The 461373-nt window shown below is 64.5% G+C and carries 441 protein-coding genes, 10 tRNA genes, 1 other RNA gene, 2 pseudogenes and 1 other annotated feature (1 of these 455 only partly in view); of the genes and pseudogenes, 190 read left to right on the top strand and 264 right to left on the bottom strand.

The genetic code is table 11. The annotated features are described in order from the left end of the window. Positions 1-317: 317 nt before the first annotated feature. From ASE49_RS06650 to ASE49_RS06670, 5 genes are all read right to left on the bottom strand, one after another. Complete coding sequence (locus tag ASE49_RS06650; RefSeq protein WP_082456345.1) at positions 318-3527, bottom strand: metallophosphoesterase; 3210 nt, start codon at positions 3525-3527, stop codon at positions 318-320. 399 nt (positions 3528-3926) lie between these two features. Further along, positions 3927-4002 (bottom strand) — tRNA-Lys (locus ASE49_RS06655). 30 nt (positions 4003-4032) lie between these two features. Next, on the bottom strand, positions 4033-4542 hold the full coding sequence (folK, locus tag ASE49_RS06660; RefSeq protein WP_056769624.1) for a 2-amino-4-hydroxy-6-hydroxymethyldihydropteridine diphosphokinase: 510 nt from the start codon (positions 4540-4542) through the stop codon (positions 4033-4035). A 25-nt stretch (positions 4543-4567) separates the two neighbouring features. Then, positions 4568-5431: an N-carbamoylputrescine amidase gene (gene aguB / locus ASE49_RS06665; protein WP_056769626.1), complete on the bottom strand. Its 864-nt coding sequence runs from the start codon at positions 5429-5431 to the stop codon at positions 4568-4570. A 48-nt stretch (positions 5432-5479) separates the two neighbouring features. Continuing rightward, positions 5480-6331, bottom strand: coding sequence for a class I SAM-dependent methyltransferase (locus tag ASE49_RS06670; RefSeq protein ID WP_056770888.1), 852 nt, complete (start codon positions 6329-6331; stop codon positions 5480-5482). Positions 6332-6447: 116 nt separating this feature from the next. Here ASE49_RS06670 and msrA point away from each other — a divergent pair, with 116 nt between their 5' ends. Further along, complete coding sequence (msrA, locus tag ASE49_RS06675; RefSeq protein ID WP_056769628.1) at positions 6448-6978, top strand: peptide-methionine (S)-S-oxide reductase MsrA; 531 nt, start codon at positions 6448-6450, stop codon at positions 6976-6978. Positions 6979-7164: 186 nt separating this feature from the next. Then, on the top strand, positions 7165-8244 hold the full coding sequence (locus tag ASE49_RS06680) for a choice-of-anchor A family protein (protein ID WP_056769630.1): 1080 nt from the start codon (positions 7165-7167) through the stop codon (positions 8242-8244). A gap of 1 nt (position 8245) precedes the next feature. Here the strand turns inward: ASE49_RS06680 and ASE49_RS06685 are convergent, their stop codons facing one another. Then, positions 8246-9469, bottom strand: a complete 1224-nt coding sequence (locus tag ASE49_RS06685; protein ID WP_056769633.1) for an RsmB/NOP family class I SAM-dependent RNA methyltransferase — start codon at positions 9467-9469, stop codon at positions 8246-8248. 55 nt (positions 9470-9524) lie between these two features. Between ASE49_RS06685 and ASE49_RS17685 the strand changes: the two genes are divergently transcribed. After that, positions 9525-9695, top strand: coding sequence for a DUF1674 domain-containing protein (locus ASE49_RS17685; protein ID WP_082456346.1), 171 nt, complete (start codon positions 9525-9527; stop codon positions 9693-9695). Positions 9696-9699: 4 nt separating this feature from the next. Here ASE49_RS17685 and ASE49_RS06690 read toward each other — a convergent pair whose 3' ends face one another. The 8 genes from ASE49_RS06690 to ASE49_RS06725 all read right to left on the bottom strand — a co-directional run bounded on the left by ASE49_RS06690 (position 9700) and on the right by ASE49_RS06725 (position 17994). Continuing rightward, complete coding sequence (locus ASE49_RS06690; protein ID WP_056769636.1) at positions 9700-11151, bottom strand: efflux transporter outer membrane subunit; 1452 nt, start codon at positions 11149-11151, stop codon at positions 9700-9702. Next, positions 11151-12083 carry an efflux RND transporter periplasmic adaptor subunit gene (locus tag ASE49_RS06695; protein WP_056769638.1) on the bottom strand — a complete coding sequence of 311 codons (933 nt, stop codon included), beginning with the start codon at positions 12081-12083 and terminating at the stop codon, positions 11151-11153. The genes ASE49_RS06690 and ASE49_RS06695 overlap by 1 nt, the downstream gene beginning before the upstream one ends. Continuing rightward, positions 12080-12295 (bottom strand): DUF1656 domain-containing protein, encoded by a 216-nt coding sequence (locus ASE49_RS06700; protein ID WP_056769641.1) that lies wholly within the window; start codon positions 12293-12295, stop codon positions 12080-12082. Before ASE49_RS06700 ends, ASE49_RS06695 begins: the two co-directional genes overlap by 4 nt. After that, positions 12292-14346, bottom strand: coding sequence for an FUSC family protein (locus ASE49_RS06705; RefSeq protein ID WP_056770891.1), 2055 nt, complete (start codon positions 14344-14346; stop codon positions 12292-12294). The genes ASE49_RS06700 and ASE49_RS06705 overlap by 4 nt, the downstream gene beginning before the upstream one ends. Next, complete coding sequence (locus tag ASE49_RS06710; RefSeq protein ID WP_056769643.1) at positions 14343-14795, bottom strand: MarR family winged helix-turn-helix transcriptional regulator; 453 nt, start codon at positions 14793-14795, stop codon at positions 14343-14345. The genes ASE49_RS06705 and ASE49_RS06710 overlap by 4 nt, the downstream gene beginning before the upstream one ends. A gap of 110 nt (positions 14796-14905) precedes the next feature. Continuing rightward, positions 14906-15406: a L,D-transpeptidase family protein gene (locus tag ASE49_RS06715; RefSeq protein ID WP_056769651.1), complete on the bottom strand. Its 501-nt coding sequence runs from the start codon at positions 15404-15406 to the stop codon at positions 14906-14908. Between the two features lie 6 nt (positions 15407-15412). Beyond that, positions 15413-16702, bottom strand: a complete 1290-nt coding sequence (locus tag ASE49_RS06720; RefSeq protein ID WP_056769653.1) for an adenylosuccinate synthase — start codon at positions 16700-16702, stop codon at positions 15413-15415. A 161-nt stretch (positions 16703-16863) separates the two neighbouring features. Beyond that, positions 16864-17994, bottom strand: a complete 1131-nt coding sequence (locus tag ASE49_RS06725) for an ATP phosphoribosyltransferase regulatory subunit (RefSeq protein ID WP_056769656.1) — start codon at positions 17992-17994, stop codon at positions 16864-16866. Between the two features lie 176 nt (positions 17995-18170). Between ASE49_RS06725 and ASE49_RS06730 the strand changes: the two genes are divergently transcribed. Next, positions 18171-18953, top strand: coding sequence for an EF-hand domain-containing protein (locus ASE49_RS06730; RefSeq protein WP_056769659.1), 783 nt, complete (start codon positions 18171-18173; stop codon positions 18951-18953). A 14-nt stretch (positions 18954-18967) separates the two neighbouring features. Here the strand turns inward: ASE49_RS06730 and ASE49_RS06735 are convergent, their stop codons facing one another. Beyond that, positions 18968-19438, bottom strand: coding sequence for an SH3 domain-containing protein (locus tag ASE49_RS06735; RefSeq protein WP_056769662.1), 471 nt, complete (start codon positions 19436-19438; stop codon positions 18968-18970). A gap of 191 nt (positions 19439-19629) precedes the next feature. Between ASE49_RS06735 and ASE49_RS06740 the strand changes: the two genes are divergently transcribed. Next, a complete protein-coding gene (locus ASE49_RS06740) occupies positions 19630-20931 on the top strand; it encodes an ammonium transporter (protein WP_056770893.1) in 1302 nt (433 codons plus the stop codon). A gap of 30 nt (positions 20932-20961) precedes the next feature. Here ASE49_RS06740 and ASE49_RS06745 read toward each other — a convergent pair whose 3' ends face one another. The 5 genes from ASE49_RS06745 to ASE49_RS06765 all read right to left on the bottom strand — a co-directional run bounded on the left by ASE49_RS06745 (position 20962) and on the right by ASE49_RS06765 (position 27274). Further along, complete coding sequence (locus ASE49_RS06745; RefSeq protein WP_056769664.1) at positions 20962-22368, bottom strand: NAD(P)H-dependent flavin oxidoreductase; 1407 nt, start codon at positions 22366-22368, stop codon at positions 20962-20964. Positions 22369-22399: 31 nt separating this feature from the next. Then, positions 22400-23167 (bottom strand): class I SAM-dependent methyltransferase, encoded by a 768-nt coding sequence (locus ASE49_RS06750; protein WP_056769667.1) that lies wholly within the window; start codon positions 23165-23167, stop codon positions 22400-22402. 107 nt (positions 23168-23274) lie between these two features. Next, the gene (gene prfB / locus ASE49_RS06755) at positions 23275-24402 is read right to left on the bottom strand and encodes a peptide chain release factor 2 (protein ID WP_056769669.1); all 1128 of its coding nucleotides are present in this window, start codon (positions 24400-24402) and stop codon (positions 23275-23277) included. A gap of 167 nt (positions 24403-24569) precedes the next feature. Then, positions 24570-25514, bottom strand: a complete 945-nt coding sequence (locus ASE49_RS06760; RefSeq protein ID WP_056769670.1) for a copper resistance protein B — start codon at positions 25512-25514, stop codon at positions 24570-24572. Then, the gene (locus ASE49_RS06765) at positions 25511-27274 is read right to left on the bottom strand and encodes a copper resistance system multicopper oxidase (protein ID WP_056769672.1); all 1764 of its coding nucleotides are present in this window, start codon (positions 27272-27274) and stop codon (positions 25511-25513) included. Before ASE49_RS06765 ends, ASE49_RS06760 begins: the two co-directional genes overlap by 4 nt. A 116-nt stretch (positions 27275-27390) precedes the next feature. Here ASE49_RS06765 and ASE49_RS06770 point away from each other — a divergent pair, with 116 nt between their 5' ends. Next, positions 27391-27768, top strand: coding sequence for a copper resistance protein CopC (locus ASE49_RS06770; RefSeq protein ID WP_056769675.1), 378 nt, complete (start codon positions 27391-27393; stop codon positions 27766-27768). A gap of 337 nt (positions 27769-28105) precedes the next feature. Here ASE49_RS06770 and infA read toward each other — a convergent pair whose 3' ends face one another. Beyond that, complete coding sequence (gene infA / locus ASE49_RS06775) at positions 28106-28375, bottom strand: translation initiation factor IF-1 (RefSeq protein WP_056770896.1); 270 nt, start codon at positions 28373-28375, stop codon at positions 28106-28108. Positions 28376-28863: 488 nt separating this feature from the next. On the opposite strand from infA, the gene ASE49_RS06780 reads away from it, so the two are divergent. Continuing rightward, positions 28864-29202, top strand: coding sequence for a hypothetical protein (locus tag ASE49_RS06780; RefSeq protein WP_056769677.1), 339 nt, complete (start codon positions 28864-28866; stop codon positions 29200-29202). Then, complete coding sequence (locus ASE49_RS06785) at positions 29199-29468, top strand: hypothetical protein (protein ID WP_056769679.1); 270 nt, start codon at positions 29199-29201, stop codon at positions 29466-29468. The genes ASE49_RS06780 and ASE49_RS06785 overlap by 4 nt, the downstream gene beginning before the upstream one ends. Before the next feature lie 26 nt (positions 29469-29494). Here ASE49_RS06785 and ASE49_RS06790 read toward each other — a convergent pair whose 3' ends face one another. The 3 genes from ASE49_RS06790 to alr are packed head-to-tail and all read right to left on the bottom strand — an operon-like array spanning position 29495 to position 32249. Further along, positions 29495-29842 carry a RidA family protein gene (locus tag ASE49_RS06790; RefSeq protein WP_056769681.1) on the bottom strand — a complete coding sequence of 116 codons (348 nt, stop codon included), beginning with the start codon at positions 29840-29842 and terminating at the stop codon, positions 29495-29497. Between the two features lie 26 nt (positions 29843-29868). Then, the gene (locus ASE49_RS06795; protein WP_056769683.1) at positions 29869-31119 is read right to left on the bottom strand and encodes a D-amino acid dehydrogenase; all 1251 of its coding nucleotides are present in this window, start codon (positions 31117-31119) and stop codon (positions 29869-29871) included. After that, a complete protein-coding gene (gene alr / locus ASE49_RS06800; RefSeq protein WP_156370172.1) occupies positions 31116-32249 on the bottom strand; it encodes an alanine racemase in 1134 nt (377 codons plus the stop codon). The genes ASE49_RS06795 and alr overlap by 4 nt, the downstream gene beginning before the upstream one ends. 129 nt (positions 32250-32378) lie before the next feature. On the opposite strand from alr, the gene ASE49_RS06805 reads away from it, so the two are divergent. Beyond that, positions 32379-32846 carry an Lrp/AsnC family transcriptional regulator gene (locus ASE49_RS06805; RefSeq protein ID WP_056770899.1) on the top strand — a complete coding sequence of 156 codons (468 nt, stop codon included), beginning with the start codon at positions 32379-32381 and terminating at the stop codon, positions 32844-32846. Positions 32847-32917: 71 nt separating this feature from the next. Here ASE49_RS06805 and dnaN read toward each other — a convergent pair whose 3' ends face one another. From dnaN to ASE49_RS06830, 5 genes are all read right to left on the bottom strand, one after another. Continuing rightward, complete coding sequence (dnaN, locus tag ASE49_RS06810; protein ID WP_056769688.1) at positions 32918-34036, bottom strand: DNA polymerase III subunit beta; 1119 nt, start codon at positions 34034-34036, stop codon at positions 32918-32920. A gap of 184 nt (positions 34037-34220) precedes the next feature. Beyond that, positions 34221-34985, bottom strand: coding sequence for a 3-oxoacyl-[acyl-carrier-protein] reductase (gene fabG / locus ASE49_RS06815; protein WP_056769690.1), 765 nt, complete (start codon positions 34983-34985; stop codon positions 34221-34223). A gap of 53 nt (positions 34986-35038) precedes the next feature. Next, positions 35039-35974, bottom strand: a complete 936-nt coding sequence (fabD, locus tag ASE49_RS06820) for an ACP S-malonyltransferase (protein ID WP_056769692.1) — start codon at positions 35972-35974, stop codon at positions 35039-35041. A 123-nt stretch (positions 35975-36097) separates the two neighbouring features. Then, entirely contained in the window at positions 36098-36625 is a 528-nt protein-coding gene (locus tag ASE49_RS06825) for a VOC family protein (RefSeq protein ID WP_056769694.1), read from the bottom strand. Between the two features lie 46 nt (positions 36626-36671). Beyond that, the gene (locus tag ASE49_RS06830) at positions 36672-37481 is read right to left on the bottom strand and encodes an LD-carboxypeptidase (RefSeq protein ID WP_056769696.1); all 810 of its coding nucleotides are present in this window, start codon (positions 37479-37481) and stop codon (positions 36672-36674) included. 54 nt (positions 37482-37535) lie between these two features. Between ASE49_RS06830 and ASE49_RS06835 the strand changes: the two genes are divergently transcribed. After that, positions 37536-38948, top strand: a complete 1413-nt coding sequence (locus ASE49_RS06835) for a glutamate ligase domain-containing protein (protein ID WP_056769699.1) — start codon at positions 37536-37538, stop codon at positions 38946-38948. Here the strand turns inward: ASE49_RS06835 and ASE49_RS06840 are convergent, their stop codons facing one another. Continuing rightward, positions 38949-39893, bottom strand: coding sequence for a DUF808 domain-containing protein (locus ASE49_RS06840; protein WP_056769700.1), 945 nt, complete (start codon positions 39891-39893; stop codon positions 38949-38951). A gap of 181 nt (positions 39894-40074) precedes the next feature. Here ASE49_RS06840 and ASE49_RS06845 point away from each other — a divergent pair, with 181 nt between their 5' ends. Together ASE49_RS06845 and ASE49_RS18870 are read left to right on the top strand one after the other, a co-directional pair. Continuing rightward, positions 40075-40899: a flagellin N-terminal helical domain-containing protein gene (locus ASE49_RS06845; RefSeq protein ID WP_056769702.1), complete on the top strand. Its 825-nt coding sequence runs from the start codon at positions 40075-40077 to the stop codon at positions 40897-40899. Positions 40900-41113: 214 nt separating this feature from the next. Further along, positions 41114-41503: an SWIB/MDM2 domain-containing protein gene (locus ASE49_RS18870; RefSeq protein ID WP_082456348.1), complete on the top strand. Its 390-nt coding sequence runs from the start codon at positions 41114-41116 to the stop codon at positions 41501-41503. Positions 41504-41569: 66 nt separating this feature from the next. Here ASE49_RS18870 and ASE49_RS06855 read toward each other — a convergent pair whose 3' ends face one another. Next, on the bottom strand, positions 41570-44236 hold the full coding sequence (locus ASE49_RS06855) for a M1 family metallopeptidase (protein WP_056769704.1): 2667 nt from the start codon (positions 44234-44236) through the stop codon (positions 41570-41572). 259 nt (positions 44237-44495) lie between these two features. Between ASE49_RS06855 and rpsF the strand changes: the two genes are divergently transcribed. The 7 genes from rpsF (at position 44496) to ASE49_RS06885 (ending at position 51563) form a co-directional block, all read left to right on the top strand. Then, positions 44496-44858 (top strand): 30S ribosomal protein S6, encoded by a 363-nt coding sequence (gene rpsF / locus ASE49_RS06860; protein ID WP_056770904.1) that lies wholly within the window; start codon positions 44496-44498, stop codon positions 44856-44858. Between the two features lie 3 nt (positions 44859-44861). Next, positions 44862-45086 (top strand): 30S ribosomal protein S18, encoded by a 225-nt coding sequence (gene rpsR / locus ASE49_RS06865; RefSeq protein WP_056769707.1) that lies wholly within the window; start codon positions 44862-44864, stop codon positions 45084-45086. A gap of 14 nt (positions 45087-45100) precedes the next feature. Continuing rightward, positions 45101-45703 (top strand): 50S ribosomal protein L9, encoded by a 603-nt coding sequence (rplI, locus tag ASE49_RS06870; RefSeq protein ID WP_056769708.1) that lies wholly within the window; start codon positions 45101-45103, stop codon positions 45701-45703. 155 nt (positions 45704-45858) lie between these two features. Continuing rightward, positions 45859-47289 (top strand): AMP nucleosidase, encoded by a 1431-nt coding sequence (locus ASE49_RS06875; RefSeq protein ID WP_056769711.1) that lies wholly within the window; start codon positions 45859-45861, stop codon positions 47287-47289. Positions 47290-47318: 29 nt separating this feature from the next. Beyond that, positions 47319-47666: a hypothetical protein gene (locus ASE49_RS18145; protein WP_156370174.1), complete on the top strand. Its 348-nt coding sequence runs from the start codon at positions 47319-47321 to the stop codon at positions 47664-47666. 223 nt (positions 47667-47889) lie between these two features. After that, positions 47890-50682, top strand: coding sequence for a TonB-dependent receptor (locus ASE49_RS06880; RefSeq protein WP_056769713.1), 2793 nt, complete (start codon positions 47890-47892; stop codon positions 50680-50682). A 113-nt stretch (positions 50683-50795) separates the two neighbouring features. Further along, entirely contained in the window at positions 50796-51563 is a 768-nt protein-coding gene (locus ASE49_RS06885; RefSeq protein ID WP_056769716.1) for a hypothetical protein, read from the top strand. 16 nt (positions 51564-51579) lie between these two features. Here ASE49_RS06885 and ASE49_RS06890 read toward each other — a convergent pair whose 3' ends face one another. The 5 genes from ASE49_RS06890 to plsY all read right to left on the bottom strand — a co-directional run bounded on the left by ASE49_RS06890 (position 51580) and on the right by plsY (position 56815). After that, on the bottom strand, positions 51580-51759 hold the full coding sequence (locus ASE49_RS06890; protein ID WP_056769718.1) for a hypothetical protein: 180 nt from the start codon (positions 51757-51759) through the stop codon (positions 51580-51582). Beyond that, a complete protein-coding gene (gene topA, locus ASE49_RS06895; RefSeq protein ID WP_056769721.1) occupies positions 51756-54350 on the bottom strand; it encodes a type I DNA topoisomerase in 2595 nt (864 codons plus the stop codon). The genes ASE49_RS06890 and topA overlap by 4 nt, the downstream gene beginning before the upstream one ends. A gap of 100 nt (positions 54351-54450) precedes the next feature. Then, positions 54451-55089 carry a hypothetical protein gene (locus ASE49_RS06900; protein WP_056769724.1) on the bottom strand — a complete coding sequence of 213 codons (639 nt, stop codon included), beginning with the start codon at positions 55087-55089 and terminating at the stop codon, positions 54451-54453. A 26-nt stretch (positions 55090-55115) separates the two neighbouring features. Further along, positions 55116-56234, bottom strand: coding sequence for a DNA-processing protein DprA (gene dprA / locus ASE49_RS06905; RefSeq protein ID WP_056769727.1), 1119 nt, complete (start codon positions 56232-56234; stop codon positions 55116-55118). Then, positions 56231-56815: a glycerol-3-phosphate 1-O-acyltransferase PlsY gene (plsY, locus tag ASE49_RS06910; RefSeq protein ID WP_056769728.1), complete on the bottom strand. Its 585-nt coding sequence runs from the start codon at positions 56813-56815 to the stop codon at positions 56231-56233. The genes dprA and plsY overlap by 4 nt, the downstream gene beginning before the upstream one ends. A 110-nt stretch (positions 56816-56925) precedes the next feature. On the opposite strand from plsY, the gene murI reads away from it, so the two are divergent. The 4 genes from murI to ASE49_RS06930 all read left to right on the top strand — a co-directional run bounded on the left by murI (position 56926) and on the right by ASE49_RS06930 (position 61173). Continuing rightward, positions 56926-57774, top strand: coding sequence for a glutamate racemase (murI, locus tag ASE49_RS06915; protein ID WP_056769730.1), 849 nt, complete (start codon positions 56926-56928; stop codon positions 57772-57774). A 23-nt stretch (positions 57775-57797) separates the two neighbouring features. Continuing rightward, the gene (locus ASE49_RS06920; protein WP_235522910.1) at positions 57798-58598 is read left to right on the top strand and encodes a hypothetical protein; all 801 of its coding nucleotides are present in this window, start codon (positions 57798-57800) and stop codon (positions 58596-58598) included. A 128-nt stretch (positions 58599-58726) separates the two neighbouring features. Further along, positions 58727-59941 (top strand): 5-aminolevulinate synthase, encoded by a 1215-nt coding sequence (hemA, locus tag ASE49_RS06925; RefSeq protein WP_056769735.1) that lies wholly within the window; start codon positions 58727-58729, stop codon positions 59939-59941. Positions 59942-60072: 131 nt separating this feature from the next. Next, on the top strand, positions 60073-61173 hold the full coding sequence (locus ASE49_RS06930; protein ID WP_056769738.1) for an NADH:flavin oxidoreductase/NADH oxidase: 1101 nt from the start codon (positions 60073-60075) through the stop codon (positions 61171-61173). A gap of 107 nt (positions 61174-61280) precedes the next feature. On the opposite strand, the gene ASE49_RS06935 is transcribed toward ASE49_RS06930, so the two are convergent. The 3 genes from ASE49_RS06935 to ASE49_RS06945 form a co-directional block, all read right to left on the bottom strand. Further along, on the bottom strand, positions 61281-62489 hold the full coding sequence (locus ASE49_RS06935) for a type III PLP-dependent enzyme (RefSeq protein ID WP_056769740.1): 1209 nt from the start codon (positions 62487-62489) through the stop codon (positions 61281-61283). Between the two features lie 350 nt (positions 62490-62839). Then, positions 62840-64018, bottom strand: coding sequence for a carboxynorspermidine decarboxylase (locus tag ASE49_RS06940; protein ID WP_056769741.1), 1179 nt, complete (start codon positions 64016-64018; stop codon positions 62840-62842). 90 nt (positions 64019-64108) lie between these two features. After that, the gene (locus ASE49_RS06945; RefSeq protein ID WP_056769743.1) at positions 64109-65320 is read right to left on the bottom strand and encodes a saccharopine dehydrogenase family protein; all 1212 of its coding nucleotides are present in this window, start codon (positions 65318-65320) and stop codon (positions 64109-64111) included. Between the two features lie 185 nt (positions 65321-65505). On the opposite strand from ASE49_RS06945, the gene ASE49_RS06950 reads away from it, so the two are divergent. From ASE49_RS06950 to ASE49_RS06965, 4 genes are all read left to right on the top strand, one after another. After that, positions 65506-66720 carry a DUF3419 family protein gene (locus ASE49_RS06950; protein ID WP_056769746.1) on the top strand — a complete coding sequence of 405 codons (1215 nt, stop codon included), beginning with the start codon at positions 65506-65508 and terminating at the stop codon, positions 66718-66720. A gap of 5 nt (positions 66721-66725) precedes the next feature. Then, positions 66726-67355, top strand: coding sequence for a class I SAM-dependent methyltransferase (locus tag ASE49_RS06955; RefSeq protein ID WP_056769748.1), 630 nt, complete (start codon positions 66726-66728; stop codon positions 67353-67355). Positions 67356-67473: 118 nt separating this feature from the next. Further along, positions 67474-67689, top strand: coding sequence for a hypothetical protein (locus tag ASE49_RS06960; protein WP_235522872.1), 216 nt, complete (start codon positions 67474-67476; stop codon positions 67687-67689). 43 nt (positions 67690-67732) lie between these two features. Further along, complete coding sequence (locus ASE49_RS06965) at positions 67733-67993, top strand: hypothetical protein (protein ID WP_056769752.1); 261 nt, start codon at positions 67733-67735, stop codon at positions 67991-67993. A gap of 91 nt (positions 67994-68084) precedes the next feature. Here the strand turns inward: ASE49_RS06965 and ASE49_RS06970 are convergent, their stop codons facing one another. The 5 genes from ASE49_RS06970 to ASE49_RS06990 all read right to left on the bottom strand — a co-directional run bounded on the left by ASE49_RS06970 (position 68085) and on the right by ASE49_RS06990 (position 75148). Next, complete coding sequence (locus ASE49_RS06970) at positions 68085-68318, bottom strand: hypothetical protein (RefSeq protein WP_162234236.1); 234 nt, start codon at positions 68316-68318, stop codon at positions 68085-68087. 195 nt (positions 68319-68513) lie between these two features. Continuing rightward, positions 68514-70301: a tetratricopeptide repeat protein gene (locus tag ASE49_RS06975; protein WP_200921990.1), complete on the bottom strand. Its 1788-nt coding sequence runs from the start codon at positions 70299-70301 to the stop codon at positions 68514-68516. A gap of 1 nt (position 70302) precedes the next feature. Further along, the gene (gene prsR, locus ASE49_RS06980; protein WP_056769758.1) at positions 70303-71673 is read right to left on the bottom strand and encodes a PEP-CTERM-box response regulator transcription factor; all 1371 of its coding nucleotides are present in this window, start codon (positions 71671-71673) and stop codon (positions 70303-70305) included. After that, positions 71673-73763 carry an XrtA/PEP-CTERM system histidine kinase PrsK gene (prsK, locus tag ASE49_RS06985; protein ID WP_056770908.1) on the bottom strand — a complete coding sequence of 697 codons (2091 nt, stop codon included), beginning with the start codon at positions 73761-73763 and terminating at the stop codon, positions 71673-71675. The genes prsR and prsK overlap by 1 nt, the downstream gene beginning before the upstream one ends. Continuing rightward, positions 73763-75148, bottom strand: coding sequence for a TIGR03013 family XrtA/PEP-CTERM system glycosyltransferase (locus tag ASE49_RS06990; protein ID WP_056769760.1), 1386 nt, complete (start codon positions 75146-75148; stop codon positions 73763-73765). Before ASE49_RS06990 ends, prsK begins: the two co-directional genes overlap by 1 nt. Positions 75149-75527: 379 nt before the next feature. Between ASE49_RS06990 and ASE49_RS18150 the strand changes: the two genes are divergently transcribed. The 3 genes from ASE49_RS18150 (at position 75528) to ASE49_RS07000 (ending at position 76916) form a co-directional block, all read left to right on the top strand. After that, positions 75528-75692 carry a hypothetical protein gene (locus ASE49_RS18150; RefSeq protein WP_156370178.1) on the top strand — a complete coding sequence of 55 codons (165 nt, stop codon included), beginning with the start codon at positions 75528-75530 and terminating at the stop codon, positions 75690-75692. A gap of 77 nt (positions 75693-75769) precedes the next feature. Then, the gene (locus ASE49_RS06995; protein ID WP_056769762.1) at positions 75770-76468 is read left to right on the top strand and encodes a glutamine amidotransferase; all 699 of its coding nucleotides are present in this window, start codon (positions 75770-75772) and stop codon (positions 76466-76468) included. A 118-nt stretch (positions 76469-76586) separates the two neighbouring features. Continuing rightward, entirely contained in the window at positions 76587-76916 is a 330-nt protein-coding gene (locus ASE49_RS07000; RefSeq protein ID WP_156370180.1) for a hypothetical protein, read from the top strand. Positions 76917-76925: 9 nt separating this feature from the next. Here the strand turns inward: ASE49_RS07000 and ASE49_RS07005 are convergent. The 4 genes from ASE49_RS07005 to efp all read right to left on the bottom strand — a co-directional run bounded on the left by ASE49_RS07005 (position 76926) and on the right by efp (position 78949). Next, positions 76926-77009: transfer RNA gene (locus ASE49_RS07005), tRNA-Leu, on the bottom strand. Positions 77010-77049: 40 nt separating this feature from the next. Continuing rightward, a complete protein-coding gene (locus ASE49_RS07010) occupies positions 77050-77871 on the bottom strand; it encodes an inositol monophosphatase family protein (RefSeq protein ID WP_056769767.1) in 822 nt (273 codons plus the stop codon). A gap of 56 nt (positions 77872-77927) precedes the next feature. Next, entirely contained in the window at positions 77928-78386 is a 459-nt protein-coding gene (locus ASE49_RS07015; protein ID WP_056769769.1) for a hypothetical protein, read from the bottom strand. Next, complete coding sequence (efp, locus tag ASE49_RS07020) at positions 78386-78949, bottom strand: elongation factor P (RefSeq protein WP_056769771.1); 564 nt, start codon at positions 78947-78949, stop codon at positions 78386-78388. Before efp ends, ASE49_RS07015 begins: the two co-directional genes overlap by 1 nt. 142 nt (positions 78950-79091) lie before the next feature. Here efp and ASE49_RS07025 point away from each other — a divergent pair, with 142 nt between their 5' ends. The 3 genes from ASE49_RS07025 to ASE49_RS07035 all read left to right on the top strand — a co-directional run bounded on the left by ASE49_RS07025 (position 79092) and on the right by ASE49_RS07035 (position 81625). Beyond that, the gene (locus ASE49_RS07025; RefSeq protein ID WP_056769773.1) at positions 79092-79490 is read left to right on the top strand and encodes a hypothetical protein; all 399 of its coding nucleotides are present in this window, start codon (positions 79092-79094) and stop codon (positions 79488-79490) included. Between the two features lie 114 nt (positions 79491-79604). Further along, positions 79605-80684 (top strand): ABC transporter substrate-binding protein, encoded by a 1080-nt coding sequence (locus ASE49_RS07030; RefSeq protein WP_056769776.1) that lies wholly within the window; start codon positions 79605-79607, stop codon positions 80682-80684. A gap of 5 nt (positions 80685-80689) precedes the next feature. Next, complete coding sequence (locus tag ASE49_RS07035; RefSeq protein WP_056769778.1) at positions 80690-81625, top strand: cation diffusion facilitator family transporter; 936 nt, start codon at positions 80690-80692, stop codon at positions 81623-81625. 16 nt (positions 81626-81641) lie between these two features. On the opposite strand, the gene ASE49_RS07040 is transcribed toward ASE49_RS07035, so the two are convergent. Further along, entirely contained in the window at positions 81642-84179 is a 2538-nt protein-coding gene (locus ASE49_RS07040; protein WP_056769780.1) for a penicillin-binding protein 1A, read from the bottom strand. 51 nt (positions 84180-84230) lie between these two features. Further along, on the bottom strand, positions 84231-85097 hold the full coding sequence (locus tag ASE49_RS07045) for an N-acetylmuramoyl-L-alanine amidase family protein (RefSeq protein WP_056769781.1): 867 nt from the start codon (positions 85095-85097) through the stop codon (positions 84231-84233). A gap of 629 nt (positions 85098-85726) precedes the next feature. Here ASE49_RS07045 and ASE49_RS07050 point away from each other — a divergent pair. The 3 genes from ASE49_RS07050 to zapE all read left to right on the top strand — a co-directional run bounded on the left by ASE49_RS07050 (position 85727) and on the right by zapE (position 90721). After that, positions 85727-88546 carry an Rne/Rng family ribonuclease gene (locus tag ASE49_RS07050; RefSeq protein WP_056769782.1) on the top strand — a complete coding sequence of 940 codons (2820 nt, stop codon included), beginning with the start codon at positions 85727-85729 and terminating at the stop codon, positions 88544-88546. A gap of 226 nt (positions 88547-88772) precedes the next feature. After that, on the top strand, positions 88773-89555 hold the full coding sequence (locus tag ASE49_RS07055) for a succinate dehydrogenase iron-sulfur subunit (RefSeq protein ID WP_056769783.1): 783 nt from the start codon (positions 88773-88775) through the stop codon (positions 89553-89555). Between the two features lie 50 nt (positions 89556-89605). Further along, positions 89606-90721 (top strand): cell division protein ZapE, encoded by a 1116-nt coding sequence (gene zapE, locus ASE49_RS07060; protein ID WP_056769785.1) that lies wholly within the window; start codon positions 89606-89608, stop codon positions 90719-90721. A 420-nt stretch (positions 90722-91141) separates the two neighbouring features. On the opposite strand, the gene ASE49_RS07065 is transcribed toward zapE, so the two are convergent. The 13 genes from ASE49_RS07065 to ASE49_RS07125 all read right to left on the bottom strand — a co-directional run bounded on the left by ASE49_RS07065 (position 91142) and on the right by ASE49_RS07125 (position 109440). Next, positions 91142-93445, bottom strand: coding sequence for an EAL domain-containing protein (locus ASE49_RS07065; protein ID WP_056769788.1), 2304 nt, complete (start codon positions 93443-93445; stop codon positions 91142-91144). 223 nt (positions 93446-93668) lie between these two features. Further along, positions 93669-95564: an XrtA/PEP-CTERM system amidotransferase gene (locus tag ASE49_RS07070; RefSeq protein WP_056769793.1), complete on the bottom strand. Its 1896-nt coding sequence runs from the start codon at positions 95562-95564 to the stop codon at positions 93669-93671. Between the two features lie 11 nt (positions 95565-95575). After that, entirely contained in the window at positions 95576-97135 is a 1560-nt protein-coding gene (gene xrtA / locus ASE49_RS07075) for an exosortase A (protein ID WP_200921991.1), read from the bottom strand. Beyond that, positions 97128-98351 carry a TIGR03087 family PEP-CTERM/XrtA system glycosyltransferase gene (locus ASE49_RS07080; RefSeq protein WP_056770913.1) on the bottom strand — a complete coding sequence of 408 codons (1224 nt, stop codon included), beginning with the start codon at positions 98349-98351 and terminating at the stop codon, positions 97128-97130. The genes xrtA and ASE49_RS07080 overlap by 8 nt, the downstream gene beginning before the upstream one ends. Beyond that, on the bottom strand, positions 98351-99427 hold the full coding sequence (locus ASE49_RS07085) for a FemAB family XrtA/PEP-CTERM system-associated protein (protein ID WP_056769796.1): 1077 nt from the start codon (positions 99425-99427) through the stop codon (positions 98351-98353). Before ASE49_RS07085 ends, ASE49_RS07080 begins: the two co-directional genes overlap by 1 nt. Beyond that, entirely contained in the window at positions 99424-100302 is an 879-nt protein-coding gene (locus ASE49_RS07090) for an XrtA system polysaccharide deacetylase (protein WP_056769799.1), read from the bottom strand. Before ASE49_RS07090 ends, ASE49_RS07085 begins: the two co-directional genes overlap by 4 nt. 13 nt (positions 100303-100315) lie before the next feature. After that, the gene (locus ASE49_RS07095) at positions 100316-101569 is read right to left on the bottom strand and encodes an XrtA/PEP-CTERM system-associated ATPase (RefSeq protein WP_056769802.1); all 1254 of its coding nucleotides are present in this window, start codon (positions 101567-101569) and stop codon (positions 100316-100318) included. 13 nt (positions 101570-101582) lie between these two features. Further along, complete coding sequence (locus tag ASE49_RS07100) at positions 101583-103316, bottom strand: hypothetical protein (protein WP_056769805.1); 1734 nt, start codon at positions 103314-103316, stop codon at positions 101583-101585. Next, positions 103313-104317, bottom strand: coding sequence for an AAA family ATPase (locus tag ASE49_RS07105; protein ID WP_056769808.1), 1005 nt, complete (start codon positions 104315-104317; stop codon positions 103313-103315). The genes ASE49_RS07100 and ASE49_RS07105 overlap by 4 nt, the downstream gene beginning before the upstream one ends. 10 nt (positions 104318-104327) lie before the next feature. Continuing rightward, entirely contained in the window at positions 104328-105851 is a 1524-nt protein-coding gene (locus ASE49_RS07110) for an XrtA system polysaccharide chain length determinant (protein WP_056769810.1), read from the bottom strand. Positions 105852-105866: 15 nt separating this feature from the next. Continuing rightward, positions 105867-106511, bottom strand: a complete 645-nt coding sequence (locus tag ASE49_RS07115; RefSeq protein ID WP_056769812.1) for an XrtA/PEP-CTERM system exopolysaccharide export protein — start codon at positions 106509-106511, stop codon at positions 105867-105869. A 167-nt stretch (positions 106512-106678) separates the two neighbouring features. Continuing rightward, the gene (locus ASE49_RS07120; protein ID WP_056769814.1) at positions 106679-107905 is read right to left on the bottom strand and encodes a pyridoxal-dependent decarboxylase, exosortase A system-associated; all 1227 of its coding nucleotides are present in this window, start codon (positions 107903-107905) and stop codon (positions 106679-106681) included. After that, positions 107902-109440: an acyl-CoA ligase (AMP-forming), exosortase A system-associated gene (locus tag ASE49_RS07125; protein WP_056769815.1), complete on the bottom strand. Its 1539-nt coding sequence runs from the start codon at positions 109438-109440 to the stop codon at positions 107902-107904. The genes ASE49_RS07120 and ASE49_RS07125 overlap by 4 nt, the downstream gene beginning before the upstream one ends. Positions 109441-109466: 26 nt before the next feature. Here ASE49_RS07125 and ASE49_RS07130 point away from each other — a divergent pair, with 26 nt between their 5' ends. The 4 genes from ASE49_RS07130 to ASE49_RS07145 are packed head-to-tail and all read left to right on the top strand — an operon-like array spanning position 109467 to position 112242. Beyond that, positions 109467-110477 (top strand): GNAT family N-acetyltransferase, encoded by a 1011-nt coding sequence (locus ASE49_RS07130; RefSeq protein WP_082456349.1) that lies wholly within the window; start codon positions 109467-109469, stop codon positions 110475-110477. Between the two features lie 37 nt (positions 110478-110514). Next, the gene (locus ASE49_RS07135; RefSeq protein ID WP_056769818.1) at positions 110515-110778 is read left to right on the top strand and encodes an acyl carrier protein; all 264 of its coding nucleotides are present in this window, start codon (positions 110515-110517) and stop codon (positions 110776-110778) included. Positions 110779-110785: 7 nt separating this feature from the next. Further along, complete coding sequence (locus ASE49_RS07140; RefSeq protein ID WP_056769822.1) at positions 110786-111460, top strand: hypothetical protein; 675 nt, start codon at positions 110786-110788, stop codon at positions 111458-111460. After that, positions 111457-112242 (top strand): hydrolase 1, exosortase A system-associated, encoded by a 786-nt coding sequence (locus tag ASE49_RS07145; RefSeq protein WP_056769825.1) that lies wholly within the window; start codon positions 111457-111459, stop codon positions 112240-112242. The genes ASE49_RS07140 and ASE49_RS07145 overlap by 4 nt, the downstream gene beginning before the upstream one ends. A gap of 46 nt (positions 112243-112288) precedes the next feature. Here ASE49_RS07145 and trxB read toward each other — a convergent pair whose 3' ends face one another. Beyond that, positions 112289-113260 (bottom strand): thioredoxin-disulfide reductase, encoded by a 972-nt coding sequence (gene trxB, locus ASE49_RS07150; RefSeq protein WP_056769828.1) that lies wholly within the window; start codon positions 113258-113260, stop codon positions 112289-112291. A gap of 171 nt (positions 113261-113431) precedes the next feature. Continuing rightward, the gene (locus ASE49_RS07155; RefSeq protein WP_056769830.1) at positions 113432-113617 is read right to left on the bottom strand and encodes a hypothetical protein; all 186 of its coding nucleotides are present in this window, start codon (positions 113615-113617) and stop codon (positions 113432-113434) included. Positions 113618-114017: 400 nt separating this feature from the next. Between ASE49_RS07155 and ASE49_RS07160 the strand changes: the two genes are divergently transcribed. Genes ASE49_RS07160 through ASE49_RS07175 form a run of 4 tightly spaced genes read left to right on the top strand, consistent with a single transcriptional unit; the run spans position 114018 to position 116582 of the window. Then, complete coding sequence (locus ASE49_RS07160) at positions 114018-114401, top strand: winged helix-turn-helix domain-containing protein (protein ID WP_056769833.1); 384 nt, start codon at positions 114018-114020, stop codon at positions 114399-114401. Between the two features lie 51 nt (positions 114402-114452). Continuing rightward, positions 114453-115259, top strand: a complete 807-nt coding sequence (gene modA / locus ASE49_RS07165; RefSeq protein ID WP_056769837.1) for a molybdate ABC transporter substrate-binding protein — start codon at positions 114453-114455, stop codon at positions 115257-115259. Positions 115260-115267: 8 nt separating this feature from the next. Beyond that, entirely contained in the window at positions 115268-115969 is a 702-nt protein-coding gene (modB, locus tag ASE49_RS07170; protein WP_056769839.1) for a molybdate ABC transporter permease subunit, read from the top strand. After that, the gene (locus ASE49_RS07175) at positions 115959-116582 is read left to right on the top strand and encodes an ATP-binding cassette domain-containing protein (protein WP_056769842.1); all 624 of its coding nucleotides are present in this window, start codon (positions 115959-115961) and stop codon (positions 116580-116582) included. The genes modB and ASE49_RS07175 overlap by 11 nt, the downstream gene beginning before the upstream one ends. A 49-nt stretch (positions 116583-116631) precedes the next feature. Here the strand turns inward: ASE49_RS07175 and ASE49_RS07180 are convergent, their stop codons facing one another. The 3 genes from ASE49_RS07180 to ASE49_RS07190 are packed head-to-tail and all read right to left on the bottom strand — an operon-like array spanning position 116632 to position 119650. Continuing rightward, the gene (locus tag ASE49_RS07180; RefSeq protein WP_056770919.1) at positions 116632-117294 is read right to left on the bottom strand and encodes a TadE/TadG family type IV pilus assembly protein; all 663 of its coding nucleotides are present in this window, start codon (positions 117292-117294) and stop codon (positions 116632-116634) included. Further along, a complete protein-coding gene (locus tag ASE49_RS07185) occupies positions 117291-117875 on the bottom strand; it encodes a TadE/TadG family type IV pilus assembly protein (protein WP_056770922.1) in 585 nt (194 codons plus the stop codon). The genes ASE49_RS07180 and ASE49_RS07185 overlap by 4 nt, the downstream gene beginning before the upstream one ends. Positions 117876-117883: 8 nt before the next feature. Next, positions 117884-119650, bottom strand: coding sequence for a TadE/TadG family type IV pilus assembly protein (locus ASE49_RS07190; RefSeq protein ID WP_056769845.1), 1767 nt, complete (start codon positions 119648-119650; stop codon positions 117884-117886). A gap of 174 nt (positions 119651-119824) precedes the next feature. On the opposite strand from ASE49_RS07190, the gene ASE49_RS18155 reads away from it, so the two are divergent. The 4 genes from ASE49_RS18155 to ASE49_RS07205 all read left to right on the top strand — a co-directional run bounded on the left by ASE49_RS18155 (position 119825) and on the right by ASE49_RS07205 (position 124292). Then, entirely contained in the window at positions 119825-119986 is a 162-nt protein-coding gene (locus ASE49_RS18155) for a hypothetical protein (RefSeq protein ID WP_156370184.1), read from the top strand. A gap of 134 nt (positions 119987-120120) precedes the next feature. Continuing rightward, positions 120121-120903, top strand: a complete 783-nt coding sequence (purC, locus tag ASE49_RS07195) for a phosphoribosylaminoimidazolesuccinocarboxamide synthase (protein ID WP_056769848.1) — start codon at positions 120121-120123, stop codon at positions 120901-120903. A 113-nt stretch (positions 120904-121016) separates the two neighbouring features. Next, complete coding sequence (locus ASE49_RS07200; protein WP_056769850.1) at positions 121017-121367, top strand: hypothetical protein; 351 nt, start codon at positions 121017-121019, stop codon at positions 121365-121367. Between the two features lie 111 nt (positions 121368-121478). Further along, positions 121479-124292: a M16 family metallopeptidase gene (locus ASE49_RS07205; protein WP_235522873.1), complete on the top strand. Its 2814-nt coding sequence runs from the start codon at positions 121479-121481 to the stop codon at positions 124290-124292. Here the strand turns inward: ASE49_RS07205 and ASE49_RS07210 are convergent. Continuing rightward, on the bottom strand, positions 124226-124966 hold the full coding sequence (locus ASE49_RS07210) for an HAD-IA family hydrolase (RefSeq protein ID WP_082456351.1): 741 nt from the start codon (positions 124964-124966) through the stop codon (positions 124226-124228). The genes ASE49_RS07205 and ASE49_RS07210 overlap by 67 nt on opposite strands. 59 nt (positions 124967-125025) lie before the next feature. Between ASE49_RS07210 and glmU the strand changes: the two genes are divergently transcribed. Continuing rightward, on the top strand, positions 125026-126393 hold the full coding sequence (gene glmU, locus ASE49_RS07215; protein ID WP_056769854.1) for a bifunctional UDP-N-acetylglucosamine diphosphorylase/glucosamine-1-phosphate N-acetyltransferase GlmU: 1368 nt from the start codon (positions 125026-125028) through the stop codon (positions 126391-126393). 62 nt (positions 126394-126455) lie between these two features. Here glmU and ASE49_RS07220 read toward each other — a convergent pair whose 3' ends face one another. Then, entirely contained in the window at positions 126456-127181 is a 726-nt protein-coding gene (locus ASE49_RS07220; protein WP_056769857.1) for a tetratricopeptide repeat protein, read from the bottom strand. Between the two features lie 387 nt (positions 127182-127568). Between ASE49_RS07220 and glmS the strand changes: the two genes are divergently transcribed. Further along, a complete protein-coding gene (gene glmS, locus ASE49_RS07225; protein WP_056769864.1) occupies positions 127569-129392 on the top strand; it encodes a glutamine--fructose-6-phosphate transaminase (isomerizing) in 1824 nt (607 codons plus the stop codon). Positions 129393-129797: 405 nt separating this feature from the next. Here the strand turns inward: glmS and purQ are convergent, their stop codons facing one another. The 6 genes from purQ to ASE49_RS07255 all read right to left on the bottom strand — a co-directional run bounded on the left by purQ (position 129798) and on the right by ASE49_RS07255 (position 133885). Further along, positions 129798-130475 (bottom strand): phosphoribosylformylglycinamidine synthase subunit PurQ, encoded by a 678-nt coding sequence (purQ, locus tag ASE49_RS07230; protein ID WP_056769865.1) that lies wholly within the window; start codon positions 130473-130475, stop codon positions 129798-129800. Beyond that, entirely contained in the window at positions 130475-130711 is a 237-nt protein-coding gene (gene purS, locus ASE49_RS07235; protein ID WP_056769866.1) for a phosphoribosylformylglycinamidine synthase subunit PurS, read from the bottom strand. Before purS ends, purQ begins: the two co-directional genes overlap by 1 nt. Before the next feature lie 82 nt (positions 130712-130793). Further along, positions 130794-131168: a DUF2794 domain-containing protein gene (locus tag ASE49_RS07240; RefSeq protein WP_056769867.1), complete on the bottom strand. Its 375-nt coding sequence runs from the start codon at positions 131166-131168 to the stop codon at positions 130794-130796. A 5-nt stretch (positions 131169-131173) separates the two neighbouring features. Further along, positions 131174-131890, bottom strand: a complete 717-nt coding sequence (gene epsC / locus ASE49_RS07245; protein ID WP_056769868.1) for a serine O-acetyltransferase EpsC — start codon at positions 131888-131890, stop codon at positions 131174-131176. A 56-nt stretch (positions 131891-131946) separates the two neighbouring features. Further along, on the bottom strand, positions 131947-132591 hold the full coding sequence (locus tag ASE49_RS07250; protein ID WP_056769870.1) for a hypothetical protein: 645 nt from the start codon (positions 132589-132591) through the stop codon (positions 131947-131949). 16 nt (positions 132592-132607) lie between these two features. Then, positions 132608-133885 (bottom strand): hypothetical protein, encoded by a 1278-nt coding sequence (locus ASE49_RS07255; RefSeq protein WP_056769873.1) that lies wholly within the window; start codon positions 133883-133885, stop codon positions 132608-132610. Between the two features lie 69 nt (positions 133886-133954). On the opposite strand from ASE49_RS07255, the gene purM reads away from it, so the two are divergent. Both purM and purN read left to right on the top strand, forming a co-directional pair. After that, a complete protein-coding gene (purM, locus tag ASE49_RS07260; protein WP_056769875.1) occupies positions 133955-135058 on the top strand; it encodes a phosphoribosylformylglycinamidine cyclo-ligase in 1104 nt (367 codons plus the stop codon). Then, a complete protein-coding gene (gene purN / locus ASE49_RS07265; protein ID WP_268778245.1) occupies positions 135051-136034 on the top strand; it encodes a phosphoribosylglycinamide formyltransferase in 984 nt (327 codons plus the stop codon). The genes purM and purN overlap by 8 nt, the downstream gene beginning before the upstream one ends. A gap of 21 nt (positions 136035-136055) precedes the next feature. Here purN and pgi read toward each other — a convergent pair whose 3' ends face one another. Next, positions 136056-137576: a glucose-6-phosphate isomerase gene (pgi, locus tag ASE49_RS07270; protein ID WP_056769876.1), complete on the bottom strand. Its 1521-nt coding sequence runs from the start codon at positions 137574-137576 to the stop codon at positions 136056-136058. 150 nt (positions 137577-137726) lie between these two features. On the opposite strand from pgi, the gene lepB reads away from it, so the two are divergent. Genes lepB through ASE49_RS07290 form a run of 4 tightly spaced genes read left to right on the top strand, consistent with a single transcriptional unit; the run spans position 137727 to position 141174 of the window. Then, the gene (gene lepB / locus ASE49_RS07275) at positions 137727-138578 is read left to right on the top strand and encodes a signal peptidase I (protein WP_056769879.1); all 852 of its coding nucleotides are present in this window, start codon (positions 137727-137729) and stop codon (positions 138576-138578) included. Continuing rightward, positions 138579-139247, top strand: a complete 669-nt coding sequence (gene rnc, locus ASE49_RS07280; RefSeq protein WP_056769881.1) for a ribonuclease III — start codon at positions 138579-138581, stop codon at positions 139245-139247. Then, entirely contained in the window at positions 139244-140137 is an 894-nt protein-coding gene (gene era, locus ASE49_RS07285; RefSeq protein WP_056769884.1) for a GTPase Era, read from the top strand. Before rnc ends, era begins: the two co-directional genes overlap by 4 nt. Beyond that, the gene (locus tag ASE49_RS07290) at positions 140137-141174 is read left to right on the top strand and encodes an SGNH/GDSL hydrolase family protein (RefSeq protein ID WP_082456352.1); all 1038 of its coding nucleotides are present in this window, start codon (positions 140137-140139) and stop codon (positions 141172-141174) included. Before era ends, ASE49_RS07290 begins: the two co-directional genes overlap by 1 nt. A gap of 44 nt (positions 141175-141218) precedes the next feature. Here the strand turns inward: ASE49_RS07290 and ASE49_RS07295 are convergent, their stop codons facing one another. Then, a complete protein-coding gene (locus ASE49_RS07295) occupies positions 141219-143045 on the bottom strand; it encodes a M2 family metallopeptidase (protein WP_056769888.1) in 1827 nt (608 codons plus the stop codon). A 222-nt stretch (positions 143046-143267) separates the two neighbouring features. Here ASE49_RS07295 and ASE49_RS07300 point away from each other — a divergent pair, with 222 nt between their 5' ends. Continuing rightward, positions 143268-144056: a hypothetical protein gene (locus ASE49_RS07300; protein ID WP_056769891.1), complete on the top strand. Its 789-nt coding sequence runs from the start codon at positions 143268-143270 to the stop codon at positions 144054-144056. Between the two features lie 16 nt (positions 144057-144072). Then, positions 144073-144213 carry a VOC family protein gene (locus ASE49_RS17695; protein ID WP_200921992.1) on the top strand — a complete coding sequence of 47 codons (141 nt, stop codon included), beginning with the start codon at positions 144073-144075 and terminating at the stop codon, positions 144211-144213. On the opposite strand, the gene ASE49_RS07305 is transcribed toward ASE49_RS17695, so the two are convergent. The 8 genes from ASE49_RS07305 to hrpB form a co-directional block, all read right to left on the bottom strand. Beyond that, positions 144210-144914, bottom strand: coding sequence for an alpha/beta hydrolase (locus ASE49_RS07305; RefSeq protein WP_156370235.1), 705 nt, complete (start codon positions 144912-144914; stop codon positions 144210-144212). The genes ASE49_RS17695 and ASE49_RS07305 overlap by 4 nt on opposite strands. A gap of 71 nt (positions 144915-144985) precedes the next feature. Then, positions 144986-146011 (bottom strand): aspartate-semialdehyde dehydrogenase, encoded by a 1026-nt coding sequence (locus ASE49_RS07310; RefSeq protein WP_056769897.1) that lies wholly within the window; start codon positions 146009-146011, stop codon positions 144986-144988. 130 nt (positions 146012-146141) lie between these two features. Beyond that, positions 146142-148541 carry an endopeptidase La gene (lon, locus tag ASE49_RS07315; protein ID WP_056769899.1) on the bottom strand — a complete coding sequence of 800 codons (2400 nt, stop codon included), beginning with the start codon at positions 148539-148541 and terminating at the stop codon, positions 146142-146144. A gap of 171 nt (positions 148542-148712) precedes the next feature. Next, positions 148713-149048, bottom strand: coding sequence for a YbaB/EbfC family nucleoid-associated protein (locus ASE49_RS07320; protein ID WP_056769902.1), 336 nt, complete (start codon positions 149046-149048; stop codon positions 148713-148715). Between the two features lies 1 nt (position 149049). After that, positions 149050-150939 carry a DNA polymerase III subunit gamma/tau gene (locus ASE49_RS07325; RefSeq protein WP_056769905.1) on the bottom strand — a complete coding sequence of 630 codons (1890 nt, stop codon included), beginning with the start codon at positions 150937-150939 and terminating at the stop codon, positions 149050-149052. Positions 150940-151046: 107 nt separating this feature from the next. Further along, an RNA gene (ffs, locus tag ASE49_RS17700) (signal recognition particle sRNA small type) lies at positions 151047-151141 on the bottom strand. A gap of 83 nt (positions 151142-151224) precedes the next feature. After that, positions 151225-151503: an ETC complex I subunit gene (locus tag ASE49_RS07330; RefSeq protein ID WP_056770928.1), complete on the bottom strand. Its 279-nt coding sequence runs from the start codon at positions 151501-151503 to the stop codon at positions 151225-151227. Between the two features lie 57 nt (positions 151504-151560). Then, complete coding sequence (gene hrpB, locus ASE49_RS07335; RefSeq protein WP_056769908.1) at positions 151561-154014, bottom strand: ATP-dependent helicase HrpB; 2454 nt, start codon at positions 154012-154014, stop codon at positions 151561-151563. Positions 154015-154193: 179 nt separating this feature from the next. Between hrpB and ASE49_RS07340 the strand changes: the two genes are divergently transcribed. Beyond that, positions 154194-156122: a putative bifunctional diguanylate cyclase/phosphodiesterase gene (locus ASE49_RS07340; protein WP_056769910.1), complete on the top strand. Its 1929-nt coding sequence runs from the start codon at positions 154194-154196 to the stop codon at positions 156120-156122. Between the two features lie 9 nt (positions 156123-156131). On the opposite strand, the gene ASE49_RS07345 is transcribed toward ASE49_RS07340, so the two are convergent. Together ASE49_RS07345 and ASE49_RS07350 are read right to left on the bottom strand one after the other, a co-directional pair. Beyond that, positions 156132-156893 carry a hypothetical protein gene (locus tag ASE49_RS07345; protein WP_082456353.1) on the bottom strand — a complete coding sequence of 254 codons (762 nt, stop codon included), beginning with the start codon at positions 156891-156893 and terminating at the stop codon, positions 156132-156134. A 113-nt stretch (positions 156894-157006) separates the two neighbouring features. Continuing rightward, on the bottom strand, positions 157007-158023 hold the full coding sequence (locus ASE49_RS07350) for a polyprenyl synthetase family protein (RefSeq protein ID WP_056769913.1): 1017 nt from the start codon (positions 158021-158023) through the stop codon (positions 157007-157009). Positions 158024-158131: 108 nt separating this feature from the next. Here ASE49_RS07350 and ASE49_RS07355 point away from each other — a divergent pair, with 108 nt between their 5' ends. Then, entirely contained in the window at positions 158132-158434 is a 303-nt protein-coding gene (locus ASE49_RS07355) for a chorismate mutase (protein ID WP_056770937.1), read from the top strand. A 33-nt stretch (positions 158435-158467) separates the two neighbouring features. Here the strand turns inward: ASE49_RS07355 and ASE49_RS07360 are convergent, their stop codons facing one another. The 4 genes from ASE49_RS07360 to ASE49_RS07375 form a co-directional block, all read right to left on the bottom strand. Then, positions 158468-158671, bottom strand: a complete 204-nt coding sequence (locus ASE49_RS07360; protein ID WP_056769915.1) for a hypothetical protein — start codon at positions 158669-158671, stop codon at positions 158468-158470. A gap of 85 nt (positions 158672-158756) precedes the next feature. Then, positions 158757-160088, bottom strand: coding sequence for a sensor histidine kinase (locus ASE49_RS07365; protein ID WP_235522912.1), 1332 nt, complete (start codon positions 160086-160088; stop codon positions 158757-158759). Between the two features lie 67 nt (positions 160089-160155). Then, on the bottom strand, positions 160156-160833 hold the full coding sequence (locus ASE49_RS07370) for a response regulator transcription factor (RefSeq protein WP_056769916.1): 678 nt from the start codon (positions 160831-160833) through the stop codon (positions 160156-160158). A gap of 113 nt (positions 160834-160946) precedes the next feature. Further along, entirely contained in the window at positions 160947-161261 is a 315-nt protein-coding gene (locus ASE49_RS07375; RefSeq protein WP_056770942.1) for a PepSY domain-containing protein, read from the bottom strand. Positions 161262-161415: 154 nt separating this feature from the next. On the opposite strand from ASE49_RS07375, the gene ASE49_RS07380 reads away from it, so the two are divergent. Then, positions 161416-163209: an ABC-F family ATP-binding cassette domain-containing protein gene (locus ASE49_RS07380; RefSeq protein ID WP_056769917.1), complete on the top strand. Its 1794-nt coding sequence runs from the start codon at positions 161416-161418 to the stop codon at positions 163207-163209. 7 nt (positions 163210-163216) lie between these two features. Here the strand turns inward: ASE49_RS07380 and ASE49_RS07385 are convergent, their stop codons facing one another. After that, positions 163217-163573 (bottom strand): TM2 domain-containing protein, encoded by a 357-nt coding sequence (locus ASE49_RS07385; RefSeq protein WP_235522874.1) that lies wholly within the window; start codon positions 163571-163573, stop codon positions 163217-163219. 111 nt (positions 163574-163684) lie between these two features. Between ASE49_RS07385 and ASE49_RS07390 the strand changes: the two genes are divergently transcribed. The 3 genes from ASE49_RS07390 to ASE49_RS07400 all read left to right on the top strand — a co-directional run bounded on the left by ASE49_RS07390 (position 163685) and on the right by ASE49_RS07400 (position 165958). Further along, positions 163685-164257, top strand: coding sequence for a helix-turn-helix domain-containing protein (locus tag ASE49_RS07390; RefSeq protein WP_056769920.1), 573 nt, complete (start codon positions 163685-163687; stop codon positions 164255-164257). A gap of 8 nt (positions 164258-164265) precedes the next feature. After that, entirely contained in the window at positions 164266-165492 is a 1227-nt protein-coding gene (locus ASE49_RS07395) for a glycosyltransferase (protein ID WP_056769923.1), read from the top strand. Between the two features lie 106 nt (positions 165493-165598). After that, a complete protein-coding gene (locus ASE49_RS07400; protein ID WP_056769926.1) occupies positions 165599-165958 on the top strand; it encodes a putative quinol monooxygenase in 360 nt (119 codons plus the stop codon). A gap of 10 nt (positions 165959-165968) precedes the next feature. Here ASE49_RS07400 and ASE49_RS07405 read toward each other — a convergent pair whose 3' ends face one another. The 3 genes from ASE49_RS07405 to ASE49_RS07415 are packed head-to-tail and all read right to left on the bottom strand — an operon-like array spanning position 165969 to position 168261. Next, the gene (locus ASE49_RS07405) at positions 165969-166382 is read right to left on the bottom strand and encodes a nuclear transport factor 2 family protein (protein WP_056769929.1); all 414 of its coding nucleotides are present in this window, start codon (positions 166380-166382) and stop codon (positions 165969-165971) included. Continuing rightward, positions 166379-167701, bottom strand: a complete 1323-nt coding sequence (locus ASE49_RS07410) for an aromatic ring-hydroxylating oxygenase subunit alpha (protein ID WP_056769932.1) — start codon at positions 167699-167701, stop codon at positions 166379-166381. The genes ASE49_RS07405 and ASE49_RS07410 overlap by 4 nt, the downstream gene beginning before the upstream one ends. Further along, the gene (locus ASE49_RS07415; RefSeq protein WP_056769935.1) at positions 167698-168261 is read right to left on the bottom strand and encodes a nuclear transport factor 2 family protein; all 564 of its coding nucleotides are present in this window, start codon (positions 168259-168261) and stop codon (positions 167698-167700) included. The genes ASE49_RS07410 and ASE49_RS07415 overlap by 4 nt, the downstream gene beginning before the upstream one ends. Positions 168262-168468: 207 nt before the next feature. Between ASE49_RS07415 and ASE49_RS07420 the strand changes: the two genes are divergently transcribed. Further along, on the top strand, positions 168469-169140 hold the full coding sequence (locus ASE49_RS07420) for a TetR/AcrR family transcriptional regulator (RefSeq protein WP_056770947.1): 672 nt from the start codon (positions 168469-168471) through the stop codon (positions 169138-169140). A 23-nt stretch (positions 169141-169163) separates the two neighbouring features. Here ASE49_RS07420 and ASE49_RS07425 read toward each other — a convergent pair whose 3' ends face one another. The 4 genes from ASE49_RS07425 to yajC all read right to left on the bottom strand — a co-directional run bounded on the left by ASE49_RS07425 (position 169164) and on the right by yajC (position 173045). Next, on the bottom strand, positions 169164-169937 hold the full coding sequence (locus tag ASE49_RS07425; protein WP_056769938.1) for an SDR family oxidoreductase: 774 nt from the start codon (positions 169935-169937) through the stop codon (positions 169164-169166). Positions 169938-170060: 123 nt separating this feature from the next. Next, a complete protein-coding gene (gene secF, locus ASE49_RS07430; protein WP_056769940.1) occupies positions 170061-171050 on the bottom strand; it encodes a protein translocase subunit SecF in 990 nt (329 codons plus the stop codon). Between the two features lie 15 nt (positions 171051-171065). Further along, positions 171066-172676: a protein translocase subunit SecD gene (gene secD / locus ASE49_RS07435; protein WP_056769942.1), complete on the bottom strand. Its 1611-nt coding sequence runs from the start codon at positions 172674-172676 to the stop codon at positions 171066-171068. 33 nt (positions 172677-172709) lie between these two features. Beyond that, positions 172710-173045, bottom strand: coding sequence for a preprotein translocase subunit YajC (yajC, locus tag ASE49_RS07440; RefSeq protein WP_056769945.1), 336 nt, complete (start codon positions 173043-173045; stop codon positions 172710-172712). A gap of 248 nt (positions 173046-173293) precedes the next feature. Between yajC and ASE49_RS07445 the strand changes: the two genes are divergently transcribed. The 4 genes from ASE49_RS07445 (at position 173294) to aroQ (ending at position 174849) form a co-directional block, all read left to right on the top strand. Then, a tRNA-Pro gene (locus ASE49_RS07445) sits at positions 173294-173370 on the top strand. A gap of 167 nt (positions 173371-173537) precedes the next feature. Beyond that, complete coding sequence (locus tag ASE49_RS07450; protein WP_056769947.1) at positions 173538-173951, top strand: 3TM-type holin; 414 nt, start codon at positions 173538-173540, stop codon at positions 173949-173951. A gap of 72 nt (positions 173952-174023) precedes the next feature. Next, positions 174024-174338, top strand: coding sequence for a hypothetical protein (locus ASE49_RS07455; RefSeq protein WP_056769949.1), 315 nt, complete (start codon positions 174024-174026; stop codon positions 174336-174338). A gap of 73 nt (positions 174339-174411) precedes the next feature. Beyond that, the gene (gene aroQ / locus ASE49_RS07460) at positions 174412-174849 is read left to right on the top strand and encodes a type II 3-dehydroquinate dehydratase (protein ID WP_056769953.1); all 438 of its coding nucleotides are present in this window, start codon (positions 174412-174414) and stop codon (positions 174847-174849) included. Positions 174850-174869: 20 nt separating this feature from the next. Here the strand turns inward: aroQ and ASE49_RS07465 are convergent, their stop codons facing one another. Then, complete coding sequence (locus ASE49_RS07465; protein WP_056769963.1) at positions 174870-175334, bottom strand: Lrp/AsnC family transcriptional regulator; 465 nt, start codon at positions 175332-175334, stop codon at positions 174870-174872. Between the two features lie 255 nt (positions 175335-175589). On the opposite strand from ASE49_RS07465, the gene ASE49_RS07470 reads away from it, so the two are divergent. From ASE49_RS07470 to ASE49_RS07495, 6 genes are all read left to right on the top strand, one after another. Further along, a complete protein-coding gene (locus ASE49_RS07470) occupies positions 175590-177458 on the top strand; it encodes a HAMP domain-containing histidine kinase (protein WP_056769977.1) in 1869 nt (622 codons plus the stop codon). Positions 177459-177504: 46 nt separating this feature from the next. Further along, positions 177505-178509 carry a polysaccharide deacetylase family protein gene (locus tag ASE49_RS07475; RefSeq protein WP_056769979.1) on the top strand — a complete coding sequence of 335 codons (1005 nt, stop codon included), beginning with the start codon at positions 177505-177507 and terminating at the stop codon, positions 178507-178509. Between the two features lie 80 nt (positions 178510-178589). Next, positions 178590-178665 (top strand) — tRNA-Ile (locus tag ASE49_RS07480). Between the two features lie 46 nt (positions 178666-178711). Beyond that, positions 178712-178788: transfer RNA gene (locus ASE49_RS07485), tRNA-Pro, on the top strand. 94 nt (positions 178789-178882) lie between these two features. Further along, the gene (locus ASE49_RS07490) at positions 178883-180124 is read left to right on the top strand and encodes a putative DNA modification/repair radical SAM protein (RefSeq protein ID WP_056769982.1); all 1242 of its coding nucleotides are present in this window, start codon (positions 178883-178885) and stop codon (positions 180122-180124) included. Further along, positions 180121-181512, top strand: coding sequence for a UdgX family uracil-DNA binding protein (locus ASE49_RS07495; RefSeq protein ID WP_056769986.1), 1392 nt, complete (start codon positions 180121-180123; stop codon positions 181510-181512). The genes ASE49_RS07490 and ASE49_RS07495 overlap by 4 nt, the downstream gene beginning before the upstream one ends. A gap of 11 nt (positions 181513-181523) precedes the next feature. Here ASE49_RS07495 and glgX read toward each other — a convergent pair whose 3' ends face one another. Genes glgX through ASE49_RS07520 form a run of 5 tightly spaced genes read right to left on the bottom strand, consistent with a single transcriptional unit; the run spans position 181524 to position 190689 of the window. After that, positions 181524-183305, bottom strand: a complete 1782-nt coding sequence (glgX, locus tag ASE49_RS07500) for a glycogen debranching protein GlgX (protein ID WP_056769990.1) — start codon at positions 183303-183305, stop codon at positions 181524-181526. After that, positions 183302-184774, bottom strand: a complete 1473-nt coding sequence (gene glgA, locus ASE49_RS07505) for a glycogen synthase GlgA (protein ID WP_056769993.1) — start codon at positions 184772-184774, stop codon at positions 183302-183304. The genes glgX and glgA overlap by 4 nt, the downstream gene beginning before the upstream one ends. Positions 184775-184797: 23 nt before the next feature. Continuing rightward, positions 184798-186060 carry a glucose-1-phosphate adenylyltransferase gene (glgC, locus tag ASE49_RS07510; protein WP_082456356.1) on the bottom strand — a complete coding sequence of 421 codons (1263 nt, stop codon included), beginning with the start codon at positions 186058-186060 and terminating at the stop codon, positions 184798-184800. A 28-nt stretch (positions 186061-186088) separates the two neighbouring features. Continuing rightward, positions 186089-188263 (bottom strand): 1,4-alpha-glucan branching protein GlgB, encoded by a 2175-nt coding sequence (gene glgB / locus ASE49_RS07515; protein ID WP_056769999.1) that lies wholly within the window; start codon positions 188261-188263, stop codon positions 186089-186091. After that, on the bottom strand, positions 188260-190689 hold the full coding sequence (locus tag ASE49_RS07520; RefSeq protein ID WP_056770002.1) for a glycogen/starch/alpha-glucan phosphorylase: 2430 nt from the start codon (positions 190687-190689) through the stop codon (positions 188260-188262). Before ASE49_RS07520 ends, glgB begins: the two co-directional genes overlap by 4 nt. Before the next feature lie 285 nt (positions 190690-190974). Between ASE49_RS07520 and ASE49_RS07525 the strand changes: the two genes are divergently transcribed. Continuing rightward, positions 190975-191247 carry a hypothetical protein gene (locus tag ASE49_RS07525; RefSeq protein ID WP_056770005.1) on the top strand — a complete coding sequence of 91 codons (273 nt, stop codon included), beginning with the start codon at positions 190975-190977 and terminating at the stop codon, positions 191245-191247. 22 nt (positions 191248-191269) lie between these two features. Here the strand turns inward: ASE49_RS07525 and queF are convergent, their stop codons facing one another. Further along, positions 191270-191734, bottom strand: a complete 465-nt coding sequence (gene queF, locus ASE49_RS07530) for a preQ(1) synthase (RefSeq protein ID WP_056770949.1) — start codon at positions 191732-191734, stop codon at positions 191270-191272. 162 nt (positions 191735-191896) lie between these two features. Between queF and ASE49_RS07535 the strand changes: the two genes are divergently transcribed. The 4 genes from ASE49_RS07535 (at position 191897) to ASE49_RS07550 (ending at position 196610) form a co-directional block, all read left to right on the top strand. Beyond that, positions 191897-193105 (top strand): hypothetical protein, encoded by a 1209-nt coding sequence (locus ASE49_RS07535; protein WP_156370188.1) that lies wholly within the window; start codon positions 191897-191899, stop codon positions 193103-193105. A gap of 37 nt (positions 193106-193142) precedes the next feature. Next, the gene (gene metC, locus ASE49_RS07540; RefSeq protein WP_056770011.1) at positions 193143-194354 is read left to right on the top strand and encodes a cystathionine beta-lyase; all 1212 of its coding nucleotides are present in this window, start codon (positions 193143-193145) and stop codon (positions 194352-194354) included. Positions 194355-194411: 57 nt separating this feature from the next. Beyond that, positions 194412-194924, top strand: a complete 513-nt coding sequence (locus ASE49_RS07545) for a hypothetical protein (RefSeq protein WP_156370190.1) — start codon at positions 194412-194414, stop codon at positions 194922-194924. 87 nt (positions 194925-195011) lie between these two features. After that, positions 195012-195067: a sequence feature (sul1 is cis-regulatory element that is thought to sense ions involved in sulfur or methionine metabolism; They are found in Alphaproteobacteria), on the top strand. A 70-nt stretch (positions 195068-195137) separates the two neighbouring features. Further along, complete coding sequence (locus ASE49_RS07550) at positions 195138-196610, top strand: SulP family inorganic anion transporter (RefSeq protein ID WP_056770016.1); 1473 nt, start codon at positions 195138-195140, stop codon at positions 196608-196610. Positions 196611-196616: 6 nt separating this feature from the next. On the opposite strand, the gene ASE49_RS07555 is transcribed toward ASE49_RS07550, so the two are convergent. Together ASE49_RS07555 and ASE49_RS07560 are read right to left on the bottom strand one after the other, a co-directional pair. After that, a complete protein-coding gene (locus ASE49_RS07555) occupies positions 196617-197528 on the bottom strand; it encodes a GGDEF domain-containing protein (protein ID WP_235522875.1) in 912 nt (303 codons plus the stop codon). 228 nt (positions 197529-197756) lie between these two features. Then, positions 197757-198434: a helix-turn-helix domain-containing protein gene (locus ASE49_RS07560; RefSeq protein WP_056770022.1), complete on the bottom strand. Its 678-nt coding sequence runs from the start codon at positions 198432-198434 to the stop codon at positions 197757-197759. Positions 198435-198789: 355 nt separating this feature from the next. On the opposite strand from ASE49_RS07560, the gene cobA reads away from it, so the two are divergent. The 6 genes from cobA (at position 198790) to ASE49_RS07590 (ending at position 204121) form a co-directional block, all read left to right on the top strand. Next, positions 198790-199578: a uroporphyrinogen-III C-methyltransferase gene (cobA, locus tag ASE49_RS07565; protein WP_056770025.1), complete on the top strand. Its 789-nt coding sequence runs from the start codon at positions 198790-198792 to the stop codon at positions 199576-199578. Next, complete coding sequence (locus tag ASE49_RS07570; protein WP_056770027.1) at positions 199575-199871, top strand: DUF2849 domain-containing protein; 297 nt, start codon at positions 199575-199577, stop codon at positions 199869-199871. The genes cobA and ASE49_RS07570 overlap by 4 nt, the downstream gene beginning before the upstream one ends. After that, positions 199871-201505, top strand: a complete 1635-nt coding sequence (locus ASE49_RS07575) for a nitrite/sulfite reductase (protein ID WP_056770032.1) — start codon at positions 199871-199873, stop codon at positions 201503-201505. Before ASE49_RS07570 ends, ASE49_RS07575 begins: the two co-directional genes overlap by 1 nt. Beyond that, positions 201498-201932, top strand: a complete 435-nt coding sequence (locus tag ASE49_RS07580) for a DUF934 domain-containing protein (protein WP_056770034.1) — start codon at positions 201498-201500, stop codon at positions 201930-201932. Before ASE49_RS07575 ends, ASE49_RS07580 begins: the two co-directional genes overlap by 8 nt. A gap of 32 nt (positions 201933-201964) precedes the next feature. Then, on the top strand, positions 201965-202810 hold the full coding sequence (locus ASE49_RS07585) for a phosphoadenylyl-sulfate reductase (protein ID WP_082456378.1): 846 nt from the start codon (positions 201965-201967) through the stop codon (positions 202808-202810). A gap of 126 nt (positions 202811-202936) precedes the next feature. Continuing rightward, a complete protein-coding gene (locus ASE49_RS07590; protein ID WP_056770037.1) occupies positions 202937-204121 on the top strand; it encodes an MFS transporter in 1185 nt (394 codons plus the stop codon). A gap of 10 nt (positions 204122-204131) precedes the next feature. On the opposite strand, the gene putA is transcribed toward ASE49_RS07590, so the two are convergent. From putA to fdhD, 4 genes are all read right to left on the bottom strand, one after another. Next, a complete protein-coding gene (putA, locus tag ASE49_RS07595; RefSeq protein WP_056770038.1) occupies positions 204132-207719 on the bottom strand; it encodes a trifunctional transcriptional regulator/proline dehydrogenase/L-glutamate gamma-semialdehyde dehydrogenase in 3588 nt (1195 codons plus the stop codon). A 100-nt stretch (positions 207720-207819) separates the two neighbouring features. After that, a complete protein-coding gene (locus ASE49_RS07600) occupies positions 207820-208518 on the bottom strand; it encodes a hypothetical protein (protein ID WP_056770041.1) in 699 nt (232 codons plus the stop codon). A gap of 6 nt (positions 208519-208524) precedes the next feature. Further along, positions 208525-209742 carry a toxic anion resistance protein gene (locus ASE49_RS07605; protein ID WP_056770043.1) on the bottom strand — a complete coding sequence of 406 codons (1218 nt, stop codon included), beginning with the start codon at positions 209740-209742 and terminating at the stop codon, positions 208525-208527. Between the two features lie 91 nt (positions 209743-209833). Further along, the gene (gene fdhD, locus ASE49_RS07610) at positions 209834-210667 is read right to left on the bottom strand and encodes a formate dehydrogenase accessory sulfurtransferase FdhD (protein WP_056770046.1); all 834 of its coding nucleotides are present in this window, start codon (positions 210665-210667) and stop codon (positions 209834-209836) included. Between the two features lie 277 nt (positions 210668-210944). Here fdhD and accD point away from each other — a divergent pair, with 277 nt between their 5' ends. From accD to ASE49_RS07640, 6 genes are all read left to right on the top strand, one after another. Further along, positions 210945-211793 (top strand): acetyl-CoA carboxylase, carboxyltransferase subunit beta, encoded by an 849-nt coding sequence (gene accD / locus ASE49_RS07615; protein WP_056770048.1) that lies wholly within the window; start codon positions 210945-210947, stop codon positions 211791-211793. Beyond that, on the top strand, positions 211790-212248 hold the full coding sequence (gene accB / locus ASE49_RS07620; protein ID WP_056770051.1) for an acetyl-CoA carboxylase biotin carboxyl carrier protein: 459 nt from the start codon (positions 211790-211792) through the stop codon (positions 212246-212248). Before accD ends, accB begins: the two co-directional genes overlap by 4 nt. A gap of 14 nt (positions 212249-212262) precedes the next feature. Further along, the gene (gene accC / locus ASE49_RS07625; protein WP_056770054.1) at positions 212263-213615 is read left to right on the top strand and encodes an acetyl-CoA carboxylase biotin carboxylase subunit; all 1353 of its coding nucleotides are present in this window, start codon (positions 212263-212265) and stop codon (positions 213613-213615) included. Positions 213616-213665: 50 nt separating this feature from the next. Beyond that, entirely contained in the window at positions 213666-214613 is a 948-nt protein-coding gene (locus ASE49_RS07630) for an acetyl-CoA carboxylase carboxyltransferase subunit alpha (protein WP_056770956.1), read from the top strand. A gap of 106 nt (positions 214614-214719) precedes the next feature. Beyond that, positions 214720-215196, top strand: a complete 477-nt coding sequence (locus ASE49_RS07635) for a c-type cytochrome (RefSeq protein ID WP_056770055.1) — start codon at positions 214720-214722, stop codon at positions 215194-215196. A 20-nt stretch (positions 215197-215216) separates the two neighbouring features. Beyond that, positions 215217-215903 (top strand): cytochrome b/b6 domain-containing protein, encoded by a 687-nt coding sequence (locus tag ASE49_RS07640; protein ID WP_056770057.1) that lies wholly within the window; start codon positions 215217-215219, stop codon positions 215901-215903. A gap of 18 nt (positions 215904-215921) precedes the next feature. Here ASE49_RS07640 and fumC read toward each other — a convergent pair whose 3' ends face one another. The 9 genes from fumC to ASE49_RS07685 all read right to left on the bottom strand — a co-directional run bounded on the left by fumC (position 215922) and on the right by ASE49_RS07685 (position 229159). Next, positions 215922-217304 carry a class II fumarate hydratase gene (gene fumC / locus ASE49_RS07645; RefSeq protein WP_056770058.1) on the bottom strand — a complete coding sequence of 461 codons (1383 nt, stop codon included), beginning with the start codon at positions 217302-217304 and terminating at the stop codon, positions 215922-215924. A 97-nt stretch (positions 217305-217401) separates the two neighbouring features. Further along, on the bottom strand, positions 217402-218307 hold the full coding sequence (locus ASE49_RS07650) for a LysR family transcriptional regulator (RefSeq protein ID WP_056770061.1): 906 nt from the start codon (positions 218305-218307) through the stop codon (positions 217402-217404). A 114-nt stretch (positions 218308-218421) separates the two neighbouring features. Continuing rightward, a complete protein-coding gene (gene paoC / locus ASE49_RS07655) occupies positions 218422-220617 on the bottom strand; it encodes an aldehyde oxidoreductase molybdenum-binding subunit PaoC (protein WP_056770064.1) in 2196 nt (731 codons plus the stop codon). A gap of 13 nt (positions 220618-220630) precedes the next feature. Continuing rightward, positions 220631-221581 (bottom strand): FAD binding domain-containing protein, encoded by a 951-nt coding sequence (locus tag ASE49_RS07660; RefSeq protein ID WP_056770066.1) that lies wholly within the window; start codon positions 221579-221581, stop codon positions 220631-220633. Further along, the gene (gene paoA / locus ASE49_RS07665; RefSeq protein ID WP_056770069.1) at positions 221578-222231 is read right to left on the bottom strand and encodes an aldehyde dehydrogenase iron-sulfur subunit PaoA; all 654 of its coding nucleotides are present in this window, start codon (positions 222229-222231) and stop codon (positions 221578-221580) included. Before paoA ends, ASE49_RS07660 begins: the two co-directional genes overlap by 4 nt. A 209-nt stretch (positions 222232-222440) precedes the next feature. Then, complete coding sequence (locus ASE49_RS07670) at positions 222441-223751, bottom strand: MFS family transporter (RefSeq protein WP_056770959.1); 1311 nt, start codon at positions 223749-223751, stop codon at positions 222441-222443. Positions 223752-223886: 135 nt separating this feature from the next. Continuing rightward, entirely contained in the window at positions 223887-225677 is a 1791-nt protein-coding gene (locus tag ASE49_RS07675; RefSeq protein ID WP_056770071.1) for an acyl-CoA dehydrogenase C-terminal domain-containing protein, read from the bottom strand. Positions 225678-225701: 24 nt separating this feature from the next. Continuing rightward, a complete protein-coding gene (locus ASE49_RS07680; RefSeq protein WP_056770074.1) occupies positions 225702-228026 on the bottom strand; it encodes a 3-hydroxyacyl-CoA dehydrogenase/enoyl-CoA hydratase family protein in 2325 nt (774 codons plus the stop codon). Beyond that, positions 228023-229159, bottom strand: coding sequence for a thiolase family protein (locus ASE49_RS07685; protein ID WP_056770077.1), 1137 nt, complete (start codon positions 229157-229159; stop codon positions 228023-228025). The genes ASE49_RS07680 and ASE49_RS07685 overlap by 4 nt, the downstream gene beginning before the upstream one ends. A gap of 217 nt (positions 229160-229376) precedes the next feature. On the opposite strand from ASE49_RS07685, the gene ASE49_RS07690 reads away from it, so the two are divergent. From ASE49_RS07690 to ASE49_RS07710, 5 genes are read left to right on the top strand one after another with little or no spacing between them, the layout of a single operon-like run. Further along, positions 229377-229823, top strand: a complete 447-nt coding sequence (locus tag ASE49_RS07690) for a DUF2147 domain-containing protein (RefSeq protein WP_056770080.1) — start codon at positions 229377-229379, stop codon at positions 229821-229823. 49 nt (positions 229824-229872) lie between these two features. Beyond that, positions 229873-231168 (top strand): OmpP1/FadL family transporter, encoded by a 1296-nt coding sequence (locus ASE49_RS07695; protein ID WP_056770081.1) that lies wholly within the window; start codon positions 229873-229875, stop codon positions 231166-231168. Then, complete coding sequence (locus tag ASE49_RS07700; RefSeq protein WP_056770084.1) at positions 231168-232868, top strand: long-chain-fatty-acid--CoA ligase; 1701 nt, start codon at positions 231168-231170, stop codon at positions 232866-232868. The genes ASE49_RS07695 and ASE49_RS07700 overlap by 1 nt, the downstream gene beginning before the upstream one ends. A 41-nt stretch (positions 232869-232909) precedes the next feature. Further along, positions 232910-233314: a MerR family transcriptional regulator gene (locus ASE49_RS07705; RefSeq protein ID WP_056770086.1), complete on the top strand. Its 405-nt coding sequence runs from the start codon at positions 232910-232912 to the stop codon at positions 233312-233314. Then, a complete protein-coding gene (locus tag ASE49_RS07710; protein ID WP_235522877.1) occupies positions 233289-234167 on the top strand; it encodes an acyl-CoA thioesterase in 879 nt (292 codons plus the stop codon). Before ASE49_RS07705 ends, ASE49_RS07710 begins: the two co-directional genes overlap by 26 nt. Positions 234168-234442: 275 nt before the next feature. Here the strand turns inward: ASE49_RS07710 and ASE49_RS07715 are convergent, their stop codons facing one another. Further along, on the bottom strand, positions 234443-235099 hold the full coding sequence (locus tag ASE49_RS07715; protein WP_200921993.1) for a Crp/Fnr family transcriptional regulator: 657 nt from the start codon (positions 235097-235099) through the stop codon (positions 234443-234445). 299 nt (positions 235100-235398) lie between these two features. Between ASE49_RS07715 and ASE49_RS07720 the strand changes: the two genes are divergently transcribed. After that, positions 235399-236490, top strand: a complete 1092-nt coding sequence (locus ASE49_RS07720) for an acyltransferase family protein (RefSeq protein WP_056770094.1) — start codon at positions 235399-235401, stop codon at positions 236488-236490. On the opposite strand, the gene ASE49_RS07725 is transcribed toward ASE49_RS07720, so the two are convergent. From ASE49_RS07725 to ASE49_RS07735, 3 genes are all read right to left on the bottom strand, one after another. Next, positions 236487-237275, bottom strand: coding sequence for a sulfite exporter TauE/SafE family protein (locus tag ASE49_RS07725; protein WP_056770096.1), 789 nt, complete (start codon positions 237273-237275; stop codon positions 236487-236489). The two genes, ASE49_RS07720 and ASE49_RS07725, sit on opposite strands and share 4 nt — an antisense overlap. Then, positions 237275-238654, bottom strand: coding sequence for an ATP-grasp domain-containing protein (locus tag ASE49_RS07730; RefSeq protein ID WP_056770962.1), 1380 nt, complete (start codon positions 238652-238654; stop codon positions 237275-237277). The genes ASE49_RS07725 and ASE49_RS07730 overlap by 1 nt, the downstream gene beginning before the upstream one ends. A 212-nt stretch (positions 238655-238866) precedes the next feature. Beyond that, positions 238867-239943, bottom strand: a complete 1077-nt coding sequence (locus ASE49_RS07735) for a BON domain-containing protein (RefSeq protein WP_056770098.1) — start codon at positions 239941-239943, stop codon at positions 238867-238869. Between the two features lie 278 nt (positions 239944-240221). Between ASE49_RS07735 and ASE49_RS07740 the strand changes: the two genes are divergently transcribed. Together ASE49_RS07740 and ASE49_RS07745 are read left to right on the top strand one after the other, a co-directional pair. Continuing rightward, positions 240222-243878, top strand: coding sequence for a PAS domain S-box protein (locus tag ASE49_RS07740; RefSeq protein WP_056770100.1), 3657 nt, complete (start codon positions 240222-240224; stop codon positions 243876-243878). A gap of 94 nt (positions 243879-243972) precedes the next feature. Further along, complete coding sequence (locus tag ASE49_RS07745; protein ID WP_056770103.1) at positions 243973-244356, top strand: response regulator; 384 nt, start codon at positions 243973-243975, stop codon at positions 244354-244356. 19 nt (positions 244357-244375) lie between these two features. Here the strand turns inward: ASE49_RS07745 and ASE49_RS07750 are convergent, their stop codons facing one another. Further along, positions 244376-245053 (bottom strand): energy transducer TonB, encoded by a 678-nt coding sequence (locus ASE49_RS07750; RefSeq protein WP_235522878.1) that lies wholly within the window; start codon positions 245051-245053, stop codon positions 244376-244378. Between the two features lie 258 nt (positions 245054-245311). On the opposite strand from ASE49_RS07750, the gene ASE49_RS07755 reads away from it, so the two are divergent. The 7 genes from ASE49_RS07755 (at position 245312) to ASE49_RS07785 (ending at position 252928) form a co-directional block, all read left to right on the top strand. After that, positions 245312-246049 carry a PepSY-associated TM helix domain-containing protein gene (locus ASE49_RS07755; protein ID WP_082456357.1) on the top strand — a complete coding sequence of 246 codons (738 nt, stop codon included), beginning with the start codon at positions 245312-245314 and terminating at the stop codon, positions 246047-246049. Between the two features lie 14 nt (positions 246050-246063). Continuing rightward, a complete protein-coding gene (locus tag ASE49_RS07760; protein WP_056770109.1) occupies positions 246064-246567 on the top strand; it encodes a DUF2271 domain-containing protein in 504 nt (167 codons plus the stop codon). A gap of 33 nt (positions 246568-246600) precedes the next feature. Further along, the gene (locus ASE49_RS07765) at positions 246601-247515 is read left to right on the top strand and encodes a DUF4198 domain-containing protein (protein WP_056770112.1); all 915 of its coding nucleotides are present in this window, start codon (positions 246601-246603) and stop codon (positions 247513-247515) included. Positions 247516-247520: 5 nt separating this feature from the next. Beyond that, entirely contained in the window at positions 247521-248501 is a 981-nt protein-coding gene (locus ASE49_RS07770) for an FAD:protein FMN transferase (protein WP_235522879.1), read from the top strand. A gap of 124 nt (positions 248502-248625) precedes the next feature. Beyond that, positions 248626-251037, top strand: coding sequence for a TonB-dependent receptor (locus tag ASE49_RS07775; RefSeq protein WP_056770113.1), 2412 nt, complete (start codon positions 248626-248628; stop codon positions 251035-251037). A gap of 98 nt (positions 251038-251135) precedes the next feature. Beyond that, positions 251136-251816, top strand: coding sequence for a Fe2+-dependent dioxygenase (locus ASE49_RS07780; RefSeq protein ID WP_056770116.1), 681 nt, complete (start codon positions 251136-251138; stop codon positions 251814-251816). Continuing rightward, positions 251813-252928: an alpha-hydroxy acid oxidase gene (locus ASE49_RS07785; protein WP_056770971.1), complete on the top strand. Its 1116-nt coding sequence runs from the start codon at positions 251813-251815 to the stop codon at positions 252926-252928. The genes ASE49_RS07780 and ASE49_RS07785 overlap by 4 nt, the downstream gene beginning before the upstream one ends. Positions 252929-252935: 7 nt before the next feature. Here ASE49_RS07785 and ASE49_RS07790 read toward each other — a convergent pair whose 3' ends face one another. From ASE49_RS07790 to ASE49_RS07820, 7 genes are all read right to left on the bottom strand, one after another. Continuing rightward, positions 252936-253556, bottom strand: coding sequence for a Crp/Fnr family transcriptional regulator (locus ASE49_RS07790; RefSeq protein ID WP_056770119.1), 621 nt, complete (start codon positions 253554-253556; stop codon positions 252936-252938). A gap of 138 nt (positions 253557-253694) precedes the next feature. Continuing rightward, a complete protein-coding gene (locus tag ASE49_RS07795) occupies positions 253695-257015 on the bottom strand; it encodes a glycosyltransferase (RefSeq protein ID WP_056770121.1) in 3321 nt (1106 codons plus the stop codon). 104 nt (positions 257016-257119) lie between these two features. Next, positions 257120-257326, bottom strand: a complete 207-nt coding sequence (locus tag ASE49_RS07800; protein WP_156370192.1) for a hypothetical protein — start codon at positions 257324-257326, stop codon at positions 257120-257122. 2 nt (positions 257327-257328) lie between these two features. Further along, entirely contained in the window at positions 257329-258081 is a 753-nt protein-coding gene (locus tag ASE49_RS07805) for an AcvB/VirJ family lysyl-phosphatidylglycerol hydrolase (protein WP_056770125.1), read from the bottom strand. Continuing rightward, on the bottom strand, positions 258078-260696 hold the full coding sequence (gene mprF / locus ASE49_RS07810; protein ID WP_056770127.1) for a bifunctional lysylphosphatidylglycerol flippase/synthetase MprF: 2619 nt from the start codon (positions 260694-260696) through the stop codon (positions 258078-258080). The genes ASE49_RS07805 and mprF overlap by 4 nt, the downstream gene beginning before the upstream one ends. Beyond that, positions 260693-261130, bottom strand: coding sequence for a DUF2147 domain-containing protein (locus tag ASE49_RS07815; protein ID WP_056770129.1), 438 nt, complete (start codon positions 261128-261130; stop codon positions 260693-260695). Before ASE49_RS07815 ends, mprF begins: the two co-directional genes overlap by 4 nt. Before the next feature lie 92 nt (positions 261131-261222). Continuing rightward, positions 261223-261585, bottom strand: coding sequence for a hypothetical protein (locus ASE49_RS07820; protein ID WP_056770974.1), 363 nt, complete (start codon positions 261583-261585; stop codon positions 261223-261225). Positions 261586-261714: 129 nt separating this feature from the next. Here ASE49_RS07820 and ASE49_RS07825 point away from each other — a divergent pair, with 129 nt between their 5' ends. Continuing rightward, positions 261715-262401: a winged helix-turn-helix domain-containing protein gene (locus tag ASE49_RS07825; protein WP_056770131.1), complete on the top strand. Its 687-nt coding sequence runs from the start codon at positions 261715-261717 to the stop codon at positions 262399-262401. After that, entirely contained in the window at positions 262398-263768 is a 1371-nt protein-coding gene (locus ASE49_RS07830; protein ID WP_056770134.1) for a sensor histidine kinase, read from the top strand. Before ASE49_RS07825 ends, ASE49_RS07830 begins: the two co-directional genes overlap by 4 nt. Before the next feature lie 15 nt (positions 263769-263783). Here the strand turns inward: ASE49_RS07830 and ASE49_RS07835 are convergent, their stop codons facing one another. Further along, on the bottom strand, positions 263784-264581 hold the full coding sequence (locus ASE49_RS07835; protein WP_056770137.1) for a transporter: 798 nt from the start codon (positions 264579-264581) through the stop codon (positions 263784-263786). A 231-nt stretch (positions 264582-264812) separates the two neighbouring features. Between ASE49_RS07835 and ASE49_RS07840 the strand changes: the two genes are divergently transcribed. Then, positions 264813-264889, top strand: a tRNA-Met gene (locus ASE49_RS07840). A 602-nt stretch (positions 264890-265491) separates the two neighbouring features. Here ASE49_RS07840 and ASE49_RS18925 read toward each other — a convergent pair. Both ASE49_RS18925 and ASE49_RS18165 read right to left on the bottom strand, forming a co-directional pair. Beyond that, positions 265492-266577, bottom strand: a pseudogene (locus ASE49_RS18925) (recombinase family protein); the annotation flags it as partial. Further along, positions 266574-266711 (bottom strand): hypothetical protein, encoded by a 138-nt coding sequence (locus tag ASE49_RS18165; RefSeq protein WP_156370194.1) that lies wholly within the window; start codon positions 266709-266711, stop codon positions 266574-266576. The gene ASE49_RS18165 and the pseudogene ASE49_RS18925, both read right to left, overlap by 4 nt. 105 nt (positions 266712-266816) lie before the next feature. Between ASE49_RS18165 and ASE49_RS07850 the strand changes: the two genes are divergently transcribed. The 4 genes from ASE49_RS07850 (at position 266817) to ASE49_RS18170 (ending at position 268751) form a co-directional block, all read left to right on the top strand. Beyond that, complete coding sequence (locus ASE49_RS07850; protein WP_056770142.1) at positions 266817-267296, top strand: hypothetical protein; 480 nt, start codon at positions 266817-266819, stop codon at positions 267294-267296. A gap of 125 nt (positions 267297-267421) precedes the next feature. Then, a complete protein-coding gene (locus ASE49_RS07855) occupies positions 267422-267616 on the top strand; it encodes a hypothetical protein (protein ID WP_056770144.1) in 195 nt (64 codons plus the stop codon). Positions 267617-267741: 125 nt separating this feature from the next. Then, positions 267742-268284 (top strand): recombinase family protein, encoded by a 543-nt coding sequence (locus ASE49_RS07860; protein ID WP_056770147.1) that lies wholly within the window; start codon positions 267742-267744, stop codon positions 268282-268284. 38 nt (positions 268285-268322) lie between these two features. Further along, positions 268323-268751: a hypothetical protein gene (locus ASE49_RS18170; protein WP_235522881.1), complete on the top strand. Its 429-nt coding sequence runs from the start codon at positions 268323-268325 to the stop codon at positions 268749-268751. 119 nt (positions 268752-268870) lie between these two features. Here ASE49_RS18170 and ASE49_RS07865 read toward each other — a convergent pair whose 3' ends face one another. The 7 genes from ASE49_RS07865 to aspS all read right to left on the bottom strand — a co-directional run bounded on the left by ASE49_RS07865 (position 268871) and on the right by aspS (position 274812). Then, complete coding sequence (locus ASE49_RS07865) at positions 268871-269077, bottom strand: hypothetical protein (protein ID WP_056770148.1); 207 nt, start codon at positions 269075-269077, stop codon at positions 268871-268873. A 28-nt stretch (positions 269078-269105) separates the two neighbouring features. Beyond that, the gene (locus tag ASE49_RS07870; RefSeq protein WP_056770151.1) at positions 269106-269621 is read right to left on the bottom strand and encodes a 2'-5' RNA ligase family protein; all 516 of its coding nucleotides are present in this window, start codon (positions 269619-269621) and stop codon (positions 269106-269108) included. Then, positions 269618-270154, bottom strand: a complete 537-nt coding sequence (locus ASE49_RS07875; protein ID WP_056770154.1) for a peroxiredoxin — start codon at positions 270152-270154, stop codon at positions 269618-269620. Before ASE49_RS07875 ends, ASE49_RS07870 begins: the two co-directional genes overlap by 4 nt. 86 nt (positions 270155-270240) lie before the next feature. Continuing rightward, positions 270241-271215, bottom strand: coding sequence for an endolytic transglycosylase MltG (gene mltG / locus ASE49_RS07880; RefSeq protein ID WP_056770157.1), 975 nt, complete (start codon positions 271213-271215; stop codon positions 270241-270243). A 4-nt stretch (positions 271216-271219) separates the two neighbouring features. Beyond that, complete coding sequence (gene fabF, locus ASE49_RS07885) at positions 271220-272482, bottom strand: beta-ketoacyl-ACP synthase II (RefSeq protein WP_056770160.1); 1263 nt, start codon at positions 272480-272482, stop codon at positions 271220-271222. A 153-nt stretch (positions 272483-272635) separates the two neighbouring features. Further along, positions 272636-272872, bottom strand: a complete 237-nt coding sequence (locus tag ASE49_RS07890; protein WP_056770163.1) for an acyl carrier protein — start codon at positions 272870-272872, stop codon at positions 272636-272638. A 128-nt stretch (positions 272873-273000) separates the two neighbouring features. After that, positions 273001-274812 carry an aspartate--tRNA ligase gene (aspS, locus tag ASE49_RS07895; RefSeq protein ID WP_056770165.1) on the bottom strand — a complete coding sequence of 604 codons (1812 nt, stop codon included), beginning with the start codon at positions 274810-274812 and terminating at the stop codon, positions 273001-273003. A 183-nt stretch (positions 274813-274995) separates the two neighbouring features. Between aspS and ASE49_RS07900 the strand changes: the two genes are divergently transcribed. The 3 genes from ASE49_RS07900 to ASE49_RS07910 all read left to right on the top strand — a co-directional run bounded on the left by ASE49_RS07900 (position 274996) and on the right by ASE49_RS07910 (position 277590). Then, positions 274996-275310 carry a hypothetical protein gene (locus ASE49_RS07900; protein WP_056770168.1) on the top strand — a complete coding sequence of 105 codons (315 nt, stop codon included), beginning with the start codon at positions 274996-274998 and terminating at the stop codon, positions 275308-275310. Between the two features lie 65 nt (positions 275311-275375). Next, entirely contained in the window at positions 275376-276605 is a 1230-nt protein-coding gene (gene rnd, locus ASE49_RS07905; protein WP_056770170.1) for a ribonuclease D, read from the top strand. Positions 276606-276693: 88 nt separating this feature from the next. Continuing rightward, complete coding sequence (locus ASE49_RS07910) at positions 276694-277590, top strand: hydrogen peroxide-inducible genes activator (RefSeq protein ID WP_056770173.1); 897 nt, start codon at positions 276694-276696, stop codon at positions 277588-277590. Positions 277591-277607: 17 nt separating this feature from the next. Here ASE49_RS07910 and ASE49_RS07915 read toward each other — a convergent pair whose 3' ends face one another. Both ASE49_RS07915 and pgsA read right to left on the bottom strand, forming a co-directional pair. After that, entirely contained in the window at positions 277608-278801 is a 1194-nt protein-coding gene (locus ASE49_RS07915; protein WP_056770175.1) for an MFS transporter, read from the bottom strand. 71 nt (positions 278802-278872) lie between these two features. After that, complete coding sequence (pgsA, locus tag ASE49_RS07920) at positions 278873-279466, bottom strand: CDP-diacylglycerol--glycerol-3-phosphate 3-phosphatidyltransferase (protein WP_056770177.1); 594 nt, start codon at positions 279464-279466, stop codon at positions 278873-278875. Between the two features lie 119 nt (positions 279467-279585). On the opposite strand from pgsA, the gene ASE49_RS07925 reads away from it, so the two are divergent. Then, positions 279586-280902 (top strand): MFS transporter, encoded by a 1317-nt coding sequence (locus ASE49_RS07925; protein ID WP_056770179.1) that lies wholly within the window; start codon positions 279586-279588, stop codon positions 280900-280902. Between the two features lie 21 nt (positions 280903-280923). Here ASE49_RS07925 and ASE49_RS07930 read toward each other — a convergent pair whose 3' ends face one another. Continuing rightward, on the bottom strand, positions 280924-281142 hold the full coding sequence (locus tag ASE49_RS07930) for a hypothetical protein (protein WP_235522883.1): 219 nt from the start codon (positions 281140-281142) through the stop codon (positions 280924-280926). Positions 281143-281251: 109 nt separating this feature from the next. Beyond that, complete coding sequence (locus ASE49_RS07935; RefSeq protein ID WP_056770186.1) at positions 281252-281659, bottom strand: EVE domain-containing protein; 408 nt, start codon at positions 281657-281659, stop codon at positions 281252-281254. 81 nt (positions 281660-281740) lie between these two features. Here ASE49_RS07935 and ASE49_RS07940 point away from each other — a divergent pair, with 81 nt between their 5' ends. The 8 genes from ASE49_RS07940 (at position 281741) to ASE49_RS07970 (ending at position 288859) form a co-directional block, all read left to right on the top strand. Further along, positions 281741-282688, top strand: coding sequence for an isopenicillin N synthase family dioxygenase (locus ASE49_RS07940; protein ID WP_056770188.1), 948 nt, complete (start codon positions 281741-281743; stop codon positions 282686-282688). 118 nt (positions 282689-282806) lie between these two features. Then, positions 282807-284429, top strand: coding sequence for a putative bifunctional diguanylate cyclase/phosphodiesterase (locus ASE49_RS07945; protein ID WP_235522884.1), 1623 nt, complete (start codon positions 282807-282809; stop codon positions 284427-284429). Positions 284430-284497: 68 nt separating this feature from the next. Next, positions 284498-285316, top strand: coding sequence for a diaminopimelate epimerase (gene dapF / locus ASE49_RS07950; protein WP_056770191.1), 819 nt, complete (start codon positions 284498-284500; stop codon positions 285314-285316). After that, positions 285313-286491 carry a MiaB/RimO family radical SAM methylthiotransferase gene (locus tag ASE49_RS07955; RefSeq protein WP_056770196.1) on the top strand — a complete coding sequence of 393 codons (1179 nt, stop codon included), beginning with the start codon at positions 285313-285315 and terminating at the stop codon, positions 286489-286491. Before dapF ends, ASE49_RS07955 begins: the two co-directional genes overlap by 4 nt. Continuing rightward, positions 286488-287441: a signal recognition particle-docking protein FtsY gene (ftsY, locus tag ASE49_RS07960; protein ID WP_056770198.1), complete on the top strand. Its 954-nt coding sequence runs from the start codon at positions 286488-286490 to the stop codon at positions 287439-287441. Before ASE49_RS07955 ends, ftsY begins: the two co-directional genes overlap by 4 nt. Next, positions 287441-288106: an inner membrane-spanning protein YciB gene (locus tag ASE49_RS07965; protein WP_056770201.1), complete on the top strand. Its 666-nt coding sequence runs from the start codon at positions 287441-287443 to the stop codon at positions 288104-288106. The genes ftsY and ASE49_RS07965 overlap by 1 nt, the downstream gene beginning before the upstream one ends. Before the next feature lie 48 nt (positions 288107-288154). Further along, complete coding sequence (locus ASE49_RS18175; RefSeq protein WP_156370198.1) at positions 288155-288370, top strand: hypothetical protein; 216 nt, start codon at positions 288155-288157, stop codon at positions 288368-288370. Positions 288371-288391: 21 nt separating this feature from the next. Beyond that, positions 288392-288859 (top strand): alpha/beta family hydrolase, encoded by a 468-nt coding sequence (locus ASE49_RS07970; protein ID WP_056770204.1) that lies wholly within the window; start codon positions 288392-288394, stop codon positions 288857-288859. 14 nt (positions 288860-288873) lie between these two features. On the opposite strand, the gene ASE49_RS07975 is transcribed toward ASE49_RS07970, so the two are convergent. The 21 genes from ASE49_RS07975 to ASE49_RS08070 form a co-directional block, all read right to left on the bottom strand. Next, entirely contained in the window at positions 288874-290829 is a 1956-nt protein-coding gene (locus tag ASE49_RS07975) for a potassium transporter Kup (RefSeq protein WP_056770208.1), read from the bottom strand. A gap of 145 nt (positions 290830-290974) precedes the next feature. Further along, complete coding sequence (locus ASE49_RS07980) at positions 290975-291628, bottom strand: tetratricopeptide repeat protein (protein ID WP_056770209.1); 654 nt, start codon at positions 291626-291628, stop codon at positions 290975-290977. Beyond that, positions 291628-292041: a cytochrome c-type biogenesis protein gene (locus ASE49_RS07985; RefSeq protein ID WP_056770211.1), complete on the bottom strand. Its 414-nt coding sequence runs from the start codon at positions 292039-292041 to the stop codon at positions 291628-291630. Before ASE49_RS07985 ends, ASE49_RS07980 begins: the two co-directional genes overlap by 1 nt. Next, the gene (locus ASE49_RS07990; protein ID WP_235522885.1) at positions 292038-292556 is read right to left on the bottom strand and encodes a DsbE family thiol:disulfide interchange protein; all 519 of its coding nucleotides are present in this window, start codon (positions 292554-292556) and stop codon (positions 292038-292040) included. The genes ASE49_RS07985 and ASE49_RS07990 overlap by 4 nt, the downstream gene beginning before the upstream one ends. Before the next feature lie 41 nt (positions 292557-292597). Then, positions 292598-294562: a heme lyase CcmF/NrfE family subunit gene (locus ASE49_RS07995; protein WP_056770215.1), complete on the bottom strand. Its 1965-nt coding sequence runs from the start codon at positions 294560-294562 to the stop codon at positions 292598-292600. After that, complete coding sequence (gene ccmE / locus ASE49_RS08000) at positions 294559-295017, bottom strand: cytochrome c maturation protein CcmE (RefSeq protein WP_056770218.1); 459 nt, start codon at positions 295015-295017, stop codon at positions 294559-294561. Before ccmE ends, ASE49_RS07995 begins: the two co-directional genes overlap by 4 nt. After that, a complete protein-coding gene (locus ASE49_RS18530; RefSeq protein ID WP_200921995.1) occupies positions 295017-295157 on the bottom strand; it encodes a hypothetical protein in 141 nt (46 codons plus the stop codon). The genes ccmE and ASE49_RS18530 overlap by 1 nt, the downstream gene beginning before the upstream one ends. Continuing rightward, positions 295157-295891: a heme ABC transporter permease CcmC gene (gene ccmC / locus ASE49_RS08005; protein ID WP_056770221.1), complete on the bottom strand. Its 735-nt coding sequence runs from the start codon at positions 295889-295891 to the stop codon at positions 295157-295159. The genes ASE49_RS18530 and ccmC overlap by 1 nt, the downstream gene beginning before the upstream one ends. 109 nt (positions 295892-296000) lie before the next feature. Beyond that, positions 296001-296077 (bottom strand) — tRNA-His (locus ASE49_RS08010). Between the two features lie 168 nt (positions 296078-296245). After that, on the bottom strand, positions 296246-296836 hold the full coding sequence (locus ASE49_RS08015) for a superoxide dismutase family protein (protein ID WP_056770226.1): 591 nt from the start codon (positions 296834-296836) through the stop codon (positions 296246-296248). A gap of 183 nt (positions 296837-297019) precedes the next feature. Next, positions 297020-297244, bottom strand: coding sequence for a 50S ribosomal protein L31 (gene rpmE, locus ASE49_RS08020; RefSeq protein ID WP_056770229.1), 225 nt, complete (start codon positions 297242-297244; stop codon positions 297020-297022). A gap of 103 nt (positions 297245-297347) precedes the next feature. Continuing rightward, complete coding sequence (gene fabZ, locus ASE49_RS08025; protein WP_056770233.1) at positions 297348-297794, bottom strand: 3-hydroxyacyl-ACP dehydratase FabZ; 447 nt, start codon at positions 297792-297794, stop codon at positions 297348-297350. 16 nt (positions 297795-297810) lie between these two features. Further along, entirely contained in the window at positions 297811-298527 is a 717-nt protein-coding gene (locus ASE49_RS08030; protein ID WP_056770236.1) for an OmpH family outer membrane protein, read from the bottom strand. Continuing rightward, a complete protein-coding gene (bamA, locus tag ASE49_RS08035; protein WP_156370202.1) occupies positions 298527-301226 on the bottom strand; it encodes an outer membrane protein assembly factor BamA in 2700 nt (899 codons plus the stop codon). Before bamA ends, ASE49_RS08030 begins: the two co-directional genes overlap by 1 nt. A gap of 157 nt (positions 301227-301383) precedes the next feature. After that, positions 301384-302763 (bottom strand): RIP metalloprotease RseP, encoded by a 1380-nt coding sequence (gene rseP, locus ASE49_RS08040; protein WP_056770239.1) that lies wholly within the window; start codon positions 302761-302763, stop codon positions 301384-301386. A gap of 13 nt (positions 302764-302776) precedes the next feature. Beyond that, a complete protein-coding gene (gene dxr, locus ASE49_RS08045) occupies positions 302777-303931 on the bottom strand; it encodes a 1-deoxy-D-xylulose-5-phosphate reductoisomerase (RefSeq protein WP_056770985.1) in 1155 nt (384 codons plus the stop codon). 2 nt (positions 303932-303933) lie between these two features. After that, entirely contained in the window at positions 303934-304689 is a 756-nt protein-coding gene (locus ASE49_RS08050; RefSeq protein ID WP_056770243.1) for a phosphatidate cytidylyltransferase, read from the bottom strand. 30 nt (positions 304690-304719) lie between these two features. After that, the gene (gene uppS / locus ASE49_RS08055) at positions 304720-305409 is read right to left on the bottom strand and encodes a polyprenyl diphosphate synthase (protein WP_056770245.1); all 690 of its coding nucleotides are present in this window, start codon (positions 305407-305409) and stop codon (positions 304720-304722) included. 31 nt (positions 305410-305440) lie between these two features. Next, complete coding sequence (gene frr / locus ASE49_RS08060; protein ID WP_056770248.1) at positions 305441-305998, bottom strand: ribosome recycling factor; 558 nt, start codon at positions 305996-305998, stop codon at positions 305441-305443. A 3-nt stretch (positions 305999-306001) separates the two neighbouring features. Next, a complete protein-coding gene (gene pyrH, locus ASE49_RS08065) occupies positions 306002-306721 on the bottom strand; it encodes a UMP kinase (protein WP_056770251.1) in 720 nt (239 codons plus the stop codon). A gap of 220 nt (positions 306722-306941) precedes the next feature. Further along, a complete protein-coding gene (locus ASE49_RS08070) occupies positions 306942-307481 on the bottom strand; it encodes a carboxymuconolactone decarboxylase family protein (protein WP_056770255.1) in 540 nt (179 codons plus the stop codon). Positions 307482-307695: 214 nt separating this feature from the next. Here ASE49_RS08070 and ASE49_RS08075 point away from each other — a divergent pair, with 214 nt between their 5' ends. Next, the gene (locus ASE49_RS08075) at positions 307696-308289 is read left to right on the top strand and encodes a DUF2238 domain-containing protein (RefSeq protein WP_235522886.1); all 594 of its coding nucleotides are present in this window, start codon (positions 307696-307698) and stop codon (positions 308287-308289) included. Between the two features lie 57 nt (positions 308290-308346). On the opposite strand, the gene tsf is transcribed toward ASE49_RS08075, so the two are convergent. From tsf to ASE49_RS08105, 6 genes are all read right to left on the bottom strand, one after another. Next, a complete protein-coding gene (gene tsf / locus ASE49_RS08080; RefSeq protein WP_056770259.1) occupies positions 308347-309270 on the bottom strand; it encodes a translation elongation factor Ts in 924 nt (307 codons plus the stop codon). A gap of 117 nt (positions 309271-309387) precedes the next feature. Further along, on the bottom strand, positions 309388-310152 hold the full coding sequence (gene rpsB, locus ASE49_RS08085; RefSeq protein ID WP_056770262.1) for a 30S ribosomal protein S2: 765 nt from the start codon (positions 310150-310152) through the stop codon (positions 309388-309390). Between the two features lie 391 nt (positions 310153-310543). Then, complete coding sequence (locus ASE49_RS18180; protein WP_156370204.1) at positions 310544-310825, bottom strand: hypothetical protein; 282 nt, start codon at positions 310823-310825, stop codon at positions 310544-310546. Between the two features lie 452 nt (positions 310826-311277). Continuing rightward, complete coding sequence (gene pssA, locus ASE49_RS08095; RefSeq protein WP_056770268.1) at positions 311278-312096, bottom strand: CDP-diacylglycerol--serine O-phosphatidyltransferase; 819 nt, start codon at positions 312094-312096, stop codon at positions 311278-311280. After that, positions 312093-312842 (bottom strand): phosphatidylserine decarboxylase, encoded by a 750-nt coding sequence (locus ASE49_RS08100; RefSeq protein WP_056770270.1) that lies wholly within the window; start codon positions 312840-312842, stop codon positions 312093-312095. The genes pssA and ASE49_RS08100 overlap by 4 nt, the downstream gene beginning before the upstream one ends. Positions 312843-313565: 723 nt before the next feature. Next, positions 313566-313641 (bottom strand) — tRNA-Thr (locus tag ASE49_RS08105). A 158-nt stretch (positions 313642-313799) separates the two neighbouring features. On the opposite strand from ASE49_RS08105, the gene ASE49_RS08110 reads away from it, so the two are divergent. Further along, positions 313800-314459: a L,D-transpeptidase family protein gene (locus tag ASE49_RS08110; RefSeq protein ID WP_056770272.1), complete on the top strand. Its 660-nt coding sequence runs from the start codon at positions 313800-313802 to the stop codon at positions 314457-314459. Positions 314460-314462: 3 nt separating this feature from the next. Here ASE49_RS08110 and tilS read toward each other — a convergent pair whose 3' ends face one another. The 5 genes from tilS to ASE49_RS17715 all read right to left on the bottom strand — a co-directional run bounded on the left by tilS (position 314463) and on the right by ASE49_RS17715 (position 320237). Further along, the gene (gene tilS / locus ASE49_RS08115; RefSeq protein ID WP_082456359.1) at positions 314463-315473 is read right to left on the bottom strand and encodes a tRNA lysidine(34) synthetase TilS; all 1011 of its coding nucleotides are present in this window, start codon (positions 315471-315473) and stop codon (positions 314463-314465) included. Further along, a complete protein-coding gene (locus tag ASE49_RS08120; RefSeq protein WP_235522888.1) occupies positions 315442-316404 on the bottom strand; it encodes a tetratricopeptide repeat protein in 963 nt (320 codons plus the stop codon). The genes tilS and ASE49_RS08120 overlap by 32 nt, the downstream gene beginning before the upstream one ends. A 138-nt stretch (positions 316405-316542) precedes the next feature. After that, positions 316543-317511, bottom strand: coding sequence for a helix-turn-helix domain-containing protein (locus ASE49_RS08125; RefSeq protein ID WP_056770277.1), 969 nt, complete (start codon positions 317509-317511; stop codon positions 316543-316545). Between the two features lie 135 nt (positions 317512-317646). After that, complete coding sequence (gene ptsP, locus ASE49_RS08130) at positions 317647-319923, bottom strand: phosphoenolpyruvate--protein phosphotransferase (protein WP_056770280.1); 2277 nt, start codon at positions 319921-319923, stop codon at positions 317647-317649. 158 nt (positions 319924-320081) lie between these two features. Next, the gene (locus ASE49_RS17715) at positions 320082-320237 is read right to left on the bottom strand and encodes a YdcH family protein (RefSeq protein WP_082456360.1); all 156 of its coding nucleotides are present in this window, start codon (positions 320235-320237) and stop codon (positions 320082-320084) included. A 255-nt stretch (positions 320238-320492) separates the two neighbouring features. On the opposite strand from ASE49_RS17715, the gene ASE49_RS08135 reads away from it, so the two are divergent. From ASE49_RS08135 to nadA, 4 genes are all read left to right on the top strand, one after another. Continuing rightward, positions 320493-320690 carry a YdcH family protein gene (locus ASE49_RS08135; protein WP_056770283.1) on the top strand — a complete coding sequence of 66 codons (198 nt, stop codon included), beginning with the start codon at positions 320493-320495 and terminating at the stop codon, positions 320688-320690. 131 nt (positions 320691-320821) lie between these two features. Continuing rightward, positions 320822-321286, top strand: a complete 465-nt coding sequence (locus ASE49_RS08140) for a DUF1465 family protein (RefSeq protein ID WP_056770285.1) — start codon at positions 320822-320824, stop codon at positions 321284-321286. 46 nt (positions 321287-321332) lie between these two features. Further along, positions 321333-322211, top strand: a complete 879-nt coding sequence (locus ASE49_RS08145; RefSeq protein ID WP_056770287.1) for an MBL fold metallo-hydrolase — start codon at positions 321333-321335, stop codon at positions 322209-322211. Between the two features lie 116 nt (positions 322212-322327). Continuing rightward, complete coding sequence (nadA, locus tag ASE49_RS08150; protein ID WP_056770291.1) at positions 322328-323314, top strand: quinolinate synthase NadA; 987 nt, start codon at positions 322328-322330, stop codon at positions 323312-323314. Here nadA and ASE49_RS08155 read toward each other — a convergent pair. The 4 genes from ASE49_RS08155 to ASE49_RS08170 are packed head-to-tail and all read right to left on the bottom strand — an operon-like array spanning position 323311 to position 325999. After that, complete coding sequence (locus tag ASE49_RS08155; RefSeq protein WP_056770294.1) at positions 323311-323859, bottom strand: pseudouridine synthase; 549 nt, start codon at positions 323857-323859, stop codon at positions 323311-323313. The genes nadA and ASE49_RS08155 overlap by 4 nt on opposite strands. Positions 323860-323863: 4 nt before the next feature. Continuing rightward, positions 323864-324787, bottom strand: coding sequence for a DMT family transporter (locus ASE49_RS08160; protein WP_056770297.1), 924 nt, complete (start codon positions 324785-324787; stop codon positions 323864-323866). A 50-nt stretch (positions 324788-324837) separates the two neighbouring features. Beyond that, the gene (locus tag ASE49_RS08165) at positions 324838-325821 is read right to left on the bottom strand and encodes a TerC family protein (protein WP_056770301.1); all 984 of its coding nucleotides are present in this window, start codon (positions 325819-325821) and stop codon (positions 324838-324840) included. A 1-nt stretch (position 325822) separates the two neighbouring features. After that, complete coding sequence (locus tag ASE49_RS08170) at positions 325823-325999, bottom strand: DUF465 domain-containing protein (protein ID WP_082456380.1); 177 nt, start codon at positions 325997-325999, stop codon at positions 325823-325825. A gap of 315 nt (positions 326000-326314) precedes the next feature. On the opposite strand from ASE49_RS08170, the gene ASE49_RS08175 reads away from it, so the two are divergent. The 5 genes from ASE49_RS08175 (at position 326315) to ASE49_RS08195 (ending at position 328460) form a co-directional block, all read left to right on the top strand. After that, positions 326315-327229 (top strand): SPFH domain-containing protein, encoded by a 915-nt coding sequence (locus tag ASE49_RS08175; RefSeq protein ID WP_056770307.1) that lies wholly within the window; start codon positions 326315-326317, stop codon positions 327227-327229. A 7-nt stretch (positions 327230-327236) separates the two neighbouring features. Beyond that, a complete protein-coding gene (locus ASE49_RS08180; protein ID WP_056770310.1) occupies positions 327237-327446 on the top strand; it encodes a hypothetical protein in 210 nt (69 codons plus the stop codon). Further along, a complete protein-coding gene (locus tag ASE49_RS08185) occupies positions 327443-327706 on the top strand; it encodes a hypothetical protein (RefSeq protein ID WP_056770314.1) in 264 nt (87 codons plus the stop codon). Before ASE49_RS08180 ends, ASE49_RS08185 begins: the two co-directional genes overlap by 4 nt. Positions 327707-327751: 45 nt before the next feature. Continuing rightward, entirely contained in the window at positions 327752-328105 is a 354-nt protein-coding gene (locus tag ASE49_RS08190) for a hypothetical protein (protein ID WP_056770318.1), read from the top strand. 61 nt (positions 328106-328166) lie between these two features. Continuing rightward, positions 328167-328460 carry a hypothetical protein gene (locus ASE49_RS08195; protein WP_056770321.1) on the top strand — a complete coding sequence of 98 codons (294 nt, stop codon included), beginning with the start codon at positions 328167-328169 and terminating at the stop codon, positions 328458-328460. 9 nt (positions 328461-328469) lie between these two features. On the opposite strand, the gene ribA is transcribed toward ASE49_RS08195, so the two are convergent. The 8 genes from ribA to ASE49_RS08235 all read right to left on the bottom strand — a co-directional run bounded on the left by ribA (position 328470) and on the right by ASE49_RS08235 (position 337479). Further along, a complete protein-coding gene (gene ribA, locus ASE49_RS08200) occupies positions 328470-329504 on the bottom strand; it encodes a GTP cyclohydrolase II (protein WP_235522889.1) in 1035 nt (344 codons plus the stop codon). A 32-nt stretch (positions 329505-329536) separates the two neighbouring features. Beyond that, positions 329537-330325 (bottom strand): exodeoxyribonuclease III, encoded by a 789-nt coding sequence (gene xth / locus ASE49_RS08205; RefSeq protein WP_056770325.1) that lies wholly within the window; start codon positions 330323-330325, stop codon positions 329537-329539. Between the two features lie 306 nt (positions 330326-330631). Further along, positions 330632-331276, bottom strand: a complete 645-nt coding sequence (locus ASE49_RS08210; protein WP_235522890.1) for a LolA family protein — start codon at positions 331274-331276, stop codon at positions 330632-330634. A 54-nt stretch (positions 331277-331330) separates the two neighbouring features. Further along, a complete protein-coding gene (gene rpmG, locus ASE49_RS08215) occupies positions 331331-331498 on the bottom strand; it encodes a 50S ribosomal protein L33 (protein WP_008831595.1) in 168 nt (55 codons plus the stop codon). 140 nt (positions 331499-331638) lie between these two features. After that, complete coding sequence (gene ppk2 / locus ASE49_RS08220) at positions 331639-332418, bottom strand: polyphosphate kinase 2 (RefSeq protein ID WP_056770332.1); 780 nt, start codon at positions 332416-332418, stop codon at positions 331639-331641. 3 nt (positions 332419-332421) lie between these two features. Then, the gene (locus ASE49_RS08225; RefSeq protein WP_056770335.1) at positions 332422-333234 is read right to left on the bottom strand and encodes an undecaprenyl-diphosphate phosphatase; all 813 of its coding nucleotides are present in this window, start codon (positions 333232-333234) and stop codon (positions 332422-332424) included. Between the two features lie 102 nt (positions 333235-333336). Then, complete coding sequence (locus tag ASE49_RS08230) at positions 333337-335511, bottom strand: M13 family metallopeptidase (protein ID WP_056770339.1); 2175 nt, start codon at positions 335509-335511, stop codon at positions 333337-333339. A 141-nt stretch (positions 335512-335652) separates the two neighbouring features. Next, positions 335653-337479, bottom strand: coding sequence for an ABC transporter transmembrane domain-containing protein (locus ASE49_RS08235; RefSeq protein WP_056770342.1), 1827 nt, complete (start codon positions 337477-337479; stop codon positions 335653-335655). 180 nt (positions 337480-337659) lie between these two features. Here ASE49_RS08235 and ASE49_RS08240 point away from each other — a divergent pair, with 180 nt between their 5' ends. The 4 genes from ASE49_RS08240 (at position 337660) to ASE49_RS08255 (ending at position 341436) form a co-directional block, all read left to right on the top strand. Beyond that, positions 337660-338931, top strand: coding sequence for a polyhydroxyalkanoate depolymerase (locus ASE49_RS08240; RefSeq protein WP_056770345.1), 1272 nt, complete (start codon positions 337660-337662; stop codon positions 338929-338931). Positions 338932-339020: 89 nt separating this feature from the next. Beyond that, on the top strand, positions 339021-339743 hold the full coding sequence (locus ASE49_RS08245; protein ID WP_056770347.1) for a murein L,D-transpeptidase catalytic domain-containing protein: 723 nt from the start codon (positions 339021-339023) through the stop codon (positions 339741-339743). Positions 339744-339865: 122 nt separating this feature from the next. Further along, entirely contained in the window at positions 339866-340882 is a 1017-nt protein-coding gene (locus ASE49_RS08250; protein WP_056770349.1) for an XdhC family protein, read from the top strand. Then, positions 340879-341436: a nucleotidyltransferase family protein gene (locus tag ASE49_RS08255; protein ID WP_056770352.1), complete on the top strand. Its 558-nt coding sequence runs from the start codon at positions 340879-340881 to the stop codon at positions 341434-341436. The genes ASE49_RS08250 and ASE49_RS08255 overlap by 4 nt, the downstream gene beginning before the upstream one ends. Positions 341437-341440: 4 nt before the next feature. Here ASE49_RS08255 and ASE49_RS08260 read toward each other — a convergent pair whose 3' ends face one another. Then, positions 341441-341959: a YqgE/AlgH family protein gene (locus ASE49_RS08260; protein WP_235522914.1), complete on the bottom strand. Its 519-nt coding sequence runs from the start codon at positions 341957-341959 to the stop codon at positions 341441-341443. Between the two features lie 121 nt (positions 341960-342080). Between ASE49_RS08260 and ASE49_RS08265 the strand changes: the two genes are divergently transcribed. From ASE49_RS08265 to ASE49_RS08280, 4 genes are all read left to right on the top strand, one after another. After that, positions 342081-342773, top strand: a complete 693-nt coding sequence (locus tag ASE49_RS08265) for a fumarylacetoacetate hydrolase family protein (RefSeq protein ID WP_056770355.1) — start codon at positions 342081-342083, stop codon at positions 342771-342773. A gap of 16 nt (positions 342774-342789) precedes the next feature. Continuing rightward, the gene (locus tag ASE49_RS08270) at positions 342790-343341 is read left to right on the top strand and encodes a (2Fe-2S)-binding protein (protein ID WP_056770358.1); all 552 of its coding nucleotides are present in this window, start codon (positions 342790-342792) and stop codon (positions 343339-343341) included. Then, positions 343338-343682, top strand: coding sequence for an arsenate reductase family protein (locus ASE49_RS08275; protein WP_056770363.1), 345 nt, complete (start codon positions 343338-343340; stop codon positions 343680-343682). The genes ASE49_RS08270 and ASE49_RS08275 overlap by 4 nt, the downstream gene beginning before the upstream one ends. A 103-nt stretch (positions 343683-343785) precedes the next feature. Continuing rightward, complete coding sequence (locus ASE49_RS08280) at positions 343786-344418, top strand: class I SAM-dependent methyltransferase (RefSeq protein ID WP_056770367.1); 633 nt, start codon at positions 343786-343788, stop codon at positions 344416-344418. A gap of 33 nt (positions 344419-344451) precedes the next feature. Here ASE49_RS08280 and ASE49_RS08285 read toward each other — a convergent pair whose 3' ends face one another. Then, positions 344452-345264, bottom strand: a complete 813-nt coding sequence (locus ASE49_RS08285; RefSeq protein WP_056771000.1) for a hypothetical protein — start codon at positions 345262-345264, stop codon at positions 344452-344454. Between the two features lie 116 nt (positions 345265-345380). On the opposite strand from ASE49_RS08285, the gene lipB reads away from it, so the two are divergent. Beyond that, the gene (lipB, locus tag ASE49_RS08290; protein WP_056770370.1) at positions 345381-346094 is read left to right on the top strand and encodes a lipoyl(octanoyl) transferase LipB; all 714 of its coding nucleotides are present in this window, start codon (positions 345381-345383) and stop codon (positions 346092-346094) included. Beyond that, positions 346091-346396, top strand: coding sequence for a hypothetical protein (locus ASE49_RS08295; RefSeq protein ID WP_056770374.1), 306 nt, complete (start codon positions 346091-346093; stop codon positions 346394-346396). Before lipB ends, ASE49_RS08295 begins: the two co-directional genes overlap by 4 nt. Positions 346397-346403: 7 nt before the next feature. On the opposite strand, the gene ASE49_RS08300 is transcribed toward ASE49_RS08295, so the two are convergent. Together ASE49_RS08300 and ASE49_RS08305 are read right to left on the bottom strand one after the other, a co-directional pair. Next, on the bottom strand, positions 346404-346991 hold the full coding sequence (locus ASE49_RS08300; RefSeq protein WP_056770377.1) for a TrbI/VirB10 family protein: 588 nt from the start codon (positions 346989-346991) through the stop codon (positions 346404-346406). Positions 346992-347164: 173 nt separating this feature from the next. After that, positions 347165-348325 carry a GNAT family N-acetyltransferase gene (locus ASE49_RS08305; protein WP_200921997.1) on the bottom strand — a complete coding sequence of 387 codons (1161 nt, stop codon included), beginning with the start codon at positions 348323-348325 and terminating at the stop codon, positions 347165-347167. Positions 348326-348475: 150 nt separating this feature from the next. On the opposite strand from ASE49_RS08305, the gene ASE49_RS08310 reads away from it, so the two are divergent. Continuing rightward, the gene (locus ASE49_RS08310; RefSeq protein WP_056770382.1) at positions 348476-349573 is read left to right on the top strand and encodes a fatty acid desaturase family protein; all 1098 of its coding nucleotides are present in this window, start codon (positions 348476-348478) and stop codon (positions 349571-349573) included. A gap of 2 nt (positions 349574-349575) precedes the next feature. Here ASE49_RS08310 and lptG read toward each other — a convergent pair whose 3' ends face one another. The 5 genes from lptG to ASE49_RS08335 form a co-directional block, all read right to left on the bottom strand. Beyond that, positions 349576-350673, bottom strand: a complete 1098-nt coding sequence (gene lptG, locus ASE49_RS08315) for an LPS export ABC transporter permease LptG (protein WP_056770384.1) — start codon at positions 350671-350673, stop codon at positions 349576-349578. Between the two features lies 1 nt (position 350674). Then, a complete protein-coding gene (gene lptF, locus ASE49_RS08320; RefSeq protein ID WP_056770387.1) occupies positions 350675-351901 on the bottom strand; it encodes an LPS export ABC transporter permease LptF in 1227 nt (408 codons plus the stop codon). Positions 351902-352032: 131 nt separating this feature from the next. Next, positions 352033-352452, bottom strand: coding sequence for an ATP-dependent Clp protease adapter ClpS (gene clpS / locus ASE49_RS08325; RefSeq protein WP_442945972.1), 420 nt, complete (start codon positions 352450-352452; stop codon positions 352033-352035). Positions 352453-352572: 120 nt separating this feature from the next. After that, positions 352573-353112 (bottom strand): phasin family protein, encoded by a 540-nt coding sequence (locus tag ASE49_RS18690; RefSeq protein ID WP_235522892.1) that lies wholly within the window; start codon positions 353110-353112, stop codon positions 352573-352575. Between the two features lie 667 nt (positions 353113-353779). Continuing rightward, complete coding sequence (locus ASE49_RS08335) at positions 353780-355555, bottom strand: PHA/PHB synthase family protein (protein ID WP_056771005.1); 1776 nt, start codon at positions 355553-355555, stop codon at positions 353780-353782. Between the two features lie 307 nt (positions 355556-355862). Here ASE49_RS08335 and ASE49_RS08340 point away from each other — a divergent pair, with 307 nt between their 5' ends. Both ASE49_RS08340 and ASE49_RS08345 read left to right on the top strand, forming a co-directional pair. Beyond that, the gene (locus ASE49_RS08340) at positions 355863-357056 is read left to right on the top strand and encodes an LL-diaminopimelate aminotransferase (protein WP_056770394.1); all 1194 of its coding nucleotides are present in this window, start codon (positions 355863-355865) and stop codon (positions 357054-357056) included. Between the two features lie 148 nt (positions 357057-357204). Then, positions 357205-357933: a winged helix-turn-helix domain-containing protein gene (locus ASE49_RS08345; RefSeq protein ID WP_082456362.1), complete on the top strand. Its 729-nt coding sequence runs from the start codon at positions 357205-357207 to the stop codon at positions 357931-357933. Between the two features lie 12 nt (positions 357934-357945). Here ASE49_RS08345 and mobA read toward each other — a convergent pair whose 3' ends face one another. Then, positions 357946-358479 (bottom strand): molybdenum cofactor guanylyltransferase, encoded by a 534-nt coding sequence (mobA, locus tag ASE49_RS08350; protein ID WP_056770398.1) that lies wholly within the window; start codon positions 358477-358479, stop codon positions 357946-357948. A 172-nt stretch (positions 358480-358651) separates the two neighbouring features. Between mobA and ASE49_RS08355 the strand changes: the two genes are divergently transcribed. Continuing rightward, positions 358652-358725, top strand: a tRNA-Cys gene (locus ASE49_RS08355). A 271-nt stretch (positions 358726-358996) separates the two neighbouring features. On the opposite strand, the pseudogene ASE49_RS17720 reads toward ASE49_RS08355, so the two are convergent. Further along, positions 358997-359777, bottom strand: a pseudogene (locus ASE49_RS17720) (IS5 family transposase). Positions 359778-359907: 130 nt separating this feature from the next. Between ASE49_RS17720 and ASE49_RS17725 the strand changes: the two are divergent. The 9 genes from ASE49_RS17725 to ASE49_RS08415 all read left to right on the top strand — a co-directional run bounded on the left by ASE49_RS17725 (position 359908) and on the right by ASE49_RS08415 (position 371543). Next, a protein-coding gene (locus ASE49_RS17725; protein WP_200921998.1) for an IS5 family transposase occupies positions 359908-360659 on the top strand; the annotation gives its coding sequence in 2 pieces (ribosomal slippage) (positions 359908-360238 and positions 360238-360659; 753 coding nt in all). Positions 360660-360779: 120 nt separating this feature from the next. After that, positions 360780-361142, top strand: coding sequence for a hypothetical protein (locus ASE49_RS08380; protein ID WP_056770407.1), 363 nt, complete (start codon positions 360780-360782; stop codon positions 361140-361142). Positions 361143-361486: 344 nt separating this feature from the next. Beyond that, positions 361487-362449: a malate dehydrogenase gene (gene mdh / locus ASE49_RS08385; protein ID WP_056770409.1), complete on the top strand. Its 963-nt coding sequence runs from the start codon at positions 361487-361489 to the stop codon at positions 362447-362449. A 124-nt stretch (positions 362450-362573) separates the two neighbouring features. After that, entirely contained in the window at positions 362574-363464 is an 891-nt protein-coding gene (gene sucD / locus ASE49_RS08390; RefSeq protein ID WP_056770413.1) for a succinate--CoA ligase subunit alpha, read from the top strand. 197 nt (positions 363465-363661) lie between these two features. Beyond that, positions 363662-366511 (top strand): 2-oxoglutarate dehydrogenase E1 component, encoded by a 2850-nt coding sequence (locus ASE49_RS08395; RefSeq protein WP_056771008.1) that lies wholly within the window; start codon positions 363662-363664, stop codon positions 366509-366511. An 8-nt stretch (positions 366512-366519) separates the two neighbouring features. After that, positions 366520-367758: a 2-oxoglutarate dehydrogenase complex dihydrolipoyllysine-residue succinyltransferase gene (odhB, locus tag ASE49_RS08400; RefSeq protein WP_056770416.1), complete on the top strand. Its 1239-nt coding sequence runs from the start codon at positions 366520-366522 to the stop codon at positions 367756-367758. A 110-nt stretch (positions 367759-367868) separates the two neighbouring features. Further along, positions 367869-369266 (top strand): dihydrolipoyl dehydrogenase, encoded by a 1398-nt coding sequence (gene lpdA, locus ASE49_RS08405; protein WP_056770419.1) that lies wholly within the window; start codon positions 367869-367871, stop codon positions 369264-369266. A gap of 118 nt (positions 369267-369384) precedes the next feature. Continuing rightward, positions 369385-370866 (top strand): DUF4403 family protein, encoded by a 1482-nt coding sequence (locus ASE49_RS08410; RefSeq protein WP_056770423.1) that lies wholly within the window; start codon positions 369385-369387, stop codon positions 370864-370866. Positions 370867-370925: 59 nt separating this feature from the next. Next, positions 370926-371543, top strand: a complete 618-nt coding sequence (locus ASE49_RS08415; RefSeq protein ID WP_056770426.1) for a trimeric intracellular cation channel family protein — start codon at positions 370926-370928, stop codon at positions 371541-371543. Between the two features lie 15 nt (positions 371544-371558). Here ASE49_RS08415 and ASE49_RS08420 read toward each other — a convergent pair whose 3' ends face one another. From ASE49_RS08420 to ASE49_RS08590, 37 genes are all read right to left on the bottom strand, one after another. Beyond that, entirely contained in the window at positions 371559-372026 is a 468-nt protein-coding gene (locus ASE49_RS08420; protein ID WP_056770430.1) for a hypothetical protein, read from the bottom strand. A 76-nt stretch (positions 372027-372102) separates the two neighbouring features. Then, positions 372103-374283 (bottom strand): prolyl oligopeptidase family serine peptidase, encoded by a 2181-nt coding sequence (locus ASE49_RS08425; protein ID WP_056770432.1) that lies wholly within the window; start codon positions 374281-374283, stop codon positions 372103-372105. A 162-nt stretch (positions 374284-374445) separates the two neighbouring features. Further along, a complete protein-coding gene (rplQ, locus tag ASE49_RS08430; protein WP_056770435.1) occupies positions 374446-374868 on the bottom strand; it encodes a 50S ribosomal protein L17 in 423 nt (140 codons plus the stop codon). A gap of 122 nt (positions 374869-374990) precedes the next feature. Next, entirely contained in the window at positions 374991-376058 is a 1068-nt protein-coding gene (locus tag ASE49_RS08435) for a DNA-directed RNA polymerase subunit alpha (RefSeq protein ID WP_056770438.1), read from the bottom strand. A gap of 106 nt (positions 376059-376164) precedes the next feature. Then, positions 376165-376554, bottom strand: coding sequence for a 30S ribosomal protein S11 (gene rpsK / locus ASE49_RS08440; RefSeq protein ID WP_008831163.1), 390 nt, complete (start codon positions 376552-376554; stop codon positions 376165-376167). Positions 376555-376617: 63 nt separating this feature from the next. Beyond that, positions 376618-376986: a 30S ribosomal protein S13 gene (gene rpsM, locus ASE49_RS08445; protein ID WP_056770442.1), complete on the bottom strand. Its 369-nt coding sequence runs from the start codon at positions 376984-376986 to the stop codon at positions 376618-376620. A 308-nt stretch (positions 376987-377294) separates the two neighbouring features. Continuing rightward, positions 377295-377942: an adenylate kinase gene (locus ASE49_RS08450; protein WP_056770444.1), complete on the bottom strand. Its 648-nt coding sequence runs from the start codon at positions 377940-377942 to the stop codon at positions 377295-377297. Positions 377943-378004: 62 nt separating this feature from the next. Next, positions 378005-379372, bottom strand: coding sequence for a preprotein translocase subunit SecY (gene secY / locus ASE49_RS08455; protein WP_056770447.1), 1368 nt, complete (start codon positions 379370-379372; stop codon positions 378005-378007). Positions 379373-379629: 257 nt separating this feature from the next. Next, positions 379630-380109, bottom strand: a complete 480-nt coding sequence (gene rplO / locus ASE49_RS08460) for a 50S ribosomal protein L15 (protein ID WP_056770449.1) — start codon at positions 380107-380109, stop codon at positions 379630-379632. An 87-nt stretch (positions 380110-380196) separates the two neighbouring features. Beyond that, a complete protein-coding gene (locus tag ASE49_RS08465; RefSeq protein ID WP_235522893.1) occupies positions 380197-381222 on the bottom strand; it encodes an ankyrin repeat domain-containing protein in 1026 nt (341 codons plus the stop codon). 351 nt (positions 381223-381573) lie between these two features. Beyond that, positions 381574-381750: a 50S ribosomal protein L30 gene (rpmD, locus tag ASE49_RS08470; protein ID WP_007682138.1), complete on the bottom strand. Its 177-nt coding sequence runs from the start codon at positions 381748-381750 to the stop codon at positions 381574-381576. A 5-nt stretch (positions 381751-381755) separates the two neighbouring features. Then, positions 381756-382496, bottom strand: a complete 741-nt coding sequence (gene rpsE / locus ASE49_RS08475) for a 30S ribosomal protein S5 (protein WP_082456363.1) — start codon at positions 382494-382496, stop codon at positions 381756-381758. 2 nt (positions 382497-382498) lie between these two features. Next, a complete protein-coding gene (rplR, locus tag ASE49_RS08480) occupies positions 382499-382837 on the bottom strand; it encodes a 50S ribosomal protein L18 (protein ID WP_056770455.1) in 339 nt (112 codons plus the stop codon). Continuing rightward, the gene (rplF, locus tag ASE49_RS08485; RefSeq protein ID WP_056770457.1) at positions 382837-383370 is read right to left on the bottom strand and encodes a 50S ribosomal protein L6; all 534 of its coding nucleotides are present in this window, start codon (positions 383368-383370) and stop codon (positions 382837-382839) included. The genes rplR and rplF overlap by 1 nt, the downstream gene beginning before the upstream one ends. Then, complete coding sequence (gene rpsH / locus ASE49_RS08490; RefSeq protein ID WP_056770459.1) at positions 383370-383765, bottom strand: 30S ribosomal protein S8; 396 nt, start codon at positions 383763-383765, stop codon at positions 383370-383372. The genes rplF and rpsH overlap by 1 nt, the downstream gene beginning before the upstream one ends. 13 nt (positions 383766-383778) lie before the next feature. Next, positions 383779-384084, bottom strand: coding sequence for a 30S ribosomal protein S14 (gene rpsN, locus ASE49_RS08495; protein WP_056770462.1), 306 nt, complete (start codon positions 384082-384084; stop codon positions 383779-383781). Between the two features lie 26 nt (positions 384085-384110). Beyond that, the gene (gene rplE, locus ASE49_RS08500) at positions 384111-384692 is read right to left on the bottom strand and encodes a 50S ribosomal protein L5 (RefSeq protein WP_056770465.1); all 582 of its coding nucleotides are present in this window, start codon (positions 384690-384692) and stop codon (positions 384111-384113) included. After that, entirely contained in the window at positions 384685-385002 is a 318-nt protein-coding gene (gene rplX / locus ASE49_RS08505; RefSeq protein WP_056770468.1) for a 50S ribosomal protein L24, read from the bottom strand. Before rplX ends, rplE begins: the two co-directional genes overlap by 8 nt. Next, positions 385002-385370, bottom strand: coding sequence for a 50S ribosomal protein L14 (rplN, locus tag ASE49_RS08510; protein WP_008828228.1), 369 nt, complete (start codon positions 385368-385370; stop codon positions 385002-385004). Before rplN ends, rplX begins: the two co-directional genes overlap by 1 nt. A 192-nt stretch (positions 385371-385562) precedes the next feature. Continuing rightward, entirely contained in the window at positions 385563-385832 is a 270-nt protein-coding gene (rpsQ, locus tag ASE49_RS08515; RefSeq protein ID WP_056770471.1) for a 30S ribosomal protein S17, read from the bottom strand. Between the two features lie 11 nt (positions 385833-385843). Continuing rightward, a complete protein-coding gene (rpmC, locus tag ASE49_RS08520) occupies positions 385844-386050 on the bottom strand; it encodes a 50S ribosomal protein L29 (RefSeq protein ID WP_056771012.1) in 207 nt (68 codons plus the stop codon). After that, a complete protein-coding gene (gene rplP / locus ASE49_RS08525; RefSeq protein WP_056770474.1) occupies positions 386050-386484 on the bottom strand; it encodes a 50S ribosomal protein L16 in 435 nt (144 codons plus the stop codon). Before rplP ends, rpmC begins: the two co-directional genes overlap by 1 nt. A 22-nt stretch (positions 386485-386506) precedes the next feature. Next, the gene (rpsC, locus tag ASE49_RS08530) at positions 386507-387202 is read right to left on the bottom strand and encodes a 30S ribosomal protein S3 (protein WP_056770478.1); all 696 of its coding nucleotides are present in this window, start codon (positions 387200-387202) and stop codon (positions 386507-386509) included. Positions 387203-387205: 3 nt separating this feature from the next. After that, positions 387206-387583, bottom strand: coding sequence for a 50S ribosomal protein L22 (gene rplV, locus ASE49_RS08535; protein ID WP_056770481.1), 378 nt, complete (start codon positions 387581-387583; stop codon positions 387206-387208). Then, positions 387580-387861, bottom strand: coding sequence for a 30S ribosomal protein S19 (rpsS, locus tag ASE49_RS08540; protein ID WP_056770484.1), 282 nt, complete (start codon positions 387859-387861; stop codon positions 387580-387582). The genes rplV and rpsS overlap by 4 nt, the downstream gene beginning before the upstream one ends. 6 nt (positions 387862-387867) lie before the next feature. Further along, positions 387868-388704 carry a 50S ribosomal protein L2 gene (gene rplB / locus ASE49_RS08545; RefSeq protein ID WP_056770487.1) on the bottom strand — a complete coding sequence of 279 codons (837 nt, stop codon included), beginning with the start codon at positions 388702-388704 and terminating at the stop codon, positions 387868-387870. Between the two features lie 6 nt (positions 388705-388710). After that, positions 388711-389022, bottom strand: coding sequence for a 50S ribosomal protein L23 (locus tag ASE49_RS08550; RefSeq protein WP_056770489.1), 312 nt, complete (start codon positions 389020-389022; stop codon positions 388711-388713). Further along, positions 389015-389641 carry a 50S ribosomal protein L4 gene (rplD, locus tag ASE49_RS08555; RefSeq protein WP_056770491.1) on the bottom strand — a complete coding sequence of 209 codons (627 nt, stop codon included), beginning with the start codon at positions 389639-389641 and terminating at the stop codon, positions 389015-389017. The genes ASE49_RS08550 and rplD overlap by 8 nt, the downstream gene beginning before the upstream one ends. Positions 389642-389643: 2 nt before the next feature. Continuing rightward, entirely contained in the window at positions 389644-390399 is a 756-nt protein-coding gene (gene rplC / locus ASE49_RS08560; protein WP_056770494.1) for a 50S ribosomal protein L3, read from the bottom strand. Positions 390400-390745: 346 nt separating this feature from the next. Further along, positions 390746-391057, bottom strand: coding sequence for a 30S ribosomal protein S10 (rpsJ, locus tag ASE49_RS08565; protein ID WP_007011873.1), 312 nt, complete (start codon positions 391055-391057; stop codon positions 390746-390748). Positions 391058-391187: 130 nt separating this feature from the next. Beyond that, entirely contained in the window at positions 391188-392378 is a 1191-nt protein-coding gene (gene tuf, locus ASE49_RS08570) for an elongation factor Tu (RefSeq protein WP_056770496.1), read from the bottom strand. Positions 392379-392492: 114 nt separating this feature from the next. Continuing rightward, a complete protein-coding gene (fusA, locus tag ASE49_RS08575; RefSeq protein WP_056770499.1) occupies positions 392493-394565 on the bottom strand; it encodes an elongation factor G in 2073 nt (690 codons plus the stop codon). Positions 394566-394682: 117 nt separating this feature from the next. Beyond that, positions 394683-395153: a 30S ribosomal protein S7 gene (gene rpsG / locus ASE49_RS08580; RefSeq protein WP_056770504.1), complete on the bottom strand. Its 471-nt coding sequence runs from the start codon at positions 395151-395153 to the stop codon at positions 394683-394685. Positions 395154-395309: 156 nt separating this feature from the next. After that, on the bottom strand, positions 395310-395681 hold the full coding sequence (gene rpsL / locus ASE49_RS08585; RefSeq protein WP_007682177.1) for a 30S ribosomal protein S12: 372 nt from the start codon (positions 395679-395681) through the stop codon (positions 395310-395312). A gap of 476 nt (positions 395682-396157) precedes the next feature. Then, positions 396158-396643, bottom strand: coding sequence for a hypothetical protein (locus ASE49_RS18185; RefSeq protein WP_156370209.1), 486 nt, complete (start codon positions 396641-396643; stop codon positions 396158-396160). Beyond that, a complete protein-coding gene (locus ASE49_RS18190) occupies positions 396636-397253 on the bottom strand; it encodes a hypothetical protein (protein ID WP_156370210.1) in 618 nt (205 codons plus the stop codon). The genes ASE49_RS18185 and ASE49_RS18190 overlap by 8 nt, the downstream gene beginning before the upstream one ends. Then, the gene (locus tag ASE49_RS08590) at positions 397243-397638 is read right to left on the bottom strand and encodes a hypothetical protein (RefSeq protein WP_056770508.1); all 396 of its coding nucleotides are present in this window, start codon (positions 397636-397638) and stop codon (positions 397243-397245) included. The genes ASE49_RS18190 and ASE49_RS08590 overlap by 11 nt, the downstream gene beginning before the upstream one ends. A gap of 199 nt (positions 397639-397837) precedes the next feature. On the opposite strand from ASE49_RS08590, the gene ASE49_RS08595 reads away from it, so the two are divergent. Beyond that, positions 397838-398644, top strand: coding sequence for a helix-turn-helix domain-containing protein (locus ASE49_RS08595; protein WP_235522894.1), 807 nt, complete (start codon positions 397838-397840; stop codon positions 398642-398644). A gap of 110 nt (positions 398645-398754) precedes the next feature. On the opposite strand, the gene ASE49_RS08600 is transcribed toward ASE49_RS08595, so the two are convergent. Further along, positions 398755-398831: transfer RNA gene (locus tag ASE49_RS08600), tRNA-Arg, on the bottom strand. Between the two features lie 107 nt (positions 398832-398938). Between ASE49_RS08600 and ASE49_RS08605 the strand changes: the two genes are divergently transcribed. From ASE49_RS08605 to ASE49_RS08620, 4 genes are all read left to right on the top strand, one after another. Then, complete coding sequence (locus tag ASE49_RS08605) at positions 398939-399679, top strand: queuosine precursor transporter (protein ID WP_162234238.1); 741 nt, start codon at positions 398939-398941, stop codon at positions 399677-399679. A 31-nt stretch (positions 399680-399710) separates the two neighbouring features. Next, complete coding sequence (gene recF / locus ASE49_RS08610; RefSeq protein WP_056770516.1) at positions 399711-400829, top strand: DNA replication/repair protein RecF; 1119 nt, start codon at positions 399711-399713, stop codon at positions 400827-400829. A 302-nt stretch (positions 400830-401131) separates the two neighbouring features. Further along, a complete protein-coding gene (locus ASE49_RS08615; protein WP_056771016.1) occupies positions 401132-401596 on the top strand; it encodes a nuclear transport factor 2 family protein in 465 nt (154 codons plus the stop codon). Continuing rightward, positions 401593-402195, top strand: coding sequence for a TetR/AcrR family transcriptional regulator (locus ASE49_RS08620; protein WP_056770518.1), 603 nt, complete (start codon positions 401593-401595; stop codon positions 402193-402195). Before ASE49_RS08615 ends, ASE49_RS08620 begins: the two co-directional genes overlap by 4 nt. Positions 402196-402294: 99 nt before the next feature. Here the strand turns inward: ASE49_RS08620 and ASE49_RS08625 are convergent, their stop codons facing one another. After that, positions 402295-402996: an arylesterase gene (locus tag ASE49_RS08625; protein WP_056770521.1), complete on the bottom strand. Its 702-nt coding sequence runs from the start codon at positions 402994-402996 to the stop codon at positions 402295-402297. Between the two features lie 50 nt (positions 402997-403046). Between ASE49_RS08625 and ASE49_RS08630 the strand changes: the two genes are divergently transcribed. Beyond that, positions 403047-403757 carry an ABC transporter ATP-binding protein gene (locus ASE49_RS08630; RefSeq protein WP_056770524.1) on the top strand — a complete coding sequence of 237 codons (711 nt, stop codon included), beginning with the start codon at positions 403047-403049 and terminating at the stop codon, positions 403755-403757. A gap of 37 nt (positions 403758-403794) precedes the next feature. After that, positions 403795-406290: an ABC transporter permease gene (locus ASE49_RS08635; RefSeq protein WP_056771018.1), complete on the top strand. Its 2496-nt coding sequence runs from the start codon at positions 403795-403797 to the stop codon at positions 406288-406290. Positions 406291-406305: 15 nt separating this feature from the next. On the opposite strand, the gene ASE49_RS08640 is transcribed toward ASE49_RS08635, so the two are convergent. Together ASE49_RS08640 and ASE49_RS08645 are read right to left on the bottom strand one after the other, a co-directional pair. Next, a complete protein-coding gene (locus ASE49_RS08640; protein ID WP_056770528.1) occupies positions 406306-406764 on the bottom strand; it encodes an RDD family protein in 459 nt (152 codons plus the stop codon). A 132-nt stretch (positions 406765-406896) separates the two neighbouring features. Then, positions 406897-409599: a TonB-dependent receptor gene (locus ASE49_RS08645; protein ID WP_056770533.1), complete on the bottom strand. Its 2703-nt coding sequence runs from the start codon at positions 409597-409599 to the stop codon at positions 406897-406899. Between the two features lie 268 nt (positions 409600-409867). On the opposite strand from ASE49_RS08645, the gene typA reads away from it, so the two are divergent. Further along, the gene (gene typA, locus ASE49_RS08650; protein WP_056770536.1) at positions 409868-411700 is read left to right on the top strand and encodes a translational GTPase TypA; all 1833 of its coding nucleotides are present in this window, start codon (positions 409868-409870) and stop codon (positions 411698-411700) included. 93 nt (positions 411701-411793) lie between these two features. Here the strand turns inward: typA and ASE49_RS08655 are convergent, their stop codons facing one another. Both ASE49_RS08655 and ASE49_RS08660 read right to left on the bottom strand, forming a co-directional pair. Further along, the gene (locus tag ASE49_RS08655; protein ID WP_056770539.1) at positions 411794-412654 is read right to left on the bottom strand and encodes an outer membrane protein; all 861 of its coding nucleotides are present in this window, start codon (positions 412652-412654) and stop codon (positions 411794-411796) included. Between the two features lie 200 nt (positions 412655-412854). Then, a complete protein-coding gene (locus ASE49_RS08660) occupies positions 412855-413712 on the bottom strand; it encodes a TorF family putative porin (RefSeq protein WP_056770542.1) in 858 nt (285 codons plus the stop codon). Here ASE49_RS08660 and ASE49_RS18195 point away from each other — a divergent pair. Continuing rightward, on the top strand, positions 413711-414007 hold the full coding sequence (locus tag ASE49_RS18195) for a hypothetical protein (protein WP_156370212.1): 297 nt from the start codon (positions 413711-413713) through the stop codon (positions 414005-414007). The genes ASE49_RS08660 and ASE49_RS18195 overlap by 2 nt on opposite strands. Before the next feature lie 33 nt (positions 414008-414040). Here the strand turns inward: ASE49_RS18195 and ASE49_RS08665 are convergent, their stop codons facing one another. From ASE49_RS08665 to ASE49_RS08685, 5 genes are all read right to left on the bottom strand, one after another. Continuing rightward, positions 414041-415579: a SulP family inorganic anion transporter gene (locus tag ASE49_RS08665; protein WP_056770545.1), complete on the bottom strand. Its 1539-nt coding sequence runs from the start codon at positions 415577-415579 to the stop codon at positions 414041-414043. Further along, positions 415576-416265 (bottom strand): carbonic anhydrase, encoded by a 690-nt coding sequence (locus tag ASE49_RS08670; RefSeq protein ID WP_056771020.1) that lies wholly within the window; start codon positions 416263-416265, stop codon positions 415576-415578. The genes ASE49_RS08665 and ASE49_RS08670 overlap by 4 nt, the downstream gene beginning before the upstream one ends. 146 nt (positions 416266-416411) lie before the next feature. Continuing rightward, positions 416412-417737, bottom strand: coding sequence for an ATP-binding protein (locus ASE49_RS08675; RefSeq protein ID WP_056770547.1), 1326 nt, complete (start codon positions 417735-417737; stop codon positions 416412-416414). Next, a complete protein-coding gene (locus tag ASE49_RS08680; RefSeq protein WP_056770550.1) occupies positions 417737-418465 on the bottom strand; it encodes a response regulator transcription factor in 729 nt (242 codons plus the stop codon). The genes ASE49_RS08675 and ASE49_RS08680 overlap by 1 nt, the downstream gene beginning before the upstream one ends. A gap of 162 nt (positions 418466-418627) precedes the next feature. Then, positions 418628-418900, bottom strand: a complete 273-nt coding sequence (locus ASE49_RS08685; protein WP_056770551.1) for a hypothetical protein — start codon at positions 418898-418900, stop codon at positions 418628-418630. Positions 418901-419153: 253 nt separating this feature from the next. Here ASE49_RS08685 and ASE49_RS08690 point away from each other — a divergent pair, with 253 nt between their 5' ends. The 4 genes from ASE49_RS08690 (at position 419154) to ASE49_RS08705 (ending at position 422101) form a co-directional block, all read left to right on the top strand. Beyond that, positions 419154-419516, top strand: a complete 363-nt coding sequence (locus tag ASE49_RS08690) for a hypothetical protein (RefSeq protein ID WP_056770556.1) — start codon at positions 419154-419156, stop codon at positions 419514-419516. Between the two features lie 236 nt (positions 419517-419752). Continuing rightward, positions 419753-420214 carry a hypothetical protein gene (locus ASE49_RS08695; protein ID WP_056770558.1) on the top strand — a complete coding sequence of 154 codons (462 nt, stop codon included), beginning with the start codon at positions 419753-419755 and terminating at the stop codon, positions 420212-420214. A gap of 169 nt (positions 420215-420383) precedes the next feature. Further along, complete coding sequence (locus ASE49_RS08700) at positions 420384-421535, top strand: glycosyltransferase family 4 protein (protein WP_056770563.1); 1152 nt, start codon at positions 420384-420386, stop codon at positions 421533-421535. A 92-nt stretch (positions 421536-421627) separates the two neighbouring features. Beyond that, the gene (locus ASE49_RS08705) at positions 421628-422101 is read left to right on the top strand and encodes a hypothetical protein (protein WP_056770567.1); all 474 of its coding nucleotides are present in this window, start codon (positions 421628-421630) and stop codon (positions 422099-422101) included. A gap of 85 nt (positions 422102-422186) precedes the next feature. Here ASE49_RS08705 and ASE49_RS08710 read toward each other — a convergent pair whose 3' ends face one another. Continuing rightward, positions 422187-422606, bottom strand: a complete 420-nt coding sequence (locus ASE49_RS08710; RefSeq protein WP_156370214.1) for a hypothetical protein — start codon at positions 422604-422606, stop codon at positions 422187-422189. Between the two features lie 79 nt (positions 422607-422685). On the opposite strand from ASE49_RS08710, the gene ASE49_RS08715 reads away from it, so the two are divergent. Next, positions 422686-424008, top strand: coding sequence for a replication-associated recombination protein A (locus ASE49_RS08715; RefSeq protein WP_056770574.1), 1323 nt, complete (start codon positions 422686-422688; stop codon positions 424006-424008). A 22-nt stretch (positions 424009-424030) separates the two neighbouring features. Continuing rightward, on the top strand, positions 424031-424900 hold the full coding sequence (locus tag ASE49_RS08720) for a hypothetical protein (protein ID WP_056770578.1): 870 nt from the start codon (positions 424031-424033) through the stop codon (positions 424898-424900). 51 nt (positions 424901-424951) lie between these two features. Here the strand turns inward: ASE49_RS08720 and ASE49_RS08725 are convergent, their stop codons facing one another. The 3 genes from ASE49_RS08725 to ASE49_RS08735 all read right to left on the bottom strand — a co-directional run bounded on the left by ASE49_RS08725 (position 424952) and on the right by ASE49_RS08735 (position 429166). Next, positions 424952-426157, bottom strand: coding sequence for a phytanoyl-CoA dioxygenase family protein (locus ASE49_RS08725; RefSeq protein ID WP_056770582.1), 1206 nt, complete (start codon positions 426155-426157; stop codon positions 424952-424954). A 300-nt stretch (positions 426158-426457) separates the two neighbouring features. Then, complete coding sequence (locus ASE49_RS08730; RefSeq protein ID WP_056770584.1) at positions 426458-428050, bottom strand: alkaline phosphatase D family protein; 1593 nt, start codon at positions 428048-428050, stop codon at positions 426458-426460. Between the two features lie 144 nt (positions 428051-428194). After that, a complete protein-coding gene (locus ASE49_RS08735; protein ID WP_156370218.1) occupies positions 428195-429166 on the bottom strand; it encodes a CsgG/HfaB family protein in 972 nt (323 codons plus the stop codon). Between the two features lie 218 nt (positions 429167-429384). Between ASE49_RS08735 and ASE49_RS18200 the strand changes: the two genes are divergently transcribed. Further along, positions 429385-429723 (top strand): hypothetical protein, encoded by a 339-nt coding sequence (locus ASE49_RS18200; protein WP_156370221.1) that lies wholly within the window; start codon positions 429385-429387, stop codon positions 429721-429723. Between the two features lie 42 nt (positions 429724-429765). On the opposite strand, the gene ASE49_RS08740 is transcribed toward ASE49_RS18200, so the two are convergent. Beyond that, positions 429766-434292: an AAA domain-containing protein gene (locus ASE49_RS08740; protein ID WP_056770590.1), complete on the bottom strand. Its 4527-nt coding sequence runs from the start codon at positions 434290-434292 to the stop codon at positions 429766-429768. 211 nt (positions 434293-434503) lie between these two features. Between ASE49_RS08740 and ASE49_RS08745 the strand changes: the two genes are divergently transcribed. Genes ASE49_RS08745 through ASE49_RS08795 form a run of 11 tightly spaced genes read left to right on the top strand, consistent with a single transcriptional unit; the run spans position 434504 to position 444508 of the window. Further along, positions 434504-435088 (top strand): TerD family protein, encoded by a 585-nt coding sequence (locus tag ASE49_RS08745; protein ID WP_056770593.1) that lies wholly within the window; start codon positions 434504-434506, stop codon positions 435086-435088. 34 nt (positions 435089-435122) lie between these two features. After that, positions 435123-436307: a TerD family protein gene (locus ASE49_RS08750; protein WP_056770595.1), complete on the top strand. Its 1185-nt coding sequence runs from the start codon at positions 435123-435125 to the stop codon at positions 436305-436307. A 27-nt stretch (positions 436308-436334) separates the two neighbouring features. Then, the gene (locus tag ASE49_RS08755; protein WP_056770597.1) at positions 436335-437423 is read left to right on the top strand and encodes a DUF475 domain-containing protein; all 1089 of its coding nucleotides are present in this window, start codon (positions 436335-436337) and stop codon (positions 437421-437423) included. A gap of 15 nt (positions 437424-437438) precedes the next feature. Further along, a complete protein-coding gene (locus ASE49_RS08760; protein ID WP_056770599.1) occupies positions 437439-438017 on the top strand; it encodes a TerD family protein in 579 nt (192 codons plus the stop codon). Positions 438018-438053: 36 nt separating this feature from the next. After that, positions 438054-438629, top strand: a complete 576-nt coding sequence (locus ASE49_RS08765; RefSeq protein ID WP_056770602.1) for a TerD family protein — start codon at positions 438054-438056, stop codon at positions 438627-438629. An 18-nt stretch (positions 438630-438647) separates the two neighbouring features. Beyond that, positions 438648-439817: a trypsin-like peptidase domain-containing protein gene (locus ASE49_RS08770; protein WP_056770606.1), complete on the top strand. Its 1170-nt coding sequence runs from the start codon at positions 438648-438650 to the stop codon at positions 439815-439817. Continuing rightward, on the top strand, positions 439805-440935 hold the full coding sequence (locus ASE49_RS08775) for a phosphoribosyltransferase domain-containing protein (protein ID WP_235522895.1): 1131 nt from the start codon (positions 439805-439807) through the stop codon (positions 440933-440935). The genes ASE49_RS08770 and ASE49_RS08775 overlap by 13 nt, the downstream gene beginning before the upstream one ends. After that, positions 440935-441681: a hypothetical protein gene (locus tag ASE49_RS08780; protein ID WP_235522896.1), complete on the top strand. Its 747-nt coding sequence runs from the start codon at positions 440935-440937 to the stop codon at positions 441679-441681. Before ASE49_RS08775 ends, ASE49_RS08780 begins: the two co-directional genes overlap by 1 nt. A gap of 4 nt (positions 441682-441685) precedes the next feature. Beyond that, positions 441686-442777 carry a cysteine protease StiP domain-containing protein gene (locus ASE49_RS08785; RefSeq protein ID WP_056771028.1) on the top strand — a complete coding sequence of 364 codons (1092 nt, stop codon included), beginning with the start codon at positions 441686-441688 and terminating at the stop codon, positions 442775-442777. 2 nt (positions 442778-442779) lie between these two features. Continuing rightward, a complete protein-coding gene (locus ASE49_RS08790; protein ID WP_056770610.1) occupies positions 442780-443697 on the top strand; it encodes an HpcH/HpaI aldolase/citrate lyase family protein in 918 nt (305 codons plus the stop codon). A 19-nt stretch (positions 443698-443716) separates the two neighbouring features. After that, positions 443717-444508, top strand: coding sequence for an AIM24 family protein (locus tag ASE49_RS08795; RefSeq protein WP_056770613.1), 792 nt, complete (start codon positions 443717-443719; stop codon positions 444506-444508). Positions 444509-444511: 3 nt separating this feature from the next. Here ASE49_RS08795 and ASE49_RS08800 read toward each other — a convergent pair whose 3' ends face one another. Continuing rightward, positions 444512-444988 carry a hypothetical protein gene (locus tag ASE49_RS08800; protein ID WP_235522897.1) on the bottom strand — a complete coding sequence of 159 codons (477 nt, stop codon included), beginning with the start codon at positions 444986-444988 and terminating at the stop codon, positions 444512-444514. A gap of 33 nt (positions 444989-445021) precedes the next feature. Then, entirely contained in the window at positions 445022-445729 is a 708-nt protein-coding gene (locus ASE49_RS08805; RefSeq protein WP_162234239.1) for a toxic anion resistance protein, read from the bottom strand. 375 nt (positions 445730-446104) lie between these two features. Between ASE49_RS08805 and ASE49_RS08810 the strand changes: the two genes are divergently transcribed. Beyond that, positions 446105-446488 carry a response regulator gene (locus ASE49_RS08810; RefSeq protein ID WP_268778246.1) on the top strand — a complete coding sequence of 128 codons (384 nt, stop codon included), beginning with the start codon at positions 446105-446107 and terminating at the stop codon, positions 446486-446488. Here the strand turns inward: ASE49_RS08810 and ASE49_RS08815 are convergent. From ASE49_RS08815 to ASE49_RS08825, 3 genes are all read right to left on the bottom strand, one after another. After that, complete coding sequence (locus tag ASE49_RS08815) at positions 446475-448010, bottom strand: PAS domain-containing protein (protein WP_056770617.1); 1536 nt, start codon at positions 448008-448010, stop codon at positions 446475-446477. The two genes, ASE49_RS08810 and ASE49_RS08815, sit on opposite strands and share 14 nt — an antisense overlap. Positions 448011-448164: 154 nt before the next feature. Beyond that, positions 448165-448347 carry a CsbD family protein gene (locus ASE49_RS08820; protein WP_056770620.1) on the bottom strand — a complete coding sequence of 61 codons (183 nt, stop codon included), beginning with the start codon at positions 448345-448347 and terminating at the stop codon, positions 448165-448167. A gap of 119 nt (positions 448348-448466) precedes the next feature. Next, complete coding sequence (locus tag ASE49_RS08825) at positions 448467-450938, bottom strand: PepSY domain-containing protein (protein ID WP_056770622.1); 2472 nt, start codon at positions 450936-450938, stop codon at positions 448467-448469. Positions 450939-451064: 126 nt separating this feature from the next. Between ASE49_RS08825 and ASE49_RS08830 the strand changes: the two genes are divergently transcribed. Both ASE49_RS08830 and ASE49_RS08835 read left to right on the top strand, forming a co-directional pair. Further along, on the top strand, positions 451065-453182 hold the full coding sequence (locus ASE49_RS08830; protein ID WP_056770625.1) for a TonB-dependent receptor: 2118 nt from the start codon (positions 451065-451067) through the stop codon (positions 453180-453182). Between the two features lie 49 nt (positions 453183-453231). Beyond that, a complete protein-coding gene (locus ASE49_RS08835) occupies positions 453232-455697 on the top strand; it encodes an ATP-binding protein (RefSeq protein ID WP_056770628.1) in 2466 nt (821 codons plus the stop codon). Between the two features lie 16 nt (positions 455698-455713). On the opposite strand, the gene ASE49_RS08840 is transcribed toward ASE49_RS08835, so the two are convergent. From ASE49_RS08840 to ASE49_RS08850, 3 genes are all read right to left on the bottom strand, one after another. Beyond that, positions 455714-457999 (bottom strand): NADP-dependent malic enzyme, encoded by a 2286-nt coding sequence (locus tag ASE49_RS08840; protein WP_056770631.1) that lies wholly within the window; start codon positions 457997-457999, stop codon positions 455714-455716. A 174-nt stretch (positions 458000-458173) separates the two neighbouring features. Next, positions 458174-459646: a GGDEF domain-containing protein gene (locus ASE49_RS08845; RefSeq protein ID WP_056770634.1), complete on the bottom strand. Its 1473-nt coding sequence runs from the start codon at positions 459644-459646 to the stop codon at positions 458174-458176. A gap of 92 nt (positions 459647-459738) precedes the next feature. Next, a protein-coding gene (locus ASE49_RS08850) for an OPT family oligopeptide transporter (RefSeq protein WP_056770636.1) crosses the window boundary here: on the bottom strand, positions 459739-461373 show its 3' portion. Its footprint extends 333 nt past the window's final position; 1635 of the gene's 1968 nt are visible here — the last part of the coding sequence; the start codon falls outside the window, past its right edge; its stop codon occupies positions 459739-459741.

Consider the following 461373-nt stretch of genomic DNA (forward strand, 5'->3'; position numbering starts at 1 on the left):
GGCGCCGCGTAGCCACCAGGTTTGACCGCAACATCAAGACCTTCATGGCAACCATCGCCATCGCCGCCTTCGTCATATGGTGGCTCTAATGAGTCCGGACCCTAAATCGCTAAACGTAAATCCGGCAGTGCTCTTTAACACAGCCTGCGAACATCGATCATAATGGCCCCGAGAAAAACTTACCAGAGCATCAATCTTCAAGAATAAGGCGGGTGAGTATCCTCCAATAGCTCGTCCGAAATGTGCATTTAAGTTGCAGTCATGCGGCGGCCGTATTTGACCATTCAAAAGTTACCATTCTTTTGCGAGTGACAGGATCAACCGCCACTTCTCGGCCCCAAGGAACGCTCCGATTTCTTATCCAACAAACCTACCTTTCGACGGGTGGACGTCAGAGATTCGATCACTTGGCCCCGCCGTACTGCCGCGCGTTGTCCGGTTTTGCCCTCTAAACGCGTAATCGCATCCGCCGCGGTTAATCTGATGTCACGTAGTTCTGCTTCGGGAAGACGGAACCGCACCACGACTTCGGAAAGCATCCGAACAAACACGCTACTTAAAAAACCTTTGTCGGCAAATTTATCAGCAGCAAGGGCGACGATCTTACTCAACCCATCAACCCCTAGTTGAGCCAGAATTGCTGCACGCATGAACTGCTGCACGGCAGAAATTTCGCCAGCCTCCGAACCAATTCCCTCTTCAAGTTGGACGCGAAGCTTTTCAGTTCCAAGATGATGAGTCGCAAGTTTAGCCGTCGAGATAGGCATGTACATAAATATCCGCCTTGCAACTTCACCCACATCCATCTGGTCGGAGAAAAGAACGATGTATTCGATACCCGCCAATTTCATCCGCTTTTCTTTGGCAAGTGTAGGAACGCCTCCCATAGATAGCGCAAGAAACTGAATCCAACCTTGAACGACGTCCCGCAGAATTGCCTTCTTCAGCTTTGATGGCACGAGTTCCATATTTTTAAGCATCGCGCTAAGAAGCGTCAATTGTGCTAGCCATTTTTCGCCCGGATCTGTTGCGAGCTGCCGTTGCACTGCCGAAGGCGAGCGAGTGATTATGGGCTCGGTACCATCCAATAACTCCCGTCTCTCATTTTCGGTTAGGGGCGCCTCGAATATCCGCCGCTCCACTTGGAGAAGATCCGATTCACCGGCCGCGCTATCAGGCAGGACAAATGTCTCAAGCATCGAGCCATCCGTCACTTCCTTTGGCATTCCCTGCCAAGCCTCCGCAGAAGTTTCACGAAAACGCTCAAAAAGAGTCTCAAGCCAAGACTGATCTTTACGCGAGATAGCCGCATAAAAAGCGATCTCATTACAGAATGAGAGATATCGACTATCGTCAAGTACCCATTCGCGGAAAAGAGGTTGCCCAACCATACGAAGGGCTGCAAAATATTCCATAAAAGCATTAAGCCTGAATGAAATAAATCCACCACTTCTTTGCAAGATTTTCGCGCGAACAAAATACTCTAGCAAATCTATCGAAGAAAAACGGAGCCCGTACTCCTCCATATACTCAGTGATTATATTAACAAACTGCTGTTCAGCCAACTCGAAAGAGTCATGCCGGCACATATGTTCAGATATAAAGCTCAGCAAATCGGACTTGTTATGAAAGTCAAAGCTGCTCGGAAGCAGCTCCTGGGGTGCGAATTTTTCCAGCGAGATCTCAATATATCTCTCAACCAGATTCGCACGATTAATCAGGGGCTGAGATGAGTCCTCAGTATATATTTGGATAAAGAAGGTGCCGGTGACAGGCGTGATAGGGACGTTGAGGCTGGAGGCTTCCTGGACCATTCGCTGAAGTAGACGATCAGCTTGAGCAGGATCTTTGGTCCCGTGACTCTCAATGAGCGTTAAGAGTTGCGAGGCTTTGAGTTGTTTTAATCTAATATGCCCAAATGGAATTTCCGGCACTATAACGGGGGCGATGCCAGCTCCTTGCAGCAACACTGTCCCTGTTAATAGTATGTACCTGCAAGCCGGGTATTTAGCGACAAATTCGTCAAATGCTGATTTTTCGCCACTCGCTTTGAGATCCATGTCATCGACAATGAATGTGACTGCGCCATGCTGGAGTAGGTTTTGAACATCAATGCCAACAGGTAAGTTAGGCAGTCTTTGCTTGGCTATCCTCTCGATAGATTTGACATAATTTTTGATGTCGGAATACCGGATAACGACAGGAATAGACCAGTCTGGGAAGTTAACACTCTGATTTGCGAGTTTGTGAGCCCAATGCCTAGCCAAAGTCGTCTTCCCGGACTCACTTTGAGCACCAATAACAAGATTTTCGCTCGACTGCATTACCTCCGAGAGCTCTATGGTCTCCACGCGATTAGTTTTCTCGAGACCGTTCTCGGTCTCGATGTATGTGTCCTTCTCAAATTCCGGCTCTACAAATGTTCCCAGACTACACATCTGCGTGAAGTCAGCTCCAAACTCTTCCGCCAGATAAGGAATTAGGACTTGCTTGCGCCATTTTTCCAAGCTCCGCATGTCAAGCTTTGGAGTGACGGTAGACCAGAAAATCTTGCTCTCCGGAGTGCTATAAATTACCCCGTCATCGGCAAGATCGCTGGCAACGCCAAAGTTTCGCCGGGGTTCATGCCATTTGCGATAGGTTAGGCGGTGGTGGGGCTCTCCGACCACGGCTGATATAATGCTATAGCCGTTCCACCATTTCCTCGCCCCGTACAAAGATCCAGATTGGGCAAATGTACATTGTCCGTTTGCCCCGAAGACCGTCTGCGGAGTGGCCGCGTGAAGGTGCCCGCACATGTAGAGATCTACACTCGCGAACAACACAGGGTTTAAAACTGAAGAAGCTGTGTCCGCCAAAAATGAAATCGGGTGATGTCCGACTACTACAATTTGGGCACCTTTCGGTACGCGCTTTAAAGCTCTTGCCAATGAAAGCTCGGGGAAGGCGATTGCCTTTTCATCCTGCAGTTCATCGACTAGCCCGCAAGCAGTCATAGCTGCGGTATTTACACATATTACAGCAAGGTTAATTTCTCTTATGTAATATTGCGTAGTGAGAGCGTCGTTACCGGTGCGAAATTTCTTCCCATAATTTTCAGAAAGAAAAGCGTACCCGGCAAATGCACCCGATACATGTTCAATAAATGTATGATCAGTGGCAAGTTTATTCAAGCCGTCGAGTTCAGTAGCTCGCTGTCGGAATTTTTTAATGTCAGGAAGTTGCGGGCCGACGGCCTTCCTGCTTGCATCATGGTTTCCTGCACAAAGGAAAACGCGAGAGTCGTCAAGGCCCGCGGCCTCTGCAAGATAGGAAATTAGCGTCGCGGCCTCTTTCAGCGTTACCGCATCATCAGCCGACTGCACGATGTCGCCTGAAAAAATCAGGCAATCTGGGCGAAGATGGGTATCCCGCATTAGGGCGAGGTCATCGACTAACGCATCAAGGATCAGACCTTGATTGAACTTATGCGGTTCGTCGCTCCTTAGGTGCAGATCGCTCAGATGGACGATGTTTGCATACCGCATTGTAACCTCCCGCTTTTCCCCTGGCGCGATTTTACTCGACGCCGCCCTTATGGGCGACCCTAGAATAACATTTGCGTTTTACGTAGCTATCCTTCTCGATTTATCGCTTCGATCCACAGAGAAGATGATTTGCAACGGTCGCTTTGATCCGGCCCACTGAGGCCCGGGACCGATGCGGCGCGGGCACCTCTGACGCTGATGACAGACCAAAATTTACTGGGCAGCCCGAGATGGCGTTAGCAAAATGCGCTTTTCAGTTGCCGCAACGGCCACTTTAGAGCCGGTCGTGCGCCCCACACATATCTACTAGATACGGTGCTTATTCAGTGCCCGACGACCTGAAGGCCGACCAGCCTAGAAAAGGCACCCCTTTAAGGGGTTGTATTTAAAGGTAAAAAATGGTGAGCCCTGCTGGGTTCGAACCAGCGACCTACTGATTAAAAGTCAGTTGCTCTACCGACTGAGCTAAGGGCCCCCTGTGGCGCGCGGGGCGTCCGGGTGGGGGTCACCTAGAAGCCGCGCGCGGCTTGGTCAAGCGGGCGTGTAGCTGTCTTATGGTCAGGTTGGTGAGCGGGTCTCGCCATAGCCCCGCAATCTGGCGCGCCGGGCCGGTCACGAACGGGCGGTCGCGAAACTCGGGGTGGGGGATGGTAAGCGATTGCCCCCGGCTCGTCCCCTCATGAAGGCCGCCGCTCCACATCACGATATCAAGGTCAAGCACGCGCGCACCCCACTGCTGGCCGCGGCGGCGGCGGCCGAAGCGGCGTTCGATCTTGTGCAGCTTGCGAAGCACGGCAGGCGGCTCGTGCCGGGTGCGCACCAGCGCTGCTGCATTGGCGTAGCGCCGCAGCGAGGGGCCAAGCGGTGCGCTGTCGATCACGCGCGATGCGGTCATCAGCGTAAACGTGCCGCGGTCCAGCGCTTTGATCGCCGCGGCCACCACGGCGCGCGGGGATCCGTGGCTCGCATGACGCTGGTTCGACCCCAGTGCGATCAGATAGCGATGCTTGGCCATGCCCTGTGACTCCTGCCCTTCCCGCTCAGATATCCTGCGCGATGCGGGTATACAGCTGCGGGCGACGATCGCGAAAGAAGCCCATCCCGGCCCGGTGCCGGGCGGCGCGCGCCAGATCCAGCGTATGGACAAGCACGCCGGTTTCTTCGGCACCGAATTCGAGGAGGTAATCGCCCCATTCATCGGTGATGAACGAGTGGCCGTAGAACGTCTGGGCGCTGCCGCATTCGGTTTCGGGGCCGATGCGGTTCGCCGCGATCACGGGCATGCAGTTGGAGACCGCATGGCCCACCATTGCGCGGCGCCACATGCGGCTGGTATCAAGCTGCGCGTCGTAAGGCTCGGACCCGATGGCGGTGGGATAGAGCAGCGCTTCGGCGCCCATCAGGGCCATAACCCGCGCGCATTCGGGATACCACTGGTCCCAGCAGATGCCCACCCCGATGCGGGCGCCGAACAGGTCCCACACCTTGAACCCGTCGTTGCCGGGGCGGAAATAGTACTTCTCCTCATATCCCGGACCATCGGGAATATGGCTTTTGCGATACGTCCCGGCGATGTCTCCTCCCGGCGTGATCATCGCCAGGGTATTGTAATAATGGTGCCCGTCGCGCTCGAAAAAGCTGGTCGGGATCGCAACGCCCAGCGTGCGCGCCAGCGTCTGCATCGCGCGCACGGAAGGGTGTTCGCTGGTGGGGCGTGCCAGCGCGAACAGCGCCTCATCCTCCACCTTGCAGAAATAGGGGCCGGAAAACAGTTCGGGCGGCAAGATTATCTGCGCGCCTTTGCCCGCCGCCTCCTCTACCAGCGCGGAGACGGCGGCGATGTTCTCGCCCTCGTCGGACGATCCAAGGGCGAGTTGCAGGGCGGCGACGGTGATCTGGGTCATGCCGCCCCAGTTATGGATTGCCTTGGCCCAAGTCCAGTCCAGGCCGCATCAGTCACGCTTGCGGAACAGCAGCGTCATGCGATCGCTCTCGCCGATCGCCTGATACTTCGCGCGGTCCTTATCCTTGAGCGCATACGTGGGCGGGAGCGTCCAGACGCCGTCTGGCCAGTTGGCAGGATCCTTGGAATTGGCGTTGATCTCGGACTTGGCGACCAGATCGAAGCCGTTCAATTCCATGAAGCGGATCACATCAGCCTGGCGCAGATAGCCCTTGGACCCATCGGTATAGGCATACGACGCGTCGGGCTTGGCGCGATGCTGTTCGATGCCGACGAGGCCGCCGGGCTTCAGCAGCGATCGCATCGTCTTGATCTCGCTGTCGGCGATGTTCCAGTTCAGCAGGTTATGCATCATGCGCGGGATCAGGATAACATCGAAAGTGCCCTTCTCCGCAGCCGGCACGGCATCCAGCGTATAGGCGGCAAACCGGTCCGCCGGCAGCCCCGAAAACTTCGCGACATCGGCGGGATAGGCCGCCGCCGCCTCACGGATCTTGGCCTGCGATTCCGGCTTGAACGCGCTGCTGTCAGGATTGAAGAACAAGCCTACCAGATGGCCCTGCTGGCCCAGATACAGCCCCAGGAAACGCGAATACCATTCGCCGCCGGGTGCATATTCGCCCACTTTCATTTGCGGGCCTACCCGGAAGAACGCCAGCGACTGAACCGGATGGCGATACTGGTCGCGCGCGCGGTCATCCTTGCGCAAGGGGCTGGCGGCGGCAAGTTCCAGCAGCGCCTCGCATCCCCGGCAGGCTTGCGCGGGGGGCGGCGGCGTTTCAGCGGCAGCCGGCGTGCCGAAGCCAAGCAACGAGGACAGGGCAATGAGGGCGCGGCGCATCATGGGTCTCCGGCAAACGACGACGAATGCCGACACTACCGTGCCTGCCCCCAATGACAACCCGCCTGCGTGTACCTATCTAGCGACATATTCATCGTATCGAGGACAAATCTGACATGGAAACGGCAATCGTGGCCGGTGGGTGCTTCTGGTGCACCGAGGCGGTTTTTCGCGACGTTGTGGGCGTGGATACCGTGGAAAGCGGCTATATCGGCGGCTCGGTGGAGAACCCCACGTACAAGCAGGTCTGCGCGGGATCGACCGGCCATGCCGAGGCGATCCGCGTGACGTATGATCCCGAACAGTTGTCCTACGCGGATTTGCTGGACGTGTTCATGGGCACGCACGATCCCAGCCAGCTCAACCGGCAGGGCAATGATGTGGGCACGCAGTATCGCTCCGCAATCTTCCCGCTCGACGATGCGCAGCGTGAGGAAGCACAGGACGCCATTGCCCGCTGGAATGCCGACCATCCGGGCGAAACCGCCGTCACCACGATCGAGGGTCCCGCCACGTGGTATCCGGCCGAAGACTATCATCAGGAATACTGGGACGGTGAAGGCCAGCGCAATCCGTACTGCCTTGCCGTCATCCCGCCCAAGCTGATGAAGCTGCGCAAGAGCTTCCAGGCCAAGGTCAAGGCCTGAACGCGCGGTGCCGCCTCCATCGGTAACGCGATGCGGGCGGCACCAAAACCTTCACGAAAGGTAAACGTCCCGGTAATCTTGGCCGGGTGTCTCGCCAAGGGACAACGACGAAGCGGCGCTGGTCAAAATACCCAGGGATTGTACCGGATCGCGCAGCAATTCCGCTCGTCGTCGAGAACACCCGCCATGGCCCGTTTGCGCACCGCTTCGCTTTCCCTGACTGCCCTGACAATCGCGCTGGCGGCAACGCCTGTGCTGGCGGACTCCAGCCTGATCGCCGGCACCGACGTGCTGCGGACCTGGAACTTGGTGGTGCTAGGCGATCTCACCTCGTCTTCCGAAGTGGAAGGCCGCACGTTCGTGGGCGGTGACCTCAACGGCAATTCGTCGAACTACCAGATCCAGCCCATCCCCGCATCGAGCACGGGCACGCCGGGGCTAACCGTTGTCGGCAACGTCAATGGCGGCGCGAAGAACCTGAACAACGGTTCGGGCGCGATCGTGGGCGGGAACGTCACCAGCGGGCTCAATCTCAACGGCGCGGCGCAGACGGTGCTGGTGGGCGGCTCGATCAGCAACACCAACGTCAACAACAATACCGTAACGTCCAGTCTGGCTACCAGCAACGCCAGCTTTTCGCAGGACTTGACCCAGCAAAAGAGCCTCATCGAAACCTCGATGACGGGGCTCAGCCACACCATGAGCACGCAGGCCGCCAACAGCCAGCTGGCGATCAGCGGCAATCGCGGCACGTTCAACGCGCAGCCTGATGCCAGCGGCGTTGCGGTGTTCAACATTACCGCTGCGGACCTCGACAAGATCGGCGAGATCCAGTTCAACCTCAATGGCGCAGACACCGCGATCGTCAACGTGTCGGGTAGCGCGGTCACCTTGAACGACAACTTTCTGGGCGGCACGCAGAACCTGGGCCAGCACGTAATCTGGAACTTCCCCGACGCCAAAAACCTGTCGCTGACCACTGCGTGGGGCGGATCGGTGCTGGCGCCGCTGGCTGCGGCCACGACCGCCAACTACATCCAGGGATCAGCAGTGTTCGGCAGCCTGACGCAGAACGGCGAGATGCACATCGGCACGTATACTGGCGGTTACAATCCCGCGCCGTCCGATCCGGGCACGTCGTCCGGCGGCGGGTCGACCTCCTCGTCGGGCGGCAGCAACGCCGTTCCCGAGCCGGGCATGCTGGGCATGCTGGCCATCGCGCTGGGTGCGCTGGTGTTCTGGCGCCGCCGGCGGGTGGCCGCCTAAGTCAGTCCCGGACCCAGCGGGAGACGAAAAACCCGTCCAGCCCGCCGGCATCGGCCAGCATACCCGGATCGGTGCGCAAATACCCGTCCGGTGATGATGCCAGCCCCTGGGGCAGTTCGTCGGCGGTGATCGGCACAGGGCGCAGGCCCAGCGGGCTCGCCTGCTCTTTGGGCTCCAGCGAACAGACCGCGTAAACCAGCGTGCCGCCCGGCTTGAGCCAGCCGGCAGCGCGTTCGATCAATCCGGCCTGCAATTCCACCATATGCGCGATCTGCCGCGGGCCGATGCGGTGCAGCACATCCGGATGACGGCGAGCCGTGCCGGTGGCCGTGCAGGGTGCGTCGAGCAGGATCGCGTCGAACCGGTCTTCCGGCTCCCACGCCAACGCGTCGGCGATCACGGCTTGTGCTTCCAGCCCGGTCCTCTTGAGGTTGGCATCCAGCCGTTCCATCCGCCTCTTGGCATTGTCCAGGGCGGTGACCTGCCAGCCGGCAGCCGCGAGTTGCATGGTTTTGCCACCGGGCGCGGCGCACAAGTCCAGCACGCGGCGCCCCTCGCCTTGCCCAAGCAACCGCGCCGGCAGGCTGGCGGCCAGATCCTGCACCCACCACGCCCCATCGCGAAAGCCTTCGAGGTTTTCCACCGCAATGCCGCGCGGCAGGCGCACGTGGCCCGGCATCAGCGACACCCCGCCCAGCCGCTGCGCCCAGTCCTGTGTCGATGCCGGATCGCGCAAAGCCAGGTCGAGCGGCGGCGGCACGGCGAGCCCGGCAGCGATCGCATCGGCCCGCTCGCCCCAGCGCGCGGCGGCGGCATCCGGGAGGGTCGGCACGGGTGGCAGCGCCGCGCCGTTCTTGGTCAGCGTGGAAAACACCCCGTGCGCCAGACGGCGCGGGCCGCCCATCAGCAGCGGTAGCCCGGTGGCGATAACGGCGTGGGCCGGGGTTTCCAGCCGCAGCACTTGCGCCAGCATGATCTGCAGCACTGCGCGCGCCTTGGCATCGTCCGCTAATGGCAGGCGGGTTGCCGAATCGATCAGGACATCGAGGTCCTGCTTCCAGCGCAGCGCCTCTGCCGCAATGGCGCGGGCGAGCGCGCGATCGGCATCGCCGCGCACTTTGGCCAGCGCACCGCCCGCCGCCTGGTCAAGCGTTTCGCCCCTGCGCAGCACGGCATCTATAAGGTGAAGAGCGGCGCGGCGCGCCGGCAGACCGGGAATATCCATCGCGCCGCCCCTATACCGGATTGCCATTTTCCGCCAGCGGCACCACATCAAGGCCATGACAACGCGCGCAACCAAACGTCCCGAAGGGTTCAAGCGCCCTGCCCACTGGACGACCGAACCCCCGCCTGCTCCTGCCGCCACCAAGGATGACGACAAGGACCCGGACGGCCTTTCCCCCACCCGCTACGGCGACTGGGTGCAAAAAGGCATCGCGATAGACTTCTGAACGGTCAGTTGCCGACTGGCGTTGGCGCTGCCGAAGGCGAAGAGGAAGCCTGCTGCCAGCCGCCACCAAGCGCCGTGAACACCGCAATCTGGTCGTCCACCAGGTTCGCTTGTGCCGACGCATAGCTGACTTGCGCCGAGGCAAGGCTGCCCTGCGCGCTCAACAGATCGAGGAAATCGCTGCGGCCGAAGCGGAACAGCTTGCCCGCCTGCTGTGCAGACAGGCCAGCGGCATCGCTGGCCCGGCCAAGCGCTGCCGCCCTTTCGCGATCGCGCGCATAGGTTTCCATGGCGGACTCAGCCTGACGCAATGCCTCGATCACGGTGCCGTCGAACTTGGCCAGATCGGCGCGCACTTGCGCATTTGCCTGATCGATGCGGGCGCGGACGGCGGGCCGGTTCGGGAAAGTCCAGCTTAGCAACGGGCCAAGGCTGAAGCCGAAGCTTTCGCCCTTCCCGAAATCTTCCAGCGGCCCTGACACACCTAGCGACCCGCCGATGCTGACATCGGGATACAGGTCCGCCGTCGCCACGCCGATGCGCGCGGTATCGGCGGCGATGGCGCGTTCCGCCTGGCGAATGTCCGCGCGGCGACGGATCAGCGCCGCGCCGTCTTCCACCGGCATGCCGCCCGCAAGACGCGGCAATACCGCGCAGTCGGCCACGTCACGGGGGTAATCCGCAGGCGCGCGGCCAAGCAGCGTGGCAAGCAGATACAGCGCGTTCTGGCGCGCGGCGGCGAAGGCCGGGAGCGCAGCGGCGCTGGCCTCCACTTGCGCGTTGGCCCGGCTGACGTCGAACGCGGTGCCGCGCCCACCGCGCTGCAAGCGCCGGGTGGCGTCCAGCGTCTGGCGTTGCAAGCGCACCACCCGCTGCGTCACCGCCAGTTGATAGTTCGCCGCGCATACTTGCGCGTAGGCGCGCGCGGTGCCCGCCGCGACGCTGACCCGCACCGCGTCGCGCGCCGCTTCCACGGCTTGCGCATCGGCAGCGCTGGCCTCGATCGCGCGCCGCAAACGACCGCGCAGGTCCAGCGGATAGCTGAGCCCCAGCCCGAAGTTGTCCGTCACGACGCCCGGCAGCGACTGGCCCGTCTGTGCCTGCCGCGTCAGGTCCACGCCACCCGAAACGGCGGTGGACAATGTGCGGGCAGCCGCCGCTTCGCGCAGAACGGCTTCGGCCCGCTCCAGGTTCGCCTGTGCGGCGCGCAGGTCCGCGTTGGCGGCCAGCGCTTGCTCCACCAGCCCATCCAGCCGGGGATCGTCATACAGCCGCCACCACTTGTCCGGCAACGGAGCCTGCGAAAACGCCGGACCCGTAGCAGAATGAAACCCACCTTGCGCTGCTTCGCCATTGGCAACACCGCCTTCCGGCGCGTGATAGTCCGGCCCCGCCGTGGCGCATGCGGACAAGGCGAGCGCGAGCGCGGCGCTGGTCATAAGCCGTGCGGGGCGCATCACTGCGACGCCTGCTGCGTGGGCGTGGGACGTGCGGTGGCCGGCTGCGCTGGCTGGCCATCCGCGCCACGCTGCTCGATCGTCACCGTGGCGGTGCGGCCCAAAATCAGGCGCACGCCCCGCGGCACTTGCGTCAACTTCACGCGCACCGGAATGCGCTGCGCCAAGCGCACCCACGAAAACGTCGCCTCCACGTTAGGCAGCAGGTTCCCCGCGTTGGTGCGCGTATCGTCGTTGATGCCCGCCGAAATGCTTTCCACCCGGCCCTTGAGCGGCTGCGCCTCTCCCATCAGGTGCACCGTCACCGGTGCGCCGACCCGGATCAGCGGCAGCTTGGTTTCCTCGAAATAACCTTCCACGCGCAGCGAATCGTCATCCACCAGCGCCATCGCCTGACTGCCGGCGGCTACGTAGTCGCCCGGATGAAGGTCCAGGTTGGTGACCGTGCCGTTGACCGAGGCTTTGACCTGCGTGCGCGAGAGATTGAGCTTGGCCCCGTCCAGCGCGCTGAGTGCCTCGGCCAGCGAAGCGCGGGCGGTGGCGACGCGCGCCACGTTCTGCTCGTGCGTCTCGGTGGCCACAAGGTCGCCCAGCGCCAGATCGCGCTGCGCCTCACGCTGCGCCTGGCCCAGCGTAGCGCGCGCACTGGCAACGCTGGCCTCGGCCTGCTCCACCGCTTGCGAATAGCGCGGACGGTCCAGCACGAACAGCAAGTCGCCGGCCTTCACCGTCTGGTTGTCATGCACCGCAACCGAGGTGACAAGACCGCCTATGTCAGGCGTCACGCGCACCACGTCCGCCCGCACGCGCCCATCGCGGGTCCACGGGCTGCGCTCGTAATGGTGCCACATCCACACCGCCACCAAGACGGCGACGAACACGATGACAATAGTGGCGGCGCTGCGGCCAAGGGTGGGAAGCAAATTCTTCATGTGTTGAAACCGATGTGCGGAGCAAGAAGGGAAAGCGCGCCCAGCACCAGGACATACAGGCATACGTCCACAAGCGCACGATAGGCGACGAGGCGGTAAAGCCCGGCGAAGTCCGCCAGGCGGATGAGCAGCATGGTAATCAGCGATGCGATCACCGCCAGCAGCAGGATGGTGGGCATGAACACGCCCATGATCGAAATCTCGCCGTTCATGGCACGCCCTCCATGGCGGCGGCATCAGGGAACAGATTGCGGCGCAAGGATACCAGCGCCAGCGCCGCATCGCGCCGGACCGACCGGTCCGGGTCCCGCGCGAAGGTGTGCAACGCCGAGTCGATATCGGCCAGCAACCTGGCATCCGCCGGCGGGCGGGCGTCCGGCTGCAAGCGGCGGTAATGCTCGCCAACGTCTGCCAGCACTTGCGTCAGCTCCCCACTGCGAGACTGGTCGAGCGAAAGGCGCAGCTGCCGCAATTCGCCGATCGCCACCCCGGTGCGCAGATCGCGCAGCACATCGTAAACCGGCTCGCTCGCCGCCTTGCCAGCCAGCGCCAGGCGCGGGGCGAGCAGCGCGATACGGTCCAGCATGCGGTTGATCCAGCCGCGCACGTCGGGCGGCGCCATCAGGTTTGCCCGGCTGGCAATGTCACGCCAGCCCGCGCGCAGCGTGCGGTTGATCGAATGCTCAAGCCCCGCCGTCTGCAACAGCCGCGCCATCACGATCGCGAACAGCACGCCCAGCAACTGCGCCAGCGCGCCGTTCACGAACGTCTGGAAATTGCCGCTGTAGCTTTGCGCAATGATGAAGGGACTGCCCAGCCCCAGCAGCGCGGGCAGGGCGATCCCGGAGAAGCGCGGGTTATGCATCATCGAGCCTAGGACGAGCAGCAGCGGGGCCAGGCTTGCGGCCAGTTGCGCGAACCCGTCCATGCGCGGCAGGATGGCAAACGCGTAGATCATGCCCAGCACCGTGGCGATCGCGGTGCCCCAGAAAAACAACCGCAGCGGCACCAGCGGATTGTCGGACGCGGAGAACAGCGCGAGGAATACGCCTGCCAGCATCACTGCCGTTGCGCCATCCTGCCAACCGCTGCCGATCCATAGCGCACAACCGACGATGATGGTGATCGCGGCGCCCGCCGCTCCGCGCAACGCGCCGGCCAAGTCGCGATGCAATTCACGGTTGCGCCGCCCTTCCAGTAGCGGCGGGATGCGCGGCGATACCGGGCGGCGATCAGGGCTCGCCAGCTGGTCGGCCAGATCGCGACAATCGAGATGCGCTTCGATCAGGCTGGACAGGCGCGCGTACAGGCTGAGGTGCAGCAGATCATCCCAGCTCGCGCTATCGTCCACCTTTGGTTCAAGCGCGGCACAGCGCGCCTTGAGCGTATCAGCCACCCGCTCACGCTCGTCACGCAGCGCAGTTATCGCCGCCAACCAGTCCTGCGTATCGGTAAGCAACGCCACCGCGCTGTCCTGCAGTGCCCCGCGCGCGTGCAAGGTCACAACCCTGTCGGCCACTGCAGCCCCCAGCGGCATCAGCAGTGATAGCCTATCCTGAAGCGCACGCACGGCGCGCACGCGCGGAGCCGGGCGACTGGTCTCGAAAGGCAGGTGGATCGACAACTGGTGCAGCTCGGTGATGTCTTGCGCCAGCCGCCGCTTCTCCCCCTCCAGCGCGGGGTCCGGGGTGAGCGCCAGCGAATCGCGGCTCCACGCCTCAGCGTCGCGCAAAATGGTGGCGACCCGCCCCAGCAGGAACGTGGACACCGAATTGGGCAGGATGACGCCATGCACCAAGCTGCCGCACACGATGCCGATAGTGATCTCCTGCACCCGCAGCGACGCATCGGTAAAAATCTCGCCCGGCGTGTTGACGGCGGGAAGCACGATCAGCACCGCAGTATAGCCCGCCAGCACGAAGGCATAGCCGCGAGGCGTGCGGTCCAGGAGCGACAAGAACACGCACAGCCCCAGCCAGCCGGCGATCGCCAGCGTCAGCAGTTCGGGTGAATGGTCGAGCGGCGGCACCATGATCACGGCGGCGCTGGCGCCTACGAAAGTGCCGATCACGCGGAACACCGCTTTGGAAACGACCGCACCGGCGAGCGGCGCGGCCACGATATAGGACGTAAGGAACGCCCAATATGGCCGCTCCAGCCCGATCGAGAACGAAATATACGCCGCTGCCAGCGCCGCGATCAGCGCCTTCACTGAAAAGACGGCGGCAGGAACGCCCCAGCGTGACAGGGTGGCCGTGTTCATGACCGCCCCCGCCCGGCGCCGGCGCATTCGGACACCCGACTCAGCACCCGCACCGCGGCTTCCAGATCACCATCCGGCAAGCCTTCCAGCATTTCGAGACGCAGCGCGATCAGCCGTCCTTCGGCCTGCCGTGCCAGAGTGGCGCCGGTGGGGGTGAAATGCAGGCGATTGGCGCGCCGATCCTGCGCGTCGGCCTTGCGGGTCACCAGGCCGGCCTGCTCCAGATGCTTGATGGTGCGCACCAGCGAGGCTTCGGCGATGCCGATCGCCCGGGCAAGGTCGCCCTGGCGCACCCCCTCCCCCAGCCGTTCGAGGTGGACCAGCGCCCAGCTTTCCGAACTCGACAACCCGAGCGATGCCAGCACGCGGTCAGCCGCCTGCCGCCACGCCTGCGCAACAGGCGCCATCTGCGTGGCCAGTTCATGGGCAAGGCTGCGGCGGTCAGTCATGTTCGATCATTAGTTAGCGTTCTAACTATTTATCGGCAAGAGACCGGCAGATGCAATTTTTCGGCGCGGGGTTCGCAAATCAGCAAGCGCGCTGAACGGGCGCACGCCGCTCAGGGCGTGATTTCGATCGGCGTGCCATCGCCCACCGCTTCCCACAAGGCCTCGATCTCCTCGTTTGAGACAGCGATGCAGCCATCGGTCCAGTCGCCCGGTACCCGTGCAACCGGCCAAAGATTGGGCTGACCGTGGATCATAATCATGCCGCCGGGCGACCGGCCCCGAGAGGCGGCGTACGCGCTGTCGGCAGCCCGCGGATAGGAGATGTGGAGGGAGAGGTGATACGCGCTTTTGGGATTGCCCCAGTCGATCGTGTATGCGCCTTCCGGCGTGCGCCCGTCCCCTTCGAAGCGCTTGGGGCCCACCGGCTGGCCGCCCAGCTGCACGTGCGCGATCGTGTGCACGATCCGGCCGCCCGCATACAGATCCATGGTCCGCGCCGCTTTGTGAACGCGGATCAGGTCGATCGCGGGAAACCGCAAGGGCGCCTGCGCGTGGGCGGAGGCAACGCCGGCCAGCAGCAGCAGCGGGGCGAATTTCAAGGCGCCCCGCATACCAGGTCAGTCCGCGAAAGGATCTCGCACGAGGATCGTGTCCTCACGCTCCGGACTGGTGGACACCAGCGCCACCGGAGTTTCGATCAGTTCCTGCACGCGCTGGATATACTTGATGGCTTGCGCCGGCAGATCGGCCCACGAACGGGCGCCTGCCGTAGTGCCCTGCCATCCGTCCATCTCCTCGTAGATCGGCTCCACCGCCGCCTGATCGCCGGCATGGCTGGGATAGTAATCCAGCACTTTGCCATGCAGGCGATACCCGGTGCAGATCTTCACCTTCTCGAACCCGTCCAGCACGTCAAGCTTGGTGAGCGCGATTCCCGTGACCCCGGAAATGGCGCAGGACTGGCGCGTCAGCACCGCATCGAACCAGCCGCAACGGCGCTTTCGACCCGTAACGGTGCCGAATTCATGACCGCGCTCGCCCAGCTTCTGGCCGGTGGCGTCTTCCAGTTCGGTCGGGAACGGACCCGAACCGACGCGGGTGGTGTAGGCTTTGACGATCCCCAGCACAAAGCCGGTGGCGGACGGACCAAGGCCCGATCCGCTGGCTGCCGTGCCCGATACCGTGTTGGAGCTGGTGACGAAGGGGTACGTGCCGTGATCCACGTCGAGCAGGACGCCTTGCGCGCCTTCGAACAGGATGCGCGCGCCGGCCTTCTTAACCTTGTGGAGACGGCGCCAGACGGGCTGCGCGAACTGCAGCACGTAGGGCGCGATTTCCCGCAACTGCGCGATCAGCGCGGCGCGATCGACCGGCGGCTGGCCGAAGCCGGCGCGCAAGGCATCGTGGTGCGCACACATGCGATCAAGCTGGGGCTCCAGCGCATCGAGGTGCGCCAGATCGCACACGCGAATGGCGCGGCGGCCCACTTTGTCCTCGTAAGCCGGGCCGATGCCGCGCCCGGTGGTGCCGATCTTGCCCGCACCGGCGGCGGCTTCGCGCAGGCCGTCCAGCTCGCGGTGGACCGGCAGGATCAGCGGGCAATTGTCAGCGATCGCGAAATTGTCCGGATTGATCTCCACGCCCTGTCCGGTCAGCTTCTCCACCTCGGCCTTGAGCGCCCAAGGATCGAGCACCACGCCATTACCGATGATCGATAGCGTGCCGGTAACGATGCCCGAAGGCAGCAGGCTGAGCTTGTAGACCTGATCGCCCACCACCAGCGTGTGGCCGGCATTGTGGCCGCCCTGGAAGCGCACCACGGCATCGGCGCGGCTGGCCAGCCAGTCGACGATCTTGCCTTTGCCCTCATCGCCCCACTGGGCGCCGATCACGGTTACGTTGGCCATGGGTATACTCCTCCACCCTGCCGAGGTGGATCCAATAACGCCCTTCGACAGGACTCGGCGAAATGGATGGACAGTGGGGCAAGCGCGCCCCGGCTTTTCGGTGCGGGCCCTAGAGGGAACGCGGCGCGCCCGTCAAGTGCGGCCACGCCCCATGCCCGGCATTAAACGAGGATGGGAACGGCCTGGCCGTTCTCCAGCCGATGCGAGCAGCCCAGCGACAGCGGATCGTCGCTTTCGCTCAGCGCGCTGACAGTGACCCAGCCTACCGCCCGCTGGCGCGCAGCCAGCGTCCGGTCATGGCCCAGCGGAAGGAACAGGCGCCGCTCCTCACCGCCAGTGCCGGGCAGCGTGTCGATCAACGGATCAGGATAGAGCGAGAAGCCGGTGGCAGGTTCGGTTTCCCGGCCGGACTGGCCCAGGATCGCATACGTGCCGCCCCGGCCCATCGCGCCGGCCACGCCGTCCGCATAGATGGTGAAGCCGAACCACGTCTGATATTCGAAACCGTGCCGCTCCGATGGGTCGAGCGTCAGGCGGGCCTTGCCGGCAACGCGCGCGGCGATCGTGCGCAGGCCAGCGATGCGGCTGGCAAGCGCACCGCTTGCATCAAACGCGGCCAGTTGCTCGATCGCATGGTCGAACGGCCCGACGGCATACAGCAGCGGCAAGTAGGCTTCGCCGCCCGCATCCACCAGACCGCCCGCATCCTTGGCATCCAGCATCCGGCGCACGGCGGCGATGTGCGCGGCGGGCAACGGCAGCGCCTCGGCGCTCAGTGTATCAACCAGGTCGGGCATCGTGAAGTCGATCGACACGCCGGTGGCCCCGGCTGCGTGCAGCGTCTCAATCGCCAGTTCGACGATTTCGGCGGCGGCCTGCGTCGAATCCGCGCCGATCAGTTCGGCGCCCAGCTGCAACCGTTCACGCGCGGGATCCAGCCCATCGCCTTTTACCGTCACCACCTGGCCCGAATACGACAAGCGCAGCGGGCGCGGCGCCTGGGAAAGCCCGGTAGCCGCGATCCGCGCGACTTGCGCGGTGATGTCCGAACGCAGCGCCAGCAGGCGCAGCGATGCCGGATCGATGAAGCGGAACATGCGGCGCACTTCCACGCCCGCCATGCGGCTCGCCAGTGCCTTTTCGAATTCCAGCACCGGTGTTTCGACGCGGGCGTAACCGTAGCTCGCCAGAACGTCGTGCGCAGCGCGGCGCACGGTCTGCGAGGCGAAGGCCTGTTGCGGCAAACGGTCGCCCAGTCCCTCGGGCAGAAGATCGCGGTCGTTTTCGTGCATGATGCGCGCGCCCTTAGCGCCGCGCGACGGCCTTGTCGAATGGCGTTGGCGATTGCGCTGCGACGATCAGCGACAAATTTTCCGTCGGCAGCCCGCCTGCAGCGGGTTAGACCGGTTCATGCGTCGGGCGGGACGCGTACAGGTCAACACGAAACTTGAAAAGATTGGGCCGATCCATGCGCGCATTCACCCCTGCCTTGCTAGGCCTGCTGCTGGCATCCGTATCCGCTCCGGCCTTCGCCCAGGACATGGGCGGCATGGGCGGCGAGGACATGGGCGGAATGGGCGGCGGCGGCATGGGCGGTGGCGGCGGCATGGGTGGCGGCGGGGGCCGTCATCATGGCGGCGAAGGCGGTGGCATGGGCGGTGAGCGTGGCTTTCAGCCACCCAAGCCGATCAAGCGCGACCGGTTCGACAAGCTGGTAACCGAGATGTTCCGCACCGCCGACACCAACCACGACGGCATCGTTACGCTGGCAGAATTGCACGCGCTGTTAGAATCACGCCGGCTGACGATCATCCAGGCCCGCTTCGCGCAGATCGACACCAATCGCGACGGCGCGATTTCACCCGCAGAGTTCATGGCCTGGCAAATGCAGCTTGGCGCGGCGGCGGCGCAGGATTCGGCGGCTGCGGCAGAGCGCAACGGCCCGGTTCCCGAAGCCATCATGCCCGATCCCGGCAACAATCGGGAGGATGCGATGATCGCGTCCCTGATCGACCCGTTGACCGGCACCGTCATCGGGCAGGCCAATACCAACTACGATGCCGGCGTCTCGCTGCCGGAGCTGCTGGCCTACGAAGGCAAGCGCTTCGAGGCGGCGGACACCGACCATGACGGATACCTCTCGGTGCAGGAACTGCGCGCCGCGCGGGGTCATGATGGCCGGCGCGGTGGTGCGGGTCGGCCAGGTGGGCCCGGCGGCGCAGGCGGTCCTCCCCCTCCCGAGGCGCCCTGACCTTCAGATGCAGCTCAGGGCGCCTGTGTGCCCCAAAGTTCGTCGGCGCGCACGAAGCCCTTGTGCCCGTCGCTATCGAACGCGCACCAGCCGTCCTTGCACTTGTCGATCAGGCCCACCACGCCCGGTTCCACCCGCCACAGCACAGGTGAGCCGGCGGACCCTTCCGCGTGCATTTCGATCAGGCTACCTTTCCTGACCATTGCCGAGCGTGAGCGTGACAGCATCAGGTCACGCATCCAGCCCCGCGTGCCGTCCGGGTCTTCGATCAGCCGCCACGGGCCTTCGCGCCGCAGGACTTTTACCGGCAGGTGGTGGCGGCGATATTCCCAGTCGATCCGAAACGAATCGCCGGGCCCTACGCGCGAATTGGCGATCTCCTTGTTGATCGAGGCCCAATACGGCACTTTATCGTCGTCAGCGGCCAGCACCGGAACGGCGACAGCGGCGACCAGCACCGCGAGCAGGGGTTTCAGCAGGTTCATCACAGACCTTCCTACCGCCAGCGCCCGCGCGCATTCAATAGTCTTGCCCGCCCCTTTTTGTGGACGGCGCATTTTCGCGACGGATACCAAAGCGCGCCAAGCCCTTGTCAGGAATTAATTTCGTGATCTAACCCGGCGTAAACAGGTTCGCAGCTAAGCCATGCCGGAATACGCAAGGGGGATACCTGATGATGACCAAGCGGCACCTGATGCCCCCGGTGGCTTTGCTGACCGTGCTGCCCACCATAGCCATTGCGCAGGATGGCCGGATCGACGTTGCCGATAGCGGCGACACGGCGTGGCTGCTGGCGGCAGCGGTGCTGTCGTTCCTGACGGTGCCGGGCATCGCGCTGTTCCACGCCGGGCGGATCCATCGGCGCAACGCCGGCTCGGTGATGCTGCAATGCCTGGGCATCATGGCGCTTGTTTCGGTGCTTTGGGTGACGGTCGGCTACACGCTCGCCTTCGGGCAGGCGAGCGGCGGCTGGCTGGGCCAAGGCAACGCGTGGATGCTGATGACGCTGGGCAACGTGCGCGGGGACACCGCCGTGCCGGAAAGCGCCTTTGCGCTGTTCCAGCTGTCCTTCGCGGTGCTAGCGCCTGCGCTGATGACCGGGGCGTGGGCGGAGCGTGCCCGGTTCGGCTGGGTGATGGCCTTTGCGGGCATGTGGAGCCTTGTCGTCTACGCCCCTGTCGCGCACTGGATCTGGGGCGGCGGCTGGGTGGCGACGGGCGTCGGCACGCTGGACTGGGCGGGCGGCATCGTCGTCAACCTGACGGCGGGCGTCTCAAGCCTTGCGGTGGCGGCGATGCTGGGCCGGCGCAAGGGGCAGACGAAAGGCGATAACGCGGCCCCCTCCCCGCTGCTTGCGCTGACTGGCGGGGCGTTGCTGTGGATCGGCTGGCTGGCGATGATCGGTGGCAGCGCACTTGCCGCCAGTGACGATGCCGCAGCCGCAATCATCGCGGGGCACGTTGCGGCGGCTGCCGGCGCGCTGGTGTGGGGTTTGCTGGAGCGGATGACCGCGGGCACATGCTCGCTCATCGGCGTTGCCACCGGCGCGGTGGCGGGCCTTGCCAGCATTTCGGCAGGCGCGGGCTACGTATCGCCCGGTGCGGCCATCGTGATCGGGGCCATCGGCGGCGGCGCGTGCTATTTCGCGACGCGGCTGATGCGCGGCAAACTGGCCTTTGTGGACGATGCGCTGGGCATCATGGCCGTCCACGGCATCGGCGGCGCAGTCGGCGCAGCACTGCTTGCGCCGTTCCTGGCCGAGCGGCTGGGCGGGGTCGGCTATGGTCAGGGCATGAACGCGATCGCTCAGGTCGTGGCGCAAGGCGTGGGCATCACCGTCGTCACCGCGTGGGCAGCGGTGGCCAGCGTCATTCTGGCGGTGATGGCCTCGATCGTGTTTCCCATGCGCGTGTCGGAGGAAACCGAAAGTCTGGGACTGGACATCGCCACCCACGGCGCGCCCGGTTCGCGGGACTGACCGAGCCTTGCGCGCGGTCAGCCCGCACGATCAGTCGCCGGTCAGGATGCGGTCCACCAGTTCCTTGACGGTGGGCGTGTAGCCGTTGGAATAGAACGGGTCCTGCTTGAACTTGTAGGCCGCGTGGCCGGCGAACATCAGATTTTCGTCGATCGGGCCGCCGTGGGCGATGTCCTGCAGCGTCTTCTGAATGCAGAAGCTGCGCGGATCGGCCAATCGCCCGGTGGTGTAATCGTCGTGGTCCTTCCATGACGAGAATGCGCAGTGCGACAGGCATCCCATGCAATCGGCCTGATCCTTGCGGATCATGTCGCGCTCCGCCGCATCGACGAACACGATCGTATCGTCCGGCGTGCGCAGCCCATCGGTAAAGCCTTGCGCGAACCAGCCGCGCGCGCGCTCCAGATCCTTGGGCGTGACCCAGAAGTTTTTGCCTTTGACGCCAACGTCGAGGCGCACGGTATGCTCGCCCGCTTCCACCTTGGAATAAGGGATCTGCCGTTCGGAGCGCGCTTCCAGGCTACGCAGGAACGGGTTGCGCACGGCAGATGAATAGAACCCGGTGGGCGAGAAACGGTGCAGCAGCACATCGCCCGGCTCCAGTTCGCGCAGCGCATCCTTCCACGCCTGCGGAATTGGGCTTTCCTGCGTCAGCAAGGGGCGCGTGCCGTACTGGAACGCGATCGCCCCCAGTTCGGGATTGTCGATCCACGCATTCCAGTCACGCAGGAACCACACGCCGCCGGCCATGATGATCGGCACGTCGTCCGATATGCCTTCCGCGCGCATCACATCGCGCAGAGCCTTGACGCGCGGGAACGGATCTTCGGGCTTCAACGGATCTTCGGCGTTGGACAGGCCATTGTGACCGCCGGCCAGCCACGGATCTTCATATACCACCGCACCCAGCAGCTGGGGCACCTTGTGGTAGGCCCGCTTCCAAAGCGCGCGAAACGCCCGGCCCGAGCTGACGATTGGCAGATAGTTGACGTTGAAGCGCGCCGCGATCTCGGACAGCTTGTAGGGCATGCCCGCACCGCAGGTGACGCCGGCCACCATGCCACGGGTCTTTTCCAGCACGCCTTCCAGGATCGGCTGCGCACCGCCCATCTCCCACAACACGTTGATATTGATCGCGCCCTCACCGCCCGCGATTTCATGCGCGCGCTGCACTTGCTCCACCGCGCCGTCGATCGCGTAGTCGATCAGTTCCTGGTGGCGTTCCTTGCGGGTCAGCGCATTGTACACCTGCGGCACGATCTTGCCTTCAGGGTCGTAGCTATCGGCATTCACCGCGCTGACGGTGCCGATACCGCCTGCAGCCGCCCACGCGCCCGAACTCATGTGATTGGTCGCAGACACGCCTTTGCCACCTTCGACCAGTGGCCAGACTTCGCGGCCACCGTACACAATCGGCTTGAGACCCTTGAAACTCATTGTCTTTTCGTCTTCCCCAAGGCGCTGTCGTTCAGCCCTGCAATGCTTTCGTCTGTGCAGGCATGGCGCCTGCGATACGGCAAGGTTTGATGTCCGTTGGCGCCGGACGGTTCCCTACAGCTTCGAACTGCGCATAATAGCCTTGTAATGCGGGCTTGCGAACAAATTCCGTCAACCGAAAGCCCACCGCAGCAAATTCGCAGAACAGCAGCGGCGGCGGGATTCCGTGCGCATCGGTGGGATGGTCAACGTCCACCACGATGACCCGCCCGCCCTGCCGCAGGGCCGGGCGCAGGCGCCACAGGAACGCGTAAGGCTCGGCCACCTCGTGGTACATGTGGACCATGAAAATGCGATCGAAGCTGGCGGGCGGCAGCTTGGGATCGTCCTGCGTGCCCAGTTTGATCGACACGGTATCCAGCTGTTCGCGCAACACGCGCGCGCCCAGTCGCTCGTTGGCGGCGGCGTCGATATCCTCGGCCAGCACGCGTCCCTTGGCACCCACGCGCTGCGCCAGGCGCACGGTGTAGTACCCCTCGCCCGCGCCGATATCGGCCACGCTCATGCCCGGCTCGATGCGGGCCAGGTCCATGACGACCTTCGCCTCGTTCACGCTGTCTCGCTGGGTTTCCGAGGCGAAGTTCGCCGCGTCGGCGCGCGAAACAGGTCGGTCGGCGGTAGGAAAAGCACGCGCGGTTTCGGGCCGGCCATCGTTGGCGGTGCGCTTGTGGCAGCCGGCAACAGCCAGCGGCGCGGCCAGCAGCAGCGCAACGCAAAGAGGACCAATCCCACGCACCATGCGGCCCTTTAGCCGCTCCGCATCGCGATGGCAAAATCCTTGATCGTGCATCGATGGCATCGCCCATCCGGCGCCCGAGCTTCTTAAGGGAAGCGCAGGCGTTCCGGTCAGTCCGCGTCTTCGACCTCGACCTTCTCGCCGGTCACGCGCTGCGAAAGCGCGGCCGCCATGAAGGGATCGAGATCGCCGTCCAGCACGTCATCGGGCGATGTGGACACCACGCCCGTGCGTAAGTCCTTCACCTGCTGGTAGGGCTGCAGCACGTAGGAGCGGATCTGGTGACCCCAGCCAATGTCGCTCTTGCTGGCATGCTCGGCGCTGGCGGCTTCCTCGCGCCGGCGCATTTCCGCCTCGAACATGCGCGCCTTGAGCATGCCCATCGCGATTTCGCGGTTCTTGTGCTGCGACCGGTCGATCTGGCTGGCGACCACGATGCCGGACGGCTGGTGGGTGATGCGCACCGCCGAATCGGTAGTGTTGACGTGCTGACCGCCGGCGCCCGACGCGCGATAGGTGTCGATCTTCAGGTCCGACGGGTTGATGTCGATTTCGAACGTATCGTCGATCACGGGATAGACCCACACCGAGGAAAAGCTGGTGTGCCGGCGTGCCGCGCTGTCATACGGGCTGATGCGGACCAGACGGTGGACGCCGCTTTCAGTCTTGGCATAGCCATAGGCGTTCTCGCCCTTGATCAGCAGCGTGCAGCTTTTGATGCCGGCTGCTTCGCCGGCATGGTAATCAACCATCTCCACCTTGTAGCCCCGGCGCTCCGCCCAGCGGGTGTACATGCGCTGGAGGATTTCGGCCCAGTCCTGGCTTTCGGTACCGCCGGCACCGGCGTGCACTTCAAGGTAAGTGTCGTTGGCATCCGCTTCGCCGCCCAGCAGCGCCTGAATCTTGTCCGCATCGGCGCGGTCCGCCAGCGCCTTGAGGGTGGCGAGGCCTTCGTTGATCGTGTCCTCGTCGTCTTCCATCTCGCCCAGTTCCACGAACTCGGCGGCGTCGGCCATTTCGGCGCTGATCTGATTGACGGTGCCGATCGCGGCTTCCAGGCGGCGACGCTCCTTCATCACCGCTTCGGCTTCCTTGGGTTTGTCCCACAAGGTCGGGTCTTCGACGCGCGCGTTCAGCTCGTCGAACCGGCGCAGCGCGCGGTCCCAGTCCAGAAACTTGCGTACCAGCGCGAGGGCTTTTTCGATACGCACGATGTGGGCCTGCCCTTCGGCACGCATGACAGCAAAACTCCAACAAAAACGACAGACCGGCGCATAGCGGGGCAATCGCCGATGTAAAGCACGGCGACAAAAGCCTCCGTGCGGACAGGCCGGCTGATAGCCGCAACGCACGGACGGTTTCAAGCGGGGATGCGGCAGACTTGCCGGTCGTGCTGCGGATCAGGTCAGAACATCGCCCGCACGCCCACAACGCCGGACACGCCCGATGCCCGGTCGCCCGCGGTGCGCGTCAGCCGGGCGGTGTCGCCAAGCCTGCGCTCCCAATGCACACCGACGTAGGGCGCGAAGGCGCGGTTGCGCTCGTATCGCAGCCGCGTGCCCAGTTCCATCCGCTCGAACCCGGACGCCATCTGGATGGCCGGCACGTCCTGAAACGCGAAATCGACCTCCATCTCGGGCTCAAGTACCAGCGATTGGGTGATGCGCTGCTGGTACGAAGCCTTGGTCCGCGCATGCACGTCGCCCTGCGTCGACACGAACAGCTGGGCATCCACATCGAACCAGTACGGCGCCAGCCCCTCGATGCCGATCAGCGCGTAGGATCGGTGCGATCCCGGCCCCAGATCCTGCCGCACGCCCAGTTGCAGGTTGAACCACGGGTCGAGCGCGCGGCGCCAGTAGGCGCTGGCCTCCGCCCGGCCGGACTTGCTCGCAACGGCGCGATCGCCCTCGCTGGCAAGGACCGCCCGGTTGATATCGCCGCCATACCACGCGGTGCCGTCCCAGCCGATCTCATCCCCGTTGCGGCCCGCGCGATACTCCAGCCGGTCGATGATCACGGCACCTGTGGTGACCTGCATTTCCGCGTTCATCGCCTGGCGCGCCGCCGCCATGTGTTGGGGCGAAAAGATGCGATCCCCCGCATGGTCGGTCGGGACCGGCGGTGGCGGTGCATCGGTTGGCCCGGCCATGTCCATGGCGGCGCGGTCGTGCTGGTGGTCCGCCATCTGCCCCGCGCTTTGGTCAGCAGACCGGCCCGATCCGTGCGCCATGCCGGCATGCTCCTGACCGGGAGGCATCGCGCCGGCATCCTGCGCCGCCGCGCCCGTAGCCACCGACACGGCGATCAGCGCCGCGAACAGCGCGCAAGTCCGGCGATCCCGTCTCACGCCTCGCGCCGCACGGTGACCACGCGCATCATGCCCGCGTGCATGTGCAGCAGCATGTGGCAATGAAACGCCCAGTCGCCCTCGGCATCGGCGGTCAGGTCGAACGCCGCCTTGCCGCCGGGCAGCACGTTGACGGTGTGCTTGCGCGCGCGGTGCCCCGCCTCGCCGCTCACCAGTTCGAAGAAGTGGCCGTGCAAGTGAATGGGGTGCGGCATCATCGTGTCGTTTATGAGGGTGACGCGCACCCGTTCGCCCAGCCGGAAGGGGATCGGCGCGGTCCGTTCGGACATCGCCTCGCCGTCCATCGACCACATGTACCGCTCCATGTTGGCGGTCAGATGCACGTCGATGTGCCGGGACGGCGGGCGCGGATCGGGATTGGCGTCCCGCGCGCGCAGATCGGCATACGTCAGCACGCGGTGATCCACAGCCTCCAGCCCGGTCGGCCGGTCCGCCAGCCGGTCCACCGGCATCGGCGCAAGCATGGCCACCCCCGGACCCAGCGGCACCGTGGGCGCGACGGACGGATCGCGCATTTTCATGGAATGACCCGCCATACCCCCCATCGCGGGCTTGGACAGATCGAGCACATCGCCCTTGCCCATCTCCATACCCGCCATGTCCATCCCCATGTCGCGCATGGTCAGGATCGGGCGGGCACGCAGTTTCGGCACATCGGCCAGCAGCCCGACACGTTGCGCCAGGGTGGCGCGCACCTGCCCCGAACGGTCGATCGCCTCGGCCACGATGGCGTAGGCCGGCACATCGCGCGGTTCCACCACGAAGTCGTACGTCTCGGCAATGGCGATCTGCACTTCGTCGGTCTGCACCGGTTGCACCGGGTTGCCGTCCGCCGCCACCACCGTCAGCGCAAGGCCGGGAATGCGGAAGTTGAAGTTGGTCATCGCCGATGCGTTGACGACGCGCAGGCGCACCTTCTCGCCCGGCGCGAACAGCCCTGTCCAGTTTTCAGGCGTGCCATGGCCGTTCACCAGATAGCTGTAGGTCGAGCCGGTAACGTCCGAAATATCGGTCGCGTCCATGCGCATGCGCGCCCATGCCAGACGATCGGAGAGCGACTGGTCGCGGCCCGCGAGCAGCCCTGCCAGCGTCTGGCGCTGGCGGTTGAAATACCCGCTCATCATCTTGAGCCGCCGCATCTGTTCGTGCGGATGCATCGTGCTCCAGTCGGACAGGACGATCACATGTTCGCGGTCACACGCAAGGGGATCCGGCCCGGCGGTGTCGATCACGATCGGGCCGTACAGACCCACCGCTTCCTGCATGCCGGAATGCGAATGATACCAGTACGTGCCGGACTGTTTGACCGGAAATTCGTACGTGAACGTCTCGCCCGGATCGATGCCAGGAAAACTGATGCCCGGCACCCCGTCCATCTGGAACGGCACCAGCAGGCCGTGCCAGTGCAGCGAGGTTTGTTCCTGCAAGCGGTTGGTCACCGCGATCCGTGCCGTGGTGCCTTCACGCAGCCGCAGCAAAGGCGCAGGCAGCGTGCCGTTGATGGTGACGGCATGGGCCGCGCGGCCACCGGTAGCAAAATGGCTGGGCGCGATCTCCAAGGCGAAATCGGTCCCGGTCAGCGCTCCGAATCCCGCCGCCGCAGGGCCGATTCCCGCCGTGCCGCTTCTGGCCCACGCCGGAAACATCCGGCCCAGGCCGACGGCGCCCGCCAGAACGCCGCCTGCCAGAACGGAACGGCGGGTTATCGGGGCTGGCGCGGGGATATCAGGCGAATTCATGCTTTTTCATGCTGGATGATGATGCCACAAAGCACAGACAGTCGCATAATGCTTGCGCGGCAGCGGCCCGGCTTCAAGGTGGATCGCATCACGGATGGAAACGGAAGATCACGCTTATGCACCGCAACGCCCTTGCTGTCATCGCCGCTGTAGCGATAAGTGCGATTCCCGTCATCGCCCTCGCGCAGCCGCACCTGGTTGCGTCCACCCCCGCCGCTGAAACCAGTGTCGAGAAGCCGACGGCGATCACCCTGCGGTTCTCCGAAAAACTGGCGCCCGCCGTCTCCGGGCTGGACATTACGATGACCGCAATGCCCGGCATGGCCAACCACGCACCGATGAAGGTGGCGGGTTTTACGGCGCAGGTGGCGGAAAACACGATCACCGTGGCACTGCCGCGCGCACTTCCGGCCGGAACATACAGCATAACCTGGCGGGCCGCAGGGCTCGACGGGCAACCTGCCCAAGGCGACTTCGGCTTCGCGGTGCGGTGAATACGGCGCGCCTGGCAGCCGTCACAAAAATACGGCAGCTACCCGTTGCGGGGCGCTGCCTGTAAATTCCCGTGACCCTGAGGGTCCGGTTGATCGGCTGGTCCGCCCTGGGTGATCCCAAGGCCGGTCCGGGCCGATAAAGAATGGTCAGTCGACCATTGCGGCGACGAGGCGCCGAAGGTTTTCCCGGGATAGCAGCCCGGCGGGCTGCAGCGTCAGGTGCGCTGTTGTGCCAAGATGGCGATGATTTTCGATGCTTGTGGAGCGCAGACCTGCGCCCGTGGTAAAAGTATGCATAGTTTCCTTTAAAGCGCGGTCTTTATATCCCGCGTTCTTCTTATCGTTTGAAGCCTCCACGCTTGCGCGGGGGTCCACCTGTCTGGCCGGGAGTACGTTCCCGGAAGACGATCCGACCCTTGGAAAGATCGTAAGGAGTCATCTCGACGTGCACGCGATCGCCGACCACCGAGCGGATGCGGAACTTGCGCATCTTGCCAGCGGTGTAGGCAATGATCTTGTGCTCATTGTCGAGCAGAACGGCAAAACGCCCATCGGGAAGGATTTCCTCGATGTAGCCTTCCATCGTCAACAGTTCTTCCTTGGCCAATCCAATATATCCAAAATAAGCATGCATTCGACCCTACGCATGCGTGACGCAAACGATCGAGCTATGCAGCCTGAGGGTGGGAGGCCGCGCAAGGCGGCCGATATTCCCGTCGCAACCGACGAAGCGAGAGCCATGTAGGCCGCAATCCCGAAAAATTCAATCCCCTTCGCAAACAGCGCGAAACGGGGAACTTCGTCGATTGCGACCTTGCCCGAATTAAATGGCGTATCGGCGAATTTGCCCTACAAGCGGCGTATTGCCGAAGATATCTCGCGCCTTGGCAACTGAGAGACCAGACGGCCTCCCGCACAAAGGAGAACCCCGATGGATATGCTGCCGTTCGTTTTTTGCCGCACGATTTATCCCACCTGCACCAATTCTCGAATCGGATCTGCATCTTCGTGTGACAAGGCGGCGTTTCTTGCAGATGTGAGCGCAAGTGACATCGCCGATTTGCTACCATCAGCACGGTCCTTGGCGAATATTTCATGTCTGTGACGGTTGCCAACCCGCCCGGCTTTTCAACGCCGCCAGCACGGCGCGGCATGCCGATGGCCCATGGTCGCCAGTGGCGCGAAGCGCCAGCACATTCCCGCCTGTGCCAGCGCCGTGACGAGATTTCGCGCCTGGCGTTCCTGTTGCTGGGTGGCCGGGAAGCGGCCTCCCGGTTTCTCGAAGCCGCGGCCCCGGACATTGGACCAGACAACGGATTGACTCGCCTGCAAGCAGCGATGCGATCGGCGCTGGGCCAGATGCAGGTTAGCGCGCAGTTGCACAAGTTCGCGGCGCTCAACCGCCCCTCCCCCTTTCAAGGACGCTGGACATGACCGAAACCACCGAGACCGAAGACGCTCCCAAGCCCAAACCCAAGCGCATGCGCTGGTCCGATCGCCCCAAGCTTTCGCCCGATGCCGCCGGCCGGCAAGGCCGCGTCACCAAGCTGGCGCTGGAAACGCTGGGCCGCGATGCCGCCATCGCCTACCTCAATGCCGATTGCGGCAAGTTGGGCGGCCGTCCGCTGGATGTGGCGATGGAATCGGCCGAAGGTTTCGGCCGGGTGGAGCGCGACCTGCAGGAAAAGGTGGCCGGTTGAGCCCGCTTGCTCTGCATCCGTGATCGTCAGCCTTTGGCGGCGATCATGATGATTTCCACCTTGTAGTCCAGCGATGCCAGCTTCGATTCGCCGGTAGCCCGGGCAGGCGTGGGATGTCCCGCGATCCAGCCGTCCCACACCGCGTTCATCACTTCGAAATCGGCAATGTCCGCCAGCCAGATCGTGGCCGAAAGCAAATGATCCTTGCTGCTGCCGGCCTTGGCCAGCAGCGCCTCGATCTCTGCCAGCGCGGTTTTGGTCTGCGCCGTAACGTCTTCGCCGGGTTCGCCCACCTGCCCCGCAAGATAGATCGTGTTGCCGTGGATAACGGCCTCGCTCATGCGCGGGCCCTGGTCGATGCGGGTGATGGTCATGGATCGTCTCTTTTTTGCGTAGTGGTTCAGTAGCGGCTGATCGCCAGGTCGCCCGCTTCGATCTCGGGCCTGCGCCCCGATATGATGTCCGCCAGGACATGCGCGGACCCGCAAGCCATCGTCCACCCCAGCGTGCCATGCCCGGTGTTGAGAAACAGGTTGGGGATCGGCGTCGGCCCGATCACCGGCGTACTGTCCGGTGTCATCGGGCGCAGGCCGGACCAGAACGTGCCAGCGGCCAGATCGCCGGCGCCGGGAAACAGCGAGCCTGCCGAATGCTCCAACGTCGCGCGCCGCTCAGGCGGCAGATCACGCGAAAAGCCCGAGATTTCGGCCATTCCACCGATCCGGATACGCTCGCCCAGCCGGGTTATCGCCACTTTGTAGCTTTCGTCCAGCAGCGTCGATACCGGCGCGCGCGCCTCATCCACGATCGGCACGGTGAGCGAATAGCCCTTAACCGGATAGACCGGCAGCCGAATCCCCAGCGGCGCAACCAGCTGGGGCGAGAAGCTGCCCGCCGCCACGACATAGGCGTCCGCCACGATCGGCCCGGCATCGCTATCGACCCGCACGATCCGCCCGCCATCGGCGACGATGCGCGATACGGTTACGCCGTAGCGAAAATCGACACCCCGCGCGCGTGCCAGTTCGCCAAGGGCATTGGTGAACTTGAAGCAATCTCCCGTTTCGTCATGCGGCAGCCGCAAGCCACCGGCGATGGGTGCTTGGCTGGCGGCCAGACCCGGCTCCGCGGCGATGCAGCCGGCCTTGTCCAAGACTTCGAACGGCACCCCGTCCGCGCTGAGCACGGCGATGTCCTTACCGATGGCATCAAGCTGCTTTTGCTCGCGAAAAAGCTGTAGGGTGCCCTGCATCCGCTCATCATACCGGATGCCGGTGTACTGGCGCAGCGCGATCAGGCGGTCGCGGCTGAATTCGGCCAGGCGCACCATGCGCGCCTTGTTGACCGCGTAGCTGCGCGCGTTGCAGTTGCCCAGCATCGCCACCAGCCAGCGCAGCGTCGCCAGATCGGCGTGCGGGCGCAGGATCAGCGGCGCATGCTTCATCGCCAGCCAGCGCAGCGCCTTCATCGGAATGCCCGGTGCCGCCCACGGAGAGGCATAGCCGGGCGAAATCTCCCCGGCATTGGCGAAGCTGGTTTCCAGCGCCGGGCCGGGCTGGCGATCGACCACCACCACCTCATGCCCTGCCTGCGCGAGATACCAAGCGGTCGTCACGCCGATCACGCCGCTGCCCAGAATGGCGACTTTCATGATGCTGCGCTCCGCTGCAAATTCTGGATCGCGGGCGCTTGGGCTGCGGGCAGATATCGCCGCTCATAGCGCGCGCTCAACTGGGTGAGGATTTCGTAGGAGATCGTCCCGGCATCGTGCGCCACCTGGTCCAGCGTCTGATGCGGGCCGATCAGTTCCACCGGATCGCCGGGCTTCAGCAGCCGCTCGGGAACATCGGTCACGTCCAGAATGATGCTGTCCATCGACACGCGCCCGACGATTGGCGCGCGGATGCCGCCGATATACCCCGCCCCGCGATTGCCCAGGCTGCGCGGCCATCCATCGGCATAGCCGACCGGCACGGTGGCAAGGCGCATGGCATGGGGGGCGTGGAACGTCATCCCGTATCCAACGCCGGTCCCTGCGGGAATGTTGCGCACCTGGGTGATGCGCGCTTCCAGCGCGACTACGGCGCGCATCGGATTGTCACCGGGCCCGGGCGCGCCGCCATACAGCGCGATCCCTGCGCGCACGAGATCGAAGTGCCCACGCGGCAGAAATGCACCCCCACTGTTGTCCAGCGCAGCCGGCACGCCGGGAAAATGCGCAGCGATGGCGCGAAAACGCTGCGCCTGCATCGCATTGGCTGGGTCCGCCGGGTCGTCGGCGCAGGCCAGGTGGCTGATGAGATAGCGCAAGCTGATCCCGTCCAGCAGTTCGGGCCGGGCCAGCACCGCGTCCAGCTCGTCCTGCGGCAGACCCATGCGGGACATGCCGGTATCCAGCTGCAGGATTGCTGGCAGCACGTCGCCGTGCGTGTCAGCCTGCGCCTTCCAGCGCACGATCTGGTCAAGAGAGTTGAGCACGGGGATCGCGCCGATCCGTGCGCACGCGCCTTCCGATCCCGGCATCAGGCCGTTAAGCACATAGACCGGCACCGCAGGGTCGCTCAGTTGCGGAATCAGCGCCTCGGCCTCGCCCAGCAGCGCCACGAAAAGGTGGCAGCATCCGTGCGCGATCAGCGTGCGGGCGACCGCCTCCGCGCCAAGGCCATAACCATCGGCCTTCACCACACCCGCGCAGTGCGCCGGCGCTACTTGCGCTGCCAGCAGGCGATAGTTCGCGGCCAGGGCATCCAGATCGATCATCAGGCGCGCACCGTCGTTCACGCACAGCTCCATAGCAAATCACGCGACGCGGATCGTATCGCACCGCGTTTCAAATAGGCTGCCAGATGCTCGCACGAAATGCTAGGAAACACGATTATTGGCAACATCGTGCAAAGGATACGCAGCTTCGTGCCATGGGTAGCCGACGAACTGGACCGCGCGATCCTGCGCCTGCTGCAAACAGACGGGCGCAAGCCCAACGCCGAGATTGCGCAGGCGGTGGGCCTGTCACCGTCCGCATGCCTGCGCCGCATCCGCATGATGGAGGATCGCGGCGTCATTCGCGGCTACACCGTGCTGACCGGCCCGCAGGACGAGGATGAGCGGGGCGTGGACGTGGTGGTGCAGGTCACGCTTGACCGGCAGACCGACGATTATCTCTCCCGCTTCGAAAACGCCGTGCGCAAGTGCCCGGAAGTGCGCGAATGCTTCCTGATGGGCGGCAACGTCGATTACTGGCTGCGGCTGCGCACCGAAAGCGTGGCGGCATACGAGGCGATCCACGGCGAAGTGCTGTCCCGCCTGCCGGGAGTGACGCGGATCAGTTCCAGCTTCGCCATGCGCGATGCGCTGCGCCCCCGGCGGGGTCGTAAGTAGGCCAGGACCGCAAACGAAAACGGGGCCGGACGTTTTCACGCCCGACCCCGTTTTCGGCATTATCGAGGAGCCTAGACCCGCATCGGCATCAGCACGTAGAGCGCCGGGCTCTTTTCGTCCTGACGGATCAGTGTTGGCGCGGCGGCATCGGCCAGGTGCAGTTCAACGGTGTCGCCTTCAATCTGGCCCAGGATGTCCTTGAGATAATTGGCGTTGAAGCCGATCTCGAACCCTTCGGAGGAATACTGCGCGGGCACTTCTTCGGCCGCGGTGCCGTTGTCTGGCGAAGTGACGGACAGCGTCACCCGGTCGGTGTCGAGCGCCATCTTGACCGCGCGGGTCTTTTCGGTGGCGATCGTGGCCACGCGGTCCACGCCCTGGAAGAAGGTCTTGGGATCGACTTTCAGCAGCTTGTCGTTCCCGGTGGGAATGACGCGGGTGTAATCGGGGAAGGTGCCGTCGATCAGCTTGCTGGTCAGCACAACACCATGTTCGCCGCCCATCGTGAAGCGGATCTTGCTGGCGGACAGATCCACCAGCACGTTGGTGTCCAGCGCTTCTTCCAGCAGCTTGCGCAGTTCACCCACGCATTTGCGCGGCACGATCACATCCGGCATACCTTCGGCGCCATCGGGCCGGGCGATGGTGAAGCGCGCCAGCCGGTGACCGTCCGTGGCGGCGGCTTTCATTTCCTCGTCCGAGACGTGCAGGAAAATGCCGTTGAGGTAATACCGCGTCTCTTCGGTGGAGATCGCAAACCGCGTCCGGTCGATCAACTGCGCCAGGGTGGCAGCCGCAATCTCGAAGCTGGTGGGCAGTTCGCCTTCCGCGATCATCGGAAAATCGTCACGCGGCAAGGTGGGCAGCTGGAAGCGGCTGCGCCCGGCCTTCACCACCATGCGATTGTCCGCCGCATCCAGGCTGACCTGGCTGCCTTCGGGCAACTTGCGCGCGATGTCGAACAGCAGGTGTGCCGAAACCGTGATCGCGCCGGCCTGCTCCACCGAAACCGCGCTGAGCGTTTCCACCACCTGCAGGTCAAGGTCCGTCGCCATGATCCTCAGCGCGCCGCCTGCAGCCGCCTCTATCAATACGTTCGACAGGATCGGAATGGTATTGCGGCGCTCAACCACGGACTGCACGTGCGATAGACAGCGCAGCAGCGTAGCGCGTTCGATAGTGGCCTTCATGACAGCCTAAAGTCCCCCTTGATCGGGCCGGGTTTCGCAAAACCCCTAAATTCGGACCACTATCTCTAACGCACGAAGGCCCAGCGGCAAGGCAAACGCGGCGCGAAACCGGCGAATCTGGGGATAAATCGGCAGATATCCGCAAGTCTTGCGAACAGGTTACGAACCGCCCTGCCCGCGTGCCTCAAACCATCACCATCCCGCCGTTGACGTGGATCGTCTGCCCGGTGACATAAGCCGCTTCCTTGCTGGCCAGGAACACGGCGGCGGCGGCGATCTCTTCGCCCTCGCCCATGCGGCCGATCGGGATGCGTGCGTTGAGCGCCTCTTTCTGCGCGTCAGGCAGCACGTCGGTCATCGGGGTGCGGATGAAGCCGGGGGCGATGCAGTTCACCGTCACGCCGCGCGTGGCCAGTTCCTGCGCCAGGCTCTTGGACATGGCGGTGATGCCGCCCTTCGCCGCGCAGTAATTCATCTGGCCGGGATTACCGGTCGTGCCCACCACCGATGTGACGTTGACGATGCGCCCGAAGCGCGCCTTCATCATCGGCTTGGTGACCGCGCGCATCAGGCGAAATGTGGATTCCAGGTTGATGCGGATCACCTGGTCCCACTCCTCGTCTTTCATGCGCATCGCCAGGTTATCGCGGGTGATGCCGGCGTTGTTCACCAGGATATCGATCTTGCCCAGCGATTCGAGCGCGGCGGGCACCAGCTTTTCCACCTGATCGGCATCGCCCAGATTGCAGGCGATCGCCACGTGATCCACTTCCTGCAGATGCTGCGGGCGGTGATCGTCGAGCTCGTCGCGAAAAGCGCGCAGCTTTTCCGCGTTGGAGCCCGAGATCGCCAGCCGCGCGCCCTGCGCCGCCAGCGCGCGTGCCACCGATGAGCCGATGCCGCCGCTGGCGCCGGTTACGAGCGCGGTCATTCCGGTAAGGTTGAACATCGCGAAAACTCCTTGGTCGCCCCGGTTCACGGCGGGGCTTGTACAGGTCTGACTTACAGGCTTTTCGCCAATTCCTCGATCTCGGCCATCGTGCTTGCCGCGCTCACTTCAACGTCGCCTGCGGACCGCTTGATCATCGGGCCGACCACTTTGCCGCCCAGTTCCACGAAGTGTTCCACGCCGGCAGCGTGCATCGCGATCGCGCTTTCGCGCCAGCGCACGCGCCCGGTCACCTGCTCGACCAGCAGGCGCTGCACTTCGGCGGGATCGGTGACGACGGCGGCGGTGACGTTGGCAAACAGCGCAACGCGCAGCTGCCCCGGCGGCGTGGCGGCCAGCGCCTCTGCCATGACGTTGGCGGCAGGCTGCATCAGCGGGCAGTGGAACGGGGCGGAAACCGGCAGCGGCACGCCGCGCTTGATTCCATGCTCCTTGACCAGGGCAATCGCGCGTTCGATCGCTTCCTTGTGGCCGGACAGCACAACCTGGCCGGGATCGTTGTCGTTCGCGACGGTGCAGACCTGACCCTCAGCGGCGGCTTCGGCCAGGGCGGTCGCCTTCGCGATGTCCGCACCCAGCAGCGCCGCCATCGCGCCGATACCCACCGGCACGGCGGCTTGCATTGACTGGCCGCGCAGCTTCAGCAGCCGCGCGGTATCGGACAAGCTGAACGCGCCCGCGGCGCAAAGTGCGGTATATTCGCCCAGCGAATGCCCGGCCACGAAATCGGCCTTGTCCGCCAGAGCGATGCCGCCTTCCTTTTCCAGCACCCGGAGCACCGCGATGGCATTGGCCATGATCGCAGGCTGGGCGTTTTCGGTCAGCAGCAGTTCCTCTTCAGGCCCCTGCCCCATGATGCGGAACAGATGCTGGCCCAACGCATCGTCAACTTCCTGAAACACCTCACGCGCCACCGCGCTGGCCTCTGCCAATTCGACGCCCATGCCGACCTTCTGGCTACCCTGTCCGGGAAAAACGAATGCACGCATCTGACACCGCTCCTTGCATCGCGACCAGGCTTGCTGGGCTTTCGCCTCAACCGCAAGCCTGCCTTCTGTGGCGCGGCGGGGTATTGCCCTCGGGCGTTTTGCGCAAGCCCCGTCGCGGTTCCGTCACCCGAAAGCGATGTCGATGGTCACGCCCTTGCTGAAGTTTCCGGCCTTGCGCCGCACCAGATCGTAGAAGCCCAGCAGGCTGGCCGTGGGGGCGTACAGTTCCAGCATATGGCCATGCAGCGCCACGGTATCGATGAAAGCGTAGCGGAAGCCGTCCGTCATCTCGGCGTCCAGCGCCAGCGCGTGACCTGCATCGGTGAACTGCGCCACCACCGCATCCAGATCGTCCGCGAACAGCGCCACATGGTGTAGGCCCTGACTGCCTGATCCTTCGGGATAGAGATCGTGGAAGGCGGAAGGGCCCGCGTTGTTCTGCTGGCAGAACTCGATCATCACTTCGCCCCACTGGCCATAGGCGCTGGAATGATCGAGTTCGCGCTCCACGCCGCGATGAACGGCGCGGACCAGCGGGATGTGATCCGCGATGTAATACGGCCCCGACCCGAATGCGGCGGAGTGCGCACGGGCAGCCGCGCGCACGTCCGGCACGAAATACGCGATCTGTCGTATCGGCAATGCCGTCACCTAACTCTCCCGGTTTTCTTTTTATGAGCAGGGTGTACCGCACCGGTCAACCGAACGGAACTATCCTGTTGGCTGCATCGTGGCCGATGTCGGCGGCGCCCAGAAACGGGATCGCGTGGCGTTGGCACCATTCGCGCGCGATCGCTTGCGCATCGGCCCCGAACGGACGGTCGTTTTCCGGCACGTCGCTAACCCGCCCCAGCCGCAGGCCGGCAATGCCGCCAAGGTGGGCTGCTACATGGAAGAACAGGCGATCGACGGCGTAAAGGTATTCCGACACTTCCTCGACCATCACGACGTGATTGGCGAGCCCGGGCATCAGCGGCGTGCCCGCCAGCATCGCCAGCGTCGTCAGGTTGAAGGCGGCAACAGGATGGCGCTCCTCCGCCAGCGAAGGCTCCAGCCCATCCCGCGCGCCCGACAGGTATGCCAGCGCGCGGGTTACGGCATCGGCACCGCCGGTGCGGCGAATGTCGGCCAGCATCGGGCCATGTACCGGGCGGCCGATGCGGGCGCGGTACAAGCCGCCCAACAGATACCCCGCGTCGGAAAAGCCCAGATAGGTCTTCTGCCCAGCGGCATGGTCGAACTGCGCGATGGCCGCTTCGGCGATCCGGCACGCGCCATAGCCGCCCCGCGCGAACCACACCGCGTCGATGCCCGGATCGTTGGCGCATTCCACCAGCGCTGCCGTGCGCTGCGCGTCGCTGCCGGCAAAATGCCCGGCCACCGCAAAGCACTGCGGGTGAATGGTCAGTTCAACGCCGGGAAATTGGGCGGCAGCCAGCGTTTGCACGGCTTGCGCATCGTGTGGGGTGATCGGAGTGGACGGGGCGCAGACGGCGATGCGGATCATGGCCCTTTTCTATCGAGGTTGTCACAAGCGGCAAGGCCGCATACGGCTTTATGCATGACGCAATCCACCGACCTGACCGCCCATCCCTGGTTCTTTTGCGGCATCGGCGGCTCTGGCATGTTGCCGCTGGCGCTGATCCTCAAGGGCCACCGCGCGCAGGTCGCCGGGTCGGACCGCAGCCGCGACCAGGGCCGCAGCCCGGAAAAGTTCGCGTGGCTGGCATCACTCGGTTTCGTGTTGCATCCCCAGGACGGCAGCGGAATCGTATCGGCGGAGCAGACTCTGGTGGCGTCTGCCGCCGTGGAAGCCACGGTGCCCGAAGTGGTGCGCGCCGCCGCGCTGGGCTGCGCGCGCATGAGCCGGGCGCAGTTGCTGGCAACGCTGTTCAACGCCGCGCCGCAGGGCATTGCGATCGGCGGCACCTCCGGCAAGTCCACGGTCACCGGGATGACCGGGTGGATCCTGACGCACGCGGGCGGTGATCCTACGATCATGAACGGGGCGGTGATGAAGAACTTCGCCTCGCCGGATGCCCCCTTCGCCAGCGCGCGCGTGGGCCAAGGGGCAGTATTTGTATCGGAAGTGGACGAGAGCGACGGGTCCATCGCGCTGTATCGCCCCCACGTGGCGGTGCTGGGCAATGTCAGCCTCGACCACAAGAGCCTTGAAGAATTGCGCGCGTTGTTCGGCGATTTCCTCAGCCGCGCTGCCGTCGCCGCGATCAATCTGGACGATGCCGAAACCGCAGCACTGGCCTCGCGCGCCAAGGCTCTGGTAACTTTCGGTATCACCAGCCCGAAGGCGCAGATCGGTGCGCTCGACATTGTGGAAGGCCCGACCACCCTTGCCGCAACGATCGTCGACCGCCGTGACGGAGCGAGCTATCCGCTGCGCCTGCAGGTTCCCGGGCGCCACAACCTGTACAATGCGCTTGCCGCCATCGCCGCTGCGAACGCGGCCGGCGTCGATCTGGGCACGGCGGTAGCGGCGCTGGGTTCTTTCGCAGGGCTGGCGCGGCGCTTTGACATCGTCGGCACGTCGCCCGCTGGCATTACCGTGATCGATGATTTCGGCCATAACCCGGACAAGGTTTCGGCCACGCTGGCGACCCTGAAAGCCCATCCCGGGCGGGTGATCGCCTTCTTTCAGCCGCACGGCTACGGTCCGCTGCGACAGATGGGGGCGGAACTGGCCGAAGTGTTCGCGCAGCGCCTGAGTGCCGGCGATATGACGATCCTTTGCGATCCGGTCTATTTCGGTGGCACGGTTGATCGCAGCGAAGGCAGCGAACGGATCGTGCGGCTGATCCAAAGCCACGGCGGCACGGCGGAATATATCGCCGACCGCGCCGACTGCGGCACCCGTATCGCCGCTCTCGCCCGCCCCGGTGATCGCGTGGTCATCATGGGCGCGCGCGACGATACGCTGACGACGTTCGCCCGAGAACTGCTGGCCGAATTGCCCTGATCAGTGGGCCTTGCCGCGTGCCTTGGCGACGATGTGAACGATCGTCGCCACGATGCCGCCCAGCACGAGGCCGACGATGGCCGATACCAGTGTCTTCCCTAGCCAGCCCGCTACCGGCCCCAGCGGTCCTGCCGCTTCAGCAACTGTATCATGAACGACATGCGAGACATGCGCGGGTTGAGGCACGCCTAAGCCCTCCAACCCATGCACGATGATGTCTCCACCAACCCACAGCATCGCCACGGTGCCGACCGTGCCTAGCACCTTGAGAACCACCGGCATCGCTTTCAGCAAAAATCTTCCCGTCGCTTGCGCCGCGGCGCTGGCCTTTTTCGTGAGATGCAGCCCCACATCGTCCATCTTCACGATGAGCGCCACTGTGCCGTATACCGCGACGGTGATGACGATGCCCACCAGCGCCAGCGCCACCGCCTGTATGAATATCGTTTTGTCGCCAACTTGCCCAAGCGCGATCGCCATGATTTCGGCCGAGAGGATAAGGTCGGTGCGCACTGCCCCTGACACGCGCGATTTCTCGAACGCGGCAACGTCTTCGACCGGGTCTTCCAGCGTTTCCCCGTGCTTGGCGCCGCTCAGCTTCTCGAGCACTTTTTCCGCACCCTCGAACGCCAGGTACAGCCCGCCGACCATCAGGATGGGGGTGATCGCCATCGGCAGGAACGCGCTCAGCAACAGAGCGATCGGCAAGAGGATGATCAGCTTGTTGAACAAGCTGCCCTTGGTGATCTTCCAGATGATCGGCAGTTCGCGGTCCGGCGTGAAACCGGTGACGTAGCCGGGCGTCACCGCCGCATCGTCGATCACCACGCCGGCGGCCTTGCTGCCGGCTTTCGCTACTCCTGCCCCCACATCATCGAGCGAGGCGGCGGCGGCGCGGGCAATGACGGACACGTCATCAAGCAGTGCAACTAGGCCGGATGGCATCGGTGAAATAACCCCTTGTCGTTTGCAGGTACGAACAAGCGTAAAGCCTTGGGCAGGAATGGCGCTGCGATCAAGCGAAAGCACAAAGCTCTTAAATCCTGCGGGACCCCGCCGTTCTGTCTGACATGCGAAGGACGCTCCACTTCCGGGGCTTTCCGCAGAGACTTACCGGGGATTATTCATGTCAGTCATCAACACCAACATCAGCTCGATCCGCGCCGCGAACGCCTCCAACGCCGCCAACAAGATGCTCGGCACGGCGATGGAGCGCCTGTCGACCGGCAAGCGCATCAACTCCGCCAAGGACGATGCCGCAGGCCTCGCCATCTCCACCTCGATGACCTCGCAGATCCGCGGCATGAGCCAGGGCGTGCGCAATGCCAACGACGGCATCTCGCTGGCGCAGACCGCCGAGGGCACGCTGTCGGAAGTGGGCAACATGCTGCAGCGGGTGCGCGAACTGGCGATCCAGTCGGCCTCGGGTACCTACCAGACGTCCGACCGCGCCGCGATGCAGCAGGAAGTCACCGCGCTGACCACGCAGATCAACGACAGCTTCACGCAGACCAAGTTCAACGGCAACACGCTGATCTCGACCACGGCGGGCACTGACCTCACCTTCGATATCCAGACCGGCTCGAACGGCGGCGAGAAAGTGACGCTGACCAGCAAGGCGATCGACGGCACCAACCTGTCGGCCACCGCGCTCGACGTGACCGACGCCGCCAAGGCGACCACCACGCTCACCAACGTGGACAAGGCGCTGGGCGACGTGAACGCCACCCGCGCCTCGCTGGGCGCCGGCCAGAACCGCCTGGAATCGGCGATCAACAACCTGACCAACACCGTCACCAACCTGTCCGACGCCCGCAGCCGCATCGAGGACGCGGACTATTCGGCAGAAACCACGCAGATGGCCAAGGCCCAGATCCTGAGCCAGGCCTCCACCGCAATGCTGGCGCAGGCTAACCAGAGCCAGCAGAACGTCCTGTCGCTGCTGCGCTAAGCGCCGCGCCGACAATACTGGCCTCCCGTCCCCCGGAAGGTGCGCCCGGCAGTCATCATCGCATGACCGCCGGGCGTTTCGGCGTGGGGGAGTAAGACGGCAGCACGGGGGGCACCTGCCTCACAATGCGCGTGCCCCGGCAACTTTTCGCCCACCCGGCGAATTGCTCAGATGTCGAAGCGTCGATCCGGCGCAAGCAACTGAGGAAAGCCTGATGAGCAGCACCAAGGAAGCCGCAGCTAAAAAGCCGGCCGCCAAGAAAACCTCCGCCGCCAAAAGCGCGGCCAAAGCCACTGATTCCAAAACTACTGCCCCCAAAGCCACCAAGGCCAAGGCACCGGCAAAGGCCGCCGGGGGTGCCAAAGGTGGCATCGCCGCGCCCGTCACCCCCTCGCCCCAGCTTGCCGAGATCGTCGGCAAGGATCAGCTGCCCCGCAGCGAAGTGGTGAAGAAAGTGTGGGACTACATCAAGAAGCACGACCTGCAGGACCCGAAGGACCGCCGCCAGATCCTGGCCGACGAAAAGCTCGAAAAGATCTTCGGTGGCAAGAAGTCCAGCATGTTCGAAATGAACAAGCATCTTGCGGCGCATCTCACCGCCTGATTGCGCGGCCCTCACGATAGCATAACCGGCCTGCGCCTTTCAGCGAGGCGCAGGCCGGCTTACGCGTCAATACTTGGCTTTAGCCAGCCACGCATCCACTTCAGGAATGCGCGTCTGTGCAACCTTTATGCGATCCTGGATTTTGGCGATGGCCTCGTCCACCGGACGACGCGAGCCGGCAGCCAGGTGCCCCTTGGCATAGGCGTCGAGCTTGCCGGGCATCGCTGGGTCGGCGCTATCCTGCGCCAGACGGCCCACAAACCGGGTCGCGCCCGACGCATCCACACGCTTCATCACCGCATCGTAGTTCGCCAGCACGAAGTCGAACGCCTTGTCCGGGTGTTCTTGCGCCACAGCGCTCACGATCACCGGGCTGGTCGTCACCCCTGGCTCATCGGTGAGTGACAGGGCCAGCGCCTTGTCCGCCAGCGCTGGGTCGCGCGCCAGGCCCAGCTGCGCATAAAGCGTTGTCTTCACCTGAGCTGACGTTTCGGTGCGCGCCATCTCATGCAGCACGTCCCATGTCGCCGCATCCGCATTGATCGCAACTACGCGTTGGATCGCCAAGCGCACCGAAGGATCGATGGCAGACGGATCGCTGCGTGATGCCGCGAGACGGCGGCGTGCTTCGGCAACGACGGTCGGTTCGCCAAGGCTGCCCAGATCGCCGATCAGCGTGCTGCGCAAGTTCCCGGCCGTCGCCGGCTCGTTCGCCTTGGGGGTCCATCCAAGCGCGTTCAGCACCGGCAGCAACCGCGCCGCGGCAAACCGTGACAGCGCCGCCGTGCGGGCGGGGTTACCGCGTGCATAGTCAGCCAGCCCGTCGATCACTTGCGCTGCCCGCTCCATGACCTGCGGCGAGGCATCGGCGGGCAGTGCCGCGATCAGCCCCAGCATGTCGGCCATCGGCTGGTTGCCGGCATAACCCAGCGCCACCGCATCGTTGAGGATACCCAGCTGATCGACCGGCTGCACCGAACCGATGCCCTTGGTCAACTGCGCGAACGTGCGCGGATCATACTGCACGCGGTAATACCCGGTCTGCCCGGCGTTCACGACCACGGGGCCGCATCCGGCGACCTTGAGCGCGCCCTTGCCCTGCAACAGCATCTCCGCCTCGCCGCCCGCACCGGCAGCGCGCACGGGCACGCGCCAGGCCAGCGGCTGCTTGCCGGGACGGTCGCGCGTGAATTCGCCCTGCTCCAGCGCCAGCGCGGTGGTGCCCCCTGCGCAGCTTTCGGTCACCTTCACCAGCGGGATACCCGGCTGCAGGGTGAAATCGTGCGCGATAAGGCTGATCGGCTTGCCAGAGGTTTTGTCGATCTCGCGCCACAGATCGTCGGTCACCGTGTTGGTATGGGCATAGCGGCGCATATACGCCTGCACGCCGGCCTGCCACTTGTCGGAGCCCGCATAGGCTTCGAGCATGCGGATCGTCGCTTCGCCCTTGGAATACGTGATATTGTCGAAGGCCTGGCTTGCTTCCTCCACCGTTGCGATGTGCTGGATGATCGGATGGGTGGTGACGTAGCTATCCTGACTCATCGCGCTTTCGCGTGAACCCAGTGCGGTCAGCTCAGGGTGCCACTCAGGATGGAACTTGGCGGTCGCGCGCCCTTCCATCCACGAGGCGAAGCCCTCGTTGAGCCACAGGTCGTCCCACCACGACATGGTGACAAGATCGCCGAACCACTGGTGCGCCATTTCGTGGGCCACCACGGTGAAGATACGCTCACGCAGTTCGTTCGACGCGATCTTGGGATCGAGCAGCATCGCGTTCTCGAAATAGAAGATCGCGCCCCAGTTCTCCATCGCGGAGAAGAACTGGCTGCGGCCCGGCGCGGCGACATGGTCCAGCTTGGGCAAAGGGTACGCCGTGCCGAAATAGTCGTTCATCCACGGCAGCAGGTCCGCCGAGGCGTTGAGCGCGTAATCCGCCTGCGCCACGTCGCCGCGCTTGGTCAGCACGCCCACTTCGGTCGCGCCGGCCATCTTGGTCTTGCGTTCAAAATCGCCGACACCGAAGAACAGCAGGTACGTGGACATCTTCGGGCTGGTGCCGAAAGTGACCAGCGTCTTGCCGCCGCCAAGGTCCTTGCGGTTCGTGACCGGCAGGTTGCCTACCGCCATTTCGTCGGTCGGCACCACGGCCTTGAGGTCGAACGTGGCTTTCCAGAACGGCTCGTCCCAGCTGGGCATGAAGCGCCGCGCGTCGGAGTTTTCGAACTGGGTGAACAGCGCGCGCTTGCTGGTGCCGTCCTTGGCCTTGTAATCCAGCGCGAACAGCCCGAACGCCTGCGTGTTGATCTTGCCGGTGTAATCGATGGACAGCACGTAGCGGCCCGGCGTGATCGTCTTTGCGAAAGTTAACGTTGCAGTCTGCGCCTCGGCGTTCAGGGCAACGCTGGCCGTGCCCATCGCCTTGCCCGCGCTCGAAGCCAGGATGGCCTTGCCGATCGCTAGGTCGGCGGCATGCAGCGTGATGGCGCTCGTTGCCTCCACCACATCCACGGTTATTGCCGCCTTGCCGGCGAATGTCAGCGCCTTTGCATCGGGCGTCACGGTCAGGTCATAGTGGCTGGGGCGCACGCTGCGCGGCAGCTGCGTCGTCACCGTGTCAGCGGTCGCACCCTTGCTGGTGGAGGCTTGCGCAAAAGCGGCCGACGGCACCATGGCCGGCAGGGCGGCGCTGGCCAGAAGCGTGAGAATGGCGGTACGAACGGCTGTTTTCATGGAACGACTCGCTGATATTTCAGTATGACCGTCTTGCTAACGCGCGATCCGAAACGCGCAACAATTTAACGATTCGGCGCAACATCCCCATACTCGAATTGGGACATGGCCGGCGCGCAGGGGTTGCGTTCTGTGGCCAATAGGCTAAGGGCCCGCCTTCGCCGTCGCAGACGGGCCGAAAAACCCGAAGAAAGCCGGAGGGGCCCCGCAATCCCGCGGACAAGCCAGCGATCGGTTGGACCAGATGAAGGAAATTGCCGTGGCTCTCTATGAGCACGTGTTCCTGGCACGCCAGGACCTCAGCCAGGCGCAAGTCGATGCACTTGCCGCCGCCGCCACCGAGATTGTCGAGTCGAACCAGGGCAAGGTCATCAAGACCGAAGCCTGGGGCCTCAAGAATCTCGCCTACAAGATCAAGCGCAACCGCAAGGCGCACTTCGTTCTGCTGAACATCGAAGCCAACGGCGCCACCGTCGCCGAGCTCGAGCGTCAGACCTCGATCAACGAGGACGTGATCCGTTACGTGACCATTCGCGTTGACGAGCACGAGGAAGGCCCCTCGGTCATGATGCGCAAGAGCGACCGCGAGCGTACGCGCCGTCGTGAACGTGAAGGAGCCTGATCCATGGCACGTGCATTCTTCCGCCGCCGCAAGTCGTGCCCGTTCTCGGGCAAGAACGCGCCGACGATCGACTACAAGGACGTACGTCTGCTGCAGGGCTTCATGTCCGAGCGTGGCAAGATCGTTCCGAGCCGCATCACCGCGGTTTCCGCAAAGAAGCAGCGTGAGCTGAGCCAGGCGATCAAGCGCGCCCGGCACATCGGCCTGCTGCCCTTCATCGTCAAGTAAGGAGGGCCAGACCCATGCAGATCATCCTCCTGGAACGCATCGAGAAGCTCGGCGCCATCGGCGACGTCGTCTCGGTCAAGGACGGTTACGCCCGTAACTTCCTGCTGCCCAACAAGAAGGCCCTTCGCGCCAACGAGGCGAACAAGAAGGTCTTCGAAGCCAACCGCGCCAAGATCGAGGCTGAAAACGCCGAACGTCGCACTGCGGCGCAGGCCAATTCGAGCAACGTCGAAGGCAAGCAGGTCGTCCTGATCCGTGCCTCGTCCAACTCGGGCCAGCTGTACGGCTCGGTTTCGGTCCGCGACATCGTGGACGCGCTGAACGCCGAAGGCGCCAACGTGGCCAAGCACATGATCGTGCTGGAACGCCCGATCAAGACGCTCGGCATCTTCGACGTCAAGGTCAGCCTGCACCCTGAAGTGTCCGTAAACGTCAAGGTGAACGTCGCGCGTTCGCCCGACGAGGCCGAACTGCAGTCGCAGGGCGTGGACGTGATGGCTGCGATGTTCGAGCAGGACGTTGCCGGCTTCACCGAAGCGTACGATCCGAACGCCGAACCCGGCGAAATCGCGGTCGACGAGCCCGAGGGCGAAGGCGAGGCGCAGGCCCAGGCCTGATCCCGCCCTCAGCTCTCGCAACCGATACGACAAAAAGCCCTCGCTTCTCACGAAGCGGGGGCTTTTTGCGTGATACTCTGTGTTCAGCACCACGCCCACCAAGCGCGTGGTACGCACGCCATTGCACCGCAACACAAAGTGCGTAATACGTCGTCATGCAGAAGACGAACGATACCCTCGCGGAACTGGTCCGCGTTTACGATGCCGCTGTTGCCACCCTGAAGGCCGATATTACCGCCTTCGTCGAACACGGCACCCTTCCCCCCGCCGATCGCCGCGAAAAGCGCCTCTGGACGTATCCGGAACTGCGCATCACCTATCGCGGCACCGAACGCGCGGCGCGCGCCTCCCGTGCGTTCGGTCGCCTCGAAAGCGCGGGCACCTACACTACCACGATCACCCGCCCTCACCTGTTCGCCGATTATCTGGCCGAGCAGCTGGCGCTGATCGAGGCGGAGTACGAGGTCGATTTCGACGTTGCCCCGTCCGCGCAGGAAATTCCCTTTCCCTATGTGCTGGAAGGCGTGGCGGTCGGCGCGGTGAGCCCGCAAGACCTGGCGACGCATTTCCCCAGCACCGATCTGGCGATGATCGGTGACGAGATCGCGGACGGCATCCACGTCTTCGCGCCTGACGAGGCGCAGCCGCTGGCCCTGTTCGACGGTTTGCGCACCGATTTCAGCCTGGCGCGTCTGGCGCACTATACCGGCACCAGCCCGGACCATTGCCAGCGCTTCATCCTGTTCACCAACTACCACCGCTATGTGGACGAGTTCGTGGACTGGGCCGGAAAGCAGGTGGGATCAGACGGCTACGTCGCGCTTTCGGGTGCTGGCGGGCTGTACCTGGATGCGCCGACGGACAACGCCCGCGTCCGCCTGTCAGACACGGCATGGCGGCGTCACCAGATGCCGGCCTATCACCTGATCCGCCCGGATCGCTCCGGCATCACGCTGGTCAACATCGGCGTCGGGCCTTCCAACGCCAAGACCATCACCGATCACCTGGCGGTGCTGCGGCCCGAGGCATGGCTGATGATCGGGCACTGCGGGGGCCTGCGCGAAAGCCAGCGCATCGGCGACTATGTGCTGGCCCATGCGTACTTGCGTGACGATCACGTGCTGGACCCGGTGCTGCCGCCTGAAATCCCGCTCCCCGCGATCGCCGAGGTCCAGCAGGCACTGGCGCAGGCCGCCGAGATGGTGAGCGGTGAAGGCGGCACGAACCTCAAGAAGCGGATGCGAACCGGCACCATCGTCACGACTGATGATCGCAACTGGGAGCTGCGCTACAGCGCGTCCGCCATGCGCTTCAACCTCAGTCGTGCGATCGGCATCGACATGGAAAGCGCGACGATCAGTGCCCAAGGGTATCGCTTCCGCGTGCCCTACGGCACCTTGCTATGCGTGTCGGACAAGCCCCTTCACGGCGAACTGAAACTGCCGGGGCAGGCCAACCGCTTTTACGAAGAGGCGATCGCCAGCCATCTCAAAATCGGCCTGATCTGCTGCGACCTGCTGCGCGAACAAGGCGACCGGCTGCATTCACGCAAGCTGCGCGCCTTCAACGAGCCGCCTTTCCGGTAAGATTGCGACAATAGCGGCGAAGCAGGGCGGTGGCCGTTGGCAGCCCCGCCCCGCCAGGCCCTGTCGCACCGTCAGCACAGACAGGGCTTGGCCTGTCCGGCAGCGCAAGATCGCCCCGCGCGCCAGCTGTGTTGCGTGCAGCTATGACTTCCGGAACGCAGCGGCATGTCCGTATCGGCAACCTGCGCCTGAACCCGCTGCGACAACAAACGATCTGCTCGTCAAACGCGTTATTGTGCGCAGAAGAATTTTTATTGCCGCCTTCAAAAACATACAAAGCCGGCAGCGGTATATTCGATCGCAATTTCGTTATTGCGGAGAGCGAAAAGATAAATAATAAATCCGACGATTTAAAAGTTAATACAAAAAATATTTGAATTAAAATAATATGTATTATTTGAAATAATCTGAAATTAATTTCAACTTTATTTCACATATTTTTCATGTATTGAAATTGATGTTGTGAATCTACAACGGCTGTGGCGTATTTAACGCCGCATAACTATTATATAATGACAGTTTCGTGTTGCTGCGGGCAAAGATGCTGCCTGCTTCCGGTGTAGAGGGCCTTGCCCCGCCGGATCCGCGAAAGGAGCACCGATGACATTTCCGCTGAAACGCCTGCTGCTGGCCTCTACCCTGCTCATGGGCTTGCCGGCCACGGCCCACGCGCAGGATACCACGCCGCCTGCCGACGATACCGCCAGTGATGCGCAAGCCATCGTGGTCACCGGATCGCGCCTGCGCAACGCCAACCTGGAGCAGTCCGCGCCGATCATGGCGGTCAGCGCGCAGGAACTGCAGCTGTCGGGTCAGGTAAACATCGAAAACGTGCTGAAGGAACTGCCGCAAGTTCTGCCCGGCAGCACGTCGGCCTCGAACAATCCCGGCGACGGTACCTCCACCGCTGACTTGCGCGGGCTGGGCGCCGTGCGCACGCTGGTGCTTGTAAACGGCCACCGTTACGTGCCGTATGACACCAACCAGATCGTCGATCTCAACACCATCCCCACCGCGCTGATCGAGCGTGTGGACACAGTGACCGGCGGCAAATCGGCCGTATACGGGTCTGACGCTGTCACCGGCGTCATCAACTTCGTCACCAAGCAGGATTTCGACGGCGTTCAGGCGAACGCCAATTACCGCCTGACCAATTCGGGCGATGGCGCCACGTATGACGGTGGCTTGCTGGTTGGTAAGAACTTCGCCGACGGGCGCGGTAACATCACGCTGTACGGCGAATATACCGACCGCAAGGCGATCAAGCAGTCTGCGCGCAGCTACACCGCCGTCACCCAGACCGACGATGGCGCGGGCGGCCTGACGGCTGGCGGTTCCGGTACGATACCCGCCGGCTCGGTGACGCTGGCTGGCAGTAAATACAAGTTCGGCACCGACGGAAGCTACACGCCGTACACCTCGGCAGATGCCTACAACTACGCCTCGGAAAACTACCTGCAGGTGCCGCAAAAGCGCCAGCTGCTGTTCGGGCAGGCGCACTTCGACGTCAGCGAGCACCTGACGCTCTACGCCGAGGGCCAGTACGTGCGTAACAAGACGATCAACCAGTTGGCTCCCACACCGCTGACGGGTACATATCTGCTGGACGACAATTCCTCGTTCCTCTCGCCATCAAGCCAGGCGCTGCTGTCCAGCTACGACACCAATGGCGATGGCTATACCTCGGCCGCCGTCAATCGCCGTCTGACCGAAGTGGGCGATCGCATGTCTGACATCGACAGCAAGGCTTATCGTGCACTCGTCGGTGCGCGCGGCGTTATTTCAGGTGACTGGAACTACGATATCTACGGCAGCTATGCCCGCACCCGCCGGGTTGAAACGCAGTATGGCAACGTATCAGCCAGCCGGGTTCAGCAGGCGCTACTGACCACCCGCGACAGTTCGGGCAATCTGGTCTGCACCGATGCCAGCAACGGCTGCGTGCCGCTCGACATTTTCGGTGCGGGCAACATCAGCCAGGCCGCCGCAGACTTCATTTCACTGACGGCAGTGAACCGCTCCACCATCACCGAGAAGGTGGCGAGCGGCGCGATCACCAACAACAATCTGTTCGACTTGGGAGCAGGCCCTGCGGGTCTGGCTTTCGGCGCGGAATATCGCAGTGAAAAGGGCAGTTTCGATCCAGACGCGGCGCTGGCTTCGGGAGACGTGATCGGCTTCAACGCCTCGCAGCCGACGACTGGCGGCTACAACGTGAAGGAACTGTTCGCCGAAGTGGACGTGCCGCTGCTGGCAGACAAGCCGTTCATAGAGAAGCTTTCGTTCAACGGCGCAGCGCGGTATTCGTACTATTCGACGGCCGCAAAATCGGTCGGCACGTTCTCGGCCGGGCTGCTTTACGCGCCGATCAAGGACATCAGCCTGCGCGGCCAGTTCTCACGCGCCGTGAGGGCACCGACCGTCAACGATCTGTACAGCGGCAACCTGCAGAATTTCGAGACCGCCTCGGATCCGTGCGCCACCAGCGCCGCCACCGCGAACACCAGCCTGTTCAACAGCTGCGTCGCGAACGGGGTACCGGCCGCGAACGTCGGCAATCTCAGCAGCGAAACGCAGATCAACAGCTCGAACGGCGGCAACAAAAACCTGCGCGAGGAAACCGCGAACACTTACACCTTCGGTGCCGTGTTGCAGCCGCAGGCGATCCCGGGACTGTCGCTCACCGTCGATTATTATCACATCAAGATCGACAACTATATCACGGCTGCCGGCACCAACAACATCATCTCGGCATGCTACGGCACTGCCACGAATGGCTGGACGCCGTACGACACAAGCTATTGCTCGTTGCTCCCGCGTGACAGCAACAGCTACCTGATCAACGGCGCGGTCGACAACCTGTCTAACAGTGGCGGTGTGAAGACCGCAGGGATCGACTTTGACGCACAGTACACGGTGGCGCTGGGCTTTGGCGTCAACAAGTCCAGCAAGCTGAACCTGCGCGTTTCAGGCACCCGTTTGCTGAGTTGGCAGTTCAAGCCGATCTCCTCGATCCCCGATCTGGTGGTGGATTGCGATGGCAAGTTCGGCCTGCTGTGCACCAACGTCTATGCAAAGTGGCGCCTGAACAGCCGCGTGACCTGGGCCACCGAAGGCACCACGCTGTCGCTGGCGTGGCGTCACTTGTCGTCAGTGAAGGACGACGATCCCTCCACCGATTACTCGGTCGAGAAGATCAAGGCCTATGACTATTTCGATGCCACGGCCAGCTTCGATGTCGGCGGTCGCTTCACCTGGAATATCGGTATGAACAACATGTTCAACCGCAAGCCGCCGATCCTTGGCGACAACCAGGAACAGGCAAACACGTATCCTTCCACGTACGACGTGTATGGCCGCACGTTCTTCACCGGGATCGTCGTGAACTTCTAAAACGCACCGCCTTTTGCGCCGCCGCCCAAGGGTTTCGCCTGGGCGGCGGTTCATTGCACAGCCTTGAAACATTACGAAATTCGCAAGTCAGGTTACACCCATAGCTTGCGGGCATGCACAGTCATACCCGCCAGACCGGCACCGTGGGCGTCAACCGCCTGATCGCCGCGGCCCTTCGCCTGCGCCTCGTCAGCGACGTGCCCGAGCGCCTTGCGCAAGCCGGGCTGCCCTACCGTCCAAACGGACCGCGCCGCGCCCGCATGGCCGCGATACGGCGCAGCGGCGTGCTGTTTGTCCATGTTCCCAAGAATGCCGGAACCTCGGTCTGCCGCGCTCTTTACGGCACGCAGATGAAGCACGAGACGGTGCGTTATTATGCCAACGTCGCGCCTGATCTGCTGGACCTGCCCAGCTTTGCGATCGTGCGTGATCCGCTTTGCCGGTTCCGTTCGGCCCTGCGGTATGCCCGCAGCGGCGGCACTGCGGAGCGCGCGGTGTCACGGCCGTTTGCCGGCCCTTACCGAGCCTTCGCCGGCATCGACGACGCGCTCAACCACCTGGCCACCGCCCGCAGCGTTTTCCAGATGGACCACATCTTCAGGCCGCAAGCCTGGTATCTCACCAGAGACGACGGGCACTGCCCCATTGACCGCCTGGTGCCGTATGAGGCGATCGAGCGACTTGGCAGCATCGTCGGCCTCGATCGGCTAGACGAACTTCCGCGTCTCAATCGCAGTTCCAGACGGGGCGTGGAAAGCCTGACCGCCAGCCAGGAATCCTTCCTGCGCGATTTCTACGCCGGCGATTTTGCTCTGTGGGAAGAAGCCGGCCGGCAACTGCGCACCTTGGACATGGAACCGCCGTTGCGCCTGCGCGCTTAGGCGGCCCTCGCGTTGTTCAGCGGGCCTTGGAAATCGTCATGCCATGCTGGCGCGCCGCATCCTTGGTCGATTCCTCGGTGCGGTTGAGAGCCTTGGCGATTTCCTTCAACCCCTTGCCTTTGCCGGCAAGGACCTGGAGCTTTTGCAGTTCTTCCGGCTTCCAGGGCTGCTTGTGCTTGGCGAGCTTGTCGCTCATTCGGCGGCCTCCTTGGGCTTTGCGGCTTTCTTTGCCGCAGGCTTCTTGGTGGCCGCTTTCTTGGCCGGCGCCTTTTTTGCAGCGGGCGCTTTCTTTGCAGGTGCCGCCTTTTTCGCCGCCGGCTTTTTCTTGCCCTTGGCCGGCCCCTTGGCCGCCTTTTCGTCGATCAGCACGGTTGCCTGTTCGGCAGTCAGGTCTTCCGGCTTCTGGTCGCGCGGCAACGTGGCGTTGGTGGTGCCATCGGTGACATAGGGGCCATAGCGACCGGCCATCACCTTCATCTCACCGCCATTGGTGGGATGCATACCCAGCACCTTGATCGGCTCTGCCGCGGTGCGCGAACCCGCGCCGCCACGATTGGCCGCGTCAGCCAGCAGGGACACCGCCGCGTTCATCCCGGTATCGAACACTTCAGCCGTCGAACGCAGGCGCGCATACTTTCCATCGTGTGCGAGGTATGGCCCGTAACGTCCTATACTGGCGGTAATATCCTTGCCGCTTTCCGGATGCGGGCCCACGGTGCGCGGCAGGCTGAGCAGTTTGATCGCCCACTCCAGGTTCAACTCGTCGATGTCCTTTGGGATCGACGCGCGCTTGGCCTCCTTCCCCTCGCCCAACTGGATATACGGACCGAAACGACCGGCGCGGCGAAGGATGTCCATGCCAGTTTCCGGGTCCTGGCCAAGACCTTCGTCCTCACCCCCCTCGTTCGCGCCCCCGGGTTGCGCGAACTTGCGGGTGAACTTGCACTCCGGGTAGTTCGAGCACGCGATGAATGCGCCGTAGCGGCCACCGCGCAGCGACAGACGGCCTTCGCCGCACTTGGGGCACAGCCGGGGGTCGGAACCATCATCCTTAGGGGGAAACAGGTAGTCGGACAGGAATTCGTCCAGCGCCTCGGTAACTTCCGAAGGCTTCTTTTCCATGACTTCGTCGGACTTGGGCTTGAAATCGCGCCAAAACGCTTCGAGCAGAGCCTTCCATTCCTGCCGCCCACCAGACACGTCATCAAGCTCATCCTCCATCCCGGCGGTGAACTCGTACGCGACGTAGCGCGGAAAGAACCGTTCGAGAAACGATGTGAGAAGTCTGCCCGATTCCTCTGCAAAAAAACGGTTTTTTTCAGTCCGCACATAATTGCGGTCTTTGATGACCTGCAGTGTGGACGCGTACGTGGAAGGCCGGCCAATGCCCAGTTCCTCCATGCGCTTGACCAGACTGGCCTCGGAATAGCGGGGCGGCGGCTGGGTGAAGTGCTGTTCGGCGCTCACGTCCTTCTTGGCGGGCATATCGCCGGCCTTCATGAACGGCAGCAGGCCCGAGTCCTCCTCGTCCGCCTTGTTATCCTGGCCTTCTTCATACACGGCCAGGAAGCCGGGGAATTTCACTACCTGCCCGCTGGCGCGCAGTTCATTGCGCCCAGTCCCGTCACGCAAAGTGATCGTCGTACGCTCCAGCGCGGCTGATGCCATCTGGCTGGCCATCGCGCGCTTGAATACCAGATCGTACAACTTCGCCTCGTCACCGGAGCCGAACTTGTCGCGGGTGAACTCGGTGGGGCGGATCGCTTCGTGTGCTTCCTGGGCGTTCTTGGCCTTGGTGGAATAGTGGCGCGGCTGTTCGGGCAGATAGTGCCCGGAAAAGCGGTCGGCGATGGCCGCGCGCGCGGCGGAAATGGCGCTGGGGTCCATCTGCACGCCATCGGTGCGCATGTACGTGATCGCGCCCGCTTCATACAGCGTCTGGGCCACGCGCATCGTCTGGCTGGCCGAAAAGCCCAGCTTGCGCGCGGCTTCCTGCTGCAAGGTGGACGTGGTGAACGGCGGCTGAGGGTTGCGGCGGTGGGGCTTGGTCTCCACCCCTTCCACCTTGAACGCGCCCTGCTCCACCGCCGCCTTGGCACGCATGGCAATGCCCTCATCGCCCAGCGACAGGCGATCCAGTTTCTGGCCGTCGAACGTCACAAGCCGCGCGGAAAAGTCCGTGCCGTCATGCGCCATCAGCGCGGCAACGGACCAGTATTCCTGCGGACGAAACGCCTCGATCTCGCGCTCACGATCGACGATCAAGCGCAGCGCCACGGACTGCACGCGCCCGGCCGACTTCGCGCCGGGCAGCTTGCGCCACAGCACCGGCGACAGCGTGAAGCCGAACAGGTAGTCCAGCGCCCGGCGCGCCAGATAGGCGTCGATCAGGTCCTGATCCAGCTCACGCGGCTGGGTCATCGCCTTGGTGACGGTTTCCTTGGTGATGGCGTTGAAGGTGACCCGCTGAACGTCCTTGGGCAGCAGCTTGCGCTTGGCCAGCAGTTCACGCACGTGCCAGGAAATTGCCTCCCCTTCACGGTCAGGGTCGGTCGCCAGGATCAGGCGGTCCGCGCCCTTCACCGCGTCGGTGATGGCCTTCACCTGGCGCTGCTTGTCGCCGTACAGCTCCCAGTCCATCGCGAAATCCTCGTCCGGGCGGACGGAGCCGTCCTTTGGCGGCAGGTCGCGGACATGGCCGTAGCTGGCGAGAACCTTGTAGTCCTTGCCCAGATATTTCTCGATGGTCTTTGCCTTGGCAGGCGATTCTACGATGACAAGCTGCATTCTTTAACTCGATCTGCCCTTACGCGTATGCGCACGCATGTGTACACGTACAGGGTGGGAAGGCTTTGGCCGGTTCGTCAAGCACAACAAGCCGGGCTATCTATATGAACACTTCGGTCAGTTCATCTGCGCGCCCGCTGATGAGGCGATATGCCCCTGCAATCGTCAGCCAGCTGGCCAGTGAAAACAGCGCCTGCCAGACGTTCTGGGCAAGCGCCCAGGCCCATTGCGGCAGTACGGCGTTGTAAACATCGTTGGCCGCGAACGTTCCGACGAGGCCGCCGCCGAATATCGCGAAGATGATCGCGAAAACCGTCAGCAGCGGACGCCAGCATGCAGCGGTGGCCACTCGACTGGACGACAGCGCCTCATACGCACGCTGCTCGTCCTTGACGACGAAGGCGGCGGAAAGCGACCAGCGCAGCGCGATTAATAGCCCCGGCACAACCAGCAGCAGCAACCCCAGCAACGTACCCAGCCCCGCGAGAAACTCGCTGCCCATCAACGAGCCGAGCCGCCAGCGTCCCGCCGGGGCGTCCAGCACCCGCGCGAGAAACGCATATTGCAGCACCAGCCCGACGACCAGTTCGGGGAGCCCAGCCATTTGCCCCATAGCTAGATCCAAAGGGGTGTAGACGCCGATGATCACTGCACCCACCCCAAACACCCCAGAACGATGGCGTGCGACCAGATCGCGCATTTCGCGGACCAGATCAGCCATTTCAAACTGCGATTGCATGGTCGGCCCCTTTTACACGAAACGCATCAGCCAAGGCTGACACGCCCGCCGGCATGACGCACCAGACGGCCGGACAGCTCAAGCTCGATCAGCGCGAGTTGCACCGCAGCGCTACCTTCACCGGACTGGCGCACGAGTTCGTCGATGCTGACCGGCGCCACGGACAGCAGCCCGGCCACGTCGGCAGGCTCTACGCTGGCATCAACGCGCTCCGGCACGGCAGCGGCGAATGGCGTGTAGCCTACCGAATCCCGTACCAGACTGCGCGGGGTGCCGCCAAACGCGCTAAGCTGCTCGATGATCTCGCGCGCATTCTGCACCAACACCGCGCCGTCGCGGATCAATTGGTTGCAGCCGTGGGAACGCGGATCGACCGGCGAGCCGGGGATGGCCATCACGTCGCGCCCCATCTCGCCAGCTAGGCGCGCGGTGATCAGCGAACCCGAGCGCGGCGCAGCTTCGACCACCACAGTGCCGGCAGCAAGCCCGGCGATAATGCGATTGCGGGTGGGGAAGTGGCGGGCCAGCGGCTCGGTGGCCGGCGGCTGTTCGGCCAGCAAAAGCCCGTCTGTCGCCACGTGTTCCTGCATCGCGGCATGTTCGGGCGGATAGGCCACGTCGATCCCGCTGGCGATCACGCCGATGGTCTTGCCCGTGGCCAGCGCGCCGGTGTGGGCCGCACCGTCTATCCCGCGCGCCAGGCCGGAGACCACGCACCACCCCTCGCCTGCCAGATCCTGCGCGATCTCGCGCGCCAGCCTGATAGCGGCGGCAGAGGCATTGCGCGCACCGACCATCGCGACACAGGGCCGCGCGGCCACAGCCAGATCACCACGATACGTCAGGATCGGCGGCGCACCTTCCGCTTGCGCCAAAAGTGCGGGGTAATCCGGCGAGTCGTGAAACAGGTAACGCGCACCGGCCTTGCGGGCAGCCGCGATCTCGTCATGCACCCGGCGCTCCGAGGCGGGCGTATAGCGACGGCCGGAGCGGCCCGCCAATTCCGGCAGCGCGGCAACAGCGCTCGCCGCATCGCCGAAGCGGGCCAGCAGGTGCAGGTAGGTTACCGGCCCCACATTGGGTGAGCGCAGCAGGCGGATGCGGGCGAACGCCTCGTCCTGCGACAGCGCTTCGGTGACGCTCACGCCGGTCTACCGCCGATGCGCGGTTCGGTGCCGGCGCGCAGGCGGGCGATATTTTCCCGGTGCAGGAACAGTACCATTGCGGCGATCAGCGCCAGCACCAGCGCGGCATCCACACGCCCCAGCGCCAATGCGGCCAGCGGGGCGACGATGGCGGCGGTCATCCCCGCAACCGAGGATATGCGCACTACCGCCAGCAGCGCCACCCACGTGAGCGCATAAGCGATGCCCACCGGCCACGCGAGGCCGAACGCCACGCCCGCCGTGGTGGCAACCCCCTTGCCGCCACGGAACCGCAGCCACACCGGAAAGCAGTGCCCCAGAAACGCGCCCAGCGCCGCCGCCGGGGCAAGCTGAGGCCAAAAGTGCGCGACCAGCAGCACCGCCGCGAGTCCTTTCAGCAAGTCGAGCAACAAGGTGGCGGCGGCAAGGCCCTTGCGGCCGGTGCGCAGTACGTTGGTGGCGCCGATGTTGCCCGACCCGATCTGCCGCAGATCCCCTGCACCGAACAGCCGGGCCAAAATGAGCCCGAACGGCACCGACCCGAAGAGATAGCCGATGGCTGCTGCAAGAATCCATTCCATGGGACCGCCTTAGCCTCCCTTCACGCCATACAGAAGCCGGCTTGCGGCTTTGGGCGTTGCTCTTGCTCCATTTCGGCGGTTAACAGGTGGCAAGGTCAGGGAAATCGATAATGGCAAGCCACGTCACTAGCACGCCGCATGAAGGCGGCGACACCAAGCGCGCCGTTGATCCGGCTGCCCCGATCCTGCTGTTCGATTCGGGCGTGGGTGGCCTCACCGTGCTGGAAGAAGTGCGCAAGGCCCTGCCCGACGCGCCGATCATCTATACCGCTGATGCCGCCGGGTTGCCCTATGGCACCAAAACGGAGGCGCAGATCGCGGCGCGCGTGGCGGGGCTGCTGGGCCGCATGGCGGAGCGGTTTCACCCCCGGCTGATCTGTATCGCCTGCAACACCGCCTCCACGATCGCGCTGGGCATGGTGCGCGATGTGCTGGAGGTGCCAGTGGTGGGCACCGTCCCTGCGATCAAGCCGGCAGCCGCAATGACCCGCTCCGGCGTGATCGGGCTGCTGGGCACGCCGGCCACAATCCGCCAGGCTTATGTAGACCGGCTGGAGCAGGAATTCGCCGCGGACAAGCGCCTGCTGCGCCACGGTGCGCCAAGCCTGGTGGACGCGGCAGAGGCCAAGCTGCGCGGCGAACCGGTCGATCAGAACGCGATCGCACAGGCGGTGGATGCCCTGCGCAGCCAGCCTGACGGCGGCGCGATCGACACGGTCGTACTGGCCTGCACCCACTTCCCGCTGGTGCAGGACGAACTCGCCCGCGCCTTCGGACCGGACGTGCGTTTCGTCCACGGCGCGCAAGGGATTGCCCGGCAGGTTTCGCGTCTCGTTGCGGGACAGGAATATGCTCGCCAAGTGCCTGACCAGGCGCTATTTACGGGATCGGGAGACATACCCGAGGCGTACCGCATGAAGCTGGCGCAATACGGGTTGCTTGAGGTCCACAGGATTTGACGCGGCGCCTGAATTTCTGGTTGGTGTCGGTATTGCTCATTGTCGGAATTCCCTACTACTGGCACCTGGTCGATCCGGGTCTGGGGCCGGGAGCGGTCGACCCGGCGGCAAGACCGGTTACAATAACCCAGCTGCGTACCCTGGCGGCAGCCCTGCCGGGACCACGCCCCGCGCAGTTGCGTGTGGAAACGGTGGGCATGGACATGGTTTCGGCCAACATGCTGATGGCGGGCGCGGGCCTGCGATCCTTGCCCACGGTAATGCGGGCATATGAACTGATCGTTCCGGGTGCCGCGCCGATCCTTATCGATGCGGGCACATCGGCGCGTTCGGCGCGCGAGGGCGGCGTCGACATCTACGATCCCAACACCCAGGCCCGGATCGCGCAAGTCCGAACAGTTGCGGCGCACATCGTGCTGCTGGCGGACGAGCCGGCCCATAATGGCGGGCTGGAAGCGGGCAATATGCGCGCGCCCCGCGAACTACCGCCCGCCTCCTCCGATGCGCCTTGGCCGCTTGCCCCCGGCGTGGTGATTATCCCGGCAACCGGCATGGGTCCGGACGTGAACATGGTCTACGTGCAATTTGCCGGTGGGCGCGAAATGCTGTTCAGCGGCGATGTCGCCAAGATCTTCGGCAATTGGGCCGAACTGCGGCTTCCCGCGCGCCTTGGCATGCGCGGCAGGTCCACCGCGTACCGCCGCGCCAATCTGGCCTGGCTCAAGACGATCGCGGCGCTGCACCGCGCCGCGCCGAACATGGCGATCGTTGCCGGCCATGACCCGGCGCCTACGGCGTTTTCTGCGGGCAGGTTTTCCCATTAGCCTTTGCGGACAAGCTGCTGGCAATGGTGCAAGCGATACGCTATTGGCGTCCGCAAAAGCCATCCGGGTAACGGCAATGGCGCAGCGGGAAGGCGCCGGCACCGGCAAGGCAGGATGAAGTCGACACCGTGAATTACGAGCACATCTTCGACCAGGCGATCGAGCGCCTCCACTCCGAAGGCCGGTATCGCGTCTTCATCGATATCCTGCGCAACAAGGGCGCATACCCCAACGCGCGCTGTTTCGCCGGCCACAACGGCCCCAAGCCGATCACCGTGTGGTGTTCGAACGATTATTTGGCGATGGGCCAGCATCCCAAGGTGATCGAGGCGATGGAGGAGGCGCTGCACGATGTGGGCGCGGGCTCCGGCGGCACGCGAAACATCGGCGGCAACACGCATTACCATGTCGATCTCGAACATGAACTTGCCGACCTGCATGGCAAGGAAGGCGCGCTGCTGTTCACCTCCGGTTACGTGTCCAACGATGCCACATTGTCCACACTGGCGCGCCTGCTGCCCGGCTGCGTGATCTTTTCCGACGAATTGAACCACGCCAGCATGATTGCGGGCATCCGCAACTCTGGCTGCGAAAAGAAGGTGTGGCGCCACAACGACCTCGATCATCTGGAAGAACTGCTGGCCGAAACCGACCCGGCCCTGCCCAAGCTGATCGCATTCGAATCGGTCTATTCGATGGACGGCGATGTCGCCCCGATCCACGACATCTGTGACCTTGCCGAGAAATACAACGCCCTCACCTACATCGACGAAGTGCACGCAGTAGGCATGTACGGCCCGCGCGGCGGTGGCATTTCCGACCGGGACGCTGCAGCGCACCGGATCGACATCATCGAGGGCACGCTGGGCAAGGCGTTCGGCGTGATGGGCGGCTATATCGCCACCACCACCAAGATCATCGACTGCATCCGCTCCTACGCGCCCGGCTTCATCTTCACGACATCGCTGTCGCCGGTGCTGGTGGCGGGCGTGCTCGCATCCGTACGCCATTTGAAAAGCTCCAGTGTGGAGCGTGAAGGTCAGCAGCTGTCGGCGGCGATGCTCAAGCAGATGTTCCGCGATGCCGGGCTGCCGGTGATGGATTCCACCACCCATATCGTGCCGCTGATGGTCGGAGATCCGGTGCGCGCCAAGCAGATCAGCGACATACTGCTGGCCGAGTATGGCGCCTATGTGCAGCCGATCAACTTTCCCACCGTGCCGCGCGGCACGGAGCGCCTACGCTTCACGCCGGGCCCTGCGCATACCGAAGCGATGATGCGGGAACTGACCGGCGCGCTCGCCGAAATCTGGGATCGCCTGGAAATGCGCGCTGCTGCCTGAGTGCTTCTTGCCGGCCTGACAGCTTAAGTTGCGCCGTTAACCTGACGCCCCCCTTTTCGCAGCGCGGCACGATCCCCAAGTGACGGGCTTGGCGCACATCGCGCTGTCCGTTCAAGCGAACCGGGGAATTCATGGCCAAATTGTTCGAGCCCTATACCGTGGGCGATCTCACGCTGTCCAACCGCATCATCGTGGCGCCGATGTGCCAGTACTCCGCCGAAAACGGCTGCATGACCGACTGGCATGAGGCGCACCTCGGCCAGCTGGCGCAATCGGGTGCGGGCCTGCTGACGATCGAGGCCACTGCCGTCACGCCCGAAGGACGCATTTCATACGGCGATGTGGGCCTTTACGACGATGCTACCGAAGCGGCGATGGCCAAGGTGCTGGAAAGCGTGCGCCGCTGGTCCAACATCCCCGTCGCGATCCAGCTCGCTCACGCCGGGCGCAAGGCCAGCACCGCCAAGCCCTGGGACGGCGGCGCGCAGATTGCGCCCGGCACCCACAACGGCTGGCAAACGCTATCCGCCTCCGATCTGCCGTTTACGCAGGACGAAAACCCGCCGGTGGCGCTGGACAGCGCCGGGCTTAACCGCATCCGCGTAGCCTTTGCCGAAGCCGCCCACCGCGCAGCGCGGCTGGGGATCGATCTGGTGCAGTTGCACGGTGCCCACGGCTATCTGCTTCACCAGTTCCTGTCGCCACTGTCCAACACGCGCACGGACGAATACGGCGGCAGTCTGGAAAACCGCATGCGCTTCCCGCTTGAGGTGTTCGACGCTGTGCGTGCCGCCTTCCCGGCGGACAAGCCCGTGACCATGCGCGTGTCCGGTACGGACTGGGCCGAGGGTGGCTGGGATATCGAGCAGACAGTAGCCTTCGCCAAGGCACTGGAAGCGCGCGGCTGTGCCGGTATCCACGTATCGAGCGGTGGCCTTGCAGCGCACCAGAAGATACCGGTAGGCCCGAACTACCAGGTGCCGCTGGCCCGCGCCGTCAAGCAGGCGGTGTCGATCCCGGTAGTGGCCGTGGGCCTCATCACCGAGCCGGAACAGGCCGAAGCGATCGTCGCCACCGGCGATGCGGACTTCGTGGCGCTGGCCCGCACCGTCCTGTACGATCCGCGCTGGCCTTGGCACGCAGCCGCTACACTAGGCGCAAAAATCAAGGTAGCGCCGCAGTACCTGCGCAGCCAGCCGCGCCAGTATCAGAGCCTGTTCGTCAAGGCATAAGGCTGCGTATTGCCGCCGCACCGGGTGTTTTCCGGCGCGGCGGCAGGCACGAAAAAAGCCCCCGGACCGCACTGGTCCGGGGGCTTTTTGCAATCAGGATCGGTCGATCAGCGCAGGCTGACGACGTTGTCCGAAACGCGCACGTCCTTGCGGCCAGTGTAAAGGCTGGTCATCGGCTCGTCCTGCGCCATCACGACATCGCCAGAACCGAACCCGTTGAACGCCGTGCGCATCGCCGCGCCATAGGCGCCCAGCATGCCCACTTCGATCCAGTCCCCGGCCTTGATGTCGGCGGGGAGCAGGAACGGGCCTTCCATGAAGTCCGCATCGTCGCACGTGGGGCCGTAGAAGGAGAATTCCTTCATCTCGGACGCTCGTTCACCCTCACGCGCAATAGCCTTCACCGGAAAGCGCCAGGCGACGTGGGCGGCATCGTATAGCGCGCCGTATGCACCATCGTTGATGAACAGTTCATCGCCCCGGCGCTTCTCTACCTTGACGATCAGCGAGTTGTATTCCGCTGCCAGCGCACGGCCGGGTTCGCACCACAGTTCGGCGTTGTAGGCGATCGGCAGGGCTTCAAAGTGGCGGTGAATGATCGCGAAGTAATCTTCCAGCGGCGGCGGCTCCATGCCCGGGTAGGACGAAGGAAAGCCTCCGCCCACATCGATCATGTCGATGACGACGCCGGCATCGGCAATCGCCGCACGGGCGCGTTCCAGCGCCTGCACGTAAGCAAACGGCGTCATTGCCTGCGAGCCGACGTGGAAGCATACGCCCAGCCAGTCCGCCACCTGACGGGTTGCCTGCAGCAGTTCGCCAGCATCGGCCAGATCGATCCCAAACTTAGAGGCAAGGCTCAGCTCGGAATATTCGGAAGATACGCGCAAGCGAACGCACAGGCGCAGATCGCGCGCCTCGTTTCCGTCAACATCGGTGGTCGCTGCAACAATCTTCTCGACCTCCTCGACAGTGTCGAGGCTGAAGGTGCGCACGCCGTGTTCGAAGTACGCCTCGCGGATCGCGCTGGCGGTCTTCACGGGGTGCATGAAGCACAGCGTAGCGGCCGGCAAGGTGGCGCGCACCATGCGAACTTCAGCGATCGAAGCGACGTCGTAGTGCGTGATCCCGTTGTCCCACAGCACCCGGATGAGATCGGGAGAGGGGTTCGCCTTCACCGCATAGAGCGACTTGCCAGGAAACTTCGTGGCGAAGAATCGGGCAGCCCGGGCCGCGGCATGCGGACGGTTGAGGATCACGGGTTCGTCAGGCGCGAGTGCGCCCGCTACAGCCGATGCATCAAGAAAAGTGTGCAAATCAAGGGACCCCCAAACGGTGTTTGTGCCAAAAAGCTGCCTTGCGGTTTGGAAGTCCCCATGGGGCAGCGAGGGGCGGATATAGGGCTCAGGTCCTGAATCGCAAGTGAAAAACGGACCCTGTAACAAAAACGTCATCGTACGATCAGGGATGACGAACAGACGTCAAAAATATTTCAGAAATGTGATGTATATCAGAACGTTAAGACAGGAAGCCTGTGAGGATACCTGATACCGACATCGAGCGTAGAATGTGGTGCGCATGAATGTCTGAAACGCACCGCCGCCCTATACGGCTGCAAGGTGATTCGAGCGTATCAGCCAGACCGCACCGCGAACGCGGCCAACCGTCAGCTCAGCCGGTCGCGGAAATCTTCGTATGTGAACTGGCGCACGCATTCCAACGCGTCACTTTCCGAATCCCACAACCAGATCGAAGGTAGCGGCACGCCGTTGAACGTGGTCGTCTTCACCATCGAATAATGCGCCTGGTCCAAAAACGCGAAGCGTTGGCCCGGCTCCGGCTCGACGGGCATGACGTAATCCCCGATCACGTCTCCAGCGAGGCACGAGGGGCCACCCAGCCGGATCGGCTCGGCATCGCCGGTATCGCCCTCGTCCAGCATGGCGGGACGATAGGGCGCCTCGATGACATCGGGCATGTGGCAGGTAGCGGAAATATCCACCACCGCCACCGGCATCCCGTTCCAGCCCACGTCAAGGATGGTGCCCACCAGTATCCCGGCATCCAGCGCCACCGCCTCACCCGGCTCGATGTAGATCTGCGCGCCGGTGTCCTCGGCCATGTCAGCCAAAAATTCGATCAGCTCCTCACGCTGGTAATCGGCGCGGGTAACGTGGTGGCCTCCGCCGATGTTGATCCACTTAAACTGGCCGAAATACGGCTCCAGATAATCGAACACCTTCTCCCACGTGCGCTGTAGGGGCTCGAAATCCTGCTCGCACAAATTGTGGAAATGGATGCCGTCCACCAGTTCGACATGCTCTGCCGTCAACTGGTCGATCGGGAAGCCCAGGCGTGAATGCGGGGCGGACGGATCGTACTTGAGCACTTCGCCTTCGGGGTGCTGCGGGTTGATCCGCAGGCCGATATCGAAACGGTCGCCGCGCGCCCGCGCGCCCTCGATAAAGGGCCAGAACCGCTCGATCTGGGTGGGTGAATTGAAAACCACATGGTCGGAGAGGCGCAGGATCTCGTCCATGTCCTCGGGCTTATAGGCCGCGCAGTACGTTGTGATTTCGCCGTCGTAGAACTCGGACGCCAGGCGCGCTTCCCACAGGCCCGAGGTGCATACGCCGTCGAGATATTCGCCCACGATGGGCGCGGTGGACCACATCGAGAACGCTTTCAGCGCACAGAGAACTTTCGCGCCGGACTGCTCACCAATGTCAGCCAGCACCCGCAGGTTGGCGCGCAACTTTGCCGCGTCCACCACGAAGGCGGGGCTGTCCACGCGGGACAGATCGAAATCGGCAAAGGCGCCCGGATCGCCGGCTCTGGTTTCCATATGCGTGGTCCTGCAATCAGCTGGCCCGATCGAACGGGCATGGCCCCCACGTTACGCAGGGGCCAGAAGAGAGGCTATGCCGGTGGGCGATCAGAACGGCAGCGGCTGCGCCAGTTCCTCGACCGTCCAGGGCAGGCCGTGGTTGTTCAGCATGTCCATGAACGGATCGGGATCGAACTGCTCAATGTTGAACACGCCCTGCCCCTGCCATGCCCCGGTCAGGATCATCGCGGCGCCGATCATCGCGGGAACCCCGGTGGTATAGCTGACCGCCTGATTGCCGGTTTCGGCGTAGGCATCTTCATGGTCGCATATGTTCTTGATGTAAAACGTCTTTTCGCCTGAACCGTCCAGCGCTTCACCGGTGGCGATATCGCCGATATTGGTCTTGCCCTTGGTAGTGGGACCAAGCGAGGCCGGTTCGGGCAGCACAGCTTTCAGGAACTGCAGCGGCACGATTTCCACGCCGTTGTACAGCACCGGGTCGATGCGCGTCATGCCCACGTTCTGCAGCACGGTCAGGTGCTGGATATAGGCATCGCCGAACGTCATCCAGAAGCGCGCGCGCTCCATTTCGGGCACGAACCGGGCCAGGCTTTCCAGCTCTTCGTGGTACATCATGTACATGTTCTTGGGGCCTACGGCCTCGAAGTCGAACGCGACCTTTTTGGCCATCGCGGGCGTTTCCACGAACTGGCCGTTTTCCCAGTGCCGGGCCGGCGCGGTGACTTCGCGGATGTTGATTTCCGGGTTGAAGTTGGTGGCAAAGGCCTGGCCATGATCGCCGCCGTTGCAGTCCAGAATATCGAGCGTACGGATAGTCTTGAGCTTGTGCTTCTTGAGCCACATCGCGAACACGCTGGTGACGCCCGGATCGAAGCCCGAACCCAGCAGCGCCATCAGTCCGGCGTCGCGGAACCTGTCATGATACGCCCACTGCCAGTGATACTCGAACTTGGCGACGTCTTTGGGCTCGTAGTTCGCAGTGTCCATGTAATGCGTGCCGGTGGCAAGGCAGGCGTCCATGATCGCCAGATCCTGATACGGCAGCGCCAGATTGACCACGAGCTTGGGTGCGATTTCGCGGATAAGCGCCGTGGTGGCGGCAACGTCATCAGCGTCGATCGCATATGTCGCGATGGAAACGCCGGTGCGCTGCTTGACCGACTGCGCGATCGCCTCGCACTTCGACACGGTGCGGCTGGCGAGATGGATGTCGCTGAAGATGTCGGGGTTCATCGCCATCTTGTGCACCGCGACCGAGCCGACGCCGCCCGCACCAATCACCAGAACCTTGCTCACCAACCTGTCTCCTTCGGCACGGGCCAAAATATAAAGCGGGGCATATAGGGCTCCTGTGTGACAACTCAACTGCGCAGCGCCGATGGGGCCCTTTGCGTTGTCATAAACCGCCTTCGATACGTCATCGCCCGGTCACCGCGTGGTGGCATTCCGGCCCCCACAGCCCCTCGAAGGACCTTTGCGCCATGCCCTCATCCCGCTCACGCCTGATCGAGAACGCCGTCGTGCGCAATGCTGGCGATCGCAAAACGCGCCTGCTCGACAAGGCCTTCGCATTTGCCTTCAAGGGGCTGGTTTATGCGCAGATCTGGGAAGATCCGGTGGCCGACATGGATGCGTTGGCGATCACGCCGGACAGCCGTATCATCACCATCGCCAGCGGCGGCTGCAACGCACTCTCTTATCTGACGGCAGACCCAGCGCACATCACCGTGGTGGACCTGAACACAGCGCATATCGCGCTTAACACGCTCAAGCACGCGGCTGTCCGCCACTTGGACGATGCGCAGGTGCGCCGTTTCGTCGCGCAAGCCGACCATCCCGATAACGTCGCCTTGTATCACCAGCGGCTGGCCCCGCACCTGGACGAGCCGACCCGGCGCTATTGGGAGGGCCGAGATCTGACCGGACGCCGCCGGATCGCCGCTTTCACGCGCGGGTTCTACCGGCAGGGCCTGCTGGGCGGCTTCATCGGCGCAGCGCACATCGTTGCCCGGCTGCACAAGGTCGATCCCGCCGAGATCCTTGCCGCAGGCTCGTTGGAGGAACAGCGCCGGGTGTTCGACGAGCGGCTGGCCCCGGTGTTCGAGCGCCCCCTTGTGCGCTGGCTCACCCGCCATCCCGCCTCGCTGTTCGGGCTGGGCATTCCGCCCGCGCAATACGAAGCGCTCGCGGGCGGACACACCATGGCCGACGTGCTGCGCGAACGCCTGGAAAAGCTGGCCTGCGATTTTGCGGTGAACGACAATTACTTCGCATGGCAGGCCTTTTCGCGCGGATATGGCCGGGCCGATGGCGCACCCCTGCCCCCATACCTTCAGGAGGCGAACCTTCCCGTGGTACGCGCCCGGCTGGACCGGCTGGACTTGCGCCACGCCAACTTCACCCACGTTCTGGCCGCTGCGGCCCCGGCCAGCTACGACCGCTACATCCTGCTGGATGCGCAAGACTGGATGAGCGACGAGCAGCTGACTGAATTATGGACGCAGATCACCCGCACCGCCCGCCCTGGCGCGCGCGTCCTTTTCCGCACCGCAGCCGCCCCTTCGCTTTTGCCGGGCCGCGTACCGGATGCGCTACTGGCCCGCTGGACCTACCGCGAGGCCGAATCGCACATCGCCACAGCGTCTGACCGTTCGTCGATCTATGGCGGCGTTCACCTCTACGTGCTTGCGGACTGATTGTGATGGCCAGCGATCATGCCGCGCTGATGGACCGGGTCTATCGCTGGCAGCGGCCCATCTATGACCTGACGCGCAAATACTACCTGTTTGGGCGCGACCGGCTGATCGACGAACTGGATGCCCGGCGCGGCATGGCGGTGCTGGAAATCGGCTGCGGCACCGGGCGCAACCTGTCGCTGATCGGGGCGCGGTGGCCGGGGGTGAAGCTCCACGGCCTCGACATCTCGCACGAGATGCTGCGCAGCGCCCGCAAGCGGATGGGCATGAACGCAACGCTGGCGCAGGCCGACGCCACGCGGTTCGATGCCGCTTCCGTGCTGGGGCGCGACACTTTCGATCGCGTGGTGCTGTCCTATGCGGTGTCGATGATCCCGGACTGGGAGGCCGCGGTGGCACAAGCCGCCGCCGTGCTGGGGCCGCGCGGCACGCTGACCATCGTCGACTTTGGCGATGGCAGCGGCTTGCCCGCCTTTGCGAGAAAACTGCTGCATGCCTGGCTGCGGCAGTTCCACGTCACCCCACGCCGCGATCTAGGCAACGCGGCGGCCTTCATTGCGCGCATGCAGGGCCTGCACCTTGAACACCGGCGCGGACCGCTGGGGTATTATCAGATCGTGCGCCTTTCACGCTAGGCGGATGCGATTTTCGAGGACCGGTCCGGCACGAAAATCGGTGTAGACATGCACCGCTGGCGCGATATTCTCTGCACCCTAAAAGCAAATGTGCCGGAGAGCGCGCATGGACAGAGGTATGCCACATCGCGGCGTCAAGCCGTTCCAGATCGTGTTCCTGCTGGTGGAAGCGACGTTCATCGTCCTGACCGTCGCGGCGTTGCTTGATGCTCTGATGGGCCGCAACTGGGGCTTGGGCTGGACGGTGTTCTTCATCGGCTTCATCGCCAGCGCGTGGGGCGCGGTTTCCTATCCGGTGTGCTGCGGCTGCTACGGCTGGGATCACAAGCACTGACCGGCGCATTCCCAAGCCCGCCCGGTTCGCCTATGACCGGTTGATGGACCTTGACGACCAGCTGCGCCGCTACTTCGCCACCGAAGACCTGACGACGATCACCCCTGCGGGCCTTGAGGCCGGAGTGGAACGCATGCAGGTGGATTTCGGCATGGAAAAGGACAAGGGTCGCCGCTTCGCGCTATGGGCAATGCTCCACATGTTCGGCGCCGCCCCCGACCTCGACGTCGCGTTCGACAACGAAACCGACCGCAACACCGCACGCGACTTCATGGACATGATGGAAAAGGCTGCGGGGGATTAAGCGTGTGGGGAAGTTTTGGGTCGACGAAGGGCTCCAAGGACATTTCTGGCGCTAAAAGTGTCAAAAGGCCCATTTTGTTGGGAAGCTGTCGTTAGCGAGGACCGGTCTCCCAGCCTACGAAGCCAACCTTGACGCGGTGTTTCTCGACCCAGCGCATGAGGCACTCGTTCTGATCGTTAGCAAGTGGCAAGGCATCGGCGCTCTTTCGTCCGAATGCGAAGGTGCCGTCCGGGCCGACCGACCAAGCGATGCTGTCCAGCGGGATGCCGCAGCCGGATAGTGCAGCCCGCACCTCAGCCTCGTTAGTGCCGTGGCGAGGAAGCATTGCACGGATCATATCGCATCCACCCAGCAGCAACGTACCCGCTGCAATCACCAATATCCGGCATTTCATCCAGCGAGGTTAGCGGAGCGCTGAATGTATGCAATGGGGCGTAAACGGAAATTCCGCTTGCCGGTGAGTGACGAAAACGCACACTGCAGCGAAGTCCATTTCATCCACGCCGCATTGTGATCGCCGCTAAGGCGCGACCTGACGAAATCCCGCCGGCTGCACATTGCTCAACATCGCCCGCGCTTTGTCGAGCAACGCCCTGGCGGTGGCGGGCTGTTCGCCCAGTGCGGCGTAGCTGGCGCCCAGCGCCTGCGCCGCCAGCGGGTTGGCGAGTTGCAGCCGATACGCGCTGAGCGCCGCCTCCTGCGCCGCGCGGGGGTTACCGGCGGCCAGTTCGACGCGGGACAGTTCGACCAGCAGATCGACATCGCCCTGCCCGCCATTGGCGCGCAGCCATGTCAGGATAGCGCGGGCGCGGCCCAGATCCCCGGTCACCGCGGCCAGATTGGCTGCGGCGCGCAGAGCCGGTCGGCTGGTGGGGTTCTGCGCCAGATAGGCGTTCACCAGCACGCTGCCGCCGCGCAGGTCACCCGCCACCGCGAAAGCTGCGACGCGCCGCAGGAACAGGCTTTCAGGATCGCGGATCACGGCGGCCAGCGCATAGCGTTCCTGCGCCTGCGCCCCATGCCCCAGCGCCAGCTGCACATCGCCCGCCAGCGCCTGCGCGTCATAGAAGCCGGGGTCGGACCGGCGCGCCGCTTCGGCCACGGACTGCGCGGCTTCGCCTTGCCCCTGCGCCAGCAGCGCGCCCACGCGGCCCGCATCCGCCAGCACCCGCAGGCCCGCCGGTTGCGGGCGGGCGGCGCGGTCCAGCAGTTCGCCGGCCCGCTGGCGCTCGCCCAGCACCTCGAACGCGCGCGCCATCGTGGTGAGCATGTAGGGTGAGGCGCTGTCGATCTCGTCCGCAAACCGCGTGGTCGCATAGCCGAACTGGCCGCCCATCACGATCGCGCGCAGCAGCAGTTCGCGCGCCCGCACGCTGTCCGGTCGCGCCTGCAACACCGCTTCGAGGGCTTCCTGCGCCGCCGAGGCATTGCCGGCGGCGATCTCCACCACGCCGTGCAGCATCTGCACGCCGGGCTGATCGTCCAGCTTGCCCTTCGTGCGGGCCAACAAGCTGCGCGCCAGCGCATAATTGCCCGCCCGCGCCGCTACCACCGCCTGCAGATAGAACGCGCGCGGGTTTTTGGCGCTGAGTTGCAGGACACGCCGGGTTATCGTCACGCACTCGCTGGCGTGGCCCAGTTCGCCCAGCGTTGCGGCGTAATTCAGCAGCACCGAAACGTCCTTGGGATCGCGCATCAGCGCGCTCTCGAACCACGGGATCGCGGCAAGCAGGCCATACGAATCGCGCACCAGTTCGCCGCGAAACTCCAGCGCCCGCACGTCATCCGGCTGCAGCGCGAGCGCATGTTCGGACGCGTCAATCGCCAGCGTGTGCTCCCCGCCTGCATAGCGCAGCCGCCCGATCTCCACCCACAGCGAGGCATCGCGCGGGATCAGCGCCAGCGCCTTGTCATATGCGCGCCCGGACGCCGGGAGGTTGCCGTCCAGCCGCTCCAGCAATCCGAGAGAGCGCCACCCGGCAGCGGCGGTCGCGGGCGAAAAGTCACCCGGCGCCAGCCACCGCCGCGCCAGATCGCGCCGGTTCTGCGCCATCAGCGCCTGGCCGATCAGCGCGGCCACATCGCGGCGCGGCGCGCCAGCCGCCAATGCCGCCCGCAGCTTCATTTCAGCTGCGATGCCATCGCCTTTGGCCAGCGCCTTGCGGCCTTGCTGCAGCACGTTTTCGGCTGAAGGCTGATCGCTTTGCGCAGGAGCCGCCGCCAACACAAGCGCCCCGCCGATCGCCAGCAGCGGCGCGAGCGTCAGCACGCCCCATCGCAAAACCCGGTTGACCTTGCGCGTGTGCACGTCAGGACGGCTGGAGATCGTACTGCTTGAGCAGATCGTACAATGTGGGCCGGCTGATCCCCAGCATCTTTGCGGTGCTGGAAATATTTCCTTCGCTGCGGGCAAGCGCATGGCGGATCACCTTGCGGTCCGCCTGCTCGCGCGCGCTCTTGAGGTTCAGCGCGGCGGTGACCTGTGCGTCGGGATCGGCCAGATCGAGGTCGGCAGCGCTGACCAGCTTTTCGTCCGCCATGATGACCGCACGCTTCACCCGATTTTCCAGTTCGCGCACGTTGCCCGGCCAATGCCAGGCATCGATGGCAGCCAGCGCCTCTGCGGAAAATCCCCGCACTGCCGGGTTCATGTCCTTGGCATGGCGGGTGAGGAAGGCCTTGGCGAGCAGCGTGGGATCGCCGGTCCGCTCGGCCAGCGCGGGAATACGCACCACGATTTCGGCAAGGCGGTAATACAGATCATCGCGGAACCGTCCTTGCGCAATCATCGCGTCAAGATCCTGGTGGGTGGCGCACACGATGCGCGTATCCACTGCGATGGCGGTGCGCGATCCGATCCGCTCGATGACCCGCTCCTGCAAAAAGCGCAGCAGCTTGACCTGCAGTTGCAGCGGAATATCGCCTACTTCGTCCAGGAACAGGGTGCCCCCGGCGGCTTGTTCGATCTTGCCCGGCGTGGTTTTTACTGCGCCCGTGAAGGCGCCCTTTTCATGGCCGAACAGTTCGCTTTCCAGCAGGTTTTCGGGGATCGCCGCACAATTGATCGCCACGAACGCGCCGCCGGCCCGCCCGCTCGCCTCGTGAAGCCCGCGCGCCAGCAGTTCCTTGCCGGTGCCGCTGGCCCCCAGCAGCATGACCGATACGCCGGTGTTGGCGACCCGCTCTATCGTGCGGGCCACCTTCACCATTTCGGGCGCGGCGGTGATCAGGCGGCCCAGTACGGTTTCGCCTGTGTCCACCCGCAGCGCCAAGCGCCGGTTTTCCTCCTCCAGCCGGTGCAGATGCAGCGCCCGGCGCACGATCAGGCCCAGCGTGTCGATATCGACCGGCTTCTGGTAGAAGTCATAGGCGCCGCGCGCGATGGCCTGCAGCGCGCTTTCCCGCGCACCGTGCCCGGATGCGACGACCACCTTGGTGTCGGGCTTGAGCGCCATGATTTCGTCCAGCACGGCAAAGCCCTCGCTCGTGCCATCGGGATCGGGCGGCAGGCCCAGGTCCAAGGTGACGACATCGGGCATCTCGGCGCGCAGCAGCGCGATGGCGCTGGCACGGTCGCCGGCCACCAGCACCTCGAAATCCTCGTACGCCCACTTGAGCTGCGCCTGCAGGCCTGCGTCATCCTCGACGACCAGGAGCTTGGGCAAGGCGGCCTCGCTCATCACGCCACCTTGGCGATCGGCAGCGGCGCGGTATCGGCAGCCGCGATCGGCAGGCGCACGACAAAGCGCGAGCCCAGCCCTTCGCGCGATTCCACGTCCAGCCGTCCGCGCATCGCGCGCACCAGTTCACGCGCCTCGAACGCGCCGATCCCGAAGCCGCCGGCCTTGGTGGACACGAACGGTTTGAACAGACGGTTGCGCACGAAGTCGACGCTCATCCCGGTGCCACTGTCCAGCACTTCAAACCGCGCGTTCCCGCTCTCCTCGCTGAGAGACACGAACACCGGACGTTCGGGCCGGCTGGCATCGAGCGCATTTTGCACAAGGTGAACCAGCACCTGCTCCAGCGAATGCCGGCTGGCGACGACCGCAAAGTCCGCCTGCTGCGCCAGCACCACCTGCGGGTGCGCCCGGAACCGCTCCATCACCGCCGCCAGCACGTCACGCGCGTGCACCGTCTCCACCCGCTCACCGGCCCCCGATCCATAACGCGAGAGGCGCGCCAGCAACGCGTTCAGCTTGTCCGAGGAATTGCGCAGCGTCACCAGCATATCGGCCCGGAAGGCTGGCTTTTCGGCATGCAGTTCGGCATTGCGGGCGAGCAGGCTAAACTGGCTGGCCAGGTTCTTGATGTCGTGCATCACAAACGCGATACGGCGGTGAAAATCCTCGAACCGGGCGCTTTCGGCCAAGGCCAGCTGGCTGGCGTTTTCGGCAAGGTAGCTGGCCACCTGCTGCCCGATGACGCGCAGCAGATCGAGGTCTTCCCAATCGAACCGCCGTGCGATCTGCGGGCGGGCAAGCACGACCATGCCCACCAGCTTCTCGTAATGGACCAGCGGAATAAGCGCCCAGGCGCACACATCAGCCAGCAGCCATTCGGGCATCGCGATGCCGGCGTTGGCGCGCACCTCATCAAGATCAACGATATAGCCGCTCGCCTCCAGCCCGGCAACGCTCGCTTGGTCGATAGCGCGGGCCGGCACGTCGATGTCTGGCCAGTTCCAGCGCGCGGCAAGGGTAAGCTCCCCCTGCTCCCCCGGCGCCAGCAACAGGCCAGCCGGGCTTTCGAACACGTCCGCCACCGAGCGAACCACCCGCTCCCCCAGCGGGGCGGCCTGATCGCTCCCGATGGTCCGGGTAAACCGCAGCCATTCTTCGCGGTAGTCGTACCGGTGCTGGAAGAAGTGCTTCGCTACGATGACCTTGAGCCAGCCACGTACCCGGCGCGAGGGCAGGACCACCAACGCAAACGCACTTGCCACTACCACGAACGCCAGCTCGATCAGCCGCGCGAAATCGCCGCCGGCATAGGACAGCCACTCCGCCACGGCGACCATGGCCACCAGATACGCCCCGATCACCAGCAGCGAAAAGGTCTGGAACGTGACCGCGCGCGACGGCCGGATGCGCACATCGGCGCTGTTGCGCGATGCGCCGATCGCGATGCAAACGGCCAGCGCGATGCCTGCCAGTCCGCGCAAGGTCGCCAGCTCGGCGGGCCATTTTCCGGTTATGTACGCGATCGTGTAAAGGTTCAGCTCGAACGCCGCCAGCATCGCCAGCCCGGCCGCCGGCCAGCGCAATCCTTGCCGCCACCCGCGCGGCGCACCCGCATACAGGTTATGGATCAGTACCAGACCGCCCACCGTCACCAGCAACCGCAACAGGACATTGAACTCGAAGGCGATCTTCAGCACGTTGCGATCGAGCGTCAGGCCTGAAAATCCGAAATCGGCGCCCAGATGCAAGACTTCGACAAACGCGAGCGAGACAATCACCGGCCTGATCGGCGCCAGGCTGGTATGCCGGCCATCGCCTGCAAACAGCCGATAGATCACCGCAAGCCAAGCCAGATTGCGTGCGCTCTCGGTAAGCGAAGGTGCGAAGACTGCAGACGACGGCGATGCCAGCGCCACCGCGCTTGCCACGTTCCACAAGGCAGTAAGGAGCAGCGCCGCGATCATCGCCCCGCCGGCCGTGCCGAACCGCTCACGGCGCGGCAGCAGCCATACCGCAACGCTGGCCAGCGCCAGCGCGCCGGTGAGGTCGAGGCCGATGCCGACAGTGGTCCAGGTGCCCACCGCCATCAGCGTGCGCCCTCGCTCCACAACACCACCCGCAGCGTCTGCAGGATGATCAGGAAATCAAGGAACGGGGTGTAGTTCTTGGCGTAATAGAGGTCGTATTCCAGCTTGTTGCGGGAATCCTCGATCGACGCTCCGTACGGGTAGTTGATCTGCGCCCAGCCGGTGATACCGGGCTTCACCATGTGCCGCTCGGCATAATAGCGCAGTTGTTCCTCAAGATGAGCCACGAACTCGGGCCGCTCAGGGCGCGGGCCTACGAAGCTCATCTGGCCCTTCAGGACAGTCCACGCCTGCGGCAGTTCGTCGATCCGCACCTTGCGAATGAACTTGCCCACGCGGGTTACGCGCGGATCGTCCTTCGATGCCCACTGCGCACCCGCCGCCTCGGCATCGGTGCGCATCGAGCGCAGCTTGATGACGTCGAAGTTTTGCCCGAACAGCCCTACGCGCGGCTGGCGGTAAAAGGCAGGGCCTTTGCTGTCCATCTTCACCAGCAGCGCGAACAAGAGAATGACGGGCGCGGTGACGAGCAGCAGCAGCAGGCTGACGGTGATGTCGAATATCCGCTTGGCGGCGCTGGACAGCGCGCGGCCCGACGAGAACCCGTCAGAGAAGATGAGCCAACTGGGATTGACGGTGTCCAGATCGACGCGCCCCGTCTCGCGCTCCAGAAAGCTGGAGAACTCGTTCACGTGGACGCCGGCGGTCTTGATGCGCAGCAGGTCTTTCAGCGGCAGCGCGTTGCGCCGCTCCTCCAGCGCCAGCACCACTTCGCTCACGCCCAGGTTTTCGACGTAGCGGGTGAGGTTGTGGATGGCGCCGCGCGAAATCGCTTCTTCCACCAGCGGCGGGCTGTCGCTCATCGCCACGTAGCCCACGATCACGAAGCCGCTCTCCGGCCGCTCCCCCAGCACGCGCAGGCGCTGCGCCCGTGCCCCGGCGCCCAGCACCAGCACCCGGCGGCGAAACGCGGTCGTGCCCAGAAATCCGCCCAGAAAGAGCCGGTTGAGCACCAGCAGCACGATCGCAAAGGCCATCGAATAGGCCAGGGTGGAGCGCCAGAAGTTCTGCCCGCCGATCAGGAAATCGGCGAACGACAGCGCGATGATCCCCAGCGAGATCGCCACCAGCAGACGCGCGGCGGCAAATCGCATGGAGCGCAGCGCCTCGGCCCCGTAGACCCCCACCGCCACCATCGATAGCGATATTACCGCCGCGAATGCGCCATGTGCCGCCAGCCGGTCGGTCAACGCACCAGGATCGATGCCGATCTGGTCCGCACGCAGCCGCCAGGACGTTTCGTTGGCGATCCCCAGCAGCAGCACATCGACCAGCCACAACAGGATCACGGCATGTGGGATGTAGTGTTTGAACAGACGAATCATCGTCGGGGGGCACCGTCCTTCGCAGCCGGATGTTCGGCTTTTCACACCACGCCTAAGGCAAAAGGTGTGAAATGTCGGTTACTTTGTCAGTAATCTTGTCGGGAAGATTTACACTGGTGGCATGGCTGGCCTCGAGCGGCTGGCCCCGAGCGCACGCCTGGCGGGTTGCATCGCGTGAGATCAAGTTTTTCTCGTCAGCGATAAAGATAACGCAAATGGACATTCTCAACCAAATAAGTAGATTGGTCAGCGAGCGACGGGGTTGGCCCGTATCTCCGCGGCATTTGATAGCTGTCAGCTTGCTCCGCGTCACCAACCGCTAAAGCGCACGATACCAGGCGACGACGCCGGCTTCGTGCCTCCACCAAGGAGATACGACATGTCCAATACCTTCCCACCGCTCACCAGCCGCATCCGACGGGCCGCACCGTCCACGAACGCACGCCTGCCGCACCCGTCCTGGCGCGGGCCCACAATGGCCGCGCAAGCAGAGGCAGCATCGATCCGAACCGCGACCGACTTCTGGTCCCGGCTGGGATTATGACCGGCGCTATCGATCCCGCGCGTGTTTCCAGGCGGCGCGATGTCGCGTGTTAATGTAAAGTGTGCGACACCGTCCCAGTGAAGACCGCCCTGATCATCCGCCACGTTCCCCACGAAGGGGTCGCCGGATATCGCGAACCGATCGAGGATGCGGGATACGCGATCACGCGCATTGACGTGAGCGATCCCGCATTTTCGACGCTGGATTTGTGCGCGCCTGACCTGCTCATCATGATGGGTGGGCCGATGGGCGTGTACGAGCAGGATCGCCATCCCTGGATCGGCTGTCAGTTGCGTCGGCTGCGCCGTCGCCTTGAGGCGGATCGCCCTACCCTCGGCGTGTGCCTGGGGGCACAGATGATCGCCAGCGCACTGGGGGCGGAAGTCTTTTCCGGCCCTACCAAGGAGGTCGGATTCCATCCCGTGACGGTGCATGAAAACGCTGCCGATACGCCGCTGCGCCACGTGCGCGACGTGCCGGTGCTGCATTGGCATGGGGATACGTTCACTCGCCCCGAAGGCGTGGAAATGCTGGCCTCGACACCGTTGTACGAACATCAGGCTTTCCGGCGCGGCGATACTCTGCTGGCGCTGCAATTTCATGCCGAGATGGGCGAAGACCCCCGCTTTGACGAATGGGTTGCGCAATGGCCGCAAGACGTCATCGCTGCGGGAAAGTGCCCGGATGCGCTGCGTCGCACACATGGCGAAATTGGCCACAAGGCTGTCAGCGCCGGGCGCGCGCTGATTTCGGACTGGCTTAACAGGCTGCCGTAAAAGCACAAAACCGGCGCCCAGAATGCGAGTGCCTGGGCGCGGGCCATGCCCCGCGCAATCGCCGGTAGCGTTTTGCTGCACTACAGCATACTATGGGCTTGCACCTATAAGGGCGACGATGACGCAAGCACCATCCAAAAGGCCGGCGAGCGAGCGCACGACTGATACGCCGTCGCGGCGCGTCGTGCTGCTTCGCCTACCCGGCATGCTGGCCGGGTTTTTCCCCCCGATCGTGTTCGGGGCGATCCTGCTTGGATGCATCGCGCAATTCGGCGTTGGCGCCGGGATCATGCTGGGCTGCATTGCCGGCGGCGTGCTATGCTGGGCGCTTGCCAAAGTAATCGGCGCTGTTGCGCCGCTGCGATGGCTGGCGGCATGCGTGGTCGGCGCGTTGGCCGTGAGCATGGCGCTGGGCGTAATGCTCTCGTTGGTCCACGCCGTCAGATAAGTCGGAAAATGGTGCCCCTGGCCCGACTCGAACGGGCACGCCTTGCGGCAAACGATTTTGAGTCGTTCGCGTCTACCATTCCACCACAGGGGCACTGCTTGGCCGCTTAGCCCGGTCTTGCGCCGGGCTCAAGTCAGCTTTTCAATGCTGTCGCTACCAGCTTGTGCAAACGTGAGTGCAGCGCATCGTTGCCTGCAAGGATTTCGGTGTCGCAAACGGGGAGCGAACGGCCTTTCCAGTCGGACACGAAACCGCCGGCCTCACGCACCAGCAGGCAGCCCGCCGCCGTGTCCCAAGGCTTGAGGTCGGCTTCCCAGAAGCCCTCGTACCGCCCCGATGCGACCCACGCGAGGTCGAGCGCGGCGGACCCGAAACGGCGGATGCCCGCCACTTGCGGCGCCAGCGCATGATAGATCCGCGTCCATTCGCCGGCATCGCCATGCCCGGCGAAGGGAATGCCGGTGGCGATCAGGCTTTCATCCAGATGGCGGCGCGAGGAGACCCGCAAACGGCGATCCTGCAACCAGGCGCCGCTGTTCTTTTCCGCCCAGTAGCTCTCGTCCGTGATCGGATTGTAGACCAGCCCGGCAGTCACCTCGCCCCAGCCGTTGCCATCCAGGCGCGGTTCCTGCACCGCGATCGAGATCGCGAAATGCGGGATGCCGTGCAGGAAGTTGGTGGTGCCATCCAGCGGATCGACGATGAAACGCGGCTTGGTGGGATCGCCCTCAATCTCGCCAGCTTCCTCGAACAGATAACCCCAGTCCGGCCGGGCGGCGCGCAGTTCGTCCCAGATGGTGCGCTCCGAGGTCTGGTCCGCCTTCGAGACGAAATCGGCCGGGCCCTTGCGGCTGACCTGGAGATGTTCGATTTCGCCGAAATCGCGGCGCAGGCGATTGCCCGCCTTGCGCGCAGCCTTTTCGATAATGCGGATAAGACCGGATATGGCGGCCATGACTGTACTTCACTCCTGTGTCCGGCGGCGAGCCACGCCCGCCGCCGGCCTGTAGATTATCGCCCGGTGGGGGTGCCGCTGGGGCCAGCCGTGGGGGCGGCGGCCGATGCCGGCTGGGTCGGATTGCCCTTGTAACCGCAAACCGCAACCATCACGCTGAACAGTTCGGCGGGCTTGTCGCGGTGAACCTTGTCAGCGTTCTGCGCGATGACCTTGTCCATTTCCTCGGTGATCTTGCCCAGCGGCGCGGAATAGAGACAGCCGACCAGCGTGGTCTTGGCGTCTTCCTTCACTTCGTCGGACTGCAGCGCGCTGATCAGCACCTTAAGATACAGAACGGCATGCTCGGAGCGTTCGCGCTCAGCAGCTGAAGGCACGGCACCAGGAGTGGCTGCCGCTGCGGCAGCGGGCTTGGCCACCGCCTTTTTTGCAGGGGCCGCGAACGCGGGAACCGCGCCCGCGATCATGCCGGCGGCGGCAAGGGTCAGGGCGAATTTGGTCGTGATTGTGTGCATCAGTCAGCCTTCTTCACATAAGTTTTTTCGTAGACGTCCACGATGATGCGCGTGCCGCTTTCGATATGCGGCGGCACCATCACGCGCACGCCGTTATCGAGAATGGCAGGCTTGAAACTAGACGAGGCGGTCTGCCCTTTCACCACGGCGTCGGCCTCGACGATCGTGGCCTCCACCTGCTCGGGCAGTTGGACGGAAATCGGGCGGTCTTCCCACATCTCAAGGCTTACCTGCATGCCATCCTGGAGAAACGCGGCAGCATCGCCCAGCAGGTCTGCCGGAAGCGAAATCTGGTCGTAGTTCTCGATGTCCATGAATACCAGATCGTCGCCCTCGGCATAGAGGAACTGAAAATCCTTGGTATCGAGGCGCACCCGCTCAACGGTATCGGCGCTGCGGAAGCGCACGTTGGTCTTGCGCCCGTCGATCAGGTTCTTCATCTCGACCTGCATGAAGGCGCCGCCCTTGCCGGGCTGCGTGTGCTGCGTTTTGGCGACCTTCCAGATACCCTTTTCGTATTCAAGAATATTGCCGGGACGGATGTCGACGCCACTGATCTTCATGGTGCTTGGCCTTCAGGATGGGAAAGAGCTGTTCACGGGTTCGCATCGCCAAGGCGGACGACGTGGCCGTTCGGAAGCCTGCGCCCTTAGACGAGGCGGCCGGGCATGGCAATTCCCCCGCGCCGATGCTAATTCGCATCGCATGACGCGCGCGCACCATCTTTCGCACCTGCTGCCGGCCATCGCCACGGCTCTGCTTCTGGCCCCTGTTGCGGGATACGCCAAGCCTGCGCCGCCGCCGGTGCCGGGCGGCCCGATTTCGACTCTGCCGATGGGCCATTACATGTGCGAACTGGCCGGCGATGCCGATGGACCGGTGGGAAAGCCGGTTCCCGACAGCGAATTTCGGATCGTCAATGCCTCGTCCTACAAAGCCGGCGGCATCCGTGGCAGCTACCTGATGACCGGCGACCTGGTGACGATGACCGGCGGCAAGCTGCGCGGGCTCAAACTCCACCGTGTGTCAGGCAATTTCCTGCGCAAGGTGGAGCCCAACGGCAGCGACGGCGAGATGCGCTGCTTCCGCAACTCGCGCCGATAGGCATCCTGCGCGCCCGAGCCCGGCTGATGTTTCCCGCAACGGCGGTGCAGCCTTTTTCGCGCTGACACATTGTCAGGCCCGAGGGTGCGAGCAGGCGCGCCCGGAGGGTGAACGATGCCAGCACGCGTTATGGTCGGCGTTCTGAACGATATGGCCGATCTATCCGGGCCAGACGACGCCGAAAGCCGTGACCCGACCGAATGGCTGGAGCGCGAGGTGGCGGCAGTGCGCGCCGCAGGACGCTTGCATGCCGAGGTGGAGTTCGTCCACGCTTACAGCCTTGGCTTACCATCGGGCACTGCCGAAGCGGTCGAGCGAGCGTATCGCCAGCTTGCCGATGCGGGCGTTGGCCTGATCGTTGGTCCGGCGATTGCGGACAACGCGCTGGTCGCCACGCCGCTCGCCGAGCAGCTACGCATTCCCACGATCAACTTTGCAGCCACGGGCCGCGCCCGCAGCCGCTGGATGTTCCAGCATCAGGTCGGCAGCTACGAAGACGAATCGCTGGTCATCGCGCGTCATCTGGCTACGCTGGGGTGCAGCAGGATCGGCGTGGTGCACGATGACACCCCGGTGGGCAGCCGGCTCGCCAAGTATCTTGACGATGAAGCGCGGATCCTTGGCCTGCAGGTCGTGTCGCGCCAAGGCGTGTCGCCGCTGGCCGATAGTGCTGGCAATGCCATCGGCGCCGTGCTTGGCGCGGAGCCGGACGCGGTCGTACACCTGGGATTCGGCACCGCTGCGCCAGCCGTGGCCGCAGCGCTTGCCGCCTCCCGGTGGGCCGGCCCCGCGATGATGAACGGCGCCGGCACCATCGGCCACGATGGCGACCACGCCCGTGATCTGGAGCGCTGGTTCTATATCGATTCGTACTCCGACGCGAACGCCACACTGCAAAACATCATGGCCGATTTCCGCGCACCGCGCAGGCAAGCACCCGCCGTTGCACGTGGTCATGATCTTGGGCGGCTTGTTGCCGAGGGTCTGGCGCGCGCGACCGACCTTAGCCGCGAAGGTATTCGCGCCGGGCTGGAGCAGGTGCGCTGGCTCAGTGCGGCGCAGGGGCTGGATGGGACGCTGCTGGGCTTTGGCGTGTGGGAGCGTGCGGCGCTGCACGGGCGCTATCTCGTCGTGCGCCAGTGGCTGGGCGGCGAATCGCGCGAAGTGACGAACACTATGGAAATGGCAGGATAACCCGCATGGCGAGTACATCGGCCCACATCCGCGAGAATATCGTCCTGTACGGCGCGCTGGCCGCCAACGTGGGCATCGCCATCGCCAAGTTCGTGGCGGCCGCGATCGGCGGGTCGTCCGCCATGGCAACGGAAGGCGTGCACTCGCTGGTGGACAGCGGCAACCAGGTACTGCTGCTGTATGGCCAGAAACGGGCCAAGCGCGCACCCGATGCCGCCCACCCGTTCGGCTATGGCCGCGAGCTGTATTTCTGGGCGTTCATCGTCGCGATCCTGATCTTTGCGGGCGGCGCGGGCATCTCGATCTACGAGGGCATCGCGCATATTCAGGAACCGCATCCGATCGAGGACACGACCCTGAGCTTCATCGTGCTGGGCGTGGCGTTCCTGATGGAAGCCACGTCTTGGGGCATCGCCGTCAAGGAATTCAACGAAAGCCGCAAAGGGCAAAGCTGGTGGCGCGCCGTGCGCCGATCGAAAGACCCCGCCGGCTTCATCGTCCTGTTCGAGGATAGTGCGGCGCTGATCGGCCTCGTCATCGCGGCAGCGGGTATCGGCGCCAGCACATATTTCGGTGATGCCCGGCTGGACGGCGTGGCATCGATCCTCATCGGGCTGGTGCTGGCCGCCGTTGCGGTCGTTTTGGCGCGCGAAGCCAAGGGCCTCCTGATTGGCGAGGCTGCTGATCCGGCGCTGATCGCCAAATTGCGTACGGTGATGGAGGACAGCCCGAGCATCACCTCCGTCAATCATGTGCGGACCGTCCACACAGGGCCTGACCTAGTGTTCGTGGCGATCAGCGCCGATTTCGTGGATGACCTTCCGATGGGTCAGGCGGAAACGCTGATCGAGGAACTGGAAACGCGCATGAAGGCGCTTTCGCCCAAGATCACGTCAATCTACATCCGCCCCGAAAAGCGCGAGGCGGCAGCGGTTTTCTGACAACCGCAACGCGGTATCAGTAAACGCCGCCCTGCTCTTCGGCGAAGTTGCCCATGTCCCCCGCCGCTGTCGCGCTGGCCGCGCTGTGCGCCTCACGCGCAGAGCGGATCTGCGAGACCAGCGCATCGCGCCGGCGGGTAAATTCGTCCTGCGCGGTATACTGGTGCGGCTCGGTGTCGGGCTTGAACGCTTCCCAGATCACGGCTGCCTTCGGATCGTTGCCGGGCTCCACGCCCATGACCCGCTTGCCCGTCACCCGGTCGATGCGGACCATGCGGATGCCCGCTGGCGCGATCAGCGGTTGCTGGGTCCAGCGTTCCCGCGTGGCGAGCACCACGTCCTTGAAAATCGGCGCGGCGATCCGGCCGCCTTGCGCATAGCCGCCAAGCGAACGGGGCGCATCGTAGCCCATGTAGACGCCGCCCACGTAATCCTGATTGCCACCCATGAACCACACGTCGGTAGGGCCGTTGGTGGTGCCGGTCTTGCCGAACAGCGGCAGGTTAAGATCGCGCAGCCGCTCCGCCGTGCCGCGCGTCACCACGCCTTCAAGCATGTGAACCACCTGATACGCCGTGTCCGCATCGATCACCTGCCGCCCGGTACGCGCCACGCGCGGCATCGGCTTGCCGTCCCACTGGGGCATGTTGCAGGTATCGCAGCGCACCTTGTCCGCCCGCCAGATCACCTTGCCATTGCGGTCCTGCACGTAATCGATCACCGAGCCGGAGAACTGCACGCCATTGTTGGCAAGCGCCGCATACGCGTTGATCATGCGCGCCACGGTGGTTTCGCCCGCACCCAGCGCGAACGACAGGTAGTTTTGATAATCGCCGATGCCCATGTTGTGGAATGTGCGGGTAACCCGCTTCATCCCCACATCATTGGCGATGCGCACCGTCATCAGGTTGCGAGACTGTTCAAGGCCCCAGCGCATGGTGTGGCTGCCGGTGCCGCCCTCCCCGCCGAAGTTGCGGAAGCATTTATTGCCAAGGTTCGCGCCCTGGAAAACGCAGAACGTCCCGTCCAGCACCTGCGTGGCCGGAGTCATCCCGTATTGCAGCGCGGTGGCATAGACGAACGGCTTGATGGTGGAGCCCGGCTGGCGTTCGGCCTGCACCGCGCGATTGAACGAATCGAGCCCGGCATCGAAGCCGCCCTGCATGGCGACGACGCGGCCCGAAGCCGGCTCCTCGATCATCATGCCGCCCGAAACCGACGGAACCGTGCGCAGCGCCCACGTGCCGTTGCCCAGCGGCGCGGCAACCACCAGATCGCCGGCCTTGGCGCGATCCGAAACGCCGGTCAGCGTGGCGATATTGCCGTCGGAAAAACCGATGCGCCCGCTACCGCCATCGCGCGCGGGCGCATCGAGCAGGACGCCGACGCGCCAGTCTTTGTAATTGATCGTCTTGTTCGCCACCACCAGCTGGCTCTGCCAATTGGCAAGATCGTCAATGTGCGCGATCGGGCCGGCCCAGCCCCGCGTGCCGTGATACAGCAGCAGCCCCTTGCGCAAGGCATCGCGGACCGCCTTTTGCATTTCCGGGTCAAGCGAGGTGCGCACCCACAAGCCGCCGGCGTAAACGCTGTTGGGCCCCTGATCCGCCTTCTCACCGTATTGGCCGATCAGGCGCCGGCGCACTTCTTCGATGAAATAAGCGTTGGCGGGATCGTAGGCGCTGGTGCGCTGGGTAACCAGGCCCAGCGGTTCGGCCTTGGCCGCCGCCGCCGCCTGGGGCGTGACCCAGCCGTTCTTGGTCATCTGATCCAGCACCCAGTTGCGCCGATCCAGTGCGCGCTCCTCGTTCTTGGCGCGGCCATAAACTTCAGGCGCACGCGGCAGGATCGCCAGGAACGCGCTTTGGCTGAGCGTCAGGTCCTGCACGTCCTTGTCGAAATACGCGCGCGCCGCTGCCTGCACCCCGAACGCGCGGCGGCCCAGCGGGATCTCGTTGAGGTACAGTTCCAGGATCTGCTGCTTGGTCAGCACGCCCTCGATGCGGCGCGCCAGCACCATTTCCTTGAGCTTGCGGGTAACCGAATACTCGTCACCAATCAGGATGTTTTTCGCCACCTGCTGCGTGATCGTGGAGCCGCCCTTGGCGCGCACGCCGGTGCCGTATTTCGCCGCGTAATCCACCACCGCGCCGGCGAGGCCGCCAATATCCACGCCGCCGTGGGTCCAGAAAGACTTGTCCTCCGCAGACAGGAAGGCGTTCACCAGCGGACGGGGAAAGTCCACGAAACGCAGTTGGACCCGCCGTTCTCGGGCGTAGGAATAGACGATCTCGCCATCCATTCCGCGCACCATCGTGGGCAGTGGCGGCTGGTATTCGAGCAGCTTGTTGGCATCCGGCAGATCGTGCGACAGGACCATCCACATGCCGATCAGGCCGATGAATCCGGCCATCACCAGATACCCGAACCGGCGCAGCCACTTGCGCTCACGCCAGGACCGGCGAACGGCGGCAAGACGACCGGACGCCTCACGCCGGATGCGGTAAGTGACGTCGTGGGGCGGCTGCTCGCCTGGATCGGTCGCATCGGTCATTGCGCCAGCCCTCTAGCACGCCCCTCGCGCGCAAGACCAGACACGACGCGATCAGGCACCGGCGTTCCTGGCGAAAAAGGCGCGGATGGCTTTTGCCGCCGCGTCGGCAAGTTGCTGCTGCCCGGCGCGCGAGCCCAGAACTTGCACATCCGCCGGGTTGTTGATGTACCCCGTCTCGAACAGGATCGAGGGGATGTCCGGCGCCTTGAGCACCGCGAGCGCGGCGGTCTGCGGCTGGTCGCGGTGCATGCCGATGTGCGCGTCGCCCAGTTCGCGCAGCAGCAGGCTCGCTGCTTGGGCCGAGCGCCCCTGCGCGCCGCGCTGCGACAGGTCGAGCAGGATTGCCCCGACATTGGCGTTGGCCTGTGAAAGTGCCACGCCGTTGACCTTCCCGGCCCCGTTCTCGCGGGCGGCGAACCGCTCCGCCGCTTCGCTCGACCCCTTTTCGGAGAGCACATAAACGCTGGCCCCGCGCGCCGAATCGCCATCGGCACTGTCTGCGTGGATCGAGACGAACAGATCGGCGTTCAGGCGGCGCGCCATGTCCGGTCGGTCCGGCAAGGCGATGAAGCGGTCGGTATCGCGGGTCAGCGCCACGCGGATGCCACCGGCGTCCAGCAGCCGCTGGCGGATCGCCAGGGCGATTTCCAGCGCCACCGTCTTTTCCTTCAGCGCGCCCTGCCCGGCGCCGGGATCGAAGCCGCCGTGCCCGGCGTCGATCACCACAAGCGGGCGGCTGGCATCCGCCGGCCCGTCAATGCGGGGCAGATCGACCGGCGCGGTGGCGCTGGGCAGATCGAACCGGATCACGTAATCGTAAGCGCCCGCCCGACTTGCCATCGCCATGCTCGCGACCAGCGCCACCAGCAGCAGGCCCAGGGGCACGGCAAGGACGAGGATCAAGCGAGTACGCGGCATCTGGGGCGCAGATCTACGCGGCACTATGCCGGCGGGCAATCCCGCGCAGCCGCGCTTCCCACAGCCGCGTTAGCGAAACGCGCGCGTAAAGCAGGGCATAAATTCCAATCGGCCAAGCAACTTGCCGTCGTCGTTCATGAATGCTAGGCCAGACATAACCGGGGCAGACAAGGCTATTCGGTCCTCGTATTCGGGCAAGGCCATAACCATATGGCGCCGGAAGGGACCGGTTCAGCATATTGGGGTTCCGGCCCTGAAAGCTGGAAAAATCCTTTTTCCAGTAAAACAGCCTCACAGGTTGAAGCGAGCGATGAGAAGCCAGTTGCCCCCCTGCCAGCCAATGTCCGATGGGGCATGGGCGGCATGGTCGCAACTTTCCGTGTGGGCCAGTGTGCCGCGCGGCTTCTCGCTTGCAGACACACGTGCCGCTTTTCCTGCGGCGCACGCTTTCGACGCGCAAGGGGCGATGGATTGCCCCGCCGTTGCGCAAGAACACGCCCGCGAAGCGAAGCACGCCGCCTGGATCGGCCGTGCCGCTGCGACGCTGACGGGCTCATCTGCCCATTACGAACATTATCGCGTCCCCTCGGCTGATCCGGCCGGGCGTCGACGCGCACGGAGATTATCACATGGCAACGCGCATGCTTATCGATGCGCGCCACCCGGAAGAAACGCGGGTGGCGGTACTCAAGGGAAACCGCATTGAAGAGTTCGACTTCGAGTCGACCGAGCGGAAGCAGCTAAAAGGCAATATCTATCTCGCCAAGGTGACGCGCGTGGAGCCTTCGCTTCAGGCGGCGTTCGTCGACTTTGGCGGCAATCGCCACGGCTTCCTCGCCTTCAGCGAAATTCACCCGGATTACTACCAGATCCCCAAGGAGGATCGCGAGGCGCTGCTGGCTGAAGAAGCCGCGCACGCCGAGGAAGAAGCAGCCCTGCGCGCCACCGAAGGCGACGACGAGGAGGAAGACGGCGATTACGGCGACGACGATGGCGGGGTCACCGAGGTCGACACGTCCGATAAGGATCACGTCGCCACGATCGAGGACGGCGCGGTAGAAGGCGCCTTCCCTGCCGATGACGATGGCGATCATGGCGAAGGCGAAGAAGAGGGCGAGAATGGCCGGGGCCGTCGTGGCCGTGGCCGCCGTCAGGGTCGTTCCTCAGGCCGCTCGAAAGAAGCGGACGACCTGCGTGCCCGCCGCATGGCCCTGCGCCGCCGGTACAAGATCCAGGACGTGATCCATCGCCGGCAGGTGCTGCTGGTCCAGGTCGTCAAGGAAGAGCGCGGCAACAAGGGCGCCGCCCTTACCACTTACCTCAGCCTGGCGGGCCGCTACTGCGTGCTCATGCCCAATTCCAGCCATGGCGGCGGCATCAGCCGCAAGATCAGCTCGGCTTCGGATCGCAAGCGCCTGAAGTCGATCATCTCGGAACTAGACCTGCCGCGTTCGATGGGTTGCATCGTGCGCACCGCTGGCCTCCAGCGCACCAAGACCGAAATCAAGCGTGACTTCGATTACCTTGCCCGCCTGTGGGACGAACTGCGCGAACTAACCATGCGCTCGGCCGCGCCCACGCTGATCCATTCCGACAGCGATTTGATCAAGCGCGCCATCCGCGACATCTACAACCGCGACATCGAAGAAGTCGTGGTCGAGGGCGAGCATGGCTATCACGCCGCGCGTGATTTCATGAAGCTGCTGATGCCCACCCATGCCCGCAAGGTCCGGCCCTATTCCGATCCGGTGCCGCTGTTCCAGCGGTTCGGCGCGGAAGACCAGCTGACCGCGATGTACGATCCGGTCGTGCAGCTGCGGTCGGGCGGCTACATCGTCATCAACCCCACCGAGGCGCTGGTCTCGATCGACATCAACTCGGGCCGCGCCACCAAGGAGCACGGGATCGAGCAGACGGCGGTCGCCACGAACCTGGAAGCGGCGCAGGAAATTGCCCGCCAGCTGCGTCTGCGCGACATGGCCGGCCTCGTCGTCATCGACTTCATCGACATGGAATACGGATCGAACGTCCGTAAGGTCGAAAAGGCGATGAAGGACGCGCTCAAGAACGATCGCGCGCGCATCCAGGTTGGCCGCATCTCCAGCTTCGGCCTGATGGAGATGAGCCGCCAGCGTCTGCGCACCGGCGTTCTGGAAGCGACCACACGTTCGTGCCCGCATTGCGATGGCACCGGGCTGGTGCGCACCGCCAGCTCTGCCGGCCTGTCCGCCCTGCGCTTCATCGAAGACGAAGCCGCCAAGGGCAAGGGCGTGGTCATCTCGCTGTTCGCCAGCACCGAGGCTGCCGTGTACCTGCTAAACGCCAAGCGAGCCGACCTTGCCGACATCGAGGAGCGCTACGGCGTTACCGTCGAAGTCATTCCCGAAGGTGAAAACGAAGGCGCCAAGATGCGCGTGATTTCGTCGGGCCCGCGCAACGATTTCGTGCCCCGCTTCGATCCGATCGCCGAAGTCGTCGAGGATGATCTCGTCGACGAGGACGAGGAGCTTGAGGACTTCGAGGCCGAGGATACGTCCGAGCGCGAAGAAGCAGGCGAAGGGGACGGTGATGGCAGCGGTCGCCGCAAGCGTCGCAAGCGCCGCCGCAGCCGTAACCGCGATCGCACCGGGGATGAAGGCGAAGCGCTCGACGCCGAAGCCGCTCGCCCGGACGGCGATAGTGAAGACGCCGAGGGCGAGGCCGAAGCCGAGACGGATGAGGACGGCGATGCCGCCCACACCGAGACCGACGAAAACGGCGCGCCCAAGAAGCGCCGCCGCCGTGGTGGCCGTCGTCGTCGCGGGCGTCGCGGTGAGGAAGGTGGCGCGGAAGGCACCGACGAAGCTTCGGCTGGCGGAGACGTGGCGGGCGAAAGCGATGCGGACGGTGAGAATATCGCTGAGCCCGTGGCGCTGTCACCAGCCCCGCAGGCAGACGCGGACGCTGAGCTAGTTGCGGAAGACGCCGCGCCTGCAAAGCCGCGCCGTGGTCGCTCGAAGAAGGCCGACGCGGCAGCGGTAGAGGCGCCGGTGGAAGCCGTCGTCGAACCGGCGACCGACGAAGCCGCTGCCAAGCCCAAGCGGACCCGCCGCAAGAAGTTCGATGCAGCACCTGAGGCTGTTGCGGAGGAAGCGCCGCAAGCCGCCCTGACCGATACGGCCGACGATGATGGCGCAGCCAAGCCTAAGCGTGCGCGTCGTAAAAAGGCCGATGCGGTAACCGAACCGGTGGCAGAGCCCGCAACGGATGAAGCTGCGGCCAAGCCCAAGCGGACCCGCCGCAAGAAGGCCGATGAGCCCGATGCTGTAGCAACGGCCGCCGTCGAACCTGCACCCGCTGCGGACCCGACGCCGGAAGCTGATCAGGCTGACGACGCCGCCGCTGCTGCGGAAGGCGACGATGCCGGCTTGCCGCGTCGTGGCTGGTGGCAGCGCACGTTCGGAAACTGACGCCGGCTGCCGAACGGCAACCGCCAATAAACATGCTGGGCCCTTCGTCTCGCGACGGAGGGCCTTCGCATGTCCCGCTCATGCATCCACCGCTACCGAGTTGCCCTGATCAAAGCCTCAGGTGCACGTTTCGCGCGCGCGTCACCCCTTGCCCTATGCGGTTGAATCGCTAGAGGGGAACACATGGCGGTTCATGCCGCGGTGCAAAGACCACAGGGATTGTTTCATGGCGACCTTCACCCTCCCGGCGAACAGCAAGATCAAGAAGCAGGGCATCGTCCACAAGGCGCACGGCGCCACCCGGGTGAAGAAATTCACGGTCTACCGCTACGATCCTGATTCGGGCGAAAATCCGCGCTACGACACGTTCGAGATCGATCTCGACAATTGCGGCCCGATGGTGCTCGACGCCATCATCAAGATGAAGAACGAGCAGGACGCCACGCTCACCTTCCGTCGCTCCTGCCGCGAAGGTATTTGCGGTTCGTGCGCGATGAACATGAACGGCAAGAACGGCCTTGCCTGCACCACCGCCATCGAAGACCTAAAGGGCGATATCCGTATCACGCCCCTGCCCCACATGGACGTGATCAAGGATCTGGTTCCCGACTTCACCCACTTTTACGCGCAGTACGCGTCGATCCGTCCATGGCTGCAAACGGTCTCCACCACGCCCTCGGGTAAGGAGCGCCTGCAGACCCCCGAACAGCGCGAAAAGCTGGATGGTCTCTACGAGTGCATCTTGTGCGCGTGCTGCTCCACCTCGTGCCCGAGCTACTGGTGGAACTCGGACAAGTTCCTGGGTCCGGCCATCTTGCTGCAGGCGTATCGCTGGCTGGCCGACAGCCGCGACGAAATGACCGGCGAGCGGCTCGACGAACTGGAAGACCCGTTCCGCCTGTATCGCTGCCACACGATCATGAACTGCGCGAACGTGTGCCCCAAGGGCCTGTCCCCTGCCCGCGCCATTGCCGAAATCAAAAAAATGCAGGCTGAGCGGCAGGTCTGATCCGGCCTTTCCGCAAGTTCATGAATTCGGTGCGCAAGGGCTGACGGTCGATGACGGCAATGCTCGAGCGCTACGAAACGCTGGTGGCCACTGGCGAACTGCGTAACGACCCGGAACAGGCGCTCGCCGCTGAGTGCCTCGATCGTCTGCAGCGTGCGTTGTACAAGGCCTCCGCTTCCACCGGCCTGCTCGGCAAGCTGCTGGGCAAGAAGCCCGCAGCACCGCGCGGCGTTTACATGTGGGGCGGCGTCGGGCGCGGCAAGTCGATGCTGATGGACCTGTTCGTCCAGACGCTGGATATCGCGGAAAAGCGGCGGGTTCACTTTCATGCCTTCATGCTGGAAGTGCATTCCCTGCTGCGGGACGAGCGCAAGAAAGAAAGCGGCGATCCGATCCCGCCCGTCGCAGCGATCCTGGCCCGCAATATGCGGTGTCTCGCGTTCGATGAAATGGTGGTGAACAATTCCGCTGACGCCATGATCATGAGCCGCCTGTTCACGTACCTGATCGTGAACGAAGGCGTCACGATCGTGACCACGTCAAACCGGGCCCCCTCCCAGCTTTACAAGGATGGCCTGAATCGCGAGCATTTCCTGCCGTTCATCGCGCTGATCGAACAGCAGTTGGACGTCCTGACCCTCAACGGGCCGACCGATTATCGCATGCAGCGCCTGGGCGGCATGGCAACCTGGCACATGCCGCTGGGCGAACCGGCGACAGAGGCGGCGCGTGAGGCATTCTATCGGCTGACAGATTATCCGCCGGAAGACAGCGATCATGTGCCCTCGGCGGATATCGACCTTGGCGGAGGCCGCACATTGCACGTGCCCAAGAGCCTCAAAGGCGTGGGCGTGTTTAGCTTCAAGCGGCTATGCGGCGAAGCACGAGGCGCGGCGGATTACCTGGCGATCGCGCGGGCGTATCACACGGTAATCCTGATGGGCATTCCCAAGCTGGGGCCGGACCGGCGCAATGAGGCGGCCCGGTTCGTCACGTTGATCGATGCGCTTTACGAAAACAAGGTGAAGCTCATTGCCGCCGCCGACGCGGCGCCGGAGCAACTGTACGAGGCCGGGACCGGTCGCTTCGAATTCGAGCGGACCGTTAGCCGCCTGAACGAAATGCAAAGCGCCGAATATCTGGCACTGGGCCACGGCGAAGACTGACGATTACGGTGAGCCCCGAGTCGGTTGGAAAGATGCTCCGAGTGGGCTGACAATTACCGCCAAGGCTAACAATCCATCGCAGCGGGCCGATAAGTATCCATCCACAAAACGAGCACTTTTGCACAGTTTGCGTGCCGTCATAAACCGCGAGGACGCCGATCGTAAAGTTAGACGTGGACTCTGGAAATAGAAAAAGCGCTTTTCAAAAGACAGGAGTTCTTCTGAAAAGCGCTTTTCTTTTAATAGCAGCGCTCTGACAATTCTTGCCAGATCGTAGCATAGCCAATCTCAATTAGAGATTGCTACCCCACCAACCGCCGCCCCAGATGTCCTTGTTCATCACAAATTCCCATGTGAACGACCGCGTCACGGCGGCCATCCCCATGGGTAACTGTTAGCTAACTTGGCATCAAGGAATTTTTAACCAATCAACCTCGCCCGCCGCCCCGCCACGAAGTCCAGAAAATCCCGAAATGGGACAGGACGGCTAATGTGATAGCCCTGCACGAGGTCACAACCCATGCCCGTAAGCATTTCCTGGACACGTACCGTTTCAACGCCTTCGGCTACTACGACGCGGTCAAGCGAATGCGCCATTTCGATGATGGACTGGACCAGCAGCAGATCATCTTTCCGGCTTTCCATGGAGGAGACGAAGCTCTTGTCGATCTTCACCTCGCTGGCGGGCAGATAGCGCAGATAGTCGATGGTGGCGTTGCCGGTACCGAAGTCATCGATCGACAGACGCAGGCCCGACTGCACCAGCCGCTGCAACATCTGATACGTTTTCGAGCTGCGGTCGAGGCGGTCGGTTTCCGTAATTTCCAAGATAAGCCGGTTCGGCGAAAGGCCATGCGAGACCAGGATCTCGGAGATCATCGCTGGCAAACCCGGGTTGCGAAGCAGTTGCGCCGATATGTTGACGGACATCGTCATCTGATATCCATGACGTTCCAGTTCGACAGCGACTTTCACCGCGTCGTTGATAACAAAGCGCGTTATCCGTTCGATCCGGTGAAATTCCTCGGCGATGCGGATGAACTTGTCCGGGCCGATCGGTCCGCGCTCCGGATGTGTCCAGCGCACAAGTGCCTCGGCGCCACTGATCCGATTGGAACGCAGATCAAGCTTGGGCTGATATGCGACCCAGACTTCGCCATTGTCGATAGCACGGTCAAGCGAAGTCAGCAGGGATATTTCCCACTGCCCCTCGTTCTTGCGAACATCGTTCTGATAAACGAGTTCGTCGTTCCTCACCGCTTCTTCAGCCGCCTGCATCGCGCTCGCGACGCGGCTGGAGAGCGTGCGATCAAGGTCTGAATCGATGCCGCAGTTGAACGACAAGTCGATGTCGACGCCTGCAACCTGAATGCCGTTCTGCACGATCCGATGCAGACCCTCCAGGTTCTCGAAAAGATCAAACGTGTTGCGGATGGACGATAGCCACACGAACATGCCGCCTTCGTGGTAAATCAGCACGCTTTCATCACTGATCCGGATGCGACGCACGATCTCCATGGCCAGTTGGGCTTCGACGTGGTCCGAGAAGCTGCCGATGATCCCGCCATAATTACGGATTTTCAACGCGACGAGGATACGCATCGACAAATCGCTGGAATTGCGCAGGGCCTGGACGCTGGGTAAACCGGAACCGGCGTTCGTTTCACCGGCCTCTTTGACGCGTTCCTGATTGCGCATCCGAATGACAGCGACCAACGCCACCGCAAACGCAGGCACCACTTCCACCTGGATACCCACATAATCGAGCAAGAAAGGCATTGCGCCGATGACAAACACAAGCAGAGCAAGCCGGTATACGTCGAGAACCCGGGGGCGCCCGAGCCCGGATGCGATGACAACCAGCACGACGAGCATCACCGGTAGCCAGCCATACTCTTTGGGCATGCCGCGCCTGAGCGTATCGCCGCCTATGGCATGGATATAGCCTCCGGGAGCTGTCAGGTCCTGCCCGGGGATAGAATGAAGGTCGTTGAATGACACCGCCGCCGGCGCAATCAGGACGTCCTTGCCGCGGATCATGGAGCGGTCAAAACGACCACGCACTACGTCCACGTAGCTCAATGACGGGTAAGAGTTCACCGCAATGGAGAAATCGGGAAAATACAGATCGTCCGAATTTTCCACGACGCCGCCGAGCGAGGCCGATATAGATGGTATCCGCCCGATGGGGCTGTTGGACGAAAACGGTAGCTGGAAATTCTGGTTCAGCGGCCGATGGCGCACCAGAATGGACGCGACGCCGGCATACTCACGATAGGCTTTGAGCGGCACGCGCGCGGCATAGTTGCCCATCTGCACGTTGCTGTTCATCGCCGCGCCCAGAATGACTTTGCCCTTGTTGGCTTTCAGCGCAGCGACGAACTTCTTGTCGTCGGACGCAGAGCCTGGGGTTGCGTAAGAGCGGTCGAAATAGACGCGGCGCGCACCTGCAGCGAACAACAACTGTATCGCGTCTGCATCATCGCCATGCGAAATATCGGTCACGCCAAGTTCGCTGAGGGTGCGATCGTCCTGAAGCACCACGACGGTATTGCCGCTTGATGGCTGGATTCGTGACATCCAGCGGACGTTGCGCAGGTAATCTTCAACCGGCAGTCCAAGGCCGCTGACGGCAACCGCCAGTCCTGTAAGCGTTGCCCACAGCAGGATGCGGACGCGGGCGTTTTTCCAGAAACTGCGCAACTTGGTTGCCACGTGAGTCATGATCGCAGGCCCGGCAGGCGTGCGCGAGGCCGATCGATGCAAGTCTTCAGCGCGGGAAACCCCTGCTCCGAAAGACGACAATGGCGACCATATCTGTTCATTCACGTCCCGCAACGAGGCTGTGCAGGACTGATCTAGGGCAAAGGTCCTAATAATGAGTTTAGTTAATCGGCTTCGGCATACGGAACGACCGGCGCCGATGTGCCCCAAAGCTCATTCGACTCTAGCCGATACCAAGCCCGGTAAACGCACGGTCAAGCATGGTCAGTTGCCACAGCAGACGCGAATTATCCGAGGTTCCGGCGATATGCCCCTCGACCAGCGCGGCCAGTCGACGATTGTCGAACCAGCCCGTCCGGCTCAACTGCGCACCGCTGGCGATCTCGCGCGCGGTGTGGGCCAAAGGTCCGCGAAACCACTGCGCGATGGGCGTTACGAAGCCTTGCTTGGGGCGATACAGAATGTCGTCCGGAAGATAGCGGCGCATGGCCTTTTTCATGATCCATTTGCCTTGGCCGCCGCGCACGCGCAACGATTCCGGTAGGCTGGCGGCAAACTCGATCAGCCGGTGATCCAGCAAAGGCTCGCGCGCCTCCAGGCTGACGGCCATGCTGGTGCGGTCCACTTTCGTCAGGATATCGCCGGGCAGCCACACCTTGAGATCGGCATATTGCGCCCGGTCCAGCCCGCTGCGCGCCGGGGCGTTGCGCATCAGCGCCAGCACCGGGTCTTCCGCGCGGTATCCCCCCCGCAGGCGCCGGAATTCTTCGGAATACAGGCCTTCGCGCAGCTCCGGCGGCGCAAAGGCCATCGACCGGGCATACCCTTGCGCCGAATCGCCGGCGAGCGACAGCAACGTCGATTTGGCGCGCAGCGGGCGCGGGGCCCAGTCAGCCTTGGGATAGATGGCGCCGAGTGTTCCGAACACGGGCGCGCGCAAGGCCTGCGGCAGCAGTGCGCGCACTTTGTCCTCGCCGCTCTGGAATACGTGACGGCGATAGCCGGCTAGCGCCTCGTCAGCGCCATCGCCCGATAGCGCCACCGTCACGCTTTCCCGCGCCAGCTGACACACCCGCCACGTCGGCAAGGCGGAGGCATCCGCGAACGGCTCGTCAAACATCCCGGCAAGCTGGTCAATCGCGGAAAAATCGTCAGGCGAAACCGTGCGCGCGGCATGGTGGGTGCCAAAGCGCTGGGCGATCTGGCTGGCGTACGCGCTTTCATCGAGCGCGGCGACGTCGAAACCGATGGAGCAGGTGCGCACCGGCTGGCCGCTCGCCTCCGCCATCAGGGCGACGACGCTTGAGCTGTCTACGCCGCCAGACAGAAACGCGCCCAGGGGAACGTCAGCCACCATGCGCGATGACACCGCCTGGCGCATAAGGTGCAGCAGTTCCGCTTCCAGATCCGCCGCGCTTCCCTTGCGCCGCTCGGCGAAGGAGACGTCCCACCACTGGCTGGGGCGCGGCAGCGGCTTACCGTGACGCAGCAGCAGCGAATGGCCGGCGGCAAGCTTGTAAACGCCCTTCAGGATAGACCGGTCATCGGGCACGTAGCCCCATGTCAGGTAGTCTTCCACCGCCAGCGGATCGACCTCACGCCGCAGCAGCGGATGGGCAGCCAGCGCCTTCAGCTCGGAACCGAATGCCACGCTGCCGTCACTGAGCGGTGCGTAATACAAGGGCTTCACGCCCAGCCGATCGCGGGCAAGAAACAGCGTGCGCGCTTCCAGATCGTAGATCGCGAAGGCGAACATGCCGTGCAGACGGGTAACGCAATCGGGCCCCCAGCGCTGCCAGGCCGCCAGGATCACCTCGCTATCGCCGTCCGTGCGGAATGCGGCCCCTTGGCCTTTTAGTTCCTGGCGCAGTTCGCGGTAATTGTAGATTTCGCCGTTGAAGACCAGCATCGCCCGGCCATCGGGTGACGCCATGGGCTGGGGCGAGCCGGCAAGATCAATGATCGACAAGCGGCGATGGCCAAGGCCGACGCCCGGCGCGGTCCACACCCCCTGCCCGTCAGGGCCGCGATGCGCGATGGCATCGCACATCGCCTCGATCCGCACAGGATCGACCGGCTTGGGCGTTTCCAGATGATAGATACCCGCGATACCGCACATGATCGACGCCCTTACTGTACGCGCGTTACGCGGTCCACCCACGGGCCGAGCGGCTGCACGGCGGCGCTGAACGCCCCGATCGCCTGCCGCGCCGAACCGCGTGGTTCATCCTCTGCGGACAGGATCAGCAAGGCGGTAGGCCGCGCGCGAAACAGCAGGCCATCAGCCATGTTCGCCAGCTTCAGGCGCACGTTGCTGCCCGAAAGCAACCCGCCGGTGCGATACCAGGTGATCGCCACCCGTTCCAGCCGGCCATTGCCCAGCAGGCGCTCGCTTTTTCCTGCGCCCATTGCCGGACCCGGCGATTGCCAGGACCACGGGCTACTGGGCATCAACGCGCCCTGCCCGAAGCCGCCTGCCTTGCGGCCTTCGCCCTGCCGGTCGTACAAGGCGATAAATACGTCCACCTGCTGCCCGCTGGCATTGCGATAGCGGCCCAGCAGCCGGTGCGATGCCCCCTGCGCGCGCGGCTGCCACCAGATTTTCGGCGTATAATCGACCCGGGTCCAGCCCGGCACGTCCGGCAGATCGATGCGCGCCGGCATCGGCGCTGCCAGCCGCTGCGCCGCCAACGCCCACCCAAAAACGCCTGCGAACACCAGCGCGATGGCCAACAGCGCGGCAGTGCCGGGGATCGCCATCGCCTCCAGCCGGGTCAAGGCCGGAGACCGGGCGATTGCATCGGCATCGATCATCGGCGAATCGATCGGTCGGTCGAAGAACCGCCACGCGCCCGCGATCACCAGGGCCAGCACGATGGCGAAGAAGAACCACCCGTAAACGATGTGATCGAAACCCGCCGCCACCGCCACGCCGAATATCTGCGCTGCGTAGATGGTGCCCCACGCGCGCACGCCATTGGCCAGGATCGGCACCACGATGCAGGCGATCATCATCACCGTGCGCCGCCGCCAGCTGACGAAGCACACGTTGCAGGCCAGCACCCCGAACGCGATCATGGCGATCAGGAACTTCACGCCGGAACACGCTTCGGCGACCTCGAACAGCCCGGCGGGGGTGTCTATGAAAACGCCGTCGATCCGGGCGGGAATGCCGCTGAAATGGGTCAACGCGATGGTGATCTTCGCGGTGATGGTTTGCAGCACGTTGACCAGTTCGTCGCCCGCCGGAACCAAAAAAACCAGATAGCACAGCGGAAACACCAGCCCCGCCGCCACCCGCACGCCCAGCAGCAGCGGCACACAGGCGCCCAGCATCGCCACGACGCCAGCCTGGCGCGCGATATCCAGGCCCGAGATCGCACCCAGCAGCCAAAGGAAGGCGCCGCCGGCCATAAGCAGCAGCCCCGGCCACCAGCCGCGCGGCGTCAGCCGTTGCAGCTGCGGCCAGCGCTGCCATGCCAGCCAGGCCAGGATCAGCGGCACCAGCAGGATGTGGTTGTACGTCGAAATGTCCCACCACTGGCGCGCCATGGCGGCCCAATCGGCGAAGAACACCGCGATCAGGGTGATCCAGGCCACGGCCAGCCGTACCAGCGCGGCGCGCCATGCGCCGGTCAGGCCGCGCCATCCCCGCATCGGCGCTGCAGTAAGGCCGGCAAGATCAGGCATGCGCTGCCACCATGGGGGGGACGCCCAGATATTCCGGCAGACGGGCCAGCGCCGCATCCCAGCTGGCGTGCTGCACGATCCATTCACGTGCGGCGGTGCCCAGAACGCGCGCCGTATCGGGCACATGCGCCAGATCGATGATCGCCTGCGCCATCGCCGCGTTGCTCTCGCGCACGGCAAAGTGGCGACCGTCTACAGCGTCTATGCCGATCGCAGCCCCCGGTGAGAGGACAACCGGCAGCGCCATCGCCATAGCTTCCAGAACCTTGTTCTGCACCCCGCGCGCGATCTCCAGCGGCACCAGCGCGACATCGGCAGCGGCGAGCCAGGGACGGATATCTTCAACCCGGCCCCATACGTGCACGCCGCCCCGCCCGTCATGTGCGGCCAGCGCAGCAGGCGGATTGCGACCGACGATGTGCAAGCTCGCGTCCGGGCATACCTCGCGCACCAGCGGCAGGATGCGGTCGATCGCGCGGGTGGCAGCGGCAATGTTGGGGGCGTAATCCATCTGTCCGGTAAAGACGATGCGGGGTGCGCCGTGTGCGGTCATGCGTGGCTCCGGCAAGACGGTCACCGGATCGAAACCGACGGCGTCCATGCCGTTGCCCATCGCCTGCACGTTGCCGAAAGGACCTGGCAGCCGGGAGCGCAGCAACTGCGCCTCCGCCTCGCTGACCAGCAAGGTCACATCTGCCAGCCTGGCGATACGCGCTTCTTCCGCGCGCAGCAGCCGGCCTTCGCGCCGTTCCATCCAGCCACGCGGCCCTTTGCTTTTCGCCCCGTAGGCATCGAACTTGGCCGAATCGACATCGACGAGATCGGCGATGACGCGACCGGTGAAACCCGCCGGCACGTACTGCCCCATTTGGCCGGAGAACAGCAAAATCGTGTCGATCGGATGGCGCGCCAAAGTCTGCCGCACGTATGCCTTCAGACGCCGGTCATGAAATGCGGTCAGGCTGACGGGACGCCTGCGGGCCAGCGCCTGCGCCGCTGCTACCGGCAGGGGACGGGTGCGCCGGATCAGGCAGTAACTGGCGGCAAGCGCGGCAAGGTCGGGCTCACTGGCATGATCGTGCGCGTCATCGGCAAAGGTGCCCACGTGCACCGGTGCGATGTGCGCCACCGCCTTGAGCACGTGGTGGGAACGGATCTTGTCACCGCGATCCGGCGGAAACGGGATGCGGTGCGACAGGAACAGGATGTCGCCCATCAGCCGATGCCGCGCGCGATCACCGGCCCCAGCCGGTTCGCCACCGCCAGCGGCAGGCGCTGCCACAGCTTGATCTGCAAAGACAGCTTGGCGCTGGCCGGATCGGCTTCGCGCGCCGCCGTGCCGGGCGCGGTCCAGCTGGCATAGGTCAGCGGTTCAGGCTCGAAACCCCAGTTGCGCTTGAAGTGATAGGCGCCGCTGTGCGTCTTGGAACGGCCGAAGTCGAACACGCTGGCGCCGCGTCGGCGCGCGTGCAGCATCAGTTCGTAATACATCCGGTCATTGGCGCGCAGCCGCCGTGCATCCCACGTGCCGCCGCCCCAGTAGGGCATCACCGCGCCCTGGTGATAGACGCTGAGAACACTCGCCACAGCGCGGCCTTCATGGCGCACCGTCAGGATATCCGCGTCCGCGCCGAACCCGTCGATCACCGCATCGAACAGTGCGCGCGGAAAAATCGGTGTGCCCAGATTGCGATAGCTTTGGCACAGGACGCTGTAATGCGCGGCCCGGTCCACCTCTGCGGTGCCCACGTCGATCGTCAAATCGATGCCCAGCGAACGGCGCACTTCGGCGCGCTGCTTGCGCGGGATTGCCGTTAGCTGCGCTTCGTCATCCGCCGCCAGCGGGCGCGCGAAGTTGCAGTGCGCTTCGGTCTTGATCGTCCACCCCGCCCCGCCCTGCGGCAGCACGCCGCCGCGCAGTTCGATCGCGGGGCACGAGCGGCGGCGCGCCAGTTCTTCCAGCGCGGCGAACATGGCGTAGGGGTCTTCCCGGTCGTTGACCAGCAGGCCACCGCCCACGGCAAAGCCGGTGGAGGCCAGCAGACGCCCGAACACCGGCGAATGGATCATGTCGAGCGGCAGGAACGCGATGATCTCTCCGCCACGCTCCTGCACCAGCGCCAGCGCCTCGTTTCCGGTGGCCTGCGCTACCGAGACGAACCAGGCAGGGCGATGGAACGGCGTGCCCTGCGGGTGGCGCGCCACGAAGCCTTCAAGCCGGGCGCGTTTGTCCGCGTCGCGCAGGTCGATCAGGCGCACCTCAGACACGGTGGGCACGAACGGAGCGTTCATGCGGCCAGCGCAGGGGGCGGTGCGACCACCCGGCCCGCTTCGCGCGCGGCCAGTTCATCCATCCGGCCCCAACGGAAATCGCCGATCAGGCGGGTGAGCTTGTCGGCCATCACGCCAAGGTTGGTGTAGTGGCGCAGCTTCGAGCGCAAGGGTGCGCCGGCCACGCGGGGCTGGCCGGGATCGACCTCCCACGGGTGGAAATAGAACACGGCGGGGCGCTGGTCCTCGCCGTTGACTTGCCGGATCGCCCAGCGCGAAAAGCCATACGGCAACACGCGGAAGAACCCGCCGCCGCCCGCCGCCAGCCGCCGTCCGGCGAACTGCGCAGTGGTCACGGGAATTTCCACGAGATCGCTGCCCGCCACCGGCTTGAAAGCAAAACGCGGCGCCTCGCGCCAGCCGTAATGGTCATGCGCGATGGGCGCGACGCTGGAACTGTAGGCATAGCCGACGTCAGCCAGCACATCGAACGCCCACGGCGTGCGCGCATCGATGGAGAAGCTGGGCGCGCGATACCCGGTTACGGGCTGCCCGGAGGCATCCTCGATCGCGGCGCGCGCCCGCGCGATGTCGGCCGCGAATTTGTCGGCACCCAGGCGAAACACCCGCTCATGGTCCCAGCCGTGGCTGGCAACTTCATGGCCCTGCTCCGCAATGCGGCGCAGCAATGCGGGATGGCGCTGCGCCACCCAGCCCAGCGTGAAGAACGTTCCCTTCACCCCGGCATCGGCAAACAGCTGCAGGATCGCATCGCAATTGCGCTCGACACGCGTGGTGAGGGCGTCCCAGTCCTTGCGGTCGATCACCTTTTCGAAGGCGCCCACCTGGAACCAGTCTTCCACGTCGACCGAAAGGCCGTTGATCAGGTCCGCCATGGCGCAGGCTCCGTCAGGCGACCTGCCTGTGGCCGTCGCCGCTTTCGATCCATTCGATCAGCATCGTCAGCGTATGGCGCAGCGAGCGTTCGTTTTCGCCGAGACGCGCCTCCAGCCTCTCGGCACGCGCGTGCGCTTCTGCCAGTTCGGACTGCAAAGCAGCGAGCGCCTCGCCATGCCCGTTCGCGGCGCTGTCATCGCGTTCCTGCACGGCGGCGGCAAGGTCCGCAATCGCAGCCTGCACCGCGCCGATCTGGGCATCGCGGTCCGCCAGGGCTGCTTCGATCAGCGCCGTCGCGTTGGCGGGATCCAGCATTTCACGTTGCGCAAGTGCTGCCTCAATCAACGCCGCATGATCGACAGGGTCGGCTGCCGGTGCCGCAAAATGCTGTGCGGGAGCAACCGGCTCAGCAGCGGCAACAGGCTCGTCCGTGGCGGCGACGACTTTGAGCGCACCATCGTCGCTCATCTCGGCCAGCACCTGCTCCAGCATGGCAACGTCGATATGCGCGCGCCGGTCCACCGCGCCCAGCAGCAGCAGGCGGTTGACCAACTGGTTGATCCGGCGCGGAATGCCGCCCGTGGCCTCGTGAATGGCGGTGAACAGGGCCTCGTCGAAGCTGGGGTTGCCCTTCCAGCCCACGCACGTCAGGCGATGCTCGATATACGGCTTGATTTCTCGCACCTGCATCGCGCCCAGATGATGGGTGGCGATCACGCGCTGACGCAATTGCTCAAGCTGGTTGCTTTCCAGCAGTGTCTCGCGAAATTCCGGCTGGCCCAGCAGCAGGGTTTGCAACAAAGGATGCGCGCCCAGCTGGAAGTTGGACAGCATGCGCAGTTCTTCCAGGGCGCTGACCGACAGCATCTGTGCCTCGTCCACGATCAGCAGGCAGCGCCGTCCCGCGCGGGCTTCTTCGTGGAAGAACGATTCCAGCGCGCCCAGGGCAGACGCCTTGTCGTGCCCGGAAACCTGCAGGCCGAACGACTGCGCGACGATATGGACGATCTCTTCGCCATCGAGCGCGCTGGTTACGACGTTGGCCGCCGTCATGCGCGCCGGGTCGATCGTGGCCATCAGGTACGCGACCAGCGTGGACTTGCCCGCGCCAACCTCGCCGGTAATCACCACGAAGCCTTCGCCTTGCGCCAGTCCGTATCCCAGATAGGACAGCGCCTTGCGGTGCGTGGCGCTCTCGAAATAGAACGCTGGGTCGGGGGTCAGCTGGAAGGGCCTTGCGTCGAGCCCGTAGAAGTCATCGAACATCGCGTATTTCCCTTTAGAAACTGTAGCGCAGGCCGGCGAGCGCCGAGGCGCTCCACAAGTCGTCGATTGCGGGGGTCTTGTAGTTCACGCCGTCGATACCGATCGCCAGCGTGCCGCGCAGGCGCGGCGCGAAGTTGCGGTAATAGCTGGCGGACGCGCCGTACCCGGAGGCATCGCGGCTCGCCAGATCGTCGCTGGTGATCCAGTTGGCATAGACGCTGGCCGACCAGCCCGCCTGCCGGCCAAGCTCGCCGCCCACGAACGCGGTGAGCCAGTAATTCTCGTCCGTCGCGCCGTCAGCCGCCGCCAGCACGGTGCCGCGCGCGGCAATATATTTGCGGTTGTCATACCCCGCGCCGACCCCGGCATTGAGACGGCCCAGCTTGACCGAATAGCTGGCGGTCACGCCGCGCCCGCGGAACACAGAGGAGCGCACCGAACCCAGCGCGCCGGACAGGCAGTTGCCGCCATCCAGGGTCGCCACGCAGCCGCGCAAATCGCCGGTGATCGGATCGCGCACCACCTCGAAATCGTCTGGCAGCGCGCCGATCAACCGGTTGAGCTGGCCGCCGAAGCCCGAAATGCCATCGTAGACGGTAACGCTCAGCTGGCTGCGATCGTTGGGCGCCCAAGCCAGATTGCCGCCATAGCTCATCGAACCATAGCGCCGGCCCACGTGCGCGGATAGCGAGGTGCGCGGGCTTGGCCGCCACATCACCGCCACGTCCCAGATCAGCCCGCTGACATCGTAGGCCAGCTGGCGCGGGACGGACTTGTCCGTGACGTAGCGGCCATTGGACCCGATCACCGGCAAGCCGGTGGCATCGCGCACGGCATCACGGCTGGAAACTTCCACATCCTCATAGCCCAACGCGCCCACCACCTGCACCGAATGGCTGACCGGCACGGTGACGAGCCCGCGCGCCTGCATGTCGCGCACGCGCTGGTCGAGGTTGGAGATGTCTTCCTGATAGAAACTGCCCGCCGTGCCGATCCCGACCGGCAGGAGCGTGCCCGGCGCGAAGCCGGCCTGCGCGTCGGCAGACTGCACCACGCTCTTGTCGAACACGTCGGTTGCACCGCTGGTCAAACGTGACCGGTCGGACTGGTCGATCTTGGTGAAGCCGGCACGGTAGTTCGCCGATACGTCCAGATCACCCACCCGTGTCGCCACGGACGGGCCGGCGTAGACCGAGTAGATGTTGGTGCGCCCGTTGCCGGACAGAGCGCCCGCTGGCAGCGCCGAGGTTCCGCCCTGGATATTGGCCTGGGTGGCAAGTGCGCCGGCTTCCACCGTAACGCCGCGCGTCAGCGTGGTGTAGCCACGCACGATGCCGCTGATAGCATCGCCGCTGCCGGCATTCTTGCCCCACCCGAACTGATGCTCATACCGCACCGACGCAGACACCGCGTTGTTGCGCCCCGAAATCGACGCGTCCACGCCCACGGCGGCCTGGGTATACGTCAACACGTCACTGCGCGGCGAAAGCTGGGCGGAGACGATCTGGTCGATCTCGATATACGGGCGCACTTCCACGCGCTTGGCGCCCTGCCCGCGACCCTTGCCGCCGCGCCGCGTGCCGCGTTCCGCCTTGCCGGGCGCGGCGTCCGATGCGCCGGCGCTGCTGCCTCCGGCGTTGCCCGCCCCGCTATCGCCCATTGCCTGGGCCTGGACGGTAAACGGCATCGTCATCACGGCGATCGCGAGCGCCGACACCAGCGCGGTCGATACACGCAACCCGATCATCCCTTGTATCCGTAGTACGAGCCGAACCGCCGCCCGCTGGGGCTGAACTGCGCGGCATTGAGCAGCAGTTGCACGTTCGGGCAGGCGCCCAGCAGCGATATCGCGTCGTCCAGCGCGCCGCGCCCGGTCTGGTCCGCGCGCACGATCACCATCGTCTGGCCCACATACTTGGCAAGCTCGGCAGCGGGCGAGGCTGACAGCGCAGGCGGCGAATCGAAGATCACCATGCGGTTGGGCGCGCCTTGCGTCAGCCTGTCCAGCACGTGCGCGGTGCGCGAGCTGGACAGGTATTCGCTGTCGTGGCTGGTGGTGTCGCCAGCAGGCAGCACCCACAAGCCGGGAATGTCGGTGCCCAGCACGCAGTCGGCCACGTCGATGCTGTCATCCATAAGCGCGTCCATCAGGCCCGGACCGCCCGGCAGACCCAGCGCGGACAGGATCGAAGGCTTGGCAAAGTCCGCGTCCACCAGCAGCACTTCGCTCTCCTTCTCCGCCGCGATCGACAGCGCCAGGTTGAGCGAGCAGTACGTCTTGCCTTCACCGGGATGCGGCGAAGAAACGAGGATGCGCTGCGCCATCGGCCCGGCCTTCTGGCGGCGCAGATCCGCTGCCTGCACCAGCAGCTGGCGCTTGACGATGCGAAACTCTTCGAGAAGTTCAGTGACGGTGCCTTCAGGCACGATCAGCCCCTGCTCGCGCAAGTGTTCGCGATCCACGCGGTGCGTTTCGCCGTTGAAGTGCGCAGGCTCGATCTCGGGCTCGGGCTCGGCTTGCGCCGGGGCAAAGCTGGCCGGGGCGGCAGACGCGATCGGTTTTGCCGCCGGCACCGCACGCGCTTGCGGAAGGGGTGCCGGCGCGCGCCGGGGCGGCACGTCCGGGAACGCGGCGGGACGCGCCAGGAAATTGTTGAGGTCGAAGCGGCCTGCCGCGCGCTCGAACAGCGAATCGCCTTCCTGCTCGTCGCTTTGCGGGGGCACGGGGATCTTGCGGTGATCGGTCATGTCAGTTCCCTCAGGCCACCATGCCGCGCTGGACGAATTCCGCAGCGAGCAACACGACGAACAATCCGCCTAGCGCGGCGGTCCCCGCATAGAAGTATTTCAGGCGTTTGGCACGCAGCGCCCGCGCGCCATCGGTCAGGCTGTGCGATATCGCGCCAAGCACGGGAAGGCCCGTCGCCCGCTCCAGACTGCCAGTGGTGGCGAACACCGAGCGGACCTTGCCCAATGCGAATGCCGCCGCGCAGCCGCCCGCCAGCCCGGCCATCAACACGCCCAGCAACAGGATCGGACGGTTGGGCGCCACGGGCTTGCGCGGGGTCGTGGGCGGATCGACCACCTCGAACTTCACCGCTTCGCGCCCGGTCTTCACTTCGCCGCGCAGGCGCAGTTCCTCACGGTCCTGCAGCAGCTTGTCATACTGCTGGCGCAGCACGTCATAGTCGCGGTTGATGCGCTGCGCCTCGCTCGCCAGCTCCGGGTCCTGGATCGCGGACGCGGTGGCAGCCGCGATGTCAGACTGCAGTGCCGCCTTGCGCGATTGCAGCGCCTGCACGTTCGCCTGCCGCTCGGCCCGGATGGACTGGAGCGAGCTGTAGGCCGGGTTGATCGTGCCGCCCCCGCTTGCCGCCTCCTGCGAAGCCGCGCCGCGCAGGGCCGCGACCTGGTTCTTCGCGGCGATCACGTCGGGGTGATTGTCGGTCAGACCGCGTGCGCGCATGGCTGACAAGTCTGCCTGCGCACGGGCCAGTGCCGACTGGGCGCCGCCATCGGCGGTGCCACCGGCGATTGTGCGCGGGGTTCCCGAAAGCTGCCCGTCGATCGCAGCGAGCGCGCTTTGCGCGGCGCCCAAATCCGCCTCGATGTCGCGCAAGGACGCGCGCGAGGTTTCCAGACGCTGCACCATCGCGGCGCCCCCCAGCGCCATTTCGGGGTGCTGCGCCTCGAATGCGGTGCGCTTGCTTTCCGCCGACTCCAGTTCGCGTTCGCGGGCCTGCAGCTGCTGGTTCACGAAGGTCATGGTTTCCGCCATGTCGCCCCGGTCACCGGACAGGTTTTCCTCGCGAAAGATGTCGATCAGCTTCTGGGCGATATTCTGCGCCAGGACCGCCTTTTCGGCGTCGGAGAACGAGCTTTGGTCCGCTCTGGCGGTGATCTCGAACAGATTGTCTTCCTGGCTGACGACCTTGACGTTGTCGCCCAGCTTCAGGACGGCGGCTTCCATCTGCTTGGGATTTTCGATGGTGTCGCCAATCCGGGTGGCGCGCACCACCTTTTCCAGATTGACCGCGCTGGTCAGCGTCTGGCGGATGCGTTCGATGTCACGCTTCTTGTCCGCGCTGCTGATGCCCACCTGTTCTGCCAAAGCATCGTCCAGCTGGATGAATATCCGCGCTTGCGATTCGTAGGCGTTGGGGATCAGCGCCACCACCAGCCAGCCGACCAGGCAGATCGCCCAGGCTACCGCCAGCGCGATCCAGCGGCGATGCCACACGCTGTGCAGCGCGCTCAACAGTTCTTCGTACAAGGTGTCCATTACCGCCGGGCCGCCTTAGAACATGCTCTCGGGAATGATGATCACATCCCCGGGCGCCAGCATCACGTTGGCTTGCGCCTCGCCCTTCTTCAGCAGATCGCCTAGCCGCAGCTTGTATTCCTGCTGCTTGCCGGTGGCCTTATCGAAACGGATCAGGCGGGCGCTGTTGGCCGCTGCGTATTCGGACAGGCCGCCCACCGCGATCATGGCATCCAGCACCGTCATGTTGGCGCGGTACGGGATCGACGCGGGCTTTTCCGTCGCGCCGACGATGCGGATCTGCTGGCTGAACGTGCCGGAAAAGCCATCGACGATCACCGATACCAGCGGATCCTCGATATATTGCGAAAGCTGCAGACGGATGTCCTGCGCCAGCATCGCGGGCGTCTTGCCCACGGCGGGCATGTCGGTGATGAGCGGCGTGGTGATGCGGCCATCGGGGCGCACCTGCACTTTCGCGCCCAGTTCCGGGTTGCGCCACACAAACACGGTCAGCTGGTCCAGCGGGCCGATGATGTAGTCCTCGCCCGGCCCTTCCTGCATCGAAACGAACGCGGCGGGTGGCAGCTGTTTTGCCGGGCCAGCGCCCGCGCACCCGGTCAGAACAAGACTGGCCAGCGCGGCCGAGGCCAGGAAACGGGCTTGGCGAAACTGCGGCATCGAAACGTCCCTGTCTTGTTCATTGCGCCCTGCGCTTGGCGAGGATCGCGAATTTCACCGCCCGGTATCAGGAAAAAGGGTGAACATTGCGTTAGCCTTGCATGGCTAATTCAACTGGTCCCGGATCGGGACAGTTACGCAAGGCAAATTAATGCGGTGTAGCAAGGTCATACCAGCATCTCGCGCGCCGGGCCTTGCCCCAGGAAGTTGGCCGGGCTGGCGCTGGCGCCATAGGCCCCGGCGCAGAACACCGCGATCAGATCGCCCACCTCTGCGCGCGGAAAGCCACCCTTGTCCGCCAGCTTGTCAAGCGGCGTACACAGGCATCCCACGATCGAGGCTTCCTCCTCCACATCCGCCCCAAAGCGCGTGGCGATGGCGGAAGGGTAATTGCGGCGCACCACGGTGCCGAAATTGCCGGAAGCCGCCAGCTGGTGATGCAGGCCGCCATCGGTAACGAGGAAAACCTCGCCGTGGCTGATCTTGCGATCGACGATTCGCGCGATGTAGACGCCCGCCTCGCCCACGAGATAGCGGCCCAGTTCGATGCAGAACTGCGTATCGCGCAGCACCTCGGGCAGATTGGCGAGCTGTTCCGCCAGCCGCTCGCCCACCACGGTCAGATCCAGCGGCACGTCGCCGGGGAAATAGGGGATACCCAGCCCACCGCCCAGATTGCAGTGCGGCAGCGCCACGCCGCTCTCCTGCGCCAGCTGTGCAGCCAAGGCCAGCGCCTGCCCCTGCGTTTCGGCAATTGCCTGCGCATCCAGCGCCTGACTTCCGGCAAAGATGTGAAAGCCGCGCCACTGCGCCCCGGCGCTCACCACCGCGCGCACCAGCGCCGGCACGCGCTGCGCATCGACGCCGAACGGCTTGGCCCCGCCGCCCATCTTCATGCCCGAACCTTTAAGATCGAAGCTGGGGTTGACCCGGATCGCCAGCCGGGGGGTGATGCCCAGCCGGTCCCCCGCCGCCAGCGCCCGCGCCGCCTCGCCTTCGGATTCCAGGTTGAGCGTCACCCCGGCGCGGATCGCCGCTTCCAGTTCGGCATCGCGCTTGCCGGGGCCGGCGAAGCTGACCTTGTCCAGCGGCAGGCCCGCGCCGCGCACGATCTCCAATTCCCCGCCGGACGCGATGTCGAAACCGTCCACCAGCCCCGCCATCAATTTCAGCAGCGACGGATAGGGGTTGGCCTTTACGGCATAATGCAGGGCGATCCGCTCCGGCAGCGCGGCGCGCAGATCGGACACGCGGGCGCGTACCAGCGCCGCGTCGTAGAGGAACAGAGGTGTCGATCCGGCCTGCTCTACCCAATGGGTCACCGCCTTGCCGCCCACGGCCAGCACACCGTCGATCGAGTCATATCCCACCGGGATCGGGCCGAGCGCCTTCATGCCGCAAACTCCTGTACGATCTGGGCCGCCAGGCCAGTGCGGTCCAGCTTGCCGTTAGGCCCCGTTGGCATCGCGTCGCGCCAGTGGATCACCTTGGGCTGCATGAAATTGGGCAAGTCCTGCATCAACCGGCGCGGCAACAGGTCGGCGGCATCCGCAATGCCAGGCGCCGTGCGCACCACAAGGTGCACCGCCTGCCCCAGCCGTTCGTCTGGCACGCCCAGCGCCACCGCTTCGACCACGAGCCCGGTGGCGAGCGCGGCCTCCTCCACTTCCTGCGGGCTGATGCGATTGCCCGCGCTCTTGATCATCGCATCGCGCCGACCCACGAAATACAGCAGCCCGTCCGCCTCGCGCTTCACCCGGTCACCGGACCACACCGCCATCCCGCCATAGCGCGACGCTGCGGGCGCAGGCCGATACCGCTCCGCTGTGCGCTGGGGATCGCGCCAATAGCCGTGCGCCACCAGTGGGCCACAGTGGACAAGTTCGCCTTCCTCGCCATCGGCGGCGATCTGACCGGCATCGTTCACCACCAGGATTTCCGCATGCGGGATGGTCTTGCCCATCGAGGTGGGGTGCGTGTCCACCAGCGCCGGGTCCAGATACGTCGAGCGAAACGCTTCGGTCAGCCCGTACATGGGGAACAGCCGCGCCTGCGGGAACGTGGCGCGCAGCCGGCGCACCAGATCGACCGTCAAGGCGCCGCCGCTGTTGGTCAGCCGGCGCAGGCGTGCGGCGGTTTGATGCGGCCAGTCCATCTCGCACACCTGCACCCACAACGGGGGCACGGCGGCCAGCGTGGTGATCGCGTGCCGCTCCACTGCCTTCACCAGATCGCGCGGTACCAGATAGTCGAGCGGCACCACGCAGCCGCCGGCATACCAGGTAGAAAGCAGCTGGTTCTGCCCATAGTCGAATGAGAGTGGCAGCACCGCCAGCGTACGATCGTCTGCCGCCAAGCCCAGATAATCGGCCACGCTTTGCGCGCCCAGCCACATGTTCGCGTGGCTGAGCATCACGCCCTTGGGCCGGCCGGTGGAGCCGCTTGTGTAGAGGATTGCCGCCAGATCGTTTGTGTCAGCAGTCGATGGCGGCAGGGTTGCGTCCAGATGGCCTGCCTGCGCCAGCGCCTCGTCCTCTGCCAGCAGCCGACAACCGCCGGGCACATCGCCCTCGGCCAGCGTCTTGAGCCGCGCCGCCGTGCCGATCAGCAGCGCCGCGCCACTGTCTGCCAGAATGTGCGCCACTTGCGCGTGCTTGAGCAGCGGATTGACCGGCACGTGCACCAGCCCGGCACGCGCCGCCGCCAGCGGCATAAGGCAGGTAAGCTCGCCCTTGGCCGCCCATGTCGCCACGCGCGCGCCGCGCTCGGGCACGGCGCGCGCCAGCCATCCGGCCAGCCGTGCGACACGTATCCTTAATTCCTTCCAGTTAAGCACACCCTCGCGCAGTATCAGCGCGTCGTCGCCATCGGCCCCGCACAGCACCAGATGGTCGAGCGGCGGGATGGTGTTTTCGGGGCTACCCGGCATGTGAAGGAAGGCTCCGCAAGGTTAACGTGGCAATCGTCTATCACCTTGATCTTAAGGAAGTGCAATCGGATGCAGCGCTCGCCGCGCTACTGTCCGACGCGCAGCAGCACGCCCCGTTCGACCGGCTGGCGTGGTGGCAGGGGCTGGCCGCGCATTGCCGGATGGACCCGATGCTGGCAGTATCGCGCACGCCCGGCGGCATCGCCGTGCTGCCATTGGCGGGACGATCCGGACACCTGACCGCGCTGGCGAACTGGTACACCTTCCGCTTCCGCCCGATCGTGACCGACCCGCACGCCCTGCGCCTCCTCGCCCGCGATCTGGCGGGGCGCGCGCATCGCATCACCCTCCACGGCCTGCCTGACGAGGACGCCAGCGCCTCCACCCTGGAGGCCGCGTTTCGCGCCGCCGGCTGGCTGGTGCGGCGATCGGTATGCGATACCAACCGTATTCTGGCTGTCGCCGGGCGTTCGTATGACGATTACCTGACCGCCCGTCCCGGCAAGCTGCGCACGACCTTGAAGCGCAAGTCCGGCAAAGTCGTCACCCGCATCCTTACCCGGTTTGATGCCGATGCCTGGGCGCAATACGAGGCGATCTACGCCGAAAGTTGGAAGCCCGAGGAAGGATCGCCCGATTTCCTGCGCGCCTTTGCCCGGGCCGAAGGCGACGCCGGGCGGCTGCGCCTAGCGCTGGCGCAAGACGGCGCAGACCCCAAAGGCCCCGCCATCGCCGCGCAGATGTGGACGGTGGAGGGCGGCACTGCCTTCATCCACAAGCTGGCGCACCGCGAGGCGGCCAAACCGCTCTCCCCCGGATCGGTGCTGACCGCTGCGCTGATGCGCCACGTGATCGAGACGGACGGGGTGGACCTCGTCGATTTCGGCACCGGCGACGATCCGTACAAGCGCGACTGGATGGAGGGTGAGCGCGCGCGCTATCGCCTCGACATGTTCCGCCCGCGCAATCCGCGCAACTGGCCGGTGCTGGCGCGCATGGCCGCGCGGTATCTTGCCGCACATGCGAAGCGCGGCTAGAGCGCGGCTAAATAACACTAATTTCGATCGAGGGGCCATGTCAGACGAAACCGACCTTCAGCTGCGCCGCATCCTGACCGACGTGCTGGGGCTGCAGCCCGGCCAGGCGGACGATTTCGACGCTGACACCGGCCTGTTCGGCCACTTGCCGGAACTGGATTCGATGGCGGTGGCGGGGCTTTTGACCGAGATCGAGGACCGGCTCGACATCATGATCGACGATGACGAGATCGAAGGCGAAATGCTGGAAACGTATGGCGGCCTGCTTGCCTTCGTCGAAGGCAAGCGCGCCAACGCCTGATCCATCCATGACCCCGTCCAGCTGGCCCTGTCCACTGCCCGGCGGGGGTATTCGCGAAGAATACGCGCTGGTGTTCGACCGGCAGCGTGGCCCCCGTGTGCTGATCGTGCCGGCCCTGTTCGATGAGGGCAACCGGATGCGCCGCTTCACCGTGGAGGTCATGCGCCGCCTGGACCGTGCCGGTTGCGACAGCTTCCTGCCTGATTTTCCCGGCTGCAATGAAAGCCTCCAGCCGCTGGAGCATCAGGACCCGGCGGACTGGACGGATGCGATGGCGGCGGCGGCCCGGCACTTTGCCGCAAGCCATGCGCTGGGCATTCGCGGCGGTTGCCTGTTCACGCCGGAGCGCCTGACCGCCATGCATTACGCCCCGGTCAAAGCCGCCTCCATCCTGCGCCAGATGGTGCGCGCGCGCGTGCTTGCCAGCCGCGAAAGCGGGCATGAGGAGCGGCGTGAGGACATCACCACGCGCGCGATCGAACGAGGCATTACGCTGGCCGGCTATGCGCTGGGCGCAGACTTCTATCGCCACTTCGAGACGATGACCCCGCGCGACGATGCACAGATCATCGCGCAGGAACAGGTGGGCGGCAGTGGCCTGTGGCTGCGTGCGGAGCCTGATGAGAACGCGGGCCAGGCCGATGCGCTGGCCGCCATCGTCGCTGCGGCGATCACCGCATGACCCGCCGCCACATCACCTTTGCGTGCGCGGGCGACACGCTGGTCGGCACGCTGGACGCCGCGCCCGCGCGCACGGCGCTGCTGCTGGTTTCGGGCGGCAACGAAGTGAGGGCCGGTGCGTGGAACGGGCAGGCCCTGTTCGCCGCCCGCATCGCTGCGCGCGGATATCCGGTGCTGCGCTTCGACCGGCGCGGCGTGGGTGACAGCGAAGGCGCCAATCGTGGCTTCGAAGACGCGGGCGAGGATATCGCCGCTGCCTGCGCGGCCTTGCGGCAGGCATGTCCGCAAGTAACGCACGTGGTGGGCATGGGAAATTGCGACGCCGCCAGCGCGCTGATGCTGGCGCATGGTGCGGGGCTGGACGGGCTCGTTTTGTCCAACCCCTGGACGATCGAGGAGGACAGCGAAGATGCACCGGCCGAAGTGGTGCGCGATCACTATCGCCGCCGTCTTGCCGATCCCGCCGCAATCAGGCGGCTGCTGACCGGCAAAGTCTCTCCCCTTAAACTCGCCCGCAGCCTGCTGTCCATGCTGCGCCCATCCCCCGCCGCGCCCGATGGCCTGGCGGCGCGACTGGCGGCAGGGATAGCCGGGTTTTCAGGCCCGGTGCGCTTTCTCGTCGCGGGCCGTGATCGCACCGGCTTGGCGTTCCTGTCCCGCTGGGACAAGGACGACGCCCGCATTCACCGATTTGCCGACGCGACGCACAGCTACGTCGAACCCCATGCGCAGGACTGGCTGGTGGAACAGACGCTGACGGTGCTGTCCACTTTCAACGGGTAAGCCCGCGCCGCTTAAGACTGTCGGCGCCCCCGGGGCTACCTTCCGCTCAATACTGAACCGTCTCGGTCACGCCCGCGAAGTGCCGGGCGGCCAGATATCGTTCGGCATCCAGCGCGGCCATGCACCCGGTGCCCGCAGCGGTAATCGCCTGCCGGTATACGTGATCGGACACGTCCCCTGCGGCAAATACCCCCGGCACGTTGGTTTTGGGCGTGCCCGGCTCCACGATCAGATAGCCGGTATCGTCCATCTCCAGCTTGCCCTTGAACAGTTCCGTCGCCGGAGCATGGCCGATAGCCACGAACGCGCCTTCGGCCAGGATCTCGCTCTGCTCACCGGTTTCGGTGTCGATTACCGCCAATGCCCGCAGCGCGCCGTCCTCACCCGCCAGAAAACGATCGATCCGCTTGTTCCACACGACGGAGATCTTGGGGTGCGCGAACAGGCGATCCTGCAGGATCTTTTCCGAACGCAGCGAATCGCGGCGGTGGATCAGCACCACTTCTGTGGCGTGGTTGGTCAGGTATAGGGCTTCCTCGACCGCGGTGTTGCCACCGCCGATCACCACCACCCGCTTGCCGCGATAGAAGAACCCGTCGCACGTGGCGCAGGCGGACACGCCCTTGCCGGACAGTTCCTGTTCGCCGGGCACGCCCAGCCATTTGGCCTGCGCGCCGGTGGCGATCACAAGCGTGTCGCCTTCGTACACGTCGCCCGAATCGCCCTTGGCGGTGAATACGTCGCCGGAAAGATCGACATCGGTGATAGTGTCCCACATCATCCGCGTGCCGACATGGACGGCCTGCGCCTCCATCTCCTGCATCAGCCAAGGGCCCTGGATCACCTCGCGGAAGCCGGGATAGTTTTCGACGTCGGTGGTGATGGTCAACTGCCCGCCGGGCTGCAGGCCCTGCACCACAATCGGCTCCATCCCCGCGCGCGCGCCGTAAATGGCGGCGGACAGGCCGGCCGGGCCGGAGCCGATAATGAGCATGCGGGTTTTGTGCGTGGTCGCCATTTCAGCCTAACTCCGGCGTTGATTTCGTAGCCGCGAGATAGGGCTCACCATAACGTTTTGCAAAGCGACGCGCGCGCAGCGATTGTTTCATCCCCGCAATTCACGGTTTGCGCCGTGACGGACAAGCCGACGGTCACGCACCGGCGCAAGCGAAGCACGCCGCCATACCGCTCAGCTGAGCAGAAAATACCCCAGCGCCACCCAGCAGCACATGCACAGCAGGATCGCGGCGATCAGACCACGGCTATCATGTTCATCACTTTGCGTGCTCTTGCGCTGGGCTGCATAGACAATGCTTGCGGGCAAGCCGCCGGAAAATGTGTCAAACCGAACACTGTTGTTGTCTGCGACCTTCATACATCCATCCCTCTAGAACCGAACGATCGCGAACCCCTTGGCGGTGTTCGTCGTGTTCCGATCAATCCCAACGGTGTGCACCTTTTGGCGTCACGTCCCAGCTAAACGTCTTGCGCCATGTTTCCGGCAGCAACACGAATATTCCACAAGACATGGCGTATGTCACAACATTTTAAGTGACCGTTAAAATTTGCCTGTGGATTGCGATCAGCAGGTAAAATTTCCAGTATGGGTGGTGATTTTGATCATCGTTTTTACCGGAATATTGTGCACCGCAACAAAGCGTAGTGCGTAGATCATGCAACGTTACTTGTCGGGGCATAGTTTCCTCGGCGAGGCTGCTCGCTGGCGCACAGGCAGCGCCCTTGCCGTCGCCGCCATCGCCGCTTAGCGTGGCGCGATGATCCCGGCCCCGCATCTCAAGATCAAGATCCAGATCCATTGCGGCGATGAAATCGCAATGGGGCCGGGAAAGGCAGACCTTCTGGAAGCCATCGTCCACCACGGATCGATCTCGGCGGCGGCGCGGGCTATGGGCATGAGCTATCGCCGGGCCTGGCTGCTGGTGGACACCATGAACCGCTGCTGGAGTGCGCCGCTGGTGCATACCAGACCGGGCCGCTCCCCCGATGGCGGCGCGCAGCTTACCGCGATGGGCAAGCAGGTGCTGCTCCATTACCGGGCGTTGCAGGACGATATCGACCGGGCATCGCATGGGCCTGATCATACCGCGCTCGCACAATGTCTGCTGGCGAGCCCGAAACCCAGCCAGAAAGACGGGTAGCGTCTTTCGGTCTTTGCAATCCGCTGCAATCGATATACTGCCAGATACAGTATGATCAGCACATCCGTGCCCTTTCGCGCTGTCGCCCGCATTGCAACATGGCTGCTGCTTGCCCTGGGGTGCGCGCTTTCGCCAATCGCGGCCCAAGCCGCGCCCGAACGCCGCGCGCCGCTGGTGCTGGCCGCCGCCAGCCTGCAGGAATCGCTGAACGCCGCCGCCGATGCTTTCGCGGCGCGCGGTCATCCCCGGCCGCGCATATCGTTCGCCGCCTCCTCTGCGCTTGCCCGCCAGATTGAATCCGGTGCGCCAGCAGACCTGTTCCTCTCCGCCGATGAACAGTGGATGGACGCGCTGGCCGCCAAGCGCCTGCTGCGCCCTGGAACGCGGGTGTCGCTGCTGACCAACGCGCTGGTGCTGATCGCGCCGCAAGGCAGCCCCGTGCGCCTGCGCATCGCGCCGGGCATGCCGATCGCGCGGACGTTGGGATCGGGGCGGCGGCTGGCCGTGGCGGACCCCGCAGCCGTGCCCGCCGGCATCTACGCCAAACAGGCGCTGACCAGCTTGCGGGTATGGAACACCCTGAACGGGAAGCTCGCGCCGGCGGACAGCGTGCGCTCTGCCCTGGCACTGGTCAGCCGCCGGGCCGCGCCGCTGGGCATCGTTTATGCCACCGATGCACGGGCCGATCGCGGCGTGCGCGTGGTGGGCATCTTCCCGGCGTCTTCCCACGTGCCGATCCGTTACCCGCTGGCCACCCTTGCCGCGTCGCGCAACCCGGAAGGGGAAGCGTTCCGGCGGTTCCTCTCTTCGGCGCAAGGCAAGGCGATCTTCCGCCGGTTCGGGTTCGGCACGCGGTAATCGGAGCCTTGGCGTTACTCTCCGCGTCCGAGTGGGAAATCCTGGTGCTGTCCCTGAAGGTCAGCGCCGTGGCGATCGGCGCCAGCCTGCCGGTAGCCTTCGCCTTCGCGTGGGTGCTGGCCCGCTGGCGCTTTCCCGGCAAAGTGCTGCTGGACGCGCTGGTGCATCTGCCGCTGGTGCTGCCCCCGGTGGTGACCGGCTGGCTGCTTCTGCTGGCCTTCGCCACGGACGCGCCGCTGGGCCGGTTCCTGAACAATACGCTGGGCCTGACGTTCCTGTTCCGCTGGACCGGCGCGGCGCTGGCTGCCGCCGTCATGGCGCTGCCGCTGATGGTGCGCGCGATGCGGCTTTCGATCGAAAACGTCGATCCCCGGCTGGAGCAGGCCGCCCGCACGCTGGGCGCTGGGCGCTGGCGCACGTTCACCGCGATCACCCTGCCGCTGTGCGCCAATGGCATTTTCGCCGCGCTGGTGCTGGGCTTCGCGCGCTCTATCGGGGAGTTCGGCGCTACGATCACGTTTGCGTCCAACATTCCGGGCGAAACGCAAACGCTGCCACTGGCGATCTACAGCGCGCTGCAGGTGCCCGGCGCGGAAGGGCAGGTTACGCGGCTGGCCGTATTGTCCGTGCTGCTTTCGCTGGGCGCGCTGGTGCTGTCGGAATGGCTGGTGCGGCGCAGCGGGCAGGACAAGGGCCGCCATGTCGTTTGACGTGACCCTGACGCTGACGCGCGGTGCGCGGCAACTGGCCTACGCGTTTACCGCCGGGCCGGGGCTGACGGCGCTGTTCGGCCCATCTGGCGCGGGCAAGACCAGCCTGCTGGATGCGGTGGCCGGGCTGCTGCGTCCCGCCGCCGGGCGCATCGTGGTGAACGGCCAGACCCTGTTCGATTCCGGCGCGCGCATCGACCTGCGCCCCGAACAACGCGCGTGCGGCTATGTGTTTCAGGACCTGCGGCTGTTTCCGCACCGCACCGTGGAGCAGAATCTTCGGTTCGGCGCGAAGCGCGCACACGGCGCAGATACTGCGCTGGGCTGGGAACATGTCCTTGAACTGCTGGGGATCGAACGCCTGCTGGACCGCATGCCCGCCACGCTTTCGGGCGGCGAGGCGCAGCGCGTGGCGATCGGGCGGGCGCTGCTATCCGGGCCGCGCTTCCTGCTGCTGGACGAGCCGCTCGCCTCGGTCGACGCGGCACGGCGCGAGGAGATCCTGCGCCTGATCGAGCGCATCCGCGACGAACTTGCCCTGCCCATCCTCTACGTCAGCCACGACCGCGCGGAAGTGGAGCAGCTGGCGCATACCATCGTGCCGGTGGGGTGAGAGTTTAGCCAGCGCGCTCTTAAGGCCGGGCCTTACAGTCCGGTGCGTATCAAGTGCACTGCGATTGGGAAGCACTGGTGCCCGGTGTAACGCCCGGCCCGGTGCTGGCGCCCAGGTTGCGATCGTCACGGATCATGTACGCGGCTTCGCGGCGGAATACCGTCTTGTTGACGAACATCGATCCGAATAGCGGCTGGTAGGTGTAGAACACTTCCACATACATCACAGCCGAGTTCGGGTTCGCGGTGACCACCGGGTTGCCCATCCCTGCCAGCGTCGCGCCGGTCAGGCCGGTGCCGGCGGGTCCGTATTGCGATTTTGTCACCAGGCTGCCGCGGCAACGCTGCCAATGAATGAACTGCCGCCCGGTGGCGCTGTCGCGCTCCAGGCTGGAGAGGATCATCCGCCCGTTGGCTGCAAAGTTGAAGCTTTGCCCTTGCACCAGCGCGCCGGACATTACCGAATCGATCTGCGATTCGTTGACCGTAGGCGTGACCGCGCTGTTGTCCGTTTGGCCTAGACGCGAGGCGTTGTCTGCCAGCAGGGACGCCATCTGGCCCACCTGCATGTTCACCACCGCCATATAAGCCACTTCAGTGCCGTAGAAGCCAAGCGTCACCAGGATCGGCAGGATCAGTGCAAACTCCATGAACGAAACGCCGCGCGTATCGTCGCGCAGCCGGCCTGCGAGCAAGGCGATCCGCGCGATCATTTGCATACGCCGGCCGTCGTACCGTATTTCGCCTGCAGCGCGAAGGGCTGGTTCTTGTGCACGACACTGGCGGTAATAGTGCGCGGCTTGTTGCCACTGCTCATGAAGGGAATGTAGAACACCGGCGTGTAGGTGACGGTTACGGTATACAGCACCACATCGTTCGCGCCGCCGTTGGTGGAACTGCCGATATCGGCGTCCCATTGCCCATTGCCGTTTTCATCCGTGTACGTTTCTGAATTGTCGCACTTGCCGTCTCCGTCTTTGTCGTTCCACGCTTCGGGGCGCTTGATATCGGTAAAATCGTAATAACTCATGCGCTTGCCGACCACCGTAGCCCCAGGCGCCACGGTGCGCACGATATTGCTGACGTACGTATCAGCCTGGGTGGTGTCTGCCCCTTCGAGCGAATCGTTACGGGCTACCTGCTGGACCGCGCCGTGCAGGATCGCGGTGAGATAGGCCATGTGGCCCATGTCCCAGATGCCCAGCAGCATGACGAGCAGCACGGGCGCCGCGATCGCGAATTCTATCACTGCCGAACCGCGCCGGTCCTGTCGCAGGCGATGCAGGAAACGCACGGCCCCCCTCACTGCGTCACCCGCAGTTCGCCCACTTGCTTGGCGATTTCCTGGAACGCGGCATCAAGGTCAGACGCGCTGTTGGCCGTGAACGAACTGCTGTCCGACGCGCAATTCTGCAGGTCGCTGCTCAAGGTGGAGGTGAATGCGATCACCCACACGCGGATGCCCTTGGCCTTGATCTGCTGGCAGGTGGCCAGAAAGCGCTGGGTATGGCGCGCGGCATCGTTGGTGCTGCCATCGGTAGTGACGCGCCGGTCCCAGTATTCCATCCCCCAGGCCTGGGGGATGTAAGAGTTGGGCTCCATGAAACCGTCGGTCATGAAGATGATGTGGCGGGCCACCTCACCGCCATTCGCGGGATCGGTGTTGACCAGCGGCGCCCACATGCCCTGCGGGGACATCAGGCGCCCGCCCCAGATCATGCCAATGTCCAGATACGTCGCGCCATTGGAATACAGCGAATCCGCGTAAGCGTTGAAATCGCTTTGCGACATCGTGGCAAGCTGCCGCGCGGCGACCGGGCAATATGTACCGCCAAGCGTGCCGTTGGTGGTCGTCGCAGTCGTGTAGTTGCCCGAGTTGTTCCAGCGCCGATAGGAAATGTCCGGCCACAGCGGCGCCCACTTGGTCGTGTTGTCGGATACGTTAGGGGCGTTATCCAGATCGAGATCGAGGGCGCTACTGGGGGTGATGCCGTTTGTTGCCGAGTAGGTGAAAGTTGATTGCGCCACCGTGGCGCGCTCCTGGATGCAGCCGCCCCAGGTGGAGGACTGGTTCGCACCGTACAATCCCGTGGGTGTGTTCACCGCACTGAAGTTCTTGAAACTGCTCGTATCATACGTCACCGGATGATAGCGGATGATGTAAGGGCGGGTAATGGTGCGCTGGTAGATGTAATACGTGCCGAAGTTTGATCGACAGGCATAGTCGATCATCGTCTGCTGCTTGGTCGCGCCCGATCCGCTGTCCGTAAACGCGGTATCGGCCGGCACATTGCCGCCGCATGAGCTATTGGAATAAGCTTTGGTGGAATACAGCGTCCATCCGGAAGCACTGTCGTTAGATCCCGAATCGTCAGCCTCGTATGCGCGAGACTGATAAGTATAGGAATCCACGATGTAGCGCGGGTCGATCGCGGTGACCAACCTGCCTACATTTACGGTGGAGGTGAACGGCACGAACCCGTAGCGGATACGCGCGTTGCTCGCCGCTGTGGCGTTGGCGATCGTGGTGTAGAAATTCTTCATCGCCGCGCGCAGGGCCTGGATACGGGTCTGAGTGCTGCCATCCAGCGGGGTGTCCATCGATCCGGTGTTGTCCAGCACCATCATCACGTCGGAATTGCCCACCCCCATCGAGCTGGTGCAGGTGGCAGTGATAGTGAACGTGTTCTTGCCGAACACCCGCATGATCAGGGTGTCGAGCAAGGTGGACGCCGTGCCGTTGACCGTCTGCCCGTTGTCCGGCGAACTGGTGGTGAAAGTGGTGGACCTGACGCTCTGCGCCTGATTGCTGAAGTTGGTGTTGAAGTAGTTGGTCGCGGCGGTCTGCGCGGCGGTGTCATAGCCGTTGGTGGTCACTGTGCGCCGACCGGCCAGCACCGCGGCGTCGCACGCGGACTGCAACTGCTCGGTGGTCAGGTAATCGCGGCTCATGTCCACGCCCGACCCGATGACCACCAGGCCGATCATCATCCCGATCGCCGCGATCGGCAGGACGTTACCCGCACGATCGCGCAAGAGCCGGCTCAGGAATGGACGTGCGTTAGGCATGTGTAAACCAGGCTCGCTCTTGGAAATACCCCGATAATGCTCCCCGCTTACCAGCAATGTCTTAAGGAAGTTTTCTTCGCATGCGCTGATGTGCCTGCGGATCAGGGGGAAGGAACCGGCAGGCCAGTCCGTGCATTAAGAGCGCCGAGAACGTCGAACACACGGGGAACGGCCATGGCCTTGTCACAAGATCGGAACGAAGGGATGCGCCGCAGCTGGCAGGCACGTCCCGCGCTCGACCCCACGCTGCGCCGCGCGATCTATGGCAAGATCCGTCCGATGGACCAGCCTGGGATCCTGCCCGGACTGCTCCATCGCCTGCTTGGGCGCCACTAACCCCCGCTTAACCCGCCGCTAACGACACCCCGCGCGTTTGCTTTTGACCCCGCTTGCACTATATGCCCGGTCCAATGCTCTGGCCGCTGCAGTCGCCAGGCTCGCTATTTCGATCGTTTCAAGGACCAACGCGCATGTCCCGTCGCCGCCAGATCTACGAAGGCAAGGCCAAGATCCTGTACGAAGGCCCCGAACCGGGCACCCTGATCCAGTACTTCAAGGATGACGCCACCGCCTTCAATGCCCAGAAAAAGGGCACGATTCAGGGCAAGGGCGTGATCAACAACCGGATCAGCGAGTATGTATTCACCCGCCTGAACCACATCGGCGTGCCCAACCACTTCATCCGCCGGCTCAACATGCGCGAGCAGCTGGTGCGCCAGGTGGAAATCATCCCGATCGAAGTCGTGGTGCGCAACGTGGCAGCAGGCTCGATCTCCAAGCGCCTGGGCATTCCCGAAGGCGAGATGCTGCCGCACACCTTGATCGAGTATTACTACAAAGACGACGCGCTAGGCGATCCGCTGGTGGCCGAAGAGCACATTGCCTGCTTCGGTTGGGCCAACAACGACGAGATGCAGGACATCGCCGCCATGGCGATCCGCGTGAACGATTTCATGGCCGGCATGTTCGCCGCGATCAACATCCGCCTGGTGGACTTCAAGCTGGAATTCGGCCGCATCTGGGACGGTGATTACAGCCGCGTGATCCTTGCCGACGAAATCAGCCCGGACGGCTGCCGTCTGTGGGACATGACCACCGGCGAAAAGCTCGACAAGGACCGCTTCCGCCGCGATCTGGGCGGTGAGGAAGAAGCCTATCAGGAAGTCGCCCGTAGGCTTGGCCTGCTGCAGGACGATTCCAACCCCAGCGAAGTGCTGGACTTGTCCAAGCATCGCAAGCTGCGCGGCAAGTAACCGCTGCGAATTCCGAACAAGGCGGGCATGGCAATCGCCCCGCCTTGTTCTGACTGCAACGACGGACGGCCACGATCACGGATCGATGCAGGATCTTTAGGAATTGGAGCGCAATGTCATCGGACGGCGCCGCGCTCTGCAAGGTTGTTCAGCGCAGGCGGGGCAATGGGGCGGCGGCTTGTGGCGGCGACGATTCTGCCAGTTCCGTGCAAAGCCCCAGCTGCATTGCCGACCCGGCGGAAACCAATGGCCCTTACCCGGCTGACGGCGCCAACACAGCCAGCGAAGCGACATCAAACGTCCTGGCCGTCAGTGGCATTGTGGGCAGTAATATCCGGTCAAGCTTTATCAATTCGACCACCACAGCCGACGGGGTGCCGCTCGCGCTCACGCTACAGTTGGTCAACGTGACCAACAGCTGCGCGCCGATCGCGGGCGTTGCGGTGATCGGCATCGCTGCCTGAAGGCTGTCCACGGCAGCGGGGCGGTTCGTCGCGCCGGCCCCTTGCCACCGCGTGCCAACACCGGCACTGCGATGGACGATGAGAGGTTATCCGATAGCGCTTTTCCTTGCCATGACAGCGATGCCGCTGGCGGCGAAGGACAGCACCCGCACCCCGCCGCCGCGCAACGACACATCGTGGGCGTTCGAGCGCAGCGACCTCCCGGTGGACACCGCCTTCCGGTTCGGACGCCTGCCCAACGGCATGCGCTACATCATCCGCCGCAACGCCACACCAGCGGGCACCGGCATGGTGCGGCTCGACGTCGACGCCGGCTCGCTCAATGAACGCTCTGCCGAGCAAGGCTACGCGCACTTTATCGAGCATATGGCCTTCAACGGGTCCGCCCGCGTACCGGAAGGCCAGATGGTAGCGCTGCTGGAACGCGAAGGGCTGGCCTTTGGCGCAGACACCAACGCATCCACCGGGTTCGATCGCACCCTCTACAAGCTAGACCTGCCGCGCAACGAAACCGCCTTGCTGGACACCGCATTGATGCTGATGCGCGAAACCGCCAGCAACCTCACAATCGCGCCGCAAGCCGTCGCGCGCGAACGCGGCGTGGTGCTGGCCGAAATGCGTGACCGCAATTCCTGGGCACTGCGCAACGCCATTGACGCCACCGGATTCTTCTATCCCGGCGCGCTATACGCCCAGCGCTTTCCCATCGGCACCACCGCCACCCTGGATGCCGCCACCGCCGCGTCCCTGCGCGCGTTCTACGCCCGCGAATACGTGCCGGCCAATGTCACCCTTGTCGTGGTGGGAGACTTCGATCCCGCTGCGGTGGAGGCGGCCATCGTGCGGCATTTCAACGACTGGCAAGCCCCGCCACCCCCGCCCCAGCCAGACGCTGGACCCGTCAACCCAAAGGATCGCAACCGCGCCGAAATCTACCTCGATCCCGCCTTGTCCGAACGCATCACCGTGCAGCGCAACGGCAAATGGATGGACGAACCTGACAGCGTGGCCCAGCGCCGCGAAGCGCTGCGGCGCTCCGTGGGGTACGCTATCGTCAACCGGCGCCTGCAGCGCATTGCCCGCAGCGCCGAGCCGCCGTTTCGCGGCGCAGGCTTCGGCACCGGCGATGTGTTCGAGACCGCACGTTCCACCCGCCTCATCATCGATGCCATCGACGGCAAGTGGCGGATGGCGATGGATGCCGCTGGCAGCACCTATCGCCGCGCGCTGGCCGAGGGTTTCACCGCTGCCGAAGTGGCTGAGCAGGTGGCGCAGCTGCGCACCGCCATCACCAATGCCGCCGCATCTGCCGGTACGCGCAGCAATGCCGCGCTGACCCACCTGGCGCTATCGCTGGTGGATGACCGCATGGTGCCCACTACGCCACGATCGGCGCTGGAACGGTTCGAGGCTGTCGCGCCGCAGATCACGCCCAATGCTGTGATGGCCGCGATGAAGCGCGAGGCGATCAAGCTCGACAAGCCACTGATCCGGTTCGAGGGGCGCAAGGCCCCCGAAGGCGGCGCGCCGGCGCTGCAAACGGCGTGGCGCGCGGTAGTGCATGCACCCCTCACCGCAGAAGGGCAAAGCGCCACGACCGCCTTCGCCTACACCGATTTCGGGGCGCCGGGCCGGGTGGTGAGCGACGTGCGCCGCAGCGATTTCGGCATCCGCGAGATCCGCTTCGCCAACGGCTTAATGCTCAACCTCAAGAAAACCGATCTGGAGCAGGACCGCGTGCGCGTCAGCCTGGCGATCGACGGCGGCGACATGCTGGATACCCGCGCCAATCCCCACGCGGTGCAGATGGTGCCGAACCTGGACGACGGCGGGCTGGGCAAGCACAGCCGCGACGATCTGGACACGATCCTGGCCGGACGCAGCGTCAGCCTTGGGCTCAGAAGCGGCGAGGAGACATTCGACGCGCGCGCCGCCACCACTCCCCGCGATCTGGAAATCCAGCTGCAATTGCTGGCCGCGCTGATCAGCGATCCGGGCTATCGGCCCGAGGGCGAGGTGCGGTATCGCCAGGCCATTAACAACTACTTCGCGCAGCTTGATGCTACGCCCGCCTCGGCGCTTCAGGCGCGCCTTGGCGGCATCCTGAGCGACGAGGACCCGCGCTTCTCTCTGGGCAAGCTGGAGGACTATCGCCAGCTCACGTATGCGGGCCTCAAGCGCGACATCGGCGACCGGCTGGTCCACGGCGCGATCGAGATCAGCATCGTCGGCGACATCGACGAGGATGCCACGATCGCCCTTGTTGCCCGCACCTTCGGCGCGCTGCCCGCGCGTGAGGCGGCGTTCCGGGATCATCCCGAACAACCGCCGCGCGTGTTTACCGCCGACCGAAGGCCCCGCGTGATCCGTCACAGCGGCCCGGCAGATCAGGCCTTGCTGCGGATCGTGTGGCCCACGCGCGACGACGCGGATGCCACCGAAGCGCTGCGGCTGGAACTGCTGCAGGAAGTAACGGGCATCGAACTGACCGATCAGCTGCGCGAAACATTGGGCAAGGCCTATTCGCCCGGTGCCGCCAGTTACCTGTCGCACGCATGGAAGGGCTACGGCTATTTCCTCGTCAACGCCTCGGTAGACGTTGCGCAAGTGCCCGCCACGCGCGCTGCGATCAGGGAGGTCGTGACCGACTTGCGCGCCGCACCGGTCAGCGCTGACATACTGCTGCGCGCCCGCCAGCCGATGATCGAGCGGCTGCAGAATGCGCTGAAAGGCAACGGGGGCTGGATGAACCTCACCGCCCGCGCCCAATCGCAGCCCGACCGGATCGCGCGATTCGCAAACGCCCGCGCGCAGCTGTTGGCGATGACCGCCGCCGACGTGCAGCAGGCAGCGCGGCGCTATCTGGCGCCCGACGCGGGGCTCGAAGTGCTGGTGCTGGCAAAGGACGTGCCCGAACCGCGCTGAGCGCCCAGCCTTTCCAGCGCGGGGATCAATTCGTCGAAATGATCGATCACCGCCTCTGCGCCCAGGTCCGCGATCGGCTTGTCGTTAAAGCCGAAACTGACCGCCACGCACGGCAGTCCCGCTGCCCTTGCGGCGCGCGTGTCATAGGTGGTGTCGCCAACATAGGCCGCCCTGCCCGCACCGCAGCGCTCCAGCATCAGGTTGAGGAGATCGGGCTGCGGCTTGGCGCGTCCCGGCCCCAGCGTGTCGCCGCCGATCACGGTGACGAAGCGGTCGGTCAAACCCAGCTGGTGGAATATCGCGCGGGCGAATCGCTCCAGCTTGTTGGTGACGACCGCGATCTTCACCCCCCGCGCGGCCAGGCCATTGAGCATCGCTTCGCCGCCCGGATAGAGCCGCGTCTCGACCGCGATATGTGCTTCGTAATAGCCAAGCAGCGCATCATGCAGTTGTTCGAGCCGCGTGTTCTCAACAGGCCCGCCAGTAGCGGCCAGCGCCTTGGCCAGCATCTTGCGCGCGCCAGCCCCGACGAAATGGCGCACTTCGTCGGTCGAGACGTGTCGCCGCCCTTCCATCGCCAGCGCATGGTTCACCGCGTTGCCAAGGTCGCCCGCGCTGTCGACCAAGGTGCCGTCGAGGTCGAAACCCACAATCTGGAAAGGAAATTCGCTCATGCGCGAAGCCCTGACCGCTTGTAGTGGAAACCGCAACACTTTGCTGGCAGGACAACGCCATGACATTGACCGGCTCCCCCCTCGCCACCGTGATCCTCGCCGCCGGCAAGGGCACGCGCATGAAAAGCGACCTGCACAAGGTGCTGCACCCCATCGCCGGTCGCCCGATGCTGGAACATCTGCTGGCCAGCGCCGCGCAACTGGCCCCGCAGCGGCAGGTGGTGGTCGCCGGGCACGGGCGCGAGCAGTTGGAAAAGGCACTGGGCCCGCGCGCCACGATCGCCGTGCAGGACCCCCAGCTTGGCACCGGGCACGCCGTGCAGCAGGCCCAGGGCGCACTGGCAGGGTTCGATGGCGATGTGCTCATCCTGTATGGCGACGTGCCGTTCGTGCGGCCCGAAACGATGCGCGCCATGATCGAGCGGCTGCATGCGCCCGATGCCCCGGCGGTGGTCGTGCTCGGCTTTCAGCCTGCCGAGCCGCTGCAATACGGCCGCGTCCTGGCGCATGACGACGGGCGGATCGCGATGATGGTCGAATATAAGGACGCTACCGAGGAACAGCGCGCCTGCCGCTTGTGCAATTCCGGCCTGATGGCGGTAAAATCGGCGGACCTGTTCGACCTGCTGGGCAAAGTAGGCAACGAAAACGCGCAAGGCGAATACTACCTGGTGGACATCGTCAACATCGCCACGCTGGAAGGGCGCGCCTGCGCGGTCATCGTGACCGACGATGCGGACGAGGTTGGCGGCATCAACAGCCGGGGCGAACTGGCAGAAGCCGAAGGCCGTTGGCAGGCGCGCCGCCGCATCGCCGCAATGGCCGAAGGCGCCACGCTGATCGCGCCAGAGACCGTGTTTTTCGCCTGGGATACGCAACTGGGCGGCGACGTGACGATCGAGCCCAACGTGGTGTTCGGCCCCGGTGTCACCGTGGCGGACAGCGTGGTGATCCATGCCTTCTCGCACCTGGAAGGCGCAACGCTGGAGAGCGGCGTCTCGGTCGGGCCGTTCGCGCGGTTGCGGCCCGGCGCGGTGCTCAAGGCCAATTCGAAGGTTGGCAACTTCGTCGAGATCAAGAACGCAGTCCTGGGCGAAGGCGCAAAGTCCAGCCACCTGACGTATCTGGGCGATGCCGAAGTGGGCGCTGGCGCGAACATCGGTGCGGGCACCATCACCTGCAATTACGATGGGTATTTCAAGCACCAGACGGTAATCGGCCCACGCGCCTTCATCGGTTCCAACAGCGCGCTTGTGGCCCCCGTAAAAATCGGCGCGGATGCGATCGTGGCGGCGGGCAGCACGGTCACGCGCGATGTCGCCGATGGCGAACTGCGGCTGGTGCGCGGCGAACAGCTGGTCAAGCCCGGCTGGGCCGACCGCTTCCACGATGCGATGAAGAAAAAGAAAGCCGAAAAAGCCGGCTGAGTCGGTAGCGCAGGCGGATGTTCGGGCGCGGTCGGTATCCAAACCGCTCCGCCCCTTTTGCGTTAAGACCCGATCGCTTCCCGGCGCGCGATATTACCCAGTTCCGCGCGGGCGATCTCGCTGGCAGGGTCGTATTGCAGGGACTGGTTCAGTAGCTTGGCGGCCTCGTCGTACTGCCCCATCTGGCCTTTGGTGAAGCCCATGCCACGCAGCGCCCGCGCCGCCACTTTGGCGTCCGGTCCGGTGGGGGACTTGTCGACGATCGACCAGGCATGCGCGAACTCGGCATAGCTTTCCGCCCAGGCGCGGCGCGCCTTGAACAGCTCGGCGTACTCGTTGGCGAAGTGGGCATTGCCCGGTGCCATGCGCGTTGCCGCCCGCAATTCAGCTTCGGCAAGATCGCCCCGGCCCATATCGATGAGCGCATACCCTTTGCCGAAATGCGCATCGCATACCGCCGGATCAAGAAGCGCCGCGCCTGCGCCCGTTTGCGCGCACAGCCGTGGCCGCGCATCGCCGGCCAGCTGCCGGTCGGCATCCGCAATCACCTTGTCGAACAGCTTCACCGCGCGCGCCTGCTGGCCCTGCCGGATCAGGTCAAAGCCCTGATCGACCTGCGACTTCGCATCGAGCCTGGACACCGGCGTTGCGCTGTTGTCGAACGCACCGACCACCAGCGCGGCAGGCGGGATAATATGGGCAGTACCGTCAGTCCGGGCATGCGCGGCGCCGGCCACGCACATCGCCAGGATTCCGGCCAGTCCACCAAACGCAACTTGGGCGCGCATCGGTCAATTTCCTCTCCCAAAACACCGATGCTGCGTCGGTCTGTGCCTGGCTGCATAATCGAGCCATCGTCAGTCGGTGTTTGTTGAAAGGTCAGAATATCCGGTAATGGTGATTTGGCAAGTCATCCCCACCAAACTGCCAAGCGCTTCATGCCTTGCGCCGAATGACAGCGATGTAATGTGGGGGAAAGAGCCCGTTCATCGCCACCAGGGCATAGCGAAAATCATGATCGCCCCAACCCTGAAACCTCCGCGCGGCTCCGCCCCTTGATCATCGTCGGCGCGCACGTACATGGGCGCGATAAGTCTTACACGAAATCCCAACGTTTTGCCGGCAAGCATCCCGGCGTCCTGATCCAAACTCTCTCCAGCTAAGGCATACCTACTATGTGTGGCATTATCGGCATCGTCGGCAAACAGGACGTGGCGGAGCGGCTGGTCGACGGACTGCGTCGCATGGAATATCGCGGCTATGACAGTGCCGGCGTCTGCACCCTGCATGACGGCCAGCTGGTGCGCCGCCGTGCCGAGGGCAAGCTGTTCAATCTGGTCAAGGAACTGGCGCACAACCCTGCGCCGGGACTGACCGGCATCGCCCACACCCGCTGGGCCACGCACGGCGCGCCCACCGCTGCCAATGCCCATCCCCATGCCACCGGCGAACTGGCGCTGGTGCACAACGGCATCATCGAGAATTTCAAGCCTTTGCGCGAAGCCTTGGAATCGCGCGGCCGCACGTTCGAGAGCCAGACCGACACCGAAGTGGTGGCGCATCTGGTGTCCGAGCAGGTGGAGGCCGGCGCCACGCCACAAGAGGCCGTGCGCGCCGTGCTGCCGCAATTGCGCGGGGCCTTTGCGCTGGCGATCGCCTTCCGCCGCTTTCCCGACATGCTGATCGGCGCCCGCCTCGGCTCGCCGCTGGTCGTGGGTTACGGCGATGGCGAGACCTACCTTGGGTCGGACGCGCTGGCGCTTGCCCCGCTGACCCAGCGCATCACCTATCTGGACGAGGGCGACTGGGTGGTCATCACCCGTGACGGTGCGACGATCTACGATGCGGACAACAACCTGGTCGAGCGGGAAATCGTGGCATCGGGCGCATCGGCGGTCGCGATCGAGAAAGGCAATTACCGCCACTTCATGCAAAAGGAGATCTACGAGCAGCCCACCGTCGTCGCCCAGACGCTGCGCTCGTATCTGCGGCAGGTCGACCAGTCGGTGGCCCTGCCCCAGATCGACTTCGATCTGTCCACCATCAGCCGCATCACCATCGTGGCTTGCGGCACCAGCTATTATGCCGGCATGGTCGCCAAATACTGGATCGAGACTTTTGCCCGCCTGCCGGTGGACATCGATGTGGCGAGTGAATTCCGCTACCGCGATCCGGTGCTGGAAAAAGGCGGGCTGGCGCTGTTCATCTCGCAATCGGGCGAGACTGCCGACACCCTGGCCGCGCTGCGCCACTGCAAGGCAGCGGGGCAGACCATCGCCGTCGTCGTCAACGTTCCCACCAGCACGATGGCGCGGGAAGCCGACCTGCTGCTGCCCACGCATGCCGGGCCAGAGATTGGCGTCGCCTCCACCAAAGCGTTCACCTGCCAGTTGGCGGTACTGGCAGCGCTGTCAGCCCACCTTGCCGTGAAGCGTGGCCGCATGGACCGTGCCGAGGAAATGGACATCGTGGACCAGTTGCTGCAGACGCCCGCCAGCCTCAACGCCGCGCTCGATCACGACGAGGAGATCGCCGCCATGGCGCACCTCATCACGCCTGCGCGCGATGTCTTGTATCTGGGCCGTGGCCCGGATTACCCGCTGGCGCTGGAAGGTGCGCTCAAGCTCAAGGAAATCAGCTACATCCACGCCGAAGGCTATGCCTCGGGCGAAATGAAGCACGGCCCGATCGCGTTGATCGACGAATCGGTGCCGGTGATCGTGCTTGCCCCGTCAGGTCCGCTGTTCGAAAAGACGGTGAGCAACATGCAGGAGGTGCGCGCCCGAGGTGGCAAGGTCGTGCTCATCTCGGACGCTGCAGGTATCGCCGAAGCGGGCGAGGGTTGCATCGCCACCATCGAAATGCCGCGCGTTCACCCGCTGATCGCGCCACTGGTCTATGCGGTTCCTGTGCAGTTGCTGGCCTACCACGTCGCCTGCGCCAAGGGCACTGACGTCGACCAGCCGCGCAATCTGGCAAAGAGCGTTACAGTGGAATAACGCCTGAGACCGGGTGCCCCGCCAGAATAGCATCGAATGCTATTCGAACGGCCACCCGGTGCGAATGGGAGCACTGGCCGACGGCTCCTGCCGATGGCCGGCAAGCCATGCGGCGCGCGCTTGCGAATTGCGATAGGGGTTGGCCGATGCGGGCAGTCCAGCGCGCGCAGCTTTCACACCCCACAGATGAGCCTGCTGGTCGGTGATCACGAAAATCTCGCAAAATACGTATGTTTGCGAGGTTAATGCCGAAACGGCGAGGTGGTGCGTGGCCTATCGGCGAGTAGAGCAAGGATCGCGACGAACCGCAGAAAACTGTTATATTTTCGTAATCGAGACAGTCAGAGACTGCGATCAGCCACTATCTGATTGGTTAATTGCAGACCTGACGTCGCCTGCGGGTGGTCAGGCGTCCACCAGCCCGCGGATGGCGCTTTCGAACAGGCCCCGGCCGTCCGTGCCACCGTGCGTGTTTTCGATCGCGCGCTCGGGGTGGGGCATCATGCCCAGCACATTGCCCGCGTCGTTGAGCAGCCCTGCAATAGACCGCGCTGATCCGTTGACCGGTTCAGCATACCGAAACGCAACCCGACCCTCGCCCTCAAGCCGGTCCAGCGTGGCCTCGTCGGCGAAGTAATTGCCATCGTGATGGGCGACTGGCACGCGGATCACCTGCCCCGCCTCGTAAGCGCAGGTGAATAGCGACTGCGCGTTCTCAACCTTCAGGGCCACTTCCCGGCACACGAAGTTCAACCCGGCATTGCGCAGCAGCGCGCCGGGCAGGAGGCCGCTTTCGGTCAGCACCTGAAACCCGTTGCACACGCCCAGCACCGGCACGCCGCGATGGGCTGCCGCGATCACCGCCTGCATGATGGGGGAACGCGATGCGATAGCCCCGCAGCGCAGGTAATCGCCATAGGAAAAGCCGCCGGGCACGGCGATGAAGTCCAGTCCCTCGGGAAGCGCTGTATCCCCATGCCACACGCGGTGCGGCGCGGTGCCCGATACTGTCTCCAGCGCCACCGCCATGTCGCGGTCGCAGTTCGAGCCCGGAAAGGTGATGACGGCGGAGGTAAAGGCCATCAGGCGGCCACCTTCTCAATACGGTAGTTTTCGATCACCATGTTGGCGAGCAGCTTGCGGCACATATCGTCCAGCGCGGCGTCGGTGACGGTGTTCGCCACGTCAAGCTCGAACAGGCGCCCTGCCCGCACGTCGTTGACGCCGGCAAAGCCCAGCCCTTCGAGCGAATGGTGGATCGCCCTACCTTGCGGATCGAGGACGCCGGGCTTGAGGCTGACGTGGACGCGGACTTTCATCGGGCGGGCCTTTCGCTATCGGCGAGCGGATTCGTTGCCCCGCGCCTATGGCGTCTGTCACCGTGCGGGGCAAGTCGCACGCTCAGTCTTCCACCACCTTCATCAGCTTGCGCTCCAGCGGACTGAGGACGTTGGACAAGTCATGCCCGCGCCGCAGCACCTGACCGACCTCGCCGAACAGCGTCCACATGCCCTGCTTGCCGCGCAGCGCGGGACGCTTTTCAATGCGGGCCTGTGGCCGTTCGGCAGCGCGGCGAAATGCGCAGAAACTGGCAGCATCGCGCGCGAAATCCATCGCATAATCCCGCCACAGGCCAGCGGCGACCATCCGGCCATACAAATCCAGGATGCGCTGCAGTTCCAGCCGGTCGAACCCGACCTGCTGCGGCTTCGTACCACCGGGAAAGGCAATGACACTGCCGCCCTGCACCACGCTGCCGTGCGACCCGCCCGCCATGCGGCTCAAAGACCCTTGACGACCGGTTCGCTATCCCGAACCGGCTGATCGAGTTGGGCCCTGAGCGCAGCGATCTCCGCCCGCAGCAGCGCCACTTCGTCCTCAAGCTGGTCGAACCGCTGCACGCCCTTGGCAGCGCCGCCCGGCTCGCACGGCTCTTGGCAGGGCGTGCCGTATGGCATGAATTCGCGGGCCCAGGTTTCCGCCTTCACCAGCGTGGAGCGGGCTTTGACGCCGATCATCGTGGCACCTTCGGGCACATCTTCCGTAACGACGGCGCTGGCACCGATCCGCGCCCGTCGCCCTACGGTGACAGGGCCGATGATCTGCGCGCCGGAGCCGACGATCACGTTGTCCAGCAAAGTGGGATGGCGTTTGCCGCCCACGCCGTTGGTAGGGTTCGATCCGCCCAGCGTCACACACTGATAGATCGTCACATTGTCACCGATGTCCGCAGTTTCGCCGATGACGCTGAAGCCGTGGTCGATAAACAAGTTCCGGCCGATCGTTGCGCCGGGGTGGATGTCTATGCCGGTCAGGAAGCGGGACAAGTGATTGACCATCCGCGCGAGCAGGAACAGGTCGGCGCGGAACAGGGCGTGGGCAAGGCGATGCCAAAACACCGCCCACACGCCGGGGTAAAGCAGGACCTCCCAGCGCGAGCGCGGCGCGGGATCGCGTGCGACGATGGAGTCCAAATAGCGGACAAGATTACCCAGCATGCGGTGAACTTTCCATCAATCGCGCAATTTTGCAACTGTCATGCGTCACTACGCCTTCACGATAATGTCCCGGACCCGGGTTTTGTTTCATCCAGGGCATCACGCAATATACTCAAGGTAGGCGCGGATTTCCGCTCAAGACTGAGACGGTCGATCGCGGCGACCAGATTTTCCACGCCCACATGGCTACGCTCGCACCGTCCCGCAAGGTATCGCTGGGCCGAAGGATCGAGCGCCAGCGCGCGCATCTGGGCGTGCACCTCGATCAGGTCCGCCAGCATCTCGTCGTCAGGCGCGCCGATGGTGAGCGGCAATGCCGCCCCCAGCCGCGACGCCAGATCGGGCAACGCCACGTGCCAATGCGCCGCATCGTCCGTCGCTTCCGCACCGGCCGCGCCGAACGGACGATCGCTGACGATCAGCAGCGCACGGCCGGTTTCCTGCGCCCGGTTCCAGCGGTGGAACAGCTCGTCCTCTGGCAAGTGCCACGCATCGTCGATCGTATCGCCAGCGCCCGTCTCGACGAACCAGCGCGCCAGCAGTGACTTGCCCGACCGGGCGGGGCCGGACAGGATCGCGGTGTGAAACGGCCACCGGTCAGGCTCCAGCAACGCGTCGATCGCGGCGGCATTGGCATTGCCCACCACGATGCGCGGCGCCTGGTCGCTCGCCGGGGACAGCGGAAGGGCGATCTGCCGCATCGCTATAAAAGGACGGTTAGCGGCTGATGCGCAGCGACGCGCCGCCGCCGGTAACTTTCCAGCCCTGCGCGCGCAACGTCGCCGCAATCCGCTCCGCCCCGCCGACAGCGGTAACGCGCATGACCGATGTGCCGCCGATCGCCAGGCTGACCGTGGCCGCGCCCTGCACGCCCGGCACGCCGCGCACCGCAGCCATGGCTGCGTCTACCGCCGCCGCATCGGGCGTGGCGAACTGCACCGACACCGCTTCCGAAGGCACGCCGGTTACATCCTCGGCGCGGATCGTCGGCGCCGCCTCGGGCGCGATGGCCCCCGGATTGTCGCCCGGCTTGGGCATCAGCTTTTCGCGCAGTTCGGCAAACGCGCGGTCCAGCGCTTCGCCGCCCGCGTTGATCGTGGGATCGGGGCGCAACTGGCCTTGCGCCAGCGCATCGCGATACAGCCCGTCGATCCGCACCACCGCCTGGTCCATCATGCGCGGCAGGTCCTGCTCGCCGGCAGCGTCCATCGTGAAGCTGCCAAGGAACGTATCGTCCGGGCCGTAGCGCGCGGTGAAGGTGCCTTTGATGGGGCCGCCGGGCCATTGCCGCTCAAGCCGGGCGACAGGGATCACCACGTCCGATGCGTTGAACTGGCCCAGCACCGTGCGCCACCACAAGCGACTGCGGCGCGTGGCCTGCCCGGCGTTGAGGATCAGCGATTCGCCGCCCGATCCGGTGGGCCGCACGTAATCGACCGGGCTGGCGGATGCCTGAAACTCCGCCCAGGCACGCTGCCACGGCCCGCGCACTTCGAAAACCTGCCGCACCCCGCCCGATTGCAGTACCGGGATCAGCAGCAGCGGCGCCGAACGTGGGCCGGTGCCGGCACCTGCACCCACGTATTGCCCGGCTTTTGCCTTGTCGAAGATAACGCCCAGCGTCGCAATATAGCGTTTCGGGCCGACCTGTTCGTGGCCGATCACCACCGAAGTGACCATGGCATCGATCGATTCGATCGGCATATCCGGCCCGCCGACCTTCTTCCACGCTTCCTTTTCGGCCTGTTTCCAGCCTTCGAGGCGGGCGTCCGCCCCGGTCTTCGCCGTTACGTCAACAGTGATGCCGTTGACCTGGATGTCCTGAGAATTGGCCAGCGGGGCGATGCCGCGGTCGCCTTCCACCTGCGCATAAAGCTGCACCGCGCCGATCGCGCCGACCGCCAGCACAGCTGCGCCCCCCCACCACAGAGCAGCCTTTCCGGCCGGGCCCATGCGGGCGAGCCGCGGGATTTTCGGGGAGATTGTGAACGCCATTGGTGAAACCGCCGGCCTTTTGCCCAAACGGGAATGGAAATCCAAGCCACAAAGCGCTAGGCGCGCGCAATGTCCGACGATAACTCCGCGAAAAGCTATAGCTACGAGCAGGCAGGCGTATCCATCGCCGCCGGAAACGCGCTGGTGAAAGCCATCGCCCCGCTTGCCCGGTCCACCGCCCGCCCCGGCGCCGATGCGGAGCTTGGCGGCTTCGGCGGCTTCTTCGATCCGCGCGCAGCCGGGTACAAAGACCCCCTGTTGGTTGCCGCCAACGATGGCGTGGGCACCAAGGTCAAGCTCGCGATCGATCATGACCGCCACGACCAGATCGGCATCGACCTGGTGGCGATGTGCGTGAACGACCTGATCGTCCAGGGCGCCGAGCCGCTGTTCTTTCTTGACTACTTCGCCACCGGCAAACTGGAAAACGGCGTTGCCGAGCGCGTGGTCGCCAGCATCGCCGACGGTTGCCGGATGTCGGGCTGCGCGCTGATCGGCGGCGAAACCGCCGAGATGCCGGGCATGTATGCCGCCGGCGACTATGACCTTGCCGGCTTCTGCGTCGGCGCGGTGGAGCGCGGCGAGCAACTCACCGGCGACAAAGTGGCGGCGGGTGACGTGCTGCTGGGCCTGGCGTCCTCGGGTGTGCATTCCAACGGCTACTCGCTGGTGCGCCGACTGGCGGCGGACAAGGGCTGGAAGCTGGACCGCCCGGCCCTGTTCGATGCGGACGTGCTGCTGATCGACGCGCTGATGGCGCCCACGCGCATCTATGTAAAAAGCCTGCTGCCGTTCATCCGTGCCGGGCGCATCCATGCGCTGGCGCACATCACCGGCGGCGGCCTGCTGGAAAACGTGCCCCGCGTTTTGCCCAAGGGCCTGCACGCCCGGATCGACGCCGACGCGTGGCCGCAGCCGCGTCTGATGGCGTTCCTGCAGGCACAGGGCCAGATCGAGCCGGCCGAGATGGCGCGCACCTTCAACTGCGGCATCGGCATGGTGCTGGCCGTGGCGCCCGGCGAAGCCGCCGCACTGACCGCTGAGCTTGAGGCGGCGGGCGAAACGGTGTTCACCATCGGCACCATCGAGGCGGGCGACAAGGGCTGCACCGTTTACGGGTCGGACGAGGCATGGTCCGCCCGCGCACCCTGGGAAGCGGTTCACATTGGCTGACGCGGTGGTGAACGCGGCGGACGGGCAAGCGCGGGCGAAAGTCGCCGTGCTCGTCTCGGGCAGCGGCACTAACATGGCCGCGCTGCTCTACGCCAGCCGTCTGGCGGACTGCCCTTACGAAATCGTGCTGGTCGCCGCCAACGATCCTGACGCCAAAGGCCTGGCGCTTGCCCGGGCCGAAGGCGTGGCGACGTTTGCACTCAGCCACAAGGGCATGGCCCGCGCCGATCACGATGCCGCGATGGACGCCGCGATCCGCGCCAGCGGCGCGCAATGGGTGGCGCTGGCCGGGTACATGCGCATCCTGACCCCCGGCTTCGTGGCCGGGTGGGAGGGCCGGATGGTCAACATCCACCCCTCGCTGCTGCCCAGATATACCGGCCTGCACACGCACGAGCGCGCGATCGCGGCGGGCGATAGCCACGGCGGGGTCAGCGTTCATCTGGTCACCGCAGAGCTGGACGACGGGCCGGTGCTTGGCCAGATCCCGGTTGCGATCCTGCCCGGCGACACTGCAGAGACGCTGGCCGCTCGGGTGCTGATCGCAGAGCATCAGCTGTATTCGCGGTGCCTGGCCGATCTCGTCACCCGCGAAACCCGGCCCGACTGGCTGCTGGGCAAAGTGCGCGAACGGGCCATGGCCCTGCCCCGCGCCGAGGAGACCATCAGCCACGGGATGGGCTGCTTCGGCATCGCCAAGGGCAAGAAGTTTGCCTACTTCAGCGCCGACCATCACGGCGATGGCCGCGTGGCGCTGCTGGTGAAGATCAGCGGGATCGACGAGCAGGCCCTGTTGATCGAGCAGGACCCACACCGCTATTTCCGCCCCGCCTATTTCGGGGATGACTGGATAGCGATCCGGCTGGATTGTGGCGTCAACGACTGGGACATGATCGCCGAGCGCATCGCACGGTCCTGGCGCGCGGTGGCGCCCAGGACGCTCACCGCGCTGATGGACGCTGCCGACGCGTTCTGAACGCGCCGGGCGGCGCGGTGATCAGGCGATCCCGGCAAGCGCCAGCAGCGCCTGCGTGGACGGATCGAACTGCACATCGCCTTGCTCTATCTGCTTGGCGATTTCCTTGCCCAGTTCCACGCCGAACTGGTCGAACGGGTTGATGCCCATCAGCACCGCATTGCAGAAGGTGCGATGTTCGTGGAACGCCAGCAGCGCGCCGAACGTGGCCGGGGTTACGTCATCGAGCAAGATTGTGGCTGACGGGCGGTCTCCCGGATAGGCGCGCGCGGCATCGTCGCTGGCCTTACCCGCCATCAGCGCCGCGCCTTGGGCGAAGCAGTTCGACAGCAGGATGCGGTGGTGCGCAGGGTCCAGGTCGTCGCCCGGCGCGATGGAGGCGATGAAGTCCACCGGCACCAGATTGGTGCCCTGGTGCAGCAGCTGAAATACCGCGTGCTGGGCATCGGTGCCGACCCCGCCCCAGGTGATCGGCGCGGTGGGTCCATCGACGGGCGAGCCGTCCACCTTCACGCTCTTGCCGTTCGATTCCATCTCCAGCTGCTGGAGATAATCGGGTAGCAGCGCCAGCCGCTCATCATAGGCGAAAACCCCGCGCGTCTGGCACCCGCGCAGGCGCGTGTAGAGCTGATCGCCGAATGCGGCGCGCAGCGGCAGGTTGGCGAGGCCGTCCGTGTCGCGAAAATGCATGTCCATCGCCGCAGCGCCGTCAAGAAATTCGGCAAAGTCCGGCCAGCCCAGCGCCATCGCGATGGGAAAGCCGATCGACGACCACAGTGAATAGCGTCCGCCCACGCTTTCGGAAAACGGCAGGATGCGCGTCTCATCCACGCCCCACTCGACCGCCTTGGCCGGCGCGGCGGTAAGCGCAACCACACGCCCGTAGGGATCGGCCACCCCGCTCTCGCGCAGCCACGTCAGCGCGCTTTCGGCGTTGGTCATCGTCTCAATCGTGGTGAAGGTCTTGGAGGCGACGGCAACCATCGTCGTGGCCGGATCGCACGCGGCGAACGCCTGCTCCAGCGCGCAGCCATCGATGTTGGACACGACATGCACGTCAACCATCGCCCCGTCGCGGGCCAGCGCGTCGATCGCGAGCGCCGGGCCCAGCGCCGAGCCGCCGATGCCGATGTGGATCAGATGCTTGACCTCGCCCATCGCGCCGCGATGAATGGCCTCGACGATGGCGGCCATGCGGTGATGGTTCTCCGCCGCGAGCATCACGCTCTCGTCCTTGCCGACACCGCGCTGTGCCATATGTTCTGCTGCGCGTCCCTCAGTGGTGTTGACGATGTCACCCGCGAACAGCGCCGCACGGCGGGCATCGAACCCCATCCCCTGCGCCAGTTCGCCGAACGCGGCCACATGGGCTGCATCCAGGTGCGTCTTCGACCAGTCGAACAGGATGCCGCTCGAACTTTCCTCGTCTCCCAGATCGAAGCGCGTGGCGAAGATATCAAGCCGGGCGGGATCGGCCTCGAACAGCTGCGTCAACGACGGCGTTTTCAGCGCCTTCAGCTTGGACCAGACCGCTTCGCTCATACCATTCGTCTCCACATCGGCATCGGCGGGCCTTATGCGTTGTGCAGGTGCGAAAACTCAAGGCCAGAGTTGCGTATTTGTGGCCAGATGTGGCACGGGAAACGGGATCGCGCTTGACGAACGCGCGCGCGCAGGGCCAAGGGTTCGAGCATGAGCGACATCGATGGCGGCCCCCAGGCCCAAAGCCCGACACCCGGCAGCAAAACCCCGGCCGCGCCTGCAAAGCCGGCCAAGAAGGACGAGAGTTTCTTCTCGTTCCTGCTGTGGCTGGTGCTGGGTGTGGTGGTGCTGCGCAGCTTCATCGTATCGCCATTCAACATCCCCAGCGAATCCATGCTGCCCCGGCTGCTGACCGGCGACTATCTGTTTGCGACCAAGTGGTCCTACGGGTACTCGAAATACTCGCTGCCGTTCAGCCTGCCGCTGATTCCGGGCCGCATTTTCCCGCATCAGCCCGACCGGGGCGACGTGGTGATCTTCAAGGCGCCGCCGGGCAACGATGTCGATTACATCAAGCGGGTGATCGGCCTGCCCGGCGATCAGGTGCAGATGCGCGGCGGGCAGGTATGGCTTAACGGCAAGCCGGTGCCCAAAGTGAAAGTGCCCGATTTCATCGTGCCCGTCAGCCCCAATACTGACTGCGGTCCAGGCTTTGACAGCAAAGTGAACGGCGCGGCAGTGTGCCGCTACCCGCAGTTCCGTGAGACCCTGCCCAACGGAAAGAGCTACACCGTGCTGGACATGGGCACCACGCCGCAGGACGACACCGGCGTGTTCGTGGTGCCTGAGGGCGACCTGTTCCTGATGGGCGACAACCGCGACAATTCGATGGACAGCCGTTTTCCCGCCATCGAGGGCGGCGGCATCGGCATGGTCCCGCAGGAAAACCTGATCGGCAAGGCCGAACTCATGATGTTCTCCACCGACGGTTCGGCGCAGTGGCTCAAGCCCTGGACCTGGTTCACCGCCGCGCGCTGGAGCCGTATCGGGAGCGTGATCTGAGTGCTTGATGGCGAAACCCGCGAATTCCTGATCAAGCACGCCGGCTACGCGCCGCTCGACGAGGCGCTGTGGCAGGCGGCCCTCACCCACGGCTCCACCGGCGATAAGCGCAATTACGAGCGCCTGGAATTCCTGGGTGACCGGGTGCTGGGGCTGTCCGTGTCCGAATGGCTGTATCGCAACAGCGACGAGGCGGAAGGCCGCCTGTCGCAGCGGCTGAACGCGCTGGTCAGCCGCGCGACGTGTGCAATGATCGCCCGCGAAATCGGCCTTGGCCCGCATATGCGGCTTGGCAAGCAGGCGCGTGACGATGGCGGCGAGGATTCCGACAATATCCTGGGTGACGTGATGGAAGCGATGATCGGCGCCTGCTTCACCGAGCGCGGCTTCGATACCGCGCGCGACATGGTGCTGGGCCTGTGGGCCGATACCCTGCATGGCAAGACCGGGAAGCGCAAACATCCCAAGTCCGCGCTGCAGGAATGGACCGCGGGCAATCGCCGCCGGATGCCCGAATACAAGCTGCTGGACCGTTCCGGCCCCGATCACGCCGCGCGTTTTACCGTGGAAGTATCCGTTCACAATGTCGGTACGGCATCAGCCACCGCCAACTCGAAGCAGGATGCCGAAACCGGCGCCGCCGAGGAATTCATGAGGAAATTCGGATGACCCAACACTGCGGTCTCGTCGCCGTCATCGGCGCGCCCAATGCGGGCAAATCCACGCTGGTCAACGCGCTGGTCGGCCAGAAGGTGGCGATCACCTCGGCCAAGGCGCAGACCACCCGCGCCCGGCTGCTGGGCATTGCCATCGAGGGTGAGGCGCAGTTGATCCTGGCCGACACCCCCGGCATCTTCGAGCCGCGCCGCCGGCTGGACCGCGCGATGGTCGCCGCTGCCTGGGAAGGCGCGCAGGAAGCGGATGCGATTTTGCTGGTGGTCGATGCGGTAAAGCTGCGCCGGCATGAACTGATGCCGCTGTTCGAAACCTTGAAGAACCGCCCCGAACGCAAGGTGCTGGTGCTGAACAAGGTGGATGCCAGCGCCAAGGAAAAGCTGCTGACGCTGGCACAGGAATTTACCGGGGAAGTGGCGTTCGACGAAGTGTTCTTCGTCTCCGCCCTGACCGGCGACGGGGTGCCACAACTCAAGACGTGGCTCGCCGGGCTGATGCCGGAAGGGCCCTGGCATTATCCCGAGGATCAGGTGTCCGACGCCAGCGAGCGCCTGCTGGCCTGCGAAATCACCCGTGAACAACTGTATCGCCAGTTGCACGAGGAGCTGCCCTACGACGCTGCCGTGCGCCCCGAAAGCTACACCCCGCGCAAGGACGGCTCGGTGGAGATCCGCCAGCAGATCGTGGTGACGCGCGATGGCCAGAAAGCCATCGTGCTGGGCAAGCGCGGCGCGAAGATCAAGGCCATCGGTGAGGCTGCGCGCAAGGAACTGGCGGAGGTGCTGGGCCATCCGGTGCACTTGTTCCTCCACGTCAAGGTCGAGGAAAACTGGGCCGAGGCGCGCGACATTTACGAAGAAATCGGTCTGGACTGGCACAAGTGATGCATCTTCGCCGAATTGCCCTGCGCGTCGCCCTACCTCTGCTGGCAGGCGTCTTTGCACCGCTTGCCCACGCACAACCGGCGCAGACCGCCGAGCCGCAGCAGTCTGCCGAAAGCCTGGTGGGCATGCGCTATGTCGCCATCGGCTCGTCCTATGCCGCGGGCCCCATGCTTCCGCCCGCCAAGCCCAGCTGGCCGGCGCGCTGCGGGCAAAGCTTCAACAATTATCCCACCCTGCTGGCCGAACGGCTGGGCATGGAACTGATCGACCGCACGTGTTCAGGCGCGACGACGGAACATGTGCTGGGTCCGTGGGGCGAAGTGCCGCCGCAGATCAGCAGCGTAACGGCGGACACGCGGCTGGTCACCATCACCATCGGCGGCAACGACTTGTCCTATGTCGGCAACCTGTTCTCCGCGAATTGCGCATTCAACGCCCGCGTCATCGCCACGCCCGGCGCCAAGGCCCGCGCCTGTGGCCCGATCCGCGTGCCTGTAGAACCCGATTACGCGCGCGACGAAGCGCAGATGACAGAGATCGCCCGGCGAATCCGCTCCATGGCCCCGCAGGCGCGGATCGTATTCGTCCAGTATCCCCGCCCCCTTCCCCGCGCAGGGGCGCTGTGTGCGGCCACCCCCATCAGCGAGGCAAACGCCGCCATCGTGCGTGAAATCGGTCGCCGTCTGGTAGACATCACCAACCGCGTGGCAAAAGAGACAGGGTCGCTCGTCGTCGACATGGCCCATGCGTCCATCGATCATTCCCCGTGCGACAAAGTGCCCTGGATGATCGGCGCGCCGCAAGGATACGATGGGCGGCTGGGCCTGCAGTGGCACCTCAACAAGCTGGGCATGCAATCGACCGCCAACGCGGTGGCGGCGGCTTTGATCAAGAACGGCGTGGCCCCCATCAGTCCGCCGATCAAAGCCGAACCCGGCGTCAACCCGACGGGCCAGGAGCCTACCATGCCCGCGCCCAATGCCCCTGCGCCGGCGGATCGGGTTCCCGCCCCGGCGCGACCCACCCCGCGCATTTGACGGGTCAGCGGGGCGCACCTTTACCCACCCCGCCCCGCCTTGCGCTACCAGCCCGCCTTCTCACCCTTGTTCTGCTGGTCGAGCCAGGCCTTGAGCGGCGCGAAGTAGGCCAGCATCGGCTTGGCGCTCAGTTCGCTTGATCCGGTAAAGGTCTTGAGCGCTTCGGGCCACGGCTTGGACTGGCCCATCGCCAGCATCCGGTTCAGGTTTTCCCCCACCTTCTTGTTGCCGTAAAAGCTGCAGCGGTGCAGTGGCCCGGTCCAGCCCGCCTGCTTGCACGCCGCCTGATAGAACTGGAACTGCAGGATGCGCGCCAGGAAATACCGGGTGTAGGGCGTGTTGCCGGGAATGTGGTACTTCGCCCCCGCATCGAAGCCATCGTCGCTGCGCGGGGTTGGCGGCGTGATGCCCTGATACTGCAGCCGCATCGCGTTCCATGCCTTATTATAGTCCGCAGGCTGGATCGACCCGTCGAAGATACCCCAGCGATAGCGGTCAATCAGCAGGCCAAACGGCAGGAACGCCACTTTGTCCATCGCCTGGCGTAGCAGCAGTCCGATGTCCTTGTCTGCGCTCGGCACCCGGCCCTTGTCCAGCAGCCCGATCTGGACGAGGTACTGCGGCGTGATCGACAGCGCGATGAAATCGCCGATCGCTTCGTGGAAACCGTCGTTCGCGCCGTTTTCATACAGATACGGCTGGTTCTTGTAGGCGCGCTGGTAATAGTTGTGGCCCAGTTCGTGGTGGATCGTGACGAAATCGTCGGCGTTCACCTTGGTGCACATCTTGATGCGGATATCGTCCTTGTTATCGATATCCCAGGCCGAAGCGTGGCAGATGACTTCGCGGTCGGCGGGCTTGACGATCATCGAGCGCGTCCAGAAGGTGCCGGGCAGCGGATCGAAGCCGAGCGAGGAGTAGAACCCCTCGCCGGTCTTCACCATGTCGATCGGCGTCTTCTTCTGCGCGGTGAGCAGATCGCCGATGTCATAGCCCAGGTCTCCCGCCCCGGCTGGCGCGGCGATCGGGTAGATGTTGCCCCACTCCTGCGCCCACATATTGCCCAGCAGGTCGGCGCGGATCGGCCCGGTGCGCGGCTGCACGCCGTTGCCGTACTTCTCGTTCAGCTTGCGGCGCACATAGGTGTGCAGGGCAATGTACAGCGGCTTGGTCTCCTCCCACAAACGCTCGGTTTCGGCGGCGAACTGCTGCGGCGTCATGTCATAGCCCGAGCGCCACATCGCGCCCACGTCGGCATAGCCAAGCTCTTTCGCACCCTTGTTGGCGATGCCGACCATCTGCACGTAATCGCCCTTCATCGGCTTGCCGACGTTATCGTGCCAGCTGGTCCACATCTCGGCGAACTGGGCCGGGGTGTGGGACAAGTTGCCCATCTCCGCCTCGATGTCCGAGCCATTGATGGGCTTGCCGTCCAGCGTGCCCTTGCCTTTGCCATAGGCGGAGGCCAGCCGCGTGGTGATCGTGCTTAGCTGCGCGGCTGCGCCCGGCGTGGTGGGTGCCGGCAAGGTGATGTTCTGGCGCAGGATACCCAGCTTGCGCGCCACGTCAGGGTCGAGCCCCGGCACTTTGGCGAACCGCGCGGCCTCCACCGCATACGTCACCTGCTTTTCCGTGAGATCGCCGTTGGATTTTGCCGCCAGCGCATCGGTATCCTTGGTCAGATACGTGTAGTTCACCCAGTTGACCCGGTTATTGTCCACCGAGAACGCCGCAAGATCCTTTTCGGCCGCGGCCACGAACTGCGCGGCCCCCTTTGCCGTCTGCGGATAAGCGTCCTGCGCAAGAGCGGGCACGGCGCAGAACGATAGCCCGGCGGCAAGCGCTGCAAGCCCGGTGGAAGCGAATTTCATGACATGCACCTTCCTGAACCTTGTGTATGGGGCGTGATCCTATGCACCTTGCGCGGCAGATCAACCGGCCTTGGCAGATAGTGGTGCCCGCGCGCCAAGGTTCTCGCGGCATTGGACAAATTGCCGACTTGGGTGGATACCGGTCGGCGGGCCGTGCGCCGCAAAGCCGCGTGGACGGCCTGTCCGGCCGCGGCCGATCGGTGGCGAAACGGGGGAGGCGGCATGCAGCGCGTTGATGTGTGGACGATGGCGGGGTGGGGCCTGCTGCTGATGCCGCTGCTGACCATGTGGCACGAAATCGGTGGTCATGCGGCTGCCTGTGCGCTGCAAGGTGGCCATGTCGCCACGCTCGGCGCGTTCTACGTGCAGTGCAACAGCCTGCGGGAGCCGGGCAATATCGTGGTGGCCTGCGGGGGGGTTACCGTGAACGCAGTGTTGTCCGCCATCGCATACGCTTGCTGGCGGCGGGCACGCAGGGATACGGCGCGCGTGGTGTTATGGCTGGTCTGGGTCAGCGAGGCGTTCGTGGCCGCCGGCTATTTCCTGTTCTCGGGTGTGACCGGCTATGGCGATCTGGGCATCGGCAAGGGCGGCGCATTGTCCGGTCTGGGCCTGCACTGGCCCGTCCAGGTTGCCGAAATCGCCGTCGGTGCTGCCAGCTACATCCTGCTGGTGCGTGCCGCGATCCGGGCGTTGAACGCGATGATCGGCACCGGCCCGCAAACCCGGCGCACGCGCCGCGCGATCGCCCATGCCTATTATGCCAGCGCAGGCGCGGCGGCAGTGCTGGTGGGCCTGTTCAATCCGGTGGGCATCGTCATCACCATCATGTCCGCCGCAGCGTCGTCCTTCGGCGGTCTGGCGGGGTTCATATCCATCGGCTACGCGACGGGAGCCGTCGGTGAAGCCAGACCGATCGATATTCCGCGCAATATGGCGGTGATCGTGGCAGGCGCGCTCATGGTGCTCGCCTTCGGGTTCGTGCTTGGGCCGTCCATCCAGTTTCGCTGAACGCTGCGCGCGCGCTATGAAGACAGCCGTGATAGCGTGGCTGACGGCCAAGGGCGTGCCGATCCTGAAGCGTGATGACGGCGCTCCATACGGCAAGTTCGCATGGATACTGGACCCGGACGGCACCAGGATCGAACTCTGGGAACCAGAAGGCTAAACGGGCTCGTCCAGAAACGCGGCGATCGCCCGGCCCATGTCCTTGAAGGTGACGGACGACATGTGCGTGCCCGGCACCTCAACGTAGACCGCGTCGGGCAATGCCGCGGCAAGCTCCTGCGCCGAACCGTTGTCGCTGTCATCCGCGCCGCATACGCACAAGGTGCGCATCGTCACGCTTTCCAGCGCTTCGGGACCGGTATCGTCCACCGAGCCGAGCAGCAGGCGCGCCGCCACCCGGTCGATCTTCATCGATTTCATGAATGTCTGCGCCACGAACGCGGGATCACCACGCTCGATGGTGCCGAACCTGTCGATCGCATCCACGAAGTGCGCGCTACGCCTCGCCCAGCCGGACAGGCCAGACAAACCCAACCCGCCCAGCACCAGGCGATCCGGCGCTAGGCCGGCCAGCACCCCGCGAACCGCGGTGCGCGAACCCAGCGAAAACCCGCCAAGATCATACCGGGTCAGCCCCAGCGCGCCGATCACCGCCTTGAGATCGCGCACCAGCACGTCAGCGGGGTACGCGGCGGGATCGTGGGGCGCATCGCTTTGCCCGTGCGCGCGAAGGTCCGGCATGAATACCGCGAACCCGGCATCGGCCAGAATGCGCGCGTTGCCGAACTTGATCCAGTTCACCTGCGCGCTGGAGAACAATCCATGGAGCAGCACCAGTGGCCGCCCGCCAGCATCACCCATGCTGTGCAGCGCCAGCTTAGCACCGCCGAACCCCTCGATAAACCGGGTGCTGATGTCGTCCACCGCGCGCCTCAGCCCTTCTTGAGGTGCCGGCGGCCCAGCAGTTCGGCGATCTGCACGGCGTTGAGCGCCGCACCCTTGCGCAGGTTGTCGGACACACACCACAGCGCCAGCCCGTGTTCGACCGTAGGATCCTCGCGCACACGGCTGATGTACGTGGCGCCATCGCCCACCGCTTCCACCGGGGTCACGTAACCCCCGTCCTCACGCTTGTCGACGAGCATGATGCCCGGTGCTTCGCGCAGGATATCCTGCGCTTCTTCCGCGCCGATCTCGTTCTCGAACTCGATGTTCAGCGATTCCGAATGGCCCACGAACACCGGCACCCGCACGCATGTGGCCTGCACCTTGATCTTGGGATCCAGAATCTTCTTGGTCTCCACCACCATCTTCCACTCTTCCTTGGTGGACCCGTCGTCAAGGAACTCGTCGATGTGGGGGATCACGTTGAAAGCGATCTGCTTGGTGAACTTGGTAGGCGCCACCGAATCGCCGACAAAAATGGCGCGGCTCTGCTCGAACAGTTCGTCCATGCCGTCCTTGCCCGCGCCCGATACCGACTGGTACGTGGACACGACGACGCGCTTGATCCGCGCCTTATCATGCAAAGGCTTGAGCGCGACGACCATCTGCGCGGTCGAGCAGTTGGGATTGGCGATGATGTTGCGCGCGGTGTAGCCGGCGATCGCCTCCGGGTTCACCTCGGGCACCACCAGCGGCACGTCCGGGTCCATGCGGTAGAGCGACGAATTGTCGATAACCACGCACCCTTGCGATGCGGCGCGCGGAGCATGCACCTTGGTGGCGGCAGAACCTGCTGCAAACAGCGCGATATCCCACCCGGTAAAGTCGAAATGCTCCAGGTTCTTTACCTTGAGCATGCGCCCGGTATCGCCATACTCCACCCCTATCCCGGTGGAGCGAGAGGATGCCACGGCGGCGATTTCGTCAGCCGGAAATTCCCGCTCCGCCAGAATGTTGAGCATTTCGCGCCCGACATTTCCCGTCGCGCCGACAACGGCAACCCGGTAACCCATGGCTTTGTCCTTCCAGCAGCGCCGATGCGAGCGCGCGTATGATGATTGGGGCCGGGTACAGGCTCCGGCCACACACGGCAAGCCACCGCGCCGGACGCCAAGTCCGGATCGCGGTGGCTGCGCCGATTATTTAATGGGCAGTGGCGCCGCTGGCCCCGGTATGGGGCGGGGGCGCGGCGGCCAGCTCGTCTGCCTCGGTCCACTCGATCGCCGTCAACGGCTCGGTGAGCGCACGGGCCAGCACCTCGTCCACGTGGGCGACCGGGATGATTTCCAGCCCCTGCTTCACGTTTTCGGGAATTTCCGCCAGATCCTTGCGGTTTTCCTCGGGGATCAGCACCGTGGTGATGCCGCCACGCAGCGCCGCCAGCAGCTTTTCCTTCAAGCCGCCGATCGGCAGGACGCGCCCACGCAAGGTGACTTCGCCGGTCATGGCAATGTCCTTGCGCACCGCAGCCCCGGTCAGCGTCGATACGATCGAGGTGACCATGCCCACACCGGCCGAAGGGCCATCCTTGGGCACCGCGCCTTCGGGCATGTGGACGTGGATGTCCTTCTTGTTGAACACGCTGGGCTTGATGCCATAGGCGGGCGAGCGGGCGCGCACGAAGCTGAAGGCGGTCTGGATGGATTCGTTCATCACATCGCCCAGCTTGCCGGTAGCCTTGATCTGGCCCTTGCCCGGCACTGTCACCGCCTCGATGGTCAGCAGTTCACCGCCCACTTCGGTCCAGGCAAGGCCCGTAACTGCGCCGACCTGATGCTCTTCCTCGCCGATACCGTGGCGGAACTTGCGTACGCCGGCGTATTCGGCAAGGTTTTCCGCGCTGATCGTGACCGCGGTCGCCTTGCCTTCCAGAATCTGGCGCAGGGACTTGCGGGCCAGCCGTGCGATTTCGCGCTCCAGCGTGCGCACGCCGGCTTCGCGGGTGTAATAGCGGATCAGGTCGCGCAGGCCCTCCTGCAGCAAGGTGAACTCACCCGGCTTGAGGCCGTGCGCGGCAACCTGCTTGGCCACCAGGTGCCGCTCGGCGATCTCGACCTTCTCGTCCTCGGTGTAACCTTCCAGCCGGATGATTTCCATGCGGTCCAGCAGCGGCTGCGGCAGGTTCAGGCTGTTGGCGGTGCACACGAACATCACGTCCGACAAGTCCACGTCGAGTTCGAGGTAATGATCCTGGAACTTGGCGTTCTGCTCCGGGTCCAGCACCTCAAGCAGGGCGGACGCCGGATCGCCCCGGAAATCCTGGCCCAGCTTGTCGATCTCGTCGAGCAGGAACAGCGGGTTAGACTTGCCGGCCTTGCGCAAGTTGGTAACGATCTTGCCCGGCAGCGAGCCAATGTACGTGCGGCGGTGGCCACGAATTTCGGCCTCGTCGCGCACGCCGCCCAGCGACTGGCGGATGAACTCGCGCCCGGTGGCCTTGGCGATCGACTTGCCCAGCGACGTCTTGCCCACGCCGGGCGGGCCGACGAGGCACAGAATCGGGCCCTTGAGCTTGTTGGTGCGCGCCTGCACGGCTAGGTACTCGATGATACGGTCCTTGACCTTGTCGAGCGCATAATGGTCAGCGTCGAGCACCTCTTGTGCGGCGGAAATATCGCGCTTGAGCTTGCTTTTCTTGCCCCACGGCAGGCCCAGCAGCACATCCAGGTAATTGCGGATGACCGTGGCTTCCGCGCTCATCGGCTGCATCGACTTGAGCTTTTTCAACTCGCCGATCGCCTTTTCGCGCGCTTCCTTGGACAGGCGGGTCTTTTCGATGCGGTCGGCCAGTTCCTGAAGCTCATTCGCTTCTTCGCCATCGCCACCGCCCAACTCGGACTGGATCGCCTTGAGCTGTTCGTTGAGGTAATATTCGCGCTGCGTCTTTTCCATCTGCCGCTTCACGCGGCCACGGATCTTGCGCTCCACCTGCAGTACGCCGAGTTCGCCTTCCATGAAGGAGAACACCATCTCCAGCCGCTTGAGCGGATCGGCTTCGGACAGCACTGCCTGCTTGTCTGACACCTTGGCGGACAGCTGCGCGGCGATCGTGTCCGCCAGCTTTGCGGCATCCTCGATGTCGCTCATCTGCTCGCCGGCGTCCTGGCTCAACTTCTTATTGAGCTTGGCGTATTCGTTGAACTGATCGACGACCGAGCGCATCATCGCTGCAACTTCGGTCCCTTCCGCTTCGACCGCCTCGACCGGCTCGACGCCGGCAACCAGCATTTCGCCTTCTTCCGTCTTTTCCGAACGCAGCGTGGTCAATACGGCGCGGTCCTGCCCTTCGACCAGCACGCGCACCGTACCGTCCGGCAGCTTGAGCAGTTGCAGAACGGTGGCGACCACGCCGGTATCGTACAGATCGTCGCGATCAGGATCGTCACAGCCGGGGTCCAGCTGGGCGAGCAGGAAAATGTCCTTGTCGCCGGCCATGGCTGCTTCGAGCGCGGCCACCGACTTTTCGCGGCCCACGAACAGCGGCACGACCATGCCGGGAAAAACAACGATATCACGCAGCGGCAGTAAAGGCAGCAGGTTCACTTGGCAGTATCCATTTCATCGCGCACGGGGAACTGCCTGCGGCCTCCCCCGGCCATCACGCAGGATATGGGGTGTTCCCGCCGCCTTGCAATCTTTTGCCCGCGAAAGCTTGTGGGAAGCGCCATCAGAGCCGTTTGCAGCCAATTCCCGCAGCTATCCGGCGCCATGCTTTCAAAACGGCAGCTTGAAGCCGGGCGGCAAGCCCATGCCCTGCTGGGCCTTGGCCAGTTCCGCGTTCGCCACCGAGTCCGCCTTCACGCGCGCGTCGTTATATGCCGCGGCGATCAGGTCTTCCAGGATCGGCTTTTCGCTCGCCTGCATCAGGCTGTCGTCGATCGCGACGCCGATCACGCGGCCCTTGGCCGAACAGCGGATCTTCACCAGACCGCCGCCGGAAAGCCCTTCGACCTCCATCTGGTCAAGCTTGCCCTGCGCCTCGGTCATCTGCTTCTGGATGGTTTCGGCGGCCTGCTGGGCGGCCTTGATCATCTCTTCCATCGATTGCATGTCAACGTCTCCAATTGCGCTGGCCACCGCCGATCGCGGCGGGGCGCTCGTCCTGAATAAGTTCGGCGGCCGGGAAAGCCGCCAATGTCGCTTCCACCAGCGGTGCCGTGCGCAGCGCCTGTGCATCGGCAGCCTTGCGCCGTTCGGCAACCTCCACCAGCGTCGGCGCGCCATCAGCCTGCACGCGCTCCACCTGCCAGCGCTCGCCCGTGGCAGCCTGCAGTCCGGCGCGCACTACGCCGGCAATATCCTCGCTGAAACCGGGCGGCTGATTGTAGCGCAACAGGGCCGCCCCCAGTTCCACCACCCGCACCTGCATGCGCATGATGTTCGCTGCCACGGGCTGCTTGCCGGCATACTCCACATCGTCGACCAGCGCTTCCCAACGCGCGGCAGAGGCCTGCGGAGTATCCACGGGACTTGGCGGAGCATTGGCGCCCCGGTCTGCAGACGAGGCTGAGATGCCCGAAGGTGCGCGAGCCGCAAGGTCTTCCAGCTTGCGGACCAACGCACCGGGGTCGGGCATGTCCGCCGCGTGCAGCACCCGCAGCAGCGCCATCTGCGCGGCGACCAACGGGTCCGGCGCGGATTTCACCTCGTCATGGCCCTTGAGCAGCAGTTGCCACAGGCGATGCACCTGCCCTGCCCGCAAGGCCTTGGCCCAACCCTCGATAGCCTCGCGCTCCTCGGTGGAGTAGGCGTCGGCGGCATTGCCACTTACTTGCGCCACGGCGATGCGGTGCGTCAGGTCCATCAGCCCGCGCATCATAGCGATGGGCTCCACCCCCAGCGCGAACTGGTGCGCCACGATCTCCAGCAGCTCGCTCGCCCGGCCTTCGAGAATGGCGGCGACGAGGGTGCGCTGCACGCTCTTGTCCGAAAGCCCCAGCATGTCGCGCACCTTTTCGGCGCTGACCTGCCCGGCCCCGTCCAAATCGGCATGGGCGATCGCCTGGTCGAGGATCGACAGGCCGTCACGCACCGAGCCTTCGGCGGCGGCAGCCACCATCGCCAATGCCTCGCCCTCCGCCTCGACGCCTTCCTTCTCGCAGATCGCGGCGAAGTGGCTGGCGAGCATGGGGGCGGCAATGCGCCGCAGGTCGAAACGCTGGCACCGCGACAGGACCGTGACCGGCAGCTTGTCGACCTCAGTGGTGGCGAACAGGAACTTCACGTGCGCAGGTGGTTCCTCAAGTGTCTTGAGCAAGGCATTGAAAGCATTGCGAGACAGCATGTGAACTTCGTCGATGATGTAGATCTTGTAGCGCGCCGAAACGGCGGCATAGCGCACCGCCTCGATGATCTCGCGCACGTCGTCCACGCCGGTGTGGCTGGCCGCGTCCATCTCGATCACGTCGATGTGCCGGCCCTCCGCGATGGCCACGCACGGCTCGCACACGCCGCACGGATCGATGGTGGGGCTGCCCTGCCCGTCGGGACCGATGCAGTTGAGCGCCTTGGCGATCAGGCGCGCGGTGGACGTCTTGCCCACGCCGCGCACGCCGGTCATCAGGAAGGCATGGGCCAGCCGGTCACGCCGAATGGCATTAGCCAGCGTCTGGACCATCGCCTCCTGCCCGATCAGTTCGGCGAAGGTCTGCGGGCGATACTTGCGCGCCAGCACGCGGTAGGGTTGCGCGCTCGCCGGTTTTGCCGCCACAGGTGCGGCAGGAGACGACACGGCCGGCTGGGGCGCGGCTGGCTCGGGCGAGGTAAGCTCGGGCTTGGGGGCGGGCTCGGGCTTGGGTGCGGCTACCGGCGCGGGGGCCGGATCGCCGAACATCGATTGCTGTCCAGCCGCTTCCAGTTCGGCAGCGTCAGGCGCGTCATCGTCCCGATCATCGTGATCCCAGGGTGGCGTATCGCCGAACATGTCACGTGAATCGTCCATCGGCGCGCAAACTAGGGGCTTGGGCACACAATGTCAGGGGAAAAGCGCGCTCCTCCACAGCCTTCGCGCGGGCAGCACGGGAAAGCCGCAGTATTTCGCCGATGTGTGATGAAGGAGCCGGACGACCCGCCGCTATCCGTTGTGGCTGCTTCCTTCCGGACCTGACCAAGTTGGCGGACGCAAGCGCCCGTCCGACTCCCGGCGCGGCATATGGCGGGACATGAAACGGAATGCAAGCCCGTGAGAACCGCAAAACCCGGCATGCCGGATCAGGCCGCTTTCACCTTACCGGAAGTTGTCAGCGTAGGACTGGATCTTGAGACGGCGCGGCGGCGTGGCGTGCACTTCGGCTTCGATGCCGTTGCGCTGCGCATAGGCCTTCGCATCGTGCACCGTGGGAAAGCGCAGGACGACCTGCGTCTGCGTATCGCCCGAACCGGCCCAGCCCATCAGCGGATCTGGGGTCTTAGCCTCAGCCGGCGCGAACTCCAGGACCCACTGGTCGGACAGCGCCTTGCCGGACTGCATGGCATTCTTCGGGCGTTGATAGATGCGTGCGCTCATGGCCCAGCGCTTTGCCCCCGAATCCATCCAAAAATCAAGCGGCAATGCAGCGCGTGCTCACTTGCCGCGCGTCGCCTCGAAGGCGTTGCGGGTCTTCAGGCTGGGATCTTCGGTCCACGGCGTATCGGGCCAGCGATGGCGCGGATAGCGCCCTTTCATGTCGCGCTGCACATCGCGCCAGGACCCGCGCCAGAAACCAGGCAGGTCGCGCGTCGTCTGGATCGGGCGGCCCGGCGGCGATGTCAGCTTGAGCAGAAGTGGCTGGGGCGGCTGGCCGAACGTTGGGTGCACGTCGAGCCCGAACAGCGCCTGCACGCGCACCTCCACCGAAGGTCCGCCCTCATCCTCGTAATCAATCGGGTGCGTGGTGCCGGCAGGACTGCGGAAATCCGCCGGGGCCAGCCGGTCCAGCGCCTGCTGATCGTCCCACGACAAACGGTTTCGCAAAGCCTGCAAGACTGCACTGCCATCGAGCGCGTCGAGGCGGCGGGTCAGGTGCGGGCCCAGCCAGTCCTCCAGATCGGCCAGCAACGCGTCCTCCGAAAGCACTGCGATCCCGGCATAGCGTGTGCGGCGCAGCAGTGCGTACGCCGCTTTGCCCAGCGGCACCATCTCCAGCCCTTTGGCGCGGATGCGGGCAATCACGAAGTCGCGGATCGCCTTAGGATCGGGCGACGGATCGGGGCCGGACGCCAGCGTGATCGCACCCAGCCGCCGCTCAAGCCGGGCCTCGACGCGCGCCTCGTCCTCGTTCCAGCGCATCACCGTGCGCCGCTCCGCCCCGCTTGCCAGCCAAGCCTCGACCTCCGCTGGTTCGAGCGAGGCGCCGGCGAGGATCCGTGCGCCGCGCGCCTGCCCCTGCGCATCGCCGATCACCATCCATTCGCGCGAGGCAAGCGGCGATGTGGGGTCCAGCACGTAGCCCCTGCCCCCGGCGCTCAGCCACTGCTCACCGGACGCATCGCGCCGCCGGGCGAGCATATCGGGGCGGCCCAGCGCCAGCAGCACACCCACCGGCACGTCCCCTTCATCACGCGTGCACGCGACCATGGCCTGCGCGCGGCGAGCCCAGCCGGCGGCCAGCGTGCGCGAAGCCTGCGCGCGGGGCGAGCGGTCAGCATCCCAGCGTGCCAGCCGGTGCGCCAGATCATCGTGACGGCCCCCTAGCGCCCGCTCCTGCAACAACAGCGCCAGCCGGGCCGCCACCGGCGCGGCGCCCAGTTCGGCGGCCCGCAGGATCATCGCCGCCTGTGCCGGGTCCATCGGCAACGCGGCCACCTTACGCCCGAACGCCGTGATGCGTCCGGCGTTGTCCAGCGCACCCAGCGCCGCCAGGCTCTGGCCCGCGGTGTCCAGCGACGGGGTGGGCGGCGCATCGAGCCAGGCCATCGCTTGCGGATCGCCTGCGCCCCATTGTGCCAGCGTGAGGCACAGCGGCGCCAGGTCACTGGTAAGCATCTCCGGCGGGTCGAACTCCGGCCGACCGGCGTGGGCTGCCTCTTCCCATAAGCGATAGGCGACACCCGGCGCTTGCCGCGCAGCGCGCCCAGCCCGCTGCGCCGCTGACGCGCGGCTGGCCCGGCGGGTGACGAGACGGCTGACGCCCGCCGCTTTGTCGAACTCCGCCCGGCGTGCCAGGCCAGCATCCACCACCACCGACACCCCTTCCAGCGTCAGCGAGGTTTCGGCGATCGCGGTCGCCAGCACGATCCGCCGCCGCCCCTGCGGATCGCGGCGGATCGCAGCGCGCTGGGCTGCAGGTTCACACTGGCCGTGCAGCGGCAAGACCAGGGCTGCGGGCAATTTCTGCGCCAAGCTTTGTTGCACCCGCTCGATCTCGCGCACGCCCGGTAGAAACGCCAGCACGTCGCCGTCCTGCTCGCGCCATGCGGTCAGCAGCGCGGACACCATCGCGTCCTCGATCCGCCGGTCCGCCGCATGGCCCAGCCAGCGTATGTCCAGCGGCCAGGCCTTGCCGGCGCTTTCGATCACGGGCGTCCGGGCACCCAGCAGGTCCGCAAAGCGCGTGCCGTCGATCGTGGCGGACATCACCACGATGCGCAGATCCTCGCGCAGCACCGCGCGGCTTTCGATGGCCAGCGCCAGTCCAAGATCGCTGTCCAGATGCCGCTCGTGCGCCTCGTCGAACAGGATCGCCGAGACGCCATCCAGTTCGGGATCGTTCAGGATTTGCGATACGAAGATCGCTTCGGTCATCACCAGCACGCAGGTGCGGGCAGAGCGCTTGACGTCGAGGCGGGTGACATACCCGATCGTCTCACCGGCAGCTTCGCCGCGTTGCTCGGCCATCCGCTCCGCCGCCGCGCGCGCCGCCACGCGGCGGGGCGACAGCAGGATGACTTGGCCGTTGCACCACGGCTGATCCAGCAGCGCAGGCGCCAGCGCCGTTGTCTTGCCCGCACCGGGCGGGGCGATCAGCACTGCGCCGGTATTGGCCTGCAGCGCGCCAAGAAGATCGGGAAGGACGGAAAGGATCGGAAGCTCGCTCACACAGTCCGCCTTAGATCGCGTTGCCGCGCACGCAAAGTAGTCAAGCGCGGTACAATCTCTTACAATAAAATGCGTCAGGTTGAGTGAGATTGCGTAGCTGTGTCCACTCTTCCTAAAGACTTGGCACGTATTGAGCGACATTCGCTATCCTGCGAACCACACAAGTGCACCCACATAAAATGCATCGTGCCGGCCAACATCCCCTCGTAGTTGCGCAGTATCTGCGCCTGCGGCAGCACATCCCGCCGCTGTACGGCGTGCTGGCCATCAACGCTGCGGTGCTGGCTTTTACGCACCGCCATCTCGCGCCCACGCACTTGGTCGTCACCCTTCCCGCGGTACTGATCGCGTTGTGCTTCTATCGGTTGATGACCTGGCTGCGGCCAATGACCGATGCCGATTTCGACCCGGCATATGTGCGCCGCCGCCTGCGCCGGACGCTGTACCTGGCGGTGGTGCTGGCGGTGGGTTTCGTCACCTGGGCCATAGCGTTGGACCAGTACGGCGGTCCCTACCAGCACGGTCACGTCGCGGTGTTCATATCGGTGACAGTGCTGGGCTGCGTATTTTGCCTCAGCTTCCTGCCGATGGGCGCGGTTGCGGTATGCGTGACGGTGCTGGGAGCGTTCCTTGCCTATTCGCTGTATCTCGGCACCGAAACGCTGATCGCGATCGCGGCCAACATCGTGATGGTCGCCATCGTCATTCTAAAGGTCGTGCGCGATTCGTTCGCCTCGTTCGTCGAACTGGAAGCCTCCCAGCGCGAATTGCTGATCGAACGACGGCAGGCGCAGGTGCTGGGCGAAGAAAACGCCCGGCTCGCACAGACCGACGCGCTGACCGGCATGCCCAACCGCCGGTTCTTCTTCGCGACCTTGGAAGGCCTGATGCAGGACCGGGATGGAACGACCCGGTTTACCGTCGGGCTGATCGATCTGGACCGCTTCAAGCCGGTGAACGACACCCATGGCCACGCGCAAGGCGATCGCCTGCTGCAGGTGATCGGTTCACGGATCATGAACGCGTGCCCGGACAATGCGATCGTTGCGCGCCTTGGCGGGGACGAATTCGGCCTGATCGTCATGGATGACGTGCAGCAGGCAGAACACATCGCCAACGAGCTTTGCCGGGCCATCCGCCAGCCGGCGCGGATCAACGACGTGATGGTGTCAATCGGCTGTTCGGCGGGGCTTGCCGTCTATCCCGATACGGCGCGCACTGCCAACCTGCTGTTCGACCGCGCCGACTTTGCGCTGTACCACGCAAAGAACCGGCGCCGGGGCCAATGCGTCCTGTTCTCCGAGGAACTGGAGATCATTATCCGCACCGATCAGGCGCTGGACGCCGCACTGCAGGCTGCAGACCTTGCCGCCGAGCTTACCCTCTGCTTCCAGCCGATCGCGTCCACACACGACCTGCGACCGGTGGGCATGGAATGCCTGGCCCGCTGGCATTCGCCGCGCATCGGCGATGTTCCGCCCGAGATGCTGATTGCGGCGGCCGAGCGCGTGGGACGTTCGCGCGAAGTGACTGTGGCGCTGTTCGACCTGGCGCTGCAATCGCTGGCGCAGTTGCCCGATGCTCTGCGGGTATCTTTCAACCTGTCCGGCAATGATATCTGCGACCCCGCCACGATCGATGCGCTGCTGGAGCGCTTAGCCGTTTCGGGCCAGGATGCCCGGCGGATCCTGATCGAAATCACGGAAAGCTCGCTGATCCTGGAGTTCACAACGGCCAGCGCCGCCCTGCAGCGCCTGCGCGCCACTGGCATGCGCATTGCGCTGGACGACTTCGGTACCGGTTATTCCAGCCTGTCCTCACTGCACCAGCTACCGCTCGACATGGTGAAGATCGACCGCAGTTTCGCAGCCCGGCTGGACGAAGGCGCGGGACGGCGGCTGATCACCGCGATCCGTCATCTGGCGCGTTCGCTGTCTTTGGAATGCGTGATCGAGGGGATCGAAACCGAAAGCCAGTTGGTCAGCGCGCGATTGGCGGGCTTCTCGCTCGCGCAGGGGTATTTCATCGCCCGGCCCATGCCGCTGGAGGATCTGCTGGCCAGACTGGCCCAACCCGGCGGGTTTGTACCCTTCAGCGCGGCAGGGTGACCTGCGACATCAGCCGTCGCCGTGTTGGCCATAGGTTATACGAATGCGCACCCACTCACCAATCTGCTGCTTGCCGTTGATGCGCACCGGCATCACCTGGAACTGCCACGCGGCGTTCAAAACCGCACGCCCGAAGCCCGATCCACGTGGCGATTCGCCAAGGATCTGGCAGTTTTCCACCCGGTAATGCGGCTGGGTCTGGCAGGCGATCATGCCCCAGCCGCTGGGCGGGGCATGGGCGGGCAGATAACCGCCCAACTGCGCGTCGGTAGGCTCCTTGTACCATGCCGCATTATACAGCACCGCGCCGCCCGGCCCCTCACCCGGTCCATACGTCGCGCCGCTGCTGCCGCCCCCCGGCGCCGCATCGCCGCTGCCGGAACTCTTCATACCGCCAATGTCGGCAGCGGCCATGTCCGAGCGAGACAGCAAGGTGAACGCCGGTTTTTCGGGCGTCTTCACCGGCTTGGTGACAGGTGTGACCGGGGTATCCGCCTGCACTTCCTGCCGGGGCGGCTGGTCCTTCTCTTTGGTCTTGGCCTGTTGGCTCTTTTCGGGAGTCTTCGCGCCGCTGTCGGCATCGTCGCCCTTCATGTCGAAGGTGACCGGATTGCGGGCTCTTTCCTTGAGCGCCGGAGCAACCGCCGTCTGATAGATCGCGATCAGCAGGGCGATCACGATTATCGCTGCCGAAAGCAGCGAGGAGATCAGGCGTTGGCGGGGCGATCCGGACTGGTATCCGGTGGCTACCCGATCTTCGGGGGACGGCATGGCGGGCCTCAATAAGCCACGCCGGGGCGCGCGGCAATCGCAGCTTTGTGCCAGACTGTCGCAGCCGTGTTACCGTTGAAAATCTGCCACATACGGCGCGGCAGCACTATGCTTCAGTAGCGGCGCGCGACGGCGAACGCGGCGGCTTCCGCCATCGCGTTCCGCGCTTCGCCGGCGGGAAAGCCCGCAATCGCGTCGATCGCACGCTGCGCGTAATGGCGCGCGCGTTCCCGCGTGGCCTCCACGCAGCCGTGGCGATTGATCAGTTCGACCGCATGGGCAAGGTCTTCGTCCTCGGTGCGGAAACCGGCGATAGCGTCTTCCCAGAACTTGCGCTCCTGCGCATCACCGCGCGCATAAGCCAAGATCACCGGCAGGGTCATCTTGCCTTCCCGGAAATCGTCGCCCTTGTCCTTGCCCGATTCGCTGCTTTCCGAATCGTAGTCGATGGCATCGTCCACCAACTGGAACGCAATTCCCAGATTGCGACCGAATGCATCGAGCGCCAGTTCCTCCGCCTCGCTCTTTTCGGCGAGGATGGCCGAAATCCGGGTGGCAGCGGCAAACAGCGCCGCCGTTTTCGATCCGATGATCTGGAGGTAATGCTCCTCGCTCGTTTCGACCCGGCGCTGCGCGGTCAACTGGTCAACCTCGCCCTCGGCGATGATGGAACTGGCCTTCGAGAACACCTTGAGAATCTTGAGGCTGCCGTCCTCCACCATCAGCTCGAAAGCCTTGGTGAACAGGAAGTCCCCGACCAGCACGGTGGCGGGATTACCGAACACGATGTTGGCTGCAGCCTTGCCCCGGCGCATGTCCGAACCATCGACGACATCGTCATGCAACAGGGTGGCTGTGTGGAGGAACTCCACCGCAGCGGCCAGCGTGTGGTGACGGCTACCGTGGTATCCGCAAAGCTGCGCCGCGGCCACCATCAGCATCGGGCGCATGCGTTTGCCGCCGCCGGAAATCAGGTGCCCTGCGAGCGCCGGAATCAGCGGAATCTCGCTTTGCATGCGATCCAGGATTACGGCGTTGACGCTGTTCATGCCGGCTGCGGTAAGCGCCAGCATGGGAGCGAGGGAGGGCTGCTGCCTGCGCATCTGCAGGGGGACGACATCTGCACTCATCACGGCGGGCTTTGGGCGCAAGCTGCGTGCAACGCAAGCGCAAAGGCCACCACCCGGTGCATCAACCCGACTGGAAGAACGGGCCACCGCGTGCTAGCGGGCGGCGCCATGACCCAGGAAACCTCATCCGCCGCCGATCCGGTCCTCGCAGGCTTTCGCGCCAGCATCGACAACATCGACGCTGCCCTCATCCACATGCTGGCAGAGCGTTTCAGGATCACCAAGGCGGTGGGGGAATACAAGGCGACGACCAACCTGCCCGCGTCCGATCCCGGCCGCGAAGAACGGCAGATCACGCGCCTGCGCGCGCTGGCGCAGGACGCCAACCTCGACCCCGATTTTGGTGAAAAGTTCATCCGCTTCGTGATCGACGAAGTGATCCGCCATCACGAGCGCGCCAAGAACGGGTGAGCGATGGGGCGCGCAGCGGCGCCCCATCCAGCTTCAATCCTGAACGAAGTCCTGAAGGCGGCCCATCAGCGTCTGGATGCGCGTGGCAGCCTCGGTGAAAGTCTTCACGTCTTCGCGGTTGTTGTTGCCGCGCGCTTCCTTGGCCGATTCCAGATAGCCTTCGAGATCGACTTCGAGCGCGTCGACCAGCATCTCGATCTCGTCGGACGTGAGGGGAACGTTAATGGTGTCACTCATGAAATGCTCCGGATACTGTCTGGCGCGCAAATGGCCATGATGGGTCAAAACGGCAACCGGCCCGTGCCGGTTACCCACCGATGTGTCACGAAATACCGTCCTGCCAGTCGGCACGCGGCAGCTTGAGCTTCACCAGCAGACCGCCCAGGTCCTCGCTTTCGTCAAGCTCGACCGCGCCGCCATAGATTTCCACGACATCGCGCACGATCGCCAGGCCAAGCCCGGTGCCTGGCTTGCCGGTGTCCAGCCGCGCGCCGCGATCGAAGATGCGGATGCGCTCCTCCTCAGGGATGCCCATGCCGTCGTCCTCGATCCAGATCTCGCACAACCGAGCGTCTCGCACCGCGTCCACGGTCACGAACACGCTGCCGCCGCCATATTTGGCTGCGTTCTCGATCAGGTTGCCCAGCATCTCCTCAAGGTCCTGCTTTTCCATGGCCACGGCCACATCGCGGTTGCCGTCCAGGTCGAAGCGGGTGTGCTCATACAACCGCTCGACCGCACGCAGCACCGCCTCCAGGCTGGCCCATACTTCAGCGCGGGACTGGCCGACAGCGCGCCGGCCCACCGCCCGCGCGCGCGCCAAGTGGTGATCGACCTGGCGGCGCATCACCGCAGCCTCCCGGATAACGGTATCGGCAAGGTCGGGCGCCTGCGCGGTGGCGGCGTTCATCACCACCGTCAGCGGGGTTTTCAACGCGTGGGCGAGGTTGCCGGCATGGGTGCGCGCTTCCTCGGCCTGCCGCTCGGTATGCGCCAGCAGCGCATTGAGTTCATCCACCAGCGGGGCGACCTCATTGGGCAGCGGTTCGGTAACGCGGCTGGCGCTGGTGGTGCGCAGCTTCTGGATGGCGCGGCGCACATGGCGCAGCGGAAACAGGCCATACCAGGTCTGCATCCCGGCCATCAGCAGCAGCCCGAAGCCCAGCGCCACGAAGCTGTACACCAGGATCGAGCGGATCATCTTGATCTGGTCGTTCAGATCCTTGCGGCTGGCGGCGACGGTGAACATCCAGCGCGCCTTGCTGCCGGGCAGGATGATCGAGCGCTCCATGACCCGCAGCGGCTCACCCGCGAACTGGTCGCTGTCGTAAACGTGCGTGGTGGCATCGAAATGGTCCACCGGAACATCGAGGCTGCGGTCCCACAGCGAGCGGGAGGGATAATCCTCGTGCCCCTTGGCTCGGATCTGCCAGTACAGGCCGGAATTGGGCTCCAGAAAGCGCTGGTCGGCCATCGGGCGGATAAAGAACACCTCGCCGTCCGGACCCACTTCCACCGAGCCCAGCATGCCGGTCAGCATGTATTCCAGTTGCTCGTCGAAATTGCGTGTCACAATGCCGGTGACAGTGTGATCGAGCCCAAGCCCGCCGGCGAGCAACAGGAACGAGATCCAGCCCGCCGCGATCAGCATCATGCGCCGCGCCAGCGAGCCGGTAGTCCCGGCCCGGCGCGGGGGCGCTACCGCGTTTGCGGGTTCGGCCTCAGCCGCGGCCGGGTTCGGCGGGATCGTCGAGGCTGTAGCCAAGGCCACGGATCGTCGTGATGACATCGGCGCCCAGCTTCTTGCGGATGCGCGTGACGAAGACCTCGATCGTATTGGAATCGCGGTCAAAATCCTGATCGTAGATATGCTCGATCAGCTCGGTGCGGCTGACCACCTTGCCCTTATGGTGCATGAGGTAGGACAACAGCTTGTATTCCTGCGCGGTCAGCTTCACCGGCTCGCCTGACAGCGTGACCCGGCCCGAACGCGTGTCCAGCCGGACCCCGCCCGCAGTCAGTTCGCTGGAGGTGTTGCCCGAAGCACGGCGGATCAGCGCGCGCAGGCGGGCGATCAGCTCCTCGGTCTGGAAAGGCTTGGCCAAGTAATCGTCTGCCCCGGCATCAAGCCCGGCCACCTTGTCGGACCAGCTGTCGCGCGCGGTCAGCACCAGCACCGGGAACGTGCGCCCCTCGCGACGCCACATGCCCAGCACGGTGAGCCCGTCGATCTCGGGAAGGCCGAGATCGAGGATCACCGCGTCGTAGTCTTCGGTAGAGCCAAGAAAATGCCCGTCCTCACCATCGGTGGACAGATCCACAGCATAGCCGTTCTGTTCCAGCGTGGTTTTGAGCTGGTTGCCCAGGGTCGGCTCATCCTCGACGATCAGGATGCGCAATTTTCGGTCCTCCGTACATCAACCAGCGTCAGATGGGGCGAAACCCCCGCAGGGTCAAGCGACGGCGCTACGCGTGGTTCCCACGGGACGGACCAACCGGCTCGCCGACCCACTCAGCGCGACTGGCCGATGATCCGCCCGGTGCGAGCATCGACGTCCACGAAGTAGAGCTTGCTATTGCGGATGAACTTCAGCCGGTAAGCCATTGCCGGAGGGTCATATTCCGGGCCCAGATACTGCATGCCAGACATGCGCGGCAGGATCTCCCGCTCGATCTCGCGGATCGACAGCACGGTGCCGGCGCGCCTCTCACGCCGCACCTCGCCCTGCTCCCCCTGGGAATCTGCACGGACCGGAACGCTCGCAAGAAGAGCGGAAGCCGCGGCAAGCGCGGCAAGGGGGGCAAGGGGGGCAAGCAAACGTGTCATCACAAGCGGGGTGCCTAGTTCCAAGGCTTTGAACAAGCCCTGAATATTGCCGCGCGCAAGGTCGTGCGCAGGCGTGACGCAAAGGGCACGGTATTGCCATGCGGTGCAACCCCGCGCTTGCCCTTCCCCCTTCCGCACCTGTAGGGCGCGGCGCATGGCAACTGCACCGATACTAAGCTGGGAGGGCCTTGGCCTGATCCAGGGCTCCGGCTGGCTCTTCAAGGATCTGGACATAAACGTTGGCCCGCGTGACCGGCTGGCTCTGATCGGTCGCAACGGCGCGGGCAAGACCACGCTGCTCAAGCTGATCGCCGGCCAGGTGGATGCGGACAAGGGTACGCGCTCGGTTCAGCCCGGCACGCGGGTAATCACGCTGGAGCAGGACCCGTTCTTCACTGGCTTCGACACGTTGCTGGATTTCGCCATCCACGGCGATGACGCACCCCCGCGTCATGAAGTGGAGGCCATCGCCGACCAGCTGGGCATCGACCTGTCGCGCGAAGCGGCCAGCGCCAGCGGCGGTGAACGCCGCCGTGCCGCTTTGTGCCGTGCGCTCGCGTCCGAGCCCGACCTGCTGCTGCTGGACGAGCCGACCAATCACCTTGACCTTGCCGCGATCGACTGGCTGGAATCCTGGCTCCAGCGATACAACGGTGCGTTCGTGGTCATCAGCCACGACCGCACCTTCCTGACCCGGCTGACCAACGCCACGTTGTGGCTCGATCGCGGCGGCCTGCGCCGCAAGGATATCGGCTTTGGCGGCTACGAGGCGTGGGAAAACGAAGTCTACGCCGAGGAAGAGCGCGCCGCGCACAAGCTGGATGCCAAGCTGAAGATCGAGGCGCACTGGCTGGAACGCGGCGTCACCGCGCGGCGCAAGCGCAACCAGGGCCGGCTTGCCAAGCTGTGGGAAATGCGCGCCCAACGGGCCTCGATGATGGGGCCGCAAGGTACGGCCAAGCTGGCGGTCGTGGCAGACGACAGCAAGACCAAGTCGGTGATCGTGGCCGAACACGTTACCAAGCGCTTCGGCGAGGGTGACGCGCGGCGCACCGTGATCAAGGACTTCAACCTGCGAATCCAGCGCGGCGACCGGATCGGGCTGGTCGGCGCGAACGGCTCGGGCAAGACTACCCTCCTCAAGATACTGACTGGCGAATTGCAGCACGACGAGGGGCGCATCGTGCTTGCCAATACTCTGCACGCCACGGTGATCGACCAGCAGCGCAGCCGCATGAGCCCGGAACTGCGCATCCGCGACGTGCTGGCCGAAGGCGGCGACTGGATCGACGTGCGCGGCATCCGCAAGCATATCCAGGGCTATCTCAAGGACTTCCTGTTCGATCCGGGTCTGGTCGAAGCCAAAGTGGGCACGCTATCGGGCGGTGAGCGTTCGCGTCTGCTGTTTGCGCGCGAATTTGCCCGCACCTCCAACCTGCTGGTGCTGGACGAGCCGACCAACGACCTCGATCTGGAGACGCTCGATCTGCTGCAGGAGGTGATTTCCGATTATGACGGCACAGTGCTGATCGTCAGCCACGATCGTGACTTTCTCGATCGCACGGTGAACGTCACGCTGGGGCTTGATGGGTCGGGCCATATCGACGTGATCGCCGGCGGCTATGCCGACTGGGAAGCCAAGCGGCGCGAACGCACCGTGGGCGCGGCCAAGAAAGCGAAGGCGGAGGCGCAGGCCCCGGCGCAAATGCCGGTCCGCAAGGTCAAGCTGTCGTACAAGGACCAGCGCGACTACGAACTGCTGCCCAAGCGCATCGAGGAACTGGAAGCGGCGATCATCCGCGATGAGGCGGCGATGTCCGACCCGGCCCTTTACACCCGCGATCCGGCAAAATTCGCAGCCCTGACGGCCGCCGTCGGCAAGGCCCGCGCTGACAAGGACGCTGCCGAGGAACGCTGGCTCGAACTGGCCGAGCAGGTGGAGGGCTGAGCCCCCTTCAGTCGAACGCGAAACGGTCCGCCAGTTCCATGTTCCGGTCCCGCGCCATGCCCGGGATCAGGAACAGGTCGATCAGCACCCAGATGCCCAGCGGTATCCAGGCCAGGAACAGGGTGACCCAGCCGGCGACCCATAGCCCCAGTTGCACCGCGCCGCCCAGTTTCGACCCCAGGTAGAACCGGTGCGCCCCAAAGCCGCCGAAGAACAGGCACAGCAGATACGCGACGCCGGCCGACTTGCGGTTGGCATCGTACATCATCTGTGCCCGCGCGCTTGCCAGCGCCGCCCGTTCGTCCACCATCGTGTCTTCCCCCTTGATCTGACTTTGCATCATGCCGGGATTTGCACGGGACACCAGACGTTTCGCGCAGCCCCCCGCCTTGACGCCGTTGCCGCGTTACGCACTTGCAATAAGCGGGTATCTATACGAAAGCCCGGAACGCCGGATCGGTTGGAAGGGGCCCGTATGATCAATCGTATCCGCGACATCCGCCTGCAAAAGGGCCTGACGCTGGCCGACGTTGCCGCCGCCTGCACCCCGCCCACTACGGCCCAGACCATCGGCCGCCTCGAAACCGGCATGCGCAACCTTTCGCTGGTGTGGATGAACCGCATCGCCGCCGCGCTGCAGGTGGAGCCCGAAACCCTGTTGCGCAGCGACAATGCGGAGCCTGCGCGCCTGATCGCGTCCCTGGGCAGCAAAGGCCCTGAAGCCCTGCGCAAGCCGATCGACGCCGTGCTGCCCAGCGACTTGTCCGCCGACGCGCCCTGGCTTGTGCTGGCGGTGGACGCATCGCAGGGCGAATACCGCGAAGGCGATCAGGTGTGGCTGCGTCAGCATGGGCCCGAACAGGCTGGCGCGTTGATAGACCGCGACGTGCTGGCCCCCCTGCCCGCTGGCCGCTTCGCATTCGGACGGCTGATCACAAGCGAGGACGGCGCGGTCACCCTGCTGCCGCCTGCCAGCGGGCGCGAACGTGTGACGGTGGCAGCGCCGGCCTGGCTCGCGGTTGCCGAAACCCTGGTTCGCAAGCTGTAATTGCGGTGATGCGCGTCCTTTCGATCGCCACGCTGTTTCCCAATCCGGTGCGCCCATCGTTCGGGGTGTTTGTCGGCAACCAGATGCGCGCGATCGTTGCATCCGGCCAGGTAGACTTGACGATCGTCAGCCCGCTTGGCATCCCCGTCTGGCCACTGTCTTTGCGAGAGCCGTACGCGAAGTTGAATGCTATCCCGCAAATGGCGCAAGTTGCGGGGCTGCAGGTCCATTATCCCCGCTTCACGACCTTTCCCAAAGTGGGCGGCGATACCAACCCGGGGCGCATCGCCAAGGCGGTGCTGCCGCTGGTGCGCAAGCTCCACGCGCAAAAACCGTTCGACCTTGTGGACGCGCAGTTCTTCTTTCCCGACGGGCCCGCCGCCGCAATCATCGCGCGCGAACTGGGCCTGCCGCTGACGATCAAATCGCGCGGGGCGGACATCCACTTTTGGGGCCAGCGTCCCCTGGCGCTCAAGCAGATGCTGGCGGCAGCGCACCAGGCCGCCGGGCTGCTGGCGGTAAGCCAGGCCCTGCGCGAAGACATGATTGCGCTGGGGATGCCGGCGGATCGCATCGCGGTGCACTACACCGGGCTGGACCGGGAGAAGTTTCACCCGATCAATCGCGGCGCGGCGCGTGCGCTGGTCTCGGCGATGCCGAACCTGCAGATCTGGCCGGAAGGCCCGCTGCTGGTGACGCCGGGCGCCTTGATCGCACGCAAGGGCCAGGCGCTGGTGATAGAGGCGCTGGCGCATCTGCCCCCCGATACCCGCCTGGCGCTGGCCGGTGCCGGCGAGGACGAGGGACGGCTCAGGGGGCTGGCGAGGCGGCTGGGACTGGCGGACCGGGTGCAGTTCCTGGGGCTGATCGACCATGAACTGCTGCCGCACGTGCTGTGCGCGGCGGATGTGCTGGTGCTGCCTTCCGCCAGCGAGGGTCTGGCGAACGTGTGGGTTGAGGGGCTGGCGTGCGGCACCCCCATCGTCATCCCGGACATCGGCGGCGCGCGCGAGATCGTCAGCGACGAGAGCGCCGGGCGCATCGCCGCCCGCACCCCCGAGGCGATCGCGTCCGCGGTGCGCGACATCCTGGCCGCGCCGCCCGCCCAGACCGACGTTGCCGAACATGTCAGCCGCTTCAGCTGGGGCATGAACGCACAGAACCTGATCCACTTCTGGGAAGACGTGATGACGCGCCACGCCCGTCCCGAGGCATCGGTGGACACCGCCGCCTGATCGTCCGCCGGGCGGCTTGCGCACCCTACCTGTGCTAAGTGCCAGCGGCGCGCATTGCCCGCCGCCTCTAGCTTCCCCGTCAAGATCACAACGGGAGAAACGGATCATGCGCATCGTGGTGGCCGGATGGCTGCGCTACGCAGGTGACATGCAGACCTGCAACGAGATCATCCTTGGCGCGCGCGAGCACATCCTCGCCAGTCGGGCCGAAACAGGCTGCGCCGCCTACACCTGGGCGGTCGATCCGCTTGAACCCGGCGTGATCCAGGTGTTCGAGGAGTGGGACAGCGAAGTAGACCTGCTGCGCCACTTCCAAGATCCGTCCTACGCCGCCATGCGCGATCATCTGGGGCAATGGGAAATCACCGGCTTTGGCGTTCAGCTCTATTCGGCAGCCGGCATCGAGCCGGTTTATGACGAAAACGGTGTGGCCCGCCGCGAAATCTTCGGCGTCAGTCTGGCGTAAGGCTGACCGGTCAGCTTTCCAGCGGCAGCAGGAAATCTGTGGTGTAGCGCGTCGCTTTCCAGCCTTCGGGGGCGCGCGCTACATCGAAATAGTAGCGCCCGTGGATCGTAACGCCCCCGCCCGCCTTGTACCGCGCCATGCCGGTTATGTAAGCGCGAACGGACGCGGTATCGCCGGTGTATGCCGTCACCGCAAAGTTCGAAAGGTAATGGCCCTGCGCGGAAATCGCCGCAAAGGCCTCCGCGAAGAAGGCCCGGATCGCGTCATGCCCTTTTAGCGCGGGATATCCCACGCCGGACAAGTCGAACACGGCATCGGGCGTGAACACGGCGCAGATGCCGTCTGCGTCGAAACTATCCACTGCATGCGCGTAGCCGACCAGTAGGCCTTCCAGCGCGATCCGGTCTTCCGGCGGGCAGATCACGGCGCGCCCTTCACGTAATCATCCAGCAGTTCATGGAAACGCTGGATGCGCTTTTCCTGTCCGGGCAGGATGCAGCCCTTGAACCCGCGCGAATTGAGGCCCTGCTGCTGGCTGGTGCCGATCGACAAGTCCTGATCCGCCACGTAGCCCACCGATACCCCGTCGCCGTAGACGCAGTGATACGCCACCGCATCGTGCTCCAGCGGCGCCATGCCCAGCGGCGTGAACACCTCCTTCATGCCCTCTACCGGCGGATAGAGGCACCAGTGCTGGAATATGCACTTTTCCGGATCTGTGGGGTGCGGCTCGGTGCGCAGCACCTGCAACTGTTCCGGGCTCATCGTCAGGGTGAGATTGGGAAACAGCGTGCAGTGGAAGTAATCGACCAGTTGCTGATCGGTCATGTTTTCATAATTGGTGTAGCCACGGTCCGGTCCCAGCTTGCGCTTGGCCGCAATGATTGCCTCGCGCAGATCGCCGGTGCGACCGTTGAAATCATCGGGATCGATGCCCCAGGCCCGCGCCGCTTCGCCCAGAGGCGCTGGCACTTCGCTGGTGTGGTAATCGACGCGGGTGGTGGCCTGATGGCCCTTCATCCACATCGAGTTGTGACCCGAGGGGTACATCTCGAACAGCGTATCGGGCAGACCGTCGTTGATGAATGTCGCCAGTTCCGGGTGGATGGTGGGCAGGTGGTAGCTCTCGTTGAAATTGTCGCGGATGATCTTCCAGTTGAATTCGCAGTCCGCAGAGACGTTCAGCACCCGCACCCAGTTATCTATGCCATAGCCTGCCAGACGTTCCGGGAACGGGGCCAACCATTCGTGCAGCGGCGCCACGTCGTCGTCCATGCACCAGAACACGAACGGCCCCCAGGTATCGCACCGCAGTTCCGACAAGTGGACTTTGCCACACGGGCTGCCGCCGGCGAAATCTTCGGGATCCTGCACTTTGGCCAGCGTCCCGTCGAGGTCGAAGGTCCAGTTGTGATAGCCGCACACGATGCGCGGCACGCTGGTCAGGTCGCCCAGGACCAGGCGATTGCCCCGGTGCGGGCAGGAATTGTAGAACGCCTTGATCGTCCCATCCTCCTGCCGGACCATGATGACCGATTCCTTGGCGAAGTTGTGGCGCACAATATCACCGGGCTCCTCCAGTTCGGCCAGCAAGCCACCAAGATGCCAGACCTTGGGCCATAGATTCTTCATCTCGCCGTCCATCCACGCCTTGGAGATGTAGCGGTCGGCGGTGATCGGATCGCCGCGCACCGGCGGATCGAATTCCTGCGAATAGCGCGAAACCGGGGTTTGAAAGTTCATGCGCAAATTCCTGTGCTGAGGTGTTGCTGCTGCTCGCTGGGGTCCAGCCCGCGACGGGCGCCACGCGGCGCCTGCGGATTGGCTGCGAAAAAGTCGCGATTGCCGGGATCCTGCTTGACCCAGTCGGTCACCAGAACGCGGTTGGTAATCCGCCATTGGCCATCGCGGCGGGCATACTGGTCCAGATACCGGCCGGAAATGAACAGGTCGGTTACCCCGCCGCCCTCGGCCGGGGCACAGTGCCAGGCCTGGAAATACAGCTCGCCACGGGCGCTATCGCCGGAAATTGTGATGCGTGACTGGCCGAGCATGTGATGGCTGGCCTCCATCGTGGCGAGGAAATCGAGCGCGAAGGCGACGAAGGTATCGGCGGAGCCTTTCATCACCCCGCAATCCACAAACGCATCGTCGTGAAACGCACTGCGCGTGAGGTCCGCGTCCAGCCGGTCAAGTCCGCGCATGTAGCGGGCGGCCACATCGGCGATGTCACGCCGGGCAGCTAGATCGCGCACTTCGGCCGCCAGGTCGAAGTGGTCGGTATCGGCGGCAGTCACCGCCATGCGACGGACTGACGGTATGCGCGAATGCTGGGCATGGCCTTCTCGTCTCCTGTCCCGACCCGGCCCGCTATGGCTGCGTGCCTCGATCTTGGCCGGCATATAAACCGACTCTGCTGCCGGTTTTATGCTACGACCTGCCCATCCCGCTCACCTGCCTATAAGACTAGGTTCGGGCTGGCGGCGCGGTGCGCCTAAAAGGAGGGCATGATGACCGCCCAGATGCTTCAGGATCGCGTGCTCGGCGCGCTACTGCCTGCGGACAGGCCAGCGGCGGACGCCAGCTGGCAACAACGCAAGAGCGCCCTCATGCGTGACAGGTTGATTGCCGCTGCCGTCGAGTGCCTGGCGGTCGATGGCTATGCAGGCCTGACGACCGCCGCCGTAGCCACCGCCTGCGATGTTTCGCGCGGGGCGATGCATCACCACTTCGCGACGCGGATGGAACTGGTCGGCGCTGTGGTGGACCATGTGGTCTACCACCGCATGCGCGCATTCCTGGCGGATTACTTCAGCGCCGCTGCTGATCGCGGCGACCAGCCAATGATCGAACTGGCCTGCGAAGCGCACTGGCGTTCGGTGCAGACGCGCGATTATGCCGCGTGGCTGGCATTGGCGGTTGCCGCCCGCACCGATCCGCAGCTTGCCGCCGTGTTTCTACCCGCAGCGCGGCGATATGACGCGGTGTGGACCAGCGAGATGATCGAGGCCTTCCCGCAGTGGCGCGAAGACTGGGAGAACCTGAAGTTGGCGCATGACTTCGCCAGCGCCCTGCACATGGGCATGCTGCTGCACGAACCTGTTTTCGCCAACGACGCGCGGATGGACCGCCTGCAGAAATTCGCCGCCCACACAGTGCAACGGCTGAGCGAAACGCGCTGAGCCGCAGCACCGGTGAAAGCCGGTCAGACCTTGAGCTGCTCCAGCATCTGCAGTGACCGTTGCGTCAGGTTGTCCAGAAACTGGCTGTGTGTGCCTTGCGCTTCTGCGTTGCGGAACGGTTGCACGGCCTTGACGAGTATCTCGGGCGGGGTGGGCTGCTGATTGAACAGGGCCATCACCTCGTCGGCAAATTCGTCCAATGGCTGATACCCCTCGCGCGTGCTCTGGCCTGGGGTCAGGTCGGTCTGCACGCCCGGCGGCGCCAGTTCGATCACTTCGACGCGGCCATGCAGCATCGCGCGCAGGGACTGGGTGTAGCTGTGTATCGCCGCCTTAGTAGCGCAATAGGTGGGCGTTCCGGGCAATGGCACAAAGGCAAGGCCGGACGTCACGTTGACGATTACGCCGTCGCCCTTCGCAGCCAGATGATCCACCAATGCGTCCGTCAGCCGGATCGGCCCCAGCAGGTTTGTCGTAATCGTCTCGTGCGCATCGGCAAGGTCGCGCGCCCGGCCCAACCTTTCGTAGCGCATGATCCCGGCGTTATTGATCAGCACGTTGACGGCTGGAAACCGGGCCACCACGTCAGCGGCAAAAGCCTTCACGCCCTCCGCGCTTTCGACGTCCAGCACCAGCGCGTGCATGTCCTTGCGGTCCACGCAGGTAGCGTCAAGCGCATCGCGACGCCGACCGGCCACGATCACCACGTTGCCCTGATCGTGGAAGCGCTGCGCGAGCGCCGCGCCGATCCCAGAGCCGCCGCCGGTGATGAGGATGGTGTTTCCCGAAGTCTTCATGCGCACGCTCCTTGGATGGCCGGCACCATGTAGAAACCTTCAGGCAATCGAAAAGGGGGGCACGAGAAACATTCGCACTGGAGGACCTTGCTGCCCCGGCACTGCGCCGGAGCAGCTTGGCTATCAGGGCTGCGGTGCGCTGCGTTCGCGCGCCAGACGGTCCTGCCGATCGATGGCATTTTCCGTGGTCACGAAGCTGTCGGGCTTGACGCCCAGCCAGATCAGAATTGGCGCGGCCATGTAGATCGAGCTGTACGTACCGACGAAAATCCCCAGCACGATCGCCGCCACGAAGCCGAAGATCACGTCAGGCCCCAGCAGCAGCAGCGACACCAGCGTGATCAGCATCGAGAGCGACGTGACGATGGTGCGCGCCAGCGTTTCGTTCACCGAAAGATCCAGCAGTTCCGGCATCGGCATCTTGCGATACTTCTTCAGGTTCTCGCGGATACGGTCGTAAACGACGATGGTGTCGTTCAGAGAATAGCCGATCAGTGTCAGCAGCGCGGCGACGATGTTGAGGTCGAACTCCATCTGCGTCAGCGCGAACATCCCCAGCGTCAGCGTCACGTCATGCACCAGGCTGAACAGCGCGCCCACGCCGAACTGCCATTCGAAGCGGATCCAGATGTAGATCGCCACCGCGATGGCGGCGAGGCCGAGCGCCAGCATGGCGCTGCGGCCCAGCTCGCCCGATACCTTGCCGGACACCGAATCCACGCCCTCGATCTTCGCATCGGGATGGTTGGTGGTGATATTGGTCTTGATCTGGCTGGCCATGGCATCGGCAAGCTTGGGGTTCTTGTCGGTGCCAGCCGGCAGCTTCATGCGGATCGAGATTTCGTTAGCCTTGCCGAAGCGCTGGATGATCGGTTCGCCAAAGCCCAGCTTGTCCACTTCGCTGCGCAGCTGCGCAACTGGCGCTTCGGGGCTGCGCTCGAACGTGACGCGGATCACCTGCCCGCCGACGAAATCGACGCCCAGGTTAAGCCCCTTGGTCACCACCAGCCCGATGGATGCCGCCATCAGCACGAAGCTCATGATGTAGAACGGCACGCGCCACTTGAGGAAGTGGATGTTGGTATGATCGGGAACGAGCTTGAGGAGTTTCATGTCCGTCCTCTCCTCTTACAGGTTCAGGTCCGCCGGCCGCGCCTTGCGCAGCCAGCCGGCAACCCACATGCGGGTCATGGTAACGGCGGTGAACACCGAGGTGGCGATGCCGATCAGCAGCACGATAGCGAAACCGCGCACCGGGCCGGTGCCGAAATAGGCCATCAGCACGGCGGCAATCACGTTGGTGATGTTGGCATCGAAGATCGCCCGGCTGGCTTCCTTGTAGCCCATCTCCACCGACTGCACCACGCGGCGGCCGCGATGGCGTTCCTCGCGGATACGCTCGTTGATCAGCACGTTGGCATCCACCGCCGCGCCGATCGTCAGCACGAAACCGGCGATCCCCGGCAGGGTCAGCGTGGTTCCGAACAGCGCCATCACGCCTAGGATCATCAACAGGTTGATGATCAACGCGCAGGTCGCATAGACGCCGAACCGGCCGTACGTGACCAGGATAAAGGCCATCAGCAACACCGTGCCGACCGCCATTGCGAAGATACCCTTGTTGATCGAATCCGCGCCAAGGTCAGGCCCGACGGTGCGTTCCTCGACCACCGTAAGATCGACCGGCAACGCGCCGGAGCGCAGCGCGATGGCTAGCTGGGTCGCGGACTTGACGTCGAAGCTGCCCGAAATCTGCGCGCTGCCGCCCAGGATCGGCTCGTTGATGCTGGGGGCGGAAAGCACCTTGCCATCAAGGATGATGGCGAAGCGCTTGTTGACGTTCTCGGTCGTCAGCTGGGCGAACTTCTCACCGCCCTGCTGGTTGAACGTGATCGAGACGACCGCCTGGTTGGTCTTGGGTTCGAACGCCTGCTTGGCATCGGTGAGCTGATCGCCCTTGATGCCGCCAAGGCGCTTGACGGCGATCAACTGCGGCTGACCGCCAGGCGCCGAGCCTTCAGCGTACGGCAGCGCTTCATCGCCCGGCGGGACGATGCCTTGCGCCAGATCGCTGGGAACCGCGGTTTCGTCCACCATCTTGAATTCGAGCTTTGCGGTCTGCCCCAGCAGCGCCTTGAGCTGCGCCGGGTCCTGAAGGCCAGGCACCTGCACGTCGATGCGGGTACCGCCAAGGCGCCGGATATCAGGCTCCTTGGTGCCCAGCGCGTCGATACGCTTGCGCACCACTTCCACCGCGGTTTCCATCGCGTTGCTGACGGCAAGGTCGATGCCTTCCTTGGTCGGCGCCAGCACGAACTGGTTGCCGTTCAGCACCTGGATGTCCCAATCCCGCTGGCCGGACAGGCCGGCGCCGGTGGTCAGCGGCAGAATGGCTTCGCGCGCGGCGTCCACTTGGCTGCTATCGCGCACGGTGAAGACGAGGCGCCCGTCACGGCTGGAAAAATCGCCGATGCCGATGCGCGGCTGGGCCTGGCCCAGCTTGGTGCGCACCGATTCCTCCATGCCCTCCAGCCGCTGCTGCACCACCTGATCGCGGTTCGCTTCGAGCAGGAGGCGAGAGCCGCCGGCAAGGTCGAGTCCCAGGTTGATCTTGGGATGCGGCAGGCTGGCGGGCCACTGCACATTGCTGAAGGACAGCAGCGTGGGCAGCGCCAGCGCGCACAGCACCAGCGTTATCGCCCAGTACCAGGCCCGCTTCCATGTGGGAAATTCAAGCATTGCGGTCGATTCTTTCTCGTCAGGCCTTCACGCTCAATCGTTCGCGGGCTTCGCGCCGGCGGGCGGGATCACGTCGACGATGGTCGACTTGAGCGCCTTCACCCGCACGCCTTGCGCCAGTTCGACCTCGGCATACGTCTCGTCGACTTTCAGCACCTTGCCCACGAAACCGCCGCCGGTTAGCACGTCATCGCCCTTCTTGAGCGCGGAGAGCTTGGTCTTGTGCTCTTTCTGCTGCTTCATCTGCGGGCGCAGGATGAGGAACCAGAAGATCAGCCCCATCGCCGCGAACGGCAGATACTGAATCCATGCCGGCGGAGCACCGGCGGGTGCGGCGGCGGCAAGCTGGGCGAGGATCGAGGTGGGCATGGAAAATTCGGACCTTTTCAAATCTCGTATCGGCCCGCGAGTCGCAGCAGGCCGGGTCGACGCACCTTTTCAAGGCACGCCGCCGGATGCGGGCGGTTAGCAATAAAGCGAGAGCGTGGCAACGCAGCGCCGCGCCGGCGGTAATCGCTGTGGGTATTAGCGGTCGATAGCAGCTCGATCGGCGCGAAAACTTCTCCCCCAACACGCTTGCGCAATGGTTTCGACCTGCCTATAGGCCGCGCTCCGGTCGGGACGTAGCGCAGCCTGGTAGCGCATCACACTGGGGGTGTGGGGGTCGGAGGTTCGAATCCTCTCGTCCCGACCAAAATTACCAAGCCTTTTGAAACGGCTATAAGGGCAGCGAAAGCTGCCCTTTTCGTTGCGACGAACGACCGCAAATCTGGCGCGTGGCGTCCTCTCAAACCATTTTCCTACACGAACCGTAACGGTTACATCCTCGCAAATCTGTCGTATACAGCATGAGGATCCGCCGTGACTTTTTTCGATTCGCTGGTTGCCCCTCTGCTGGGGATTATCGACAAGGTCATCCCTGATCCCGATGCGCGCGATCAGGCGCGGGTGGCATTGATGGAGATGCGCGGTTCGCACGATGTCGCGCTGCTGCAGGCGCGGCTGGCGGCGGTGCTGGTCGAAGGGGGCAGCGCCGATCCGTGGACCAGCCGCGCGCGCCCGGGCTTTCTCTACGTTATGTATCTGATGATCCTGTGCGCGCTGCCGATGGGCGTCGTGGCCGCGTTCGACCCGCCACTGGCCCGCGCCATCGGGGCGGGAATGAACGGGTATCTCGCCGGTATCCCCGAGCCGCTCTACGCCTTGTTCGGCACCGGTTACCTTGGCTATTCGGCGATGCGCCAGTGGGGCAAGGCCAAAGGCACGGACCGGTGAGCAGCGACTTTTAAACATGCCGCGCGCGGGGCTAAGCGATTGCTAACGCTTGTAAGCTATGAACCTGCAGCCATGACATCACGCTTTTCCGCGCGCCAGTTTGGCCCGCTCGCCACTGTGGCGGCCTTGCTGCTCACCGGCTGCAACCCCGCGCCCCAGCCCGACCCTGCGCCGAGTGCCAGCGCCGCGCCTTCGCCGTCCGCCCAGGCTGCGGACGATGCCGCGCTCAAAGCATTTTACGGCGGCGGCGCAGGTAAGGCCGGTACCAGCACCACGCCGGCCACCACGCCGCCGCAGGATGGCGCAGCGCCGCCTCCCCCCGCTGCGCCGCCTCCGCCGCCCAACGTCGGCAACGTGCCGGACCCGGGCATTCCGCCGGTTCAATGATCGGGCCGGGTTGCGCGCGGTGCGCCGCCCGCTAAAGCCTGTTGGTGCAAGCGCGAGCGGAGAACACGGTCAGATGACGCAGAAGCTGGTTTACGTCCTCAACGGCCCCAACCTCAACCGGCTGGGTAGGCGCGAGCCGGAAATCTACGGCACGCAGACGCTGGACGATATCGGCGCGATGCTGGCCGAGCGCGGGCAGGCGCTGGGCATGGCCATCACGATGCACCAGTCCAACCACGAAGGCGCGCTGGTGGACTGGCTGCACGAGGCGCAGGATGCAGGTGCGCACGCGGTGTTGCTGAACGCCGGGGCCTATACGCACACGTCCGTGGCGCTGCTGGACGCGATCCGGGCGATCAGCGTACCGGTGATCGAGGTCCACTTGTCGAACCCGCACACGCGTGAGGCATTTCGCCATACCTCATGGGTGGGCATGGCCGCGAAGGGCACCATCGCCGGGTTCGGCGCGCACGGCTATCTGCTGGCGCTGGAGGCGGCGGCGCAATTCTGAACGCGCGGAAAGTGCCGCGTTCAGCCCAGCGGGACGCCCGGTATGCTCTTGGCGGTGCGGATCGTCAGCGATGTTTTCACGCTATCGACGTTGGGTGCGGGCGTCAGCTTGCTGGTCAGGAATTCCTGGAAGCTTTGCAGATCGCGGCTGACGATCTTCAGGATGAAGTCGATCTCACCATTGAGCATATGGCATTCGCGCACTTCGGGCAGGCCCTTCATGTGGTCTTCGAACGCACGCAGCGCTTCCTCGGCCTGACTTTTCAGGCTGACCAGCGCGAAAACGGTGATCGTGAAGCCCAGCTTCGAGGCGTCCAGGTCCGCGTGATAGCCCTGAATGATGCCGGCTTCTTCCAGGCTGCGCACCCGGCGCAGGCACGGCGGCGCGGTCAACCCCACGCGCTGCGCCAGTTCCACATTGGTGATCCGACCCTCTGCCTGCAGCTCCGCGAGCAGGCGGCGATCGATTTCATCGAGATTTATCATCCACACTCTTCCCCGGGGACGCGGCGTTTGATGCACCGGCGTTGCAACATCCCCATCGAAAACACCGGATCGCCGTAATATTATTATGGCATAGCGTAATTGTCCCGCTTTGCAACGGCGGAAAACTGCCCCTTTCGCTCGTGCGCCGGTTTGCTAGGAAAGACCGCTGCGACGTTTTCCTTATAGTAAACATCACAGGCCCATAGGACTCGTGCTGCCATCATGGGGCATGGGCCTTATGCCTTTGGAGACTGGATGCATTTCGACGATCGCCTTGCAACGGTGCTGCGCCTGCCCGCTTCCGCGGGCGGGCTGGCACGGGTGCAGTTCAGGCAGCTCGTCGACATTCTGGGCAGCGCGCCGGACGATGCGGCAAGCGAAACGATCGAGGCGGGCTTCCAGCGGCTGGACCAGCTGCGGCGGACTTTGCCAACGCCGGAACGGGCGCGCCTGCTCGATCAGCCGATACGCAACACGCGCCTGATCGCATATCTGGCGCAGGACGAACCGGACGTCGCCTGCGCAGCCATTGCAGCCGCGCAGTTGGATGATGCGCAGTGGCTGGCGCTGATCCCCGCACTGCCGGTCCGCGCGCGCGGAATCCTGCGCCATCGGCGTGACGTTTCAGCCCCGGTGGCAGAGCTGCTGGCGCGGCTCGGGGTGCAAGATCGCGGCCTGCCGGCCGGCCCGGTCGATCCCGATCCGGATTCGCCGATCCCGGAAACGCCGCGCATCCGTTTCAAGGCGCCGACTGGCGACCTTGCGCGCGACCAGGACATTTCGGACGACGTGGCGGGCCTGCTCGCGCTGGAAGATTCGCCCCCGCCGCCCACGTCGCTCAGCGATTGGGCCCGCGCGCGCGCCGCGCATCATGCCCAGCAATTTCGCGACCCCGCGCAAAAGGCGCAAGTCGTTCCTGCGCCTGGTCCGGCCGCCGCGCCGGTCGGTAACACCGATGCCGGAATCGGCGCGATCGTCCGGCGCATCGAGGAATTTCGCAAGGCGCGCGAGGCATCGCGCCCGGTCGAAGTGACGGCGGATTCGCCGCGCCTGCCATTGGGCGATGCGGCCCCCGCGCCGGTGCGCCAGGCCCGTGTCATCGATTTCATGACGGACCCGAACGGTCGCATCGGCTGGGCGGACGGTCCGTGGGCGTCCAGCGTCGTCGGGCTTAACCTGACGTCCTTGCACTTATCTGACAACCGCGATTCCCTGCTGGCCGCAACGATCCGCCGCCGCTTGTCGGTACGCGCTGCCATCATCGACATGGCGGGCGCTCCCGCTGTGACCGGCATCTGGCAGGTCGATGCGGTACCGCAATTCGCTCATGGCCGCTTCACCGGTTACGCAGGGCGGCTGCGCCGTCCCTTGGCGGAACCGGCGGCAGCTTCAGCCGCCCCGCCCGGCGAAACGGCGGACCGTCTGCGCGAAGTGCTGCACGAACTGCGCACCCCCGCCAACGCGATCCAGGTGGCCGCCGAAATCATCCAGCAGCAGTTGTACGGCCCCGCCCCGCACGAATACCGCGCCCTCGCCGCCGCAATCGCCGGGGATTGCGCGCATATCCTCGCCGGGTTCGAGGAGCTGGACCGGCTGGTCAAGCTGGAGTCAGGCGCGCAGACCCTGGACGAAGGGGAGTGCGACCTTGCCCGCGTGCTGGCACAGACCATCGTGCGGCTGCGCGCGTGGACCCAACCGCGCGGCAGCGGCTTTGCGATGGCTGGTGACCCGTCAGCCACATCGCTGCCCGTTCGCGTCGCCCGCAGCGAAGTGGAGCGGCTGGTGTGGCGCCTGCTGGCGGCGCTTGCGGGGCTGACGGCGCCGGGCGAATCGCTGTACCTCACTTGGACTGCGCAAGGGCCGGTAACGCGTCTGGAAATCGCGCTGCCCGCTCTGCTCGCAGAACGTGATCCCGCCGCGCTGTTTGACGCGGTTCCGGGCGAACGCGGGCAATCGCTCGCCACCGGCATGTTCGGCGTCGGCTTTACCCTGCGCCTCGCCGCGGCGGAGGCGTCTGCCGCGGGCGGCGGTCTGCAACGAATCGCTAATGCCATTGTGCTATCGCTCCCCGCCTTGACCGACAGGGACGCACCCCATAGCACGCAAGTGACCCGTTCGAACTGAACCCCCAGTCACTCTGACGGATGCGGCCCGCGCAGAGGAGAAGGCATTGGCAGGACCAAATCTGCTGAAATTTCCCGGTAATGGGGCCTTCGCGTCCTTCGCGCCGGATTTCGGCCAGCGGTTCATCGTCACGGTGGACACCGAAGAGGAGTTCGACTGGTCGGCCCCGCTCACCCGCGATCGCCATAGCCTGGTCACCGTGCCGGCGCTGCGCACCTTTCAGCGCTTCTGCGAGGAGCACGGCGTCGTCCCGTGCTACCTGATCGATTGGCCGATCGCGTGTTCGCCCGCTGCGGTGGAAGCGATCGGCGATGCCGTATCCGCCGGCAGGGCCGAGGTAGGCGTGCAGCTTCACCCTTGGGTAAGCCCGCCGTTTACCGAGGACGTGAACGAGTTCAACAGCTACGCCGGCAACCTGCCGCTGGAACTTGAACGCGAAAAGCTGCGTACCTTGCGTGACCGGATCGAAAACGCGTTCGGCACCGCGCCGCGCATCTACCGCGCCGGGCGTTACGGCCTTGGCCCGCATACCGCCGAACTGCTGATGGAAAACGGTATCGCCATCGACACCTCGGTGCGCGCGCGGTTCGATTACAGCGGCAAGGGCGGCCCCAGTTATCGTGATCATCCTGCGCGCCCCTACTGGGCAGATGCGGACCGCAAACTGCTCGAAGTGCCGCTCACCACCGTGTACTGGGGGCCGCTGCGCCAGTTGGGCAACGTCATCTACCCGCACTTGTGGCGCGCGCCGTCAGTGCGGGGATTGCTGGCCCATGCCGGCTTGCTGGAGCGCATATCCCTGACGCCCGAAGGCATCACCGCCGCAGAAGCCCTGCGCGGCGTCGACATCGCGCTGGACGAGGGCCTGCCCATCCTCGTCTTCTCCTTCCACAGCCCCTCCCTCGCCCCCGGCCACACCCCATACGTACGTAGCGCGGAAGATCTTGACGCGCTGTATGACTGGTGGCGCACGCTGTTCGCGCACCTTTCCAAGCGCGGCGTCAAGCCGGTCAGCGCTGCGCAGATCATGCAATCTGTGCATCACGGCTAGAACGGCGCTTGCCTGATGCGCAGGTGCAAGCTAACGGGCTTGTCGTCCGGCCTCGTCGATGGGGTCGGGCTCGGTACGGCGGGCCTGTAGCTCAGCGGTTAGAGCTGGCCGCTCATAACGGCTAGGTCGCGGGTTCGAATCCTGCCGGGCCCACCACAACCGGACGCTGCCTTCCTGGCGGCTACATCGACGCCCGTACGGTCGGGGAGTGGCGCAGCCCGGTAGCGCGCTTGCTTTGGGAGCAAGATGTCGCAGGTTCGAATCCTGTCTCCCCGACCAACACGGCTCTTTCCCGATCATCTCCAGACCCCGCAAATCGGTTCGTTCGATGATGCTGCTTGCATTGCGTTGGGTGAGAACATATATCGAACATATGGCCCAAGCCCCTGTTCTGGATCGATTGAAAATTCTGGCGGATGCGGCGAAGTACGATGCCTCCTGCGCATCCTCGGGCACCGCCAAGCGCAACAGCCGCGATGGCAAGGGGATCGGGTCGACCGAGGGGATGGGCATCTGCCACGCCTATGCGCCGGACGGGCGGTGCATATCGCTGCTGAAGTTGCTGCTCACCAACCACTGCATTTTCGATTGCCACTACTGCATCAATCGCAAAAGCTCCAACGTCGTGCGGGCACGATTCACGCCGCAGGAAGTGGTCGATCTCACGCTGTCGTTCTATCGGCGCAATTATATTGAGGGGCTTTTTCTCTCCTCCGGCATTGTCAAATCGTCCAACCACACGATGGAGCAATTGATCGAAGTGGCGCGCATCCTGCGCGAGGAACACGATTTTCGCGGCTACATCCACCTCAAGACGATTCCCGAGGCTGATCCGGAACTGATGGCGCAAGCGGGGCTGTGGGCCGATCGCGTGTCGATCAACGTGGAACTGCCCACCGATGCGGGCTTGTCCCGCCTGGCGCCGGACAAGAGCGCGCCGCAGATCGAAGGGGCGATGGGCAACTTGTCGCACGCGATTGCGGACGCCAAGGACGCGCAAAAGCACTTCCGCCGCGCCCCGCGCTTCGCGCCTGCAGGACAGTCCACGCAGATGATCGTGGGTGCAGATGGCGCCAGCGACGCGCAGATCGTGGGCAAGGCCAGCACGCTGTACGATCGCTTCGGCTTGCGCCGGGTGTACTATTCGGCGTTCAGCCCGATCCCGGAAGCCAGCGCGGTGCTGCCGCTCAAACGGCCGCCGCTGCTGCGCGAGCACCGGCTGTACCAGTCGGACTGGCTGATGCGGTTTTATGGTTTTGCACCCGCAGAAGTGCAGCAGGCCGCCGAGCCTGACGGCATGCTGCCGCTGGATATTGACCCGAAGCTTGCGTGGGCACTCAAGTTTCGAGGCCGCTTTCCCGTCGATCTCAATCGCGCGCCCCGTGAAGATTTGCTGCGGGTGCCAGGTCTTGGGACCAAAGCCGTATCCGCGATCCTTGCGGCGCGGCGTCATCGCACCATCCGGCTGGACGACGTTGCCCGCCTGACCGTTTCGATCAAGAAAATGCGGCCCTTCATCGTCACCGTGGACTGGCGCCCCACGCTGTTGACAGACCGCCTGGATCTGCGCGCCCGGCTGGCGGTGCCGGCAAAACAGATGGAACTGTTCGCGTGATCGCGGCGGACCTCGCCCAGCCTGACGACTTCGATGCCTGGCGCGATCAAGCACGCCGGCTGGTGGAACAGGCGGTGCCGCCGGACCAGATCGCATGGTCGGATGGCAACGGGCCGGCCGATCTGTTTGCAGTGGCCCCGCCCCTGCGGCAGCCTTCTTCACCACGATCTGTGCGTGCCAGCCGACCGTTCGTCGATCTCGCCCGCAGCGCCATTCTCCACACCGATCCAGCCCGGCTGGGCCTGCTCTACCGTGTGTTGTGGCGCATGCAGGACAATCCGCGCCTGCTTGACGATGCCGCAGATCGCGACGTCGCGCTTCTGGAGCGGCTCGCCAAACAGGTCCGCCGCGACATCCACAAGATGCGCGCGTTCGTGCGGTTCCGGTCCATTCAAGACGATGACGGCGAGCTTTACGTCGCCTGGTTCGAACCGGATCACCGAATCGAGCGAGCGAATGCGGACTTTTTCATCAACCGCTTTGCCAGCCAGCGCTGGTCAATCCTGACGCCGCGACTGTCGCTGCACTGGGATGGCGCCACGCTTCTGGAAGGGCCGCCCGCCAGGCGCGAGGATGCGCCGCGCGAAGATGCCACTGAGGAGCTTTGGCTGGGGTATTACAGTTCGATCTTCAATCCTGCGCGGCTGAAAGTGGGTATGATGGTCAAGGAAATGCCGCGCCGGTATTGGAAAAACCTACCCGAAGCGCGCCGCATCCCCGATCTGATCGCCGGCGCGCGGGAAAGGGAGATTGCGATGATCGCCACAGGATCAAGTCTGTTCGAGACGACCGCAGTGCCTGAAAGCTTGTCAGCGGTCGCGCAAGGCATGGCGCAGTGCACGAAGTGCCCGATCGGCTGCAATGGCACCCGCGCGGTGATGGGCGAAGGGCCAGCCGATGCGGACGTGATGATCGTGGGCGAACAGCCCGGCGACACCGAGGAGCGCGATGGTCGCCCGTTCGTGGGCCCCGCTGGCCAGCTTCTGGACCAGGCGCTGGATGCGGCCGGCATCGATCGCGCCCGCACGTATGTGACCAATGCGGTCAAGCACTTCAAGTTCGTGCCGCGCGGCAAGCGCCGGCTGCACCAGACGCCAACGGCGGGCGAGATCGACATCTGCCGCTGGTGGCTGGATGCCGAACGCGCGCTCATAAAACCCAAGGTCATCCTTGCGCTGGGGGCGAGCGGCGCACGCGGCCTGCTAGGGCGCACGCCCTCCATCGGACGCGAACGTGGCCAGGCGATCGCGCAAAGTGCCGGCGCATCGGTCTGGCTGACGGCGCATCCCAGTTATCTGCTGCGTCTGGACGGAACTGCGCGCGCGCGTGAGCATGACCGCTTTGCGCAGGACCTCGCCGGTCTTGCGCAGGTTTTGCGTCACGGCTGAAGGCTTTGACGTCAGGTGATGGTCACCGTGTGCGCCGCGCGGTCGATGGTGAAAGTGAATGCGCTGGTCTCGCAGCGTAGCCAGCCCTCACCCGGCTTTTCCCAGTCCGGAACCTGCATGGTGTGCCCCTCGCGCGTCAGCCAGCGCGCATCGAGAGGGAAACGCGCAAAGCTGTTCATGCGGGCAGCCCGCTGCTCGGACAAGCCGGCGACATAGTCCTCAAGCTCCAGACCACGCGCCGCCCAATCGATCCAGCCGATCGCGTTGTCCTGGCAATAGGCGTTGTTGTTACCGCGCTGGCTACGCCCGAATTCATCGCCCGCTGTCAGCATGATCGTACCGGTGGACGCGAACAGCGTGCCCAGCATCGCCTTTAAGTCCGCCGTGCGCGCGGCCCGGATCGCCGGATCATCGACTGGCCCTTCCACACCGTTGTTCCAGCTGAAGTTTTCGCCGTGCCCATCGCGGTTGTTCTCGCCGTTCGCTTCGTTGTGACGCCGTTCGTAGGCGACCGTGTCGGCCAGCGTGAACCCGTCATGGGCGGCAAGAAAGTTCACCGTGCGGGCGCCCTCCGGCGGCGGGTCGCCAAAGATATCAGTCGAGCCCGCAAGCCGGGTCGCCAGTGCGCCGATGCTGCCATCGCCGCGCCAGAAGCGGCGCACATCGTCGCGAAAGCGATCATTCCATTCCATCCAATTGGCGGGGAAGCGGCCAAGCTGGTATCCGCCCGGCCCGGTATCCCAAGGCTCTGCGATCAGCACACGATCGGCGAGCAGCGGATCGGCGGCGATTTCGGCGAACAGCGGCGCATGGCGATCGAAACCGGGGCTCCTTGCCAGCACCGGCGCCAGATCGAACCGAAACCCGTCCACCCCGCACTGCCCGACAAAGTGGCGCATGGCATCGATCGTCAGCCGCCGCACGGCGGGATTGGCGAAATCCAGCGTGTTGCCGCACCCGGTATCGTTGATCAAAGTGCCGTCCGGCGCATGGGCGTAAGCCGCATTGTCCAGCCCGCGCAGCGACACGGTGCCTCCCGCCACATCGCTTTCGCCGGTATGGTTGAAGACCAGGTCCAGCAGCACGCCGATGCCGTGTTCGTGCAACGTGGCGACGGTGGCGCGCAGTTCGGGCACCCCGCCGGGGCACAGGCCAGGGTCAAGCGCCATCATCGCTACCGGGTTGTATCCCCAGGCATTGACGAGGCCGAGGGGGGGCAAGTGCCGCTCGTCGATCCACGCGACGATGGGCATAAGTTCCAGCGCGGTGACGCCCAGCCTGGCGAAATGCGCGAGGATCACCGGGTGCGCCAGCGCGGCCACAGTGCCGCGCACGGCCTCCGGCACATCGGAATGCAGCAGCGTGAACGCGCGCACGTTCAGCTCGTAAATCAGCCCACCCCGCACGAAATACGGCGGTCTTGGAGCGAGCGGCGCCGACCGGCGCGGTACGATAGCGCGCGGTACGAGGCTGGCGGTATCTGCGCCCTGCTGGGCAAGGCGCGGGTTCTGCGCGAAGCGACGATCGAGTTCAACCGCATAAGGGTCCACCAGCAGCTTGGCGGGATCGAACCACAGCCCTTGTGCCGGATCCCAGGGCCCGTCAGCGCGGTAGCCGTATTGCGCGCCGGTCCGATCGCCGGGCATGGCGACGGTCCACTCCTCGCCATCACGCGCCATCGCCACGCGCTGCTCTGCGTCACCAGCGAACAAGCAGAGCCATACTGCTGCTGCACGGGGCGCGCGCACGCGGAAACGGGTTTCCCCGTTGCTCACGCACACGCCCAGCGTCATGCGGTCAATTCGGCGTAAAGCTGCGCGTAGGCCTTGCCGCTGGCCTTCCACGAAAAGTCTGCCCTCATGGCGTTCTTCTGCATTTGCGACCAGACGGCAGGCTGTGCGTAAAGCTGCATCGTGCGGGTGATGGCAGCGGCGACCGCATCGTAATGCACGCCGTCGAACTGCACGCCGGTGGCACAGTCCGCTGCCAGCGCGGCAGGGTTGGCGTCGATTACGGTATCGGCCAGGCCGCCGGTGCGCGCCACCACCGGAATGCAGCCGTACGCCAGCCCGTACAGCTGCGTCAGGCCGCAAGGCTCGAAGCGTGAGGGGATGAGGATCGCATCACCGCCTGCCTGCATGCGGTGCGACAAGCCTTCATCGTAGCCCATGCGAACCGCCACCCGGCCGGGATGCCGGCTGGCGCCTTTGAGCAATTCGCGCTCGATCGCCGCATCGCCCGCGCCGAGCAATACCAGGCGTCCGCCCAGGCCGACCAGATGGTCCAGCACCTCGGGCAGCACGTCCATGCCCTTCTGCCAGGTCAGCCGGGTGACCGCGATGAACAACGGGCCGTCGTCCTCATCAAGCCCGAATTCGACCTCCAGCGCGCGCTTGTTGTGGCGGCGCTTGTCGAGCGTGCGGTGGCTGTAGCGCTGGGCGATCTCGCGATCGGTGGCGGGGTTCCACACGTGGGCATCAATGCCGTTGAGGATGCCGTGGACCGCATTGCCCCGCGCGACGATCAGGCCTTCGAGCCCCATCCCGAAATGCGCGGAGCGAATTTCGCGCGCATAAGTGGGGCTCACCGTGGTTACAGCGTCCGCGCTGGACATGCCGGCCTTCAGCATGCCGACGCCGCCGTGATATTCCACGCCGTCCAGCGCCCAGGCGGCAGCCGGCAGGCCGAGCTGGCCGAAGATTTCCGGGCCATGCCAGCCCTGGAACGCCATGTTGTGAATAGTGACGACCGACGCCACGCGCTGCTGCGAAAACGGGGCGTAGCGCACGTAGGCTGCTGCCATTGCGGCCTGCCAGTCATGTGCGTGCAGCACGTCAAACCCCTGCGGCTTGCCTCGCTTTGAAAACGCACCACCGGCAATGTCCGCCGCTGCCCGGCCAAGCGCTGCGAAGCGCCGCCAGTTATCGGCCCAGTCCCGCCCGGCGCCATCGGTGTACGGCGCGCCATCGCGGGCGTAGAGCGAGGGCGCGTCCAGCACCAGCAGCGGCTGCGCGCCATCCAGCGTGCCGGTCAGCAGGCGCGCCGGTGCGCCCAGCAGAGAGTCCCACACGTATGCCGGGCGCTGTCGCCGGATCGCCATGCCCATCGCCGCCAGCACAGCCGGATAACCGGGCAGCAGTGTCGTGACCTCCACTCCGTGAGACGCGAGCGCGGCTGGCAACGCGCCGGCCACATCGGCCAAGCCGCCGGTCTTCACCAGCGGCACGGCCTCCGAGGCGACCGACAGGACCTTCAAGGACATGGCATTCCCTTCGCCGGCTTACGCTACAATTCCAGCCGGTCGATCATCGGCTTGGTGATCAGACACACGCCCTTGTCGGTGCGCCGGAACCGCTGCGCGTCCAGTTCCGGGTCTTCGCCCACCACCAGTCCTTCGGGGATGCGCACGCCGGAATCGATGATAACCCGGTGCAGGCGCGCGTTCCTGCCGATGTTGCAATACGGCAGGATCACCGCTTCATCGGCGCAGGAATAGCTGCCCATCTTGACCCCGGTAAACAGCATCGAGCGGCGCGCGAGCGCGCCCGAGACGATGCAATCCTGGCTGACGAGTGACGAGATCGCCTGGCCGCGCCGTCCATCTTCATCGTGCACGAACTTAGCCGGAGCAGATACGATAGTATCCGTCCAGATCGGCCATTCCCGGTCGTAGAGGTTTAGCTGGGGCACCGTGTCGGTTAGGTCGAGGTTGGCTTCAAAATAGGCGTCCAGCGTACCCACATCGCGCCAGTATTCGCCAATTTCCTCTGCGGCCCGGATGCACGAATTGGTGAAGCGGTGCGCCACCGCCTTACCGTGCTTGACGATGTAGGGGATCAGGTCTCCGCCGAAATCGCGGGCGGAATCGGGGTCCACCGCATCGCGGCGCAGCTGGTCGAACAGGAACTCGGTATCGAAAACGTAGATGCCCATGGAGGCCAGCGCATGGTCCGGGTCGCCGGGAATGCTGGGGGGATCAGCGGGCTTTTCCATGAACGCGGTGATCGTGTCTTCTTCGTCCACGTGCATGACACCGAACGCCGTCGCCTCCATACGCGGCACGACAAGGCATCCCACGGTCACGTCCGCGCCCGAATTGACGTGCTGCTGCAGCATCAATTCGTAGTCCATCTTGTAGATATGATCACCCGCCAGGATGACCATATACTTGGGGGCATGGGCCGCGATGATGTCGATGTTCTGGTAGACGGCATCGGCCGTGCCTTCATACCACAACAGTTCGGAAATGCGCTGGCTGGCGGGGAGGATGTCGAAGCTTTCGTTGCGTTCCGGCCGCATGAAATTCCAGGCGCGGTTCATGTGCCGGATCAGGCTATGCGCCTTGTACTGCGTGGCCACACCGATGCGGCGAATGCCCGAATTGATGGCGTTGGACAACGCGAAGTCGATGATGCGGCTCATCCCCCCGAAGTAGACCGCCGGCTTTGCGCGGTTGTCGGTCAACTCCTTCAGACGACTGCCACGCCCCCCTGCCAGCACGTAAGCCATGGCATCGCGGGCCAGCGGCGAACCCGAAGGTGGTCTCATGCGTCTCTCTCCGTACGTCCTGTTACCCTCATGGGGCATATTCGAGCATGACCGTCGCCAGTGGCGGCAGTGTTACGGTAGCGCGGCCATCGGTGGCCCTGATCTGGCCCAGGTTGCCCTTGCCGGTTCCGCCGTAATGGAGCGAATCGCTGTTCAGAATTTCGTTCCATTTGCCGTCCAGCGGCAGACGCAGTTCATAGCCGCTGCGCATCGTGGGGGTCATATTCGCGATCACCGCCACCGGGTTGGCGCCGGCTGACTTGCGCAGCCAGGCGAACACGCAATTTTCCTGATCGTCCACCACCAGCCATTCGAAACCATCCGCATCGCAGTCCCCGGCATGCAGCGCGCGTTTCGACCGATAGAGCCGGTTCAGATCCTTCACGAGATTGCGCACGCCTTCATGGGACGGCGCATCGCGCAAATCCCAGTCCAGCGCGCGGTCCTCGCTCCATTCGCGGCGCTGGGCAAATTCCTGGCCCATGAACAGCAGCTTCTTTCCGGGGTAGCCCCACATGAAAGAGTAATAGGCCCGCAAGTTGGCGAACTTTTGCCAGTCGTCACCACTCATTTTGCCCAGCAGCGAACCTTTGCCGTGCACTACCTCGTCGTGGCTCAACGGCAGCACGAAGTTTTCGGAAAATGCATAAACGAGCCCGAACGTCAGGTCGTCATGGTGATAGCGCCGGTGCACGGCGTCGCGCGCCATGTAGCGCAGCGTATCGTGCATGAAGCCCATGTTCCATTTGAACCCGAAGCCCAGCGCGGTTTCCTTGCCCTTGCCGTCCCCGTCGTACGCCGGCTGGGTGACGCCGGGCCACGAGGTGGATTCCTCAGCAATGGTCATAAAGCCGGGATGCTGGGCATAGACCGCGCGATTGACCTGGCGCAGGAATTCCACCGCTTCCCAATTTTCGCGTCCGCCGTCCTGATTGGGGATCCACTCGCCCGCCTTGCGCGAATAATCGCGGTACAGCATCGAGGCGACGGCATCCACGCGCAGCCCGTCCACGTGGTAGCGCTCTGCCCAGAACAAGGCGTTGTTGAGCAGAAAGCTGGCCACTTCACGGCGGCCGAAGTTGTAGATCAGTGTGTTCCAGTCCGGCTGAAAACCCAATCGCGGATCGGCATGTTCATACAGCGCGGTGCCGTCGAAACGGATGAGGCCATGATCGTCGCGCGGGAAATGGGCGGGCACCCAGTCCAGCAGCACACCCACCCCGGCGCGGTGCGCGCCGTCGATGAAGCGCGCAAAGCCTGCCGGTTCGCCGAAGCGCGAGGACGGCGCGTAGAGCCCGGTCGTCTGATAGCCCCATGACGGATCGTAAGGATGCTCGCTGATCGGCATGAATTCGATGTGAGTGAACCCCATCTCGACCACGTAGGGAATCAGTTCATCTGCCAGCGCGTCCCAGTCCAGGAACCAGTTCCAGCGGTCCCGCCGCCAGGAACCGGCATGAACTTCATAGATCGAAATCGGCACCTTGCGCGCATCGACCGAAGCCCAATGGCTGCGGTGTTCGTCATCGCCCCAGTCCAGCTTGGCCGGCACCGCCGTCATCGACGCGTTGGCGGGGCGGATTTCCGACATGAAGGCGAACGGGTCCGCCTTGAGCGGCTGTACCGAACCGTCAGCGCCCACGATGTGGTATTTGTAGGCGCGGTAATCACCAATGTCGGGGATGAAGATTTCCCACACGCCAATGTCGGTGCGCGCGCGCATCAGATGGCGCGTCGGGTCCCAATCGTTGAAATCCCCGACGACGCTGACGCGCTGGGCGTTGGGCGCCCATACGGCGAAATGCACTCCGTCTGCGCCTTCGTGTTCGATAAGGTGCGCGCCCAGCTTGTCGAACAGGCGATAATGCGTGCCTTGTGCTATCAGCAGATCGTCCACCGGGCCCAGCACCGGGCCGAAGGTGTACGCATCGGTGACCAGCCAGTCATGCCCCCCCGCCGAGCAGCGATAGCGGATGGGCTGCGGCTTGATGCGCATCCGGCCTTCGAACAGGAACCGGTCATTGACCTTTTCCAGCGTGCCCAGCCGGTGCCCGTCAAGGCTGAACGCCTCTACCGTCTCGGCCCCCGGCAGGATCGCGCGCAGATGCGTGCCGTCCGGTCCGGCATGCGCACCCAGCAGAGAGAACGGGTCGGAATGGGTGCCGGCAAGCAGCGATTCGATGGCGCTTTTCGGCGGCTTCACAAGACTTTCCAGATTTCCTTGGCGTACTCGGCGATCGTACGGTCCGACGAAAACCAACCGACGTTCGCTATGTTCCGTATCGCGGCCGCCTGCCAACTTTTGTTATCGTTCCAACGCGCATCCACCGCGCGCTGGGCCTGCGCATACGCATCGAAATCCGCCGCGCACATGAACCAGTCGGTGTCGTAGATGCCGTTGACCAGATCCTCGTAGCGGGTGGGATCGTCCGGGGAAAATACGCCGGAGGCGATGGCTTTCAGGGCCTGCCCCAGTTCCGGCGAGCCTTCGATCACCGCGCGTGGATCGTACCCGTCCGCGCGTTTCGCCGCCACTTGCGCTGCGGTAAGGCCGAAGATGAAGATGTTGTCGTCACCGACGTGCTCCTTGATCTCGACGTTGGCGCCATCCAGCGTGCCGATGGTGAGCGCGCCGTTAAGCGCGAACTTCATGTTGCCGGTGCCCGATGCCTCCATCCCGGCGGTGGAAATCTGTTCGGACAAGTCCGCCGCCGGAATAATCCGCTCGGCCAGGCTGACGTTGTAGTTGGGCACGAACACCACCTTGAGCAGGCCGCCCACCGAAGGATCGGCGTTAACGCGCCGGGCGATATCGTTGGTCAGCTTTATGATCAGCTTGGCATTGTGATAGCTGGGTGCCGCCTTGCCGCCGAAGATCTTGACGCGCGGCACCCAGTCCCGCTCGGGATGGCTGCGGATCTGGTCATACAACGACACCGTCTCGATCAGGTTGAGCAGTTGGCGCTTGTATTCGTGAATGCGCTTGATCTGCACGTCGAACATGGCGTCGGGATCGAGCCGGATGCCCATCGTCTTGCGAATATGATCGGACAGCGCCGCCTTGTTGGCGCGCTTGACCGTGGTGATTCGCTCACCCAGCTGCGCATCGTCAGCCAGCGCGTTGAGGCCCGATAGCCGGGTGGTGTCATCAAGGAACGCCGGGCCGATGGCGTCGGTAACCACATCGACCAGGCCCGGATTGCACTGCTGCAGCCAGCGGCGCGGGGTGACGCCGTTGGTCTTGTTGTTGATGCGATCGGGATACAGTGCATGAAGGTCGGCGAACACCGTCTCCTTCATCAGTTCTGTGTGGAGCGCGGCAACGCCGTTGATCGAGTGCGCGCCCACGAACGCCAGGTTGGCCATACGCACGCGCCGCTCACCGCTTTCGTCGATCAGCGAGATTGCGGAAATTTGCGCGTCGGTGCAGCCCGCCTTGCGCGCCTCGCGCAGAACGCGGCTGTTGATCGCGTAAATGATCTGCATGTGGCGCGGCAGCATGCGTTCGAACAATGGCAGCGGCCAGGTCTCCAGCGCCTCGGGCAAAAGCGTGTGGTTGGTGTAGGAAATCGTGCGTTTGCAGATCTCCCACGCCTCGGCGAAATCCAGCCCCTCCAGATCGACCAGCACCCGCATCAGCTCCGCCACGGCGACGGAGGGGTGGGTGTCGTTCAGCTGGATCGCCGCCTTGTCCGGCAGGGTGCGGATATCGCCTTCGTACTGGATATGGCGGCGCACGATGTCCTGGATCGATGCCGCAGTGAAAAAGTATTCCTGCCGCAGCCGCAGTTCCTGACCCGCCGGGCTGGAATCCGCCGGATACAGCACGCGCACCAGCGTATCGGCCCGCACCTGTTCGGCCAGCGCGCCGAAGTGGTCGCCCGCATTGAAGGCATCCAGCTTCAACGGTTCGATCGGGCTGGCCGTCCACAACCGCAGCGTGTTCACCCGCTTGCCGCGCCAGCCCACCACGGGGGTGTCCACGGCGGTCGCGTCCACCTGCTCGGCCGGGTTCCAGATCACCCCTTCGCCTTGCGCGATCACTTCGCCGCCAAAGCCGATGCGATAGGTGCTTTCGAGCCGCTCGAACTCCCAGCAATTGCCGTGGGCGAGCCAGGTTTCGGGCAGTTCCACCTGCCAGCCATCGTCGATACGCTGGCGGAACATGCCGTTCACGTAGCGGATGCCATAGCCGTAGGCGGGGATATCCAATGTCGCCAGGCTTTCCATGAAGCAGGCCGCAAGCCGCCCGAGGCCGCCGTTGCCAAGCGCGGCGTCCGGCTCCATCTCCTCGAGTTCGGCAAGATCGAGGCCGAAGCTGGCGAGCGCGCGCTCCATGTCCCGCGTCGCGCCCAGGTTCGACAAGGCATCGCGCAACAGGCGACCGATCAGGAACTCCATCGACAGATAGTAGACCCGCTTGTCACCCGCCTCGTATGTGCGCTGGGTGGAAGCGATCCAGGCATCGATAATGTTGTCACGCAGCGTCAGGATCGCCGAGGCATACCAGTCGTGCGGCTTGGCTGCGTTCTGGCTCTTGCCGATGCGGCGGCGCAGCACGCGCAGGATGTCTTCCTCGAACTGCGCGGTCGCTGCAGGCTTGATGTCCGATACCGGTTCGCTGGCCATAAAAACGCTCCTTCACAGTTCGCGTGGAAAGCCCTGCCACCGCATGGGCGACAGCTTTTCCGGGCCAAAAAGGCGCCCGCACCTTCTTGCACTATATGGCTACCACAGGGTCGATGCGCGGCAAGGCACATTGTGCAATGCCGCACGAATAATTCGCAGATGCAGGACAGGCGCATGCAACCGATCTGCGTGGTAGATACGCCCGGCTATTGGTAGAATTTATTCAACGGCGCCGGGATACATGCACCCATGGTTTCGTTCTTTTGACAAGGAAGGAAACGTCTGATGAGCGCCACTTTGTTTGCCCTCGCCCTGTTCGCCTGCTCCGACGATGGCACGGAGTGCAAGCGCCTTGAAACGCCTGTCCAGACATACGAAACGCGTGCCTCTTGCAATTCACAAGTTGATAGCGCGCTTGATACCGAAGTGGCCCGCAAGGCTGACGCACCAACAGTGTATGCACAATGCCTTACAGGGCGGCAATTGGCCAGCATGGGCCAAGGGACTATCGACCTGACGCGCGTCAATGGCATGCATCTGGCAAGCGCAGGTTTCTGAGGGCTTTTGCCCGTTACTGCCATCAACCCCTGCCGCGATAGCCTTGCACGCCCTGATCGGGCACCCACAGTCCAATAGGCGGCGCATCGGACTGCCAGAACACGTCAATCGGAATACCGCCGCGCGGATACCAGTATCCGCCTATGCGCAGCCACTTGGGCGCCATTTCAGCAAACAGGCGCTGCCCGATACCGACCGTGACGTCCTCGTGAAAGCCGCAGTGATTGCGGAACGAGCCCAGGAACAGCTTGAGGCTTTTGGATTCAACAATGGTTGCGCCCGGCGCGTAGTCGATGACGAGGTGCGCGAAATCGGGCTGGCCCGTCACCGGGCACAGCGACGTGAATTCCGGCGCGGCGAAGCGCACGAGGTACAAACTGCCTTCGCGCGGGTTGGGCACATAATCCAGCACCGCCGTGTCTGGAGATGTCGGAAGCGGCGTCTGCTGGCCCAGATGAAGTGGCTGAGTGGCCGGAGTATCGTTCATGCCAAGGCCAATGCCGCCGATTTCATCGCGGTTCAAGCTGCAAAGCCCTTTCGAACCGCCCGGCGAAAGCACATAGCGGCTTGCCGTCCAGGCTGGGCGCATTAAGACGCGGTTCACAGCAGATTTGGCGATGATCAGACAAAGACCACGAGGGGCAGTCACTTGAACATTTCGCGCGCCGCCATGACCAGCGTCGCCGTTGCGGCCTTATCAGTGGCATGGCCCGTCGCCGCCCAGAACGCCAACTCGTGGAGCTTGCCGTCCCCCACCGCGACTCAGGCACCAAGGGTGCAGGGTCCGGTCGATCCGCAGAACCCGGTGGTCCGGCCGTCCGGCGCGGCCCCGGAACCTGTGCCCGTTATTGCGGCGCCCCCGCCGCGTGCGACCCCGTCCCCACGCCGCGCAGAACCCACCGCATCGCCCAGTCCGCGCGCAACGCCGCAGACGCGTGAAACCCCGACGCTTGAGCGTAGCGATGCGCCGGAACGCGCGGAAACCCCCGCGCCGCAGCCCTCGGCGTCGGCAACGCCCAAGCCGACACCCTCGCCAGTAGCGCCGCTGCCTTCGCCTGCGCCTGTCGCCACCCCGACCCCTGATGCGGCAAGCAAGGCGCAACCGGCGCAAACACAATCCGGCGGGCTGTCATGGTGGTGGATGATCCCGCTGGCGATGATCATTGCCGCCGGCCTCATGCTGATGCTGCGTCGGCGTCAGAAGGCGTCCGATGACGACGCTTACGCCGTACCTGATATCCGGCCCGATCGCCCGGTAGCTCCCCCTCCTGCCGCGCCGCTCATGCCCGAAGCGGTAACGCCGCCGCGCGCCGCCGCCCCGGCCCGCTCCGCGTTTTCCGATGCGGTGGACCTGCAGTTCGAGCCGGTCGGCCTGCGCCTGTCGCTGGTCTATGCAACCTTGCAGTACCGCATCACCTTGAACGCGAACGAGGGCTTCCCGCCATCGCGCCTATATGGCGACATGATCGGAGCGCACGGCTCGATCCCGGTCGATGAACAGCTGGCCCCAGCCATCGCTGCCTTGCGCCCCCTGCGGAGCGTCGATGCGCTGTCCGGCGGCGAGAGCAAAGCAGTAACCGGCGAAGTGCAGCTGCCGCTCAGCGCCATTCGCGCGGTGCGGCAGGGCAATGCCTCGCTGTTCGTGCCGCTGGTCCGCTTGTGCTTGGTTCCCGAAGGGGGCGAGGCCGGACTGCGGCGGGTTTACACCGTGGGTGTCCCCACAGACGCCGCGCTGGCGCCCTTGCGGCTCGATACCGGAACGCAGGAACTGCGTGGTCTGGCCGCCCGCGAAGTGGAGACCGCGCGGATCTATCCGGTACTGCCGGTGGCCGACGCACCGCTTCCGCAAGCGGTCTGAGATCGCCCGAAGTTTCACGCGCATTGCGGAGAATACCTTGAAAACCGACCAGCCAGCCGATCATCTCGCCGACGCGACCCGGATCGTGAATGCCGGGCGACGCAGCGAATGGACCGGGCCGGTGGTCAACCCGCCGGTCTGGCGCGCCAGCACGCACTTGTATCCCGATACCGCCGCGCTCTTCGCCGGTGGCCGGGAGAACGCGGACGGACGCTTCTTCTACGGGCGGCGTGGTGCGCCCACCCAATGGGCGCTGGCCGATGCCCTCACCGCGCTGGAGCCGGGCGCTGCGGGAACGGTGCTGTATCCCTCGGGCGTTGCGGCCATCGCCGGGGTCATGCTGACGGTGCTCAAGCCCGGGGACGTCGTGCTGATCAGCGACAACGCCTACGATCCCAGCCGCGCGATGGGCAAAGGGCTGCTGGCGGACTTCGGGATAGAACCACGCTTTTTCGATCCGCTGGACTTTGCCGGTTACCAGGCCGCGTTCTGCGATCGCACCCGCGCGGTGCTGCTGGAGGCACCGGGCAGCCTGTCCATGGAGATGGCGGACCTGCCCGCGCTGGCCCGCATGGCGCGCGAAAAAGGCGCGATTGCGATCATGGACAATACCTGGGCCGGGCCGCTCGGCTTTCCGGCGTTGCAGCGCGGCATGGACGTGTCGATCATGGCGCTCACCAAGCATGTGGGTGGCCATTCGGACCTGATGATGGGCAGCGCCAGCGCCGGCCCCGCCCTGTACGAACGGTTGCGCCAGCGCTCGCAGCAATTGGGTAACGTGGTATCGCCCGACGATGCGGCGCTTGCCTTGCGCGGCTTGCGCACCCTGCACTTGCGCCTGCGTCACGAAGCCGACAGCGCGCTGACCATCGCGCAGTGGCTCGCCAGTCGCGAGGAAGTGGCGCAAGTCCTGTGTCCGATGCTGCCGGGCGCGCCGGGTCATGACATCTGGAAGCGGGATTTCACCGGCGGCTGCGGCTTGTTCAGCTTCGTGTTCAAGGGCGGCTCCGCATCTGCGCGCAACCGTTTCGTCGACGCCTTGCGCTTGTTCGGTATCGGCTTTTCCTGGGGCGGTTTCGAAAGCCTGGCCCTGCCGATCGAACCGTCCGGCTACCGCAGCCGCATGCCCTGGCCTCCTGCGGTCTGCAGCGCGGACGACCGCCACGGCGTGCGCCTTGCGATCGGGCTGGAAGATCCGGCGGACCTCATCGCCGATATCGAACAGGCGCTGGCGGCCTGGCGTGAATAGCGCAAATTCGGCGGTTGCTCTGGCCGGATGCGCGACAGCAAACGGAAGGTTCGGACGATGATCAGAAACGTCAGCTTTGCAGCGATCATGGCGGCGGCGATTGCGATTGCCGCGCCCGCCCACGCGCAGGGGTTCGCCACCAAGGACATCAATGCAATCGCGAAGCAGGCTGCCCGAGTGCTCGGCCCTGGTTACCAGAGCGCCCTGCGCGGCTCCAGCGCCGCGTTCAACTGCCCGCAGTGCCAGGGCGAGCCGATGGTTTCCATCGCGGTGGGCCGGCAGACGGATGGCACGGAAGGCCGCGTTCGGTCTGGCGAGACGACGATGGCGCAGTTGCAGGCACTGTGCCGGCGGCGCGAACCTACTTGCCGGATTTCGAGACTGGCGCTGGGGCCGGCGGTTGGCTGGCTGTCATCCTGGCCGCTGGGGTCCAGCGCGGGGGCCACAGCGGTGGTGCTGCGCGATGGTGACCTGCTGACGGTGCGCGTGGTGGCCAACACGCCTCAGGCCGCCGCTGCAGTGATGGACCCGCTGGTGCGCAAGCTGGTCCCCGCTGTTGTGGGACGGTGAGCGGCCGAACCGCATCATCCGTTCCCAATAATTCCGTCTAGCGGTGTTGCGCCGCCGTAATCCTGGCATTAGGGGCACAGGCACTCGCCTGGACCCGGTGCAATTCCGGGTGGCTATTCCGGCCGCCGATCCGCCGGACAACGCACGTCGCATGCCCGATTTCGCGCCGCCATTGCTGGCCGCGCTGCTGCGATCCTTGCGGATACTTGTGTTATGAACACCTCTCCCCTCGCGCGGTATCGCGCCGAATGGTTCACCAGCGCGGCAGACTTGCGGCGCGATGTGCTGGCCGGAATGGTCGGCACCTTTGCGCTCATCCCGGAAGTCATCGCCTTTTCCTTCGTCGCGGGGATCGACCCGGAAGTGGGCCTGTTCGCTTCCTTCGTGATCGGCATCGTCATCGCCTTTGCCGGCGGGCGTCCGGCGATGATCTCGGGCGCGGCGGGTTCCGTGGCGCTGGTGGCCGCAGCGCTGGTCCACAGTCACGGCCTGCAATACCTCTTGGCGGCAACGCTGCTGGCGGGGATGTTGCAGATCATGTTCGGGCTGGTGAAGCTGGACGTGCTGCTGCGTTTCGTTTCTCGCTCCGTGCGCACCGGTTTCGTCAATGCGCTGGCGATCCTGATCTTCTCCGCGCAAGTGCCACAGATGCTGGACGTGACCTGGCACACCTACGCCATGATCGCGGGGGGTCTGGCGATCATCTATCTGCTGCCGCGGGTGACCACGGCCATCCCCTCACCGCTGATCTGCATCGTGGTGCTGACCGCGATCAGCATCGCGTTTCCGATGCCGATCCACACCGTTGCCGACCTTGGCCGGTTGCCCGCTGCGCTCCCGTCGTTCACGCTGCCGGACTTGCCGTTCACCCTGCAAACTCTGCGGATCATCGCGCCGTACGCGTTCGCCATGGCCGCTGTGGGCCTGCTGGAATCGATGATGACTGCGCGCGTTGTCGATGACCTGACCGAAAGCACCAGTTCCAAGGCGCGCGAGTGCACCGGCCTTGGCCTCGCCAACGTTGCCGCCGGGCTATTCGGCGGGATCGCCGGCTGCGGGATGATCGGCCAGACGGTGGGCAACGTGCGGTACGGCGGGCGTGGCCGTGCTTCCACACTGGTCGCCGGCGTGTTCCTGCTCGTGGTGATGGTGCCGCTGCGTCCCTGGGCGGCGCAAGTGCCGGTGGCCGCGCTGGTGGCGATCATGATCATGGTCTCTGTCAGCACGTTCTCCTGGCGCTCACTGGCCGACCTGGCGCGCCATCCCAAGGTGTCTGGCGTGGTGATGCTCGCCACCGTGGCGGTTACCGTCGCCACGCATGATTTGTCGGCGGGCGTGGCCGTCGGCGTGTTGCTCAGCGGCGTGTTCTTCGCGTTCAAGGTAACCCGGCTGATGCGCGTGACGGTCGATTACGAGGCGCAAACGGATACGCGGGTCTACACCGTCTCGGGCCAGATCTTCTTTGCCAGCGCCGAGATTTTTGCCGACCATTTCGACCTGCGTGACACCGCGCGCGCGGTGCGCATCGACCTGACGGCAGCGCACTTGTGGGATGTGACGGCGGTGGGCGCGCTGGAAGATGTGGTAACCAAAATGCGCGCGCACGGTATCGCGGTGGACCTGATCGGCATGAACCAGGCGAGCGCGGTGCTGGTGGACCGGCACGCCCCGCTCGTCATGGCCTGAAGGCTGCTACCCGACAGCCAGCCGCACAGGCTTTTCCATTTCCAGCCGGTTGCGGCCCTTGGCCTTGGCGACGAACAGCGCCATTTCCGCCCGCTCCAGAGTGGAATCCAGACTGTTCTCGATCCGCGCTACGCTGGCGCTGGCAGTCATCGCAAAGTGGCTGGCCTCCACCGTCTGCTTCAGGTCGGCAAGCGTCGTGACCACGCGGCGGCAGATGGCCTCCGCCTCCGCCGGGGTGACGCGCGGCAGCAGCACTGCGAACCGTTCCGAGCCGATGCGCGAGATGATGTCCTCGCTGCGCAGCATATCACGCAGCAGGTCGGCGAACACGGTGAGCACGGTATCGCCCGCTCCCTGGCCGTACTGCATATTGATGGTGCGGAAAAAATCGATGCTGAACAGGCCGAGGCACCCATCCATCTTCGCCTCGATCATGTGCTGCAGCATCGAAATGAATGCGGCACGGTTGGTGAGCCCTGTGAGCGGATCGGTGTAGGTGGCGGTGAACAGCCGCTCGCCCAAAGTGCGCAACTCGTCCACGTTGCGCATGATGCCAAGCGCCCCATAAGGCGCGCCATCGTGGCGCAGCAGCGCGCGCAAGCGGATCTCGAACCAGCGCCTGCGATCATCATGGGTGACGGCGGGAAATTCCACCCACCCCGTATCCTCGCCCGCCAGAGCACCGGAGAGAGCGCGCGACACGCTCTGGCGCGCATCGGGCGACACCAGATCGAGAAGGTGTGTGCCGATGGCCGCGCCGGATTCACCCCGCGTAACAGCGGCGCTCAGCCCCAGTTCGCTGATCGCAACAGTGGCGTGGACGATGAAGCCCTTTGCATCGGTTTTGAGGATCACGTCGGTCGTACTCTCGGCCAGCATGCCGTAGAGGACCGAGCTTTCCTGGAACGTGAAGTTCATGCCCATGCCCAAGCGCCCCGGTTCGTCCCTGAGACCATTATATGGCTTGCCAACCGTTATGCCGACATCGCCACCCTGCCTTTTAAATATACCAATCCAACCCAAACATTAATATCTTTAACCATAAATTTACAAATAAATTCAAAGTTATAGACGTAAGCTAACGCATTTTACATTGGCTGCTTTTTGTTAAAGGAGCCGGCACCAGCGCTGTTATTCGCGTTAATCCTACAACTCGATCATTATCCTGACTTTTTCCGGAGCGGTTTCGACCACGGCAGCGATCTGTTCGCGGCAGCGGGCGATAAGGTCGCTTAATCCCGGCACCGCCCGGTTTGGCCGCAGATCGGCGACATCCACCCCCAGTTCCTGTGCGATTGCCTCCACGCGCTCCTCGATCGGCCGCGCGCGCCCCTGCTCCCACGCCCAAACCGTGGGTTTAGACACACCCAACCGACTCGCCAGTTCGCCTTGCGTCAAGCCGCGCAGCTTGCGCAGGCGATGCAGGCGCTCGCCCAGGCTTTCGCCGCCCATCGCGGCGGGCGCGTCCGGCACCGGCGCCGGGCCCAGACCCAGTTCCGTCTGCACGGCGCTGCGCAGGGCCGCCGCGCTGAGTGTTGCGGGCGGGATGGGAGTCTCGAACGCGCAGCCATACAGGTGACCACTGGCCCACACCACGCGCGCGCGCGTTTGTGGGGCACCGGGAAGTTCCAGGTCGATCCCCTCCCCCACGTCCAGGTCGATCCGGCTTTCGAGCAACACGCCGGTTTGTGAAAAGTTGTGCACGCGCACTTGCGCTTCGGCGCCGGACGCCAGCGCCCCTTGCGTCTCCAGCATCAACCGGCGGCGCTCGGCGCGGGGCCGGCCGGGTTCACTCGTCTCGATAAATTGCGCCGCTACGGGCATCGCGCCATCTCCTTGATTGCGCGAAAGTCCAATAGTGCGGTTAACATTTGGTTAGAGAACGGCCTAATGAACCTCCCGTCCCGGCAATTAAGGTTTGCGGGCAGCGCCGGCTATTAGGCGGCGTGGACAAATTCGGCATCGCCACGACTGGAGGCAAAAGCCGTCAGTTCAAGGAGGCGAGGTGATAGAATATGTCGATATTTCGAGCCGAGCCGACGCGGAAGTGGCGGCTTTTGGTCCAGCCCCTTCGGGATCGCGGAATCTGTCCACGCCGCCTAACGCGTAAAGATGGACTTAGCCCCGGCAAAGCCATTCTGACTGGCACCTTGGGGGCAGCGGGGCCATCTGCGCTGTCATGGTAGCTACCCTTCCTTCCGACCGTTCCCCCGTTATCGGCACCGTCTGGCTGGTGGGCGCGGGCCCCGGCGACCCTGACCTGCTGACGCTGCGCGCGGCGCGGCTGATCATGGGTGCGTCGCTGATCGTGCATGACGGGCTGGTCGATGGGGCGATCTTGTCGATGGCCCGGCCCTCGGCCCGGCTGGTGTCGGTCGCCAAAAGCCGTTCGCGCCACACGATGAAGCAGGATGACATCAACGCCTTGCTGGTGCGTGAAGCGCTTGCCGGCCACGACGTGGTGCGGCTGAAAGGCGGCGACCCGTTCGTGTTCGGACGCGGCGGCGAAGAGGCGCAGGCGTGTCGTGCCGCCGGTGTTCCGGTCGAGATCGTGCCGGGCATATCGTCGGCGATGGGCGCGGCAGCAGCCGCGCAGATCCCGCTCACCCACCGCGATCATGCTTCGATCGTCACATTCGTGGCCGGGCAGTGCAAGGGGCTTTCGGATCAGGACTGGTCCGGGCTTGCCGGGCATGGCCGCACGCTGGTGATCTTCATGGGGCTGGCCACCGCGGCGCAGATTTCCGACAAGCTGATCGCAGATGGGCTGGCGCCCGATGTGCCGGTGGCGGTGATCGAAAAGGCCACCCGCCCCGATATGCGGGTGCTGCGCGCGCCGCTGGCCGGGCTTGCCGATCTTGTGGACAGGGAAAGGGTGCAAAGCCCGGCGCTTATCGTTATCGGCGCGGTGGCCGCACAGGCGGCGGACAACACCATTTGCGCAACCGCGCTGGAGGCTATGCAGTGAAGATCCTGACGGGCAACGACCTCAAGAGCGGGGCGGTGGTCTGGTGGACTGGCGTGGGCTGGTCGCTCGATGTGAACGATTCGGCGGACGTAGGCGATCATGGCGCCGCGATCATCGCACGTGAGGAAGGCGCGCAGAACGTGTTCGCGGCCTACGTCGTCGATGGCGCCAGAACCGACGAGGGTGTGCGCCCCTCGCACATCAAGGAGCGTATCCGCGCGCTGGGCCCCACCGTGCGCCCCGACCTGACGCTCAAGCCGTCCGACCCCGAAGCCGTGAACTGGGTGATCTGATGTACAAGTACGACGAATACGACCACCAGATGGTCGCCACCCGGGTCGAGGAATTTCGCGACCAGGTGCGCCGCCGCATCTCCGGCGAGTTGACCGAGGACCAGTTCAAGCCGCTGCGCCTGCAGAACGGGCTGTATCTGCAACTGCACGCCTACATGCTGCGCGTGGCGATCCCTTATGGGACGCTGAGCGGCGCGCAGATGCATCTGCTGGGCGACATTGCCGACAAGTACGACCGGGGCTACGGCCATTTCACCACGCGGCAGAACATCCAGTACAACTGGATCAAGCTGGACCAGACGCCCGATGCGCTGGCCGAACTGGCGACGGTGGAAATGCACGCCATCCAGACCAGCGGCAACTGCATCCGCAACATCAGTTCCGACCAGTTCGCCGGCGCTGCCGCTGACGAGATCGTCGACCCGCGCCCTTATGCCGAACTGCTGCGCCAGTGGTCCAGCTTCCACCCGGAATTCCTGGTCCTGCCGCGCAAGTTCAAGATCTGCGTGATCGCATCGGAGACGGACCGCGCGGCGATGCGCCTGCACGATATCGGCATCAAGATCGTGCGCAACGATGCCGGAGAGCTTGGCGCGCAGTTCTATGCCGGCGGCGGCATGGGCCGCACCCCGATGATCGCACCGATGATCCGCGATTTCGTGCCGCTGGACCAGCTGATTACGTTTTCCGAGGCATGCCTGCGCGTCTACAACCGCTATGGCCGGCGCGACAACAAGTACAAGGCGCGCATCAAGATCCTGGTCCACGAACTGGGCCGCGACGAATACGTGCGCCAGGTGGAGGAGGAATTCGCGCACCTGCTCACCCAGCCGATCGAGCCGCCGCTGGCCGAGCTGGAGCGGATCAGGGCGCACTTCACAGACCCCGCGTTCGATCCGTCCGCACCGGATGATCTGGACTTGTCGGACCCCGATTTCCGCCTGTGGGTGGAACGTAACACCACGGCGCACAAGCAGCCCGGCTATGTGATCGCCACGATCAGCCTCAAGCCCATCGGCGGCATCCCCGGTGATGCCAGCGCTGACCAGATCCGCCTGATGGCGCAGCTGGGCCGCGATTACAGCTTCGATGAACTGCGCGTCACCCATGCCCAGAACATCGTGCTGCCGCATGTGCGCAAGGCAGACCTGCATACCGTGTGGCAGGCGCTGGACGGGGCCGGCCTTGCTACGCCGAACCTGGACATGGTGGGCGACATCATCGCCTGCCCCGGCCTTGATTATTGCAGCCTTGCCAACGCGCGCTCCATCCCCCTGGCGCAGAAGATCTCGCAGCGGTTCGCCAGCCCCGAAAAGCAGGCCGAGATCGGCGAGCTGAAGGTCAAGATTTCGGGCTGCATCAACGCCTGTGGCCACCATCATGCCGGGCACATCGGCATTCTTGGCGTCGACAAGAAAGGGCTGGAAAACTACCAGCTCTCGTTCGGCGGCAGCGAAGGTGCGGACACCTCGCTTGCCCGGATCACCGGCCCCGGCTTTACCGAGGATGGCGTGGTCGATGCCGTGGAAAAGGCCACCCAGGTCTATCTCGCCAACAAGCAGGGCGAGGAGCGTTTCCTCGATACCTACCGCCGCATCGGCATGGATCCGTTCAAGGAGGCCATTTATGGTTGAGGTCCAGTTTCGCTTTCGCGACGACGAGGCTGTCAACGATCCGGCGGTGACGGTGGATTCGTTTGCAGACCAGTCGAACGCCACCGCCGTGCGGATCGAGCCGGGTGATGACGCACGCGCGCTGCTGCCCGCGCTGGACCGGATCGCGCTCGTCGAAGTCAATTTCCCGGCATGGACTGACGGGCGCGGCTATTCCTCGGCACGGATCCTGCGCGAAGCGGGCTACGCCGGCGAACTGCGCGCGGTGGGCGATGTGGTGATCGACATGCTGGGCCATCTGCGGCGCTGCGGCTTCGACGCCTTCGCGCCTGACAAGCCGCTCAACGAAGCCGATGCCAGTGCTGCATGGTCGCGATGGGACAACGTCTATCAGGCCACCGCCGTGGATGGCCGCCAGCCGATCTGGGCGAAACGCCACCCGGCGTGATCCCGATACTTCCGCCCGAAAGCGACATCCCCATGTTCCGTACCGAAGCTGACGACGCTGCCCTGATCGAAAATGCCGCCGCAGAGGCACGCACCGTTGACCGCATCGACACCGGGGCCCGGTTCGCCGAAGCGGACGCGGCGCGGCTGAACGCGCGCTTCGATGGTTCGGGCACGCTCGACATGCTGAGCGCGGTTCTGCGCGAAGGGCTGGCGGGTAAAGTGGCTGCGGTATCCAGCTTCGGGGCGGAAAGCGCGGTGCTGCTGCATCTGGTCAGCCGGGTGGACCCGTCGCTGCCTGTGCTGTTTCTGGAAACCGGCAAGCATTTCCCCGAAACGCTGGCCTATCGCGATCTGCTGGTCGAACGACTAAAGCTGACCAATCTGATCAACCTTGAGCCGGATGCGGCAGAAATCGTCAAGAAGGATGAAAACGGCCTGCGCTGGTCGTGGGATCCCGACGGTTGCTGCGAGATCCGCAAGGTCAAGCCTCTGGCAAAGGCGCTGGCGGATTTCGACGCCACCTTATCCGGGCGCAAGGCGTTCCAGGCCTCCACCCGCGCGCTGCTGCCGCGTTTCGAGATCGACGGTACGGATGTGCAGGGGCGCCTCAAGATCAACCCGCTGATCGACTGGACCGCCGAACGCCTCGCCGCCTACGTTGCTGAGCATGACCTGCCGCCCCATCCGCTGGTGGCGCAAGGCTATCCGTCTATCGGCTGCATGCCGTGCACCAGCATCGTCGCGCCCGGCGAAGACCCACGTTCGGGCCGGTGGAAGGGTTGGGACAAGACGGAATGCGGCATTCATGTGCCCGGCCAGCCTGACGGCACCACCGCACCCGGTGAATTGCCGCCGGGGTTCGACCCGGTCTTTTAGCCGCACGTTGCGCGTCTTCCGGCAAGGCATGCACAAATCGCAAACGGCAGGCTCTTCACGGCGTGCGATCCATCGCTAGATGGGGCATATGAGATATTGCGCTGCAGCATTGCCGATCGGACGACCATGACCACCCGCACCACCCACCCCGCCCTGGTAACGCTGGCGCTGGCCATGGGCGCCTTCGCTATCGGCACTACCGAATTCGCCGCGATGAGCCTTGTGCCGTTTTTCGCGCGCGACCTGCACATTACCGAGCCGCAGGCCGGCCACGCTATCAGCGCTTATGCGCTGGGCGTGGTGGTGGGCGCCCCTGTCATTGCCGTGCTGGCCGCCAAGATCGAGCGGCGCACGCTGCTGATCGGGTTGATGGCGCTGTTCGCGATCGGCAATGGCGTGTCCGCTCTTGCCCCCAGTTATCCCATGCTGCTGGTGTTCCGCTTTTTGAGCGGGCTGCCGCATGGCGCATACTTCGGCATCGCCGCCTTGGTCGCCGCCTCGCTGGTGCCGGACAACAAGCGGGCGCAGTCCGTCGCGATGGTGATGTCCGGGTTGACGGTGGCGACGATCATCGGCGTGCCGTTGGCGAACTGGCTGGGCCAGGCGCTGGGCTGGCGCAGTGGCTTTGCGGTGGTCTCCGTGCTCGCTCTGGTCACGATGGCACTAGTCGCCCTGTTCGCGCCGCGCCAGCCGGCGAACGCCAACGCCAGTCCTTTGCGCGAACTGGGCGCGTTGCGCCGCCCGCAGGTTCTGCTCACCCTGCTGACCGGCGCGGTAGGCTTTGGCGGCCTGTTTTGCGTCTATACCTATGTCGCCTCCACCATGATGGAGGTTACCGGCGTTTCCGAAAAGTGGGTGCCCGCCGTGCTGGCGATCTTTGGCATCGGGATGACGGCAGGCAACCTGTTCTGGGCCTGGATGGCCGATCGCGCGCAAAACCGGGCCGCTATTGGCGCGCTACTGTTTAGCGCCGTATCGCTCGCGCTGTTCTCAGTGTTCGCCGGCAACATCTGGACCTTGTGCGTCGTCGTCCTGCTGATCGGCTTTGGCGGCGGCATCGGCACGGTGTTGCAAACGCGGCTGATGGATGTAGCCGGAGACGCGCAGGCGCTGGCAGCTGCCGCGCATCACAGCGCCTTCAACACCGCCAATGCGCTGGGTCCGTGGCTGGGCGGCATGGCGATCTCGGCCGGCTACGGGCTGACCTCCACAGGCTGGATCGGCGCAGCCCTTTCCTTGGGCGGACTGCTTATTTTCCTGTTCACGATATCCCTGCACAAGCAGGATGGACTGCGCGCAAGCGTGGCCTGAAGATTACGCCTTAGCCGATCATCATCAGGCTGGCGTTGCCACCCGCCGCCGTGGTGTTGATCGAGGTGGAGACTTCCTCCAGCAGCCGGCACAGATCACCGCCGGACGGGCCCCAGCGGTGGACCGGCACGATGGGGCCGTCCATTTGCGCTACCGCCTCGCACGCGGCGCGCACGGCGGCGTCGCCGCCTTCGACAAGACAGGCGGCAAAAGGTTCTGCCGCATTGCCCGTGAAGCGTTCCGCGATAGCCGAGGGTAACCCCGGCGGCAGGTCCATGCCTTGCACCGCGCCGCGATTGCCCGTGGCGAGCACCGCCGCCATCTGGGAGACGAGCCCCGCGTCGGTCGCAGGTCGCAGAAGAATGCGACCGCGCGGATGCAAGGCATAAAGATTGCGCTCCCCTACCGGGCCGGGCAACGCGCGCACGACCCCAAGGGATGTTGCCGCGCGATACTGATGGGCGGACGCCGCGTCCCTGCCGTTGGCGCGCAACCAGCCGATGAACTGCTCCAGCAACGGTGGCGGCGTGTCTGTCGCCGGGAGGACCACCGGTGCGTGCCGGACCAGCCTGCCCAGATACAACGGCCCGCCCGCCTTGGGTCCGGTGCCGGAAAGCCCGCGCCCGCCGAACGGTTGAACGCCGACTACAGCCCCGATGGTGTTACGGTTGACGTACAGGTTGCCGGCGCGAACCGCGTCCGTCACCCGCGCCACCGTCTGGTCAAGGCGGGTGTGCAGGCCGAAGGTCAGGCCGTAGCCGGTGGCGTTGATATCGCGGATCAGCGCATCAAGCCCGTCACGTGGGTAGCGCAGGACATGGAGCACCGGCCCGAACACTTCGTGCTGCAGCTGATCGATGCGGTCGATTGCGATGATCGTGGGTGCAACGAAAGTGCCAACGCGGGTATCCTCGCTCATCTGCGCGCGATCGACCTGGCAGCCCGCTTCGCCCATGCCCGCGATGTGCGCCTCGATATTCGCCTGCGCCTCCGCCGAAATCACCGGGCCGACGTCGGTGGCAAGCAGCGCGGGGTTGCCCACCCGCAGTTCGGCCAGCGCGCCTTTGAGCATGGCCAGCGTGCGATCGGCGATGTCGTCCTGCAGGCACAGCACCCGCAGCGCTGAACAGCGCTGGCCCGCGCTGTCGAAAGCGGATGCGATCACGTCCGCCACCACTTGTTCGGCCAGCGCCGAGCTGTCCACGATCATGGCGTTCTGGCCGCCGGTTTCGGCGATGAACGGGATCGGGTCGCCGTGCGCCGACAGCCGCGTTGCAAGCTGGCGCTGGATCATCCGCGCAACCTGGGTTGAGCCGGTGAACATCACCGCTGCCGTCTGCGGGGCAGCCACCAGCGCTGCGCCCAGCTCTCCCGCGCCCGGCATGAATTGCAGGGCATCGACCGGAACGCCCGCTTCGTGCAGGATCCGCACGGCTTCGGCGGCGATCAGCGGCGTTTCCTCGGCTGGCTTGGCGAGCACCGGATTGCCCGCCACCAGCGCCGCCGCCACCTGGCCGGTGAAGATCGCCAGCGGAAAATTCCACGGGCTGATGCACACCACCGGCCCCAGCGGCTTTTGCGCCGGGCCAAACGTGTCGCGGGCCTGCTGCGCGTAATACCGCAGGAAATCGATCGCCTCGCGCACTTCGGCAATCGCGTTGGCGGCGGACTTGCCGGCCTCGCGGATCGCCAGGCCCATCAACGTGCCCATGCGCGCCTGCATCAGGTCTGCCGCGCGCTCCAGCATCGCGGCCCGTTCGCTGACCGCAACGTCGCGCCAGCGGCTTTGCGCGGCACGTCCCACGGCCGCTGCCGCATCGTCGGGCGCAATCTCCAGAACCGTGCCCACGACGTCGGCATGATCGGCGGGGTTACGCACCGGAACGCCTTGGCGCTCGCCGCCTTCGGGTGCAGCGCGCCACGAGACTTGCGCGCAAGCCGCAAGCTCATCCGTCAGCGCCGCGAGCGCCAGTTCGTCGGTCAGGTCGACCCCCGCCGAGTTGGCGCGATCGTCATAAAGCCCCGCCGGCAGCGCGATGAGATCGTGCCGCGCGCCGGGATGCGCCATGGCGCGCACCGTCTCTACCGGATCGGCCACCAGCGCGGAGACCGGCACCCCGGGATCGGCAATGCGGTTGACGAACGAGGAATTGGCGCCGTTTTCCAGCAGGCGGCGCACCAGGTAGGCGAGCAGCGTTTCATGCGTGCCCACCGGCGCGTAGATGCGGCACGGGCGGTCCAGCTTGTCCGCCCCCACAACTTGCGCGTACAGCGCCTCGCCCATGCCGTGCAGGCACTGAAATTCGTACTGGCCGATCGCGAAGTCCGGCCCGGCCATGGTGTAGATGGTCGCCAGCGTCTGCGCGTTGTGGGTGGCGAACTGGGGGAACACCGCGTCGGGCGCGGCCAGCAGTTTGCGGGCACAGGCGATATAGGAAACATCGGTGTGGACCTTGCGGGTATAGACCGGGAAATCGGCTAGCCCGTCCACTTGCGCGCGCTTGATCTCGGCGTCCCAGTACGCGCCCTTGACCAGACGCACCATGATCCGCCGGTTGGCCCGCCGCGCAAGGTCCACGATCCAGTCGATCACGAACGGGCAGCGCTTGCCATATGCCTGCACCACGAAACCCAGCCCGTCCCAGCCCGCCAGTTGCGGGTCCAGCGCCAGGCTTTCCAGCAGGTCCAGCGACAGCTCAAGCCGATCGGCCTCCTCCGCATCAATGTTAAAACCGATGCCGTAGCCTTTCGCCAGCCGCGCCAGCGCCGCCACGCCGGGCAGCAGCTCGGCCATCACCCGCCCCGCTTGCGGCCGGGCATAGCGCGGGTGCAGCGCGGACAGCTTGATGGAAATACCCGGCCCTTCGTAAATGCCCCGGCCGGCAGAGGCGCGGCCAATGGCATGGATGGCGTTTTCGTAATCCGCGTAATAGCGCCGCGCGTCCGCCGCGGTCGTCGCGGCCTCGCCCAGCATGTCGTAGCTGTAGGCAAAGCCCCGCGCTTCCAGATCGCGCGCCCGTTTCAGCGCCTCGTCGATGGTTTCGCCGGTCACGAACTGTTCGCCCATCATGCGCATCGCCAGATCGACGCCGCGCCGGATCACCGGCTCGCCCGCGCGCGCCACCAGCCGCGTCAGCGCCGCGCCAAGGCCCCGATCGTCAACCGAACCGACCAGCTTGCCGGTGACTACCAGACCCCATGTCGCCGCGTTCACGAACAGCGATTTGCCGCCGCCCAGGTGCCCGCTCCAGTCGCCGTCAGCGATCTTGTCGCGGATCAGGGCATCGCGCGTCGCATTGTCGGGAATACGCAGTAGCGCTTCGGCAAGGCACATGAGGGCCACGCCTTCCTGGCTCGACAGCGCATATTCCTGCACCAGCCCTTCCACGCCGGTGCCCTTGTGGCCGGCGCGCAACGCCGTGACGAGCGCCGTCGCCGTCTCACGCGTGGCGGCGCGCATCTCGTGCGAAAGCGCGGCGGCATCCAGCAACGGCGCCAGGCACTGCGCCTCGTCAAGCCTGCGCGCCTGCGCGATGGCAAGGCGCAGGTCGGTCATCGGCTGAACGGGCATGGCGAAGGCGGCGGAGGGGGCGGTCATCTGACCATGCTATCGCATTAGCGGCAGACGTTTCGACTTTTTACCTTCCCATCTTTGCAAGGATGGACCAAATTGCCGCCGGTGTGCAGACGATCCGCGTTCAGTCGCGGTCGAGATACTTCACTTCCAGAAACCGTCCCCGCGTCGCCAGCGCATCCACATCGTTGCGGGACAGGTCCTCGCTCATCGCCTCGATCTGGTCGGAGATCACGCAAAGCCCGTCCACCAGCTGATCCGACGGCGATGTGCCGCCCGCCCCCGCCTTGCTGCGCAGCTGGGCGGGAATGCGGGTGTAGGTATCGACGATGCCCGGCAGATGCTCGGCCAACAGCTTGCGCACTTCGCGCGCCGCCGGCCCGCGTTCGTCCAGCGTGGCGAGTTGCGGCGCCATCTGCTCCAGCCTAACGCCGATCAGGTCGATCGCGTCAACGGCGGCATTGGGCAGCGCGCGCCGCCTGCCTTCCAGCCACAATTCGGTGGAGCCGGCCAGTTCGGGCAGGCTGGCCGCGTTCAGATCATCGATATGCGTGCGCGGGGACGCGGGGTAGATCGCCAGCACGACGAACACCGCAAGGCCCAGCAGGAAGGTCAGCAAGGTGGCCATGAACGGCAGCCCGCCCAGCGCCAGCGCGGCGACCAGACCGGCGATGTAGACGCCAACCATCGCCAGCACTGCGCGGCGCAGCCGGCGCAGGCGAAAGCGCCACTGTTCCTTGCGGGCATTGTACAGGCGGGCCGCGCGTTGCCGCCGGGCGGCGCGCACGAGATCCGGGGACACCCGGGCGGGAACTTGCGCCATGGCGGGTTAGTCCAACGCCTCCAGCAAGGACTTGGTGGCGGTATGATCACCTGCCGCCACAGCCTCGGACTGTCCCTGCGCGCGGGCGATATACGACTTGGACTTGCCGATTTCTCCCTCCAGCGCGGTGACCGTCTGCTTCATCGAATCGAGCGCCTTAAGCTTGAAGGTGTCGATCGAATCCATCGTGTCGTAGATGTTCTGGAACGCGCGGCTGAGCGTTTCCAAGGGAATCGTGGAGTTCGCTGCCTGCTCGTGGATGCGCGCCGTGTTGTCCTTCAGCATCTGGCCGGTGGCGTCGATGATGTTGGCAGTGGTGGTGTTCAGGGCGGTGATCTGTTCCAGCACCAGACGCTGGTTCGCCATCGCCTGCGCCACGGTCACCGCCGTGCGCAGCGCGCCGACCGTGGTTGTAGAGGCGCGGTCCACCCCCTTCACCAGTTCGACGTTATTCTTCTTGACCAGATCCAGCGCAAGGTAGCCCTGCACCGAAACGGCCATCTGCGTCAGCAGGTCCTGTGTGCGCTGGCGCACATAGAACAGTGCGCTTTCGCGCAGCGCCTTGGCCTTGGCCGGGTCTGAATGGTCAAGGTCGTTAGCCTTGTCCTCCAGCGCCTGATCCAGCGCGCGGGACATGAAGATCATCTGCTCCAGCTTGCCCATCGCCGCCCACAGGTTCTGGCGCTCCACGTCGATGGCGGCATTGTCCATCAGCAGTTCGTCCTTGCCGCCCTGCAGGCGCGTCAGGATCGCGCTGATGTGCCCTTGCGCGCTGGTATAGCTGTCGAAATAGTTCTTCAGCTTGGAGCCGAACGGGATAACGCCAAAAATCTTTCGCGGCGCCAGCAGGTTGCCCTTGCGCGCGGGGTCAAGGTCTTCAACCGTGCGGCGCAGTTCGGCCAGATCGGCGCCCACGCCTTCGTCCTTGCCCATCGCGCGCACCGGGCGATCCAGGAAACGATTGGAATGGCCTGCCGCGTCAGCAATCTCCTTGCGGCCCATGCTGGTAAGCTGATCCACTTTGCGGCCGAACTCCGGCGAATTGGCGTCCTGCGCCACCAGATCGTTGACGAATTCCTCCACCCGGACCTGCAGCTTGGACTTCGCCTCCTCGCCAACCGGAACCAGGCCAGAGGCCCGGTCCGCCTGCACGACCGGCACCGGATCGGGCGGCGTCAGCTTCAATTCGGTTGCGGTGTCCGTGCCGGTAGGGGCAGTCGCCATGGTACGTCCAAATCCTCGATGAAACCCGGTAAGATCGCGAATCTAGGTCGGCGCCTGCCTCACTACAAGGAAAACCGGACGGGGTGCCCGCTCAGTCCTCGACGAACGGCGCACCGGGATCGACCATGAACATGCAATCGTCGCGCGCCACCACTGCCAGCGCCAGCCCGGCGGCCTGTGCGCGGCGCACGGCAAGGTCGGTGGGCGCAGAGATCGCTACCAGCAACGGGCAGCCGGCGCGCACCGTTTTTTCCACTAGCTCATACGAACAGCGCGACGTCATGACGATGAATCCGTGCGCCGGGTCGATGTGGCTGCGGGCCAGCGTCCCCACCAGCTTGTCCAGCGCGTTGTGCCGCCCCACATCTTCGCACGATGCCAGCAAGCGCCCCTCCTCATCACAGAAGGCGGCGGCGTGGGATGCACGGGTGGCCTGCCCCAGCACTTGCGCCCGGCGCGCCGCATCCAGCCCGCACCGGATCGCCTGCGGACTGGCGCGCGAAGCCCGCGTCAGCGGTGGCAGCGGACGCAGCGCGGCCTCCACCCCCTCGATCCCGCAGATCCCGCACGAACTGTCCCCAACCCGGCGGCGGGCGCGCTCCAGGATCGGGCCAAGCCGATCGGCGGGCAGGTTGACGCGCGCCACGTAGCCGGTGCCCCACGCGCTATCCTGGGTGGCATGCACCGCCACGTCGCCCACTTCGTGTGCCTGCGCCAGCCCTTCGGCGATCAGGAACCCGGTCACGAACGCTTCGATCTCAAGCGGGGTCGCCATCATCACCGCGTAGGCAATGCCATTGGTTTCGATCGCGATCGGCGCTTCTACCGGAACTGCGAGAGCAAAGGGCTCGTCCGATCGCCCGTCATAGCGGTTGCGGCGAACCGGGACTGATGCCGTGCCTGAGCCGGAAAGGGAATCGTGCAGCGCCTTGGTCCTTGAAAAATCGCGGGTTTACAGGCTCGGCCGAGTACTGAACCGCTTGGCTTGGACTAGCCCGAACCCGCGCGAACGGCAAACTTGCCCACAGGTTCACCCGAATTGGCTTGCGACCCTTGCGCGGATTCCTCTAATGGGCCGGCCTCGTATGGCCTCGGTCGTGTTTTTGAAAGGCACGTCCCGGTCGCCGGCCATGCGCGAGGATGCCGAACAGGGAACGGCAAATCTCTAGGGCTCTATCCGGAAAGATTGGTACAGTACCGACATGAGTTGGCTCAGCAAGGTCCGCAATTCGATATCGAGCCTCGCCAAGCGCGATACGCCCGATACGCTCTGGATGAAATGTCCGGGCTGCAGCGAAATGCTGTTCGTCAGCGATTTCGAAGCCAATCTTTCGGTATGCCCCAACTGCCAGCATCACGGCCGGATCGGCGCGAAGGCCCGCTTCGATCTCCTGCTCGATCCCGGCTACACCGTGCTGGCCACCCCCAAAGTGCCGGAAAACCCGCTCAATTTCCGCGACACGAAAAAGTATACTGACCGTCTGAAGGCCGCACGCGCAGCCAACCCCTATCCCGATGCGCTAACCAACGCCTTTGGCACGATAAACAGCCACAAGGCTGTGCTGGGCGTGCAGGACTTCACCTTCATGGGTGGCTCGATGGGCATGGCGGTAGGTGCGGCGTTCGTGTGCGGCGCGGAAAAAGCCATCGCTGAAAACTGTGCGTACGTAATCGTCACGGCGGCAGGCGGCGCGCGGATGCAGGAAGGCATCCTCTCGCTCATGCAGATGCCCAAGACCACGGTGGCCACCCGCCGCCTGGCTGCGGCGGGCCTGCCCTATATCGTCGTCCTCACCGACCCCACCACCGGCGGCGTTACCGCCAGCTACGCGATGCTGGGCGATGTGCAGATCGCCGAGCCGGGCGCACTGATCGGCTTTGCCGGCCAGCGCGTGATCCAGGACACCATCCGAGAAAAACTCCCCGACGGCTTCCAGCGCGCCGAGTACCTGCATGCCCACGGCATGGTGGACATGGTGGTCCACCGCAAGGACCTCAAAGGCACGCTGGCCACCCTGCTGGGCTATCTTGAACGAAAGGAAGTCGCGTGAATATCGATAGCGCCCTGGTTCGCGAGCTCGCCGAACTGCTCGCCGAAACCGGCCTGTCCGAGATCGAGGTTGAGGACGGGACTGTAAAGATCCGCGTCTCGCGCCAGATCATCCAGCAGATGAGCGCCGCGCTGCCGCCGATCTATACCTCTGCCCCATCCGCTGCGGGTGGCGAAGTGCCGTCCAGCCCAGCACCGGCCCCTGCGCCTGCTGCCGCGCCGATTGACGCGGTGAAGTCTCCGATGGTGGGCACCGTCTACCTCGCGGCAGAACCCAGCGCCCCCAACTTCGTGTCCGTGGGCAAGGCGGTCAAGGAAGGTGACGTGCTGCTCATCGTGGAAGCGATGAAGGTGATGAACCAGATCACCGCGCCCAAGTCCGGCACGGTCACCGCCATCCTCGTCAATAACATGCAGCCGGTCGAATATGACCAGCCGCTCGTCGTCATCGCCTGAAGGCCGGTAGTTTCATGGCCATCAAGCGCCTCCTGATTGCCAATCGCGGCGAAATCGCGCTGCGCATCCATCGTGCCGCTCACGAAATGGGTATCGAGACGGTGGCGGTCCACTCCACCGCCGATGCCGATGCGATGCATGTGCGCCTGGCCGACCATGCCGTGTGCATCGGCCCGCCTGCCGCGAAGGACAGCTACCTCAACGTGGCCGCGATCATTTCGGCCGCCGAAATCACCCAGGCCGACGCGGTTCACCCCGGCTACGGCTTCCTGTCCGAAAACGCACGCTTTGCCGAAATCGTCGAAGCGCACGGGCTCGCGTGGGTCGGTCCCAAGCCCGAACATATTCGCACCATGGGCGACAAGGTGGAAGCCAAACGCACCGCAGGCGCGCTGGGCCTGCCGCTGGTGCCCGGATCCGCCGGCGCGATCGACGATTTCGACGAGGCGCGCGCGCTGGCCGAAACGATCGGCTACCCGGTGATCATCAAGGCCGCATCCGGCGGCGGTGGCCGCGGCATGAAGGTGGTGAACAACGCCGCCGAACTGGAAAGCCAGATGGGCCAGGCCCGCTCCGAAGCCAAAGCGGCGTTCGGCGATGCCACGGTCTACATGGAAAAGTACCTGGGCAACCCGCGCCACATCGAATTTCAGGTGTTCGGCGATGGCAACGGCCATGCGGTGCATCTGGGCGAGCGCGACTGCTCGCTGCAGCGCCGGCACCAGAAAGTGCTGGAGGAAGCCCCCTCGCCCGTCATCACCCCTGCAGAGCGGGACCGCATGGGCGGCATCGTCAGCAAAGCGATGGCCGACATGGGCTATCGCGGCGCCGGTACGATCGAGTTCCTGTGGGAAAACGGCGAGTTCTATTTCATCGAAATGAACACCCGTCTGCAGGTGGAGCATCCGGTGACCGAGGCGATCACCGGCGTCGATCTGGTGCGCGAACAGATCCGCGTGGCCGAAGGGCTGCCCCTGTCGTTCCGGCAGGAGGAGATCGAGTTCAAGGGCCACGCCATCGAATGCCGCATCAACGCGGAAGACCCGTGGACGTTCTCGCCATCGCCGGGGCTTGTTTCGGGCTACCACGCGGCGGGCGGCCTGAACGTGCGCGTCGATAGCGGGCTGTACGCCGGTTACCGCATTCCGCCGTATTACGATTCGATGATCGGCAAGCTCATCGTGTCCGGCCGTACCCGTGAAGGCGCGATCATGCGCCTGAAACGCGCACTGGGAGAGATGGTGATCGATGGGGTGAAAACCTCGATCCCGATGCACCAGGCGCTGATAGAGGACCCGGAATTCAAATCGGGTGACTATACGATCAAGTGGCTGGAAGACTGGCTGGCCAAGCGGGCCGCGGGCTGAATCGCGCCTGTTAGGGGCGCGGGGCTGCTGACCATACGGACTGGATGAGCATGATTTCGTTTCTGGATTTCGAAAAGCCGATCGCCGAGCTGGAATCGCGCATCGCGGAACTGCGCACGACCGCCGATGGCAGCGATCTGGACATCGGCGGCGAAATCGGGCGGCTCGAAAAGAAAAGCGCGCAGATGCTCGCCGCCACGTACGCCAAGCTCACGCCCTGGCAGAAGACGCAGGTCGCGCGCCATCCGCAGCGGCCGCACCTGGTCGACTATATCCGCCTGGCCTTCACCGATTTCGTGCCGCTGGCGGGCGACCGCACCTTTGGCGAGGATGCCGCGATCATCGGCGGTCTGGCTATGCTGGACGGTCGCAAGGTGATGGTGATCGGCCACGAAAAGGGCCACGACACGCCAAGCCGGATCAAGCACAACTTTGGCTCGGCCAAGCCGGAAGGCTATCGCAAGGCGATCCGCCTGATGGGGATGGCCAGCAAGTTCGGCCTGCCGGTCGTCTCGCTGGTGGACACCGCAGGCGCGTTCCCCGGGGTGGAGGCCGAAGAGCGCGGACAGGCAGAAGCCATCGCCCGCTCCACCGAAGCGTGCCTGGCGCTGGGCGTGCCGATGGTGGCGGTGATCGTGGGCGAAGGCGGATCGGGCGGCGCTATTGCTATCGCGGCAGCCAACACCGTGCTGATGCTGGAGCACGCGGTCTATTCGGTCATATCGCCCGAAGGCGCGTCCTCCATCCTGTGGCGCACGGCGGACAAGGCCGCCGACGCTGCCACGGCAATGAAAGTCACCGCGCAGGATCTGCTGGGTCTCAAGGTGATAGACGCCATCGTGCCGGAACCCAGCGGCGGCGCGCACCGCGATCCCGCCGCCACCGCGCGCACCCTGGCCGAAGCGGTCGCACGCGAACTCGACGCGTTGTCAGGCTGCTCGCCGTCAGAACTGGTGCGCCAGCGCGAAGAGCGTTTCCTGGCGATAGGATCGCTTTGATCGGCAGAGTCTGACAGCCGCGCAAGTCTTTGGTCAAAAGGGAACACGCGTGCTAGTCGATGCATATTGCTGATTCACATCTGCCAACCTGCGGGATCGAACTGACATGACGCCATCCAAGACCATCGCGCTTTCCGTTCTCGGCGCTTCCGCCACCATCTTGGCGCTGACCGCAACGCTGGCAACCGCCGCCTCTCCCGCCGCCACCGCCATTGCCACGCGGCATGCCAATTTCAAGAAGATGGGCGGCGCGATGAAGGTGCTGAAAGATCAGCTGACCAGCGGCACGATCGCCAAGCCCCAGGCCGTTGCGGCAGCCCGCACGCTTGCGGCCATGGGCCGTGTGCAGCCCAAGCTGTTCCCGGCCGGGTCTGGTCCTTCGTCTGGCGTGAAGACGGATGCCCTGCCCGCGATCTGGACCGATCGCGCCGCGTTCGACGGCAAGTGGAAGGATTACACCACACAGGCCGACAAGCTGCTCGCCGCCGCCAACACGGGCGATGCCGCTCCCATTGGCGCGCAGTTCAAGGCGCTGGGCGGCACCTGCGGCGCGTGCCACAAGCAGTTCCGCGCCGACAAGTAAGACCGCAAGCCAGCACCGCGATGACCACACCCACAACTCGCATCTGGGATCCGACGATCCGCCTTTTCCACTGGCTGCTCGTCGGCTTCCTCGCGTTTTCGTGGTGGACCGCCGAACATCATGAGATGGAGCGGCACCGCTTCTCCGGCTACACGATCCTCGCGCTGCTGCTGTTCCGGGTTTACTGGGGCTTTGCAGGGCCGCGCACTGCCAGGTTTTCCCGCTTCGTGCGGGGCCCCGGCGCGGTGGTCGCCTACGTCCGGGATCTGGGCAGCCGCAAGGCGCACGCGGCGGACGGGCATAACCCGCTTGGCGGCTGGAGCGTGATCGCGATGCTGCTGGCGGTAGGCCTGATGGTAACCGCCGGCCTGTTCGCCAGCGACACCGACGGCATCGAATCCGGCCCGCTCGCCACCTACATCACCTTCGACCAGAGCGAGACCGCGTCTGCTGTTCACGGGTTCGTGTTCAACATCATCCTGGGACTGGTGGCCCTTCACGTGCTGGCGATCGCGTTCTATCTGCTGTGGAAGCAGCAGAACCTGGTGCGCCCGATGCTGACGGGTCGCCGACCGGCGCAGGACCATGAAACCACCGCCGATCTCCAATGGTCGCCGGTCAGGGCACTGGTGGGGATAATCTGCGCCGCCGCAATCGCTTGGGCGGTATCGCGCGGCTTCCATTTCGGCGCTGCGCCCACCTACTGACGCGGTCCACCGGCCGACTCACACCATCGCTTCGGGCTTCACTAGCCGCGCGAACGTCTCCGCATCCACAAGCCCCAGTTCCAGTGCCGCTTCCTTGAGCGTCTGCCCGCTAGCGTGCGCGTGCTTGGCGATCTTGGCCGCATTATCGTACCCGATCTCAGGCGCCAGCGCCGTCACCAGCATAAGCGAACGGTCGAGCAGTTCGGCGATCCGCTCGCGATTGGGTTCGATCCCCTCCACGCAGCGTTGCGCAAAGCTGGTCATGCCGACCGACAGCAGATCGATCGATCGGATCACCGCCGCACCGATCAGCGGCTTGAACACGTTTAGTTCGAACGCGCCCTGCAGCCCGCCCACGGTTGCCGCCTGATGGTTGCCGATGACTTGCGCGGCCACCATCGTCAGCATCTCGCACTGCGTCGGATTCACTTTGCCCGGCATGATCGAGCTGCCTGGCTCGTTGGCGGGCAGGTCCAGTTCGCCAAGCCCGGAGCGCGGGCCGGAGCCTAGCCAGCGGATATCGTTGGCGATCTTGGTCAGCGCTACTGCCAGCGTCGCCAAAGTGGACGACAGGTGCACCAGCGGATCGTTGGACGCCAGCGCCTCGAACTTGTTTTCAGCCGGGCGGAAGGCCAGCCCGGTCAGCCGCGACAGTTCGTTGGCCACATCCACGTCGAAGCCCAGCGGGGCGTTCAGACCGGTGCCCACCGCCGTGCCGCCTTGCGCCAGCGCGGTCATGCCATGCTGCACCGCCGGCTCTATGCGCTTGCGGCTGCGATAAATCTGGTGCGCGTAGCCGGAAAACTCCTGTCCCAAGGTGATCGGCGTTGCATCCTGCAGGTGGGTGCGGCCGATCTTCACGATGCCGGCCCACGCTTTCGCCTTAGCGTCGAGCGCCTCGTGCAGGCGGTCGATAGCCGGAAACAACGTGTCGGTGGCGAGCCACGCGGCGGCCACGTGCAGCGCGGTGGGAAAGCAGTCGTTTGAGGATTGCCCCATGTTCACGTGATCGTTGGGGTGCACCGGCGATTTGCCGCCGCGCCTGCCGGACAGGATTTCGTTGGCCCGCCCCGCAATCACCTCGTTGACGTTCATGTTGGTCTGGGTGCCGCTGCCGGTCTGCCAGATCACTAGCGGAAACTGATCGTCCAGCTCGCCCGAGGCCACTTGCGCCGCCGCCGCTTCGACCGCGTCAGCCAGCGCTGAGTCCAACCCGTACTTGCGGTTCACCCGCGCGGCGGCCTGCTTCACCAGCGCCAGCGCATGCACGATCGCGATCGGCATGCGCTCGCTGGCGGCGAACGGAAAGTTCTCGATGCTGCGCTGGGTCTGCGCACCCCAGTAAGCGCTTGCGGGAACGTCGATCTCGCCGATGCTGTCAGATTCGCGGCGGGTTTCCATGGGCGGCTGGTGTCCTTCGCTGATGTGGCGACACGCTAGGTAAGGCGTCCCAGCGTGATTACCACCGCGCAGCTGATGCATGTGACCTTTGGCACGGTCAGCCCAGCGGTCGCATCTCACGGATCAGGTCCACCAGCAGCCGCAGTCCGCGCGGCACCTGGCGGCGGCTGGAGTGATAGATGAAATATCCCGGCCCCGGCGACGCCCACTGCTCCAGCACGAGTTGCAGATGGCCCTGCGCGATAAGGGGCGCGATCACCGGTTCGGCGGCATACATCAGGCCAAGGCCGCGCAGCGAGAAGGCGATGTTGGCCGCGCCGCTGTTCACGGTGATCCCGCCCGGCACTGCCAGGGCGAGCACCTCGTCTCCTTGTTCGAAGTCCCACGAATATATGCGCCCATTGCCCAGGCGCAGGCGGATACACTGGTGGTGCATCAGGTCTCCGGGATGCTCCGGCATTCCGTGCTGCTGCAGATACGACGGCGCGGCGGCCACCACCCAACGAAAATCGGCGGACAGGCGCTGGGCGATCATGTCCTCGGGCACGGTGCCGCCAAAGCGGATTCCTGCATCGAAGCCCGCCTCGATCACGTCGACCAGCGTGTTGTCCACGCAAATGTCCAGTTCCACATCGGGATAGCGGGACACGAAGGCGGGCAGCACTGGGGCGAGCAGATGCGTCGCCGCCTCGTCGGATACGTTGATGCGGACCCGACCTGCCGGCGCATCGCGGTGATGGTTGAGGATGTCCTCCGCACCGTGGATGGCAGCGAACGGTTCATGGATAGCCGCATGCAGATCCTCGCCCGCCGCCGTCAGGGTGACCGAGCGGTTGGTGCGGTTTAGCAATCGCACCTTGAGGCGTTCCTCAAGCCCGCGCAACGAATGACTGAGCGCCGAGGCGCTGACGCCCAGTTCTGTGGCTGCCTTGCGGAAATTGCGGTGGCGCGCGATCGCCAGGAAATAACTGAGGTCGGCAAGGTCGGAGCGCCTGAACGGCATGGTGCGGTGATCCTGGCAGGAGATGTCCGTTGATAGTGGATCAAGCGGCAAAATCCCGCAACGCGCAGGCGCAAGAATGCAGCTTCTCCCCCGCGTAGTGCGGGGGAGAAACTATCAGGCAACGTCGCCCAGCTTGTCCAGATGCTTGTCCAACGTGATCGGGTAGTCGCGGATGCGCACGCCGGTGGCGTTGTAAATCGCGTTGGCAACCGCCGCGCCCACGCCGCACAGGCCCAGTTCGCCCACGCCCTTGGCTTTCATCGGCGAGACCTTATCGTCAGCCTCATCAAGGAACACGACCTCCTGATGTGGAATGTCCATGTGGACAGGCACTTCGTATCCGGCCAGATCGTGATTGACGAAGAAGCCAAACCGCTTGTCCACGGCCAATTCCTCCATCAGCGCGCCGCCAACGCCCATCGTCATCGCGCCGATAACCTGGCTGCGCGCGGAAGTGGGATTGAGGATGCGCCCAGCCGCACACACCGCCAGCATGCGCCGCACCCGCACCTCGCCAGTGTAGCGATCCACACCCACCTCAACAAAGTGACCACCGAAAGTGGACTGCTGGAATTTCTTGGCAAGATCGCCGTATTCCATCGCATCTTCGGCTATCAGTTCGCCGGCCTTGGCGGCCTGCGCCAGATCGGCAGACCGATTGCCCACGCGCACAGTGCCGTTTTCAAACGTGGCCTCGCCCTGACCGAAGCCCAGGCTTTGCACCACCTGCTCGCGCAGCTTGACGCACGCCGCGTAGACGCCAGCGGTGGAACTGTTCGCGCCCCACTGCCCGCCCGATCCGGCAGCGGCAGGGAAGGCAGAGTCGCCCAGCTTGACGCTGACCTTGGCAAGCGGAACACCCAGCATTTCCGCAGCCGTCTGCGCGATAATGGTGTAGCTGCCGGTGCCGATGTCGGTCATGTCGGTTTCGACCGTGACCTGGCCCGAGGCGTTAAGCCGCACGCGCGCGGCGGACTTCTGGTTCAGGTTGTTGCGGAATGCAGCGGCTACCCCCATGCCGACCAGCCAGCGGCCATCGCGCGTCTGGCCCGGCGCCTTGCGGCGGCTCCATCCGAACCGCTTGGCGCCGTCTTCCAGGCAGCGCACCAGATTACGCTGCGAAAATGGCCGATCCGGCTTTTCGGGATCTACCTGGGTATCGTTGATCACCCGGAACTTCACCGGATCCATGCCGAGCTTTTCGGCCATTTCGTCCATTGCGATTTCCAGCGCCATAAGGCCCGGCGCTTCGCCCGGCGCACGCATGGCGTTCCCTTCGGGAAGGTCAAGCACGGCCAAGCGCATCGCGGTCATCCGGTTGGGCCCGGCATACAGCAATTTGGTTTGCATCGTGGCCGTTTCCAGATCGCCGTCGGGCAGATTTCCAGACCAGCTTTCATGCCCGATGGCGGTGATCTTGCCATCCCGCGAGCAGCCGACGCGGATGCGCTGGATGGTGGCCGGGCGGTGCGTGGTGTTGTTGGGAATGAGCGGGCGTTGCAGCGCCACCTTGACCGGGCGTTTGGCCGCCCGCGACGCCAGAGAGGCCATCACGACGTCAGAGCGCAGGAACAGCTTACCGCCGAAACCACCGCCGATGTAAGGCGAGACCAGACGCACCTTTTCAGGTGCGATCTGCAAGGTAGCAGCAAGCTCCTTCTTGCCCCATGCCACCATCTGGTTGGATGTCCACACGGTGACGCCATCGCCGTCCCACTGCGCAATAGTGGCATGCGGCTCCATCATCGAATGGCTTTGATCGGGGGTCGTATACGTGGCATCCAGCTTGACCGGTGCGGAAGCAAACGCGCCTTCGAAATCGCCAACGGCGGTGGGGGCGTTTTCACCGCCTTGTTCAGCAGCACCGGTCTTCGCGGCGGCAAGGTCGAAAGTCCCGCCATCGCGCGCGTAATCCACGTCGATCATCGCCGCAGCCGCACGGGCCTGTTCGAACGTTTCGGCGACCACCACGGCGATGGCCTGATGATAGTGCTCCACGCGTGGGCCGCCCAGCAGATTGGCGGTGTTCATGCGCCCCTTGCCCAGCTTGCCGGCATTGCGGTGAGTGACCACGGTAATGACGCCAGGCGCACGTTCCGCTTGCGCAGTGTCGATCGAGCGGATCGCCCCTTTGGCAATCGCAGCGCCCACCACATAACCGTAAGCCGGCTTGCCCGGCACGTCATGGTGTTCATAGGCATACGGCGCCTTGCCGCTGACCTTCAGGGGACCGTCAATGCGCGCGGTAGGCTGGCCGACCACGCGCATACGGTCGATAGGGTTGGTCCCTGCCGGAGTGTCGAACTTCATGCCTCGGGCTCCCTTAAGCTTTGGCTTCAGCGATGACGGACGCGATGGTGCGCTGCGCCAGGGTCAGCTTGAATGCGTTGTCTTCGCGCGGGGTGGCGCCGGCAAGCAGCCGTTCGGCCACCGCCTTCGATCCCTTGGGAAGGAGAGCGTCAGCTTCCTCCACACGCCAGGGCTTGTGCGCCATGCCGCCCAGCGCCACCGCGCCGGTCCCGTCCCGATTGATTACCGCCGCCACGGAGACGAGCGCGAACGCGTAGGACGCCCGATCGCGCACCTTGCGGTAGATATGCGTGCCACCGCGCGGCTTGGGCAAGGCGACCGAGATGATCATCTCGCCCTTGTCCAGCGCAGTTTCCTTTTGCGGCGTGCTGCCCGGCAGGAGATGGAAGTCTGCGATGGGAATAGCGCGGGTCGTACCGTCCGGGCGGATGGTTTCGACGGACGCGTCCAACACCCGCATGGCGACCGCCATGTCGCTGGGATGTGTGGCGATACACGCGTCGCTAGTGCCGATGACGGCAAGCTGGCGTGAAAAGCCGCCGATTGCGGCGCAGCCTGAGCCCGGCTTGCGCTTGTTGCACGGCATGTTGACGTCGTAGAAATACGGGCAGCGCGTGCGTTGCAGCAGGTTGCCGGCAGTCGTCGCCTTGTTGCGCAGCTGGCCCGAAGCGCCTGCCACGAGGGCACGCGTCAGCACGCCGTAGCTTTTGCGTACGCGCGCGTCGGCCGCCAGATCGGTGTTGCGAACCAAGGCACCGATGCGCAGGCCACCGCCGTCGATGGGCTCGATCTTGTCCATGCCCAGCCCGTTCACGTCGATCAGGTGGGTGGGGGTTTCGATCTCCAGCTTCATCAGGTCGAGCAGATTGGTGCCCCCTGCAATGAACCGGGCGCCCGGCGTTGCTGCCGCCTTTGCCGCAGCGTCCCGCGCGCTCGCGGCGCGCTCATAAGTGAACGGCCTCATGCCTTGACCCCTTCCGCCTTCACACCGGCAACGTCGGCCATGGCCTCTGCAATGTTCGAGTATGCGCCGCAGCGGCAGATGTTGCCGCTCATCCGTTCGCGCATTTCGGTGGTGGTCATCGCCGGCGCCTTGCCGATGTCCTGCGTTACATGGCTGGGGATGCCGGCTCGGATCTCCTCCAGCACCGAAACGGCGGAGCAGATCTGGCCCGGCGTGCAATAGCCGCACTGATAGCCATCGTGCGCCACGAACGCGGCCTGCATCGGGTGCAGATTGTCCGGCGTTCCCAGCCCTTCGATCGTCGTCACCGTGTCACCCTCGTGCATGACGGCGAGCGTCAGGCACGAATTGATGCGGCGACCGTTGACGATGACCGTACAGGCCCCGCACTGCCCATGATCGCAACCCTTCTTGGTGCCGGTAAACTTCAGATGTTCACGCAAGGCGTCGAGCAAGGTTGTGCGCGTATCCAGGTCTAGCGACACCGGCTTGCCGTTCACCTCCATGCGCACAGGCATGTGGGGCGGCGCATTCGCTCCCGCTTGCGCCATCGCCATACCGCCGGGCCCGAGAGAGCCGGCGATCGCTGCGCCTGCTGCACTGGTCTTAAGAACGTCGCGCCGGGAAATGGCTCCGCACCCTTCCGTCATGGTTGTATATCCTTGTGCAAGGAAGGCGAAGCTTGCCCCGCGCCTTCTGCGCACTCCCTTGCCCGGAGTGCGCTGGTCCTCTGTTACGATGAACGGATGTTTGCGCCCAAAGGTTGCCTTGTACCATCCACGCAAATTGCATGCCGCGTTGAGCGCAGTTCATTACCAGCGCCTAATCTATGCATCGTCAGATACAGTATCCCACCGGATTACCGATCCAGCGGATTGTCCCGACGCGTGTCCGGCAGCAGCAGCGCCGCACCCAGCGAGACGATGCACAATGCGGTGACGTACCAGTAAAACGCATGTTCCACGCCCCAGTCCTTGAGGGCGAGCGCCACGCTTTCCGCCGTTCCGCCAAACAGGGCGTTGGCGATGCCGTAGGCAAGGCCAACCCCCAGTGCGCGGACATGGACGGGGAACAGCTCCGCCTTGAACAGCCCGCTGATCGACGTGTAGAAACTGCAGATCGTCAGCCCTGCCATGATGAGCGCAAAGGCCACCAGCGGCTCGCGCGTTGTCGCCAGCGCGGAAAAGATCGGCACCGTGCACACGATGCCGAGCCCCGCGAACAGCAGCATGTTGGTGCGCCGCCCGATCCGGTCGGAGAGCAGGCCCATCAGCGGCTGCTGCACCATGAACAGCACCAGCACCGCCGTCATCATCAGCGTGGCGGCTTGCGCCGTCATCCCTACCGTCAACACCAGATATTTCTGCATGTAGGTGGTGAAGGAATAGAACATCAAGCTGCCGCCCGCGGTCAGCGCGGCGACGACGAGGAACGGGCGCAGCGAATGGCGGAACAATTCGCTCAGGCTGCCGGCCTGCGCGCCGGCCCGATCCGCTTCGCTGGCGGTTTCGTGCATGTGGCGGCGCAGCAGGACGATGGCGCCGGCGGCAACCGCGCCGATCACGAAGCCGATGCGCCAGCCCCACGCCTTCATCCCGGCATCGCCCAGCAGGTGCTGCAGCAGCAGGATCACCAGCGTGGCGCTCAACTGCCCGCCGATCAGGGTGACGTACTGGAAGGATGACCAGAAGCCCCGGCGACGCGGACCGGCGATTTCACTAAGATACGTAGCGGCGGTGCCGTATTGTCCGCCGGTGGAAAAGCCCTGCACCATGCGCCCGGCCAGCAGCAGTGCCGGCGCCAGCGCGCCGATGGTGGCGTAGGTGGGCAGCGCGGCGATCACCAGCGCGCCCGCGCCCATCATCAATACCGAGATGACCATCGCCTTTTGCCGGCCATGCCGGTCCGCATAACGGCCAAAGAACCAGCCGCCGATCGGGCGCATCAGGAACCCCACGGCGAAGATACCGCTGGTAGCCATGACCTGGACCAGCCGGTCGCTCTTGGGAAAGAATTCGGACGAGAAATACAGCGAGGTGAAGGCGTAGACGTAAAAGTCGTACCACTCAATCAGATTGCCCGCAGACCCTGCGAAAATCGCGCGCAGGCGCATCGGGTCAGTGAGGGGCGGCGCGGCGCGCGATGGCTGGATCGCCAGGCTTTCGGACATCGGTTCCCCCATCGCGGCATTGTCGGCAGGGTGCCGGTGCGCACGGGGCACCTTGGAGATTTAGCCTGCGCCTGTCCATCGCGCAGCTTTTAGGGGCGGCGCTGCCAACCCAGCACCGCCCCCTGTATCATGGTATCAGAACGCCGCGTCTTCCAGCGCCATCATCGACGCCTTGCCCGCCTTGATCGCCAGGAAAGCGGTCGTGGCTTGAGGCAGGATACGGTCGAAGTAGAACTGCGCCGTCGCCAGCTTGGCCTTGTAGAACGCAGCTTCGCCAGTGCCGCCGGCAAGCTGATCACGTGCGATGAGCGCGGATTTGGCAAAGCAGAAGGCCATGCCCACAAGGCCCAGCAGCCGCAGATAATCGGTTGCGGCGGCAGCGGCTTCTTCGGGGTCTTTCATGCCCTTTTGCGCGATCGTGCCAGTGGACAACTGCAGCGCACCGAAGGCTTTTTCGAGCGCCTCGATCATCGGCTTGAACTGTGCGTCCGCCTTGTGCGCCTCGATGAACTGAGACACCGGGTGGAAGAAGCTGCGCAGATAGCGGCCCATGTGCGCGGGCAGCTTGCGCCCCACCAGATCGAGCGCTTGGATGCCGTTGGTGCCTTCGTAGATCATCGCGATGCGCGCATCGCGGGCGAACTGCTCCACGCCGCTTTCCGCGATGTAGCCATGGCCGCCGTAGACCTGCACGGCCAGATGCGCGCTTTCATGGCCGAGGTCGGTGAACAGCGCCTTCACCACCGGCGTCATCAGCGCCACGAAATCGGTGGCGCGCTGCTTTACCTCGGGATCTGCGGCGTGCTTTTCCGCATCGAGCGCGCGGCTGACCCAGGCCGAAAGCGCGCGGCAACCTTCGTTGTAGGCCCGCATCGTCATCAACATCCGGCGCACGTCGGGGTGCACGATGATCGGGTCTGCCGGACCGTTCGGGTTCTTGACGCCGGACAGCGAACGGCCCTGCAGCCGGTCCTTGGCATACCACACGGCGGACTGATACGCCGCCTCGCCCACGCCAAGCCCCTGGATGCCCACCGAGACACGCTCGGTGTTCATCATCGTGAACATGGCCTCCATGCCCTTGTTCTCACGGCCCACCAGCCAGCCGGTGGAACCATCGAAGTTGAGCTGGCAGGTGGCCGACGCCTTCAGGCCCATCTTGTGCTCGATCGCGGCGACCGACACCCCGTTGGACGGACCGGGCGTGCCATCGTCCTTGGGCACGTATTTGGGTACCAGGAACAGGCTGATGCCCTTCACCCCGGCCGGCGCATCGGGCATCCGGGCCAGCACCAGGTGAATGATGTTTTCGGCCAGATCGTGCTCACCAGCGGAGATGAAGATCTTCGATCCGGTCAGCTTGTACGAGCCATCGTCCTGCGGCACGGCCTTGGTGCGCAGCATGCCAAGATCGGTGCCGCAGTGCGATTCCGTGAGACACATCGTGCCCGACCATTCGCCGGAGACCATCTTGGGCAGATAGAACCGCTTCAGGTCTTCGTTGGCATAGCCCTCGATCGCAGTCGTCGCGCCGTGAGTAAGGCCCGGATAGAGGCTGAAAGCCAAATTGGCCGAGCAGATCATCTCCTCGGTCATCTTGTTCACCACTTCGGGAAGGCCCTGCCCGCCCCATTCGGGATCAGAAGCCAGCGCGCACCAGCCACCTTCGCGGAACATCGTGTAGGCTTCCTTGAAGCCTGACGGCGTGCGCACCACGCCGTTTTCCAGCGTGCAGCCTTCCACGTCGCCGGAGCGGTTGATCGGCAGCAGCACTTCTTGCGCAACCTTCGCCGCTTCTTCCAGCACCGCATCGACCAGATCGGGCGTGAATTCCTCGAGCGCCGCGATATTGCCGAAACCATCATCGTTGTGCAGTTCGTGGATCACGAACCGCATGTCGCGCAAGGGCGCTTCATAGACCTGCATTTTTAACTCTCCTCGCGGGTTCGTTCAGTTGCGCAGCGGCTTGCCGGTTTCGAGCATGTGTTCGACACGGGCAATCGAGCGCGGTTCACGCACCAGTCGCATAAAGGTTTCCCGCTCCAGCTTGAGCAGTTCCTGTTCACTGACCGTTTCCACCAGATCTGCCTCGCCGCCTGATAGCACGTTAGCCAGCGCATCGGACACCACCATGTCGTAGTCGGTCGCCTTGCCCTGCTTGTGGAAACCCTCGGCGGCCATGCCAAGGCCAACCCGCCCGCTTTCGCCGGGCAGGCGGAACGTGGGCGGCTCAGGCGCCGTGTAACCGTCTACCAGAGCCAGTGCCTTTTCCCGCGCATCATAAAGCAGGCGATCACGGTTCATGGTGATCGCATCGTCGGCGCGCAGGAACAGCATTTCCTTCGCCTGCGCGGCGGACCGGGACACGGACGCGGTGGACACCGTCTCGAATACCTTGGCGACGGCAGGCATCGGCCCCTTGGGCAGGAACTTGTTCTTCTGCCAGCGGTCCAGCAGTTCGCCGTTGCCGCCCCAACCCGGTATCAGGCCAACGCCGCATTCGACCAGGCCGGTGTAAAGCTCGGCGTGGGCCTGGATGGCATCGCAATGGAGCAGGATTTCGCACCCGCCCCCGACGGCCATGCCAGCGGGCGCGCCGACGACCGGGAACGGGGCATACTTCAGGCCCTTGTAAGCCATCTGCCCGCCGGCCACGAGCTTTTCGATCTCGCTATAAGCCGCGATATTGAGCGCAAACAGCGCCAGCCCCAGATTGGCGCCGACCGAGAAATTGTCGGCATCGTTGTAGACCACCAGCGCCTTGTACTTCGCCGCCACGAGGGGGATCGCCTCGACGATCAGCTTCATGACCTCGCCATCCAGCGCGTTCATCTTGCCGGTGAATTCCAGCGCGACGACGCCCTCGCCGATGTCCCACAGCGCGGCGGACGCGTTGCGCAGCAGCGGCTTGGACGCCAGCTTGATATCGGCCAGACGCAGCACACCGTGCGGGCGCACGATATCATGATATTCGCCGTCAAGGCCCAGGAACTGGCGCTTGCCGTCCTCTACCCGGTAGAACGTGCGATCACCGGCGATCTTTAGAATTTCCGGCACCGGCTGGCCTTCGGCCTCAAGCCGCGCGGCAAGCCAGGCCGCGCCCAGCGTGTCGATCATCTCGAACGGGCCGGCCTTCCAGTTGTAGCCTAGCTTCATCGCATCATCGATGGCGACCACGTCTGCGGCTGCCGACGGAACCAGCGCCGCGGCATACGCCAGCGTGCCACCAAGCACCGCCCAGGCATACGCGCCGGTCTGGCCCTTGGCCTCCACCAGCGCGCGCAGGTTGCCCTTGCCCGCCGGACCGGAGGGCGCCGAGGCGCGGATGGTTTCGCGGTATTCGCCGCTGGCAAGGTCAATGGTTTCCTTGCGGCGACCCTGTTCCTTGTTGAGCCGATAGAAACCGCCCTTGCCCTTGCGCCCGGTGTAGCCATCGCGAATCATCTTTTCGATCAACGGATGGGTGCGGGCAATCGCCTGGTACGGATCGTCCTTGGGCAGCGTCGAGGTCAGACTGGCCTGAAGATGCGGCATCAGATCGATGCCCACCAGATCGACCAGCCCGAATATCCCGGTCTTGGGCACGCCCATCGGCTTGCCGGCGATGGCATCGGCCTGCTCCACGGTAAGGCCCAGATCGAACGCGGCGTTGAGGCCAAGCTGTATCCAGTACGTGCCGATGCGATTGGCGATGAAGCCCGGCGTATCGCTGGCATGCACCACCGTCTTGCCCATCGCCACATCGGCGAACTGCTCGACCTTCGCGGCAACGCCGACATCGGTGTCCGGGCCGGTGACGATTTCCAGCAGCCGCATGTAGCGCGGCGGATTGAAGAAGTGAGTGATCAGGAAGTCGCGCTTGAACGCGTCCGAACGCCCTTCGACCAACTGTGCCAAGGGGATGGTGGACGTGTTGGACGATACCGCCGTGCCGTCGCGCTTTACCGCTTCCAGCCGGGCATACAGGCTCTGCTTGATGTCAAGGCGCTCGATCACCGCCTCGATCACCCAGTCACACCCGGCAACCTTGTCGAGGTCATCCTCGATATTGCCGGTTTCGACCAGCTTGGCCGCCGCCTTGCTCATGAACGGGGCAGGCTCGGTCTTGAGCATTTTGGCCACCGCGCCTTCGGCCACCGCGTTGCGGTTGGTGCCGTCCTTGGGCACGATATCGAGCAGCAGCACCGGCACGCCGGCATTGGCGACTTGCGCGGCGATCCCGGCACCCATCGTGCCGGCCCCGATCACGCAGACCTTCTGGATGGACTGGCTCATTCCGCCGCCTCCAGCACGGTGGCGATGCCTTGCCCGCCGCCAATGCACTGGCTGGCGAGCGCATATTTGCCGCCTTCACGCTTCAGCAGAGACGCGGCCTTGCCCACGATGCGGGCGCCGGTAGCGCCCAGCGGGTGGCCGATGGCGATCGCGCCGCCATCGATATTCACCTTGGCGCGATCCAGCCCCAGGTCCTTGATGCAAGCCAGCGCCTGACTGGCGAACGCCTCGTTCAGTTCCACTACGTCAAGATCGGCAGCGGAAATGCCGGCACGCTCCAGCGCCTTTTGGCTCGAAAGGATCGGACCCAGGCCCATCGTCTCAGGGGCGCAGCCGGAAATCGCCACGGACTTGATGCGCGCCAGAATGGGAAGATCGTGCGCGCGGGCGTAATCCTCCGTCGCGATCAGGACCGCGCTCGCACCGTCCGTAAGCGGCGAGGACGTGCCCGCCGTCACCGAACCGTTGGCATCGAACGCGGGCTTGAGCCCGGCGAGCGCCTCCGCCGTGGTTTCCGGGCGGATCGTGCCGTCTTCGCTGACGAGGCCCGCCTTGGTTTCGATCGGGATGATTTCGTCGGTGAGCTTGCCGGCTTCGCGCGCGGCGGCAGCCTTGTGCTGGCTTTCCACCGCCAGCACTTCCTGATCGGCGCGGGCGATCTGGTACTTCGTGGCGACGTTTTCAGCCGTTTCGCCCATGCCCATGTACGCGGCGCTCTTCTTGGCCAGCGCAGGATTGGGCAGCGGATTGAAGCCCATCATCGGCACCCGGCTCATCGATTCCACACCCGCGCACACGAACACTTCGCCCGCGCCGATGGCGATCTGGCCCACGGCAATGTGGATCGCGCTCATCGAGGAACCGCAGAACCGGTTGACGGTCATCCCGCCGACCGACAGCGGCAGGTCTGCCAGCAGGCCGATCAGCCGCGCCACGTTCAGACCCTGCTCGCCTTCCGGGAACGCACAGCCGACAATCACGTCCTCGATGTCGGCGGCATCCACGCCGGTCTTGGCGATCAATCCGCGGATGACTTGCGCCGCAAGGTCATCGGGGCGGACGCGGGCCAGCGCCCCCTTGTTAGCCAGATGAAACGGCGAGCGGGCGTATCCCGCGATCACGACGCTTTGCATGCATTCTCTCCATGGGCGGATCGGACGCGGCAAACCTGCCGAATCCGTTTTCATCCTCGTTCCTCGCGAACGTCTTCCCTAAAGGTGCGAATCTTTCCCTATACGTCAAGTGATTTTTGGGTTATCCCGAGTCTATCGGTTCGGATCGATGCCACCTGCGAAGCCAGGGCATTGGTAAAAATACAGAACCCGGGACGAGAGATGGGAAGGTTGCACAATGCATTTTCTGAAACGGCACAAGTGGGCTCTGGTATCCGCTGCCAGCCTGACCGTACTGGGCATCGGCCCTGCCGTGGCGGCTGACGCCAACACGGTGCTGGGCACATGGCATACGCCGACGAAGAACGGGATCGTCGAGATCGCACGTTGTGGCGCTTCGATCTGCGGACGGCTGATGACGTCGGACCATATCAAGACCAATCCCGATCTCAAGGACACCGCCAACAAGGATACCGCCCAGCGTGGCCGACGCCTCAAGGGTATGCAGATCCTGGGCGGCTTTGCTTACGATAAGAACCAGTGGGCCGGCGGCACCATCTACAATCCGGACGATGGCGGCACCTACAAGGCCACCATAACCATGGCCGGTGCCGATACGCTCAAGCTGAAAGGCTGCATCGTATGGCCCTTGTGCAAGACCCAGACCTGGACGCGCGTACGCTGATTTTTTCAAATCATTTCGACTATAAATGAATACCAAGGGAGAATACCTCATGCATCGCAAGACCGCCCGCCTTCTTCTTGCCAGCGCTGCCAGCGCCATCGCGCTTGGCGCGGCAGGATCGGCGCACGCGCAGGCCTTCTACTTGCAGGAGCAGTCCGTGCGCGGCCAGGGTCGCGCCTTTTCCGGTGAGGCCGCAGACACCGGCGTGGATTCGCTGTGGTGGAACCCGGCCTCGATCGCCGGCATGCAGGGCGGTGAGGCCTCGGTGCGCGCCAGCTACATCCGCCCGCGCGGCGATGTGGTGGACAATGGCACCGTGATCGTGCGGCCCGGCCAGCCTGCCCGTCCGGTCGGCGGCAACGGCGTGTCCAGCAACCCGATCAACAATGGGGTGCTGCCCTCAGGCGCCATCGCCTATGGCTTCGGCAAAGTCGCGGTAGGCCTTTCGCTGACGGCACCCTACTCGTTCACCACCGATTACGACGCGGACAGCTGGGCCCGCTACAGCGCGGACAAGACCAAGCTGCGCACATATGACATCCAGCCCAGCATCGCCATCGAGCTGACCGACTGGTTGCGCGTGGGTGCAGCCGCGAACATCGAACACGCCGATGCCACCTTGAGCAATTATCTCCCCAACCTCTCGCCGCTGCTGGCGGACGGGCATCAGACGCTTTCGGGCAAGGGCTGGGATGTGGGCTGGTCGGCCGGCCTGCAGATGCATGAAGGACCGATCACCGTGGGCCTCGCCTACAAGTCCGCGATCAAGCACAAGCTTGACGGCACGATCACGATCGACGGTCTGCTCGGCCCGCTTGCCGCACAGAACCGCACGCTCAGCACCACCGCGCGCTTCAGCACGCCGTGGCAGGCGATCGCCGGCATCCGCGCGCAAGTCAGCCCTCAGCTCACGCTCAACGCACAAGTCGTGCGCATGGGCTGGAGCGAGTTCGACACGATCGACCTTGGCGCACCGCTGAACACGTCGATCCCGGAGAACTATCGCAACACCTGGACTTATGCAGGCGGCCTTGATTACGCCGTCACCCCGCAGTGGACGGTGCGCGCCGGCGTTCAGCGCGGCCTGACCCCCACCCGCACCGGCGAGCGTGACGCCCGTGTGCCGGACAGCGATCGCTGGAATTTCTCGGCGGGCACCAGCTACGCCTTCCAGAAGTTCACCATCGACGCGGCGGCATCCTACATCAGCTTCAAGGATGCTTCGATCGACCGTATCACTGCGGCCTATGCCGGGACTGCGGCGCAGACGCCGATCATCACCAACGGGAGCCTGCAAAACGCATCGGCTCTGGTCCTCTCGCTCGGTGCACGGGTAGCCTTCTGATGACGTACGCGGCGACGATCGGCGGGGCCTCTCCCGCCCCGACCTCCTCTGTGGCGGAAGAGATGCCGCCGATCGCGCCGCGGTTGCTGACCGACCTGCTCGACCATGCGGTCGCGGCGCATGGCGCCTGGCCCGCGATTGATTTCATGGGCCGGCGCTGGACGTATGGCGAAGTGGGCGAGCAGGCCCGCCGGGCCGCGCGGGGTCTGCAGGATCTTGGCGTCACCAAGGGCATGCGGGTGGGCCTGTGCCTGCCCAACACGCCTTATTACGTGGTGTGCTATTTCGCGATCCTGCGGATCGGCGCGATCGTGGTGAATTTCAACCCGCTCTATACCGAGCGGGAGATGGCCCATCAGGTGACCGATTCCGGTTGCGAGGTGATGATCACCACCGATCTTGCGCTGAGCTTGCCCAAGCTGGAGCCGCTGGTCGGCAAAAGCTGCCTCAGGCGTGTGGTCGTCTGCCCCTTTGCCGATGTCCTGCCCGCGCTAAAGCGGCGCGCCTTCCTGCTGTTCAAGCGCGGCGACATCGCGCACGAGCCCCATGACTTGCGCTACACCCGCTTCGCCAACCTGATCGTGCGCGATGCTGACCCTGATCCGGTAGACGTATCGCCTCACGATGTCGCGGTGCTGCAATACACCGGCGGCACAACCGGCGTGCCCAAGGGCGCGATGCTGACGCACGAGAACCTCGCCGCCAATTCCGCCCAGATGGTCGCGCACGTCGGCCACATGCCCGAACAGCAAGAGCGCACCCTGGGCGTGCTGCCGCTGTTCCACGTCTTCGCGCTGACGACGGTGCTGAACTATTCGGTGGATACCGCCGCCGAAATGATCCTGTTGCCGCGCTTCGAAATGAAGTCGTTCCTGGCCACCGCCAAGCGCACCAAGCCCACGCAGTTCTTCGGTGTTCCCACGCTTTACACCGCGCTCAACGCAAAGCAGCTGCATGGCGAATTTGCAGATGTGCGCGTGTGCATTTCGGGCGGCGCGCCGTTGCCGCTGGAAGTGCGCCGCGCGTTCGAGGAAAAGACCGGCGTGCGCGTGGTCGAAGGCTACGGCTTGTCCGAGGCCAGCCCGATCATCGCATGCAATCCGCTGGAAGGCACGGTGAAGGACAATTCGTGCGGACCGGCATTCCCTGGCACCGCGCTGGAGATCCGCGACCCGTCCGATCCCTACCGGATCTGCAAGCCCGGCGAGAAGGGCGAAGTCTGCGCGCGCGGCCCGCAAATCATGAAGGGCTACTGGAACCGTCCCGAAGATACCGACAAGACCTTCATCTACGGAGCGCTGCGCACCGGCGACATCGGCTATCTGGACGAGGACGGGTATCTGTTCCTGGTAGACCGGATCAAGGACGTGATCCTGTGCGGGGGATACAACGTCTATCCGCGCATCATCGAAGAGGCGCTTTACGAACACCCCATGATCGTGGAAGCTGCCGTGATCGGCATTCCCGACGAATACCGCGGCCAGTCACCCAAGGCGTTCGTCGTGCTGCACCCCGGCGACATTCTGGACGAGGACGCACTTTTGGCATTCCTGAAAGAACGGCTGAACAAGATCGAGTTGCCCTCGTCGATCGAGTTTCGCGAGTCCCTGCCCAAGACCATGGTCGGCAAGCTTTCCAAGAAGGAACTGGTCGCCGAGGAAAACGCGAAGCGCGCCGCCAGCACCGGACCTTCGGCTTGAGCGCCACGGCCCCTGCACCCGATGGTTCGCGATCGTCCGACATGCTCGGCATCCAGGAAGTTGCCAAGCTGCTCGGCGTGACCATGCGGACCTTGCGGTTCTATGAGGATAAAGGCCTGATCGCACCCCAGCGCGTGGGCACAATGCGGATCTATTCCAAGCGCGAAATCGGGCGCATGCAGCTGATCTTGCGCGGCAAGCGGCTGGGGTTTTCGATCAAGGAAATCAGCGAGTTCCTCGACCTTTATGACGTCGATCCCGAACATCAGGAGCAGGTACGCGCGCTGCGCGCCAGCGTAGGGGACCGGATCGCCAGCCTGCGCAAGCAGAAACGCGCGATAGAACAGACGCTCGAAGAACTCATTTCGATAGACCGCCAGGCCCTTGCGTGGCTCGAAGGTTCGCCGGTAAGGCCAGTGGATGACAACGACACCTCCGATGATTGATGCTGCCGCCGCCGTTGCCGAACTGCGTGCCCTTCTGGACGTGGAAGAGATCGACACGCACCTGTATCGCGGCGCCGCTGCCGAAGGCGGATATGGACGCGTCTATGGCGGCCAGGTCGTGGCCCAGGCGCTTGCCGCAGCCGCTCGCAGTGTCGGCGCCAGCCGGCAAGCGCACTCGCTGCACGCCTATTTCCTGCGGGCCGGCGATGCCACGAGGCCCATCGTCTACCGCGTCCTGCCTGATTTCGATGGTGGCAGCTTCGCCAACCGGCGCGTTGTGGCCATGCAGGGCGGCGTCCCGATCCTCAATCTGGCGGCATCGTTTCACCGCGAGGAAAACGGCTTCGCGCATGCTACAGCCGCGCCGGATGTCCCGGCGCCAGACGCGTGTCCGGAACTCACCGCGGCTTTAGCTGCCAATGGGCGACCTTTGCCGCAAGGCATTCTCAACCGGCTGGCGGCGTTTGAAATGCGGGCAGGCCCTCCTGCATCGTTGCGTTCGGAAACGCCCCGGCAATTCGTATGGTTCAGGGTGGTAAAGCCGATGGCGGCGGACGACGTGATGAACCGCGTGGCGCTCGCCTACGCAAGCGATTTCGGCCTGCTGTCCACTGCGATCACACCGCACGCGCCTTCATTTTCGCCGGACATGCAGGTCGCCAGCCTCGATCATGCGCTGTGGTTTCATGCCACACCCAAAGTCGACGAATGGCTGCTGTACACGATGGACAGCCCGTGGTCCGGCCACGCGCGTGGCTTTGCGCGCGGCACGATCTACGATGCTGCCGGAACGCTGATCGCCAGCGTGGCGCAGGAAGGCCTGTGCCGGATGAAGACCCGCGCGCCGACCTGAAATTGCATGCCTAGGCGGCGTGGACAGATTCCGCATCGCCACGACTGGAGGCAAAAGCCGTCAGTTCAAGGAGGTGAGGTGACGGAATATGTCGATATTTCGAGCCAAGCCGACGCGGAAGTGGCGGCTTTTGGTCCAGCCCCTTCGGGGTTTGCCTGTAAAGGGCCCTGGCAGCGTTGCTCCGCATTGAAAGAGGCCCGCTCTTCCTTCGGCATCGCGCCTTGCCGGGGCCCTTTACAGGCAAATCGTGGCGTCGCGGAATCTGTCCACGCCGCCTAGGCCAGCATCGGCTTGTCGATGTGATCGAGATGCAGGTAACTGGCACTGAACAGCGCCACAGACATCAGGCGATCCAGATCGGGCAAAACCAGCTGTCGGTGGCGCAGTTCGACCAGACCGTCGCGCCGCATTTCCTGGATCGTGCGGTTGACGTGCACCTGCGTCAATCCCGTTGCCTCGGCAATGTCGGACTGGGTCAGCGGAAAATCGCACGCTGCGCCCTGCGTCAGGCCCACGGTACGCAGCCGCACGAACATCTCGCAAAACAGATGTGCGATCCGCTCGTAGGCGGTGCGCTGCCCGATGCTGGTCGTCCATTCCCGCTGGATCGCCACGGTAACCAGGCTGATCCACCACAGCGCCTGCGCGATGTTGGGGGACGCCTGGATCATCTCGCGAAAATCCGGTTTCGGTATTTCCGCAAGCCGCACCGGCGTTATCGTCGATATCGAATGATCCATGGTCCTGGGCACGAAGACATTGGGATCGCACAGATCACCTGCTACGAAGAACGTCAGTATCTGACGGCGTCCATCCGCCAGCTGCTTGTAACGCTGCGCCCATCCGTCCAGAACAACATGGACAACGCGGGACTCGTCCCCTTCGCGAACGACATCGTAGCGTGCCGGCAGCACTCTGACACGTTTTTTCAAAACGGTTTCTATGAGATTGCGCTCGGCTTCGGACAGTTTGCCAAACGCGGACAGGTGCAGGGACAACGTTTTTTGTGTTCCGGATGTGAATTTAGTCCGGTTCATTGCTCTGTCTGGCAGGATGCAGCATTTACATGCGTTAATGCACGCTGCGTCCGGTAACTTTTGTACGCAGAGCGGATGGGACCAGGCTCCGCCTAGCGTATGCGCCACTCCGCGCGCCGGTATCGGGGCGACGTATCTGTTGCGTGAGATCGCGGCTTGTCTAAGCGGAAAATGCCAAGTCCACGGAGACCCGTTTGCCTGAAAGTCCTCCTGCCGCGACGCAACGCCGATCGGATGCCATCCGCATCGCCCGTGTCGTGTGCATCACCGGTGTCGTCTACGTTCACGCCTGGACCGGCCTTGACGGGCACCAGCTGGAACTGGCGCGCAATACTCCGCAGGAGATCCTGCGCTGGATCCTGATGGAAGGATTCGGCCGCAGCGCGGTGCCGCTGCTGGGCCTCATTTCCGGCTGGCTGGTGGCCGGCTCCGCCCGCACGCAGGACTGGCGCGCGCACATCGCGCGCAAGGCGCGCACGATCCTGCTGCCGATGGTGCTGTGGAACGCCATCGCCATCGTGCTGGTATCGGGCGCGGCATGGCTACTGGACCTGAAGGCACCGCAGCCGCAGTCCCTGGGCTGGGTGATCGGGGAGCTCTTCATCGTCACCCATCCGCCGGACATCAACGTGCAGATGCCTTTCCTGCGCGATCTGTTCGTGTGCATGATGCTTGCCCCGCTGCTGGTGCGCCTGCCCACCAAAGCGCTGATGCCCATAGCTCTGGTGGCCGGGGCGTGTCATGTGCTGGCTCTGGGCCCACCCTTTATCCTGCGGCCTTCCATCCTGATGTTCTTCACCTTCGGCATCATGGCGCGCCGCGCGGATGTGGCGGAACGGGCCGCGCACTGGCCGTTGTTGCCCATCCTGCTGCCGTTCGCGATCCTGATGCCCGCACACCTGATCCTTTCCATCGGCACCTCCAGACCGTTCGAGGGCGTTAGCGCCAACGCGCTGGATCTGGGGCTGCGCATCGCCGCATCGCTCGCGGCGTGGCGGCTGGTGTGGGCACTGGCGCGTTCCCACATTGCACCGCCGCTGCTGCGGATCGAGCCGTACATGTTCTTCTATTTCTGCGCCCACCTCATCATAGTGTGGCTGGGTGGACCGTTGATCGGGCACCTGACGGGGCCATTGGGCTCTCCGCTATATCCGATCTACCTGATCGCCCAGCCGCTGCTGGTGCTGGGCGTGGTGATGGTCGTTGCGCGCACGCTTGCGCGCGTGGCCCCCCGATCGGCGGGCGTGCTGAGCGGCGGGCGTCTCGATACCGCGAAGATCGGCTAAAACCGTTCGAGGATCGGCGAAGGCGCCAAGGCCAGGCCGATCAAACCGGACAGACCCAGCAGCACCATGACCGCCCCGATCCATTGCGTCAGCATGCGGGGCGAGGCACGCCGGGTGATCAGCGCGCCGATCGGTGCGGCGATCACCCCGCCGATCAGCAGCCCTGCTGCAGCCAGCGTGAATACATGCACGCCAAGCTGCTCCATGAAGGCAGACAGCACGGTGACGGTCACGAAGAACTCGGCCGCGTTAACGGTGCCGATCGCCATGCGCGGCGTCATCCCCTGCGCGATCAGGCTGCCGGTGGTGATCGGTCCCCAGCCACCGCCCAGCGCATCGAGAAAGCCGGCGACCAGCCCCAAGGGGCCAACCCCCCGCATGCGGTGGTAAGCCTGCGCCCGGCGCGATCCGCGCCAGATCAAATACAGCCCTACGGCAGCCAGATAGACCAGCATTACCGGTCGCACGATCGTCAGGGACCAGTGCGTCAGCGCCCAGACGCCGGCCAGCCCACCGGCAATGCCGGGAACCACGAGGCGCGCGAACAACGGCCAGTCGACATTGCGCTGCAACGCATGAGAAAGACCGGAAACACCCGTGGTGAACCCCTCTACCACATGGGTCAGCGCCGAGGCGCGAGCTGGCGGTAGCCCCAGCAACGCCAGCAGTGCATTGGACACGACACCGAACGCCATGCCGATCGCGCTATCGACCAGCTGCGCCAGAAAACCCACGACGATGAACGGCGCCAGCGCCGCCCAAGGGATGGCCGTATAGTCGATCATCACCCTGCCCCCGATCCCTTGCGCCGCCGCGCCGCGCCGCCCCTGAAGCGGCCCGCCGGCGCGGTGAGCAGAAACAGGACGGGGAAGCACAGCGCCAGTAGCGACAGTGTGCCGCTGATAACCTTCTCGCCAGCCACCAGCCACGGCAGCACCGCCGCCCACAAGGCAACACCCAGAACGATCATCAAGGTGCGCTCCTGCGCGCGGTCGTTCAGATCGGCAAGGTCGGTCTTGATCCGGCCTTCGAACAGGCTGCGCAGGCCAACCCCGGTGGGGCTGCGGCGATCGACCAGGGGACGCGGAAAGCTGGCCTGCACCAGACAGCTGATGCCCGTGGCCAGCATCCGCAAGCCCACCGCGCTGGCGAACCGGCGAAATTCGGTGTTGCGATCGCTGATCGCGCGCAGCCCGGCGCGCCCGCCAAACACCATGTCCGCCAGTGCGGTGCTTTCCGCCGGGGCGGGCGTATTCGTGCGCACGGCATCCTGAGTGGAGACGATCCACTGCAGGATGGCGCTGGGCACGTCCATCCCGGTCGCCCGTTCCAGCCCCTGAAACCCCGGCGCGGAGTTTGCCTCGCAGATGCGGTAGCCGGTCTCGTCGAACAGGATGTCGATCCCGGTGATGTCCAGTTCCAGCACGTCGGCGGCCTGCACCGCCAGTTCGGCCATTTCCTGCGGCGGGTTGTACGCCACCCCCACCCCGCCCAGCGAGACGTTGGACTTGAACCCGCCGGTCAGCGAGCGGCGCTCCATCGCCGCGACCACGCGCCCGCCTACCACCAGCACCCGAACGTCGCGGCCGTGGCTGGCGCGCACGTAGTGCTGGAGGATGAAGTCCGCCTTGGCTTCGGCGCTTTCCAGCAGCCCGGCCAGATCCTCGAACTGGCTGCGATCCTCGCACTTGAGCACACCGGCACCGCGCGTGCCCTTCAGGGTCTTGACGATCACCGGGAAGCCCAGCTCGCGCTCCACCAGATCGATATCGATCGGGAAGGTGCCCAGCATCGTGCGCGGGATTGGCAGGCCGGCCCGGTTCAGGGTCTGCAGAGTATGCAGCTTATCCGACACGGTTTCGATCGTGGCCGGACCATTGATCAGCCTCACGCCCCGGCGTTCCAGATGGCGCAGCAGCGCCAGAGTCAGGTAATCGGTTTCCGCGCCCGTGCGGCAGATCACAAAATCGGGCTTGTCTACGCTTTGGCCCTGGTACTTGATGCCCCAGTCACCGCCGCCGCCCACCACCATTTCGAAACGGTGGGGCTGGAAAACGTGCATCTCGATGCCCATCGCGCCAGCCGCTTCCTGAAAGCGGAAGACTTCGGGCACTTCGGGGATCGCGGGATCGAGATCCTGCTGAAAAAGAATCCAGCCGCGCAAATCGTTTTTCCGTTCCTGAGCAGACCGCCGATCGCCACTGCGAGACAACATTCGCCTGCGAGCGCCGAGCGGGCAAAAGCGTTCACGGACAATCGGTCGGCTGCTCATCGAAAGCAAGCCTTTGCATGTCCGGTCGTGCCGCAACCTCGGTGACAGCCACAAAAAAGGGGAGCCGCGATGGGCTCCCCTTTCCGTCTGGCCTGATGACAAGCTCAGGTCGTTGTGCTGGACGAACCCGAAGTGCCCAAGCTTGTGTTCGAAGCACTGGTCGATCCCGTGCCGGATGTGCTGGTCCCAGGCGTGGATGTGCGGGACGTTGACGTGTGCGCGTACCCAGGTGTGGTGCTGCCCGCGGTCAGGCCGGACTGAGACCCGGCATCCTGCACGCGCAGATTGTTCTGCACATGCTTGGCACCGGTCACATCGTCAGCCAGATCTTCGGCGCGGCGCTTGTCCTGACGACTGCCGACACTGCCTTCCAGCGTCACTTCACCGTCCTTGACTGTCACCCGCACATGGCTGGCATCGAGCCGCCAATCGTTAGTGAGGGCATCGTTCACGTCTTCACGAATGCGATCGTCAGAGCGAGTGTAGTCCGAAGGGCCGCGTCCGCGATGATCCTGCTCACGCCGACGCGCTGCATCCTCATTGCCGAACCAGCTGGCGATCTCATCACCCGCCTTATCGAGGAAGCCACGGTGATGCCCGTACTCGCGCCATTGTCCGAAATCACGATTGCCAGAATCGCGATCATCAGTGCGATTGGACCAGCTATCCGGACCCCAGCTAGGGCGATAGCTGTTGCTGGGCGCCGCGCCGCCGCTCAGCGCACTGCCACCGCGCGAAAAGTCGCGCCCGCCGAAGTCTTCGCTGGTAAAGTTTGCAAAGTCGTTGCCGCCGCTAGCGTCATAGTTTGGGGTGCGATAATTTTGCTCGCGGTTGCCGGAAAAACGATAGTCGCGGTCGTTGCCGTAATCGCCGCGATCGCGATGTTCGCCATAGGCCCGCGGGGCGCGCGCATTGTAGCCGCGCTCTGACCATTCGTCAGCACCGCGACCGGACGAGCCCCAGGATGTACGGCTCTGACCGCCGCCCGCGTAGCGACCTTGCCGGCCATCATCGCTGTTGTAGGCATTGGTCCGCTGTCGATCCGAGCCGGTGCCTGATCCGGTTTGGCGGCTGCCGTCGCTCTGCCACTGGTTGGCCTGGCGGGAGGAATCCCAGTTATCATCTTCGCTGCGATAGCCACCGGCCTGACGGCTGCCATAATCCTGATCGCGATCGGTCATCGACACTCTCCTAAATCGGTTTTGTGGCATGTATGGGCGAACAGGTTTGTTCTTCCATTTCATGATGTTGAGTAAACGGCCCGCGCGGCGGGACGATCCACCGCCCGGCGCACCCGGGCGCTTATCTGTCGCACCGCGATACGCTGCATCGAACAGTGCTTTTGTAATTGCGTTTACCAGAAGCAAACAGGGGAACCAATGTCGCGGGACCGAGTTTAGCGGGCACGATCGGTCGTCAGGAAAACCCTGTAGCGGCGCATGGGGGATGTTCATAAAATATGTTGCGTGACCGCGATGGCCACGGGTTCATGGGGCTCGACGGCGATCTTGCGCGTCGGATCGCGGCATATGACTGGGCCGGCACATCAATTGGCAGCATAGCCACCTGGCCCGCCTCCTTGCGCCAGACGGTGGCGATGATGCTGCCCTCGCCCATTCCCCTCGTCCTGCTGTGGGGCGAAGACGGGGTGATGATCTACAACGATGCCTATGCCGCCTTTGCAGGAGCGCGTGACGGCATCCTGCTCGGCTCCAACGTGCGCGACGGCTGGGATGAAGTTGCCGACTTCAACGATAACGTGATGCGCGTGGGGCTGGCGGGCAGAACGCTAAGCTACCGAGACCACCTGCTGACCCTGCATCGCCACGGGTATCCCGAACAGGTCTGGATGAACCTGGACTATTCCCCGGTCCTTGGCGACGACGGGAAGCCGGCGGGGGTGATCGCCATCGTGGTGGAGACCACCCAGGCTGTGCGCACGCGCGAAGCGCTGGCTCAAAACGAAGCGCGCCTGAGCTTTCTCGACCGGTTGGGGAAGGCGCTTGCCGATTGCGGCGACGCTGACCAGGTGCTGCAGGTCACCACCCGGATGACGGCGGAACATCTGCATATCCCCAGTTGCGCCTACGCCGACATGGAGGAGGACGGTGACGGATTCACTATCAGAGGCAACTGGCATGCGCCGACAATGCCTTCAATCGTCGGGCATTACCGCCTTTCCGCGTTCGGCCGACGCGCGGTAGAGGATCTGGCGGCGGGCAGGCCGCTGATACTGAACAACAACGCGCGCGAATTGCCGGACGCGGACGCCGCCACCTTTCAGCAGATGGGCATTGCGGCCACGATCTGCATGCCCCTGATCCGCGATGGTCACCTGACCGCGCTGATGGCCTTTCATGACGACAAGCCGCACGCTTGGACGGATTACGAGCTGAGCGTCATCCGCGAGGTCACAGAGCGATCGTGGGCGCATGTTCAGCGCGTGGCAGCGGAAGGATTGCTGCGCGACCGCGAGCGGTATCACCGCCAGATTCTGGACGGCACCAGTGACTACGGCATCATCGCTGCCGACCTTTCCGGCAACGTCACCTTGTGGAACGCCGGCGCGACGGCCATGCTGGGATGGACCGAAGCGGAAATGCTTGGCCAACCTATCGACAAGTTCTTTACCCCCGACGATCGCGCGTGCGGGCGGCCAGCCGCAAAGCGGATGGAGGCACTTGAACAGGGCCGGGCGCTGGATGCCCGCTGGCACCTGCACAAGTCCGGCAGACAGTTCTGGGGCCTGAGCGAAATGTCGCCGCTGCGCGATGATACGGGCAAGGCCGTTGGCTTCGTCAAGCTGATCCGGGATCGCACGGATGAGTACGAAGCGCAGGAAGCCCTGCGCCTGAGCGAAGAGCAATTGCGCCGTGCCCAGGTCGCCGGCGGCGTAGGGCTGTTTTCCGTGGACATCACCGGCAACACCATCCACGGCACCGACGAATTCTGCAGGCTGTTCGGCCTGGCACCGAATGCCGCAATGACGCCAGCGGATTTCGAGAACGTCGTCGTTCCCGAGGACCGCCATCTGGTTTCCACCCAGCAGCGCCGTGCCACCGGGAACGCGGCGCTGGATGTGGAATACCGCATCCGGCGTGCCGATACGGGCGAGGAACGGATCATCGCGCGCAAGGCCGAATTCGAGATGGGCGCCGACGGCACGCCCTTGCGCCTGATTGGCGTGGCGCAGGACATCACCGAGCGCAGACGCACGCAACTGGCTCTGGAAAAAAGCGACGCCCGGTTCAGCACCCTTGCCCAGAACATGCCGATCCAGGTGTGGACCGCGCGGGCCGACGGCCTGCTGGACTGGTTCAACGACCGGGTATTTGCCTATACCGGCCTCGCGCCCGGCGCGCTGGACGGCATAGGCTGGGCCAGCATCATTCATCCGCAGGATCGCCCGGGTGCAGTCAAGCGATGGGCGCAGTGCGTTGCCTCCGGCGAAATCTTCGATGCCGAATTGCGGCTGCGCGATCGCGAAGGCAACTATCGGTGGCATTTGTGCCGCGCGCTGCCGTTCACCGATGCGCATGGCGATACCGCGGCGTGGGTTGGCACCAACACCGAGATCGAAGCGCAAAAGCAGGCTGAGGCCGCCTATGCGCAGGATCGTGACCGGTTGTGGTCGCTAAGCCGCGATCTCATGCTGGTGTGCGATTACGCCGGCATCATCACGGCGGTAAACCCATCCGCCGAACGTATGCTCGGCTGGCGAGAAGACGATATGGTCGGCCAACCGATCGGGTCGTACGTTCACCCCGACGATGTGCCAGCGACCGCAGCCGAAGTCACGAAGCTGTCGGCTGGCATCAAGACTATCGCGTTCGAGAACCGCTATCGCACGAACGATGGGGGATATCGGCTGCTTGCGTGGACCGCCGTGCCCGATGATGGCCGCATTCATGCCGTGGGCCGGGACATAACCGAACAGCGCGCGGTCGAGGATGCGCTGCGGCAAAGCCAGAAGATGGAAGCGGTCGGCCAGCTTACCGGTGGCATCGCACACGATTTCAACAACCTGCTGCAAGGCATCACCGGCAGCCTGGACGTGATGGCCGCGCGCCTAAACAAGGGCCGCACCGACGATCTTGTCCGCTGGTTGTCGGGCGCCCGCACTTCGGCGGAGCGGGCAGCAGCGCTTACCCATCGCCTGCTGGCCTTTTCTCGCCGCCAGCCCCTCGATCCACGCCCAGTGCGCGCCAACCCGTTGATCGCCTCGATGGAGGACATGCTGCGGCGAACGCTGGATGAGCATATCGAACTGACGTTCGGCCTCGCCGAAGATTTGTGGCTGACGCGTTGCGATCCCAACCAGCTAGAAAGCGCCATCCTCAACCTCGTCATCAACGCGCGCGATGCCATGCCGGCTGGCGGGAAGCTGTTCATCGAAACAGCCAACACGCACCTGGATAGCCGTTATGGCGCGCTTGCGCGGGACGTGAAGCCTGGCGACTATGTGTGCATCGCGATCACTGACACCGGCACTGGTATGGACAGCGACACGGCGGCCCGTGCCTTCGAACCGTTCTTCACCACCAAGCCGCTCGGCCAGGGGACGGGGCTTGGCCTTTCGATGATCTACGGCTTTGCCCGCCAGTCCGAAGGCCATGCCCGCATCTATTCAGAGGAGGGGATCGGCACCACCATCAAGCTGTATCTGCCGCGGTATCACGCCACGGACCAAAACGGGACAGAGGGCGATGCGCAGGAATCGAACACGCAAGCCATGCTCTCGCCGGTGGGCAGCGGTGAAGTGGTGCTGGTGGTCGAGGACGAGCCGGTCGTGCGCGGCCTGATCATGAACCTGCTGGCCGAGCTTGGCTACCGCGCGATCGAGGCCAGCGACGGACCGTCAGGGCTCGCAATTTTGCAATCGGATCAGCGCGTTGACCTGCTGGTTACCGACATCGGCCTGCCCGGCCTTAATGGTCGTCAAGTGGCTGATGCTGGCCGCGCCGTGCGGCCTGGCCTCAAGGTTCTGTTCATGACCGGCTACGCAGAGAACGCGGCAATGGCTTCAGGCTTTCTTGAGCTCGGCATGACGATGATCACCAAGCCCTTCGCGATGGAGGTGCTGGCGACCAGGATTCGTGAGATCGTGGAGGGTTGAATGTCCTCTTGCTCACATTTGCCAGTGCTGCCAATAGCCTGATCTACCTTGCGTCCACCAGGTAACACAAGTGGCGCACCATCGAGGACCGTGAATGTCGGAACAATCATCCAAGTTCGAAGGAATGCGGGTGCTGGTGGCAGAGGATGAATTCCTCGTCTCCATGCTGCTGGAGGAAATGCTCGACGATCTGGGCTGCACGGTGGTGGGCCCTTACGCCGAACTGTCCGCGGCGCTGGAAGGCGTGCGCGCCGCCGAGTTCGACGTGGCCGTGATCGATCTCAACCTTGCCGGCGAAAAGGCCGATCCGATAATCCACGAACTGGCCGCCCGCGCAGTGCCCTTCGCGATCGCCAGCGGCGGCTCGGACACGCAGACAGGCCAGACGCCCACGGCGCTGCTCAACAAGCCCTACAGTTCCGCCGAACTGGAAGAGACTGTCCACGCCCTGCACGCAGCGCTGCGCGGCAACGCCTGAGCGCGCGGCGCAGCGCTGTTCAAGCCAGCACGAACGGGATGGTCACATAGCCCCGCACCATCGTTGCCGCGCCGCCGCTGATCGTGGGTGACCAGCGCCAGCGCCGCACCGCCTGCAAGGCCGCACGATCCAGCCGCTGACTGCCGCTGCTGGCGGCCAGCTGAATATCCTTTACGCAGCCATCGCTCCCCACCACCACCAGTAGCTTGACGGTGCCCTGCTCGTGCGCGCGCCGGGCATCGATGGGATAGACCGGCGGCTTGGCGAACAGCACTTTGCTGGACAGGTCGCCCGCCTCCATCGTCGTTGCCGCAGCTTGTGCGGCGGGAGCCAGTGCCGCCGGCGCCTGGGTGGGCTTGGCCGGCGTAACGACGGGCGCCGGTGCGGGCGGCGCATCCACCATGATCTGGGTCGGGCCCTGGCTGGGCAAGGCGATCATAGGCTTTTGCGCAACGGGAGATGCAAGCGCCTCATGCGGCGTGTCCGGCTTTGCCTTCGGCGGCGGGGGTGGCGGCGTGACGTCCAGATCGTGGACGTTCACCACCGTGAGCCGGCTGCGCTCTTCATGCGTACCGGCCACGTTCAGCGTCACCAGTCCCGCCGCCATCGCCAGCATCGCCCCGGCCGATCCGATCAGCGCCAGCGGCCGCGATCCCGCAGACGGGCGATAGACGGCGCGCTGATGATTGACTGGCAACCGCGCGCGCCCGGCTACGCCCGCATGCTGTTCAGCGGTGGGCTGCCTGGCAACGGGCAGCGCTGTCGGTTCGGGAAGAAGCGGACGCCGATCCAGGGCCGAGGCAGCATGTGTCGCCAATTGTAAACTCCGGCTAATCTCTATTGCGAGTCATTTGCATATACATTAGGCAACGGTTCGTCCAGCGGCTTCGCGGCTGGATCGGTGCTCATCGTCCGGCGCGATCGCCGGGCCTGCACTTATGGGGAAAGTCACATCTTGGACGCGGCCGACGCCTTGGAAATACCTGCCGGTGAAGCCCAGCCATCCGCTCATCGTGACGCGGCAAGCCGCGGCACCACCGCGCCTGCGCGGAAGGCTTCGGGCAAAGCCGCAAAGCGCAAAAACAAGAAGGTCCGCGCCTTCTGGCTAAAGCAGTTGCACACCTGGCACTGGGTCAGCGCGGCGATTTCGCTTGCAGCGATGCTCCTGTTCGCGGTGACGGGCATCACCTTGAACCATGCCGCGTCCATCGGCGCGCAGCCGGTCACCACGCAAAGCCATGGCCGGATCGCCCGGTCGCTGCTGGTGCGGCTGCCCGCCGCCGGCAGCGCCACTGATCCCCTGCCCGCCGATGTCGCCAAGGCCGTCGCCGCCGTCGTCCCGCTGGACCCGGCAGGACGCGCGGCGGACTGGTCGGCGGATGATGAGGTCTATGTGGCCATGCCGGGGCCGGGCCGCGATGCCTGGGTCACGCTGGACCGAACCACCGGAGCGGTTGCCGCCGAAGTGACCGAGCGCGGCTGGATTTCCTACCTCAACGACCTGCACAAGGGCCGCAACACCGGCACCGCGTGGTTCTGGTTCATCGATTTCTTCGCCGCCGCCTGCGTGCTGTTCACCCTGACCGGTCTGCTGCTCCTCCAACTTCACGCCCGCCATCGCCCGATGACCTGGCCGCTGGTGGGCCTCAGCCTGGCCGGCCCGGTGATCCTGGCCATCGTGTTCATCCATTGACGAGAAAGCCCGTGATGAAATCATCCTCCCTAACGCCCGCGCTGCCGCTGCTGGCCACCGGCGCCGTGCTTACCCTTGGCGCAGCCACGCCTGCCCTCGCCGCCTCGGTCACGGTGACCATCCCGCAGGTCAAGGTGGCGGAATATCACCGCCCCTACGTTGCGGGCTGGATCGAACCGGCGGCCGGCGGCGACGCGCGCACCGTGTTCTTGTGGTACGACGTGAAGAAGCGCGGCAACGAGCCGGGCACCAAGTGGCTGGCGGACCTGCGCACCTGGTGGCGCAAGGGCGGGCGCGGGCTGAAACTGCCCGCCGACGGCCTTAGCGGCGCGACCCGCGCGCCGGGCACGTACACCATCCCGATCCCATCCAACCTACCCAAGGGCCAATACGTCTTCAAGATCGAGGCCGCGCGTGAAACCGGCGGACGCGAACTGGTGTCCGTGCCGTTCGTCGTGCCCGCCCGTGGCGCTTCGGCGGCGGGACATACCGAACTGGGCGCGGTGACGATCCGCTAGGCCTTTCGCTCCATTCCAGAAAGGGGATCATACATGAGCTTCCGCACACTTCTGCTTGCCGGCGCACTGTCATGCGCGCTGGCGACGCCCGCCCTCGCCCACCGTCAGTGGCTGCTGCCGTCCACCAGCACGTTGGCCAGCACCGGGGAATACGTCACCATCGACGCGGCGATATCGAACGACCTGTTCTACCCGGACCATTTCGCGATCGATCCCGCGCAAGTGTCGGTCTGGGCGCCGGACGGCACCAGCGCGCAGATCGAAAACCCCGCCAAGGGGCGCTATCGCGGCACGTTCGACGTGGCGGTGAACAAGGCCGGCACGTGGAAGATCGGCATGGAGCGGTCGGCCATCATGGGCACGTTCAAAGTAGACGGGCAGGAATGGCGCGTGGGCGGGCGTGGACGCCCGGCTGGTGGCCCCGGCATGGCACCGGGTGTGGGCATGCCGTCCGGCCCTGCACCTGCCAACGCCGCCAATGGTGCCGGCCCCGGCTCCGGCCAGCCTCCGCGCATGGTGGCCAGCGTGGCTGACATCCCGGCCAACGCCACCGACGTGGCGCTGACCGAAACCCTATCGCGCAACTTCGTGTACGTGACGGCGGGCGAACCGACCAAGCCCGCGCTCACTGGCAAGGGTCTGGAGTTCGATCCGGTCACCCACCCGGATTCGCTGGTCCAGAACGAGGACGGCCGTTTCCGCTTCCTGATCGACGGCAAACCGGCGGCGGGCGTGAAGATCACCGTGGTTCCGGGCGGCAAGAAGTACCGCGAGGCTGAGGAAGCGCAGGAACTGACGACCGGGGCCGATGGCACGGTCGCCGTCAAGTGGCCGGTCGCCGGGTGGTATTGGCTCAACGCCAGCGCGCAGGACACCAAACCTTCGGACAAGCGGGCCAGCACGCGGCGCATGGCCTTCACCACCACGCTGGAAGTGGTCGCGCCCTGAAGCCTGTGCGCATCGCCGTTCCCGCCGAGATTGACGCAGCCGCGCTCGCCACATGGTCACGCGCTGCGCCTGTCATCACGCTGGACGGCGAAACCATGGGGACCACGTGGCGGGTGAACCTCGCCAGCCCGCCGGGTTTTGATGCGGGCGTCCTGTATGCGGCGATCACCGTGCGCCTCGCTGAGATCGTGGCGCAGATGAGCCACTGGCAGGCCGATTCCGCACTGGGGTGCTTCAACCGGGCAGCGGCGGGTGCGGAATTCGCAATCGCCCCCGATTTCGCGACGGTGATGGAGGCCGCGCTATCCGTCGCCACGCGATCGGGCGGCGCCTTCGACCCCGCTATCGGCGCGATCGTCGATCTGTGGGGGCATGGCCCGGTTCGCGTCCACCGTGTGCCGACCCCGAACGAATTGGCGGCGGCCATGCAGGCGTCGGGCTTCCGGCGGCTTGCGTATGACCCCGTGCGCCGGATGCTGCGCCAACCGGGCGGGCTGCGGCTCGACTTGTCCGGCATAGCCAAGGGCTTTGCGGTCGATGCGCTGGCGGCGCTGCTGCGCGGACATGGGTGTCACCACGCGCTGGTGGAGATCGGTGGCGAACTCGTCGGGATGGGCCTCAAGCCCGATGGCGATCCGTGGTGGGTGGATCTGGAAACGCCAGTTGCCGGCCTGCCACCCTTGCGCCTCGCGCTGCATCAATGCGCCGTGGCGACGTCCGGCGATTACGTGCGTGGCTGCCACACGATCGATCCGCTAACCGGCCTGCCGGTTACGCACGCCGCGTCCGTCAGCGTGGTCCACGATTGCGCCATGCTCGCCGATGCCTGGGCCACCGCGCTGGGCGCTGCACCGCCTGCGGCGATGCAAATCATCGCCACCCGAGAAAAGCTGTGCGTACGCGCCTTGATCCGTGACACCGGGGTGGTGCGCGAATGGATCAGCCCTGCGCTTGCTGCCCTAATCGAGCCTGCAGCCGCGGTGTGAGCAGGCTCGACACATCGTGTTCGCAAGAGTTGTGATCAAAAAGCGACAAATGTAAAATTTGACTCTTGCTACTGCGAGTGACTCTCAATATCAGCCCGATCGTCAGAGCTTCAGAGGGGAAGACATGTCGATCAAGTCCAAGACGGCCGCGCGCCGCACGTTCCTTGCACTATCCTGCATCGCACCGGCCTTCGCGCCGGTTGCGCAGGCCCAGCAGGCCGAGGGCGCGGAACGCAGCCTTGGCGGCGTGACGGTCACCGATACCGCGATCACCGACGAGCCGGGCCGCACGCTTGAATCGCCCAAACGCACCCGCCCCGTCCGCGATACACCGCAGACCATCACTGTGCTGACCAGCGCCGTGATCGAGCAGCAGAACCTGCTGACCTTGCGCGACGTGCTGTCCACGGTTCCGGGCATCACCTTCGGCGCGGGCGAAGGCGGCACTGGCCCGAACGACAACATCACGTTCCGCGGCTACAGCGCCAGCAACGACATCACCATCGACGGCGTGCGTGACAGCGGCCAGTACACGCGGACCGATCCGTTCGACACCGAGCAGATCGAAGTGACCAACGGGGCGAACTCGGTCATCTCCGGCGCCGGATCGGTGGGCGGCAACATCAATATCGTCACCAAGCGCCCCAAGGCCGAGGACGCGTACGTCGCCACCGGGGGCGTGGGCACCGACAACTATTACCGCGCCACCGCCGACATGAACACGCGCGTCAACGACCTTATCGCCGTGCGCCTCAACGCAATGTGGCACCGCAACGATATTCCCGGCCGGGACATCGAAAACTACAAGCGCTGGGGCGTAGCGCCGGCGATCACCATCGGTATCGACAGCCCCACGCGGCTGACCGTGCAGTACGTGCATCAGGAAGACCGCAACATTCCGCAATACGGCGTGCCGTACTACAACGGCAACATCGTGCCCGGCGTCGATCGCAGCGACTATTTCGGCTACCGCAACGTAGATCGCCAGCGGCTGAACACCGATCAGCTGACATCGATCTTCGAACACGAATTCAGCGACGAGGTATCCATCCGCAACCTGGCGCGCTGGCAGGATACCCGCCAGCTGACGATCGTCGATCCGCCGCAGGGCACCTATTGCCTGTCCTCCGGGGTCACCCCGCTGGGTGCGGCCTGCACGGTGAACATCGGCACTACCGCCGCGCCGAACACGGTCACCGTTCCTGCGGGCTATTACTATGCCACCGGCCCGCGCGGCACCACGCGCCACACCCACAACCAGCTGATGTTCGACCAGTTCGACGTGAAAACGGTGTTCAACACCGGCGCGATCGAGCACACGGTGAACCTGGGCGCTGCCGCCACCTGGGAAAAATACGACCTTTCCAACGGCAATTCCCTGCGCAACGCGGACGGCACCGCCGGCTTTACCCGCCTCCCGCTCATCAGCATCGCCAATCCCTACGATGTGGTGGCAGGCCCCGCCTCGTCCGCGTTCACGTATGGCAGCAACGTATATACAGGCGCGCTCAACTACATCGAAAGCGGCCGCCAGACCGGCGAGCAGACCAATATCGCCGCCTATCTGTTCGACACCATGAAGCTGGGCAAGCTGGAGCTTAACGGCGGCGTGCGCCTGGAACGCAACACCGGCACCTTCCGTACCGATACGGTGGATACAACCACCACGGCGACCACCACGCTGGGCCGTGTGCGCCCCGGCATCCCGGTCCGCAACGCCGATACCCTGTTCTCCTACCGCGTAGGCCTGGTCTACAAGCCGGTGGAATCGGTGAGCCTGTATGCCGCTTACGGCAATTCGCGCACGCCCTCCAAAAACTCGGTCAACGGGGCTTGCACGGCGGAAGGCACGGTCAATTCCACCTGCAACATCAACCCCGAGCGCGCGACGAACTACGAGATCGGCGCAAAGGCCGAGCTGTTCAACGGTGGCCTGCTGCTCACCGCCGCCGCGTTCCGCAACCAGCGTGACAAGTACGCCGTCGTCTCGGGCGACCCGACGGTGCCGGACCAGCAGCTGGACGGCAAATCGCGCGTCGATGGCATCGCGCTGGGCGCTACGGGCCAGATCACGCCCGCCTGGTCGATCACGGCGAACTACACGTATCTGGACAGCAAGCTGCTCCGTTCGGTCTCGGACCATTGCCTGGCCAACCCCGGCACCGGCACCTGCACCAACTCGGTCGCCCTGCCCAATCCCGGCGGGAATTCGCAGCTGGTGCAAACGCCCAAGCACTCGGGCAGCCTGTTCACCACGTACCGCCTGCCGTTCGGCCTGACCGTAGGTTATGGCTTCACGTATCAGGGTAAGTTTGCGCTCAACACACCCAGCGCGGCGGCGCCGACGGTTATCCACTCCAACGACTATCTGATCCATCAGGCCTATCTGTCGTATGACTTTACGCCCAACCTGTCCGCGCAGCTGAACGTCAAGAACATCGGCGATACGCTGTATTTCACCCGTATCCGCAACAATGGCTGGGCAACACCGGGCGATGGCCGCTCGGCGGTGCTGACGGTGACGGCCAAGATGTAAGCGCGAAAGGCGCGGTCCGGTTGCCTTCGCGCATCGGACCGCGCCCACTCCGCTTCGCACCCGTTGAAAACGCTGCCGTTACGGGCCACACACCCACCATGGTCATCGAAATCCCTGCGCTGTTCGGCCCCGACGAGGTCCGCGACCTGCGCCAGACGCTGGACACTGCGGACTGGAGCGACGGGCGGCTGACCGCCGGCCATCGCGCCGCGCGGGTAAAGGACAACGCGCAGCTGGCACTGGACCACCCCGTTGCCCGCCAACTGGCTGACCGAGTGCTGGCCCGGCTGCAGCAGACGCCGCTGTTCATCGCCGCCGCGCTGCCCGCCCGCGTCCTGCAGCCACGCTTTTCGCGCTACGACGGGCGCGGCCATTACGGCAACCATGTAGACAACGCGATCTTTCCGATCCCCGGCACCGGCGAGCATCTGCGCGCCGATATTTCCGGCACGCTGTTCCTGAGCGATCCGCAGGACTACGACGGCGGCGAACTGGTGATCGAGGATACCTTCGGCACGCACAGCTTAAAGCCAGCCGCCGGGAACTTGGTGATCTATCCGGGGAGCAGCCTGCACCGGGTCATGCCGGTCACCCGGGGTGTGCGCCTGGCCTCGTTCTTCTGGACGCAGAGCTTCGTGGCATCGGCCGAGCGGCGGCGGCTGATGTTCGATCTGGACGGCGCGATCCAGTCACTCGCGGGCGATCACCCTGAACATGCGTCGATCGATACGTTGACGCAGGTGTACCACAACCTGCTGCGGCAATGGTCCACGCCATGACCGGGCCAAAGCTGGCGCCGCTGCACACCATCCCGCCCGACCTGTGCACGCTGGACGATTATGCGGACCGGGCGCAGGCCCACATGGACCCGGCGGTGTGGCGCCACGTGCAGGAAGGCGCGGGGCGCGAAATCACCCTGCGTCGCAATCGGGAGGTGTTCGACAGCATCGGCCTGTTGCCGCGCGGGCTGGCCGATGTGTCGGGCAGTACACGGATCGAACTGCTCGGGCGCACCCACGCGGCGCCGATCATGTTGGCGCCGCTGGCGTATCAACGCCTGGCCCATTCGGACGGCGAACTGGCCGTGGTCCGGGCGGCGACGGCGATGGACACCGGCATGGTGCTTAGCACGCTTTCATCCGTCACGCTGGAAGACGTCGCCGCTGCGGCTCAAGCGCTGACCGCACAAGGCGAGCAGGCCGGGCCGTCGCTGTGGTTCCAGCTCTATCAGCAGCCGCAGCGGGAGAACACGCTGGCGCTGGTGCGCCGCGCTGAAGCGGCGGGTTACGAGGCGATCGTGCTTACCATCGATGCCGGCTTGAAGCCCGCTGGCATATCGTTGCCCGACGGTGTTGCCGCGGCAAACCTTGCCGGCATGCCGCGCCCCCGGCACACGGCTACGCCCGGCGGCAGAATCCTGATGGGCACGTCACTCACCAACGGCGTGCCGGGGTGGCCTGACCTGGCATGGCTGCGCGCGGCCACCACCCTGCCGATCATAGTCAAAGGCCTGCTGCTGGGCGAGGACGCGGCGCGCGCAGTGGACGAAGGGGTGGACGCATTGATCGTATCCAACCACGGGGGCCGGGTGCTGGATGGCGTGCCCAGCGCGATGGAAGTGCTGCCCGCCATCGCCGAGGCCACCGGCAACCGCATTCCGCTGCTGCTGGATGGCGGCGTGCGCAGCGGCACGGACGTGATCAAGGCACTTGCGCTGGGTGCGCGCGCCGTCCTGATCGGACGGCCACAGATGCACGCGCTGGCAGTGGCGGGTATGCCGGGCGTGGCCCATATGCTGCATATCTTGCGCACCGAACTGGAAGCCGCGATGGTTCAGCTGGGCTGCCCGCAACCCGGCATGATCGGCCCCGAACGCCTGATCTCGTTTTAAGGATGCGTCAGGCGGCGGCCAGCACGGCGGCATGCAGCTGTTCAGGCTCCGGCACGATCAGCGTCTTGCCGCTGAACTGCACCAGCCCGCGTTGCCGCAGATCGCCCAGCACGCGATTGACGTGCACCGGAGTCAGCCCCACCACATCGGCAATGTCCTGCTGGGTCAGGGGGATCGTGCAGCGCCCGCCGATGGCCCGGCCCACGTCATGCAGACGGCGATGCAATTCGGCCAGCAGCGAGCCGACCCGCTCGGTCGCAGACTTGCGCCCGAGGCCTACGATCCAATCGCTCTGGCGGTTGAGCATGTCCACCACCGCACCCAGCAGTTTCATCACGCTGTCACCGGGCTTGGCGTGAACGGTCGCCAGCGGCACCGCAACGGCGCGCACTTCCGTCAGCGCCACGATCGGCAGTTCGGAGCGGCCGGACAGCATCCACTGCGGCTCGCAATAGTCGCCCGGCAGAAATAGCGCGGTAATCTGCCTGCGTCCATCGGGAAGCAGGCAATATCGGCATGCCCAGCCTTCTTCGATCTTGTATACCGCTTCGTGAACCTCGTCCTTGCGGGCGAGATGTTCATGTCTACGAAACTGGCGAATGTCCTCGCTGTTTGAATCGGATCGCATAATGTGCTTTCGACTGGCCCCCGCCATGTCTTGTTATGGCACGATCCATCACTGTCCGAATTGATCCATGTTGGTTGCGGTAACATTAATGCCGATTTGAATGACAAGCCGCACCTGACCTGCGCCCAGTCGAGCAGTTCAGCCGGGATTGGAGGCTGCCGGGGGTGGAGAGGATACCCGCCCCGTCCGCTCCAGCTTGCCCCAGCCCACCACGAACCCGGCGATCGCGGAGGATATGGCGCGCAGCACCACCCAGTACATGATCTGGCGATAGACCAAGCGCTGGGCGACCAGCAGGTGCGCCGGATAGCGCACCCGGTTGCCGTCCAGTCGATAGGCCACCCAGCCGCACAGCACGTCCACTGCGGTAAACGCCAGCCAATATATTCCCATAGTGCCTACATCGCCGCGGGTCTGCGCCCAGCCATGCGCGGAGATACGCAGCCCGGTGCCGACGATGGAGAGAACAAGTGCAAGGTCGATCAGCGGCGAGATTGCGGCAAAGCCGATTTGGAATAGCCACGCCTGCGGCAGACCGACCAGGCCCAGACCGGAAGGCTTTTGCGTGGTGATGACCTTGCGGTGCTTCCACAGGCACTGCAACGTCCCGAATGCCCAGCGGAACCGTTGCTTGGCGAGCGCGGCAAACGTCTCGGGCGCTTCGGTCCACGCCACCGCGCGCGGATCGTAGGTGACGTCCCAGCCGGCGCGCTGGATGGCGATGGTGAGGTCCTGATCCTCGGCCAGCGTATCCTCGGGATAGCCACCCACGGAATCGAGCGCCGCGCGCCGCCATGCGCCCACCGCGCCGGGCACCACAGTCATCGCATCGAACCCTGCAAGCGCGCGCCGTTCCAGGTTCTGAGAGGTAATGTATTCCACCGCCTGCCAGCGGGTGACCAGGTTCACCCGGTTGCCCACGCGGGCATCGCCAGCCACCGCGCCCAGCTTGGGATCGATGAACCAGCGCGCAAGCCGGCGGATCGTCAGTTCCTCGAACTGCGTGTCGGCATCCAGCGCGATCACGATCTCGCCGGTCGCATCGCGCAGTGCGCGGTTCAGGGCGCTGGCCTTGCCGCCGTTCTGCAGCGTCAGCAGGGTAACGCGCGGATCGTTTCCGAATGCTTCGCGCACGATGGCGCTGGTGGCGTCCTTCGAACCATCGTCCGCAACGATGACCTGCAGCGCCGGATAATCGCTGGCCAACACGCGCGCAACGGAATCGGCGATTACCCGCTCCTCGTTGTAGGCCGGGATGATGACCGACACGCTCGGCTCGTACTGCGGCGGTTCGGGCCGTTCACGGCGGCTCTGGAACCAGGCCAGGCCGGCCAGGATCACCGCGCGCGCCATGCCGAGCGAAATGGCGACATAGAATATCCAGACCAGCGCCATGGTGACCGCCATAAGCACGACGAACGCGGCAACGTCCACACGCACGGCGGTGAGATCCGCGGTGCCCACGGCGGGCATCGCCTGCGCCTGTGGCACGCCGACCAGCTGCGAGGCGGTGACGAACTGGTAGCCTTCACCCTTGAGTGTCGCGATGATGCGCGGCAGCGCCGCCACCGTCTGCGAACGGTCACCGCCGCCATCGTGCAACAAAATGACGTTCATCGAATTTTCGGGGGTGGCCGAGTGCACCTGGTCGATCACCTGCTGATAGATAGCGTCCTCACCGGGACGCTGCCAGTCGTTCGGATCGACGTGCAGACCAACCACGGTATAGCCCGCCTGTTGCGCCTGCAGCGCCGGGCCCAATTCGTCCGGCGTGGTAGGCTCCGCGTCACCGAAATAGGGCGCGCGGAACAGTGTCATGCGCCGCCCGGTGTAGGCCTCCACCATGCGCTGGGTAGCGTTGATCTGCAGGCTGGTCTGCGCCGGGCCGGCATCGGCAAGGTTGGGGTGGGTGTAGGTGTGATTGCCCAGCTCCCCCCCGTCAGCAATGATGCGCTTGAGCAGGCTGGGGTTCGCCAGCGCATTTTCACCGATCACGAAGAAAGTGCCGGGCACTTTGGCGGCCTCCAGCGCCTCCAGAATTTTGGGTGTCCAGGTCGGATCGGGGCCGTCGTCGAAGGTCAGCGCCAGCAGCTTGGGGTTCGCGCCCCCTGCCCGCTGCACCACATAGGGTGTTGGCACCGCATCGTAGTGCTCCTGCCGGATCATCCCGTTGGCATCGAAGGTGGTTGTGCGATGGCCGTCGCGCGGGGTTGCGGTGATGCGCAGGATCTCGCCCGACCCTTCCACGTCGGCGCTTCCGATCGCCTTGGGGGTGGACAAGTCCGGGTTACCACCCTTGCGGAATGCCACCAGGTCGTTCCAGAAGCCGGAATCTTCCATGCCCAGGCGCCACAAGGCTACCGAGCCGACGCCCATCCGCCGCAGCGCCGCCATCTGGTTCCAGCTGGTCGCGGCGTCAAGCATCCAGACCGTGTGCTTCTGATCGCCGTCGTCGTAAGCGAAGCCGGCATTGCCGCTGGCAGGGTCGAAGGCAATGGGCGCGCTGCTGTCATGCGAGGCGAGCCAGGCATCTTCGATCGTCAACGCGTCGGTCTGGCCGCCGTGCCAATCATACGCGTAGCTTCCCAGCGCCACGACCAGCTTGTCATTACCGATGCGCCGCAGCGCGTTCTGCACTTCGTTGACGAACCACGCCTGCGACGCGATCGGGCCGGCGGTGCCACCTTCCCAGTGCTCATCATAAGCCATGAAGATCACTTTGTCGGTGACTTTGGCAATGGCTTCCAGCGGCCACCCGCTGTCATCGCCCGCAGGTGCGGTGACGGCAAGCTGCGCGCCCGCCGGCAAAGCGGTGTTCAATTCGCGCAGGAACGTCACGTAATCAGGCAGCGATGACTTGGGCAGCGATTCGAAGTCCATCACCAGACCGCCTTGGTGCTGCTGGTTGACCATGTTCACCAGGCGCTGCTCCAACAGCGTGCGCTGGCCCTTGTCATGCATCAGCGCTGCGATCTCATCGCCCTGCCAGCGATCGTCGCCATAGTTTTGCACCATTGGCAGAACTTTGAAGCGATGCGTGCCGGTGGCCAGAACCTTGTCGAACCGGGTATCGCTTTGCACTGAAATGTCGTGCTTGGGCCCAACGACGTTGACCAGAGCGGGCACCACCCAGTCCAGGTCGTTGCCGTGGTTTACCAGCGAGAGCAGGCTTTCATCATTGCCGGGCATGTAAAAGCCGATGCTGAGCGGCTTTTGCTGCCCGGCAGGCCGAAACTTGGGCAGCCACTTTGTGAGGTTATGCTTGAGATGAGAGCCGTGCAGCGTCGAGGGGCGCAGCGTCGGGGCAGGAAAGTTGATCACCTGCTGGCTGGGAACCGCGAAGATCGTGGTCGCAAACGCCAGCGCACCCAAAATCACCACGATCAGCAGCGCGGCCAGACCGATCCGGGCACGACGATTGCGACGGCCGGTGGGATCGTAGAAAATGGGCTTGGTCATGAATCAGCTGTCCACAGTAGGATATTGCTGCTGCAGATAGCCGCTACAGCATGTGCATCATCTGTTCGACGCCTTAAATTTTCGTCATGTTGATGCTCAGGCGCTCACCCCATCATGCCCGAGCGGAACCAGCGCCGCAGTGCCGGCATCCGCCGCAGTTCGCACCCGCACACGCGGCAGCGGCAGTTCTCGACCCCGGACGCATCGATGGTGACCTTGCCGGAGGCCAGATGCCTTTCCTCGCGGCAATCCGAAAGACCGCGATGCCGGCGCTTTGCCGGCCGTTCGATGGGAATTCCAGCTGATGCCACGCTCACAGCCTCAGGCCCGGTACGACCGCACGCAGAGCATTCACCGTTGCATCGATCAGCCGCAGATGGTCATGATCGAGGTGATGGCCGCCTGGCAACCCCACGACCTGCGCGCCCGTGCCTTTGAGCGCGGGGCACAAGCTGGCCTCTTCCTCGACACCGTAGATGCAGATCACAGGCGCCCACTTCAGCTGTTTGATTGCCGGCAGCGGATAGGCATCGGGCTTCCACAGATACGCAAATCCGCTGGGATCGGCGCGAAAGAACACGTCGAGCGCCGGCACGGCAAGATCGATCACCGCGATGCGGGGCCGCAAGTCCACGGGAAGGTGCGGTGCCACCGTGGCGACAATGTCCGAGCCGTAGGAATGGCTGAGCAACAACACCTGCTGCGCGCCGGTGCGCTCCAGCGTGGTGCGGATTGCCTGCGCCACGATCGCGGTCGCCTGTGCCTGCGTGCGGTGATGCGCGAAGGCGACGGGTGTGTTGACCCCGACCACCGGGACGCCGCGCGCCGCGATCGCCTTGGCCACGAACTCGCTCATCCCCGACGTGAACCCCATATCACCGGAAAACAGGACGGCGGCATAGCGCGGTGGCTTGGCGCCTGCGGGGCCGGACGCCGGAAACATCCGGATCTCATTCGTTCCCAACAGTCCCAGCACCGGCGCGTTCATGACGATCAGCGCCACGGCGATGATGGCCGCCACGATGCCGGCAACAGTGCGGCGGCGAATTCTTGGACGCACGATCATGCTGCCTGCTCCGGTTGATGCACATGGGCGACGGGGATGGCGCGCGGGGCGCCGCGCCGACGGGAGGGGCCGCCTGAAATCAGGCGTGAGACGTCGTGCAGTCCCTGGATCAGCCCCACCCCGTAAGGCCCGGCCACGTATCGTGGCTCCCAGCGGGGCGCGAACTTCTCCTTGTAGCCGCGCAAGCCGCGAAAGCCGTAGAACCGCTCGCCATGCCGGAACACCAGCGCGGCGGCCTTGGCCCAGGCCGGCGCCAGGTGCCGCCCCTCGATCCCGGACAGCGGCACCATGCCCAGCGTAAAGCGCTGATAGCCGCGAGCCTTGGACCACAGGAGGAGATTGGCGAACAGGAAGTCCATCGTCCCGCGCGGCGCATCGGCGCGGTGCCGCATCAGATCGACCGAGGCTTCCTGTTTATCAGCGGTGAGCCACAAGTTGGCGAAGGCCACGATGCGGTCCTCCACCATGACCAGCGCAATATCGAAATTGCCGATGTAGTCGCGGTTGAAACTGCCCAGGCTGAAGCCCTTCTCGCGCTGGCCCTTCAGTTCCATCCACTCCTGCGAAATGGCGTCAAGCTCGTCCATGATGACCGGCACCGCCGCCGCCGGCACCACCCGCAGGCGCGCACCGGCCCGCGCCGCACCGCGCTCGGACTTGCGCACGCTGCGCAGTTGCGGGGTGTCCATTTCAAAGGTCGGCAGATCGACGATCGCCTCTTCGCCGTACTTGACGATCTGCAGGCCCATCCCGATCGCCAGATCGAGCACGCCGGGGGAAATCTCGTACAGCATCAGCCGGCCCTGCTGGCGGTGCGACAAGTCCCGTATCGCCCACAGCAGTTCACCCCAGGATTCCTCCGCGCCAACCGGATCGCCCATCACGATCCAGCTGGTGCCCTTCACCTGGTACATCAGGAACGCATCGCGTGCGGCGGACAGCAGGAAGCGCTTGTCCCCCGTCAGCGCCAGCATCGCTTCGGTGCGGCTGGAGGTGGCAAGGATCGCGCTGATCGCGGGCGCATCTTCGGCCTGGCCTTCATCTTCGCGGTGGATGGTCGATGGCGCGCAAAGCCGCCACAGCGCAAACGATACCAGCAGCACGGCGCAGGCCAGCGCGGCGCGCAGGTAGCGCGGGGCATCGTCGCGCACCGCAAACTCCCACCACAAGTCATCGTTGTATGGCACGTGACGGTAAGCGAACAGGCCCGTCCACACTGCAAGGCAGGCGGCAGCGGCGATGGCGGCCACCCAGCCAGTGGTCAGCGGCTCCGCCGTCAGCGTAGTGCGGCGGTAGAACGCGCCGCGCGTCAGGTGCAGCAGCCCGGCGATGCTGAGGCAGACCACCGCTTCTTCGTAATCGATGCCCTTGGTGAGCGAGAAGAACGCGCCGGCCACCAGCAGCACGCGGGTTGCCAGGCACGCCCCGTCCAGCCGGCGATACAGACCCGGCGCCAGTAACAGCAGAGCGGTGCCGACCAGACTGGCGGCGATGTGGCTCGCCTCGATAAAGGGCAGCGGCAGCACGTCCGCCAGCGCGCCCATGCGCGCGTGGATGGCCGGCAGCGAGCCTGACAACAGCAGCATACCGCCGCCCAGAAACGCAGATGTGCTGAGCAACAGCGGCGACAGGCTGGTCGCCAGGTTCTGAAAACCTCCGACCAGCTTCGCCACCCGCCGGCTGCGCGCGCCCTCATGCCAGGCCAGCAGCAGCGCGGCGAACACCAGCGGCAGGAGGTAATAGATGATGCGATACGCGATCAGCGCCGCAAACAGCGTTGCCCGGTCGCTGGGCACCACGGCCAGCACCACCGCTTCGAACACGCCCAGTCCACCGGGAACATGGCTGACCAATGCAACCACGATGCCCAACGAATAGGCCAGCACGAAGGCCGGCAATTGCGATGGGTCGGCGTGGGGGATCAGCACGAACAAGGCGGCGGCTGCGCTGGCAATGTCGATCAGCCCGATGCCCATCTGCGATGCGATCTGGACGGGGCCCGGCAGCGGCATGGCGATGCCGCGGATGGACAGCGGACGACGCATGCGGGCAGCGGCGATCGCCAGTCCCGCCACCACCAGCAGCACGGCCGCACCCAGCAGCCGTGTCGTCAAAGCGCCCAGCACGATCGGCCCCAGCGTCAGGCCGCCGGCGTGAACAAGCATGGCGGCGCCCGCGATCGCAAAGACGCCGAACCAGAAATTGGCCGCCGCCAGCACCACCACGCGTGCCACGTCCGGCCCGTCCAGCCCGGCGGCCACGTAAATGCGATACCGCGCAGAGCCACCGGTGAGCAGCGACAGGCCAAGGTTATGGCTCAGGGTATAGCTGGTGAACGAGGCCAGCGCCGCGGTGCGCCAAGGCAACTTGCAGTCGATCACCCGCAGCGCCAGGTAATCGTAGAAGGTGAGCGCCAGATAGCTCACCGCCGTGAAGCCCACCGCCAGCACGATCTGCGTGAACGACAAGGCGTGCACCGCCGCGCGCACGTCCACATAGCGGACCTGGTGCGTCAGCGCGTTGAGCGCGGCAAACCCCAGCGCGATCACCGCGATGACCACCGCCAGCGACAGCGGGCGGCGATAGCGGGCGAACATGGCGCGCGCGCCGGTCATGCCGGCAACTGCCGGATGCGGGTCCAAATCTGCGAGCGGCAGATCAGCCCGCCCATCACGCAGCCCTTGATCTTGATCTGGGTGGGGGACACCTGCTCAAGATCGGAATCGAAGCTGCGGCCCATGTCCGGCACATAGACGGTGCCGTGCCACAGGCCCGCGCCGCTGGGGCGATAGTCCTGCAGCAACTGAATACCCAGCAGGTTGGCAACGCCTCCGCTGCGGGCCTTCTCCAGCGCGTGCTGGCTCGCCCAAACCACCCGTCCGCACAGGCCCGGCCCACATTCCCCGGTCTGCACCACGACGCTGCCTTTGGGATTGACCCAGAAACCAACGCTCATCGGCGCTGCCACCACGCCCTGCGGCACGGCTGCAAGCAGGAAGAACACGAGAGCCGCGCGAAAGACGGCACGAAGATCTGGCTTTCTGGTCATGCTGCAGGATTAGGACGGCACAAATTGCCTGTGCTTCACCGCAAGATGAACAATCGGCAATCTGCGAAAAAGCGCGCACGGCGCCCCCTCGCCTACTTCCCCAGCGAATAGGTGATGACAAAGCACGCCACCGTGAGCAGCGACATGGCGATGATGAACGTCGCATCGGCGGCCCGTTCCAGCCAGTGCAGCCGCACCTTGGACTGCACGCGCAGCGCGAAATACGAACTGAGGCTGGCGAGCAGGAACAGCAGCGCGTCCACGGACAGCAAGTCGTCGGCTATGGTCTCGTCGCCGTTGACCACCATCGCTACGTGCAGAAGGCCGATCCCGGTCATGCACACGCCCACCATGCCCGATGCGATCGGGCAGATCAGTCGGCACGTGCGCTCATCCAGCGCGGCAAGCCGGTGCGCTTCGCCGGACGGATCATCCGCAGCATTATCGGGGTCCATCATCGAAAGCCTTGCTGCAACGGGTGCAAGGCGGATACGGTGCCGCGTTCCTCCGGCTGCTGGAGGAAACATGAAGGAAAGTTAATCCGCGACGATGGCAGACGCAGTGCACAGCGCAGACCTTTCCGCATGAGCCAGAAGATCCTGATGGTAGAGGATGATCCGGCCACCGCCGAGTTCATCGCCAAGGGCCTGGAAGAAGCCGGCTTCGTGGTCGATCGGGCCGAGAATGGCCGCGACGGCCTGTTCCTCTCCACCGACGGTGGCTACGCCTGCATCGTTCTGGACCGCATGCTGCCCGGGCTCGATGGCATGGCGGTGCTGGCCGCGCTGCGCGGCGCCGGCGTGGAAACGCCGGTCATCATTCTGTCCGCGCTCGGCTCGCCTGAAGACCGGATCAAGGGGCTGACGGGCGGCTGCGACGACTATATGGTCAAGCCGTTCACCTTTGCCGAACTGCTCGCCCGCATCAAACTGCTGATCCGGCGCAGCGCGTCGGCGCCGGCGCCCGATACCGTGCTGCGGTGTGACGATCTGGAGATGGACCTGCTGTCCCGCCGGGTCCGGCGCGGCGATCGGGCGATAGACCTGCAGCCGCGCGAATTCCGGCTGCTGGAATTCCTGCTGCGCCACGTGGATCAGGTCGTCACCCGCACGATGCTGCTGGAAGGCGTGTGGGATTATCATTTCGATCCCGGCACCAACGTGGTTGATGTGCACCTCAGCCGCCTGCGCAAGAAGATCGACGAGGGCGAAGCGCGCCGCCTCCTCCACACCGTGCGGGGGGCGGGCTACCGCATCGGTTCCGAGCCTTGATCGCGCGCTCCACCACTTTCCGGTTCGCGGCGCTGGTGTTCGCGTTCCAGCTCATCACCGCAGCCGTGCTGTTATTCGGCCCTGCCGCACTGCTGCGCTCGCAAAGCCACGCGAACGCCATCGCGGTGGCCGAAACGATGCAGGACGATCTGGTCCAGACGTATGCCAGCGCCGGGCTTTCAGGCCTCGCGCATGCCATAGACACGAGGGTGTCCCGGCGGATCGAGCGGGCAGCGGCTGTCCTGCTCACCGATCCTTCGGGCAAGCGGATCGCCGGCAACCTGGACAAGATCCCCGCCGGCCTTGCGGTGAACGCGCCTTACGAGATGGTCGAACTCACCCGCTCGGGCCATGCCTCCCCCGAAGCGATACTGATGCAGTCGGTGCGATTACCTGGCGGTGCGGTTCTGGTGACCGGGACGGTGATCGAAAGCGAGCGCCAGATCCTGGCCCTGCTCAAGCGGACCAGCATGATTGCGCTGGCGCTGTCGGTGGTGCTGGCCGCCTTCGCGGCGTTCGTCTCCACGCGCCTGATCCTCAATCGCCTGAAGGCCAGCGTTTCCACTTTGCGCGCGGTGCGCGCCGGCGATCTGGGCCGCCGCGTTCCGCGTGACGAAACGGGCGATGCGTTCGCCTTGCTGGGCAGCGAGGTCAACCAGGCGCTGGACCGGGTCGCATCGCTGAACGACGAACTCAAGCTGGCGACCGACGGCCTCGCCCACGATCTGCGCTCCCCGCTCACTCGCATGCGCGCTGCGCTGGACCGGCTGGCCGAACACGTGGACGACGAGGCCGCGCAACCTTTCGTCGATCAGGCGCTGGCCGAGACCGAACGTCTGATGGCGATGATCGAGACCGCGCTCAACATCACCCGCGCCGAAGCGGGGATCGGGCGCGAAAGCTTCATTCCCGGTGACTTGTCGGAACTGCTGAACAACGTGGCCGAGATCTACGCGCCGCTGGTGGAGGATCAGGGCCGCGCCATCGTGGTCGAAGCGCCCGCCGCCTTCGAGATGCCGGTCCATCGCCAGTTGCTGGATCAGACCATCGGCAACCTGATCGACAATACGCTGAAATACGGCGCGGGCACGATCACCCTGTCACTGCGCCCGGAGCCGGACGGGGCAACGATCTCCGTCGCAGACGAGGGGCCGGGCATCGCGCCGCACGACCGCGAGCAGGCCCTGCGCAGATTCAGCCGGCTGGACCAGGCTCGGCGCGGTTGGGGTGCGGGCCTTGGCCTGTCTCTCGTCCAGGCGGTGGCGCACCTGCACGATGGCACAGTGGATCTGCGCGATGCCGCGCCCGGTCTCGATGTCGTGATTCGGCTACGGATCGCCCTGACGCCAGCGCTCCCGCCGCGCTAACGTTCGACCCTGCTTTCAGAACCGGCGCGATACGCCGAAATATAGCTCTACGTCATTGGCGTCCCGATCAAGGCCCAGGATCGTCCCGGCGTCGAACTGCAGGTTTTTCGCCGGCTGCCACGCCAGCGAAAGCCCGGACACCTGCTGATGAGTATACCCGGACGGATCGCGATCGAACGTAATCTGATATTCCGCCGCCGCCGATAGCTTTTCGCCCAGCTTCACCGCCGCGCCAACCGTCTGGCCCACTGCCAGATGCCGCCCGTTGCCGTCGTCATCCACCGCTGCATCAAGCTCGCTGGTGGAGGTCAGGCTGACGGTGTCGGAAACCTGGACGGAGATCGGCACCAGCGCGCCTGCTCCCCAGTCCCCTGCACCGACCGGACTACGCCCCGTGGGCAGCGACACGAAGCCGGCCAGCGCGACTGAAAATCCGGAGCCATCGGGGTTCGCCAGATTGCGGCGCACCCCCAGCGTCACGTCACCGGTGCGGGTCTCACGCGCCATCTGTCCGGTGGTGTAATCACGCGTTCGCGAAAACCCCAGGCTCGTCCAGCCAAGCTGCACTTCCGCATGATCGGCAAAGCCGTACCGCAGGCGCAGGTCGCCGGTCAGGAACAGGTCCTGACGCTGGTCCGCATCCCGGCTCAGCGTCCAGTCGCCCAGCCCCGCCTCCAGCGACAGCGTGCCCGGCGCCATCGTGCACGGCGGCGTATCGAGGCCAGGCCGATCCGGGCAGTAATCGCGCTCCGCCGCCCACGCCGTGCACGGCAGCAACGCCAGCGCCGCAGCTGCGATATCCCAAATACGCATTGCTCAGATCCCCCGTGGCCCACGCCATAGCATGTCCCCAGCCCCCGTCATGTTCCCGTTGCGCCATCATGGGTTCGGCAATGTCCAAAGCCCCGCATCGCAGGCGCGACAACGTCGCACGACAGCGCCCATTTCGCTGTTGACCGATCCCGACCTCATCCGTAAAGGACGCGACCTGCGCTGCTGCGGCGGCGCACCATGCGAACCTTGCGTTTCACCAAGGTCCGATATGGCGGAGTAGCTCAGTCGGTTAGAGCAGCGGAATCATAATCCGCGTGTCGGGGGTTCGAGTCCCTCCTCCGCTACCATTCTTCCCCCCGACAGCGGGGAGCCGGATGGAACCACTCGCGCGTGAAGCTGCTGGGGGCATCGAGGCAAACGCCTCGTTGTCCCCCAGAGCGGCAGGAAGCAGAAATCGCTCGCCGATCAACGCTTCCAACCTGCCAATGATTTCGATCTTCGGAGGCGGCGTGTGGCGGTTGCGCGATGCGCCAGCCGGATGAAGCACCACCGTTTCGATCACCTCGCGCACGACCTTGGCGGCTTCTGACTCGCCGTCTTTGCCCAGTGTCTCGTGAAGCCGCGCTACGGCAGTCAGGTAGCGTTCGCGCGCGCCGGGGTGGAGCACGACAACGCTGGGTGTTGCCATCGCGGCCAGCCGCTGCCGAAGATCATTCTCCTTCGTGAGCGTGGCCTGAAGCTCCGGCTGGGTGCGAACGGGATCGCATAGGCCGTCCATCAGCAGGTTGTTGAGCCGCTCGGCTCGCGCCGACGCCTTCACAAGTTCCGCTTCGAGCGATGCCCGTTGCGTGGTCGATGACATGCGCAGCCGCTTCATCTCCGCCTCGTATGTTTCGAGGAAGTCGCGGATCGCGTCAGGCTCCTGAAGTTCACGCCGCAGCAGGCCGAGCACACGAGCCTCAATCTCGTCGATGTAGTAGCTGCGGGGATCAGGGCAGTCGCCGCTCTCCTTGTGGCGCGAACATTGAAACCGCGTGCGCCCCGTCTTGTCCGTGCCCTTGGTGGACATGCCGCTGCCACAGGCACCGCATCGAAGCAGGCCGCTGAAGACGCGCTTGGCGGCGCGGGCACGCTGGGGCGGCTCCTGCCGCTTCTTGGCCTTGCGCACCGCTACAGCGTCCCACAGTTCGTCCGACACGATGCGCAGGTGTTCGGCGTCGGCGCACACCCGTTCCCCAACGTCGTTGCGCCGGGACACGCGCTTGCCGGTGTTCGGGTTCACCACCATCCGGCTCTTGTTCCAGACAATGCGTCCGACATAGAGTTCGTTGTTCAGGATGCCGCTGCCCCGTGCCGCCTCGCCGTGGATACACGACGCCGCCCAACGGCTCCCGCGTGGCGGCTTCACCCCGCGCTCGTTGAGGTCGGCTGCGATGGCGCGCGGGGTCTCGCCTGCCGCATAGCGCTCGAAAATCTCGACGATGATCCGCGCCTGATCCTCGACGATCAGGAGGGTGCCGCCGCGCCGCTTCTCGTGCGCGTGTCGCGGTGCCGATTGGTAGCCGTAGGCGCGGCCTCCCGCCGTGAAGCCGCTGCGGACGATGCCGTCCAGACCGCGCCGCACCATCTGCGCGGTCTGCTCGCGGGTGAGGTGCGCCACCAGCCCCTTCACCGCCGCGCCCATCGGGTCGAGCACGGTGTTCGTCGCCGCCTCGATGACGGTGATGCCGAGGAAGGTCAGGTGCTCAATGGCCTTCTGGACATCGCCGTTGTTCCGCGACAGGCGGGAGACATTCTCGATATACAGGACGGTGAACTCACCCCCGTATGCGGCCTTCATCATCGCCTTGTAGCCGTCGCGCAGCAAGACGGACGCGCCGCTTTTGGCGTAATCGGGGAAGCGGTTCGATGCGGGAATGGTGTGGCCGTTGCCAACGGCGCGCCGCTCCGACAGCGCTACCTGATCGTCGATTGATGTCTCGTCCTGAAGGTCCGAACTGTAGCGCGCGTAGATCGCGCCGATAGCGGGCATCATGAACTCGACTCCAGACCTGCGGCTTCGGTAGCATAGTCGGCGGCGGCGATGATCTTCGCAAGTGCTCGTGCGAGGTCGCGCACGAACTCGCGCCGCGCCTCGTTGTGTTTGTCTGTGTGGTTAGAGTGATCCATGCCCTGATCCTGACAGGGCGGACCAGTTCGCGGCTATAAATAAATCAGCACGAAGCGCAGATTGATTTATTGAAAGCGCGGGATGGCGTCTGGTATCTTCAATTCATGACCACCACAACCTTAAAGACGAACTGGCTGAACTTTCTCTCCGATCAAGACTTCACCCACGCTATCACCTTAAAACCCAACGACGCCAACTTCACAAAGTCGGTCGCCGCACTTCATCGCCTGTTCGTCAAGGCGCACATGCTGGTTCAGCGCCGCCTGATCGGGCGCGGGTTCAACCTCGCCCAGAATCGCGCGCGACAGACACCGGCCTTGGGCATTGTAGAGGGTTCGTTGCTGACGGGCCATATTCACGGGGCCTTCAAGGTCGCCCCGGATGACTGGTCGAAGTTCGAGGGGCTGTTCGTCGGGGAGAAGCGGCGCGGCCCGGATCGGAACATCTGGCGGACGCTGGTCGCCAGCGGAACATGCGTGGTGGAGCCGATCCACGGCGCGAAGGGGTGGCACAGCTACACCTTCAAGGATGTCTGGCAGACCGACGACACCGACCGTCTCGTCATGCTGCCGCTGTCGGTCTGACAACCGACCTCGCCGTTCGACCGTCGTCTGTTGCTACCAGCAGGGCCGAGATCGCCGTGAAATCACCGGACTCCAGCGCTCTCCGTCAGGAGGGCAATGGAGAGTAATGCTCAAAGGAGAAGGACATGAAATACAAAGACATCATCGAGTCCATAGCGGACGAAGCCATAAAGGCAGCACAGAAGCGATTGAAGGCGAGCCAGCAGATCGACAGCGCACGACGGAAGAGGAGCACTGCCGCGCAGAAATATCAGGACGCGCTGCGAACCGCCAACCAGTCGGAACAAGCCGCCAAGGCAAAGCTAAACTCGCCGAAGTGATCGCGTCCAACAGGGTATACCTGAACGGGTGCGCGATGCGGCGATGAAATCTGTTCCGAATAGCTTGACACGAGGACCCTTTCGGAACATACCGATAGAGTCTTCAGTATATACGGAACAGCGCGATGTTGATCGGCTACGCGAGGGTGAGCAGCATAGGGCAGGACCTCACCGTTCAGGAGGAGGCGCTCCGCGCTGCCGGTTGCGAGCAAATCTACAGCGAGAAGAAGTCCGGTCGGCAGGCGGAAGATCGCGAGGCGCTCCACGACGCCATGAAGGCCGCGCGCACCGGCGACATCATCGTTGTGTCGCGCCTCGACCGCTTCGCGCGCTCGACGCAGGACCTCCACAACCTGCTCGCCGCGCTCGAAGCGAAGGGGGTCGGCTTCCGGTGCCTCGCGCAGAGTGGCGTTGACACAACGACGCCGACCGGCAAGCTCACCCTGTCGATCCTCGGCGCTGTTGCGGCCTTCGAGACCGATCTGCGGGCCGAGCGGCAGGCGGAGGGCATTGCTTGCGCGAGGCAGGAAGGGCGCTATAAGGGGCGCGGACCCAGCATCGACTATGCGAAGGTGAAGCGGCTTCACGGGCAGGGTATCAGCCCTACTGAAATCGCGAGCCTACTGGGCGTCGGTAGGACGAGCGTCTACCGGGCGCTTGCCGCGTGAGTCGAGGTATCCCCCTTCTCTTGCTGATGGCGTTGACCTTGGCCGTTAGCGGCTGTTCGAGCGTCTATGACATACGGGCGAAGATCATCGACGGCAGACTTGCGTTCGTTGCCAAAACTGATTTCTTCGGCAATCCCGATTGCGTCCGTGGGATCAGCGTCGCAACTGATGATGGTCCTGCCGCATCACCGGAAGCGGGCGATGATGTAAGCGCGGTCCGCCGGGGCGTTTACTGGGAGCAAACATTCTCCTCGCCATCCTGCGATAACCCGTTTCCAGTGGTATACGGGGCACGGCTGTCCGGCCCGCTGTTCAAATACGCAGACGGTCAGACGAAGTCTGTGAAGGCCAAGCCTCTTGTAAAGGGAATAACTTACAGCGTTTCGGCGCAGAGTAGTGGATCGGCCTACGGAGGTGGCAAATTTCGAATTACACCCGAAGGTAAGGTCATCAATCTCGGGCGTTAATCGCGCTGCCACCACCTATGGCCGTTCAGGATCGGCGGCAAGCAGCACAAAGTGTGTCGGGGGGATCGACCGAAGCCCTCCTCCGCTACCATCTTACCCCCACGCATCAGCAAGGTCTATCAATCCGCCGGGGCCTTGTTCGCCTGCATCGAGCCTGGGTCTGCACCCGGTCGGGCGAGGATGCCGATAGTGGTGGACGTAATGCCGATGGCGATCACGAACATGATCACCAGCGCGATCGAGAAGGCCACAGCCTTGCGCACGCTGGTTTGGGCTGCGGGCGTGGACATGCGCTCGTCCATCAGGTCCTTGTCTTGCTCTGTCATAGCTCTCTCCCCTTATCGGCTTTGGCCGTTATCCTGAATCTTTGCCGCGAAACGGCAGCACCCGGATCTGCCGCCACGGGCCCCCTTCGTAGGCATAAAGGCCCAGTCCGCGAAACCGGAACGTAACCAGGGAAAAGCCGGGGCGCAATTCATCCTGCAACGCGCGTGCGGCCTGCGCGCTCACCTTGTTCTGGATGGTGACATGCAAGCGCGCTGGCTGCACGTCCTGGCGGGTGAGCAGGCCATGCATCCGCTCTGCGATCATGCCGTGACATTCCACCATTGCATCGCTTTCGATGGCAAAGGCGGTGCCGCCGCCCAGCTTCATCAGGCCGGTGATGCGCGCAAGCGGCGGTGGCGCCTTGGTGATCCGCCCCAGCAGTTCCAGCACCTCTTCCTCGACGTGTGCGGGCAACGCATGAAACAAGGTGACATGCGCGCTAAGCTGATTGCGCTCGGGCGGAAAATGCGCGCGGCGCAAACCATCCACCCACGTGAAGACGTCAGCGGGCAGTTCGGCTGTGACGATCAGCGGCGTCGTCAGACCGCACCCTTTTGCAGTGCCTCCAGCACCTTTTCAGGCGCGGTTTCGCCATACGGGTCATCGTCCGAGCCGGTGTCATTGATGCCCGGTTCCTCGAACCAGGCGGTGATGTGATTGTCGTCCACCACCATGGCATATCGCCAGGAACGCAAACCGAAGCCCAGGTGATCCTTGTCGATCAGCATCCCCATGCGCCGGGTGAAGTGCCCGGAACCGTCCGGCAATAGTTTCACCTTCGACAAGCCTAAATGGCGGCCCCATTGATACATCACGAACGCGTCGTTGACGGCGATGCAATAGACCTCGTCAGCCCCAGCAGCACGGAAATCATCGTAGAGGCGCTCGAACGCGGGGCACTGCTCGTTGCTGCACGTGGGCGTGAACGCGCCGGGCAGCGAGAATATCACCACGCGCTTACCGGCAAAGGCATCATGCACGTTCAGGTCTTCCCACCGGAACGGATTATCGCCGCCAATGGATTCGTCGCGGACGCGGGTTTTGAGGACCACATCGGGTATCTGACGATCGAGCATGCTGTTCCCCCGGGTAAAAGCGCAAAGGTTCAGGCTCGATAATGCACCAGTGCCATTAAAGTTCGCAAGGACAGCGCCCGCCGGCCTTACAATTCACCCCGTGCCCGGCGGATCGCGAACCACTTGGCGACGTTACGGTTGTGCTCTTCCAGGGTATCGGCGAACGCATGGCCACCGGTACCGTCGGCCACCATGTAGAGCGCCTTGGTCTTGGCCGGGTTCAGCACTGCGGCGATGGACGCACGGCTGGGGTTGGTGATCGGGTGCTTGGGCAGGCCCACCATCGTATAAGTGTTGTAGTCGTTGACCGCCTGGATTTCGGACTGGAGGATGCGCCGGCCCAGCCGCTTGCCCTTGGTGATCGGATAGATGATGGTGGGATCAGCCTGCAGCAGCATCCCTGTCTTCAGGCGATTCGAATACAGCCCCGCTACCATTCGCCGCTCGGACGGCTTGCCGGTTTCCTTCTCGACGATGGAGGCCAGGATTACCGCCTGCTCGGGCGTTTTCACCACCAGGCCCGGCGCGCGCTTGGCCCAGAGCTCCTTGACGGTGCGGGTCATCGCCGCCTGCATGCGGCGCAGGACGGCCTGACGCGCTTCGCCTTTTTCGAACGCGTAGCTATCCGGCAGGACGGAGCCTTCCGCCGGCATGCTTACGTCTCCTGTCAGCGAAGTTTGCGCCTTCAGCCGCTCGTACACCATGATCGAGGGCATGCCTTCGGGCACGACAACGAAACGGCGGATGATCTCGTCACTGGAGATGATCGCCAGCACGCGCGAAGCACTGGCATGCGCCGGTATCGCAAATTCGCCGGCCTTGATCGCGCTGCCGCCGCCCAGGATCCGCGCGCGGAACACGAACCCGCTGGCCGAGCCGATCACGCCCTGTTTCTGCAGGCGGTCCGCGACATCGGCAAGGCTGGCGCCGTTGGGCACGATGAAGTGCGCTTCCTTCTGCAGCGGCCCGGATCCATACCAGCCGCCCAGAAAGGCCCACAGGCTCCCGACCAGAACGAGGGCGGCGATCGCCGCCAGAACGCATCCGCGCCGGGAAACCATGATGTCAGTCGATCTTGCGCATCACCAGGCTGGCGTTGGTGCCGCCAAAGCCGAAGCTGTTGTTGAGGACCGCGCGCACTTCGCGCTTCTTGGCGACGTGCGGCACCAGATCGACGCCGATGCAGCTCTCGCTCGGATTGTCGAGGTTGAGCGTGGGGGGGACGATCTGGTCACGCAGGGCCAGGATGCAGAAGATCGATTCCACCGCACCCGCACCGCCCAGCAGATGGCCGATGGCGGACTTGGTGGAACTCATCGAAACACCGTCGATCGCATCGCCGAACAGGCGGCGCACGGCGCCCAGTTCCAGCTCGTCACCCAGCGGCGTGGACGTGCCGTGGGCGTTGATATAGTCGATGTCCTTGGGTTCCAGCCCGGCCTTGCGCAGCGCCATGGCCATGGAACGATACGCGCCCGAGCCTTCCGGATGCGGGGCGGTGACGTGATAGGCATCGCCCGACAGCCCGTATCCGATGACTTCGCAGTAGATCTTCGCGCCGCGCGCCTTGGCGTGTTCGTACTCTTCGAGCACGACGACACCGGCGCCCTCACCCATCAGGAAACCGTCGCGGTCCTTGTCATAGGGGCGGCTGGCCTTGGTGGGCTCGTCGTTGAAGGCTGTGGACAGCGCACGCGCCTGTGCGAAGCCGGCGATGCCGATCGGGCAGATCGTGCTTTCCGCGCCGCCCGCTAGCATGATGTCAGCGTCGCCGTCCTTGATCATGCGCGCCGCATCACCGATAGAGTGCGCGCCGGTGGAACAGGCAGTGACGACCGCGTGGTTGGGGCCCATCAGGCCGTACTTGATCGAGACCTGACCCGAGATCAGGTTGATGAGGCGACCGTGCACGAAGTGCGGCGAGACGCGGCTGGGGCCCTTGTTGGCCAGCACCAGTGATTCGCTTTCAATGCCCGGCAACCCGCCGATGCCCGATCCGATCGAGCACCCAGCCATGAACCGGGTTTCCTCGTCCATGTCGGTAAGGCCGGCATCTTCGATCGCCTGCCCCGCCGCGTCGATCCCGAACACGATGAACGGATCGACCTGACGCTGCACTTTGTGATCGACGCGCTTGTTGGCATCGAAGCCGTATTCGTGATCGGCCGGCTTCACTTCGGCGGCTATGCGACACTTCTGGTCCGACGCATCGAACTTCGTGATCTGCCCGGCGCCGGATTTGCCGGCAAGGATGTTGGCCCAGGTAGTCTCCACGTCAGCGCCCAACGGGGTGACAAGACCAAGTCCGGTGACGACGACACGACGCATTATGCTCTCCGAAATGCTACCTGGCCGCATTTTCAACTGGCCGAAAACACCGACAGGCCCGCCCCTTAGAGGTCGAGCCTGTCAATTTCAATCCGGTGCGCGCTCCGCCCTGTCCGGCATGCGCCGGCAGGGATCGGAAACGCGGGTGCCAGATCAGCCCTTGTTTTCTTCGATGTACTTGATGGCATCGGAAACAGTGGTGATCTTCTCGGCAGCGTCATCGGGGATTTCGACGCCGAATTCTTCCTCGAACGCCATGACCAGCTCGACGATGTCGAGCGAGTCAGCGCCCAGATCGTCGATGAAGCTCGCGTCCTCGGTTACCTTGTCGGCTTCGACGCCCAGATGCTCGACGACGATCTTCTTAACCCGATCGGCGGTATCGCTCATGTGTATAGACCTCTTCGAAAATAGGCGGCTTTGAATCTCGACAGTGCCCTAATGTCTGGGCGCGACGCTGGCAAGGGCCTTGGCTTAACAGATCGACAGGATGGACCAAAGACGCGCGCTGGAACGGCTTAAGCCTTCGGCTCCGTCCCCGCCGCCGGCTGCTTTACCGGCTCCACCACCCGCAAGTGCAATTCGCGCAGCTGTTTGGCTTCGGCCGGGCTGGGCGCGTTCATCAGCAAGTCCTCGGCCCGCTGGTTCATCGGGAACAGCGTGATTTCGCGCAGGTTCTGCGCCCCGCATAGCAACATCACGATGCGATCCACGCCGGCCGCCATGCCGCCATGCGGCGGCGCGCCATACTGGAAGGCGCGATACAGGCCACCGAAGCGCTCCTCGACGTCAGCCTTGGACAAACCGGTCATCTCGAACGCCTTGACCATCAATTCGGGAGACTGGTTGCGGATCGATCCCGACGCGATTTCGTATCCGTTGCACACCAGATCGTACTGGTAGGCCTTGATCGTCAGCGGGTCCTGATTTTCCAGCGCGTCCATCCCGCCTTGCGGCATTGAGAACGGGTTGTGCGCGAAATCCACCTTCTTGTTGTCCTCATCCCATTCGTAGAACGGGAAATCGACGATCCAGCACAGCTCGAAGCGATCCTTGTCGATCAGGTCCAGCTGCTCGGCCACGCGGGTGCGGGCAAGGCCGGCCAGCTTGGCGGCCTGCTCTTCCTTGCCCGCCGCAAAGAACACACCATCGTTGGGGCCAAGGCCCAGCGCCGCGATCAACGCCGCGGTTTTTTCCTCGCCATGATTCTTGGCGATCGGGCCGCCGGGAACGCCATCCTTGATGTTGATGTAGCCAAGGCCCGAATAGCCTTCGCCGCGCGCCCACACGTTGGTGTCGTCAAAGAACTTGCGGCTGCCCGCGCCTGCGCCCGGCGCCGGGATCGCGCGGATCACGCCGCCATTGGCAACGATACCGGCAAAGATGCCGAAGCCCGATTCGGCGAAGTGCGCGGTCACGTCCTTGACCAGCAGCGGGTTGCGCAGGTCAGGCTTGTCGCTGCCGTAATCCAGCATCGCCTGCGCGTGCGGAATGCGGCGGAACTGGCCCGCCGGCGTCACCGGCTTGTCGCCCGCGAACTGCGCGAACGTGGCACGCAACACCGGCTCCATCGTTTCCCACACTTCTTCCTGGGTGACGAAGCTCATTTCCAGGTCGAGCTGGTAGAACTCACCCGGCAGACGGTCGGCGCGCGGGTCTTCGTCACGGAAACACGGGGCGATCTGGAAATAGCGGTCGAAGCCGGCCACCATCAGGAGCTGCTTGTACTGCTGCGGGGCCTGGGGCAGCGCATAGAACTTACCGGCGTGGATGCGGCTGGGCACCAGGAAATCGCGCGCGCCTTCGGGGCTGGAGGCGGTGAGGATCGGCGTGGAATACTCGGTAAAGCCGATGTCCTCCATGCGGTGCCGGATATCCCGGATGATCTGCGTGCGCTTGACGATGTTGGCGTGCAGCGTTTCGCGGCGCAGGTCGAGGAAGCGATACTTCAGACGGATATCCTCGGGATATTCCTGCTCGCCGGCCACCGGCATCGGCAGTTCGTCTGCCCGCGACAACACCGTGGCGCTGCGCGCGTAGACTTCGATCGCGCCGGTAGACAGGTTGGGGTTCACCGTCCCTTCGCTGCGGGCCTTGACCGTACCCTCGATGGTGACGACGCTTTCGGCGCGCAGGCCATCAAGCAGTTCCAGCGCCGGGCTGTCGCTATCGGTTACGACCTGGGTGATGCCGTAATGGTCGCGCAGATCGACGAACAGTACGCCGCCATGGTCGCGCTTGCGGTGCACCCATCCCGACAGGCGAACCGTCTGGCCGACCTCTGCCGCGCCAAGCGCGCCGCAGGTATGAGTGCGATAGGGATGGGTCATGGCGGGCTCGTGCTCTTCACATAACGAAAAATGACAAGGGCCGCCCCTAGTCCAGTGAGGCTGCAATTTCCAGACGCGGATTGCAAAGCCTGGAAACCGCCCGCGCGGTAACCCCGAATAAACCATTGCGGTCTAACCTTGGGTAGTAACGGGGGCACGTTAGGTTAGCGGAGCACGACGCATATGTTCGCGGAAAGCAGGCTGGACGAAAATCTCCTGAACCGGGGCAACCCCACTGACGCCGCGTTGCTGGAGCCCTGGGCGGATGCACCTTTCGCCGGGCATGGCGATGGCGATGCCGCAGTTGAGGCGGCGACGCCCGACGAAGCTCTTGACGATCCGTATGACGGCCTCCACCTGCCGCCGCCCGGCGTCCACACAACCGGAACCCAACTGCGCCGCCGCATCGTGACAGCGGACAGCATCGCGCAACTGACGGCGAACGCCAGGCCCAGCGTGATGCAACGCGTGTTACGCGCTATTACGCGCCGGACATAAACCGCGATAGAACGGGAATACGAAGCGTTGATCCCCCGCCCCGTTCAGCGTAACGCCTGCGTTCCATGAAAATTCATCCGCTGATCACCACGTCCGAAGAACTCGCTGCGCTTTGCGCCCGCCTTGCGAAAGCCGATTTCGTGAGCGTCGATACCGAGTTCATGCGCGAGAACACCTATTGGCCCGAACTGTGCCTGGTGCAGATCGCCGATACGGAGGAAGCGGCGGCAGTCGATCCGCTGGCACCGGGCCTTGACCTCACCCCCTTGTGGGACCTGCTGACCGACAACGAGGAGGTGCTGAAAGTCTTCCACGCGGGCGGGCAGGATGTGGAGATCATCTTCAACTTCACCGGTCGCACGCCCCATCCGATCTTCGATACGCAGATCGCGACGATGGCGATCAGCCAGTCCGAGCAGATCGGCTACTCCAACCTGGTCGAATCGTGGCAGGGCGTGACGGTGGATAAAGGCGCACGCTTTACCGACTGGTCGCGCCGCCCGCTTACCGAGCGGCAGATCGAATATGCGATCGGCGATGTCACCTACCTGTCAAAGATCTTTCCCAAGATTCTCAAGCGTCTGGTCAAGACCGGGCGCGGCGAATGGCTGGACCAGGAAATGGAAAAGCTCGCCGATCCGGAGCATTATCGTAACGATCCCACCGAAGCGTGGAAGCGGATCAAGGCGCCCAGCCGCAATCCGCAGGTGCTGGGCCGGCTTAAGGCGATCGCCCAGTGGCGCGAACTCGAAGCGCAGAACAAGAACATCCCGCGTGGCCGCATCGCTCGTGACGAGACGGTGGCGGACATTGCCAGCCACCCGCCCAAGACCCAGGCCGACCTGGCAAAAGTGCGAGGCCTGTCGCAAGGATGGAAGGACAATGAAATCGGCCGCCGCCTGATGAACGCCATCGCCGAGGCCGAGCCGCTTCCCGATGACGAACTGCCCGCGCGCACGCCGCGCGGCGCACCGCTGGGCAAGGAAGGCGCGCTGGTTGCCGATCTGCTCAAGCTGCTGCTGAAGATCCGCGCCCGCGAGATCGACGCTGCCGCGCGACTGCTGGCCCGGAACGACGAACTGGAATTGCTGGCAGCCGGGGTTCGCAAGAACCTGAGCCTGCTGCAGGGCTGGCGCTACGAGGTGTTCGGGCGCGATGCGCTGGACCTTGTGGAAGGCAAGCTGGCGTTTGCGGTAGAGAACGGCAAACTCAAGATGACCCATGTGGACGATGCGGCAGTGGTCGAAATCCCGACGTCCCAGGAAACGGCGAGCGCAGCACCGGCGGCAGACTAACTGCGGCGCGCTTTGCGCTATCACACGTTCGCCGCGGCGCACAAACGCCGCACTTGGCTAAGCTACGTTGGCGTGCGATAGCACACGCGTGACCGTATATCAGCCGACGCTCAAGCAGCTTCAGTATCTCGTCGCCCTTCACGAGCATGGCCACTTTGGCCGCGCCGCCGATGGCTGCTTCGTTTCCCAATCCACGTTGTCCGCTGGCCTGCGCGACCTTGAAACGCTGCTGGGCGTCAGCCTGGTGGAGCGGACCAAGCGCGCGGTGCGCTTCACACCGCTGGGCAACGCGGTGGTCGCCAAGGCGCACCGGATCCTGCGCGAAACAGAGGAACTGTCGGATCTGGTGCAGTCCAGCGGCAAGCCGCTTTCGGGCGAGCTGCGGATGAGCGTCATCCCCACGATCGCCCCGTTCCTGCTGCCGCGCATGCTGCCGCGCTTGCGCCGCGAACGGCCCAACCTGCGATTGTTCCTGCGCGAGGAACCCAGCCAGGCCGCAGTCGAATCGCTGCACCACGGCCGGGCGGACTGCGTGCTGCTCGCCCTGCCCTACGCCACCGGCGAGGTGGAGAAGGAAACCATCGAGCTCGACGCGTTCTACGTTGCCTTCCCGAAGGACGATCCGCGCGATCCGCCCGCCCAGGTCACCGCTGACCTCATCGACGAGAACCGGCTGCTGCTGCTGGAAGACGGGCATTGCCTGAAGGACCACGCGCTGGCCGCCTGCAACCGCCCGGAACTTCGCGCCAGCGCGACCATGATCGGCACCAGCCTGCACACGCTGGTGCAGATGGTGGACAATGGCCTTGGCCTGACGATGTTGCCGGAAATGGCGCTTGACGCTGGCATTCTCAACGGCACCAACGTCGTTGCCCGCCCGCTAATTTCCCCCAATGCGAATCGCGAGATTGCCTTGGTATGGCGCAAGAATTCGCCCCGCGCCGACGAATTCAGGATGCTGGCCGATGAATTGCGCGCCGGCTGAAACGCAGTCCAAGCGCCTTACCTAGGGCGCCGCAGCTGAAGACCCAATCCGAGCAGCGCGATGGCGGTGCCAAGCACGCAAACCCCGTTCCAGCCCCATTGGTGCCAGGTGGCGACGGCCAGGCCCGAACTGGCAGCCCCGGCCAGGAAAATCAGCACCATGTAGACCGTGTTGATTCGCGAACGGGCCTTTGCGGACAGCGCGTAGATGATGGTCTGGTTGGATATCTGGCTGGCCTGTACGGCAAGATCCAGCAGCAATACCCCGACGATCAATCCGGCGATCGACTGCCACAGCCCGAACACCAGCCACGCCGCCAGACTGATAGCGCTGGCAACCACGATCACCAGGTGCGGCCCCCGGCGATCAGCGATGCGGCCCGCCAGCGGCGCGGCCAACACGCCCGCTACGCCCAGAATGCCGAACAGCCCGGCCGCTTCCGACCCAAGCGCGAACCTCGGCTCCTTGAGATGCAGGGCCAGCACCGTCCAGAAGATGCTGAACAGCCCGAACTGGCAGCACTGGGTGTACGCCGCCTGCCGCAGCGTCGGGTACCGCAGCCACAAGGCGCCAATCGAACTCAGCAACCCCGCATAGGTCAGGCCAGTCTCCTGCGGCTGGCTGCGCGGAAGCCGGACCGCCATCAGCGCCGCTGCGGCCAGGGTGATCGGCACTGCCAGCCAGAACATCTCGCGCCAGCCCGCAATCCCGGCGACGAAACCCGCCAGCGTGCGGCTCAACAGAATGCCGCACAGCAGGCCTGCCATCACCGTTCCCAGGATCCGGCCCCGGCTGTCCTCCGGCGCCAAGTTGGCCGCCAGTGGCACGATCTGCTGCGCGACCGATCCGAACAGCCCCACCAGCAAGGCGGCGACGAGCAGCAATCCGGCACCTGGTGCGATGGCCATGAACGTCAACGCAGCCGCCAAGGCCAGGAATTGCAGCAGGATCAGTCGCTTGCGCTCCACCAGATCGCCCAGCGGCACGAGCAGGAACAGGCCGGCCGCAAAGCCCAACTGCGTGACCGTAGGCACATACGTCACGGCCTGGCCCGCAACGTCGGCTTGCATCAGGCCGAGCATCGGCTGACTGTAATAGATGTTGGCAACCGCGATGCCGGTCGCCGCCGCCATGCTCAACACCAGCGCCCGGCTGGGCGAACGAACCGGGTTGGCCGGCGCTACGCTCGCCTGTGTGGTGGTCGCGCTCATCATGGATCCTTGTAAAGCGTCGGGCGGGACCAGTCGTAAGCGCTATTGTGCCGGGCAGTTCCCGCGCACGCTCAGTCCATGTGCTTGAGGCCGACGCGCAGATAATCCCAGCCGGTGATCAGCGTCAGTCCGGCAGCGGCCCACAGCGTCGTCAGGCCTACGGTGTGGGGCACGTTGATCTCCAGCGTGCCGAGCCACAGGTTCCACCACGGCATGGCGTTGCCCAGGATCAGCGCGCCCAGCGAAACGAGCTGGAACGTCGTCTTCCACTTCGCCAGCCGACTGACTGGCACGGAGACCTGCAGGCTGCCCAGAAATTCGCGCAGACCCGATACCGCGATCTCGCGAATCAGGATAACCAGCCCGGCGATCACATGCGCGTCGCCCACATAAGGGCCGCGCAGGATGCCTTGGGCGGTCAGCACCAGAATCACCGCAGCGACCATGATCTTGTCGGCGATCGGGTCCAGGAACACGCCCAGCCTGGAAACTGCGCCGCTAGAGCGCGCCAGATACCCGTCGAAATAGTCCGTAATGCCCATCAGGCAATACAGCACGAAGGCCAGGCCATAGCCGAACTGCCACGCGGGCCACCACAGCAGGAACGCCAGCAGCGGCACCGCGAAGATGCGCGAAAGGGTGAGAATGTTCGGCAAAGTCAGCATCGCGTCCTGCCATAGCCTGCAATCGCTCCCCGAATAAAGTGCCGTGCGGGGCTTGTGCCCCCCGTTCACGCCATTAAGTGTCCCGGCATCCACGATAAGGCCGGCGGCATCTTTCCCTTATGACCACGACGACCCAGCTTATCCGGGCGCGACGCTTCCTTCCGCTGTTCGTCACCCAGCTTCTCGGGGCGTTCAACGACAACCTGTTCAAGAACGCGATGATCCTCTTCGTGGTCTACGAAGTGTATCATTCCGAAGCGCAGGAAGCGCGTTTCAGCGCGCTGGCTTCCGGAATCTTTATCATCCCGTTCTTCCTGTTTTCCGCGATGGCCGGCCAGTTGGCGGACATGCGGGACAAGGCGCGCCTGATCCGCATCATCAAGACGTGCGAGATCTTCATCATGCTGGTGGGCGGCGCCGGGCTGGCCCTGGCATGGCAGAACATCGGTATGCACACGGTGGCGATCCCGCTGATGCTGCTGGCGCTGTTCGCGATGGGCGTACACTCGACGTTTTTCGGCCCGATCAAGTATGCGATCCTGCCCCAGCACCTAACCCAGGCCGAAGTGCTTTCAGGCACCGGTCTGGTCGAGGCGGGGACGTATATCGCCGTGCTGGCCGGTACTATCGTGGCAGGCTGGATCAGCGTGGATGCAGCGGCAATCGGGGTAATCGTGGTGGCCGGCCTGGGCTGGATCGCGGGGCGGCAAGTGCCCCCGGCGATGCCGCAGGGCAAAGTGGAGCCGCTGGATTATCACCTGATCCGCTCGTCCGTCCATCTGGTGCGCACGACCATGAAGGACCGCCGCGTGTTTCTGGCGATCTGCGCGATCAGCTTCTTCTGGGCGATCGGCACGGTCATCTTCGTGCAGTTCCCGCCGCTCGCCAAGAACATGCTGATGGCCAGCAAGGAAGTTGCCAGCCTGTTTCTGGTCATCTTCTCGGTGGGTATCGCCATCGGCTCGGTGGCGATCAATGCGCTGCTCAAGGGCACCGTCTCGGCCCGCTGGTCGCCAGTGTCCGTCATCGGCATGGGCGCTTTCCTGGTCGCCTTCCAGGAGGTCTGCCGGGTCTGGCCGCATCATGATGGCCCGAATCGGTTGATGGACGTGGGCACGTTCGTGGTCCAGCCGCTGGCTGCGCCGCTGATGCTGACGTTGCTGGGCATTGCGATCTGCGGCGGCATGTTCGTGGTGCCGCTTTATGCGTTCCTGACAACGTTCGTGGAAAAATCGCAGGCCGCCCGAACGATTGCGGCGAACAACATCGTCAATTCCGGGGCGATGGTGATCGGCTCGCTCGCCACCGGGCTGATGACGATCGCGGGCGTCGCGGTTGCCCAGCAATTGCTGATCGTTTCGGTCAGCTGCCTGGCGTCGGCCTGGCTGGGCTATCTGCTGTTCCGTGCAGAAAAGGCCGCGCTGCCCGCCGCCTGACGCCGTCCGATCTGCGCGCCCTCAGGCGATAAACAGCATCACCGCGACGAAGCTGGCGCAATAGCTGGCCAGAAACCCCCGCCAGTCCCCACCGGACATCCGCCAGCGCGCGGCTGCTTCGGCATTTTCGGCAACTTCAGGATCGCCTTCCAGCGGTGCGGTAAAAACATGGGCCGGCAGCGACCGGCGAAACCAGTGGCCGGCGGCTTCCTGGGTGAGAACGAGTGCGCGACGTGTCATGCTGGGCATAATGCACGTCTTAACGATTTGTTTACCATCTAGACAATGGCGCGAAAACGACTTTCCCGAAACGGGACGGCGCTTTTCAGGGCGATGCCCGTCCGGCGCGTCAGTCCCCCGCCAGCGTCAGGATGTAATCCCACTCCGCATCCGTCACCGCCGCGACCGACAAGCGCGACAGTTTCACCAGTTCCATGTCCGCCAGCTTGGGATCGGCTTTCACCTGCTTGAGCGTGACCGGCGTTTTCAGCTTGCGCTTGGGCTTCACCTTCACCGCCGCCCATTTGCCCTCCGGGTCGCTGGGATCGGTGATGCCTGATTGGCTGATCGTGGCGATGCCGACGATCTCCTTGCCGATGTTGGAGTGGTAGAAGAACACCTCCTCGCCCACTTTCATGGCGCGCAGGTTGTTGGCCGCGCGGTGGTTGCGCACGCCGTCCCAGGTGCCCTCGCCTTCCGCCACCAGATCGTCCCAGCTGTAAGCGTCGGGTTCGGACTTCATGAGCCAGTGTGCCATTCTTGCGCCTTTCGGTTTAGACTGTTGCCGTCGCGGGCCCTAAAGGGGGTCGCATACCGATTCATCACGGAATGCACCATCATGGACCTCGCACAAATTCCCGTCCTCAGCCTGGCCGCTTCGGGCACCGGCGCCAGCACCGAGCTTGCGGCCGAACTGGGCAAGAGCTTTCGCATCTTCGGCTTTGCGATGATCCGCGACCACGGCATCGACCAGGCCCTGATCGACCGCGCCTGGCAGCTGACCGAGCGCTTCTTCGCGCTTCCCGAGGAGGTGAAACGCACATACCTCCACCCCGAGCAGGGCGGCGCGCGCGGCTACACGCCCTTCCGCACCGAAGTGGCGAAAGGCGCGACCGAGAAGGATCTCAAGGAATTCTGGCACGTGGGGCGCGATGTGCCGGCATCCTCCCCGCTTGCCGCCTCGATGCCGCCCAACGTCTGGCCTGACGAGATCGAGGGTTTTCGCGAAACCTTCACAGAGTTGTACGCCCAGTTCGATGTGGCCGGCGCGAAAGTGCTGTCCGCGATTGCCGTTGATCTTGGCCTTGATGCCCAATGGTTCGACCCGGCGATCGAGGATGGCAATTCAGTGCTGCGCCTACTGCATTACCCGCCCGTGGGTGAAGGCGCAGGCGGCGCGATTCGGGCCGGCGCGCATGAAGACATCAACCTCATCACGTTGCTGCTGGGCGCGCAGGAAGCGGGCCTGGAACTGCTGGGCAAGGATGGCCGCTGGCTGTCGGTGGCGCCGCCGGAAGGCGCGGTGGTGGTCAACATCGGCGACATGCTGCAGCGCCTGAGCAACCACGTGCTACCCTCCACCACCCACCGCGTCCGCAATCCCGAAGGCGCACGGGCGTGGCACAGCCGCTATTCGATGCCGTTCTTCCTGCATCTGCGCAGCGATTTTCCCTTCGTCACCCTGCCCCAGTGCATCAATGCGCAAAACCCGGACCGGTATCCGGTGTCCATCACCGCCGACGATTACCTGCAGGAACGGCTGCGCGAGATCGGCCTTAAAAAATAGTCACCGGGTCACGGTTTGCCGCATTGTGACCATACGACGTCCCGATGTTAATCAATATTTTAGAGGAAGTGCGTAGCCCCTGCATCAACAGGGGGCGACACCCTTGGGGGGTTCGGCGGTGAGCGCACACGGTATCAATTCGATGTTCTGGAATACCACTCAGGACAACACGCGGCGTCAAATCGATATCGTGGCCCTCGGGATCGTCACCGCCTCGATTCTTCTGTTCGTGGCAGTCGGCAGCGCGATCGGGCCTTCGGTGGTGCGTTCGCTTTCAGGCGGCGGCCCCGGGCCCAACGCGTTCCTCCTCAACGCCTTCCTCCTCAACATCGCGATCATCATCTTCGGATGGAGCCGCTACCGCGAACTGTGCGCCGAAATCGCAGCGCGCCGGCAGGCCGAACGCGAGGCGCTGCGTATGGCGAGCACCGATGCGATGACCGGTTTCCTCAACCGCCGCAGCTTCGACGCCGGTGTGGCGGCGCTACTGGCCCAGACGGCAGCCGGCAATCGGTCGTTAGCGCTCGTCATGATCGACCTCGACAACTTCAAGCAGGTCAACGACTATAACGGCCATGCCGTGGGCGACCTGCTGCTGCGCGAATGCGCCCGGCGAATGACGGCGGTCTTTCCCGCAAACGCGCTTATCGGCCGCATCGGCGGTGACGAATTTGCCGCTGCCCTGTTGTTCGATCCGCGGCGGCCCGGCACGATGGAGCGCACTGCAACTGCGCTTGTGACGGCGATCGCGCAGCCCTTGCAGGTGGGCGATGTGTTTATCGACACGACGGCCTCGGTAGGGCTTGCTCGCTCCGACCAGCTGGAGGCCGACCACCGCGATGCGGCGGCCTTGCTGGATATGGCCGATGTCGCGATGTATCACGCCAAGCGGCAAGGGCGGAATGCCTATGCCTGGTTCGAGCCGCATATGGCGGACGAGATGCGCTTTCGCTCCGAACTGGAGCAAGGTATCCGTGAAGGCATCGGGCGCGGAGAATTCGTGCCATTCTACGAACAGCAGATCGACCTGATGACGGGCGAGCTGACCGGCTTTGAAATGCTGGCACGGTGGGATTCGCCGCAGTTCGGGTTGATCGCGCCGGACATCTTCATACCTGTCGCGGAAGAAATCGGCGCGATCGGGGACTTGTCGCAGAGCGTGATCGCGCAGGCGCTGGAAGACGCCCGGACATGGGATTCCAAGCTGACGCTGGCGGTAAACATTTCGCCGGTGCAATTGCGTGACCCCTGGTTCGCCCAGAAGTTGCTGCACCTTCTGGTCGACGCCAACTTTCCGCCCCAGCGGCTGGAAATCGAGATTACCGAAAGCTGCCTGCACGACAATCTCGCCCAAGTGAGCGCCATCGTCACAAGCCTGAAAAATCAGGGCGTGTGCGTCAGCCTTGACGATTTCGGCACCGGCTACAGCTCGATCGGCCAGCTGCGCCACATTCCCTTCGACCGCATCAAGATCGACCGCAGCTTCGTCTCACGCCTGATCGAGGACAAGGACAGCGCCGCCATCGTGCGCGCGATCGCTGTGCTGGGCGAAGGGCTGGACATGCCGGTGACGGCCGAGGGCATCGAAACGCAGGATGTGCTGGAGCACTTGCGCCAGTTCGCCGGCATCACCGGTCAAGGCTACCTATATGGCCGGCCCCGGCGCGCACACGAACTGAGCGACTGGCTGGAAAGCGGCAAGCCGGACGCCGACGAAGACCCGCTTGCCAGGCGCGCCTGAACACCTGAGCTACGCCTGAGCCGCGCGATAAATTGACCTTAGGCGCGCCAACACCTAGATCGCGCGCAATGCGGATCGACTTCACCAAGATGCACGGCCTGGGCAACGATTTCATCGTGCTCGATGGGCGCGAGGGTGCACTGCCACCGCTGGACGCAGCGTTCGCCGCTGCGCTGGCGGACCGGCACACCGGCATCGGCTGCGATCAGCTGATCGTGCTGCACCCATCCGACAGGGCGGATTTTCGCATGCGCATCTACAACGCGGACGGCAGCGAAGTGGAAGCATGCGGCAACGCCACCCGGGCAGTGGGGCTGCTCCACGGTCGCCCTGCCCGCATCGAAACGCTGGGCGGTATCATCACCTCAAGCCCTGCCCAAGGCGGCATCAGCGTCGAAATGGGCACGCCGAGCTTCGATTGGGACGCGATCCCTTTAGCCTTTGCGATGGACACGCAGGCAATGCCGGTGGCGTGGGAAGCACTGGTCAACCCCGTGGCCGTGAACGTGGGCAACCCCCACGTCATCTTCTTCGTGGCCGATCCCTACGCCATCGACATGGCGCGCCTGGGGCCCATGATCGAGACCGACCCGCTGTTCCCCGCCCGCATCAACGTGAACGTCGCTGCCGTCACCGCGCGCGATGCCATCACCTTGCGGGTGTGGGAGCGCGGTGCGGGCCTGACGCGCGCATGCGGCACCGGTGCATGCGCCACGGCCATCGGCGCCATGAAGCGCGGCCTTGTGGACCGGCGCGTCACCGTCACCCTGCCCGGCGGTCCGCTGAAGATCGCATGGCGCGAGGACGGCGAGATCGTGATGACCGGGCCAGCCACCGAATCGTTTCGCGGCAGCTTCGATCCGGCGGATTTCGGGATCGCGCTTTGACGGTTGAGGTCCACTCACTCGGCTGCCGGCTCAACCTTGCCGAAAGCGAGACGTTGCGCGGTCTGCTGGCTGATGCGCAGGATCTTGTCGTCATCAATTCGTGCGCTGTCACCGCCGAAGCGGTGCGCCAGACCCGTCAGACCATCCGCCGCGCGCGCCGCGCGCGGCCTAACGCCCGCCTCATCGTGACCGGATGCGCCGCGCAGGTCGAGCGCGAGGCGCTGGCCGCGATGCCCGAGGTTGACGGGCTGGTGGCCAACACCGCCAAGCTCGATCCGCGCGCCTGGAACATCGCCCCGGCCACCACGGCTCGGCCCCGGCAAGCCTATACCCGCGGCTTCGTGCAGGTGCAGAACGGCTGCGACCATGCCTGCACGTTCTGCGTCATTCCCCAAGGCCGCGGCCCCAGCCGCTCACGCACCGTTGCGGACGTGCTGGACGATGTCGCCGTGCATCTGGACGCCGGCGTGCAGGAAATCGTGCTGACCGGGGTGGACCTTACCTCTTGGGGCGGCGACCTGCCCGGCAGCCCGCGCCTTGGCGCGTTGGCCGAGGCCCTGCTCATCCGCTTTCCCGATCTGCCGCGCCTGCGTTTGTCCTCCATCGACGGTGCGGAAGTGGACCCGGCGCTGTTCGAACTGCTGGCGGGCGATGCGCGGGTAATGCCGCATGTGCACCTCTCGCTCCAGCACGGGCATGACCTGATGCTCAAGCGCATGAAGCGCCGCCATACCCGCGCGGATGCCATCGCGCTGGTGCAAGGTCTGCGCGCTCGCCGACCGGAGATCGCCATCGGCGCGGATCTGATCGCCGGCTTTCCCACCGAAGATGACGCCGCCCACTCAGCCAACTTGTCCATCATCGCGGAACTGGGCGTAGTTCACGGCCACGTGTTCCCCTACTCCCAGCGCCCCGGCACACCAGCCGCGCGCATGCCGCAAGTGGATCACGCCCTCATCCGCAGCCGAGCGAGCGCCTTGCGCGCGGCGATCGCGGACGTGCGCGCCGCGTGGCTTGCGGGGCATCTGGGCAAGCCGCTAAGGGTGCTTGCTGAAAAGGGTGGAACCGGCCACGCGGAAGACTTCGCGCCCGTGCGATTGCCCCCCGGCACCGTGCCCGGCACCCTGATAAGCACCACCCCGACCCGCATAGTCGAAGGAATATTGGAAGCATGAGCATCGACGACCAGCAGACCGGAGACGCTTCCGGCGCGGACTGGTCCGACCGTCTGTTCGGGGGCTTTCGCAAGACCTCCGAGCGTCTTGCCGGCAACTTGTCCGGCATTGTCGGTGCCTCGCGCCTGACGAGCGCGCAGCTTGACGATCTGGAAGATGCGCTGATCATGTCGGACCTTGGCCCGCGCGCCGCCGCCCGCATCCGTGACCAGCTGGCCGCAGAGCGGTTCGAACGCGACGCCGACGAGCGGGCGATCATGGAAGTGGTCGCCCGCGAAATCGCCGAGATCCTGCGCCCGGTCGCCAAGCCGCTCGACATCATCGCGTTTCCCCGCCCGCAGGTGATCCTGGTGATCGGCGTCAACGGTTCGGGCAAGACCACCACGATCGCCAAGCTGGCGCATTTGTTCCAGGAGCAGGACTATTCGGTGATGCTGGCGGCGGGTGACACGTTCCGCGCTGCCGCCATCGGGCAATTGCGCGTGTGGGCGGACCGGCTGGCCATCCCCATCGTCACCGGCCCCGAAGGCGGCGATCCCGCGTCCGTCGTGTTCGATGCGGTGAAGGCGGCCACCGATACCGGAATCGACGCGCTGATCGTGGATACTGCCGGGCGCCTGCAGAACAAGCGCGAGTTGATGGACGAACTTGCCAAGATCCACCGCGTGCTGGGCCGCATCAACCCGGCGGCCCCGCACGACGTGGTGCTGGTGCTCGATGCCACCAACGGCCAGAACGCGCTGTCGCAGATCGAGATCTTCAAGCAGGTGGCCAACGTGACCGGCCTGATCATGACCAAGCTGGATGGCACCGCGCGCGGGGGCATCCTGGTGGCGGCGGCCGAACAATACGGTCTGCCCATCCACGCCATCGGCGTCGGCGAAAAGATCGACGACCTGCGCCCCTTCAATCCCGACCTGCTCGCGCGGGTCATCGCCGGGATCGCCTGATGACGACTGACACTGCCAAGCCCAAGCCGAAGGCCAGCTGGCTTAACCTTGTGGTCGATTACGGGCCGCTGCTCGTGTTCTTCCTGGCGTATCGCCATTTCTCGCCGGAGGGCGATGCGCAGCCGCTCGCCACCGTGGCCGCCGTCATCAAGGGCACCATCGCCTTTATGGTCGCCACGGTCATCGCGCTGGTGGTGTCCAAATGGCGTCTGGGCCACATATCGCCGATGCTGTGGCTGACCACGGTGCTGATCCTGGGCTTCGGCTCACTCACCGTGATTTTCCATGATCCGTTCTGGATTCAGGTGAAGCCGACCGCGGTCTACGTGATGTTCGCGGTGGTGCTGTTCGTCGGGCTGTGGCGCGGCAAGCCGATGCTGAAATACCTGCTGCAATCCGCGTTCGAGGGTTTGAACGACGAAGGCTGGATGAAGCTGTCACGCAATTGGGCGTGGTTCTTCGTGTTCCTGGCGGCGCTGAACGAGGGGCTGCGCTGGAAATTCAACGTAGCCAACGGCAACTTCGGCACGTGGCTACAGCTGAAAGTCTGGCTGTTCACCGTGCTGTCGTTCGTGTTCACGTTCTCGCAGCTGCCGATGGTGCTGAAGCACGGCATGGGTGATGACGCGAAGGAAGAACTGATCGAAACGCCGCCGCACGACTGAGGCGGCAGGCGCTGACGCAAAAGTGGCCCGCAGAGCCTTGGGAGGGGCATGGGAACGGCAGGGACGATCATCGTGGTCGGGCGCACCAACACGGTGCGGCAATCCGATGCCATCCGCGCGCTGCTGCTACGCCTGGAAGCATGCGGCTTTACCCTGGTGTGGTTCCAGTCACACTACACGTTGTCCTACGCGCGAGTCACCGCACGGATAGAGCGGAAATTTCCCGCCCTCTCCTGCCTGCGTGACCGTCGACGATTTTCCTAGCGGCGTGTGGTACGCGTTGCGATGCGCGTGCTGCTGGTCGCGATGGACCAGCATCGTTACGATCACATCTACACTGCCCTGCGCGGCCAGCCCGCCAACACTGCGCGTCAGCTGCGAGTGATGCTGGATACGATGGGCGGGCAGCCCGTCCACTTCGTGACCCATTCGGCAGGCGGTATATCGGCGACGATGCTGGCCGATCATCCGCAAGTCTCGCACATCGTCTGCTTCGGTTATCCGTTCCAGCACCCGCAGCACCCGCCGCAAGCCTTTCGCACCGCGCATCTCGCCAGCGTGAGAAAACCCCTGATGATCCTTCAAGGCGATGCCGACACCTATGGAAACGACGCGCGTGTTTTCGGTCGGCACCTGCCCCCAGATACGCGCACGGTGACGCTGGCATGTGATCACGACTACGATCCGCTGAGCGAGCAGGATCAGGATCGCGCCTTTGCCGCGCTGGCAGCCTTCCTGCCGCAGTCGGACTAGGTCGCGCCCGGCTGTCAGATCTCCAGCTGGCTACCCAGTTCAACAACACGGTTGGTGGGGAGGCGGAAGAACTCCATCGCGCTGGCGGCGTTGCGCATCATCCACGCGAACAGCTTTTCCCGCCAGATCGCCATGCCTGGCTTTTCAGATGCGACGAGCGTCTGACGTGAAAGGAAGAAGCTGGTCTTCATCATCTCGAACGGACCGCCGCACATCGGCGCATGGGCCAGCGCCGCCGGAATGTCGGTTTCCTCCATGAAGCCGTAGCGCACGGTCATGCGATAGAATCCCTGGCCCAGATCGGCCACGGTGAACCGCTCGTTCGCCTCGACGTATGGGCCGTCCTGCACTTCCACCGTCAGCACCACCACCCGTTCATGCAACACCTTGTTGTGCTTGATGTTATGCAGCAGCGCCGATGGTACGCCCACGTTGGACGAGGCCAGAAAAATTGCCGTGCCCGGCACCCGCGCGGCGCTGCCGTGGGCGCTTTTGGCAAAGACGTTGAGCGGCAAGGCCGCCTCGGTCATCCGCTCGCGCATCAGGCGGCGGCCCCGGTTCCACGTGGTGAGCAGGGTGAAGGCGATACCGCCGATCATCAGCGGGAACCAGCCGCCGTCCGGCACCTTGGTGGCGTTGGCGGCGAAGTAGGCGCCATCGACCAGGAAGAACAGGGCGATGAACGGCGCGGCCATCCACAGTTTCCAGCGCCACAGCGCGATCACCAGCACCGCCATCAGGCAGGTGTCGATGAGCATCGCCCCGGTCACCGCGATCCCGTAGGCGGACGCCAGATTGGACGAGTTCTGGAACACCAGCACCAGAACGATCACACCGGTCATCAGCGCCCAGTTCACGAAAGGGATGTAGATCTGCCCAACTTCATGTTCGCTGGTGTGCCGCGTGGACAAGCGCGGTATGAAGCCCAGTTGCATCGCCTGATGGGTGATCGAGAACGCGCCAGAGATCACCGCCTGGCTGGCGATGAAGGTGGCGCACGTGGCCAGGATCACCAGCGGCAGGCGCAGCGATTCGGGCGCAAGGTTGAAGAACGGGTTCTCCATCGCCACTGCCGCCTGCGCGTCGTCGAGGCTCAGGATCATCGCGGCCTGCCCGAAGTAGTTGATGAGCAGGCACGGCATCACCACGCTGAACCATGACAGGCGCAACGGTCCGCGCCCGAAGTGGCCCATGTCCGAATACAGCGCTTCCGCGCCCGTCACCGCCAGCACCACCGAGCCCAGCGCCAGGAAGCCCAGGATCTTGTCGGTCAGGAAGAACTGGATGGCGTACCAAGGGTTGAGCGCGACCAGCACCTGCGGCATCTGAATCAGATGGTAGATGCCAAGCACCGCCAGCGTGGCGAAATACAGCACCATGATCGGTGAAAACAGCGCGCCGATCCGCGCCGTGCCGCGCTTCTGGATGATGAACAGCCCCACCAGCAGCACCAGCGCGATCGGCAGAACGAACGGGGAAAGGCTGGATTCGACCACCGTCAGGCCTTCCACGGCGGACAGCACGGACACCGCCGGGGTAATCATCGAATCGCCATAGAACAGCGAGGTCGCGAAGACGCCCAGCAGCACGAGCAGCGGGCTATAGCGGGTCTTGCGGATCGTGCCGGAAATCAGCGCCACCAGCGCCAGGCTGCCGCCCTGCCCCTTGTTGTCGGCGCGCATCAGCACGCTGACGTACTGGACCGACACCACCAGCGTCATCGACCAGAAGATCAGGCTGACGACGCCTAGAATGTGCAGTTCGTCGATCGCCAGCGGATGCGGTCCGACAAACGTTTCCCGGAACGCATAGATCGGGCTGGTGCCGATATCGCCAAATACGACGCCCACTGCACCGAGCGCGAGCTTGGTGATATTGCCTGTGCCGTGCTTGCCGCCTGACGGCGCAGAGGCATGAGACTCGTCGATCGTCGCAGGGACGTAAGACGTGTCCGCTGGTGAATCACTCATTCAGGCGTCCTGTCATGGACTCGCAAGGCACGCTGGCAGCGTGCGCGGGAAGGCCTGCGCCGTTAGCAGCATGCCCGCACGCAAGCAACGATACTTACATGGTCGTAAGGAATGGGCCCGACCAACGGATCGCGCTGCCGTTCGCTTAGCGCTGGTCTGGCGATGCCTGGGCCTTCTGCGCGGCCAGCACGGCGTCCAGTTGCATGAGCTGCTGGGCAAGCGGCAGGCGCCACGGCGCGTCTTCCGGCGCGCGCAAGACCAGTTCCAGCCACAACTTGCGCGCCTGCGCCAGATCGCCTTGGCGTGCGTATGCGAGCCCCAGGAAGAAGGGGGGGCCCGGCGCATCAGCATCGGACTGCGCCGCGCGGCGATAGGCATACAGCGAGGCGGGCGTCAGCGTGCCATCGGCGTGGGCCACCAGCGCGTTGGCCATCGCCAGCCATGCTTCGGAGTTACCGGGATCGGCCTGCACCGCACCGCGCAGGATTTCCGCGGCATCGGCATATTCACCATTGCGCGCCAGTCCATCGGCGATGACGACCCAGTGGTTGGTAGGGGGAATGCCGCTTTTGCTGAACTTGGAACGCGCATCGACCATCGCCGCCGGATTGTCCGCCACCGGCTCGACAGTATCCTTGGGCGCGCCGGCCATCCGGGGCGATCCTTGCGCGGCATAACCGGCCAGGCCCAGCAGCAGCGTGCTTGCCACGGCCTCACGCGCACCGCGCGGCACCTTGAGCACGAACAGCAGAACCGTCAGCACGGCAATCACCAGGAGGACGACTGGTATCCAGCCCATCACGCGCTCTTTCTACGGGTAAAGCGCCGACGCAGCAGCAGGAACGCCACCAGCGCCAGCACCACGGGCAGCGCGAACAGCGGCCAGGTCAGCCCCGTCAGCTGCGGCGCATAACTGACATAATCGCCATACCGCTCGATCAGCCATTGCCGGATGGCTTCAGGCTGTTCGCCGCGCGCGATGCGTTCACGTACCAGCGATCGCATCGCCCCGGCAATCGGCGCATCCGAATCGGCGATCGACTGGCCCTGACATTGCAGGCAGCGCAGCGTTTCCATCAGCCGCTGCGCGCGTGCTTCCTGCGCCGCGTCGGCCAGCTGGCGATAGGCGTACGGTGCGGTGGATTGCGCCTCCTGCGCGAGCGCGGGCGCGGCAAGGGCGATGGCCACAGACAGCAGGAGCAGACGCTTCACTGCTGCGCCTCCTTCAGCTTGCCCAGCAGCATGTCCACATGTTCAGGGCGAATCTCACCGATATGCTGGTAGACGATCACGCCCTCGCCATCGACGACATAGGTTTCCGGCACACCGGACGAACCGAGCGCGAGTTGCACTTGGCCATCATCATCCGCCCCGATGCGTTGGAACGGGTTGCCGTTCTGCGCCAGGAACGCCTGCAAGTCGGCGCGCGTGTCCCGCACGGAAATGCCTTCGATAGACACGCCGGCCTTGGCCAGTGCGCCCAGTTGCGGCGCTTCGACGCGGCACGGAATGCACCAGCTGGCAAAGATGTTGACCAGATGCGGCTTGCCATCGGCCAGCGCTGAACTGCGAAGGCCGGGCCGATCGGGAAGCGCGGGCGGCAACGCGAATTGCGGCATCGCCTTGCCTACCAGCGCGCTCGTCACGGTGCGGTCTGCCGGGCGCAGCAACCCGACCAGCAGCAGGCCCGCGAACACGATAAACAGGCCCAGCGGCAGCCAGAGCATATATCCCGGCGCTTTAGGCGGCGGCGGTGAGGCTTGCGCACTCATCGGCCCTGTCGTTCCCGGCGGGAGGCGATCTTGTCTTTCACCGAAATGCGCTTGAGATCAGCGGCTGCGCGGCCCAGCAGCGCCAACACCCCGCCCAGCGCGATCAGCAATCCGCCGCCCCAGATCAGCGGCGCGAACGGCTTCCACCACAACCGCAGCTGCCAGCGATCGCCGGCCTGCCGCGCCGCCGGCGCTTCGCCGCCCAGCACCGTGTACAGTTGCCCGTTCCAGCGCGTGAGCAGCGCGGATTCGCTGGTCTGCTGCGGCGGCGCCCAGAAGCCACGCGCCTGCGGCAGCATCTGCGTAACCTTGCCGTCGTCGCCGTACCGCACCAGCAGGCGCGCCTCCAGCGCGGTCCAGTTAGGGCCGGCCACCGGCTCCACGCTATCCAGCTTCACGTCCCACGGGCCCACCTGGGTCACCTCGCCCGCCCGCAGCGCCACCAGCTTTTCTATCGAGAACGCGCTTTCGCTGCTCATCCCGAACAGCGAAACCGCTATGCCGAAATGGGCGATCACCATGCCCCACACCGGCAACGGCACGCGGCGCAGATTGCGCCCTTTCAGCGGCAGCACGCTTGCCCACGCGAGGCCGGCCGCCAACACCAGTCCGATGAACGGCAGCAGCGGCGCGCCGCCGATCACCACCACCAAAATCCCCGCGGCGATCACCAGCATGGCCGGGATCACCAGCAGCCGGCCCACCCGCGCGAACGTATCGCGCCGCCAGCGCAGCAACGGCCCCACCATCAGCACCACCAGCATCGGCACCGCGAACAGCGCGCTCATGGGGTTGAAATACGGCGGCCCGACCGAGACTTTCGCGCCCATCGCTTCGGCCAGCAGCGGATACAGCGTGCCAAACAGCACGATGCCCAGGATCGCGCACAGCATCACATTGTTGAACACCAGCGCGGCTTCGCGGCTTACGGGCGCAAAGCGCTCACCCTCCGCCACGGTGCCCGCCCGCAGCCCGAACAGCGCCAGCGCGCCGCCGATGTAGATCGCCAGCAGCACCAGAATGAACGTGCCGCGCTGCGGATCGACGGCGAAAGCGTGAACGCTGGTCAGAATGCCGGAGCGCACCAGAAACGTGCCGATCATCGACATCGAAAAGGCGATGACGCCCAGCATGATCGTCCACGCTCGCAAGGCATCGCGCGATGCCAGCACGCTGACGGAGTGCAGCAGCGCGGTCGCCGCCAGCCACGGCATCAGCGAGGCGTTCTCCACCGGGTCCCAGAACCACCAGCCGCCCCAGCCCAGTTCGTAATAGGCCCAATAGGAGCCGGCGGTGATGCCGATGGTCAGGAATATCCACGCGCCCAGCACCCAGGGGCGCATTGCGCGCGCGAAAGCCGGTCCCACCTCGCGCGTCACCAGCGCGCCAATGGCGAAACTGAAGGCGATGGAGAGCCCGACGTAGCCCAGATACAGCGTGGGCGGATGGAACGCGAGGCCCAGGTCCTGCAGCAGCGGGTTGAGGCCGTTGCCTTCCGCCGGCACCGGAGAAAGCCGCTCGAACGGGTTGGACGCGATCAGCAGGAAACCATAGAAACCCAGGCTCACGAACGCCTGCCCGGCCAGCGTAGCCAGCATTGTGCGTTCCGGCAGCCGCCGCTCCACCAGCGCCACGAAGCCGCCGCCAAGGCCCATCACCGTGACCCACAGCAGCATCGAGCCTTCGTGATTGCCCCAAGTCCCGGCGATCTTGTAGATCAGCGGTTTCATCGAATGCGAATTGAGCGCGACCAGCTTCACCGACAGATCGGTGACGGCAAACACATAGACGAGGCAGGCGAACGCCAGCAGCGCCAGCAGCCCCTGCACGATAGCCACCGGGCGCACCGCATCGCCTAGGCTGGCCCCGCGCACCGTCAGCCCCAACACTCCGGCAACGAGTTGCAGCGCGGCCAGCGCGGCGGCAAGCCACAAGGCGGCCAGGCCCAGTTCGGCGATCATTGCGTTTCCGCCACCACTTGCTTGGCCTGCGCGCGGGTCATGTTCTGCATTTCGCGCGGGACATAGTTTTCATCATGCTTGGCCAGCAGGTTGTCGGCCACGAACGTGCCGCTGGTGCCCATCTTGCCTTCCGCCACCACGCCCGATCCTTCGACAAACAGTGACGGCACGATGCCGCGGAACACCACCGGCACGTGCGCCTTGCCATCGCTGACCACGAAATGGATCGTTACCCCGTCCGCCGCGGTCTTGAGCGAGCCTTTTTCCACCATGCCGCCCAGCCTGACGGCGCGATCCGGCTCTGGCGGACGGGCGACGATGTCGCTGGGCACATAGAAATAACTGGCCTGATTACGCAGCGCCCACGCGGACAGCAACACCGCCGCCACCAGCACTACCAGCGCGATTGCCAGGAGCACCAGACGCTGATGCTTGGCCTTGACCGTCCCTGCCATCAGCGTTTCCGGGCCGCGTCGCGGCGCTTTTCAGCGCGGCGCATCGTCAGCAAGGACCAGCCGATCATGCCCAGCGTCGCGCCGATGCCGATGGCATAAGCGGCGATCACGAACGACCAGGGGTCCATCGCCTCACGCATCAGAACGCCTCAACCGCGCCCAGCGCCTTGCGCCGCAGCCGCGCGTCGGCCTGCCGGGTGGCCAATAGCGCCCGCATCCGCGCCAGCACGCATCCGGCGAAGATCAGCGTGAAGCCCAGCATTGCCAGCAACAGCGGCCACAGGAAATCGCCGCTGATCGCAGACTTGCCCAGCGTGATGCTGGGGGGCTGGTGCTGGCTGTTCCACCAGATGACCGAATAATGGATGATCGGAATATTCACTGCGCCCACCAACCCGAAGATCGCCGGGGCGCGGCTTTGCCCGCCGTCCGCCGCCTCGCTGGCTTGCGCCAGGGCCAGCCAGCCGAAATATAGAAACAGCAGTACCAGCATGCTGGTCAGCCGCCCGTCCCACACCCACCATGTGCCCCATGCCGGACGTCCCCAGAGCGACCCGGTGACCAGACACAGGGCGGTAAATACCGCGCCGGGCACCGCGCAGGCGCGCGCGGCGATCACGGACAGCGGATGGCGCCAGACCAGTTCGGCAAAACTTGCGCCGGCTATCCCGATCCAGCCGGCCATCCCCAGCCACGCGGCCGGCACATGCAGGTACATGATCCGCACCGTCTCTCCCTGCAGTCGCTCGGCCGGGGCGAGGAACACGCCCCAGCCCAGCGCTGCCGCCGCCACGAGTACGCCCACGCCCATGCACAGGGGCATCAGCCAGCGCGCCATGCGCAGAAACCGGGCGGGATTGGCAAGGCCATGCATGTCACCCGCGCTTCTATAGCGAGCGGGAAAAGGAGCAAGTGGCTCTCATGGCATTGGCGTGATTTTAGCGGCTTTCCGCAAGAGTGCACACTGTATTTCAGTGGAGAAATGGGGCGACCGATGGGGTTCGAACCCACGACCTCCGGTACCACAAACCGGCGCTCTAACCAACTGAGCTACGATCGCCACACGGCCAGGACATCGCGTCCGCCGTCACCATCACCGAATGGAACGCAAATGCGCGCATCCGGTGCGGGAGCGCGCATTTGCACATGGCGGGCGGACTTGCAAAGCAAAAATGGGCGTGAGGCTCAGCCCGCACCGATTTTTCACGGATGACCGCCAGGCCAGCGCCTACTTCGGCGGCGCGATCACGGCGCAGGCGATGCGCCCGCCGGCGTTGCCCGATGGCTGGCTGGCGTAATCGTCAGCGGCGGCGTGAATGACCAGCGCCGAGCCGTCCGCGCCGACCAGAGACTTGAGCCCGGACGACAGCGTGACGCCGGTGTTGAGTATCTGCGTTTCCAGCACACCGTCCGCGCCCACACGCTGGTTCGGCATGTCACCGCCGTGCGGGCCCTTCGCGCTCATGTAGCCATGTTGATGGTCTCCACCAGCGAAGTGGCCGCCAGCGCTGTCGAACTTGGTGGCGGGTTGACACAGGCCTTTCTGGTGGAAATGGAAGCCGTGCTCACCGGCGGGCAGCCCCTTGACATTGGCAGTGACGAGGACACCGGCAGGCGTCTGCTGGAGCAAAACCACGCCCAGCTTCTTGCCGTCCAGGCCAATTACGTCGGCGCGCACGGTGGGTGCCGTGGCAGCGGGGGCGGCCATCGCGGCGTGATCGTGCGCCGCCTGGGCGGAAGCGGCAGCGCCGACCGTCAGCAGGCCGGCGGCGAGGGCGATTTTCAACGGGGCGGTGCGAAAGGAAAGGCTACAGCTCATCTCAGGTCTCCGATATCGGGCGGCGGGCAATGCGATGGAGGAGCGTTGTCAGCCCCTTTGACAGAAAGCAATCGCGCCGAACTGGCGAAAGTTCCTGTGGCACAAATCCGCAAACGAAAAGGGCGGCCCCGCAGGACCGCCCTTTTGATTCGATACGCACTGCGGCCCGCAGCCGCAACGCTATCAGCGCTTGAGCGACAGACCGCCGAAACGCTTATTGAACTGTGCCACGCGGCCACCATCCTGCAGCTGCGCCTTGCCGCCGGTCCATGCCGGGTGCGAGGTGGGATCGATGTCCAGAACCAGCGTGTCGCCTTCCTTGCCCCAGGTGGAGCGGGTCTGGAACGTGCTGCCGTCGGTCATCTGCACCGTGATGGTGTGATAGTCGGGATGGGTGTCGGCCTTCATGGTATGTCTCTTTCAGATGTGGCCGGTTCCAACCGGCCTGCCTTCGGAAAGGCGCGCGCTTACCGCGAGAATAGCAAAAACGCAAGAGCCCGCGCAATCGGCCCTAACTGTCTGCGATCATGGCGGTGAAGTTCACCTCGCAGGTCACCTTGTCCTCGATCGACGCCTTGCCCCAGAACTTGCACACCCGTGCGCGCTTCTGAACGAAGCCGGCGCGCAAGGTGAGCAGGTGACCCGGCGTTACCGGGCTGCGGAACTTGGCATCCTCGATTGCCATGAAATAGACCAGCTTGCCAGTCCCGGCGAGGCCGAGGCTTTCGACCGCAAGGATGCCGGCTGCCTGCGCCAGTGCCTCGATCTGGAGGACGCCGGGCATGATCGGACGGCCCGGGAAATGCCCCTGGAAGAAGTCCTCGTTGAAGCTGACGGCCTTGACCGCATGGATCCCCTCCTCTTCGGAAAGGGAGACCACGCGGTCCACCAGCAGCATCGGATAGCGGTGCGGAAGCGCCGCAAGGATCTTCGCGGTGTCGTAGGCCGTATCGCTCATGCCCTGCTCCGGTCGATCAGCGACCAGAAGGAGCGGCGGCACCAGCTGCCGGCGCCGGCGCTTGTCCCTGCGCCGCTGCCTGCGCGCGCTGCTCGCGGATCTGGCGCGGCTCCCAACCGGCCGGCGGCACGATCTGCGCCGAAGGCAGCGCGGCGTTCAGCGCGTTCAAGATGTCCTGATTGAGATTGTAAGCCCCGCCGTTGACGGCCAGGATGGCGTCGGGCGAAAGCAGGATCGATACGCCGCGCGCGGCCATGGCGGTTTTGACCGCGCCGTTCAGCTTGTCCTCGATCTGCTCCTGCACATAGGCCTGCGACAGGCCGACCGGCTGGAGCATGCGCTGCAGCTCGGCCTTGCCGCTTTCCTGCAGTTGCTGGATCGCGCCGGCCTGCTGCTCAAGCGCGGCCTGGCTGACCTTGCCGCCCTGACGGTCGGCGTTGAACTTGTCCACCATCGGCTTGATCTGGGCGTTCAGCGCATTCTGGCGGGCCTGCGCCTGGTCAAGCTGCGCCTTGTACGTGGTCTGGCGCTGGGTTTCGGCGGTCTTGTACGCATTGGAGTTGGCGATCACGGCATCGAAGCTGGCAACGCCCAGGCCCTGCACGATGGTGCCGCCGCCAGCGGCGGGTGCTGCGGCCGCTGCGGCAGGCTTGGCCGCCAGTGCGGGCTGCGCGGACGCGGCGGCGATCACGAGGCCGGCGGCCAGTGCGACTGTCTTGGTCTTGATGGTCATCAGAACTGGGTTCCCACGTTGAAAGAGAAGGCCTTTGGATCATCGCCTTCCTGCTTGAGCAGGACGCGCGAGAAGTCGATGCGGAACGGACCGAACGGCGAGTTCCAATTTACGCCGATACCAACCGCAACACGCGGCTTCCATGTATCGCCAACGAACTGCTCCACGAAAGAGTACTGGTACGCGCCAGTGGCAACGTTGGCAGCTCCGGTAACCGTGTTGGTAGGCGACGTGACGATAGTGGTCGTGCCGTCAGATGCGGTTTGCGTGTAGGTTGGATAGCACCCGGGGTTGCAATTGGTAGTTGCCGGCGCCTTCACGCCCCACACCGCACCCACATCGGCAAAGATCGAGGGGCGCAGACCCATCTCACGGGCACCCGCGCCGAGCGGAATTTCCAGCTCAGCGCGGCCTTTGTAGTAATACTTGCCGCCCAGCGCATCGTCAGTCCAGTCGTTGCGGCTGGTCGACACCACGCCATCAACGATGTTCTTGCGTAGCACACGCGGGCCGATGCCGCGGATGGCAAACCCGCGCAAGTCCGGCTGGCCCAGATAGAACCGGTCGGTCAGGCGGATATCCTGCCCGTTCAGCCCCTTGATCGCCCCACCTTCTGCGGTGAGCGAGAAGATGAAGCCCTTGCCCAGGTTCTTGAACTTGGTGGCGTTGCCGCGCAGGCGCACATACTTCACATCGCCGCCAAGCCCGGCAAAGTCCGCGTTGATCGACGCGGTCAGGCCGCGCGTCGGACGCTGACGGTTGTCGAGCGTATCGTAGATCAGCGATCCGCCGATGATCGAGCTCAACCGCTTGCCGATGGCGTCACATAAATACCGGCCCGCGAGAATCGGATCGCAGGTCAGCTGCGTCGGATCCTGGCGGAACGTGTAATACGTGTCTTTATCAAGGCTGACGTCATCATAGTTCAGCGTGTAGCTTGCAACCGCCGTCAGGTATTCGGTCAGCGGCACACCGGCGCGAATCTGCATGCCGGTGGTGGACTGCTGATACGTCGTGTTGCGATCGGTGTTGGTGTAGTTGAAGCTGTTGTAATCGCGGCGATAGATATTCACGCCCAGCGACACGTTCTTGTCGAACAGATATGGCTCGACGAAGCTGGCTTCCACACTCTTGGAATAGCGCGAGATGCTGCCCGACAGGCCGACGGTCTGCCCACGCCCACGGAAGTTGCGCTGGCGGATGGAGGCCTGGAAGATGAAACTTTCGATGCTGGAGAAGCCCGCGGACAGCTGCAGTTCGCCGGTCGGCTTTTCCTCGACGTTGGCTTCCAGGACGATCCGGTCGTCGGCGCTGCCCGGCTTCTGCTCGACCTCGAACTTCTCCTGGAAGTAGCCGAGCGACTTGATGCGGTTGGTCGAACGCTTGACCTGCAGCGAGTTGAACGCATCGCCTTCCGCAAGCCGGAATTCGCGGCGGATCACCTTGTCCTGCGTCAAGGTATTGCCGTTGATGTTGATCTTTTCGACATACACGCGCGGGGCTTCCTGAATCAGGAAGGTAATCCCCATCGTGAGGTTTTCCTTGTCGCGGTCGTACTGCGGCCGCACGTCGGCGAACGCATAGCCCAGCGAACCGGCAACCTCGTTCAGGCTGTCGATCGTGTCTTCGACCTGCTTGGCGTTGTACCAGTCACCCTTGTGCATCGGCAGGTTCTTGGCCAGCTTGTCGCCGTCCAGTTCGCGCAGCTGGCTCTCGACCTTGACGTCGCCGAACTTGTAGCGCTTCCCTTCCTCCACCACGTAGGTGATGATGAAGTCCTTCTTGTCCGGCGTCAGTTCGGCCACGGCGGACACAACGCGGAAGTCCGCATAGCCTTGCGTCAGGTAGAACTGGCGCAGCTTCTGCTGGTCGAACGCCATGCGATCGGGATCGTAGCTGGTGCCCGAGCTGAACAGGCGGGTGAAGCGCGCCTGCTTGGTCACCATCTGACTGCGCAGTTCCCCTTCGGAGAAATGCTCGTTGCCGATGATGTTGATCTGGCGGACCTTGGACTTGTCGCCCTCGGTGATCTCGAAAATGATGTCGACGCGGTTCTGGTCGAGCGCGACCATCTTGGGCTCGACCGTCGCGGCATAGCGGCCCTGCCGCTTGTACAGTTCCAGAATGCGGGCAACGTCGGCGCGCACCTTGGAGCGCGTAAAGATCTGGCGCGGCGCGATCTTGATCTCGGGCAGGATCTTTTCGTCCTTGATGCGCTTGTTGCCCTCAAGCACGATGCGGTTGACCACCGGGTTCTCCTGAACCTGGATCGTCACCACGCCGTTGTCGAAACTGATCTGCGCGTCTTTGAACAGCTCGGTTTCGTACAAATCCTTGAGCGCGGCATCCGCCACGGCCTTGTTGTAGTTCTGGCCCACGCGCAGTTTGATGTATGACAGCACCGTCTGCGGCTCAAGCCGCTCGGCGCCCTTCACCAGGATCGTCTGGATCGGCTGACCTTCCTGCGCGGGCGCAGGGGCCGCTGCCGGGGCGGGCGTTGCAGGCTCTGCCGGCACCGGCACGCGGGCGCCCTTGGTGGCACGGGTCAATGGCGCCGCGGTCTTGGCGTCTTGCGTCTGGGCCGCCTGCGCGGCAGCCTCGATCGGCACGCCGGCAAGGATCGTGGTGCCAAGCAGCACCGTCGCAACTTTGGAAGCCCAACGGCTGTCCGGCGTGCGAACCATTTCCCATCCCATCATTCTACGCAAAATCCTGTATTCGCTTTCGCGATGAAAGAAGACCACCTGCCAGGTGCGCACCCAACCTTCAGGCGATCGCTGCCATCTGCCCGATGGAGCGCGAGCAATCAAGCAGACAAACCCGGCGACATTGTGATCGCCGATGAAATCCTTCCCGCTATCCCCCGAAAAGCCTCAGCGAAACCAGATCGTTCAAGGTTACGAAGATCATAAGGGCCAGCACCAGCGCCACCCCGGTGCGGACCGCCCATTCCTGGCTGCGGACGCCCAGCGGCCTGCGCCGCACGAATTCCGCCGCGTAAAAGGCAAGGTGGCCCCCGTCGAGCCCCGGAATTGGCAGCAGATTGATGAACGCCAAATTAATCGAGATCAGCGCAGCAAAGGTGACGAACGCCTCCCAGCCCAGGCTGAATTGCTGTCCGGAGTACTGCGCGATCTTGACCGGACCGCCCAGTTCGCGCACCGACCGCTCGCCGGTGAAGATCTGACCGATCCCGGTCACCATGCCATCCACGACCTTCAGGCTCTGATCCACACCCAAGCCGATCGCACCGATCGGACCGGGCTTTTCCAATCGCCCTGCGCGCACACCGATCTGTCCCACTTTTTCAAGCTGGCCGGCGGCGTTGGGGATGGACGCCTCGGTGATCTGCACGGCAAGCGTCAGGCGCTTCGTACCGCGTAGCACGGTGATCTGCGCGGTGCGGCCGGCGTTGGGCCGGATAAGACGGGGAATATCTCCGAACCCGGCGACGGCAACGCCGTTCACCGCCACGATCCGGTCGCCGATCTGCATGCCCGCATTTTCGGCCGGCGAATCTCCATAGAACCCGCCAACCACCGGTGGCAGCATTTCCACGCCAAGGTCGCCCACTTCGGCCTTGTTGCCGAACTGATCGCTCAATTCGCGCGTTGCCAAAGTGACGGGCACGACCAGCGTGCGCCCGGCCCGCTCGACCACGACCGACAACGTCTTGCCCGGAAAATACGCGGTCCGTGGGCCGATGTCGGTGGCGCTTTCCACTTTCTCGCCGTCGATCGCGGCAATCTTGTCACCGAGGCGAAGCCCCGCCCGCTGCGCGGGGGAATCGGCCGAAAAGCCGCTGATCTCGGGGTCGGCGACCACGCGTCCATACACGGCGAAGAACGCCGCGAAAATGCCGATGCACAAGATGAGGTTGGTCATCGGACCGGCCAGCACGATCAGCGCGCGCTGCCACAAAGGCTTGACGTGAAACGTGCGCGCCCGCTCCGCCGGGGTCAGCCCATCGTCCGCAGCGCTGGGCGCGCTCGCCGGGTTCATGTCGCCAGCGAACTGGACGTAGCCGCCCAGCGGCAGCAGCGACAGCTTCCAGCGAGTGCCGCGCCGGTCGGTCCAGCCCACCAGTTCCTTACCGAAGCCGATCGAGAATGCGTCAGCCTTCACGCTGAACAGCCGCCCCACCAGATAGTGGCCCAGTTCATGGATCAGCACCAGCGGCCCCAGGACCAGCAGGAACGCGAAAATCGTCGTCAGTAGGCCCGGTGATGCGCTCAAGCTGAAACCTCTCTCATGACCCGGCCACTACCGCGCGCGCCCTCGCCCGTGCCTCACGATCAACGTCGAACACGTCGGACAGGCAGGCAGGCGGCGGCGGCGCGTAGGAACCGAGCACGTCTTCCACATGTGCGGCGATGCGGGTGAACGCAGTCTGACCGGCCAGGAAGGTCGCCACCGCGATCTCGTTCGCGGCGTTGAGCACGGCGGGGATGGATCCACCGGCCTGCGCCGCTTCGCGCGCCAGTCGCGTTGCTGGAAAGCGCTCCTCGTCAGGCTTGCGGAACGTCAGCGATCCGATTTCGGCCAGATCAAGCGGGGTGCACGGTGTGTCCATGCGTCCGGGCCATGCCAGCGCGGAGGCGATCGGCACGCGCATGTCAGAAGGGCCAAGCTGCGCCAGCGTCGAGCCGTCGCGATACTCGACCATCGAATGCACTACCGACTGGGGGTGCACGATGATGCGCAGGCGGTCTAGCCCGACGGGAAACAGGTGGTGCGCCTCGATCAGTTCAAGGCCCTTGTTGAACATGGTGGCGGAATCGACGCTGATCTTGGCCCCCATGCTCCAGTTGGGATGGCGCACCGCTTCGGCGGGCGTTGCCGCGACCAGCCGGTCCCACGTCCAGTCGCGGAACGGGCCGCCGCTCGCGGTCAGCGTGATCCAGCGCACATGCGCCGTGTCGTTGCCAGCAAGGCATTGAAAAATCGCGTTGTGTTCGGAATCGACCGGGAGCAGCGTCGCGCCGTGGCGGGCAACCGCCGCGATCATTACTTCGCCGGCGGAAACCAGCGCTTCCTTGTTGGCAAGCGCGATCACGCCGCCCTGCTCGATCGCTGCCATCGTCGGCGCCAGACCTGCACAGCCCACGATCGCTGCCACCGTCACGTCCGCGCCGCGCGCTGCCGCTTCGACCAGCGCGCTCTCGCCCCCGGCCGCGGCGATGCCAGAGCCCGCCAGCGCGTCTCGCAGCGCGGGCAATGCCGCCTCGTCCGCCACCACCGCGATTTCGGCACAAAACTCGATCGCCAGCCGCGCCAGTTCGACCGCATTGGCATGTGCGGTAAGCGCGATCACGCGCCAGTCATCGCGGTTGCGCCGGATCAGATCCAGCGTGGACGCGCCGATCGATCCGGTCGCGCCAAGAACGGTAAGGGTACGCACCATGGTCATCGGGCGTAATACACGATCATCACGCTCAATGCGAACAGGACGGCAAGCAGTCCGTCAACCCGGTCGAACAAGCCACCGTGGCCGGGAATGAGGTTGCCCGAATCCTTCACCCCGGCGCGCCGTTTCATCCAGCTTTGAAAGAAATCGCCCGCCTGCGCGCAGATCGCCGCCGCGATGCCGATGGCGAGGCACAGTACAAATAACTGCGCAGGGCCGATGGTCAGGTAGCTGCAGGGCTGGCTTCCCAGGCACGCCAGCCGATCGGCGGCGACGCCATCGGGGTGCAGCGCAATCGCCCCCTCCTGCCACAAGCGCCCTACACCAAACAGCGCCAGGGTTGCCCCCAGCACGCCGCCCAGCAGGCCCGACCAGGTCTTGGACGGGCTGATCGACGGGGCGATCTTGGGCCCGCGCAACGTCCGCCCGGTAAAATAAGCGCCCACGTCCACCGCGATCACGGTTACCAGCACCGTGCCGAGCGGCACCAGCGTGAAGGCCGGATTGTGCAGGAACAGCAGCATCGCCGCACCAATGCCGACATAGAGCATCCCGGCAAAATTCCATGCGGCGCGTGCGCCCGGCCCCGCCACGATCGCGCGGGCAAGGCGTATCCATTCCCACAGCACGCCCACCGCCACCGCGCACACAAAAGCGACCCAGACCGGCCCGCCTGCCCATACTGCGATGCCGGCTACCGCCACCATCACCAGCGCGGAGGCGGTGCGAATGCCCAGATCCGACGGCCTGCTCATCGCGTTTCTTTCCGCAAGGCCACCACCACCTCAGCGCCCACCATAGCGGCGATCGCGGTTGGCGAACATTTCGAGCGCATCGCGCAGGTGATCGACCGAAAAGTCCGGCCACAGCACATCGGTGAACAGCAATTCGGCGTAGGCAGCCTGCCACAGCAGGAAGTTCGACAACCGCACCTCGCCCGACGTGCGGATCAGCAGGTCGAGCGGGGGAAGATCGGCGGTGTCGAGTTCGGCCGCGATGGTATCAGGCGTGATTGCCCCTTTTGCCGCCGCCTTGATGGCCGCGCGCGCAATCTCGTCCTGCGCCCCGTAATTGAGCGCGACGGCCAGCGTTGTGCCGCTGTTATCCGCTGTGCGGGCGACGGCGCCTTCAACCAGTTCGACAACATCGGGCCGGAAAGCCTTGTAATCGCCAATAATCTTGAGCCTGACACCGGCAGCCGCGAACTCATCCAGGTCAGACAGGATGAAGCGCTTCATCAGGCCCATCAGGTCGGAAATTTCTTCCTCGGGCCGGCGCCAGTTCTCGGTCGAGAAGGCGTACAGCGTCAGCGCCTCCACCCCGAGTTCGCGCGCACCGCGCACCACCCGGCGCACCGCGTCCACGCCGCGCTGGTGGCCCAGCGCACGCGGCAGGTGGCGCTTTTTCGCCCAGCGGCCGTTGCCATCCATGATGATGGCGACATGCCGGGCGCGCACAGGTTCGGAAGTTGCCATCAGGTATCCTTCGCAGCGAGGCGCGCTGGCCTCACTTGCCCAGGATTTCCTTTTCCTTGCGCGCAAACTCCTCGTCGAGGCTTTTGATCACATCGTCGGTCAGCTTCTGCACTTCGGTTTCGGCGCGCTTGCGCTCGTCCTCGGAAATCTCGTTCTTCTTCTCGTCGGCCTTCAGGTTTTCCATGCCGTCACGGCGCACGTTGCGCACGGCGATGCGCGCCTTTTCCGCATACTGGCTGGCAAGCTTCGCCAGTTCCTTGCGCCGATCCTCGGTCAGGTCCGGGATCGGCAGGCGCAGCGTGTTGCCATCGTTGATCGGGTTGAGGCCAAGCCCGGCGGACCGGATCGCCTTTTCCACCGGCCCAATGTTGGACTTGTCCCACACCTGCACCGAAAGCATCCGCGGCTCGGGCGCGGAAATCGTCGCCACCGAGGTCAGCGGCATGCTGCTGCCGTAGACGGTGACGTTGATCGGCTCCAGCAGCGCGGTGTTGGCGCGGCCGGTGCGCAGGCCGGAAAGATCGTGCTTGAGCGCGTCAACCGCGCCGCGCATGCGGCGTTCGAGATCCGCCTTGTCGTACTTTGCCATTGCTCAGGCTCCCTTCTGGACGATCGTCTTGGTGCCGCCGCCCGCAAGAACAGTGGCAAGATTGCCCTGCTCGCGGATGGAGAACACCACGATCGGAATTGCATTGTCGCGGCACAACGCCACGGCGGAGGCGTCCATCACCTTCAGGTTATCGGCAAGGACGGTATCATAATCCACCGCATCGTAACGCTTGGCGTTCGGGTTGGTCTTGGGATCGCTGTCATACACGCCGTCCACGCTCGTGCCCTTGAGCAGCGCGTCGCAGCGCATTTCGGCTGCCCGCAGCGCCGCGCCGGAATCGGTGGTGAAATACGGCGCGCCAACGCCGGCGGCAAAGATCACCACACGGCCCTTTTCCAGGTGCCGCTCGGCCCGGCGGCGGATCACCGGCTCGCAAACCTGGTCCATCTGCACCGCCGATTGCACGCGCGTTTCCACGCCGATCTGCTCCAGTGCGTTCTGCATCGCCAGCGCGTTCATCACCGTGGCCAGCATGCCCATATAATCTGCCTGCGCCCGGTCCATACCGCGCGCAGCGCCCGCCATGCCGCGAAAGATGTTGCCGCCGCCGATGACCAGGCAGATTTCCAGCCCGGTCTCTTTGGCCGCCTTCACTTCCTTGGCCAGCTCGCCCACGAATTCGGGATCAATCCCGAATTGCTGGCTCCCCATCAGCACCTCGCCCGACAGTTTCAGCAGGACGCGCTTGTAGGGGGATGACATGCCGCTGGATCTCCGGTTGGCGGGGGAATGCCCGGCTTTAGGAGCGCGCGCGCCGGTTGCCAAGGGCTTTGGGCGGCGAAGTGGGCACCGCCGTCATCGCCGTGATGCGTGACGCCGCGCCGTTGTCGCAAGTGCAGCGCCGTCGGAAGTGCTAGGCACCTCGCCGGCACGCAATAAGCCTGGCCCCTGCGACGTCATCCCGACGCAGCCGCAGGAGTGACTAAGCCGCTTCCTCCAGCGGCCCGCCGATCGCGCAGATTCCATCCACGCCAAGCACGTGGGCTACGCGGCCCATCGCCATCCAGCCGGCAACGCAATGCGTCAATTCCACGATCTCGGCATCCGTCATCACCGCTTTCAGCGCGCTCCAGAATGCCTCATCCTCGGCAAGGCCACGCGGATCGGTGCCCATCTTCTGCGAGAACCGGACGGCAAGCCGCTCCTTTTCGGTCAAACCGCTCAGGTCATCCCGCAGCACCGCCTGATACATTGCTTCGTCCGGTGAATGGCCCTGATCGATCACGCCACCATCAAAGCCAAGGCTCCGCAGATCGCGTTGCGCGCGCCAGTTCATGCACACGGTGCAGCCGTTGATGACCGCCGTGGCGATCCGGCAGGCCTCGAACAGCCGCAGCGGCAGCGTGGCGTGCTTGTACAACGCCATCGCGAACGCATTGCCTGCCCGCACGATCTCGGGCGCGTATTGTGCCGACAGGTCTGGAATGGGGGTATGCGGTTGGGGTGCCAGTTCTACGCGCATGATGAGCCTCTCCGTTTGCGCCCGGATCTGGCCGGGTCGTTCGGAAGGCTACGCCGACGTTGCAATAAGTCAATCATGCATGTTTGTTATTGAGCAACGGCTCGCGATGCGCGGTGACACTGGCTTCAAACGGGGTGACATTCTGCCAAGCGCTGGTCTAACCTACGCTATGGCCCCAAATGCTACGTACCCCGAAAAAGCATGGCCGCTCCGTTTGATCGGACTGACTATCGTCTGGGCTGCGGGTCTTTTGGCATCGGGCCTGCGTCCCTACGATCGCGTGACGTGGTGGATGGAAATCGCGCCGGTTCTGATAGTGCTGCCGGGATTATGGTTGATGCGCCGCCGGCTGACCGATCTGGCTTTGGCGCTGATCTGCTTGCATGGCCTCGTACTGATGCTGGGTGGTGCCTACACATACGCTCGGGTGCCGATCGGCCACGATGTTCAGGCCTGGCTGGGACTCGCGCGCAATCCTTACGACCGGTTCGGGCACTTCTGGCAAGGATTGACACCCGCGATCGTGTTTCGGGAACTGCTTCTTCGGTACGGTCGCATGAAACTGGGCAGGCTCATCACCGCGTTGGTGCTTGCCTGCTGTCTGGGGGTCAGCGCCAGCTACGAACTGGTGGAATTCGGTGCTGCAGTCGCACTGGGACAAGGGGCAGACGCTTTCCTGGGAACGCAAGGCGATCCGTGGGACACCCAGTGGGACATGCTGATGTGCCTTGTCGGCGCAGCATTCGCGCTTGTTTTCCTCAGCGCCCTGCATGATCGCGCACTGCGCCGCCTTGGCCCCTGCGCATAGAAAAAGGGCCGGAGAAGCACGCTCCCCGGCCCTTCAATTCCTGGTAGATCGAAAAGATCAGCCTGCGACGGCAGCCGCCACTTCGGCTGCGAAGTCGGAGACTTCCTTCTCGATGCCTTCGCCCAGCTGGAAGCGCACATAATCCTTGAGGACGATCTTGGCGCCCGCATCCTTGCCGGCCTGATCGACGACCTGCTGGATCGGGGTCTTGTTGTCCATCACGAACACCTGCGAGAGCAGCGCGTTTTCCTTGGCGTACTTGGCGATGGCGCCATCCACCATCTTGGCCTGCACGGCTTCGGGCTTGCCCGATTCCGCAGCCTTTTCTTCCGCGATCTTGCGTTCGCGGGCGAGCAGGTCGGCGTCCAGATCGTCAGCGTTGAGCGCCAACGGGAAGGCAGCCGCGATATGCATCGCGATCTGCTTGCCCAGCGCTTCGAGCGCGGCAGCCGGGGCTTCCGATTCGAGCGCGACGAGCACGCCGATCTTGCCCAGGTTGGGCGCGGCGGCATTGTGCATGTACGGCACGACCAGGCCCTGCGACACTTCGACCGTCTTCAGACGACGAACCTGCTGGTTCTCGCCGATGGTCGCCACGTTGTTGGTCAGTTTGTCGGCCACGGTGCCGCCATCGGGGTAGGCTGCAGCCTTGAGCGCGTCCACGTCATCGCCCGATACGCCCAGCGCCACTTCGGTGGTCTTGCGCACAAAGTCCTGGAATTGGTCGTTCTTGGCCACGAAGTCGGTCTCGGAATTGACCTCGACGGCAACGCCCTTGGTGCCCGAAACGGCCACGCCGACCAGTCCCTCGGCCGCAGTGCGGCTGGACTTCTTGGCGGCGGCAGCCAGGCCCTTGGCGCGCAGCGCGTCCACGGCGGCTTCCAGATCGCCGTTCGTCTCGTCGAGAGCCTTCTTGCAATCCATCATGCCAGCGCCAGTGCGCTCGCGCAGGTTCTTCACGTCAGCGGCGGTGTAAGCCATCGCTTTAATCCTCTTGCTTGATGAAAGACCGTGAGCCGGCCTTCAAATGGATGCGCGCCAGGCCCATTGGACCCGGCGCGCGACAATTCCATGACGAAAGTGTCGTCGGGCCGGCTATCAGGCGGTCGCTTCGGCGGTGGCTTCTTCGGCCACCGGCTCGTCGAACGCGCCAATGTCGGCGCCGCTGTCGATCACGCCTTCGCGGTGCCCCTTGGTGGCGGCCTTGGCGATCGCGTCACAATAGAGGCGCACGGCGCGGCTGGCGTCATCGTTGCCCGGGATCGGGAACGCGATGCCCTGCGGGTTCACGTTGGTGTCCAGCACCGCCACGACCGGAATGCCAAGCACGTTGGCTTCCTTGATCGCCAGTTCTTCCTTGTTGGCGTCGATCACGAACATAACGTCCGGGATGCCGCCCATGTCGCGGATACCGCCAAGCGAAAGCTCCAGCTTGTCACGCTCGCGCGTCAGCTGCAGGACTTCCTTCTTGGTCAGGCCCGTGGTGTCGCCGGCCAGCTGCTCTTCCAGCGCCTTGAAGCGCTTGATCGAGCCCGAGATGGTCTTCCAGTTGGTGAGCATGCCGCCCAGCCAGCGGTGGTTGACGAAGTGCTGGCCACAGGCGCGCGCGGCCTGGGCGATCGGCTCCTGCGCTTGGCGCTTGGTGCCAACGAACAGCACCTTGCCGCCGGACTGGACGGTGGACTGCACGAATTCCAGCGCCCGCGCGAACAGCGGCACAGTCTGCGACAGGTCGATGATGTGTATGCCGTTGCGCGCGCCGAAGATGTACGGCTTCATGCGCGGGTTCCAGCGGTGGGTCTGGTGACCGAAGTGTGCGCCGGCTTCGATAAGCTGCTGCATTGAGACGACAGGTGCCGCCATATGTATTTCCTTTCCGGTTGAACCTCTGGAAAGCTGGAACCGTACGAGGCCCTGAGGACCCGTTCCGGCACCGGTATGTGCGCCTTCCATGTGGATTGCCTGCGGTATGATGCGTACCGGAAAACCCGGCCCGATTTGCACAAGCGCGCTGCCCTTACCGCGACTTTATGCGGGAAGATAGCCCCCACTCATCGCAATTAAACGTCATTTTGCCGTCAAAATCTAGGAATTCCATTGATTTCAACAGACTGCGCGGAACTCGAAAGGTTAGCGAAACCTTAAACCGGCGATACGGACCGCACGGTGGCCAACGCAAACGGGCCAAGTCGGACCACATACGCACCAAGGTGGGCAAGGTGTAATCGCATCCGGGGGATTGGAAGCACAACGGTTAAAAAAGGTCGTCGCCATGACTGTCATAACGCCTCTCCTGTTCATCATTGCCGCCTGCGCCGCCGGCTTCACGATCTGGAAAAGCATAGCTCCGGCTATCGCGGCGATCCGCGATCTGCGCGCTCAACTGGCCATGAGCGATGCGGAGCAGATTGTCCACGTAGGCACCAGTCTCACCCGCGAAAGGTCGGAAGTTAAATCGGCCGAACGTCGCCCTCGTGCCTTGCGGCATCCCCAACCCAAGCCGGTAATTCACCGCCTGCACCAGTACCCGCACCACGCTCACGCGGCCTGACTTCACCGGACCAAAATGGGGCGCACACTACGATGAGTGTGCGCCCTTTTTTCGTGCCCCGCAGCCATAGCAATTTTTTACGATTGACATCTATGGAACAAAAAGCGAACGGTGTTTACCGGAACATTGATAGAACAGATTCGCTTTATCCACACGTTGTCCACACCCCGTTATTTGGGGCGGCAACGGTCAGGAAGGAACGGCTATGACGCTTTTTGCTGCTTGCGTATTCGCCCTCGCCGCGCTCGCATCCGTGTGCACCATTGCCTCCACGGTTCGGCGATACGGTCCGGGATATGCGTCGGTGCGAACGCAGCTTGGAGTTTGCGGGGCAGACACGATGGTAACGTGGACAACGACGGAACGTGTGCGCCGCCGCACCGCGATCGTCGATCGCACATCGGTGACGTTGTGGCCGGCGGTTCGCGGCGCTAAAGCTAAGGCGCGTCCGGCGTGTGCATTCGGTCTTGCCGCTTGACCTTGCCGTAGATGATCACGCTCAACGGCAATAGCAGCAGATAAACGATGCTGATCGCCGCCAGCGTGAACCAGGGTTCGGTCAACAGTGCGGCCATTGTCAGGCCCACAAGCGCGATCACGCCAAGCCGCAGATGCGCGGGCGGGCGCATGCGCGACCAGGCAAGCGTGGGGATGCTGGAGATCATGAGGAACGCGATAAGCACCATCCACAGGCTCACCATTACCGGGTTGGCGAACTCGGGCCGCCCGCTGGCGATGGACAAGTACAGCGGCAGAAAGGTGAGCCCTGCCCCCAGCGGCGCGGGAACCCCAGTCAGAAAGCCCGCCGCCTTATGCGGCTGATCCAGCGTGTCGAGCCGGGCATTGAAGCGGGCAAGACGCAGCACGCAACAGATCGCGAAGGCCAGCGAGGCGATCCAGCCCAGGCTGGGCAACTGGTGCAGCGTCCACAGATACACGATCAGCGCCGGCGCCACCCCGAACGAAATGGAGTCGGCCAAACTGTCGAGTTCGGCGCCGAACCGTGTCTGCGCTTTCAGCAGCCGCGCCGCGCGGCCATCGATCCCATCGAGCAGTCCGGCAAGAATAACAGCCTGTACGGCCTTGTCGAAATCGCCAGCGATGGCGAACCGGATTCCGGTAAGTCCGGAGCACAAAGCTGCGGCAGTTATGGCATTGGGTACCACCGCGCGCATGGACAGCCCGGGCGCCAGGCGTCTGCGAGCACCGGGCCCTGCCGCGAAAGCTTCGTCCTGCGCGGCAGGGTCATCTATCACTGAGCGACGCCCTCGATCATCGGGCCGCTGCCCAGCACCGCCAGCACCGTTTCTCCGGCAATGATCTTCTGGCCCATCAGCACATGCGGTTCGGTGCCCGCTGGCAGATACAAGTCCACCCGGCTGCCAAAGCGGATCAGGCCGATGCGCTGGCCAGCAGCGATAATGTCGCCCGGCTTGATGAACGGCACGATACGGCGCGCCACCAGGCCAGCGATCTGCGTGAAGCAGATTCGCGTGCCGTCTCCGCGTTCGATCAGAATATGCTGGCGCTCGTTCTCTTCGCTCGCCTTGTCCAGATCAGCGTTCACGAACTTGCCGGGTATATAGATCACCCGTTTCACGCTGCCGCCAATCGGCGCACGGTTGATGTGAACGTCGAACACCGACATGAAGATCGAGATGCGGGTGACAGGTTCCGCCGGCAGCGGCGCCGAGCCGGTTCCATCGTCCATGGTCAATTCGCGCGGCGGCGGCACTTTACCGATCAGCGTTACCAGCCCGTCCGCCGGCGCGATGATCACGCGGTCGTCCTGTGGGGTAACCCGCACCGGATCGCGGAAAAACGCAAGCACGCACAGCGTCAACACCGCCAGCGGCCAGCCGACCCAGGGGCCGAAAAACAGCCACGCGACCAACGTAATTGCGCCCGCGATCGCGCCGAACTTGCGACCCTCGCGGTGAATGGCGGGCCATTGCCACGACACTTCGCCGCGACCTTGATTATCTAGAATTTCCTGAGGCATCGCTCTCATCTACCCAGTGTGCGCCACTATCGCAATGCCGCGCCGCAAACGATGTTCCACCGGGTTGCCCAAAGCAATGCCACGTGCGCGCCGAGCGATCGACACAACGTCACACAGCGGCGGTAGGACTCGTATTGAAATACATGGCAAAAATTCCTAATTATCTATTGTTTTTTAACGATATAAATACGATCCTACACGTCCACACGCTTTACGATTGCCTGCGTTTACGCCGACGCGATCATCGCCAGCGGCCATTACCGAATTGAGGGGCGCAACGCGCAGCCAGACGGTGTTCCGCCGACATCGTGATGCGTGTCCAGCCGTCTGCTGCGAATGGGAATTGGAGCCCAAAAGTGTATTGGATTGCACACCATCTTCGGCAAATCGAGTCAGATTCAATTCGCTGCGGATCGGAAAATCCGATCCGACCCGGTCCCAGATTGTGATGGTCGGATTTGGGGCGCCCGTCGCGCCGCAATTTCTGATCCGATGCGTGCGGGAAGGGTTTGGCGGTGGCTTCGTTGACGGGGAAACACTATGTTCGACCAAGCCGTTGGTACAGGGGTGATAGGGCTTGGCAAAAATGAGCTTGAGGCAGTTCTGCTTGCAGACGCCGGCAGTCCGCTTCGCGCTTCGTCTTTCACGCGCCCCGCCTCTTCAAGGAAGCCGCCGGATAGGGTTCGATGGTAAGCTTGCCGAGGAATGTGCGCGAAAATCCGCTGGTGCCGGTTGCAGGATTCGAACCCGCGGCCTGATGATTACAAATCAACTGCTCTACCAACTGAGCTAAACCGGCCCACCAGCGGAAGCGCCCCATAGCGGGCTTGGGCAGCGGTGCAAAGCGGCTTTTTATGGTATGCACCTCACCGGCATCGTTGCCATATTTACGCGATGCTAAGGGCCGCCTGCGATAGCCGATCCTTACGTCAGACCGGAAAAGAGAAGACCAAGACTTTGGACGCACGCATTCTCCTCGCCTCAGGCTTCGTGGCCCTTGCCGCCATCGCCGGTGTGCTGGTGGTGGCGGCCGCGCCGGAAAAGCCCGCCCCCGCCTCGCTCGCCGAAGCCAGGCTTGCCGCGCCCACGCCAAAGCCCGCCCAAAAACGCGCCCAAAAACCCGCACTGCCGCCCGTACCTGCCAAGGACGAGCCGTTCGTAATCAAGCGCATCCTGCCGATCAAGGGCGCGATCAGGTATGGCGAATGGCATTGGGACGATGCCGGGGTGCCGCCCGGCCCCATCATGGTGACGGTGGACCTCAAAGCGCGCGTAATTTCGGTGTTCCGGGGTGGCTATGAAATCGGCGCGGCGGCGGTGCTGCTGGGCACGGACGACAAGCCGACGCCGCTGGGCATATTCCCGATCACCCAGAAGGACCGCAACCACGTGTCCAACATCTACACCGGCGCGCCCATGCCCTACATGCAGCGGCTGACCAACGACGGCATCACCCTGCACGGCTCCGACGTTGCGCTTGGCTATGCCAGCCACGGCTGCGTGGGAATGCCCGATGCATTCGCTGCCAAGCTGTTCGATACCACCAAGCTGGGCGACAAGGTCTACATCACGCGCGGCAAACAAGTGGGCCTGGGCGACAATCTGGTCGGCACCTGAAGCTCAGGCTTTTACCGGACGTGCCCGCCGCGCCGGCGCGCGCGCAAAGCTCCAGCCGCCGGCATTGGGCCGGGCGACCAGATCACCGATGGATGCGGGTCGCCCGGCTGACAATTCTTCAAAGACGTGGGCGATCGCACTGCCGCGCGGCGCGTCGTTGCCCAGTTCCCGCACGATGCGCGCCACCACCCGCAAGGCCACCGCACGCGGGGCCTGCGGGCGATATTTCAGGCCCATCGGCTCTGGTTTGACGCACGAGCGCCATTCCAGCGCCGCCATCCAGTCCAGCGCGGCGTCGGCCTCGGCGATGTGCGCAGCGCTTTGGGCGATGGCTGCAGCGTCGAGCCAGTCCGCGCCCGCCAGCGCCTGACGGATGCGGACACGATCGAAGCGATCGTTAGCGTTGCTGGGATCTTGCGCGGCCACCATGCCCGCATCGTCCACCACGTGCGCCAGTTCCGCGCGCCGCCAGTCCAGCACCGGGCGCAGCAGGGGGAGGCCGGTGTCGGGCACCAGCCCGCGCGCACGGGTGCCCGCAAGGCCCGCCACCCCGCTCGCGCGGTTGAGGCGCATCAGCAGCGTCTCAGCCTGATCGTCTGCGTGATGGGCGGTGGCGATGGCGGCAAGTGTGCACGCCTCTGCCCAGTCCGCCAGCGCCACGTAGCGCGCCGCACGCGCCTCCGCCTGCAGATTGCCGGGGGCGACGGTGACGGTCAGCGTGGCATGCGCAATGCCTTGGAGCGCGCAGATCCGCGCTACCTCGGCAGCTTCGCCCGCGCTTTCGCGCCGCAAGCCGTGATCGACGGTGGCCGCCTCCACCCGGCCTGGCAGCGCCGCATGGGCCAGCAGCAGCAGCGCCAGACTGTCCGGCCCGCCCGACACGGCGATACCGAGCCGCGCATCCTCGCGATCGATCCCGTCCGGCCAGATCGCCGCCAGACAGCCGTGAAACCGCGCGACGGTGTCCGGCTTCACGACCGGCTCAGCTGCAGGACAATCCACTGCGCGTGGCATTGTAGACGCTGCTTAAACGGCCGGCAGCCTCGCTGGGATACGTCGAGGCGAATTCCGCCAGCGCGATGCAGGCGCGCTTGGTGTCTTTCATCTGCTTCATCGAGATCGCCAGGTACAGCAGACTGTCCGGCGCACGGTCGCCGCGCTTGTCGGTCTGGAAATTCTGGAGGAACCACTTGGCGGCCTCGCTCGGGTTGCCGTCATCCAGATAGGCGCGGCCCAGCAGGTTGCGGCCCCAGCTGGCGCGCGCGTGCTTGGGATACTTTTCCAGATACAGCTTCAGCTGCTGCTGCGCTTCGGGGTAGAACTTGGCTTCCCACAGGCGGAAACCGTAGCTGTATTCATCCTCGCCCGGATCGCCGCTTTGCGGCTTTTCGATTTTCCGCACCGCTTCGACGCGCGAGTCAGAGGGCGGCACCGGACGGGATGCTACCGGGCGCGGCGCAGGTGCCGGTGCCGCCACCGGGCCGGCAGCCGGACGATCGGCGGGCGCCGGCGGCAACGACCCCGGATACGCGCTGCCCGGCGCGGGGGCGGGCGGGGCCTGAACCGGCGCGGGCGTCATCGTCGCCAGCTTGGCTTCCAGCTGGTTCAGGCGATTGGTGTTCTGTTCGGTCTGCGCGGTCAGCTGCGCCATTTGCGCTTCCACTGCGTCCATGCGGGTCAGCAGGTCGGTGACAGGCGTAGTGCTGGGGGCGCCGGGCGCGGGGCGCGGCGTCGCAGGCGCGGTGATCTGCGGCTCGAAATACTTGCCGTCCGCGCCGGGGAAAACCTTGCGCTGGAGGGCGCGCACTTCCGACTCCACCTTGTTCAGACGCGCGTTCGTGTTGGCGTCCTGCGCCATCGCGGGGCCGGTGCCGGACAGGATCCCCACCGCTGCCACCGTCACCAGCCAGCGCGTCGTGCGCATCGGCGCAAAGCTACGTTTCATCACCAAGTCACTCCTAGCCGGACCTAAGCCGTAAGCCGCACGGGCGGCGATCTGTGGAACCGGCGATTAACCATCGGGCCGCGCGTGAACGCTTGACTGCGATCCTTGCCTGAAACGCCCCCCACCTGTCGAGATGCGTCAGTCGGAAGGCGTGGAAACCGATGGTGGTAACAACGATTCCGGCGTCGGCACCGGGGTTGGCCGAACCGCACGCGACGCTGGCCGGGCGGCAGGCTGCGCGGCGCGCGGGACTGGACGGGCCGACGGGGCCGCCGGTGTAGGACTGGCGGACGGCGTGGACGATGCGCCGGGCGCGGCCGCAGGATTGGCGCGCGCCAGCAGGTCGGCGGCGGCCAGCGACACGCCGGTGACCAGACGCGGCTCGGTAGACAGCGGCGCGATAGGCTTGCCGCCCACTGCGATCTGCAGCGCGTCAGGGCGCCCAGTGCGCAGTTGCAGGCCTGGAATATTGGCCGGTACGGTCCAGCTTTCGCCTTTCGCCAGTTCATTTTGCAGCACCTGCTGACCGGCGCCGTCGGTCACTTTGACCCACACGTTGTCACCCGTCGCGGTGAGCACCACGGGCCCACCGGAAGCCTGCGCGGGTGTGGCGCCGGAACCGGGGCCGCGCGCAGGGGCTGCGGGCTTGGCCGTTTCGCGTGAAACGAGTTCCGGCAGCGAGCCCTGGGGCGACAGAAAGCTGCTCCAGAACGTGAGCAGGATGATCACCGCCACCACCACGCCGGCAGCCGCGCCCCACGCCAAGCGCCGGGTGGGAACGCGCGCCGGGTCGCCGGGCTCGAAACTGGGCGCGGGCTTTGGCCGCTCCGCCTGCTGGCCATCCAGCTGTTCGCGCACCTTGGCCGCGATCACCCGTTCATCCAGGCCAACCGCGCGCGCATACGTGCGGGCGAAACCCACCGCATACGTGCGCGCCGCCAGATCGCCGAGGCGGTCTTCTTCCAGCGCATGGAGATGGCGTTCCGCGATCTTGGTCTCGGTCGCAATGTCGGCGCAGGTTTTGCCGGCAGCCTCCCGCGCGGCACGAAGCTGGCTTCCGGCGCTTTGCGTACTTTGGCCAAGGCCTTGAGTTTCGAGGTTTTCCATTCCGCTCCGCAAAGGATGGTCGATGTAACGGCGTACGTGCTAACCAAACCGGATGGCACGGCAAAGTCAATCAGTGTGCCATCGTGAGGGTGAAATTTATGCGCGGGAAAGCCCGTGCGCCGCCCCGATCGCGCGTTAATCCACGTAGATGCCGCGTTGCGCCGCCCATGTGGTCATTTCGCTGCGCAAGTTCGGCGGCGGGGCGGCAAGCCACCCGTCCATCGCCGCCTTGATGTCCCTCATGTCCACTTTGCCGACCAGTTCCTTGATCGGGCCTACGGCGGCAGGTGTGATGGACAGCCGGCGGATGCCGAGCCCCAGCAGCGCCAGCGCTTCCAGCCGGCGTCCGCCCATCTCGCCGCACACGCTGATGTCCACCGGCGTATCCGCCAAGGTGCCCACCACCCGGCGCAGGAAACGCAGGATCGCCGGGCTCAACCAGTCATACCGCTCCGCCAGCTTGGGGTTGGACCGGTCCGCCGCGAACAGGAACTGGGTCAGATCGTTCGTGCCGATCGACAGGAACGCGATCTTGGGGGCCAGCAGATCGAGCTGTTCGGCCAGCGCCGGCACTTCCAGCATCACGCCATATCGGATCGCCTGGGGCAAGGCCTTGCGCTGGCTGCGCAAGTACGCCAGCTGCCCGTCGAACACCGCCTTGGCCGCATCAAACTCCCACGGTTCGGCCACCATCGGGAACATGACGTTAAGCGACCGCCCGCCCGCCGCTTCCAGCAGCGCGCGGGCCTGCACTTTGAGCAGCGCGTCCCGCTCCAGCGCAACGCGCAGCGCGCGCCAGCCCATCGCCGGGTTTTCTTCCGCCTCGCCGTCGTCATGACGCAGATACGGCAGCGTCTTGTCCCCGCCGATATCGACGGTGCGGAACACCACCGGCCGGTCGCCCGCCGCCTCCATCACATCGCGGTACAGCCGGGTCTGCTTTTCGCGCTGGGGCAAGGTGGCGGAGACCAGAAACTGAAACTCGGTGCGGAACAGGCCGATGCCGTCCGCCCCGGTGGCGTTGAGGTTGGCAACGTCATCGCGCAGACCGGCGTTGATCATCACGTTGATGCGGGTGCCATCGCGCGTGGTGGCGCGCACATCGCGCATGCCGGCATAAACGGCCTGGCGTTCCTTGCTTTTGGCGAAGCGGGCCTCGAACGCCTCGACCAGACCGGCGGACGGGCGCACCATCGCCATGCCCTGATCGGCATCGAGCAGCAGCGGATCGCCTTCGCGCACCACGCCGCGCAGGCCCCGCACCCGGCCCAGCACCGGTATGCCCATCGCCCGCGCAACTATGACGACGTGGCTGGTGAGCGAGCCTTCTTCCAGGATCACGCCCTTCAGCCGCCGCCGGTCATACTCGAGCAGTTCCGCCGGGCCCAAATTGCGCGCGATCAGGATGGCGTCGTTGCGCAGGCCCATCGACGCCGCCGTGCCCAGCTGGCCGGAGACAATACGCAGCAAGCGGTTGGCCAGATCTTCCAGATCGTGCATCCGGTCCGCCAGCAGCGGATCGTCGATCTGGCGCATGCGCATGCGCGTGCGTTGCTGCACGCGCTCGATCGCGGCTTCGGCAGTGAGGCCCGAATCGATCGCTTCGTTGATGCGGCGGGTCCAGCCTTCGTCATATGCGAACATGCGGTAGGTCTGGATGACCTCCTCATGTTCGCCGCCGACGCCGAATTCGGCCTGGTTGGCCAGACGGTCTATCTGCTCCCGCATGCGGTCGAACGCGGTGATGACGCGCTGGCGCTCCGCCTCGGTATCTTCGGCAACGACGTGTTCGATGGTGACTCGCGGCTGGTGATACACCGCAACGCCCGACGCCAGCCCCTTGACCAGCGTGAGCCCACGCAGCTGCTCCGGCCCGGTCTGCGCGGCGGTGAGCGCGCGCGCGTCCTCCTCGTCGATAAGGTCGGCGTTGACGATCAGTTCGGACAGCACCATCGCCACCGTCTGCAACGCCTCGATCTCGATCTCTTCGTAGCGGCGCGGCTCGACATGTTGCACGCACAGCACGCCCACACAGCGTTCGCGCCGCACGATCGGGACGCCGGCGAACGAGTGGAACTTGTCCTCCCCCGTTTCCGGGCGATACGAAAAGTCCGGATGGGCGGCAGCTTCGGCAAGGTTGAGGGTTTCGATCCGGTCGGCGATGGAACCCACCAGCCCTTCGGCGATCGCCATGCGGGTTACGTGTACCGCCTCCTGCGCCAGCCCCCGCGTGGCGAACAGTTCCAGCATGCCTTCGCGCAGAAGGTAGATGGAACACACCTCGGAATCGAGGGATTCGCCGATCACGTCCACCACGTTGTTCAGCTTGGCCTGCGCGTTGCTGCGCGAGGCCATCACATCGTGAAGGCTGGTGAGGATCGTTCGTGCTGCTTCGACGGCTCCACTGCTCATCCCTCTGACCTATCGCAAAGTCCAGGCTTTGGGAACGCAGCGGATGCCATCGAATGCGCTTATTCGGATGTTAAATATGATCCCCTGCATGCATGATGCCATGCCCGAGGATCGGCGGCATACCGACGCACCGTGCACCGGGGCGAAAACTCAGCCGGTCAGGACCGGATGATTTCCTCCTTGATTTGCAGCTTTCGCTTCTTGAGGGCCTGGATTGCGACGGCATCAGGCACGGGACGGCTCAATTCTTCGTGTATCTGCCGTTCGATGCCGGCATGTTTGAGCTGCAAGGCGCTGACGTGCGAACTATCCATGGACGGTTCCTCCTTTGGGCCGGACCCATGAGCAACGAGTGCTCGCGAACGAAAAACATTAACGTGCACAAAGCCGTCCGGATGACGACTCGGCACTGGTGATCCGGCGCAAAAACCAAGGAACCACATCGCGGCGATCTTGCGAAGACACGTAATGCTTCATATCGGTGAAACGCATGAATCCTGCGTTGGGCGGGAATCGCACACCGGCCCTTCCGGGCACCGCCAACCGGCTCGAAACAAAGGAATTCCGGCGTGACCGAAGAGGAAATGCGCAAGCGCCTCGAAATCCTGAAGATCGAGCATCGCGACCTTGATGCCGCGATCGACGCGCTGATGAATGCCGGCGGCACCGACCAGTTGCAGATCGCGCGACTCAAGAAACGCAAATTGCGCCTCAAGGACCAGATCGCCCAGATCGCCGATTATCTGATCCCCGACATCATCGCCTGATCCGCATCACGATTTTCGGGCCGGTTTTTCCACCTTGTTGCCGTGCCGTTCGGGGACACTCCGGTTTTTGCGCTGGAAGATCGCCGCGCTGCGGTTGCAGCAAAGTCGCGCATGCGAAATACGACGGTGCAATGTCACAGCCCGCCACGCTCAACCCGCGCATCATCGAGGCGCTTTACAGCCACGCGCTGGTGTTGTCCGATGACGTGCGCCACACCTTCGCGCTAGCGATTCCGGCCCCGGCAGCGCGGCTTGAGGATGACCCTGTCCGCGTGGCGCTGTGTGCCGAAGGGCTGCGCACCACCACCCGCATGATGCATGCGATCGCGTGGCTGCTGAACCACCGCGCCTATTTCCGGCACGAGATCACCGACCTGCAGCGCCGCCGCCATGCTCGCCTGTGCGCGAGCCTGCTACATTCCGAGCGTAGCCAACTGGCCTTGCTGGATGATGCCACCACCGATCTGATCGCGGCGACCTGCGCCTTGTATACGCGGCTGCTGCGGCTCGATCACGCTTGGCGGCTGGCCTCGGACGGCGCGGCCAGCCCGATCCGGCATTTGCAGGCCAGCATCGAGCGCCGGCTCGCAAGCTGAGCGCCAAGCCTCGACACTGGGGGCCTAAGACGCCATATCGACCCTCATGGATGCGCCAACCGACATTGCCCGCCCTTATGCCAGCGCCGAGCGCGTGGGCCCACTGGTCCGGCGCGTTCTGGCGCGCAACCCCTCGCCTTTCACCTTCACCGGGACGCAGACCTACATCGTGGGCGACGCGGGCGAGGTGGCGATCATCGATCCCGGTCCCGCCGATGCCGAGCACATCGCTGCAATGATGGACGCGATAGGCGATGACCGGGTGGTGGCGATCTGCTGCACCCATACCCACCGGGACCATTCGCCGGCGGCGGCTCCGCTCAGCCAGCAAACCGGCGCGCCGATCATCGGCTGCGCGCCGCTGGTGCTGCGCGACGACGGCCCGCGCGCCGACGCATCCTTCGACGAAAGCTATGCGCCTGACCGCGTGCTGGCCGATGGCGAGGCGCTGACTGGCGCGGGCTGGACGTTGCGCGCGCTGGCAACGCCAGGCCACACGTCCAACCACTTATGCTACGCGCTGGAGGAAACGGGCGCATTGTTTTCCGGCGATCACGTGATGGGTTGGTCCACCAGCGTGGTGTCGCCGCCCGATGGCGACATGGGCGCGTATATGGACAGCCTCTCCCTGCTGTATGCCCGCCAGCAGGACAGCGTATATTATCCCGCCCATGGCCCGGAAATCAACCGCCCGCACCAACTGGTGCGCGGGATGATGGGCCATCGCCGCCAGCGCGAAAACCAGATCCTGCGCCAGCTGGAGGCGGGACACATCCGCATCGCCGCGATGGTGCCCACGATGTACAAAGGCACGGACGAGCGGCTGTGGCCGGCGGCGGGCCGCTCCGTGCTTGCCCATCTGATCGACCTTGAACGGCGTGGCATAGTCGTTCGCAATCAGGACGATTGGCGCCTTGCCATCTGAGAACCGCACCTTTTAAGCCCGCGGGCATTTTCCCCTTGGGTCCGGCCGCGCGCATCCCTAGATACACCGCCGCTGCGGACGGCACAGAACCGCAGCGCCATGACAGAGGGAATGCGATGACCGTAATGTCCGCCGATCTTACCGGCATCGACCTGCGCGCCGAGATCGAACGGCTGCGCAAGGAGCGCAACGCGGTCATCCTGGCGCATTACTACCAGCGCCCTGAATTGCAGGACATCGCCGACTTCGTGGGTGACAGCCTGGAGTTGAGCCGCAAGGCGGCGGACACGGACGCCGACGTCATCGCATTTTGCGGCGTCAAGTTCATGGCCGATACCGCCAAGATCCTCTCACCGAACAAGATCGTGGTGCTGCCCGATCTGGACGCCGGGTGCAGCCTTGAAGATTCCTGCCCGCCGGAAAAGTTCAAGGCTTTCCGCGAGGCGCATCCCGATCATATCGCGCTGACGTACATCAACTGCTCCACCGAGGTGAAGGCGCTGTCCGACGTGATCGTCACCAGTTCCAGCGCCGAGACGATCCTGCAGCAGATCCCGCGCGACCAGAAGATCATCTTCGGTCCCGACCGGCATCTTGGCGGCTACCTGTCCCGCAAGTTCGACCGCGAGATGCTACTGTGGCCGGGCGTGTGCATCGTGCACGAGGCATTCAGCGAAACCGAGCTTCTCAAGCTGCGCGCGCAGCATCCCGCCGCCCCGATCGCGGCGCACCCGGAATGCCCGCCGCATATCGTGGATCACGCCGATTACGTGGGTTCGACCAGCGGCATCCTGCAATTCGCCAAGACGATGCCGGGCGATACGCTGATCGTAGCGACCGAGCCGCACATCATCCACCAGATGGAACTGGCGTTGCCCGGCAAGACCTTCATCGGCGCGCCCGGCGCGGACGGCAACTGCAACTGCAACATCTGCCCGTACATGGCGCTCAACACGATGGAGAAGCTGTACCTGTCGCTGCGCGATCTGACCCCGCGCGTGGAGATCGAGGAATCGCTGCGCCTTGCCGCCAAGAAAAGCCTGGACCGGATGCTGGGCATGGCCGCCGGCACCATCGGCCTGGGCGATCTGGGCGCGCGCTAAACCACGACCTCGCGCCATTCGCCGGGTGCCAGACCGTCGAGCGACCACGCGCCCACGCTCCAGCGCACCAGTCGCAGCGTGGGATGGCCCGCGGCGGCGGTCATGCGGCGGACCTGCCGGTTGCGGCCTTCGCGGATGGTAAGTTCGATCCAGCAATCGGGCACCGTCTTGCGAAACCGCACCGGCGGATCGCGTGGCCACAAGTCCGGCGCAGCAATCCGCCGCGCGCGCGCCGGCAGCGTCATCCCGTCGTTCAGCCTCACGCCGGCGCGCAACGCCGCCAACGCCGCGTCGTCCGGCTCGCCTTCCACCTGCACCAGATAGGTCTTTTCCTGAAGAAAGCGCGGATCGGCAATGCGGGCCTGCAGCCGCCCGTCATCCGTGAGCAGCAGCAGCCCCTCGCTGTCGCGGTCCAGCCGTCCTGCCGGATAAACGCCGGGCACCTGCATGAAATCGGACAAGGTGGCGCGCGGAGTGGGCGATTTCACGTCGGTGAATTGCGACAGCACGTCGTAGGGCTTGTTGAATACGATCAGCCGGGTCATCGGATCATGCCTTCGTTGCCGGACGGTCGCCCGCCTTGGCCAGCGCCAGCGCGGCGGCCAGCAGCACCATGCCCACCACGTCCATCGCACTTAGCGTTTCATGGAACGCCAGCCACCCTACCGCGGCCGACAGCGCCGGTTGCGTCAGCAGCGCCAGGCCGATCATCAGCTGCGGAAAATGGCGCAACGAATAAATCAGCAGCCCCTGCCCCACCAGCTGGCTGGAGATGGCCAGCGCGATCAGCGGGGTCCAGTCGTGCGGCATGATTCGCTCACCCAGCAGCAGTGCGATGCCCAGCATTACCGGCACACTGGCCGTGGTGGACACCGCCAGCACCGAGAACTGGCCCAGCCGCTCGCGCGCGGCGTTGAGCATGATGATGTAGAAGGCATAGAACCCCCCCGCCGCCAGGCAGAACAGGTCGCCCACCAGATTGGCGTGGCTGATCTCCAGCGAGCCGCCCATCAGCAACCCAGCGCCGATCAGCGCGGCGGCGACGGCGGCCAGTTCCAGCAGACGCGGTGCCCGCCGTGCGGTGATCATGCCCCACGCCATGATAAGCAGGCTGCCCGAATTGCCGAACAACGACGCGTTGCCCAGCTTGGTCTGCAGGATGCCGACATGCCAGGAGGCAAGATCGAGCGCGAACACCACGCCTGCGCCCAGCATCAGTATCGCCGCGCCCCTGCCGATCTGCCGCTGGGCGGCAGGCTCGCGCCATGCCAGCGCGATCAGTACCGGCAGCGCCAGCGTCAGGCGCCAGAACCCGGCGGCCACCGGCCCGGTATCGGACAGGCGCACCAGCCACGCGCCCAGCGCGAGCGCCACGTTGGCCACCAGCAGGGCGATCAGATGGCGCGTAGTCCATGCGGCTTGCGGGGCTGCTTGCGGACTGGCGGCGGCAGGCAGGGTGTCGTCGGTAGGCATCGTCGCCCCCTACCCGCATGGCGGGGGCGACGCACCTGCTTATTGCACCGTCAGTGCGGGTGGCTGACGGCCCCGCGCGTCTTCCACAAGGACCAGCCGATCCCGCCCCCGATCAGGGCAAGGGTGATCCCCAGGCTGAGCAGAGGGGGAAACTTCGCCCCGCCCATCACGAAGTCCGCGATCAGGATCTTGCCGCCAATGAACACCAGCACCAGCGCCAGCGCATACTTCAGGTAGTGGAAGCGGTGAACCATCGCCTCCAGCGCGAAATACAACGCGCGCAGGCCCAGGATCGCCATGATATTCGAGGTGTAGACGATGAATGTGTCAGTGGTGATCGAGAAGATCGCCGGAACCGAATCGATCGCGAACACCAGGTCGGCCAGATTGATTACCACCAGCGCCAGAAACAGCGGCGTGGCGGCCCACACCAGCGTGCCGCTGGCGTTGGCTTCCCGCACGAAGAAGTGCTGGTCGTGATGTTCGCGCGTTACCCGCATGTGCCGCGAAACCCAGCGCAGCACCGGGTTCTTGCCGATGTCGGTCTCAGCCTCGCGGGCCAGCAGCATCTTGATCCCGGTGTAGATCAGGAAGGCGGCGAACAGGTACATCACCCAGTGCGCATGCGCGATCAGCGCCGCGCCGCCCGCAATCATCAGCCCGCGCAGCACGATGACCGCCAGAATACCCCACAGCAGCGCGCGATACTGGAAGCGCGACGGGATGGCGAAATAGCCGAAGATCATCGAGATCACGAAAACGTTGTCGATCGAAAGCGCCTTCTCGATGAAATAGCCGGTGTAGTAATCGACCGCCGGCCCCGATCCCTTCGCCCACCAGATCCACCCCCCGAACAGCATGGCGACCGCGATGTAGAACGCTGACAGCTTCAGCGATTCAGCGATGCCCATCGCCCGGTCGTCCTTGTGCAGAACGCCAAGGTCAAAGGCGGTGAGCAGGAGGACCAGCGCGGCGAAGGCCAGCCAGAACCAGACCGGCGTGCCCAGCCAGCTGGCGAACAGGAATTCGGTCATCTTACGCCCCCATCACCCGCGCGGCGAACAGGCGTGACAGGCGTTCGCGAAGGCGCAGCTTGCGTTTACGCAGCAGGGCAAGAGCAAGCGGATCGGCGCCGCGGCTGGCGGCGGCCCTCGCAATCAAGGCATCCAGCTTTTGGTGCAGTTCGAGCAGGCGGAACATGCGGTTCGTCATCATACGTATCCCTATCGATCCGGGTTGTGGTTCGATCGGATGAGACGCGCTGCTGGTTGCATGAAGAAATGTTGCTCGAACCTGCACCGGTATCACCCGATGCGGTCCGACATCACGCCGTGCTCGGGAAACGTTTGTCCCATTGCACTGCGCCAGAGGGGCCCGGCCCGCATGCGAAGAATATGCACAAGTGACCACATTTGCAAGAGCGCGTGGCGGACACTTGCGCGAAGGCCTCCGCAAGCGCCTGCACAATCCGGTTGACGAGATCCCAGATGATATTATTGTGATATCACCTTTTCAGGGGACTCAGTCATGGCCGATACGCACAAACCCATTAACTCCAGCCACGAAACGGTCGCCGCCACGCGCAGCGGCTATGTGATGCTCGCGGTGTTCATCGTGCTGCTAGGCGCGATCATCGGCGGCATCTCGGTGCTCGCCGGCAGTGATGACCCGTCGTCCGGCACCATCGGCTCCGTGCTGGCGTTCCTGCTGCCCGCCATCGTGGTGCAGGTGCTGATCGTCACCGGATTCTACATGATCCAGCCCAACCAGGCCGCTGCGATCACCCTGTTCGGCAGCTATCGCGGCACGGACCGCAACGCAGGGCTACGCTGGATGTGGCCGTGGATGAGCAAGACCAAGATCGCGGTGCGCGCCAACAACGTCGTGTCCGAAAAGCTCAAGGTCAACGACTTGCGCGGCAATCCGATCGAGATCGCCACCAACGTGGTGTGGCGCGTGGCCGATACCGCGCAGGCGCTGTACGACGTGGATGATTACCGCACTTTCGTGAACGTTCAGATCGAGGCGGCGGTGCGCTCCATCGGCTCGCGCTATGCGTATGACGATGTGGAGGATGCCGAAATCACCTTGCGCGGCAGCCATGAGGAAGTGAACGCGCAGTTGCGCACCGAACTGATCGCGCGGCTGCAGGTGGCAGGGCTGACGGTGGACGAATGCGGGCTCACCCACTTGGCCTATGCGCCGGAAATCGCCGGTGCGATGCTGCGCCGCCAGCAGGCCGAAGCGGTGATCGGCGCCCGGCGCAAGCTGGTGGAAGGCGCGGTCTCGATGGTCGAGATGGCGTTGACGCAGCTTTCGGAAAAGAACGTGGTGGAACTGGACGACGAACGCCGCGCGGCGATGGTGTCGAACCTGATGGTCGTGCTGTGCGGCGAGCGTGAGGCGCAGCCGATCGTCAACACCGGCACGCTTTACAGCTAAGTCCACGATGGCAAGCCCCGGCAAGAAGGCCTTCCCGCTCCGTCTCGATCCCGCGCTGTATATCGCGCTGGAACGGGCGGCGGCGGCTGACTTTCGCTCGGTCAATGCCCAGGTCGAAGTGCTGCTGCGCGAAGCCCTCGCCCGGCGCGGCATCAAGGTTGGCGCGGGCGAGCCGGCGCGGCGCGGCAGGCCGCCGAAAGAGGAGGTTTCGGAGTGACCACCAACGAGGATGACGGCGCGTGGTTCGCGCCCAAGCGCTTCGGCATCGGCGCGGGACGGCCGATCCGCTGGCAAGGCTGGGCGCTGATCGGGCTGTACGCCGCCTGCCTGTTCGGCGCACGCGCGATTGCCCGTATCGGGACCAGCGGCGCCCGCGCGGCGGAAGTGGTGCTGATCGTGTTCGCCACCGCCATGTTCATCGCGATCGTGGCCAGGCATACGCGCGGCGGCTTGCGGTGGCGCTGGGGCCGGAACTGACGCTGCGACTTGCCACAGCGGTGCCCGGTCCTTAGCTGACAGGGCATGAACCGCGCCTTCGCCTTCATCGCGCCGTTGCGCATGTGGACGCTGCTGCTGCTGGCCGCCATCGGCCTGCAGGCCGCAGCGCCCATGCGCGCACCTTTGGAGCGCGTGTCCGGCTCCGCCTTCAGCGCGTCCACCATCGACGTCGCGTTGGCCTCGGCGCGGCGGGTGCAGGATGAACGCACGACGATCGCCCAGCCGCTCGTGCCGGTGCCCCCGCGCGCGGTTGCCCTCCTGCCGAGCCTGGCGCCGCTGGCACTGCCAGAGCGGCCCTTCCTGCGCCCGCAGCCACGCGCACCCCCGCGCCGCCATCCCGCGCGCCTCCCGGACAGCACCGCCCCGCCCCGCACCTGAACTTCGGATATGAACGGAGCGCCCCTGCGCTCGCCCTTCCCGATTTTCAGGACGATGACACATGGCTACGACACATGCCAGCCCCGGCACGGCCCATACCGACGCGCGCGCACTGCTGGCGCGCTATCCTCACCTCGATGTCCACGAACTGGCACAGCTGGAGCACTGGTTCCGCAAGGAAGCCAGCGCGCTCGACGTGGGGCTGCTCGCCAGCGAGGCCGATCTTGCGGCGCAGTTCCGCGCCTATCGCAAGGATCACCACGATCGCTTTACGGCGCGCGACATCCTGATCGCGACCGCCTTCGTCGCGGTGGCCGCAACCCTGGTGGGCGCGATGCTGATTATGGTGCCGTAACGGCGCGCGCTACAGCAGATGCCCGGTGCGATCGCGCTTGGTATCCAGATAGCGTTCGTTGTGGGGATTGGGCGGGAGCCGGTGCGGCACCCGCTCGATCACCGCAACGCCCACATCCTCCAGCGCGGTGACTTTCGCCGGGTTGTTGGTCATCAACCGGATCGCGCGCACGCCTAGCAGGTCCAGCATGCGCGCGGCCACGGGAAAATCGCGCGCTTCGGTGGGCAAGCCCAGGCGGTTGTTGGCGTCCACGGTGTCAAAGCCCAGATCCTGCAGGCTATAGGCGCGCAGCTTGTTGACTAGGCCGATGCCCCGCCCTTCCTGCCGCAGATACAGCAGCACGCCCCAGCCCCCTTGCGCCGCCTCTGCTGCCATCGCCCGCAGCGCGGCGTGCAATTGCGGGCCGCAATCGCACTTCAGGCTGCCCAGGATATCGCCGGTCAGGCATTCGGAATGCAACCGCACCAGTGGCGGGCGGTCTCCGTTCTGTGTCCCGATCACCAGCGCCACGTGTTCGCGCAAGTCATCCAGCGCGCGGAACGCCACGATCTGCGCGTTTTCGGCGGCCTCCACCGGCAAGTGCGCGCGCGAGGCGATTCGCAAGTGGCGCGTGTCCTGCCACTCCGCCAGGTCGGCGGTGCCCACGTCCTGCACGTCGTCGGCCACGGTTGGCGAAACCAAAAACGCGGGCAGGATGCCGGCAAGCCGCGCCAGTTCCATCGCCGTGCGCGCGGCTTGCGGATCGGCGATAGGCTCCGCCGCGAACGGGCCTTTCATCGGGGTCTGCAGATCCAGCGCAGGATCGGCCACGCCGCGCGCCGTATCAAGGCCGAACGGCTCTGCGCTGCGGATCAGCACCGGCGCTTCGGGCACCGCCGCCTCGCGCTGGTTGGCCAGCTTGAGGGTCAGCGCCCGCGCCGCCGAAATCAGCATACGCGGCGCGGCGATGCCATCGCCAAATCCGGTTTCGGCGGGCAGCAGCACGTCGCCGCCGTCCACGCGCACCGGCCAACCGTGGCGCAGCGCATCGAGCGCCAGCGCCACCCGCCGGCCATTGGCGATGGGCGCAGGCTCGCTCAGAGCGCGAACTCGGTGATGAGCGGGATGTGATCGCTCGGCTGGTCCCACCGGCGGGTTTCCTCGATGAACCGATGGCTGCGCGCCTGCGGGGCCAGATCGGGCGAGGCCCACATGTGATCGAGCCGGCGGCCCTGATCCTTCTGCCGCCAGAAGCTGCGGTAGGACCACCAGGAATAGTTGCGTTCGGGCGCGGGGATGAACTGGCGGCCCATGTCCACCCAACCATGCGCGTCCTGAAAGCGTTTGAGCGTCTCCACCTCGATCGGCGTATGGCTGACGACCTTGAGCAGCGCCTTGTGATCGTACACGTCGCTTTCCAGCGGGGCGATATTGAAATCGCCCACGATCAGCGTGGGCCGGTCCACCGCATCGGCCCAGCGGGTCATGCGTTCAAGGAAATCGAGCTTCTGGCCGAACTTGGGGTTCACGGTGCGATCGGGAAGGTCGCCACCAGCCGGGATGTAGACGTTCTCCACGATCATCCCCTGCCCCGGCCCCAACAATTCCACGCCCACGTGCCGCGCCTCACCATTATCCTGCCAGTCATGTCGGGAAAAATCGCGGAACGGCACTTTGGAAACGGTGGCCACGCCGTGATAGCCCTTCTGTCCGTGAATGGCGCGGTGGGTGTAACCCAGCCGCTCGAACATCTCGTGCGGAAACAGGCTTTCGGCCACCTTGATTTCCTGCAGGCACAGCACGTCGGGCGCCTGTTCGGTCAGCAGCCGCTCCACCTGATCGATACGCAAGCGGACGGAATTGATGTTCCAGGTGGCGATTTTCATGACGGCGGCTTTAGAAGCGCGGGCAGCGAATTGCCATACCTGCAGAGCTAATCCGGAACACCCTGCCACGCCCGCACACAGAAAACCCCCGAGCCGGGGGCAGAGGCTCGAGGGTTCCTGTAAGCGTTCGTCACGCTAGTATCAGAACGAACCTCAGGAGGCGCGGGCAACAGGGGGGAAAACCCGCCTCAATCCGTTCTGACAAGACCTATGTAGGGTCGATCGCCTTGCTGCCAAGTGAACGAAAGGCATAAAACTGTCGCCGATTGTCGCGACATTGGGGCGACCGCGACAGACCGGTGTTTCCTATCGACGGTTGCGCGGACGCGGGTCCGTCCAGCGAAAATCATTGTCAGTGACGGGCACGCCGTAGCGTTGATTTGACAAGCTGATGGTGGTGCGCCGGTTTTGCGAATCGAGCGCAACCCAGTAGCTGAGTTCCAGCCCGCCCGGCGCAGAGGCCTTGCGCGTGAAGATAAGCGTAATGACGCCGTATTCGGGGTGGGTGCGATCGCGCACCTCGATGCTGGTGACATTTGGGTTGCCGGTGCTGACCACGCGCCCGAACCGGGCGACATCACGCTTGGGATCGAGCAGCGCGCCCAGCGGGCTGTTGCTGATCGGCCAGCGCTGCACCTGCCGCACTTCGTAATCGACCATCGTCAGCGCCTTGCCATCGCCGACGATGAGCATCTTGGCGCTCGGCTCGTACTGAAAGCGGATGCGCCCCGGCCGTTTTAGCGTGAGCACCCCTCGCACGGTAGACCCGTTGCGGTCGGTCTGGACGAAATCGGCCTTGAGGGTATCGATGCCGCGCAAGGCGGCCACCGCCTGGTCAAGCTGCCGGGCGTCGGCGTCAGTTGCCGCCAGCGCCGGCAGCGGCGTGAGGGTGGCCGGAACGGAAAGCGCGGCCAAAGCGGCCGCGCTGACACAAGAGCGAAAGATCTTCATAGTCTGGTTCATGGCTTTCCCGATGGGTCCACAGCCTTGAACCGACCGTGAACCTTACTTGATTTTGGCTTCCTTGAACTCGACGTGCTTGCGCACGACGGGATCATACTTCTTGAAGCTGAACTTCTCGGTCGTGTTCCGGGGATTCTTCTTCGTGACGTAGAAAAAGCCGGTGTCGGCGGTCGAGACCAGACGGATCTTGACGGTTGCGGGCTTCGCCATGGCGGTTTCCTTGACTCTCTAAATTTCAGCCGCCCTGGCAGGCCGGCGTTTCGACAATACTGATGGGGCGACGTGCGCTGCCCCGTAAGGTTGCGGCCCATGATGGATCGCGCCCGCAAAGTCAAGCGGGCGCCAGCCGTTCAAGCGTCGTGAAAGGACTTGATCGGGTCCAGCACGCCGAATTTTTCGTGCCGCAGCTTGCCGTCAAGCGGCGGCAGGTCAAGTTCGGGCGCATCGCAGTGGGTATCGGGCAGACGGTCCAGAAAGTCGCGAATCAGGGTGAGCCGCCCGCGCTTCTGGTCGTTAAAGTCCACCAGCGTCCACGGTGCGTGCGCGGTGTGCGTGGCCTCCAGCATGGCTTCGCGCGCCAGCGTGTAGTCATCGTACTTTTCGCGCGCGGCGATATCGACGAGTGACAGCTTCCAGCGCTTGAGCGGGTCTTGCGCGCGTTCGGCCAGCCGCTCCTCCTGCTTTTCCTGATCGCAGGCGAGCCAGTATTTGAACAGCAGGATGCCGTCATCGACCAGCGCCTTTTCGAACTGCGGTGCGTGCAGCAGGAACGCATCGACTTGCGCGGGCGTGGCATAGCCCATCACCCGCTCCACCCCAGCGCGGTTATACCACGAACGGTCGAACAGCACGATTTCGCCCTTGGTGGGCAGATGATCGACATAGCGCTGGAAATACCACTGTCCCTGCTCACGCTCGCTGGGCGCGGCCAGCGCCACGGTGCGGCACTGGCGCGGGTTCAGCTCGCCGCACATCGCCTTGATCGCGCCGCCCTTGCCGGCGGTATCGCGCCCTTCGAACAGCACGACGATGCGCGCGCCCGTGGCCTGCGCCCAGCGCGCCATGGCGACGAGTTCCTCCTCCATCGGCTCCAGCGCGTTTTCGTAATCCTTGCGGTGCAGCTTGCCCATGGCTCAGACCCGTGACAGCAGGAACAGCGCCAGCGCGCCAGCAATAATGCGATACCACGCGAACGGCGCGAAGCCCGAACGCGTGACGATCGCCATGAACGCCTTGATCACCACCAGCGCCACCACGAAGGCAACCGAAAAGCCGATGCCGATCTGCGTCCAGCCCACCGGCCCCAGCCCCGCCGCCAGTTCGTGGCGGTGGCTGACCAGTTCCAGCGTAGTCGCGCCGATCATCGTGGGCACCGCCAGGAAAAAGCTGAACTCTGCTGCCGTGCGCCGCTCGATCCCCATCGCCAGCGCGCTCATGATCGTGGCGCCGGAACGGCTGACGCCCGGCACCATCGCGAGGCACTGCGCGAAGCCGATGCCCAGGCATTGCATCACCGGCAGTTCGGCAACGCCGGTCAACGGGCCAGGCCGGGCAATCTTCTCGATCCCCAGGATGGCGATGCCGCCCACGATCAGCGCCCAGGCCACCACTTCGGCATTGCCCAGCAGCGCCTCGATGTGGCTTTTCAAAATTAGCCCCAGGATGACCGAGGGGATGAAGGCCAGCAGCACGTTGCGCACGAAGCGCACCGAGGTGGGGTTGAACTTGAGCAGCCCCATGCCGACCGCCCAGAACGTGCGCCAGAACTGCACGATCACCGCCAGGATCGCGCCCAGCTGGATGACGATGTTGAAGGTGGCCCACTGGCTGGCATCGTAGCCGAACAGCCGGGTGGCCAGGATGAGGTGCCCGGTTGAGGATACCGGCAGGAATTCGGTGAGTCCCTCGACGATGCCGAGCAGGATTGCGGTGAAGTTCAGGTCCATGGGCCGCAGGTCATGCCGCACCGCACAGCCAAGTCAAGCGGCGGATGCGTGCAGCATAAAAATGCGTCCCCCTCCCCGTTCGCGGGAAGGGGGACGGTCCGATTACCAGATGCGCACGCGGTCCTTGGGGGCCAGATACAGCTTGTCGCCTGGCTTGACGTCGAACGCCTTGTACCACTCGTCAAAGTTGCGCACGATGCCGTTGACCCGGTACTGCGGGGGCGAGTGCGGATCGACGATCAGGTACTGGCGCGCCTGCGCCTCGCGCACCTTGGACCGCCATACCTGCGCCCAGCCCATGAAGAAGCGCTGGTCGCCGGTGAAGCCGTCGATTACCGGCGCGGGCTTGCCGTTCAGCGACAGCTTGTAAGCGCGGTACGCCAGGCTCAGGCCGCCAAGATCGCCGATGTTTTCACCCATGGTCAGCTTGCCGTTCACGCAGGTCTTGCCATCGTCGAACGGGCAGAACGCGTCGTACTGCGCGGCCAGCTTGTCCAGCAGCTTGTCGAACGCCGCCTTGTCTGCCGGGGTCCACCAGTCACGCAAGTTGCCGGTGCCATCGTACTTGGCGCCCTGATCGTCGAAGCCGTGGCCCATCTCGTGGCCGATCACTGCGCCGATGCCGCCGTAATTGACCGCCGGATCGGCCGACAGGTTGAAGAACGGCGGCTGCAGGATCGCGGCCGGAAACACGATCTCGTTCATCGGCGGGTTGTAATAGGCATTCACTTCTTCGGGCAGCATACCCCACTCGGTTCGGTCCACCGGCGCGCCGATACGGTTCATGTTGAAGCCTATCTGCCACTTGTTGGCTGCGATGGCATTGCCCAGCGGGTCGTTAGGGTTGAACTGCAGGCCGTCATAGGTCTTGAATTTGTCCGGCGCGCCGATCTTGGGCGTGAAGGCGTCCAGCTTCTTTTCCGCCTCGGCCCGCGTTGCCGGGGTCATCCACGACAAGTCCTGCAGGTTCGCGGCCATCGCCTTGCGCAAGTTGGCGACAAGCTCGGTCATCGCCTGCTTTTGCGCGGGTGGGAAGTACTTGGCGGCATACAGCTTGCCTACCAGTTCGCCGGCCATCCCTTCCACCGCGCCGATCCCCCGCTTCCAGCGCGGGCGCTGCTGCGGCTGACCGCTGAGCGTGCGCCCGTAGAAATCGAAGCGCGCATCGTCGATCGCCGAGGGCAGAACCGAGGCGTTCCCGCTCAGGAAATGGGCGGTCAGATAGGCCTGCCAGGTGGCGACCGGGGTGGTTTCGATCAGCTTGACCACGCCGGGCATGCCGGGGCCGAAAAGCTCACTCGCCTTGGCCGGATCTACGCGCGCCGCCTGCAGCTTTTCGGGCGTCGGCGGCATCTCGGTGACAAGGACGTAGCTGGCCTTGTCCGCGCCCAGGGTCTTCAGGAACGTGCTGAGAAGGCCCGGCTTTCCAAGCGCCTCGAACTGCGCGACCGTCAGCTTGTTATACGTGAGGTCCGGGTTGCGGGCAGCGGCACGGTCCCAGTCTGCACGGGCGATCTGGGTTTCCAGGTCCAGCACCGATTGCGCGCGGGCGGCGGCATCGGGATAGCCAGCCTGCCCCAGCAGGAAGGTGAGATAGGCCTTGTACTTGTCGCGCAGTGCGGTGGAGCGGGGGTCTGTCTTCAGGTAATAATCGCGGTCAGGAAGCCCCAGCCCGCTGATCGAGGCATTGAGCGCGTAGATGTCGCTGCGCTTGTCGTCCGGCCCGACGGAGGTGCCGATGGGCGAGGCGTAGCCCGGCTCGCCAAACAGCCGCACGATGTCGGTCGCGTTCTGGGCGGCCTTGATCCGCGCGAGATAGGGCTTGGCCGGGGCGAGGCCGGCCTTGTTGATGGTGTCTACATCCATGAACGCCTTGTATGCCGCGGCGATGCGTGCACCGTCGCTGCCCGGCGCCTGCGGCGTTGCGACCAGCTGGTCCATGATCGCGTGAACGCGCTGTTCCGACAAGTCGCTCAGTTCGATGAACGAGCCCCAGCGGGTGCGGTCAGGCGGCAACTGCGCGGTCTTGTTCCACAGGCCGTTGACGTAGGCGTCGAAATCGTCGCCGGGCTTGACCGAACGGTCGATCCACTGCGTCTGTATGCCGAACGTCCCCCAGTCAGCCGACGGTGCGAGCGCGGGCGTGGTGCCCGGCTGGGCGGCAGCAGGTTGGGCGGCGGGCGCGGCATCCTGCGAAATGGCGGGCGCGGCCAGGAAACTGATGGCAAAGGCAGAAAGCGCGGCGCTGGCAAGCACCTTACCGGAGATACGAGGCATATCCTGAACCTTTATATGGCAATGTAGTCGCGACGGAATGTCGTCGGAAAATGGCCGGGACCGGCGTTTCCATGACACGCAACTTAATTACCCGCTCGTGCAATGCCAGCGCAAAATGCACGAGTCGCGCACCGGCCTGTTTCAGGCTGGAAACGCGCCCGCCGGATGGTCGAACTGCAGCGCTGCAAGGCGTGCGTACAGGCCGCCGTCGCGGATCAGGGTGTCGTGCGTGCCTGCCTCGACGATGCGCCCGCCATCCATCACCACGATGCGGTCCGCCTTGCGCACCGTGGCCAGCCGGTGCGCGATCACCAGCGTGGTGCGATGCGCCATCAGCCGGTCCACCGCGTCCTGCACCAGCCGTTCGCTTTCGGCATCGAGCGCGCTGGTAGCCTCGTCCAGCAGCAGGATCGGCGCATCTCGCAGCAGCGCGCGGGCGATGGCGATGCGCTGGCGCTGACCGCCGGACAAGCGACCGCCATCCTCGCCCAGGAATGTGTCGAGGCCCTGCGGCAGCGCGCGCAGGAACGTCTCGGCGTTGGCCGCGCGGGCCGCCTGCCAGATCGCCTCGTCATCCGCCTGCCAGTTGCCGTAGCGCAGATTGTTACGCGCGGAAGCGGCGAACAGCACGCCTTCCTGCGGCACCAGCGCGATGCGGGCGCGGATCTGCGCCGGATCGGCGGAGGCGAGCGGCACCCCGTCGATCTTGATGACGCCGCCTTGCGGATCGTAAAACCGCTCGGCCAGCTGGAACAAGGTGGACTTGCCCGCTCCCGATGGGCCGACGATCGCCACCGTCTCACCCGGCTCCACAGTCAGGGTGAAATCGTGCAGCGCGGGCAGTTCCGGGCGGGAGGGGTAGCGGAAGGTCACCCGCTCGAACGCCAGCTTGCCACGCGCGGGATCGGGCAGTGCAATAGCGCGCGCCGGAGCCACGATGGCCGGGCGCTCGCCCAGCAGTTCGGCCAGCCGGCTGGCCGCGCCCGCGCCGCGCACCAGATCGCCATATACCTCGGTCAAGGAACTGAACGCGCCCGCTACGATCCCTGCGGTCACCACGAACGCGGCGATGGTGCCACCGGTGATGGAGCCTTCGGCAACGCCGATCGCGCCACGCCACATGATGACGGTGATCGCCCCGAAGATCAGGAACATGATCACCGCCGTCATGATCGCGCGGATCAGGATGCGGTGACGCCCTGTCTGAAAGGTGCGTTCCACCGCATCGGCGAAGCGACGCTGCTCGCGGCTTTCCTGGTTAAAGGCCTGCACCACGCGCAAGGCGCCCAACACTTCGGCGGTAAGCGCGCCGATGCTCGCCACCCGGTCCTGGCTGGAGCGCGAAACGGCCCGCAGCCGCCGGCTGAACCAGGCAATCGGCCCGATCACCAGCGGGATGGCCACCAGCAGCCCGGCGGTCAGCCCCGGCGCCAGAATGAACAGATAGATCACCCCGCCCACCGCCATGATCGCGTTACGCAGCGCCACCGAAACCGTGGTGCCCACGATCTGCTCGATGATCGCGGTGTCCGCCGTCATGCGCGAGGACATCTCCTTGGGGCTGTTTTCCTCGAAGAAACTGGGGGCAAGGCGCAGCAGGTGGCTTTGCACCCGCAGCCGGATGTCCGCCACCACCCGCTCGCCCAGCCAGGATACAGAATAGAACCGGATCGCGGTGGCGATCGACAGGATCGTAACCACCCCCAGCAGCATCGCGAACCACCAGCGGATCGCGCTCGGGTCTGCGCCGCGCGCAAAGCCCTGGTCAATGATCTGGCGAAAGCCGAACGGGATCGCCAGGGTGGAGGTGGCGGTAACGATCAGCGCCAGTCCCGCCACTGCCATGCGGCCGGGATACGTCAGCATCTCGCGCCAGACCATGCGTAGCGGACCCAGGCTGCGGCGAGGCGGCGCGGCTTCGGCAACAGTTTCCGGCGGTGCGGCGGCGATACCCTGCGTGGCGTCCATGAGCGCGCCCTTACAAGCTCACATGCGCAAGGAAAAGGGATACCGGCATGGCCGTTGGTATGTCCCGATCCGAAAGGTAAATCGATGATATCGGAAATGCCGCATTGCAACAGTAACCCTTCGTTGCCAGTTTGACAGCACTGACATTCCGATTGCGGCCAGTCGGCCAGGAGACGTGACGTGCTTTACAACGCATATGAACTGCAGCGCGCGATGCTCGGCAATGCCGCTGCCTGGGCCTCTGCCGGCGCGGAAATGCTGGTTAACCCCATGCTGCCGTTTGGAAATACCGAGATTTCCTCCGTCATGTCGTCCGCGCTCAACGTGTTCGCGCATGCAACAGCGTCCCGCGGCAAACCGGCGTTCGGGATCGAGACGGTAACGGTCGATGGCCGCTGCTTTCCCGTCACCGAATCGATCGTGGCGCGCAAACCGTTCGGCAACCTCCTCCGCTTCGATCATCCCGGCTTGCCCAAGGATGCGCCAAAGCTGCTGATCGTCGCGCCGATGAGCGGGCACTACGCTACGCTCCTGCGCGGCACCGTGGCCCGGATGGTGGAAAACGCCCAAGTCTACATCACCGACTGGGCGGATGCGAAGATGGTACCCGAAAGTGCTGGCCGCTTCGATCTGGACGATTACATCGACTATATCGTGGCCTTCCTTGAACATATCGGACCGGGCACGCACATGCTGGCGGTGTGCCAGCCCTCCGTCCCCGCCTTCGCCGCTACCGCGTTGATGGGCGCCAAGCAGCACTCCGCCCGTCCTGCTACCCTCACCATGATGGGCGGACCTATCGACACGCGCGAGGCGCCCACGACGGTCAACGACGTGGCGATGCAGCGGCCTTTGCCCTGGTTCGCCCAGAACGTCATCGCCACCGTGCCGATGATGTATCCGGGCGCTGGCCGCCGGGTCTATCCCGGTTTCCTGCAGCTTGCGGGCTTCATGGCGATGAACCTGCGCAGCCACATGATGAGCCACTACGGCATGTTCAAGCACATGATCGAGGGCGACGAGGACAGCGCGGACGCGACCAAGGCGTTCTACGACGAATATCGCGCGGTATGCGACATGACTTCAGAGTTCTATCTCCAGACCATCGAGCACGTATTCCAGAAGCACTCGCTGCCCAAGAACGAGCTGATGCATCGCGGCGAACGCATCGACCTGACCGCGATTCGCGACACTGCGATCCTGGCGATCGAGGGGGAGCGCGACGATATCTCCGGCATCGGCCAGACCCGCGCCGCCTTGCATCTGGCGACGCATCTCCCCGATGCGCGCAAGAAGTATTATCTGGCCGAGGAAGTGGGCCACTACGGCATCTTCAATGGCAGTAAATGGCGCTCACGAATCGCGCCGGTGCTGGAAGACTGGATGGCGAAGCATCAGCGCGCGCCGCTCAAGGTCGTGCCGGACGCAGCATCCGGCACGCGCGGCAGTTGAACGGCTTTTGCGTCCAAACGCTCCGCCCCTGCGCCCATCGCGCGACGAGGCGGTAGATCGGCGGGATCGGCTGTGATAATAATACCGCTATGAATACTGCGCATTCACGACGCAAAGTGATCAAGGGTGGTCTGGTCGCCGGTCTTGGTCTCGCTTTTCCCGCCAAGGCTTTTGCCGCCGAATCGCTGGGCCCCGATCCTGCGGCATCGGCGGATCTGGCCGCCTTGTTCGCGGCGACGTCGTCCGCGCCCCCAGCGGGTGCGTCCGTGCCGGCAACGGTATCGGGCCTGTCGTCCTATAACCGCCGTGTGATGGACGTGGCGGCGCGCCAGTCGCAGCGTGTTCGCGGTCATCTGTGGCGTGCGGACGTGGTGGGCGTGGTCGATTTCGCGCAGCCTTCTGCCAGCCCGCGCATGCATTTCGCCAACTTGGAAAACGGCACCATGCGTTCGTTCCTGGTGGCGCATGGCCGGGGTTCCGACCCGGCGCACAGCGGCTGGCTGCAAAGCTTCTCCAACGTCCCGGGATCGGAAGCCACCTCACGCGGGGCATACCTCACCGCGGAATGGTACAACGGCAAGTATGGCACCTCGATCCGCCTGCTCGGCCTTGACCATGACAATTCGATGGCCCTGCCGCGCGCCATCGTGATGCACCCGGCGTGGTACGTCGATGCAATGATGGTGGAAAAGTGGGGCAAGCTGGGCCGCAGCGAAGGCTGCTTTGCCATGAGCACCAGCGATTTCAACGAAGCGCTCTGGCACTTGTCGGGCGGTCGCCTGCTGTTCGCGGATCGCATCGGCGAAGCCTGACGCCAGGCTGAAACCTTGCTCATCGCTGCGATGAGCGAACATGCCGCGCCTGCGTTAGACACACGTGCAGCGCAATGATACCGCGCAGCTATGTATAACCCTTCTCACGCCGCGGGTCCGCGATGATGGTGGCCGATCACGAAAGCCCCCGCCCCGCCGGCATCGAAAGCGCGGACTGGCCCGCGTTTGGCTGGATCGACGATATCCGCCCGGCCTTGGCTGCAGCGCTCGCAGCCGGACAGCCCGCAGCCCTCGCCACGCTCTACAAGGTCGCCGGCAGCGCCCCGCGCGGCCCCGGCGCACAAATGCTGTTCACCGCCGGGCATGGCGACACGATCGCGGCAAGCGGCTATTTCTCTGGTGACTGCATCGAGGGCGACGTGGCCAGCCATGCTCGCCAGGTTCTTGCTGACGGCCAGCCGCGCCGCCTGCATTACGGCATGGGCAGCCCTTGGATCGACCTGCGACTGCGGTGCGGCGGCGCGCTGCACGTGCTGGTGGAGCGCATCGCGCCTGACAGTCCAGCCGCCCACGCATTGTTGCGCCATGCCGCTGATCGCCGCTCCTGTACGTGGATCAGCAATGGGGAAACGCAGACCGTAAACGCGGATGACGGTGCCCTGCTGGAGTTGAGCGAAGAACCTTTCCGGCTGGCGCGCCGCCACGATCCTGCACGGCGGCTGATCGTTTCCGGCGGCGATCCCGGTGCGCTGGCAGCGGCGCAACTGGGCGCGCTGGCACAGTTCGAAACGATCCTGCTGCGCCCCAATGGCCCGCACGCCCCGCCGCCTTTCGCGGTCTCGCAATACCTGCGGCAGGAGCCTGCCGATGCGCTGGCGCACCTCAAGGTCGATCGATGGACGGCATACCTTGGCGCCACGCATGAGGATCATCACGATCTGGGCGGCTGCTTGGCCGCGCTGCGTGGGAATGCGGGGTACGTCGGCATGATCGGTGCCAAGTCACGCGCGGCCCAGCGGATGGAGGCATTGCAGGCCGCCGGGGCAACGCCGGACGAACTGGCCCGCCTGCGGCTGTCGCCCGGTGTTCCCGGGCTGGGCAAGTCGCCCTGGGAGGTCGCCACCGGGATCCTCGCGGAAATCATGCAGGCGCTGAATCCGGCGCACGAGCGGGCATGACCGGCTACGTTGCGCTGGTGCTGGCGGCAGGCCGGGCCACGCGTTTCGGCAGTGACAAGCTGGCCGCGCTGCTGGACGGCGCGCCGCTGCTGCACCACGCCATCCGCGCCGCCCGCGCCGCGCCGGTGGACAAGGTGATCGTCGTCACCCGCCCCGATGCCCGTCAGGGCGACTGGAACGGCCCGCCGCCGGTTACAGTGCTGCCGGTCGCCAGCACCGCCTTGTCCACCTCCCTCAAGGCGGGGATTGCGGCGTGCGGCGATGCAGCGGGCGCGTTCGTGTTTCTGGGCGACATGCCGCGCATCCCGCACACGCTGGCCGCGCAGCTGGCCACCGCAATCGGCGATGGCTATGCCGCCGTGCCGTGCCATGAGGGCCAGCCCGGTCATCCGGTGCTGCTGAGCGCCCGCGCCTTTGCCGACATCGCCGGCCTGCAGGGCGACCGAGGCGCAGTCCGGCTGCTGAGCGCGCGCAACGACGTGGTGCGGATCGCGTGCGCGGACCCGGCGATACTGTTCGACGTGGACCGACCCGAAGACCTGCCCGCGCCCTGACCGCCTACGCCTGCCCGGTAGCGTTGGACAGCAACGCCGGGTCGATCCCCTCGGCCCGCCACGTCGCCATCCAGCGCGCTTCTGGCTTGGTATCGAACACCACGTCGCGATGCCCGTCGGCCACGTACCACCCGTGCTGGCGCATCTCCGCCTCAAGCTGGCCAGCCGCCCAGCCGGCATAGCCCAGCGCCATCACCCACTGCGACGGCCCGCGCCCGTCGGCAATCGCGCGCAGCACGTCCATCGAGGCGGACAAGGCGCACAGCGGTTGCACCGCGATGGTATCGGTGCCGCCCCAGTCTGTGGAATGCAGGATGAACCCCCGTCCCGGCTCTACCGGGCCGCCGTTCATGATTTCGCGGTTGGGCGAATCGCCCGGATCGATCTCCAATTCCTCCAGCACATCGTGAAAGCGCACGCCTTCGCGCACATGGCCGATGCCCACGCCCAGCGCGCCGTTCTCGTCATGCACGCACATCACCTGCACGGCGCGTTCGAACTGGGGATCGAACATGCCGGGCATTGCCACCAGCAGGCGGCCGGAAAGATACCGTTCATCAATCACGCCCTGCAATCTAGGGATGCGCAGGCCGACGACAAGCACGATGCTTTCGCTTTTGCGCAAGGGATTATAAGGACGGACCATGACCGACCTGTTCACCCTTCCGCCCACCCCGTCCGTTCCCGTGACGGGCAGCGACGCACGCTATCCTGTCCGCCGCATTTTCTGCGTGGGCCGCAACTACGCCGCGCATGCGCTGGAGCTGGGCAATGCGGTGGACCGCGAAGCGCCGATCTGGTTCACCAAAGCGCCAGCTGCCCTGTGCCTCTCGGATGGGACGATCCCCTATCCGCCCGGCACCGCCGACTGCCATTACGAAATGGAGCTGGTGATCGCCATCGGCGCGCCCGGCTTCCGGGTGGAGCCTGACGATGCGCAGCGCCTGATCTTCGGCTACGCTTGCGGCCTAGACATGACCCGGCGCGATCTGCAGAACGCCGCCAAGGCCAAGGGCTATCCGTGGGACACCGGCAAGGACTTCGAAAACGGCGCGGTGATCGGCGCGATCACGCCCGCAGCCCACTTCGCCGCCGCCGGCCAGCGCATCGCCTTAGACCAGAACGGTGCTCGCAGGCAGGATGGCGTGCTGTCGGACATGATCTGGTCGATTCCCGAACAGATCGCCGACTTGTCGCGCCTGTACCATCTTGCGCCCGGCGACCTGATCTACACCGGCACCCCGGCAGGCGTCGGTCCGATAGCCCCCGGTGACGTGTTGGAAGGCACGGTCGAGGGGCTGGAGCCGGTGCGGCTGACGATCGGCGCTGCGCAATGATGGGCGGCTGCCCACGATGACTGGCGTTACCGTCAACGGGCGGGCGCTGGCGTTCGATGTCGATCCGGGCATGCCGCTATTGTGGGCCTTGCGCGATGTGGCCAACCTTACCGGCACCAAATACGGCTGTGGAAATGGCGATTGCGGCGCGTGCACGGTGATCGTGGACGGCGCAGCGCAGCGCGCGTGCCAGCTTACCCTCGCCGCGTGCGAGGGCCGCGCGGTGACGACGATCGAGGGCCTGTCGCGCGATCGCAGCCACCCGGTGCAGCAGGCGATGGTGGCTGAGCAGGCGATCCAGTGCGGCTTTTGCACGCCGGGCATCGTGATGAACGCCGCCGCGCTGCTTGCCCGCAACGCCAACCCGGACGAGGCGACGATCAAGGCGGCGATCACGAACCTGTGCCGCTGCGGCGTTCATCCCCGGCTGGTGCGCGCCATCCAGCGCGCCGCCGCCGTGGTCCGCCGCGAATCCACCATAGACGCAGCCCCGATGCCCGGCGGCGCCGGACGCATCCCGGCGCTGGCGCCCGCCCCGCAATCCCCCCCATCCGGAGACGTACCATGAAGGCCACGATCTGGCACAATCCCGCCTGCGGCACATCGCGCAAGACGCTGGCGATCCTGCAGGACACGCCAGGCGTCGATCTGACCGTGATCGAATACCTCAAGATGCCGCCTACCGCCCAAAAGCTGGCGCAGCTTTACCGCGATGCCGGGATCACCCCGCAGCAGGGCCTGCGAACGCGCGGGACGGACGCGCTGAAACGCAAGCTTCCCGTAGCTGATGACGCCACTGTGCTGGCGGCAATGGCCGAAGAGCCGACCCTGATCGAACGCCCGCTGGTGGAAACCGACAAAGGGGTCAGGCTTTGTCGCCCGCAGGACACGGTGCACGAAATCCTGTGACGGGATCGGCGGCTCGCGTCCATCGCCTTGCAAACGCTGCCACAATCTGTCACCGCATCTGCAATATTAAAGACATGACAACCTTGCGAGAGCCTCCGTCAGCATGACCACTACCGAGCTTGCCCGAGAGGCGCTTCCCCAGCGTATTAGGCGCAAGATCAAGCAGGGAATGGGCCCCTGGGGCGTGTTCCTCGAAGGATTTCTGCGCAACCCGGTGATGGTCGGCTCGATCATCCCCTCCTCGCGCTTCACCATCAACCGCATGCTTTCGCGAGTCGATTGGGCGAGCACGAAGCTGTTCGTGGAATACGGGCCGGGCGTGGGCACTTTCTGCCAGCCCGTGCTGGACCGCCTGCCGCGTGATGGCATGCTGCTGGTGATCGACACCAACCCGATGTTCATCGACTACCTGCGCCGCACCATCACCGACAGTCGCTTCGTGGCGGTTCTCGGCTCGGCGGCGGACGTGGAAGAGATCGTGCGCGCGCATGGTCATGAAAAGGCGGACTATGTGCTGTCGGGCCTGCCGTTTTCCACCCTGCCCCCCGGCGTGGCCCCGGCGATCGCCGCTGCCACCTACCGCGTAATCCGCAAAGGCGGGGCGTTCCTGGTCTACCAGTTCCGCCCCAAGGCGCGCAGCTACATGGCCACGCACTTCACCAATATCGACAGCGGGTTCGAGCCGATAAACGTGCCCCCCTGCTTCATGTGGTGGGGCTGGAAGGACGAGGACTGAGCCCGCTTTCGCGGCCAACCCCTTCCCCCCTGTTTACTCGAACGTGCCGCTGACGGCCTCGTTTGACGGGCCGGCCAGCTGCCGGTGCACCTGCGCCACCACCGCGACGAAATAGACCCCCACCACCGCCGTAATCAGCGATTCGACCACCGCGCTCACCAGCCGCGCCGCGGTGACCGGCAGGATCAGCGCCAGCGGGATCGTCAGCACGTTGGTGAACAGGATCAGCACCAGCATCGCGATCCCCAGCAGCACGTAGAAGCCCAATAGGCGCGCGGTGCTGCCCTTGGTGAGCTTCCACGAGCGGACCAGCGCGGCGGCCGGGTTGAACGTATGCTCCAGCGCGATCACCGGCCCGGTTACCGACAAGCGCACCGCGACCGCAGCCGCCGCCAGCAGCGCGAGCGCCAGGCCGATCGCCACCCCGATGCCGCCGCCTGCCGCACCCAGCCCGCCCATCAACAGCAGCGCCAGCACGCCAAGGCCGATGCCAGACAGGATCTGCGCGCCTAGATACGGCAACAGGCCTTTCAGCCCCGCCCGCATCGCACCGCCCACGGTGGGCCGGCGCGCGGTATCCAGCAGGCTCAGCAGTGACATCGTGCCCATCGCCTGCGCCAGCATCATCGGGATCATGATCGGGGCGACGGACAGGTAATACTTTTGCAGCACTGCCATCATCTGCTGCTCATTCATCCCGGCACTCGTTTCCGGGGCTGGAAAAAAGATCGCCAGCACCAGTTGCGGCAACAGGAAGAACACCCCCGCCAGGGCCAACACCACCTCGCGGTTGGCGGAAACGGCTTGCGACGCCTGGGTCCAGGCCCGGCTGCTGTCGAACGTCATCGGATGCTCCTGACCCCGCCGCCAACCGGCGAACGGCCCTATCATGGTGCCGCCCTAAACCAAGACGCGCGCAAAGGCACTTGATAACGGCAGGGAATGACGCCACGCAACACACCATGATCGAGGACGCACCTTTCCCGGATTCACCAACCCTGCCCGATGACATCGAACTGCGCATATCGTCCGCGCCGGTGCCCTACCGTGCAGCGCTGGAGGAAATGAGCGCGCGCAACGCCGCCATCGCCGCTGGCGAAGCGCGCGAACTGATCTGGCTGCTGGAACACGAGCCGGTCTATACCGCCGGCACCAGCGCCGCCGCCGCCGAACTGCTCGACCCCCGGTTCGAGGTGGTGGAAGCCGGGCGCGGCGGGCGTTACACCTATCACGGCCCCGGCCAGCGCATCGGCTATGTGCTGATAGATCTGCGCAAGCGCGCGCGGGACGTGCGCGGCTTCGTGCATGCCCTGGAAGGCTGGGTGATCGATACGCTGGGCGATTTTAGCGTCGAAGGTTTTCGCGCGGACGGTCGCATCGGCATCTGGACCCGCGACATCGACGGGCGCGAAGCCAAGGTCGGCGCGATCGGCGTGCGCATCCGCAAATGGGTGACGATGCACGGCTTTGCGGTCAACGTGCGCCCGGACCTGTCGCACTTTTCCGGCATCGTGCCGTGCGGCATCGAGGAATTCGGCGTTACCAGCCTGGAACGGCTAGGCAAGCTGGTGGACTTTGCCGCCTGGGACGCCGCGCTGATGGCCCGCGCGCCCGCGTTCCTGCAGGCGCTGGACCGGCCTTGCGGCGCATCCGAAACCTTGGGGGAAACCGCATGAAAACGCTGCACGGCCTGCTGCTGCTGGGCACCGCTGTCGTCCTGCCGTTGTCCGCCTGCAAAAAGACGGACGATGCGCCCAAGGCAGCGGCGGGCGGCCAGCTGCTGGAACGCTCCGTCACCGACGACATGCTGCCGTACGACACCGTGCGCTCGCAGGCCTCGCTCGAAGCGCCGGACGACGGGCTGGACATGGACCGGTCGGATCGCCCCCGCGCCGCCGCATCCGAAGAAGGACTGGACGAGCCCGTCGTCAGCGATCCGGTCGAGCCAGAGGATCTTCCCCCGCCGCCCTCTGACTGAACCGGCCTCAGCCGACGATGCGCTGGTAGGCGGCTGCCTGCGCTTCCGCCTGGGGCGACAGGGTGAACTTAAGGTCCTGCGCCAGATAGGCCTGCACCGGCGTGCCTGCGGGCAGTTCGCCGCTGGTGCCGTGGATCAGGAAGCCGCCGATGATCGATACGAACATCATCGTCACAACGGACGCCGCAGTACCGCTTTTGCCCTCGTCATAGGCGCTGCCCGACAGCAGTACCGGGCCGTTCGGCGTTTCGGCGGAGATGAGGCGGATTTCTACTTTGCCCTTTCGCCCGATGTGGCCGTTGCGCTGCAGCCGCATAACCTCGGCGGTCACCGGCGCACCGGCGGGAATGATCACCTGGCCCCGGAAGGATACGTTCTGAGCCACCTCCAGATACACCCGGTCCCCCGACTTGTTGTTCTTGGTGGAGATCGGCGTCAGCGTGCGCAGCGGGATCGGCTTGCCCGCTTCCAGAAAGTAGCGCCGGCCCTGTTCGCCTTGCGCTTCGGGCGCGGGCCAGTGGTACGCCGTCTGCGCGCCCGCCGCGCTTGCGCTCAGAACCGCAGCCACTGCTGCAAGTGATGCCAGTGTCTTCATCGGATGTGCCGCAGCCCCGTTAAATTTGCCCGTTCGGTGAATTAGCGGGCAATATTTAACGAGGCGCTATCGGGCACGCCGGGAAATGGCCAAAGCGGCGAACTTTCCCGGCGTGCCTCCACCCATTGCCAGAATTTAATCGAGAATGGGTGTCGGCGCGCGTCAGGACCGGGTCACAGCGCCTTGTCGTAGATCGCGTATTCCCGGTTGATCTTGCTGTCGATCGCCTCGGCGATGGCGACCATTCCCTGATTGTCCTCAAGGATCCAGCCGATTTCTGCACGAGTGGCCTTGAATTTGGTTTCGGCGGAGCGGCGGATATACTCGATCATCATGAAGGCCAGCTGGCTGGCCAGGCGTGAGGATTGCAGCTTCTTGCGCACCCCCATCAACGGCACGCGCATGTCCGCCGGGCTGGGCTTGCGCAGCCATAGCAGCAACTTGATGAGGCCCAGTATCGAGGGTTTGCCGTTGCGCTTGTTGACCTTCATCTGGATGCCGTTGAGATCGGGCAGCGTCATCATGAACGCCACCGGCTCGCCGTCGTACTCGGCGATGCGGATCAGTTCGCCATGCACCAGCGGCTTAAGCGCCTTGCCGGTATAGGCGATCTCCTCAGGCGTGAATGGCACGAAACCCCAGTTATCGGACCAGGCATCGTTCAGAATATCGCAGATGATCCCGGCATCACGCTCGAAATGCCTGGGATCGGCCTGACGGATGACGATGCGCGCATTCTTTTCACCCGACGCGATGATGCGCTGGATGAGCGGGGGATATTGGCGCCGCACGTCGATATCGAAGGTGTACAGCGTCTTGACCCGCGCGTAGCCTTGGCTTTCGATCCAGCCCTGATAGGCCGCGTTGTGGTGCGCCATCATCACCATCGGTGCGTGATCGTGGCCGCGCACCTGGATGCCGGGTTCTTCCCATACCGACAGGTTCATCGGCGCGAGCACGCGGGTCATGCCCTGCGCGCGCAGCCAGCTTTCGGCAGCAGCGATCAGGGCGTGGGCGACCTGCGCATCCTCCGCCTCGATCGCACCCCAGTTGCCAGTGCCCGGCCCCATGCCCTGCTCGGCCGGCTGAGCCAGCGCCAGTTCATCGATATGCGCCGATATGCGCCCCACCAGCCGGCCATCGCGCCGCGCCAGGAACAACTGCACCCGCGCATGTTCGAAAAAGGGATTCTTGCCCGGCGTGAACTTGGAAATCTCTTCCGATCGCAGGTTCGGCACCCAGTTGCGGTCCGATGCATTGAGCCGATAGGCAAGATCGACAAAAGCAGCGCGGTCCGCCTTGCTGGAAACGGGAGTGATGACTAGTTCGGGCATGGCCACGATGCTGCCTTTGTTCTGGCGTAAGGATGGTTCGGCTGGTGCTGCGGGCAGCGGTATCTTGTCAAGCCGAACCGCGCGGCGATATGCGGCAAACCATTGCCTTAGCGGGGTTATACCCGGAAACACTTTGGAAACTTTCGTATAATGAACGCCCCGAACGTGATCGACATGCCTGCCACCGCCAAGCCGCTTGACGGCCCGGCCGGCGGGACCTGGCACTCGCAGATGCCCGACGACAAGGCGATGCTGCGCGCCGCCGTGGACCTGACGCGCGATCTGGCGGTGGCGCGGCCCGGCATATACTGGGCCGACATGCTCGCCAGCGCGGCAGCAGGCTACGCGGCGCTGGCCGGTGCGATCCTGGTCAGCAGCCCGGTTGTGGCAGTGCTTCTGGGCCTGTTCGCCTCGCTGGCGCTGTACCGCGCGCTTCTGTTCATTCACGAGCTGACTCACATCCACAAGGATGCCCTGCCCGGTTTCCGACTGGGCTGGAACCTGCTGGTCGGCATTCCGATGCTGATCCCCTCGTTCATGTACGAAGGCGTGCATACCCAGCACCACGCCCGCACCCGCTACGGCACGCGTGACGATCCTGAGTATCTCCCGCTGGCCCTGATGAAGCCGTGGAGCCTGCCGGTCTTCGCGCTCACCGCGCTGCTGCTGCCGCCCGCGCTGCTGGTGCGCTGCGCCGTGCTGGTGCCGCTGGGCGTCATCATCCCGCCGCTGCGCACGCTGGTGTGGGAACGCGCCTCCGCGCTCGCCATCAACCCGCAATACCGCCGCCGCCCGCCGGAGGGCACCTTCGCCCGCATGGTGTTCTGGCAGGAACTGGCGTGCTCGGTATGGGCGATCGCGCTGGTGGCGGCGAGCATCGCGTGGGGCTGGCGCCCGCTGCTCATCGCGCTGAGCGTGGTCTCGATCACCGCGCTGCTCAACCAGATCCGCACGCTGGTGGCGCATCTGTGGGAAAACGACGGAGAGACGATGACAGTGACCGCGCAGTACCTGGATTCGGTGAACGTGCCACCGCCCGGCGTCATGGCCGGCCTGTGGGCCCCGGTAGGCCTGCGCTATCACGCGCTGCACCACCTGCTGCCCTCGATGCCGTATCACTCACTGGCCGAAGCGCACCGCCGGCTGCACGCCCATCTGGGGCTGGATTCTACGTATCCCAAGGCGAGCTATCGGGGCTTGTCGCCATTGCTGGGCCGGCTCGCCAGCAGCACCATGAAGGCGCGCTGAGGCTATTCCTCGGTGCGGATCAGCACCGTTTCGCCGATCAGCGCGAACAGCAGGAACGGCGCCCATGCAGCGATCAGCGGCGGGTAACCGCCGAAGTTGCCCATCGCCAGCGCCGCATTGTCGAACACGAAGTAGGCAAAGCCCAGCGCCATGCCGATCACCGCACGGATCAGCAGTGCGCCCGAGCGCGCAAGGCCGAATGCGGCGATCGCGCCCAGCAGCGGCATCAGCGCCGAGGACAGTGGACCGGAAAGCTTGTGCCACCACGCCGCGTCCAGATCGGTAGTGCGCCGGCCGGCTTCGTTGACGGCCCGGATCGAGCTGCTCAGCTCTACGATGTCCTGCGAATCCGCATCCACTTTCGAGATATAGATCTTGGCCGGCGTGATCCCCGGCGCCACCGTCGCGCCCGCCAGCGTGGACGTTGTCGTGCTGGGCACGTCGAACTTGACCGGGCGATTCAACCGCCAGCCCGGCGCGGCATACGTGGCGGTATCCGCGCGCATTTCCTCGACGATCATGTCGTTGCTGTCACGGCGATAATAGGTGACGCCGTGCAGGGTCATCGACCGGCCCTGACCTGACAGTGCCTGCGCCAGCAGCAGATCGTTGCCGTCCGCCAGATACAGGTTCGCCTTCGGGCTGGCGTCCTTGGGCACCGGTCCGTAATTCACCGCCTGCCATGCTTCCAGCGCGGAGGACGCCCGCGTCACCACCCGCTCGTTGAAGGCAAAGCTGAAGACCGAGACGAACAGGGCGGTGAGGATCAGCGGGGCCAGCACCTGGTGCGCCGAAAGGCCCGCCGCCTTCATCGAGATTACCTCGCTGTTCTGGTTCAGCGTGGCCAGCGTGATGATCGTGGCCAGCAGCACCGAATACGGCAGGAATCGGGCTACCAACTGTGGCACGCGCAGCGACACGTAATACAACAGCTGCATCTGGCCGTTGCCCTTGTAGGCCAGAATGTCCCCGCTCTCGCCCAGCAGGTCGAGCACCTGCAGCACCAGCACCAGCATGACCAGCACAGCGAAGATGCGCGTCACGAACAGGCGCGACAGGTACAGCGTGAGCATGCGCGAGGGGAAAAATTCGAGGTTCATCTCAGGTCTGGTCCGCTGGTGCCGGCAGGATGGGGCCGTGGCGATTGCGCCGCAGCAGCGAACGGATGCGCTTCGTGGCCTTGGCCGACGCGGTTTCCAGCCAGCCGATCGCCTGGCCGCCCGGCACATAAGCCACGCGCCAGTACATCCACATGATCAGCGCCGCGAAGAACAGGAACGGCCCCCACAACCCCAGGGTCGGGCTCATCTGCCCGAGCGAGGCCACGTCGTTCGCGTACTGGTTGATCTTGTGATAGGCTACCACCATCACGATCGACACAAACAGGCCGAGCGAGGATGTGGAACGCTTGGGCGGGATCGCCAGCGACACCGCCAGCAGCGGCAGCAGCAGCATCATCACCACTTCCACGATGCGGAAATTGAAGTTCGCCTGGCTCGATACCCGCTCGTCCTTGGGCGAATCCTTGTCCCAGCCTAGCTTCATGAGCTCGGGCAGCAGATATTCGCGCTCCTGCCCGCCACGCTGGCGGAACTTCTCAATCGAGGGCAGTTCGATAGGCAGATCGTGCCGCGTGAACGTCAGCACGCGGGCCTGCTGCCCGGGCTGATCCTGGATGATCTGCCCCTGCTGCAGCCGGAAGATGATGGTGTCCGGGTTGTTCTTGAGCGCGAGGAACTGGCCTTCGCGCGCCGAGATCGAGAGGATCTGCCCCTTGTCGTTCTGCACGCGGGCAAAAATGCCCATCAGGCGCCGGCCATCGTCCTGACTTTCATCGATGCGCAGCGCGATCCGGTCCTTGAGCGCGGTAAATTCGCCTACCTTGATCGACGCGCCCAGCGCACCGGACTTGAGCTCGTAATTGAGCTCCTCGTAGTAGTAGCGCGATAGCGGCTGCAGATAACCCACGATCGCCAGGTTCGCCAGCACGAGTACGAAGGTAATGAGATACGGCACGCGCAGCATGCGGGTGTAGCTCAGGCCCACCGCGCGCATCACGTCCAACTCGCTGCTGGTCGCCAGTTTGCGGAAGGCCAGCAGGATGCCCAGCATCAGGCCCAGTGGAATCGCCAAGCTGGCATATTCGGGCAGCATGTTGGCGAGCATCTTGAACACGACGCCCACCGGGCCGCCTTCGGTCGCCACAAAATCGAACAGACGTAGCATCTTGTCGAGCACGAGCAGTGAGGCGGCGAGCACGAAAATGCCCAGCATCGGCATCAGCACGAGGCGGAAGATGTAGCGATCGATGGCGGTGAAGAATTTCACGTAAGCGTCACCTGACCATCAGCAAACCAAAAACCTGTCCCAAGCCCTTACCGGGCCCGGCGATGGGGGCAAAGCGATTTATGGCAGACAGGCGCGCACGAGGCGAGGGCTGCGCGCGCACAAGAATGCGATCAGGCCTTTTCCAGCGTGCATTGCAGCGGGTGCTGGTTTTCCTTGGCGAAGTCCATGACCTGGTTCACTTTGGTTTCGGCGATTTCGTACGGGAATACACCGCATACGCCCACGCCGCGCTGATGAACGTGCAGCATCACACGCGTGGCCTGCTCCAGATCCATGTGAAAGTAGCGCTTCAAAACGAGGACCACGAACTCCATCGGGGTGTAGTCGTCGTTGAGCATCAGGACCTTGAACTGGCTGGGCTTCTTGGGCTTGGCCCGGGTCTTGGTGGCAATGCCGATCTGCTGATCGTCGCCGGTGCCCTTGTCGCCATCATCATCTGCGGCGGTCACCCGGACTGCGCGCACGCCGATGGCAGCAGCCGATGCAGGCACGCGAAGAGAGTCGAGAGAATCGAGGGCCGGGAAAATCATGATGGCCAGAATATCGTGGTCAGGCACCGGATAACAAGATGCCTGACGCAGAAAGTCTCGGCAACAGGCCGATCGCGGGAGCCCGATGCCCCCGCGATCGGCCTGTTGCACGAAAGACGGTTAGAGCGAGGTCGGCACGGCGACCGAGCGCGCCTTTTCGACGGCAAGGCTCATACGGCCCGAAAGCGGTGCGAACGTGTCGCTGAACAGCTTGAGCATGGCTTCGGTATTCTTGGAGCCATGCGCCACCGCAACGTCGAAGTGCTTGCGCGCAACATCGCTCTGCAGCTTGAAGAAGTCGGTCGGCGACTTTGCCGCGGCCAGTTCCTTGATGTCGTTGGTCATCGTCTCGAAAACGGTGCGGGTTTCCGCAACCAGTTCCGAACCGAGGCCCTGCACGCCGTTGGCAAAGATCTTGCCCGATTCGACCATGGCTTCCACGTTGCCCTTGGTGAATTCGTTCATCTCGCCCATCGCGCTGGTGCCTTTTTCGAAAACGGCCTTGGCCTTGGCCTGGGCCTGCGAGACGGCATCTTGCATGCCAGTGAAATTCGGGTTCATGTCCATTGTCTTTTCCTCAAGCATGAAGTGATTGAAAAGTCCTGCGAAAACGGGCTTGTCAGAGGGTGCGGTCTTGGCTGCCGCCTTGGGTTCGGCCACTTTCGACTCCAGAACCGGCGAAGGCGCAGGCTTGGGGACAGGAGCGGACGAGGGAACAGGCCTGGTCTTGGCGACCTTGGCCGGAACAACGGTTTCGACTGGCTTGGGTGCAGCGTGCACAGCCGGCACAGTCTTGAAAACGGGCGGCGCCTTCACCGGTTCAGCGGGTGGCGCTACGGGCTTTGCAGCCTCACCCTTGATCGGAGCGGCGCTAAAGGGTTTTTCAGGGGACTTGGTGGTTGCTTCGGGCGCCCGCGCAACCGGCGTAGCAGCTTTGGTCGGGGGCACCGGAACTTCAGGTTTTGCAGGCGTAGGGACATCGATCCTGGGCGCGGCGGGCTTTACAACCACCGCTGTCGATTCAAGCGGTTTTGCTGCAACGCTTTTACCATCATGCTTGGCAGCCGGGGGCGTTGGCGTGGCCGCCGATGCCTTGGGAGCCAGACTTACCGCCTTGCTTTTCGGTGGATTTTTATCAGCCATTGTCAACATCCAGCCTTATTGTCAGTGCGACGCCACTTTCCCGTAACCGGAAAGGCGGCATTGATTCGCCCTCACCCTGCTGCGATGCAAAATAGTTTTTTGCGCGTGCGAAGTCAATGGCCTTATGTTGCGTTGCACAAATATTGCTGCATCGCACCATTTCTTTTTTTACAATATGATAGCGTTACCGCATGGCGACGTAGCGGCCCGGCGCATCCTCGATCACGGGATCGCCTTTGCCGCCCGGTTTGCGCTTGCCGCGCGCAGGCACGTCCTCTGGATCGAGCTCGCGCAGCCACTGTACCCAGTGCGGCCACCAGCTGCCCGGATGCTCGGTCGCACTAGCAATGAACGCGTCCAGCGAAGGGACCAAGTCGGGATTGGTCCAATACTGATATTTCCCCGATGATGGGGGGTTGACGACGCCAGCGATATGCCCCGAGCCCGCCAGCACGAACTCCCACGGGCCCGCCAGTAGCCGGGTCAGTTTCCAGACGCTCTTCGCAGGCGCGATATGATCGTCGCGCCCGGCCTGGATGTAGGTAGGAGTAGTGATACGCCGCAGGTCAATCGGCGTGCCGCACACGGACAGCGAATCCGGCTGCGCCAGACGATTGTCCCGGTACAGGTCCTGCAGATAGCTGCGGTGCCACTGCGCGGGCAGATTGGTGACATCGCCGTTCCAGTGGAGCAAGTCGAAAGCGGGATACTCCTCGCCCTTCAGGTAATTGCGCTCCACGTAATTCCAGATCAGGTCGTTGCCGCGCAGCAGGTTGAACGTGGTGGCAAGATAGCGTCCGTCCAGATAGCCTTCGGGGGACAAGTGCCCCAGCGTATCGATCTGCTGATCGTCGATGAAGTGCTTGAGATCGCCCGCATCTTCGAAGTCCACTTGCGCGGTGAAGAACGTGGCGCTGGCCACCTTGTCTGCCTCCCCGTTGCGCGCCAGCACGGCGAGCGTGGCGGCCAAGGTGGTGCCGGCCACGCAGTACCCGATGGTATGTGCCGAGGGCACGTTAAGCCGCGCCCGCACGCGATCGACCGCTTCGATCTGCGCCGCGACGTAATCGTCCCATGCGACGTGAGCCAGCGATGCATCCGCCGATTTCCACGAGACCATGAACACGCTGATCCCCTGCTCCACCGCCCAGCGCACGAAGCTTTTCTTGGCGTTCAGGTCCAGGATGTAGAACCGGTTGATCCAGGGCGGGAAGATCACCAGCGGTGTGCGCATCACTTGCGGGGTCGTTGGCGTATACTGGATGAGCTGGTACAGCGGGGTTTCGAAAACTACTTTGCCGGGCGTGACGGCGATGTTTTCCCCCACTACGAACGCATCGGAGCGCGTGTGGGAAAGCTGGCCCTTGCGCATGTCCCCCAGCAGGTTCTCGAAGCCGCGCACCAGGCTTTCGCCGCCGGTTTCCAGCGCCTTGCCCAGCGCCACCGGATTGGTCAGCGGAAAATTGGCCGGGCTCAGCGCGTCGACGATCGTGCGGGTGGCGAACTGCAGCTGCGCCTTTTTCGCCGGGTCCAAGCCTTCGACGGCGCCCGCCATATCCATCAACTGCTCACCGGCCATCAGGTAAAGCTGATGCAGCACCGCAAAGAACGGCTGGCTGCGCCATTGCGGATCGGCGAACCGGCGATCGCTGCGCGGCAAGACCGGTTCCGGCGTCGGCTCACCCCCATCAGTACCGAGCCCGAACTGGCCGAAGATGGCGTTGGTGATGGCCAGTCCGTCGTTCCACAGCTTCTGCTGAACGGCGGGATTGGCGAGCGGCAACTGCCCGAACACACCTTGCGCCATCCCGATCCATTGCGCCGGATCGCCGAACGGGGCGGCGGGCGTCGCGGATTTCTGCGACGTTTCCACCTGGTAATCCGTCCACAAGGATTGCAACTGGCCCACGACCTGCCCCCACCCGACGGACGGTGACGCGCCTGCTACGTCCTGATCCATCACGGCCGGGCGGGGTGGTTCGGTAGTCCGATCTTTGCGCGCCGGCTTTTTGCGGGGCTGCGCCTTGCGCGGCGTCGTCGGGTCACTCGCAGATTTGCTGCCTTTGGTAACCATAAAAATTACGCGCTCCTCGTCCGTGCTCAGGTTTGGCCGCACCGGGCGCGCCTGTCGAGCCCCCAGTATATCCGATTGCGCCCGATGCGCGCCGGATCCCGTCAAGGCGCAAGAGCCATTTGCGCGGACGGCGTAATCCCTTACAGGGGCCCAGCGGCGCGATTGCCGCCACGCAGCTGGATACCAACAGGTCATGGAAGACGAGTTCTACCGCATCAAGCGACTGCCGCCCTACGTCATCGCCGAAGTGAACGCGATGCGGCATGCGGCACGCCAGGCGGGCAAGGACATCATCGATCTTGGTATGGGCAATCCGGACCTGCCGCCGCCCCAGCACGTGCTCGACAAGCTGTGCGAGGTGGCGCAAAAGCCCGGCGCACACGGCTATTCACAGTCCAAGGGCATCCCCGGCCTGCGCCGCGCGCAAGCCAATTATTACGCGACCCGTTTCAACGTGGAGCTTGATCCCGAAACCGAGGTCGTCGTCACGATGGGCTCGAAGGAGGGGCTGGCCAGTCTCGCCACGGCGATCACCGCGCCGGGCGATGTGGTGCTGGCGCCCAACCCCAGCTACCCGATCCATACGTTCGGCTTCATTATCGCGGGCGCAACGATCCGCTCGGTGCCGACGACGCCGGACGAAAACTACTGGCGCTCGCTGGACCGCGCGATGGCGTTCACCGTGCCACGCCCGTCCATCCTGATCGTCAATTACCCCTCGAACCCTACCGCCGAAACGGTGGACCTGGCCTTCTACGAACGCCTCGTCGCGTGGGCGAAGGAAAACAAGGTGTGGGTGCTGTCCGACCTTGCCTATTCCGAGCTGTATTACGACGGGCAGCCCACGCGCTCGATCCTGGAAGTGCCCGGCGCCAAGGACATCGCGGTCGAGTTCACCTCGATGAGCAAGACCTACTCGATGGCCGGCTGGCGCATCGGCTTCGCGGTGGGCAACCAGAAGCTGATCGCGGCGCTGACGCGGGTGAAATCCTACCTCGATTACGGCGCGTTCACGCCGATCCAGGCGGCTGCCTGCGCTGCGCTCAACGGCCCGCAGGATATCGTCGAGCGCAACCGCCAGCTGTACCAGAAGCGCCGCGACGTGATGGTCGAAGCGTTCGCCCGTGCCGGCTGGGATATTCCGCCACCCAAGGCCTCGATGTTCGCCTGGGCCCCCCTGCCCCCCGCGCTCAAGGACATGGGCAGCCTGGAATTTTCCAAGCAGTTGCTCACCCATGCCGAAGTCGCGGTAGCGCCCGGCGTCGGCTATGGCGAGGATGGCGAAGGGTTCGTCAGGATCGCCATGGTGGAAAACGAACAGCGGCTCCGGCAGGCCGCGCGCAACGTGAAGCGATATCTGTCCTCGATGGGTGTAAATACGCCGTGACCGCTCCGTGATAATCGGAAGAAATCCAACGATTTCCGTGATATTTAGGTTAACTTCGCGTTAATTCTGTAAGAATCTACGTGTTGTTCCCTAAGCCTATTTCCCGCCATCAGGGCCCTGACGTTTCTCGTAAACGAGCAGGGATATTATGGCGGACCGTTATATGCGTCGCGAAGCGATGCACCATTTCCGATGGCTGAAGCCAGGTCGGATTCCTCTGGAATTCGACCTGCGCATCAGTGGGTGGGCGCTCGACGAAAGCGGTGAACCCTCCAGCGCGTGCATCGGCATTCTCGATGCCGGCGGTCTGGACGAAAATGACATGGCCCGCATCCGGGCTTATCCTGAAGATATGCGCCGCTACATTCTGGTGATCACCAGCGCCTCGGCGCAAGCGCGCACGCAATTGCTGCTGGCCGGCTTCGGAGAGGCCGTGGCCGATACGACCGAGCCGTACGAATTCGATGCCCGCGCTCGGCGGCTTGCAGAATTGACCCGCTGGCTGCCGCGCCATCGCACGCTCGGCAACCTCGAACTCGACCTTCTGGCCCGCGAAGCCTACAGCGCGGGCAAGTCCCTCAACCTCAATCCCCGCGAATTTGCGTTGATCTGGCGGCTGTCGGACAATCCGGGCGAGCCGGTCAGCAAGCAGCACCTGATACAGGACGTGTGGCGGATGGGCTTCGTGCCGGAAACCAATAGCATCGCGGTGCACATGTCGCGCCTGCGCCGCAAGCTCAGTTTTGCCGGGCTGGCAGGGATGATCAGCACCACGCCCACCGGCGCGTACTGCCTCTTGGCGCCCGGCTCGGGCAAAGCCGCGAGCGCGGTGGGCACTGCACGCGATGCACAGACTTTGTCTTCGGGGCAGTGCTGATACTGGCCAGAGTCAGCCTGACCAAGGACGCTCCGCCAGCGCGGCGAGATCGTCCGGGGTATTGAGGTTGGGAACTGCCGCCCCGATGTCGATCCGTCGGGCACCGATGCAATCAGCAAAACGATACATCGCGTGCGGACCCTCGCCCAGCAGTACATCTTCCAACACCGGCGCGGCTGCGGCGGGCCAGATGCCGATGACCGGCTGACTGGCAAGGCAGGCCGGTGCAGGGCCAAGCAGGCCCGGCAGATCGTCAGGAAACAGCCCCGTATCGACCCCGCAACTCAGGACCGTATCGTAACCCGCGTCCTGCGCATGGCGAAGCGCGGCGGCCAGCCCGCCCAGCGGACCCATCCCGGCGCGTGGCCAGTCCGGAACGGTCGGGGCCGGCGCCCTTTCCCGTCCTGCCACGACGACATGGTCGCACCACTGCGCCAGCGCATCGACAGCCAGGGCGATCAGCGTATGCCCGCCCAGCATCGCCAGCGCCTTGTCGCTGCCAAAACGGCGTGACAGCCCGCCGGCCAGAACGACACCCAGGATCATGCGCCACCTCGTTGCATCACGGGCCATACCGATGCGCGCATCCCAGCTGGTTGGGAACCCTGCCCGCACACATGCCCGCGAAATTCGCAAGCCCACCGCATTTCTTGCCAAAATGCGCAAATCCCGTTGCGCTCGCGTCAACGGGTTGCTAGGCGCGCACCTCCCCACCGGCGGCCCGATGGCGGAGTGGTTACGCAGAGGACTGCAAATCCTTGCACGCCGGTTCGATTCCGGCTCGGGCCTCCATTTTTGCTTATCAGCAAGTCTGGAAGCATCCCAAACCCGGTTTTTGTTTTGTTTGGGTGGCAATATGGCGCGATCAAGGTCGGCCATTTCATCAACTCGCACCCAATGATGGTAGATTTGACGGTTGCCCCGCACGCTGTCCGTCTAATGCGGACCGCTTTTCTACCGTAGGCAGTTCTCCCTCGGCTGCGCCCAACCTCGCCCGCTCTCGACGACGGAAGGACGGATGACTCACGACAGCGCCTCCTTACACATCCGTTGAATCAACTGATCAATGCCTGCACAAGACATTCAATGGGTCGAGCCAAAAGATGACAGTTGCAGCGATGCAGATGGCGGACATGAAGGTATGTGCGCAGCGATCATATCTGGTGTGGATGCGTCGCCAGTCCTTGAGCCTGCCGAACATGATCTCGACTTCGTGGCGCTGCCGATAGAGCGCGACATCGTGCGGTATCGGTACTTTGCGGTTCTTTTTTGACGGGATGCAGGCGGCGATCTTGCGGTCTGCCAGCGCGGCCCGGAACCAGTTCGCGTCGTAGCCTCTGTCGCCGAGCAGAGCTTTGGCCTTGGGTAAGGCGTCGATCATGAGCGCGGCACCCTGTAGTCGCTCATCTGCCCTTCACTGAGCAGCATGAAGAGCGGTCGGCCCTGGCCATCGCATACGGCATGAAGCTTCGAGTTCAGGCCGCCTTTGGTGAGTCCGATACGTCGGGGAACAGCCCCTTTTTGAGCAGGCTCGCCGCCGTGCGATGTGCCTTCAGATGGGTCGCATCGATCATCAACTGGTCCGGCTCCCCGCCCTTCGCCGCCAGGCCTGCGAAGATTTTGTTGAAACCGCCAAGTCGGCTGCGGCGGATGAAGCGGTTGTAGATCGTCTTGGACGGCCCGTACTCGGCAGGCGCATCCCGCCACCGCAGACCGTTCCGGATCACAAAGATAATCCCGCTGATGACCCGCCGATCATCGACACGCGGCACACCGTGCGACAGCGGGAAATATGGCTCGATCCGGTGCATTTGCGCCTCGGAAAGCCAGATCAAATCACTCATGACAGCGCCTTCTCACACCGCCATTGAATCAACCATGCGCTATTTTCGCAAGTGATTCAAAAAGTCCTGAGCCTAGGGCCTGTAGGGATTCAGGATTTCCAAGACGGCGGAGATATGATTCACACTATGGATGGATCGCTTCGTACTGACTGGTGCCCAATGGGCAAAGATCGAGCCGCATTGTCTGGGAAAGCCGGCTGACCCTGGGCGGAGCGGAAAGAACAACTGGCTTTTTATGGAGACGGTGCTGTGGATTGTCAGGACGGGCAGTCCGTGGCGTGATCTGCCAGCCCTGTTCGGCAACTGGAGCACGGCGTTCCGGCGGTTCCGCGATTGGGGTGAAGCTGATGTTTTCAAGCGGATTTTCGACGCACTATCGGAAGCGCCGGACATGGAATACGCGATGGTCGATGCCAGTATCGTCAAGGTCCACCGGCACGGCCAAGGCGCAAAAGGGGGACTCAGAGCCAGGCCATTGGCCGTTCCAAAGGCGGTATGACCACCAAGATTTTGGCGTTGACAGACGCCTTGGGCAACCTTGTGCGGTTTGAACTATTGCCAGGCCATCGGTTCGACACCATCGGCGTTGCACCGTTGATCAAAGGCATCCAGTTCGATGCCCTACTCGGCGATAAGGCTTTCGATTCCAACTGGATCGTCGAGGACTTGAATCAAGGAGGTGCGCAAGTAATCATCTCACAGCGCCCTGCGCGCGCCCAAAAAATCAAGATCGACGCCAAGATGCATGAATGGCGCCACCTGATCGAAAACTACTTTTGCAAACTCAAAGAGTTCAAGCGCATCGCAATGCGCGCCTGCAAAACAGACCAGAGCTTTTCGGCCATGATCTATCTCGCCGCTGCCGTGAGCAACGCGCCTTGAATCCCCACAGGCCCTAGGCATCACCGTCAAGGTTTGAGCAACCAAGTCCCGTCATGATGGCTTAGCGGCTCTCGTGGCAGAGGCGTTGCTGTCTTCGACCTGCAAAAGAGATTTCGTGCCATGTCCATCCGTTTCGCCGCTGCCTGGAATGCGACGAACCCGGCGATCGCGCACTCGCTCTGCACCGGGGCGCCGCTCGACGCATGCAACGACAACCAACCCGCCATCAAAGACTATCGCGGGATCCCGCCGGTAGCATCTGCGATCAGCACACCCGCCTGCCCGACAGACGCCGCTGGCCTTGCTGCCACGCTCATGCATTTTGCGCGCTATGGCCTCTCTGCCGCCCATCAGGCACGGATCAGGGCAGAAGTAGCCCATACAACAGGCGACACCCGCGCGATGACTCACTGGCTGGACATCTGCCGCCGACTGGACCGGCGTATGGCGTGCGCGGCAATGAAGGCGCTTGGCTGCGATTGATGAGCCCAGCCGCATTCATGTCACCTTCGCGGCGCAAGCATCAAGCCGAAGCGTGAGACGATCGCTGCATCTTGAGTTTCCAAGCCGCCCATTGGGCCGGTTTTATTGCCAGCCGGTGAACGACCAGCCCAAAAAACCTAGCTTGATATCCTTTTATTGCTATTGCGAACTGTTATCATATAAAACTGTCTTGCATTGCGGCGGTGCGGCCCTTTGATGGTTGCAATGTCTGGACGGGGGGCGTAGGGCCGGGCGCGCAAACACCGGCACCTGTCATTTGCGGGATTACAGCAGGCCGCCTTGAAGTCCGGACAATCCCGTCTTGGGAAGGACACGCACGGATCATGGCTCGTAAGAAGATTGCCCTCATCGGCGCCGGCAATATCGGCGGTACGCTGGCGCACCTCGCCGCGCAGAAGGAACTGGGCGACATTGTCCTGTTCGACGTGGCTGAAGGTCTGCCGCAGGGCAAGGCGCTCGATTTGTCGCAGTGCGGCCCGGTCGAAGGTTTCGACGCCAAGATCACCGGCACCAACGATTATGCCGATATTGCCGGCGCCGACGTCATCATCGTAACCGCTGGCGTTGCCCGCAAGCCCGGCATGAGCCGTGACGATCTGCTGGGCATCAACCTCAAGGTGATGAAGGCGGTCGGTGAAGGCATTGCCGCCAATGCGCCTGACGCGTTCGTGATCTGCATCACCAACCCGCTCGACGCGATGGTGTGGGCGCTGCGCGAATTTTCAGGCCTGCCCCACAACAAGGTGGTCGGCATGGCCGGCGTGCTGGACTCGGCACGCTTCTCCACTTTCCTCGCGTGGGAATTCGGCGTTTCCATCCGCGATGTGAACACTTTTGTGCTGGGTGGCCACGGCGACACCATGGTGCCGGTGGTGCAGTATTCCACCGTCAACGGCATCCCGGTGCCCGATCTTATCAAGATGGGCCGCACCACCCAGGAAAAGATCGACGCGATCGTGCAGCGCACCCGTTCGGGCGGCGGCGAGATCGTCGGCCTGCTCAAGACCGGCTCGGCCTTCTACGCTCCCGCCGCTTCCGGCATTGCGATGGCCGAAGCCTATCTCAACGACCAGAAGCGCATCCTGCCCGTCGCGGCGTATGTCGATGGTGCTTATGGCGTTGACGGCTTGTACGTCGGGGTTCCTGCGGTGATCGGCGCGGGTGGCATCGAACAGATCGTCGAGATCGAACTGGACGCGGAAGCCAAGGGCAACCTCCAGGTCTCGGTAGACGCGGTCAAGGAACTGCTGGTCGCCTGCAAAGCCATCGACGGCTCGCTGGCCTGAACGCAAAGCACATGCTCTCGCGCTGCCGCGCCGGTTTCCCGGTCGATAGCGCGGGCGCCGGACTACTTATTGGAACTGCCCCGGCCAACGCCGGCTGCTTCCACGATCAGGAACAGGAAAACCGATGTCAATCCTCGTAGACAAAAACACCAAGGTCATCACCCAAGGCATGACCGGCGCAACCGGCAGCTTCCACACGCAGGCCGCGCTCGATTACGGCACGCAGATGGTTGCCGGCGTAACCCCCGGCAAGGGCGGAACCGAGCATCTTGGCCTGCCGCAGTTCAACTCGGTGCACGAAGCCAAGGCCGCAACGGGCGCCACCGCCTCGTGCGTGTACGTGCCGCCAGCGGGTGCGGCTGACGCGATCCTGGAAGCGATCGATGCGCAGATCGAACTGATCATCTGCATCACCGAAGGCATCCCGGTGCTGGACATGGTTCCGGTGAAACGCGCCCTCGTCGGCTCGAAGTCCCGCCTGATCGGCCCCAACTGCCCCGGCGTGCTGACGCCCGGCGAATGCAAGATCGGCATCATGCCCGGCAGCATCTTTTCCAAGGGCTCGGTCGGGGTTGTTTCGCGCTCGGGCACGCTTACCTATGAAGCCGTGTTCCAGACCACCAACGCAGGCCTCGGCCAGACCACTGCGGTCGGCATCGGCGGTGATCCAGTGAACGGAACCAACTTTATCGACATGCTGGAACTCTTCCTGGCGGACGATGAAACCGAGTCGATCATCATGATCGGTGAAATTGGCGGCAGCGCCGAGGAAGAAGCCGCCCGGTTCCTGCAGGATGAAGCCAAGCGCGGTCGCCGCAAGCCGATGGCTGGCTTCATCGCCGGTCGCACGGCGCCTCCGGGCCGCCGCATGGGTCACGCTGGCGCGATCGTTTCGGGCGGCCAAGGCGGCGCCGAAGAAAAGATTGCGGCGATGGAAGCGGCCGGCATCAAGGTGTCGTCCAGCCCTTCGCTGCTAGGTGAAACGCTGGTCGAAGCCATCAAGGCGTTTGCCTGATTACATAGCCAGCCGGCGGCGCGGATTTTCAGGAACCGCGCTGCCGGAGGGCGCTTACAGAAAACACGTATGGGACATCCGGTCCCGACGTGAGTATCCGAGCGGACTTTCGGCCCCCTCCTCCTCTGGGGTCGTCCATGCCGCAACGTGAGGACGTCTGGCTGCACGTGGTTGCCGGCCAGCCGATTGGTGACGCCATGGGCGACGAGAGTTTCGAATTCACCCCGGATATCAGCTTGAATGAGCCCCAGGCTGGCCCGAGCTGGCAGCGCGGCAACTGGCCCCAGGTCGGCGGTGAGGCCGAGGACAGCTGGACGCAAGGACTCGATCCCACCGCGCTCAAGGCGGAAATCGCCAAGGCTACTGCCAAGGGCGGTGTCAAGATAGACCAGTCCGCAATCGACGAAGCGGCAGCTGATGCCTTCCGGGCGATGACCCTGATCCGCACCTACCGCGTGCGCGGCCACCTTGCCGCCGATCTCGATCCTTTGGGCCTCAATCAGCGCAAGCTGCCAGCAGACCTTACGCCCGAATACCACGGCTTCGTGGGCGCGGCGCAGGACCGCAAGGTCTATGTGGGCGGCACGCTGGGCCTGGAATGGGCGACCGTACGTGAGATCGTGCAGATTTTGCGCGCCAACTATTGCGGCAAAGTCGGCCTGGAATACATGCACATCGCCGACACCGAGGAACGCAAGTTCCTGCAGGAACGCATGGAAGGCGCGGACAAGGAGATCGAATTCACGCCCGAAGGCAAGAAGGCGATCCTGGCCGCCGTCGTACGTGGCGAACAGTACGAAAAGTTCCTCGGCAAAAAGTACGTCGGCACCAAGCGCTTTGGCCTCGACGGCGGTGAATCCATGATCCCCGCGCTTGAAGCCGTAATCAAATACGGCGGCACGCTGGGCGTCAAGGAAATCGTCTACGGCATGGCCCACCGCGGCCGCCTCAACGTGCTCGCCAACGTGCTGGCCAAGCCGTACAAAGTCATCTTCCACGAATTTTCAGGCGGCACCGCCAACCCGGAGGACGTGGGCGGCTCGGGCGACGTCAAGTACCACCTCGGCACCTCCGCTGACCGTGAGTTCGACGGAATCAAGGTGCACATGAGCCTGATGCCCAACCCGTCCCACCTCGAAACGGTGGATCCGGTCGTGCTTGGCAAAGTGCGCGCTTATCAAGTGATCGCGGACGATATCGGCGACGATGTCGGTGCGGGCGCCAAGCACAAGCAGGTGCTCCCCGTTCTGATCCACGGCGACGCCGCCTTCGCCGGCCAAGGCATCATTTGGGAATGCTTTGGCTTGTCGGGTGTGAAGGGCTACAACACCGGCGGCTGCATCCACTTCATCATCAACAACCAGATCGGCTTCACCACTAGTCCGCAGTTCGCGCGCAATTCTCCCTATCCGTCAGACGTGGCGAAGGGTGTGCAGGCCCCGATCCTGCATGTGAACGGTGACGATCCGGCAGCTGTGACCTTCGCGTGCAAGCTGGCGATCGACTATCGCCAGACGTTCGGCCGCGATATCGTGATCGACATGTGGTGCTATCGCCGCTTCGGCCACAACGAAGGTGACGAGCCCGGCTTCACGCAGCCGCTGATGTATTCCAAGATCCGCCAGCATCCGCCTGTCAGTCAGATCTACGCTGAGCGCCTGAAGCGCGAAGGCGTGATAGACGATGGGTTTCTGAGTGAGACGGAAGCGGCCTTCACGGCGCATCTGGAAGAACAATTCGAAGCGTCGAAGACGTACAAGGCCAATCAGGCGGACTGGTTCGCCGGACAGTGGAGTGGTTTTCACAAGCCCGCCGACCCTGAAACCGCTCGCCGCAACGTCGACACCCGGATTGAATCCAAGCTGTTCGAAAGCCTGGGCCGCACCCTGACGACGATCCCAGAAGGCCTGACTGTCCACAAGACCCTGGCACGCGTACTGGCCGCCAAGGAGGACATGTTCAAGTCCGGCGAAGGCTTCGACTGGGCAACGGCGGAGGCGCTCGCCTTCGGTAGTCTGGTGTCCGAAGGCTACGGCGTCCGCCTCTCCGGTCAGGACTGCGGACGCGGCACGTTCTCGCAGCGTCACGCGGTGTGGACCGACCAGACCGACGAGCACAAGTACGTGCCCCTCACCACGCTGCCGCACGGACGGTTCGAAGTGCTGGATTCCACGCTGTCGGAATACGGCGTGCTTGGCTTCGAGTATGGCTATGCCAGCGCCGATCCCAAAACCATGGTGTTGTGGGAAGCGCAGTTCGGCGATTTCGCCAACGGCGCTCAGATCATCATCGACCAGTACGTCGCCTCGGCCGAATCGAAGTGGCTGCGGGCCAACGGCCTGGTGATGCTGCTGCCGCACGGCTACGAAGGCCAGGGGCCAGAGCATTCCTCCGCACGTCTCGAACGCTATTTGCAACTGTGTGCGCAGGACAACATCCAGGTCTGCAACATCACCAGCCCGGCCAACTATTTCCACGTGCTGCGCCGGCAGATGCACCGCCCGTTCCGCAAGCCGCTCATCATCATGACCCCGAAGTCGCTGCTGCGCCATCCGCTGGCCAAATCCAGTGCGAAGGAGTTCGTGGAAGGTGAATTCCGGCGCGTCCTGTCCGATCCCCGGCCTGCGGCAGACGCGGCAACCCGGCGGGTCATCCTGTGCTCGGGCAAGGTCTTCTACGATCTGCTCGAAGCGCGCGACGCGGCGGAGATCACCGACACGCAGATCATCCGGGTCGAGCAGCTTTATCCTTTCCCGGGCGAACCGCTGACCAAGCGCTTTTCGAGGATGCCCAATCTTGAGGAAATCGTCTGGTGTCAGGAGGAACCGCGCAATAATGGCTCCTGGTTCTTCGTTGAGCCTTTCGTCGAGGATGCCGCCAAACAGGCTGGCGTGAAGGCACCCCGCCCGCGCTATGCCGGTCGCGCCGCATCGGCATCGCCCGCCACCGGCCTTGCCAAGCGCCACACGGCTGAACAGGCTGCACTCGTTGCCGACGCGCTCAATCTTTCCGTTCGTTCAGAACTCCGTCGCAAGCAGAAGGCTTGAGATCTATCATGTCCACCGAAGTCAAGGTCCCCACGCTCGGCGAGTCCGTGTCCGAAGCCACCATCGGCCAATGGCTCAAGCAGCCGGGCGAAAGCGTCGCCGCTGATGAGCCCATTGCCAGCCTCGAAACCGACAAGGTTGCGATCGACGTCATGGCCCCCCATGCAGGCGTCATGGGCCAGCATCTGGCCAAGGAAGGCGAAACCGTCGTCGTCGATGCACTGATCGCCACCATCGAGGAAGGTTCGGGCGCACCTGCTGCGGCCAAGCCCGCCGCTGCGCCGGCAGCCGCAAGCCCAGCTCCTGCCGCGAGCACACCAGCTCCGGCTCCGGCCCCCGCAACCGCGACGGACGATGCCGCTGGCGCATCTGTCCTGTCCCCTGCCGTGCGCCGCGCGATCCTGGAACACGGGATCGACCCGGCCACTGTCAAGGGCACCGGCAAGGACGGGCGCATCACCAAGGACGACGTCCTGGAAGCCGCGAAGAACAAGCCCGCATCGGCTCCTGCCGCTGCAGTGGCTCCCGCGAGCGCTCCGGCATCCGGCCGTAACGAGGAGCGCGTCAAGATGACGCGCCTGCGCCAGACGATCGCCAAGCGCCTGAAGTCCGCGCAGGACAATGCGGCGTTGCTGACGACCTTCAACGACGTCGATATGTCTGCCGTCATCGCCGCGCGCGACAAGTACAAGGACGTGTTCCTCAAGAAACACGGCATCAAGCTCGGCTTCATGTCGTTCTTCGCCAAGGCTTCGGTGCTGGCGCTAAAGGACATTCCGGCCGTAAATGCACAGGTCGATGGCGACGAGATCGTTTATCACGACTATGTCGATATTTCGGTGGCGGTTTCGGCCCCCAACGGCCTCGTCGTCCCCGTCGTGAAGGACTGTGACAAGCTGGGCTTTGCCGGCATCGAAAAGGCCATTGCCGAATTCGGCAAGAAGGCCAAAGACGGTACGCTGACCATGGCCGACATGGCCGGCGGCACCTTCACCATTTCCAACGGCGGCGTGTTCGGCGGGCTGATGTCCACCCCGATCATCAACCCCCCACAGTCCGCCGTGTTGGGCCTGCACCGCATCGAGGATCGCGCCGTGGTGCGGGGCGGCGAGATCGTGATCCGCCCGATGATGTACATCGCGCTGTCCTACGATCACCGCATCATCGATGGCCGCGAGGCGGTCACCGCGCTCAAGACCATCAAGGAAGCGATCGAAGACCCCACGCGTCTGCTGATCGACCTTTAAAAGAAAACTGCCACGTATGCGCATAGCTTCGGCTTGGGCGCGTGCGTGGCCTGATGCTATTCCCGCTCGGGCTCAGCTTACCGAAGCCCAAAGCACGACGGAGGCCAACAATGGCTGATTACGACTACGACGTTCTTGTCATCGGTTCCGGCCCCGGCGGCTATGTCGCGGCAATCCGCGCCGCGCAGCTGGGCCTGAAGACCGCCTGCGTCGAAGGGCGCGAGACGCTGGGCGGCACCTGCCTCAACGTCGGCTGCATCCCCTCCAAGGCCCTGCTCCACGCGTCGGAATACTTCGATGCGGCAGCCAATGGCGCGATGGCGGCAATGGGGATCAAGGTCACCCCCGAACTGGACCTTGGCGCCATGCAGGCGCAGCGGCTCGATGCGGTGAAGGGCCTCACCGGCGGCATCGAATTCCTGTTCAAGAAGAACAAGGTCGAGTGGATCAAGGGCTACGCGCAGTTCAAGGATGCGCACACCGTTGAGGTTGCCGGCAAAACCGTCACCGCCAAGAATATCGTCATCGCCACCGGCTCGTCGGTAACGCCACTGCCCGGCGTCGAAATCGACAATGCCGGCGGTGTGATCGTCGATTCCACGGGCGCGCTGGAACTGTCGAGCGTCCCCAGGAAAATGGTCGTGATCGGCGGCGGTGTGATCGGGCTTGAACTCGGTTCAGTCTGGCGTCGTCTTGGCGCCGAGGTGATCGTGGTGGAATTTCTCGACCAGCTGCTCCCCGGCATGGACGGCGATGTGCGCAAGGAAGCCGCCAAGATCTTCAAGAAACAGGGCATGACGCTCAAGCTGGGTACCAAGGTCACCAGCGTAACCCCCTCGGGCAACGGCGCCAACGTGACGGTCGAGCCGGCCAAGGGCGGCGAGGCGGAAGTGATCGAGGCGGACGTGGTGCTGGTATCGATCGGCCGGCGCGCCAACACCGATGGACTGGGCCTTGACGCGATCGGGCTGGAACTGAACCAGCGCGGCCAGATCGAGACGGACCACGATTTCGGCACCAAGGTCGATGGCGTGTGGGCGATCGGCGACGTGATTCCCGGCCCCATGCTCGCGCACAAGGCCGAGGATGAAGGCATCGCGGTGGCCGAAAACATTGCCGGGCTGACCGGCATCGTCAATCACGACATTATCCCCGGCGTGGTCTACACGTCGCCCGAGTTTGCCGGAGTTGGCCTGACCGAAGAACAGGCCAGGGAACGTGGGGCCATCAAGGTCGGCAAGTTCCCCATGCTCGCCAACTCGCGCGCCAAGACTAACCATGAGCCCGATGGCTTCGTGAAAGTGATCGCGGATGCCGAAACCGATCGCGTTCTGGGCGTCTGGTGCATCGCCACGGTGGCTGGCACGATGATCGCGCAGGCTGCCCAGGCGATGGAATTTGGCGCGACCAGCGAAGACATCGCTTATACCTGCCACGCACACCCCACTCATTCCGAGGCAATCAAGGAAGCGGCCATGGCGGTGCGGGGCAAAGCTATCCACGTCTAAGCGCCTACGCCATGTAATTGGAAAGGGCCGGTCTAACAGCCGGCCCTTTTCCATGAACGTGTGGGCCAGCTTACGTGCTTCAGGAACACAGCGGGCTTTCGCGGATTTCTTCGCGACCATGGCATCACGCTTCTTCTGCGCCGCACTGCTGGCATCCACGCTGGTCCTGTCCGGCTGTGGCCGGGACCGGGGGGGCGGCGCCCCGCCGCGCGCCAACGATGCCATCGTGATAACGCCCCAGGCCTCGCTGATCACCGTACCCGTGCGCGCGGACCTGACCCAGCTTGCCGCCGCCCTCGACCACGAAATACCCCGCACGCTGTGGACCATAGACAAGCCGGATCAGACCTGCGTGCCCTCCCACCCGGTCGATCTTGGCATCGCCAGGATCCGCACGCCCAAGCTCAAATGCCGCATCGTGGGTGAAGTGACGCGCGGGGTCATGCAGTTTGCCGGCAAGGGCAAGGATATCGTGCTCACCATGCCGCTGCATGCAGTGATCCGCGCCGAAGACATCGGCGGTATCCTCAAGCGTGAAACCGCGACGGCGGACGCCGTGGCCCGCGCGGTGGTGCGCATCACCATCGCGCCCGACTGGTCGCCGCGCGGCACGGTGGACATCCATTACACTTGGACGAACGCCCCGCATGTCGAATTTCTGGGCCAGCGGATCGAATTGACGCAGGCCGCCGAACACAAGCTGGCGCCCGTGATCGCCCGGCTGGAGCGCGATCTTCCCGGCCAACTCGGTAAGCTGAAACTTCGCCAACAGGTGCAAAGCGCTTGGACCTCCGCGTTCACCACGCTCTCGCTAAACCGCGACCATCCACCGGTGTGGATGCGGATAAAACCGTTGGAATTGCAGTATGGCGGCTACGACATGGACGGCAAGAGCATGGTACTGCGGCTGGGCATGAAAGCGGTTACGGAGACGTTCGTAGGCAACCGTCCCGCCAATCCTGCCCCCACCCCCATGCCGGTAATGAAACCTCTGGCCGCGCAGGCGGGCCAGTTGGCGTTCTTCATTCCGGTGATTGCCGACTACCGGGAACTGGAGCCGGTGCTGATGAAGGCCCTGCGCAAGCGGTCTGCGCGCCCCTTTCTGGTGCCCGGCGTCGGGCCTGTACACGCTACTTTCCGCACGGCCACCATCTACGGAACTACCGGGGGACGCATCGCCGTGGGCGTGGAATTCACCGCGCGCGACGATGCGGGCGAAGTCGGCCCCACCAAGGGAACTGTATGGATGACTGGCGTGCCTACCAACGCCGACAACTCCCGCCGGGTGGGCTTCGACAATTTCGAGGTCAGCGGCACCACCGACATGACGGGCGGCGACTTGATCCTGAAAATGGCCAACGCGCCGGGCCTGGATGATACCATCGCCGCGTCGCTGTCACAGAACTTTGAAAATGATTACAACAAGCTGCTGGGCAAGATCGCCCGTGCGATCGAGGCCAAGCGCGAGGGCGATCTGGTGATCAGCGCCAAGGTGACTCGCACGCGCACCGGACGGATAAAAGCGGCCGGTCAAGGTCTGTATCTGCCGGTGTGGGCACAAGGCCAGGCATCCATCACTGTGCGACCTGCCGGCAAGTAAGGGCGTGGGGGACGGTGCCGGACCTTGCCGTGTAGCGGCTCGCGCTTTACGCCCGGCCCATGCAGCCTGCCATTCCCGCCCTGCCCCCCGCGCTGGACCTGTTCGGCATCGCGGTGTTCGCCCTTACCGGCGCACTTGCGGCGGCGCGGCTGCGACAGACATTCGTTACGGTTGCATTTTTCTCGCTCGTTACCGGGGTCGGCGGCGGCTCCTTGCGCGATCTGCTGATCGGTGCGCCGGTATTCTGGATCCGCGACCCCTTCGTAGCCCCGGCGTGCTTGGCTGTCGCGTTGGTGGCGTGGTTCACCCCGGTGCGCTGGTGGCAGGGACGGCTGTTGGAGTGGGCGGATGCGCTGGGTCTGGCGGTCTATTCGGTATTCGGCACCATCAAGGCGCTATCCTGGGGCGTGCCGGTAGTGGCAGCGATCCTGATGGGCGTCGTGACCGGATGCAGCGGCGGGATCATCCGTGACGTACTCGCCGGCCGCCCTTCGATCCTTATGCGGCCGGAATTGTATGTTACCGCCGCAGCGCTGGCGGCGGGTCTTGCTGGCGCCGGTATCGCCCTTGGGCTGTCCGCCGGGGTGACATGGGCCATCGCGGTAGCCGCCGGCTTTAGCCTTCGGGGCGCGGCGATTCACTGGTCCCTTGCGCTACCAGCGCACGAGGGTGACTAACCCGAAACGGAAGGCTCAGCCGATGCCCTGCCCGTCAACGGCAACGGAGCGAATCTGCCCGGTGTCGTCCACACTGCAGGCATAAGGGCGCCCATCGGCCAGCTTGCCTTCGACGGTAAAACGCTGGCCCATGCGGCGCGCATTCTGAACCGAATCGAGTGTCTTGCCCGTGCGGCTCAGTTCCGACGCGCACACGTCTACGGCGCCGCCAATGCTGCCATACGCCGCGCTATCATCACGCTGATCGCCCTGCGGCGCACTGTCAGTTTCTGACATCTGTGCATCGGGGTTGCGGGGATCGCTTACCTCCGGGCCACCGGGATATTCCGACTGACCCTCGCTTGAGCTGGCCTGCTCCGGGCCTTCGTCCTGCCAGGCCGCGCTATCTTCGCTTACGGTCTGGGCGATCGCGGCGGTGCCGGTGCTCACCAGCAAACCGCCCGCCGCGACTAAAACACTGAAACGCAGAGCAGAAATCTTCATGGGCCAAACCTTTCGCGGATGAACGCCGCTATCTCAATGCGTTAACCGGCAAAGGCTTTCGTGCAAATTAACCGCCTCAGGGGGACCCAACCGCCAGTTGCCCTCCCGCCGTCTCCCCTGGCACCTTCAGTCCGGTCCATTGCGCCACGAATGCCAGGATATCGGCCCCTTCCTCAATCGCCTTGTCGGTCGGCTTGCCAGACCCGTGCCCCGCCCGGGTTTCAATGCGGATCAACCGCGGCTTGTCCCCCAGATGCGCATGCTGCAGCGCGGCGGCGTACTTGAACGAGTGCCCGGGCACCACCCTGTCGTCCGTGTCCGCCGTCGTCACCAGGATCGCCGGATAGGGCACGCCATCGCGGATGTTGTGATACGGCGAGTAGGCGCGCAGCACCTTGAAGTCCGCTTCCCGATCGGGATGGCCGTAATCGTCCACCCAATAGCGGCCGGCAGTGAAGCGATCGAAGCGCAGCATGTCCATCACCCCGACCTGGGCCACCGCCGCTGCGAACAGGTCCGGTCGCTGATTGACTACCGCGCCGACCAGCAGGCCGCCGTTCGAGCCACCCTGGATCGCTAATCCGTCTTTCCGGGCGATCCCCTGAGCAATCAGAAACTCTCCGGCAGCTATGAAGTCATCGAACACGTTCTGCTTGTTCGGTCCACGCCCGGCATCGTGCCATGCCCGGCCATATTCACCGCCGCCGCGCAGGTTGGCCATCGCAAATGCGCCACCGGCCTCCAGCCACGCCATCCGCGTGGCCGAGAAGCCCGGGGTGAGCGAAACATCGAAACCGCCATACCCGTACAACAGCGTCGGCACCGGCTTGCCGGCTGCCACCACCGCCCGGCTACGCACAATGAACATCGGCACGCGAGTGCCATCCTTCGAAGCGAAAAACCGCTGCTCCACCACGTAGGCCTCTGGATCGTAGCACATGCGCGGGGTCGCGAACGGTGTGGTCTGGCCGGTCTCGATATCGAGACGGAAGATGGACGCCGGGCAATTGAAGCTGGTGAATGCATAGAAGGTCTCCGGATCGCCCGGTCGCCCCCGAAAGCCTGACGCCGTGCCGATGCCGTTAAGGCTCAAAGTGCGCCCCTTACCGCCATCCAGCCCCAGAATCTCGGCATGGCTCGCCGCGTTGCGCATGTAGTTGAGGACGAGCTGGTCACCCACGATCCCGGCGCGCTCAAGAATATCATCACGCTGCGCCACCACTTCACGCCATTGCGGCGTGCGCGAATCGAGATCGATGGAGACAAGCCGATAACGCGGCGCGTTCCAGTTGGTGACATACCAGAGCCTACGCCCGGCCCCTTCCACCAGCTTCCAGTCATCGGTAAAGCCTGTGACCAGCGGCACCGAGACCCATCCGTTGCGCTTGCGATGCGCCAGATCAATTACGCGCACTTCGTATCGGGCATCCGTTCCGACATGGGTGGTGATCAGGGCCAGTCGGCCATCGTGGGTAACGTCCACCGCATGGCCATAGGTAGGATGATCCGGCGTCGCATAGACCAGTTCGTCGCGGTCCTGCGCCGTACCGAGTCGATGGAAATAGATCGCCTGATTGTAGTTGCGCGACTGGAACGCCGCGCCTTCGACGGGCTGCGGGAAGCGCGAATACAGGAACCCCTCGTCACCTACCCACGCCAAAGCGGTGAACTTCGCCCAGCGGATTTCGTCGGGCAGCATCGCACCGGTTCTGACGTCGAGCACACGCAAAATGCGCCAGTCGGTGCCGCCGTCCTGTACGCTGTATAGCAGGTGACGTCCGCCCGGCGACGGTTCCCAAGCGTCCAACGCCGTGGCACCATCGCTGGCCCACATGTTGGGGTCCAGCAGAAGGCGCGGCACACCATCCAGCTGCGTTCGCACAAACAATTGCGCCTGATTCTGCAAGCCGGTGTTGCGGGTGTAGAAATACGATTTGCCAGCTTTTACCGGCATGCCAAAGCGCTCATAGTCCATGAAGGCCTTGATACGTCGCGCAAAGTGCTGGCGCTCGGGCAATTGGGCCAGGTACTGCCGGGTAACCGTATTTTCACGTTTCACCCAATCGGCAACGTCTGGCGCCGTGCGCACATCTGCCTCAAGCCAGCGATAGGGATCGGCGATCGTCTCGCCGAAGTGCGTCTCTGCCACGCTGTCGCGGCGGGTTTGGGGATATACGATGTCAGCCATAGGTTGCGCACAGATGGGACCGCCCGCGGCCAGCAGCAAGGCCCCGATAAGCGCCTGCAGGCGATACATTTTCCCAATCCTCTCCCGGCTTTGCGCCGCCAATGTTTTTTAGCACATCGCACGCGGGGAAAGTATAGGCCGCAATCGCGCACCGGTGATCAAAACGAAAAACGGCCGCGAACCGAGAGGATCGCGACCGCTTGTCAATACTGCAGGATAGCCTTGACCGGATCAGGCCTCAGCATATTCCTCAGCGTCTTCGTTGACCGGACCCGAGTCCAAGCCCTTGGCGTCGACGTCGCGGTCAACCAGTTCGATGATCGCGATCGGCGCGGCGTCCGAGGCACGGATACCGGCCTTGATGATGCGGGTATAGCCACCGTCGCGGCCAGCATAACGCTCGGCCAGCACTTCGAACAGCTTGGCTTCCTGCGCTTCATCAAGGATGCGCGCATGGGCCAGGCGGCGGTTCGACAGGCCACCATGCTTTGCCAGCGTGATAAGCTTTTCGACGTAAGGACGCAGTTCCTTCGCCTTGGGCGTGGTGGTCTTGATCTGCTCATGCTTGATGAGCGCTGCGGCCATGTTGCGCAGCAGCGCCGCGCGGTGGCCGGACTTGCGCTGCAGCTTGCGGCCGCCCATTTTATGACGCATTTTCAATACTCCGTTCGTACAGGGGCCGTATCAGGTACCCCGATCCAGGCAGTCGCTTAAAGGGGAACTGCCGATCCCTGATGTGCATAATCCCGGCCGTTAAGCCGGGATCAGCATCGTAGTTAACCGAGCAGTTCCTGCTCAAGCTTCTTGGCCATTTCCTCGATATTCTCGGGCGGCCAGCCCGGGATGTCCATGCCAAGGCGCAGACCCATCGAAGACAGCACTTCCTTGATCTCGTTGAGCGACTTGCGACCGAAGTTCGGTGTACGCAGCATCTCGGCCTCAGTCTTCTGGACCAGATCGCCGATGTAGATAATGTTGTCGTTCTTGAGGCAGTTCGCGGAACGTACCGACAATTCCAGCTCGTCCACCTTCTTGAGAAGGTAGCGGTTGAGCTGGTTGGTATCGCTTTCTTCCGAAGACGACGAGCCGCTGGCCGCCATGCCTATCATCGGCGACTGGCCAACCGGAGCGATGTCTTCGAAGTGCACGAACAGCGCCAGCTGGTCCTGAAGGATCCGTGCGGCATAGGCAACGGCGTCTTCGGGGCTGACAGTGCCGTCCGTCTCGACCGTGAGGCTCAACTTGTCGAAGTCGAGCTCCTGGCCGATACGTGCGTTCTCAACCTTGTAGCTGACTTGCCGCACCGGCGAATACAACGAGTCTACAGGGATCAGGCCGATCGGTGCGTCAACTGGACGGTTAGCTACCGCGGGAACATAACCCTTGCCGCTATCTGCGGTCAGTTCCATGTTCAGCGTCGCACCCTCGTCAAGGTTGCAGATCACCAGGTCCTTGTTCATGACCTCGATATCGCCGGTAACGACGATATCGCCCGCCTTCACCGCAGTGGGGCCAGTGGCAGAGAGCTGGAGGCGCTTGGGGCCATCGCCCTGCATGCGCAACGCAATCTGTTTCACGTTCAGCACGATGTCCGTGACGTCTTCACGAACGCCGGCGAGCGACGAGAATTCGTGGAGCACGTTCTCGATCTTGATCGAAGTAATCGCCGCACCCTGCAGCGACGACAGCAGCACGCGGCGCAGCGCATTGCCGAGCGTCAGGCCAAAGCCGCGCTCTAGAGGTTCGGCGACAAACGTCGCCTTCAGCTTGGGGTCTGGTCCCGGCTTGATCTCAAGGCTGTTGGGCTTCTTGAGTTCCTGCCAGTTCTTGATGTTGACAGTCATGGACTTCCCCTGGGAGTGATGGCGGTTGCGCCCCGAAGCCTGGTGGAAAGGCACGGGGACGTTCCGAGGACGGACGACGACCGGTTCGCCGTCCGCTTAAGCGCGATCAGACGCGGCGGCGCTTGGACGGGCGCACGCCATTGTGCGGGATCGGCGTAACGTCCCGGATCGAGGTGATGGTGAAGCCCACGGCAGCCAAGGCGCGCAGCGCGCTCTCACGGCCCGAACCCGGACCCTTGACCTCGACTTCGAGGGTGCGCACGCCGTGCTCGGCGGCCTTCTTGCCGGCATCGTCCGCAGCCACCTGAGCGGCATACGGGGTCGACTTGCGGCTGCCCTTGAAGCCCATCATACCGGCCGAGGACCAGCTGATCGCATTGCCCTGGGCGTCGGTGATGGTCACCATGGTGTTGTTGAAGCTGGCATTCACGTGCGCGATGCCGCTTGTGATATTCTTGCGCTCGCGGCGCTTAATGCGCTGTGGTTCGCGTGCCATGATCGTAAATCCTGTCGATAAATCGCTGAGGGAAACCCGAGGCCCGAGACAGGCCCGTCGGGCTTACTTCTTCTTGCCGGCGATAGCCTTGGCCTTACCCTTGCGGGTGCGCGCATTGGTGTGCGTGCGCTGGCCGCGGACCGGAAGGCCCTTGCGATGACGCAGGCCGCGATAGCAGGCCAGATCCATCAGGCGCTTGATGTTCATTGCGGTTTCACGACGAAGATCGCCTTCGACCGTCAGGTCGGCATCGATCGTTTCGCGGATTTGCAGAACTTCAGCGTCGGACAAGTCCTGCACGCGGCGGGCATGGTCGATGCCGAGCTTGTCGGCGATTTCGAGCGCCTTAGTACGACCAATGCCATGAATATAGGTGAGCGCGATAATCACGCGCTTGTTGGTGGGGATGTTTACCCCGGCAATACGAGCCACTTTAAATCTCCAGCTCCACAGGGGCTTTTCAGCAAACCCCCATCTCAACGCGAACACCCGAACGCAGCAAACAAAAAATATCCGGGTCGGCACGAATTCGCGGGTGTTAAAGACACGCGATCTTGGCCTTCCGGACTAGCGTTGCTGTCGAGTGAGGGAGCCGATTAGAATGATTCGCGCACGAAGTCAACCGGTGCAGCAACTTGTATTGCAGCGTGGCAGTCAGCCAGCGCGCCCGTTGCAAAAGTCATACCGCAAAACATCAGCGCAGTCAAAATACACCGTCGCGACCGTATGCCAGCGCCAGGTCAACGCGCCAGCACCGCCTCGATAGCCGCGGTGACCGCGTCCATATCCGCCATGCCATCCACGCGCGCAACGATGCCCCGCGCTTCGTAGATCGGAAGGATCGGCGCGGTCTTGGCGCGATATTCGGCCATGCGGGTACGCACCGTATTGGCGTTGTCGTCCGGGCGGCGCTTGAATTCGTGCCCCCCGCACTTGTCGCATGTACCATCGACCCGCGGCCGCTCGAACACGTCGTGATAGCCCTTCCCGCACGCGGCGCAGGTGAAGCGACCGGTGATACGCTCAACCAGGGCGTCTTCGTTGACGTCCAGTTCGATGACGTGATCCAGAGTGCGCCCGCGCGCTTCGAGAATAACGTCGAGCGAGTGCGCCTGCGACGCCGTGCGAGGATAACCATCAAAGATCGCACCCGAGCCGGGCGCCATCGCATCGAGCTCATCGCCAATCAGCGCGGACACGAGGTCGTCGGATACGAGTTCACCCCGTGCCATTACTGACTTGGCTTCAAGGCCTGTCGGCGTCCCGGCGCTGACTGCAGCGCGCAGCATATCCCCTGTCGAAAGCTGGCGCATGCCGTGCTTCTCTACGAGCCGCTGCGCCTGGGTGCCCTTGCCCGCCCCCGGCGGGCCCAGAAGGATGATATTCACGCCGCAATCCCCTCAGTTTATCCGTATTGCCCTGCCCGGCTGCCCTGACGATCGTCAGGCGTTCAGCGCAGGCGGCCCTTGAGTTTCGCCTTCTTGATCAGATCGCCATACTGGTGTGCAAGCAGGTGCGACTGGATCTGCGTGATCGTATCCACCGTGACGTTCACGACGATCAGGAGGCTGGTGCCGCCCATGAACAGCAGCGGCAAACCCGTCATGGACAGGAAATACTCAGGCACCGTACATACGATCGTCAAGTATATCGCGCCGATCACAGTGATGCGCGTCAGCACGTAATCCAGGTACGTGGCGGTATTCTTGCCGGGACGGATGCCGGGAATGAACCCGCCATTCTTCTTGAGGTTTTCCGAAGTCTCCTCCGGATTGAAAACCACGGCGGTGTAGAAAAAGCAAAAGAACACGATGCCGGCCGCATACAGCAGCATGTAAAGCGGCTTGCCGTGACCCAGATACTGGTTGAGCGTGACGACGACTTTACCCATCGTCGATTCCGGACTCAGCGATTTGCCGGCGAACTGGGTGATGGTCAGCGGCAACAACAGCAGAGAGCTGGCGAAAATCGGCGGAATGACGCCAGCGGTGTTAACCTTGAGCGGCAAATGGCTGCGATCCGCCTGCATCATCCCGCGCTGGGTGGCGCGCTTGGGATACTGGATCAGCAAACGCCGGGTCGCGCGCTCCATGAAGCAGATCATCAGGATCATGGCCACCAGCAGGGCGATGAGCGCAATGATCAGGATCGAGCCGGTATCACCGGCGGAATAGGCCTGCCCCACGTTGCTGGCGAACGTAGGCATCTGGGCCACGATACCGGCCATGATGATCAGCGACACGCCATTGCCGATCCCGCGTGAGGTGATCTGTTCGCCCAGCCACAGCAGAAACATGGTCCCGCCCACGAGGCTGATAACCGCGCCGATCCGGAAAACCATCCCAGGATCGACTACCGCTGGCAGGCCGCTGGAAGCGCCATACGCTTCAAGGCTGACGGCCAGAAACCAGCCTTGCAATGCGCAAAGGCCTACCGTGCCGTAGCGCGTATACTGGTTGAGCTTCTTGCGCCCCGCCTCACCTTCCTTCTTCAGCGCAATCAGCGCGGGATGGAGCGAGGCCGACAACTGCACCACTATGGAAGCCGTGATATAGGGCATCACGCCAAGTGCGATCAGGCTCATGCGCGAAAGCGAACCGCCCGAGAACGTGTTGAACAAGTCAAGAATGCCGCCCTGAGTCTTGCTGTACAGCTTTTCGAGGATCAGCGGATTGACGCCGGGCAATGGCACGAAGCTGAGGAAACGGAACACGATGAGCGCGCCGACAGTGAACCAAATACGGTTCTTCAGCTCGGTTGCCTTGGAGAAATTTGCCAGGCTGAGCGTGCTGGCGATATTATCGGCGCGAGAAGCCATGACGTTCAGGTAGCCTCGAATGGTCTGATAGGATTCGCCCTTAGCGGCTACGGCCTGCCTTGTCGAACCCTGGAAGGAAACTCGCCATATAGCCATTCGCACCAAGACGGAAAGGGCTGTATGGCTCGAAAGGCGCAACGTGTATCATCCGCGCATCGAAAAGACGCTGTGAGCGCCGCGCGGCATAGCAAAACAGGGCGAAGCGCCGAAGCGCCCGCCCTGTCCTGTTGTGGCTTGTTTGACAAACCGCCGGAAGATCAGGCCGCAGCCTCTTCCTTGGCGGGGAGGATCACCGAACCGCCCGCCTTTTCAACTGCGGCAACTGCGCTGGCCGAAGCGCCCGTGACATTGAAGGTCACCTTGTCGGTGAGTTCGCCCTTAGCCAGAAGACGCACGCCGTCCTTGCCGCCGCGAGCAAGACCGGCGGCCTTGAGCGCTGCGTGATCGACGACGCCCGAAGTGTCCAGCTTGCCGGCCTCGATAGCCTTCTGGACGAGGCCCAGGTTTACTTCGGCATAGTCCTTGGCGAACTTCTTGTTCGAAAAGCCGCGCTTCGGAATACGCATGTGAAGCGGCATCTGGCCGCCTTCGAACCCGGCGATCGAAACGCCCGAACGTGCCTTGGCGCCCTTTTGGCCACGGCCTGCGGTCTTGCCCTTGCCCGAGCCGATGCCACGGCCCACGCGCATGCGGCGGTGGCGGGCTCCGGCGTTATCGCGGATGTCATTCAGTTTCATGTCGTGCACTCGCTTTCGCTTTGATTCGCGCTTGATGGAAGGCGGGCGCTTAGAGCATGACCCACGTGTTGTCACGCCCCGATATGATCAGGTCCCGCCGCCGAACCCGACCATCAGGCGTGCACTTTCCGGGACGCGGGTTCCAAAGGCATCGCGCGCCGGTGCCCAGTGGACAATCTCCATCGCCAGGCCGCACAGTTCCTTGTCAAACGCCGGCACGCCCGACGCGGGGTCCATCGTGCATTGGGTCGTCTGCCCTTGCTCGTCGACACTAAAGTTAAGGTCATGACGGGCAAACGGTATCTTGCGCAACGGCGTTTCGTAGCGCTCCTTTAACTCGGTCAGGGCATGGTTGAATTCGATCAGGCTGGCATCGTCCCAACGCGGCTTCTGGCGCAGGCTCGCGAACTGTTCCTCGGTAACTAGCGGCCGCATCCGCCGAATCACCGCATACCAGCGCATGATACGAGCGATCTGCAGTGGTGATTGACGGTCGATCGTGGTCTGGCAGGTCGCGCCCGTCGGGTTGGCCTTGGCGCGCAGCAGCGCCTCCGCTGCGGGCCAACGGTGATATGCGACCGCCCAGGCCAACGGCGTGAGGCCGAACATGTCCGTCCGATCCAGAGCAGCCGGGTCGCGTTCAAGCAATATTCGAATGTCGGTAACCGAGCCGCGCCGCGCCGCAGCGCCAAGCCCGTAGCTCATCCTCGCTTCGCCCAGCTCGGCAAACCCGTAAGGCTGCACCACGCCGGCATCGGGATTGTCGGATAGCACCGGCTTTGGCCCCGCCTTGTCCGAGGCGCGACATACATCTGCGTAGGGAAAGCGCGGATCTGCCATCAACACCGCGTTATAACGCCGTCCAAAGCCCACGATCTTGTCGTCCGGCGCCTTGTCGTCTCCGGAAACCTGGTCTTCGGGAACGAACGCAATGGCGCGCGTCATCCATGGCGACAACCCACCCAGCACGCGACATTCCACGCCGTAGGGGGCGGTCGTCATGCCATTCGGCGTCGTTGCTGCAGCAAGACGGAAATCGCCGGCATCAAGCGCCTTGTGAGCTTCCTCAATGGCGTTAGCACTTCCGCTTCTCAGCGCTTTGGTCAGCGCCACATCGCTCGTGCGTATCCGCTTGAGAAATCCCTTGTCCGCCCGTTCGTCTCCGCATTGCGTGATCGATGCCCCGTCCACACCGACATTGGGACCAGCCTCGCGCGATCCGCATGCCGACACGCAAAGCAACATCAACCCCAAAAACCCGGCTGCCAGACAGCCCCTGCCAATCACCGACCCACTCCCACGAAAACTCACAAAAGCTCCCCTACCAGCAGAGCAACAATCAGGGTGCGCATAGCATAGGCGGGCGCGTTGCAAAGGCCTGCACCACCGCATTCGCCCAAACGAAAAGCCCCGACGTCTCCGCCGGGGCTTTATCGTTAGTCGCAAGCCTCAACCCGTAAGGGTTCAGTCAACGATCTTCACCATGTGCGGCAGCTTTGCGATCGCACCCAGGACTTCCGGGGTGTCTTCACGCTCTACGACACGGTGCATCTTGCCCAGACCAAGACCGATGAGGATCTTCTTCTGGCTTTCCGGGCGACGGATCGGCGAACCGATCTGCTTGATCTTGATCTTCGCCATGCTGCTTACTCCACGATGGCTTCGGCAGCGGCCTCAGCCTCTACCTCGGTGACACCGCCGCTACGGCCCAGAAGGTCAGCGACCTTCTTGCCGCGACGCTGGGCAACCGACTTCGGCGAAGTCTGGTCAGACAGCGCGTCGAAGGTGGCACGGATCATGTTGTACGGGTTCGATGTGCCCACCGACTTGGTGACGACGTCATGAACGCCAAGGCTTTCGAACACGGCGCGCATCGGACCACCGGCGATGATGCCGGTCCCTGCCGGGGCGGTACGCACGTTCACCTTGCCGGCGCCGAAGTGGCCCTTGCCGTCGTGGTGCAGTGTGCGACCCTCCTTGAGAGCAACGCGGATCATCTTCTTCTTGGCAGAAGCGGTGGCCTTGGTGATGGCCTCAGGCACTTCGCGTGCCTTCGAGTGACCGAAGCCAACGCGACCCTTGCCGTCGCCCACGACGACCAGCGCCGCAAAGCCGAAGCGCTTGCCGCCCTTCACCGTCTTGGACACGCGGTTGATGTGGACCAGCTTCTCGATCAGCTCTTCGCCCTGATCCTCGTCGCGGCCACCGCCACGGCGATCATCACGGCGACCTCCGCGATTGCCGCCACGGTCGTTTCCACCGCGATCGTTACCGCCGCCACGACCACGCCCACCACGACCACGACCGCCTTCGCGGCCGCCATCCTGGGGTGCACCCTGGGGAGCTTCAGCCGCTACGGACTGCTCGTTGTTGATTTCGTCAGCCATGATCAGAACTCCAGCCCGCCTTCACGGGCGGCTTCGGCCAGCGCCTTGACGCGACCGTGGTACAGGAAGCCCCCGCGGTCGAAAACGACCGAGGTGATGCCCGCCTGCTTGGCGGCCTCAGCAAGTTCCTTGCCTACGCGGGTTGCGGCGTCGAGGTCGGTGCCCTTGGCGCCCAGCGTGTTGGCCGCGGCGACAGTGTGGCCCTGCGCATCATCGATGATCTGCGCATAGATATGCCGACCAGTACGATGCACCGAAAGACGAGGACGACCGCCCGAACGGGCCTTGAGGGCGGTACGAACACGACGGGCGCGCCGTGCGAAGAGAGACAGCTTTGCCATTACTTCTTCTTCCCTTCCTTGCGGAAGACGAACTCACCGCGATAACGGATGCCCTTGCCCTTGTAAGGCTCGGGCTTGCGCCAGCGGCGAATCTCGGCCGCAAGCTGGCCGATCTTCTGCTTGTCGATACCGGAGATCTCGACGGTGGTGTTGTCCGGAGTCTTCACGTCGATGCCTTCAGGCACCGCAATGTCGACGTCGTGCGAGTAGCCCAGCTGCAGCTTCAGGGTCTTGCCCTGCGAAGCGGCACGGTAGCCGACGCCCTTGATTTCCAGAACCTTGGTGAAGCCGTTGGTCACGCCTTCGATCAGGTTCGCCACCAAAGTACGCTGCAGGCCCCAGTGGCTGCGCGACGCCTTGGTGTTGCCCACGGGCTGCACCGCGATAGTGTCGCCCTCAAGCGAAGTTTGCACCAAGTCGGACAGACCCAAGGTGAGCGTGCCCTTCGGCCCCTTCACCGACAGGACGCCCTTGTCGATCGCCGCCGTGACCCCGCTGGGGATCGCGACCGGCTTTTTGCCGATGCGGCTCATTAGAACACCTCCGCCAGCACTTCGCCGCCGACGTTCTGGTTGCGTGCTTCGGCGTCCGAGAGCACGCCACGCGGCGTCGAGACGATGGTGATGCCAAGGCCGTTGCGCACGATCGGCAGCTCCTTGGAACCCGAATAGACGCGGCGGCCAGGCTTAGAGACACGGGCGATATGCTTGATCGCCGGTTCGCCTTCGAAATACTTCAACTCGATGCGCAGTTGCGGGTGAGCGCCGGTTGCATCGTCGGAGTAGCCACGGATGTAGCCCTCGCGCTGAAGCACTTCGAGCACGCGGGCGCGAAGCTTGGAGGCCGGCGACAGGACAGAGTCCTTCTTTGCCTGCTGGCCGTTGCGAATGCGGGTGAGCATGTCACCCAAGGGATCGGTCAATGCCATTTTGGATTAATCCTTACCAGCTCGACTTGACCAGACCGGGGATCATGCCCTTGTTGCCAAGGTTCCTGATCTCGATACGGTTGATCCCGAACTTGCGGTAGTAGCCACGCGGACGACCGGTCGTGGCGCAACGGTTACGGACCCGCGTCGGGTTCGCGTTGCGCGGGATCTCGGCCAGCTTGAGACGGGCGATGAGACGCTCGGTTTCATCGAGCGACTGGTCATCGGCAATCGCCTTCAAGGCTGCGTACTTGCCTGCGTACTTCTTGACGAGCTTCTTGCGACGCTCATTCTTGTTCACGGAACTCAGTTTCGCCATGGACTTAAGCTCTCTTCTTCAGCGGCTCACGCCGCTTCCTGCTGTTCCGACTCTTCAGCCGGGAACGGGAAACCGAACAGGCGCAGCAGCTCGCGCGCTTCCTCGTCGGTGTTCGCGGTGGTAGTGACGATGATGTCCATGCCACGTACCTTGTCGATCTTGTCGTAGCTGACCTCTGGGAAGATGATCTGCTCCTTGAGACCCATCGCGTAGTTACCGCGACCGTCGAACGACTTGGGGTTCAGGCCACGAAAGTCGCGAATACGGGGCATCGCAACCGTCACCAGACGATCGAGAAACTCGTACATACGCTCGCGGCGCAGCGTCACCTTGCAACCGATCGGCATGCCTTCGCGCAGCTTGAACTGAGCGATCGACTTGCGGGCCTTGGTGATCACAGGCTTCTGGCCAGCGATCGCTTCCATTTCGGCTGCGGCGGTCTGGACCTTCTTCTTGTCCTGGCTGGCTTCGCCCACGCCCATGTTGAGCGTGATCTTTTCGATCCGGGGCACCTGCATCGCGTTCTCGTAACCGAACTTCTCGGTCATCGCCTTGGCGATTTCAGCGTCGTACTTCGTGCGCAGACGCGGCGTGTACTGCTCAGCCATCGATAGTCTCCCCGGACTTGACGGCCACGCGGACCTTCTTTCCGTCCTTGGTTTCGAAGCGGACGCGGGTGGGCTTGCCATCCTTGTCGGCAACCGCGACCTTGCTGATCGCCATAGCCGCCGGCGTGCGATCGATGCCGCCCTGCGGGTTGGCCTGGGTCGGCTTGCGATGCTTGGTCGCGACGTTCACGCCTTCGACCACGATCTTGCCGTCCTTCGGAAGGACCTGGAGCACGGTTCCGGTGCGACCCTTGTCCTTGCCGGACAAAACCACGACCGAGTCACCCTTCTTGATCTTTGCCGAAGCCATCACAGCACCTCCGGCGCGAGCGAAATGATCTTCATGAACCCGCGGCCGCGCAGTTCGCGCACCACGGGGCCAAAGATACGGGTGCCGATGGGCTCTTCGTTCTTGTTGATCAGCACGGCAGCATTGCTGTCGAAACGGATCACGCTGCCGTCCGTGCGGCGCACGTCCTTGCGGGTGCGCACGATGACGGCGCGGTGAACGTCGCCCTTCTTGACACGCGCGCGGGGCTGCGCTTCCTTGATCGACACCACGATGATGTCGCCGACGCCTGCGAAACGACGCTTCGAGCCACCCAGTACCTTGATGCACTGGACGCGCTTGGCGCCGCTGTTGTCCGCGACGTCGAGATTGGATTGCATCTGGATCATCGATCCGGGTCCTTCTCAACTGGCTTGCCGGAACCAGTCCGGCAGTTCCTAAAAATACAGGCCCACGAAGGGGCCCGAGTCGCCCGCGACGGGCGAAGGCGGCCCTTTGCCGCATTCACCCGTTCAGGTCAACTCTCGTCGGGTCGGCGATGGTCGGGAGCATGCCTCCGAACCATAACGTCACCGAAGGTCTCAGACCTCGGCTTCGAGCGCCGTACCCTTGCTCGCCTGAAGACGATCAAGAACCTTCCAGCTCTTGGTCTTCGAATAAGGCGCCGTCTCCTCGATCCGGACGCGCTCGCCGGTCTTGAAGGCATTGTCCTCGTCGTGGGCGTGGTACTTCTTCGAGCGACGGATGATCTTCCCATATAGCGGGTGCTTCACCTTGCGCTCGACCAGCACGGTAACGGTCTTGTCCGTCTTGTCGGAGACGATCGTCCCGCTCAGAATACGCTTGGGCATCGTGTTTCTCCTTACGCCTTCGCCGCAGTCGAACGCTCAGCCTGGAGCGTCTTGATGCGGGCGATGTCGCGACGGACTTCCTTGATGCGTGCCGGACGCTCGAGCTGGCTCGTAGCGGCCTGGAAACGCAGGTTGAACTGCTCGCGCTTGAGATCAACGAGATCAGCGGTCAGCTGATCGTCCGTCTTGGCGCGGAAGTCTTCGGTCTTGGCGGCCATCATTCGCCTCCCAGGTGCGAGGTGTCACCCAGACGGGCAACGACCTTGGTCTTGATCGGCAGCTTCATCGCAGCGCGGCTGAAAGCCTCTGCGGCGAGCGGGCCGGCAACGCCGTCTACCTCGAACAGGATACGGCCGGGCTTCACGCGAGCCGCCCAGTATTCCACCGAACCCTTGCCCTTGCCCTGACGGACTTCGGCAGGCTTCTTCGAAACCGGCACATCGGGGAAGATGCGGATCCAGAGACGGCCCTGGCGCTTGAGGTGACGGGTGATCGCACGGCGAGCCGCTTCGATCTGGCGGGCAGTGATACGCTCGGGCTCCATGGCCTTGAGGCCATAGGACCCAAAGTTCAGATCGGTGCCGCCCTTGGCGTCGCCCTTGATCCGGCCTTTGAAGGCCTTGCGGAACTTGGTCTTTTTCGGTTGCAGCATGGTGCTTACTCTATCCTAAGCCTCAACGCGCCGGGCGAACGCCGGAGGTCTGTGCCTCCATCATGAGTCGATCCGTGGCCATCGGGTCGTGGCCAAGGATTTCGCCCTTGAACACCCAGACCTTGATGCCGATGATGCCATAGGCGGTCAGCGCCTCGGCCTCGGCATAGTCGATGTTGGCGCGCAGTGTGTGCAGCGGAACCCGACCCTCACGGTACTGCTCGACACGGGCGATTTCAGCACCGCCGAGACGGCCACCGCACATGATCTTGACGCCTTCGGCGCCCAGACGCATCGCGGACTGCATCGCGCGCTTCATCGCACGGCGGAACGCCACGCGGCGGATCAACTGGTCGGCGATCCCCTGCGCGATCAGCTTGGCATCGACTTCCGGCTTGCGGATTTCAACGATGTTCAGCTTCACTTCGCTCGCGGTCATCGCGGCAAGCTGCTTGCGCAGCTTTTCGATGTCCGCGCCCTTCTTGCCGATGATGACACCGGGACGGGCAGCGAAGATCGAGATGCGGCACAGCTTGGCCGGACGCTCGATCACGACCTTGGAAATCGCGGCTTGGGGCAGCGTGTCCATGATCGACTTGCGGATCTTGAGGTCTTCCTCAAGCAGCTTGCCGTAATCCCGGCCTTCAGCGAACCAGCGGCTGTCCCAGGTACGGTTGATCTGCAGGCGCAGACCGATAGGATTGCTCTTGTGACCCATGGCTCAGGCCTCCTCGACTTCGCGAACGACGATCCGGAGCCGTGAGAACGGCTTCAGGATGCGCGTGGACTTGCCGCGACCACGGGTGTGGAAACGCTTCATAGTGATCGACTTGCCAACCGAAGCCTCAGCGACGACGAGCGCGTCGACATCGAGATTGTGGTTGTTTTCCGCGTTGGCGATCGCCGAGGCGAGAACCTTGCGGGCTTCGACGGCCATGCCCTTGGTCGAGAACGTGAGGATGTTCATCGCGTCTTCGACACGGCGGCCACGGATCAGGGCAGCAACAAGGTTAAGCTTCTGGGCCGAACCACGAATGGTGGTGTTGACCGCAAGCGCTTCCTTGTCACCGACGCGGCGGGGTGCTGCTTGCTTGCTCACTTGCGCTTGCCCTTCTTGTCGGCGGCGTGGCCGGGGAACGTGCGGGTGGGCGCGAACTCACCCAGCTTGTGACCCACCATGTCCTCGTTGACCGAGACCGGGATGAACTTGTGCCCGTTGTAGACGTTGAACGTCAGACCAACGAACTGCGGAAGGATGGTGGAACGACGCGACCAGGTCTTGATCGGGCCACCACGGTTGCCGGCATCCTGCGCGACTTCGGCCTTCTTGAGAAGGAAGAGGTCGACGAAGGGGCCTTTCCAGACGGAACGTGCCATCGTGACTTACCTCTTCTTCTTGGCGTGACGCGAACGGATGATGAGCTTGTCCGTCTGCTTGTTGTTGCGAGTACGAGCGCCCTTTGTCGGCTTGCCCCAAGGCGTAACCGGATGGCGGCCACCCGACGTGCGGCCTTCACCACCACCGTGCGGGTGATCGACCGGGTTCTTGGCGACACCGCGCGTCAGCGGACGACGGCCCAGCCAGCGACCGCGACCGGCCTTGGCGAGGGTCTGGTTCGAGTTGTCGGGGTTCGAAACCGCGCCAACCGTGCCCATGCAATCGCCGCGCAGGTAGCGCTGCTCGCCCGAGTTGAGACGAACGATCACCATCCCGCGGTCACGACCGACGACCTGCACATAAGTGCCTGCCGAACGGGCGATCTGCCCGCCCTTGCCGGGCTTCATCTCGACGTTGTGGCAGATTGTGCCGACCGGCATCTGCGCCAGCAACATCGCGTTGCCGGGCTTCACGTCGGTCTTTTCGCCGGCGACGACGACATCACCAACCGCAAGACGCTGCGGCGCGATGATGTAGGTCTGCTCACCATCGGTGTACTTGACCAGCGCGATGAAAGCGGTGCGGTTGGGATCGTACTCGATCCGCTCCACGGTCGCTTCCATGTCCCACTTGCGACGCTTGAAGTCGATGAAGCGGTACTTCTGCTTGTGACCGCCCGCAATGCCGCGCGAAGTCACGTGGCCCTTGTTGTTGCGACCACCAGTCTTGCTCTTGCCTTCGGTCAGCGCCTTGAGGGGCTTGCCCTTCCAGAGCGACGACTTGTCGACGAGGACCAGGCCACGGCGCGCCGGGCTGGTCGGGTTATAATGCTTAAGTGCCATCGGAAATTAACCCCGCACGCCTTCGGTGACGTCAATCGACTGGCCTTCGGCCAGCGTGACGATCGCCTTTTTCACGTCGCTGCGACGGTAAGCCTTACCGCGCCAGCGCTTGGTCTTGCCCTTTGCGACCAGCGTGTTCACGCCGGTGACCTTGACGTCGAACAGCGCTTCGACGGCAGCCTTGATTTCGGGCTTGGTCGCCTTGTCGGCCACTTTGAACACGACCGCGTTATGCTCGGAAAGCAGGGTCGACTTCTCGGTGATGTGGGGCGACAGGATCACGTCGTAATGACGGATGTCCACGTTGCTCTTAGCCATTGAAGCGCGCCTCCAGCTTCTCGACAGCGGCGCGGGTCAGCACCAGCGTGTCATGCTTCAGGATGTCGTACACGTTGGCGCCGACGGCGGGCAGCACATTCACGCCGACGATGTTGCGGGCCGCCAGGGCAAAGCCCTCGTTGACCTGCTCACCGTCCATAACGAGAACCTTCTTGCCGAAGTTCGCCTTCGCGAGCTCACCGGCCAGCACCTTGGTCTTGGCATCTGCCACGTCCAGCGTGTCAACGATGACCAGACCGTTCTGTGCCTTGGCGGACAGTGCCATCTTGAGGCCGAGCGCACGGATCTTCTTGTTCAGCGAGGGGTCGAAATCGCGGCGACGGGCACCGTGAGCCTTACCACCACCAATGAACACCGGAGCTGCACGATCGCCGTGACGAGCGGTACCACCGCCCTTCTGGTTACCGAACTTCTTGCCGGTACGCGCAACTTCCGAACGCTCGCGCGTGGCGCGGGCGATGCCGCGACGCTTTTCAAGCTGCCAGGTGACGACACGGTGCAGGATGTCCGCGCGCGGCTCGATGCCGAACACGTCGTCCGAAAGCTCGATGTCAGCGTTGGCGGCTGAACCGTCGATATTGAGGACCTGAACCTTCATGATTAGCCCTCCTGGCCTTCGGTCGCTTCAGGCGCCGCGGTTTCAGCAGGCGTATCGGCAGCGGCCGTATCATTGGTGTTGGCGGCCAGCTTGATGCCGGCGGGATAAGGAGCCTCGGCGTGACGGGCAACCTTGACGGCGTCCGAAACGGTCAGCCAGGTGTTCTTCGAACCAGGGACCGAGCCCTTGACGAAGATCAGGCCGCGCTCATCGTCCACGCGGACGATTTCGAGGTTTTGCTGCGTGCGCTGGCGGTCGCCCATGTGTCCGGCCATCTTCTTGTTCTTGAAGACCTTGCCCGGATCCTGACGGTTGCCGGTCGAACCGTGAGCACGGTGCGAGATCGACACACCGTGGGTGGCGCGCATACCGCCGAAGCCCCAGCGTTTCATGGCGCCCTGGAAGCCCTTACCTTGGGTGTGGCCACCTACGTCGACCAGCTGGCCCGGCACGAAGTGCGAGGCTGCGATCGTGGCACCGACATCGAGCACGGCATCGTCGGCAACGCGGAATTCCGCGACGCGCATCTTGAGGGAAACTTCAGCCTTGGCGAAATGCTCGCGCTGCGGCTTGGCGACGTTTTTCTGCTTGGCTTCACCAGCACCGAGCTGGACCGCGACGTAACCGTCACGATCTGCGGTGCGGACCGAAACCACCTGGCAGCCTTCCAGGGCCAGGACGGTGACGGGCACATGGCGGCCATCCTCCTGGAACAGGCGGGTCATCCCGACTTTCTTGGCGATCACGCCGGTACGCATGACCTTCTCCTTACAGAGGCGTACGCAGGACCATCCCCCGCACGCATGTCCAACCCTATGTGTGATACGAACCCCGTCCGGGTCAGGTGCTTCCTGCCGCCCATCGCGGGCAACGGAAACGAGACGGGGGACGCATTCCCGACGCATACCCGAAGGTAGCGGCGGAGGTATCCCTTGTGTCCCCATCGGATTTTCCTCCGGGGCTCTGTCTCTGCGGGTTTCCCCGCAAATTTGGTCGCAAAGACCGACAAGGACTATTGGACCCGAAGGTCCGAATATCGCCTCGATCGTTTATAGTCCGATCGGAAGGACTGTCGGGGTAACCATTCGGTCACCCCGCGCCGTCTCATGCCAGCTTGATCTCGACGTTCACGCCGGCCGCAAGGTCCAGCTTCATCAGCGCATCGACAGTGGCGGCGTTCGGCTGCACGATATCAAGCAGACGCTTGTACGTACGCACTTCGAACTGCTCACGCGACTTCTTGTCGATATGCGGACCGCGGTTCACGGTGAACTTCTCGATCTTGGTCGGCAGCGGAATGGGGCCCCGGATAAGCGCGCCAGTGCGGCGTGCCGTGTCAGCGATTTCGCCAGTGGCCTGGTCGAGTACGCGATGGTCAAACGCCTTGAGGCGAATGCGAATGTTCTGAGCTTCCATGTCCAACACCGATGAGAAAGAGCACTAAAAAAGTCGGTCGCCCCATCCTCTCCATCCGGGAGAACGGGGCGACCGCCTGAATAAACCTGACCGAAGGAAGAACGAATCTCCCTGCGGTGCGCGGCCTATATTACTTCGTGATGTTGCTGACAACCCCAGAACCGACGGTACGGCCGCCTTCGCGAATTGCGAAGCGGAGACCCTCGTCCATGGCGATCGGCGCGATCAGCTTGATCGACAGCGCAACGTTGTCGCCCGGCATCACCATCTCGGTGCCCTCGGGGAGGATCACTTCGCCGGTGACGTCGGTGGTGCGGAAGTAGAACTGCGGACGATAGTTGGCGAAGAACGGCGTGTGACGGCCGCCCTCTTCCTTCGACAGCACGTACACTTCAGCCGAGAACTCGGTGTGCGGCGTGACGGTGCCGGGCTTGGCCAGAACCTGGCCACGCTCAACGTCTTCACGCTTCAGACCGCGAACCAGCGCGCCGATGTTGTCGCCCGCACGACCTTCGTCGAGCAGCTTGCGGAACATTTCCACACCAGTGACGACGGTCTTCTGGGTGTTGCGGATGCCGACGACTTCGACTTCCTCGCCAACCTTGACGATGCCGGTCTCGACGCGGCCGGTAACAACCGTACCACGACCCGAGATCGAGAACACGTCCTCGACGGGCATCAGGAAGGGCTTGTCGGTCGGACGCGGGGGCTGCGGGATGTAGTCATCGACGGCCTTCATCAGCTCAAGGATCTTCTCCTTGCCGATGTTGTCGTCGCGACCTTCCAGAGCGGCGAGAGCCGAACCCATGATGATCGGAATGTTGTCACCGTCGAAATCGTACGAGGACAGCAGTTCGCGCACTTCGAGTTCGACGAGCTCGAGCAGCTCTTCGTCGTCGACCTGATCGACCTTGTTCATGAACACGACGAGCTGCGGCACGCCAACCTGGCGGGCCAGCAGGATGTGCTCGCGGGTCTGGGGCATCGGGCCGTCAGCAGCGTTCACCACCAGAATCGCGCCGTCCATCTGGGCAGCACCGGTGATCATGTTCTTCACATAGTCAGCGTGGCCAGGGCAATCGACGTGCGCGTAGTGGCGCGCGTCGGTCTCATACTCGACGTGTGCGGTCGAGATCGTGATGCCGCGCTCACGCTCTTCGGGGGCCTTGTCGATGTTGGCGAAGTCAACGGCGGTGCCGCCGAACGCTTCGGCCATCACCTTGGTGATCGCGGCAGTCAGCGTGGTCTTGCCGTGGTCAACGTGACCGATGGTGCCGATGTTGCAGTGCGGCTTGTTCCGCTCAAATTTAGCCTTGGCCATCTTTCAAACCTTCTTTCGTCTTGAATGCGAATCTGCGGGGTATCGGAGCGGAGCCCGCTGAATCAGGCGCCGCCCCTAGAACCAATCGTGTCTTCAAGCAAGCATTGTTGGCCGTCAGGCCAGCTTCTCCTTGACTTCAGCGGCGACGTTGGCCGGCACTTCGTCGTAATGAGAGAACTGCATCGAGTAATTCGCGCGGCCCTGCGTGAACGAACGCAGGGTGTTCACGTAACCGAACATGTTCGCGAGCGGCACGTTGGCATCCACCACCTGGGCGTTGCCCCGGCTATCGGTGCCCTGGATCTGGCCACGACGCGAATTGAGATCGCCGATGACGTCGCCCATGAACTCTTCCGGGGTGACGACCTCGACCTTCATGATCGGCTCGAGCAGCTTGATGCCCGCCTTCTGCGCGACTTCACGCATGGCGGCGCGACCGGCGATTTCGAACGCCAGAGCGGACGAGTCGACGTCGTGGTAGGAACCGTCGTACAGGACGATGTCGAAGTCGATGATCGGGAAGCCGACCAGCGAGCCCGAGGCTGCGGTTTCGCGCATGCCCTTTTCGATCGCCGGGATATATTCCTTGGGAATATTACCGCCCTTGATCTCGTCCTTGAAGGTGATGCCCGAACCGCGCTCACCCGGCGTGACCTTGACCTTCACGCGACCGAACTGACCGGTACCGCCGGACTGCTTCTTGTGGGTGTAGTCAACGTCCACCGGCTTGCCGAGGTATTCACGGTACGCCACCTGCGGCGCACCGACGTTGGCCTCGACCTTGAACTCGCGACGCATGCGGTCGACGATGATGTCCAAGTGAAGTTCGCCCATGCCCTTGATGATTGTCTGGCCGGACTCGTGGTCGGTGCTGACGCGGAACGAGGGATCTTCGGCCGAGAGACGGTTAAGCGCGACGCCCATCTTCTCCTGGTCGGCCTTGGTCTTGGGTTCCACCGACAGTTCGATGACCGGCTCGGGGAATTCCATGCGTTCCAGCACGATCGGATACCGCTCGGAACACAGCGTGTCGCCGGTGGTGGTTTCCTTCATGCCGGCCAAGGCCACGATGTCGCCCGCAAAGGCTTCGTCGATGTCTTTACGCTCGTTGGCATGCATTTCGAGAATGCGGCCGACCTTTTCCTTCTTGCCCTTCACCGAGTTCAGGTACGTGCCCTTCGACAGCGTGCCTGAATAGATGCGCGCGAAGGTGAGCGAACCCACGAACGGGTCGTTCATGACCTTGAACGCCAGCGCCGAGAACGGTGCTTCGTCCGACGGCGGACGGCTGTCAGGTTCGTCGCTGTCGACCTTCACGCCCTGCACGTCCTCGATGTCGAGCGGCGACGGCAGATAGTCCACCACCGCGTCAAGCAGGGGCTGCACGCCCTTGTTCTTGAACGCCGAGCCGCAAACTACGGGCACGAACGCATGGCCCAACGTGCCCTTGCGGATCAGCGCCTTGAGCGTGTCGACATCGGGTTCGGTGCCTTCGAGGTACGCTTCCATCGCGTCATCGTCCTGGTCGACGACCAGTTCGATCAGCGCGGTGCGATATTCGGCAGCTTCGTCGGCCAGTTCGGCGGGGATTTCCTCGTAGAAGAACTCGGCGCCCAGCGACTCGTCCTTCCAGATGATCGCACGGTTCTGCACGAGATCGACCAGACCACGCAGATCGCCTTCGAGGCCGATCGGGATGTACAGGACAGCAGGCTTGGCACCGAGGCGGTCGATGATCGACTGCACGCAGTACTTGAAGTTCGCGCCGGTGCGGTCGAGCTTGTTGATGAAGCACATGCGCGGAACGCCGTACTTGTCGGCCTGGCGCCACACGGTTTCGGACTGCGGTTCCACGCCCGCGACGCCGTCGAAGCACGCCACCGCGCCGTCGAGGACGCGCAAGCTGCGCTCCACTTCGATGGTGAAGTCGACGTGGCCGGGGGTGTCGATGATGTTGATGCGGTAGTCGCCCCAGAAGCACGTCGTGGCTGCCGAGGTGATGGTGATGCCGCGCTCCTGCTCCTGCTCCATCCAGTCCATGGTCGCAGCGCCGTCGTGCACTTCGCCGATCTTGTAGGACTTGCCGGTGTAGTAGAGAATACGCTCGGTCGTCGTGGTCTTGCCAGCGTCGATGTGCGCCATGATACCGATGTTGCGATACATGGAAAGCGGATGGCTGCGGGCCATGGGGAAATCCTTGAGCGAGGGTGTCGGGGAGCGGGTACGGCCTTTAGATAGACCTGCGCGCCCTGAAATAAAAGTGTGACGCCCGGATGACCATGCACCCGGGCCCCACGGATCACATTACCAGCGGTAGTGCGAGAAGGCGCGGTTCGCGTCCGCCATGCGGTGCGTGTCTTCGCGCTTCTTCACCGCGTTGCCACGGTTGTTCGCGGCATCGAGCAGTTCGCCCGACAGGCGCGCGGCCATCGTGGTTTCGGGACGGTTGCGCGCCGCGCCGATCAGCCAGCGGATCGCCAGCGCCTGCGAACGCTCGGGGCGGACTTCGACCGGGACCTGGTAGGTCGCACCGCCGACGCGGCGCGAACGCACTTCGATCTGCGGCTTCACGTTGTTGAGCGCATCGTGGAACAGCTGGACCGGGTCCGACTTCGCACGCGTTTCCATGGTTTCCATGGCGCCATACACGATCGATTCCGCGATCGACTTCTTACCATCGTACATGAGGTTGTTCATGAACTTGGACAGGATGAGATCTCCGAAACGGGGATCGGGCAGGATTTCCCGCTTCTCGGGACGACGACGACGTGACATTTTTCAAAACTCCTTCGGAGTGCGGCGAGCCCATCCGGTCTCGCCTTGGCGGCTCCGGCCCTCTCCCCCACCCGACCACCCGACGACAGTACCCTATGGGTGGTCGGGTGGGGGAGAGGGCCGGAGCCGCTAACCGCCGTAAGGCGGAAAAAAGGCTTACTTCGGACGCTTGGCGCCGTACTTCGAGCGGCTCTGCTTGCGATCCTTGACGCCCTGCGTGTCGAGCACGCCGCGCAGGATGTGGTAGCGCACGCCGGGAAGATCGCGGACACGACCGCCGCGGATCAGCACGACCGAGTGCTCCTGCAGGTTGTGGCCTTCGCCCGGGATGTAGGAGATGACTTCGCGGCTGTTGGTCAGGCGCACCTTGGCGACCTTGCGAAGCGCCGAGTTCGGCTTCTTCGGGGTCGTGGTGTAGACGCGGGTGCACACGCCGCGCTTCTGCGGGTTCTGCTCCATCGCCGGGACCTTCGACTTGGCCTTCTGCGGTTCGCGACCCTTGCGGATCAGCTGGTTGATCGTGGGCATCTATACTCTTCTTTCAAATGGGAGTGTGATGGATGCACGCCCGACACGCAGACGCGGACCCTTCACACCCCGGCAGGTTACCGGACCGGCAGAGCGATCGTGCATTCGGGAAGAGGGAGATGCGGGTTCACGCGATGCGCCGATCGGAAAGAGCGCCGCCTCGCCGTCCGACCCGAAGGTGCGAACAGGCAAAAGACCAGCGCCGCCGCCAAGGCCGCACCCGTGAGCCGAAAAACACTCCACCCGGCGCAAAAACGCAACCGGATTACTTTACCACCCGATGCGAAGTGCGCGCGGCCCATCCAAATCGCTGCCGATTCGAAAACCTGCCCACACTCCGGGCCGCGCTGTCGCCAAGGGCCTGAACCCCTGCAAATCCGCGCGAAACCTACCGCAATGGTAATGTTCAGCTCAATATCACCCCCACGAGCGGACCCGCGAAGGATGCGGGCCTGTAGGTGATTGGGGGGCGGGGGTCAAGGTGTTGACGACCCAGATGCAGTTTGGACTGCAGGAAACGTATCCTTTATCACTGCTCGCAATCGGTCACCGGCCAACTCAGCTTTAAGTGAGCCGATCGCCTCACCCTTAAAAGGTAGCCCGACGATGACTGCATGGGCAGGATTGGCTAAACCGACGCCATCAGCGACGAGCGGATCAGCCGCCACAAAAATTTCTTCTTCGAATTCGGCAAGCGCCGAGAGCGCGTCACCAACATTGAATTGCACAAAGACGGCAGTTTTGCCGATCTTCATGCGACTGGCCATCACCCTGCGTAGTTCAAAACGATCGTCTCTGATTTCCCGCGAAAACACGCCAACTCGGTTTACCGACAAGCCATCAACGTCTTTTGGTGAACGGTCAAAGGCGCTCGCGTTGACTTGCCCGGTCGCGGCATCGAAGTGGGAACCACCGACATAACGAGTGATATCTTCGACATCACCGACAGCTCTATCAGACATCGACGATCAGGGAGAATACGTCGGGCGTCATAACCAACCGAAAAATGGCTTGGCTCGATTTAACGCCCATCAGCGAGCCTAGATTAGCGCCGTCAGTCTGGAGGATGATGAATTGAATCTTGTCTTCATCCCGAAACTGCAAACCGACTTGTTGCCCCTGGGGCGCATCCCAAAGCAATCTGACATTTCCATTTGTTAAAAAAGCGCCGGGCCGTCGCACGCCATGAAGGCGGGACAGAAAAGCCATGGCCGCTTTCGCCGATTTCTCATTGAAAGGAAGCCTTTCCTCCGCAGCAATCTCTTTCAAGTTATCAATACGATACACGATTTCCGCATGCCATGGCGGTCGAGGTAAGATATGCCCAAGGTCGTTTGCGGGGCCATGCACCAGCCATTGACTGGCTTTGTTAGATGCCTGGCCAGGCTCAACGTAAGGATTGAGTATCTTTTCCGGGGCAATTTTGGAAATCGCCAAACCGACTTCTTCGAAGTCCTTTTCCGTCAAATAAGTATGCAACTTGCGCGGAGGCTTCGAATACTGCCACTGTGACGGAGCAGAACTGTCTTTTACGACGACGTCGGAAAGCAACGCGTCGAAATTAGGATTCATAGCCAGCACCCTGCTTTTCTATGTCTTCCAGCCACTGAGTAATTTGGCCAACCACGACATGGCCTTTGATTCGATCGAGAACGATGCCTTGGTGAAGGATCGTCATCGCCATCTTGACGACATCGCCATAATTCATGCGTAAACGGGCCACCTCAGCCCAGACCGGCTCGACTTCGGGCTCATAATAATCGCCTTCGTCGTTTATCCCATGGATCAAAGGGCTGACCTGCAAACATATCAACTCCACGTCTCGTCCGAGCGGGAGCGGGAGCACTTCATCCGCCACAACGCGAATAAAAGTGGCGTCTCGGACGACCTTGCGATCATCCTTCGTTTCAATCGCCTCTGGTACGGCAGCGCCACTAAATTTTTGAGAATCGCTCATACACATCCCGATATATGCCACCACATCAAAACACCAACGCCTATACTCGCTGCATAGTCACTTAGGAGCAGGAAAAGCACGAGGACAGTCTAGCCTCCATCAGACAAACAGAAAGCATTTTCCTACATACCCATACCTCGGATACATAAGTCCGCCATGAGGGGCACTCACTCCAACAACCCATGGAGTTTCCAGCCTTATGTCGCATTCGGACCCCCATTTCGGACCCGCCCGCCAGCCGGGCGAACCTGACCTTCCGCCTGCTTCCCACCCGCCCGAGGGCGACGGCCCGGCGCTGCCGCGCTTCGGGTTGCGGTTTGGGTATTGCGATGCGCCTGCACCCGAGAACACGCCCGGGCCTGCGGGGCGGGCGGCGTCGCGCTCGGCGCGGCCTTCGCGGCGCACTTCGCGGGTGGCGTTCTTCGACGCGGAGGTGGACGCGGACGATCCGCTGCTGGGCTTCACGCCGTACGAACATGTCGCGCCGCGCCGCAATTCGATCACACCGGACCGGCAGCGCGCATTCGTCGCCGCGCTTGCCGCCAGCGGGATCGTGACGCAGGCGGCGCGCGTCATGGGGGTCAGCGTGGAGGCGCTGTACAAGCTGCGCCATCGCCAGGGCGCGCAGGGCTTTGCGGGCGCGTGGGATGCGGCGATCGACCGGGGTATGATGCGGCTGGAGGATTGCGCGCTGGAACGCGCGATCCGGGGCGAGGAGCGTCCGGTGGTGAGCCAGGGCCGCGTCGTCGCCACCTACATGCGCCATGACAGCGCGCTGCTAATGTTCCTGCTCCGCCACCGCCGCGCCGCGCGCTTTGCCCCCGTCGCCGCGCCGGGGCGCGATCCGCAGCCCGGCTCCGCGCTGTACGAGCGGATCGTGGCGGACCACAATGCGCGCGGCCCCTCATCCGAGGAAATCGTCGATCGCATCAACGCCAAGATCGAAGCGATCAAGCAACGCCGCCTGCAAGCCGAAGCGCAGAACGACGACGCCAGCGAAGCGTAGGCCTCGAACCCCGAAAAGGTGTTCGCAAGGCCAAACGGCCGCCCGAGCTTATGCGAGGAAAGCCAAGCGGGCGAATGCCCGCGCCCGGCGCCTGAGGGCTCAACAAAAACTGGCGCGCCCGACAGGGTTCGAACCTGTGACCCCAAGCTTAGAAGGCTCGTGCTCTATCCAGCTGAGCTACGGGCGCGCGCAAGGCTCCCCATAGCGCGGCGCACGCGCGGTGCAAACGGTCTCGCACCCCCAAGTTGTGCTTTGCGCAGAGGCGAAGGCGCGTTACGCCTGCGGACCATGACCATGCCGCCGAAAGCCGCCCCTGCCCTCTCCCGCATCGATGGCGCGGCAGGCGCGCGGCGGCACTTTGCGTATTTCGACTATGTGATGGCCGCGTTCGTGGCGATCCTGCTGCTGTCCAACCTCATCGGCGCGTCCAAGCTGGCCCAGGTAGGCGGCGTGGAATTCGGCGCAGGGATCCTGTTCTTCCCGGTCAGCTACGTGATCGGCGATGTGCTGACCGAGGTCTATGGCTATGCCAACGCCCGGCGCTGCGTGTGGGCGGGGTTCTTCGCGCTGGTGTTCATGGCGTTCATGAGCTTCGTCGTCGTCGCCATGCCGCCCGCGCCGGGGTGGAGCGGGCAGGCCGCCTACGAAAGCGTGTTCGGCTCCACCTGGCGGATCGTGCTGGCATCGGTCGTGGCGTTCTGGGCGGGGGAGTTCGTCAACTCGTTTGTGCTGTCCAAGCTGAAACTGCTGACCGGCGGTAAGCACTTGTGGACCCGCACCATCGGCTCCACCGTGTTCGGCCAGGCGGTGGACAGCGCGCTGTTCTACCCCATCGCGTTCCTGGGCACCTGGACCACCACGCAGGTGCTGACGGTGATGGTCACCAACTGGTTCTTCAAGGTGCTGTGGGAAGTGGTGCTGACGCCGGTCACGTATGCCGTCGTCGGCTGGCTAAAGCGGCGCGAGGGGGTGGAGGTGTTCGACGAGAACGTGAACTTCTCCCCCTTCGCCAAGGCAGGCTCCGTGCGTGATTGAGGCGGGCGCGTTAAGCGGCTAGGCCGCGCCGATGCTCGACCGCATCCTCCTGTCCCGCTTCCGCAACCATGCCGACACCGTGGTGGAGGGCACCGCGCGGTTCAACCTGCTGGTGGGCGAAAACGGCGCGGGCAAGACCAACGTGCTCGAAGCCATCAGCCTGCTCGCCCCCGGCCGGGGCCTGCGCCGCGCGCAATTGCCCGACATGCCCGCGCAAGGCGGCGACGGCAGCTTCGGCATCAGCGCCGCGCTGACTATGCCCGGCGTCGGTGAAGGCAGGGGCGGCGAGCCGGTGCGGCTGGGCACGGGTGTTGCTTCCGCGCGGCCCGGTCGGCGGCTGGTTCAGGTGAACGGCGCGCAAGGCTCTGCGCTGGGGCTGGCGGAGTGGCTGTCGATCGGCTGGCTGACCCCGGCGATGGACCGCCTGTTCGTGGAAACGCCCGGTGCGCGCCGCCGCTTTATGGACCGGCTGGTGATGGCGCTGCACCCTGCCCACGCCGCCAACGCCGCGCGGCTGGAGGGCGCGGTACGCGAACGCAACCGGCTGCTGGCGGGCGAGCGCATGCCCGACGCGCGCTGGCTGGATGCCATCGAAGTGCAGATCGCCGAGGCCGGGGCGCTGGTCGCCAGCGCGCGCGCGCGACTGGTCGACCGGCTGGAGGCGACGCTGGCCACCCTGCCCGACGCCCCCTTCGCCCGCCCCTCGCTGGCGTATGTACCCGGCGGCCCGGTGGAGGCCGGCGCGCTGGCCATCGCCCTGCACGAAGGCCGCGCGCGCGAACGCGCCGCCCAGCGCACGCTGACCGGCCCCCACCGCGACGAGCTGGCGGTGACGATGGCGGGCAAGACCCAGCCCGCCGCCGAATGCTCAACCGGCGAACAAAAGGCGATGCTCATCGCCATCACGCTCGCCCACTCGCACCTGCTCGAACAGGCCGAGGCGAACGGAGGCGAGGCCCGCCCGCGCCTGCTGCTGCTGGACGAAGTAGCCGCGCACCTCGACCCGGTGCGCCGCGAAGCCCTGTTCGCCCGCCTGCGCGCCGGCACCGCGCAAGTGTGGCTGACCGGCACCGAAGCGGCCCCGTTCGAGGCGATCCTGAAGGAGGCGGCAGTGTGGGAGGTCAGCGCGGGCACGGTGCGGCGGGTTTAGGCCAGACGAGCTAGGAAACATGACTATGCTTTCCTTGAACCACAGAAAGCCGCTTTTCGCCCTGAGCGATCTGACGCACACCCAATAAGCCGACTTTCGATATACGTGCTGTCCGCACAGGCACTTGGGCTCTGTATGCGCGATGCTTTCCCTTGCATAACTTGCGCATACGCCACGCTGGCTGGTTCGATCCATCGCGCTTGACATCGAAAAATTGCAGTTGTACCGATCAGTACACGTTAGCAAACGCGGTAAGTATACGCACCGGCGTGGCCCGCATTCACATCATGAAAGAAATGGTTATGTCTCGTCCTCCACTGCCCCCTTTTACCCACGAGACTGCGGTAGAGAAGGTTCGCTTGGCCGAAGATGGCTGGAACACGCGCGATGCGGCCAAAGTCGAGCTTGCCTACACTCTCGATACACGCTGGCGTAATCGGGTGGAGTTCGCGACCAACCGCGAACAGGCGAAGGAGTTTCTGGAGCGTAAGTGGAACAAGGAACACGAATACCGTCTGATCAAGGAGCTATGGGCCTTCACCGGAAATCGTATCGCTGTGCGTTATGCCTACGAGTATCGTGATGACAGCGGTCAGTGGTACCGCGCCTACGGAAATGAGAACTGGCTCTTCGCTGCTGACGGATTGATGTCGAACCGGCACGCCAGCATCAACGAAATGCCGATCGCGGAAACGCAGCGCAAGTTTCATTGGTCTCTTGGGCGCCGTCCCGATGACCATCCTTCGCTGAGCGATCTCGGCCTTTGAACACCAAGCGCGTCCTGACCGATCGCGACAGTGCCGTGCCAGCTTTGGCGGAGGCGTTCCGCGAGCATGGCTTTGAAGGTGCGAGCCTGGCCACGCTGTCGAAGACGACAGGCCTTGGCAAGGGGAGCCTCTACAACTTCTTTCCTGGCGGGAAAGCTGAGATGATGGACGCCGTCCTCGAGGACATAGACCGCTGGTTTTCCGAGATGATCTTTTCGCCTCTGGAACACACGGTTGATCCGACGTCCGCTGTCACGTCGATGATGCAGGAAGTGGCTGCATATTTCAGGTCAGGAAGAAGAGTGTGCCTGGTCGGCTCTCTCGGCCTCAACACCGCTGGCGAGGCCTTCAAAGACAGGGTGGCGGCATACTTCGCGCGCTGGATCTCTGCATTGGCTAAATGCCTGGAAGCCGGTAAAATTCCGCCCGTACTGGCCGCTCACCTTGCTGAAGACACGATTTGCACAATACAGGGCGCGATTGTCTTGGCCCGAGGCTTGGGCGAGGAAGCAACATTCACGCGAATAATCGAGCGGCAGCGGGCAATCTTGCTTCAATCTGTCGCCCGTGATAGGAAGATTTCCCGGTTCGATGGTTGACGCAAGCGTGGTAGCCAAAAGCGCTCCTCAAAAATGCGGCGTAGCGCCGGTTTGCGAGTTAGACTCCGACCCTGAAGCTACGGAACATTGAACGCGCGCCTACTTCCCCGCCTTCGGCAGCGCATCGGCCACGTCGTCCACCGTGGCGGCGACGATGGCGTCGATGCCGATGGCGGTGGGGTGCACGTGGTCGCCCTGGATCAGGTCGGGCTTGTCGATCACCGGCTGGAGAAAGAACGGCACCAGCACCGCGTGGTATTTCTGTGCAAGCTGGGGGTAGATCGGATTGAAGGTGGCGGCATAATCCTTGCCCAGGTTCGGCGCGGCGAGCATGCCCAGCAGCACCACGCGAATGCCGTCCGCCTGCAGGCGCTGGAGGATCTTTTCCAGATTGGCGCGGGTTTGCGCCGGCGGGAGCGCGCGCAGCATGTCGTTGCCGCCAAGGCTGATGATGGCAAGCTGCGGCTTTGTCGTCTGGCTTTTCAGCGTGAAGTCCAGCCTTTGCAACCCCGCCGCCGTCGTGTCACCCGAAACGCCCGCGTTGGCGATTTTCGCGTTGATGCCGCGCGCGCGCAGTGCCTGCTCCAGCCGGTCGGGATAGCTTTCACCGTCCTGCAAACCATAGCCCGCCAGCAGCGAATCCCCGAAGGCCAGGATCGACCGCTCCGGCCCCATGACCGGCATCGGCGGCGCGGCGTCCGTCGCGCTCTGGCTGGCCGGCGCCGGGGGTGCGGGCGTCTTGTCACAAGCCGCCAGACCCAGCGTGGAGACGGCAAGAAGCGCGATGAATGGGCTGCGCACGACATTCTCCTGTAGCCGCCACCTTGTGGGACGGCGCTGTGCTATCCCATATGGGAAGCGTGACAAGCCCTGCCCACTGCCCCGCCCCCACCATTCTTGCACACGACCTGCGGCTGACGCTGGGGGCGGGTGCCAGCGCGGTGGAGATCCTCAAAGGGATCGACCTTGCCGTGCCGCGCGGCCAGACGCTGGCGCTGCTGGGGCCTTCGGGCTCGGGCAAATCGTCGCTGATGGCGGTCCTGTGCGGGCTGGAGCGGGCCAGCGCCGGCACGCTGCAGGTGGCGGGAGAGGATTTTGCCGGAATGAGCGAGGATGCGCTGGCCCGGGCGCGGCGCGGGCGCATCGGGGTGGTGCTGCAGGCTTTTCACCTGCTGCCTACGATGACCGCGCTGGAAAACGTGGCCACCCCGCTGGAACTGGCGGGGATGCCGGACGCGCGCGAACGGGCCGAGGCGGAACTGGCCGCCGTAGGCCTTGGCCATCGCCTGTCGCACTACCCCGCGCAGCTTTCCGGCGGCGAGCAGCAGCGCGTGGCGATCGCCCGCGCGCTGGCCCCGCGCCCGGCGCTAGTCTTTGCCGACGAGCCGACCGGCAACCTCGATGCCGCCACGGGCGCGGCCATCGTCGACCTGCTGTTCGCCCGCCGGGCGGAGGCCGGGGCGACGCTGCTGATCATCACGCACGATGCAGCCCTGGCGCAAAGGTGCGAACGGGTGGTGACGCTGGCCGATGGCCGGATCGTGAGCGACACGCGTGGGTGACCGCCAAGGCCGCGCCCTGCCGTGGCGCACCGCGTGGATGCTGGCCCGGCGGGATTTGTCCGCCCGCTTCAAGGGTTTGCGGTTGCTGCTGGTGTGCCTGTTTCTGGGCGTGGGGGCGATTGCCGCGATCGGCACCCTGACCGGCTCGATCAAGCACGAGCTGGGCGCGCGCGGCCGGCAGATCCTGGGCGGCGACATCGAACTGCGCGTGTGGCAGCGCGACGTGTCGAAAGACGAACGCGCGGCGCTGGCCCGGCTGGGCCAAGTCTCCACCGGCTATCGCATGCAGGCGATCGCCACCCACGGCGACGCCACGGCCCCTGTTGCGCTCAAAGCGGTGGACGGCGCCTGGCCGCTGTACGGACGGCTGGACCTGACCGATGGCCGCCACGTTGGCGCACCGCCGCCCGGCACCGTCTGGATTGCCAAAGGCACAGCGGCGCGGCTTGGCGTAAACCCCGGCGCGACGATCGTGGTCGGCGGCGTGCCGCTGCGCGTGGGCGGTATCCTGGCGTCCGATCCCGAACAGATGAGCGAGGGCTTTGCACTGGGCGATACCGCTATCGTGCCGGTTGACCTGCCGGCCCGCGCCGGGCTGACGTCGCCAGGCGCGATGTTCCGCTCGGTCACCCGCGTGCGCTTCGCTGATGGCGCGCGCGATCCCGAACCCGTGGTGGACGCGATGAAAGTGCGCTTTGGCGATGGCGCGTTCGAGGCGCGCACCCGCAACGCCGCCTCCCCCACGACCGAGCGGTTCGTCAGCCGCATGGGCGAATTTCTGGTGCTGGTGGGCCTGGCCGCGCTGGTGATCGCCGGGATCGGTATCGGCGGCGGTGTCTCGTCCTACCTTCAGGCGCGGCGCAACGCGATCGCGACGCTCAAGGTGCTGGGCGCGACGAGCGGGGACATCGCGCGGATCTATGTTCTGCAGGTGGGCGCAGCCGCACTGGTGGGCAGCCTTGCCGGGCTCATGGCGGGCGTGCTGGTGACGCCATTGCTGGCCAGCGCGCTGCAAAACCTGCTGCCGGTGGAAAGCGGCTTCACGGTATCACCGGCAGCGCTCGCCACCGCAGCCGCCTATGGCCTGCTGGTGGCGCTGGTGTTCGCCGCCCCGCCGCTGGTGCGCGCACGCGGCTGGCCGGCGATGGCGCTGATGCGGGCCGGCGTTTCGCCCCTCGTTGCAGATCGCAAGGCGCTCGCCGTTCCGGTGGGGCTGGGCCTTGCCGCCATCGTCACGCTGGCGCTGGTCAATGCCGCGCAGCCGCTGGTGACGCTGGGCTTTCTGGCCGGCAGTGCGGGGATGCTGGGACTGCTGGCGCTGATCGGGCTGGGCATCCGCAAGGGCGCGGCCCGCCTGCCCCGCCCGCGCGGGCCGATGCTGCGTGCAGGGCTTGCCAACCTGCACCGCCCGGGCGCGCAGACCGGCGCGCTGGTGACCGCGCTGGGCTTTGGCCTGTCCGCCTTCGTGCTGATCGCGGCGGTGCAGACCAGTCTGGATGCCAACATCCGCAAGACCGTGCCGGCCCGCGCGCCCGACTTCTTCGTGCTGGACGTGCCACCCGCCAAGGCCCCTGCCTTTCGCGACGCGGTGGCGCAGACGGTGCCCGGCGCGGTGCTGCGGCTGGTGCCCAACTTGCGCGGGCGGATCATCGCCTACGGCCCGCAAGGTCGCATGACCAAAGTGTCCAGCCTTGGCAAGGACTTGCCGGACGGCGCCTGGGCCTTGCGCGGCGAGCGCGGCCTGACCTATGCGGCGAGCGTGCCCGAAGGCAGCACGGTGACCGCCGGTGCCTGGTGGCCGCCGCTCTATCGCGGCGAGCCGCTGGTTTCGCTCGATGAAAAACTGGCGCAGGCGATCGGCCTGAACGTGGGCGACTATATCACCGTCAGCGTGCTGGGCGTGGAGCGCACCGCGCGGGTCGCGGCACTGCGCCGGATCGACTGGGATACGCTGGGGTTCAACTACGTGCTGGTGTTCTCACCCAACACGCTGGAAGACGCGCCGCACAACCTTGCCGCCACCATCGAGGTGCCCAAGGGCACGCCCACCACCGGCCTGCTGCCCCGGCTGGTGCGCGCCTTCCCGTCCACCTCGGTGATCGAAACCGGCAGCCTCCTGCGCGATGCGCGCGGGCTGCTCGATCAGTTGTCCGCCGCGATCCTGGCGGCAGCGTCTGTGGCGGTACTGGCAGGGCTTGCGGTGCTGCTAGGCGCGATTGCGGCGGCGCGGGCCAGCCGCACCTACGACACCGTGATCCTGCGGGTGTTGGGCGGCAGCCAGGGGCAATTGCTGATGCTGCAACTGGCGGAATACGGCCTGATCGCCGCTGTGCTGGCGCTCGTCGCGCTAGTTGCCGGAAGCACGATGGCCTGGGCCGTGGTGGTGAAATTGTTCGAATTTGCCTGGCTGCCGGACTGGCCGCGCGTGCTGGCGGTGCTGGGCATCGGCCTGCTGCTTATTCTCGGCTTTGCCCTGGCCGGCTCGCTCCCGCTGCTGCGGGCCAAGCCGGCCAGGGCGTTGCGCGAACTGTAGAACGCGCAAGGCCAGTTAGGCGAACACGTCCCGGTTATCCCACACCGCGCGCGGATCGCGGGTCTTGTAGACCAGCGTCTTGGCTAGGATGTCGTGCAGGCCCTGCTTGCGCTCGGTAAAGGCAACCATGATGAAGCCGATGCCGATTATCAGACTCGACAGGATCTTGCCGAAATAACGACCCGTCGCCTTGCCGAAGCTGATGCGCTGGCCCTGCTCGTCGGTCACGATCAGGCCCACTGCCAGCTTGCCGACTGTGGCCTGCGTCGACGAACTTTCCATCAGCGCGAAGTACAGCCAGCTGAGGATCAGGCTGATCGAAATACCGCCGACCATTCCCGCAGTGGCTGCCCCTGTCCCCGGCACGAAACCAAGACCAAATATGCCCCCGACAATCGACGCCACAATGTTTAAAATGATTGAATCGATAATGTAGGCGAGTGATCGCCACCAAAAACCGCCGTAAGGCACCATTGCTTGTTCCCCTGTTCAGCGTTGGGCGAGGGCCGAAAGAAACCCTCGCGCCAAACGTTAACGCGAAGGGGATAGCCAAGTTTCAGGCTAATGCAAACGTGGGCGCACTTCTGCACAGTGCTTGCCCAGCCGTCAGAATCGCATCCGTGCAGCCACGCCGTAGGTGCGGGGCTGGTTGGGATAGCCCGAGATCGAGCCGGGCTGCGCGGGGCTGTCGAATATCTGCAGGATCGTGCGATCGTTCAGCAGGTTGCGGCCCCACACGCTCAGCTCCAGGCCGTTCGCCATAGCATACGTCAAGGATGCGTTGACGTCGTTGATGTCCTGCTTGAATTCGCGCGCCGCCGCCAGCGCGGCAGACACGTCAACCACCCGGCCCTGCGTGTCCGTCACCACAAGGCCCGGCAGCCCTTCCACCAGCTGGAACTGCGCTTCGTAATGATAGTCGCCGTGCAGGATCACCCGGTCTCCGCGGGTGCCCACAGGTTGCACCAGCTCCGCCCCGAAGGTGACCGACAGCGGTGAGACGCCCGCCGGCGTGGTGCCCGAAAGATCACCGAACGCGGAAAGCTGGAACCGGTCGAACCGGGGCTTGAGATACGTCCACGACATCGTCAGCGTCAGCGGCTCCACGGGCTTTGCCGATCCTTCGAACTCGATCCCGAAGGCGGACTGCTTGCCCGCGTTCGCCAGGAAAAAGCCGGATCCGGTGAATATATTGGACTGGAAGTTCCGGATGGTCTGCTTGAACACCGCGACGTTGGCTGACACGATCCCCCAGTTACCCTTGAGGCCCAGTTCATACACGGTGGCATCTTCGGGATCGGCATAGCGGCTGCCCGCCGTCAGGTTGTTCACCGCTAGCCCCTGCGCGCGCAAGGCCACCAGATCGGCAGGCGTTGGCCGGCTGTCGCGCGACAGGTTGATGGACGCCGCCTTGTAGCCGGTCGCCCAGGCCGCATACATGTTGACCGTGGGCGTCACGTCCCACGCAATCCGCGCGGTGTAACTGACATCCCCGTCGCTCAGGCGGTTGGATTCCACCGCATTGGGCACGTTCATGAACGGGGGGAAATACTGCAGCTTGCGCAAGCCGTTCAGCGGGTTGGCGGCCGGGTTGTTGGCATTGCCCGCAGCGAAGGCAACCAGCTGGCGATAGATCGGCGCGGTGGCCGGGCTGGTGGCAAAGGCCAGCACTTGTGCGGTGTTGGTCGGGTTCACGCCCACGGAACGCAGCGCCCCGCCCAGCAGCAGCTGCTGGCGAAATCCGGCATACCGCGGGCTGTCGAAATCGATGGCCGCGAACGCGTCGTTGGACGTGGTATTGGTGGCATACCGCTTGGTATCATGCGTATAATTCAGCCCGCCGGTCACCGTCAGGCCGGGCGCCACCTTGAAATCGAGCTGGCCGAACACAGACCACGCCTCGTCCTTCACCGCGTACGCCTCGGTCAAACCGGTGCCCGCACGGAAGAACTGGCCGGCGTACTTGGCCGGATTGCCTTCCGATGCGCCGAACGCGGTTTCCAGCGCCGGCACGCTGAGCGCCCCGCCGGACAGACCCTGCACCAGCAGGTTGGCATAAGGGCGCGCCTGGTTGCCCCACAGCACCTGGTTGTTCTGGTCGATCTTCTCGTTGAAATAGAAGCCGCCGATCAGGCCGGTGATCCGCTCCCCGATGGAGAAATTGGCGCGCAGTTCCTGGGTGAAGGTCCTAATCCGCAAGTCCTGCCAGTTGCGGCCCAGCAGGTCGGCGCTGGAAAAATCCGAATCCTGGTTGGTCAGCGCATTGGTGCGCCGGTAGGCGGTGATCGAGGTCAGCGCAGCGCCGCCAAGATCGTAGTCCACCTGCCCGGAAACGCCCCAGTTCTCGATCCGGTTGGACGATTCGAAATTGTTGTAGACCACGTTGTCGTACTTCTGACCGGGCTGGTTCACCGCCCCGCCCAGCGCGAAGATGGCGGCGGTGGGTGCGGCCTGCCGCAAGTTGACCACCGCGCAGCAGTTCTCGTCGATCTTGCTGTAATCGCCGATCAACCGCACTTGTAGGCCCTGGTGATTGTCCAGCAGCAGTTGACCACGCCCGAACCAGCGGTTGCGCGCGTTGGTGCGCTCGCCGGTCGCCAGATCGCGCACGATGCCGTCCCGCTTGTTGATCCCGCCGGCCAGGCTGAAGGCCACAGTGTCGCTGAGCGGGCCGGTGACGACGCCCTTGATGACGCGCGCATCGTAATTGCCGTAGCTGGCCTCCACGTTGCCGCCGAAATCGAACTGCGGCTTGCGCGTCACGATGGAAATCACGCCGGCCGACGCGTTCTTGCCGAACAGCGTGGACTGCGGCCCGCGCAGCACCTCGATCCGTTCCACATCGGGAAAATCGCCGATCATCGAGGCCGACCGTGACCGGTACACCCCATCGATGAACAGGCCCACCGAAGGCTCGATCCCGGCGTTGTTAGCGCCGTTGCCGAACCCGCGGATATAGAAATTGGTATTCGCGCTGGATTGCAGCTGGTTCACCCGCAAGCTGGGCACCAGCGATTGCAGGTCCTTGATATCACGGATCTGCGCGCGTTCGATCGTGGCGCCGGTGGTTACCGAAACGGCAACGGGCACATCCTGCAGCGTCTGCTCGCGCTTGGTGGCGGTAACGATGATCGCGTTGGCATCGCCGTCCGCCGTATCCGTTGTCCCGTCCTGCGCCAGCGCGCCGGGCGCCCAGCTCAGAACCGCGCCCGCCGCCGCCAGCGAGACCAGGCCTGCCCGCCCCGCTCCGCGCCGAAAAAAGAAGATGCGCGATTCCCGCGCGCCGATGCCCGCCAAAACATCCTGCATGAAAATCCCCTGCCCAATTCGCGCGACTGCCCCGTCGCGGTGCGCATCGATCTGTGCGTTTTAGTTTCGATATGCTATGGCGTTACCAGCGCTAGAGCAATACTCTTACATGAATAGTGCCAACAACCTGCACCATTGTGGCGGCACCGCCACAGACCGATCCGTCGCACTACGCTTGCCGAAATTGCCCCGATCGGTTATGGGCGCGCAAATTTTGCAGTGCAGCACGCATCTGCACGGCTGAAACCTCCTGTCGAAAGAAGACCCAATGTCCGCCCCGCTTCCCCTGCGCAATATCGCGATCATCGCGCACGTCGATCATGGCAAGACCACGCTCGTCGATCAGCTTTTCCGCCAGTCCGGGACCTTCCGCGACAACCAGCGCGTGGAAGAGCGGGCGATGGATTCCAACGATCTGGAAAAAGAGCGCGGCATCACGATTCTCGCCAAGCCCACCTCGATCGAGTGGAACGGCTATCGCATCAACATCGTCGATACCCCCGGCCACGCCGACTTCGGCGCCGAGGTTGAGCGCATCCTGTCGATGGTGGACGGCGTGGTCCTGCTGGTCGACAGCTCCGAAGGCGCGATGCCGCAGACCAAGTTCGTCACCGGCAAGGCGCTGGGCCTGGGCCTCAAGCCCATCGTCGTGGTCAACAAGATCGACCGTCCCGATGGCCGTCATGCCGAAGTGCTGGACGAAGTGTTCGACTTGTTCGTCAGCCTTGACGCCAACGACGAACAGCTCGATTTCCCCACGCTGTACGCCTCGGGCCGCAACGGCTACGCCAGCGAAGATCCCGATGCGCGCGAAGGCACGCTGACCCCGCTGTTCGAAAAGATCATCGAGCACGTGCCCGCCCCGGCCGCCGACGTTGACGGGCCGTTCAAGTTCCTGGTCACCCTGCTGGATCGTGACAACTTCCTGGGCCGCATCCTCACCGGCAAGGTCCAGTCCGGCACCGTCAAGGTCAACGATCAGATCCGCGCGCTCGACAATGACGGCAACGTCGTCGAAGTGGGCCGCGCCTCCAAGCTGCTGGCGTTCCACGGGCTTGACCGCGTTCCGGTGGATCAGGCCAAGGCCGGCGACATCATCTCGATCGCCGGTCTCACCACCGCGACCGTGTCGAACACCATCGCCGACCCCACCGTAACCGAGCCGCTCCACGCCCAGCCGATCGATCCGCCGACGCTGTCGATGCGCTTTGCGGTGAACGATTCGCCGATGGCGGGCCGTGAAGGCTCCAAGGTCACCAGCCGCATGATCCGCGATCGCCTGGCGCGTGAAGCGGAATCCAATGTCGCTATCCGCGTCACCGAAAGCGCCGACAAGGACAGCTTCGAAGTGGCCGGTCGCGGTGAGCTTCAGTTGGGCGTTGTCATCGAAACGATGCGCCGCGAAGGCTTCGAGCTGGGCATCAGCCGCCCCCGCGTGCTGTTCGGCACCGACGAAAACGGCAAGCGCACCGAGCCTTACGAAACCGTCGTGATCGACGTGGACGAGGAATATTCGGGCACCGTCGTCGAGAAGATGGCGATGCGCAAGGGCGAGATGACCGACATGCGCCCCAGCGGCGGTGGCAAGACGCGCATCACCTTCTCGGCTCCGTCGCGCGGCCTGATCGGCTACCACGGCGAATTCCTGTCGGACACGCGCGGCACCGGCATCATGAACCGCCTGTTCGAAAAGTATGGCCCGTATCGCGGCGCCATCGAAGGCCGCCAGAACGGCGTGCTGATTTCGAACGGCACCGGCGAAGCGGTGGGCTACGCGCTCAACTCGCTGGAAGAGCGCGGCGTGCTGTTCATCAAGCCGCAGGAAAAGATCTACGAGGGCATGATCATCGGCGAGAACGCCAAGCCCGACGATCTTGAAGTGAACCCGATGAAGTCCAAGCAGCTAACGAACTTCCGTTCGACCGGCAAGGACGACGCCATCCGCCTCACCCCGCCGCGCGTGATGACGCTGGAGCAGGCGATCGCCTACATCGACGAGGACGAGATGGTCGAAGTCACTCCGCTGTCCATCCGCCTGCGCAAGGCGTTCCTCGACCCGAACGAGCGCAAGAAGCAGGGCCGCAAGAAAGAAATGGCCTGATCCATTTCCGCGCAGCCGCGCAAAGACATGTAGAAAAGGGCGCGACGGTTATCCGTCGCGCCCTTTTTCGTTAAGCGAGCTATCGGGCTCGGATCAGAACCGGAAACCTACCGTCGCGCGCAGCGAGTGATAGTCGAAGTTCTTGTCCGAATTCTTGATCGCGGTTGACCCGGACGTCAGGATGAACGGGTTGGTCGCCGCAGCGCTGCCACGGGTGACCAGCACGTTGTACTTGTTGTCGGAATAGCGGTTGTACAGATATTCCAGACCCAGGCTCATGTGGTCGGTCACCATGATTTCGGTGCCGCCGCCGGCCTGCCAGCCCCACACACCGCGCTTGTCGCGCCGCTCTTCGAACGCATTGGCGGTGTTGGTGGTGGTGAACGTGTGATCAAGCCGCGCGTAGCTGCCGCCACCCGTGACATAGAACAGCGCGCCGCCGCCCGGCGTGTAGCCCGCGCGCAGGCGCGCCGAAGCGGCCCAGTCCATCTCGCGCTGAAGGGCGTAGCTGGCCGGCGTCGTGCTATAGCCGGACACGGCGTCCTTGGCTTCGCTCTTCGACCCTTCAATCAGGGCGCCGACCACGAAGTTGCCCATGCGCCGGTCAACGCCAATGCGCGCGCCGTATTCCGCGCCGTCACGGTCGCTGCGGCAACCGGTAGCCGGCGTCGCGCCGCGGGCACGGCCGGTGCAGAAGCCCGGCGAAAACGCGTTGGCGCCGGTGAGGGTGTTGACCGAGTTGTTGTAGGAACCGTCGCCGTCGGTATCGAACTTCAAACGCTCGCGCTTGTCGGCGTTCTGGGCGGACAGGCCGCCGAAGCCCTGAATGTAAAGGCCATCGAAATGGCTGTCACGGCCTTCCGCCTGCGGCGCCATGTCCTGCGCGAAAGCGGGTGTGGAAACGGTGACAGCGGCAAGCGCCACAGCCGTCAGAATACGGGTCTTGGTGATCATGCGGTCCTTCCTGTGTCAGGCATTAGCGCCCTTCACCGGCAGTTACGTTCGCACGAAGCCTATTGTTGCAATACTTCCGCGAATTACACACAATATTGGAAAATATTTACAATCCAGAAATAAAATATAGTCGATCTATACTATACTCAGTACAAATTGCAGTGCCGACCATGCATCGGCATCGCCGGCACTGCCAACCGTCAGAACGCTGCGGAGAGCGAGAATACCACCGTGGAACCGGCGATGGACGAGCCGTTCTTGGTGGAGGAGAAGTTGGGCTTCAGATACGCCGATTCCGCGTTGGAGATGTCGGTATCGATGTATGCCACGCCGACCGTCACAGGTCCCAGCGCCGCATCCGCACCCAGCATCCAGTCAAGATAGCTGCCGGTGGGCGCCACGCTGGTGCCGTTGGGGCCAAGGCCGGAATTGCCGTCCGAATAGCCCAGGTGGCCCTTGATGGTCAGCGGTGTGCCGGGAATGGCGGTGTTGGCATCGCCCCAGATGTACAGGTTGTCCGACTTGGCGTTGAACCGGTCAGGAATGCCGGTGGCGTAGGAATCCGCATTGAAATACCAACGGCCCAGGGCCTGCTGCTTGGGCGCATAGGCGACGCCGGCCAGCAGGTTTGCCGGACCCAGCGAGCCCGACAGCTTGACGTAGGGTTCGGCGAAGTCGGTGTTGGATGCACCGCCGGGATACATGTACCAGGTCAGGCCGACATCCAGCTTGACGCCGCTGGCGATTTCCTTGGCGATACCGCCGTACAGATCGAGTTCGGTGTTCGAGCCGCCGAAGGTGCCCCAGCCTGAAAGGTTCGAGGCCCAGGTGCCGACGTACACGCCGCTGGAATGGGTGACGGAAACACCGCCCTGCACGGCCAGTTCCTTGTCGGTCTGCGAGACGCCGCGGAACCGGTAATCGGTGACGAGCGCGACGTTTCCGGCGACCGTGAATTCCTTGGGAGCAGCTTCCTGCGCCGCTGCGGGGCTGGCAAGAAAGGCAGCGGCAAAAGCAGCAGCAGAGCCGGCCAGACCGGCGAAAAGACGGGACTTCATGGTTCGTAAACACCCTTATGTTGTTGTGTTTTACGCCCATCCTGCGGCCAGCGTGCCGAACCATTGCTGCATGGCAGGTCCGTTTCGCGCCGACATGCTACGATTACGTTTCCCGCTTGTCTCTTTACTTGCGGATCAGTTACGAAACATTGCTGGCGCACTCGGCGCCGAGGTGTTGTTGCATTGCAACACAGCCGAGATAGCTGACCGACTGGCGGTGATGCGCATCACCGCCTTGCCACATGGCAAGGCCGCACCGGGAGGAACACGTATGGCGTTCCGCCCGGTGCGCTAACCCTTGACCTGCAGCCGGCCCGGCCCGCGTAGCTCAGGCGGGCAGAGGCAAAGGCCGCAGGATCGCCGCCGGTCCGGTAACCCGGTCGCTTTCACCGCCCAGCCGACGCCGGCTGATCCATTCGGACAGCGTTTCGGCGGTAGTATGATCCATCGCCTTGACGCGATCCAGATCGAGGTGGACAGGCCGGTTGGCAGGCTGCTTTTCCAGCACCGCGTTAAGCCGGGTAAGCCCCACGAATGTGGCCGCGCCGGTCAGCGCCACGCGGGTGGCATCGCCCTCGTCATGCTCGTGCACCTTCAGGCGCAAGTGGCGCGCGTGCGGCAGCAGTTCCACCACCGACAGTGCCAGGCCGACCAGCACCCCGGTCAGAAGATCGGTGGTCACCACCAGCACGAACGTCACCGCCCAGATCGCGGCGGGCAACGGCCCGTGCGCCTTGAACAGGTGCGTCACGTGCTTGAGGCTGACGAGCCGCCAGCCGGTGACGACCAGAATGCCGCCCAGCGCCGCCATCGGCACTTCGCGCAGCAGCCACGGCAGCAGCGCCACGAAGCCCAGTATCCAGGCGCCGTGCAGGATCGTGGAAAGACGGGTCTGCGCCCCCGCCTGCACGTTGGCGGACGAGCGCACGATCACGCCGGTCATCGGCAAGGCGCCGAACAGGCCGCACAGCAGGTTGCCGATGCCTTGCGCGCGCAGTTCCTTGTCGTATTTGGTGCGCACGCCGTTGTGCATGCGATCAACGGCAGCGGCGGACAGCAACGTCTCCGCGCTGGCGATGAAGGCGATGGCCAGCGCCGCCACCAGCAGCGCGGGGTTCGCCAGCGGCGCGAACCAGGCAAGGCTGGTGGGCATGGCGAACGCTGCGGCGATGGAGGTCGGCACCTGAATGCGCGCGACATCGAGCCCCAGCCCCCAGGCGGCGGCTGTCGCGGCCAGAACACCCAGCAGCGCGCCGGGCACCAGCGTCAGCGAGCGGGGCCGCAGCTTTTCCCAGCCGAGCATGACCACGATCGTCAGAACGCCGATCAGCAGCGCCATTTCAGTGGCGGCGGCATTGGAGAAATCGAGCCCGAAGACACGGCCCGGCATCGCCGCCAGGTTCTGCAGGCCGCTGGACATGGGCTTGGCGTCGAACAGGATATGGAACTGGCCGATGACGATCAGCGCGCCGATCCCGGCCAGCATGCCGTGCACCACCGCCGGGCTGATCGCACGGAACAGGCCGCCCAGCTTCAAGGCGCCGGCCAACAGCTGGAGCAGGCCAGCCAACAGCAGAACGGGCCCCAGCGCCTGGAGCCCGTTCTCACGCACGAATTCGAAAACGATGACAGCAAGGCCCGCCGCCGGCCCGCTGACCTGCAGCGGCGAGCCGGCAAGCAATCCCACCACCAGACCACCGATGATGCCGGTAACCAGCCCCTTTTCGGGCGGCACACCGGACGCGATGGCGATCCCCATGCACAGCGGCATGGCGACCAGGAAGACGACGATCGACGCCGTTAAATCCCGGCCGAAGTGAGCGAAGATCCCCCGGCGCTCTTCGCCCATTGCGGTGGAAGCGGTCATTCGGCCGCTTCGGCGTATTCTGTGGCGAAGCGGGCGCGCGGAGCCAAGGCCACGGGCAGATCGCGGTCTTCACGCAGCACCACGAATTCGCCGGTTTCGCCGTTCAGGCCGAGCACCTGCCCTGCGTGAATATCGACGAACCAGCCGTGCAGCGTGATTTCGCCGCGCGCGATGCCGGCGGCAACCGACGGATGCGTGCGCAAGTGGCTGATCTGGGCGATGATGTTTTCCAGGCTGATGGCGCGCACGCGCTCCTTGCCGTCGAGATGCGCATGGCAGCTACTGACGATCTGCTCGGCGGCAAGGCCGTGCTTGAGCCACGCGGCCACGTTGGGCATGGCTTCAAGGCCGGTGGGATCGGACAGCGCCTTCATCGCGCCGCAGTCCGAGTGGCCGCACACGATGATGTCGCGCACGCCCAGCGCCGCCACGGCGTATTCCACCGTCGAGGTGACACCGCCGTTCAGCGTAGCGTAGGGAGGCACGATGTTGCCGGCGTTGCGGCATACGAACAGGTCGCCCGGGTCTGCCTGCATGATCTGCTCGGGCACGATGCGGGAATCCGCGCAGGAGATCATCAGCGCCTTGGGCGACTGGCCGTGCGTGGTGAGCTTGTTGAACAGTTCGCTGCTGGCGGGGAAAAGCGTCTTTTCGAAGTTGAAGACGCGGCCGATGAGTTCGTTCACGTTGATCACCTTTTCTGTTGCAGTGCCCATCGACCAAGTAGGCCTTGGGCTCACAGGAGAAGGTAAGTGGCGCGCTTGTCAGCCATCGTGCGCCGGTGTTACGAAAGTTTGCTGCGATGCGGCACGCCGACCCCGCGCCTACACGCTCAGCCGGGCAGTAGCGGCAGGCGGATCGTGGCGCGCAGGCCGCCTTCGGGCCGGTTGCGCAAGTCCAGGGTGCCGTTCTCCATGCGCACCGCCTTGCGCACGATCGGGAGCCCCAGCCCCATCCCCGCGGTATCGCGCGCGCGCGCCGTATCGAGCCGCACGAACGGTTGCAGCGCGTCCGTGATCCGGTCGTCCGGTATGCCAGGCCCGTTGTCCTCCACCACGATCTCCGCCGCGCCGCCGTCCTTGCGCACGGTGACGTGGGCGCTGCCGCCGTAATGGATTGCGTTCTCGATAAGGTTCGACAGCGCGCGGCGGATCGGCACCGGGCGCACCACCAGTTCCAGGCTGGAGACGCCGGAATAGGTGGCGCTCGCCCCGTGATCGGCGGCGGTGTCCACCAGCGTTTCGGCCATCACCGCGATGTCGATCCGCTCGGCGGGGATCGAGCGGCCATCGCTATCGACATAGGCCTGGATCGAATCGAGCAGGTTGCGCATCTCGTCGATGTCGTGGTTCAGCCCCTCGCGCACCTCGGGATCGACGCTTTCATCGTCCAGCCGCAAGCGCATGCGCGACAGCGGGGTCTTGAGATCATGGCCGATCGCCAGCATCGTTTGCGTGCGGTCCACCAGCGACTGGTGGATACGCTCCTGCATGGCGTTCAGCGCACGGATCAGTTCGCGCAGTTCGTCAGGCCCGCGTTCGGGCACCAGACGCGGCGGGCCGGAGCCCAGGTGGCGCGTGGCGCCGATCAGGGCGCGCAAGGGGCGCAAAGTGGTGCGCACCAACACCCAGGCCAGCGCGACCAGCAGCAATGTCGGCAGCACCAGGCTGGCGATGCGCCCGGCGGTCAGCTTCCAGGCGGCGTTGGCATGGGTATGGAACCGTACCAGACTGCGGTCCGCCAGACGGAACGAACCGCCGATGTTGCCTTTGCCGGGCAGTTCCTCAAGGTGCAGTTCCACGTCGGCAAGGGCCAGTTCCGGGGCGGCTTCCACCACTTGTGCGCGCAAGTTGGACAGCCCCAGCGTACCGCGCCGCCGATCGCCGGGCGGCATCCAGTCAAGCGTGAAGCGGTCCGTGCTCAGCGCATTGGCTATGTCGTCCCTCTCGGCAGATGGCACGCGTTCGATGGTGCGGCGCGCGAGGACGAGGTTCTCGGCGATGCGCTCGGCATCATCGCGGTTGAGTTCGAACGAATTGACCCGCTCGAACACGAAGGAATTGGCGGCAAATTCGACCAGCACCACCAGCAGCAGCACCGCCAGCAGCCGCTCGGGCAGGCCCATCCGCCGAAACAGGGCGACGAGCCTGCCTGCCATCAAGCGCGGGTCACTTCCGCCTTGAACATGTAGCCGACGCCGCGAACCGTGACGATCGGGGATTCGCTGCCTTCGGCCTGCAGCTTGCGGCGCAGGCGACTGACCAGCACGTCGATCGAACGGTCCGAACTGTCCCCGATGCGCGAGCGTGACAGCTCCATCAGCCGTTCCCGGCCCAGCACGCGCTGCGGATAGCCCAGGAACGTGGACAGCAGATCGAATTCCGCGCCGGTCAGATCGACAATGGCGCCGCTGGGCGAGCGCAGTTCGCGCCGGGCCATCGACACCTGCCAGCCTTCGAAATGCACTGCGTCAGGCGCGCGGGTTTCCGCCATCGGCTCGCTCGACGAATCGAGCCCGCCGCCCCGGCGCAGCACGGCGCTGACGCGCGCGGCCAGTTCGCGGGTGCTGAACGGCTTGGCGAGGTAATCGTCGGCCCCCAGTTCGAGGCCAAGCACGCGGTCTTCCTCACTGCTGCGGGCGCTGACGAAGATGATCGGCACGTCGCTTTCGCGGCGCAATTTGCGGAACAGGTCGAAGCCGCTGGTGCCGGGTAGCATGATGTCGAGCACCACCAGGTTCACCGTCGCCTCGCGCAGCGTCACCCACATTTCCGCGCCGGTGGCGGCGGTGAGCACGTTGAAGCCGCTTTGCCGCAGGGCACGCGCGGTCAGCGTGCGAAGGGCGCCGTCGTCTTCGACGAGCAATATGGTGGGGGGCGTGTTCATGACGTCTGTCGGAAGTCTATAGCGGGACGTTGCGGTCATCGAGATGAGCTTGTTCCTTGTTCTATAGGCAAACGGCGCGATCAGGCAAATCGCGCCGCGAGAAATGCGGAAACCGATGCCGACGCACGGCTGCGCCGGGATCAGGTGCCGCGATCGGAAGGGTTACTGCGCGCGCGGCGCGGCCTTGAGGTCAGCCTCGGCCACCGCAACGGCCTGATCGTCAGCCTGCTCGGCCTGAACGATCAGGTGGCGGCAAGCGCGGCCCTTCATGGGATCGGGATGACAGGCCACGGGTGCGGAGGCGCGGGCAGCGGCGCGTGCGGGCGTGGCGTGGCCCTTGGATGCCGTCACGGACTCACCGGCATAAGCGGCAGTGCCCGGTGCGGCGGGGGTGGACAACGTGGCAAGGGCAAGAACGGCGGCGGAAATAAACATGGGTTTCTCCAATCGGGCAATCTATTGAAAACTAGAGTGGGGGCCGCGCGTGTCGCATCTTGGGCGTGATGGTTACGAAATGTTGCCAGCGCGGCTCCCAGCAACATTCATATAACTTCATGCAAACATGAACGGAGTCTGCCAAACCTGCACTGACCCGGTTCAGGCTGGCTGCCGTAGAAAAGGCTCAACACGTTGAAGACGGCCATCGCCGCTTCAACCCGGACACAGATGTGCAAGGAGCCATGTTGCCATGAACCTGATCAAGAAAAGCGCGATCGCCGCCGGTCTTGCCGCCACGGCCCTTACCGGGACCGTAGCCTCCACGCCGGCCATGGCGCGCGACTGGCATCGCGGCCACGACAACACTGCCGCCGTGGCCATCGGCGCGGGCATCCTGGGGCTGGCGGTCGGCGCAATCGCCGCATCCGCCAACGACCGGGGCCGGTATTACGACCGCGACCGGGTGGTCACGTATCGCGAGGGCTATTACCGGGACGGATACGACCGCCGCCATGAGCGCGACGCTTACGACCGTCGCTACGACGCCTATCGCGGCGAAGCCTATGGCCGCGACTATGACTACAACCGGGGCGGCTATGGCTGGGGCTACTGACGCCGCCCTGCGCGAGGCCCGGGTTTGATCCCCTGACCCGGCGCGCGAGACGCCCGGCCGCTCCTCCTGGCCGGGCGTCGTTCGCAATCCGGCGACACTGCGCAACGGCTTGTCGCAAGCCGGGTATGCAGGCTTCAAAATTCACTCGTCGTTCAGTCCGAAAATCCTACCTCTTTCAGTAACGCGCCCACCGCAACCGCCGTTACCCGGTTGGCCGGACAAGGGAGTATAGTGACATGAAGATATTGAATTCGTTTGGAAAGAAACTGGCCCTTGGAGCTGCGTTGACGGCTTCGGTACTGGCCGCGGCTTCTCCCGCACAGGCGCAGCGCTGGTACGGGCACTCCTATCACCGGGGCGGTGATGGTGCGGCGATCCCAGTCGGCGCAGGCGTACTTGGCTTGGCTGTCGGCGCGGCCTTGGCGGACCGCAGCGACCGCTATTATTACGACCGCGATCGCTGGGAATCGCGCCGGTACGTGACCGTGGTGGATCGCCCCGGCTATTATTATTACTACGACGGGTATCCCGGCCGCTATTATCAGGACCGGTATTACGACCGCTACTACGCACCCTACTATCGTGAGCGTTGGGGCCGTCCCGGCTGGCGCGATGGCGGTTGGGGTCGCGGACCGGGCTGGCGCGGCGATCGCCACTGGCGCGGTGAAGGACGCTATCACCGGGATTGGCGCCGCTAAGGTCTATGTCCTGACCCACGCGGCCAACGATACCAATGCATAATCGCTTGCGGGCCGGCGGATCATCGCCGGCCCGCATTTTGCGCGGCAAAGCGCATTACCGGGGTTCCACGCGCGCCCACCAAGCCCACTCGCCAAGCGCCTCCGAGGCGGCTAAGGGCAGCCCATCATGGATATCGCCGACCTGCGCATCGCCCTGTTTTCGGGCAACTACAATTACGTGCGCGACGGCGCGAACCAGGCGCTGAACCGTCTTGTGGGCTACCTGCTGCGCCAGGGCGCGCAAGTGCGAGTCTATGCGCCAACCGTGAAAAATCCCGCGTTCGAGCCGACCGGCGATCTGGTCAGCGTGCATTCGGTGGCTTTTCCCAACCGTCCGGAATACCGCATCCCGCTGTCCTTCATCGGCAAGGCGGGCCGCGATCTCGCCGCGTTTGCCCCCAATGTGGTGCACGTCTCCTCGCCCGATCCGGTGGGCCACCGCGCCGTATCCTGGGCGCGGCGGCGCAATCTGCCGGTGCTGGCTTCCGTCCACACCCGGTTCGAGACATACCTGCGCTACTACAACATGGCCTGGGGCGAGCCGCTGATCGAGGCGATGCTGCGCCGCTTCTACCGCCGCTGCGATGCGCTGGTCGCCCCGTCCGAAAGCATGGCGCAACTGCTGCGCCAGCAGCGCATGAACTACGACGTGTCGATCTGGTCGCGCGGGGTGGACCATGACGTGTTCAACCCCGGTCGCCGCGATCTGGACTGGCGGCGCAGCCACGGCATCGCCGACGGCGACGTTGCCGTGGGCTTTCTGGGCCGGCTCGTCATGGAAAAGGGGCTGGACGTCTTTTCCGACACGCTGGACGAACTGCGCCGGCGCGGCGTGGCGCACAAGGTGCTGGTGATCGGCGAAGGCCCGGCGCGCGAATGGTTCGAGGAACGCCTGCCCGGCGCGTCCTTCGTAGGCTTTCAGGGCGGTGCCGACCTTGGCCGCGCGGTCGCCTCGATGGACGTGCTGTTCAACCCGTCTGTCACCGAAACCTTCGGCAACGTCACGCTGGAGGCGATGGCCTGCGGCCTGCCCGTCGTCGCCGCCGCCGCCACCGGCAGCCAGAGCCTGGTGGACGACACAGTTTCGGGCCGCCTCGTCCCGCCCGGCGCCGTCCACCACTTCGCCGAAGCCCTGCGCCGCTACATCGGCGAGCCGGACTTGCGCCGCGCCCACGGCGAAGCCGGCATGGCCCGCGCCGCCGAATTCAGCTGGGACCGCATCAACCACGCGGTGGCCGACACGTACGTGCGGCTGGTGCGGCAAAAAGCGCGGGGCTGAGGGGCTAGGTTGCGGCGGGGCGTAGTGTCCGACTTTGGTGGGAAGCGGTCGTTCCTCAAAGTCGGCAACTGCTCTATGCATCGGCAGTGGCAATGAAGGGCTGGGCGTTGCGAACTTACTTTAAGCGTGTGGGCATAGCGCTTGGCGGGGTGATCGGAGCCGTCATGATCGGCATAGCGCTCGATAATGATCTCGGCATACCGTTTGCTACGACGTACCGCATTGCATGCGCCGTTGGGTGCCTCGCATTTATCTTTAAGCTTGGGAGGGACTATCCCAATGAACGATGGCCCCGCGTTGGGTTCTTCGTTGCCCTATTGGTAAACGTTTTGCTGTTTTTCACTCCGCTGGTGGACCGTCCCGCCTCGCGCGGAGAACTTATGCTTTTCGCCTTGCCCGATGCGATCGTTGTGCTGGTGGCACTTGTTGCATCATATAAGGTCGTTAATGTTCATCAACGCGCCGTTCGTCAGCAGATGGTGTTTAGCCTGATTGTAGCGGTAGTTTTCTGCGCCGTTGTTTTTTCGCTGATCCTAATGAACCCGCACGCTTCCAAAGCAGGCTGATTGGGAATGTCTGCAACTGGGGCGAATGGGGACGTTCCGCTTTCACCCTCCACGATTCACGATTTCAAAGATGATCCGCGCGATTCTAGCGCAGCGCGCCCTCCCCACGCCTCCCCCGCGCAAACCACCACAACCCCGCTGCCACCGGCCAGACCGGCGCCAGGATCGCCACCACCCCCGGCGTCGCTAATCCAGCCGGAAGCCCCGTTGCCGCCAGCCACGCCAGCGTCAGCGTCCATCCGGCCAGCGACAGCGCGAAGGCCGTCACCGCATGGGGTGAGCGGTCCAGCAGCAGCAGCGCGCCGACGAGACCCGCGCACGCGCCCAACGCCCACGGAGGCATGATCCATATCGGCATCGAATCCAGCCAGTCGATCGTGTCCGGCGTGGTGGCGGCCAGGAAGGTGCGATCGCGCGATCCGATCAGGAACGTGTCGAGGCACAGCAGCGCATTCCATGCCACCGCCAGCCAGCTCAACGTTCGGTATCGCCACCCCGTCGTCATCGCGCACGCTCCTTCGCCCCTGCCGTAGTGCCGCACGCCAGCCGATGCAATTGCCGGGCGAAGCGCCTAGATAGGCGTCATGGCCGACCTTTTTGCCGATGACCTGCCGCCCCCGTCCGCGCCGGACGACGTGCGCGAGGATGCCCCGCTCGCCGACCGGCTGCGCCCGCACACACTTTCAGACGTGGTGGGGCAGGAGCATCTGACCGGTCCGGAAGGCGCGATCGGGCGCATGGTGGCCGCCGGGCGGCTGTCCTCGATGATCCTGTGGGGTCCGCCCGGCACCGGCAAGACCAGCATCGCGCGCCTGCTGGCCGCGGCGGTGGACATGCGCTTTGCCGCCGTATCCGCGGTGTTCTCCGGCGTCGCCGACCTCAAGAAGGCCTTTGCGGAAGCCGACCTTGCCGCCAAGGCCGGCAAGCGCACGCTGCTGTTCGTGGACGAGATCCACCGCTTCAACCGCGCCCAGCAGGACAGCTTCCTGCCTTTCGTTGAGCGCGGCACGGTGACGCTGGTGGGCGCGACCACGGAAAACCCCAGCTTCGCGCTGAACGCCGCGCTGCTCAGCCGCGCGCAAGTGCTGATCCTCGAAAGGCTGGACGCTGCCGCCCTCAACGCGCTGCTGGACAAGGGCGAGGCGCTGGAAGGCCCCCTGCCCCTGACGCCCGACGCGCGCGCTGCGCTGGTCGCCTCCGCTGACGGCGATGGCCGCTTTCTGCTAAACCAGGCGGAAACGCTGTATGCGGCGCAGATCCCCGAACCGCTGGACCCGGCGGCGCTGGGCCGGTTCCTGCAGCGCCGGGTTGCAGTGTACGACAAGGACCGTGACGGGCATTACAACCTCATCAGCGCGCTGCACAAAGCGGTGCGCGGGTCCGACCCGCAAGCGGCCCTGTATTATCTGGCGCGGATGATGACGGCGGGCGAGGAGCCGCTGTATCTTCTGCGCCGGCTGGTGCGCATGGCGAGCGAGGACATCGGCCTGGCCGATCCGCAAGCGCTGGTGCAGTGCCTGGCCGCCAAGGACGCATACGATTTCCTGGGATCTCCCGAAGGCGAACTGGCGATCGCGCAGGCCTGCGTCTATCTGGCGACCGCGCCCAAATCGAACGCGGGCTACACCGCGTACAAGGCCGCATGGAAAAGCGCGCGCGAAACCGGATCGCTCAGCCCCCCCGCCAACATCCTGAATGCCCCGACCAAGCTGATGAAGGACATCGGCTACGGCAAGGACTACGCATACGACCACGATGCGCCGGACGGGTTCTCGGGCGATGATTACTGGCCGGAGGGCATGGCGCCGCAGACCTATTACGAACCCGTCGAACGCGGGTTCGAGCGCGAACTGAAGAAGCGGCTGGACTGGTGGGACAAGAAGCGCGGCGAACGGCGCAGGCCGTAAGACCGTGCGGTTCAGGCACTTCATGGCAATCGACTGGTCGGGCGCAGTGGGTGAGCGGCACAAGGGCATCGCCGTGGCGCTATGCGCGGCGGGCCATGACGCGCCCCGGCTGATCGCACCGCCCTGCCACGCCCGCTGGTCTCGCGCGGATGTGCTGGACCTTTTGCTCCACCGCCTGCCGCCCGACACGCTGGTGGGCATGGACCTTGGCATTTCGTTGCCGTTTGCCGATGCCGGCGCGTTCTTTCCCGGCTGGGCGCACAGCCCGCTCGATGCGCGCGCGTTGTGGGCGCTGGTCGACACGGTGTGCGCCGCAGACCCGCACCTGTCCGCCACCAGCTTTGTCGACCACGTGGACCTCAGCGCCTATTTCCGCCGCCACGGCGGGCGCGAAGGCGCGCTGTTCCACCATCCGGGGGCCGCGCACAAGCGCGGGCGGATGCGCGTGGCCGAAGCGGCGCAGGCGCGCATGGGCTGCCGGCCCTATTCCAACTTCAACCTGGTGGGCGCCGCGCAAGTGGGCAAGTCCAGCCTCACCGGCATGCGCCTGTTGCACCGGCTGGACGGGGCCTTGCCCGTGTGGCCGATCGACCCGCTGCCGGTGTCGGGTTCGGTGGTGACGGAAATCTACACCACGCTCGCCGCGATGGAAGCCGGTCGCACCGCCGGGCGCGCCAAGATGACCGACTGGGCTGCGGTGAACACAGCGCTGAACACACTGGGATCACACGCAGCCACGCTTGAAACCGGGCCGATCGACGATCACAGCGCCGATGCGCTGGTCACCGCCGCATGGCTGCGCGTCGCTGCCCCGCGCCAGGCGCTATGGAACCCAGCCGAACTGACGCCCAAGCTTGCGGCAACCGAGGGGTGGACCTTCGGCGCGACCTGATGGCAGCGCGGTTCCCTATACTGAAGCCGCACCGCCGTGCTGGTAAGAACGTCAATCAGGCGTGACGTTCGAGTAACTGGATACAAATTCAACGCCGTTGCGCACATTGGAAGCAAACCCGGACCAACGGCTGTAATAGGGCGCATTCTTCGCTGCGGTGAAGTGCGTCACCTGGCTGCGGCGCGTGACGCCATGGCGCGTTACCGCGCTGCCGCCATGCGCCAGATCTGCGTGCCAGATCAGCACGTCGCCAGCTTTGGGCAGGAATTTCGCCCGTCGATGGCCATACGCCTCCGCATCTGCGTGAAGGGCGGCTAGAAAATCCTCATGTTCTTGCGGCGCAGCTTCCATCCACTTTGAAAGTGATCCAAAAATATAATCAGGAGAACGGTGACTACCGACATAGTATTCCAGTTCGCCCGTGCCTTCGGTGATATCCTCCAGGGCGACCCATGTGGCCATCATCGACATAGGATTGCCGTCGATCTTCACGTAGGCGGTATCTTTATGGATCGCCTGCTGCGAACCCCATTCGAATGTCAGCTGTTGAAAGGCCTTCGGCTTGTCTTCGAAAACCGCCGACATGAACTCCACGACTGCCGGTGCCGATGCGGCATGCTGCGCCTCTGGAATGAAGGCATAGGAATCCAGCAACTTATGCGCTTGGCTGTAATATTTGCTGTCGACGTCAACAACCTGCACGCTCTCGCCATAAACTTCGATCTTATGGCCGGGCACCTGACCCGCCCAGACATCCAGCATGCGATCGTTGACGTGCGCTACGACCTCGGGAGAGACAGCTTGCGGAATGACGACATAACCATCAGCCACGAAAGTGCGGATAAGCTCGGCTACTGTCTCGCTTACGACGCCATCGCGCAGTTTTTCGTTCAGCCGCTCTTCCCAATCAGGATAGTCGATCCACATGCCCCCATACAAGCTATGAGGAACAGCGTTCGAAACGTGGCGTACATCGTTGGGATTAAACGACGAAATGGCACCGTCGGCATGTTCGATTGTCAGATTGATATCGCGCAGGCAGGCAGCGGGAAAAAACTCAGTGTTTACCTGGAAGGTGGCATTGTCGAAATGGACAAGCGGCACGCTCGCGTCGAGCGACACCATACGGCGGTTTGCGAGGTAGATGTTGAGACGAACGGCGTCACCATTGCGTACAGTTCCGCTTATCTCTTTGTCGTTCCAGCTTTCGATGGCAATCCGGTCCGTAGCTGGGACGGCGGGGGCTTGATCGGCCAAAACATTTTCTTGTAGCACAGTCGCCCTCAAAGCCAGATTAAGTTCAAACGTCGCTGTGCCCGCGGAATATTACGCTGTCAATGCATGCAGTTAACTACGTATTCGCGCTTAGGTGGCGCACAGGTAAAAAGCCGCCGCACATCGTAGCATGGGACGTTTCCGAAGGGGCCTCATGAGCGGGGTCGCCATTCTGAACGCCTTCGCCGGACTAACGGCTTTTGCCCCCAGTCGTGGCGCTGCGGAATTTGTCCACGCCGCCTAGCCCGCCGAACGGAACCTGAACCATTCGACCGCAGACGGTCAGAGGCTTTCGGTATGAAGCCCTGGCCGGCCTGCCTCCAACGAGAACCGCGCGATGTCGGCGATGGTGGAGTCCTCTCGCCGTGCATCGGCAAGTCCGCGGAAAGTCACCGTGCCACCGTTCCGGTCGATGTCGAGCCTGCCATAGCCCCGCACCTGATCTTCCGCGAAGCTGAGACCGTTCTGCGCGCCAAGGCGCTTGAACTGCGATCCGGGGCGGGTTGACGTGATCGATCCGCCGACGAACTCCGCGCCGATGGGTGCGCGATCGGGCTTGTCCGGATCGCGGATGTCGGCGGCGGCGAAGGCGTGGATGTCCCCGCCCAGCGCCAGCGGGTTGCGCGTGCCGGCTTCCACCCAACGACGGAAAATGCGATCCCGCGCAGCCGGATAACCCGACCAGTTATCGGCCGAGTAGCGCATCTCGCCTGCCTCGTTCGGTTCGGCGGACTGATGCATCAGGGTCTGCTGGGCCAGGATGTTCCACGTGGCCTGACTACGTGCCAGCCGTTCGTCCAGCCAGTGTTCCTGCGCTTTGCCCAACATGGTGCGCGATGGATCGAACAGATCGTCGCACTGCAACGGAACCTTGTCGAGATAGCGTTTATGCGCGGCGACAAGCTCCGGCGGCTGGCAGGCGCGCGCGCCACGATACTGACGATCGTCGATGATCTGCAACTGGGCCAAAGCGCCCCAGTCAAGCGTACGGTAAAGCGTCATGTCGGGTCCGCGCGGCGGCTTGGCCCGAAGGGGCTGATGCTCGTAATAGGCCTGATAGGCAGCTGCGCGGCGGCGCAGGAACACGGCGGGATCTTCGTTGTCTTCCCCCAGCGCAGCCGCATAGTCGTTGGCGACCTCATGATCGTCCCATGTCAGGGCCCAGGGCGCTGCCTGATGCGCGGCCTGCAGGAGCGGATCCAGCTTGTACGTCGCGTAGCGGGCGCGGTAACCTGCAAGATCGAACGGCTCGGGATTGCGATGGAGGCGCACCGCATCCTTGCTACCCGGCGCGCCTTCGTAGATGTAATCGCCAAGAAACAGGATGAGATGCGGGTCTTCGGCGACCATATGCCGCCATGCCGCATAGAAGCCAGCCTCATATTTCTGGCAGGACGCAAAGCACAGCCGCAGCCGATCCACCGGCGCGCCGGCGGCAGGTGTCGTGCGGGTTCGCCCCGCCATGCTGACTTCCCCGCCCGCGATGAAGCGGTAGAAGTAGCTGCGGTCCGGGCGCAGGCCCTGCACATCGACATGGACACTATGGCCCCATCGCGGATCGGCCAGCGCCGTGCCATCACGCGCAATCCTGGCGAAACCCTCATCGTCGCTCACTTCCCAACGTACAGGGACGGCGACGCCGGGAAGCCCGCCGTCTGGTGCCAAGGGTTGCGGGGCAAGGCGGGTCCAAAGGATGACGCTGGCAGGTTCGGGATCGCCGGAAGCAACGCCGAGGGAGAACAGACCGGGTGGCAGCGGCGTTGAACCGCGCGCGCCGATCGACATCAATGCAGCCGAAGCGGTTCCCCCGGCGATGAAGGCGCGCCGGGAGGCGGTGGCGGGCGGGGGCGGCATGGAAGGATCGGTCTGGGCCATCGCGGCAGCACTATCCTGCCGCGAGATTACCAAACCATGACGCCAGGCGGCGTGGGTGCTGCCGATACCGACTGCCGCGCGAATGGGTGTCGGTCGCACTGGCGGGAAACGCCGTCCTCCCGTTCCCGGCAGGACGGCGCGCGCTCAATGCTGGGTTGGCGCCAGCCCGGTGTTCAGAACCCAACCGACATTGTCGTTCTCGTCAGCGACTTCCCACCAGATCCCGCTCTTGTTGCCGGTGGGGTATACGGTTGCGCCCGCAGGCAGGGTGCGGATGATCTTCCCCGCACCTGCAGCCGATGCGCGCATGATCACGGGGCGCTGCGCCGTAAAGGTCTTGGCAGGCGCCGCTTCGGCGGTCCCGGCTGCGCCCGGCGTAACCAGCCCGAGTTCGTCGACCATCTTGGAATAGGCCTGGATGAACGACAGCGTCACCATCCGGCCGATGTCCGTGTTGTCATAACCGCCGCCGACTGCGGCAAGGCCGGCTCCGAAGAAGCCGGCGCCGCCCGCGCCGAAGCTGAGGTTGTTCTTGACCGCATAGCCCTCCTGGGTAGCGATCGTCTCCGTGGTGCGCACGTTGGTCAGCGACAGCACGGTATTGGCTTCCATCTTCTTGCTTTTGATCCCGCCCAGAAGACCGCCAAATCCGCCGCCGATCAGCCCGCCCACGGCCCCGCCGACACCGCTTCCGCTGACGTTGCTGTTGGCGCTCTGGATCTCGGCCACCAGCACGTAATCTGCAGCCTTGATCTGGCCCTGCCCCACATTGGAGCCGCGCTGGAGACCAAGATGAGAGCCGACCTGCCGCTCACGCTCCGCCGCCTGCAAGCCGGTGCCGCGATCGACCAGATTGAAGCATCCGGAACGCTGGACAAGAACCTTCAGCAGCTTTTGCGGCGGCGCCAGTGAGTATTGCGTCCAGGCGCTGGGATCGTCACCGTCGACGACCGACACAGTGCCGAGCTTGCGGGTGCAACGCGGCACGTCGGTGATGGCCTGCTCCTGCATTCTCTGGCCCCCGCTGGCGCGCGCGCCGCGCTGCTGCGCAGTCGCGTCGCCGGCTGCAAAGAACAGTGCAATGGCCGAAACCATTACTGCGGAATGCTTTAACATCGCAGATCTCCTGTTTTCAGCGACTGCCCCGCCGCTGTGCCCGCTGCTACGTATCCGACCGGGAAGCGCTTTGACAATCGCATTCGTCACGCCCGCACACCGGGCGTGCCGCACCAACGCGGCTTGGGCCGACCAGAAAGCTATTAGGCGGCGCAGCAGGCCAGAACCTGCGGGGCGCCCGCAGCGGGCCGGACTACGCCCGGCGTGTCGGCGATCTCGTGCGCCTCGCCCACGCGCAGGCGCGCGCGCCGGTGATCCTGCTGGGCACCAGCCAGGGCGCGATCGCGGCGATGAACGGCGCGGCCCATGCCGCGCCGGCCAGCATCAACGGCGTCGTGCTAAGCGAATCCGTATCGGTCATGGGCGGTAGCGGCGAGACGGTGTTCGATGCGGACCCGGACAAGGTGCGCGTGCCGGCGCTGGTGGTGGCATCGACCGGGACCGCAGCGACTGCGGCTCGCTCTCACCGCACGGCTATTACGGCATCGAGGCCAAGGTGGTGGGCGAGATCGCGGACTGGAGGATGCCCACCTTACATCCGGTCATGCCCACGATAGCGCGCGCGCTACGCCAACGCGGCGGACAGGTCTGACGGTCTCTCAGAACGGATCGACGGCCACCAGCCACGCGTACGGCACCGGCTCGGTGTGCCCGGGTGTGCTGCGCCAGCGGCGATGTTCGGTATGGCGGCTGGGGGGCAGATCACCGGCCTCGGGCAGGATGCCGCGCGCATCCAGCACGCCGACCAGTTCGTCGATCACGCTCTGGCGTTCACGCACGAAACGCGAGGCGAAACAGCGCCATACCGTCCATCCAGCCCGTTCGAGCATACGCTGGCGGGCCATATCATCGGGCCATTGCTCTGGGCCGTGATAGCGATCGCCATCGCACTCTATCGCCAGGCGGCTGTCATCAGCGCCTTCGACCACCAGGTCGATCCGCTTGGAGCCGACCGGAACCTGCGTATCCACGCGATAACCGCACTCCACCAGCATATCGTACATCTCGCACTCGAACGGCGATTCGCAGCGGCTGCGCCGTTCTTGCGCAAGGCCGGTTTCCGCCGCGTACGGCGCGTGGAAGTGCTGGATCAGGCTGCGGCGCAGCGCGTCCGACGGGCGCAGGTCTTCCAGTTCGACCGAGCGCACCAGCACCATGCGGTCCCGCGCGCGCGACGCCGCGACATTGAAACGCTGCTCATACCCCAGCCCGGAAAGCCCGGAACTGCCGCGTTCGGCAACGAGCGAAAGGAACATGATGTCGCGCTCGTCGCCCTGAAACGCGGCGGGTTCGCCGACGCGGATGTCGTGCCGCAGCATCACTTCTGCGCCCAGCACCTGTTCGATCGCGGTCAGGATCGCAACTGCCTGTTCCTGCCCCAGCAGGGTGGTGACACCGATGGAGCGGTGGCCCATCGCCGGGTCATCGGCGATGCGGCCGATGGCATCGACGATGCAGTCCACCTCGGGCGGATTGATCTTGCCCTTGCGATACCCGTCCTCGACCAGGATATCGACCAGCGGCGGGTCGAGGCGCTCGGACGCCGAAGGCAGTCGCAGCGGCACCAGCTGGTGGGCGTAAAATTGCGCCTTCGAATACTCGATGATCGGGCCCACGCAGCGGAAATGCTCCTTGAGCAGGATAGCCCCGCCCGCGAACACCACCGTTCCCAGATCGTAGAGGGACTTTTCCTCACGCAGGGCGGAGCGGTAATCGTCCAGCTGGCCGGCAAGATGGCGGTCGGCCAGCTGGTTCATCCTGGCCTCTTCACGAAAACCCGCATCCGGGCTGACCTGCCGGTCGTCGCCCACGATCAGCACCTGTTTGGCGCGCAGCAGCGCGGGCAAGGCCGCCAGCGTCGACTGCGAGGCCTCGTCGATCACTACAAGATCGAAAAGCCCCAATTCCGCGGGCAGCGATTCCGAGACACGGTAATGGGGCATGATCCAGCACGGCAAGGCATTCTTGGCACGGTCGGCAGCGGCGCGCGCGTCCTTGCGATAGCGTCCCGCGCGGATACCCGTGCCGCGACCGATCTTGCGCATGGACTGGGCATAAGCGGCCAGCGCGGCGCGCACCTGGTCGCTCGCCTTTTCCGCCAGCCGGCACCACGTCCGCAGTTCGATCGCATGCTCGTACGCACGGCGCAGCTGGCCTTCATGATCGGTCCGCTCGTCGCCAAGCGCACGCAGCCGGTCGTGCCGGTCGATCCGGGCCATCCAGGTGGCGATACGCCGCAAGGTCCAGCGTTCGCGCCAGTCCCCCGGCGTCAGCGGGTCCTCGGTGCCGGAGACCGGCTCCTCGCGCAGGCGCTGCGCCCAGAAGGGGGCGCCGCTTTCCTCGATCAGGGAGGCGCACTGGCGGATATCAACAAAATGCGGTGCCAGCGAACGCAGCAACGCCGCCTCAGCAAGCGCATCGGTCCAGCGCTGCGCCAGCACCGCCTCATCGGTTGCGGAGAGACCCACGGCACTGTCGAACACCGCGCGCAATTCTTCGCCGATGGCGCCCTGAATACCGCCAAGCATCGTGCCCAGACGCCTGCGTTCGACGTCTGCTGCGGCCAGGCGGGCGCTGAGCAGGTGGCGGTCTAAAAGACCGATCAGCGCGTCCAGACCGGCGATATCGCCGGCAATGCGCGCTGACCATCCGGGCACCAGCCGCCGCGCGCCCGCTTGCAACGCCCGCTCGCGCTCCGCCAGTACCCGCAGTTCGACGACATGCTCCAACTGCCGCCGGATACCGTCTGCAATGGCAAGATCGACGCCCTGCGCGGGGTGGAGCCCCGCCTGCATGCTCACGTTGTTCCACGCGGCAGCAAGGCGTTGCGCCTGGTCCAGCGCGCCTAGATAGCGTTCGACATCGGCCCACTCCGCCGGCCCGGACGGTGCCCGGCCGGACAGCCGCACGCTTGCCACCTGCGCCTTGAGCTGCCTGGCGAACAGGTTCTGGAGCAGCCCCAACTCCTCGCCCCGCGCCATCTGGCTGACGGTTTCGCGAAACGACGCGTCGGTCAGACCATCGGCGGGCAGATCCACCGGGCGAACGAGGAAATGGCGCGCCTGCGCCGCTACGGCGACGACCTGCGGCTCCAGCCCGGCCAATGCCGCCAGGATCGGGTCATCGTCATCCTCTCGCCAGCGACGCAGAATTTCGCGCGACCAGGTGAACGGCAACGCATCGGGTTCCTGCAGCGCGGTCTTGAGGTCGGCGGCCTCCTGCCTGGCAGCGGATACCGCTTCGATCGACGCGTCCGGTGCCAGCGCGTCGACCGCGCGCATCGCCGCCTCTACACGCTGAGCCTCGACCAGATCGTGGTATAGCGCAACGAGCGCGTGCCCATCGGGCAGCGTATCGGGCGGCGGCGCATGGTGCAGGCCAGCCAGACGATCCCCCACCGCCTTGCGGGCGGTGCGCAGGCGCGAGACGGTGGCATCGTCGAATTCGGGATCGTGCGAGGCGATCACGTCGATTGCATCGGGCAACCAGCCGGCGAGTTCCCCGCTGGCGACGAGGCGCCGGGCCGCATCGACCGGTTCTATCCGTGCCCCGTCCAAAGTGGCGGCGGTCATCGCTGCCCGGCCGATTTCATCGACCTGCCGGTCGATCGCGGCGAGCCCGCGATGCAGTGCCTCGATCCGTGCGTCGAGCGCGGCGATCTCGCGCATGACTTCGGCGGGACGGGTGCGGTGCAGGCGGTCGGCGATGATGTCGACCGATTGCTGGAATTGCTTGAGCCCCTCGCGGTCGCTTTCCACAAGGCTCACGGCAAGCGGGCGCACCGCATCTGGCAGTTTTTCGCGCAGAACCTTGAGCGGCGGCGCCTTTTGCGAGGTGACCAGCACGCGCTTGCCCTGCGCCAGATAGTGGCTGATGATATTGGCGATGGTGTGGGTCTTGCCGGTGCCCGGCGGACCTTGGACAACGACGCCGGGACGGGTGGCCAGTCGCTGGATCACTTCCACCTGTTCGCGGTTGAACGGCTTGGGGAAGAACAGGTCCTGACCCGATCCGTCCGAGGACGTGACGCCCGGAATCGTCGAGACGCCGCGATAGGCGGGATATTCGACGGCCTTTGCGGCATCGGCCGGCGGCTGCAACAAGGCAAGCACCGCCGGCGGGAGCTGCTGCGGATCGTCGATCGCCGCGATCTGGGTGCGGAAACGGCGCAAGTCGTCCATCAGCTGGGTCGCGCGGCGCGTCCGCTCGATCAGATACCAGCGGTCGTCCACCTGAAGGGTATCGCCGCTGGGTGGACGGCGTTCGCCAAGATCGGGAAGATAATGGCCGTCGGGATCGAGCAGCGCCACCGCGCGTCGCAATACCGGTGCGAAGCTCTCCACCTGGAAGGGATCGAGCCCCTCGCCCTCCAGGGTATCGAAATACTGCTGCGCGCCCTTGCGCCATTCGTCCACCGACGGCGCCTGCAGCGCATCAAGCGGCGCGCTTTCGATGCTGGTGGGCGATTCACTGCGTGGACGCAGGGCAATGGCGTGGGTCCGCTCATCGAGTGTCAGTTCCACCGGCACCGCCAGCAGCGGATGGTGCAGTTTCGCGCCGTGACGCGTCCAGCGGGCAATGCCGATGCCGCAGATCAGTTCGACCGGCTGTTCCGACGCGCCATCGAGCGTCTGGCGCAGGGAAAAAAGGTTATTGTACAGATCGATCACGTGGCGACGCGGCCGTTCTTCCAACGCCCAGGGCGTCCACACTTCACGCACGTAGCCCGCCAGCAGCCCCTCCAGCCGGGCCAGTTCGGGATGATCCTTGAGCCGCAAAATGGCGTCGCAGTCCTTGCCTGCGGCACCGTCGGAGGGGTGGGGATCAGGGATTTCCGGACGCAGCGTGGGCCCCGCGCCGACGTCGTCCTGAAGGTCGATCCAGGCGCGCAGCAGCGGATCCGTGGGCGGCGGGGGCGGACAACGCACGAGGCGCTCCACGCTCAGCCACACGTGGTCTTCGCCGTCGCGCACGTTGACGAGCACGCCGGGCAATTTGATGAGGTCGTCCCCTGCCCGGCGAAAGCCGCGATAGTCGGCCATGTCCAGCACGGGGGGCAGACGGTCCCGCTCGGTCGCCTCGACATAGTCGAGCAGCGCCAGAAGGCGGTCAGTTTCGACCATCATCGGTTCAGCCTATCCATTTCAGAAGAAAATTGCCCCACGGCAGTATCGTGTCAAAAAACTGCCTTCGTCAAACCGCTAGAAGGCGGGAGCGCGATAATCACGCAAGTTGATAGTGAGAAGCAGAAATTTTAACATCGCTTTCTCTTGCGTCACATCAGGCATTGCCCGTACTCGTACGGGGAGCGATTTTTGCAATGAACGAGGGTATTGCGTGGTTAGTCTGCAGAAAGGCCAGACGGTTCGTCTGGAAAAATCCGGCGGCGGCACCCTGACCCGCGTGGCGATGGGTCTTGGCTGGGATGTACGTCAGGCCAAGGGCTTCTTCGCCAAGCTGACGGGCGGCGGCAGCGCCGAGATCGATCTCGATGCATCGTGCCTGCTGTTCGACGCGCAAGCCAACATGCTGGACCAGATCTGGTTTCGCCAGCTCGCCAGCCGCGACGGCAGCATTGTCCACAGCGGTGACAACCGCACCGGGGCGGGCGATGGCGACGATGAGGTAATCAACGTCGATCTGACCCGCGTGCCTGCCAATGTGCAGACCCTGCTGTTCACCGTTAACAGCTTTCTGGGCGACAGCTTCGACAGGATCGAAAACGCCTACTGCCGCCTGGTGGATTCGACCAATGGCGCGGAACTGGCGCGCTACGACCTGTCCGGTTCGGGATCGCACACCGGCCAGGTGATGGCAAAAGTCGTGCGCAGCGGCGATGGATGGGAAATGAAAGCCCTGGGCGAACGCCCCACCGGCCGCACGTTCCACGACATGATGCCCGCCATTCTCGGCGCTCTTTGAGCGTGCCGCGCGTGACCGCCAGCAAAGGCCCGCAATGACTGATCTGCAGCAAGGCGGCAATGCGCCTGTCCCGGCCGGCATTCTGGCGGTTTCATTCGCCTGGCCCGCAGTGGCGGGCAGGGATGTCGATGCGGATGCCTCAGCCTACCTGCTGACGGGTGCCGGGAAGGTGCGCTCGGACGCGGACATGGTGTTCTACAACCAGCCGCAAGGCGGTGGTGGCGCGATCCGCTTCCTGCCGGGCTCGGGCCAGGGTGCCTTTGAGATCGAGCCGTCGCGCCTGCCTGCCGAGATTGAGAAGGTGGTGTTTTGCGTGACCATCCACGAAGCGCACGCCAAGGGGCAGACCCTGGCGTTGCTCGAAGGCGCCAGCATTGCGGTCGCGCCTTCCGGCGGAACGCCCGACCTCGCCTTCCGGCCCGTGCTTGCGGGGGCGAGCGAGACGGCGATGATCTTTGGCGAGCTGTACCTGCGCAACGGACAGTGGAAATTCCGGGCGGTCGGTCAGGGCTTCAACGGGGGCCTGGCGCCCCTGGCGCGCTCGTTCGGCATCGACGTGGCCGAGGACGCGCCGGCGCCCCCTGCCCCGCCGCCCGCCCCACCCCCGGCGCCAAGCACCCCGGTGAACCTGAGCAAGGTGACGCTGGAGAAGCGCGGACAGACGGTAAGCCTGGAAAAGCGCGGGAGCAGCTTCGGTGAAATCACCGTCAACCTCAACTGGTCGCGCGGGCGCAAGGGGTTCTTCGGCGGCGGATCGGCGATCGACCTCGATCTGGGCTGTCTGTTCGAACTGACGGATGGCCGCAAGGGCGTGGTCCAGGCATTGGGCAACGTCTTTGGCGCCTTCGCGCAGCCGCCCTACATCGCCTTGTCCGGCGATGATCGGACCGGCGACGTCTCGCAGGGTGAAACGCTGCGGATCAATGGCGCGCACTGGAACGAGATCCGGCGCGTCGCCATTTTCGCCAATATCTACGACGGCGTCCCGAACTGGCAGCAGACCGACGGCGTCGTCCTCGTAACCATGCCCGATCAGCCGCCGATCGAGGTGCGCATGACCGAAGGGCGCGACGATCGCCGCTTGTGCGGGGTCGTGCTGATCGAAAACGACGGTGGCCGCTTGAAGGCCACGCGCCTTGTCGACTACGTGCGCGACCAGAAGCTTCTCGACGAAAGCCTGGGCTGGGGCCTGCGCTGGACAGCGGGCCGCAAGGATTGAGCCGTACGCGGCAAACGGGGGTTTACAGTGTTTAAATATTACAAGGGCTCGTTCATTTTCACGGCCATCTGCCTGGCGATCGCCGCCTGGCTGGGCTGGGGGATGACCGGCAACGTGGCCGGCACGCTCGGCATCCTGTGGATCGTCGCCGTGCTGGGCGTGCTGGAAGTGTCGCTGTCGTTCGACAACGCGGTGGTGAATGCCACCGTGCTGCGCGACATGGACGCGGTCTGGCGGCGGCGCTTCCTGACATGGGGCATCCTGATTGCGGTGTTCGGCATGCGCATCATCTTTCCCCTGGCGATCGTGGCCATCGCGGCCAAGATGGGCCCGATCGACGCGGTCATGATGGCCGCGAACGACCCGGTCCGTTACGAGCAGATCATCACTGGCGCGCATATCGGCATATCCGGTTTCGGCGGCGCCTTCCTGGCGATGGTCGGGCTGACGTTCTTCCTCGACGAAGAAAAAGACGTGCACTGGATCGGCGTGATCGAGCGTCCGTTCGCCGGCCTTTCGCGCATCTCCGGCCTTGCGATCGGTATCGTCCTGCTGGCGCTGTACGGCATGTCGCGCCTGATCGCGCCGGACGAGGCGATGACCTTCATCGTCTCGGGCATCTTCGGCCTGGTCACGTATATCGCTGTGCAGTCGATCGGTGCACTGCTCGAAAAGGAGGAGGACGAACAGTCCGATGGGCCCAGCCTCGGCCAGGCCGCAACCGGCGCCGTCGTCAAGTCGGGCCTGGCGGGCTTCCTGTACCTCGAAGTGCTCGACGCCTCGTTCTCGTTCGATGGCGTGATCGGTGCGTTCGCCTTGTCGAACAACCTGTTCATCATCGCGCTTGGCCTGGGCATCGGCGCGATGTTCGTGCGTTCGATGACGGTCATGCTGGTCGACAAGGGCACCTTGTCCGAATACCGGTACCTCGAACACGGCGCGTTCTATGCAATCATCGCGCTGGCCGCGATCATGCTGGCGTCGGTGCGCTTCGAGATTCCGGAAACAGTGACCGGCCTGATCGGCGCGGCGCTGATCGGCATCGCCTTTTACGATTCGCTGCGGAACAACCGCAAGGAAGCCACCCCGATTGCCGCCACCGGCGATCGCCTCTAACCCGGAGACACGTCTATGTCGGTAAGCCTGGCCAAGGGCGGCAATGTCAGCCTGTCCAAAGAAGAACCCAACCTTTCGAAGATCCTGATCGGCCTGGGCTGGGACACCCGCACGACCGACGGAGCCGACTTCGACCTCGATGCCAGCGCCTTTCTGCTCGCCGATGGCGACAAGGTGCGCGCCGACGGCGATTTCATCTTCTACAACAACCTGCGCTCCGCCGACGGCTCGGTGGAACACACCGGCGACAACCGCACCGGCGAGGGCGATGGGGATGACGAAGCCCTGAAGGTGGAGTTGACCAGGGTGCCCGCCGAGGTGCAGAAGATCGCGATCGCCGTCACCATCCATGACGGCGAAGCGCGCCGCCAGAGCTTCGGCATGGTGTCGAACGCCTTCATCCGCATCGTCAACGATGTGACCGGTCGCGAAATTTCCCGCTATGACCTGGCCGAGGACGCCTCCACCGAGACCGCGATGATCTTTGGCGAGGTGTACCGCTACAACGGCGAATGGAAATTCCGGGCGGTTGGCCAGGGATACAAGGGCGGCCTTGGCCCGCTCGCCAGGAATTACGGCGTAAGCGTCGGCTGAAGCCGACCCAGAACCCCAGATCAAGGAGACCAACACATGGCAGTTTCGCTTTCCAAAGGCGGCAACGTCAGCCTCAGCAAGGAAGCGCCCGGCCTCAAGGCAGTGCGCGTGGGGCTTGGCTGGGATACCCGCGTCACCGATGGCAGCGCGTTCGACCTCGATGCCAGTGTATTTCTGCTGGGCGATACCGGCAAAGTCCGCTCGGACGCCGATTTCGTGTTCTACAACAACAAGAACGGCGGCAACGGTTCGGTCGTCCACCAAGGTGACAACCTGACCGGCGAGGGCAGCGGTGACGACGAGGTCGTGGCGGTGTCGCTCGACCAGATCCCGGCCGAAATCCAGAAGCTCAGCTTCGCGGTGACCATCCACGATGCCGATGCCCGCCGCCAGAACTTCGGCATGATCTCGAACGCCTTCATTCGCGTCGTCAATGAAGCCGGCGCGGCCGAGATCGCGCGTTACGACTTGTCGGAAGACGCCTCGACAGAGACGGCAATGATCTTCGGCGAACTCTACCGCCACAATGGCGAGTGGAAGTTCAAGGCGATCGGCCAGGGCTTCGCGGGCGGACTGGGGCCCTTGGCCTCGTCTTTCGGCGTCAACGTCTGACCTGCGCCGCCCCGCCCCATGCGTGACCTCGTTGCGGGAGAACGCGCTCCGATTTCCGGCGGTTGCACATTCGTGCTCGCCGGAAGCGGTGCATCCGCGCCGACCCTGGCGCTGATCGCGCTGGGGCCGGACCGGCGGGTAGCGGCGGACTTTCCTCCGATCGACTGCCTGACGCGCGAGATGCGCCCCGCCGCCCGGTTCGAGAACCCCGAAACGCTCTTCCTCGATATCAGCGCCGTATCACCGCAGGTAGACCGGTTGCTGCTGGTCGCTTTCGACCGCGACAATCGCCCGATCGGCATGCCGCTGACGGTGCAGGCGGTCGACGTGCGTTTCACCGTGGATTTGCGGGGACGCGACGATGCGGCGGTGATTGTGATCGAATGTTATCGCCACCAGGGCGCATGGCGGATGGCCGCCAATGGCCAGGGTTTCGCGATGGGTCTAGCCGCTATCGCCGGGGCCCACGGCATCGATCACGGATGGGTCCAGCGCCTGATCCCGCGCCTGCAGCAGCCAGAGGCGGCAACCGGTGCGCCCGGCGGCGAACGCGCACGCGGCAGCGGCGCGTCGACCGGCAGCGGCGTTGCCATCGATCGCCATCATATCCTCACCAACGCGCATGTCGTAGAGGATGCGCAGGTCGTTACTGTCCATGCCGGCGGACGGCCACTGGACGCGGCAATCGTGTTCGCCGATCCGCGCAACGATCTGGCCCTCCTGCGCATCGAGACGCCGCTGGGGGCTACGGCGCGTTTCCGCTCGCAAGTGGGACTGCATCTGGGCGAAGACATCGTGGCGCTGGGCTTTCCGCTGCAGGGCTTGCTGGGCACCGGCCCGCAGGCGAGCGCAGGCAATATCGCCGCGCTGTGCGGCATCGGCAACGACAGCACGGTGTTCCAGTTCACCGCGCCGATCGCCAGCGGCAACAGCGGCGGCCCGATCCTCGACATGGCCGGCGATCTTGTCGGGCTGGTCAGTTCCTCGCTCAACCTCGATCACATCCGCCAGTCCGGTGGCAGCGCCGAGAATATCAACTTCGGCATCAAAGGGGCCGTTATCCTCAGTTTCCTCGATTCTTTCGGCATCGATCCACCGATGGCCGGGCGCGATCCCCAGATCCTGGGGCGCGCCGCCGTAGTGCGCCAGGCGCGTGACGCGATCGCCCGGATCACATGCCAGTGCTGACGCTGTCGCCCGCCGCCCGCGTCATCGACCTGCCCACCGGGCGCCTGGACATCACCGTTGAGGACGCCGCCTGGGTGCTGGACGACTTGTGCGATTTTGCGGCGCGCGAAAACCCCCGGCGCGGCTTCCTCGTCGTATCGCGCGTGCTGGGCCGGCATATACCGGTCGCCCCGCAGGTCATGCGCCGCAGCGTTCATGATCTTGCCGCGCGCATTCCGGCGGACCTGCCCGGCCCGGTCATGGTGGTGGGCCTGGCGGAAACCGCGATTTGCCTGGGCCAGACGATTCACGAGGAACTGCGCCTTGCAACCGGGCGCAGCGATATTCACTTCATCCACTCGACCCGCCAGCAGCTGGGCATCGCGCAGATCGCGCACCCACTGTTGTGCCGGTTCGAGGAACCGCACAGCCATGCGTCTGCCCATCTGATCTACCGGCCCGACCTGCCAGCGCCGCGCGCGCTGGTCATCGTCGACGACGAGATTTCCACCGGGACGACGCTCTGCAATCTGGCCGAGGCGCTGGTAGCGGCATGGCCGGGGGTAGAGGCGATCGTCGTGGCGGCGCTGACCGACTGGTCCGTGGGCCGCAGCTGGCAAGTCCGGATGCCGCGTCCGGCACAGGTCGCAGCGCTGCTCTCGGGCCGGCTCGCATGGACGCAGGGTGAGGCTGCAGCCTTGGGCGATACCGCCACGTTCGACACCGCCGCTGCCTCGCTGGGGCGCATGGCCACGCATCGCAATTTCGGCCGTCTCGGGCTTGACGCTCCGGTGGCCACGCTTCCGGTGACGCCCCTGCCCGCGGTCGAGGGCCCGCTTCGCATAGTCGGCACCGGTGAATTCACGTACCTCCCCTTCCGCCTGGCCGAACGCATGGCCGCAGCCGGGCACGATGTGGTGGTGCAGGCCACAAGCCGCAGCCCGGCGCGCGTGGCTGCGGCCATGAAAACCAGGCTCCGCTTTGCCGACAATTACGCGACCGGCGTGCCCAACTATCTCTATAACGCCGATCCCGCAGACCCGCGCACGACTTGGATCGCGCATGAGACCGGCGCCGATACCATCGACCCCGCGCTGGTCGCGGCGCTGGACGCCACGCTGATCGGGTGGGACGCCTGATGCGCGCCATCGCCCTGGTCGATCTCGACGACACCCTGTTCCAGACCTTGCGCAAGTGTCCCCCCGATATCCCGCACGAGCGGCTGACCCCGCTCGGCTTCGGGCGGGACGGCGCCGCGCTGAGCTATGCGACACCGCGGCAGATGTCGTTCCTGGGATGGCTGGCGGAAACCACGCATCTCGTCCCGGTGACCGCACGCAGCCTGGACGCCTTGCGCCGCGCGCGCATACCGTTCCGCGCGGCGGTGTGCGCGCACGGCGGCGTCGTTCTCGACGAAGCGGGCGACATCGATGCCCACTGGGCGCACACGATTGCCGGCAAGGCGGCGCACCATGCAGCCCGGCTTGCCGAACTGGCTGAGGCGATCACCGCGCACGCGCAGGCGCGCGGCGTTCCGATCAACGCCCGCGTGCTGATGGAAGGGCCGTTGCCGCTCTATACCCTGGCCAAGCATGCGGACGCCGATCACGCCGCGCTGTTCGCGGTGGTGGATGCCGCCGTGCCATCGTTGCCGCCAGGATGGACCGACCACCGCAACGGCAACAACGTGGCGCTAATCCCGCCATATCTTGGCAAGCATCATGCTGTCGCGCACATCCTGCCGGGCTTGCGTGCCCGTTTTCCCGATGCTGCGGTGATCGGCATCGGCGACAGTCTGACTGACGCGCCGTTCATGGGGCTGTGCGATTTCGCAATGATGCCCACCCGATCGCAACTGGCGGCGGGCATGTTCGATGGTGGCTGACACGATGCCCCGCGCCGACGCCGGCTTTTCCGGCAGCTATGATCCAGGCGACGTCATGTTCCTGCTCAAGCCGGTAACGATGGCCGCGACCGATGTGGCCACCAAGGAAGCCGCGATCCAGTCCGGTCGACGCCATTATTCCGAGATGATCGCCCCTGAAGCGATTCCGGACGCGGGCTATCTGGCGCTTTACCATTCCGCCCTCGCCCGCAACGGCGCGCGGCTCGGGCAGGACGTCGCCAGCCTTGCCGCCGCGCTCGCACAGCGCCGCCCGGGCAGCGAGATCGTGGTCATCTCGCTCGCGCGGGCGGGCACGCCGATCGGGGTGCTACTGGTACGCACCTTGCGATCCTGGGGCCTTCAGGCCGTGCACTATTCGATCAGCATCATTCGCGATCGCGGCATCGACCTGGTGGCGCTCGCCCACATTGCAGCCCGGCACGACCCGCGCGATACAGTGTTCGTGGACGGCTGGACCGGCAAGGGTGCGATCGCGCGCGAACTGCGTGCTGCGCTGGCGGACAATCCCCACGGCTTCACGCCGGCGCTGGCGGTGATCGCCGATCCCGCCGGACAGGCCGACATCGCCGCCACCGACGACGATTACCTGATCGCTTCCGGGCTGCTCAACGGCATCGTCTCGGGCCTGGTCAGCCGCTCGATCCTCAACGCGCGCGTGGTCGGGCCGGGCGACTTTCACGCCTGTGTCACGTATCCCCAGTATGCGCATGCAGACCTGTCGCGCGCGTTCGTGGATACGGTCGCCCCGCTGGCGGCAACCGCACCCCCGTGTGCGATCGGCGAACATGGCGGGCGTCGCGCCTTGCTGGCTGCACAGTGCGAGGACATGCTGCAAACACTGCTCGCCGATGCCGGCACCAGCGATCGCAACCGGATCAAGCCGGGCATTGCCGAAGCGACCCGGGCGCTGCTGCGCCGCATGCCGGAGCGGCTGTTGATCCGCGATCGGCAGGACGCGGACGTGGCGCATTTGCTCCATCTTGCCTCGGGCCACGGCATAGCCGTTGAAACGCTGGCCGGGCACACTCGCTACCGTGCTGTCGCGATCATCCGCAGCCTGGGCAACGAGGCGTGAGCATGACGGGGTCGGTATCCGCCATCGCCTTGGGCGCAACGCTGTATGTCCCGTGCATGCGCGGCGAGCTTTTCGCCACGGTGATCGGGGCGCGGCGCCCCGCAGGCCTGCGCTCGGCGGTGCTGTGCCTCGAAGATTCGGTGCGCGAAACCGACCTGCCCGCCGCACTGGGCCACCTCGCCGCGTTCCTGCGAATGCTTGCCGCCCGCGACCGCGCCAACACAGATCCGCTGGTGTTCGTGCGCCCGCGCTCCGCCGGGATGCTGGAACATATCCTGTGCATGCCGGGGATCGAGCGGATCGATGGGTTTGTGATCCCCAAGGCACATGCCGATACCCTGCCGGCTTACCTCGCCCTCCCGCTGCACGACAGACACCGGCTGATGCCGACGCTGGAAACGCGCGAGGCCTGCGATCCGCATGAGATGCGCCGTTTCCGTGATCAGTTGCTGGCCGTGCAGGATCGAATCCTGGCGCTGCGGATCGGCGGCAACGACCTGCTGCAGGCGATGGGCTTGCGGCGCCTCGCCCACCGCACCGCGTATGAAGGGCCGCTGGGCGCCGTGATCGCCCAACTCGTCTCCAGCTTCGCGCCTTGGGGTTTCGCCCTGAGCGCCCCGGTGCTGGAACGCTTCGGCGATACGGCCTTGCTGCGTGAGGAAATGATCCGCGACATAGAGCATGGACTGCTGACCAAGACCGCGATTCATCCCGCCCAGATCGCCGTCATCCAGACCGCGCTGGCAGCGCCGGCTGACGATGTGGACGAAGCGCGGCTGCTGCTGGCCGAGGACGGCCCCGCGGTGTTCGGGCGCGACGGCGTGATGTGCGAGCCTGCGACGCATCGGATCTGGGCCACGCGTATGCTGGAGCGGGCGGCGCATTTCGGCATAGTCGAACCGCTCGCGTTGCGGGCATGATTCACACCAGGAGACGGCGATGAGCGATTATCGGGTCAAGATCGACGAACAGGGCGCAGGTGGGGTGCGCTTCGAACTGTACCAGTTCGCCCGCAAGAGCCACGCGCTGAGTACCGCCGTCCATACCCTGGGCGCCGCGGCAGCGGGCGCTTCGCCCAGCATCCATCTGCATCCGCCACATGGCGCCACGGCCCGCCAGGTCCGCATCGTGCTGGAAGGCGGGGCCGCGCTGCTCGAACCCGGCGCGCTGCAATATGCCCACGGGCGGCTTCAGGTCGACATGCAGAAGAACGCCGGCGCCGGCGGTTTCCTCAAACGTGCGATGACCTCGGCAGGCACCGGCGAAAGCGCCTTCGCCACCCGCTATTCGGGACACGGCGAGGTGTGGACCGAGGCAACCGCCAAGCACTTCATCCTTGCCGCGATGGACGGCCCGGGCGACGCGCTCATCCTTGATGACGGGGCGTTCTATGCCTGCGACGCCAATATCGAGCTATCGACCCACATCCACCGATCCGTGCAGGGGCTGCTTTCCGGCAACGGGCTGATGCAGCCCAAGCTGGCCGGCCGGGGCGCGTTCGTGGTGGAGGCGCCGGTGCCAGTGGACGAAATCGAGGTGATCGAACTGGACGGTCAGGACGAACTCATCGTCGATGGTGACCTCATGCTGATGTTCTCGGCCGGCCTGCAAGTGGAACTGCGCCCCCTCGTGCGGGGGCTGCGCAACGCGATGCGCAGCGGCGAGGGGCTCGTCTACGTGTTTCGCGGCAAGGGCACGGTCTGGCTGACGCCGACGGTCCGGCTGGGCTGAGCCTTATCGCAGCGGATCGTCGCTGCCGTAGCGGTGGTCGATGAAGCGCAGGTTGTCCGCGAAACTGTCCAGGTCTTCCTGGGCCAGCGAACGCGACAGCGCCTCAAGGCGGCCGACCATTTTTTCGAACCCCTGGTTGAGATTGTAGCTGGCCGAGCGCCCGGTCCTGCGGAAGATTTCGGCGCGATGCTCGGGCGGGATCTCGGCATAGCTGGCTACCAGCCGGGGCAGGTGACTGTCACGCATCTGGCGCACTTCGGCCAGCGCCGATATCATCAGCGGATCGTCTTGTGTGCGTGCTTCGACGTCGGCGATGAGCGCCAGCATCCGCGCCACGATCGGACGCGATGCGTCAGGCAGGCGAGGATCGTCCGCGCTCAACCGAGGAGGCGCAGGGTTCGCGCCCTCGTGTTGCACGGCCGGGACCACCTCCGGCCTGTTCCCGAACCACCCTGCCAATGTTTCCAGAAAACCGACCACGATCGCCTTCTTAAGCGACGGGCCTGCATAGCGCTAGAGGGTGCGCGGCGATACCTGTGCCGCATCGATCGCGCGCCGGGCCTGCGCCAATGCATCGGCCAATGCCCGTTCGACCTCCCGGCCCGATGCCGGCGTCGCCTGGGCTGCATCGACCGTGCGTTCCAGCGCTTGCGCTTGCTCCAGCAGATCCCGATTGCCGGAAATCGCCCGCCGCGCGGCCATCGCCGTGCGCAGGGCGGCAACGCTGGAATTGCGGGCACGGTCGATGGCCTGGCCAAGTGCCTCCTGTCCATCGGCGACCAATTGCAGCGCCAGCACCCCTTGGCCCGTTATCGCAAGCTGGGTAAGGACATCGCGCTCCCGTTCTACCAGGCGGGGGGCAAGCTTTTCCATAAGTATATGCGCACGCTCGGGTTGATCGATCGCCAGTTCGCGCGCGGCCGACTCGACCGCAGCGTGACAAGCGCGGATCAACGCCAATGCATCGTCCAGGCCGCGCTGCGCATCGTGCAATCTCGCCTTGTCGGTTTCCAACGCGATAAGCGCGCGTGCGACAGTGTCGCTTTCGCGTTCCAGGCTTTCAACCAGGACGTTCAAATCGCCGGTGGCCGCTTCGCGCGGGCGCGAACCCCAGCCGAAGCGCAGACGCCTGGGGCGAGGCGCAGTATGGGTATCGGCAAGCGCCTGCAGCTGCCTCAGCACGCCGTCTGTGGAGTCGACAGCGGCGGTGCCGCGCGCCATCCGTTCCGCAGCCTGTGCAGCAGCACGTATTGCTGCCCGCCCCAAGCCGTCGATAGCCGAGATCGCGTCCTCTTCGCGCCCAAGCCATTGCCTAAGCAATTGGCGCGCCGTCTCTTTTATGTCGTGCGTTTGCGGCAGCAGGCCATTCACCGGTGTGCAAGCCTCTTGTCTTGTGGTGGGCCGCTACTTGGGGTTTTTTCATCGCGAGCTCAAGCGGGCTTTTGCCCCCGTTGAAGGGAAACCCAGCGAGAGTGGCGGTCCTAGCGGCGTGGTTTACAGCTTTTAATTCATTGCGGCGCGATGATGCCGATTGCTTGCGGAACGACAACGCGTCTGCAGCATTATAGTGAATTAGGATACCAAGGGGCCTGTAAGTTGAAGACTGTACTGATCGTCGAGGACGAGATTTTCATTGCGATGGAAATCGAACGCATTCTGCAGGATGCCGGCTATCGCGTCGTCGCGATCGCCGCCGATCAGAACGACGCGCTCAGCATGGGTCATTCCGCCGAAGTGGCTTTCGTGGATCTCAACCTGCGCGATGGCCCCACCGGCGCCGTTATCGCACGCGAACTGGCCGCAAAACACGGTGTCAGCATCATCTACGTAACGGCAAATCCGGCGCAGATCGGCGAACCTGCGTGCACCGCGATCGGCTGCATTCGCAAGCCATTCACCGACGACGCGATCCTGGCGGCAGCCGCCGCTGCCGCAGGATCAGGCCATCATGCCGCACATGAGGCGATCATCCGGATATAGCACTTTGCTCTACGGCTATTGGCCGGGGGCGGCGCAGCATGGCTGATGCGGGTATTTTCATCCGCACGTTCAGCCCATCGGCATCCCAGCAGCGCTCAATCGTGCCCGCCATCTGGCGCACCACGCTAAGTTCGATCAGCTTGCTGCCGAATCCGGCATCCGACGGCGCACTGGCGATCGGCCCGCCGCGTTCCAGCCAGTCCAGCACCGTATAGTCGCCCTCGGTAGAACACCGGATCACGACCGTGCCGTCCGTCACCGAAAGCGCGCCGTACTTGGCTGCGTTGGTGCCCAGTTCGTGGAAGCTGAGCGCCAGCGGCGTGGCCGAATGATCATCTATGGTGATGTCCTCGCCCTCGATGGTCACGCGTTCCACGTACGCGGCAAGAAGCTGCGTCAGCATGCCCGAAAGGCTGTTCGGGCGGCTTGATGGGCGCGACAGGTCGCTGTGCGGGCGCACGAAATCATGCGCCCGGCCAAGCGCCAGAATGCGGTTGCGCAAATCGTCCGCCGCATCGGCAAGTTCGGGCCGATCGCGGGTGGAGAAGCTGATAAGCCCGTTCACCACAGAGAAGATGTTCTTGATCCGGTGGCTCAGTTCCTGCGCGATGACTTCGCGCTGCGCCTGGGTCATCTTGTGGTCATGGATATCCGTGCATGTACCGAACCAGCGGGTAACCTTTCCGTCCTTGCCACGGATCGGCAAGGCCCGGCCCAGCGTCCAGCGATACTGCCCATCGGCATTGCGCAGGCGGTATTCGATTTCGTAGGGGTCGCCGGTTTCCAGGCTATGGCGCCATGCCGTCCAAGCCCGTTCCTGATCGTCGGGATGGAACATGCCGTTCCATGCCTCACCGTCAGTAGAGCCGACCGGCATGCCGGTGAACTCGTACCAGCGCGCGTTGTAGTAGTCATGAAATCCGTCGGGCTGCGTTGACCACACCATTTGCGGCATCGCGTCAGCCAGAACGCGAAAGCGCATGGCCTCTTCTTCCAGCTCACGGCTGGTGCGGATCTGCGAGCGGCGCTGCGTCAACCGTCCGACGATATTGTCCGCCATCACCCGCAGACCCTGTTGCTGGATGGCGGTCAGACCCTCGCGCGGCTTCCGGTCAATCACGCACAGTGCGCCGATCTGCACGCCATCGTCGGATACCAGCGGCGCACCGGCATAGAAGCGGATGCCCGGATCGCCGACCACCAGTGCGTTGGTGCTGAACCGTGGATCGCAGGTGGCATCAGGCACGACCATGATTTCCCAGCCCCGCATGGTATGCGCGCAGAACGAAGTTTCGCGCGGCGTTTCCGTGGCATCGAGCCCGGTGCGCACGGGAAACCACTGGCGATGCCCTTCCACGATGCTGACCAGCGCGATCGGCACTTGGCACAGTTCGGAGGCGAAATCGGTGATTGCCTTCAGGCCATTATCCCCTTCCAGCCCGTGGACATCGAAGGCCGCAAGGTTGGACAGACGCGCTTCTTCTTGCGGGGAAAACGAATTTCTCAAAAATGCGTCAGACATCTAAAAAGCCTTTTGCCACGAAGCCGGGCCAGGCTCATCGCTTCCCAATGCCATAGCGAAATGTGCTAGCATAAGCGCATGATTTTTACTGGTCGCTGAAACAAGCAGAGGCCGCCCCGTGGTGCGGAGCGGCCCCTTCTGGATGCAATCAAGATCAGATCTTGTCGCCAAGTGCGCCCTTGACGCTGCCCTTGACGTCCTGACCAGTGCCCTTGAGCTGCTGGGCCTTGCCTTCGGCTTCCAGGCGGTCGTTGTCCGTAGCCTTGCCAACGGCTTCCTTGACGTTGCCGGCGATCTTGTTGCCAGCGGCGCTTACCTTGTCCGTAAACTCACCCATGGTGGCCTCCTTCTTGGATCAATATCGAGGCCGATGCCTCATGTATCAAACCGATTTACATACGTTAGGTTCCGCAGCATTTCGCACCGCCGTCGCCCTGTGCGGTTTCTTGCCCCAGTTCAGTACACGTCCCGCAGATACCGACCCGCTTCCGCCATCCGCTCCATACTATCGATACCAAAGATACCGGACAGCGCATCATGCACGCCTTGCGCCATGCCATTCAGGCTGCCGCAGACCAAAACAGTGGCGCCGGCCTCCACCCATTCCGCGATGGCGTCCGCGTGCGCTCTTACCAGATCCTGTACATAGCGGCCGTAATCGCCATCACGTGAGAAGCAGCGGTCCAGCCGCGCCAAAGTGCCGTCGGCCAGCCAGGCGCGCAGTTCGGTGTCGAAGTAGCTTTCGTGCGCGACATGGCGCTCGCCGAACAGCAGCCAGTGCCCCCGCCCGCCCGCATGCGCCTGCGCCCGCAGATGCGCGCGCAGACCAGCGATGCCGGTGCCGTTGCCGATCAGGATCAGGCGCGTATCGTCGCCGGGCTCCGCCGCGACCCGAAAGCCGGGATTGGCCCGCAGGCGCAGCGGCGTGGAAGCGCCAAGCGGCAGGTGTGCAGTCAGCCAGCCGGAGCCTGCGCCCAGCCGCCCGTCATCGTGGCGGACCTGCCGCACCACCAGGTCGAGCGTCCCGTCCGCCGGGATCGAGGCTGCGGAGTATTCGCGCGTCGCAGCGCCGGGGTGCGCAGTGGTGGCGATAGCCTGCGCAGGCGCCGTCAAGACCCCCCCCTCGGCCATCGTGGCAAAGGCCAATGCGCTTTCCTCGTCGGCAGGCGCAAGGCCGGGCTGCACTTCCACGATATCCCCGGCCTGCCACTGTGCGTCATGCCCGGCGGGCGGCTCGAACCGCAAATGATAGGCCGGGGGCGCAGCGCTGCCCGGATTGAGCGCGATACGCTCCACCAGCGTCCAGGCGGCAAACGTGGGGCCTGCCTGGCCGCGCGTTCCCGCCACTGCGCCCTGCTGGCGCAGCGCGGACTGCCACGCCGTTTGCGCATGCGCATCCGCGTGATCCATCGCGATCATGGGAAACAGCGCGGTGGCGCCCCAGCGGGCCAGCCAAGCGTCCACCGCGATGCCGTAGCCGCAGAAATCGGCATATTCGCGGTCACCGAGCGCCAGCACCCCATAGTGCAGATGCGCAAGGTCAATCCCGTCTCCACGCAGCAGGCGCGATGTAAATCCGCGCGCCATATCGGGCGGCTCGCCATCGCCATAAGTGCTGACGACGAAGAGCGCTTTCGTGGCGGCGCGCAGCATGTCGGCGGTGACCTTGCCCGCCGGCACCACGCGGGCCTGCACGCCGCCGGTGCCCAACGCCTGCGCCGCGTTATGCGCCAGCAGCTGCGCGGTGCCGGTCTGGCTGGCATAGACGATCAGCAGATCGCCGGGCTCTGAGCCTGCGGCACCACCGGCCAAAGCCCGCGCCAGGCGCGTGCGCTTGCGGCGCGACAGGTAGAGCAGGAACCCGGTGACTGTGAACAGCGGCATCGTCAGGCTGGTGAGCAGCATCACGATCCGCCCCGGCAGGCCGAAGAACGCGCCGCGATGCAGTTCCAGCATGCTTTGCGTGATAACGGTGCCCAGCGGGCGGCGATCGTACAGGTCGCGTTTGGTAAGTTTGGCCGTGCCGGGCGCATAGCTGAACCGGTCCGTCTGGCGCGGGTGCCGGGCGTCGGCGGTGCGCGCATCGAAGGTGATCGCCTTCATCGGCGCGGCGGGGGCCGGCCGGGCGATGCGCACCCAGGCGTAGCGATTGCCCGTCTCGGCGCGGAACGCCAAGAAGGCCGGGTCGATCGCGGGACGCGGGGCGATGCCGCCGCCCTTGCGGTCCTTGTCCTCGGCCCCGTCCTTGCCGGTCAGCACGTAGGACACCCCGCTGCGATACCAGTCGTAGCTCCACCACAAGCCGGTGGCGGCGCTGAGCAGGTAGAACGCCAGCACCCAGGTGCCGATCACCACATGGAGCGAGCGCCACAAGTTGCGCCCGGTCTTGCGCACGTCCACCACCAGCCATGCGCGCCAGTCGGACGCGGTGCGCGGCCAGCGCAGATACAGGCCCGACAGCGCGAAGAAAATCAGGGCGATCGCGCTGAATCCGGTGATCTGGCGCCCGATGCCGTTGCCGCCGCCGGGCAGCGCCAACCACCGGTGCAGCCCGTCCATCGTTTCGAAAAAGGGCGCCGCTTTGGGTGCGCCCAGCCAGCGTCCGGTGGCGCGGTCAACCCGCCCTTCGATGCGTGCGCGCCCTGCGCTGGCGGTCAGCCGCACGGCGTGCGAGCGTTCGCGCGGCGTTTCCCAGTCCAGCCGGCTGACGTAGTAGCCGGGGTGATCGGCCTCAGCCCGCGCGATCAGGGCATCGGGCAGCAGATCCGGCGCGGCGGGCACGCCTGGCGCGTACAGCGCGGGCGACAGCGCCTCGCTGATCTCGTCCTCGAAGCTCATCGATGCGCCGGTCACGCCCATGATGGCGAGCACCAGCCCGGCGGTAATGCCCAGAAACCAGTGGATCTGAAAGAAGACGCGCCGTGTCACTACCGTTCCCGAAACCGCGTCCGTCCTGAACCCGGCGACCGACCTATCACCCAGTCTGCCAAAAAATGCAATTGCGAACAATTCGCAGTATCACTATGGGGGCGTTATTCGCACGTGGGGGCATACATGAGCATCTGGTTGATCGCGGCGTCGGCTGCAGGGGTTGCGGCAGGCGTATCGGGGGGCGATCCGGCCGGGAATCCGGCATCCGGCGCGCCTCAGAACGACGTGCAGGTGGAACGCAAGCTGGACGAGGAAATCGTCGTCACCGGGCAAGTCCCCACCTTCAAGGCCGAGGTCGTGCAGGTCGGCGCTTTCCGCAACCAGTCGGTGATGGATACGCCGGCCAGCATTGCGGTGATCCCCAAGGCCCTGCTCGACGCGCAAGGGGCCACCGGGCTTGAGGACGCCTTGCGTAACGCGCCCGGCGTAACCCAGCAGGCCACCAGCCCCACCACCAGCAACAACTTCGTGTCCCGCGGCGTGCTGCTTAACGCGCGCACCAATTATCGCCTCAACGGCGCGCTGCAGATCATCAACCTCAGCCCGGTGCCGATCGAGAACAAGCAGCGGGTGGAACTGCTCAAGGGCGTGTCTGCCCTGTATTATGGTCTGGCAACGCCGTCCGGCATCGTCAACGTGGTGACCAAGCGCGCCGGCGACCAGCCCACCACCAACGCCTATGTCAACGGCGATGCGCAAGGCAGCTATGGCGCGGGCGTGGACATCGGGCGCAAGTTCGGCGCGGACGGGCAGTTCGGCGTGCGCCTCAATGGCTATGCCGCGCATGTGGAGACCCCGATCGACGGCGTGAACGGCTCGCGCTATCTGGTCAGCGGCGCGTTTGACTGGCAGGCGAGCGAGCGTTTGTCGTTCAAGTTCGATGTCGAGCATTACCGCCGCGCCACTGACGAGCCGGGCGGCATCGCGCTGTCCGCCTTCCAGTTGCTCAAACGCATCCCCGATCCGCGCAACCGCTATGCGCCGGTCAACGCGCCCTATCGCACGTGGTCCACCAACGTGCTGGGCCGCGCCGACTATGCGCTGGGCGACGAGTGGTCGATCCGCGCCGAGGCGGGCCTGGCGCAATCGCGCCGCCAGCGCAGCCGCGCCGACTTCAGCTTCACCAGCGCGGCCACGGTGGACAGCGGTGCGGGCCGCATTTCAGGCAATTACACGCCGGACCAGGAATACCGCAACGAATACCTACGCGCCGAACTGGCCGGCAAGCTCGATACCTTCGGCGTCGTCCACGACCTGCTGCTGGGCGTGGCGCGCAACCGGCAGGTGCAGGAAGACCAGAACCAGACCAGCTACACCGCCGTAGCGCAGAACATCTACGATCCGCGCGCCATCGCGTTCGACAGCCTGAATTTCACCACCACCCGCCTCCAGCCCGGCAGCGTCAACGTGGACACCGGCCTGTATGCGATGGACATTGCCCATGTGGGGGAGAAAGTGCTGGTCATCGGCGGCATCCGCCGGGTGCTGTACGATACCCACGATAGCACCGGCGATTACCGTCTGAAGGCCTGGACGCCCACCGGCGGCATCGTATTCAAGCCCACCGCCGCCTCAAGCCTGTACTTCACCTATATCGAAGGGCTGGAAAGCGCCGGCACCGCGCCGGCCGGAACCGTCAACGAAGGGGACGTGCTGGCGCCCGTGCGCAGCAAGCAGATCGAGGCCGGGGCGCGGATCGAGGTGGGCGGCGCGCTGGCCAGCCTGGCCTATTTCCACATCGACCGGGGCCTGAGCTATACCGACGCCGCCAACACCTACGTCGTGAACGGGCGGGCGATCCACAAGGGCGTCGAAGCATCGCTGCAGGGCAACCTCACGCGCCAGCTTTCGGTGGCGGTGTCCGGGCAGTACCTGAACGCCGTCCAGCGCGACACGGGCGTCGCCACACAGGACGGCAACCGGGTGGACAACACGCCGCGCTGGTCGGCTTCCGTGTTCGCGGAATACCGCCCCGCCATCCTGCCGGAACTCGGCGTGAATGCGGGAATGTATTACACCGGGCTGCGCTATGCCGATGCCCTCAACGCCTATCGGATGCCGGCATACACGACCTATAGCCTGGGAGCGAACTACAAGGTCGCCCTGCCCGCCGACCGTACCCTGACCTTGCGCGTGAACGGCGATAACATCACCAACAGGCGCTACTGGTCCACTGGCGGATCGGTGTTCTACGTCGGGCTCGGGCGGCAGGTCCGGTTCTCGGCCAGCGTGGACTTCTAAGCGACAGACTCAACTTGCTGGCGTCGGTGTTTTTATCCATACCGGCACGATGGGCCCCACCGGCGATCCTCTTCCCGCTGCGGGCAATGGCGACGCGCGAACCACCGCGCTCGTCGATCTGGCAGACGCCCTGCGCAACTTGCGCGATCCCGGCGATATCGCCTTTGCCGCAGCCCAGATCCTGGGGCGCGCACTGAAGGTCGGCCGGGTGGGATACGCCACCATGGATGCCCGCACGGGGGTACTGGACGTCGATCGGGACTGGACGGCGCCGGACGTGGAATCGATATCGGGCACGTTCGACCCCGGCGATGACACGGCGCTGGTCGATCGACTGAAGCGCGGCGAGGTCATCGCCGTCACAGATAACGCCGCCGACCGGGACATCGCTAGCGGCGCACCCTCCAACGCGCGGGGAATGACGAGCTGCCGCGCCTTCGTCATCGCGCCGATCCTTGAGCGCGGGCGACTGGTCGCGGTGTTTTTCGTCAACGACGAAACGCCGCGACGCTGGAGCGACGACGACATTGCCCTGATCCGCGCATTTGCCGATCGCACCCGCACCGCCGTCGAGCGCGCGCGCAGCGAGCGCGCCTTGCGGCAGAGCCGGGAGCAGTATCGCACGCTGTTCGAATCGATCGACGCGGGCTTTTGCGTTGTCGAAGTCGATCTGGAAGCCGCCGATGGGCGGTGCGACTACCGGGTGATCGAGGCCAACCCCGGCTTTTACACACAGACCGGCTTTCCCGAGGAAATCACCGGACTGTGGCTGCGTGCCGCCGCGCCCGCGCTGGAGGAATACTGGTACGAAATGTACGGCCGCATCGCCGCGACCGGAGAGCCTGCGCGGTTCGAGCAGGGCTCCGCCGCGCTGGGCCGCTGGTTCGACGTCTACGCCTTTCGGGTGAGCGAGCCGGAAGACCGCCGCGTGGCCATCCTGTTCAACGACATTTCCGCCCGCAAGAACGCGGAAGAGCGTCTGCGCGTGCTCAACGATACGCTGGAGGAGCAGGTCGCCGCCCGCGCCGCCGAGCGCGACCAGCTGTGGAACCTGTCACAGGATATGCTGGCCCGCGCCGATTTCGACGGAGCGATGTCCGCCGTCAGCCCGGCATGGACGCGCATCCTAGGGTGGAGCGAGGAGGAACTTCTGCGCCGGGGCTATGCCGCCGTCACCCACCCAGACGACATCGGCCCCACGCGCGATGCCATCGCCTGCATGGCGCGCACCCGCGAACCCAGCCGTTTCGAAAACCGCATCGCGACCAGCACGGGGGGCTGGAAGCATATCGAGTGGACCGTGGCGCCAGAGCCGGACGGCGTCAATTTCATCGCCGTGGGCCGTGACCTGACTCTGACGAGGCAGCGCGAGGCCGAACTGGCATCGGCGCAGGAGGCCCTTCGCCAAAGCCAGAAGATGGAAGCGATGGGCAGCCTGACCGGCGGGGTGGCCCACGATTTCAACAACCTGCTGACGCCGATCGTCGGCTCGCTCGACCTGCTGAAGCGCCGCGGGGTGGGCACCGCGCGCGAGCAGCGGCTGATCGAAGGGGCGATCCAGTCCGCCGATCGCGCCAAGACGCTGGTGCAGCGCCTGCTGGCCTTCGCCCGACGCCAGCCGCTGCAGCCGATGCCGGTGGATGCAGGACTGCTGGTGCGCAACATGGCCGATCTGGTCGCCAGCACCACCGGCCCGCAAATCCAGGTGATCGTGGACGCCGCGCCCGACCTGCCCGCCGCCATGGCCGATCCCAACCAACTGGAAATGGCGCTGCTCAACCTGGCGGTCAACGCGCGCGATGCGATGCCGGACGGGGGAACCCTGCGCATCGATGCTGCCGCCCGCATCGTTGCGGAGAGCAAGGCAGGCGAAGTCAGCCCGGGCGACTACGTCGTGCTATCGGTGACGGACAGCGGCATCGGCATGGACGAGGATACGCTGGCGCGCGCGGTCGAACCTTTCTTCTCCACCAAGGGCATCGGGCGCGGCACCGGCCTTGGCTTGTCGATGGTGCACGGCCTGGCCCTGCAACTGGGGGGCGCGCTCACCATCCACAGCAAGCCCGGCGTCGGTACGAACATCGAACTGTGGCTGCCGGTCAGCGAGATGCAGGCGTCTGCATCGGTGGAACCGGGCCCGGCCCTGCCCCCCTTCACCGGCGCCGGCACCGCGCTGCTGGTGGACGATGAAAAACTGGTGCGGATCAGCGTGGCCGACATGCTGGCCGATCTGGGCTACGATGTGGTGGAAGCCAGTTCCGCCGAACGCGCGCTGCAACTGGTGGACGAAGGCCTGACCCCAAGCCTGCTGGTCACCGACCACCTGATGCCCGGCATGACCGGCACCGAACTGGCCCGCCGCCTGCAGGCACGCCAGCCCGGCCTGCAACTGCTGATCGTGTCAGGCTATGCTGAAGTGGACAGCATCGAGGCCGACCTGCCACGCCTGACCAAGCCGTTCCGCAGCGACGAGCTGGCCAATATCCTCGCCGCCCCGCGCCCCTTGATAGCGTAGGGCCGCCTCCGCCGCCTTAGCGGCCCGCGGTTTCCTCCACCCCGCTGTTCACCCGCGCCACGGCGATGCTGGTGAGGTTCAGGATGCCGCGCGCGGTGACGCCGGGCGTCAGCACGTGGATCGGCTGCGCCAGCCCCAGCAGCATCGGCCCAACCGTGGGCGAGCTGGACGAGGCGGACAGCGCGGTCAGGGTGATGTTCGCTGCATCCAGGTTGGGCATCACCAGCAGGTTGGCCGCGCCTTCGAAGCGCGCATCCGGCACCAGCTTTTCGCGCAGAGCCTGGCTGAGCGCGGCATCGGCGTGCATTTCGCCGTCCACCAGAAGATCGGGCGCGGCGACGTGGACCAGCTTGGTAGCGGCGCGCATCTTGCGCGCGCTGGGGCTGTGCGAGGACCCGAAGTTGGAGTGCGAGAGCAGCGCCACCTTGGGCTCCAGCCCGAAACGGCGCACCGCATCGGCGGCCAGCACGGTCATTTCCGCCACCTGCTCAGGTGTAGGATCGGGCACCATGTGAGTATCAGTGATGAACAGCGCGCCGGCATCAAGGATCAGGCCGGACAGCGCATAGACCCGGTTCACGCCGGGGGCGCGATCGACGATGCGCAGCACGTGCTCCACCTCGCCCCAGTATTCCGAGTTGCCGCCCACCAGCGCGGCATCGACCTTGCCGGTGCGCAGCAGCATCGCCGCCGTCACACTGGGGCGGCGATAGACGTGGCGCATCACCTCCGCGTTGGGCACGCCCTTGCGCGCGGCGATCGCGCGATAGGCCTGCATCAGCGCATCCATCGCTTCGTGATCGGTTTCCGGGTCCAGCAGGTCCACGTCCTGGTCCAGCTTGAACGACAGGCCCAGTTCGGGCAGCCGCGCTTCCAGAATGCGGCGACGGCCCACGAGTGTGGGGCGCACCATGCCTTCGCCCAGCGCATCCTGCACCGCGCGCAGCACGCGTTCGTCCTCGCCCTCGCCATAGGCCACCCGGCGCTGCGATCCGCGCGCGGCGTGGAACACCGGCAGCATCAGCTGGCCCGACCGGGCATTGCCGGTTTCCAGCGTGCGGCGGTATTCATCCAGGTCGATCGTACGCGTGGCCACGCCGCTTTCCATGGCCGCGCGGGCAACGGCGGTGGCGATTTCGGCGATCAGGCGCGGATCGAACGGGGTGGGAATGATGTATTCCGGCCCGAACACCAGCTTGCGCCCGCCATAGGCCTGCGCCACGCTGTCATGCGCGGGAACGCGGGCCAGCGCGGCGATCGCCTCGGCGGCGGCGGCCTTCATCGCCTCGTTGATCTGCGTCGCGCCCACGTCCAGCGCGCCGCGGAAGATGTAGGGGAAGCACAGGACGTTGTTGACCTGATTGGGATAGTCAGACCGGCCCGTGGCGATGATCGCGTCGGCGCGCACCTCGCGCGCCACTTCGGGGCGGATTTCCGGTTCGGGGTTGGCAAGCGCGAAGATCAGCGGACTGTCCGCCAGCAACGGCAGCCATTCTGCCTTCAGCACGCCGGGCGCGGACAAGCCCAGGAACACGTTGGCGTCCGGCAGCACTTCGGGCAGCGTGCGCGCATCGGTGGCGCGGGCATAGCGGGCCATGTTGGGCAGCATGCCTTCGCGGCCCGAATGGATCACACCGTCCTTGTCGGTCAGCGTCACGTTCTCGATCCGCAGGCCCATCGTCACCAGCAGATCCACGCAGGCCAGCGCCGCCGCGCCCGCGCCGGAGGTCACCAGCCGCGCTTCGGACAATTCGCGCCCCTGCAGCACCAGCGCGTTGCGCACTGCGGCGGCCACCACGATCGCGGTGCCGTGCTGGTCGTCATGGAACACCGGAATGTTCATGCGCGCCTTGAGTGCGGCCTCGATGGCGAAGCACTCAGGGGCCTTGATGTCTTCCAGATTGATGCCGCCGAACGTGGGCTCCAGAAGCGCCACGGCCTCGATGAACTTTTCGGGATCGGTGGTGTCCACCTCGATATCGAACACGTCGATGTCGGCGAACTTCTTGAACAGGACGGCCTTGCCTTCCATCACCGGCTTGGAGGCCAGCGCGCCGATTGCGCCCAGCCCCAGCACGGCAGTACCGTTGGAGATCACTGCAACCAGGTTACCGCGCGCGGTATAGTCCAGCGCCTTGCAGGGGTCAGCGGCGATTTCCATGCAGGGCGCGGCAACGCCGGGGGAATAGGCCAGCGCCAGATCGCGCTGGTTGACCATGCGCTTGGTGGGCTCGATGGCCAGTTTGCCCGGTTTGGGCAGGCGGTGATAATCCAGAGCGGCGCGGCGAAGGGTCTCGTCCATGTCTCATCCTGTCCGTGGCGGCGGCGTGGCCCATGCGGTGCATGCGCCGATCTACAGGACCCTCAACACGGTTGCGGCGCGCTTGTCGAGCGGGGCGCAATCAAATTTTACGCACGCGCGCCTGCGTAAAGCGGCACGCGTGGCTATCGGCGGCACCGTGTCGTGCGCCCGGCCTCAGTTTCGCGCCGAGCGGCCCGACCGCAGCGGCACCACCTCGGCAGCCGTCTGACGCACCACCTGGTTGCGGCCCCGCCGCTTGGCATCATACAGCGCCCCGTCCGCTGCGCCGATCAGCGCGTACACGTCGCCATTGGGGCCGCCCGCGCAGGCCAGACCGATGCTCACAGTGACGGTGAGGCCGTTGCATTGCGGCAGCCACAACGCCTCCACCGCGGCGCGCATCCGTTCGGCGATTGCAGCGGCCCCGTCAGGATCGGTATCGGGCAGGATGGCGGCAAATTCCTCTCCGCCGTAGCGGGCCACGACATCGGTTTCGCGCCGCGCGCAATCGGCCAGCGCGCCGGCGACCCTGCGCAGCACTTCATCGCCCGCAAAATGCCCGAACTGATCGTTCAGCGGCTTGAAATGGTCGATGTCGATCATCAGCAGCACCAGTTGTCCCGAACTGCGCGAGCGCCGCGCCCATTCGCGGTGCAGCACTTCGTCGAACCGGCGGCGGTTGGCGATGCCGGTCAACCCGTCACGCTGGGACAGGCGCGAAAGCTCGTCATGCTCGGCCAGGCTGCGCACCTGCACCAGCACCGTGCGCAGGCCATAGCCCAGCGAGGCGATGATGCACCCGGCCACGGCGATCACGGGATCGAACGAGACCAGCAGCACCGACACGGTGAGCAGCGTGACGGGGATCAGCATCGGGCTGCCCGCACGCACCACCCGCGCCAGTGCCGCCCGCCGGGGTCCTTCGGCTGCAGAGGACACCGCGTGCGGCCGCAGCGCCATGCCCGCAAGCAGCAGGAACGGCACGTCGATCAGCACGTCCAGCCATACCCCGAACGGGGTGTCATACTGGAAGTGGTTCATGTATCCGGCGGCCAGTCCGTAGGTCACGGCATAGGCGGCGATTGCGCGGAAAAACGCAACGCGCGCTGGCGTGCAGGACATCAGGCGCAGCAGAGCGAACGCGGCGATGTAGATGTTCTGGATATCAAACATCAGCGCAAGCGCCCCGGTGTTAACCGAGGTCGTGCCCGCCATTGTGGTATACCGCTCGACGTAGACGTAGAACAGATAGCCCAGGGCCACCGCCAGCGCCGCATCGACCAGCCGCATCGGCCACCGGTCCACCTCCAGGCTGGCGAGCGCGAAGATCAGGGGCACGGCGTACAAGACGAACAGCAGGATGCCCATGCGGTTCTCGTCGCCGATGTCGAGCAGGGTGGCGGCGATCGTGACGCTGGCCATGCCGCCCGCCCAGCACGTCATGGCGATGCCGGCGGCCAGCCAGCCTTCCAGCCCGTCACGCGCGGCGCGGCGAAAACAGGCTGCGGCGGCGATGGCGGGGGCTGCCACCAGCCAGGCGAACGAGGCGAGGCGCATGCCGCTGCCTTCGATGGCAAGCACGAAGATGTGACTCGCGAGAAACGCGAACGCCGCTACAGCAATGACGCTTCTCGAAACGAGCCGCATGGGCGCTTCCTCGCCAGACGCATGACGTCACCTAAATCCTGTAACCCTGCAGGATTGAGGTCAGGTTAACTTTGCCGCGCCTGCATCGCGTTTTATCTGCCGCCTGCCAGCTTGCGCGTGCGCGCGTACAGCGCGGCGGTAAGCCCTAGGAACAGCGCCGTGCCGCCCAACAGCGCGGGCGTTGCAAACCCGTCACCCACCAGCGCCAGTGGGGCGTCCTTGCCGGTGCCCGCCACGATCCCGGCGAACACCACGCCCCACAGGCTTTCGCCCACGATCAGCCCGGTGGCGGTGAGCACGCCCATGCGCAGCGCCATTTCCGGATCGCTGCGCCGCTCCGCCCAGCGGTCGTAGAACCGGCCCACCAGCGACCCCAGCACGGTGGGCAGGATCACGCTCATCGGCAGGTAGATGCCGATCCCCACCGCCAGCGGCGGCAGGCGCAGCCGTCCGGCCGCGCCCAGAACGGCATCGAGCACGATGAAGATCACCCCCGCCACAGCGCCCCAGCCGATCATCGTCCAGTTGAGATCGCCGCCCAGCACGCCTTTGGCCAGCGCCGAAATCAGCGCCGCCTGGGGCGCGGGCAGAGCGTTGGGGCCGGCGCCCGGCATTCCGGCAAAGCCCAGCCCGCTGTTCAGCACGTTGAGCACCGGGGGAATGATCAGCGATCCGAACACCACGCCGATCACCAGCGCCACCTGCTGTTTCCACGGGGTCGCGCCCACCAGTTGCCCGGTTTTCAGGTCCTGCAGGTTGTCGTTCGAAATGGTGGCGACGCCGAACACGATGCCGGTGACGATCAGCGCGTAAGCCACCAGCGCCTCGGTGGTGGAGGCGCCCTGCTCGCGCCCGAACAGACCGACGAGCATCAGCGATGCGGCCACGACCGACAGGATGCCGATGCCCGATACCGGCGAATTGGACGCGCCGATCAGCCCGGCCATGTAACCGCACACCGCCGCGATCAGCAGTCCGAACACTACCACGAACACCACTGCGCCCGCGATCAGCACGCCTTCGCTGCCGGCCAGCGGGCCACCCGCGATGACGCTCCACAGCAACAGCGCGATCGGCACCATCATCGCCAGCGCGGCCAGCGCAACGATGCCGATGGGAATATCCTGCTCCTCGATCGCCAGCACCTGGCCCGCGCCGCGCGCGCGGCTGGCGGCCAGTGCGGAGCGCACGCCGCCCACTACCGGACCGGCGATGCGCAGCAGGGTCCACACCGCCGCCACGCCGATCACGCCAGCGCCGAAAAACCGCACGTCAGCGGAAAACACGCCTTGCGCCCACGCACCGACATCGCCGGTTGCGGGGTTTTGCGCGGTCAGGATCGGCAGCAGCACCCACCAGCCCACGACGAGCCCGAGGGCCATCGCCATGCCGACGGACAGGCCGACCAGATGGCCCACGCCCAGCAGCGCGAACGACAGGCCGCCGGAAATGCCGGTCGCCCCGGAGCCGGCGCGAAACCACACCGCCGCTTCGCCCACCACCAGCCTGGTCTGCGTCAGCACCGCGAACCCGGCGGATGCCACCGCATTCCACAACAGGATGGACAGCCCTTTGGCGCTTTCCTCCGCCCCTTCGCGTGAGCCGGAACCGATGCGCAGCACTTCGGCGGCGGCATGGCCTTCGGGATAAGGCAGCGGCGTGTCCACCACCAGCGCGCGGCGCAGCGGCACGGAAAACAGCACGCCCAGAACGCCGCCGGTGCCGGT

Origin of the sequence: Novosphingobium sp. Leaf2 (genome assembly GCF_001421325.1) — a bacterium.
GTDB lineage: Bacteria > Pseudomonadota > Alphaproteobacteria > Sphingomonadales > Sphingomonadaceae > Novosphingobium.

Coding starts and splice junctions, on each gene's coding strand:
- fabF (WP_056770160.1), bottom strand. CDS start 272,482: ATGCGTCGTGTCGTCGTCACCGGACTTGGTCTTGTCACCCCGTTGGGC.
- ASE49_RS06790 (WP_056769681.1), bottom strand. CDS start 29,842: ATGACCATCACCCGCATCGACCAGGGCCCGCGCATGAGCGAGGCCGTT.
- ASE49_RS07155 (WP_056769830.1), bottom strand. CDS start 113,617: ATGAAGGTCGCAGACAACAACAGTGTTCGGTTTGACACATTTTCCGGC.
- rpmD (WP_007682138.1), bottom strand. CDS start 381,750: ATGGCGAAGATCAAGATCAAGCAGATCGGTTCGCCGATCCGTCGCCCG.
- accC (WP_056770054.1), top strand. CDS start 212,263: ATGGCCATCAAGCGCCTCCTGATTGCCAATCGCGGCGAAATCGCGCTG.
- ASE49_RS07095 (WP_056769802.1), bottom strand. CDS start 101,569: ATGTTCGATGACTTCTACGGGCTCGACGCAAGGCCCTTCCAGCTGACC.
- ASE49_RS08295 (WP_056770374.1), top strand. CDS start 346,091: ATGAAAACGCTGCACGGCCTGCTGCTGCTGGGCACCGCTGTCGTCCTG.
- ASE49_RS08705 (WP_056770567.1), top strand. CDS start 421,628: ATGAAGGGCTGGGCGTTGCGAACTTACTTTAAGCGTGTGGGCATAGCG.
- rplQ (WP_056770435.1), bottom strand. CDS start 374,868: ATGCGTCATAAAATGGGCGGCCGCAAGCTGCAGCGCAAGTCCGGCCAC.
- ASE49_RS07425 (WP_056769938.1), bottom strand. CDS start 169,937: ATGAAGACTTCGGGAAACACCATCCTCATCACCGGCGGCGGCTCTGGG.
- ASE49_RS07135 (WP_056769818.1), top strand. CDS start 110,515: ATGTCAGACGAAACCGACCTTCAGCTGCGCCGCATCCTGACCGACGTG.
- ASE49_RS07360 (WP_056769915.1), bottom strand. CDS start 158,671: ATGAGTGACACCATTAACGTTCCCCTCACGTCCGACGAGATCGAGATG.
- ASE49_RS08730 (WP_056770584.1), bottom strand. CDS start 428,050: ATGGCCCAGACCGATCCTTCCATGCCGCCCCCGCCCGCCACCGCCTCC.
- ASE49_RS08195 (WP_056770321.1), top strand. CDS start 328,167: ATGGCTACGACACATGCCAGCCCCGGCACGGCCCATACCGACGCGCGC.
- fusA (WP_056770499.1), bottom strand. CDS start 394,565: ATGGCCCGCAGCCATCCGCTTTCCATGTATCGCAACATCGGTATCATG.
- ASE49_RS06845 (WP_056769702.1), top strand. CDS start 40,075: ATGTCAGTCATCAACACCAACATCAGCTCGATCCGCGCCGCGAACGCC.
- ASE49_RS07320 (WP_056769902.1), bottom strand. CDS start 149,048: ATGCAATCGATGGAAGAGATGATCAAGGCCGCCCAGCAGGCCGCCGAA.
- ccmC (WP_056770221.1), bottom strand. CDS start 295,891: ATGCATGGCCTTGCCAATCCCGCCCGGTTTCTGCGCATGGCGCGCTGG.
- ASE49_RS07365 (WP_235522912.1), bottom strand. CDS start 160,088: ATGATGCTGATCGCGGCGGGCTGGATCTCGTTCCTGTTGCTCGCCGGC.
- ASE49_RS08675 (WP_056770547.1), bottom strand. CDS start 417,737: ATGGCAGGCAGGCTCGTCGCCCTGTTTCGGCGGATGGGCCTGCCCGAG.
- ASE49_RS07705 (WP_056770086.1), top strand. CDS start 232,910: ATGCTCGGCATCCAGGAAGTTGCCAAGCTGCTCGGCGTGACCATGCGG.
- ASE49_RS07410 (WP_056769932.1), bottom strand. CDS start 167,701: ATGAACTTTCAAACCCCGGTTTCGCGCTATTCGCAGGAATTCGATCCG.
- ASE49_RS06900 (WP_056769724.1), bottom strand. CDS start 55,089: ATGCAATCGCAGTTTGAAATGGCTGATCTGGTCCGCGAAATGCGCGAT.
- ASE49_RS08695 (WP_056770558.1), top strand. CDS start 419,753: ATGAAGATATTGAATTCGTTTGGAAAGAAACTGGCCCTTGGAGCTGCG.
- lpdA (WP_056770419.1), top strand. CDS start 367,869: ATGGCTGATTACGACTACGACGTTCTTGTCATCGGTTCCGGCCCCGGC.
- ASE49_RS08680 (WP_056770550.1), bottom strand. CDS start 418,465: ATGAACACGCCCCCCACCATATTGCTCGTCGAAGACGACGGCGCCCTT.
- rpsN (WP_056770462.1), bottom strand. CDS start 384,084: ATGGCGAAACTGAGTTCCGTGAACAAGAATGAGCGTCGCAAGAAGCTC.
- era (WP_056769884.1), top strand. CDS start 139,244: ATGACCCAACACTGCGGTCTCGTCGCCGTCATCGGCGCGCCCAATGCG.
- ASE49_RS08550 (WP_056770489.1), bottom strand. CDS start 389,022: ATGGCTAAGAGCAACGTGGACATCCGTCATTACGACGTGATCCTGTCG.
- rplN (WP_008828228.1), bottom strand. CDS start 385,370: ATGATCCAGATGCAATCCAATCTCGACGTCGCGGACAACAGCGGCGCC.
- zapE (WP_056769785.1), top strand. CDS start 89,606: ATGACGGCAATGCTCGAGCGCTACGAAACGCTGGTGGCCACTGGCGAA.
- ASE49_RS06990 (WP_056769760.1), bottom strand. CDS start 75,148: ATGATTCGTCTGTTCAAACACTACATCCCACATGCCGTGATCCTGTTG.
- plsY (WP_056769728.1), bottom strand. CDS start 56,815: ATGGAATGGATTCTTGCAGCAGCCATCGGCTATCTCTTCGGGTCGGTG.
- ASE49_RS07775 (WP_056770113.1), top strand. CDS start 248,626: ATGTCGATCAAGTCCAAGACGGCCGCGCGCCGCACGTTCCTTGCACTA.
- ASE49_RS06780 (WP_056769677.1), top strand. CDS start 28,864: ATGTCTGTGACGGTTGCCAACCCGCCCGGCTTTTCAACGCCGCCAGCA.
- ASE49_RS07900 (WP_056770168.1), top strand. CDS start 274,996: ATGTTCGCGGAAAGCAGGCTGGACGAAAATCTCCTGAACCGGGGCAAC.
- glmS (WP_056769864.1), top strand. CDS start 127,569: ATGTGTGGCATTATCGGCATCGTCGGCAAACAGGACGTGGCGGAGCGG.
- ASE49_RS07890 (WP_056770163.1), bottom strand. CDS start 272,872: ATGAGCGATACCGCCGATCGGGTTAAGAAGATCGTCGTCGAGCATCTG.
- ASE49_RS07110 (WP_056769810.1), bottom strand. CDS start 105,851: ATGGACACCTTGTACGAAGAACTGTTGAGCGCGCTGCACAGCGTGTGG.
- mltG (WP_056770157.1), bottom strand. CDS start 271,215: ATGGTTTCCCGGCGCGGATGCGTTCTGGCGGCGATCGCCGCCCTCGTT.
- ASE49_RS08640 (WP_056770528.1), bottom strand. CDS start 406,764: ATGGTGCCTTACGGCGGTTTTTGGTGGCGATCACTCGCCTACATTATC.
- rplE (WP_056770465.1), bottom strand. CDS start 384,692: ATGGCTGAGCAGTACACGCCGCGTCTGCGCACGAAGTACGACGCTGAA.
- ASE49_RS08775 (WP_235522895.1), top strand. CDS start 439,805: ATGCCAGTGCTGACGCTGTCGCCCGCCGCCCGCGTCATCGACCTGCCC.
- ASE49_RS06670 (WP_056770888.1), bottom strand. CDS start 6,331: ATGCGCCGCGCCCTCATTGCCCTGTCCTCGTTGCTTGGCTTCGGCACG.
- ASE49_RS07865 (WP_056770148.1), bottom strand. CDS start 269,077: ATGACAGAGCAAGACAAGGACCTGATGGACGAGCGCATGTCCACGCCC.
- tilS (WP_082456359.1), bottom strand. CDS start 315,473: ATGCCACGCGCAGTGGATTGTCCTGCAGCTGAGCCGGTCGTGAAGCCG.
- ASE49_RS07040 (WP_056769780.1), bottom strand. CDS start 84,179: ATGACCGATGCGACCGATCCAGGCGAGCAGCCGCCCCACGACGTCACT.
- paoC (WP_056770064.1), bottom strand. CDS start 220,617: ATGAAGTTCGACACTCCGGCAGGGACCAACCCTATCGACCGTATGCGC.
- ASE49_RS07555 (WP_235522875.1), bottom strand. CDS start 197,528: ATGAACTTCACGTTCCAGGAAAGCTCGGTCCTCTACGGCATGCTGGCC.
- ASE49_RS08645 (WP_056770533.1), bottom strand. CDS start 409,599: ATGCAGGATGTTTTGGCGGGCATCGGCGCGCGGGAATCGCGCATCTTC.
- ASE49_RS08250 (WP_056770349.1), top strand. CDS start 339,866: ATGATGGTGGCCGATCACGAAAGCCCCCGCCCCGCCGGCATCGAAAGC.
- ASE49_RS07090 (WP_056769799.1), bottom strand. CDS start 100,302: ATGGCGGACCTGATCAACGGCCTTTCGGTCGACGTGGAAGACTGGTTC.
- ASE49_RS06705 (WP_056770891.1), bottom strand. CDS start 14,346: ATGAACACGGCCACCCTGTCACGCTGGGGCGTTCCTGCCGCCGTCTTT.
- rpmE (WP_056770229.1), bottom strand. CDS start 297,244: ATGAAGGCCGACACCCATCCCGACTATCACACCATCACGGTGCAGATG.
- ASE49_RS06855 (WP_056769704.1), bottom strand. CDS start 44,236: ATGAAAACAGCCGTTCGTACCGCCATTCTCACGCTTCTGGCCAGCGCC.
- ASE49_RS08735 (WP_156370218.1), bottom strand. CDS start 429,166: ATGTTAAAGCATTCCGCAGTAATGGTTTCGGCCATTGCACTGTTCTTT.
- ASE49_RS07290 (WP_082456352.1), top strand. CDS start 140,137: ATGCATCTTCGCCGAATTGCCCTGCGCGTCGCCCTACCTCTGCTGGCA.
- ASE49_RS07350 (WP_056769913.1), bottom strand. CDS start 158,023: ATGAGTGCAGATGTCGTCCCCCTGCAGATGCGCAGGCAGCAGCCCTCC.
- ASE49_RS08300 (WP_056770377.1), bottom strand. CDS start 346,991: ATGAAGACACTGGCATCACTTGCAGCAGTGGCTGCGGTTCTGAGCGCA.
- ASE49_RS08070 (WP_056770255.1), bottom strand. CDS start 307,481: ATGCGCGTAGAACTGGCACCCCAACCGCATACCCCCATTCCAGACCTG.
- ASE49_RS08280 (WP_056770367.1), top strand. CDS start 343,786: ATGACCACTACCGAGCTTGCCCGAGAGGCGCTTCCCCAGCGTATTAGG.
- secF (WP_056769940.1), bottom strand. CDS start 171,050: ATGAAACTCCTCAAGCTCGTTCCCGATCATACCAACATCCACTTCCTC.
- ASE49_RS17685 (WP_082456346.1), top strand. CDS start 9,525: ATGACAACGCGCGCAACCAAACGTCCCGAAGGGTTCAAGCGCCCTGCC.
- ASE49_RS07790 (WP_056770119.1), bottom strand. CDS start 253,556: ATGCGATCCGATTCAAACAGCGAGGACATTCGCCAGTTTCGTAGACAT.
- ASE49_RS08685 (WP_056770551.1), bottom strand. CDS start 418,900: ATGTTTATTTCCGCCGCCGTTCTTGCCCTTGCCACGTTGTCCACCCCC.
- fabD (WP_056769692.1), bottom strand. CDS start 35,974: ATGCGTGCATTCGTTTTTCCCGGACAGGGTAGCCAGAAGGTCGGCATG.
- mprF (WP_056770127.1), bottom strand. CDS start 260,696: ATGACCGGCGCGCGCGCCATGTTCGCCCGCTATCGCCGCCCGCTGTCG.
- prsK (WP_056770908.1), bottom strand. CDS start 73,763: ATGGCGGTGGGCACCTGGACCACTGTCGGCATCGGCCTCGACCTCACC.
- fabZ (WP_056770233.1), bottom strand. CDS start 297,794: ATGAGCGATACGGCCTACGACACCGCGAAGATCCTTGCGGCGCTTCCG.
- rplO (WP_056770449.1), bottom strand. CDS start 380,109: ATGAAACTGAATGACATCCGCGATAACGCCGGAGCCCGCCACCGCCGC.
- ASE49_RS08635 (WP_056771018.1), top strand. CDS start 403,795: ATGCTGGCCCGGCGGGATTTGTCCGCCCGCTTCAAGGGTTTGCGGTTG.
- aspS (WP_056770165.1), bottom strand. CDS start 274,812: ATGACCCATCCCTATCGCACTCATACCTGCGGCGCGCTTGGCGCGGCA.
- mobA (WP_056770398.1), bottom strand. CDS start 358,479: ATGATCCTGGGTGTCGTTCTGGCCGGCGGGCTGTCACGCCGTTTTGGC.
- ASE49_RS06785 (WP_056769679.1), top strand. CDS start 29,199: ATGACCGAAACCACCGAGACCGAAGACGCTCCCAAGCCCAAACCCAAG.
- ASE49_RS07210 (WP_082456351.1), bottom strand. CDS start 124,966: ATGAGCGAATTTCCTTTCCAGATTGTGGGTTTCGACCTCGACGGCACC.
- ASE49_RS07995 (WP_056770215.1), bottom strand. CDS start 294,562: ATGATCGCCGAACTGGGCCTGGCCGCCTTGTGGCTTGCCGCCGCGCTG.
- ASE49_RS08820 (WP_056770620.1), bottom strand. CDS start 448,347: ATGGGTGAGTTTACGGACAAGGTAAGCGCCGCTGGCAACAAGATCGCC.
- ASE49_RS06750 (WP_056769667.1), bottom strand. CDS start 23,167: ATGGTGCGTGGGATTGGTCCTCTTTGCGTTGCGCTGCTGCTGGCCGCG.
- ASE49_RS08845 (WP_056770634.1), bottom strand. CDS start 459,646: ATGCGGCTCGTTTCGAGAAGCGTCATTGCTGTAGCGGCGTTCGCGTTT.
- ASE49_RS08030 (WP_056770236.1), bottom strand. CDS start 298,527: ATGACCATCAAGACCAAGACAGTCGCACTGGCCGCCGGCCTCGTGATC.
- ASE49_RS06890 (WP_056769718.1), bottom strand. CDS start 51,759: ATGAGCGACAAGCTCGCCAAGCACAAGCAGCCCTGGAAGCCGGAAGAA.
- ASE49_RS07520 (WP_056770002.1), bottom strand. CDS start 190,689: ATGGCCAGCGAACCGGTATCGGACATCAAGCCTGCAGCGACCGCGCAG.
- ASE49_RS08305 (WP_200921997.1), bottom strand. CDS start 348,325: ATGCCCGAACTAGTCATCACTCCCGTTTCCAGCAAGGCGGACCGCGCT.
- ASE49_RS07545 (WP_156370190.1), top strand. CDS start 194,412: ATGATCAGAAACGTCAGCTTTGCAGCGATCATGGCGGCGGCGATTGCG.
- ASE49_RS07975 (WP_056770208.1), bottom strand. CDS start 290,829: ATGAGTGATTCACCAGCGGACACGTCTTACGTCCCTGCGACGATCGAC.
- ASE49_RS08765 (WP_056770602.1), top strand. CDS start 438,054: ATGGCAGTTTCGCTTTCCAAAGGCGGCAACGTCAGCCTCAGCAAGGAA.
- ASE49_RS08690 (WP_056770556.1), top strand. CDS start 419,154: ATGAACCTGATCAAGAAAAGCGCGATCGCCGCCGGTCTTGCCGCCACG.
- ASE49_RS07990 (WP_235522885.1), bottom strand. CDS start 292,556: ATGCTCTGGCTGCCGCTGGGCCTGTTTATCGTGTTCGCGGGCCTGCTG.
- ASE49_RS08180 (WP_056770310.1), top strand. CDS start 327,237: ATGGCAAGCCCCGGCAAGAAGGCCTTCCCGCTCCGTCTCGATCCCGCG.
- rplB (WP_056770487.1), bottom strand. CDS start 388,704: ATGGCACTTAAGCATTATAACCCGACCAGCCCGGCGCGCCGTGGCCTG.
- ASE49_RS07965 (WP_056770201.1), top strand. CDS start 287,441: ATGACGACTGACACTGCCAAGCCCAAGCCGAAGGCCAGCTGGCTTAAC.
- ASE49_RS06885 (WP_056769716.1), top strand. CDS start 50,796: ATGCACAGTCATACCCGCCAGACCGGCACCGTGGGCGTCAACCGCCTG.
- ASE49_RS07640 (WP_056770057.1), top strand. CDS start 215,217: ATGACCACACCCACAACTCGCATCTGGGATCCGACGATCCGCCTTTTC.
- aguB (WP_056769626.1), bottom strand. CDS start 5,431: ATGACCCAGATCACCGTCGCCGCCCTGCAACTCGCCCTTGGATCGTCC.
- ASE49_RS07685 (WP_056770077.1), bottom strand. CDS start 229,159: ATGCAAAGCGTCGTGATCGCGGGATACGCCCGCTCGCCGTTTCATCTG.
- ASE49_RS18195 (WP_156370212.1), top strand. CDS start 413,711: ATGGTTCGTAAACACCCTTATGTTGTTGTGTTTTACGCCCATCCTGCG.
- ASE49_RS07980 (WP_056770209.1), bottom strand. CDS start 291,628: ATGGGCTGGATACCAGTCGTCCTCCTGGTGATTGCCGTGCTGACGGTT.
- ASE49_RS06735 (WP_056769662.1), bottom strand. CDS start 19,438: ATGAACCTGCTGAAACCCCTGCTCGCGGTGCTGGTCGCCGCTGTCGCC.
- ASE49_RS06685 (WP_056769633.1), bottom strand. CDS start 9,469: ATGGATATTCCCGGTCTGCCGGCGCGCCGCGCCGCTCTTCACCTTATA.
- purC (WP_056769848.1), top strand. CDS start 120,121: ATGTCCCGTCGCCGCCAGATCTACGAAGGCAAGGCCAAGATCCTGTAC.
- ASE49_RS08605 (WP_162234238.1), top strand. CDS start 398,939: ATGCCGCCGAAAGCCGCCCCTGCCCTCTCCCGCATCGATGGCGCGGCA.
- ASE49_RS08210 (WP_235522890.1), bottom strand. CDS start 331,276: ATGAAGATCTTTCGCTCTTGTGTCAGCGCGGCCGCTTTGGCCGCGCTT.
- ASE49_RS07580 (WP_056770034.1), top strand. CDS start 201,498: ATGGTTGAGGTCCAGTTTCGCTTTCGCGACGACGAGGCTGTCAACGAT.
- ASE49_RS18185 (WP_156370209.1), bottom strand. CDS start 396,643: ATGTCTGATAGAGCTGTCGGTGATGTCGAAGATATCACTCGTTATGTC.
- rplF (WP_056770457.1), bottom strand. CDS start 383,370: ATGAGCCGCATCGGCAAAAAGCCGGTCGCGATCCCCAGCGGGGTCACG.
- murI (WP_056769730.1), top strand. CDS start 56,926: ATGGCAAGCCACGTCACTAGCACGCCGCATGAAGGCGGCGACACCAAG.
- ASE49_RS07670 (WP_056770959.1), bottom strand. CDS start 223,751: ATGTCCGAAAGCCTGGCGATCCAGCCATCGCGCGCCGCGCCGCCCCTC.
- pgi (WP_056769876.1), bottom strand. CDS start 137,576: ATGAGCGAAGCGGTCTGGTCCAAGCTGAAGGCGCTGAAAACGCCGTCG.
- ASE49_RS07420 (WP_056770947.1), top strand. CDS start 168,469: ATGACCGCCCAGATGCTTCAGGATCGCGTGCTCGGCGCGCTACTGCCT.
- ASE49_RS08420 (WP_056770430.1), bottom strand. CDS start 372,026: ATGAAGATTTCTGCTCTGCGTTTCAGTGTTTTAGTCGCGGCGGGCGGT.
- lepB (WP_056769879.1), top strand. CDS start 137,727: ATGAGCGACATCGATGGCGGCCCCCAGGCCCAAAGCCCGACACCCGGC.
- ASE49_RS06970 (WP_162234236.1), bottom strand. CDS start 68,318: ATGCTTCCTCGCCACGGCACTAACGAGGCTGAGGTGCGGGCTGCACTA.
- uppS (WP_056770245.1), bottom strand. CDS start 305,409: ATGGCAACTTCCGAACCTGTGCGCGCCCGGCATGTCGCCATCATCATG.
- ASE49_RS07650 (WP_056770061.1), bottom strand. CDS start 218,307: ATGCCGTTCAGGCGCTCCGACCTTGCCGACCTCAGTTATTTCCTGGCG.
- ASE49_RS07455 (WP_056769949.1), top strand. CDS start 174,024: ATGACATCACGCTTTTCCGCGCGCCAGTTTGGCCCGCTCGCCACTGTG.
- rpsQ (WP_056770471.1), bottom strand. CDS start 385,832: ATGCCCAAGCGTATTCTGAGCGGGACGATCGTCTCCGACAAGACGGAC.
- ASE49_RS08140 (WP_056770285.1), top strand. CDS start 320,822: ATGTCACAGCCCGCCACGCTCAACCCGCGCATCATCGAGGCGCTTTAC.
- rpsL (WP_007682177.1), bottom strand. CDS start 395,681: ATGCCCACGATCAACCAGCTGATCCGCAAGGGTCGCGAACCGCAGAAG.
- ASE49_RS06690 (WP_056769636.1), bottom strand. CDS start 11,151: ATGCGCCCCGCACGGCTTATGACCAGCGCCGCGCTCGCGCTCGCCTTG.
- rpsJ (WP_007011873.1), bottom strand. CDS start 391,057: ATGGAAGCTCAGAACATTCGCATTCGCCTCAAGGCGTTTGACCATCGC.
- ASE49_RS07850 (WP_056770142.1), top strand. CDS start 266,817: ATGACCACCACAACCTTAAAGACGAACTGGCTGAACTTTCTCTCCGAT.
- ASE49_RS06680 (WP_056769630.1), top strand. CDS start 7,165: ATGGCCCGTTTGCGCACCGCTTCGCTTTCCCTGACTGCCCTGACAATC.
- ASE49_RS07375 (WP_056770942.1), bottom strand. CDS start 161,261: ATGACACGTTTGCTTGCCCCCCTTGCCCCCCTTGCCGCGCTTGCCGCG.
- lptG (WP_056770384.1), bottom strand. CDS start 350,673: ATGAACCTCGAATTTTTCCCCTCGCGCATGCTCACGCTGTACCTGTCG.
- ASE49_RS07695 (WP_056770081.1), top strand. CDS start 229,873: ATGCATCGCAAGACCGCCCGCCTTCTTCTTGCCAGCGCTGCCAGCGCC.
- ASE49_RS08170 (WP_082456380.1), bottom strand. CDS start 325,999: ATGACGAACCGCATGTTCCGCCTGCTCGAACTGCACCAAAAGCTGGAT.
- ASE49_RS08590 (WP_056770508.1), bottom strand. CDS start 397,638: ATGAGCGATTCTCAAAAATTTAGTGGCGCTGCCGTACCAGAGGCGATT.
- ASE49_RS06965 (WP_056769752.1), top strand. CDS start 67,733: ATGGACCTTGACGACCAGCTGCGCCGCTACTTCGCCACCGAAGACCTG.
- ASE49_RS07100 (WP_056769805.1), bottom strand. CDS start 103,316: ATGATCGGGTTGCGTGTATCGACCGCGCTGGTGTCGGCGCTCGCGATC.
- ASE49_RS06955 (WP_056769748.1), top strand. CDS start 66,726: ATGGCCAGCGATCATGCCGCGCTGATGGACCGGGTCTATCGCTGGCAG.
- ASE49_RS08700 (WP_056770563.1), top strand. CDS start 420,384: ATGGATATCGCCGACCTGCGCATCGCCCTGTTTTCGGGCAACTACAAT.
- ASE49_RS07930 (WP_235522883.1), bottom strand. CDS start 281,142: ATGACACGTCGCGCACTCGTTCTCACCCAGGAAGCCGCCGGCCACTGG.
- ASE49_RS06960 (WP_235522872.1), top strand. CDS start 67,474: ATGCCACATCGCGGCGTCAAGCCGTTCCAGATCGTGTTCCTGCTGGTG.
- ASE49_RS08340 (WP_056770394.1), top strand. CDS start 355,863: ATGGAAGACGAGTTCTACCGCATCAAGCGACTGCCGCCCTACGTCATC.
- ASE49_RS08270 (WP_056770358.1), top strand. CDS start 342,790: ATGACTGGCGTTACCGTCAACGGGCGGGCGCTGGCGTTCGATGTCGAT.
- ASE49_RS06725 (WP_056769656.1), bottom strand. CDS start 17,994: ATGCACGAAAACGACCGCGATCTTCTGCCCGAGGGACTGGGCGACCGT.
- paoA (WP_056770069.1), bottom strand. CDS start 222,231: ATGACGGAAGGGTGCGGAGCCATTTCCCGGCGCGACGTTCTTAAGACC.
- ASE49_RS08655 (WP_056770539.1), bottom strand. CDS start 412,654: ATGATCACCAAGACCCGTATTCTGACGGCTGTGGCGCTTGCCGCTGTC.
- ASE49_RS06830 (WP_056769696.1), bottom strand. CDS start 37,481: ATGATCCGCATCGCCGTCTGCGCCCCGTCCACTCCGATCACCCCACAC.
- sucD (WP_056770413.1), top strand. CDS start 362,574: ATGTCAATCCTCGTAGACAAAAACACCAAGGTCATCACCCAAGGCATG.
- ASE49_RS07055 (WP_056769783.1), top strand. CDS start 88,773: ATGGCGACCTTCACCCTCCCGGCGAACAGCAAGATCAAGAAGCAGGGC.
- ASE49_RS08260 (WP_235522914.1), bottom strand. CDS start 341,959: ATGCCCGGCATGTTCGATCCCCAGTTCGAACGCGCCGTGCAGGTGATG.
- ASE49_RS08720 (WP_056770578.1), top strand. CDS start 424,031: ATGGCAATCGACTGGTCGGGCGCAGTGGGTGAGCGGCACAAGGGCATC.
- ASE49_RS07690 (WP_056770080.1), top strand. CDS start 229,377: ATGCATTTTCTGAAACGGCACAAGTGGGCTCTGGTATCCGCTGCCAGC.
- ASE49_RS07415 (WP_056769935.1), bottom strand. CDS start 168,261: ATGGCGGTGACTGCCGCCGATACCGACCACTTCGACCTGGCGGCCGAA.
- ASE49_RS07065 (WP_056769788.1), bottom strand. CDS start 93,445: ATGACTCACGTGGCAACCAAGTTGCGCAGTTTCTGGAAAAACGCCCGC.
- rplX (WP_056770468.1), bottom strand. CDS start 385,002: ATGGCTTCGGCAAAGATCAAGAAGGGTGACTCGGTCGTGGTTTTGTCC.
- ASE49_RS08345 (WP_082456362.1), top strand. CDS start 357,205: ATGGCGGACCGTTATATGCGTCGCGAAGCGATGCACCATTTCCGATGG.
- ASE49_RS18870 (WP_082456348.1), top strand. CDS start 41,114: ATGAGCAGCACCAAGGAAGCCGCAGCTAAAAAGCCGGCCGCCAAGAAA.
- ASE49_RS07000 (WP_156370180.1), top strand. CDS start 76,587: ATGACGCAAGCACCATCCAAAAGGCCGGCGAGCGAGCGCACGACTGAT.
- queF (WP_056770949.1), bottom strand. CDS start 191,734: ATGAACGATACTCCGGCCACTCAGCCACTTCATCTGGGCCAGCAGACG.
- efp (WP_056769771.1), bottom strand. CDS start 78,949: ATGAAGATCAGTGGCGTCGACATCCGTCCCGGCAATATTCTTGAATAC.
- ASE49_RS07635 (WP_056770055.1), top strand. CDS start 214,720: ATGACGCCATCCAAGACCATCGCGCTTTCCGTTCTCGGCGCTTCCGCC.
- ASE49_RS06770 (WP_056769675.1), top strand. CDS start 27,391: ATGCACCGCAACGCCCTTGCTGTCATCGCCGCTGTAGCGATAAGTGCG.
- ASE49_RS07115 (WP_056769812.1), bottom strand. CDS start 106,511: ATGCCGCAGTTTCGCCAAGCCCGTTTCCTGGCCTCGGCCGCGCTGGCC.
- folK (WP_056769624.1), bottom strand. CDS start 4,542: ATGGCCAAGCATCGCTATCTGATCGCACTGGGGTCGAACCAGCGTCAT.
- ASE49_RS08715 (WP_056770574.1), top strand. CDS start 422,686: ATGGCCGACCTTTTTGCCGATGACCTGCCGCCCCCGTCCGCGCCGGAC.
- recF (WP_056770516.1), top strand. CDS start 399,711: ATGCTCGACCGCATCCTCCTGTCCCGCTTCCGCAACCATGCCGACACC.
- ASE49_RS07400 (WP_056769926.1), top strand. CDS start 165,599: ATGCGCATCGTGGTGGCCGGATGGCTGCGCTACGCAGGTGACATGCAG.
- ASE49_RS07710 (WP_235522877.1), top strand. CDS start 233,289: ATGACAACGACACCTCCGATGATTGATGCTGCCGCCGCCGTTGCCGAA.
- frr (WP_056770248.1), bottom strand. CDS start 305,998: ATGGCAAAGTACGACAAGGCGGATCTCGAACGCCGCATGCGCGGCGCG.
- ASE49_RS07525 (WP_056770005.1), top strand. CDS start 190,975: ATGAGCGCCACTTTGTTTGCCCTCGCCCTGTTCGCCTGCTCCGACGAT.
- ASE49_RS07200 (WP_056769850.1), top strand. CDS start 121,017: ATGTCATCGGACGGCGCCGCGCTCTGCAAGGTTGTTCAGCGCAGGCGG.
- ASE49_RS06940 (WP_056769741.1), bottom strand. CDS start 64,018: ATGGAAACCAGAGCCGGCGATCCGGGCGCCTTTGCCGATTTCGATCTG.
- fumC (WP_056770058.1), bottom strand. CDS start 217,304: ATGGAAACCCGCCGCGAATCTGACAGCATCGGCGAGATCGACGTTCCC.
- ASE49_RS06840 (WP_056769700.1), bottom strand. CDS start 39,893: ATGCCATCCGGCCTAGTTGCACTGCTTGATGACGTGTCCGTCATTGCC.
- ASE49_RS06700 (WP_056769641.1), bottom strand. CDS start 12,295: ATGAACGGCGAGATTTCGATCATGGGCGTGTTCATGCCCACCATCCTG.
- ASE49_RS07190 (WP_056769845.1), bottom strand. CDS start 119,650: ATGCCTAACGCACGTCCATTCCTGAGCCGGCTCTTGCGCGATCGTGCG.
- ASE49_RS08780 (WP_235522896.1), top strand. CDS start 440,935: ATGCGCGCCATCGCCCTGGTCGATCTCGACGACACCCTGTTCCAGACC.
- msrA (WP_056769628.1), top strand. CDS start 6,448: ATGGAAACGGCAATCGTGGCCGGTGGGTGCTTCTGGTGCACCGAGGCG.
- fabG (WP_056769690.1), bottom strand. CDS start 34,985: ATGTTCAACCTTACCGGAATGACCGCGCTCGTAACCGGCGCCAGCGGC.
- ASE49_RS08785 (WP_056771028.1), top strand. CDS start 441,686: ATGCCCCGCGCCGACGCCGGCTTTTCCGGCAGCTATGATCCAGGCGAC.
- ASE49_RS07085 (WP_056769796.1), bottom strand. CDS start 99,427: ATGAACGCTCCGTTCGTGCCCACCGTGTCTGAGGTGCGCCTGATCGAC.
- yajC (WP_056769945.1), bottom strand. CDS start 173,045: ATGCCCACCTCGATCCTCGCCCAGCTTGCCGCCGCCGCACCCGCCGGT.
- ASE49_RS08265 (WP_056770355.1), top strand. CDS start 342,081: ATGACCGACCTGTTCACCCTTCCGCCCACCCCGTCCGTTCCCGTGACG.
- ASE49_RS07560 (WP_056770022.1), bottom strand. CDS start 198,434: ATGCCCGTAGCGGCGCAATTTATCGAGACGAGTGAACCCGGCCGGCCC.
- mdh (WP_056770409.1), top strand. CDS start 361,487: ATGGCTCGTAAGAAGATTGCCCTCATCGGCGCCGGCAATATCGGCGGT.
- ASE49_RS06835 (WP_056769699.1), top strand. CDS start 37,536: ATGACGCAATCCACCGACCTGACCGCCCATCCCTGGTTCTTTTGCGGC.
- dxr (WP_056770985.1), bottom strand. CDS start 303,931: ATGGTGCGTACCCTTACCGTTCTTGGCGCGACCGGATCGATCGGCGCG.
- ASE49_RS08175 (WP_056770307.1), top strand. CDS start 326,315: ATGGCCGATACGCACAAACCCATTAACTCCAGCCACGAAACGGTCGCC.
- ASE49_RS07785 (WP_056770971.1), top strand. CDS start 251,813: ATGACCGGGCCAAAGCTGGCGCCGCTGCACACCATCCCGCCCGACCTG.
- ASE49_RS08710 (WP_156370214.1), bottom strand. CDS start 422,606: ATGACGACGGGGTGGCGATACCGAACGTTGAGCTGGCTGGCGGTGGCA.
- dnaN (WP_056769688.1), bottom strand. CDS start 34,036: ATGAAGGCCACTATCGAACGCGCTACGCTGCTGCGCTGTCTATCGCAC.
- ASE49_RS08840 (WP_056770631.1), bottom strand. CDS start 457,999: ATGGACGAGACCCTTCGCCGCGCCGCTCTGGATTATCACCGCCTGCCC.
- ASE49_RS07765 (WP_056770112.1), top strand. CDS start 246,601: ATGAGCTTCCGCACACTTCTGCTTGCCGGCGCACTGTCATGCGCGCTG.
- ASE49_RS07805 (WP_056770125.1), bottom strand. CDS start 258,081: ATGATCGTGCGTCCAAGAATTCGCCGCCGCACTGTTGCCGGCATCGTG.
- clpS (WP_442945972.1), bottom strand. CDS start 352,452: ATGATTTTCCCGGCCCTCGATTCTCTCGACTCTCTTCGCGTGCCTGCA.
- ASE49_RS07045 (WP_056769781.1), bottom strand. CDS start 85,097: ATGCCGCGTACTCGCTTGATCCTCGTCCTTGCCGTGCCCCTGGGCCTG.
- ASE49_RS08285 (WP_056771000.1), bottom strand. CDS start 345,264: ATGACGTTCGACAGCAGCCGGGCCTGGACCCAGGCGTCGCAAGCCGTT.
- ASE49_RS07630 (WP_056770956.1), top strand. CDS start 213,666: ATGATTTCGTTTCTGGATTTCGAAAAGCCGATCGCCGAGCTGGAATCG.
- ASE49_RS08050 (WP_056770243.1), bottom strand. CDS start 304,689: ATGAGCAGGCCGTCGGATCTGGGCATTCGCACCGCCTCCGCGCTGGTG.
- ASE49_RS07600 (WP_056770041.1), bottom strand. CDS start 208,518: ATGGCGCAAGTTCCCGCCCGGGTGTCCCCGGATCTCGTGCGCGCCGCC.
- trxB (WP_056769828.1), bottom strand. CDS start 113,260: ATGGCGACCACGCACAAAACCCGCATGCTCATTATCGGCTCCGGCCCG.
- ASE49_RS07940 (WP_056770188.1), top strand. CDS start 281,741: ATGGACCTCGCACAAATTCCCGTCCTCAGCCTGGCCGCTTCGGGCACC.
- ASE49_RS07860 (WP_056770147.1), top strand. CDS start 267,742: ATGTTGATCGGCTACGCGAGGGTGAGCAGCATAGGGCAGGACCTCACC.
- ASE49_RS07345 (WP_082456353.1), bottom strand. CDS start 156,893: ATGCCGTCCCCCGAAGATCGGGTAGCCACCGGATACCAGTCCGGATCG.
- ASE49_RS07585 (WP_082456378.1), top strand. CDS start 201,965: ATGTTCCGTACCGAAGCTGACGACGCTGCCCTGATCGAAAATGCCGCC.
- ASE49_RS08255 (WP_056770352.1), top strand. CDS start 340,879: ATGACCGGCTACGTTGCGCTGGTGCTGGCGGCAGGCCGGGCCACGCGT.
- ASE49_RS06715 (WP_056769651.1), bottom strand. CDS start 15,406: ATGCGGGGCGCCTTGAAATTCGCCCCGCTGCTGCTGCTGGCCGGCGTT.
- ASE49_RS07105 (WP_056769808.1), bottom strand. CDS start 104,317: ATGACCGATCACCGCAAGATCCCCGTGCCCCCGCAAAGCGACGAGCAG.
- ASE49_RS07970 (WP_056770204.1), top strand. CDS start 288,392: ATGCGCGTGCTGCTGGTCGCGATGGACCAGCATCGTTACGATCACATC.
- rpsE (WP_082456363.1), bottom strand. CDS start 382,496: ATGGCTGACGAAATCAACAACGAGCAGTCCGTAGCGGCTGAAGCTCCC.
- ASE49_RS07740 (WP_056770100.1), top strand. CDS start 240,222: ATGTTGCGTGACCGCGATGGCCACGGGTTCATGGGGCTCGACGGCGAT.
- ASE49_RS08145 (WP_056770287.1), top strand. CDS start 321,333: ATGGATGCGCCAACCGACATTGCCCGCCCTTATGCCAGCGCCGAGCGC.
- xrtA (WP_200921991.1), bottom strand. CDS start 97,135: ATGCCTGATCTTGCCGGCCTTACTGCAGCGCCGATGCGGGGATGGCGC.
- ASE49_RS07035 (WP_056769778.1), top strand. CDS start 80,690: ATGGCGAGTACATCGGCCCACATCCGCGAGAATATCGTCCTGTACGGC.
- glgA (WP_056769993.1), bottom strand. CDS start 184,774: ATGTCCTTGAAGGTCCTGTCGGTCGCCTCGGAGGCCGTGCCGCTGGTG.
- ASE49_RS06765 (WP_056769672.1), bottom strand. CDS start 27,274: ATGAATTCGCCTGATATCCCCGCGCCAGCCCCGATAACCCGCCGTTCC.
- ASE49_RS07250 (WP_056769870.1), bottom strand. CDS start 132,591: ATGCGGCAGATCGCCCTTCCGCTGTCCCCGGCGAGCGACCAGGCGCCG.
- rplC (WP_056770494.1), bottom strand. CDS start 390,399: ATGCGTACCGGCGTGATCGCCAAGAAAGTCGGGATGACCCGCCTGTTC.
- ASE49_RS06745 (WP_056769664.1), bottom strand. CDS start 22,368: ATGAGTTTCAAGGGTCTCAAGCCGATTGTGTACGGTGGCCGCGAAGTC.
- ASE49_RS07180 (WP_056770919.1), bottom strand. CDS start 117,294: ATGATCGCGCGGATCGCCTTGCTCGCAGGCCGGCTGCGCGACGATACG.
- lipB (WP_056770370.1), top strand. CDS start 345,381: ATGATCGAGGACGCACCTTTCCCGGATTCACCAACCCTGCCCGATGAC.
- rpsC (WP_056770478.1), bottom strand. CDS start 387,202: ATGGGTCACAAGAGCAATCCTATCGGTCTGCGCCTGCAGATCAACCGT.
- ASE49_RS08015 (WP_056770226.1), bottom strand. CDS start 296,836: ATGAGCTGTAGCCTTTCCTTTCGCACCGCCCCGTTGAAAATCGCCCTC.
- rpsH (WP_056770459.1), bottom strand. CDS start 383,765: ATGGCATTGACCGATCCCTTGGGTGACATGCTCACCCGCATTCGCAAC.
- cobA (WP_056770025.1), top strand. CDS start 198,790: ATGGTAGCTACCCTTCCTTCCGACCGTTCCCCCGTTATCGGCACCGTC.
- ASE49_RS08125 (WP_056770277.1), bottom strand. CDS start 317,511: ATGGAAAACCTCGAAACTCAAGGCCTTGGCCAAAGTACGCAAAGCGCC.
- topA (WP_056769721.1), bottom strand. CDS start 54,350: ATGCAGCTTGTCATCGTAGAATCGCCTGCCAAGGCAAAGACCATCGAG.
- rpsK (WP_008831163.1), bottom strand. CDS start 376,554: ATGGCACGCGAACCACAGCGCATTAAGCGCCGCGAGCGCAAGAATATC.
- ASE49_RS08595 (WP_235522894.1), top strand. CDS start 397,838: ATGTCGCATTCGGACCCCCATTTCGGACCCGCCCGCCAGCCGGGCGAA.
- ASE49_RS08660 (WP_056770542.1), bottom strand. CDS start 413,712: ATGAAGTCCCGTCTTTTCGCCGGTCTGGCCGGCTCTGCTGCTGCTTTT.
- glgC (WP_082456356.1), bottom strand. CDS start 186,060: ATGAGACCACCTTCGGGTTCGCCGCTGGCCCGCGATGCCATGGCTTAC.
- pgsA (WP_056770177.1), bottom strand. CDS start 279,466: ATGCTGACTTTGCCGAACATTCTCACCCTTTCGCGCATCTTCGCGGTG.
- ASE49_RS07205 (WP_235522873.1), top strand. CDS start 121,479: ATGACAGCGATGCCGCTGGCGGCGAAGGACAGCACCCGCACCCCGCCG.
- ASE49_RS07300 (WP_056769891.1), top strand. CDS start 143,268: ATGCAGCGCGTTGATGTGTGGACGATGGCGGGGTGGGGCCTGCTGCTG.
- ASE49_RS18150 (WP_156370178.1), top strand. CDS start 75,528: ATGTCCAATACCTTCCCACCGCTCACCAGCCGCATCCGACGGGCCGCA.
- ASE49_RS07935 (WP_056770186.1), bottom strand. CDS start 281,659: ATGGCACACTGGCTCATGAAGTCCGAACCCGACGCTTACAGCTGGGAC.
- tuf (WP_056770496.1), bottom strand. CDS start 392,378: ATGGCCAAGGCTAAATTTGAGCGGAACAAGCCGCACTGCAACATCGGC.
- ASE49_RS08435 (WP_056770438.1), bottom strand. CDS start 376,058: ATGACTGTCAACATCAAGAACTGGCAGGAACTCAAGAAGCCCAACAGC.
- accD (WP_056770048.1), top strand. CDS start 210,945: ATGAGTTGGCTCAGCAAGGTCCGCAATTCGATATCGAGCCTCGCCAAG.
- ASE49_RS08770 (WP_056770606.1), top strand. CDS start 438,648: ATGCGTGACCTCGTTGCGGGAGAACGCGCTCCGATTTCCGGCGGTTGC.
- ASE49_RS06930 (WP_056769738.1), top strand. CDS start 60,073: ATGGCCAAATTGTTCGAGCCCTATACCGTGGGCGATCTCACGCTGTCC.
- ASE49_RS07220 (WP_056769857.1), bottom strand. CDS start 127,181: ATGCGCGCCCAAGTTGCGTTTGGTGGACTGGCCGGAATCCTGGCGATG.
- ASE49_RS07330 (WP_056770928.1), bottom strand. CDS start 151,503: ATGAGCGCACGCATCTATCAACGCCCGAAGAATGCCATGCAGTCCGGC.
- ASE49_RS07355 (WP_056770937.1), top strand. CDS start 158,132: ATGACCCAGGAAACCTCATCCGCCGCCGATCCGGTCCTCGCAGGCTTT.
- xth (WP_056770325.1), bottom strand. CDS start 330,325: ATGAAAATCGCCACCTGGAACATCAATTCCGTCCGCTTGCGTATCGAT.
- ASE49_RS07050 (WP_056769782.1), top strand. CDS start 85,727: ATGGCAACGCGCATGCTTATCGATGCGCGCCACCCGGAAGAAACGCGG.
- ASE49_RS08630 (WP_056770524.1), top strand. CDS start 403,047: ATGGGAAGCGTGACAAGCCCTGCCCACTGCCCCGCCCCCACCATTCTT.
- epsC (WP_056769868.1), bottom strand. CDS start 131,890: ATGCTGGGTAATCTTGTCCGCTATTTGGACTCCATCGTCGCACGCGAT.
- purQ (WP_056769865.1), bottom strand. CDS start 130,475: ATGGCCTTTACCTCCGCCGTCATCACCTTTCCGGGCTCGAACTGCGAC.
- purS (WP_056769866.1), bottom strand. CDS start 130,711: ATGAAAGTCCGCGTCCACGTCAGCCTCAAGCCCGGCGTCCTCGATCCG.
- ASE49_RS06740 (WP_056770893.1), top strand. CDS start 19,630: ATGACCAAGCGGCACCTGATGCCCCCGGTGGCTTTGCTGACCGTGCTG.
- ASE49_RS08830 (WP_056770625.1), top strand. CDS start 451,065: ATGAGCATCTGGTTGATCGCGGCGTCGGCTGCAGGGGTTGCGGCAGGC.
- ptsP (WP_056770280.1), bottom strand. CDS start 319,923: ATGAGCAGTGGAGCCGTCGAAGCAGCACGAACGATCCTCACCAGCCTT.
- ASE49_RS08795 (WP_056770613.1), top strand. CDS start 443,717: ATGAGCGATTATCGGGTCAAGATCGACGAACAGGGCGCAGGTGGGGTG.
- rplP (WP_056770474.1), bottom strand. CDS start 386,484: ATGCTGCAACCGAAAAAGACCAAGTTCCGCAAGGCCTTCAAAGGCCGG.
- ASE49_RS07815 (WP_056770129.1), bottom strand. CDS start 261,130: ATGACCAGAAAGCCAGATCTTCGTGCCGTCTTTCGCGCGGCTCTCGTG.
- ASE49_RS07875 (WP_056770154.1), bottom strand. CDS start 270,154: ATGCTCGATCGTCAGATACCCGATGTGGTCCTCAAAACCCGCGTCCGC.
- ASE49_RS07390 (WP_056769920.1), top strand. CDS start 163,685: ATGATCAATCGTATCCGCGACATCCGCCTGCAAAAGGGCCTGACGCTG.
- rplR (WP_056770455.1), bottom strand. CDS start 382,837: ATGGCAAAGCTGTCTCTCTTCGCACGGCGCGCCCGTCGTGTTCGTACC.
- ASE49_RS08410 (WP_056770423.1), top strand. CDS start 369,385: ATGGCATCACGCTTCTTCTGCGCCGCACTGCTGGCATCCACGCTGGTC.
- ASE49_RS07795 (WP_056770121.1), bottom strand. CDS start 257,015: ATGACCAAGCCCATTTTCTACGATCCCACCGGCCGTCGCAATCGTCGT.
- ASE49_RS07380 (WP_056769917.1), top strand. CDS start 161,416: ATGGCAACTGCACCGATACTAAGCTGGGAGGGCCTTGGCCTGATCCAG.
- prfB (WP_056769669.1), bottom strand. CDS start 24,402: ATGCGTGCCGAAGGGCAGGCCCACATCGTGCGTATCGAAAAAGCCCTC.
- ASE49_RS07680 (WP_056770074.1), bottom strand. CDS start 228,026: ATGAGCCAGTCCATCCAGAAGGTCTGCGTGATCGGGGCCGGCACGATG.
- ASE49_RS07605 (WP_056770043.1), bottom strand. CDS start 209,742: ATGGCGACTGCCCCTACCGGCACGGACACCGCAACCGAATTGAAGCTG.
- ASE49_RS08615 (WP_056771016.1), top strand. CDS start 401,132: ATGTCTCGTCCTCCACTGCCCCCTTTTACCCACGAGACTGCGGTAGAG.
- modA (WP_056769837.1), top strand. CDS start 114,453: ATGATCAGCACATCCGTGCCCTTTCGCGCTGTCGCCCGCATTGCAACA.
- ASE49_RS18155 (WP_156370184.1), top strand. CDS start 119,825: ATGGCCTTGTCACAAGATCGGAACGAAGGGATGCGCCGCAGCTGGCAG.
- ASE49_RS08235 (WP_056770342.1), bottom strand. CDS start 337,479: ATGGACGCCACGCAGGGTATCGCCGCCGCACCGCCGGAAACTGTTGCC.
- ASE49_RS07470 (WP_056769977.1), top strand. CDS start 175,590: ATGCATTTCGACGATCGCCTTGCAACGGTGCTGCGCCTGCCCGCTTCC.
- ASE49_RS07855 (WP_056770144.1), top strand. CDS start 267,422: ATGAAATACAAAGACATCATCGAGTCCATAGCGGACGAAGCCATAAAG.
- ASE49_RS08380 (WP_056770407.1), top strand. CDS start 360,780: ATGTCCATCCGTTTCGCCGCTGCCTGGAATGCGACGAACCCGGCGATC.
- rpsS (WP_056770484.1), bottom strand. CDS start 387,861: ATGGCACGTTCCGTCTGGAAAGGCCCCTTCGTCGACCTCTTCCTTCTC.
- ASE49_RS07820 (WP_056770974.1), bottom strand. CDS start 261,585: ATGGACCCCGATAATGCTGCGGATGATCCGTCCGGCGAAGCGCACCGG.
- ASE49_RS08245 (WP_056770347.1), top strand. CDS start 339,021: ATGAATACTGCGCATTCACGACGCAAAGTGATCAAGGGTGGTCTGGTC.
- ASE49_RS07735 (WP_056770098.1), bottom strand. CDS start 239,943: ATGACCGATCGCGATCAGGATTATGGCAGCCGTCAGGCCGGTGGCTAT.
- ASE49_RS07305 (WP_156370235.1), bottom strand. CDS start 144,914: ATGGGTGATGCTGGCGGGCGGCCACTGGTGCTGCTCCATGGATTGTTC.
- ASE49_RS07760 (WP_056770109.1), top strand. CDS start 246,064: ATGAAATCATCCTCCCTAACGCCCGCGCTGCCGCTGCTGGCCACCGGC.
- ASE49_RS07125 (WP_056769815.1), bottom strand. CDS start 109,440: ATGCCGGGTAGCCCCGAAAACACCATCCCGCCGCTCGACCATCTGGTG.
- ASE49_RS08165 (WP_056770301.1), bottom strand. CDS start 325,821: ATGACCGAATTCCTGTTCGCCAGCTGGCTGGGCACGCCGGTCTGGTTC.
- ASE49_RS08225 (WP_056770335.1), bottom strand. CDS start 333,234: ATGGACCTGAACTTCACCGCAATCCTGCTCGGCATCGTCGAGGGACTC.
- ASE49_RS06730 (WP_056769659.1), top strand. CDS start 18,171: ATGCGCGCATTCACCCCTGCCTTGCTAGGCCTGCTGCTGGCATCCGTA.
- secD (WP_056769942.1), bottom strand. CDS start 172,676: ATGCTTGAATTTCCCACATGGAAGCGGGCCTGGTACTGGGCGATAACG.
- ASE49_RS06880 (WP_056769713.1), top strand. CDS start 47,890: ATGACATTTCCGCTGAAACGCCTGCTGCTGGCCTCTACCCTGCTCATG.
- ASE49_RS08665 (WP_056770545.1), bottom strand. CDS start 415,579: ATGACCGCTTCCACCGCAATGGGCGAAGAGCGCCGGGGGATCTTCGCT.
- glgX (WP_056769990.1), bottom strand. CDS start 183,305: ATGACGCTGGGCGTGTGCGTGAGCAACGGGGAAACCCGTTTCCGCGTG.
- ASE49_RS07550 (WP_056770016.1), top strand. CDS start 195,138: ATGAACACCTCTCCCCTCGCGCGGTATCGCGCCGAATGGTTCACCAGC.
- ASE49_RS07725 (WP_056770096.1), bottom strand. CDS start 237,275: ATGATCGACTATACGGCCATCCCTTGGGCGGCGCTGGCGCCGTTCATC.
- ASE49_RS08310 (WP_056770382.1), top strand. CDS start 348,476: ATGAACGCCCCGAACGTGATCGACATGCCTGCCACCGCCAAGCCGCTT.
- ASE49_RS07175 (WP_056769842.1), top strand. CDS start 115,959: ATGTCGTTTGACGTGACCCTGACGCTGACGCGCGGTGCGCGGCAACTG.
- ASE49_RS08805 (WP_162234239.1), bottom strand. CDS start 445,729: ATGGCGCGCGGCACCGCCGCTGTCGACTCCACAGACGGCGTGCTGAGG.
- ASE49_RS08155 (WP_056770294.1), bottom strand. CDS start 323,859: ATGACCCGGCTGATCGTATTCAACAAGCCCTACGACGTGCTGTCGCAA.
- ASE49_RS06710 (WP_056769643.1), bottom strand. CDS start 14,795: ATGACTGACCGCCGCAGCCTTGCCCATGAACTGGCCACGCAGATGGCG.
- ASE49_RS07145 (WP_056769825.1), top strand. CDS start 111,457: ATGACCCGCCGCCACATCACCTTTGCGTGCGCGGGCGACACGCTGGTC.
- ccmE (WP_056770218.1), bottom strand. CDS start 295,017: ATGGCAGGGACGGTCAAGGCCAAGCATCAGCGTCTGGTGCTCCTGGCA.
- ASE49_RS08160 (WP_056770297.1), bottom strand. CDS start 324,787: ATGCCTACCGACGACACCCTGCCTGCCGCCGCCAGTCCGCAAGCAGCC.
- rpmC (WP_056771012.1), bottom strand. CDS start 386,050: ATGGCCGCCAAGACCGAAGACTTCCGCGCCAAGACGGACGATCAGCTG.
- ASE49_RS08740 (WP_056770590.1), bottom strand. CDS start 434,292: ATGATGGTCGAAACTGACCGCCTTCTGGCGCTGCTCGACTATGTCGAG.
- rpmG (WP_008831595.1), bottom strand. CDS start 331,498: ATGGCGAAGCCCGCAACCGTCAAGATCCGTCTGGTCTCGACCGCCGAC.
- purM (WP_056769875.1), top strand. CDS start 133,955: ATGTCCGACGATAACTCCGCGAAAAGCTATAGCTACGAGCAGGCAGGC.
- ASE49_RS07835 (WP_056770137.1), bottom strand. CDS start 264,581: ATGCGTATTTGGGATATCGCAGCTGCGGCGCTGGCGTTGCTGCCGTGC.
- ASE49_RS08750 (WP_056770595.1), top strand. CDS start 435,123: ATGACTGATCTGCAGCAAGGCGGCAATGCGCCTGTCCCGGCCGGCATT.
- rnd (WP_056770170.1), top strand. CDS start 275,376: ATGAAAATTCATCCGCTGATCACCACGTCCGAAGAACTCGCTGCGCTT.
- dapF (WP_056770191.1), top strand. CDS start 284,498: ATGCGGATCGACTTCACCAAGATGCACGGCCTGGGCAACGATTTCATC.
- rplD (WP_056770491.1), bottom strand. CDS start 389,641: ATGAAGGTTCAGGTCCTCAATATCGACGGTTCAGCCGCCAACGCTGAC.
- odhB (WP_056770416.1), top strand. CDS start 366,520: ATGTCCACCGAAGTCAAGGTCCCCACGCTCGGCGAGTCCGTGTCCGAA.
- ASE49_RS08190 (WP_056770318.1), top strand. CDS start 327,752: ATGAACCGCGCCTTCGCCTTCATCGCGCCGTTGCGCATGTGGACGCTG.
- ASE49_RS17715 (WP_082456360.1), bottom strand. CDS start 320,237: ATGGATAGTTCGCACGTCAGCGCCTTGCAGCTCAAACATGCCGGCATC.
- ASE49_RS08415 (WP_056770426.1), top strand. CDS start 370,926: ATGCAGCCTGCCATTCCCGCCCTGCCCCCCGCGCTGGACCTGTTCGGC.
- ASE49_RS07575 (WP_056770032.1), top strand. CDS start 199,871: ATGTACAAGTACGACGAATACGACCACCAGATGGTCGCCACCCGGGTC.
- ASE49_RS07780 (WP_056770116.1), top strand. CDS start 251,136: ATGGTCATCGAAATCCCTGCGCTGTTCGGCCCCGACGAGGTCCGCGAC.
- ASE49_RS08335 (WP_056771005.1), bottom strand. CDS start 355,555: ATGGATCAGGACGTAGCAGGCGCGTCACCGTCCGTCGGGTGGGGGCAG.
- ASE49_RS17695 (WP_200921992.1), top strand. CDS start 144,073: ATGAAGACAGCCGTGATAGCGTGGCTGACGGCCAAGGGCGTGCCGATC.
- glmU (WP_056769854.1), top strand. CDS start 125,026: ATGACATTGACCGGCTCCCCCCTCGCCACCGTGATCCTCGCCGCCGGC.
- ASE49_RS08395 (WP_056771008.1), top strand. CDS start 363,662: ATGGGCGACGAGAGTTTCGAATTCACCCCGGATATCAGCTTGAATGAG.
- ASE49_RS07745 (WP_056770103.1), top strand. CDS start 243,973: ATGTCGGAACAATCATCCAAGTTCGAAGGAATGCGGGTGCTGGTGGCA.
- ASE49_RS08230 (WP_056770339.1), bottom strand. CDS start 335,511: ATGCCTCGTATCTCCGGTAAGGTGCTTGCCAGCGCCGCGCTTTCTGCC.
- ASE49_RS06650 (WP_082456345.1), bottom strand. CDS start 3,527: ATGCGGTATGCAAACATCGTCCATCTGAGCGATCTGCACCTAAGGAGC.
- ASE49_RS07295 (WP_056769888.1), bottom strand. CDS start 143,045: ATGAAATTCGCTTCCACCGGGCTTGCAGCGCTTGCCGCCGGGCTATCG.
- ASE49_RS07310 (WP_056769897.1), bottom strand. CDS start 146,011: ATGGGTTACCGGGTTGCCGTTGTCGGCGCGACGGGAAATGTCGGGCGC.
- ASE49_RS07140 (WP_056769822.1), top strand. CDS start 110,786: ATGACCCCGTCCAGCTGGCCCTGTCCACTGCCCGGCGGGGGTATTCGC.
- ASE49_RS18165 (WP_156370194.1), bottom strand. CDS start 266,711: ATGGATCACTCTAACCACACAGACAAACACAACGAGGCGCGGCGCGAG.
- ASE49_RS07465 (WP_056769963.1), bottom strand. CDS start 175,334: ATGATAAATCTCGATGAAATCGATCGCCGCCTGCTCGCGGAGCTGCAG.
- pyrH (WP_056770251.1), bottom strand. CDS start 306,721: ATGTCATCCCCCTACAAGCGCGTCCTGCTGAAACTGTCGGGCGAGGTG.
- ASE49_RS07590 (WP_056770037.1), top strand. CDS start 202,937: ATGACCACCCGCACCACCCACCCCGCCCTGGTAACGCTGGCGCTGGCC.
- ASE49_RS08425 (WP_056770432.1), bottom strand. CDS start 374,283: ATGTATCGCCTGCAGGCGCTTATCGGGGCCTTGCTGCTGGCCGCGGGC.
- ASE49_RS07675 (WP_056770071.1), bottom strand. CDS start 225,677: ATGCAGGTCTATGAAGCGCCCTTGCGCGACATGCGGTTCGTGATCCAC.
- ASE49_RS07120 (WP_056769814.1), bottom strand. CDS start 107,905: ATGAAGGCGCTCGGCCCGATCCCGGTGGGATATGACTCGATCGACGGT.
- ASE49_RS07825 (WP_056770131.1), top strand. CDS start 261,715: ATGAGCCAGAAGATCCTGATGGTAGAGGATGATCCGGCCACCGCCGAG.
- putA (WP_056770038.1), bottom strand. CDS start 207,719: ATGACCGCCCCCTCCGCCGCCTTCGCCATGCCCGTTCAGCCGATGACC.
- ASE49_RS06950 (WP_056769746.1), top strand. CDS start 65,506: ATGCCCTCATCCCGCTCACGCCTGATCGAGAACGCCGTCGTGCGCAAT.
- ASE49_RS07490 (WP_056769982.1), top strand. CDS start 178,883: ATGGCCCAAGCCCCTGTTCTGGATCGATTGAAAATTCTGGCGGATGCG.
- ASE49_RS18190 (WP_156370210.1), bottom strand. CDS start 397,253: ATGAATCCTAATTTCGACGCGTTGCTTTCCGACGTCGTCGTAAAAGAC.
- ASE49_RS08275 (WP_056770363.1), top strand. CDS start 343,338: ATGAAGGCCACGATCTGGCACAATCCCGCCTGCGGCACATCGCGCAAG.
- aroQ (WP_056769953.1), top strand. CDS start 174,412: ATGACGCAGAAGCTGGTTTACGTCCTCAACGGCCCCAACCTCAACCGG.
- tsf (WP_056770259.1), bottom strand. CDS start 309,270: ATGGCTTACACCGCCGCTGACGTGAAGAACCTGCGCGAGCGCACTGGC.
- ASE49_RS07340 (WP_056769910.1), top strand. CDS start 154,194: ATGCATCGTGCCGGCCAACATCCCCTCGTAGTTGCGCAGTATCTGCGC.
- ASE49_RS07070 (WP_056769793.1), bottom strand. CDS start 95,564: ATGTGCGGTATCGCGGGTATCTATCATCTGGAAACGCCCAAGCCGGTC.
- prsR (WP_056769758.1), bottom strand. CDS start 71,673: ATGAGCGAGGCCGCCTTGCCCAAGCTCCTGGTCGTCGAGGATGACGCA.
- bamA (WP_156370202.1), bottom strand. CDS start 301,226: ATGATGGGATGGGAAATGGTTCGCACGCCGGACAGCCGTTGGGCTTCC.
- ASE49_RS07160 (WP_056769833.1), top strand. CDS start 114,018: ATGATCCCGGCCCCGCATCTCAAGATCAAGATCCAGATCCATTGCGGC.
- ASE49_RS06875 (WP_056769711.1), top strand. CDS start 45,859: ATGCAGAAGACGAACGATACCCTCGCGGAACTGGTCCGCGTTTACGAT.
- ASE49_RS07240 (WP_056769867.1), bottom strand. CDS start 131,168: ATGGCGGGCGGGTCGCACGGCAGCGTGGTGCAGGGCGGCAGTGTCATT.
- ASE49_RS06720 (WP_056769653.1), bottom strand. CDS start 16,702: ATGGCCAACGTAACCGTGATCGGCGCCCAGTGGGGCGATGAGGGCAAA.
- ASE49_RS07915 (WP_056770175.1), bottom strand. CDS start 278,801: ATGAGCGCGACCACCACACAGGCGAGCGTAGCGCCGGCCAACCCGGTT.
- rpsR (WP_056769707.1), top strand. CDS start 44,862: ATGGCACGTGCATTCTTCCGCCGCCGCAAGTCGTGCCCGTTCTCGGGC.
- ASE49_RS07925 (WP_056770179.1), top strand. CDS start 279,586: ATGACCACGACGACCCAGCTTATCCGGGCGCGACGCTTCCTTCCGCTG.
- ASE49_RS07325 (WP_056769905.1), bottom strand. CDS start 150,939: ATGGACGATTCACGTGACATGTTCGGCGATACGCCACCCTGGGATCAC.
- ASE49_RS08120 (WP_235522888.1), bottom strand. CDS start 316,404: ATGAAACGTAGCTTTGCGCCGATGCGCACGACGCGCTGGCTGGTGACG.
- ASE49_RS08815 (WP_056770617.1), bottom strand. CDS start 448,010: ATGTCTGACGCATTTTTGAGAAATTCGTTTTCCCCGCAAGAAGAAGCG.
- ASE49_RS18530 (WP_200921995.1), bottom strand. CDS start 295,157: ATGCGTGAGGCGATGGACCCCTGGTCGTTCGTGATCGCCGCTTATGCC.
- ASE49_RS08835 (WP_056770628.1), top strand. CDS start 453,232: ATGGGCCCCACCGGCGATCCTCTTCCCGCTGCGGGCAATGGCGACGCG.
- rpsG (WP_056770504.1), bottom strand. CDS start 395,153: ATGTCACGTCGTCGTCGTCCCGAGAAGCGGGAAATCCTGCCCGATCCC.
- ASE49_RS07395 (WP_056769923.1), top strand. CDS start 164,266: ATGCGCGTCCTTTCGATCGCCACGCTGTTTCCCAATCCGGTGCGCCCA.
- ASE49_RS08790 (WP_056770610.1), top strand. CDS start 442,780: ATGACGGGGTCGGTATCCGCCATCGCCTTGGGCGCAACGCTGTATGTC.
- secY (WP_056770447.1), bottom strand. CDS start 379,372: ATGGCTTCTCGCGCCGATAATATCGCCAGCACGCTCAGCCTGGCAAAT.
- ASE49_RS08100 (WP_056770270.1), bottom strand. CDS start 312,842: ATGCCTCAGGAAATTCTAGATAATCAAGGTCGCGGCGAAGTGTCGTGG.
- ppk2 (WP_056770332.1), bottom strand. CDS start 332,418: ATGGGCAAGCTGCACCGCAAGGATTACGAAAACGCGCTGGAGCCGATG.
- ASE49_RS07080 (WP_056770913.1), bottom strand. CDS start 98,351: ATGGGCGACATCCTGTTCCTGTCGCACCGCATCCCGTTTCCGCCGGAT.
- ASE49_RS08760 (WP_056770599.1), top strand. CDS start 437,439: ATGTCGGTAAGCCTGGCCAAGGGCGGCAATGTCAGCCTGTCCAAAGAA.
- ASE49_RS06795 (WP_056769683.1), bottom strand. CDS start 31,119: ATGAAAGTCGCCATTCTGGGCAGCGGCGTGATCGGCGTGACGACCGCT.
- ASE49_RS07010 (WP_056769767.1), bottom strand. CDS start 77,871: ATGGCCGCCATATCCGGTCTTATCCGCATTATCGAAAAGGCTGCGCGC.
- ASE49_RS07025 (WP_056769773.1), top strand. CDS start 79,092: ATGACGCGCGCGCACCATCTTTCGCACCTGCTGCCGGCCATCGCCACG.
- ftsY (WP_056770198.1), top strand. CDS start 286,488: ATGAGCATCGACGACCAGCAGACCGGAGACGCTTCCGGCGCGGACTGG.
- ASE49_RS07015 (WP_056769769.1), bottom strand. CDS start 78,386: ATGCACACAATCACGACCAAATTCGCCCTGACCCTTGCCGCCGCCGGC.
- ASE49_RS07030 (WP_056769776.1), top strand. CDS start 79,605: ATGCCAGCACGCGTTATGGTCGGCGTTCTGAACGATATGGCCGATCTA.
- ASE49_RS06695 (WP_056769638.1), bottom strand. CDS start 12,083: ATGAAGAATTTGCTTCCCACCCTTGGCCGCAGCGCCGCCACTATTGTC.
- rpsB (WP_056770262.1), bottom strand. CDS start 310,152: ATGGCGGCACCTGTCGTCTCAATGCAGCAGCTTATCGAAGCCGGCGCA.
- ASE49_RS07700 (WP_056770084.1), top strand. CDS start 231,168: ATGACGTACGCGGCGACGATCGGCGGGGCCTCTCCCGCCCCGACCTCC.
- ASE49_RS18175 (WP_156370198.1), top strand. CDS start 288,155: ATGGGAACGGCAGGGACGATCATCGTGGTCGGGCGCACCAACACGGTG.
- rplI (WP_056769708.1), top strand. CDS start 45,101: ATGCAGATCATCCTCCTGGAACGCATCGAGAAGCTCGGCGCCATCGGC.
- ASE49_RS07255 (WP_056769873.1), bottom strand. CDS start 133,885: ATGGCGTTCACAATCTCCCCGAAAATCCCGCGGCTCGCCCGCATGGGC.
- nadA (WP_056770291.1), top strand. CDS start 322,328: ATGACCGTAATGTCCGCCGATCTTACCGGCATCGACCTGCGCGCCGAG.
- typA (WP_056770536.1), top strand. CDS start 409,868: ATGTCCGCCCCGCTTCCCCTGCGCAATATCGCGATCATCGCGCACGTC.
- ASE49_RS07660 (WP_056770066.1), bottom strand. CDS start 221,581: ATGAGGCCGTTCACTTATGAGCGCGCCGCGAGCGCGCGGGACGCTGCG.